Source organism: Aristophania sp. ESL1142 (assembly GCF_058107345.1).
In genome coordinates, this window is the sequence record NZ_JBYLUH010000001.1 from 115,344 (window position 1) to 576,716 (window position 461,373).

Consider the following 461,373-nt stretch of genomic DNA (forward strand, 5'->3'; position numbering starts at 1 on the left):
AATTTGACTTTGTTAGAAAAACCTATTATAAGAAGAGTCAATCTAACGCATCATTGGGGCCGATGCCCTCATTTCCGCGGAAATCTCTCATAAAGACATTGCGGAAATATCTTAGAGGCAGGCGGTCCCTATATGAGCGTTCTAATCTGAGAATGCTTCCTTCATGGACGCTTATTCAGATTTAAGGAGTCGAAATTTATGAACTCTCCTGCAACAATTCCAACCATCGGGCCTGAAAGCAATCTGACTCGTTATTTACAGGAAATTCGTCGTTTCCCTATGCTTACTGCGGACGAAGAGCTTAGCCTCTCCCGCAAGCTTAAAGACCATAATGACATGGACGCGGCACATCGCCTGGTAACATCTCATTTAAGGCTGGTTGCAAAAATTGCAATGAGTTATCGCGGATACGGCTTGCCACTCACTGAGCTGATCAGCGAAGGCAATATCGGCATGATGCAGGCTGTAAAACGCTTTGACCCAGAACGAGGGTTCCGTCTGGCAACTTACGCCATGTGGTGGATCCGTGCCGCCATGCAGGAATATATTCTTCATAGCTGGTCCCTCGTCAAAATGGGAACAACCGCTGCACAGAAAAAGCTTTTCTTCAATCTCCGTCGTCTCAAAGGACAGATGCAGGCTTTTGAGGAGGGTGATCTTCAACCAGAGCAGGTTACTAAAATTGCTGAGACATTAGGTGTGCCAGAACAGGACGTTGTTTCCATGAATCAGCGCCTCTCTTCTGGCGACCATAGCCTGAATGCTCCATTACGGCTTGAAGGTGAGGGGGAATGGCAGGACTGGCTTGTTGATGAACATGAAAGTCAGGAAGACGTACTTGCTGAAACAGAGGAGCTGGACAGTCGCAAAGCCTTGCTGACTGAAGCAATGCAGACCCTTAACCCACGTGAGCGTCACATCATTACAGAACGTCGCCTCAATGAAGAGACCTCAACGCTGGAAGATCTATCACATCACTATAATGTCTCTCGCGAACGTATCCGCCAGATTGAGGCACGTGCAATGGAAAAATTGCAAAAAGCTATGGCTGAAGCCGTACAACGTCGCCGTAAAGACCAGGGTCTGGAGGATTAATTACCCCGCCAATTGATAATCAGGCTGCTTATAACGCAGCTTGATTATTGAATAATATATAATTTCCTCCTCATAATAGCCTGGTTTAGGTGATTCTCTGTCACCATTATGAAATAATTGCTTAATCAAATTGACAGTCATAAATTATATAATCACAGGATTATGCCAAAATAATAAGCGGAGCTAATGTGAGAAAAGAACAACCACTAGATTGCGTTACACATTTATCGTCACTGACGCTCGTTGTCCCATGTTATAATGAAGAAGATATATTTCTATTTTGTGTCTCAGAACTATCAGCATTACTAAACAATCTTATTGAACAACGGAGCATATCAACAGATAGTCATATCCTATTTGTTGATGATGGTAGTCGTGACAAAACATGGCAGCTTATTGAAGAGACTGCACGAACTTCCTCTCTCATTCATGGGATAAAGCTTTCGCGTAATTATGGACATCAGATCGCGTTATTATCCGGGTTATCATGTGCTGAAACCGATATGACCATCAGCATTGATGCCGATTTACAGGATGACATCACAGTCATACCTGAAATGATCAGAAAATATTATGAAGGAAACGATATTATTTATGGTGTAAGAGCTGATCGAACAAATGACAGTTTTCTAAAACGTTTTACAGCAAATAGTTTTTATAAATTCATGGATTTTATGGGCGTCCAGCAGGTCTCGAACCATGCAGATTTCAGACTTCTCAGCCAACGGGCTCTCAAGAGCCTTCTCAAATATGAAGAGCAGAATATCTACCTGCGCGGGATGATCCCTCTCCTTGGTTACAAAAGTGATAAGGTATTTTATTCACGTAAAAAGCGTATAGCAGGTGAGTCAAAATACCCTTTTCGCAAAATGCTTGCTCTCGCAGTAAACGGTATCACATCTTTTTCAATAAAACCGTTACGTCTGATCTCCACCTTAGGAGGTCTAACCTGTATTTTATCACTTCTTCTCAGCTTTTACGTCATAATCCAACGTCTTTATGGCTTCCATATTATTGGATGGGCCTCAATTGAAATATCAATAATTTTCCTTGGTGGCGTTCAATTGCTTTCACTCGGTGTTATTGGCGAATATGTCGGTAAAATTTATTTAGAGACCAAGCACAGGCCGAAATTCTTTATTCAGGACAGGACAAAATCCTGATTTTACAACATAGCTATCGGACTCGCTTATGATGTTAACTAAAAGAACACTCTTAAAACTTTTCCCAAGCTCTTCACTTCTTTTTTTAGCAGGATGTTCCCAAGGAGACTCTCATTCCGAGTGGCATTTTTATGAAAAAAATCCTGTTCTGGGAGGGAATTACGGAACCTGTTTCGATCCCTATGTCATATTAGAAGACGGTATGTTCCGCATGTGGTTTTCCTAGCGTCACAAACGTGCCATAACTTATAGCGAAAGCACTGACGGTATTAACTGGTCAGTACCCCAAGTAGTCCTGTCTCCTCCTAACGAAAAAATAGATGAACTGGAATTTAATCGTTGTAGCATTTTAAAAAGAGAGGGGACTTATCATATGTGGTTTACCTCTCAAAACGAAGTTAAGTCAGCTATTTACTATGCTACTAGTTCCGACGGATTTAAATGGGTGCAAAAAGAAACAAACCCTATTTTAAAGCCGGATATACCATGAGAAAAAACATCCGTTATGTGCCCAGATGTTGTTATTGATCCTCAGAATGACAGCTTACGGCTTTATTATTCAGCTGGAGAACAGTATGAACCAGACGGGATTACATGGAAAAAGAATCCTCAACCAATTTTCAATGCAAACCCAGACAACTCTTGGGAAAAGAGCAAGGTAACAGCTTGTAATGTGCATTATATGAATGACTGGTATTATATGTTCTATATAGGTTTTTCAGATATAAATCATGCCTCAATCTGCCTTGCCAGATCAAAAAATGGTATTGATCAATGGGAAAGACGCCCAGCTAATACTCTCCCCTCTGCCCCAGGAATGACGCATTTCTTTTAATGGGACCGTGATGCACTTTATAAACCTGCTGCAGTCAGAACAAATGCAGGATGGGCGTTATTCTTTAACGCCCGACGGCACCATAAAGAACAAATCGGTATAGCCTTATATAAAGGTTATGATTTGGGATTTTAAACCCTTCGTCAAATCTGGAAAATCATAATCAAATATAATATTGAGGGATAATCTCCATTTCAAAATGGAGATTTCCTTTTAAAGACTGCTATCTGGTAGCTTCCATGACTTAAGCGAGCATCCTCTCCGTATGGACTTTCCTGATTATTAAAACATTGCATAAGAGGAGAAAAAGGGGAAAGAACAACCAAACTGGGGCCTTTTATATTTATAAGATCACAATACTGACTCATATTAGAAGCCATAAGAAAATGAGAGCTTCTAAAAGAAACTTTTTCGAACCATCCTAATTGTGTTATTTGTCTGGTTATCGCCGCATGCGGGAAAGAATGCCGTGACTCATCAAGCAACCAATGAGCTTTCATATCCTCCGGAAAAAGAAAAGAAGGACGTGTTACTATATGCTGGTCTTTCAGATAAATCAGGAACAGCCTCTCTCTCCAATCTATCCTCGTAGATTCCCAGTATTTATTCGCATATTTATTGTCATTATATGATAAATAATTCATTTTATATAATAGAATAGTATTTTTAATATTAAAAAAAGATAGAAAACAAAATAAGACAAAATTAATTATATGTATGTGACGTTTTGAAAATATTTTTTTATCAATTCCATTAAGAGATATAAATGAAATAAAACAGATGCAAAAATTTCCTATAAAAAGCTGAATATAGTGGCTCCAATAATGCTCATGAAGCATATAGATCAAACAAAACAGTCCAGAAAAAAATGATATAATAAACAACTTTAAATTAGAATTATTATTTGAATACTTTCCTATGATATAATTTAGAAAAGTTATTAAAGAAAAAAACAACCATGAAGTCCAAAATAATAATGATGGTATATTATTTATATACTCAAGAAAAGATTCTATTCCATGATCATGATTAATTTTTCCGTTAATATAAGGGGGATTTATGTTACTTCTTAAAAGAGAAATCCCATCATAAAAAGCACCAATATTTCCTGTAATTACGTAAGGAAGAATATTAAGAACTCCCCCCCATATGGCAAGCACAACACCCCATATGCACATTACATAGAAAGATGATAAAATCTTATATATTTTGGAAGAATTACTATTACTTTCACTCAAAAGTTTTGAAAGAAAAACTGTTATAAAATAGGAAAAAATATAATAAGGCCTTATTGAAATCGCTATAGCCGAGAACAACGCTCCAAAAACAATATATAAGAAATATTTATTTTGACTTTTATCAAATACAGACCTTAATATCATGAAAAATGATACTATATAACAACTCATAGCTATACAATTTATTGAGTAAATATTTCCTGGGGAAAATATAAACAAAAAAGTATATATAAAGCATATGAAATTTATATTATAATCACGTGCCTCTTGTAAAATTCTACGTAGTGACACTCTCATATATAATGATGACAATATTATAGAGGTGACAGATATAATACCAAAAACAAAAACACTCTTAAAATATGCAGGAATTATAAATAAAAACGGAACAAATGGCAGTTTGTCATGAAATTCCTGTGTCCATATAAGCTCTCCATGTAAGAGCCGCGTGCCATAATACATCTCATGATCAAGATCCCAGTCATATGTCGGTCTTGTAAATGCGTTAATAATTAGCAGCAATGTGATTACAGCATAAATAATAAATTGATTACTAAAATATTTACGCATCTCATTTTTCATTTCTATGATAATCTCCATGATACGCTTTTAAAGAAGTTGATTATTAATCAAATAAGATGCAATTTTACGCCCTTCTCGTATGGCATAATTCGTCCCACGGTCTTCTGGGTAAATCTGGGCCATAGAGCATATATAAAACCCAGAATATGGCTCTTGAGACGGAATAAGACTGGAATAATGTTTCTCTACAACAGGCTGTGACCAACGTGCTTTCCACAAATCATATTTGCATATCCAAGAACGATCAAAATCTGGAAACATTTTTTGGATATAGGGAAGAGAATAGTCCAATAATTCAGATGCATCCATACTATATAAAGCATCTGTATGAGGCAGATATTTAGATAAATAAATTATATGACGTCCACCATAACGGGATTTATCTTCAAAATTTGTATGTTCTATAATACCCACAAAAGGAAAACTCGGATCATTCACATTCAACCAATAAGTCGATGAAAGTGAACGGTTCAACTGTAAGACCAGACAGACATTTGCTAAATAATCAATGCGATGCAATTTTTTTAGATAATTCTGATCGGCCCAATCTTTAATCATATCAGCTATAAGTGGGAGTGCATTTGTAGCAATAACCTTGTCACTTTCCAGACGTCCCCACGGTCCGCTGACCTCCCATTTTCCATCTTCCAAGGATTTCACACTGGTTACAGGAGCATTACACAGGATCTCACCGCCAGAATTTTGAATTTCTGTTGCAGTTACATCTGCGAGCCGAGCAAAGCTACCTTTTAAATAAACCAGTCTTTCTCCTCCGCCTTTTCCACGACTACCACCTCGTAATTTCAGCTTATTCCAGAACCATACAGCTGAAATCTTCTCGGCATAAGGGCCAAATTTCCCTTTTAACAAAGGCTCCCAAACAACACGATAGACTGTTTCACCGCCTAACTTACGAAGCCACTCAGAAGCAGTTTCATTTTCGAGCATTCTCCAATTTTTTACATGCCTTGCACGCAATGTCAGAAGACCAAGACGAATTCTGTCAATAAATGGCAAAGCCGTGAAACGGAGAAGGTCAAACGGTGTTGAAAGCTTGAAAAAATTCCCTGCATAATACATTCCGGTTCTGGTCGGTTGTATTTCGATGCTTTCACTCAGTCCTACATCCCGGATTAACCCCATCACTTCCAAATCATTGGTAAACCAATGATGATAGAAACGATCAAGACGTTCACCTTCTGTTTCAAAGGCACCCGCAAGCCCACCAACGCTTGATTCTGCTTCAAGCACTGTGACCTGGTTTCCAGCTTTTACAAGATCATAAGCGGCGCTCAACCCTGTAAATCCTCCGCCTATAATGACAATTGAAGAACGTTTAACCATTAGACACTCCGACCTAACCCTTATGAGAAGGTTGATTCGTGGGACGCATTACCCAATAAACAAAACATCCTGCCCCAGCAATAGTAACGGGAATCCACAAAATAAAATGTATTAATATGGCATATGCCGTCGCAGATGCTGGCGCGTTACCCGCGGCCTGCATGGCAATCCTAACAAAATAATGAAATGTCCCGATATAACCGGGACTAGCAGGTAAGACTGTCGAAAGTGTGCCAACAGGCATGGCAAGCCAGCCTGCCATTTTATTGGTAATTTCCGGTACAGAACAGGCAGCAGCATAAAAAGCTGCTGCCTCCGAAAACCACGATAATACTGAATAACCTAATAAAGGAAGGATATTAGAGCGGTTGCTTACCATCTCTAACGTTCCAAAAAGGCTATCAATATGTGGCTGAAGCTTCCTGACAAGTAATGGAAAAAATTTCCCGCTCATATCTGCAACCCATTGGGTCGGCATATGAAGGACCTTTGGGAATAATAATAATATTACTATAGACAGAGAGATCAAAACAAGAAAAAAAGAACCAGAATGAAGTAAAACACTTTCATGACTATTTTTTGGCATCGATGAAAAAGAGAGTGCTATTCCAAAAGCAGCAATAACAGTTAGTAAATCCATAAGATGTTCTACAAATATAATTGCTAACATGTTTGCAATGGATATCTTAAGCCACGATGAAAACTTTATAACTCTAAGGGCATCACCTGCTCTTAAAGGCAACACATTATTTGCTGCAACAGAAATCATAAAAGGAAGAGTACTTTGAATAAATGTAACCCCAGGCTTCGTGGAGGCAAGCATAAGCTGGGAACGCCTTATGCGTAACACATATGCTACCGTAAGTGCTATAAGGGAGATACAGACCCACAAAGCACGAATATTTCTGAAAGAGTTTCCCAATTCTTCCAATGAAACCGAACGGAATAATAAAAAAACAAAAAATACAGAAGCAGCAATACCAAGCAAGAATTTTATTACACGCTTCATATAGAACCTTAATATTCGTTATATAAATAAAGAAAACGGCACCAGATCAAATTCACAGTGCCGCTCTTATGTTATTTTTTGCCAAAAGACAAACTCTGTTTTTTGAAAAGAGAAAGTCTTTATAATGTCACATTTACTCTAACCCGAGCTGCTGGCCGATATTGCTGAGAACAATGATCCCTGGCAGGATCTTTCCTTCCAGCCATTCAAGAAACGCTCCACCAGCTGTAGAAACGTAACTCATCTCATGGACAACACCTGCATGTTTCAGGGCTGAGACAGTATCTCCTCCACCAGCAATAGAACGGAGTTTTCCTTCTTTCGTCAGCGTTCCAACCGCTTTGGCAACTTCATTTGTACCACGGTCAAAAGGTGCAATTTCAAAAGCACCAAGGGGGCCATTCCAAACAAGAGTCTTCAGGTCTGAGAGATGTTTTGTAATTAGTTCAATAGTCTTCGGCCCAACATCAAGCATCATAGCGTCAGAAGGGATCTGATCGATCGGGCAGATTTCTGTCTGGGCATCCTCTTTAAATTCACGCGCGACTACAGCATCTACCGGAAGAACAATTGAACAGCCCTTTTCTTTAGCTTTCTTTACAATTTCAAGAGCCGTGGCATGCATTTCAGTTTCCTGAAGAGACTTGCCGAGATTATAGCCCTCCGCAGAGAGAAAAGTATTTGCCATCGCCCCGCCAATAAACAGGACATCGACTTTCTCAATCATATTTCCGAGCAGATCAAGCTTAGTCGAAATCTTTGAACCGCCAATAATCGCCCCGACCGGGCGCTCAGGACATTCAAGTGCTGCTGTCAAAGCCCCAAGTTCCGCCTGCATTAACCGCCCGGCAAAAGAAGGCAAGAGCTTAGCAACACCATCGGTTGAAGCATGCGCCCGGTGCGCTGCGGAGAAGGCATCATCAACATAAAGGTCGCCATTCTCGGCCAGAGCCTTTGAAAAGGCCGGGTCATTCGCTTCTTCACCAGCATGAAAGCGCGTATTTTCCAGTAGAAGGACGTCGCCATCCTTCATAGAATCAACGGCCTTCTTAACATCTGGTCCGATACAATCATGTACAAAACCGACAGGATGACCCAATATTTTGGAAACCGCGATTCCTATTGGTTCAAGAGACATTTCCGGCACGACTTTCCCCTTAGGACGGGAAAAATGGCTCAGAAGAATGACCTTGGCACCTTTATCAGCAAGTTCACGAATGGTTGGGACGACACGCTCAATCCGCGTTGTATCGGTAATAACTCCATTATGCATCGGCACATTGAGATCAGTACGAAGAAGTACGCGTTTACCGCGTACTGCAACATCATCAAGCGTACGATACGCCATGATCAGATTTTTCCCAGCAGAGCTGCTGTATCTGACATACGATTGGAGAAGCCCCATTCATTATCATACCAGGCAACAACACGAACCAGCTTACCCCCATCAACCAACGCAGTTTGAGTCGCATCAAAAGTTGAGGACGCTGGGAAATGGATGAAATCGCTGCTGACCAGTGGCTCTGTATTATAGGCCAGGATATGCTTTAAGGGCCCTTCAGAAGCTTTCCGAAGGGCTTCATTCACCTCTTCGACTGAAGAAGGGATATTTTTAGGCACAAAATCGAGGGAAACCAGTGACACATCAGGCGTTGGCACACGAATTGCCGTCCCGTCCAGCTTACCTTTCAGCTGTGGCAGTACCAGACCGACAGCACGTGCAGCCCCCGTGGAGGTCGGGATGATATTGAGAGCCGCAGCACGCGCACGGTGAGGGTCTTTATGAAGTGTATCAACCGTGCGCTGATCACCTGTATAAGAATGGATCGTGACCATATAGCCGCGTTCAATACCGAATTTTTCATCTAGAACAGCAGCGATAGGTGCAAGGCAGTTTGTTGTACATGACGCGTTTGAAACAACTTTCATGCCAGGTTTCAGGGCATCATTATTAACGCCATAAACAATCGTTGCTTCTGCATCAGCGGAGGGAGCAGAAATCAGCACATGTTTTGCACCAGCCTGTAAGAGGGGCGCAACTTTTTCACATGTGGTAAAAAGGCCCGTGCATTCCATAACAACATCAACACCCTGGAGAGGTACGTCTGCTGGGTTACGATGCGCTGTCACCTTGATGGGGCCAATAGTGCGACCATTATGGGTTTTAATTAACAGGTTACCATCCACAATTTCGACATCTGCCGGAAGACGTCCGTGTACACTGTCATATTTCAGGAGATGCGCATTAGCTTCAACAGAGCCAAGATCATTAATCACGACAGGAACAACGTCTGTGCGCCCAGTTTCAATAATGCCTCTTAGAACGAGACGACCAATACGACCAAACCCATTAATAGCAATTTTAACAGCCATTGACTCTATTCCTCCACTTACAAAAACTTTTTAAAGTGACTAGTCTTTAGATACCATGCTTTACAAATTCCAACAGGGGGAAAAAGCTTTTTATTTCGTAAGCTGTTTTAACATTTTCTTGCCTTCCAGCCCCTGCACTGCAATGAATTGAGACGTTATGCCTGCATCTTTCTCCTCTGGTCAGTCTTTCCTTGATAAATCATATTCCCGGCTTTTACTGCTTACCCCGTTCATTATAGCCGTACAGGGATGTAACCCGATTGATCAGAGGACTTTTGACCCAAATGCCAACCGTCCCCCTATTGTACAGGCCAGGCCGGATAATACCCCTGTTGCAAAGCCTTTCATTGAGATCATAGAAGGAACGCCACCTGACGTTTATAAAAATCCGCTTCAACAATCCGTGAAAGCGGCTCTTGCGCATAAACGCAATATCCTTTTCACAATTGATGGGCTGATTCCTCCCCAGGCGACCCCGCAAGAGCAGTCAGCGCGTCTGAAGATACTCCTTAATGAACTCGTGACACCTGTTGCACAGCAAATTACTGAAGCGGGCGCTTTGCCTATTCAGCTTGATATTCGAATGGGAACAGATCCGTCGGTCAAACAGGGTGTTGTGCGAATCAATGTCCGCTAAATCACCGCGTCTGACAGCCATTCTCCTTGCTAAAAATGCTGAAAAGCACTTGATAGACTGGCTATCCTGGCACCTAGCCCTTGGTATTCATGACATTATGATTGCTGATGCCGGGTCCAGCGATGGCACAAGGGCGATCATTCAGGATTTATCCCTAAAATGGCCTGTAAGACTGCTTTCTACTGCTTTAAAGCCGGATCTCACCTCGCAGGAACGACGCTTATTGCTCACCCAAAAAGCGCTAGAAACAATTTCTGACAGGAATAGCTGGGTCCTGTTTTTAGATATTGATGAATATCTATGCCCTGACACATCTTTAGACATCTTATTGGAACGTGCCCGTAAGACCGGGACTATGGCTATTCGCTGGTGCATATCAGGCGCTGGAGCTTATCAGAAGAAAACGCACGGCCATCCTGTCGCAACGCATGGCTGGAGAGCCGTTTCAAATCTGCCAGATCATAAATTTGTGAGAATCCTAACCCAGCGTTCAAAACTGAAACCACCTTCAGATATTAAAGACCCTATTACCTTAGACACTTCTCCTAAATCCTGGCTTACAGCCTCAGGCAGACCCTGGTCCAGAAATGACCCAATTGAGAGTTTATGGGAAGGGGGACGGATTCTTCATTATATTTGCAGCAACCATAATCAGTCCGCCACGTCTCCTTTATCATCATTAACAGACCGTTATTATAGTCAGACACCAATCAGGGATATTACTGGCTTCCATTATCTAGGTGCGGCACGTCAGGTACGGAACCATCTTTTAAAGACAGTTTTTGACGCAGCTCTATTGAAGCTCAGGAAAATGGTCAGCGACCGTCAATGGGTTACGAAACCTGCAATGGATACTGATTTATCACTTCCTGACAATGCGGAGCGGTTCGGGTTTTCCTATAAGCGTGTTCGCATGAGCGAAGAAGAAGCCCGTCTTATTTCCCCGCAGGCGTTTCCGCCAATGGATATAACACGTGCCTTCATTTTACGCACTCCAGGCGGCGTTATGCTTGAAGCTGATAAGGAGAAAGACGAACATAAGGTTATGCTATGTCTTGTGCAGGACCGTTACCCACAACTTGCCATGCTTTTCTGTATGAATCGTCAGGCCTTTACCTTAAATGACGTTATTGCGTGCGATCACTACGCCGTTACCTTCATTCATGCCACTGCCCGTCACGGCTTTATAACCCTTCCTGCTGAAAGTGGCCGGGAAGGGCTCTATTTCGAGATGATTTCTTCCATGGAGCCGCAAATTCCCGATGTTTTACCGCTTCCCTCCTATGATGAGCCGAATGGGCTGAGCCTAAAAGGCTTTTTGGAATGGCTCTTCACTCACCCCGAAGCCCAGCCTTATGATATCAGGCGCGGGCTGCTCTTATTAACAAAAGAAGCAGCAGAAAGGTTGGGGCAAAATATCCCATCACTGCAGCCATTTATGATGCAGGACAGGTCCACAAAAAATTGAACTATTGCTAGATTTTCAGAAAGTGAACCACAACCAGGCAAAAGACAACAAATAAAGCCCCCAGTAACGATCCAATCAGCACACCACGCCATAAGCCAAAATTACGTGAAACATCTGGAAGGTCGGCAAAATGAGCAAGGCTGTCTCTGAGAGCATCCAGTTCTTCCTGACGGGCCTGTTCCTCTTCCTTAAGTTGCCAGTCCTGGCTGCTCTGTTGACGGATAAAACGCCCTGCTTCAACTGAAGATGTGAAGAAATTATCAACCAGATGACTTGCAACAGAATTCAGTGCGGGAAATTTTTCCCCCGTTTCCTGATTAATGACTGTTTCACTTTCCAGCACGAGAATTCTATAGGCTTTACAAGCAGAAAGAGCCTTCAGAACATATGGATTTTCCAGAAGGGCAACCCCATCCTTACCACCAAGAATGACGATGATATCCTCAGTCATTGTCAATAAAGACTGCAGGAATTTCTGCCGGTCCATGGAGGGTAAAGTCAATGTTCTGACAGAGCGCCCCTGCCATAACGCCCCAAGAGAATCCTTTATAATCCGACAGCTCTGATCAGCTTCGCCTAAACTGACCATGAAAAGACTAAGCCCCTCACCTTTGGGGAAAAAATGTTTCTTTGCAGGAAGCTCTCTCAGAAGATCAATCATGCCAGAATCACTCTGACAGGAAGTCCCCTCCCTTTCTTCATAAGAAGACAGATTCAGAACTTCAAAACGAAGAACAACCTGCCCCTTTACCAACCGCGCCCTTAAAAAACCTGTCGCTTCAACAATATCCCCCCCCTTAAGACCAGCCTTTTCAAGAAGGGAAAGCGAAACTTCAAGACCAATTTCAGCCTGGGTCGCCGTATCAATTAGAGGAAGAGGCTCATACCGCCTCCAGCTATCGGGTGGTACAATCCCTAATTGCCCGATAACGGTAAAAGGGAGAGACCATTCTTCAAAACGGGCACAAAGCTCATTTAAACGACTGGCGAAAAAAGAATGCAATCTTTCTGGAGTTACAACAGCAATCCCCTTGGACGCTTCAGACGATAATGGTTGCGACGTCCGCAACCGTCTTGAAAAAACCTCCATCTGATCTGCCCTCTTCTTTACTCAGAGCCGCAGCAAAGGGAATTATTCCTCCGCTACATACCCACCCCGATAGCGCCATAATGAGATACCAGAAATCACGAAAATCGCTATAAATCCGAATAATCCCTGACTGCGTGTCTCCGGTACCCATAACATAGCACCAAAAGTACAGGCCAGCAGAAAACAGGCAATTTTCGGTCCCCAGTGAAACCCATCATCAATCTGGGTACGGGCAAGCACAATCAGGAGATTATTAAACAGCATCAACGTGCCTGTCATACTTAACAGAAGCGCAAATAACTGATCACGTGAAACCATGTCACTAAGCAGAATCCCGATCGCAACGACAGTACCTGCTATAACCGCTCTCTTCGGTAGCTGTTTTTTCTGATCAACTTTTAAGAATATAGCAGGCGCATCATCATTTTCCGCAAGCTCATAAAGGATCCTCGATGTCACATAGACTGCTGAATTCAGCGTCGATAACACAGCCGAGAAAATTACGACCCAGACAAATGCCTCCGCAAAAGGGACTCCAATCTGATTAAGCACTACCAGAAAAGGTGACTTTGTCGGAATAAGACTGGACCAGGGCACAAAACATAAAATCAAGGCAATGGACGTCAGATAAAAACCAAGAATACGCCATGCAATCGTGCGTGTAATCCGCACAATATTTCCTTCAGGGTCATCAGATTCCAATGCAGCCACCGTGACGATTTCACTACCTGTCATTGAAAAAAGAATCGTAGGGATGACAGCCAGTATAGCTGCCCAGCCTTTTGGTACAAGTCCTCCAAAATCGAACAGATTATGATGAACAGGGATCACCGGCCCCCACCCCATGCCCCCTTTTATCAGACTCCAGACAGCAATCAGCACAAATACAGCAATAGCCACCAACTTGATGACAGAAAACCAGTATTCAAATTCTCCATAACCTCTGACAGATAAAAGATTAACGGCTGTCATAAGAAGCAGAAGAGCAATTTCTATCACGAGTGGGGGCACGGACGGTATGATCGGCCCAAGCATGGCTGCCCCTGCAATCACTTCTGCAGCAAGAACAATGACCCATGTCAGCCAATAGGCCCATCCGGCAATAAATCCGACTTTTGGCCCCAATGTTCCGCGGATCTGCATCATAAAGGAGCCTTTTCCAGGACCTTTAAGTGCCAAATCCCGCATGGAAATATTGATCAGATAAATCAAAAGACCACAGATCAGATAGGAAATAAAAACGATTGGCCCCGCTTTAAGGATAGCTGAGGAGCAACCAACAAAGAAACCTGCGCCAACAACCCCACCTAATGCAATCATGATGATATGCCGCTTACGGAGTGTATGAGCGAGCTGATCGGGGTGGGGCATTACGTCTTCCTCCATTCGTGCATTACATTTTAGTATAGCAGACATGCGTATAGGTCATGCAAGACTAAGGGAGTAACATTTTTTTTATTTAAAAAAATACCTCTACTACTGGGCACTAACGCGCTCAAAGCCTTAAAGACCTGCTGTAAAGGGCTTCATCAAACCCAACGAGCACATCATCATCTTTTTCTAGAACCGGTCTTTTAATAAGTGATGGGTAAGACAACATCAGCTGACAGGCTTTCTGCCCTGTCAGGTCAGATTTATCCTCATCCGCTAATTTCCTGAAGGTTGTCCCTCTTTTATTCAGGAGACTTTCCCACCCTGTTTTCTCTACCCAATAAGAAAGTTTTTCAGGAGTAAGACCTTCTTTTTTAAAATCATGGAACTGATAAGAGATTCCATGATCATCCAGCCATGAAAGAGCTTTTTTAACTGTCGAGCAATTCTTAATGCCGTAAAGCTGAATTATATTTTCCACCATTGACGCATCTGTCTTTTTTTCAAGTTTGTAATAGCCTCTATCATGAAGACAGAAGCTATAAGCGTCAATCATACGGAATGGTGCTGCTGGCGAGGATTGAACTCGCGACCTCTCCCTTACCAAGGGAGTGCTCTACCACTGAGCTACAGCAGCCTAAAAGACATGGCGGCTTCGTAGCCTGTTCATGCCTTTGATGCAACCCCCTTAATCGTCTCTATAAACTTTTTCATGACGTTCATGACGTTCCTGAGCCTCAATTGAAAGGGTCGCTATAGGACGGGCCTCAAGACGTTGAAGTGAAATAGGCTCTCCCGTTTCTTCACAATAACCGTATGTGCCGTCTTCTATACGGCTGAGAGCCATGTCAATTTTGTTAATCAGTTTTCTGGCACGATCGCGCGTCCGCAGCTCAAAAGCACGATCTGTCTCAACAGTTGCCCGGTCTGCAAGATCCGGCTCAAGAATGCCCCCTTCAGAAAGGCTGGCCAGTGTATCACCTGATTCTTTTAAAAGCTCAGCACGCCACTGCAAAAGTTTTTTTCGGAAATATTCAAGCTGCCGTTCATTCATAAACGGTTCGTTATCTGAGGGACGATAGTCCGGCGAGATCGTATTCATACACAAATCCTATTCGACGGGCTGCCCTCTTTATTGCACTATTTTAAAAAGTAAAATAAAAAGGACCTTTGCGAGGGCTGTATATCCTGCCTTTTAAAACTAGCCAAGTCCCTAAATGATTTAAGAATAGTTTCCCATAAATATTCACAATGACATAAATATGTCACAATTTAACGAAATATCACAATTACGTGTGCTCTTCAAAAGACCATTAAGCTTTACCTAATTTCTGGCAATAGACAGCCGGTTGGCTCTCACTTTCAGAACTCGGCGCTTTTCCATTTCAAGCACTTCAAATAACCATCCAGAAAAAGCAACTTTGTCACCTTTGGCAGGTACTCGCTTGAGAAGTGCCATCATTGCCCCCCCTAATGTATGATAGCTTCCAGCTTCAGGAAATTGCGGTATTTCCAGAAGAGAAGACACTTCATCAGCAGGAATGAAACCGTCAAAAACATAATCGTCAGCTTTTTGTGCCGTCACCATATGAGGCGGCTTTAAATCAGTGCTTTCTTCACCGATAATCGCATCAAAAACATCAGAAGCTGTGACAATCCCTTCGAAAGAACCATATTCGTCCAGAACAAAAACAACCCCTAACGTAATGCCACGCAGTCGCTCAATCATCGCTTGCGCTGTCAAGCTGTCAGGAATAACAGGAGGCTTGCGCAAAACGGCATCAATGGAAATTGTCAGCCCTAAAAGAAGCCGATCCATAATATCCTTGGCTAAGATAACACCAACAGGATGATCGACATCACCATCACAGACAATAATCCTGGCATAGGAACTTTGCCTCAGCTTGCTTACAAGTGTTTCATGATCTGCCTGACGATCAACCCAGAAAAGTTCATTACGTGGCGTCATAATCGCACGCACTGGTCTGTCAGCCAGTCTGAGCAAACGCTCAATCATCACGCGTTCTTCTGTTTCGAGAATACCTGCCTGCGTCCCTTCAACCAGAACAGCTTTCAATTCTTCTTCCGTGACAGCTGCCCTCGGCAGGGCACCAAAACCAATCAGTTTCAGCACAAATGAAGAAGTCGCACCCAACAGCCAGACCAGTGGCCTGGTTATAAAGGCCAATCCATCAAGAAAAAGGGAAAGCTTTACAGCAATCAGTTCAGGTCGCTGCAACGCGATCTGCTTTGGCACTAATTCGCCAAAAACCAACATGGCAAAAGAAATAATAACCACAACAATCGCAATGGATAACTCACCAGCAAAAGGAGCTAACACTTTCCAGTGCGCAATCCATTTCTGCACACCAACCTCTAATTGAGAGCCGCCAAAGGCACCCTCAATAATTGAGACAAGCGTCATGCCAATCTGAACTGTGGGTAAAAAATCTTGCGGGGTTTCAGCAAGTTTTAAAGCTCTCTGAGCCCCTGAGACATTCTGTTGCGCCAGAGCTGCAAGGCGCGTTTTTTTTGCTGAAATAAGGGCTAATTCACCCGTCGCAAATAACCCGTTAAGAAAAATCAACAGGATAATAACAGCAAGAGAGATAATCATGATACCAGCCCATCAAAAAAGCAGAAAGGCACTATGAAACGTGCCTTTCTGCCATGACAGCCCTATTTTTCCTTTTTTATTCAGCAGCAGGTGCAGCAACAGCCTGACCATTAACGCGTACGCGTGGACCACGGCTCGGCTTGGCACTTGCTGCCAGATGTTCCATCTGCTCAGAAACGAGTTCGTCATAATCATATTCAGCAGGACGCTGATGGGCCAGAGAAACTTCCGGTACCATTGGTTTTTCTGTTTCAGGCCCTGAAAAAGCTACTTTAGCAATATGCCATGGGCGCTTTACGGCATCCATCACAGCCGTTGCTTCATAGCCGGAATGGACCATACAGTCTGCACATTTTTCATATGCCCCAGTACCATACTGATCCCAGGCAGTATCTTCCATCAGCTCCTTATAACTTTTGGCATAACCCTCACCTAACAAATAGCAGGGACGTTGCCAGCCAAAAACCGTACGAAGTGGCTTACCCCACGGTGTGCAATGATAGGATTCATTACCCGCGAGGAAATTAAGGAATAAGGGAGACTGTGTAAAACGCCACTTCTTACCTTTTCCGAGACGGAAAATATCACGGAAAAGTTTCTTGGTTTTCTGACGGTTAAGAAAATGCTCCTGATCAGGAGCGCGCTCATAGGCATAACCAGGTGCCGTCATGACACCATCGACTCCCATAGCCATCACCTGATCGAAAAAGGCAGCAACACGTTCAGGCTGAGCACCATCAAACAAAGTGCAATTTATGGAAACGCGAAACCCTTTGGCTTTTGCTAGTTTGATCGCTGCAACAGCACGTTCATACACACCTTCCTGGCAGACAGAGGCATCATGCATCTCTTTATCACCATCAAGATGGATATCCCATGAAAAGAAAGGAGACGGTTTGTAATCATCAATTTTCTTTTCCAGAAGCAGGCCGTTTGTGCAGAGATAGACGTATTTCTTCCGCGCGATCAAAGACTCCACAATCTGCGGCATCTCTTTATGAAGCAGAGGCTCTCCCCCGGCAATAGCGATCACAGGGGCGCCTGCCTCAGTATCAGCATCAAGACATTCCTGCAAACTCAGCCGTTGATTGAGAATCTGGGCAGGATAATCAATCTTGCCACATCCTGCACAGGCAAGATTACACCGGAATAATGGCTCAAGCATAAGCACCAGCGGGTATCTTTTACGCCCTGTCAGATGTTGTTTTACAACGTACCGTCCAACTCGAACGGCCTGCATTAATGGTACAGCCATTACAATCCTCTGGTCATTTTTCGAGAGCCTGATCGTGCTCTGTTGAATATATATTTCCTGACGTGGCCATCAGAACAGATTTAACAGGCCAAACCTGTTTTCTGAGCTGAGGCAAACAAATCCTGTTCAACAATTAACACGTTCACGCAGGCTAAAATTGATATCATTTCAGCTTGCCTATATCCTGTAAGCAAATGATAATTCAACAGTTCAACCTTACATTATCTTTTTAACTGTAACATATCTAACACATCCTTCAACGTCTTGATGGTATAAAAGACGATAAAAGGGTGATAATATCTGTGCAATGAGCTCTTATTCAACCAAGGAGAAAGAGTATGTCCTTAATTCGTCTCGCTAGAATTACACTTCCAGCTATTATGGCTGTCTCAAGCATGACAACCATCGGTACAGCTCTCACACCTGTTTCCTCTGCTCAAGCAGAATCTACAACAAATCATGTTAGTCCTGCGGCCCCTATTCAAGGTCTTTATGACGCTCTTGCAAAAGCAACCAAAGCCTCTGGCGATGTTGGACAGCGTCAGAAACTAATAGAACCAGCTGTTGATGGTGCCTATAATCTGGAGGAAATTCTACATCGTTCAATCGGCCTCCATTATAACAGCCTGACGCCTGATGAACGAAGCAATTTGCTAAAATCTTTCCGTAAATTCACGGTTGCAAGATACGTCTCTAATTTCAAACCAGGCTCTGAGGTTCTGTTTGCTGTCGTGCCAACACCTAAAAATGACAGCTCAGGACGCATGATCATTCACTCCACGATCGGCAGCAAAGAAGATGCCGCCAATCCTACTCCGATCGACTATGTCATGACTCAGACACCTAATGGTTGGCGTATCGTGGATGTCCTGCTAGATGGACATATTAGCCAGGTTGCTGCACAGCGCTCTGACTTCAGGTCGGTTTTCGCCCAGGGCGGTGCAGCTGGTCTGGCACGTATGTTTGATCAGAAAGCTGACGATTTCCTGCATGAATAAGCAGAAAACAGGCTTTTTTTTCACACTTTCATTCCCCGTCCTTCCGGGGGATGAAAGTGAATTTTTATGTTGGGATTTTGAACGCACGTGATCAGTATTTTTCCGCTTTTATCGGGCCTGACGGGTGCGTTCTCTCTCGCGGGACAAGTACAAAGCGTTCTGGGCTCTATCCTGTTGGCACGCTTTATGAAGCATACAGAAGCATCTTTGCCCTCTGCCAAGCCACACCAGACTATCGGAAATCTTGAAGAAAACTGGCCGCCCATCAGTGTCCTAAAGCCTTTAAGTGGTGCTGAACCCCTATTGGAAGAAGCTCTTGAAAGCTTTTTCTCTCTCGATTATCCAACCTATGAACTAGTCTTTGGCCTTCATAGTCCTGATGACCCGGCCTTAGCGATTGTAGAGCGTCTATGCGCCCGCCACCCCCAACAACCAGTCTCTATCGTTATTGATACATCTGAACACGGGCCTAATCGTAAGGTCGGTAACCTTATAAATATTGAAAAAAAATGTCGTTACGACGTTTTTGTAATCTCTGATTCGGACATTCATGTTGAAACCGATTATCTGAAACAAATCGCCCTGACCCTGCAAAAACCGGGGGTCAGCCTTGTTACGACACTTTATGCCGGTTTAGCTGCTGACCATCGGCTCGTACGCCAGATGGGCGCTATTGCGATCAATTCAAACTTCCTACCAGGAGTCATACTCTCACGTCTTTTAGGAAGAGAGGACTGCCTTGGCGCGACCATGGTGCTTACCCGTCATAAATTAGCAACAATCGGAGGCTTTAAAGCACTCGTCAACCATATCGCTGATGACGCAATCCTTGGGAAACTTATCAGGGATCTTGGTGAAAAAGTCGCTATCGCACCGACGGTCTGCCGTACGACTGTGACTGAAGAAACTTTCGGGGAACTTTTTTCGCATGAATTGCGATGGGGGCGTACTGTCCGTTCCGTTGAACCTGTTGGTTATAGTCTTTCCTCAGTCCAGCTCCCGCTTTTCTGGGCCAGTCTGAGTGTCATATTTTCTCCTTCCTCTTTAATCCCCTGGCTCGCTTTAGGGTTAGGATGGATTTTAAAAGGATTTGTCGTCAAAAAAATTTCTCGTTTGACGAAATGCCCCAATAAAGGCATGTTCCCTTTCCTTATTATACGTGACTGGTTCTCGGCAATTGTCATGATTGCCAGTGCGACTGGGTCACGCGTTGCATGGCGGGGGCAAACTGTGCTTATCACTTCTGCTAAATTAAAGTCAGACAAGACCGGGAGCGTTCCAACTGCGAACACAACGTCTTTATCTGCTCAATGTCCGCCTATAGACAGCCCAACTATTAATCGGAGTGCCCGCTCATGATGAGAACTCTTTTTCTGCAACCTCCGTCTTTTGATGGTTTTGACGGTGGTGCCGGATCACGCTATCAGGCAAAGCGTGAAATCCGTTCATTCTGGTATCCTACGTGGCTGGCACAACCTGCCGCTCTCGTTCCCGGCTCACGGTTGATTGACGCTCCTCCAGCAAAAATGGGCATGGGGCCTATTCTGGAAGATGTCAAAAACCGCGACCTTGTTATTATTCATACTTCCACGCCTTCTTTCGGCTCTGACGTCAGAGTCGCGAAAATGCTAAAAGAAGTTAATCCCAAGCTTCTGATCGGCATGGTTGGTGCAAAAGTAGCTGTACAACCAGATGAAAGCCTCCAAAAAGGCGCCCCGATTGATTTTGTCGCACGTAATGAATTCGACTATACAATTAAGGAAATTGCCGAAGGTAAGCCTCTAGCTGAAGTTGACGGTATCACATGGCGCAATGAAAAAGGTGAAATTATCACCAATAAAGATCGCGCCATGATTGAGGATATGGACAGCCTGCCTTTTGTCACGGAAGTCTATAAACGCGACCTTCATATTGAAGATTACTTCATCGGATATTTGAAGCACCCCTATCTCTCCATTTATACTGGGCGTGGCTGCAAATCACGCTGCACCTTCTGTTTGTGGCCTCAGACTGTCGGTGGACATCATTACCGGACACGCAGCCCTGAAAATGTTGCCGCAGAAATCCGCCTGGCCAAACAATATTTCCCCCAGGTTAAAGAATTTTTCTTTGACGATGATACCTTTACCGATGATCTGCCCAGAGCAGAGGCGATTGCGCGTGAATTAGGGAAAATGGGCATCACCTGGTCCTGCAATGCCAAAGCGAATGTCCCTTATAAAACACTCAAAGTTCTTAAAGAAAATGGCCTCCGCCTGCTTCTTGTCGGCTATGAGAGCGGTAACCAGCAGATCCTTCACAACATCAAAAAAGGTATGCGGATCGAAGTTGCTCGTGAATTCACCAAGAACTGCCATGATCTTGGTATCAAAATTCACGGAACCTTTATCCTTGGCTTGCCGGGCGAGACAAAACAGACGATTCGTGAAACGATCAATTTTGCCAAAGAGATCAATCCCCATACCCTTCAGGTCTCGCTTGCTGCGCCTTATCCCGGCACATTCCTGCACAAACAGGCAACTGAAAATGGCTGGCTGAATGAGAGTGAAGCTGAATTGATTGATGAAAATGGTGTGCAGATCGCCCCGCTTCATTATCCTCACCTTTCTCATGAAGAAATCTTCAAAAGTGTTGAGACTTTTTATAAGGAATTCTATTTCCGGCCCTCAAAGATTCTCTCCATCCTCAATGAGATGATCCGTGATCCGCAAATGATGAAACGTCGTCTCCGTGAAGGTGTGGAATTCTTCCAGTTCCTTCGTCAACGCCACGCTTCCTGATTTCTTTCCTTTTAGGAACAGACATAAAGGGTATGGTTCTGCTATCTTCAGGCCATACCCTTTTTTTATAATTTATCGCTGTTTTTCAGGAACACCTCATGCCTTACGCACAACGTCGTCTTATTATCTCTGCTGATGATTTTGGCATGAGCGAGGAGGTCAATGAAGCCATTGAACAAGCACATAGAGAAGGTATTTTGACAACTGCCAGCCTCATGGTTGCAGGTCCTGCTTTTGCAGACGCACTCAGACGCGCGCAACGTCTTCCCAATTTACGTTTAGGACTTCATCTTGTCGTTATTGAGGGGGATTCTCTCTTAAAAGACAGTCTGATCACAGATGATAAAGGATGGTTTGGACGCGATCAGCTTCAGTTAGGCATTTCCTATTTTTTCAATCCTGCAAAACGCCGTGCTTTAAAAAAGGAAATAGAGGCTCAGTTCCGCGCTTTTTCCAAAACGGGATTGCATCTCGACCATGCTAATGCCCATAAGCATATGCATCTTCATCCCACGATAGGAACGCTTCTTATAAGAGCAGGAGCCACTTATGGGCTGAAGGCCGTCAGAACCCCATGCGAACCTGCCGGGCCTCTCGGGGCCAGACGCTCTCTGGGCGATGCTGCCCTTGAACAATGGACAAAACTCTTAAGGCACCAAATCAGACAGGCAGGCATGAAAACCAATAATTACTGTTTTGGTTTACGCTGGTCAGGCCATATGACTCCAGAACGCATTGCATACTTAATTCCAAACCTTCCCTACGGTGTGAGCGAAATTTATTTCCATCCTGCTGTCAGGCAAAATGCACAGATGGTGAGTCTTATGGCTGGTTACGAACAGGGGAGAGAACTCGAAACGCTTCTCTCCCCCCAGATACGCCAGCTTCTAGAACGCGAACAGATCGCTTCCATCGGCTGGAGCGATCTGTAATCCTTATATTTTTATGGGAAAATCTTCAGTCGGGCGCGCGCCAAGACGGGTAATAATGATTCCGGCAGCCTGATTACCCACACGGGCACATTCCTTATAGTCATAACCACGGGTATATCCAGACAGGAATCCAGCAGCAAATGCGTCACCAGCACCCGTGGTATCGACGACATCTACAGCCTCGGTTGGCACATCATAGCGTTGATCTGCCATAATAACAGCGCCTTTAGCACCACGTGTTACAGCGACTATCCCTGTCTCACTGGCAGCTAATTTAAGAGCCTCATCAAAATCTTCCGTCTCATAGAGAGAAAGAAACTCTTCTTCATTGGCAAAAAGAATATCAACAGATTGCTGAACAAATTTTCTAAAATCGGCTCTGTGACGATTCACGCAGAAGGAATCTGATAAAGTCAGGGCAATCTTTCTTCCTGCCTGATGAGCAATTCTGGCAGCTTCATAAAAAGCGCTCTGCGCTTTAACCCGATCAAACAGATATCCTTCCAGATAGGTCACTGCCGCCCCTGAAACAACATCTTCGATAATGTCTTCTGGTGTAAATTCAACACAAGCCCCTAGATAAGTGAACATCGTTCTCTGGCCACAGGGCGTTACGAGCACAATACAGCATGCTGTGGGAATCTCTGGGTCTCCGTCAACACTACCCAAAGGTTGTGAAGGGAAGTGAATCCCCTGTTCTTTCATATCCTCTGCAAAATCTTCTCCAGATTCATCAGAGGCAACTTTTCCTAAAAAAGCTGTCTTAATACCCATTTTCGCTGCCACAACAGCGCTGTTAGCTGCTGAACCACCTCCACAGACCTGCGCAATAGGGACATGCTGCGTTAGACGCTGAACTGTTTCAGCATCAATTAAGACCATACTGCCCGGAACAACATCAAACTCCTGCAACACTTCAGGGGTTACAGAAGCTGTCATATCCACAATGGCATTACCGATACAAAGAAGGTCGTAGGAAGCAGATTCCGGAGATTGGCTCATCAAAAAGATCCCATATAGAAAAGTAGTCGTTCTGTTTCAGCATAGACGCTCCTGAATGTGAATCAATATTCTCGTGAACGCAATTCTGGTTTTTATGCTCAGAAGAAACCAAAACGAGCAAAACAAGGAATTTATTCGAGTTTCGCTTGTTGTTCATTTCCAGGTGCGTATAATTCCATCTGACTAGGATGTTATAATGGAGCTGTATCGTTTTTTGAGCTTATACAGTTTTACGAATCAGCATCTTTCAATCATCATAAACTAGACACGATGAGGCGCCTCTTGTTCAGAAAAAACCGTCAGGACGACACAAAATCATCACTCATGGAAAGTACATCTCCGAAACCAGTCTTTCCCACACCGCCCGCTGAGTCCGCTTCCTCCGGAAGTCTGCAACCAACGGCCCCAACACCACAAGCAGTCTCGCCTATTACCCCACGTGCACGGACTCCCGTAAATGCCTCATCCTCGTTAATGGGGGCGACGCCTTCTGTGCAGCGTGTTCCTTCTGCTTCTCAGCATGGTGGCATGAGAACATTAGTCATTGGACATGGCATCAGTATCCAAGGAACGATTCAGGACGTAGAACGCCTTGTGATTGAAGGTACTGTCGAAGCGAAGCTGATTGAAGCAAAAGAATTTGTCGTTGCTCAAGGTGGTATTTTCAGAGGGACTGTTGAAGTCGAAAATGCCGAAATTGGTGGAACGATAGATGGTGAGCTGACAGCCTTAAACAGCCTTACCCTATTATCCACAGGCCGACTAATTGGTAAGGCAGCCTGCCACCGCCTACAGGTTGAAGATGGTGGGCAGATTACCGGCCAGCTTGAGATGATTACGACAACAGCTCAAGTAAAAGCGACTGTTCCTTCTTCTGCCGCCAAATCTGAAGAAATATCTAAATCCAATAGCTAATATTTCTGAACTGATCTCTCAAAAAAAGCCACCCTTAGATATGGGCGGCTTTTTTTGTTCCTTGAAAATCAATCAGGTTTTTTTTAACCCTCACGACGATCGCGTATTCTCACATAGGCAATGGCTGCATGCTCTGCGCAATAGGGCTTCCCTGTGAGAGGTTTCGCACCACAGAAACGGAATTCAGGCGTACCAGGATCTCCATAAGGCCACTGGCAGGAAGGTCCACGTTTTGAAGGACTTTCCATAATATCACGCACTCTCTTAGGACGTACAATCGGTTTAATTTCATGGGCAGGCTCCGATTTGGCCTTTTTTACCTTTTCCTTAGAAGAGGTTACCTTCTTTTCAGGCACTTTCTTCTCTTTTTCAGCCTTCAACTCAACAGAAGGCTCCTTCCTGGAAACGTCATTTTTGTTCGCCTCCAGAGGCAGAGTAGGCTGATCAGTTTCAGATTTCTCTGTTTTTTTACTAACAGTCTTCGTCTTTTTAGCTTTTTCAGCACTGGTCGATGCCGCTTCAGCCTGATCTGAAGGGTCTGATTCTTTGGTTTTTTTCTTCCGTGAAGGCACAGGCTTACGTTGAGGAGGTGTCGAATCCCCTCCTTCAGCATTCTTATTGCGGATCGGAGATGGGCGTGGCGGCAAGCCCAGACGATGCGCCTTTCCTACAACCGCATTTTTTGTAATGGAGAGCTGACGACCAATTTCAGCCGTAGAGAGTCCCTGACTCCATAAATCCCTCAGTCTGGCGATGAGATCATCTGTCCAGTCCATACACTCCGCTTCCTTCTCTTGCCAAATCTGTCATAGTGCCCTGAGCCTTCCCCAAAGGCCATCAGTCTTTCTCATCTGTGATAGCAAAGACCTTCAGATAAACCAAAGCTTTTCCTGTCAGGAACCAGAACTTTCTATGGATGAATTTTCTGGAGATAACGCTTTGATATGCACGTCCCCATCATGAACGAACAGAGCCGTTTTTCCATTTAGAAGAGCCAGTGCCGCCTTACCAAAAACCTCATAACGCCACCCTTGAAAAACTGGAAGATCGGTCTCCCCTCCTGCCATTTTTTCAAGATCATCGGCTGATGCAACCAGTTTTGAAGCAACAGAGTGGGCTTCACTCTTCATAGCCAGAAGTGCCTTAAGAAGTGCTACAATATGGGAAGAAATTTTCTTTACTTCAGGCTTTTTCTTATTATGAAGCGCAGGAAGCTCTTCCGAATCCTTTGTCTCACCTTTCGTAACGGCTTTTAACAGACCACGCCCGAGAGACCCCGTAGCAAACCCTTCTGAAACGCCCCGAATATGACTTAATTCCTCAGGACTTTTTGGTCTTACTGTTGCAATTTCCAACAGGCTTTCATTACGGATTATATGTTGACGGGGCAAATCAAGACGCTGTGCCTCATACTCACGCCAGGCAACACATTCCTGCAAAATACCCAATATACGGCGGCTATTCGTTCTGGGTTTTAACTTGCGCCATAACTGATATGGATCAGGGCAATAAGTTTCTTCTGCCAGAAGCGTCTCAAGCTCCGCAGTCGCCCAGCCAGAGCGACCCTGTTCATCAAGTTTTTCTTTTAAAAGCTGGTAGACCATCCGCAAATGGGTCACATCAGCAGCTGCATAGGCAATTTGTGCCTTACTTAATGGACGCCTCGCCCAGTCTGTGAAACGGTGGCTCTTATCAATTTGTGCACCGGTTAATGACCCGACAAGGGTGTCGTAACCAACTTGCTCTCCCAATCCAGCCACCATCGCAGCAATTTGCGTATCAAAAAGGGAGACAGGCAGTTCCCCAAAAATATGAAGAAAAATCTCCAGATCCTGGCGTGCTGCATGAAAGACTTTCAAACAGTCACGCTTCGCCAGAAGAGTCTTTAATGGAGACAGATCAATTCCAGGAATACAGGCATCAATCAGGCCGACCTGATGAGCTCCAGCGATCTGAACAAGGCAGAGATTCGGCCAATAGGTCTTTTCTCTCACAAACTCCGTATCAATTGTCACGAAGCTTTCCTGACTGACAGAATCGCAGAAACGTGCAACATCTTCGGAAGTAGTGAGTAAAACAGGTTCAGGAAAAACAGATTTTATAGACATGACCCTCTTCTACACAATCCTTCCTGAACCCGCTATAGTCGCACACTCAGCTTAAAAATATCAATCAGCCTAAATGCTGATCAATCCATGCTTTCAGCTGACTTTTTGGTAAAGCCCCTGTCTGCTGCGCAATGAGCTTACCAGCTTTGAAAATCATCAGGGTCGGAATGCTTCTGATCCCATAGGTGGTAGGAATTTCCGGGTTAGTGTCAATATCCACCTTCGCAACTTTCAGACGGCCCTGATACTCAATAGCAATATCTTCAAGAGCTGGGCCAATCATCTTGCAGGGACCGCACCATTCAGCCCAAAAATCCACCAGTACCGGGCTTGAATCTTTCAAAACCTCCGAATCAAAACTCTGATCCGTTACTGCAATTGTTCCAGCCATAAGGAAACCCTTTCTATTATGCCGTCTTCATACGGCCCTTAACGTGATATTGTAAATTCGGTAGGAAAGCACAAGAGCGTCCTCTCGTCCCGACCATTGTTTCAATTACCTAATTTAACCCCAAAGATGTCTCTCTAACAATGTTGCCGGCAACTCTGTAATTTGCGGCCCTTCAGTCCAGAGCAAAAAACATCTGACATGATGGTTGGGATAGATCTGCATCATAATAGCTCTATAGGCAGCCATCTGCCGCAGATAAGGTAAAGGAGTTTCTTCAACCCGACGCGGCGGAAAGCGGCCTGTCTTATAATCACATAACCATAACCTGTCCTGTTCAAGACAGAAGCGGTCTATTTTCCCCAGTACGACCCGTCCTTCTGATTGAAGACCTCCATCTGAAGGCAGAGATAATGTTCCAGAAATGGACTGCTCTGCCCTGCTTTGAGGACCAAATAATGGCGCTAATGTAGGGTCATTCATCACTGTGAAAATAGAGCTCAGAAAATGAGTGATTTCTATCTCACTCAACTGCCAGGCTGGACGAGAGAGCCAGGAGCGCGCCAGTTCCATTCGAACGTCAGGGGGAACTTCTGGAAGGCGTTGCAGCAGCCGATGAATCATCTGCCCCCGCTGAAGTGCCTTTTCCCGACCGGACTTCTCCAGAATCATATGATCTTTTTTCTGCAAAATCTCTAATGGAGAGCGCGCTGCCGGAGATGGGCCAAATTCAATCCCTTCCGGACGACTTGGCGTTAAAGGGCGTGCCAGAGCACTTTCCTGAGGAGGGGCTTCTGCCCGCCAGAAAGGTGCCACTCCCACCCAATCCGGCAGAGGCAGAATTTCTTTTCTTTTTTGGGCAGGTCGCTGCACCTTTTCTTCCCCCTCAGGGGCTTCCTGCAAAATATATCTCTGCCCTCCCCAACCGAGCGAACAGTCTTCAACTGATTTATGTTCCAGCCGTTCAAAAGCCTGCTGACAGAGACTGTGCCAGTTAGCATGATCTTTGGGAGCTTTTTTTCTTTCCCATCCACAAATAACGAGCCAGTCACTTGCCCGTGTCAATGCCACATAAAGAAGGCGGTTATTTTCAGCCAACGCCTTCTTACGCTCTTTCTCTTTTAGTTTTTTTACGAAATCCGTAGCAAAATCAGCGCGTGGAACCCAAAGTGGATAAGACGCCCTCTCATGATCGACCCATAAAAGGCTATCCCCCTCGCCCGGTAAGGCCGTCGTGTCAGGAAGAATCACAAGCCGCGCCTGCAATCCCTTGGCGCCATGAACGGTCATGATCCTGACTTCATCAGAGGCCGTTTCAGCCTCACGGCGAGTATCAAGGACACTTTCTTCCATCCATTTGAGAAACCCCTGAAGAGAGGACGTATGCTCTTTCTCGTAATCCAGAGCCATCGTCAGCAATTCATCAATCGCATCTGAAGCCTCTGCCCCCAGCCGCGCCAGAATACGAGCCCGTCCCCCCAAAGGACCCAAAGCCTGCATCAATAATTCATATGGCGTATCGAAATCGACCCGGCGATATAAAGCGTTCAAACGCTCCCAAGCTTCCTGCCAGTCCTTTTTCTTCTGGTGCTGCTCACGCAATAGATCCCATAAGGCGCGTCCCTTCTGACCTAAAAGGGAGCAATCTCCATGACCTGTTATCAAAGCCATTAATGACTGATCGCTAACACCACCAAAGGGCGATGTTAAAACGCACGCCAAACTTAAATCATCCTGTGGAAGCAACAGCATTGCACAAAGGGTCAGCAAATCACGCACGGCAAGCTGTTCAGTCACCTTGGTCCGTAAAAAGCTTGCAACTGGCACTGAACGCGTTTTTAACGCCCGGATCAAGACTGGAATAAAGTCTGAACGTTTTGACACGAGCACCAGAATATCACCTGCTTTAAGAGGCGGTTTTCCTGTCTGAGGAGGCTTACCAATCTGCTCTTTAATCCATTGTGCGAGTGTTTCTGCCAGGCGCTGCATGGCACTCTGCTGCCTCTGATTATGAAGCGGGGCCTGCCAGGGGGACTCTTCACTATTTTCCTCTTCCAGCAACGGGACTAGCGGCCATAATTCAACCTTTCCCCCTTGCCCTGGTCTGGCTGAAATATGTGCCCTTGGTTTATCTTTCCCCTCCTCAAGCAGTCCCTCTGAAGCCGCTTGGTTCATAAAAACATGATCAACAAATGACAGAACAGGTCGAACTGAACGGAAAGAGACATTCAGTTCCGGGTCACACCAGGGGAGGCCCGCCTGTTTTACACGCCAGGCGAATTTCTGGCGCCAATGATGAAACTGTTCCGGCTCAGCCCCCTGAAAACTGTAAATTGACTGTTTGAAATCTCCCACCGCAAAGACTGTACGCGGACGGACATTTTCACCCTGCCCAGTTTCTCCCGTAAAGAAATCCTCTGTTAATGCCCCAGCAATCTCCCATTGCAAACCTGACGTATCCTGCACTTCATCAAGCAACAAATGGTCAATACCGCCATCAAGCTTATACAGAACCCAAGAGGCACCCGGGTCACGCAGGAGCGCGCGCGTATAAGTGATCAAGTCACTATAATCTACACCACCACGCTGGTTTTTAGCCTGCTGGAAGCGCTGGAGAACAGGAAATACCAGTTCAAGAAGGTCTTTATTCAGCTCTATCAATTCCAGGGATTTTCTCATTTGATAAAGCTCAAGACGCCTTTGCGCTTCCTTTTCCAAAAGAGGGAGAAGAGCAGGAGCCAACTTTTGCGCCTCTTTCCCAGCGATTGCATTCATTGCTCTGGTTTTTTTGCCTTTATCATCTTTCAGAAAAACAGTTTCCAGACAAAAAAGCTTTCTCTCACAAGGCGTTTGTCTCAACCATTCTAGAAGTGGTGTAGCTTTGAGGCGCCCCGACTGACTCATTGCAGGCGCGGCGATTTCCAACTGCGTTAAAATATCCGCTTCAAATGGTGATGACCGATCTTCTTCCTCCAACCTCTCCTGACTTTTTCCACGCAAATTGAAAAGCGAATGATAAATCTCATTATAAAGAGCGGGCCTTAAGGCCCATTCTTTTGCAAGCTCTGACAAAATATCACGTTTTTCAAGAAAACCGCTTAATGTCTTGACCATCTCTTCCAAAGAGACCTGCCCCGCCAGAGCCGTGACACTCTTGGGGCGAGCCGCGATTTCTCCTTCAAGAGCCTGAGCCAGCATCATCTTGCTATCAGTCTCTTCAACGAGAGAAAAATGCGGGTCAAGCGCTGCTTCAAGGGGGAAACGACGCAAAAGTGACTGGCAAAAAGCATGAATGGTCTCAATTCTCAACCCACCGGGAAGGTCCAGCACTTTAATAAACAGACCACGCGCTTTCTGCCGGGTCTGCTCTGTATTGGGAACATCAAGCCTTTCAAGCTGCTGCCCAAGCGCCTCATCGGGAAGGGAAACCCATTCTCCTAAGCGCGCCTGCAAGCGCCCGGCCATTTCAGCTGCAGCTGCCTTGGTATAGGTCAGGCAGAGAATCCGTCCAGGATGAGCGCCATCAATAATATGTGTTTTGCCCTCATGGTGATGAACCATCGGCAGCATTAATCTAAGCAGACGGTCAATCAGCAATTTTGTTTTGCCAGACCCTGCTGAAGCCGAAACAAACACTGAAGCACGCGGATCAGACGCCTGAAGCTGCGCCTGATCTGCCTGTTTAATCGCTTCGTTTCTGGGGAAAGAATTTACAACCATACCAGATTACCTATCCTTCCCCATTATTATAAAACCACTCATCAACGCGAGCGAGCTGTCCATAATCTGAATAACGGGGAACATGGTTAATCCTGGGCCTTGAAAGATAAGCCTGCCTGGGCCTGTCATAATCCTCAAGAAGGTTTGTGACATGGGATAAAACAGTCTCTACGAAATCCAGACTATCTGGCCTGTTTCCAAAGGCTGATATCTCACGGATTTCACCCGATTTTGCCCCCCCACTCAGTTTCCAGTAAATCAGTTCCTGAGTCTGGGCTGGAGGTAATCCTTTAAATGCCCCCTCTGCCAGAAGGGCTGCTTCCAAAACAAGCTGGGCGCTCCATTCCTGCAAAACGTCTTTTTTGTCTGGGAGTGAACCCGTTTTATAATCGAAAATGCGGGCGGCCACATTCCCCTGCCCATCAGGATTCATAAGATCTATCCTGTCAGCCCGACCTATTAACTGGAATTTTCGGCCTGAAGAAAGCTCACCGTACCACTCTGCTGCAATTTCTGTATAAGAACGGAAAGAAGGCCCTTTTCCCCTCATCAAATCTTCCTGTTCACATACCCAGGAAGCGATATTTTTCAGGCGTGGCTGCCACCAAGCTTTCAAGGCTGATTTGACTGAAATGCCCTTTAGAGCTTTCTCAAAATAGCCTTCCAGTTCTTTCTGGGCATTTCGGGGCCATTCTGAAGTATGAGCATTCACCATCTCTTCCATGGCTTTATGCACGATGAGACCAAATATGATCTGTTCAGCCTCTTCTTCCAATGGATCCAAGGCTCTTAATTTCAGAATACGCTTTGCATAAAGTCCGTAAGGATCTTTCACAAGCATATCAATATCTGTAATGGAAAAACGTTTAGGTCTTAAAGCAACCGGGGGACGAGGTTGCGGTGGGTGAACAGGACACGCATCGCCTGAAGGAAGGTCAAGAGCCTGCTGCCATTGCAGGGCCGGATGGGGCTGTAACTGTTTCGGCTCTCCTGAAAGGACTGTCTGACCTGAAAGAAAAGCCTCAAAGCGGGCAAGCCAGCGAGAAATAACCGTTGGTTTTCCAGCCTCTCTCCGGGCATAGGCGAGAACGACCTTCTCTGATGCTAATAAGGTCGTCGTAAAATCATGTGCACTTTGGCCTATAATTTTTTCTGGAGAGAACAGACCAACCTTATGTCTCATCGGGCGGCTGAGCCAGGGACCGGGATTAACCGAAGGCGGCCAGTTTCCCTCTGACAATCCTCCCATGATCACGGTATCAAAGGAAAGCAATCTCGCTTCCAGCACACCGAGAATGGAGATACGGGGATGGGCTAATTCCACCCCTCCCTGATGTCCCTTCAACCCCTGCAATGCAAGCCCTGATAGTGAGACCGTCAAAAACCCCTCAACACCCTCTATCCCCTCACTCGGTAAGTCTCCTGTCCAGATCATGAGTTCAGCTAGATGGTGCGATAACATGGCCCCATCATCCCCCTGCCATAAGGGTTGGCTGGGCTCCTCTCCCTCCCTTTCTGAGAGAGAAAGCATTTCTGCACATTCAATCAGGGCCTCCAGCCAGACCGGCATGACCTGAAAACCCGTAAGGGACAATAAAGGAGCAAATGCCTTTTCCAGCTTTTGCAGGAACTGCTTCAGTTCTTCCTGAAGAGAAAGGGATCTCTCATCCTCCCCCACCCCTCTCTCGGGAGAAACACGTTCTTCCAGCGCAGCATAAAGGCCGGGGAATCCCGCTTCAGGAGTGGGACCACGCAGAACATGACGCTCCAAAAGACGTGCTAAAGAACGACACACTCCCGGTTTTAACCCCAAGGAAGCGAAAGGATGTTTCAGGACAGCCAGTAATGAAACAGGCGCATACTCATTCGCTGCTGCGTGCGCTATCAGACGCAGAAAGACAGCAACCGGCGTCTGGCTCAGTAAAGTACCGGCACTATCATCGGCATGAATCCCATAACGCAGAAGCACTGCCCTGACACGATATGCCAGATCACGATCAGGCGTCACCAAGGCTCCTGACCGCCCCGGCTGAGAGGCAACATCTCTTAAAATAAGGGCTATGGCTCCTGCTTCCTGCTGTATGTCAGAGGCTGCCAGAAGAGAAAGGGCCGAAAGGGCTGAACAGTCACAAAGCTCTGTCCAGCGTGACAGTCCCTTTTCAGGGAGCATGACAGTACGCAAAAGCTCTTCGCGGGCAGAATAATGACTCTCGCCCCATAAATCTATGGCACTGCGGTCAAGCTCCATCTGATTTAGGAGATCAAAAAAAGGATATTGCGGATGTGATTCTGGTAAAGCTTCCCACAAGCCCTGATCGAGTTCCAGATCAACGGCCTGTAAAATAACTGTCCCCAAAGGCAGGGATGCTATAATTTTCAGAAATTCAGCAATCCCTCCCATCCCATCTGAAAAACCAACGGCCCAGATCACCATCGAAGGAGGTGTTTGCTGCCAAAATTTTCCATGCGCTTCAAGGAGAGACCTATGCTGCGCGACAGGATTACTCAACCCTTGTTCTTTCAGCCATTGGGGCCAGAAATCCGTTACAATCTGGAGGAACAGCAGAGTCTGTTCCCAATGATGGGCAAATTCTTCTTCAACTGCGCCTGGAAGGGCTTCTTTCAAATCAACGCCGCACCGCTCAGCTTCATCCATCAACTCAGCCAGAGCCTGGGCTAAAGGCCAAACACGTTCGAGACTGATTTTATCCCGCGCTGACTGGAAAAGGGGGGCGTGTAAAATTAACTGTGCCAAAACCGCCAGGCGGCGATTGGCTTCAACAGGGGGAGGCGTCTCGACTTCAAGGGCTAAAGGGAAAAGATCTGTTTCACCTACATCACCAATGGCAATAATATCTGGCAATAGAGCTGCTTTGCCATCCAGAACGCGCAGAAAAGCTTCCATCAGGGCTCTGGCCGCCCTTCGTCCAGGCACCAGAATCATGCCACGCGCGCTCAGTTCAGACTGGTTTTCTGCTAAAGTGGGACCCTGCTTTTCAAGCCAGAACCGGGCCACATAATCCAAAAACGGGCATGAGGCCGGTATCGTGGCAATGGTCATAGCCCTAGCCCTGCTTTCAGGAACTGTAATCTTTCTTCCGGCCACCCTTTCAAGGTGACAGAACGTTCCTCTTCGCCGTGACCATAGTTAAATTCAATATGCAGGGCATGGGCAGGCAAAAGCGTTTCTGCCCGGTCTGGCCATTCTACGATCATAAGGGATTCGCACGCTTCATCCCAATCCAGCTCATAAAGCTCATCAGGGCCTGAAAGCCGCCAGAGATCATAATGAAACACCGCCCCTAAAGGAGTTTCATAAGCCTGAACGAGCGAGAAACTGGGACTGGGGACTTCAAGAGCAGGATCTTGCGCAACAGCACGCAGAAAAGCGCGTGCAAAAGTACTTTTACCAGCACCTAAGGGGCCTGTCAGGGCCAGACAGTCTCCTTTTTGTACGCAGCTTGCCAGAAGATTCGCAAAAAAAACAGTTTGCTCAGGGGAAAGGAGGATTAATTGCATGGCCTTATCCTACCTTTCCTTGAGAAAAAAGTCGCTATCTTACGCGACGTTCCTCACAAATAGTCTGTCTCTTTCTGGAACCCGCTCGCTTCCTCCCTTACCGGGCAAGATCACGCGCAACCAGAGGCAAAATCCCTCCGTTCCGATAAGCCAGAAGCTCATCAGACGTATCAATCCGGCAGAGAAGAGGAAGTTTTACAATCTTTCCCTCTGTATCTTTAATGACCAGTAAAACCTCTACGCGCGGGGATAGGGATTCCATTCCTTCAAGAGTAAGCGTTTCTTCTCCTGTAAGGCCAAGGGTTTTCCTATTAACACCTTGAGGGAAAGTGAGAGGCAACACGCCCATCCCCACGAGATTAGAGCGGTGAATACGCTCAAAACTTTCAGCAATAACCGCCTTTACGCCAAGCAGTTTTGTCCCCTTCGCGGCCCAGTCACGTGAAGATCCCATACCATATTCCTGCCCGCCAATAATCACCAAAGGCACATTCTGCTGTCTGTAAAATTCTGAGGCTTCAAAAATGGTCGTAACCTGCCCCCCTGGGAAAAGACGCGTATATCCTCCCTCTTTACCTGAGACCATTTCATTACGCAGTCTGATATTGGCAAATGTCCCTCTTACCATCACGCGGTCATTCCCACGGCGAGACCCATAAGAGTTGAAATCACATTTTTCGACCCCATGCTCTTTCAGATATAATCCGGCTGGAGACTCTGAGGCGATCGCCCCGGCTGGAGAGATATGATCGGTCGTGACATTATCACCCAGCAAGGCAAGAATACGAGCATTGCTGATAGGTTCCACAGGAAGAACTTCAGAGGAAATATCATTAAAATAAGGAGGTTTCTGGATATAGCTTGATCTTTCATCCCACTCATAAAGGGCTGAATGACTGCCTCCCCCCAAAGCCTGCCATTCCGGTGAACCCTCCGTCACCCTGCTATAACAGTCCCTGAACTCCTCTGGGCTCAGAATAGTCGCCATAACTTCAGAGACCTCATGCCTCGCAGGCCAGAGGTCTGAGAGTGTTATGGCGCTTCCATCCGGCTTATGGCCCAAAACAGCATCCATAATATTTTCATCTATCCGTCCCAGAAGCGCATAGGCCACCACAAGCGGTGGTGAGGCCAGATAATTAGCCCGCACATGAGGCGAAATACGCCCCTCAAAATTGCGGTTTCCCGAAAGGACAGCCCCTACTAACAAATGGTTTTCTTCAATCAGCTTCGTAACATCAGGAGAAAGAGGACCAGAATTCCCAATACAGGTCGTGCACCCATAACCCACTGTCTGAAAACCCAGAGCATCCAGTGAAGATTGTAACCCCGCCTTGCTTAGATAATCTGTCACCACCCTGGAACCCGGAGCCAGAGATGTTTTGACCCATGGTTTGGATTTCAGCCCCAGGGCACATGCTTTCTTGGCGACAAGCCCCGCCATAATCAGTAATTCAGGATTGGATGTGCTGGTACAGGACGTAATTGCAGCAATGACAACGGCCCCATGAGAGAGCGAAAAATCACCTTTGGAAGAAGGGACGACCCTCTGACGCTCTTCCTGATTAACTGGAACATTCAGGAGGTCCTGGAAAGATTTCGGAACATCTTTAAGTGAAAGACGGTCCTGTGGCCGTTTGGGCCCTGCAAGAGAGGGCTCTATCATCGCCAGATCAATGACCACGCGATCGGTAAAACGGGGTTCTGGACTTGCAGCTTCCCTGAAAAGACCCTGCCCTTTGCAATAGGCTTCAACCAAAGTGATCTGCTCTTCGGAGCGGCCTGTCTGGCGTAAATAATCCAATGTGTGCTGATCGACCGGGAAAAAGCCAATAGTCGCCCCATATTCCGGTGCCATATTGGCAATACTGGCCCTGTCAGCCAAAGGCAGATTATCAAGGGCAGGACCATAAAACTCAACAAATTTTCCGACAACACCTTTGGCGCGCAAGGCCTTGGTTATGGTCAAAACAAGGTCGGTTGCCGTAACCCCTTCTGGCAACTGGCCCACAAGCTTTACTCCTATGACATCAGGAATAAGCAATGAGCTTGCCTGCCCCAACATAGCTGCTTCTGCTTCAATCCCACCGACGCCCCAGCCAAGGACACCCAGTGCATTCACCATGGTTGTATGAGAATCTGTGCCATAAACACTGTCCGGAAACAGGATTGAACCTTCTTCTGTCTCTTCCTGACACACAACAGGCGCCAAATATTCAATATTAACCTGATGGCATATCCCAGCCCCGGGAGGCACAACACGAAAGTTCTGAAACGCCTTCTGCCCCCAGCGCAGAAACTGATAACGCTCGCGATTGCGTTCAAATTCCAGTGCCATATTATGGGCAAGTGCATCAGGGCGCCCTGCCTCATCAACCTGCACAGAGTGATCAATCACCAGATCAACCTGTATCTGGGGGTTAACCGATTCCGGATTGCCGCCAAGATTTTTGACCCCCTCACGCATGGCTGCAAGATCAACAATCGCTGGAACCCCGGTAAAGTCCTGCATCAACACCCGGGCCGGCATAAAAGGAACTTCCTGATCTGAATGGGCTGTTTCCATCCACGCCCCGAAAGCCTGAACGCCTTTTTCATCTTTCTGGCGGGCAACATTTTCCAGCAATATCTTCAAAGAATAAGGAAGTCGCTCTAATGAGCCTGTCTTTGAGGCTAATTTTTTCAGACTGAAATAACGATATGAGGTTCCAGCTACATTCAGCGTTTGCCATAAATCAGCATTCTCAGTCATTCTTAGGCTCCCAGGTTCTGAATCAGTAATTTTGTAAATTCTTTAGTGCCGACACTTCCACCAAGATCAAAAGTTCTCACACCTTCCTTAACAATCAGATGCTCTATAGCAGCCTCAAGCTTTATCGCCTGTCCTTCATACCCACAGTGACGAAGCATCAGGATCGCTGCACGCAACAAAGCCAGAGGGTTAGCCTTGTCCTGCCCTGCGATATCAGGTGCTGACCCGTGCACTGCTTCAAATATTGCCATTCCTGGACCGATATTCGCGCCAGGTGCTGTTCCCAGCCCCCCTACCAGCCCAGCTGCCAGGTCGGAAAGAATATCACCAAACAGGTTCGTAGTAACGACCACATCATAAGTTTCAGGCTTGATGACAAGCTCCATGGCACAGGCATCCACGATACGTTCTTCAAAGGCAATCCGTCCTTTATAATGCTCTGCAATACGCCGCCCCTCATGAAGAAAAATGCCACTCAAGGCTTTAAGAATATTGGCTTTATGGACCAGAGTCACTTTTTTGCGACCATTCTTGAGGGCATAGGTAAAGGCAAAATCAATAATACGGGCACATTCCTGACGAGAATTAAACCCGGCCCCATAGGCAACAGCTTCAGGGTCTCCTCCGACAGGGAGATAATGCTCCATGGCAGCATAAAGACCCTCGATATTTTCCCTCACGACAACGAGGTCAACATTCTCAAACCGTCCTCCCGGCAAGAGAGTCTTGGCTGGTCTGACATTAGCATAAAGATCAAAACGCTGGCGTAAGGTCACATTGATAGAACGGAACCCCTTCCCCACCGGTGTTGTCAGCGGCCCTTTCAGGGCAAGCTTTGTACGGCTGAGACTTTCCAATGTTGCTTCTGGCAGGAGATCTCCACATTCTTCGAGAGCTGTCATTCCGGCTTTCTGAATGTCCCAATCAAAGGGAGCTTTAAGAGCATCAAGCACGGAAATTGTCGCTTCAGTGATTTCAGGACCAATTCCATCACCAGAAATCAACGTAACAGTTCGACGATCAGACATTCAAAGCTCTCCCAAACCATATTACAATTTTATGGAAATGATTGTGTGAGGAAGGGAAAGAATAAGTCAATTCATTTCGGATCAAGAATATTTAGAATGTAAAAGATTTTTTCTTCGGGACTGGCCTAATAAACTTATTAGCCCTATGTAACATTAATCATGACTCAGACTTCTCTTTACGATACTGACATCGCTATCATCGGTGCTGGCCCTACCGCCCTTTTTGCCGCTTTTGAGTGCCGTATGTTACGCCTTAACTGTGTGCTGATGGACGTTCTGACCTATGTCGGGGGACAGTGCGCAACGCTTTATCCAGAAAAGCCGATTTACGACATCCCTGCGCATCCTGCCATTACCGGAAGTGCCTTAATTGATGCTCTGGAAACACAGATTGCTCCGTTTGAAATTCCCAGAATTCTGGGAAGCCGTGTTGCCTCCCTCGAAGGAACAAGAGGGGATTTCATCCTCACCAATGAGCGCGGTGACCGTGTAAAAGCCAAAGCCGTTATCATTGCTGCTGGTGCCGGTGCCTTTGGCCCGAACCGCCCCCCCCTTCAAGGTCTGCAAGCCTATGAGACAGGAGGATGTGTTCATTATTTCATTCGCAGGAAAGATGACTTTCTTGGCAAACGCCTCCTGATTGCTGGAGGAGGGGATTCTGCTCTGGACTGGGCACTTTTACTCTCTGATATTTCCGAGCATATCTATCTTCTCCACCGCCGCGAACAATTTCGCGGTGCGCCAGAGACACTTGCCCGCATTGAAGAGAAGGTAAGAGAAGGTAAGATCGAAAAAATTGTCCCTTACCAGCTTCATGCTCTCAATGGTGAAAATAACCAGCTCACATCCATTGATGTGATTTCACTTGATGGCACTGTAAAAAGGCTGGATGTTGACCACCTTCTCGCTTTTTACGGCCTCTCAACGGATCTGGGGCCTATTGCACGCTGGGGCATACAGACTCACCGCAATACAATCCCTGTTAACCCCGCAACATTGGAAACGAGTACGCCCGGGATCTTTGCTATTGGTGACATTGCTACCTATCCAGGGAAACTGAAACTGATCCTACAAGGTTTTTCAGAAGGTGCCATGGCCACACATGCTGCCTTTAATGTTGCCCGCCCAGAAACAGCCCTGCGCTTTGAACATTCCACAAGCCTCGGCCAACCTGGCAGCACATTATCATAAAAACGGAATGAAAGGAGAGAGTGCCTCTAAACACATCTCTCCTTTGATAAAATTTACGGATGGACCCGTGATTTGGGCAGTAAAGCCGTTGCAAATCCAAGCAATGGAAGAAATGCCGTAAATTTGTAAACCCAGATGATCCCATAAAGATCAGCCAGGTAGCCAAGACCGGCGGCTCCAATCCCCCCAATGCCGAACATAAGCCCAAACATAACACCAGAGACCAGACCGACACGACCAGGCATTAATTCCTGCGCATAAACCACAAGAGCCGAAAAAGCTGAAGAAAGAATAAGCCCTATCAAAATGGCAAAAATCGCTGTCCAAAAGAGATTTACGTAAGGCAGAGCCAATGCAAATGGTACAACCCCAAGAAACGAAACCCAGATAACCGCTTTGCGCCCAATACGGTCACCAATCGGCCCTCCCGCAAAAGTACCAACCGCAATAGCCGTCAAATAAGCAAACAGATAAAACTGCGACTGCGCTGCCGTAAGGTCAAAGCGTTTAATCAGATAAAAGGTGAAGTAATTCTGGAATGAGCCAATATAAATAAATTTGGCAAACATCAGCACAGCAATAACAACCATAGCCCGTAAAATCGTGACATGGTCATAAGCTGAAAGGCATTTTCCAGAACGCGTTACGATGCTTGTCATAGAGCCATGTCTTATACGCCATTTTGTAACGCCAAAAAGAATCCAGATGGCACCGATCGCCGCAAAGGCTAGCCAGCCAATAGCCGCCTGACCATAAGGCAGAATCACTACTGATGCGATTAATGGCCCGATGGCAGAACCGAAATTACCCCCAACCTGAAAGAGTGACTGTGCTGTACCGAACTGCCCTCCAGAGGCCATACGCGCGATACGTGATGCTTCTGGATGAAAACTAGCCGATCCAATACCAATAACAGCCGCAGAAACCAGCAACATGCTATAAGTCGGTGATATAGCCAACAAACCAATACCTACTAATGTTGCGATCACACCCACTGGTAGTAAATATGGTTTGGGGTGTTTATCCGTATAAAGTCCTATCCACGGCTGAAAAAGAGAGGCTGTAAACTGGTATATGAAGGCAATCCATCCGATCTGCGTAAAACTTAGTTTGTAATTACTCTTCAACATGGGAAAAAGTGACGGCAGGACTGCCTGAAGCAGATCATTAAGAAAATGCGCAATAGCAACGGCAATAACAATTCGGAAAACGAATTTTTGAGGTCTGTCCAATCTGGTTGGATGAAGAACCGAAGGCGAACCGGCAGCTTCGGTGGTAGGCTTGTCCATGAATATAGCTCACAAATTTTCTGTCTCGCAGCCAGGCAGGGTTTCAGAAAGTCATATAAACCCCGGTAGCGCTTGGGAGCTCAATAACATTTATTAATGAGATTGGGACATATCTGTAATGAATTAACGAAAGCATTCCTCCCATAACGTCATAATGACAAGAGTAGAAAATAGTTATGGACTCATAGGTTCAAAATTATTAAACTCAGACGCAGAGATCAATCGAGGATAATTTATGGCACGCCCTCAGGAATTTGACCGTAAAGATGTCTTGCAGAAATCCATGAAGCTCTTTTGGCGATATGGATATGAGGGTACATCTTTATCCGACATTCTGAAGGCGACTAATCTGAGCAAAAGCAGCCTTTATAATAGCTTTGGCAGTAAATATGATCTCTTTCTGGAAGCTTTTGACCGTTACCGCGAAGATCGTTATCAGGACATGATAAAAATCTTCGCAGATAAACATGCCAGAACAGGCATTGAACGCTTTTTCCGTATGATTGTTGCTGATGCTAGAGACCCTGAAAAAGGGAGCAGCTGCATGGGAATTAATCAGGCGATTGAATTGGCCCCTCATGACAAGGCTGTCAAAAAAAGAATTGAAGAGGATTTTAACCGCTTTGAACTTGCCCTGGCCCTTACAATTGAACGCGGTCAGAAAGAAGGCTCCATTACAGTCCGCCATGATGCCAGAAAACTGGCCTCTCTGCTTATCCTCGGGTTTCCGGGCTTGCAGATTTTCACCTCCCTGATAGGGGATAACGCCATAATGGAGGAAAAACTTTCTCTTTTTCTGTCCTTACTTGACTGATATTTTTTTAATTAATTCTGGACTATTTGGTCCTTAATGGAGAAAATCAATGAAACTCACGCAAATCCGTAATGCAACTTTACGGCTGATCTATGGTGGAAAACGCTTTCTCATTGACCCCTATCTTGCAGAAAAAGAAGCTTATCCCGGCTTTGCGGGCACTTTAAATGCCCACCTTTCCAATCCACGCACTTCCTTAAAAACACCCATGAGTGAAATCCTTGATGTGGACGCTGTTATCACAACCCATACCCACCCCGACCATTGGGATGAAGCCGCGATTATCCTGATACCAAAAGAAATCCCCATTTTTACCCAACATGAGCAAGATGCTGATCTGCTTCGCTCACAAGGCTTCAAAGACGTGCATGTTCTGACTGAAAACACAAACTTTGAAGGTGTGACTCTTCATAAAACCAACGGAACTCATGGCAGCAAAGCCACCGTGGCCCGATTTGAGGAGCTTCTGGGAATGGTTTCTGGCGTGGTTTTTCAACATCCTGACGAAAAAACTCTCTATATCGCTGGCGATACAGTCTGGAATTAGCAGGTTGAACAGGCATTAATACATTATCATCCTGATATTATCATCCTCAATGCCGGCGATGCCCAGCTTAAGACAGGAGAATCCATTATTATGGATGAGCATGACGTCAGATCAGTCTGCATAGCTGCCCCCTATGCAACTGTCATAGCAAGCCATATGGAAGCTGTTAATCATGCCGTTCTCACACGTGCACGCCTCAGGGCATTTTCCAGACAACATCATCTGGAAGGACAGCTTTTAATCCCTGAAGATCATCAATCCTACAGTTTTTAGGCAAATTCCAGACGACATTTTGCGACAAAAAATTTATCGACTGGCCGAAAATCATAGTCATTAAGCTATAGAAACACAGGAGATGCACGAAAGAAACAGTTATTAAAGAGAAAGCATGGTATCTCTTTTGGCATAATCGTTAATATGTTATTTCTATCAGTCAGAAAGGAGAGATCACATGGCAATTTATGCCTTCCTTGAAGAAAAAGGGGGACAAAATTTTCTTTTGATAAATAAATCATGATATGCGTTTTATAATAAATAAAATTAATTAATTTTTGATTTTATACTTCAATAAATATTGGAAAGTTTATGGAATACAGAAATAAAATACTTATATTTGTTCCGATGTATAATTGCGAAAAACAGATTTCTCGTGTTCTTAAACAATTATCCCATCCTAAGATCACAGATGCTGTTGATGGTGTCGTTTGCATTGATAACGGGTCCTCCGACCAAACCCTTAAGGCTGCTCAAGTCGGTTTAGAATCACTCCGGGGGATATCCCACCGTACATTATTGCGTAACGATCATAATTATGGTCTTGGCGGGTCCCACAAAGTCGCAATAGAATTCGGGGAAAAGCATGATTATGATTTTCTGATCGTCTTACATGGAGACGACCAAGGAAGTATTGATGACCTTCTTCCCTACCTGGAAGACAAAACATACCAAGAGCTCGACTTTCTAATGGGTGCACGTTTTATGAAAGGAGCGCACCTAAAAGGGTATTCTATGCTGCGCACGGGCGCTAATAAGCTATTTAATATGCTTTTCTCTCTTATTTCCAGACAACGCCTTTATGATCTTGGGTCTGGATTAAATCTATTTCGTTTATCCACATTTAAAAATGGATTTCACAGATTTTTTGCAGACGATTTAACCTTTAACTATTATCTGATTTTGGCCATCGCTGCCCAGCCCTTCAGGTTAGCTTTCTTTCCTCTTACATGGCGAGAGGAAGACCAAATTTCTAATGCAAAGCTTTCTCGTATGGGATTCCAAATTTTAGGCCTGCTCTGGCACCGTCTTATATCCCCCTCGAAATTTCAAACTGATGATCACCGACATATAAAATGGAGTGGTTACCCTTCTACCGTGATTAAAGCATGGCCTAATGATAAAGACGTAAAACCTAAAACGGATCATTTTTGAAACCATGCTTTTTTCAGCCAGACTTGCAAAATCCGAGGTAAAAAAGACTCCTTGTTTCAGGTCTTACCCATGTCGGGAAACTTATTGGTTACGCCTTATCGCAACCATCATAAGCCTCATGTGCTTTTTCTTTGCCATAAAATATTTTGGTCCAAAACTATTTAGGCCATCTTTTTCTGTAATGGCTATTATATGTTCAATGATGATCTACTCCTTTGTTCATTGTTTACGAGCCATTCGCTTATGTATTATATCAAGCTTTCTTCTAAAAATACCGGCACGAACGGTTTTTTATCTTTATTTCACCATTGTCCCTTTTGTCGATATCATACCTTTTAAATTAGGAGAAATTTTCCGTCTTTCAGCCTTATGTTTAATAAGTAAGAAAATATCAAAATCAATTATCGTCATTATATTAGATCGCATTTTTGATGCTATAGCCATTTTATCCCTGCTTTCATTTATAATGACAAATAAATATATACATATAAATTTAAATAACAACATTAGAATAATAGAATTTATGACGACCTTAATTTTAATTATGGACGGGATATGTTTTTTGATATTACCTCAAGCACTCGCCAGTCTTCAAAATTATATTGTAATTAATCATGCAGAAAAGAATACACTATTTACTCTGCATTTTATCGATAAGCTGCGCCTGGTTACAATTGACGGGAAAAATCTACTCTATAGGCAGGGTGCAACCTTAATCGTGATTACCGCAGCTATATGGGGATTAGAACTAGCCGCTACAGCTTATTTTGTACACATAACGCTTCCTCCCGAATTTCATAATACAGCCCTGCTCTTAATCAACCGCGTAACACAGGAATGGCATGCTGCCACATCACCCCATATAGACCCAGCTCTTGCAGCCTCGGCAGCAAGCTGTATTTTGGTTATCCTCGCCTCATGGCCTGCGGCAATTTATGGATTCCTTACACGTATCTTAAGAACTATCTGCGTTGATCCTCGGTTCAGTAAAGAATAAAGAAATATGTCACATAATATGATTGTCATCCTGGATGACAGGGTTCCTCCCCCTTCTGAAATAGAATCAATTATAGGAAATGTTTCTTTTTCAAAAATAGTTCGGCGTAGAACACATTTTTGGAAAGAAATCCGTTCAGCAGCAGAACAGGCACATGTTGACTTCTTAATCATTGATACAGACAAAGCGGCTCAAGCTCTGGCAGATGATATAGAACTCTGTAAAAATAAGAAATTTTACCTTGTAATACCTTCCTGTATCGCACCACTTCATATGGAAAAGCTTGCATTGATTATTGAAAAATCAGCTTTTGCGTTAGGAACAACTTTTTTGGCATCAGTGAGTCGCGATTCCGCTCCTATAGTTTTAAAAATGGAAGATGCTATTATATTTTTTCGCGCCAGAAATATGGAAGAACAACGCAATATCCTTCTCCAACTCGCTGAAAATGCCCCTGTTATGGTTGATCATCTTAACATGGTGGATATTCGAGAGCCTAAAAACCTGTTCCGGTTCTTAGAAGGGTCAACAGAAACACGATATTTCAACCAAAGCTCCACAGAAAAAGGTATTTTTCGCAAAAGTTCATCTGATATCACCAAGATGGAAGCTGAATATAAATATTTCCATATCGCCCCTGAGGAAATGAAACGCTTTCTTATCCCAACATTCGATTTTTGGAGAGAAGAAGGGAAAGCAGGATACTCAATGGAATATTTATCCATCCCCGATGTGGCAATCCAGTTTGTTCACGGCGCCCTCCAACGCGACGATTTAGAGTTATTACTTGATTGTTTTTTCGCATTTCTTTCTTCTCGTAAGAAGGGAGAAGCAAACCGGGAAAAGACGATATCTGCGGGCCGAAATCACATTTTGGGGAAACTGGACGCCAGAATCGAACATTTTCTGACAATGAAAGAAGGAAAGACATTAGACACGATCCTTCAGGCATCCGGTCCACGAGGCGGTATTCGGACCATGCAGGCAGCAGCAACACCCTATATTGAAAAAGCAATCAGATCCTTCCCAGATCCCCATCTCGTATTCGGCCATGGAGACCCTTGTTTTTCAAACATCCTGTTTGACAAACGATTAGGACTTATGCGTCTCATCGACCCACGCGGAGCCATAAACCTTGAATCTGGATTGATGCACCCTCTCTATGATATAGCCAAATTCAGCCATTCAATTGTGGGCGGCTATGATTTTATTAATAATGATCTCTTTAACTGTAATTTCAATGATACACTTACATTAGACTGTCATCTAGATGCAGGCGGTCCACCCAATTGGGCCAAAGACGCCTTTCTGCGACGATTGAACGAAGCTGAAATTGATATAGTCTCTGTACGGGCCATTGAGCTTTCTCTTTTTCTCTCAATGTTACCCCTGCATGCCGATAGACCAAAAAAACTAGCCGGTTTTGCATTAACGGCTGCCAGGATTCTGAACGATCTGGAGAAAATAGCATGATTGGTAAAGACAAAGTTCTCGTTGTAGATATTGATGGCACATTATGTGACATTAAATCAGGAGGGTGTGACTATGCTGATGTCGCCCCTGAACCTCGTATAATTGCACGTCTCAGACAAATGCATGCTGATGGCTGGCGCATTGTACTCAATTCATCACGAGGCATGCGATCCAATAACGGCAATCTAGGCCAAATTACCAAAACAGTCAGCCCGACATTGCTGGAATGGCTGCAACGTCATGATGTCCCTTTCGATGAACTACATTTAGGTAAGCCATGGCCGGGCACAGAAGGCTTTTATATTGATGATCGTTCAATTCGTCCCAGAGAGTTTGTTGAAAATGACATTGATGCTATAAAAGCACTCATTGCTCGCGACCGCATAGCGCAGGGGTAAACATGACCGGTATCATGGCGATTACAATGGCTGGAATGGGATCTCGCTTCACAAAAGCAGGCTATACCGTACCAAAATATGAAATTGAGGTCCTTGGGCGTCCGCTCTTTGACTGGTCTATGCTCAGCCTGACAGCCTTTCGCGACCAGAAATGGTGTTTCCGTTTTGTCACGCGTAAAGATACCGGTGCAAAGCCTTATATTATGGAGCGTTGTCAAAAACTGGGCATCATTGTGGACCAGATTATTGAGCTAAATGACGTAACAGATGGTCAGGCTACGTCCGCTCTACTCTTAACAGAGCAGGCAAACAATGAGCTTCCCTTTGCGGTTTATAATATCGACACCTACGTTACTCCCTCTCTCATGACTCCTCCAGATCCATCTACCTGTGATGGTTGGATTCCTTGTTTTCGAGCCCCAGGAGATGGCTGGTCATTTGTGAAACTTGATCATAAACAGACCGTAACTGAAGTACGTGAAAAAGTTCGTATCTCTGATTTCGCAACATTAGGGCTCTACTGGTTTAAAAGCATTCAGCTATATCGCACCACATATAAAGAGCATTTCGCACGTCCTGATGGGATAGAAAAGGGTGAACGCTATATAGCCCCTATCTATAACCGTTTAATTAATGATAACAAAAAAGTAACTATTACAGACATTCTCCTTGAGGAAGTTGGTATGCTAGGCACGCCAGAACAGGTGGAAAATTTCCTTCACTCGCCACCTACTTCTGTAAAAGAATATATTTAATTTCTTATAATAGTCATTTAATGGTAATAATATGTCTATCGTTTACAGCAAAAAAAAATTTATAAAATTATTGTCTTTGATTATTTTTATCATTATCTCCATATTAGAAATCCCCGCCTGGTATACACCCGATAATACAGAAATATTTTCACGTTACGGTACAGACGCGTCATCTGGTTCGTTTTATAATCCAGATCTGACACATTTTCAAAAAAATCATGACCCAAAAGCAATTATATTCGATCAAAAGCTAGCATGGAACAGAGGCACGTCTGGAAATGGATTGATAAGAGTTGAACGTGATGGTCAACCTCTTGTGGCATTTGAGCATTACGAAAAAAACATTTTTTTTAAAATATTGCCAGACGATAATATATGTCCTCTAAATATAAATGTTTCATCCTTTTCCTGCATAAAGATCAAACAACCTGGCTTACTTCTTAATCATACAGGTTCTGATCCTTGGTGGTCCACACGACTAGTAGATCCAAATGTAGGCATTAAATTTCCTATAAGATCTTCTTCAGAAGATGAGCTTTTTATTACCTCACGAAATCATTTAAAACGTAATTTTATTGTTAAAACACATAATGGTTTGAATATAATTAATTTAAGAAAAATTTCAAAAATTAGAATTAATTTAATTATTTCAGGAATTATATTTTCGGCTCTATGTGCTTTTGTTTTTTTTCAAACGGCAATCAATTACAAGAATATTGTTAACACAGTTAAATCAGTGTACTTGTTTGCGATACTTATTATAGTTCAAGTTATATTCCAATATATATCTGTATTTCCAGCAATTTTTTCTGCAGATTTTGTAATAGCTAAACCTTTAATTAAGGGTTTTACGATTTGGTACTCTTCTGCATATATGATAGAACAATATATATTTTACCCTCTATTGCCACTATTTATTCAGTTTCCACAAGTTATTTTGTATATATGTGTTAGTATTTACTTGTGTTCTCATTTAATTAAAATAAAAAACGGTAAATATTGGTTGACTTTATATTTTTTCGTTCAACTATTAAGTCCAACGATGTTTGCTATGCTATTTGTTCCACAGCGGATCTATAGTGCTGCAGAAATTCTTTTTTCAGCCTTTATTATAATAGGCGTACGTTTAAGCCAAAACCGGACTCCAGGGAAGCTTGGATACATAATGCTTGTTAGTGCTGCGCTTATGCGCCCTGAATATTGTATATTTGTTATATTTTCTATAATATACGAACTTTATAAAACCAGGAAAATAATTAGCTTATCACTTTTAATAACAAAAATTATTTTAGTATTTTTTATTATTAATATCATTGTACCAACAATAATGCATAAAGATGTCCATAGTATTACAAGAAACTATAAGCTTATGAGCATGTTAGACATTATCAGACCTTATATTAATTGTAAGACATTAGAGCCAGAAGATATCAGTTTATTTTCAAGTATAGGTGGTATAGATTCATATTGTAACTTTACAGAAGATAAATTTTATTGGGGAAAAGTATCTAAAATTGATCAAAAACAAGTTAATATTTTCTATAAGAACATAAAAAAACATCTAATAAAAGATATTATAAATGATCCACGTCCAGAAATAATTAGAATCTCAGAACGCCTTACCAAATTATCTTTATGGCCTACATATGAAATCTTTGATCGTTATCAAAACAAGAATTTAATATTTATTGATGATCATAAAAATTTTCATATAAGACCAACATATTATCCTCTCTTTGCGGATACGTTAGATTTAGTCAAAGATTATAAATGGCAATCATTTTTCTCAGCAAAAATAACAAATTTTTATTATAAAATGTCTGTACTTTTTCCTATGGGTATTTGGGTATGCTTTTTATTATTTATTGTTCCTTTTATAATCAGAAAAAGGACCATAATTTTTATAAACTTCACTGTTATATCTATTCTCATAACCTGTGCTTTTGCATCACCAACATCTGTGATTAATTCATACTTAATTTTGGCATGGGTTTGGGGCATATTGGTTTTACCTCTTTATGCACTGATCTATCAGAAAGCGGTAAAAACTTCGTAAGGATAAAATTTTATGTTGTCTGATCTTTATTCTTTTCGAAATTAAGGAAACTAAGCAATATCCTTATATTAATGAACGTGATGTGCTGCAAAGCTACTTTCTACAGACGATAGACGATTATCTGCAATCAACTCTAAACTGACACTTTTTGATCAGTCACTTGCCTAATCGGGTAATTGTCTTTTTCTTAATATGACACTTTTATTTCTACGTATTGTTTCTTCATTACTATTTGAATAACACTACAAGAAATTAAAGGTAGTTACGTAGGTATTTTATTACTTTATAAGAAATATAGCTGTAAGAAAACTTAGAAAATATGTTACCATTTTTATAATCTGTTTATATGTAAATTGTATAAAAGATATTTAGTGAATTTCTATCGCTTAGGCTAACAGTACCTGGGTTGATAGTTTTTTACCTTTTTAAATGTATCATATTAGGGCATAAAAAAAGGCCGGGAAATATCCGGCCTTTTTCGTATCAGCTTACCTTTAGACTTCTTTACTACGCGCTGCACGCTTGCGTTCATGCGGGTCCAGATAGCGCTTTCTGAGCCGGATTGCTGAAGGTGTCACTTCAACCAGTTCATCTTCCTCAATATAAGCAATGGCCTGTTCAAGGCTCATTTTGCGAGGAGGTGTCAGAAGGAGCGCTTCATCCTTACCAGCAGCGCGCATATTGGTCAGCTTCTTTTCACGCACAGCATTTACTTCAAGGTCATTCTCACGGGAATGTTCACCGAGAATCATGCCGGTATAAATCTTTTCACCTGCACCAACGAACAATGTGCCACGATCCTGAAGAGAGAACAGAGCATATTGTGTGGTCACGCCATCTTCAGCAGAAATCAGGGACCCATTGCGACGCCCTTCAATCGGACCTGCATAAGGCATATAGGCATGGAAGAGACGGTTCATGATGCCTGTGCCGCGTGTATCAGTCAGGAATTCATTATGATAGCCAATAAGACCACGTGAAGGAATCAGGAAGGTCAGGCGCTGCTTATCCCCACCAGAAGGACGCATATCCTGCATCACACCCTTGCGCAGAGACATTTTCTCAACGACAGCCCCTGAGAATTCCTCATCAACGTCGATCAGCACTTCTTCATAAGGCTCTTCACGCTCACCGGTCTCAGGATTCTCGCGGAACAGCACGCGAGGGCGTCCGATCGTCAGCTCGAAGCCTTCACGACGCATGGTTTCAATCAAAACACCGAGCTGAAGCTCGCCACGTCCGGCCACTTCAAAAGCTTCGCTTTCAGGGCTGTCAGTGACCTTAATCGCAACATTGCCCTCTGTTTCCTTGAACAGACGGTCACGAATCTGGCGTGACGTAACCTTTTTCCCTTCACGACCGCCCAATGGCCCGTCATTGATACGAAATGTCATGGACAATGTTGGAGGATCAACCGGTGTCGAGGACAAAGGCCCTTCAACAGCAGGATCAGCCAATGTATCAGGAATGGTCGCTTCAGAAAGACCGGCAATCGCAATGATGTCACCTGCTTCTGCCTCGTCAACAGGCACGCGGTCCAGACCACGGAACGCGAGCAATTTGGTTGCACGACCGGTTTCAACGATATCCCCGTTTGGCGTAAAGACGCGAATCGGCATATTCACCTTTGCACGTCCCTGCTCAATACGGCCTGTCAGGATACGACCAAGAAAGTTGTCGCTCTCCAAAATTGTGGAAACCATGGCAAATGGCTTGTCCTTATCCAGTCCTGGAGAAGGCACATGGCTCAGGATCAGGTCAAAGAGAGGAGCAAGATCCTTTCTGGCGCCTTCCAGCTCTGTATCAGCCCAGCCCTGACGACCAGAGGCATAAAGCATGGGGAAATCAAGCTGTTCTTCATTGGCATCCAAAGCGGCAAAAAGATCAAAGACCTCATCATGCACTTCATCTGGACGCGCATCGCCACGATCGACCTTATTAACAACCACAATCGGACGCAGGCCACGTGCTAACGCTTTGCCGAGCACAAATTTTGTTTGTGGGAGAGCACCCTCAGCAGCATCGACCAGAATCACGGCCCCATCAACCATGCTCAGGATACGCTCGACCTCACCACCGAAATCGGCATGGCCTGGGGTATCGACGATGTTGATGCGTGTATTTTTCCAAACAACTGATGTGCATTTGGCCAGAATGGTAATACCACGCTCACGCTCCAGGTCATTATTATCCATGGCGCGCTCAGCGACATGCTGATGCTCATGAAAAGAACCTGATTGCTGCAGGAGCTGGTCAACAAGAGTGGTCTTCCCATGATCGACATGGGCGATGATGGCGATGTTACGAATATCCAAGGCGATCTTCCAGAAAACAACAGATTAAAGACAGAAGTTAGGTGTGTTCTGCACTGATTTCGATTATTTTGCAAATAATACCCGCATTTTAAACTGAAATTAAGGTCGGATTTCACCCCATGTCTTCTGCTTCCTCCTCTGATTCTCCTCACTCCCAGCCGGATAACCTCCATCTTCTGGGGCGCCAGTCCGCGTTGCCTTCTTCCCCTGAGGACGCCGTTCTGGAACGCGTACCCACCCCTCATAAGGGGAAACGCTATGTAGTCCGTTTTACAGCGCCTGAATTTACGTCGCTTTGCCCCGTAACCGCGCAACCGGACTTTGCTCATATCGTTATTGATTACATCCCGCGGGACTGGATTGTCGAAAGTAAGTCTCTCAAGCTTTTTCTGGGCAGCTTCCGCAATCATGGTGCTTTTCATGAAGATTGTTCTGTCACTATAGCAACCAGACTGGTTGAACTGCTCGACCCTGAATGGCTGCGTATCGGTGCCTATTGGTATCCCCGCGGCGGCATTCCTATTGATGTTTTCTGGCAGACAGGGACGGCCCCGCAGGATGTCTGGATTCCCTCACAGGATGTCCCCGGCTATCGCGGCCGCGGTTAACCACCTTAAAATCCTATCGTCGCGTCTCCTCCTATGAGGATACGTGACTGATGGTGAAAATTATCAAAGACTTTTGTGCCATTCAAACTACGATCAAAACGGATTTCAGGACGGATCTGGAATGTCTTGATCCCATGTCCCAGATGCGGGCTCCAGACTGCATTGAACGTCAGGTCACCATAGGTCGTCGCTGAAGCTCCATAACTGCTGTTATGATGCCCCAGAAGAGCACGTGCATAATCACGATTCCCGGGAAACTGAGCAACAAACATGCCTGAATTGTCACGGTAAAGTTCCATACGGGCATTGAAGCTCAATGTATCAGTCAGCTTATATTGTCCCCAGACCACACCGCTCCAACTCTCTCCCAGAGCTTCATCATGCAGAAATGTTGTCTCAGCTGTCACGCTCCATTTAGAAGCAATTTTCCATGTCAGATTCAGATCATTCCAGAAACGCTGCGCTGATTTTGCATGCTTCCCAAGCAAGTCCACAGCATTTTCAGGTCCGATTCGAAGGATATCGGTAAAACTGACCTTTCCTCCCGCAAGGTCATGACCATTAAACCCCACATAACCTGACGGACGGCCATTATTATTGCCTTTACCAAAGGACATCTGATTGCCTGCATCAAGGCCAAACAATACGTTGTAATGTTCTGCAACATGCCACTGGAAATACCCTCCAAGAAGCTCAAAAGGCACAGCATATTCAGATGTATAGGCCAGCGTGTAAAAAGAACGCGCCGCAGCATCCAGCACTTCCACCCCCATAGGCGAAGGAAGAATCCCGATCTGTCCATCCAGCCCATCCTTTGTCAGCCAAGGCATGTGGAGAGCAATGTTCGCTGCTGTCGGTGTCAGCTGATAACGCTTATCAATCCATTTATCCGAAATACCGGAGATACCATAAACACGGGCATCAGACCCATAAAGAAGCTGAAAATTGAACCCCAGGCCATAACCTCCTCCAATAGGGTCAACCGGCTTTGTTATATTTAAAAGGATCTGGTTCAGAAGTGGCTCATCACTATGAGAGGAAAGAAGCTGACCGAAATTCATGCCGTTCCGGGGATGGCCTGTATTGGCCATAATGCCCCCTTCAATCTGCAAGCCGAGATCAATATCCGAAAACCAGTTTTTCGCTTTATTTTCCTGCCCTGTCTGCACAAGCTTTTCCTCAGCTTGCGCTGATTTATACAAGCAGACGTCTGTCATAAAACTGACCGTCAGGATCGTAAGAACATACGTCTTTCTCCGTCGGATACTCTTCATGGCCCACCTAATTCGTTGCGATAACGAATCATTATGAGCACACCATTATCGCCAAGGCAATATGGTTCGACTCCGAAATGATAATTTCGGAAGTAAAATCAGAAAATTCCTGAATTTATTTCAGGATGGTCTGCATTTTATTCATGATGTAGATATAGGGTTGGGTGTTAGCTGCATGTCGCAGTGAGAACAGGTTCATGCGTCGGTCGGGCCGCCACGCGGAGTTTTGACGACCATGAACCGCCACACCACGCGGCACGATCTGCCGCGCGCCCAACTTCTGGCCGAACGCGCCTTCGCCACCCTCGAACGATTCCTACACATCGAGGCCGCCAGCGGCATCGTGTTGCTGATCGCCGCCGCCGTGGCGCTGATCTGGGCCAACTCATCATTTGCCGACAGCTATCACGCGCTTTGGCACTTGCCTGTATCGCTGGGCATCGGCAGCTTCACATTCTCGCAATCGCTGCACTTCATCATCAACGATACCTTGATGACCGTTTTCTTTTTGGTCGTCGGCATGGAGATTCGCCGCGAAATCCATGAAGGTGCCTTGAGCAGCCTGCGCCAAGCCAGCTTGCCAATCATGGCCGCCTTGGGTGGCGTCATCGTGCCGGCGCTCATCTATCTGGGCTTGAACGCCGAGCCGTCGCGGCTTCATGGCTGGGCCGTGCCCACGGCCACCGATATTGCTTTTGCGGTGGGCGTGTTGGCGCTGCTGGGCCGAGGCATTCCCTCGAATATGCGGGTGTTCCTGCTGGCCCTGGCGATCATTGACGACATCATCGCCGTGCTCATCATCGCGCTGTTCTATTCCGGCGGCCTTGACTGGCACGGCTTCCTCATTGCCGGGCTGGGCATCCTGGCCGTGCTCGGATTCCAGCGCATGGGCATAGGTTCGGCCTTCGCCTATGTGTTGCCTGGGGCAATCATCTGGATTGGCCTACTGATGACCGGCGCGCACCCGACGTTGGCCGGTGTTGTGCTCGGCATGATGACGCCGGTTGTGTCACGGCCTATGCGCGAGCGCCCGCTAGATATGGTGACGAACGCGGCGCAAAAGCTACGTGACCATGACGATGCCAAAGGAGCGCATCACCTAGCTGTACCGCTTCGGCAATTACGATTGGCCCAGCGTGAGCTGCTGCCGCCCGTGGTGCGCGTACAGATGACCCTGCATCCCTGGGTCGCCTTCGGCATCATGCCCTTGTTCGCATTAGCCAATGCTGGCGTAAGCATGGACGGCATCGACCTGTCAGCCGCTGGCACGCAGTGGGTAATGGCCGGCGTTGCGCTCGCATTGGTACTCGGCAAACCGCTGGGTATTGTAGGCATAAGCTGGTTGATGGTGCGTATGGGCTGGTGTCAGCTACCGCCCAACATATCATGGAGTGGAATTGCGTTGATCGGCATATTAGCGGGCATCGGCTTCACCATGTCTATCTTCATCGCCATGCTCGCATTCAAGAACGAAGCCTTACTTAGTGCAGCCAAACTCGGCATGCTGGCCGGGTCACTGATAGCTGCCATACTAGGGCTGGCCTGGGGTATTTTATATCGACGTACAAATAAAACCGCCTTGACAAAAACATAGGCCAAAATTTCATCCTTTTTGTAAGTCAGGTTATCCTATGCCAGGGATACGAGCCAGCATGTCTAAAAACGCCTCTCATCTTTTGTCAGATCACTACCCGGTTTTGCGTGACCGATTTCCCAACACACCTTGGCCCATTGTGTTTCGAGCTCGAAATAGCTGTGTCTTGGATACCCTGGTATCTTCTCGTAGTAATCAAAAATTTTTCCGTCTGGTGCTCTGACTACCGCTGGATGGGGAGGCCTTTTATCACGGTCACTCCACGCCTGACCATGACTTCTGCGCGCTGAGACCACCTGGTCTTTCTCTCTTTCTGCAATTCAGAAATCAGATCAAAGTTCTTTCTCAGAAAAACATACATTCATGTCCGCAATCCACATCGCAGCAAGCTTTATCTTCTATCTTAAAGAATGAGTCCTGAGCCTAGACTCTTCCTGGAACATAAGCCTCACTGAAATAATAGTTCTCATTGTACAATCAGCGTTCTATCCTGTTCTCGCTCATCGTTTCCGGCAATTCTTCAGAGGAACTGGAACATCTTCAAAAGGAATTATCATTATGATTGAGGATAAAGTCGTCATAATCACAGGCGCCTCATCAGGCATTGGTGAGGCAACGGCGCGGCTTCTTGCGCAGCAGGGCGCAAAACTCGTTCTTGGTGCCCGCCGTGAGAACCTGCTGAAAAAAATAACCTATGAAATCAACTCTGAAGGCGGTACGGCTATTTATGCGGTGCTTGATGTTACAAAGCCGGAAGATAATCAAGAGATCGTCAAGCTTGCCCAGGATACATTTGGACGGTTGGATGTTATTTTCCTCAATGCTGGCATTATGCCAACATCACCTGTTTCTGCCTTGAAAACAGAAGAATGGAATCAGACAATTGACGTCAATATCAATGGCTTCATAAACGGCATTGCCGCGGTTATGCCAAGTTTCACCGCCCAGAAATCAGGACAGATCATCGCAACGTCATCAGTTGCGGGCCTTAAAACCTATCCGGGCTCTGCAATCTATGGTGGCACAAAATGGTTTGTGCGTGATTTTATGGAAGTATTGCGCATGGAATCCGCTATGGAGGGAACCAATATTCGCACCACAACGATTTATCCTGCGGCAATCAAGACAGAATTACTCCGTACTATTACAGACAAAAAATCTGCCGACGCTATGCAGAAACTCTATGACCAACATGCTATTTCACCTGAAGCAATCGCCAATGTGGTGGCCCTTGCCATTGATGCCCCTTCTGATACGGCCATTAGCGAATTTACAGTCGGACCGACAAATCAGGCGTGGTAACCATACCCCGGTGAAGTCCTGTTCTTTCTGTTTATCAGGACTTCATCTGCAAATTTTATGATGCAAAGCATCAAGCTTTTTTACTACAGGCAGGAAAGATGCCAGAATAACGCATAAAATGATAGCTCCCCAAAAAAGATGTTCAAAAAGAGGAGCATAGAGGGGCGCCATAACATTCTGCCTTATTGTAGAGGGCAAGGCAGCATTATTAGCGACAAGACTACCAACATACATGCCTATCCCCCAAAGCATGTAAAGAGCCCCCATCAGAACGGCATTCATACGCGCAGGAGCATATTTTGCGATAATCGACAGCCCAAGCCCGACAGTCAAAATTTCTCCAAAAGAAACAAGCCCATATCCTAAGACCATAATCCATGGAGAAACGAGATTCGTGGCTGTTTTAGCCGAAAGCCACCAGACCAGAAAGCCAAGTCCGACAAAGCCATACCCGCTTAAAATCTTATAAAAAAGGGCAATATCACGACCATTTTTAGCCCAATGTCTGTAAAGAGCAGCCAGAAGCGGACCAAAAACCATAATCCAGAAAGGATTAAGAGCGTAAAACTGCCCTGCTGTCAGGGTAAAGAGTTTGATTGATCCAATCATGAACTGACCAGACACCGCTCTGAGCGCGAAAAGTGTCAGAGACGTCTGCATTTGCTGAAAAAAAATCTGATAGGCTACAGTTTGCAGACTCAAAAGACACGTCAGAAGCAGACCGGGCCTCTCAAAAGGGGCTGCCTTGGTCATGAGAAACGCCCAGACACCCATCAGGATTACCCCTGCGCCCATAACACCGGAGCGTGCAATCAGGGGGTTAGCCAGCACCGCAATAGCGGCACCCCAGAGAATCAGCATTGCGACAATGAAAATGGCCCAGAAAAACAGCTTCTTATTACGTTTCAGCACAGGGGAAGGTGCGAAAGGTGCCAACCACGAAGAACGCGCACCATAAAAACCCAATCCGATCAGCAACCCTAGTACACAGCCACTAAAAGCGACAGATGGTCCCCATTTAGCCTGCACCCAGGGGAGTAACAGCATGGAAATGACGGAACCAACATTGATCGACATATAATAAAGTGTAAAAGCAGCATCGAGCGCTGTCTCATCAGCTGCATAGATACAGCGTACCAACGCACCCGCATTGGGCTTAAACAGGCCATTTGAGAGCGTAATCAAGGCTAGGGCGGGTAGGAAAAATATTTTTTGCTGCAATGATACAGCCAGAAGCCCGTATCCAACCGTTAATCCCACTGCCCCGATCAGAAGAGTAGGACGCGTGCCAAGATATTGGTCCCCAAGAAACCCGCCAATAATAGGCAGGCTATAGGCCAACACTGCAAACGCTCCGAGCAACAGATTGACATCAGCATCCTGCATATGCAGGGCTTGCACCATAAAAATGGTGAGGACAGCCTGCATCCCATAATAGCCAAAGCGTTCCCAGATCTCTATAGCCAGAACAACCAGGAAGGCTTTATTTCTCTGTGAGAAATCTGAAGAAGCAGGAGGCAGGGCAGAAGACATAAAACGCCTGAATCAGAAAAAAGAACTTTCCCTTTTTGGCTTATCCTCCTGCAAGATGGAAGCCATCAACACGGCTGACACCCAAAAGACCTAATCCTATCAACAGGACAACCAGTGAAACCGCAACCATCAAGCCGATAATATCACGTTTATGGAACCAATCCCGTAAAGTAGTAATCGGCATAAAAATCTTCATCATGATCAGGATAACACCTTACCTCACGCTGCGTCTTTCTGCTGATAATAACCTTCAATAAGCTTTTCAAGTTCTGGATCAAGCTTGCCAAGTTTTACACGCAAGGTCACAAGTAAATCCCCTCCTGCCGAACGGCCATGAGCTGCAATGCCACGTCCTTTAAGCCTCAGAACTGTCCCACTATCAGAATGTGGCGCAACGGAGACCGCTACTATCCCTTTCGGAGTCCGCACACGGATCTTCCCACCCAGAAGAACTGTCTTGAGGTCCACATCCTGCGTAACACGTAAATTTTGCCCTTCACGACTATAATAGGGGTCCGGGGTGACGTGAATCTTGAGAAGGACATCCCCCGCTGGACCGACCTGACCAGAAGGGCCAGCGTGACCTGGCATTCCCTTGCCTTTCACGCGTAATGTCACACCTTCTTCAACCCCAGGCGGTATCGTAACAGCAATTTGCTGTCCTGTTCCTAGGTCAATCTCACGTTTATCGCCTAAAGCTGCCTGTTCAAACGAAACTGTCAGGTCACCATGAAGGTCTTCTCCCCGGCGGGTGCGCGATGAAGAACGAAATCCCCCGCCTCCGCCAAACATATTGGAGAAGAAATCTCCTAAATCTTCATTTCCCTGAAAGCCATGCTGTCCGCTAAAACCGCTGGCACCGGCGCCATAGCCTCCGCCGCCAAAACCTCCAAAGGGAGCACGTTCCTGACCTTCGGCATCTATTTCTCCGCGATCAAAACGTGCTTTCTTTTCCTTGTCACCAAGAATTTCATAAGCTTTGCTGATTGCTTTGAACTTCTCTTCCGCCTTGGCATTATCGGGATTATGGTCGGGATGATATTGCTTGGCCAGACGCCGATAAGCGCTCCGAATTTCCTTATCATCCGCTGTTTTGGCAACCCCTAACGTGGCATATGGGTCTGTCATTATTATTCAGAATCCTTCAAATCAGTATCATCCAGAAGATCGATCAAGACAGCAATAATCTGTCCATAAGTAAAGCCAGACTGTATCCCTTCATGAATTAGTTTTTTTAATCTTGGCCTTAAAAAATCTGCTATGGGGAGTTTCTCGCTCACAATTTTTCCCTTTATTCATGAAATGTACATCAACAGAATGAAGTTCAAGGGGCTTAAAACAAGCCAGAAGTTGGATAATCCTTTGAGATCAGCGCAGCTTCTTTCGCAAAAAACATCTTTCCCTAAAAATTTAAAAACACTCTTTTTGACGTGTCTATCCTTTTACCTTACACAACCATAACACAGAATTCGTTACCTAATTTCACCTAATTTTTCCGATTATATAATACATATTATAAAACAGCCCTAGGAGGTCAATATTATGATGTCTGCCTCTCCTTATCCTCCTTTTAACCCTGATTCAGGTAAAAAACGTCTTCTTGTTACTGGATGTGATAGTCGTTATTTTCCTTTACTTGAGGAACTTGTTACGTCTGTAAGACGCTTTCCTGAAGCTAAAAAACTAGCTATTGCCTGTATTGATGGTGGTTTAACAGCACAACAGGTTAAAAAACTGGCTCAATTGGCAATTACGGTCCAAGCGCCTTACATCCCCCCTGACTTACCCTCCAAACATCTGAAAAAAAGGCCAAGCCTGGCAATCGGACTTTCTAAATTATGGCTTGATACGTTCTTTCCTGACTATGAAACCATTCTCTGGCTGGATGCAGATACATGGGTACAGGAATCTTCAGCTCTTGAACTTCTTTTTGGAGCGGCAGAAACTGAAAGACCTGCTTTGGCAACCATTGCTGAACTCTTTTTACACAAACCTTTTCGTCTCAGATGGCTGCCTTTTGACCTCGCCCAGATCCGTTCTATTCTCTATAAAAACTCTACAATCGCCCGGCTCCCCCGTTCCATCCGTCATCAAATTGGCGTCCGCCCCACCTTAAATGGTGGAATTTTCGCTCTATCCCGTACAGCTCCTCACTGGCAAAGACTTAGAGAATGGCAGAAAGTCGTTTTAAAGCACGGTAAGATTTTCTGCTCAGACCAATTATCCCTCTCTCTTTGTGGACATATAGATTCACTTCCTGTCGAATTTCTGCCCGCGGGATGTAATTATATGGGACCTTGGTATTTCAATAGTAAAACAGGAAAAATCTGCGAGCATCTTTATCCTCATGCTCCCGCAGGTATCATTCACCTGGCTGGCTACGACAAAATGCGTCTGGACCGGACAGTTACAACAACAGTTCTGGATGAAAAAGGTAATGAGCTGGAGATGAGTTTACGCTTTTCAAATCTTTTCCCGCTCACCTCTGATGCTTCGAACTTTAACGAGAAAAAGCCCGCATAAGAATGCTCTGATCTTTTTTCTCGACTGGTAAACGCGTATCAGTCAACTCCTGCCCTTGCCATCCTGCTCCCAAGGAAACGTATAATGTTACAGCATCATCAAGGCGTTTACCATGAGCCAAAACCGCATCATCCTGTGCTTTAAGAGCAGTCTGCTGAGAGTTCAACACGTTTATATACCCCGTCAATCCGGCTGTAAAAAGTTCTCTTGCCCGATCACGGGCGAGGTTTGCCTGTTCAGCCGCCTCCCTGCGCTCTTTAACAAGCTGGTTATCCTGCTGCCAATTAACGATGGCATCTTCCACTTCCCGCAAGGCATTGAGCACCGTCTGACGATATTGCAAACGGCTGCCTTCCGCTTCAGCACGAGCTTGCATAATCTGGGCACTATATTTGCCGCCATGAAGCACCGGAACGGAAGCCATCATCAGGACACTCCAGCTCATCGCATTAACCTGGAAAGCATGAGAAAGAGCTGATGAATTTGGATTAAAATCCAGTGGAATATTGAAATTAGGATAGAGTTGGGCAACCGCAATCCCTATACGAGCCGTATTCTCAGCATAGTGACGCTCTGCTTCCCGGATATCAGGACGATTTGCAACAACCATGGAAGGGATAGCTTTAGGAAAAACAGGCAGCATAGGAAGTTTCTGACGTTTCTGAAGCTGAGGCTCCAGATTACCGGGCATTTCCCCCATCAACACAGCAATTGCGTGAATTAAACGCTGTTGCTGCGCCAGAAGATCAGGGAGACGAGCACGCTCAGTATGTTCCTCTGATTTTGACTGGGCAATTGTCAGCGTATTGCCAACCCCATTTTCATAAAGCCGTTCAACCAGTATCGTTCCGTCATGAGCAACCTTGATCGCATTTTCAGTAACGGTCAGGCGTTCCTGCACGGTCCGGAGCGTAATATAATCGCTCACAAGCTGACTTAACAGAGACACCAGAACGCCACGCCTCTCTTCTATTGTTTCGTCAACAATACGTTTACGGGCTTCGACCGTACGGGAGATCCTCCCGAAAACATCCAGCTCCCAATTTGCTCTGGCCCCATAGGTCAGAACAGAGGCGTGAGGATGATTCATCGGGTTACCAGGTCGGGTGATCCAGTTATCAATATTAATGGAATATCGATTATCCCCACCCCCTGCATTGGCATCAAGCTGCGGATACCAGTCCGATTCCGCCTGACGTCTCAAAGCCTGTTCAGCAAGAATATGCTGTGAGGCAACCTGAAGGTCATAATTACCTTTAATAGCTCTTTCTACCAGATCATTTAAAACAGGATCATTAAAGCGACCCCACCATTCTTTCAGTAAACGCTCTGTCTGAACCTCTTCTTCTTTCGTAGTCGGATGAGGCTGTCCGGCAAAGTTTTTGGGTACCGGGAAATGATCTGGCTTGTAATCAGGGCCAACTGTGCAAGCCGACAGAAAACAAAGACCCAGAACCAGAGATAAGGATTTTTTTTTCATGCTAGAGATGATTCTGTAGCCAGGTTGTCAGAAGGCCCTTGGCGCCATTTTTCTGCTTGCCAACAGCGACTGTCGCGGTCATCCCCGCTGATAGAATGACATTAGGAGGCACATCGTCAAACGCAATCCTTACCGGAATACGCTGTGCAAGACGCACCCAGGTAAAAATAGGATTGACCGTGGGCAACCCTAATTTGTCCCAGCTCCCATTCTGGTCATTAATACCACGCCCGATACTGACAACCTTACCCTTCAGAATCTTACGATAACCCATCAATTTGATGCGCGCTTCATCACCAACATGCACACCGTGCATTTTGGTCTCTTCAAAATAACCGTATAACCAATAACTGCTGGCATCAATCACAGCTAGATAAGGCTGCCCCGCCTTCACGTAATCCCCTACCCGGAGATTCAGGTTCGTAACATACCCATCCACTGAGGCATATAAGGTGGAGCGCTGTAAATTTAGCAGAGCTGTGTCCAACGCCGCTTTGGCTTCATCAAGCTGCGCTCTTTTACTCGTGACATCAGAATTAAAATCATCCTGCTCTTCCCGAGAGACAACGCCACTTAATCCGTGACGGCGCCGTGCATTTGACAAACTTAAACGATAATCTTCTTCAGCCCCTGAAAGACGAGCACGCGCTTCATCAATCTTGATCTGAAAACGCAAGGGATCAATTCTGAAAAGAGGATCTCCCTTGTGAACAAGCTGGTTATCTTTCACTGGCACAGAGACTACCGTCCCTGAAACTTCAGGAGCAGTGGCGACAACGTAAACTCTCACCCTGCCATCACGAGTCCACGGATCAAGGACATACAGATCCCAGACAACATAGCCCAACCCAGCCGCCAATGCGATAACGAGAAGCGTCAAAAGAGGACGGACAAAACGACGGACCCAGATCATGACGCATACCTGTCAGACATAAATGACCAAAAGACACAATACGCAGATAAAAAAAGCAATTTCAAAAAGAGCTGCATGCCAAAACCAACCCAGCGCGCCGACACGCCATAAGACAAAGCGACATGTAAGCGTTACCACCGTTGCTGCTACAGCATAAATGGCAATAGGTGCGACATAGACACCAAAAAGATTTACTTCTGCCAACATTCTACGCTCATTCTGCCCCGCAAACCAAGGATAAACCCTGATTCTGCGCATGATCGAACACGGTGTCTTCTCCTACGACGTCCTGATGAAATAATCAGCTCTTTTTATGAGCGTAAATGAATGTACAGACTCTGTTGTTATAGAATAATTATCAATTAGAACAGCCATCAGGAACCATAACCTGGTAAATTTAATAAATTTTTACGGATAACTGTTCCAAAAAAACACATATCAGCTTTTCTGAATAGGCTCCATGACCCCCGAAAAACCCGGCAAGGCTTTCCTTCATAAAAAAACCTCTTTCCATCACAGAAAGAGGTTGAAACCATTTTAGACAGTCACTACTTTTTCTTCTTGCGCCTGAAAGGCGAGCTGGCAGCACGCCACAAATGCCCACCAGCAAAACGACCAAGCGGGCCAAGTGCAACTTTCGCTAAGGCTGTTACTTCGAAAGCACGTCTTAGTTCCTGTAATTTGCGATCACGATCCATTTTCTCCCGTTCTTCAGCATAGGAGGGATAACGACTCCGCATCGCCAACAGTACGAAAACAAGCACCAGAACGATATCAAAGGCCATGACACAAAGGCCACCATAAAATGGCCCCATGTGGCATATTTTCGCGAAAAGAGCCCAAAGGACACCATGAAAGGAAATTGCCGCAAACAACAGGAAAACCAAGGCTATAATGGCAAAAACAGCCCTCAGACCGTGACGCTTGACGGCATGAGTAAGAATCCGTCCCTGCGCGGCCAGAATCTCCTGACCTAAATCAATAGGGCTGCTCATATTCCGTACCTCTTCTTTCGAAAACGCTTTATTCTAACGTCTATAGCCGTAAAAAAGCTCAAGCGCAAAGGTTAAAGCCTTCTCTGCTTTCTGTTACAATCTTTGTCAGGATTATTTGGAAATACGCCCCAGCACAAAACCCGTCAGAAGTGAAAGCAGAACTGCACCCAAGGGCTGGGCCCTTACATGACCATAAAACCCTGTCATCTGGGCAGGTGCAATTTCCTCAAGATTATGGGCTGTTTTTTCAAGAGACTTATCAATCGCCTTTTTGATATCATCAGCAGAAAGCCCCTCATATTGCTTAAAAAAATCCTGTGCTTTATCGGAGGCTTTTTCGATCCGTTCTTTAAGTTGCTCAGCCATAATAAACTCTCCCTGCTTACTGCCCTCTGGCAATTCATTGGACAGGCACAAAAAGTATCTCAAACTATATTTAAAAAGATGCTAACCTCTTCCTGAATATTAATTATAAATCCCTATTTAACTGAATTAGAAGATTTATATATTCTGAAAAATATGTTAACGCTCACCAGAAAATTTTATTTTTCCGGCAATTTTTTCATATTTCCGATCAGAGAATATTCTGGAATGTGTCTCTTTTTACCATTTTTTTCTATCGACAAGCTTAATCTCAGGGGTCATCCTTCTCTCACTTCCTGGTTGATTCTGCCCGTATTTTTCCTGTGTCTTTCCAGTGCCAAAGCTCATGTGCTGGCAAATATTCCGATCAATAACCCTTCTCCTTCTTTACGTTTTGCTGTTGCTGAAACGCTCTTAAATGGTAATTGGCTTATAATTCCCCGAAATTTTACTGAACATCTCACGATATGGGATAATTTTTCTATTTCAGCCTCTGTCGGAAGCCAAAGCCACCCGCTGGAATGGGACGCCATTATGCTGAATGAGGAGGAAGCAGCGATTGGATGTGCTCAGGGATGGCTCGTTACAATCTATAATAATAGTTGCGGAAAACCAGCTGGCTATCTTCACAGTACTATCATCTGGCACAAAAAACGTTTTTTATTTCCCCCAGACTGGAGTTCCATATGGGATGTTATCCGGCATCCAGGAAAAAGAGGACTCCCTAGGCAAGCTAGAGGGACTCTTGAAATTGCATTACTAGCAAATCAGGTTCCACCCTCAGAAATCTACCATGTCCTCTCAACAGCAGAGGGACAAAAACGCGCTTTTACACTCCTTAACCAGATCCGCCCATTTATCGCCTGGTATCATACGCCTAGCGGGTTCCAGACACTTTTACATAAGAGGAATATCATTATTGGAGTTGCCCCTATAAGCACTCTCACTCCCGCCCGTAATCTTGAAAGTGACTCCTCTTTCATTCCTAATTTTTCTTATTCCGTTTATTCAAAACGCTTTTGGGCAATACCTTCTTCTCTCCCCTTTGCACAACGTAATCATATTATAAAAATTCTTGATAACGCGGCCCCTCATCTGCCCTATGAGACACAACATATAACAGATATGAGTCTGATAATTGATGATGATTTCTGGATGATTTACGGTCCCGTCCTTGAAGCTATTTTTAAAAAATGGCTTGAGACAGGCCTTATAGATATTAAAACAGATTTTTATTAAAAAGGTCTGTTTCCTTGCTATGTAATAGGCCGATATGACCACAGACTCTCCTTTCTGGAAAACAACCGCCCTTAAGGATATGACCCTCTCCCAATGGGAAGCCCTTTGTGATGGCTGTGGTCGATGCTGTTTGCATAAATTTCGGGAAGATGAAACTGACGAAATATTATGGACGAATGTAGGATGCCGTTTGTTAGATTCAGAGACATGTCGCTGTAAAGATTATGAAAAACGCCACCGCCGTGTCAGAGATTGCGTCACATTAACACCTGAACTTCTGGCAGAGCTGGACTGGCTTCCCCCAAGCTGCGCTTACCGATTATTGCGTGATGGCCTTGACCTCCCAGACTGGCACCCTCTTGTCTCAGGCACAATGGAAACCGTGCATCTTTCAGGCGCTTCCGTCCGACATCGCTTTATTAATGAACGCTCCGTTACGATTCTCGAAGATTATTTTGCCGAATGGCCGGGAGAATGGCCCGAAGCCCCACAAACCGTTCAAAATGGCCAAAAATGACGTTTATTTATTCTGAAACATCATGTTACTGCCCCCACTAATCTGGAAAAAAAATCCGCGTGCCCGGCGCTTATCCTTACGTATAGATCCTGCTAACCGTTCTATTATCATTACCCTTCCTCCTGGCATCACTCAAAAAGAAGGTTTGTCTTTTTTCCATAGTCAAGCACACTGGGTTAGAAAAGCCCTGGATGAACTTCCGCCGAGAGCCCTTGATACAGGATCTCTCCCTTTGGAAGGGAAACCCGTCCCTCTTTTCAGAGAGCCTGATGCTCAGCGGGGGGTCTGGTTGGACGGGGAAGGAATTCACATTAGTGGGCAAAAAGAGCACCATGAACGACGACTGAAGGAATTCCTGAAATCACTTGCTCTTAAGAAAATAACTCCCTTAGTCACAGAACATAGTCAAAAAATGGCTCTTTTCCCTACAGGTTTAACCTTTCGTGATACAAAAACCCGTTGGGGAAGCTGCACTAGAAAAGGGCGCTTAATGCTTAATTGGCGTCTTTTATTTACGCCTCCGACAATCCGTGATTATGTCATAATTCACGAACTGGCTCATTTACAGCATTTTCATCATGGCCCCGCTTTCTGGGAACTAGTGGATTCTCACTGTTTGCACAATCAACAAGGGCGCATTGAGGCTGAACACTGGTTAAAAGCTCATGGGAGTGCCTTATTAAGTCTCATTTAGACAAAGAACGAAAAACACTCTTCCCCATCTTCCCTGTAAGAGACAAATACGCTATAAGGCGCCCATGGTCGCGCGCTTGGCGGAATGGTAGACGCACGAGACTTAAAATCTCGGGTTCGTAAGAGCGTGCGGGTTCAAGTCCCGCAGTGCGCACCAATTATTCTACTCATGATGAAAACCATAAAATCATTGAGGACAGAATTTTTTTCTCATGTTTTATCTCTGAAATCTTTTCATAATTGTGAAAGCTGGATTTCTGCGCCTTTATCTGCTCTCTCTGAGACCCTAATAGAATTATATCCCTCAATAGGTTGAACCCAGAAAGATTCAAAAAGATGGCATACCCTATCTTCCAGAAGTTCTGGACTAAGAAGGCACCTCAGCCTCACATTGTCCCTCCTGAACTCTCTGAAATTTATAATAAGGCAACAAATGGATATGTTCTGGAACAAGTACTCTGGGGACAAGCCTTATTAAATAGTACATATCTCCCCCCAAACCCTGCACAAGCGCGGGAATGGTTTCTAATTGCAGCACAATCTGATTATGGTCCAGCCTATAACATGCTGGGACGCTGCTCCCATTTTGGATGGGGGTGCCCTGCCGACCTGACCGAAGCTGTAAATTTTTACGAAAAGGCCATGCATGCAGGTGACTTATGGGGCTGCTATAATCTGGCAATCATGACATTACGCGGTCTTGGGATTAAGGCCGATCGCGCTCGCGCTTATACCCTTTTTCGCAAAGCCGCTTTAAAAGGTCATGCCAAATCCATGAATCTCATGGCACGTTTCATGGAAGAAGGTTGGGAAACACCACGCGATCATCTATCTGCTTTGGAATGGTACAGACGCTCAGCGGAGGGAGGTGATTATCGAGGGCAACATAATTATGCAACAGCACTCATCGCCCAGGGACACTATGTAGAAGCATTGAGCTGGTGGCACAAAGCTGTACAGACCGCAACGACAGATATCCTACTCGCTATGAAGCGCGAACTCGCAAATCCGTCAATTCCGCGCGATGAATCCCTTCAGACCCAGATTGAAGAACGACTGAACATCCTCTTGCCGGCCACTCCGCACGAAAGCCCTTGAGTTCTCACCAATTCCTATGACGCAGTTATTTTCAGGGAACGATATTTAACTTCCAGGCTGCATATTGATTGCGTTCTGGCGTGTCAGCCAACTCATACCCTTCTTGCGACAACATGCGCGTCATATAATGGCGATTATAGAAAAATGCATAAAGAATCTGCCAGAAACCACCTGTTAAAAATGTCAAAATCGCATGAAAGACAGCAATGGCAATTTCCCCTCTGAAGAGGGGAACCAAAAAACCAAAGAAAAGATAGGTCCAGCTAAAGCCGACATAACCCTCACGCATGATACCCGACACTTTGTTACGAATGAGGACAGCCTGAGCCATGACCTCTCCTTTTCTTCAATCAATGACTTATAAAATAACCCGATAACGCCAGCCAAAAGGATCTTCCGCCTCGTCGCGCTGGATGGCTGTCAGAGCCTTTTTCAACTTCATGGTGACGTCTCCTGGTGTTGCGCCATCACCTAAAGTCACTTTCCCTGAAGCCCGCTTCAAAGACCCGATAGGTGAAACGACAGCAGCCGTTCCACAAGCGAATGCCTCTGTAATCTCGCCCTTTTCAATCGCTGAAAATACATCATCAATGGAAAGAACTTCTTCCTCCATAGCGATCCCCATATGACGGCCTAACTTCAACAGACTATCGCGTGTCACACCTCTGAGGATAGATCCATTAAGAGGAGGGGTTACAACAGAACCATCATGCCGGACGAACATTATATTCATCCCGCCCATTTCCTCGATATAGCGTTTCTCCACGGCATCAAGAAAAAGGACCTGGTCACAATGATTCTGGCTTGCTTCTTCCTGTGCTACAAGGCTGGCAGCATAATTGCCGCCACATTTAGCCTCACCTGTTCCCCCCTGTGCAGCCCGTGTATAGCGATCTGTAACCCATACATCGACGCATCCCTTACCAAAATAGGCTCCTGCAGGAGATGCTAGCAAGACATAGAGATATTCGTGAGAGGGCTTCACACCCAGAAAAACCTCATTGGAAATCATAAAAGGACGTAAATAAAGACTTTGCCCCTCTCCTGTCGGGATCCATTCATGATCGAGTTTCAATAAGGCTTTTATCGAGTCAATCAGCAACTCTTCCGGAAGCTCTGCCATAGCGAGGCGTCGCGCTGACGCCGCAAAACGGGCTGCATTTGCTTGGGGACGAAAAAGAAGAGGGTTCCCATCACGTCCACGGTAAGCCTTCATACCCTCAAAAATTTCTTGCCCATAATGAAAAACTGTCGCAGCCGGGTCTAGTGGAAGAGGCTGCCTTGGAAGGATTTTGGGATCATACCATCCCTTATCTTCACTATAACGAATAAGAGCCATGTGATCTGAGAAAACGCGCCCGAATTTCGGGTCACTGAGCAATTTCTGACGTTGATCAACAGGAGTGGGATGAGATGTTTCCTCAAATACAAAGTTCTTCATAAAATCAGCCTGTTCTTTCACTTATCTGGACAAGTCCCAGCCCCATTCAGGACATAGTTTTACGAGTTATGAAAAACCTTCTGCCAAGATTTGGCAACCACAAAAAAACAGAAATTACAGATTTTTTATACCTATTTTATAAAGAACAAAAAGATTTCTTCATATTTTTAGAAATTATAATACCAAAAATGACAATTAAGCGTAATAATATTACTGCACAATCATTTCAATTCTGATACGAAACCGTAAAGTCCGCATAAAATAATCCTGTTCTGTTTCCACAAAATAAAAGACCCTGTGAAAATAGATTCACAGGGTCTTTTAAACAGTCTCTTAAAACGAAAAGACTTAGCGTTTTGAGAACTGGAAAGAACGACGAGCTTTAGCTTTACCGTATTTTTTACGTTCAACCACACGGCTGTCACGTGTCAGGAAGCCAGCAGCTTTCAGGATAGTACGCAGTGCAGGCTCATAATGAGTCAGGGCACGTGAGATACCATGACGGACAGCACCAGCCTGACCAGAAAGCCCACCACCTTTAACAGTGCAATAGACGTCGAACTGGTTATAGCGATCAGCTACAAGGAAAGGCTGAGCAAGCAGCATACGCAGCACAGGGCGTGCAAAATAAGTCGTGACTTCACGGCCATTGACGATGATATCGCCTTTGCCAGGTTTGAGCCACACGCGGGCAACTGCATCTTTACGGCGACCTGTTGCATAGGAACGCCCTTGGGCATCGCGCTTTGCTTCATAAACAGGGGCAGCATTTGTAACAACAGGGGCTACGCTGGCAAGATCCTGCAACGTGCCGGTACGTTCAGCGACGGGACGCTCTTGAGTTTCTGACATGATCCAGGCCTTACGACTTGCGGTTCAGGGTATTCTTGCGGTTCAGGGAAGCTACATCCAGCTTAACAGGATTCTGACCATCATGAGGATGGCTTGCCCCTGCATAAACATAGAGATGCTTCATCTGAGCGCGCTGAAGAGGACCACGCGTAATCATACGCTCAACAGCCTTCTCAACAACCTGTCCAGGATTCTTCCCTTCCAGACGCTGTGTGATCGTGCGTTCTTTGATCCCGCCGGGATAGCCGGTGTGATAATGGAACAGCTTCTGACCAACTTTATTGCCCGTCAGGGCAATTTTGTCAGCATTAATAACGACAACAGCATCACCACAATCAACATGAGGTGTGTATTGTGCTTTATGTTTACCACGGAGACGATTGGCAATAATCGTAGCAAGGCGACCAAGAACGAGCCCTTCAGCGTCGATCAGAATCCAGTTCCTTGTAACCTCCGCGGGTTTCAGCGAAAGTGTGGTTTTCATTCGTGACATTTCCAGTCTAGCAGTGCCGCGAACATCGCCGCACCAGGAAAAATATTACCTGCTGCAAGACCCAACCACTCCAACCTTATCTTTAAATAAAGCCATTGAGCCTCTCACAGGAACAATCAAGTGTGTGTCTTATCGCGATAACTTCTAAAGAGGTCAAGCTTTTTTATAAAGTGATCTCTTTAATTTTTGGCAGTATATCAGGAAACACAGATATGTGGTATTATATTACCTTATAAATGTAATGCTTTTGCCCCTCAGGAATATAACCTGAGAAAAGCTTGCCCATAAGCTAGTGAATTCGGTAAAGTCGGGCAGTCTATCACCTTTCCATTTCCCACTTTCCTGCTCTCAGGAGCATCAAGTGGGTAAACCCCTGGGGGATTTCCTTGCTGTGAAAAGACTCTGGTTTGCTTTCTGCCTTGTTGTCCTCGTCATCATCATCGCAGCTCTCGGTATCTATCGCAGTTCGACCTTAAAACTCCATCGCGCCGTAGAGCAGTTACAAGCGGCTCTCCCTCCGAACACGACCCTCACTTACCGCTCTGCAACACCTTCGATCATGGTCGGAGGCATAACATTAAAGGACGTGACCTATAAAAATGGTCACAAAACCTTTCACGCTACTCTCGTCCGTTTAGGGCATCCGCAATTCATGCATGGAGGACAGCTGACCCTCTCGAGTCTGACACTTAAGGATATGGGTTATAGTACTTCAAAATTCCAACTCGAGATTCACAAGACTACTTTCAGACATTTGATCATTCCTGCTGCACCAGGATTGAGTGATAACGACCTGACAGCCGATAGCATGAAATCCCTAGCTACCTTTTTGGCCTTCAACCCTGAAAATCTTACCTCACTCCGTTTTGCTCTCACACAGGTCAAAGGCCTGAAGCTCCGATTCATAACACCTATTGAAACACCCTACGAGAATCTGACCATTCGTAATGCTCAGACAGATTCCATGACACTGGAAGGTTACGGACAAGGGAAAAGGATTTATGCAGCGCTGAAAAATCTTTCTTTAGGAATTAATATCAGCAAAGATAATCTCAATGCGTTTGGTACAACGCTGGCCAGCGTCCTCCTGGCTCCTGAAAAAGCGAAAGATACCTCTCCCTTGCCTGCAACACTCAGCTTTGCGTCCATTGAAGGCAAAGAAGGGATCACACATTTGCTGCAACATCCTTTTAAAGGGGATTCACAGACCACACATGATTTCTGGGAAAGGCCTCTTGATCTCCCCTGGAGCAGCACGGGTACCATCACCATTAATGGTATAAAACTGGCCTTTAATGAAAATTCGGATAAAAATAGCGCAGCACTTGATTATCTCTATCTTTCACGCCGTAATGAAAATAACAGCCAGCGGACTGAAATGTTCTTAAAGGGGTTTCATATCCGGCCTTCTCACAAAATTGCCCTCCCCTTCCCCATTAATGGCGCGGAAGGGACATTACGCTCGACCCTGATAAGCCGCCATGAAGACCGACTTTGGCAAAGTGATGCCACTGCCCATCTCTCTCTTGAAAATGTTGGCAATGCGACTCTCGACAGTCATTATAGTTTCCCTTACGAGAACCCTTTTTATCAACCTCCTGAAATCTTGCATAATTTTTCCAAGAATCTGGAATTCAGCAGCGTGATTCTCACCATTCATGGAGATCATTTTGTCGATCTTGGCCTGGCATTGGCAAAACAGATCACACCTACATTACAACAGGACAAACTCCGCGAGACGACCATTAATGACCTCACGGCCTTAAGTGAAAAACGCCCTTTAGCCGCACCTTTGGCTGACTATGTTGCCAACCCGAATGATAGAACACTCAATATCAGTCTTGGTGCCCTATCCTCTGCCATGCTGAGCCATTTACCCCTGAATGTCCCCGCTGAGACAATCCTGGACGCTTTACATGTGACATCCATCAACACACGTTGAAATCAATTAATCTGATTTTCAGGGGAGAAATCTGCTGGGGCGAATGACGGGGCTCGAACCCGCGACCACCGGTACCACAAACCGGCGCTCTACCAACTGAGCTACATCCGCCACACAGCGAAAGAAGGTTTATAAAATCCTGGACATTCCGTCCAGCCCCCTTTTGCAGTATTTTTTAATATCTGTCTTTTTTCTTCCTACAAGCCGCGACGTTCCGGGTTCACAGAACCGACCAAAATGCCTATAAAACACTCATTATTGCCGCTCCGGGCCTGTAATACGGCGCATATTTTTATCCAGAAATAAAAAAGTGAGGTCGAAACTTCTATGGCAGATTCTGCTTATGTCCAGCAATGGACCCAGCGCCCGGTACGTGAGATATTGGCAGGAATGGTGGGGACATTTGCCCTGATTCCCGAAGTCATTGCTTTTTCCTATATTGCCGGCGTGCCTCCGGCCGTTTCTCTCTTCGCTTCCTTTGTTATTTCTGTCTCGATCTCCATCTTCGGAGGAAGACCGGGCATGATCTCTGGAGCTGCGGGATCTGTTGCACTCGTTGTCGCGCCACTCGTGCATCAGCATGGAATTAATTACATGCTTCTCGCCACACTCATCGCCGGTGCCTTACAAGTCCTGTTCGGTTTATGCCGTCTTCAGGCCGTCATGCGCTTTGTCTCAAGCGAAGTCAGGACCGGGTTTGTCAATTCTCTGGCCATTATGATTTTTTCGGCCCAGGTCCCGCAAATGCTTGGCGTAAGCTGGCACACCCATATGTTAATTCTTCTTGGGTTGGCCATTATCTATCTACTTCCCAAAATTACAGAAATTATCCCCTCTCCTTTAATCTGCATTCTTGTTCTGACAGCTATTACAATCATTCATCCCATGCCTGTCCGCACAGTCGCTGATCTTGGTGAGCTCCCCACGGGTCTTCCTCATCTCGTTCTTCCGCACCTTCCCCTGACATTTGCAACATTGGAAATTGTTTTCCCCTATGCACTTGCCATGGCGGCCGTCGGATTACTGGAATCCCTTATGACTGCCACTGTCGTTGATGAGCTGACCGATACACACAGTCTCAAACAGCGTGAATGTACAGGATTAGGAATTTCCAATATTCTGGTAGGACTTTTCGGAGGGATTGCAGGATGTGGCATGATTGGCCAGACTGTGGGCAATCTCCGCTATGGAGGACGTGGGCGCCTTTCGACCTTTACGGCTGGTGCCTTCCTCCTTCTTTTAATGGTAGCCCTGCATAAATGGGTCGCTCAGGTCCCGATGGCAGCCCTGGTTGCTATTATGGTCATGGTCTCCATCAGTACATTTTCATGGGGCAGTTTAAAAGACCTTACACGCCACCCCAAACTTTCCAGCCTTATTATGATTGTGACAGTCATTATCGTGGTTTTGACACATGACCTCGCTGCAGGAGTCGTAGCAGGGGTTTTATTATCGGGTGTATTTTTCGCCTGGCATACATCACGCCTCATTCATGTAACACAGGAAGAAACAAGCAATGAGATCATTTACCATGTCTCAGGACAGGTCTTTTTTGCCTCTGCCACCCTGCTGAGTGATGCAATTGACTTCAATCATCCAACCCAAAACGTCACTATCGACCTGACCCACGCTCATTTCTGGGATATTACCTCAGTAGAGGAACTGGAAAAAATCCTTGAGAAACTACAAAAGCACGGGAAGAATGTGACTGTCATTGGCCTCAATGAAGCCAAGCATAGCATCATTACAGACCAGTCCGACCACGATATCCTACAAGCCTGAAGATTCCCAGACATAAAAGGCTCCTCTTACGGAGCCTTTTTCATAAAACACTAATTCCTGCTATCAGATTTCCTGAGACGAAAAGCCGGGAACTGCCGGTTAAAAAGCTCCTGATGCACTGGAGAAAGACGAACATAGAGTCTAACCCTATCCTCATCATCAGTACGCTCCGTCACCTCGCCATGCTGATAGAGCCATGCCAAGGCTGCGCCTTCGGTCACTGGTAAGTCAACATCAAACCCGACCATCGAACGTGAAATGACCTGGTCAAGCCGTTCAAGTAAATCCGGTATCCCCTCACCCCTAAGGGCGGAAAGAGCCACAGAGTCTTTACTGATTGATGGCTGACCGGATGATCCTACCCATAAATCAGCCTTATTCATGACCTCAATCGTACGTTCCGGCCAGGCATCGTCAATCATGCCATCCTTAGCCATATCCCCTAAAACGGACAGAACGTCTGCACGCTGAGCCTTACTATCAGGATGAGCTCCATCACGCACATGAAGGATAATGTCAGCCTCAGCAACTTCTTCAAGTGTTGCCCGGAAAGCGGCAACCAGCTCAGTTGGCAGCTCACTGATAAATCCTACAGTATCAGACAGAATAACCTGCCGCCCCGAAGGGAGAGTCAGAGACCTCATCGTGGGGTCAAGTGTCGCAAAGAGTTGATCCTGCGCATGGACATCGGCCCCTGTAAGCCTGTTAAATAATGTTGATTTTCCCGCATTTGTATAACCAACCAATGCTACAATCGGGAATGGTACACGCTTACGCGCCTGCCTGTGTAATCCTCGCGTACGCCGGACCTGGTCAAGCTCTTTACGAAGTTTGACGATCCTTTCTCCAATCATACGGCGGTCAGCCTCAATCTGTGTCTCACCAGGACCACCGAGAAAGCCGAACCCACCGCGCTGCCGTTCCAGATGGGTCCATAAACGCACCAGTCTAGAACGCTGATATTCAAGGTGTGCCAACTCAACCTGCAACACGCCTTCACGCGTAGCAGCCCGAGCACCAAAAATATCGAGAATCAGACCTGTACGGTCGACCACCTTGCAATTTAAAGCTTTTTCCAGATTACGTTGCTGTCCAGGCGAAAGTTTACCATCAACCACCACAACATTAATTTTCTGACCCTGTACAATATCAGCAAGCTGCTCAATCTGGCCTGCCCCCAGTAATGTAGCAGGACGGACCGCCCTCAGCGGATAAATTGTCTGAAAAATGATCTCCAGACCGATGGAAGCGGCCAGCCCTACGGCCTCTTCCAATCTGGATTCAGCCGCACGTGTTCCTTCAGATGCCTTGTTCTTCTCCCAAGGCAAAATCACAGCTGCCCGTGTTGCCGGGCGCGCTGTCTCTTCAGATTGTCTCAAACAGTAACCTCTTTTGTCTCATCTTCAATAGAGACAATATAATTTGCCAAAGCCGCTATAGGCATAATCGTGCTGACAGCTGTTTTATAAACAAGCTGCACATGCCCTTCCCGCCGGAGCAAAATCGTATGCTCATCGAACAGCATGACGATCCCTTGTAATTTAACGCCATTGACCAGAAAAACCGTCACAGCCTCTTCATGCTCAATGAGATAACGCAAAAAGGATTCCTGCACTGACCCTGATGATAACGACATAACCTTATCCTACTCAGTTGTTCGAAGTCTTATTTCAGACTTCAACGCTATCGGATTGGGAGACCCCACGATCTTCCTGTGTGACGCCCAATTGTTTCAATTTCCTGTGCAATGCACTACGTTCCATACCGACAAAATTAGCGGTCCGACTTATATTGCCTCCAAAACGCATTAATTGCACCTGAAGATATTGTGTTTCAAACTGATCACGTGCCTCACGCAAAGGCAAACTCATAACATCAGCCTCCGCATTAAGACGGGTCATGGAAGGTGCCCCTTTGCTGATAATTTCAGGCAACATATCAGCCCGGATAGGTTCATGCGCATTCATAGAGTTACCAGGCGCCATAATCAGCATGCGTTCCATCAGATTCCGCAATTCCCTGACGTTACCTGGCCATTCATAAGTCTGTAGACTAGCCAACGCATCTACGGCCAGTTCACACTTTGACAACCCTGCCGATTCGGACATTTTTTCAATGAAATGACTTGCAAGGGCCGGGATATCTTCAGGGCGCTCCTTCAGAGCCGGAATATTCAACGGAACAACAGCGAGGCGATAGAAAAGATCTTCACGAAAACGCCTCTCCCGAATCTCTTCCTGAAGGTTGCGGTTCGTCGTCGCAATCACCCGAACGTCAGCCTTGACACTCGCCGTTCCGCCAACACGCTCAAAATTACGCAGCTGAAGTGCCCGGACAATTTTGCTCTGCACTTCAAGGGGCATATCTGCCACTTCATCAAGCAGCAGCGTACCACGATGCGCCCGCTCTAAAAGACCTTGTTTAACCGGGCTACAGCCCTCTTTTTCAATACCGAAAAGTTCTTCTTCAAATCGCCCGGAAGTCAATGCAGCACAATTCAATACGACAAAGGGACCATCAGCACGTTTGGAATGGGCATGAAGCATACGGGCTGCCACTTCTTTACCAGCCCCTGCCGGCCCCGTAATCAGGACACGTGAATTGGTTGGGGCAACTTTGGCAATTTGTTGCCGAACCGCTGCCATTAAAGGACTTTGCCCCATCAAACTCTTATCAGAACCAGCCAACATCCGTAATTCGGCATTTTCACGTTTCAGACGGGCAGCCTCAAGCGCGCGCTTGACAACAACCAGCAACCTGTCGGACTGAAATGGCTTTTCAATAAAGTCATAAGCCCCATAATGCAGGCTTGATACCGCTGTTTCGATTGTCCCATGGCCTGAAATCATTATTACGGGAATATTGGGATCTTCTTCTTTGAAAAGTTTCAGAAGATCCATCCCATCCAACCGTGAGTTTTGCAGCCAGATATCAAGAATTACCAGAGACGGTCTATTTTCCCTGAATGCCGCAAGCGCCTTGTCTGCATCACCGGCACTGTGTGTCTGATAGCCATCATCAGTCAGGATTCCTTCAAGGAGAAACCGGATATCCGGCTCGTCATCAACAATCAGAATCTCGTAACTCATGCCTTACCTTCATAATCTGACGAGCCTGCACTCTTTTGCCCTGCCTCCAGTAATAGCACAAAAAGGGAAACACATGTCCCCCTTGTTTCTGCATCTGCGGCATTGTGCCCTGCTTTCTTATTGGAAGATTTCCTATCTTCAAGGCTCAGCCGTCCTCCGTGAGCATCCATAATCTTTTTCACGATCGCCAGTCCAAGCCCCGTCCCTTTAGGTTTATATGTTACGTAGGGTTCAACCAGACGATGACGTTCCCGCTCCGGCAGGCCGATCCCGTCATCTTCGACAGAAATAACAGCTTCATAGGAATTTACTACCAGCCTCACAGTAATATGACCAATTATGGAGCCATTCTGGGCTTCATGAGCGGTCATGGCAATAGCATCGGCGGCATTCTGCAGAAGATTAGTCAAAGCCTGACCCAATAATCTCCGGTCGCATAATGCCATGATCGGCCCCTGATCAAGGCCAGACGTCTCATAAATAATTTCAGGATGGGCATGACGTTGCAAAATAAGCGCTTCCCGACATAATCTTGCCAGGTCATAAGGCTCCATCACTGGCTCAGGCATACGAGCAAAAGCAGAAAATTCATCAACCATACGGCCAATATCACCAACCTGCCGAATAATTGTCTCAATCAACTGATTATAAGTCTCCGGCGCACTGGTAATTTCTTTCTGAAAGCGTTTTTTCAGTCTCTCAGCGGCAAGCTGAATGGGCGTTAAGGGGTTTTTGATTTCATGAGCAACGCGGCGTGCAACATCTGCCCAGGCTCCTTTACGTTGAGCAATCTGAAGCTGGGTTATGTCATCAAACGTGACAACAAATCCTTCCACCTCCTGCCCGCGCCATTCTGCGACAATTTTCACCAAGAGGGTACGCCCAGCACCAACACCACCGCCATCACCAGGTCCTCCCGGCGCAGAGGCATTAGCCACATCAATCTGGATTTCAGCCATATGTTCATGCCCGGGAATCTTACTGGCAGAGTCCAGAAGGGTAGCAAATTCTGGGACTGCTTCGACTAACGCAGTGCCTATCCTTTCCTGAAGGTCGCATTGCAGGATCGTTGATGCCATCCTGTTAGGTAATTCAATAATCTGGTGTTTATCAAGACCAATAACACCGGCTGAAACCCCTGCCAGAACGGCCTCAGTAAAACGCCTTCTTTCATTAATCTGGTCATAAGCTAATAAAAGTTCAGCCCGCTGACTCTCCAACTGGTCGGTCATACTGTTAAAAGCACGGGAGAGCGCCCTAACCTCATCATCACGTTCATCGGGTTTATTTTCTACCGGCACCCGTACCGCCAAGTCCCCCTGAGAAACACGTCTGGCTGCCAGGATAAGCAAACTCAATGGGCGTGCAATACGATTTGCCAAAGACAGTCCTGTCAGCATGCCAACAGCCAGAACCAGAAGCCCCATAAGGGCAAAGATGCCCACAAAAGCAACCTGGGTTTTACCCCTATTCTGAATCATACGCTGATAATCATGCACAAGCGTTGTCGTTTTTCTCACATGACGCAGGATCTCAGGGTCAACCCTTTTTGTCAGAACTAGCATTAACCCACTGTTATTTCCCAGCGAAATCACCGCACGAATAACGCGTGAATCAGGCTCATCAAGAACTGCCACGTCGCCAGCCCTTGCCATTTCAATCATGGGTTTAGGCGGAAGGGTCGTAATAAAGGAATGTTTATCCTTCTGAACCAGCAGGCCACCAGTCGCGATTATCTTACTCGTCAGAGAATCAAAAATAACAGCATCTGTCAGGCCGCGTTCCGTCACTTCATCTTCCAGCAAAGACTGTAAACGTGACGGATCATGAAAAATATCCGAGCCATGGGCCAGAAACTCGTCATTCTGGACTGTCAGAAGCGTATTAGCGAGCGCAAAAGCCTCTGTCCGCGTATTATCATTATGCTCACGCAAATACCCTGCTGCGACTGACTGCGCCTCGGTCAACGCTGTATTAACACGATTGGAAAACCAGATCTCGACCCCGAAATGAAAAAACAGTGTCGCTAACGCCCCAAGCATCAGCGTAGGAGCTACGGCAACAACGCCAAATAATGTCACTAATCGTGTATGAAGACGTGCCCCCGCAATACCCATCCGACGTTCGGCCAACATGTGACCAAGCTGCCTGATAGAGGCAGCACCAATCAGTAAAAGAGCAATAAAATCAAAAAGAAATAAAATAGCCTGTAATTGTGGCAAATGCGTAACCTGAACGCCACCAGCCAGAACCACAAAAGTCATAAATGCCAGCAAAAGAGCGATAACTGTCAGCCATACAATGCCACGTACGCTCGTCAAACGTATCAAAAACCCCCATCCAGTCCGGAAAAGGGACATCACCGTTTCTCTTCCTTTTTGCGGCCCTTTTTATCATTACGGGAAACCATGATCTTTAATTCCCTGATTTTCTTGCGTAACGTATTACGGTTCACCCCCAACAGGGCCGCGGCCTTGATCTGGTTTCCCCGGGTATAATCCAGCGTCATCATAATCAGAGGACGCTCTACCTCTGCAATAATATGGCCATGTAACCCGTCAATCTCTGCATTAAGCCATTCCCTGACATGCTCACGCAATAATGGTTCAACCAGAGCTGAAAATCCTGAAAGCGTTTCAGAAGAAAGACATTGTGCTGCTCTGATCCGTTCTGCATCGACGCAATAGCGGCTATCAAGGTCTTTCAACCAGTCATGAAGCCCTGTTTCAAGGGCCTCAGGCTCCAGCAACAACGCCCTGTCATGAGCGCTGGTCATGACAATACGGAAATCAGAAACACCCTCTTGCAACATATGAGCAAATCTCCGCTGAACTGACGGTACAAGGCTGTCAATTTCGCTGATAACAAGTGTGCCGCCTTTTGCCTGATTAATCCAGGAATATTCCTGCGCACCAAAGAATGTTTCTTCCTGCAAAACACGCGGCACTGTCGCGAGCTGAGCTATAATAAAGTCCCCATCAGCATTATTATCATAACCATGAAGTAAACGCGCAAAAGCATAGCGTTCTTCACAATTCTCACTACATAGGAAATAAGCAGAATTACTGGGAAAATCTTTCTGTATCAGACTGGGATTTACATCATTTTTATTCATTTTGTAACCTTAGCCCTCTTTATTATGGGCGAATTCACGGTCACGATGCACACCAGCATTGATCTGTATATCGTAAAAACACTCTATACATTCAATAACTTTCGCTGCGTCATCCAACCGGTTGATCTCTGCCCGGAAAGAAGCAGAGCCTGGCAGTCCGACAGAGTACCATGATACATGCTTGCGCGCTAAACGTAACCCTGCCCGTTCACCAAAATATTCAAGCATCATTTTATAATGACGAAGGACTATTTCTTTTTCGGACTCAATTGTCGGATCAGGCACGTCTTCTCCCGTCCTTAAAGAAGCGGTTAATTGGGCAGGAAACCAAGGACGGCCATAGCAGCCACGCCCAACCATCACGCCATCTGCCCCTGAAATCTGTAATGCTTCTCGCGCTTTGGCGATGGAAGTGATGTCCCCATTAACCAAAACAGGTAAATGCATCGCTTCCTTGACCTTTCGGACAAAATGCCAATCTGCCTGACCATTATAGAACATCTGCCGTGTACGACCGTGAACTGTTACCATTTTAATGCCAACATCTTCAGCAATCTGGGCCAGACGTGGTGCATTCAGACTATTATGATCCCAACCCATACGCATTTTCAAAGTCACAGGCACTGAAACTGCTTTGACGGTTGCCTCAAGAATCCGCGCGGCCAATAATTCATCACGCATCAAGAAGGAACCGGCCATCTGTCCAATCGCTACCTTACGTGCAGGACAGCCAAAATTAATATCAATTAAATCAGCGCCTCCCTCAACGGCAATCCTGGCGGCTTCAGCCATAGCATCAGGGTCACATCCTGTAAGTTGGGTCGCATTAATGCCATCAGAACCCGCTGTCTGGGCCATACGCATTGTATTGGCGTTCTCCCGCACCATGGCCCATGAGGCGATCATCTCGGAAATAACCAGCCCTGCTCCCAATTCACGAGCCAAACGACGAAAGGGAAGATCCGTCACCCCTGACATTGGCGCTAAGACGACAGGATCCTTCAGGACAATATTCTGCCCTAAATCAATAGGAGGTAAGGAGAATTGAGCAACCACGAGAACAGACTGATCCAACTAAAAATTAAATTATGAAGCGGATTGATTATCTACTGTGTCGCCTCTCAGAGCGCAAACTGATCTTGTTTTGCGCCTTTCTTGTTGGACGCATTTCCGCAGTGTGACGTTCTATACCAGCAGATGTTATAAAAAACCTATCTCCCCTACCTTTCTTGGCAAGCCCCATTCTAACCAGACGTTCCAGACAGGGACGATCTTTTAAAGGTGCTTTGAAGTCTGGAAACTGCCCTGACCTTATGAATTCCGCGGGTCTTCCATCAGAACCACTCAAAAACAGTCTATGCAAGGCCGAACGGCAACATGTTTCAAGATAAGGCGCTTCAGGCATAATTCAGACTTCTGCTCCCTTCTTGCAAAAGAGCCTTGGAAGAAACTCATCCAACGCAGTAATATAGGCTGGAATATAGCATTTTATAGAGTACATTAAGGTCAAAAAGGAAATTTCCATGTCGCAGTTTGAAGCAGCAGCCGTTTGGGCCTTAAAGCGACTCGACCCGGAACAGGCACATGAAGTTGCCATTCGCGCGCTTGCTTTGGGGCTTTCTTCTTCAGCTCCCCCTGACGATCCCCGTCTTGCAACGAGTTTATGGGGACGAAGCTTCCCAAACCCAATCGGACTGGCAGCTGGATTTGATAAAAATGCCCGCGCATTAAAAGGCCTGAGCAAGCTCGGCTTCGGGTTTCTCGAGGCCGGAACCGTAACACCAAGGGCTCAGTCTGGAAACCCCAAACCACGGCTTTTCCGTCTTGAAGAAGATCGCGCCATCATCAACCGTATGGGATTTAATAATTGTGGAATTGACCAGTTCTGCAAAAATCTTACCAGACAGACCCGCCCGGAACATAATCAAAAATTCAATAAACCTCTCGGTATCAATATTGGTATTAACAAAACAGATGCCATGCCATTGGTTGACTATCCTTACCTTGTTGAACGTGTACAGCATTATGCGGATTACATTACAATCAATCTCTCCTCACCAAACACGCCAGGCTTGAGGGACCTCCAAGGTCCAGAAACCGTTAGTAGGCTTCTGGATGCCATCCATAAGGCTGTTCCCCAGCATCCGCCTCTACTCGTTAAATTAGCGCCTGATCTGGCTGATGAATCCTACGAGCCAATTGTGAAAGCCTGTATAGATCATGGTGCTGACGGTCTTATTCTGACCAATACAACACTAGCTCGTCCAAACTTTCTAAGAAGTGCTCGTTCTGTTGAAACTGGCGGGCTATCAGGCAGACCCCTTTCAGGACGCGCCAGGACTGTCTTAAAACTGGTTTCAAATCTGAATAAGGGACGTCTTATCCTTATTTCATCAGGCGGTATCGAAACCGGCAGAGATGTCTTCGAACGCCTCGTATTGGGTGCCCATCTTGTACAGATATACAGCGCTTTCATCTATCAAGGAGGCCATATATTAACCCGCATTAAAGCAGAACTACTAAAAGTCATGCAGGAGGAAAAGATTCAATCTCTCAGAGAGTTGTCCCATTTATCCTGAAAATCCTCTATAGTGAGGGAATTATTATCTAATGTCGTAATCTCATAACTGCTGGAGAGACCTCAATGAAATCTGCCTTACGTTATGTTCTCATAATTGCAAGCTTCTTTATATTTGCAGGGGTAGTACCTTCTCAGTCACTATCAGCTCCAGCGACACAAGATAATAAGGCAGCCGAGTCTTCATCTTCCAGCGATGTAGTGCCCCATCTTGACTGGGATGACTTTGTCCAGTCAATGGATGACAAACTTAAAGAAGACAATAAAACCCTGCAAAATGTCATCACGCGCATTAAAGCCACAAAAGATCCCTTCACTTTAAATGCCATACAAACTCTAATCTCAGAAACGCAGACAATAAAGGACGATACATCCGGTATCGTAAAGCAGCTTCAGACCTACGACACCACAATTAAATCTGCTCTGGAAATTCTGGGCCCCAAAGGTGAAGCTATCAATGAAGACTCATCAATATCACGCCAAAGAATAGAAGCACAAAAAGCCTCGAATTTAATAAAAACCTTGAATGTGAAAGCCCGTTTTTATGAACTTCAGGCCACAGGGCTACTCGATGAACTAGGAACACTACGTCATAAGCTCCAGCATGATACTCTCTCACATAGAAGCGCATCTCCCATCAGTCTGACTTATTGGAATAATTTCATGGGGGAACTCCCCCTTCATCCTTTTTCCATATTTCATAACCGTACTCTAAAACAAAGTGCCCTATTAATAACAAGCACGCTTCTCATCCTCTTTATTGCAACTGCAGGAGGATTATTCCTGAGACGCCGTTTCATAAAAACACTTGTTAAATGGGTGAATCATGAATTGCTCGATAGCAAAATTGCCAATGGCCTTATCCACTGTCTTTGCGGCGCTCTTCTTGGCGGTTTTACATTTTTGTTATGGATTGGCTGGTCAACAATTTTTGAAGCAGATATTAATGCGACCGAACGCGTCATAGGCCAGACCCTACCTATCTGTGGATTTATTTTGGGCGCTGGATTACCTCTAAAATTTATCATTTATGGCAAAAGCAACTATAAAGCCTGTATATTTCTAGCACTTGCCATTCTCTGTAATACCCTCATAAAAACGCTCAAAATACAAGGGGTATCTATTCCTACTATCATCTCTTTTCTTGAGACTATTCTATCTTTCATTACACTGGGATGCTGCTTTTCCATTATACCTCGCCCTATTCCACATGAAAAAACGGATCAGGATAGCAAAGGCGACCCCAGCAAAGCAGTTACAATTACAAATGAAAAATCTTTGACTTTCTTAACTAGTACCGCTCGGTTTTTATGGGTCATTCTTTTGATTTATGCCCTGCTTAACCTTGGATGGATCCTAACCGGCTATAGCACTTTGGCGTTTACTACTAATGTTACTTTAATAAGTATCCTCTACGCTACAAGTGTTACAGGGTGTTTTGTAGGAGCATGGCAGGCCTTTGTAACGCTCATCTTCTCCCCTCACGCCCTTCCCGGTAAGCACCTTCTGAGACTGGGGATTACAAGTCGCAGGCTAGAGTTTTTCAATGTTTTAATCTCTGCCTTAGGATCTCTCGTATTCTTATTACTTTTTGCTGCTCTTTTGACGAATGGGGGTGATTTCACACCTGCTGGTATTATAAGTCGTTTACAGCATGTGTTTTCTGGAAGTACTTTTCACGGGGTTGCAATCTCACCTGAAACCTTACTTGGGTGCCTACTTTTAGTCTTCAGTTCCTATTACATCATAAAAGGAATCAAATACTGGCTTACAAAAAAATTCTTCCCTACAACTACGTTAACAATGGGACTGAGAACATCTATACTAAGCATCTTTACTTATTGTGGCTGGATTATAGTTGGCCTAATTTTGCTGTCTCTTGTTGGATTATCCGTACAAAATCTAACCTGGGTGGTTAGCGCGCTTTCGGTAGGGGTGGGATTTGGTCTGCAATCCATTGTAAAAGACTTTATTTCCGGCCTTATCTTGTTGGCCGAGCGCCCCATAGAAGCAGGAGATACGATTGAGGTCAGCGGCAATCGGGGTGAGGTAAAACGGGTTAATGTCCGCACAACTGATATAAGACTGGGAGATGGTAGCACATTAATTGTTCCCAACTCGCAATTTATTACCTCGAATGTAAAGAACGCAAGTTTTGGCAATATACCCGCTAAATTATCCCTGTCCTTCACACTACCTGTTAATAGTAACCTAGAGCAGGTTCGTACACTGATTCTCCAAGCTGTGGAACAGTGTAAAACCGATATTCTTGTCTATCCTGCTCCCAGCATTACGCTTTCTGCACTCAATGATTTGACATTGAGTCTTTCCCTGTCTGTTTATGTCTCAAGTCCGAGCAAAACAGGGGGGGTAAAAAACAACCTTATCAGTGATATTTTCGAACTCTTTCAGAAAGAGCGCATTGTCCTTACCATGAATTGACCTTTATTGTGGAGGATCAGTCTGTCTTTATTTCTATCTTACTTTAAGGAGATCGCTCCTCCATGAAGGTTGCACTTGTCAGCATTATTCGCAATCAACGAAAAGACATCCTGGCCTGGTTGGGATGGCATGCGAAACTTGGCATTGATAGTTTTGTTCTATTCGATGACCAATCTGACGATGGTACTGAACTCCTTTTAAAGACAGCTTCTCATCATCTGGATATCCGGTTATTTCATATTGAAAATGCAGTCGCGTCTTTCCCTGAACGAAAGCGTATTATTTATCTTGATGCCTTAAGTGGGTTAAAAAACTCTTTTGACTGGGTTGGTTTTCTTGACTCAAATGAATATCTGACTCTCCACAAAGATAATAATATTCATGATTTTCTGGCTCATTATGAAAGCTCTATTAATGCTGTCGCCTTCCATCGCTGTACTTATGGTGCGGGCCAGTACATCCTCCATCCCGATTATCCAGACTTCCATGCTTTTACCAAACATGCACCTCCCAACCATCCTTTAAACCGGTGGGTCAAATCTTTCATTCGCCCGGCATTTTTTAATAAAACATGGGAAAATGACCATTATTTCCCTCTTTCTGAAGGACGATATGTCACCGTTGATAAAAGCGATATTGAGTGGGAACAGCCGGGACAGACACACTCTCCTGCCCAAGGGCAAATCGCCAATATTCTTTATTACCCCGGAGGAAGCCTCGAAGAAATCGTTACCTCAGCCCTCAGAGGGCATGGCCCTTCCCTTCCACTTCAGGAACTTCATTCCAAGGAACTGACATCTATTCATGACAGCCGTCCTCAAGGTAAAACAGTTTCTGTGCTACAATGGATGCGTCCTCTTATCATAGAAACAGCCATTCTTGCCTTGCAAAAACTCGAAAAGCTTTTTCCTCTACGCGCTTCGCCACCCTCTCCCCCAAATGGGCTGATGGATTTTACGATTGCCCGTCTTGTCCCATGGAATAAAGAAAAACTGGAAGTACAGGCGGGTTTTGCTTACACGCAAGAACGCTCACAAGGTCTTTCAAATATTTTTCTGCTCTATAATCCTGACCACCTGCCTGGGCCTGCAATGATTTTTGCTCTGGACCGCCAGAATAAACCACTCGATTTTCTTATACGTTCTGATAGTCGTCTATCCGGCTTTTTACCTTATCAATGTCTGCCAGCTACAGAAACTGGACATATCTGGCTGAAAAAGCAGGGCGGATTAAGTCAAAGACATACCTTCCTCTCCTCCGTTCCCCGTGAACCCCTGATTGCAGATCGTCTTATCGCAGACGAATGGGAACGTTTCACGACTGAGCTTTACAAGACTGCCCCTAACAGCCAGAAATGGACAGACCTACCTTTTGTAAGGCTTATAGCGAATTTCCTTGCTGGCCCTCGTTCAATCAGCACAATTCTTTCTTTAAGCCATCAGGATCATTCACTCACCGTCAGGCTACTCCCATTTTTTATGGAATATCTTGCTCCAGAAGAGAAAAGGATTCTGAAGGCACAACTTTGTTCCGTACAGCCTTATCTTTTCTAAGGTAGACAATAATGGAAAAATTCTTTTTTGATTGCCAAGTGATATTCATTTCGATTTCGGAATATTTCAAAACCTTCCTCCCACTTCCGAGGAAAATATAGAAAATCATAAATGAAACATTAATTCAAAAACATCCATCCATTATTTATGGCCATTATTTAGGATTATTCTGCAAAGGAGAGACCGCCCAACGCCACGATGCCAGACCCTGGCGCGCTAGCTCACGATGCACAATCATGATGGGTAGAGCCGCAGAATCTTTCTGCTTCATCTCACGGGCTAGGTCTTTTGCAAGAGCCTCAATAACTGTTACAGAACGATGACGGCCACCGCTACATCCAACAGCGATTGTGACATATTTTTTCCCCTCTTCCTTGAAACGAGGTAGAGTGAGTTTCACCAATGCCAAAAAGTGTCTGTAAAATTCCTCATAATATGGGTCTGCCTTTACGTAAACCGCAACATCTTCTTCCAACCCAGTATGAGCACGTAGATTTTCATCATAATGGGGATTACGCAGGAACCTCACATCGAAAACCATATCCGCTTCCCGCGGCAGCCCCGCTGGATAAGCAAAAGACATCAGCACAACAGAGAGTCCCTGACGTGTTGCCCCTCCGAAACGGGCTTCGATCAGGTGCCTTAACTCCGGCAGAGGTAAGTCAGACGTATCAATGACGAGGTCAGCTTCCTTCCTGAGCGGCGCAAGAAGCTTCTTTTCCATTTCTATACCGGTTAAGACTTCACCAGATGAAACGAGCGGATGACGACGTCTTGTCGCTGTGAAACGACGCAATAAAATATCATCTTCAGCAGTCGCATAAATCAACTGTACCGCACATTCCGAAAGCGCACGCAATTTGGCAAGATATTTCAGAGCCAGATCAGCTTTGAACCCACGACTACGAACATCAAGCCCGATCGCCAACAATTTTCCAGAATGTGAGGTCAAAGCCTCGAACAGATCAATCGGAGGGTTATCGACAACATCATAGCCTAAATCTTCCAGAACACGCAGGATAGAGGCTTTCCCAGCACCAGACAAACCAGTTACCAGAAGGATATGACGACCATGTGGTCCTTCCTCACCCTGCTGTAAGCAAGCAAGAAATTCTTTTTCTACAAAAGATCCGGTTTCAACCATTTCTGCATTACCTTACTGCGTACGACACATAATTTATATTATCATTAATTATGAACAATCTTCAGAGCTTTTCGTCTTATAATAATGGCAAGCAGGCAAACAAATGATAAATCGTGCCCCAATAATTGCTTCCTCACCTGTTTTTTTATCTATTCCAATACGATTTTCTGCATAAATTTCACCATTTAATGCGTTCACAATTTGCCGACTTATTGCCAACCCAAGACCAGAATGCTGACCAAATTTCTCGCTCTTGGGACGCTCAGAATAAAACCGGTCAAAAATTGTTTCCAGCTTATCCTGAGGGATACCTGGACCTTCATCTTCAATAATGATGTCAATATAATTGCTCTGGTCCATTTTCTGATAAAGCTGATGAGACATCTTGGCTTTGCAGGCCCGAATCATGACGATCCCGTCAGGAGGTGAGAAAGATAAAGCGTTGCCTATCAGGTTTCTGAAAACCTGGACAAGACGGTCTTCCATAGCTTGGACACAGAAGGTATCTTTTGGAACATCCATTACCATAATTGGGTCATGAACCTTACGCGTTGTCTGGTGCATCTCAACCAGAAGGTTCAAAAGAGGCTCAATTTCCACCGGTTCTCTTAAACCACGTGACAATTCTCCCTCAATGCGACTAGCATTGGCAATATCTCGAACCAGACGCTCCAGCCGTCTCACATCCTCCTGTAAAACCTCAATCAAATGAAGACGAACTTCAGGTTTTTCAATTCGGGGTAAAATTTCCAATGCTGAACGAAGAGACGCAAGAGGATTTTTAACCTCATGAGCAACTTCAGCAGCAAAACGCTCCGTACCATCAACACGTGCCCATAAGGCAATTGCACTGCTACGCATAGAGCGCGCCAGCGAACCTATTTCATCTTTCCGACTCAATAGAAATTGCGGAGCTGCATCAAGATGTCGTCCACCATCCAGATGCAGCTTTTTTGTAACACCGACAAGCTGGAGAATAGGACGCGCAATCGTATAAGAAAAATACCATGACAACATGATCGTCACGCCAATTGCGACCAGCATCAGGGTCAAAATAGAGGAACGTACCAAAAACAAGACACGATCAATTTCTGGTGCCCTCCTGGTAAGCTGTAATTCTGCAATCGTCTCATTACCATTTTTTACAGGTTCAATCACGGTAATGATCAGAGCATTGGTTACATTCCGCCTGATATAGGGCGGAAGTTCCGGCTGAAGCGGCTTGATATTAAGAGATGAATCATCATTCTCAACAGGTTTCACTCTGAAAGGAATCAGACCTTTATGAGAAGATCCTAATGAATCAATCAGTACCCAGTTATAAAATCTGTCGATAACATTTCTTTGAGGAGGGTGCCACACACCCTCATCTGAATGAGAAAATTCCTCATCATCCAAAGGAAGAGGCTTATCAATAACTGTATGATGCCGACGACTATCAGCCAGTAATGCACCATTGGAGTCAAAAAGCCTAATATGACCATCCAGACTAGACTGCATTAACTGATCAAGAAGTTCCTTTGCACGCTCATTATCAATAACTTTCTGGCCATCAGGAGACGTTTTCTCAGCCGTAATTTCTAAAATACGCGCATATATATGGGCTTTCTCCCGCAATGCCATAACATCTGTATGAAGCAGCCCATTCTGATATTGGTTAAGATAAAGCAATAACCCTGCCAAAAATAAAAGAGGCAGGATATTGATAAGCAGCAACTTCCCCAGAAATGGAGATGTCCAATAGCGAAAAAATCCTTCTTCTTTCAGACCCCGTATATATCTTTTAAGAAAACGATACAGAAAGGTGAGGTTTTTCAAATAATATATTTTTCTCAGACGAAACATATATTCCAGACATTAGCTTTATCACACATCTTTATATTTGTATCCAATCCCGTAAAGTGTCTCAATCTGGTTGAAATTCTCATCCACATTACGAAATTTTTTCCTAAGCCGTTTAATGTGACTATCAATTGTGCGATCATCGACGTACGCATCTCCGCCATAGGCAGCATCAATCAACTGATCGCGTGATTTAACCAGACCCGGTCGCACAGCCAAGGTTCTGACAAGTAAAAACTCTGTCACAGTCAAGGAGACTTCCTGCCCTTTCCATAAACATTGATGACGTGCATCATCAAGCGTCAATGCCCCACGGGTTAAAATTGAACTCCCTGACAGAGTTCCCACCTTATCACCTGACTGGCTGAGCTCATGCCGCCTTAACAGGGCGCGAATACGTTCAACAAGCAAGCGCAGGGAAAAAGGTTTTGTAATATAATCATCGGCTCCAAGACGCAGCCCCATAAGCTCATCGACTTCATCATCCTTGGAAGTCAGAAAAATGGCGGGGGTATTGGAGCGCGTGCGTAGCCGACGCAGAAGTTCCATACCATCCATCTGAGGCATATGAACATCTAATACAACCAAAGATACAGGTCTTGACAAAAGAGCCTGCAATGCACTTTTACCATCCGTATAGCTATTAACGACAAAGCCTTCTGCTTCTAAAGTCAATTGGACTGATGTCAGAATATTTCTGTCATCATCCACAAGAGCAATAACAGAACCATTTTCTGATTGCGTACCATACTCAGATCTTATATCCATACAGCTTTCCTAAATAGCTATCTCAAACAGAGAATTTTATGTTTCACTGTGAAAGTATGAAATCGGCGTATGATACAGCTATATTTACAATTATAATAGAATAATTATCCAAATACCCCCTTGCTTTAAAACAGATCGTCACTATCTGGTCCAAACAGCCAGAACCATGATAAACAGGTCGGAATAATCAGACCAGAAAGCAGAGCATTTTATGGAACAGCATACACATTCTCCCGAGAGCGATCAGCTAGGCGAAACAGATATGAGCCAGGAAATAAAACAAGAGGAAGAAGGTACTTCTGTTCCTGGCGAAACAATTGAGGCTGTCAAAGCTGAAGCAGCGGATATGAAAGACCGCTGGATGCGCGCTGAAGCGGAATTACAAAATCTCCGTGCCCGTACAAAACGCGATATAGAAGATGCCCGTCAATATGCTGTGCAGAAATTTGCCCGTGACGTTGTGGAAGGCGCTGAGAATCTGCAACGTGCCCTTTCCGCTCTCCCGCCCGCACGTGAGGATGAAGACGGCCTCATCAAGAAAATGCGTGAAGGACTGGAAACAACTGAGCGCTCATTCCTTTCAATCCTGGAACGTCATGGTATCCGTCGGCAGGACCCTACAGGGCAGAATTTCGATGCCAACCTTCATCAGGCCATGCAGGAACAACATTCAGATGAGCATGCTCCCGGTCAGGTGATTCAGGCCTGGACTCCAGCCTGGACCCTGAAAGACAGGCTTCTCAAACCGGCAATGGTTATTGTAGCCAGCCCTTCCTCCACCGGACAGGCTCCCGTGCACCCTACTCAGCCAGAACAACCATCATCGCAGAACCATTGAAATCCTGATCATAAAGCCGAGGCGCCAATTATAAATAATCATGATCCTGCCGGTCATATTCTCGTCATCAAACATGGTGCTCTAGGCGACATATTTCAGGCATTCAGTGCTTTTTCAGCCATCAGGCAGGCCTATCCCCAGGCCCGCCTGGCGGTTTTAACATCTTCACCTTACAAAGCGCTTCTTCAACACGCTCCGTGGTTTGACGAAATATTTATCGATGATCGGGCTCCCATTACAAACTGGCGAGCAGCCAAATATTTATGGTCTTTATTCCCATGTTTCGAGCTGATCATTGATTTACAGAACTCAGGCCGGACTCGTCTCTATAAACGTATTTTATCACTCAGGCCCCAACAGAAAACGCTTTGGTTCAATTACGCAGATCTTGGGCAGGATGCTCCTATTAAAGCCCTCTTTCATGCAAAAGAGATGCATACCCTGATTCGTCAGGACAATTTTCTTAAAAATTTGTCCATAAGACCTGTAACAAGGGATATTCCTGACTGGATTCCTACCCCCCAGACTTCTTTCTTCTATCCCCCTTCACCTTATATCGTCCTTGTTCCCGGCGCAGCCTCACACCGCCCTCGTAAAGAATGGCCTTTGGGTAATTTTTCAGCCCTGATTTCACATCTACAAAAACAGGGATATTCCTGTGTCCTTGTCGGCGCAAAAGGTCAGGAACACGTCGGTAAGGTCCTGAAAGAAAATCACCCGGAACTTTTTGACTTCATGGGCAGAACATCGCTTTCTGAATTAGCGCACCTACTCAGGCAGGCCCATCTTGTAATTGGCAATGACACAGGCCCTCTTCACATCGCTGCAACCATGGACTGCCCCACCCTTACCCTCTTTTCAGATGAAAGTGACCCAAGACGCTGCGCTCCCTTAGGTTTAACGCCGGGTTTTAACAGAGTCCTTTCTTGTAAAAATCTCTCTGATCTGAGCGTTAAAAGGGTAACGAATTACCTTGATCTATGGCTTTCAAACTTATTTAACGCTAAAAGTTGAAAAAATTACATTTTCATCGCGACAAGAGTCTTGTAGAGGCCAATCTCCACAGCCATTTTGACCCTTGTTGCTGATTTTTATATTCAAGGAGCGCCCCTCATGCCCGTCATCACCTTACCCGATGGAAGTCTTCGCACCTTCGATGAGGCAGTGACTGGCACAGAAATCGCTCAGAATATCGGACCTGGCCTGGCACGCTCTGCTCTGGCCATGGAAGTTGACGGCAAGCTTTGTGACCTTTCTACAACCATCAAGAATGATGCAACCGTACGCTTTATAACCCGCAAGGATGAAGAAGCCCTTGATCTGATCCGTCATGATACAGCCCATGTCCTTGCTGAAGCAGTGCAGGAACTCTGGCCAGGCACGCAGGTAACAATTGGCCCGAGCATTAAGGACGGATTTTACTATGATTTCGCTCGTGACAAACCTTTCACACCTGATGATTTCACAGCAATTGAGCAGAAAATGCTCGAAATCATCAAAAGAGGCACACCTTTCAAACGTGAAGTCTGGGATCGTAACGAAGCGATTAAATTCTTTGAAGATCATGGAGAAAAATTCAAGGCAGAATTGATTCGCGACCTGCCTGAAACAGAAGAAATTTCCATATATCGTCAAGGTGACTGGCTTGATCTCTGCCGAGGACCGCATTTACCGACAACGGCCGATGTCGGAACCGCTTTCAAACTCATGCGTGTGGCGGGCGCTTACTGGCGAGGCGATCATCACAACCCGATGCTGACGCGTATTTACGGCACTGCTTGGCGCGATAAAAAAGAGCTTGAAGCCCACCTTCACCGCCTCGAAGAAGCTGAAAAACGCGACCATCGCCGCATTGGCAAGGAAATGGACCTCTTCCATATCCAGGAAGAGGCGGTCGGACAGATCTTCTGGCATCCCAAGGGTTGGCGGCTTTATAATACACTCCAGAATTATATGCGACGTGCCCAGGAGCGTAACGGCTATCAGGAAGTAAAGACTCCACAGCTTGTGGACCGCACCTTATGGGAAGCTTCAGGACATTGGGACAAATATCGTGAAAACATGTTTGTAGCCAGTATTGAGGATGAAAATACAACCCTCGCTCTGAAACCTATGAACTGTCCTTGCCATGTACAGATTTTCCGCAATGGCTTACGTTCATATCGTGAACTGCCTTTGCGGATGGCAGAATTTGGTGCATGTCACCGTTATGAACCATCAGGTTCACTCCATGGGATTATGCGCGTTCGCGGTTTCACGCAGGATGACGCCCATATTTTCTGCACAGATGATCAGATCGCTGATGAAACAGCACGTTTCGTTTCAATGCTGGCTGAAGTCTATAAAGATCTCGGCTTCGACTCTTTCCGTGTGAAATTCTCAGACCGTCCTGAAACACGTGCAGGGTCTGATGATGTATGGGACAAGGCTGAAGGATCTCTGAAAAAAGCCTGTGAGATGGTTGGGGTGGATTATGAGCTCAATCCGGGTGAAGGCGCCTTTTACGGCCCAAAACTTGAGTTCGTCCTGACTGATGCAATCGGACGCGACTGGCAGTGTGGCACTTTGCAGGTTGATTACGTTCTGCCTGAGCGGCTTGACGCCACTTATATTGGTGAAGATAGCGCCCGTCACCGTCCTGTCATGCTACACCGGGCTATTTTGGGAAGTTTTGAACGTTTTGTCGGGATTCTCATTGAACAATTCGCTGGCAAATTCCCTCTATGGCTGGCCCCTGTGCAGGTTGTCGTTGCTTCTATCGTGACAGATGCTGCTGATTATGCCCTAGAAGCAGCACGCGCGCTCCGCAAGGCGGGTCTCTCAGTCGAGACTGACACACGCAATGAGAAAATCAACGCCAAAATCCGTGAACATAGTCTAGCACGTGTCCCGGTTATCCTTGTAGTTGGACGGCGCGAAGCTGAAGAAAAAACCGTCGCCATGAGACGCCTTGGCGGTAAAGATCAGGAAATAATGACGCTGACGGACGCAGTAAAAGCCCTCTCCAAAGAAGCAACACCACCGGACCAATTGAGAGAGAAAGCAGAAATAGTCTGAATTAACAGAAAATAAGCCTTGCCTGAAAAGCTTTTCCTTGCGTCGCTCTTCAGGCAAGGCTATGAATTTGGTGTCATAAGATTTTCCACTCTCTCCATGAGAGGTGGTTTTTGTAAACAGAGACAGGAGTTGACCATATCTAAACCGCCATTTAACGCCGCCCCGGGTCGGGAAGGGCCGCGTGTTAATGATGAGATCCGTGTACCGCAAGTTCGTGTTATTGATGCTGATGGCGGTATGGTCGGTGTAATGCAAACACGTGATGCACTTGCGCGTGCTTTTGCTGCAGGATTAGACCTATTGGAGATCAGCCCGACGGCGGAACCGCCTGTCGCTAAAATTCTTGATTACGGCAAGTTCAAGTACGAGCAGCAGAAAAAACGCAATGAAGCTCGGAAAAAACAGAAAGTGATCGAAATCAAGGAAGTCAAGATTCGCCCTGGCACAGGGGAACATGACTACCAGACAAAACGTAAGGCGATTTTGTCCTTTCTTGAAGGCGGTGATAAGGTCAAGATTTCCCTTCGCTTCAAAGGCCGTGAAATGGCTCACCAAGAACTGGGCGTCAAAATCATGGAACGTCTCCGTCTTGATGTGGAAGACGTCGCCAAGGCAGAGCAGATGCCCCGTCTGGAAAACCGCCAGATGGTCATGATTCTCGCTCCAAAATAAAAGTTCGTTCCAGAATTTTAACGCGTAAATCTCTCTTTTATCAAAGAGGCATTTACGCGTTTTTTTATTGAATCATTTATAATCAAAAAAACATTAATCCGACTGACCTGAAAGCAAGAAACAGAGTTTTTCCTACGCTGTATTCACATTAAAGCCGCAGATTTCCTGTCCTATCTTGATGAAGACCGAGCACGACATATTGTTGCTATTACTATGCCAGCAGGACTGTCACAAAAACCATTTACGATGCAGGATTTAACTCCATAATAGCCTTTCTATGAAGCATCAAGGCCATTACCTGAAATGAAAGCAAAAGAGTACCGCAATGGTGGCACTAGCTCTGTAATCAGATTTTCAGGATCAATTTCCTATCAGTGGCGATCATAAATTTGAACAACGTTATTGCCCAGATCGCCGGCTTTATTGAGCACCTTTTAAGCAGCACAGACCACGGTTTGCATCTCCCTCTGGATATTCAAGGGACTGCCTTTCAACAACGTGTCTGGAAGGCCTTGCAAGAAATTCCTCCAGGAGAAACAAGCACCTATACCGAAATTGCTCACCGCATCGGGACCCCAAAGGCCGCCCGTGCTGTCGCACGAGCTTGTGCTGCTAATAATTTATCTTGCTGTTGCTATTCTTTTGCCACCGCGTTGTTCGACGCGATGGTACGCTATCAGGCTACCACTGAGGGGTAGAATGCAAACAGGAATTGCTACAACGGGAGAAGAAAAAATGACTTCCCCTCCCGACATAAACCGAGTTCTTAAATCTTATTGACCGGGATACGGATATAGCTGACACCATTATCATCTGGTGTGGGAAGATGCCCGCCTCTCATATTAACCTGTACAGAAGGCATGATCAGAGTCGGCATGGCCAGCGTTTTGTCACGCTCATTACGCATCCTGACAAAATCCTCTTCATTCACGCCCTGATGAACATGAATATTATTTTCTCTTTCCGCCCCTACGGTCGTCATCCACAGATAATGGTCCCGGTCCTCTGGTAAATAATCATGACAGAGGAACAAACGAGTTTGCGAAGGAAGAGAAAGTAATCTCTTAATGGAATGATAGAGCTTCCTGGCATCACCACCAGGGAAATCAGCACGGGCTGTTCCGAAGTCGGGCATGAAGATCGTATCCCCGACAAAGGCTGCGTCACCGATGATATAAGCCATATCTGCCGGCGTGTGACCTGGCACATGCAGCACGGTTACTTCAAGCTCACCAATTTTGAACCGTTCCCCATCTCTGAAAAGATGATCGAACTGTGAGCCATCACGGGCAAAATCCGTACCAGCATTGAAAAGTTTGCCAAAAACATCCTGCACACGCAGAATATCTTCTCCAATTCCGAGTTTTCCCCCCAGCTTCTCCTGCAACCAGGGTGCAGCCGAAAGATGGTCCGCATGGACGTGCGTTTCAAGCTGCCATTCCACAATCAGCCCGGCCTGTCTGACATAAGCCACAATCTGCTCAGCCGATGCAAAAGACGTGCGCCCTGCTGCCGGATCATAATCCAGCACACTATCCACAATAGCCGCCTTACGCGTTACAGGACATGAAACAACATGACTTGCCGTGCAGGTTGCTTCATCAAAAAAAGTACGGATCACCGGGGCTGGTGATTGCCCTTTAGTGACCTGTTCAACCTGCAATGATGCTTTCTGAAGTGCTAAATCTTTGTCCATGTCTCTTCCCTCCTCGAGGTCTGATCTATATTACTATTTCATATAGGGTATTTTTTCCAAAAGAAAAGAGACCTTAAACAGGATTTAACGTAAAAAATGTCTCCCAAGTAAAAGAGACAGACTCACAGGGGCAACACTGTGATTCAAAGTATAGATATGAAAATGTTCCACACCCTCAGCACGCAATGTCTGACAAAGGCGGTCTGCCATAACAGCAGCGATACGTGCCCTGACTTCTGGGTATGCATCTGTCCCTTCAAATAGCCCCTGTAAGGAGGAGGGTACATTGGCCCCACACATTGCTGCAAATTTCCAGGCCTGCGCGGCATTGCCAATCGGCAAAATCCCCGGAATGACATTTTTCTCAATACCCACTTTGGCCAACTTGTCCCTAAAACGCAAAAATGTCTCTGCTTCAAAGAAGAACTGCGTAATTGCCTGATCTGCTCCAGCGTCAAATTTACGTCTAAGAACATCGATATCAATAGTCGGACTCTGTGCCTGAGGATGCGTTTCAGGGTAAGCAGCGACTGTAATTTTAAAAGGCGCTAATTTTTTGAGACCTTCAATCAATTCAATCGCGGAACCATAACCCTGTGGATGCGCCTTGAAGGGCGTAGGCTTCCCATCAACAGGAGGAGGGTCGCCCCTGAGTGCAAGAATCTGCTTTACGCCAGCATCCCAGTACGATTGGGCAACTTTATTGACTTCTTCTCTTGAAGCACCGACACAGGTCAGATGCCCCACCATAGGAACATCAAATTCCGCGACCATGGCTTTCAGAGTACCTAAAGTGCGTTCCTGCGTCGTTCCCCCTGCTCCATAAGTAACAGACATAAAGTCCGGTTTTAAGGCAGCCAGCGCACGCGCTGTTTCCATCAAGGCTATATGGCCTTCATCAGTTTTAGCGGGAAAAAACTCAAATGAAATATTGGGCAAAGCCCCAGAAACAGAGTGTGCAGACATTTTTTAAAATCGTCCTTTATTTTTCTGTATAAGAAAACCCGTTTATCCTTTTTCTTCGCTCTTCCCTGCTGGAAGTTGCCCGAGCCAAAGTTTTACGGTCAATTCCCCCTCCAGTGCCAAAGAGGTACTAAGCGTTAATCCCGCTTGCCGGAACCATTCATCCATATTCCGATCCCCAAAACCAAGCGAGACATGCGCATCTCTCGTGCGCAGATCTTCACGATCATGAGCAGCAAAATCCACAACCAGAAGCCGCCCTCCTGGCGCCAGAAGCCGGGCGGCCTCAGCCAGAACAGCAGCGGGATATTGGGCATAACGCAGCACCTGATGCATAATGGCCAGATCAGCCATATCATCACCTAAAGGCAGAGCATAAAAATCACCCTGCCAAAGCTCAACACGTCCCCCTTGTCTTGTCTTGACCGAAGCAAGCTTGGCACGCGCCAGCCGCAACATGGCTGGACTGCGATCAAAACCCAGAGCCGTTTCCGCCTGTGGGGCCAGAAGCTCCAGCATACGGCCTGTACCTGTGCCAATATCAACCAGACGCCCTATGGGATCAGACCCGACAAGTTTGAGAATCGCCGCTTCAACATCCTGTTCAGAAACATAGAGAGAGCGAATTTCATCCCATTCCGTTGCATGATCTTCAAACCAGCCCTGTGCAGTATCGACCCTTAAAGTACGAATCGCCTGCAAGCGGTGCTTATCAGCCTTCAGGCTGTCCATCCTCACATTTTCTGAGCGAGACCATTGGTCAAGTGCTGCAAAAATCGGGGCAAGGATCTCTTCTGGCCCCAATGTCAAAAATACCCAACTTCCTTCCTTACGACGGCAAACCAGACCCGCCTCAACCAAAATGCGAACATGACGCGAAACACGCGGCTGACTTTGCCCCAAAACCTGCGCCAGTTCGCCAACAGAAAGCTCCATCTCCCGCAGAAGCTGGAGAATACGTAGTCTTGTCGGCTCTGAGAGAGCCTGAAAAATATTAATTACTCGATCCATAGAACGGCATATATAACGACTTCTTTATATGCGCAATAGCTGTTGACACTTCTCAATAGATTTGCCACTTATAAGAAGAAGGCGCAGCGTTTATGCGGATCTTCTTATGTAAAAACGCTGTAACAGATGGGGATTTCCTTCCTTTCTGGCTATTTAGAGATAATCGTTTCTGGCAGGGTTCATCAGGGGTATCTCTTCCTCTATCCGGTAACTCCGCCAACATATTATGGGGCAAAGTAATGACTGTACGCGTCGCAACACTGGGCTTCCCACGTATTGGAAGCCACCGGGAACTTAAGAAAGCACTAGAAAGTTACTGGGCTGGCACCAGTTCCGAAGCTGATCTTCAGAAAACAGCGGCTGCACTCCGCGCTGAACATTGGTCACGGCAAAAAAATGAAGGGGCAGATATTCTCCCTTCCAATGACTTCTCCTTTTATGACCATGTACTCGACACCAGTGCGATGGTTGGGGCGATCCCAGCCATTTATGGCCAGGTCAGCGACAAGATGGACCTGACGACCTATTTCGCCATGGCTCGTGGCCGCCAGACTACCGGTGCGCAGAAAGCCACAGAAGAAGGCTGTGGATGCAGCCATGGTAAGGGCGTTGACGTTCCTGCCGCTGAAATGACCAAATGGTTCGACACGAACTATCACTTCCTTGTGCCGGAATTCACCAAAGATCAGGTCTTCAAACTGACCTCCACAAAAATCATTGATGAATATCGTGAAGCACGTGCTCAGGGTTTTGAGACGCGCCCTGTTATCCTTGGCCCCGTTAGCTTCCTGCTTTTAGGCAAGACACATGACGAGTCCTTCAATCGTCTTGATCTTCTGGATAAGCTCCTGCCTGTTTATGTGGACGTTCTGAGCCAGCTCCAGAAAGAAGGCGCTGAGTGGGTTCAGATTGATGAGCCGACACTGGTTCTCGACCTTGATAATAATGCACGCAATGCGTTCAAACAGGCTTATCAGACACTGACCACCAGTGTTCCCTCTCTCAAATTAATGCTCACAACCTATTTCGGTGCGTTGGGTGACAATCTTGAGACAACACTGGCTCTCCCTGTCCAGGGCCTGCATGTAGACCTCGTCCGCGCTCCTGAACAGCTGAAGGACGTTCTGGCAAAAGCACGCCCTGACCTGCTGCTTTCACTTGGCATCATTGATGGGCGTAACGTCTGGAAAGCTGACCTGAACACTCTGCTGAAAATCGTTGAGCCGATCGCTGCCAAACGTGACATTATTCTCGCTCCTTCCTGTTCTCTGCTTCACACCCCGATTGATCTGGAACGTGAAACAAAGCTGGATGCAGACGTTAAATCATGGCTGGCTTTTGCGGTTCAGAAAATTGCTGAGCTTTCCACACTTTCCAAAGCCCTCAATAACGGGGCTGCCTCTGTCAAATCAGAGCTGGAAGCCAATGGTGCTGCGATTGAAAGCCGCAAAACATCAAGCAAAATTCACAACCCTGCGGTTAAAGAACGCATCGCTCAGAATGACCCGAGCCTGACCAAACGGAAATCACCTTTCCCGGTCCGTCAGAAAGCTCAGGAAGCCACTCTGAAGCTGCCACTCTTCCCGACGACAACAATTGGCTCTTTCCCGCAGACCGCTGAAATACGCAAAGCGCGTGCCCAGAATGCCAAAGGCGAGCTGAGCGCTGCTGACTATAAAGCGTTCCTTGAGAAAGAAACAAAATCCGCCATTATCTGGCAGGAAGAAGTCGGCCTCGACATGCTCGTTCATGGTGAGTTCGAACGTAACGACATGGTACAGTATTTTGGTGAGCAGCTTTCCGGCTTTGTCTTTACCAAAAATGCCTGGGTGCAGTCTTATGGCTCACGCTACGTCCGTCCGCCCATCATTTATGGTGATGTCACACGTCCTGCCCCGATGACACTCGACTGGTGGCGCTTCTCCCAGTCATGCACAAAGAAACCCATGAAAGGCATGCTGACAGGCCCTGTCACCATTCTGAACTGGTCCTTCGTGCGTGACGATCAGCCTCGTTCTGTCACATGCCGTCAGATCGCTTTCGCCATTCGTGACGAAGTGCAGGATCTTGAGAAAGCAGGCTGCCAGGCTATCCAGATTGACGAAGCCGCTCTACGTGAAGGGCTCCCTCTGCGCCGTGCTGACTGGCAGCATTATCTGGACTGGGCTGTTGAGAGCTTCCGCGTCACTGCCAGTGGTGTTGAAGACAAAACCCAGATTCACACACATATGTGCTATTCTGAGTTCAATGACATCATCGGCGCCATCATTGCGATGGATACAGACGTGATCTCCATTGAGACAGCGCGTTCCAAAATGGAACTGCTAGGCGCCTTCAGCCATCACCGTTACCCTTCAGAGATTGGGCCAGGTGTGTATGACATTCATTCACCCCGTATCCCAAGCGTTGAAGAAATGGTGGATCTGCTCAAAGCAGCGGAGAAGAAAGTGGACCGTCGTCTTCTCTGGGTGAACCCCGATTGCGGCCTGAAAACACGCCGCTGGGAAGAAGTCAAACCAGCGATCACCAACATGGTCGAAGCCGCCCGCCAGATGCGCGGCTAACACCTGAAGAGGAAACTCTTTCAATAAAAAAGGCGGTAGGGATTTCTCTCTGCCGTCTTTTTATTATCTATTCTCAAATAACGAGATAAATTCTACCTTTTCAAGGATTTTTGAGGATTGTGCAGGTAAGAGGGGTGTCTTTTTCATCATCGGCGCGGCCGAAGCTTGCTTGGTCTCCCTTACTCCACCAGACGTAACGGTCTGCGACATATTTGGAACCATCAGCCGCCATGACATTGGTAAAAACAAGGATCTTTCCATCAATTGGCAGAATGGCGAGAGACGTTATATCAGCACTGACGTAGGTCACTCTTATTTTACGGTCCGCAGGCAGGGTTCCAAGAAGGGCTTCCTGCACATCTGTCGGCTTCTGGGTTTTTGCCGAGCATGAATAGACTTCGGCCTGCTGTGTCACCACCTCATCAGGAGCAAAATTAAGCTGGAACTGATTACGGTGCACGGAAATTGTTTTATCCGTAATGGTCCGCGCCGCAGAAATACCGCAACTCAAAAAACTGAGAAGCAAAGCGGAGATCATCCCTCGCCTTACAACAGAGCCGTAAGACAAAATCATCATCATACCTCCCACTTTTCATCATTTCTGGCGTAAATCCCCAGTCTGGTTGTCATATCCTTCCAATGTTCCAGACGGCCAAATGAATCACTCACATCAGGACAATCCAGATCAGCAAAAATCAGCCTTGGATCATCAATTGTAGCATCACCGTAATTGGTAAAGAGAATCCTGAAATCGAGAGATGGATAGCGTTTTTCAATAGCATCCGCCAGACGTCTGAAATCTGGCGTAAGGCTATGGGCAGGACGATGCGTCCCTTCATAATGCAGGCAATCGCGCCAGTCTCTTATGAACAGAATCTTCCGGTCGCCCTTGCAAAGATCATCTATCTTATTCAGAAGCTTTTTATAATCTTCGATCAGACGCCCACGCTGAGCCAGAAAGACTTCCACAGAAGCTGGTTCTCCTTTTGGAAGATCCAGGCAATTATGGTAAACAATCAATGTTTCCCGACACCGCAATGCTTCATGGTAACCATAGAGGCAGACGGTCGAAAACAGATCTTTGAAATTCGTTTCAAAGAGATGAATCAATGTATGAAATGGGGTCAGGAAACCATCAAAAAAACCGGGACCTGACTGCCCGAATGTTTCCTTAATGAAGAAACTTGTCTCTTCACTCCCCCCCAGAGAAATGAAACTGTCAAACCCGCGATCTTCCTGCCCTGAAATTAGTGGGGGGCGGCCCCGGGCAGCTTCCATTTCCTCCCTGAAAAGAAACATCTGTGCATCAGTACGCCAGGGGGCACGATAAAGAGGCTCATGCTGGATTTCTTTATGCAGCCTAACATTTCTCAACACAAATTCCGGCGTGCCAGAAGTCTCTGACGGCAGGGTTGCCAGACCACCGCGCAAAAAGAAGACCTGCCCCCGCTCTGGTGTCAGATATTGGGGCAGGCCTCCATAACCGGCACGTAAGAAACGATGTGTGTGCTCGACATGCTCTTCACCATATTTAAAAAAACGTACATCGAGATAACCGACATAATCCAGCGCCTTTGCATGGTAGCCCACGCAGAATGCCTGATGCATGGGTGCAATAAAGGGACTTTCTGCCGTTCCCAGACCGGAGGAGACATCATTATCAATCTCAAGCGTAATTTCAGGCATATGGTTCATATGGCCATAAGCTTCCACGGCCTTGATCCATTCTTCTTCCCAGCCATAGACATAAGGGTGGCAGTCATCTTCAAAAATAAGAATGACGTCACATTGCTTTTCTTCCTTCAACCACCAGAGCACGCGGTTGCGGTTCCAGGCAATGCCTCTATTCTCGCCCGTGATATAGGGTATATTTGCTTGCTGTAACCATGCCTGGGTACCATCACTCGAACCGTCATCAGCAACAACAAATTCAAAAGGATGACGTGTGAAGCGCCTGATATTCTCGGCACATTGCCGCAAAATATCCTTACGATTATACGTAATGATGCCGATACCTAATCTAATAGCCACGTCCACCCCCATAATAATGATGGATTATTACGTAACGAAATATCACGCTTATTCAAAAACGCGATGTGTTTTATTAAAAAACTCTGATTGTGTTTCACGGCGTGGTTTAGGTGGTGGGATATCACAGGCCATAAAATAAAGACCGATAATAAAAGTCAGCTGAGATAATTCGTCTAATCGCCACCATAAATTATAACCCTGTCCACCGGGATGAGAGCGGCAGAGATCATAGATCAGAAACGCGATCCCGATCAGTCGTAAGGCCCGTAACTGTACCCTTAACGGATTGATATAACCCGGTCTCGCCAATATAGATAACTTCTGACAGACCAGAAAAAAAACCAGACTGACTAGAAAACCAAAAATGGCTGAAGGAATAAAACCCAGAGGCAAGCCAAAGAGCAAAGAAGGCGCAATCACACATGCTGCTTGCAGAACCACAGAGCCAAGCTCGAAACTAAGTCCCAAATTCATTGGTGAACTATTGGCAGGTAAGCGGTTTGCCAAAGGCTGAAATAATTTGTCGAGAATCAGATCATCTACCCGCTGGATAATTTCTGCAATTGTCACACTTATACTCCCCCTTGGTCCATAAATGTGTATAGTTCACAGGTTTGAATAATTTAATGCTTTTATGACTCGATTTTAACAGATTTCTCCAGAAAGTATGTCCTAAGGAGGTTTTGTGTCTTTATTTCGTTTTCCACGCCTGACGCTACTTGCTGCGTCGCTAATGACATCTTCCGCTCTCATATACCCCGCTTTTGCGCAAGATGTTCCTGCTTCCAAAACACAAACTTCTGCCACAACATCACCGCGCCAAGGCACAAATGTTACAAAGGCAACTCTGGGAAATGGCCTCAAGGTCGTTATCATCGAAGACCGCCTGGCTCCTGTCGTGCAGACAATGATGAATTATGAGGTTGGCTCTGCCAACAGTAAGGCGCAATATCCAGGAACAGCCCACGCCCTTGAACATATGATGTTTAATGGCTCCCGCAACCTCAGCAGGGACCAGCTCTCTACATTAAGTGCGCGTCTTGGCAATAATGACAATGCCGACACAACCTCTGACGTAACGCAATATTACTTTACAGCCCCTGCTTCAGACCTTGAATTACTACTTAAAATTGAAGCAGACCGTATGACGGGTCTAAACCTTGATGAGAAAGACTGGGCGCACGAAAAAGGTGCCATTGAGCAGGAAGTCTCACGTGACCTCTCCAACCCTCTTTATCGTTATATGAGCCAGGTCAGAGCTATATTCTATAAGGATACCCCTTATGAATATGATGCTTTGGGTACGCGGCCCTCTTTTGACAAAACGACTGTCACGCAACTCAGGGAATTTTACCAGAACTGGTATGCCCCTAATAATGCTATTCTGGTTATTGCAGGTGACATAGATAGTCAGAAAACACTCAAGCTGGTTGAAAAGATTTTTGGTGTCCTTCCTGCCCGTCAACTGGCTAAACCGCCCACAATCAACCCTGCTCCCGCTAAAACGCACATGCTCTTCCTCCCAACCGATTTACCAATTGGTCTGGTTACAATGGCCTGGCGCCTGCCAGGACAACGTGACCCGGATTACGCGGCCATGACGTTATTGATAGATGCTCTGAGCAGTGACCGTGCCGACCTCTTTGGCCTGGTTCCAGACGGAAAAGCCTTACAGACTGACTTTGTCTATCAGCCTGATGCACAAGGCGGCATTGGCATCGCTTATGCAGGCTTCCCTAAAAATACCAACCCCTCAGCCCTGAAAAGGGATATTGCCTCCATTCTGGAAAATTATCGTCAGAAGGGAATTCCTTCCGAGCTGATTGAAGCGGCGCGCCAGCGTGAAATTGCTTCTCTGGAATTTAACGCCAATAGTATTTCAGGTCTTGCTAACAGCTGGTCTCAGGCTGTTGCGGTCCAACATCTTGGCAGCCCGGAAGATATGATTGCAGCGTTCCGTTCTGTCACAAAAGAGCAGATTGACCGCCTCGCACAGAAATGGCTTGATCCCAAACAGGCAATTTCGGCTATTCTGACACCACGCAATACAGGTAAAGCAATTGCTGATAAAGGTTTTGGCGGCGCCGAGAACCTGATGACCCCTCCTAAAGGTAAGGTCACCTTACCGGACTGGGCTCAGGCCTCTCTTTCCAAGCTGGTTCTACCCCCTCCTTCTCCCCAACCAGCGAGCTATGTACTTTCAAACGGGATCAGATTATTCGTAAAGCCCGAGCATGTCAGCCATACAATCGAATTATATGGTGCCATCAGGCATACACCTGCCCTCCAGGAGCCTGCCGGGAAGGAAGGACTCTCCGATCTTGTTGATTCCCTCTTTATTTACGGGACAGAAAAGCACGACAGGCTGGCCCTGTCGCGCGCGCTTGATGAGATCACGGCTGATGAGAGTGCAGGAAGCAGTTTCAGCCTCAACACCCTGACAAAAGATTTTAAAGCCGGGCTTTCTTTATTGGCAGAAAACGAACTTCAGCCCGCCTTTCCTGAAAAAGCCTTCCTGGTATCACGCGAGCAAACGGCACAATCCCTTCACGGTGTGCTACAATCTCCTTCCTATCGCTATGGACGTGCCCTCAAAAAGGCACTTCTTCCTCCCAAAGACCCTTCTTTGAGAGAAGCCCTTCCTGAAAATGTACGTGCCATTACGCTACAGGATGTCAAAGACTATTATAAATCCACCTTCCGCCCAGACCTGACGACCATCGTCATTATTGGTGATATTGAACCTGAACAGGCACGCCAAGAGGTGGAAAAGGTCTTCTCTTCCTGGAAAGCCAATGGGGAAAAACCTCAGCTCGACCTCCCTACCATTCCTCCAAGTAAAACATCCGCAGCCATTATCGCTGATCCGGGGCGTTCCCAGGATCAGGTAAAGCTTGTTGAAACGCTTGAGCTTAATGTCAAAAACCCTGATCGCCATGCTCTTGCTGTCGGCAATGAAATTCTGGGAGATGGTTTTTCTTCTCTCTTGATGCGGGATCTGCGCGTCAACACAGGCTATGTCTATAATGTCGGCAGTGCCATTCATTACTCACGCACACGCTCAAGTTTTTCCATTGGTTTTGGGGCAGACCCTGCCAAGGTTAAGGCAGCACAACAACTAGCCGTTAAAGACCTTCAGTCATTGAGAGAAAAACCTGTCGATCAGGAAACACTTGATCTTGCAAAAGCAACCTTATTGCGTAGCCAGATCATGGGGCGCTCCAGCTTTAACGCCCTAGCCAGCACATGGCTGACCCTGACTGACCTTGATCTGCCCCTCAATGCCCCTGATGAATCAGCCAAAGCAATCTATGACATGACGCCTGAGCAGGTCCAGAAGGCGTTTATTCACTGGGTCCGCCCTGATGACATGGCCCGCATTGTTCTTGGCCCTGCCCCGCAATAAGGACGAAATCAACCAGACAAAAATGGCCGGACTAAAAATCCGGCCTTCTTTCATTTCATAGTCTGAGAAAGTAGCTTTATTTCAAAAGCCCTTCAGCCCGCATGATTTCCACCGCTTTTTCAATACGATGTTTGTAAAGATGTTCTTTGAGCGTGCGTTCCTGTGCCTTTCGGGCCATTGTCAGAGGCTGCTTGTCATCAGACAGATAGCGATCAATGATTTTTTCAAAATCCTTCAGATTTGTGAAAACCGGAATTTCATCTGCGCTATAATAGCGTCGCAATTCAAACGTATCTTCATGAAAGACCTGAAAAGCCCCTGAAAGGGCTGCTTCAAAGGTACGGGGCCCTGGCGTAGAGGGCACGATCATAAAGCGTTTATTCTCGAAATGAAGCGAACGCCCCAAATTCAGTACAATCTTTGAACGACTATAAAGATCAATGAGCTGGGATTTTTCTATACGGGCATCAGAAAAACCAATGCCTAACTCCCCCCATCCCGGGCCTATAAAGCGGATATTGAGTTTTTCAAGAACAGGCATCAACATATGTGCCACTTCTTTCCGGGAACTGAAAGCAACACCACAAAAAAGCACATCAATCGGTTTGTCTGCATTTTCATCAATTGGTCTGTAATGCAGAACTGGGGATGCCGCTAAGGGGAGATGAAAAACCCGCTCACGCTGGTAGAAATTATGCCCCCAATGATCGCAGGAGAAAATAACGTCAAAGTCATAATCAATCTGATAATGGGCATCCTGTTCATAAGGATCTTCTGTCGCCCAAAAGGCTGTTGTCGCCCCAACTTTCCGTGCTTCACGGGAAACTTCACCGAAATAAGTACTTTCCGGTAGGTAAGAGCCTGTTACGAAAACAAAAGCCGGTTTCAGAAAGCGCACTGTTTCCGCCGCAGCGGCTATATCAATTGATGTAACATTTCCTTCACCGAAAACGCTCACCAGACCGTCCATGATCGTCTGACGAACCTGTGCATTCGCCTGACTTTCATAACGCCCGCCGCCGCATAATAAGACGTGACCTTTTAACGCTTCACCCTTCTCCATCTCTTTTGCTCACTTTCTGTCGCTTAATGGCAATCAATATGTACGATCGACTTAGGCAATATCCTTAACTGACATTCTTTTCTTTCATAAAAGACATAATCCTGCCAAGTTCCTGCTCAAAAAGAGTGGGGTCTGCATCCCTCTTGACAGCCTCCAGGGCATTCTGGCGCAGCTTTTTCCATAAAGCTTCGTCTTTATAGAGCCTTTCTATAGCTGCTGCAAAAGCGGCGGGCTCTTCAGGCGGAGCACATAATAAATCTTCTCCTTCAGTCCAGCCTACCTGATCTTTTAATAAAGGCGTTGTAACAATTGGCAGACCATAGGCTGCGGCTTCATGAAGTTTATAAGGAAGCCCGCCAGCAAAACGCGTTGGTGCAATAAAGAGACGATGTTCATTGAAAAGAGGTTCCACATCTTCAACGGGGCCAATAATTTCCACATTAGGATGAGAGGCTAACCCAGACAGGTTAATAGAGGGTGCCACATAACCCGCAATCCTGATTTTCCAGTTCCTGGCATCTGGTCTTTCCAGCAAGAATGGAAGAACTTCCTGGGTAAACCAGACCATACTATCCATATTTGGTGACTGGTCATCATGAAATGCACCCAGGAAAAGAATATGATGACGGTCTATGAAATTTTTTTGCGTCGGGTGGATGGCAAGACTATGCCCCAATACAGAAACATTATGATGCCCTGCACGCCGGATTAAATCTGCATCATGCTCTGTTACGGCGATCACCTGCTGGCAATAATCCACTTTCTCAAGCTCTTTTGTTAAAAATGCTTCTAATGAAAGTGATTTTTTTACACCACAATAACGGTCATGAAGTATTTTACGCGGAGCTGCAACCACTTCTGTATCAAGGATCATATAACACCCAAGCAGAAAACGGCTTGCTTCACTTAAGATAGGCTGGAGCTGATCAAGATTATGGGTGCGGGCAATCCAGAGCGCATCATAATATCCAATACGTTCCTCAAGAAAAGAAGATAGCGTAAATTTACTCTGATCTAATGCGAGCTCCACTTCCTCAGGAAAATGGCTGTAAAGAAAACAGGTTCTCTGCGTAACAGCCTGAACAGGAAAGACCGTTACGTGATAACCTGATTTCGCAAGGGCACGAATAATATCATTAGAACGGACATAGCCTGAACCTAAAGAACGGATGGGCATGCAGTCTTCAATAAACAGGATGCGCTTTTTACTGTGCTGGCGACTCTCACGCCCCAAAAGGGCATTTCTGATATGAGGTGGCTGCTGGTAGCGTAAAAAATCCTGATGCGCCTGACTAAAGCGCTTCAGATGTTTTTGTATCAGAGCATGGGACCCGGAATGACCTGACGTTCCAAACTCCAGATGCTCTACAACCACAAGCGGGTCATAGACAATACGGACCTTCAATTTCCCAAGGCGAACGCAAAAATCAGTATCTTCAAAATAGGCTGGCTTATAACGAGGGTCATAACCCTGTAAACGTTTCGCCAGCCCTGTATGAACCATCAAAAACGCTGCCGAGCCATAATCCACATCACGCACAAAATTGGCCTCGGGGATTGAAGGATCATCCTCACGTCTATAGCCATAAGTGGCACCATCACGCCATATGATCGACCCTGCCTCTTGCAGGCGCATATTTGAACGAACCAGCTTTGCTGTCACCGCTCCGATAGACACATCAGAATATAAACGGGCCAAAGCCTGAGAAACAGCCTTGGGAAATAAACGCAAATCATTGTTAAGATATAAGATAACAGGTGACGTCACATCATTTAACGCTTTATTACAGCTTTCCAGATACCCGCTATTGAGAGGGTCTCTATGAATAATGGCGCCCTTCACCAAAGAGGTAATGGAAACAGTTTCATCTCGTGAGCCTGAATCCACTAAAATCAGTTCAATATTACCGGGATAATTATCCCGCAAAGAGGCAAGAGTCTGAAGGGTTAGTGTAATCTGATTATGCACAACCATAATCACACTCAGTTCGGGCATCCCCTCAACTGTAAAATCAAGGGGGTTTCGCGCCAGAAGAGGTAAATAAAGCTCTGCTTCCTGACGAAAGAGGCTCCGGCTCTGATCTTCAGACATGGAGGCGATTAATGCCCCTGAATGAGAGGCTACCCCTGACTGTTCTGCGACAAAACGCGTAAATGGACTTTCATAAAGGCCACTCTCGCACTGCGCCTGCACCAGCAAATTCTGACTATAAGTTTTAAGATCCACACCCTCTATAGGCGTCCGTCCTTCAAAAGCACCAAATTTTACAAAATGATCATAACCATTCCGAAATCCTCCCGCCTGAAGGGGCGGGAGAATATCTGGAGAATTAATAAGGTAATAATCTTCGGAGAAATAAGGTGAAGGATTATAAAGAGAAGGCGTTTTATTTGTCAGATAATGATGCAGACCATTCAGATAACGCCCCTGCTCAATGGCCTTTTTTACAGCAGGATAGGTCTTTTGATACCATTGAGGGTCAAAATTATAGGAAAGTGGCGCACTATCAGCGATAAAGGATGGCAAAACAAGCCATGAAGCAAACAGCCCCTCTTCTCCAAACCATTCAGAATAATGAGATCTGACTTCACGGGCTAAAGTAGCATCATAAAAAGGGCCAGACCTCAAACCTGCTTTATCGCCAATTTCAAGGAAATGGTCATAACCATTCCAGAAACCCTGTTGACGAAACTGGGTTATCGTCAACCACAAATTTCTTCGTCTGTAACTTTCTTCATCAAAGAGCCAATGCGGTGCATGAGTCAGAAAGCCGATAGTACAATAATGCTCAAAGCCTGATTGCCACAGCCCCTCCTCCAGCCCCCGTTTCACATCCTGATGATATTCACGGTACCATAATTCATCGAAATAACGATTGGGCGAGTGTCCCAGATGACAGCCAACATCACGATAATAGAGATAAAGGTCATCATACTCTTTTTCCACCATATTAACCTGAACATCAGGATAACGCTGAATATAGAGTTCCGCCTCAAACTCTTGCCAGCGCGGTTTGCGAGCCTTTTGTGGATCACTAAAACAGTAGGACTGCTCTCTCATCGTCCGCCCTTATCTCAGTCTTGTCATAATTTCTGCTGTAATAACGCTCCTAAACGTTCAGCCTGTTTGCCTGTCAGGTCTTTCGTCTCAACCTGCTCCGTGCGCCCATCCTTGAAAGAAACGGTCTGGTCACTCAGAGCATAGCCATAAATCTCACCAACAATATTCACCAAAGCAACATGATATTCACCGTTCAGACGCTCTATTTGCCCCTTCCATGGGTAAAAAACCCCTTTAAAACCGGAACATAACGGAGCTTCGCGATGAACGACGCGCACGTCATCACGTGCAAAGCGCTCAGTCCCGAAATAGGCAATTTCATCTTTTTCGGCATTAATAAAGGCAACATAAAGCTGACCAGACCGCGTCATGCCCTCAAGGAAGCCCCATCCCCTGACAAAAAGCGCACCAGCTTCCTTCGCCTGATTTTCATCAATCGCAACTATTTTCAGGGAATCGATGAAATAAGAGAGGATCTTCTCCTGATGTAAAAACAGCTTTTTCTCTGAAATTCTACTCAGATTAACCCCACGCAGCAGGCCATCACTTAACAAGACCCTGCGAAAAGCCGATAAAATCTCAGCGTTAGAGGGTTTTGCTGAGAAGATATTTTCTATTTTACCTTCCTTGACTTCTACGCCACGAGAGAGAAGCTGAAAAGCTCCGCGATGGTTAATAACATTAATCAGGCCAATTCTATAACGTCCTTCGCACCATTTTCCCCGCAAGGCAGCCTTGGCCTGGAAGCCGGAACGACGCGGCACACTGCCAAAAAGCCTGGAAATATCAACACGAATTTCACGCTCACTCTCAATATAAATGAGAGGATTCTGTTCATGTTCACTAACCAGAACCACATAAAGCTGCCCAGCAGTGCTGACATCTGGCAAGAACATCCAACCGCCAATATGAAATTCACTAACCGGCTTAAATGACTCTTCACTATCCTCACTCAGAACGTAATGACAGAGATCATCAACGTAACATTCCGCCCCCTGAATCGCGAACCAGTCTATAATATCAGGGGGGAGACAAATGGACAGGTCACGCTTGACCGGAGGGTCAAAAATATGACGTGGAGGCGCCTGATGGCGCCATGAATTATGAGGCAGATAATGAATTTGCCCCATATCAAACTGGAGTTCCGAAACCCCCATTTCCTGATTAGGCGCAATACGCTGATAAAGCTCCAGCAATTGCTGGCCATATATACCTTCATGAGTCCATAAATCAGGCGTAATGGCTTCCATCATGCGCTGACGTAATGGCTCTGAAGACCGTAACAGCTCCAGCCTTTCAAGGACCTTGTCAGGACGGTTTACTGGTACTTTAAAACCGTTAACGCCGTCAGTGACACGATCATGAAGAGCACCAATATCTGTCACAATGGGGATTAAACCATTCTGCCAAACTTCAGAAAGGGAAATACAATATGTTTCAGGCCAGATCGAAAGAATTAATGCGACATCTGCCTGTTGCAGAAGCTCTGTATTCCCCACATCATAACGTCCATGCACCGTCACATTGGAACGCTGTATATTATCGAGAACAGACTGATAATCCGGCTGGATATAACCCATGATATGAAAATGGAAATGTTCCTGATGAGCAAGCTCAATAAGCGCCAGAACGGCGTCAGCTCCTTTGGTCCTCAGAAAATTACCAATAACCGCTACCTCCAAAGGACGCCCCTGAAGTGGAACATAACCTCTCGGAACAACTGGCACTGTCGAATCAGGACTGGGAATACCATTGACCACGCTGATTTTACTATCAAGAACAGGATAAATACGGTGTATAAAATCCCGTGAGTGCTTTGTCCCAAACATGATCCCATCAATATGATGGAGCATACGGTCTATAAAAGCACGTCTGGTCTGTTCGCCCCCATAAGCAATATTTTCGGCAATTTTAAAATTAACGTCCATGGCCAAAATAGAGGCAAACTCATCCTCGCTATAGCGCATGTCACGATTAAGCAGATTATAACGTGTCGAAACAAGCCAGAAATCATGCGCAGAGAACAGCACCCCGGCGCCACACGCCTTAGCAATGAAAGGCAAGGAGCTTGCATGATGACCCAAATGCTGAAAGTGAACGACGTCTATATTATACTGGCTGATAACCGCTGAAAAAGCAGTCTCTTCTGTGGCATCACAAAGAATATCGTGCCATTCTTTTTCAACCAGATCGCAACATTCAAGCTCTTGCCCAGCAGCGTTGACAAGGCGACAAAATCCCCCCCGGCGCAACCAGAAGAAAAACTCAACATCGCGGCCCAATAAAGTGCAAAGAACCTGCTGATAAACTTCTACGCCACCCCACTCCTTCTCATTGAGGGTAGAGTGTGTGCAGAACAGGACGCGCAAACGCCGACGACGTTCAATCTTCTCTGCTTTTGCCTGGGGACGTTTTTTGAAATTCGCTTTCGTAATATCATGAATATGCTCTAACCGATGCTCATAAAGATGCATCTGAAGCGCTGATTTCTGCGATGCCAAAGCAGCCTTTCTTCTGGCCGTCTTATTATTCAGCAGGCGGGCAATGGCCTCAATAATTTCGTCGCTTCCACGCGTAAGGGCAACACCATCAACCACATCGCAATATTCATTTGCCATGCCATCGGCAATTTCTACAACCTGTGCTGTACCCGCTAAAGCCAGTTCAAAGAGGCGTGGCCCTGGTGCCGTAGCCTGGCTAACCGTGCCATGGCTTGCATAATTCCGGAACATTGTCAGCGTTACAGCACTGACATTGGCAAAATCTATAAAGGACTCATGGCTGATAGGGCGCTGAAGAGACAAGGCAGCAATATCTGCCGGCAGGGGGGGAAGATATTCATTTGTCGGACAAACAAGCTTGAGCCGGGCCTCAGGAAAAGCGGCAATAACACGTCGGAGCACCTCGACACGGTTAGGCCACATAGTTCCAGCAAAGAAAATATCATAATCACATTCCTGAGCAGCGCGAACAGGGCGTTCATGAAGCCACTGGCTAGCCGCTAAAGGCAGATAATGCCCCTTCCCAAAATAAGCGCTGACGCTCGTTGGGTCATTAGTAAAAACATGATCAAAAAGCAGAGAATTTTCGACGTTGAATTCCTGCATAAAAGGATCTTCAAACGTCCATAAAATCATCGTCTTGAAAGCCGGGCGGACACGCCGCATCAAGGCAACATTCAGGCGCTGACCATCCAGACATAGAAGGGTATCATGTTCCCCTGATGCTGCAAGACTGGCAAGATTCATATTATCAGCAACAATAATATTATCCCGCCCAAAAAGTTTCTCTGCGGCTTTTTTTATAGCAAGCGTAAGATAGGCATTGGAGTTATGCGTATAATTCGTGTTGTAGATAACAGCCATGCTTTTCCCTGAACTTAAAGCCCACACACTATTTATTGCTTCTCACTCAACTGGTTAGAAGCAATGATAATTTTAGTTAAGACGCTATATATTACCTATTGTATTTCTATCAGATTCACCTGCATTCGAACAAGTCCTTACCTCAAATGCAAAAAGGATGCCCCTTTAAAAGAAGCATCCTTTCGTAAATGGTTTATTTAACAAAAGTTAAATAAACCTAAGCGGATCATTCCGACTTAATTTTCTGTGTTACGACGACGGATCGCTGCACCCAGAATATCACCCAGGGAAGCGCCTGAGTCAGAAGAACCATATTCACTAATTGCCTGCTTGTCTTCCTCGACCTCACGGCCACGGATTGTCAGAGCAAGCTTGCGGGATGCACGGTCAACCGCGATGATCTTGGCATCAACCTTCTCACCAACAGCAAAACGTTCTGGACGCTGTTCAGCCTTATCACGAGCAAGCTCGCTACGACGGATGAAGCCAGACAGAACATCATCAACCTTCACCTCGATCCCGTTCGTCTGAACAGCGGTCACGATGCAGGTAACGACATCACCTTTATTGATGCGTGCCAATGTATCGGCAGCAGGATCTTCCTGAAGCTGTTTGATCCCCAGAGAGATACGCTCTTTCTCGGCATCCACATCAAGGACTTTAGCCTGAACGACCTGACCTTTTTCATAACGGGACATGACAGCCTCACCAGGCTCATCCCATGAAAGGTCAGACATATGGACCATACCATCAATATCAGCAGACAGACCAATGAAGAGACCGAATTCTGTAATATTACGGATTTCGCCTTCAATGACAGAACCGACTTTATGCTCTTCAGCAAACTGCTCCCAAGGATTGCGCTGAACCTGTTTAAGCCCCAGAGAAATACGACGCTTGCTGCTATCAACATCCAGGACCATGACTTCAACTTCCTGAGAAGTTGCCACGATTTTACCCGGATGAACGTTCTTCTTCGTCCATGACATTTCAGAAACATGCACGAGGCCTTCAACGCCTGGTTCAAGCTCAACAAATGCACCGTAATCAGTGATGTTGGTAACACGACCTGTGAAGCGTGCTCCGACAGGGTATTTAACAGCAACATTCTCCCATGGATCAGCTTCAAGCTGCTTCATGCCGAGAGAGATACGCTGCGTATCAGAATTGAAGCGAATCACCTGAACGCGAACAGGCTGCCCGATCTGGAGAGCTTCTGAAGGATGGTTGATACGCTTCCAAGCAATATCCGTAACATGCAGAAGCCCGTCAACACCGCCCAGATCAACGAACGCACCATAATCTGTGATGTTTTTCACAACACCATCAAGAATCATGCCTTCTGTCAGACCCTGAATCAGCTCTGAACGCTGCTCAGCGCGTGTTTCTTCAAGCACTGCACGACGTGAAACCACGATATTGCCGCGAGCACGGTCCATTTTCAGAATCTGAAATGGCTGTGGCTGTCCCATAAGAGGGCCAACATCACGAACTGGACGGATATCAACCTGGCTACCTGGCAGGAAGGCCATTGCACCGCCGAGATCAACTGTAAAGCCGCCCTTGACGCGTCCGTAAATTGTACCATTTACGCGCTGATTATTTGCAAAGGCACGCTCGAGAGCTGTCCATGCCTCTTCACGACGTGCTTTCTCGCGTGACAGGACGATGGAGCCATCGCGATCTTCATAACGCTCAACATAAAGTTCGAGAACGTCACCTGGTTTCACGTCAGGTGCAACACCTGGAGGACCAAATTCGCGCAGAGCAACACGCCCTTCGCTCTTCAGCCCTACGTCAACGATCGCATAATCGTTCGTCAGACGCAGAATACGTCCTGTGACAACTGATCCTTCGAAAGCGGCGTCAGTGCCTAGCGTTTCGTCAAGGAGAGCAGCAAAATTTTCAACTTCATGTTGTGATGTCTGAGTGGCAGAAGCCATGTAATTCCAGCATTCCAGGACCTTCCCATCATTGATGAGTTGACGGTCCACGTTATGCGCCGCTTCGCAAAAAAGCTTAAAACGACGTCTCCCCCCTTTTTCAGTCACAAAGAGGGTCAGTGAATCAAATATTAAGAGGCCATTTCTTTTTAACCTGGCCTGACTGAGATCATGACTGCATTAATCCCAGTCCTCTGCACCAATAACGCGCGAGGCAATGATGTCAACCTTATTTAGGCGCTTTTTTACTCCATTGGATAAAAAAGTGTCCAAATACCTCATTCTTACCGGAAAGTGACCTCATTTAACGAATCAGGTCCCGTTCTTTCAGGCAGATCATTACCTTTTGTAAAACGGCCTCTGCATCAAGATGATCTGTTATAATCTCCACAGCATCTGCCGCAGGCTTCAGAGGTGCGACAGCACGAGACGCATCCTGCTGGTCGCGCTCCGTAATCGCCTTTATTTCCTGCTCCAAAAGGGAAGGATCGGCGCATTCATGGCCATGACGCTGTTTATAACGTCTCTGTGCTCTGACTTCAGGTGAGGCTGTAATGAAAAATTTCATATCCGCATCGGGGAAAACCACCGTGCCGATATCACGCCCGTCAATAACACCACCATTTAAATGCCCGAAATAACGCTGACGCTCTAACAGGGCAGATCTGACCCCTGGTTGGCGTGCAACCTGAGAGGCAGCCTGATCGACCTCCGGCAATCTCAGGTCTGAGCGCAACATATCTTCTGGCTTTAGTCTTTCAGCAAAAAGAGTCGCATCACCCTGCGGATCCACCCCCTGATCAAGGACAGAGCGGGCAACTGCACGATAAAGAAGTCCTGTATCCAGATAGGGAATCCCCAAAACCCGGGCAAGAGATTGCGCCAGAGTCCCCTTACCAGCCGCTGCGGGGCCATCAACGGCAATAATCAGCTTTTTGACAGGTTTCATGATTTTAAAGCCCTGCGCCCAGGCGATTCATAAGTTCAACAAACCCCGGAAAACTCGTCTCAATAAAGGCTGTATCATCAATTTTTACCGGATTCTGAGCTGCAAGACCAAGGATAATGCCACTCATAGCCAGACGATGATCCATATGCGTTTTCACAAATCCTCCTCCTACCAATGAAGGCTGCCCCTGAATGATCATATCATCTCCTTCAACATGCACTTCTGCCCCGTTTGCCTTTAACAGGGCCACTGTTGAAGCAAGACGGTCACTTTCCTTCACACGCAATTCAGCAAGCCCTTTCAGGTGAGATGTGCCCTCAGCAAGGGCGCAGGCTACTGACAGGATGGGATATTCATCAATCATGGAGGGGGCACGTTCTGCCGGGACTGTCACAGCACGCAAACGGCCTGCCTTGACGTGCAGGTCCCCTAATCTTTCACCTCCTTCGATGGTTTCATTATGAATTTCGAGCGAGGCCCCCATTTCCTTTAATGTGGTAAACAAACCCGTCCGCAAGAGGTTTAAACCGACTTTTTCAATAATAATTTCCGAACCTGGCACCAATAAGGCTGCCACGACCGGAAATGCTGCTGAAGATGGATCCCCAGGCACAATAATATCGCGTGCTTTCAGTCGGGCCGGCCCCTGGAGACGGATAGTACGACTACCATCTTCTGAAATGGACACATCAACATCCAATCCGAAATGACGCAGCATGTTTTCTGTATGATCCCGCGTTGGGACAGGTTCTATGACGCATGTTTCACCCTGGCAGTTCAACCCTGCCAGCAGGAGTGCCGATTTCACCTGAGCTGAAGCGACCTGCAATCTATAATGGGGTGCAATTCCTTTGCCAGTCCCCATAATTGCCATAGGGAGCCGTTTGCCTGTACGTGTTACAAACCGGGCGCCCGTTTCTGAAAGCGGGTCACTCACCCTGCCCATAGGACGTGACCGCAAAGAGGCATCACCTGTCATGATACTATTGATAGGATGCGTTGCCAGAACCCCTGAGAGCAGACGCGCTGCCGTGCCGGAATTACCCATATCGAGCACATCATCCGGTTCTTGCAACTTTCCGATACCGATCCCCTCAACACGCCAGAAATCATGATTGCGTTCAATCTTTGCCCCCAAAGCCTCGACAGCCTTTGCAGTGCAGATCACATCTTCGCCCTCAAGCAATCCGTAGATTCTGGTAACACCTTCTGCCAGAGCCGCCAGCATAAGAGCGCGATGGCTTATTGATTTATCGCCTGGGACTTTAATACGCCCAAAAAGACGGGAAGAAGGGGCAGAAACAGTTAAAGGACGTGAATTGGTCATGATCGCTCTTACTATTAAAAAGACAAAAACAGATTGACAGTTCTCTTGCGTAAAATAAATTTATTTGAAAAAATTTATATTCTGAAGCAGAAAAATTTGACAGAGGAGGCGTGAACATGGCATGGCCCCTTCACTTCCTCCTGTAAACGGTATTGGTAGGCCCACACTATGGCAAAAGCTGAACTCGGTCTGAAACGGACATGCGTTGAATGTAATTCACGCTTTTACGACCTTAACCGCGTACCACCGGTATGCCCAAAATGTGGTACCGTGCAGCCCGCAAATAGCTCACGTCTCAAAAATCGTGATGATGAACTTGAAGACGATAAAGAAAACACTCTGCCCCAGAACGAGCATGAGAATGACCTTGATGTCGATCTGGACAATGACAGTGATACCGATGACGATGTCATGACTGATGATGACCTCGATGACGACATCAGCAATGACATTGAAGTCAACACAGATAACGACGAGCGCGACGACAATTAAACGATATGCAGCTCAGGAACTCTGGGGAATACTTCCCCACCCTGACAATATCATTGAGATTCAGCCATTTCTGAGATGATGTCTCTTCAAGATAAAATAAAAAATCTTGAAGAGCTTCTGGCATCTGGCCGTAGTGCTACAGCTTTCATGCAGGATTTCTGCACGGTTCCGCTGCGAATCGTGCACTTACCCTGTGATGACTTTCCCTTTCCGGAAAAACTTCCTTTATTATTATCCTCTGCTCCCAGACCGGCGCAGCTTGTCGCCCGACACATCCGTCTTTACGCAGGCAATCTCTTGTTACTGGAAGCCTGGAACTGTTTTAACGCTGCCTTACTTCCTCCTCCCCTAATAGAAAAGCTCCGCAATAGTACGGTCCCTTTTGGCGCTCTTCTGGGAGAAAATTCTTTTATCAGAGAGGCTTTGGAATTTTGCCAGCCCTCGCCTATAAAACCTTATCTTCTCGCGCATCAGGCACTCTTGCACCGTCTTTCTGACAGACAGCCTCTGGCATTGGTCTATGAACATTATACCGAGCAGGCTGTGAGGCTTTTATCCCCTTAGTAATTTTATAGACCTTCGATAACGTAATCCTGCATGACGTTTGTCGGGCCCCAGTTAAGATGCTGTCCCCCATCAAGAGCAATCATCTGCCCTGTGACTGATGGCAGAGAAAGCAGCATTAAAGCCGCCTGTCCAATCTCTTCAGGTGAAGAGCCATGCTGTAAGGGCGTTTCGCGACACATTTTGTCAAAATGTTCTCTCGATTGCCCTTCAGCAGGCAGAACTGGCCCAGGACCAATGGCATTGACCCGGACGCGTGGTGCAAAAGCCATTGCCATAGTTCTGGTCAGACTCCAGAGTGCCGAACGTGAAATTGTATAGCTGACAAAATGCGGCGTTAAATTCCATACACGCTGATCGAGCATATGCAGGATAACCCCTTCTGCTTCATCTGGGAGAGCCTTTACCATCGCTTGAGACAGTACAAAGGGCGCACGCAAATTGGGCTGCATATGCCGGTCCCAACTTTCACGTGTGACATTATCAAACTCGTCACGTTCAAAAACAGAAGCATTATTAATCAGCACACCAACGGGACCAAGGGCATCTCTTACCTCCTGCATCAGGGGTAATAACGCTTCCTCACGCGACAGATCAGCCTGAACCACACAACCACGACCACCGATAGAGGCCAGTAACTCCTGAGCCTCTTCGTAATGACGATTACAATGAATGGCGACTGAAAAGCCCTGAGCAGCCAAAGCCTGCACCATGGCACGGCCGAGCCTTAAAGCACCGCCTGTCACAAGAGCAACCCGCGGCAGGGCGGAAGGGAGAGTGATCATTTCAAAAAAGTTCCTTTCTGCCTAAAAGGGCAGCTGCCAACGTCCCATCATCCAACCCTTCCAGCGCACCACCTATAGGCATACCATGACCGGGCCGGCTGATTTTTACACCAAAGGCGTTAAGCTGCTCATGGAGCCAATGGGCCGTAGTTGCCCCTTCGACCGTTGCCCCTAAAGCCAGGATAATTTCTTCAACGCCCTTATCCTGTGCCCGCTTTAACAAAGACGGCACATTCAGGTCATTGGGTCCGATACCATTAAGCGCGGATAATGTGCCACCAAGGACATGATAAAGCCCTTTATAGACACCCGCACGCTCCAGCGCCCAAAGATCACCTACCTGCTCAACAACGCAGATCACAGCATGATCACGATCCTGATCCCGACAGATTGAACATGGGGTCAGACTATCAAGATTACCGCAGCTCTCGCAAATCCTGACAGTACGGGATGCATTCTGGAGCGCCTCAATCAGCGGTTGGAGGCGCGTAACAGGGTTCTGCAATAAAGCCAATGTTGCGCGTCTAGCCGAACGTGGCCCCAGCCCCGGCAAGCGGGACAGACGTGTTATCAGAGCTTCAATTTCAGGGCTGTTACGCACAAATTGTGCCTCTCAAGAATGGCTTTTATTCAATCAGAAAGGCAGGTCGAGGCCAGGTGGAAGGGATATCCCCCCTGTTACTTTTTTCATCTCTTCTGCACTGGCAGCTTCAGCCTTTTTCTTTGCATCAGCGAAAGCGGCCAGAATAAGATCCTGCAACATTTCAACATCATCAGGAGAAACCACTTTAGGATCAATGGTAATGGCCTTCATCTCCCCCTTACCACTCAGGCTCATAGTGACCAGACCAGCACCCGCTTCTCCCTCAACCACCAATTTGGTTAGATTTTCCTGCGCTTCTTTCATGCGAGCCTGCATCTGGCTTGCCTGCTTCATCATCCCTGCAAGATTTTTCATAAATTCATTTCCTTTTTATTCAGTTCAAATCGGTTTCATCAATGGAATCTGCATCATAAGGTGCAAACTCAAGATCCGGTGTATAATCTTCGCCCAAAGGAATAATCTCTTCTGGGGGTAACCCATAGCCATCAAGTGTATGGTCATGAATAGAGGCAATCCTTGCTCCGGGGAAGCGTTTCAGAACAGCCATAACCAATGGATGTTGCTCAGCTTGCTGCTTATTCAGGGCAACAATCTGCGCACCCTGTTCATCCAAGCTTAATTCACCCTTTTCGTCAGAAAATTCGCAATGCCATAGTCCTGGATAAAGACGTTCAAGCAATGCCGGTAATGTTTTCTGTACACGCTTACGCACCTCGACATCACTCAAGCGTAGAACCAGCTCAGGAGGGGCAAAGCGGACCAGATGTGCTTCATGACGCAGAATCCCATGAAGCCAGGCTTCTTTCTCCCTGCCAACGAGAGCAACCATCTCACGCCAGCTTTTAGGTACTGGCAGCGTTAACGGTGCTTCTGCCACCTCTTCAATAACAGCCAGCCCTGGCGCATCTGACTCTATGATTACACCACCATTCGCCACAAGCTTTAAGGAGGCCCCGGCTGTTGGCTCAGGCCTTTTAAAAGCAGGGCTTTGCGGAACCATTGCCTGAGACAATGTCTGAGATGACGACTGTGCGGTAAAAGCTGCGCCATGTCCAGAAGAAGCTGCTGGAGGGGATATGACCGGCTTTTCCCCTTTTAACTGACGGATTAACTCATCAGGAGTCGGGAGCACACTGCTATAACAGAGCCGGATCAATATCATCTCAACTGCTTGCCGTCGGTCTGGCGCCTGATCAACTTCTGCCACACCTTTAAGCAACATCTGCCACGCACGACTTAGAACACTCATGGAAAGGCGGTCACAAAGCCGCCCTCCCCTAACTCGCTCCATTTCAGGAAATTCATTACTCTCCCGTAATGAGTGATCAATTTTAAAGCGTGAAAGAAGATGCACACCTTCCATCAGGTCCGTCAGAACCGTACGGAGGTCTGCTCCCTGTGCATAAGCCTGCTCAACGAAGCTCAAAACCTGCTCAGCCTGACCAGCCATGATAGCCTCAAGCATGTCAAAAACAAGACCACGATCAGCCTGTCCCAGCATGGCAGCAACAGATTTGGCATCCTCCGCACCCTGGGCGATCGCCTGATCAAGCAAGGAAAGTCCATCACGCACAGACCCATCAGCAGCTCTGGCAATCAGGGCAATCGCTTCAGCTGTAAAATGGGCATTTTCCTTCCCAGCAATCTGGCTGAAATGTTCCGCCAACTGGTTTTGCGACACGCGGCATAAATCAAATCTCTGGCAACGTGACAGGACAGTGACGGGAACTTTGCGTAATTCAGTCGTGGCAAAAATAAAAGTAACCTGATCTGGCGGTTCTTCCAGCGTTTTCAGGAGTGCATTAAAGGCATTACGCGACAGCATGTGCACTTCATCAATAATGAAGACTTTCATGCGTCCCTGCATGGGCCTGAAACGGGAAAACTCTATAATTTCGCGAACGTCATCAACACCTGTGCGTGACGCAGCGTCCATTTCCAGTACATCCGGGTGACGATCTTCCAGAATTGCAACGCAATTTGGACAAACACCACAAGGATCCGCAGTAGGCCCTCCCTGACCATCAGCTCCGGTACAGTTGAGGGCACGGGCAATGATACGCGCTGTTGTTGTCTTGCCGACACCCCGCACACCCGTCAGCATAAAAGCATGTGCAACCCGGCCAATTTCAAAGGCGCGGCGCAAAATCCGCACTAATGTATCCTGCCCAATCAGGTCATCAAAAGTGCGCGGGCGGTATTTCCGGGCAAGGACTTTATAATGTTGGGGTTTCCCAGTCACTGGAGCCGAGACTCCGTTCTCGGGAGCAGCTTCAGGAAAAAGGCTTTCTCCTTTTTCCTCAGGTAAAGGCAGAGTATCATCATCCATAAGTGAAGACCCTTCCCCTTTTTTCAGAACCTTTTGCAGGAATCTTTACCAGTCTTATCCTTTTAAAAGGTGGAAGGCCGGACATCCGACCCAGCTGGAAATCACTACGGCTGCTTCCTTCCGGACCTGACCGGGTTCGCGAGCCAACCGTCCAGCGCCGACCTTCCAAAGCCGCTTCTAGCACAATGAGGGGGGGATAAGGCAACCCCCTTCACTCTTTTTAGATGGGGCTTTTTAATCAGGGCTGTCACTATTCCCCAATTGCGGCGCCACCAGGATGACGCGGATCTGCCACACCATAAAACCGCCCTGTCTTTCTGGAATAAAGGTCAGGCGCTCCTGTGATAATCGCTTCTGCCATACCCCAGGGGCCACGACGCACAAACTGGTAACCTTCACGTTCCAGCACCTGCTGGACCGGAAGCGACAGAGCACCCTGCTCCATCTCGACAACCGAGGGCATCCATTGTTCATGGAAACGTGGTCTGATAACTGCCTGACGCAAATCAAGGTGATAATCCACCAATCCCAGAACCATATGCAGCACAATCGTAGGAATCCGTGACCCACCGGGACTTCCGAGCACGGCAACCACATGATTTTCCTTTGTCATAATGGTTGGACTCATTGAGGAGAGTGGTGTTTTCCCTGGAGCAATTGCATTAGCTTGAGACCCGATAATACCGAACATATTGGGTGCACCAGCTCTGGCTGAGAAATCATCCATTTCATCATTCATCCAGATCCCCGTATGGCCTGCCATAACACCCGCCCCAAACCAACCATTGAGCGTGAATGTTACGGAAACAGCCAGGCCATTTCCATCTATGACCGAGAAATGCGTTGTTTCCCTTTTTTCTGACAGCGTGGGGGATTTTTTAAGCATCTGCAAAGCAGGTTCAGCCCGCCCTGCCTGCAAATATGATGATTCAAGAGACTTGTTATCAGGGATCAAACGACGGATTTCATCAGCATATTTCTTATCCATCAAATGATCTACAGGATTGGAGATAAAAGCAGGATCTCCCAGATCACGACGATCAGAATAAGCATGACGCATGGCTTCTAATTCATGCTGCACAGAGGATGCCGTCCCTAAGCCTGAACTGGCAAGATCATATCCCTCAAGAATATTCAGCATTTCACATAAAGCGATCCCTCCCCCACTTGGAGGGGGTGCTGTATGGATGACATAACCCCGATAGTTGCAATCTAATGTTGGAAGAAGCCTGATCTGATAGGAAGTGAAATCCGCGCCATTTAAAATCCCCCCCTCATCATGGCTGACACGCAGGATCTCGCCAGCAATCGGGCCGTTATAAAAAGCATCCTGTCCATAACGGGCAATTAATGCCAATGTGTCCGACAGATCTTTCTGAACAAGACGGTCACCCACCTGGAGGTCTTGGCCATCAGGACGTAAAAAAACCTTTCTGGCGAAGGGGTCTTTATGGAAATAATCCCGGCCTGTGTGCAAAAGCTGTACATCCCCTTCTTCCAGCACAAACCCTTCACGTGCCAGTTTGACAGCCGGTGCCATATCAACAGCCCGGCTTAGCCTTCCCCAACGCGAACGCGCACCTTCCAGCCCCGCAACAGTACCCGGCACAGCAACAGCCTTCCAGCCCGTAACGGAAGCCTGACTATCAACCTGCCCATCCGGTTTGACAAACATATCTGCCCGTGCCTGTCCAGGAGCATGCTCACGAAAATCAACAAAAACTGTATGATGATGCCTCAGATTACCCGGACCAGCATTATTATTACCACGACCAAGATAGAGGGTCATAAACCCTCCGCCCCCCAGATTCCCTGCTGCGGGATAAACAACAGCCAGTGCGTATCCCACCGCCACAGCTGCATCAACGGCATTGCCCCCTTGTTTCAGGATATCCGCCCCAACCTGGGAAGCCAGATGTTGGGCTGATACGACCATACCATGGGGCGCTGAGACCATTACCCCAGCTTGCTCTTTCTCTACTCCAAACGCAAGCGGATCCTTACCCGAAGGAACTATATCAGCCAGAGCAGGAGAGGAAATAAACGTTGCAACCAGACAAAAAAGAAACCGCAATTTCATAAACGCTTTTCCTCTCGCAAAGATATCCTGCAGGTCAGGAAAGCTTATAAGGTGGCTTCGTATAACCTTTGGGCGAAAGCGTGAAAACCTCGCAGCCATTTTCGGTCACACCCAGCATGTGCTCAAATTGGGCTGAAAGTGTGCGGTCGCGTGTAACAGCTGTCCAGCCATCTGCCAAAATCTTGACATCAGCTTTCCCGATATTGAGCATTGGCTCAATGGTGAAAACCATACCCGCTTTCAAAATCGTTCCCTTGCCGGGCTGACCATAATGTAGAACATTGGGTGCTTCATGAAATGTGCGACCAATGCCATGACCACAGAAATCCCTGACAATTGAGAAACGATTTTTTTCCGCATGAGTCTGGATTGCATGGCCGATATCACCGAGAGTAGCCCCAGGTTTCACAACTTCAATGCCACGCATCAGGCATTCATATGTCACATCGACCAGTTTCTCAGCTTTGCGGGATGCTTTGCCGACAATATACATTCTTGATGTATCGCCATACCACCCTCCCAGAATGGACGTCACATCAATATTGACGATATCCCCTTCCTCAAGTTTTTTCTCACCCGGGATTCCATGACAGACCACATGATTCACTGATGTACAGCAGGACTTGGGAAAGCCTTTATAATTAAGAGGCGCCGGAATAGCTCCACGCTCTATCGTAAATTCATGAATAATACGGTTGATTTCTTCAGTAGTTACACCGGGCTGTACATGATCGGTAATCATATCAAGCGTCTCTGCCGCAAGCTGACCAACAAGACGCAACTGTTTAAAATCATCTTCCGTATAAAATGTAATACCGTTTTTTTGATGAGACCCCATGACCCCTTTATCCTATCCTCTTCAGAAAGTCCCTAAAATGAGACCCTCCGACCTGAAGCGCAAGAGTAAAATGGGACCCCTTTATATATCATTATCCGTTCAGCCCGATCCTGGACACCCTGTTCAGGAACGATGATGCCCACGTATGGATACGCGCGTTTTATGCACAAGACGCGCTGCCCTTGTCGCCCCTTTTCTGTGAGGACGGTAAGAAACAAGCCGCACGGGACTGCGAAAATGTCTGGATTTGACACCAGAACGTTTTCCCTGTTTTGCGAGCAATATTTTTGCCGGGGCTACTGGTTTGATAAGCGGTAAAGGCACATGTCCCTCTGCCATGAACCCTTTATTAAGCAAGGCAATCATTTCTTCATTACGAATTCTGTTGGTCCGTGCCCCAAGAACGACACCAATCAGACGTGTATCACTCTGCCAAGCCGAACTGACCAAATTATGCCCTGCCAAAGACGTAAAACCTGTTTTCAACCCATCAGCACCAGCATAAACACCTAATAATGGATCATGATTGGGAATTGTACGGCGATTAAAATAAAAACTCCGCACATTAAAATAACGATAATCCTGTGGGAAATCTTTCATGATATGGCGGGCAAGTACTGCCATATCCCGTGCAGTCGTCACCTGATCCGGATCAGGTAAACCGGAAGCATTTCTAAAAGTGGTGCTGGACATTCCCAATTGGTGAGCCGTACGAGTCATCTCACTGGCAAAACTGGTTTCATCCCCACCGCCCATATATTCACCTAATGTGCAGGCGGCATCATTTGCGGATTTTGTGACCAATCCCAGAATAGCACTTTCAACCTTGAGCATGCTGCCCGGTCTCATACCCAGCTTAGATGGCTCCTGCATGGAGCAATGGATAGAGACAGGCATTCTGTCTTCAAGCCCCATTCGTCCTTCAGAAAGAGTCCTGAACGTGATATAAAGGGTCATCATTTTCGTTAATGACGCTGGATAGCGCTGAAGGTCCGCATCACTGGCAGATAAGACCTTGCCCGTATTAGCATCCATGACAAGGCTAGAAATATGCCCCGCATATTGTGCTTTTGCAGCGCTGCCGATTCCTAGGGTAGCGGCAAGACATGTAATGAAAAAAGAACGGGAAAAGACGCGCATTGTCAAAAACTCGACCCCCAAAATTTATTCAGGCAGAAATTCATTCAGACAGATTGGCGGAGTCCATAAGCTGTGAGACTCCTTAATTTTATCACAGAGGGTAAATTATCCGCCATTTTCAGCCCAAAATCTACCTTAATTTAGAGAATTTCCAACGCATTTTTTATAAATTTTGGTATTATTTTACTTTTCGGGAAACGTCTTCTCAAATCATTAAGACTGCCTCATATAAAATTGAAGGAAAACTATCTTCCCAGCCTGCCTTCTGACACGGAGTCTTTTTCTAGAGGTTATCATGGCAAAATCTGGTCCTCATAATGCGCCGCAGGGAGAAACCCTGACACAATTAAAAACCCGCTTGGCTTATCCTTCCATGTTCAAGGTCATTATGCTGAATGATGACTTCACACCTGTTGATTTCGTCATTCACGTCCTGCAAAGTTTTTTTAATAAAACGGCAAAAGAGGCACAACAGATTGCCTGGGACATTCATCATAATGGAAGTGGCCTTTGCGGTATCTATACTTATGAAGTTGCAGAAACCAAAGTGACGCAGGTCAATGGTTATGCCAATAACAATCAACATCCTTTATTGTGTATTCTTGAAGAAGCCTAACACGTTACCAATTTTCTAAGATGCACTCTTTCATTCTCAGAGGAGTTATTCATGTTCTCTTCCGTTCTTGAGCAAACGCTTGAGCGAGCTGAAACTCTGGCAGGGAAATATAAACACGAACTGATTACTCTTGAGCATCTTCTTCTGGCGTTATGCGAAGATTCTGACGCCCGTTCCATTATGGAAATATGCCGCCTGGATATTGAACAGTTAAAAACAGATCTTTATGAGTTCATTACCGACCAACTAGGCACAATCGTCACTTCAAACCCGCAGGCTACCCCCTCTCCCACTACGGCTTATCAACGGGTATTAAAGCGAGCGGAAATTTATGTGGAGAGTGCGGGGAAAACCGTCACAACCGGCGCCAATGTTCTTGTTGCCTTTTTCCCTGAACGCGACAGCTATGCCGTTTATTTTTTAAAGCGTCAGGGTATGACGCGGCTTGATGCCGTTCATGCCCTCTCTCATGGGTCTATTGCACATCTTGAGCATAGGAAATCAGCACAGACTGTTTCCTTTAATGAAGATGGACATTTTATCATGCAGCCGGGCAACGAAAATCAGGCCCTTGGCAATTACTGCACCAATTTGAACGCATTAGTACAGAAAAAGCAGATTGACCCCTTAATTGGGCGCGAAAAAGAAGTCATGCGCGTCATACAGATTTTATGCCGCAGAACGAAAAACAACCCTCTTCTGGTCGGTGACCCTGGTGTCGGCAAGACAGCTATTGCGGAAGGCCTGGCTTACCGCATAGTAGAAGGAAAAGTACCTCCTGCCTTAAAATCAGCTATTGTTTATAATCTTGATCTGGGTAGTCTCCTGGCTGGCACACGCTATCGTGGTGATTTTGAAGAACGCCTCAAAATCATTATGACAGAATTACAAAACCAGCCTGGCTCCATTCTATTCATTGATGAGATCCATACACTCATTGGAGCCGGCGCAACGACAGGAGGCGCCATGGATGCTTCCAATCTGCTCAAGCCGGCCCTGGCAGCAGGAAAATTACGCTGCCTTGGAGCAACAACCTATAAGGAATACCGTCAGTTTTTTGAAAAAGATCATGCTCTGACACGGCGTTTTCAGAAAATTGATGTTACTGAACCCTCTGAAAAAGAAACTTTTCAGATTTTACGGGGTTTGAAGTCACGTTATGAACAGCATCATAATCTCCATTATACAGATGCCGCCCTCAAAGCCGCTGTCGATCTGTCCACGCGTTATATTCATGAACGTAAACTACCAGATAAGGCCATTGACCTCATTGACGAAGCCGGTGCTGCTTTCCAGCTACAGACAGGAAGAAAACGCCACGTTGTCAGAGTGAGTGATATTGAAAACATCATTGCAAAGATCGTCCATATCCCTCCACACGCCATCAACAAGGATGAGCGTCAGGCACTCCGCGCACTCCCTCAAGATCTGCGCAAGGCTGTCTTCGGGCAGGATCAGGCTCTTGATAAACTTAGTTCGGCCATCATCCTGTCCCGCTCAGGCTTACGCGATGAGGGCAAACCTGTTGGTAGTTACCTTTTTTCTGGTCCTACAGGGGTAGGGAAAACAGAAGCTGCACGCCAACTGGCCATGACACTGGGGATTCCCCTTATCCGCTTTGACATGTCTGAATATATGGAAGCTCATTCCGTCTCACGTCTCATTGGAACACCCCCAGGTTATGTCGGATTTGAGCAAGGCGGCCTTCTGACGGACGCCATCGATCAAACGCCACATTGTGTCCTGCTTCTTGACGAAATTGAAAAAGCACATCCTGATATTTATAATCTTCTCCTACAGGTCATGGATCATGGGAAACTCACCGACCATAACGGGAAACTGGTTGATTTCCAGAATGTCATCCTGATCATGACCTCTAATGCCGGTGCTGCCGAGCTTTCTAAAGAAGCTGTAGGTTTTGCCCGTGATGCGCGTTCCGGCGATGATGAAGAAGCCATTAAACAGCTTTTCACCCCGGAATTCCGCAATCGTCTCGATGCTATTATTCCCTTTACCCCTCTTTCACCTGAAACGATGAAGCACATCGTCAGAAAGTTCATCACCCAGCTTCAGGCGACACTATCCCACAAACATGTTCAGCTCCACCTGACGCCAAAAGCCTATGAATGGCTGGCAGAAAATGGATATGAGAAACTTTATGGTGCCAGGCCTCTGGCAAGATTGATCGAAGAAAAGATCAAGAAGCCACTTGCTGAAGAACTCTTATTTGGAAAACTGATAAAAGGTGGCCATGTTACAATCAGCGTGCATAAGGACCAGCTTATTTTCACCATTGAAAGTAAAACACCACCTTCTTTATCACATTGACCAGACGATATATCAGTAGATTAATACTTATTCGTAACGTTTTCCATTTACGGTGACGTAACCACCCCAAGGCCATTTGCGACTTGTACCATGATGCGTCCAATCAAGGCCCTGCCGGTGAGGAGCATCGAAATAATAACGCCCTCTTACGTCAATCATATCGCCTTCCCTGACCCACGGCCAATGAGGTGCATCCATATTATCAAGATTTGAAACAATCCGTAATGTCTGATTGACGCCTACTTTCATAAGGAAATAACCATGCCACCCACTGCGACTTTTTCTGGCACGATAGACTTTTACGACAGAGCCACACACATGTTCAGGAAACTCAAGATGGCGCCCATATGAGACATTCTTATGACTATATTGCTCCATCAGAATGGTTTGGTCATGCAGAAACTGTTCATTATCGCAAGATATTGGCATTTCATGACGGTCATTAAGCCCCAGATGCGCCTGTGCGGCAGGAGCTGTCATCAAACCTATGATCAGGCTTGTCATTCCACCCAGTGATCCTAGCATTAAAGCACGTTTCATCTTCATCCTCATTTATCCACTCTCGGATCTCGGTCATAAAATTTCAAACACAATAAGCTAAAATGCTAAGTCTCTGGGACTGATAAAATTATATATACATTCATACACAAAATAGTATAGTTCTTGACCTTGAAACCTTATGTCAAAAATAATTCTCTCTCGTTCCTTGGGGAAAAAACCGTGCATGACCAAGAGATTAACCAACATTTAGCACCAGTAGAAAATAACAAACACGATTATTGGTTAGCCCTTGCCCGCTCTTTGGACTGGATAGATTTCCCACAAAAAACGGATCAGTCTCACTTTGGGGAAAATGCCGTCATTTCCTGGTATGAAGACGGTTCTTTGAACATGGCTGCAAACTGCCTGGACAGACATGCTGCAACACATGGAAACAAAATCGCGCTTATCAGTGTTGGTAATGAAGAAGGCCAAATCAGGCAGCTGACCTACAAAGAGTTACTGGCTGAAGTTAAAATCGCTGCCAATGTTCTAAAAAGGATGGGCGTAAAAAAAGGCGACAGGGTTGCGATTTTCCTCCCCACTATTCCAGAAGCAGCAATTTTTATGCTGGCCTGTGCAAGAATTGGAGCAATCCATGTTGTTCTCTTCGGGGGGCTTTCTTCAGCTGCTCTGCAACATAGATTACGCGATGCCAATCCCTCCGTCCTCATTACCCTTACAAAAAGCCGCCGTGGTGCCAAAGAGCTGGATTTCCTCCATATCGCCCATAATGCATTGGTCAAGTTGAACCCAGAGCATGCAATAAAAATCCTTCTCATTGATTCTGATATCGAAACAAATGAAGGTTATCCAAAGGATTATGTACTCTATGAAACGTTACGTTCTTTAGTTTCCGAAGAGTGCCCTTACGTTCCTATGCAGGCGACAGATCCGCTTTTTATCCTTTACACTTCAGGAACAACGGGGACGCCTAAAGGGATTATTCATTCTACTGGCGGCTATGCCAGCTGGGTTCATTACAGCTTTGTCAGAACATTTTCTCCCACAGAAAATGATATTTTCTGGTCTACTGCCGATATTGGATGGATCACAGGACATAGCTACACCATTTATGCCCCTCTCCTATTTGGTATCACGACAGTTCTGTCCGAGGCACCTCCAACATATCCTACATCAAAACGATGGTGGCAGATTATTGAGGCACTAGGTGTAACAATATTCTATACAGCCCCGACAGCCTTGCGCCTGTTAAGTCGTCTACATAATGGGGCACCAAGCAAAGAGGAAACGAAATCCCTGCGTCTTCTCGGCTCCGTTGGAGAACCATTGGATGCGGCTTCATGGAACTGGTTCCATCAATATGTTGGTCATTCTACCTGCCCTTTACTTGATACATGGTGGCAGACCGAGACAGGAGGGATCATGCTTTCACCTCCTGATAAGAATAAGGAAAGAAATGACCCTCACATGGGGCTGGAAGCCTCTGAATATCTGGAAATTGCCCTTCTGGAAGAAAATGGGTCAGAGGTAAAAGGCGCTGGCGTCGGCGCATTATGCCTCAAAGCCTCATGGCCGGGTCAGGCACTTGGCATCTGGGGACATAAAGAACTTTTTCAGGAAATCTATTTTTCTGCCAAACCGGGATATTACCTTACAGGCGATGAGGCCGAAAGAACGGCTGAAGGTTATTACCGTATTTTAGGCCGTATCGACGATGTAGTGAATATTTCAGGCCATCGGGTCAGCTCGGCTGAGATTGAAGAGTGCCTGCTCGCCAAGGATACTGTCAGGGAGTGTGCTGCTATTGGCATCCCTCACGGACTAAAGGGCCAGTGCATTGCCCTTTTCATTGTGCCTGACCATAAAAATACACTGACCAAAGAGGGTGTAACATCCTGTATCACACGCGCTATTGGCGGTTATGCGAGGCCCGATTTCATAGAATTTCGTCATTCTTTGCCGAAGACATCCTCAGGCAAGATCGCACGCTCTGTCCTGAAAAAACAGATCATCCATCAGGAAGAAAATACGTAAGACATTACCCTCTTTGCTCCCGGTACTGACACACACTTTTTCGTAAAGTGTTTGTCAGTACCGCCATCAATTGTGCATGACACTATAAACTATCAATCACACCACCATCAACACGCAACGCTGCCCCACTGGTGGCTGAAGCCTGGACTGAACAGGCATAAACCACCATATTGGCAACCTCTTCGACGGTTGCTGCCCTGTCTATTATGGAAGAAGGACGGTTCTTACGTACAAAATCACGCGCCAGTTCTTTAATTGAGCGTCCTGTGCGCTGGGATTCCTCCTTGAAATTGGCCTCCATTCCTTCTGACAAAGTCGGACCGGGCAATACGGAATTAACCGTTACACCCGTCCCTGCCATACGTTTGGCCAAGCCACGTGCGATAGAAACCATCGCTGTTTTTGTAAAACCATAATGAATCATATCAGCCGGAATGTTAAATGCCGATTCAGAAGAGATAAATACAACGCGGCCCCAGCCTTTCTTTTCCATTCCTGGAAGATATATCCGTGACAAGCGAACAGAAGAGAGAACATTTATTTCAAAAAAGCGTCGCCATTCATCATCATCAAGATCGAAAAAATCCTGTGTTTTATAAATACTCAGATTATTGACGAGAATATCACAACTTGGAACGAGACGATGTAATTCAGCAGCCCCTTGTTCAGTAGAAAGATCTGCCGCTACTTTAATAAGGCTGGCATGAGGGAGTTCTGCCAAAATTTCTGCACAGGCTTTCTCTACCCGCTCCCTGGTACGCCCATTAATCACGACTGAGGCACCACTTCCAGCCAGCCCTTTGGCAATCGCAAGACCAATTCCAGCAGTTGAAGCTGAAATAATGGCTGTTTTTTCTGAGAGATCAATTTGCATTTCCCAACTCCTTCTCAAGAAATCCTGTATTGCTTACAGACTATTTATAACGCCACCTTCAACACGCAAAGCGGCCCCCGTTGTCGCAGATGCCTGCTGAGAGCATATGTAAACAATCATATTCGCTACTTCTTCAGCTGTAGCTGCCCTCTGAATAATTGATTCCGCATGTTCGGTACGCACAAATTCATCCACGACTTCCTGAACCGGTTGCCCCTTCTGATCTGCCTGTTTCTGAAACAGATCTGCCATACCTTCTGTAAATGTTGGCCCCGGCAAAATTGAGTTTACCGTCACCCCTGTTCCCGCCATTTGTTTGGCCAGACCACGGGCAATTGCCATCATGGCAGCCTTGGTACTGGCATAATGGATAAGATTTGATGGCACAGTCAGGGCACATTGTGACGAAATAAACAGAACCCGCCCCCAGCCCTTTTCTTTCATAGAAGGAAGATAAAAACGCGCCAGCCTTATGGAAGAGAGAACATTCACATCAAAAAAATGATGCCATTCGTCATCAGTCATTTTAAAGAAATCAAACCGGTCAAAAATACCAAGATTATTGATCAAGATGTCACAGGCAGAATAGCGGGCAAATAATGTCTCAGCACCTTCTATGGTCGAAAGGTCAGCCACAACCCCGTCAATCTTCGCATCAGGATCGTCAGCCCTGACAGAGTCCAATGCCCGCCCTACAGTCTTTTCAGACCGCCCATTAAGGACAACAGACGCACCACTCTCCGCCAGCCCTTTAGCGGCTGCCAGGCCAATCCCTCCTGTTGAAGCAGAAATAATCGCCGTTTTCCCTGATAGATCAATCAGCATTACAGAGCCTCCTTTTTACAGAATCTCACGCACTTTCATCACAAGTTATAATCCCTGTGTTTCGGGTAACTCTATCTGATCTGTTTTCTATTTTCGGTAAATATAACAAAAAAAATCCCCACCGAAGTGGGGATTTTCTGTAAGTGATTTCCAAAATCCTTACTTTGCAGAATGATCTGGCAATGTATAGGCAATGATATAATCACCGAGATCAGGTGAATGGCTTGCACCACCCGCTGATACGACAACATATTCTTTACCCGTTTTGGGGGAACGATAGATCAAAGGCGCAGAAACCGCTGCCACAGGCAAGGGCTGACGCCAAACTTCTTTTCCCGTCAAAGAATCCAGAGCACGGATATAATAATCCTGCGTTCCAGCAAAAAAGACCAGACCAGAAGCCGTCGATGTCGGACCACCAAGTGTCGGCATACCGATCGGCATGGGCATATGGCTCTTCACGCCATAAGGACCAAGCTCCTTAGCTGTTCCCATGGGGACACGCCACATGATCTTTTTACTTTTCAGATCAACAGCCGTCATTGTTCCGAAAGAAGGTGTATTGCAGGGAACCTGAAGTGGAGACTGCATGACATCAATACGAACACCAGCGTAAGGACCAGCCATCTGAGGACGCACAGTTCCAGTAAAGCCTGGAATCTCGTCAGTAGAGATTTTATACTTCGAAGCTTCTTCCTTTTTCACCAGTTTCATACGCAGTGGCATGCTCATATCATTAACGAACATGATGTCACGGCTCTCATCAATAGAGACACCGCCCCAATTCAGCCCACCAAATACGCTTGGCCATTCGAGGTAATCTTTCTCACTTGGGGGTGTGAAAGGCCCTTCATAAACCGAATTCTTATAAAGAATACGGCAATAAAGCTGATCGAATGTACTGACACCCCACATAGCCTTTTCTGATAGAGGTGCTGCACCAATAACGGGCATACCAACCGAGAAAGGTTGTGTTGGCGAAACATGTTCCCCTTCCGCACCATTGGTTGGCACGGGAAGTTCTTTCACTTCCGTAATGGGTTTACCTGTACGACGATCCAGAACAAAAATATTACCCCATTTTGTTGTCTGGATCAGAGCAGGAACTTTTTCACCCTGAGCATTTGTGAAACTATAGAGAACAGGCTGTGATGGCAGGTCGAAATCCCAGATATCATGATGGACTGTCTGGAAAACCCACTTTGTTTTTCCTGTAGAAGCATCGACTGCAACAATTGCTGCACCGAATTTTTCTTTATAGTCAGGACGATCACCACCCCAATAATCAGGAGGACCATTTCCTGTGGGCAGATAAACAAGATTCAGATCTTTATCAAAGCTTGGAACAGCCCAGACATTAGGTGTTTCAAGCGTATAGGTCTGCCCCTCTGGTGGTGCACCATTATTGTCAGGGTTCCCAACATCCCAAGCCCAGACAAGAGAGCCATTACGCGTATCATAAGCACGGACAACACCAGAAGGCTCTCCATGAACAATATCACGTACCCAGCTACCCAGAATGACAGTATGGCCTAACACAACTGGCATTGCTGAAGGATGGTAGCGTTTGCCATTTTCAGCCGGGCCAATCTGCTTTTTGACATCAACTGTGCCATTCTCTCCAAAGTCAGGACATAAAGCGCCCGTATGAGCATCAAGTGCAAAAAGGCGACCATCTACGGTTGAACCCAGAATACGCTGACGGCAGATCTGAGACGTATTGGCTGCTTTTTCCTCAGCGGTCAGGCTCGTATCCTTATCGAAGTCATAATACCCAACACCACGGCAGGAAACATGCTCAGGCGCATGTGCTTTGGCATCATATTTCCAAAGCATTTTTCCTGTATCAGCATCAAGGGCAGTAATCAGACTCTCTGGTGTACAGGAATAAAGGACATTACCAATCTGCTCAGGTGTATCCTCATCCACACCAATCGCAGGACCTTTAATCCTTCTGCCAGTATGATAAACCCATGCGACTTTAAGCTGATTCACGTTTTTACGCGTAATCTCATCATAAGGTGCGAAACGGGTACCATCTGCATTACGGCCAAAAAATTCCCAGTTTTCGGGCTTATCAGTCGTTGCGTGGGGAACTTCCTGCTTCTTGGCATTAATTGCTTCAACATCCATGATTTCTGCATGAGGCAGGAAAGATTCCACCAATGCGACAAGCAGACATCCAATCATGACGACGCCGGAGCCGAAATTCAGACGCTTTTCTGAAACAGGTAACCGGGAGAATGTTGCGACGGCCCACTGCCCCATACCAAAAACAATAGCAGGGACTACCAGACGCGGAAGAAATGCCCAGAAACCAAAGACAGGCACGTCACAAAACGACCAGATGATGGTTGCCAGAAAAACAACAATATTGAAGAAAACTGTTACGCGACTTTGTAAAAAAACCAGAACTGCAAGAACAACATATGCAAGCCCTGCCAAAAGATAATAAAGACTTCCCCCCAGCACTGCCAGCTTGATGCCGCCATAAAGCAGCCCTATCCCGACGAGCAGGCTGATAATGCAGAAAAGGCCTCGATAAGCTTTTGCCACAGAAAAGTGATGATCCTTAGACTGATCCTCACCCATATTACTACTCCAGTGTTTCTTGGGCTTTATCCGCTTCATGAAAAAACGGATAAAAATCCTGTGATTTCATGGGCCCCTAACAGGCTGGTAGCGATTGCTCAGGGAACCCCGCCAAGTGTCCTCGGCATGGACCTTATAAGCCCTGACACATTTTTTTTTCCAGTAATTCCTTCATAGAAATATTGTAAAAAAGCCTATAGGTAAAGAATTTTTAACCGTTTTTTTTGGCTAAATTTCAACAAAAAAAAGTATTCGTGAAGATGACTGAAATAGTCGTCACAATTTCGTGCTTTGCTAAAAACCATATCCATAAAATAAGTTAACGAAATCGATTCGTTAGCTAAAAAGTCCGTTTTTCTCAAAACCCTTAAAGATAAATGGGGCGATATCCCAGTATGGTAATATATGCATATTAATGATATATGTCAATATAACTACATATCTGGAAACTATCCCCCCTCTCTCACCCGCCCATGTGGCACCGACAGGTTAACTTAAAGTTCATGGCGTACAATGTTTAAGTATAAAAATCCTGCCCCCATATCTTTCGGCACAAAATCCCTTCTGAAATGGAACTTCCTTATTGGTGGGAGCCTTCTATGGGGATATTGTGCCGGCATCTCCCATGCTGCGGCAGACAAAGCCTCACAAGCATCTTTCCCCCAGATGGAAGCAACACTCCCACATTTTGCTGTATCAGGTGAGAAACAACAGCCACTTCTTAATCTAGCCTATCCCACACTTCATCCTGGGGCAGCATCTGCGCCCTCTCCAGAAGTGCATAAAACAGATATTCCTGCCGCGACTGCTATACCGACAACAGATGAGCCTGACCCTAAAGTTCTTATCCGCCCGGAAAACTCTGCCCTACCTTTAACGGGTGTTCCTGTTGCACCCTGGCCTGGCTTGGCAACATCAGTGATCCCTAGTGTCAATGCCTATGGGGGAAACTCAAAGCATAAAATAGAGCTTGACGCCCTGACAGATGGTGAGGGGCCTTCTGCCCTGCTTCCCCGTAGTTGGGACGCCTTAAGAGCTGGTGATCTGGATGACCCATATTACGTCCCCAGTGCTGGCGCAGGTCACTTACTGCCACAGATTATGCCTTTCAGAGAAAGATTGCAGAAAAAGGGCTTTGTGTTCTCCCTCAGCTATAAGGGAGAATCAATGGCCGATATCTATGGTGGTAAACGCCGTGGTATGGATTATGTCCATGAGCTGACATTGCAGATGAACTTTGACCTCGACAAATTACTGGGGTGGAAAGGTTGGTCATTCCATACATTGCTCATGAACCGTGCCGGTCGTCAGGTCAGTTATGACAGGGTTGGCGAACATAAGATTCTGCTGATGGAAGTCTATAGCCTGTCAGGGCATGTTGTTGCTCACCTTGTTGATTTTTATGCCCAGAAAAGTTTCCTGAATAATAAGATGGATGTCATCTTTGGACGAATGTCACTATCACATGTATATGCGACATCTCCTCTGATCTGTACTTTCATGCTGATCTGCTCAGCACCTGTTGCGTTGAAGCAGGACCCTGGCCTGTCCGTTTATCCTAAGGCGACATGGGGCGCCCGCTTCCGCTTTCGTCCAACACGAGACACATCAATCATGGTTGGCGCCTATCAGGTTTCTCCTAATAGCAGCAATCCGAGTGGCTGGTCCTGGGGAAGTGAAGATTCAACGGGTATGTCCATTCCCATTCAGTTTACGTGGAAACCTTATCTGACACGCAATCGTCTAGTCGGACATTATGTGTTTGGCTTTGACCATGATACGTCTCACTACCCTGATCTTTTGAAATCAGGCAAAAATTTCGTAGATCATAACCGTTTCCGTGCGGCCCCGGTTGATACTTTCTGGTTTGAAGGTGACCAGATGATTTATCGTAAGGGTGGTCGTAATGAAATGGCTGGCGGTTACCTCATGTTTGGTTACATTCATAATACACCACACGTCACCATGATTGATGACGAAGCCTATGGCGGTTTCTCATTTAACGGCGTCATTCCTGGCCGTCTTCTTGACCGCCTTGGTGTCCTGTACACTTGGTATCATTTCAGTAATCGTAACAGAAAAGGTCAGGAAGCAGCCCTGGCAGGTGGCGCTTCATTGGGTGAGGATATTTTTGCCCCCCAGAGAACTGCCCATGTTATTGAAGCTTATTACTCCATTGACACAGGCATTGGCATCACAGTTGCACCGGAGTTTGAATATATGATTCACCCAAGTGCTGCCCATGTCATCCCTGATGCTGCGCTTGTTGGGCTGAAAGTAAGCGCCAATCTGTAAACGTAGTAACTTTTAAAACCAGTAAAAAGGCCATTCATCTTTTGACGAATGGCCTTTTTCATAAAAACACATTGCAAGGACTCACCCGAAGGATAGAAATTACAGGCCCCCCACAGATCCCTCTTACACAGCTCCCATTTTATCTATGCGGCATTAAAGGATCGACATTCCCTGTAAGACCATCAAGCACACTTTGAGCCAGTTCAATCAACGGGGTGATAGGCAATTTAGAGTCTAATATAGCCCTGATCCCATATTTCTGGGACTGGTCTGCCAGACGAAGAAAAAGTAGCCTGTCTTCATTAGGGACCAGCCCGGTATCCAGAGAATTAGCCTTCTGGATCAGAGACCAGAGACGCTGATTTTTCGAAAGGGCTATTCTCCGTTCAGTAAAATTCGTCGAATGTTCAACGGCAACTAGTTCAGAAATAAGAGCCCTGAAGCACTGAGCATCTGCATCTCTATCTGACAGGGCAGATGTTACTGAGCTTTGATAGGCTTTTCTGGCACGATTCTGATACATATTTCCCTTACATTCATGAGAACAATGACAATAAAATGCAGATCACTCAGGAATTAACTGCCTTACCTGGATCCTTTCCAGTATCATTTGCGGGGGGATTTGAGACGTCGCCACTATCACTTGCAGAGGTTTCTGGATCTTGTTCAGATGAAACTGATGACATAGGCGCAAGGACATCCCCCATCTGCACATAGAGACCATCATCCCCTCTGACAACACCTGTAATCGTCCCATGAACCAGAAATGGGACCGATAAGATATTCCCGGCCTGATCCGCTGTCATAACAGCAACATTATAGGCCCCATCAGGAAGTTGATTACCATCATTATCTTTACCATCCCACTTCCATGTCTGTAGATGACCATCAGACGTAATGATGTCGTTTTTAACGATTTTACCATTTTCGTCCGCAATAGAAATTGCAATTTTCTGACCACGAGGCTGGTTAAAGACAAGAGAAGTACTACCCGATTGTAAAGGCAACTTGTCAGTCGCAACAGTAGCGTCTTTCCCGATCAATTGATTACTTTGTGAAAGTTGTTCATTTTCGTTAAGTGAAATCAAGGTTTCTAGGTTCTTATTTGTCTGTACCTGTTGTTCAACAGCCGAAAATTGAGCCAACTCGGAAGCAAGCTGCTGATTATCCATCGGACTTGTTGGATCCTGATGCTGGAGCTGTGTTGTTAAAAGAGTCAGGAACTGATTCTCATTTTGCGTCAGAGACTGAAGAGCACCGGATGCATTATTAGTGGATCGCGTCAGATTATCAGTAGGAGAAGATGACCTAGTTGTATTGCCTAACGCCGCCATATTTGTACTCTGAAACAGATTATTAACACCAGATGCTGCCGAAATAGCCATAATATCGTGTGCCTTCTATACTGAAATGTTAATGCCGCGGCGGATCAAATCTGAAGATAAGGAATGTGTGGAAGAAGCATTCCGCTGCTTCGTAACGAGGATTCCCTCATTTTGCGCAGATAATTCAGAAGTTTCAACAGAATTAACAACTTCAGAGTGCCATTCCTGCTGTGTGGGATTATGCTGGCTTTGTTTTTGCTCTGAAAAAGCAGAAAAAGCAGCACCATTATTAAAAGATCCGTGTCCCTTCTCGCCAGCCATATTCCCTGTGTCTGTTGGAAGTACCGCTATTTTAATACCCGCAGGCTGAATGCCTGCTGCATCAAGATGATTTATAAGTTCCTGACGTGTCTTTTTCAGAGCGGCCGTAGTCGCTTCATCCGTTCCCTGGAGAGAAAGCGTTGCCAGATTATCTTCCAAACGCGTTAATTGGACATGCACTGACGTTTTACTCTCCGTCGTAACAGTCATATTAAGTGTCGAAGGAATATGCGTTGCTTTCGGGAAAAAGGCGTTTTCCGCCTCCAAACGTCCTGTTTCTACAGTTTTATGAATAGGGGCAGATTGCGTCATCACATTATCACGGCCAGGCTTCGCAGCACCATCAGAAAGAATATTAGTGATTTGTGCTATATCACCCGTCACTGTTTTTACATCTTTCTCATTCGACCTCTGAGAAGCACCCTGCGTAGAACCACCCCCAGATTGCGAAGATTTGCTGTTAACGCCCTGCACCTCACTAAATAACACATCCTTATCAGATCGCGTTACCGGCTTATCACCCATCACCTCTATGCCAGGATTATTCTGCTTCAACACTGATACAGGCGATTTCGTATCACGACTCTGTCTATGATTCTCTTTTTCTTCCGCTCCACTCTGAGAGGCAGCATCAAAATCACGTCCCTGCCGTTTATTATCAGAGAGAATCTGCGTAGCCATCTCAGGCGAAACAGCAATAACTGAATTTTCGTCTTCAGATTGATTGCGTTCCTGTAAATTAAATAATGTCGAATTCTCTAAAGGTATATTTAAAGCAACATTATTTGTTACAGAAATATTAGAAACAGAAACATTACCATCCATAAGAGGAAAATTTATATCATCTTTCTTTTCTGTTCCATTTACACCAAATAATAAAGATGAACTATTTAAAACCTCAGAATCAGTCGTGCTGATTTCTTCCCTATTTACAGAATTATCAACATTATTGCCTGTAGCATTCGCAATTATGATTTGCTTCTGCTCAGTTTTGGAAGATGAATCAGAAGAAGGACTAGCAAGTGGGTTAGAGGCGTCATTAGGAACAAAGGGTGTTGTTATATTGAAGCAGATATTCTGGGGCTGTCCTGAAGGTTGTGGCGCCACAGAAGGGGCACTTTCTTTACCCTCTTTCAGATCATCATCACTATCACCCAGACCGTATTCTGCCTCTGACACATCTGAACTTGTCTTAATTATCTGAGCGTTATCATCTGTCTCTGTATTATCATGAGGAACATCATGATCGTGTCCTGGCTCATCCTCTTTATGCGAGGATTTTTTATTTACCTCAGGCTTTGTCTCTTTTTTATTCTCCACACTCCCCGAGGAAGAAATAGTATTTTTATCATTAGAAGCATTATTTTCATCAATTACTGAAGAAAATTTATGAGAAGAGGGTGTCTTCCTGGCTGTAACGGAAGGCTTCGCCTTTAAAGACTCATCCTTATTACCAGTAATTGTCAGAAGTGAAATTCCCATCTTTCCCACCTTCCCTCTTTTCTGAAAAATCCAGAAAAGAGGCTCAAGCTTATTCTTAACGCGTCAGATCCGATACCATAGAATCAACTGACGCAAAGTCAGGCATATATTCCTGCGGAATATCTTTACGGCCAATTTCAACACAAACCTGAGGCGACTGCCCCTGAACAAACGAAACAAGAATAGTCTTTATGACATTATAGAAGTGATTATCTAACTTGACCACCGTTTTCATACGCACTGCAAGTGGGCCAACAACTGTATAGGCACAAAGCACACCAAGGAATGTCCCAACAAGGGCTCCAGCAATCATTTCACCCAAAATAGCAGGCGGTTTACTGATAGCCGCCATGGTATTAATAACCCCCAGCACCGCAGCCACAATTCCGAGAGCTGGCAATGAGTCTGCTATATTTTGGAGGCAGTCTGCCATTTGCAGGTCTTCAGCCAGATTTTTCTTCAGCTCCCCACTCATAATTTCATCAAGCTGGTATGCCTCATCCATATTCATGCTGATCAGACGCAAATAGTCACAGATCATGTTTCTTGCTCGATTATCTTTCTGAATATTAGGAGAAAGTTCAAAGATACTACTCTCCTTCGGATTTTCATAATGATCTTCCAGGGATGTAAACCCCTTCATATTTGCCTGCCTTAGAAGGCGGTATAACAAGGCAAGTAGATCCATATAGCTTTTTTTATTATATGATGGTCCTTTTAAAACCAGAATCAGATAATGAGGGAAAGTTTTCAGCGTAGTGATACTATTGGTCATAATAAAAACACCAATAGAAGCACCGATAATTGTCAAACCCTCGAACGGCATTGAGGCCAAAAGTGGCCCCAACGCCCCGCCTGAGAGCACAAAAGAACCAAAAACAGCCATAAAGGCAAAACAGATACCGCCTATATAAAGCATCTCAGCAATGTCTCCAGGTGGTTAATGCGGTTGACCAGACGAAGGGGCAGAAGGCACCGGGGTCTGGGACGAAGAATTATTTGAAAGGAACGATTTCGGTAAAGGAGTACGGCGGTGAATAACAAGAACGATACGTCTGTTTGCTGGATCCTCCGGCTTTTCTGGAATAGCAAGATCCCGGTCAGCCTTACCAATAACGCTGACAATCTTATGATCTGGATAACCTGCCTTAACCAAAACCTCTCTAGCCTGGTCAGCCCTCATCTCAGATAGAGTCCAGTTCGAAAGAATACCTGTTTTCTTTTTGGGAGAATGATATGGCTGGCCATCTGTTTCGCCAATAATCGAGATATCTTCTGGCAGAGTAACAAGCCATTTCGCTATCGTCTTTAAAAGGATTACCCCATCCTTATTTAATCTGGTGGCCCCTGTATCAAACATGGTCTTCTTGCTCGTATCACGCATTTCAATACGAATTTCATCAGAACCTATTTGAAAAGACAAATTTTCCTGCAAAGACGCTAGAGCAGCATTTTTCTGTACGTCTTCCTTTAGGGCTGCCATTTTCTCCGACAATTTTTCCTGCTCATCCAAGGGGATCGGAGCGGCCCCATCTGAATCTGCTCGACTCTGTCCTATGCGCCCTACATGCTGTGCGCCACCTGTTTTAGGTCCTCCCAAAGGAATAATGGCCGGAAGGCGGGGCGGAACATGATTTTTAACCCCTATAGAAATATCATTTGCATCTTCTGGCAAAACTGTAGGCGGTATGACAATCGAGTTAATCGTAGGCTGCGGAGGCGAAGTTACTGGTTCATCACTTTCCTGCGGCTTAATCGGCTGCGATTTTGCAGACGGTACAGGAGAAGCTTTCTTGGACGCCTGAATAAACGCTGAGGGAACACCAACCTGATCCGCCATAGGATTGAAGAATTTTGCAATACCATGACGTTGTTCATCAGTCGTAATGCTCAGAAGCCACATCAGGAGGAAGAATGTCATCATAGCCGTCATGAAATCAGCATAAGCAATCTTCCATGCACCCCCATGAGCGTTGGCTTCCTCACCGCCTCCACGTCTGATAATAATTGTCGGAGTGTTTTCTTTATTAGGCATCGTTATTACAACATATCATCACTTCTCTCTAAAGAGAATTTGTGAAGGTTCTCCAATATTTCATGTCCGGGGTCTATGATGTGAAATACCAACCCTTGCAGAGGGATTCCCGACAAAAGAAGCGCGGCCGTTATGACTCAATTCCAGAGAGACATCAGCCCAGATTTCTCCACCAATATCGCGCCAACGCTTACAGAAGGTATAATCTTCGCTCAGATAAGTACCTGTTTCACGGTCAATACTGCCTTCAAAAAGAGCAAAATTCCTGATATCGCTTCGATCATCCGGCGCATCAATCCGTTTATATTCCGTTTCTGGGTAAGCCTTAATCATCATTTCAACAGCTCTGCGGCTGATCATCATAAAACCCGTCCCAATATAAGGAACCTGAATTAAAGAATTACGTGATGGTTCGTTATGAAGGGCTTCTGTCTCGCCAACATAACGCAGTGAAGCAGTCTGCTGCGCCTCCCCATGCAGAATGTTGGATTTTGTCTGGGCATCCCAGAAACGATCCCTTAAAGGATAGAGGCCCGCTACAACATCCTTCCCTGCATGGAAAAGCTGTGTTGGGGCACTGGCAGGAAAGCCAATATCTGCATCAACAAAAAGAAGATGTGTACAGTCTGATTTAAAAAAGAAAGAAGAAATGATTGTATTTCTGGCCCGAGTAATCATCGCGTCATCAGAAATATGCATGATCGTCATGGGAATACTCTGCCCAGCAGCCGCATAACCAATTACAGACAGCATATATTCTGTCGTTACCACACCTCCATGACAAGGTGTTGCAAGAAGTATTTTTCCTGGAACGGAAGAAATATTTTCTGTCATGGTCATTTCCCTGACTAATTCATTATATATGAGACGATAATAATTATTTACTCACAAGTTCTTCATATTATAGACATAATTCTTTCTCACGCATAGATATAAGGAGAAATTTATTAAAAACTAAAGATAATTTCTTCCAATTTATCAAAACATTTTATGCCTCTGATGCAAAAAACGTGTCCTGGCGATATCATCGATTTCTGTCTGCGCCTTATGCTCCTGTTGATAGTAGATCTCTTTTTCTATCTGAGTAATGAGCCTGTCTGTCGCCTCCAGAGCAGTGTTTGCTTTAATCATTGCCTGCCGCGCCTGTTCTGTAAATTCTTTTGCTTCTGTTAACTCATATTTCTTCTGCTCAATCTTGGCATCTGCCGCTCCGAGCCAGTTATAATAGGACATTTCCATAATAATCTGCCCCTCAGCGTCTGCTGTGTTCTGACGCATGATTTCCTTATTCTCAGCGATCTCAGCTTTTATCGCATCAATGGCAGATTCTATATTGCGTTCAAGCGTCAGGGCTTTGGCAAAATCATTCTTTGCCTGTTCACTCTCTGTGACGCGTAATTTCTTTAAGGTTTGCAAGGCTTTCAGACGAGACTGACTCATAGACAGATTCTACCAGCAACGAGATCTTTTTTCATATTTTGAAGAACCCCCTAACTGGCAGAAGATAAAATCTCTTCAAGCTCCCTGAAAGCATCTTCCAAGCTGACTGCCTCATATTTACCCTGCGTCAGTAATTGCTCAATCTTAGGCCCCAGCTGCACTGCGCGGTCTGCCTGTTTATCAGAGCCAGCCTTATATGCTCCCAATCTCACAAGGTCTTTAAGATCATCCCATGAAGCCAGGAGTGCGCGGGCCTCTCTGACCAAGGCATTTTCTCTATCATTATTACAGCCGGGAACAGACCGGGAAAGAGATTTCAATACGTTAATCGCAGGATAACGACCAGCATCAGCAATGGCGCGTTCCATGACAATATGGCCATCCAATATCCCTCTGACAGCATCGGTCACAGGTTCATTCTGGTCATCTCCTTCAACAAGGACAGAAAATAAGGCTGTAATCTGCCCTGCTGTACCATCCTCTCTAACCAATCCCGGACCAGCCCTCTCCAGAAGACGTGGCAATGTTGCAAAAACACTAGGCGGGTAACCCCGCGTAGCTGGAGGCTCACCAGAAGAGAGTCCAATTTCTCTCAAAGCCTGACAAAAGCGTGTCACACTATCCATTAAAAACAGAACGGATTTCCCCTGATCTCGGAAATACTCAGCCACTGCGATTGCTGCATAAGCAGCCTCCCTGCGCATCAGTGCTGAACTATCAGATGTTGCCACAATCACAACTGATTTCGCTAATCCTTCTGGCCCCAAATCATCTTCAATAAATTCTCTGACCTCACGTCCACGTTCTCCGACAAGGGAAATAACAGCAATATCACAGGCTGTATTACGCGCTAACATCCCTAATAGAGTGGACTTTCCAACACCAGAACCAGCAAAAAGCCCCAATCTTTGCCCTTGCCGGCAGGTTGTAAACAGATTCATGGCTTTTACGCCCAGGTCGATACGTGGCCCAAGTCTGGCACGTTTTGCCGCCGCAGGCGGGGAACCATGAAGTTTTTGAGGGCTTCCTCCAGGAATTATCGCTTCGTTCCCGTCCAAGGGACGCCCCATCGGGTCAAGAACCCTTCCCAACCAGGATTCATTAACCTGTAATGCTCCCCCCGAAAGAGAATAACGCTCTTCTTTCCCGTAAAGAGGAAAGAAAACCGGGCAGCCTGCTCCAATCCCATCAAGGGATTCATAGGCCATAACAACCGCCTTCCCTTCTTGGAAGGCAATAATTTCTGCCATTATGGAACGGCCATCCAATGACTTTATATAAACCTTATCCCCAATCCCCGTAAAACCTTCCATCCCACTCACAGTCGCAGAAAGGCCGGAAATATCAAGGACTTTCCCCCTCAACTCTCCCAAGGGAGTCGTAATTTTGGCAGCCTGAACGAGGGGAAACAAGGAAGCCAGTTGCCCACTGGTTTTTTCAAGAACTTCTGAAACGCCACTATTTAATTTTTGCAGCTTCTGAAAAACATCTTCTTTTCTGGATGAAAAATAATCCGATAAACCCTGCAAAAAATAATCCTTCTCTTAGGTAGGGGTCAGGCGAATAACGCTAAAATACCATCTTCATCACTACCACCGCCGAATAAATCCAGTATGTTCGTCGGTTCATCTACGGAATTAAATTCAGGGTGAATCTGCAACATGGCAAGGTACCGCTCTGCATAACGCTGAATCTTTTTTTCATCCGGGATACGTGCATCAGAACCATCTTCTGCTTTTGCATCAGGATTAGGTTTCGTAAAATCATTAACATTAAAAAGACGCTTTACCAAAGTCTGTTGCTGCTTGAAGTCAAGAGACCCAATATCATCTGGATTCAGGCCATTCACGACCTCAACCACTTTCAAAAGCGTTGCATCAGACATAAGCGTATTAACGTCCGTAATTTTCCCGTCCTGCATGGTCCGTGTAAAATACAGGGCATTCCCAACACCAGACTTATTCATATCCTTACTAGTTTCATATTGTCTGACTTCGTAGGAACTCGCCGTCTTATCAATAAAATCAGCAGAAATCAGAAGGCTACCACTTAATTTATGTGACGTGCTATCTATATCTGACTGCATATCTCTCGTGCCAGTCGTTAATTTTATGTTGTAAAAACTATCCGCAAAAGCACGTTCATTGGCACTGTTATTGCTTTCTTTGGCCTTGGCTACAGTTGAATCAGCCTGATAAGGATTTTCGAGCAATAATGCCTTCTCCCGCGTGGGGTTCTTAGCCAGTGATTCCAGATTAAATGCACCAAGGACAACCTGATTGGCTGAAGAATCTGCCAATAAATCATCTACACTTTGCAGGGAAGTACCCCCAGCAGTAAATTTTGCAATTGCTTTTGAAGCTGCCTCATTCCCCATCACATAGCCATCTGCCTTATCTTTCTCCGTCGTCAGGAGATTTTGATATTGGGCAATGTAATCTTTTACCTTATCAGCTGTTGCTCCCTCATCGGAAGCGGTTTTCTGGATATATATCTCGACAAAATCGGCGACCTTATCTCCGTCAACCTTACCATCTGGCCCATTAAACTTGCTTATATTCAGCGTATTTGAGAGCGTATCTCTTTGTGCTGAAAAACTGAGCTTACTGAAACGGTCAGGGTCAATCGAAAAATTCTTCTCAGCTACTTTCAGTAACTTCGGGTCCTTCAAAATATCGTCTATGCTTCTGACATTTCCACTCTTGAACTGGCGTGTAAAATAAAGGGCATCCCCCACACCACCTTTGCTGACAGCTCCGTTTTCATATAAATTATATTTATAATTCTGCACCAACTGACCAACGAACCCAGACGACATTTTAAATTTATCACTTAATATTGGAGTCGTCGTATCAAGATCCGGCAGCTCCTCCATTGTGATATCCGTCATACTCATCTGATAAAAAGCGTCAGCAAACTTGGTCCAGGTTGCATTATGTGACTTCCCGGCCGTAGAGCCAGAATAATGCGGGTTTTCATTAAGCAACTTCGATTCGAGCGCCGACTGTGTCGCCATAGACCCTAAATTATAGGCACCTAAAATAACTTGATTGGCCGAATAGTTTTTCATCAAGGCCGAAGTAGACTTAATTGACGAAGCAGTTTTACGGAAATTATCAGCATAGCGCTTGGTCAGAGGATCTGTCTTAACATATGTATCCGCGGCTTTCTGCTCATCCTTGATAGCCATTGTATATTGCACAACGGGAGACACACCATCCAAAGCCATTTTAACGCCTCCTTACAAAATAACCGCGTATATTCGTCTTGAGAGTATCATTTTAGCCTCCCAAAAACAAATATTCCATAAAACCCTCTCAATGTTACTTAATATTAAACTTTTCTTCTTAAAAAGCATCAGCTAATTTCATGGACAAAAGAAGACCATGAGGTTAAAAAATAAGACATGATATTCAAACAGATTATATCTTACAAAAATGGTCTTATTAGCACTCTTTTTATAGTAAGTGCCTGTTCACCTGCCCAATCCTATCTCAATAAAGATTTTATGCTGGCTCAGGCAGGATTTGTCGCACATAACGCGGATACAACAGCCCGTTATACCATGATGAACTATCTACCGCCTGGTAAATTGACTTACCGGCTTGCTCCCAATAATCAGCGCATATATGTTTATGCAGACCCGATCGGCTGTGGTTGCGTCTATATGGGCAATGAAGGAGCGTATCAGACTCTGACAAATTTTGTAAACGCGCAGAAACGCGATTCGAAATATAAACATTACGCAGCAACGCTCGATTCCATGACTGTCGAAACCAGGCAAAATACAGAAGAATGGGACTGGAGCATCTGGAGTCCAAGTGCTGACCCAGGGGGAAACCAACCTAAACATGTCATAGGCGGATATTGGTAAGAAAATTATTATATTTTATTATTAAAAGAGCCGAGCATTTTTGATTTATCCATAACCATTGTACCCGTCTGATTATAACTTTGTTGTGCATCTTTGGCCGCAACATCAGCCAGAATTTTCATAACAACCGATTGTGTATGGAGAGAATTCTCCAGGAGATCGCTATTCCGCTTTATCACGTCGTTAAAGCGGTTCTGCACTTCCTTCAGAGATTCCGGCAATATCTCTGGCTTGTTTTCCCAATTCTGGACATTCTCTATCAGCGTATGAAGATTTTCAATAGCAGCAGTTTTCCGAGGCAATAACCCCATTGCCTCCATAGGAGCATCATTCTGCAATAAGAGATTTTCCTGCTCTATGATGCTGCATGCCTCTTCAAAAGCCTTCAAAAGCGCATTTTCAGGAGAACCTTCTTCCTGCCCAGAAGATCCTACCCTTATTGCTGAATCTTTAGCAGCTTCCTGACCATTCCCGGACGTCCATTGATGTGCCTTATCACGAACCAATTTTCTGAAATCTGAGAAATTTTTCACGATACCCCCTCATCATGATTGGGAAGAACTACGATCCTGCATTCTTTGCATGGCCTTATAAACCTGCTGGGCAATGCCTATTCCCCCACTTTGGGCGATCTGTTTCCCCATCTCGAGAACCTGCAAGGAGCGGAACTGCTCTTCAGCTTCACCTCCCCCAAATGGCCCTTTAGAAGTGTCAACCGTTTCAAACATGGGCTGTAACATTTCCCCCAATGTTACAGCTTCAAAATCTTGGGCCGTCTTTCTAAGTGATTCCTCTGTTTGCCCGGGTTTTACAGATGGCTGCTTTAAAGGCAACTGGTGCATAGGAGGCGCAGTCAGTGGGGGAATAGAAGAAGCTGTCACGTAAACCGTCCTGTTCTTATTACAATAAAGATGATTATCTTACTTCCAAATCTGCCTGCAAGGCGCCATCGGCCTTAATGGCCTGCAAGATACCAATCATATCACGAGGCCCGACCCCTAAGGCATTCATCCCCGTCACAAGGCTTGCAAGCGATGGCCCACCTTGCACGATCGCCATCCTTTTATCACTATCTGTATTCACGTTAATATCAGTCTGTGGCACAATTGCCGTCTGCCCACCACCAAAAGCATTTGGCTGTACGACCTGTGGGTTATTATTAACCTGAATGGTCAGATTCCCCTGAGCAATAGCGACAGTCGTAATACGAACATTATCCCCCATCACGATTGTCCCATCAGCTTCATCAACAATGACTTTTGCCATTGTGTCAGGCGTAATCGTCAAATCCCCGATCTTATAAAGAGTCTCGGAAACATCCCGACCTTGCAGATTAACAGCCACCGTGCGTGGGTCTTCAACACGAGCAATCCCACGGCTGATATGACGGTTTATCACGTCCGCAATACGGTTTGCCGTCGTAAAATTCGGATTCTTCAAGGCGAGATGGATCACCCCTCCTCTGCCTAATTGCACCGGCACTTCACGCTCAACAACAGCACCATTTGATATATGGGCACTGGTTGGTACATTCTGCGTCGCCTGCCCACCAGCTCCCTGCGCAGTAAAGGCATTTGTAACCAATGCTCCCTGCGCAACAGCATAAACGTCACCGTCAGCAGCCTGCAAAGGAGTGACAATCAGATTTCCACCTGTCAAGCTCTGAGCGTCACCCACAGCTGAAACAGCAACATCTATCCGGCTTCCACCATGAGAAAAGGGCGGAAGCGTTGCTGTAACCATCACGGCAGCAGTATCATGAGTCTGTAGCTGAATGGCTTTATCACGGATATTAACCCCAAGCCTGTTCAGCATGCCTATAAGAGTTTCACGCGTAAATAATGTATTGGTCAGTCGGTCCCCGGTGCCATTCAGCCCCACAACCAGCCCATACCCGACAAGCTGATTATCGCGGACCCCTTCATAATCAACAATATCCTTGACGCGAACTGACCCTGCCCACGCTGTCGAAGCTGTAAGGACAAACCCTATCAACATCAAAAAAACAGGGCAAAGTTTCAGACCCTTCAAAACCATAATTCCTTTACTTACACGTAAAATAGAAGGTCTCAAATGTTTTCTCTGAAGGTAAATGGCATTCATGAAGTACAGACTCTCTCCCAATAAAAGAGACCTTATCAGAATTTTTTCAGAAAGACACCTTAATGATCTTTCTTCTCGTTAATAAGCATATTCCTTTATTGAAATAAAAAACAGGAAGAATTATCGTACAAATCGCCTGAAACACGATATAGTACGGACATGTTTCGTCTTCACTCAGAAAAAGTCACTCTATTCTCAAGAGTCGGACTCACCACATCCTTTCTTGTGACTATGCTATTTTCCAATAGCTGGGCTGAGTCCCCTGAATCACTGCGCTGCATTACAGCTACGGCACAGGTAGAGAGAGCACTCCACCTCCCTGATGGTTTTCTGGCCGCTATGAGCAGGGTGGAAACGGGGCGCCCTAATGGGGAAGGCACTTTATCGGCGTGGCCCTGGACTATTAATGCCGAAGGGGCCGGCTATCATTACAACTCCCTTCAGGAAGCCGTCGCCGCTGTTAAAGCCTTCCAGAATCAAGGGATCAAATCCATTGATGTTGGCTGTCTGCAGGTCAATATCATGCACCATCCTGAGGCCTTTCCGTCATTGGAAGCTGCGTTCGACCCCTATAGTAATGCCTTATATGCTGGGCAGTTTCTCAAACAAATGTACGATCAAAAAGGTAGCTGGCCCCGGGCTGCAGCAGCCTATCACTCCCAGACTCCCGGCATCGGAGAACCTTACCTCTGGCGCGTGATTGAAGAATGGTCCATTCCGCAGGATGGGAGGCAGAACAGCCAGCCTCTCCATACAGGCCGCTCTCCCCTTTTTGCTTCATCGCATCAGACTTCTTCTGCTCCGTCCATGCAACAACCTTCTTCCCAACCTGTGAAACATTATTTCAGACCATTCAAGGGCGGCTACCAGAACTTTTCGGAGTTTTCTCCTTCATCGCCGCATGGCCGCTTTGCAAATAGCGGGCCAACCGGAAGGACCTTGGCTTCATACCGCGCTTCCCCCGTCAGAATGACAACAACCATGCCCCAACCTTCGGCTTATTAGCAGCATGACTATTATTTATTATTGACCTTATTTATAAAATCATAAAAGATGTTAACCATATTCAGGAAAGAATTATTTAAATTAGACAGTTCCAGCATCATATGAGTCCTGTGATAATCAGAAACCGCTTTATCCTTTAATGCCTCAGCCTGTAATACCCTAAGTGTCCCTTTCCCGGAAATCGCTTCTCTGATAACATTATTTTTATATATAATATGCGAATATCCGCATTCTTCTTGACTAAATCCGACAAATTTTTCTTTATTCTTTGATGATGCCTTCCAATGATAAGCACATAATAACTCACCGATAATAGCTATATCACCATATTGTAATAATCTTAGGAAAAATTCATTATCTTCAACATATTCCATATTCGGATTCACAGAACCTACAAGCCTTATAGCCTCTCTCCTTATAAGGAGTGCAATAGGTATTATTGTTGAATTATGTGCCAGAAAAAGTCCGTAGTCATATACACCATTATCCCTTTTGCCATACTGATCAGTTTTATTTATCTCTATAATTTCCTGATCAACGACTTCTTCATAAACATCATAATTGCTCGTCATTACGGCTGAAAAAATCTTCTCTGGATCATTTTCAAGATAAGATACTGTTTTTTCAAGGAATTCAGGCTCAAGCGTATCATCATCGTCATGTATATGAATGTACTTTTCAGATGTACTATTTATACCAATAGCAAGTGCCCCACCTCTTTTTGTAGAAGTCGGAAGATTTATTACGGAGAATCTTTCTCTATCGCTTGATGATAATTCATTCAAAACCTCCTCAATACATCTATTGTCTCCACCATCATTAATTACATAAACATGGTAATACTTATAAGTTTGGGCTATAATAGACTGTATTGCCCTTGCAAAAAATAACTTCCTATCTTTAGTCCTAAGAATAATACCGACTTTTTTTGACATACCTATAGCTCCAAATTAAAATATATTTCTTAGTCTAAAAATGATCTTATACTCTTGGTCACCGCATCACAGCTCTCCTTCAAAATCCTTATCTGTTCATATACGGGAGCGTATTGTCCTTGCTCCAGATTAAAGTTCCTCCAAACATTAACTTGAAATAATTTTGCCATATTACCTGTATTGAGAGCCTCCCTTATAATATTATTTCGTTCCATAATAATCTGATCATATGAGTTTTTTCTCTCTTCAGGATTATTCTTGCCCTTATTATTATGATGATATGAACATAATAGATCTTTTATAACGCCAATTTCACCCCATTGCATCAATCTTATAAATAGATCTTTATCCTCACCAAAATTCTTTCTTGCATCTGATGTACCAACATCAATTATACACCGCCGCCTAAATAATAATGTTATAGGAACAACTATAGTCATATGAGATAATAATTGAATATAATCTTTTATCGGTTCAATCTCAACTCCAAACTCATTAGACTTAAATTCATTGATTATATTATTATTTTCTACATGCTCGTATACATCATAATTACTCGTTTTTACCCCAGAAAATATCTCTTTCGTATCTTCTTCAAGATATGCAACCGTTTTTTCATAAAAATCCGACTCTAGGCTATCACTATCATCATGAATATGAAGGTATTTTTCCGACGTATGACTAATACCTGCAGCCAAGGCTCCTCCCCTCCCCAATGAAAAAGGTAGATGTACAAAAACAAATTTTGCAGAAAAATCAGCAGGAATAGAATTCTCTATCTTTTTAATATCTTCAAGATCACCACCATCATTGATGATATAGACGCGATAATCCTGAAATGTCTGAGGAATAATAGATTCGAATATTGCCCTTTTTAAAAAGAGAGGGCGATTTTTTGTTCTTACAATAACTGCAACTTTATGAACTTCTGTCATTATTTATCTATCCAATCTTACGAAGCATTAAATATATTTTAACTAATATTACGAAAAATCAACAAATAAATTGCCTTAATGCAAAGACACTAACATTCTTAAAGCCTCACCAACTTCATTCAGAACAGGGACAAAAGACCTTTCCTGCGCTCTGAAAATCCTGACTGTTGGGTACCAGGCTGATTTATCACCAGTATCTCCCCACCTCCAGCAGGAATCCCAGCGATTTACAAGCCAGGTTGGCCGCCCAAGTGCTGCTGAAAGGTGCAAAGGAGACGTATCGACTGAAATTACAAGATCAAGATTTTCCATAAAAGCTGCCGTATCTGCCATATCATAAATTTGATCCATAAGATCATAAATAGGCTGCGGCAGACCCTCTTTGAGAGCCAGTTCCTGGCGTTTCACACCAAATTGTAGATTGAAAATATCAGCTTTAACAGGTAGTAAAGCCGTAATCATTTCCTTGAAATTGGTTGAACGCCGTCTATCAGAGGAAACGTCTGCAGCTTTCTGGCGCCTGTCACCGCCCCAGACAATTCCGACACGCAATGGCCTTGGCTGTGATGAGGGGCGGGCAGGAAGAATCTCCGAAATCAGTTTTGCAAATCGTTCAATATCTTTTTCATCAGCCTTGAGATAAGGAACAGGGACAGAAACATCTGCGGGGCTTTCTACCTTACAAATATAAGGGATATCTGGAATTGGATACGCATAATCAAACTGATATTTATTGGGCGCCTCCTTCCCCAACTCAATATCACACAGCACTTCCACTTCCGGGAAACTTAGGGCCATAAGACGCTGAAGAGTCTTGGGAACAGCCAGCGTCACTTTCGCACCGCGCTTTAAAAACTGCGGGATAAAACGACTGAACTCAAGCGTATCACCCAATCCCTGCTCCTGAAAAAAAAGGATATGTTTTCCCTCAATTTCGGTATCAGGTGTCAGAAACGGAACATCTGTAATATACCAAGAAGAAGGATCTACAGCAAAGCTCTCGTGGTCCGCAAAATATTTAAAACCCTCTTTATAAAACCCGGCTTTTAATAAACTAAGACCATAATGGAACGTAGTGACCCGGTTGCCAGGCTCCAGCTTTAAACCTTCTCTATGGTATGGAAGCGCTTCTAGAGAACGGTTTAACATCCTCAGAGTATTTCCTATTCCTGCATAAAATGCCGCTGAAACTTTTCCTTCGGAAAGCCAGACTTTGGAAATCTTCAAAGCCAGTTCAAGGTGCCCCACCTGCAAAAGATTCTGTTGGAGATTTTCACCAACCTTCACCTTAAGTTCGTCATAAGTCTGGGCAATTTTTGTATAAAGCGATAACGCCTCTTTTTCCTGTCCAGCAAGCATTAACTGCCCTGCAAGTTCAATCTCCATTTCTGCCTTGAGTAAAGCCAGTTCACGGTTATTCCCAGCGTCAGGGAAGCATAAAATTGCTTTTTCATAAAGAGTGACAGCCACCTCAACAGCCGCTGTATAAGTTGATACAATCTGGGCTGCTGCCAGCAAAAGAACCGGATCTTTTTTCTCAAGCCCTGTTTCAACAGCTATCTGTACAGTCGTTATGGTATCGCCCTTCTTCAAAAAAGGCATAAACAAATTTATCAGTTTGTTTTTACTGTTTATTTTTTTTAAACTTTTTTTATTGAACTTTTTCATCGTTCTTTATGCTCCAGCCTCGCCATAACAGCTCTTCAATTACAGGGCAGGGACTATAGGCGATAGAATTAACCTAAATATCACTTATTTAACAGAGGAAAAATATTTGCTTTCCTGAACCTGAAGAAAGCGTAAATGAAACATATACTTTTCGCCTTTCTTACGCTAAAAAGCTCTATATGTTTATCAGGCCATGATTCTGGGGGACTAACCTGGTGACGCCCACCAAACCGACAGCGCAAAATTCTTCTGCCAGTCCTGCCAGCTCGTCTAACGTCACAGCAAAGATTGCCTCTGGTCTGCATAGGTTCAGACAGATCGTTGCTCTTCTTGGAAAAAAAGAGACGGGGGGATTTGATCTCAAATCAAGTATGCCCGGGACCGATCTTTTGCTGGCAGTGGGCGTCATTCTACTCATTGCCATCCTGATCATACCACTCCCGACTTTTATCCTTGATGTCGGTCTCTCACTGTCAATTACATCGTCGGTCCTTATTCTCATGGTGGCTCTCTTTCTTGAAAAGCCACTTGACTTCACCTCTTTTCCAACACTTCTCCTCCTCACGACGATGTTCAGGCTTTCACTTGAAGTCGCCACGACGCGTCTTATTTTGAGCCACGGCAATCAGGGGGCATATGCGGCAGGGCATGTTGTTGCCTCCTTTGGCGGCTTCCTTATGGGAAATGACGTTGTAATCGGGGGAATTGTGTTCTGCATTCTCCTGGTCGTCAATTTCATGGTGATTACCAAGGGTTCAGGCCGTATTGCCGAAGTCTCTGCCCGTTTCTTCCTTGACGCCATGCCGGGCAAGCAAATGGCCATTGACGCGGACCTTGCTTCTGGCGCCATAAATGAACGCGCCGCCCGTTTGAAACGCAAGGAACTGGAAGATGAGAGTTCCTTTTACGGGGCAATGGATGGAGCTGCAAAATTCGTACGTAATGACGCAATCGCTGGTATCATCATTACTGCAATCAATATCGTCGGTGGCCTGACAATTGGCGTCATGCGCCATCATATGCCAGTCGGAGATGCAGTTCAGACCTTTACAACCCTGACAATTGGTGACGGTTTGGTCTCGCAGATCCCTGCCCTGCTTGTTTCTCTCGCTGCTGGTATCGTCGTCACCAAGGGGGGCACAGAGGGAACGGCTGACGTCACCTTATTCCGGCAATTAGGGGGACATCCCAAACCTTTGGCAATTGCTGCTTCTTTGGCGACTATTTTTGCCTGTTTGCCAGGACTGCCTGCCGCACCATTTCTTCTGATCGCTGTCCTTGCAGCCGCAGGCTCCTGGTGGCGCCATAAATCACCAATTATCACAGATCATGATGGTGACGAAATTTCACAGGCCGCCCCACAACCTACCACTCAGCCTATCACAGAATTACTCCGTGTCGATCTGTTACGGCTGGAAATTGGCTTTGGCCTGCTTTCCCTTGCTAGTGAAGATGACGCCCATATTACGGGACAGATCAGAGCGTTACGCCGAAAAATGGCTGCTGATATGGGATTTATTACACCATCGGTCAGGATACAGGATAATATCAGCCTTGGTGTGAATCAGTATGTCATAAAGCTGAAAGAAATTGAAATTGCCTCAGGCGAAGTAAAGCCCAATCTGCTTCTCGCTATCTGTCCTGAAGGCTTTAACCCCGCCAATGCCTTACAGGGCGAGTTAACAACAGAACCTTCTTTTAATCTCCCGGCCATCTGGATTACGCCAGACCTTAAAACCAAGGCAAGTCAATCGGGCTATACAGTTGTCGATCCTGTTACGGTTATTATCACACATCTAACGGAAACAATCAGTCAGAACCTTGGGGAATTGCTTAGCTATTCTGCAACACAGGAACTTCTGGATGATCTTCCCGCCGAGCAGCAGAAACTTGTCAATGACCTGATCCCGTCTCAGGTCAGTCTCAGTACGATACAGCGCGTCCTTCAAGCCTTGCTTCAGGAAAGGATTTCCATCCGGGATCTGCCTACAATTCTTGAAAGCATTCAGGAAGGCAGTGCCCTTGTTTCCAAAGGAATACGCGCCCTTACAGCTCATGTGAGAGTTAGGCTTTCCCGTCAGATCAGCAATAGCTATGTCGGGCCTTCGGGATGTATTTCCATGATTACGCTATCTCCTGAATGGGAAAGTAAACTTCTTAACAATACTGTAGGTCAGGGAGATGAAAGAACCGTCGCCATGCCTCCCAATATGCTGGACCAATTTGTAACATCCATGCGTCAGGCCTTTGAGAAGACCGCTAGTCTGGGTGAGCTTCCTGTAATTGTCACAACTTCTTCAACAAGAGACTGTGTCAGAATGATTGTTGACCGGGTAAGACCTTCCATCGCTGTCATGTCTCAGGCAGAAATTTATCCCCGCACACGCATCCGGACTGTCGCCACGATTACATAACTTGCTATTATAAGACATGAAGGCGCGTTAAAACGCCTAACTGACAGGAAGAACACGCCATGACAGAACAAGCAAAACCGAGGAGATCGCGCTCGTCAGACCAGACAAAAAGCACGACACGTCGGCGCCGCACGTCAAAAGCCAAAGAAGCCTCTCTTCCTCTCCCCAGCTTCAGTGTAACAGATGTCCTCTTATGGCATTCAATTCCACGTCCTTTAGTGAAAGCCATGTCCGGTGGCACAATCGCAGAAGGACTTAGCCGAATGATTACATTCGGCCGTCTGCCCCTCTCTTTTGGAAAACCAATGGCTCTAGGGGGGGCTTCTGGCTCTGGTAAGACCCTAACCCTTGCGAAACTAGCAGCCCGCTATGCCCTGCAAGCTCAGCAATCTGAAGGCCGCATCAAAAAGCCTGTAGTTTTAGCCTGTGACAAAAACCCGGGAAGTTATGTAAAGCTGGCCTCTATTCTGCAAGGCTATAATGTCGAACTCATACAAGCCTATCAGGGCCTTATGCCAGAAATAGAAGATAAGGAAAGGCGTATTATCCTGGTTGATCTGCCAGGAGTCTGTATCTATTCCACATTAGGCATGTCTGAAATGCTGGAAATCGTCGAAAGAACACAGGCAGATCTTTCCCTGGTCATTCCTGCCGGGATGGACCCTGAGGAATCTTCCGACATCGCTGCCGCCTTTAGAGAACATGATGCCCAATCCATGATGGCCAGCCGTCTTGAACAGTCTGGCCGTATTGGAGGCGTTATTTCTGCGGCAGCTTGCGGGTTAAGGCTGACTTACGGAAGCTATTCCTCTCATATCGGTGCAGGATTTGCCCCATTAACTCCACAAATCCTGGCAAGACGCCTCCTGATTTTACCCGGTCAATAAGGGGGCAATCATCCCCCTCCAAAACTACGGACCAAACCTCCAGAAACCATTTGAAACCCATCGACCAGCACAAAAAAGATCAATTTAAAGGGCAGGGAAATCGTTGCCGGGGGAAGCATCATCATGCCCAGACTCATCAAAACACTTGATGTGACAAGGTCGATAATCAGAAAAGGCAGGTAAATCAAAAAGCCGATCTCAAACCCTCGACTAAGTTCACCTACCATAAAAGCTGGAATGATGACGCGCCAGGGAATCTTCTCTGCTGAACTGGCAGGCTTGACATTGGAAAGGTGATAAAAAACTTCGACATCTCTGGGCCGTGCATTTTTTACCATAAAGGTACGGAAAGGCTCGGCAGTCGCCTTCAGCCCCTCCATTTCTTCAACCTGACCATTCATCAAAGGCTCAATCCCTTGGGACCAGGATTGTTGAAGGGTTGGCTGCATAACAAATAAAGATAAAATCAGTGCCAAAGCAATCAGGACCATATTTGGGGGTGTCCCCTGCGCGCCCAAAGCACTGCGTAATAATGAAAGTGTGACGATAATACGGGTAAAGGCTGTCACCATTACCAGAAGACTTGGAGCCAGAGAAAGAACAGTAATCAGTGCCGTAAGCTGCACAAGGCGACTTGTTGTCCCCGCCTCTCCAATACCGCCCCCTTTTCCCATGTCAAATGTTACAGATTGCGCCAGAACAGGGTGAGTACAAAGACATAAGAGCCCGACGATCCCTATAAGAGCAGAAACAGCCGCACATGACAGTCTAAAACGTTTTGAAGACATTATTCTAGGCATTCGGCACATTCTTTTCAGCCTTCTGACTGTCAACAACATAGCTCGTTTGGTCTGTGGCTTGAGGAGAAGAACCAACCTCATCCATCCAGCCAACACAGATGTCACTGCCCCCTCCAATCAGGAGGATTGCCAGGGCCTTATTCCCTCCATGACTTTCGACAGATACAGAAACAAGTTTTCTTTTTGAATCAAGCTGAACGACATCACAGATGGAAAGAGCCCCCTTGGAAGGGAGACGCTTATTAAGAAAACGGGGCATGAATTTTTTCAGACGATCAACTAAAAAAAGAGCCCCCAGCATAATGGCAAGAACAATTATCAGGGCAAACAGGGCATTCATATGAAAACCTGTCAGGCCACCAGACATGTGACCGGAAAGTCCTGTTTCATTCCCCAGCATCGTCCTGTTACTCTTCTTAAGCCTCGTCTATGGGAGAAGAGATAATATCCGTCATGGTAACGGCAATATTATCATCTTCAATAATCGTAATCTCTCCACGCGCTATAAGACGCCCATTAGCGTAAATATCGATCGCTGAACCTAATTTCTTATTCAGAGAAACCACAGCCCCACGACCAAGCCGGACGAGATCACGTACAGGCATTTTAACATCCCCGACAACAGCCGTAATTTTAACCGGAACATCAAAAATGGCTTCCCTTTCATCATCCTGGGTAAATACGGCTTCTGTTGAAGGCACTGATGGAGGCAAAGGAGGAGCTTTCTGGCTTGTCTCCTGTGGCTTTTGTGCAGGCTGCTCCGAATTCAAAGACGAATCCTTCTGGTTTTCTGTATTTTCAGTCTCTGCCATTATGCTTTTTCCTGTCTTTCTTGCTGGCGGTTAGAATCCGTCATATGATCTATCGCAGATTTTATCTGTTCACGCACCTTATTCTGCCACTCTACACGATCAAGCTTCAGCTCGTTACGTGATGATAAAATCCTTACACACCCCTGATTACAGTCTGGGTCACTTTTTATGATAATTCCTGCATGCTGCCCAAGAGTGTTTTTTAAAACCTCTTCTTCACTTTCTGCACATGAGACAACAATGTCACCTTCTGACTCCCGCAAACCCTCTTGAGCAAAAGAAAGAATATCCTGACCGAATTTCCGCTGGATAAAATCCTTCTCTGAAATCTGCCCGCTGATAATGTCACAGACGATTTTGAAAATTTCCTGGACAAATTGCATCAGCACCTCACGGCGCTGCTGCTCTTCCTTCTCCAGAAAAGAAAAAGAGTCATTGAGGCTCTCTGTCATTTGTGAAAGCAAGGCCTCATGAGCCTCTTCCCTGCCTTTCTGACAACCTTCTTCAAAGGCCTGTTTCTTGAGAGCTTCAAGCTCTTCAGGCTGCAAATGGACGGACGTGTCAACAACTTCCGGCTTGAGAAGCTCATTCTCTTCAGAAAGTGCCCCAGAGTGTTTCTCCAGTCCCTCTTCTTTCTGTGAGAAAGGAAGACCAAAATCCTCCAACTGTTCTATAAAAGAGATCATCTTATCTGATCCTGTAAGATAATTTCACAGACCGTATCTCAATTACTCAATAAGCTCATCAGAAACAGGAGCAAGATCAACCTCGCCATTATTAGACATATCTTTGATGAGGGCGATAATTTCTGTCTGTGCTGCCTCTGCATCTTTCATACGGACAGCTCCCAGATTGGTAACTTCATCCAACAAGATCGCTCCGGCACGTCTCGACATACAGGCGAGGAACAGTTTACGCGTATTGGGGTTAGCTCCTTTGAGGGCCATTGGCAGTTTCGCACGCAATTCACCATTTTTATTAATGGCAGCCATAACGCGCATCATATCATCCGAAGACAGCCGTTTAACATCATCAAATGTAAATTTGAGTTTGTTCACTTTTTCCATGTCTTCCAGGCTTCTTTCTCCCAGAAGGTCTGTCAAGGTCGTCTCTGTTCTCTTATCAAAGTTATTATAAACTTCCGCAACAAAGGCATAACTATTCCGCTTGCTGGAACGCCCAAATGCCGTAATTAATTCGCGCTGAAGTGTATCTTCCAAACTGGTCAGGACGTCACGACTGACAGGCGTTGTATGAAGCATACGCATAATGACATCTATCGTGAAATCTTCAGGAAAGAGACTCAAAACGCGCGCTACATGAGCTGGAGAAATATAACTCAATATCACAGCCACTGTCTGAGGCTGTTCATTACGCAGATAATTGGCAAGAGCCGTCTCTGGCATATTGGTCATTTTCGCCCAGACGCTCTGACCGGTTGGCCCACGAATTTCGTCAAGAATTTTCGCAACAAGGTTAGCAGGCAGCGCTTTTTTCAGATATTCTTCTGTCGTTTTGTAAGAGCCGACAAGGCCATCTGAAATACCCATTCCACTGGCAAAATCGGAACAGACAGACTCAGCGGCATCAACACTTACCGGCCCAAGAGAGGACATGGCTATTGAAAGCTCACGTACCTCATCTTCCTGCAAAGACCGCAAAATCTGTGCAGAACGTTCACGCCCTATAGAGAGCATCAGAATAGCTGCTTTCTGCTTACCCGTCAGAGGAGCTACATTCTTTTGCAAACCTGATCTATTAAGAGGACCTACTCCTTTATTATTACCTTCCCCTCCCTGTTGCTCAATCATGCCTTACCCTTTCCTGTTGGGGCCTGTATTTTGATTGGGATCTGGCTGGAGCAGCCAACTCCTTATAATATAAATAGCCTCATCGGGATTATTCTCAATCTTATCGAAAACAGTATCCAGAAGGGTTGGAGGCAGTTTGCTCTGCACACCTGAAATAACACCTCCGACTCCCTCAATTCCAGCAGCAAGATTGGCCGCTATCCTGCTCTTATCATCAAGAGATCCAGCCCCCTCGGCGGCAGCCTCACCTTTAACACGCCTGATTTTATTAATAATACGTTTCAGACGCCGTTCCAGAGGCTTGATGAAGAAGAGGCACGCCACGACAAGAAGGACAATTGGTAGTGTCCATTCTACAAAATTAATAACCACATCTTTCTTCAGATATGGTGGAATTTCACGCGCTGGCCCCGTACTTTCCATCTTGAAAGGCATGGAGACAACATTGACCTGGTCTCCGCGTTCCTTGTCATAGCCAATGACGGTCTGGACTAAGGTTGTAATTCTCTGAACTTCCTTGTCATCCAGAGGCTGCCAAATGGGTTTCCCTTTTTTATTTGCTACAAAGGTCCCATCGACCATAACGGCCAGACTGATACGTGAAATACGGGGACGTCTCTGGTCAATAACGCGGACTCTCTTGCCTATTTCGTAGTTATTGGTCTCTTCAACACGATCATCGGTTGAGCCACTCCGGTTATCCTGCCCCGCATTCGCATTCGGCAGATTATTATTAACAGATGCGTCCTGACTGGCCTCTGTATTAACACTTTTATCCGTACTTGTTGTCTGAGACCTTAAAACCTGCTGATCTGGATCATAGCTTTCTTCTGTTTCACGAATTGTATCCGTATTCATTGTAACAGCGGCACGAGCACGCACGTGCCCCATCCCTAGGGTCGGAGTCAGAATATCTTCTACAGCCTGGGCCAAACGCTGCTCTTCTGAATGACGCTGTTTTTCAAGCGTAGATTCCTGCTCCGCCATACTATCTGGGTCACCAGGCCTGGCAAGAAGTTCCCCTCTCGTATCAATAATGGAAATTCCATGAGCCTGAAGCCCCGGAACCGCAGCAGCAACAAGATTCTGAATCGCCGCTATCGCGCTAGGTGAGACAGCACCAATCCGCCCGACATCAAGGATTACGCTTGCCTGCGCAGGATTAGTCTGGGTTGAAAAAAGATCACGACGAGGCAGAACCAGGTGAACACGTACATTGCGAACACCATGAACAAGTTTGATGGAACGCTCCAGCTCTCCTTCCATCGCTCGGGTTTCATTGACCCCTTGTTCAAATTGCGTGCTCGTCAGTGTACCATTTTTGTCAAAAAGCTCATACCCAACAGCCCCACCACTAGGCAGACCGGATTTAGCCAGAGCTAGTCTGGCCTCTGCCACTTTATCATGCGGAACATAGATCGTACGACCATCTGGGCTTGTTTGGGCCTTAATATGATTCTTGCCTAAATCATCCACCATTTCGGCAGCTTCATTAAGGTCAACACCACCATAAAGGAGGCTCATCCGACCTGAGCCACTGTAAAAAACCAAAGCCCCGAGCGCTGTCAGAAGAAACGCAGCAACCACACCCAGTGCGACAAGTTTTGTACGCCCAAGGCCTTTAAGGCCTGCTAATATCTTCTGCATAAAGCGGATATCTACTCACTATTAACAAAATTACTGGCGTCTTTTGAGAAACATTAACCAAAAAATATTATGCCCTGACTCTGCCTTTATTCTGCCTCTATCTTACTAAAATAGCAAAAAATTTCTTTTAACCTTATGGTTGAAAAAAACACGCTCATGGAACAGAGCTTTCATATAATATAATATGGATAAAAGGTTAAGCCTTTCTTCGAAAGCTATGGTGGCAGGAACTGGCTAGTCGGTGGTATTTTCTCCACAGGCATATTTAACCTTTTTGCATTCTGGTCCTGCGTTAACCCACGAGGCCCCTCATAAACCTCATGCGCTACATTAGGCATCTGATCAGGGCGCGCCCAACAATCTGTTCCATTCCAGCTTTGCGTACAATAAGGCTGCGGGGGCGGTGTCCGCGTCACGGGCAAACACCAATCATCTCCTTCTGCCACGTAACCTGCACTACATTCCCGACCTGTTACTTTCCGGGCAAGGTAATCAGCTGTACATCCTGAAAGAAAACCTGTCAGAAAGAAAGAAAGCACTATTCCTTTGATTATATGCACTTTAATCAAAACAACGCTCCCATCTTATCAGAACATTATTGACGAGACGGCATCAGAGGCGCCGCCTGTGATTTTGACTTATGGTCCGAATCATAAAGATTGTTATTCAGAAGAGGAAGGGTTTTATCAGACAACCCATTATTCAAACCCGGCAAATTCAGAGAAGCATTCTGGTGAAATCGCCTGACCCCGACAAGATATTGCGAAACCATATTCACTCGCTCCCGCGACATTTGAGCCATAATAGCTGAGAGCTTCCGCGTATTCATTCTGGCGGAAATCGCCACCAGGACATGTGGGTCCATGACATCAAAAACAGCTGCCGCTTCCCGCGGACTCATATTCTCATATATACTGATAAGCCGTGCTACTGCAACCTGATCAACCTTTTGATCGCTTGCACCATCTTCCCCTGCGGCAGACCTGTTAAGAGACCTGAACTTCAGTTCCAATGCCTGCCGTGCAGATTCCAAAATACGCTTCTGCTCCAAAATCTCTTCCATTGAACGTGGAGCGAGAGAGGAATCATTTATAACTGGTTTTTCTTTAAGAATATTTGCGGTTTTTCCCTCAGATGAAGGATTTTCCTCTGCCTGAACTTTCTGCAAGAATAACAGAAGATTAACGGACAATATCAAAAGAGCTATAGATGTTCTGCCTCTTCCAGATGAAGTCGAAATAGACCTGTTATTCTTATTTCCACCTCTCATAAACAACCTATACCTTGAAATAAACATAAACACATAAGATTGCTTAATCCCCTAACGGGATATCCGCTTCAATTTCTGCATGCTCAATATGAGCTGTCCTCCCCATTGAAGAAAAACCTTCGGTGATATTGTCAGGCTGAATTAAGGAAAAATTCTCCTGTCTGCTGGTAGTTAGTTTAATATCACCTTCAAAACACGCTCCTTCATGCATGGAAAAACCTGTAGCATCCTTCATCACAATCACACAGTCCGAAATGAGAGCTTTTTCAAAAACCTGAAGGCGGGCAGTACGAAACAGCACCCCGGTGGCACACCCTTCTATGATAACATGCTCCGCTTCAACCGAGCCATTTCTTACTTTACCTGACGATGAGATAATCAGCTTTTTCACCCTGATGTCAGAGCGTTCCACCACACCAGAGATCGTCAAAATACCACCGGCTTCTCCATGTAGATTGCTAACAACAAGACCTTCAGGAATAAAACCCTCAACCAGTTTTCCACTGTCCATTAACTACATTCCACCTTCAAGCAATCTATGTTCTGGATTACTGTCACTTTTATTGAAAAATTAATTTAAGATAAATAATCCCAGGAGAAATACCACCCCATTCAGAAGGGCAGGACCTGATCCAAGGCTTGCTGCCCATAACGTGCATCCTGATAACGTGAGAGCTGACCACGCCCACCATAAGAAATACGCGCTTCCGCAATACGGTCATGTGTGACAACATTATCTTCTGAAATATCCTGAGGACGGACAACGCCACTGACTGTAATCTGACGTAGCTCCCCGTTCACCCTGACCTCCTGCCGCGCTACTACGACAAAATTTCCGTTTGGTAAAACCTGCGTAATGACACCGCCCAGTGTCAGCGTTACCGTCTCATTCCGCCGAATACTGCCAGTTCCTGAGGTATTGCTCGAACTTGAGGTCTGTAGAAGGTTATTTCCGATGACCGGGCTTTTCAATCCAAAGAAGCTTGGAACGCCGAAATTCTCTCCCCCGCTTCCAGATGCCCCAGTATTGTCTGTCATGTTCGCCGTATCTGCAACTTCAACCTTAATTGTCAACAAATCTCCCGCTTGTGAAGCCCTCTGATCCTTAAAAAAGGCGCGACTACCAGGGCGCCACAGACTTCCTGCCTCACTGGGAGGCGCCTGAAGCGGAGGCATGGGCATGGTTACCGGACGATAATCGGGCGCTAATGTCGGGTCCGATGTTGAAGTCATACGAGGAGGATGCCCCAACTCACTCAAATTGCTCGGTGCCGCACATGCTGAAAGGGCCATTAAAGGAAGCACCAGCCATTGAGGAGACAATTTACGATATTTGGGCATGGCTACCACCATTACTCTTTATTGCAAGAAAGGCGTACGAAACCGTTTGCCTTCCTTTGAGTTGGCAGGAATAGCCGTCGAGGACGCATCCACACGAATTTCACCTGAAGCCATGACCTTTCCCTGAACGATCATTTTACTCCCCAAATTCAAAGCATGGACAAATTGCCCACTTCCCCCATCTTCCAGAGCACGACCTGTAGCTGTCAACCTGATACCCGGGCTATTAAAGGTAATCAGCACAGGATCCCCCTGATGAACAAGTGTCACATGACGCAAGTCTGTTATTAATATTGGTTCACCAGCGGAAACCGCGTGAGAAAGTGACATGCCAACAATGTTATCTGGATCCGGTAAAGCCTGAGAAGAAAGGGGCATCTTTCCTGAATAATCTGACTCCACGTGCATATCGCCATTCTGAATGACATATCCTGCCGGATGCGACGCATTATAGACAACAATAGGTTGCCGGACCTTGATCGATCCTCTTACGACAAAAGAATCAATCGACTTATCTCCAGTTGGATGTGCCAAATAAGCTGTCGCTGAAAATTTACCTGTTTTTTTATCCCAATCAATATCCGACAGACTGACAGGATTCTGCTCTCTGACGTCCACTGTAATCGGCTTAAAACTCTCTATATCGACAACAAAACCACTCTGCGTTTCGTCAAGGGAAATATTTTTTCTGACAAGATCTGCAAAATATTCCCGTCCAAGAACATGGCCAGCCCGTTTCAGAACCAGAGACGCCGTAGAAGACTGATCCTCCCACTCAACGCCATATTGATCTGCAATTGCAATGAGCTGATACCCCCCGATCTGGATAGTTTTCCCAGGAGGCGGTGCCGGCCCGATAACACGGTCCTGCCCTGGTTCCAGTCCATCAAAGAGATCAGAAAGGGAAACCTGATCACCCGAAATTTCCCCGGCAGAACGCAAGGTTGCTGCCCAAGCAGGGCTTATATGAAGGACAGAAAACACCGAAATAACAAAGAAAAACAATGCTATTTTGACATTATGCCTGACCGCAAGCATCAAATTCCTTACAATTAACGTAAATTCGTTAATGTCTGTAGCATCTCATCTGATGCGGTAATTGTCTTACTATTCATCTCATATGCACGCTGTGCCGTAATCAGATCTGTAATCTCGGTAACAGCATTCACGGCAGATTCTTCAGTATATCCCTGACGGATAGCACCAAAACCCACACTCTGGGGATTACCGTTAATTGGGTCACCAGATGATGTTGTCTGGGTCAAAAGGTTTTGCCCCATAGCAGCAAGACCATTCTCGTTCTGAAATGTCGTCAACTGCATCTGTCCGGCAACCTGGGCATCAGGCTGCCCCTGAATGGTATATTGGACCTGTCCTGACTGATCGACTGTTATATTCTCAGCGTTATTAGGAATCGCGATATTAGGGACCAAGGGATAACCATCTGCTGTCACGATATTTCCGTCTTCAGACATAGAAAACGTCCCATCGCGCGTATAGGCATATTCACCTGACGGCAAGAGAACGCGGAAATATCCACGCCCTTCAATGGCCAGGTCCAAGGTATTATTGGTCTGAATCAATGGGCCTTGTTCATTAATCCGGTAAATAGCAGCCGTCCTGACACCGAGACCAACCTGCGCGCCTGCGGGCACACGATAGCCTGTATCAGAGCTCATGGTTCCCACACGACGCAGGTCCTGATAAATCAGATCCTGAAATTCAGCACGACGCCTTTTATAACCAGTTGTCGTCATGTTCGCCATATTATGGGAGATCGTGTCAACATTCGTCGTCTGGGCCTGCATGCCTGTCGCAGCAATTTCAAGAGACCGAAGCATGAATAATTCCCCTCAAAAGCTCATTGCCTATTAAAGCACGACTATTTCAGAAGACTCACAATTAACGCGGACAAGACCCTACCATTCCGGGCAGGCCGTCATCTTACATAGACCATGTTTGCCTTATAAACTACGAATTAAGAAAACGTTATGCAAGTTGTTTTTCGTATAATTTAAGACACAGGCAAAAATGATATAAAAATATTGAGATAAAATCTCACCGGCTTTCATTGTCTTTTTTTTACAAAATTTGTAAATAAAAAAACAATTCTCTGGAATCAAAGAGGAATAGCGCTCTGCTTGGAGACATATTGTGGATACGACCAGTTACCTAGCCCTTTCTCATATTGATGCCCTGACACGCTCACTTGATGTGACGGCCAACAACCTGGCAAATGCAAGCACTGACGGCTTTAAAGCCTCCAACATTTTGTTTTCAGACTATATTTCCACCCAGCATGGCAAAGTCGGACTTGGGGCTGATAAGAGGCTACATTACAGTCAGGATAAAGCCACGTATCTCAATACCATGCAAGGTGAGCTCAAAACTACGGGAAATCCTCTTGATCTGGCCATCAACGGCCAGGGCTATTTTACTGTAAAAACCTCGAAAGGAATCCGTCTCACACGCGACGGCAAATTCCAGCAAACCAATGATGGAACAATTGTTGATTCAGCAGGAAATCCCCTCCTGGATGACCAGAAAATGCCTATTGTCCTTAGCCCACAAGATATTCCACTGCCTCTCTCAATCGCTTCTGATGGCACGATCTCTACTGATAGAGGACTTGTCGGTGTTATTAACCTTGTCAGGGTTGATGATGATAACAGTCTAAAAAATGAAGGAGATCACCTTCTCCGTCCGACGACCCCGACACATGACATGCCAACAAAAGAAATACGTCAGGGAATGCTGGAAGAAAGTAATGTAAATGCCGTAAGGGAAACTACGGAGCTGGTCAGGATCCAACGTGAATATGACCTCAATTTCCAGCTTCTACAAAAAGACTTTACACGCCGGCTGAATGCCATTGACAAGATCACTTCTGAGACCTCGGTTTAAGCTGGGAATCCATTACAAAAAGCCCCTAAATTTAACCTTTTTGTAATATCTGCTTATTAGATAAAGCAGATAAATATTCCTAGAGAAGAGACTGCCACATTTCTGTGGTAAACTTATAATTTGAAAACAGAAAATTTTTTGGAGAATTCTAATGGGCCTCGGCATCGCACTTAATATTGCTACAAGTGGGCTTCAGGGAGTCGAAGCACAGCTCGATACCGTCTCCAAAAATGTTTCAAATGCCTCCACTGACGGATATGTCCTGGAAAGTTCCAATATATTATCCGTCGTCGTCAATGGCGGTAATATCGGCGTTAAAGTCGGTCATAATAGTCTGTCATACTCACCAGCGCTTATGGCTGCGCTTTATACCCAGAATGGCAAGGTCAGTAATCAATCAGCGATGTATGCCTCCCTGAGTAATGTCGCCATGCTTCAGGGCACAACTGGCGCAAATGGTGATGGCAACTCCGATACCATGGGTACCCTGTCAAATTATCTCGGCAAATTGAAAACAAGCCTGGTCAGCGTGACGAATGCCCCTACAAATGGGAGCACGCAATATGATGTCATCTCAAATGCCCGTATGCTTGTCAGCAATATCAACACGATGGCTTCAACCTATCAAACACAACGTCAGAACGCCCAGGATGCTATTGTCGTCGCCATGCCTGGAATCAATACAGACCTGACAACAATTGGCTCTCTTTCCAAGAAAATTATGGTTGCAAAGGCCTCGGGAGATGATACTTCTGATCTGGAAAATCAGCGCCTTGGTTATATGAACGATCTTTCAGACAAATTGGGCGTTTCTTTTACCGAAAAAGCCAATGGGGATATGATTGTCACAACAGAAGATGGTGCGCAGCTACCGACGCGTCCTGACCAGATCGGCTTGCCTGACAATAGTCATATCGTACCAACTTCCGACTGGCCTCTATCAACCCAAAAGGCAGCTATCTCCCCTAATATGTATTATAGTAATGATGGTACAAATGGTGGCATTCCCGGCATTATGCTCAATGGGAAAGATATCACCTCCCATCTGACCAGCGGTCAATTAGGTGCCAATATTACACTGCGGGATCAGACCTATCCTAAAATGCAGGCTCAACTTGATTCTTTTGCCTCTACATTAATTAACCGTTTTGATGCTGCGGGAATGCCTCTCTTTACCCCTCTTGCCCGAGCTGGTATGAACGCTGGCTCCAACAGCGTTAAACTCGACACTAATAATAATGTCCTAGGAGCAGATGGCAAAGTTCTGACCGTTAATGGTGGTCATTATCTAAAAGCTGAACCTGGCGATCTAACTGGAACAAAATTCGTTATTGTCAATAAGGCAACAGATCCTGCATCTAGCGGACAAGCAGGCGTTACCATCGATTCCACCGGGAAAATCAATGGTGCCAATATTGATATGATTGATCTGGCTTCACAGCTTGAAGTTAATCCTGATTATGCTGCAAACCCAGCCTTAGTTACGACAAATGCTGCTGGTAATACTGGAGACATAACAACAATCAATAATGTGCTGAACAAAACTTTCAGCAACAATATTGAAGATGTCTCAGGAAGCCTGGCGGCTCCTACAGATTCCCTTGGGCCGGATGGCTCCTTTACGACAGGTTATCCAGGGACAGAAAGTCTTGATCAGCTAGCGACTGATATGACTTCAACGCAGGCACAGGTCATTAATGGCGCCAAAACGGGACTTTCTTCTGAAACTTCCATACAGACAAATTTGACTACTCAGGTTAACTCTGTTTCGGGGGTCAATATTAATAACCAGATGGCCATGATCGTCACACTGCAAAATTCATATTCTGCCAATGCCAAAGTCGTTTCAGCTGTTCAGAATATGTTTAACGCTCTCATTAATGCCGTATAAATTCCTAGTAAGAGAGTCCGAAAAGGAAGAAGCTTATGTCCATGTCCATCGGTCGTTATGGTGCTAACAGTACAAATTTCATTTTGTCACAAAGCATTAAAAATAATGAGCAAAGTCAAGCCTCGATTTCATGGCAGATTGGCAGTGGAACGACTTCTTCGACCATAGAAGGACTAGGCGATAATAGATATATCGCCTTGCAGCTCAGTCCTAAAATGGATGAAAATAATGCTTATCTCAGCAATATCAGCTCCATGCTCAATCGATTGGATATTAGTTCAAAAGGCTTAAAGCAGATAACTGATCTTGCCCAAAATATGTATAAAACGGCGATGAATATGCTTGCCGTAGAAGATCAGGGAGGCTTTTCATCTGGAGGAAGTTCTGCCACTGCGGCTTCTGACCTGATGACCTTAAAACAGGCCCTTAATACAATGGATAATTCTGGCGGATATGTCTTTGCCGCTGGGGATGGTCGCCAAAGACCAATTCCTGACAAAGGAGATATTAAAGACAGCCCTCTGGCCCATAAAATTAATGACCTTGTTTCTGACATGCTGGCCGGGAAACTTTCAGCATCAGATGTTTTCAAACAGGCAACGGCTGCGGCTGCTGATAACACACCGCCTATGGCTGTTTTCGATCCTACCCTGTCCGTATCAGCTCCAGATGCTCATAAAGAGCGCAAAAATATTGTCATTGGCGATAATGACCAAACATGGACGGCGGGATTTGTTGCAACAGAAGGAGACTCAGAAGCAACCGATACGAGCACAGGCTCTCCCGTCAGAGATTTAATGCGTGATATGATGCTGATTTCGGCTTTAGGCGATCATAAAATGACGGATCCTGGCGTTTTTGAGCTTGTCCAAAAAGTACAGGTCTCCACAAAAGCAACTTCTGACACAATGAGTGACGTGGAAGCGGCCACTGGATCAGATGAGAATGCCCTGAAAAGCCAGCAAGGCACCTTAAAAAGTGTTGGTATGGCTCTAGCTGATTATATGAGCGACAATATCAGCGCTGATCCATCAGCCCTTGCACTTAAATATGATAATTTACGCTCTCAACTCCAAGTTTCTTTTACGTTGGTTAGTAAACTCAAAGATCTCTCTTTGGCTAATTATATCTAATTATTTAGATATTGTTTTATATATTTGAAATATTTGAGGAGAACTGGTAGTTTTTCCTCAAATATTTTATGGTATGCTGGAAATGGATTATTCTTCTTTCCGAAAAGATACGTCTGCGTCTCTTGCCTGCAAATCGTGACAGACCCTTTCAACTGGTAGAGACCAGTCAAACGCCTTTTCCTGCTGATAAATTGTCATGCTTTTGTACCAGGGCGTGTCTACCCGCCCATAAAGCCAACGCCAACATTGGTCAAAACGTGAAAGCAACAGAACCGGTTTTCCCAAAGCGGCTGCCAGATGCGCTGTAGATGTATCAACAGAGACCACAATATCCAGTGTCATAATCAGTGCAGCTGTGTCAGAAAAATCATGTAACTCATTTGTATAATCAATCAGCTTCATTGACTCAGGCGGGGTTACAGCCTGCTCCGCCTTATCACCAATTTGCAAGCTATAAAATAAGGCCGTTGGTACTGCTTTTGCCAAAGGCGCTAAAACAGATAAATCCATCGACCGACGGCGATTAGCAAAAGCGGCAACCTTCTCTTCAGGATGAGAAGAACCAGACCAGACCAGACCGACACGCAAACCATTCTGTTGGAGGAATCGGCCCCTATCTTCCTCTATACGCTGTTGCCAAAAGGAAAATTTTTGGGGATCAGCTCTTAAATACCCTCCGGAAAAAGGTATCGTATCCAGTTTTGTTCCCAAAATACGGGGAAGACTCATCATCAGGACATAAAAATCATAATCTGGAAGAGGGTCTTTTTTGGAAACAAACGTAATATCAGGGAAGGAAAAGGAAAAAAGCGAAAGCAGTTCGGTAGGAACAGCTATGATTAATCTAGCAGCGTATTTCTTCATCAGTGGGAAAAAGCGACTGAACTGAAGCATATCGCCAAAACCAGCTTCCCCTAAAATCAGGAGAGTCTTGTCTTTTAAGGCTTCCCCTTCCCATGGACGCTCTGGAAAAAGCTGTTTTCTTTCTTCCTTTGTCCAGCGCCACTCATTTTCCTGGAAACCTTCAATATAATTTCCGGAAGCCAAAAGCGATATTGCATAATTCAGCCTTGTTTGCCGATTATTCGGCTCTAATTCTATAGAAAGACGATAAAGCTGATGTGCTACATCAAACTGCCCTAAAGTCGAGATACACATTGCCAAATTACTTAATGCTTCAGGATGATTGCTCTGAAGCGCAAGACATCTCTGATACGCCTTGATGGCATTTCCGTAATCCTGACCAAGTTGATAAAGATTTCCAAGGTTCGACCATCCATCAGCCAAAGCGGGATTAATTTCAAGAGCACGGACTAAGGCCTGTAAGGCACGGTCAAAATGATATTCATTTAATAATGCAGCACCATAATTGCTCAACAATATGGCATCGTCAGGAGAAATACTGAGCGCTTCTTCATAAAGAGGAAGAGCCTGTTGAATATGCCCCGCTTTTTGAAGAGATATAGCTCTTTTTATAAGAGGGAGATAGGACGTCTTATCCTGATCAGACATAACAACTCTTATTCCTGATATGAATCCAAAATAAAATTACGTTTTTCCTGGAAAGAAAAAACGCTGCCACAAACTGTAGCAGCGTTTTCAATAAAATCCACCTTACAAAGAAGACTGGACTTATCGCTCTTACTGGAAGAGTGAGAGAATATTCTGAGACTGACCATTCGCAATGGTAAGTGCTTTAACGCCCAGAGACTGTTTGGTCTGCAGAGCTGTCAGTTTCGCACTTTCAGCAGCCATATCAGCATCAACTAGAGAGCTGGAAGCGTCTGTCAGAGAGTCTGAAAGGTTCTTACCATAGTTTGTCATTGACGTAATGGTAATTTTATTAGCACCTAACGTGGAGGTCAGACTCGTCATTTTTGAAAGCGCAGACGAAATCTTGTTAATCAGATTGTGAGCATCGTCTGAAGAGATCTTATTAATATCAATTTTTCCACCAGAAGCATTTGTCAGAAGGCCACCAGAAGAAGAAGTAACTGCACCATTGCTACCAGCTGAGGTATTGGTTACGGTGACGTTGTTCCCGCCCGAAGCGGCAGTAGATGAAGATATTGTCGTTATTGTTGACAGCCCTAATGCATCGGTAAGAACACCAAAACCACTTGCAAATGTAGCTCCAACCAAAGCAGCACCACCCGAAATGGTCTGCAGGTCACCCTGTGCACCTGTCAAGAACGTCAGATTATTACTGGTAATGCCATAACCATCTGATGTGCTCATAGCAAGAAGGTTCACACCTTTAACCGTAGCATTACGGGCAATTGTGTTAATCGTTCCAGCCAGACCGGTCAGCTTGTCATTAATGGATTTAAGAGAAGCTGGGTCACCTAGGTGATCAAGATAATCTGTAACAGATGAACGGACATCATTTAATGTGCTGACGATGGAGTCAGCAGCATTCAGGGTCGTGCTAACGATTTCAGAAGCATAGCTCAAGCCATCATTAACAGCATCCTGGCCGGCAATATCGTTATTGATCTGAGAAGAAATACCATAAGAAGCAGGGTTGTCAGCTGCTGAAGAAACTTTTTTACCTGTCGCCACAGCATTCTGGGCAGCGCTCAGACTTTCCTGTGTCTGATTCAGGGTTTCAAGAGCCACAAGGGCGGATGCATTGTTGTTAATAGATAAGCTCATTTTGAACCTCTGTTTTTCGTTACGCAAAGCCGGCAATTCGGCTCTTCGTTTTTACAAGGAGTAATAAAACGCCAAATGGCTACAAAAATATTAACAGAACGAAGTCTTTTTAATAATTTTTAAAAAATCCTATTTCTTTCCAAGCCCTGCCATATAGGGGCGTGGATTCCTCAAGGATTGTGGAACATCCCCTTCCAATTTATCCGAAAATTTTGCGCTTGAAACTTCTTCTTCCGGTGGCAAATCCATAACTTTTTCGGTTGAAGAAAAAACGCGCATTTTGGCTTTTTGCGCATTGGAGGACTCGGAAGTTATATCTGTTTCCAGACCATTTGACCTGGATTCGAACTCTTGCGGAAAGACATCTGACGTTTTTAAAACACGCTGCTGCCTTCTTTCTATGGAAGCTTCAAGATTTTTCAGAGTCTCCTGAGCCTGCTCAATCGCTAACAGTAACGCTGCTTTTTTCTCATCTGCTTTTTTAATATCACGGTCCAGATCATTACTGATCTCCGTTGCCATTTTTTGCAGATCCTGCAGATCTTCTGTCGCATTACGCGCATATTCAACCAACGCGCTGAGCTTTTTCCCCCCTTTTGCCGATTCCTGCTGCATGGCCTCGAAAAGACGGCCAGCATGCTCAGTCGAACTATCCAGATTTAAAACCATCTGCTCAAGGGCATTATAGGTCTCCCGGATCACCGAAAGACGTTTAGCAATCGTTCTGGAACTTACGATCCCGATAATAATAACCAGGATCAATATAACTTCGACAATGATCTTTAGATTATCAAAAAGCATAATGTTCCTGCCTATCTTTCAAAGAAGGAAACACCTGAATGCCCCCTTCCATGTCCCTTATTGAGGGGTAAATTGTTTCCCTAAGGCGCCGAAATCTGCCACTGTTTTGATTTCATCAGCTGGCGGAATGAGGCGATGGTCAATACGAACAGCCTGCATATCCTTCAATTTTCCCAATGTCGCATAAAACATGGGCTTTCGGTCACATTCCAGCCTTACCCTATAAGGATCTTCCCTTTTATGAGGCAGCCTCAAGATAGACCCTCTCTGTAGAGAAAGAATTTTTGAAAGAGGAATCATAGTTTCCTCAAAAACAGCAGAAAGCGTCACACTTGTATCAAGGATCTGTGTAATTAAATGCTCCTCCCAGACACTATCATTCCCAAAATCTTCTCCCATAAATTGCTGGGTCAGTTTCGTTCTGACAGTTTCGAGAGTCGCATAAGGAAGAATCACCGTGATATTTCCACTATGACCGTTAATCTCATTACGGAACTGTGCTGCGATCACAGCATTAAGGGGGCGCGTGATTGTTGCAAAATGTGAGCTTAATTCAATCCGCTCAAAGCTCAGTGTGATATCCCCAATAGGAGCAAAGGCCTCTTGCAAATCTCTCAGCACCAACGTCACTAATTTATCAAGTAATGTCCGTTCCAGAGCTGTCGGCTGCCGGTCTTCAGCAACGCTTCCCTGAAGGCCACTTTGCCCACCCATCAGCACATCGACAATAGCATAGGCCAAGTCCGAATCAATGACAATCAACCCGAGATTTTTCCACTCTTCCGCCTTAAAAATCGCAAAAACAGACTTCTTGGGGGTAGAGTCCATATAATCACCGAACCGCAAGGAGTTCATGCTTGCCAGTGAAATTTCTACCGGATCATTGGTAAAACTGCGTAAGGTGGATGTCCAGAAGCGCACAAACCGGTCCAGAACATTTTCGAGCATAGGCATACGCTCATAGGCGACAAACCCTGTCTCAATAATCCGCTCCAAACCATCCTTTCCCTGTTTTTCTACAGAGGAAAGATCTGTTTCAAGCTCAGAAAAATCCTTACCTTCGGCCTTCTCGTCCTTTGAGGCTGGGGTTAAAGATTCATTGATCTGATGCTCCTCACCCGTATCAAGTTTGATATCTCCTGCATCGAGAGAAATATCAGTTGGGTCTTCTCCATCCAACATTATGCTCGTCAATCTCTCTTATTGGGTAAGTAACTGCGTAATATAGATATTCGTCACACTCAGTGGCGCCAGCGCTATCCTTAACCGCCGCAGGAGCGATTCTTTCAACCGGTAAAAACCGCTTCCATGCAATTCATCTGGTCTGGTTTCATGCAAATACGTCTGGAAAATATCCTGAATCCGAGGAATGGCCTTTTGAAGGGTCGCCGCATCCTGCTGTCCCTGTATTTCAACATTAGCTGCCAGTTTCACATAAGTCACTGTCCCATCACGACTATCTAGATTAGCAGTGACTGCTGGGATACCCAAAAGAGAATGTGAGGTCAGCAGATTCTTGATTTTCTGCTGTTCCTGAGTAGTCTGATTACCATGACCGGAAAATGGAAAAACGCCTTTTTCCCATAAAATGAAAATACCTCCTATTAAAAGGAGAAGGCAAACACCACCTATGATCAAAAGGCGTTTTTTGCTGATTTTACCGCCAAGCAGCTGCTTCGACGGCGCTGGAGTTGCTGCGGCAGGCTGCCCTCCGTCTGCTTCTTTTGTTTCTGGGGAGGCGGGCGTTTCACTCATTTATACACAGCTCCTGACCAAAATGGTCCACGTTTATATTCCCACTTTTACTAATTAGAGGCGAACTTCTCAATGAGCCAATCACTTAGAATTTCCCTTATATCATAATTTATCTGATCTAATGAGCCTGCGACACAATATTGAGCCCTCCAGTCAGAGGAAGACTTGATTCTTTGGAGATATGGCGAATATTTTCAACTGCATCCATTGGTCTCGCCCCTAATGGCAAAAATGCTTCATCGTTCAGGCGATAACCCATTCCCCAGCTTGTCCTAAATGGTTCAGAAATTCCTCTTTTCCGGAGCTTCTGACGAACACGACAGATCATGACATCGATTGTTTTACTCGCAGGCATATTTTCAGCGGTATATAGCGCATTTAATATGACCGTCTTGCTTAAAAGGCTACCCCGTCTCTTCACCATCAAGACCATAATCTCATATTCAGCATGAGTCAGCATGAGTGGCTCACCATCCAAAAGGACTTCGTTTGTATCTTCCTTGATTTTTAATCGCCCGATGGTCAGTCCCTGACTGTTATTTTCTCCCCCTTCATGACGACGCACAATGGTTTTTAAACGTGCTAGAAGCTCGACAGGTTCAACACTGATTGACACACAGTCATCTGCACCTGCTGATAAAGCCGCAGCAATCATTTCTGCTGTCAGAAAACGTGCGATAATGAGGATGGGTATATTAAAATGATTATTTCTAATGATCTTGATTAGAGAACATTCCGGCTCAGTTTGCTGGATAACAGCTATATCTGAAGGAAATTCACGCAAAATATTCAGAATCCCTTCACGCCCGGACATCCGCAAGCTGATTTTCCCTTCCAGAATGGCAGATGACAATGTCGCACAAGGGCGACCATCTGTATTTTTCTGTGTATCTCCAATACAAATCAATCTCATGATATTGTCCTATTGAAGCAATCCATCCTTCAAAAGATCTTTTTCAATCCTACGAAAATGGTGAAAACTGAAAGATTGAACTGAAACTTTTCAGAACCCTTATACTAAAAAGGACAGTCAGTTCAAAATTTCGTATTTTATTTATCTCACAAATACGCCCCTTATTCTGGAAAATCACTTGAAATTAACATTCCAGAAATTTTTTATCTCTAATCCGGTCAGTAAGACCATCCCTAAAAGAAAATAACATACTATCATCATATTATATAAATGCTTTGAGCCCCTGTCGTGAGACGGCTTCCAATGTCCTGATTGCTCCTTTTGAATCATTTAAGCATGGAATAAAAGCAAAGGAGCGTCCCCCCGCACCCAGAAACTCCTCGCGCAATTCTCGACCGATTTCATCCAATGTTTCGATACAGTCTGTCATGAAACCAGGTGTCAGAACCGCAATTTCCGTGATATTTTCTTCGGGGAGCTTTGTAACATAAGACGATGTATAAGGTTTAATCCAGTTAGCCGGACCAAAACGGGACTGAAATGTTACAGGGGCTTCTATTTCCGTCATGCCAAGAACCTTTCTCAAAGCATGAGCGGTACGGAAGCACTCATCACGATATGGGTCCCCTTTTGTGATAAAAAACTCTGGCACACCATGAAAGGATAAAATAAGCCGCTGTGGCCTGAAATCTAGCTGTTGCATCGCTGCCCGGACAGACTCTGCCAATGCTTCAATAAAGACCGGATGATCAGGAAAAGACGGGGCTGTAACAATATAAGGCTGACGGCGTAGGCGCATAAGAACACGAAAAAGCTGGTCCTGAGCCGTAGCCGTTGTAGAGGCAGAGTATTGTGGATAAAGAGGTACACTCACAATGCGGTCACACCCCTGTTTCATCAACTCCTGAACAGCATCCTCGATTGAGGGGCGCCCATAGCGCATCCCCCATGCTACGGGAATATCATCTTTTGCAAACTGCTCTGACAGTTTGGCAGCCTGACGTTCAGTATAGACCCGCAGAGGAGAGGCATTTTCCTCCAGATTCCATATTCGCTTATAATTATGCCCACTCTTGAAGGGTCTGCGCGTCAGCACCAAACCCTGTAAAATAGGCTGCCAGATAAGAGACGGAATCTCAACGACACGTTTATCTGAAAGAAACTCTTTCAGGTAACGGCGTACTGCAAAATACCCTGTACCATCAGGCGTACCAAGATTAATCAGAAGGATCCCAACCCGACCATCAGTCTGGGAAGAAATAGGTGGAGGAGGAGAGATAAAAATACTCATATCCCTATGACTATGGACCTCCCCCACGTGAAAGAAAAGGAAAAGAGACTTAAGAGAAACTTACGATTTCCAAAGCGGCGAATCCTTACCTAGTAATTTCTGCTCAACCAGGCTCTCGGCAATCTGCACAGCATTCAGGGCAGCACCTTTACGAAGATTGTCAGAAACACACCAGAATGCCAGACCATTTTCAACTGTAGGATCAACCCTCAGGCGCGAAACGTAAGTATCATCTTCTCCGACACATTCAATAGGCGTTACGTAACCACCATCTTCACGTTCATCGCGTAACACAACACCAGGCGCACTCCGTAAGGCATCCTGAGCCTTACGCAAGTCGACTGGCTTTTCACATTCAATGGAAATAGCCTCAGAATGACCAATAAAGACGGGCACCCTTACGCATGTTGCAAGCACCTTGATATCAGAGTCGAGAATTTTACGTGTCTCAACCGCCATTTTCCATTCCTCCTTAGTCGAGCCATCTTCTAGAAAACGGTCAATATGAGGAATGACATTAAAGGCAATCTGCTTGGTGAATTGCTTTATATCAGGCGCATCATTGACAAAACTGCCACGCGTTTGTGTGAAAAGTTCGTCCATTCCTGTTTTACCAGCACCGGACACAGCCTGGTACGTTGAAACAACAACACGACGAATTTTAAAAAGATCATGCAAGGGTTTTAACGCTACAACCATTTGTGCCGTGGAGCAGTTTGGATTGGCGATAATCCCTTTCTTCGCCTTTTTTAAAGCCGAAGCATTAACTTCCGGCACAACAAGCGGGATACCCGGCTCCATACGAAAATGGGATGTATTATCGACCACAAGACAATGAGCCGCTGCCGCTTTGGGTGCATAAATTGCCGAAACAGCCCCACCAGGAGAAAAGAGACCAAGGTCCCAGCCCTTAAAATCAAACGTCTCAAGATTCTGGACTTTTAAGACTTTTTTATCTCCAAAAGAGACTTCTTTTCCTACAGAGCGGGGAGAAGCAAGAGCAACGACCTCATCCACCGGAAAATTACGTTCTGCCAAAATACGTAGTAACTCACGCCCTACTGCTCCGGTTGCACCGGCAACAGCCACTTTATAACCCATTATTATTCTCCATGGCACTGGGCCTATGACCCTGTCTCAACTCTATAGAAATCAAGTAAATTTAAGAAAACCATTCCCCGCTCATCAACGCAAGAGCCAAGTTCTAATAAAGAACCTAAATAATGCGGCCTTTTATTTACAAACGACCCGCAGACTCAGACTTTTAGCTTTTTCCATAGAGCAGAAAGCTTATGACGTTTCTGTTCTATAACAGTACGCCAGCTTGTCGCCATGTAATTAAGTTGAATTGTCCTGCGGGGCCCCGAATAAGGCAGGTGCCCATGCCAGCTCGACGGATGGTTGGGGAAAATTACCAATGTCCCTCCTCTAGGAGGAATTTCCACCACATAATCATCAATATGATCTGGCCCCCGTGTAAAACGCAGACATCCCTCATGAGACGCCCAGTCACGCTCAGGATCGTTCATATAAAGGAGGATCGTGACACGTTTTGACTGACTATCTAAATGAATACGGCCATCTTTTTCCCGGGTCTGCCCCCGCAAAGTCAGCATGGTCGGAGCATTGCGGAGATCAATACCAAATTTTTTTCCGATGAGTGATTTAAGCCTATTGCCTTGAAACTCTTCCAGAAAGTTGGAAAATTCAGCCCCCATGGAAAGAGACTGAGGTGCAAAAGACCCTCCCGCTTCAATAGAAGGGAAAAGCGTAACCAGACGCCGCAGTCCCTCTCCACGTAAAAAGTCGGGCACAATAATGTGGGGACAGGGCAGGTCTTGAAGAGGTGCAGATTCAACTGCCTCATAATGCAGAAGCTCAACCATAATGAAATGATGCTAACGCTCTTCTCTCCCCCTTGGCAAGACGGCTCTCCATGCTTAACTCAGAAAATCCTTTCAATGGTTTTTATTCTCCCTCAAAATAAGGTAAAATCGTTTTATCAGGGGAAACAATAGGTTCAAGCAATGAGTACAAGCCTGCCAAACGGTCTTCCGGATGACCGTGATGCCGTCAATAGCGAGAATATCGCCTATTTGAACGAGCTTCATTTACGTTGGCAAAAAAACCCTGAAACTGTTGATCAGAGCTATGCTGCTCTCTTTGAGACATTGGGAGATGGCCCCCTCTCTTTTGCCGCTCATTCTGAAACATCCCCTTCTTCAGGACATAACAGCGAATCTCTTAAAAATGCCTATCGCACTCTTGGGCACCTCCAAGCACAGCTTGACCCGTTAGGTTTATGTAAACCACGAGGGAAAGAAGACCCTGCATTTGCAGGCCATAATCCACATCTGGCTGCGCGTTATGAGCGTTATTACTGCCAGACAGTGGGGGTGGAGTTCATGCACCTTCTTTCAACACAGGAACAGCAATGGTGGATTGACAGAATTGAGACAAATCACCAGCCTCCTCTTCCCCTGACCTCATCAGAGATTCTGACAGACCTGATCCAGGCGGAAGCCTTTGAGGCATATTGTCAGCAACGTTTCCCCGGTATGAGGCGTTTCGGTCTGGATGGCGGTGAGAGTCTGATCGTGGCCCTCAAAACCCTCATTCATCTTGCTGCTGGAGAGAAGGTCGATACCATCACATTCGGGATGCCGCATCGTGGTCGTCTCAATGTCATGACCAATATTCTGAACAAGCCTCTTGCAGCCATTTTCAGTGAGTTTGCAGGCCGGTATTTTCAGCCCGAAAAGATTACAGTCTCAGGCGATGTCAAATATCATCTTGGTGCTTCCACGCAGATCACCCTGCGTGGCCAGGAAATAAAACTCACTTTATTGCCCAACCCTTCTCACCTTGAAGCCATTGACCCTGTCGTATTAGGGCGCGTACGCGCCTTGCAGGACAACTATAAAGACACAGAACGCAACCATCATCTCGGCCTCCTCATTCATGGTGATGCGGCTTTTGCCGGTCAGGGGATGGTCTATGAAGTCCTTCAGCTTTCACAATTGAAAGGCTATCAGACTGGCGGAACGATTCATGTCATCGTCAATAATCAGATCGGCTTTACGACACCCACAGAAAATGCCCATTCCGGTTATTGGAATAGCGATGGCGCCAAGACCGTTCAGGCTCCTATCCTGCATGTAAATGGTGATGATATAGAAGCCGTCACCCGGTGCATGGTGCTTGCCTATGAATGGCAACGCCACTTCAAGCGCGATATTGTACTTGATATTCAGTGCTATCGCCGTAATGGGCATAACGAAACTGACGAGGCGGCCTTCACGCAACCTCTTATGGTTGATGCCATACAGGCCCATCCTTCTGTTGCACAAATTTATGAAAAAACCCTGACTCAAAGAGGGACTCTGGATAAAGACGCCGTTACACAGAGTAAACAAGATTACCAAAAGACTCTCCAGGACGCTTTTGAACATTCAGCGAACTACCAGTTTGATTCCACCCAGTGGTTTGGTGATGGCCCGCTGGATCCCACGCGCCTCCTCGATGAGCCGGAACGTCTACAACCCATGACTGGCGTCCCGCTGAAACGCCTTGATGAGGTCGGCACGGCCCTGGGACATGTTCCATCAGGGTTCACGCTTCATCCCCGCTTGAAGAAACTGCTTGAAAACCGCACAGTTTCTGTCGAAAAAGGCGGCCCTGTTGATTGGGCTACAGCCGAAGCTCTTGCCTTTGGCTCTGTAGCACTGGACGGCCACTCTATCCGGCTTTCTGGACAGGATTGCGGACGAGGGACATTTACCCAGCGTCATGCTGTTTTAACAGACCAGAAAACCGGGCAGAATTTCACGCCTCTCGCCCATTTAAACCACCGTCAGGGAGCTGTTGATATCTGGAACTCGCCACTCTCTGAGTATGGGGTTCTGGGTTATGAATATGGCTATAGCATCGGCAACCCTGAAGCCCTTACATTATGGGAAGCCCAGTTTGGGGATTTCGCCAATGGAGCACAGATTATCATTGACCAGTTCCTTGCGTCTGGTGAAACAAAATGGCTCTATAGTTCCGGCCTGACTCTTCTTCTGCCTCATGGACATGAGGGAGCGGGGCCTGAACATTCATCAGCACGCCCGGAACGTTTTTTACAGCTTTGTGCTGAAAACAACTTCCGTATTTGCTGGCCCTCTACGCCTGCAAACTACTTCCATGCGCTTCGGAGGCAGATTGTACGCCGATGCCGGAAACCTCTGGTGATTTTCAGTCCGAAATCTCTCCTGCGTCATCCTCTCGCCGTTTCATCACTGAAAGAAATGGGACCGCAAACACGCTTCCAGCCTGTTCTGCCAGACCTGGAAGTGCCCGAAAATGCCAAACGTATAATCCTTTGTAGTGGCAAGGTCTATTATGACCTCCTTCAGGCACGTGAGGATAAGGATGAAAAGGACACAGCCCTTATCCGGCTAGAACAACTCTATCCTTTTCCCCATCACGCCATTATTGAGATTCTCCGCCAGCAAAGCTGCGCCCGCGATGTCATCTGGTGCCAGGAAGAGCCGCAAAATGCAGGCGCTTGGCAGTTCCTCGACCGCCGGCTTGAACGCGCCCTTCGGGACGCAAACCACCCCGTCAAACAGGCACGTTATGTTGGACGAAAGGCTGCGGCAGCACCTGCTACCGGATTTGCACATAGTCATCAGGCAGAACAGAAAAACCTGCTGGAGAAAGCTCTTGCCCCTGATGATATAAAGCATCCTTCCTGTGCATGATTTTACCGTCCTTCCCGCACCATTCTCAGGCTTTATCGCAAAGGCTCCTTTATGACAGAGACGCATCATAGACAGAATTCATTACGTTTTGGACCTGATCATTCTGGTCATTTCGGCCCTTATGGGGGACGATTTGTCGCAGAAACGCTCATGCCGCTCCTGATTGAGCTTGAGAAAGCTTACGCCATCGCCAAAGATGACCCGCAATTTCACTCAGAACTTAAACATTATCTCCGTGATTATGTCGGCCGTCCCAGCCCGTTATGGCATGCACAACATCTAAGTGAAACGATCGGAGGGGCACAGCTTTACCTCAAGCGTGAAGACCTCAATCATACAGGCTCGCATAAGCTTAATAATGTCATGGGGCAGATTCTCCTCGCCCGACGTATGGGGAAAACCCGTATTGTCGCTGAAACCGGAGCAGGTCAGCATGGTGTAGCCACAGCGACAGTCTGCGCCTTATTCGGCCTTCAATGCGTCATTTATATGGGCGCTACGGATGTTGAGAGACAAAAGCCGAATGTCTTCAGGATGCACCTTCTGGGCGCTGAGGTCAAAGCCGTGACAGCGGGAGCTGGCACCCTCAAGGACGCCATGAATGAGGCCATGCGTGACTGGGTTGCTCATGTAGAGGATACCTATTTTCTGGTCGGCACCGTAGCCGGCCCTCACCCTTACCCGACAATGGTGAGAGATTTTCAGTCTGTCATAGGAATTGAGGCCAGAGAGCAGATCCAGCAACAAACAGGACGCCTGCCAGATGGAATTATCGCTGCCATTGGTGGTGGCTCCAATGCCATGGGTATTTTCCACCCATTCCTTGATGATCAATCCGTTGCTCTCTATGGGGTGGAAGCGGCTGGTCTGGGGTTGGATAGTGGCAAAACCGCCGCTTCCATTTCACTGGGGAAACCAGGTGTCTTACATGGTAACCGGACTTATCTGCTTCAGGACCAGTATGGCCAGATCGAAGAAGCACATTCTATCAGTGCCGGTTTGGATTATCCCGGCATTGGGCCTGAACATTCATGGCTCAATGATATTGGCCGTGTCTCCTATGTGGGCGTAACAGATCAGGAAGCACTGGAAGCCTTTCAGCTTCTGACCCTGAAAGAAGGAATTATTCCTGCCCTTGAAAGTGCCCATGCCGTTGCCTATGCACAGAAAATGGCGCCCACAATGCGCGAGAATCAGATTTTGATCGTTAATATTTCTGGCCGCGGAGACAAAGACGTCCCCACAGTTGCAGCACATCTTGGTGTTACGTTGTAAAGGAACGCCCTCAATGAGCCGTATTTCAGACTGTTTTGCCCGCCTAAAAGCAGAAGGCCGTGGCGCTCTCATTCCTTATATCGAAGCATTTGACCCTGATTATGAAACATCCCAAAAACTTCTGGCTGCCATTGCCGAAGAAGGGGCTGATCTGATCGAAGTTGGAGTCCCTTTTTCTGATCCTGCCGCTGATGGCCCCACCATTCAGCTTGCTGCCAAACGGGCCTTGAAGGCCGGAGCCAATCTACCCAGAATTTTGGAAATGGTTGCTCATTTCCGCAAGGATAATGACAAAACCCCCATTATTTTAATGGGTTATCTCAATCCTATTGAGCAATTCGGCACAGACCGGTTTTTACAGGAAGCAGCCCGCTCAGGTGTAGATGGCCTGATCATTGTTGACCTTCCTTATGAAGAAGCAAAAGAAATCCGTGCTACAGCCAAAGAGAAAGGGCTGGATCTCATCACCCTGACAGCGCCCAATACCCCTCAGGATCGTCTTGAAATGATCCTGAGGGAGGCTACTGGCTTTGTCTATTTTGTCAGTATTACAGGCATCACGGGCACGCGAAGCGCGAGCGAAGAACGGCTTGAAAAAGCAATTGCCCGCCTACGCCTTGCAACAGACCTCCCCATTGTGACTGGGTTTGGTATCAGTACACCCGAACAAGCGAAATCTGCCTCACGCATCAGTGACGGTGCCGTCGTCGCTTCTGCCTTGATCAAGGAAATGGCCACAACATTACAGGATGATGCCGCAAGCAGTGAGACAATTCCGACTTTTATCCGTTTTCTGAAAAAACTGGCTGAAGCCGTCCGGTCCTGAAACAGAAAAAAGCCACGTTCTTTTTATTTTTAAGGAACGTGGCAGAAAATAGACTTTATAAGCTCTCTTTCTGGAAACGTCTCAGACCAAATCCAAACATCAGAGACGAAATTCCAGCCATTAAGAGCTCAACAGCAATCAGGGTACCAAGGAAAAAGAGACCCGACCAGGGCAGATACCAATAAAGCAGGCAACCAACAACCAATGTCACCCCGCCACTAAGAGCAGAGACCCACCAGTCTGGTGACTGATCGCGGACACCCACTGCCCAGAAAATACGGCTGAATCCGCCAAGAACAAGAAAACCTGCAAGAATTGCTGTCAGAAGCTGAGACCCTGCAACAGGCTCCACACAGAGAATAAGACCTGCAAAAAGGATAAAGACCCCCATCAGAAGATTAATCCAGCGTCCATGCCGGTTTGTTTTAAAATGCATAATACCCTGAACGAGCTGAATGATGCCCCCAGCCATAAGCAGTATCCCCAATACGACTGTACTGGCTAAAGTGACACTAAAGGCGTCCACACAGGCGATAATTCCCAAAATAATAAGGGCAATACCCATACCGATAAACCAACCCGGTCTTAATCCGATGTTACTTTGATCTTCAGAGATATTTTCAAAACGATTCGGTCCACTCATATTTTCCTCCCCATTTATGAATATATGCTGTTTTCTCTTGGTCTTTCCCTGACTATCCTATCATGAAGGCTAGCCTTTTATAGGGTTCTTGAGGTAATCAGTAACAAGACTATGCCACATCCCCTGTCACTTGATCATTAACAAAGAACAGAAACAGGGCTCTAATCCGCGGAGAGTAAACAGAAGACCATGAGCTGGCTGACCGAATATGTGCGTCCCAAACTGAGGAGCCTGCTGCAAAAGGACATCCCAGACAACCTCTGGACCAATTGTGATTCATGCTCGCAGATGCTGCTGATTCGTGACCTGGAACGCAACATGAAAGTGTGCCCTCATTGTGGCCATCATATGCGGGCCTCTGCTCATGAGCGCCTGAAATGGACTTTCGATGACGGCAATTATACCACAATCGATCTGCCCCAGATGCCTGCTGATCCACTCGGATTCCGTGATTCCAAGAAATATACGGACCGCCTGAAGGCTGCCCGTACCAAGACAGCGTTGGATGAAGCCTTGCTCGTCGCCCATGGGATGATTGGTGGCAAGCCAGCCGTTGTTGCTGTAATGGCTTTTGAATTCCTTGCCGGCACTATGGGCGCAGCCTTGGGCGAAGCCTTCCTCGCAGCATGCCACCTGGCCATCCTACAGAAAGCCCCTCTGATTATTTTCACCGCTTCAGGGGGAGCCCGTATGCAGGAAGGCATTATCAGTTTGATGCAGATGCCCCGTACAACAATCGGCGTACAAATGCTGCGTGAAGCCCACCTTCCTTATATCGTGGTTCTTACAAACCCAACAACAGGCGGTGTTTCAGCCTCTTTTGCTATGCTGGGCGATGTTCATATCGCAGAACCCAATGCCCTGATTGCCTTTGCTGGACCACGCGTCATTAAGGATACGGTCCGTGAAGAATTACCAGAAGGGTTTCAGCGTTCTGAATATCTTTGTGAGCACGGCATGGTCGATATCGTGGCACAACGCTCTGAACTCCCTGCTTTACTGAAGAAACTGGTCTCTCTTCTAGGACCATCCACCTCAGAACAGGCACAAAAAAGCGAAGATTTCGTTTAATTACCTCTTTAGCAGGGAAAATAGCATGACTCAGCAAACTTTGCCTCCTATCGGCGAATATCGTGGCAAAGCGGGGTCTATTCTGGCCCGTTTGCAGGAATTGCATCCTAAACTGATTGACCTGTCATTAGGGCGACTTGAGGCCCTTTTGGCAAAACTCGGCAACCCTGAAAAAAAACTACCACCTGTCATACATGTTGCCGGAACAAATGGGAAAGGCAGCACATGCGCTAATTTAAGAGCAATTTCTGAGGCAGCAGGCTTACGCGTCCACGTCATGACCAGCCCTCACCTCCTGAGTGTTACGGAAAGATTCCGCCTTGCCGGCAAACTGGTTTCAGAAGAAACACTTATTGCAACACTTGAAGAAATCGAACGCGTCAATAATCAGGATCCAATCACTGTTTTTGAAGTATTAACTGCTGCAGGGTTTTTACTTTTCTCCCGTAACCCTGCCGATCTTGCCATTATTGAAGTCGGTTTGGGAGGGCGTTTTGACGCGACCAATGTCATTTCAGCACCCAAAGCCTGTGTCATCACTTCCATCAGTCTGGATCATCAGGCATTCTTGGGACAGGATATTCTCGCCATTGCTACAGAGAAAGCGGGCATTATCAAAAATAACGTCCCGGTAATCGTCGCGCCTCAGGAAGAAAACGTCACGAATCTTATACGCTCAATAGCACGGGATCATAACGCGCCCTGTCTTGTCCTGAAAGATGAGATTACCATTCAGGAAACAGATCATGGCCTTGAATTTCATGACAGACTGGGTCCGCTTTCTCTGCCCAGACCCGCCTTAGAAGGTCCTCATCAAGCAGAAAATGCCGCTTTGGCCATTACAGCTTTACGCGCATCAGGGTTGGAATTGCCAGAGGCAGCCTATCAGGCCATTGCCCAGGCACGTTGGCCTGCACGTCTACAACCTCTTACAGGCAAACTGGCCGGGCTTATACCATCAGACTGGTCACTCATCCTTGATGGAGGACATAATCCTGGTGCGGGAGAAGCTCTGGCTGCGGTTCTCAAAAAGTGGAAAGATCACCCGGTTCATCTGATTGTCGGTTTGAAAGACAGTAAAGATGCCAGCGGTTTTCTACGGCCACTTATAGCTTATGCTGAAACGATACAGGCTGTAGCAGAACCGGAACAGCATCTCGCCATGAATATTGAAACCATTTTAGCCTCAGCCCAAAAAGCAGGTGGATCAGCACGTCCTGGGCCAACCATAAAGGAAGCCCTGTCTTATTTACAGGAGCATTTCGGTCATGAAAAAAAAGCACATGTGCTCATCTGTGGCAGTCTCTACCTCGCCGGCTGTGCCCTTGCACAGGATGGCGCAACTCTGCTTTGAAGAAATAAGGTTTTATCCACATTTCCATGAGTGATTTTATTTCCTCTCTGTCTGATTCCTCACCCAAGGGGATTTCTACCCTGCTGGAACGCTCTCTGCCTGCCAACCTGGCAGCAGAACAGGCTTTGCTTGGCGCCATTCTGACCAATAACAAAGCCTATGAGCATGTCTCTGATTTTTTATATGCGACCCATTTTTCAGACCCGATCAATGGTCGTATCTATGACGCAATGTCGCGCCGGATTGAGCGTGGTCAGCTTGCTGACCCCGTCACAATGCGCGCTGAATTTGAACATAGTGGCATTTTAAAAGACGCTGGTGGTCCTACCTATCTGGCGCAATTAATGAATGCCATGGTTGGTATCGTCAATGCTGGCGATTATGGCCGCGTTATCCATGATTGCTGGATCAGGCGTCAGCTGATCGAAATTGGCGAAAATGTCGTCAATAACGCCTATGGTGCTCGCCCCGATCTTGACGGTTCAGACCAGATTGCCGCCTCTGAAGAAGAGCTTTTCAAACTTGCCACTGATAAAGGACAGGACGGCGGATTTGTCTCTTTTGAACAGGCCCTGACTGATGCCCTTGTTACAGCAGAGCAGGCTTTTCAACGCACAGGCGACATTGTCGGTCTGACGTCCGGGTTGCGTGATTTTGACAAGAAAACCGGTGGTCTGCATCCGTCTGACTTGCTGATTCTCGCTGGTCGCCCAGCTATGGGGAAAACGGCACTCGCAACCAAGATCGCCTTCTCTGCTGCCCAGGCCCTCATGCGTGAAGCTGAAGATCAGGGGAAACCTCTCAAAGGCAGCGTTGCTATTTTTTCACTCGAAATGTCGGCTGAACAACTTGCCACCCGTATTTTATCGGAACAGTCTGAAGTATCAGGCGAGCGTATCCGCCGAGGCGATATTGGACAGAAGGAATATGACCGTTTTGTCCGCGTATCGCGTGAGCTACAGAAATTACCACTCCATATTGATGATACGCCTGCCTTGTCGCTTTCAGCGATGAGAACACGCTGCCGACGTCTTGCCCGTACAAAAGGGCTGAGCCTTGTTGTCGTTGATTATCTACAATTAATGAGACCGGCCATCGGCACACACCCTGAAAGCCGCGTGCTAGAAATCTCCATGATTACACAGGGCCTCAAGGCAATCGCCAAAGAACTTTCTGTTCCGGTTATTGCATTATCCCAGCTTTCCCGTCAGGTCGAATCCCGTGAAGATAAGCGTCCCATGCTTTCTGACCTACGTGAATCAGGCTCTATTGAGCAGGATGCTGATCTGGTCATGTTTGTCTATCGCGATGAATATTATCTGCAACAGCGCCAACCAAAGGAAACTGCCTTTGAGGGTGCCGATAAATATCAGGTTGCCCTTGATGACTGGCAACGTAAAATGGCTGCCGTCCACAACAAAGCTGAGCTAATTCTGGAAAAACAGCGTCATGGTCCCACTGGGACAATACAGCTCTTTTTCGATGGTCAATATACACGCTTTTCGGACCTTGATACCTTCCATGATTAAAAACGAAACAAAAGTGTTGAAAGCATAAAACTTTCATTCCGTGCACCAACACTTTTCATTTTATGGCTGAGAAAGACGTAACCGCCATCGACCTCCCAGCTTATATGCTGGTCTATCTGCCATAAAATACGTCCCTGTGGAGCAACACCAATCCGCTGCCCCGCCGTCCGAAGTGCTCGCCCTGAAAAAATTTTATATCGCCCTGAAATTCCATAAACAGCATCCGAGCGACGCTCTCTCCATAAAAATGGCGCCTTGAGCCGTATGCTTAAACCACAAATGGGCGCAATACTGGCGACAGGGCTGATGGACATGACATTGGAGCGGCCAAAAGTCCTCGTTGCGTCAAAGCTTCCCGATTGAGGTGAAAAAGGAGCGACAAAGCCATTTAACGCTCCATGACGGCGGTCCAGTTTCCCCCCGGAATAAAGCTCTGCCTGAATCCCGATGAAAGGGTGCCAAGATGATTGGGAATGACGCCATCCCATAATCGTATGAAGGGCGTAGGCACTGACCCTCCGGTCTGGTCCACTCGCACCATGAAAATGACCAAATTGGTAAATAGCCCCCCAATCATATTCAAATTCCGGCAGACTCCCATAAAAACGGATGCCTATATTCTGCCTTGTCTGTGTCCCTTCCGTCGCGCCTGTTCTATGCTCTGCCCGTGCTTGCTGTCCTCCAAAGCGAAACCCTAACCAGAACAAATTCAGAAAAGAACGCTGCTCTCTTTTTCCCCAATAGAGAGAAGGCAAGACGTAAGCAACATTGACGCCATAAAGACGTGTCGTCTCATCAAAACCTCCCCCAAAATTATGTGTATTATGGAGCGAGGTCCCAATAAAATTAAAAACGTCAAGCTTAAAACTGTTCCATAATGCGTACGCTCTTACGCCATTCCATGAGAGAGGCACATCAGGCGTATCACGATTATAAAGAAGCCATGCTGGCGCATCGAGAAATTGCTGTCGCCCAATCATAAGACCTGTCTTGGCCGATACCAGCTTTCCCTTCAATTCAATAAATAACTGTTGTAGCCCGATCCGCCGCCGCCACGTATTATCATAGCCATAAGGCCGCCATCCGCCAGCATTTGCGTTCAGTATCTGCGTAAAAAAACGGACATGCTGCCCTAGATGCAAATCTGCGCCAAGCAGATTCATCACTGAAAATCGTCCAGAATGGCGGGTATGAGCCATACCTAATTGTGGACGGGACTCACTCCAGTTCCTGATACGGGAAAGCCCTGAAAAACTAAGCCAGATAGTTTTTGAATTATTTAAGGCAATAAACTTTAAAACATCTAAAGGGTCATTTGCCCTGTGCGGATCCTTTAAACGGCTCCAATCCTCTGCCCATGGTGCCTCTCCGTACACTCCAACAGGACCAAAACCCGCAAACTCTCCATCCCCCCAATTGAAACGCCCCCACTGCCCTTGATGACCATTGGACGATTTTATATTCCTGTCCCATACACGGCGCGGCTGCCCAACCACTCCAGGCTGCGGAAGTGCCTCGATCTCCGGGATGGGACTAAAAGCTGTTTTTGTTGTTTCTGCTCGTACTGAAGCATAGCCACAACCCAGCGTCAAAAGTACACTTCCGATTATAAGAAACTTTTGACGCATATTCCTATCCTGTAGGCCCTCTCAATTCACTTACAGAAATAGGATAATATATTATATTACTAAAATTAATAGTTATTAATTTTAGCCCTCCACACATTCCTTTATGAATTTCTGAAACGCTATAGCCCTATGGCTATAACGATTTTTTTCTTCCTCACTCATTTCTGCGAAAGTACGGCTCGGTCTGTCATATTGCTTCCGCTCCTGTGCAGGAATGAACATCGGATCATACCCATGGCCAAATCCCCCTCTGGGAGGCCAGCATACCTCACCATGACATTCACCCCTTACTAAATGGGTCTCCCCATCCGGCCAAGCAAGACAAAGCACTGCAACAAAATAAGCTGATTGATCCTCATTTCTGCTGGCTACCATCTCATCATGCACACGTTTCATTGCATAATTCATGTCACGCTCGGGACCAGACCAGCGGGCAGAGTAAATACCAGGCAATCCATCTATCGCTGCAACACAGAAACCCGAATCATCGGCTAAAGCAGGCAGACCAGTCGCTCTTGCTGCGGCAAGAGCTTTCAAAGCAGCATTCCCTTCAAAACTATCTTCCGTCTCTTCGGGTTCTCCAAGGTGAAACTCCTCCACAGAGCGCACCTTGATACTATGAGGCTGGAGAAGCTGCATGAATTCATGCAGCTTACCTTTATTATGCGTTGCAAGCACCAATTCAGACCCTGCTGGCAATCGCCTATTATGATCCGGCATAATGTCTCCCCTACCTTATTGCTGAAGAGCTTTATTCTGGGCTGCAATCAAATCCTTAATTCCCTTTTGTGCTAACTCAAAAAGGGTAAAGAACTCCTGCTTATCAAAAGGTTTTTCTTCTGCTGTTCCCTGAATCTCGACAATACCGCCTTCACTCGTCATGACGAAATTTGTGTCAGCCTGTGCAGAACTATCCTCGACGTAATCAAGATCCAGCACAGCACCAGCTTCTGTCAAACCACACGATATTGCGGCAATTTGTGCTGTCAGAGCTGATGATTTTCCAAGTTTTTTCAGAGCAACTGCAAGTGCTACCCAGGCACCTGTAATTGAAGCGCAACGCGTCCCACCATCGGCATTAATGACGTCACAATCAAGTGTGATCGTACACTCGCCTAATGCCTTCAAATCCACACATGCGCGCAAAGAACGTCCGATCAGACGCTGGATCTCCTGCGTGCGACCTGATTGCTTACCTTTCGCAGCTTCACGGTTACCACGCGTATGCGTTGCACGGGGTAACATACCATATTCAGCTGTAATCCAGCCTTGCCCCTTATTTCTCAGAAAAGGGGGCACACGCTGTTCAACGGAAGCAGCACACAGAACTTCAGTCCCTCCTACACGAATAAGGACCGATCCCTCAGCATGTCGTGCAAAACCTATTTCAATAGAAACGGGACGACCCTCATCACAGGCACGCCCAGACGGACGGTTGGTCATAAAATATCCTTATATTAATGGATCTTGGGCAAGATCACCCAGACATGATCTTCTTACTATAAAGAGATTCCGCCCTTTCGTCATGATCTGTTACCTATTAAGAAAAAGGGGAATAGAAAATACCTAAGTATTCCATAATGAGAAATAAAATATCCGTGAGTTTCCTATATGTTTTAGTAAATAAAAAATGATTTATTCTCCTATTAATGAGGGTGATAAAGATTTCCTATAAAAGATTGTTTTCCGAGGAAAAACGACCATGCTGTCTCGCTCTGTTTTATGGCTGCCCATTCTATCAATTACTCTCATCCCACTATGGACAAGCAGCGTAAGGACAGCCGAAGCTTCAGAGATTACATTTGCTGTTATTGGGCCGCATGAATATGATCTGCCCGTTGACTTCAAAACGCCATTCAACGTCTTTGTGCAATATGGAGACGGAAATGCTGCCGGGCAGCATTATAACAGCAAGGGGAATCGCCATGGAGGTGGCGGTACCCATAACTGGTCAGGCATGAGTAAATATGTCCATTTCTGGACTTTTGACTCCATTCCTCATGTAGGATTTGCCTATGAAATTATTCAAAATGAAAGCTATACATTAGCAAACGGTAAAAATTATGGTGGTCTCGGTGGCACAATTACGGGACCAGCTGTCTGGTTTAAACCCAATAAAAGAAGTACTTTTGGTATTCAGGTCTTTATGCAGACACCGACTGGAACACGTCAGAATATTGCCCCGAATTACTGGTCAGCCCTTACAAGCTTTATGTTCGATTATGAATGGGATCATTTTGGTTTTGACGGTGACCTCGGCGCCGTTTCTGCCTCAACCAAACATATTAAAGGTGAACATTCTTACCACCCTGGAACCGTCTTTCATATGAATCTGCGTTTCAGCTGGAAAGCAAGCAAGGAATGGGAACCCTTCCTGGCTTTGGACTGGCAGAATGGTGCTGGATTATATGACAATACATTAAATCATTACCTAAAAGATACAAATACCCGTGAAGTAGCATTGGGTCTGGGGGTGATGTGGAACATAACCCCCCGTATCAACCTTACAGCCCGTTACTCCCATTCCGTCGAAGGACGAAATGTTCCTGAAACAGATGCCTATTATCTCAAATTTGTTTATCTTTTCGACGGTGCTGTTTTCTTCGGTCATTAAAACTGGCTGTTATGGCCTAACCTGACCGGAACCAATAACCTCGTAACGGAACGTCTCCAGCTGAGCAGGGCCAACAGGACCGCGAGCATGGATACGTCCTGTTGCGATGCCTATTTCAGCACCAAACCCGAATTCTCCGCCATCACAGAACTGCGTGGAGCTATTCCACATCACTACTGCACTTTCTGTATGATCCATAAAATAACGGGCAGCTTTTTCATCCATTGTCAGAATTGCTTCCGTGTGACCGGAACTAAAGCGGGCAATATGGGCAAGCGCCTCTTCTATCCCTGCCACAATTTTAATATTCAGCACAGCATCTAGCCACTCTGTTGCAAAATCCTTATCACTTGCACGCGGCAAATCCGGTAAAAAACCAAGCACTTTTTCATCTACTTTAAACTGACATCCCTTTTCAGACAAATCAGCGATCAATAAGGGCAAAAGATCAGGAGCAATATCCTGGTCAATCAAAAGCGTCTCTGTTGCACTGCAAATACCAGGACGACGCATTTTTGCATTCAAAAGCACGTTTCGAGCCATATCAAAATCAGCTTTTTTGTGAATATAGCTATGGCATAACCCCTGAGCATGAGCGAGCACAGGAACGCGCGCTTCCTGCTGTACACGCTCAACCAGAGCGCGTCCCCCACGCGGAATAATCAGATCAATCAACCCTGAGGCTGATAACATATCTGCCACATGGCGACGATCAGAATCTGGCACCATCAGAACAATATCATCAGGCATGAAAACAGATTTCAATCCAGCCTGAATAGCCTGTAAAAGAACCTTTGACGTCCCGAAACTTTCTGAACCTCCCCGCAAAATCATGGCATTCCCTGACTTAATACCAATAGCGGCCGCATCAACCCCTACATTGGGCCTGCTTTCATAAATCATACCGATCACCCCGACCGGCACAGAAACTTTGCGAATCTTCAATCCATTTGGACGCTCCCATTCCTCAAGGATACGTCCAATAGGATCAGGCAGGTCTGCCACTTCCTCCACACCTCGTGCGATGGCTTCCAACCTGTCAGGCGTTAATGTCAAACGATCTGTAAATGCTTTATTCGCTTCAAGATCTGCAAGATCACACTTATTTGCATCTAAAATCCTGTCCTGGGCATCTCTTAAAGAGCGGGCTATAGCATATAAAGCATTGCAACGCTGTTCTGAAGAAGTGCGCGCCAGGGAGTAACCTGCTTTCCGGGCGCGCTGCGCCAGGGCATGAACCGGGCTACCACTTTCATTCTGTGTCATAGTCCCAGCTCCTCACTTACAAGACAAGGTCATTACGGTGAATGATTTCATCAGGCCCCTTACGCCCCAAACGGGTCGAAATCTCTTCAGACTGACAACCCAGAAGGCGTTTTATTTCCTGTGCATTATAGGCTACCACTCCATGGGCAATCATCATGCCATCTTTTCCATCAATACGGACAAGATCCCCACAAGAAAAAGAGCCTTCAACCGCCATAATTCCGGCAGGAAGCAAAGAACCCCCCAGAGCCAGAGCCTCAATAGCTCCTTCATCAATAATCAAACGATTATGATGTTTCAGGGCGCCTAAAATCCATTTTTTCCGAGCTTGTATTTCCTGCTTTTCAGGTAAGAACCAACTGCACCGTCCCCCTTCCCAAAGCCCCTTTAGAGGATGGGAAACTGTCCCCCTAGCAATTGCCATAGCGCAACCGGAATGCGTCGCAATAGAGGCTGCGACAAGCTTTGTTTTCATTCCTCCTGAAGAATAACCGGGTGGAGGTTCTCCCCCCATCGCCTCAATCTCAGGGGTCAGATGTTCAATAACTGATATATGCTGCGCTGTCTGGTCAAGACGAGGATCTGCCGTATAAAGCCCATCGATATCAGAAAGCAGAACCAGCTGATCAGCCCCAATCATCTGCGCTATACGGGCTGCCAGACGGTCATTATCACCAAAGCGGATTTCATAGGTTGAAATAGTGTCATTTTCGTTGACGACAGGCACACATCCCAGATGCTCAAGAGCTTCAAAGGTATCGCGTGCCATAAGATAACGCTGACGGTTTTCTGTATCATCTGCTGTAAAAAGTACTTGCGAGGCCATAAGACCTTCCTGCGCCAAGACCTCTCTCCATGACTGAGCCAGCATCATTTGCCCAACAGAGGCAGCCGCCTGTTTCTCTGCCAGCGTCAACATTCCTTCACGCAGACCAAGCTGCCGACGTGCCAGAGCAATCGCTCCAGATGATACAATGACGACAGAAACACCAGACTTTCGTAAAAAAGCAATATCCGCTGCAACGCTCTGCATCCATTCTAGGCGCGGTCGTGCCTGCTCGGGATCAACAACCAGGGCACTGCCAATCTTAACCACAAGCCGTTTGGCCTTCAGTAAAGAAGGAAACATCAAAGAAACAGCCATAAAAGCACCCTGATCGTACTAAGAGGTAATTTTCTTTAAACGATCGTAACAGTCTTGATACTTATTGGCCAGACGGATATCTCTCGCCCCAGACTCTCAAGGTCTAACTCTTTGTCACATAAAAAATGTACATATCACAAGATCACAGGAGTATTCTGCTCTCTGTAATCTGAAGTACGTTTGTAATTCTCAAGATTATTGTAAACAATCTTCTCAACACCATAGTCTATCATTCTCGTATTATAGTTTTTTAAATGAGGAAAAATAGCTCTTGTATAAGGAACAGGTCCTGTCAGCAGAATCACCGCGGCTCGTCCTGTTCCTCCTATATCTTCACTATATAAAGAGATATTGGCTATGACCTGATCTATGACCTTCTTTATAAGGGGATGACCTGCCTGAGATATAATCATCCACTGCATGATCTCTCCCCCAGGCACAAAAGATATAGCAGGCCATAAACCCCAGTTTTTATGAGACGTAGAAACTTCTGACGGCCATTGTGAATATATAAATTCATCACCAGGTTTAATAATTTCTGAAAATGAACGATTAGCCCCGGATTTCATATCAAGATAAACACCACCGCATTTATAGATACATAAATAACGAAAAAAATCTGCCTGAGCAGCTCCATAACGTGGATTTATCCTTAGATAGTAATTCAATATTTCCCAGCCATAATTTTCATAGATAAAATCTATCCTATCTTTTTGAGAATAATATACATAATTAAAATCTTTATTTTTTGATTTTAAATCAATAACATTATCTATGAATTGATCGTCGATATTTAATGAATTTTCCGTTTGGTGAATAATATGTGGTATATTTTTACTTTTTTTAAAATTCGGTATCAAAAAAGGTTTATATGAATCTTTAAAAATAAATATAGAGCAATAGTTAATTATATCATTCGAAAAATTACTTAATATGCGTTCATTTTCATATGAAAAAGACCCATCTGGATTGGCTATCAGGACTTTATTATCCTTTAAAATAAAAACATATTTCCCTATTTCACGTATTCTGTATCCAAATAGATTCAGCTCATTAAAACCAATGATAACTGATTTTCCTTCGTCATAATCACATAAATTTATATGACAAAGTTTTCCATGTTCATATGATACAAAAGAACGGAAATAGGTGATAATCATATATAAAAAAACCTTATTCGATTCTGATACACTAAAAAATTATAATATAAATGGCACTTTATCCTTAAAAAAATCCATTCTGCTTTTATAGTAAGGTATATTAATATATGATAATTCTTCTTTTTTTATATCAATTATTTTTATATTATGATCTCTTCGGGTTATTTCATGATATAATACATTCGAATACATAATAGACCCGGTCACTCTCAGGACTGAGATCATAGAACTACCAATCAATGTCTCATTATAATAGGAAATATTATAAAGTACCTGCTTAATAACCTTCTTCATAAGGGGGTGACCTGCCCTACATATAATGAACCATTGCGCAAGCATCCCCTGATCAAAATAGGATATCTCCTTCGAACGCTCTAATTCTGTATCATCCAAGATCAGTCCCTGTTCCTTTTCAGACTCTCCCGAGGCAAGATATTTGCCAACATTTTTCTTGGTTTTACAATAAGAGAGCAAGAATTTATCACCTGGATTGATGATTTCTGACAAGGGCTTATTTGCTCCGGATTTCATATCGAGATAAACACCACCACATTTATAGATACATAAATAACGAAAAAAATCCGCCCGCGCTGCCCCATATCTGGGACAAATTTTAAGATAATATTTTAGAATCTCCCAACCATAATTTTCATAAATAAAATCAAACACATCACGGTCTGAATAATATCTATATTCATAATCTTTATTGAGCGCCCTAAGTCCTCTTACATTTCCTTCAAACTGTCTATCTATAGCAAAGGGCGATTCCGTCTGATGTATGATCTTACTAATCTCTTCAGCCTCTTCGATATCAGGCAAGAGTGGCAAAACTATTTTTTCTTTTTGCTCAAAAAGAATATAATATTGTAAGAGGGATTCTATATCCTTTTGGGTCTGTATTAATTCTACTGATTTATAACAGAAATTACCGCCCGGCTCAGCCGATAAGACGCCTTCCGTACACCCTATTATAATGAATTTGTCTGCTTCAGTAACAACAAACCCAAAATCCTGTAGAGATTTAATCGTCAATACTTCATAAGCAGGATTATCGCACTCGCATAAATTTATATGATGCAGCATTCCTTTAAAGAGACATAGGAATGTTCCAAACTGCGTGATAATCATTATGTTATTCCAATATCCATAAAATCAGAGAATAAGTAGCATAAATATTCGTAAGGAAAACTCATAAAATTTAAAATAAGATTATTTTTGACTTTCATACAAAACGCTTAGAGTTTTCATCCCTTTCCCTTTTCCCAAATCTTTCAAACTCTAAAAATATCAAAGAGCATAATCTGATAGTGAGTGGTACCGTCACCCTGGCGAACAAAGTCCTTTCGCCTATATAAAAGCCCATGTTATAGAGGCAGAATGACGCGTCCTTCCCTACGGCCTGAGCGGCCTTCTTCTTCGATTCAGAAACCCAGCTTCCGACGCTATCGGACCTTTCTGGCTGTCCTTCTTGGACTAAGCACTTTTGGCCTGGTCGGGTCTGTTGTTATTGCTTGGGGATTTTACACACATTTAAGCGCTGACCTACCAAGTGTTGAAACACTTCAGCATTATAATCCTCCTGTCGTAAGCAGGCTTTATACCTCAGATGACCAGCTTATGGCAGAACTTGCCCATGAACGCCGCGTCTATGTGCCTATTACGGCTGTTCCTGAAAAAGTCAAAAAGGCTTTTATCGCTGCTGAAGATCAGAATTTCTATTCTCATGGCGGTATCGACCCCCTCGCAATCGCCCGTGCAGGCTTGACTGATATTTTCGCCCGCCATGGTAAACGCCCACTCGGTGCATCCACAATCACGCAGCAGGTCGCCAAAGTCATGCTGCTTAATAACAATAATCTGTCACTGACACGTAAAATCCGTGAAGCGCTTTTGGCGCTCCGTATTGAGCAGACTCTTTCCAAAGAGCGTATTCTGGAAATCTATCTTAATGGTATTTATCTGGGAAGTGGCGCTTATGGTGTTGAAGCAGCGGCACAATCCTATTTCAATAAATCCCTGGACCAGCTGAATGATGCAGAAGCAGCCATGCTGGGTGCTTTGCCAAAATCTCCCACAAAATATAACCCCTTTCTCCATCCTGACACAGCATTATGGCGCCGAAACTGGGTTCTTGACCGTATGCAGGAAACAGGTGCCATCTCCAGTAGTGATGCTGAAAGTGCCAAAAAAGAGCCTCTCGTCCCACAGGAAAGAAGACGCTTTGGTCCACTCCCCACAACTGAGTGGTTCTCTGAAGATGTCCGCCGCCAGCTCATCACACAATATGGGGAGACACAGGCTCTCCAAGGTGGTCTGGAAGTTCATACCAGTCTGGACCCATACCTTCAGAAAGTCAGCACACGCGCCCTGAGAAATGGCCTTATGGCTTATGACCGGACCCATGGTGGCTGGCGTGGTGCTGTTTCACACCTTGCCGTAACCGACGACTGGTCACATCAATTAGCTTCGCTAACCCCTCCAGCAGGAATGCTGGCAGAGTGGCGTCTGGCTATAATCCTTCCAGAATCCTCAAATTCTGTAGGCTGGAATGAAAATGGGCAGATCAGGAAAGCGTCATTAAAAGCTAATGATATTGCCTGGAGCCGCCGGACCCATCCTTTACGTTCGGGCGATATTGTCATGATTGAACCCGCATCGGATGGAAATGCAGCCCTTAAACAGATCCCCGAAGTAGAAGGTGCAACAGTCACTCTCAATGCCCATACTGGACGCGTCCTGGCTATGGTCGGAGGGTGGTCTTTTAGGCAAAGCCAGTTCAACCGGGCTACCCAGGCACTTCGCCAACCCGGGTCATCCTTCAAACCGCTGGTCTATCTGGCAGCCATGGAAAAAGGCATAGCCCCTTCCGAAACATTTGATGATTCTCCCATCTCCTTTGGAGACTGGCACCCACAAAATTACGAGCATGATAACTGGGGACAGACAACTTTACATGATGCCCTGAGAGAAAGCCGTAACCTCGTTACAATCCGAGTTGCCGCACATCTGGGTATGGCCGCCGTTGGTGATATGGCCGTCAAGGCAGGTATGGTTGATTCAATGCCGCCTTATCTCCCTGCGGCCTTAGGAGCAGTTGAAACAACCGTGCTGCGTGAAGCAGCTGCTTACGCCGCAATTGCCAATGGAGGCCGCGTCGTAAAACCGACTTTCATAGATTATATCCAGGACCCGGAAGGTACCGTTCTATGGAAACGTGACGGCTTTGCTCTCACGACCCCCGCTCCAAGCGGATTGCCCCAGATAGAAGATCAACGCCCCATATTGGCAAGCCCCCAAAGCGCTTATCAGATGGCAACCATGATGCGCGATGTGATTGCCAGGGGGACTGGCGTTAAGGCCGGTATCGGCATTAAACAGCCAATTGCTGGAAAAACTGGCACCAGTCAGGATTATCGTGATGCCTGGTTTGCAGGATTTTCCCCTGATATTGTCACAGTTGTCTGGACCGGGTTTGATACACCACGCTCTCTGGGCCGTAACGAAACAGGCTCACGCGTATCAGCGCCCATCTGGAATGAAATCATGAAGGCAGCCCTGTCAAAACTGCCCGAGCGTGATTTCCCTGCGCCTGATGGGGTGATTCTTGCCCGTTACAATACAGGCCGCATCATGGCTATTGATGCTTTCAAGGATGACCAGACACCCGGGGCTTCTGTTCCACTTCATGGATTTGGTGCTGGCACACAGGCCCTTACAGCCAGTGATACAGGTGCTGATATGATTCCGGACTCTGAAGAAAATATGGGCGGGCTCGCCGGGAGCAGTCTGGAAAGTGGGACCGTGCTACCGCCTCCTTCAGCTAATCCTGCTTCTCCTTCCAGCAACAAAAATGCACCTGCTCAATCCTCACATAGTGACATTGGTGTAGGGGGCCTATACTAAAAGGCTCCCTGGAATTTTGCGTTCTTTATCATTTTAAATGGAGATAATCATTCATGTCGGCTGAGACAGAAGCCCTTTCCCAGCAAATCAAGCAGTCTGTAGAACTGCTGAGGAGGCATCTTTGACTGGGATGTCGCAACTACCCGTCTTGCTGAGCTTAATCAGCGTGTAGAAGACCCTGATCTCTGGAACGATGCAGAAGCAGCCCAGAAGATCATGCGGGAACGCACATTACTGTCCAACCAGATCGAAGGTGTCCAACAGCTCGAAAAAGAGACCCAGGACACGCTCGAAATGGTCGAACTGGCCGAAATGGAAAATGATGCTGATCTGATTGAGGACAGCACTAAAGTCCTGCGTCAATTAGCTTTACAGGCACAGCAGCGTGAAACTGAAAGCATGCTTTCAGGTGAAGCTGATGCCAATGACTGTTACCTGGAAGTCAATGCAGGTGCTGGTGGCACAGAAGCCCAGGATTGGGCAAGCATGTTACTGCGCATGTACACACGCTGGGCTGAACAGCATGGCTATAAGGTCTCTTTGATTGAATCCAGTGATGGCGAGCAGGCAGGCATTAAATCAGCAACCATTTTGGTAAGTGGTCCCAATGCTTATGGCTGGTTGAAAACAGAAGCTGGCGTGCATCGGCTTGTCCGCATCTCTCCCTTTGATTCAGCAGCACGCCGCCATACCTCTTTTTCATCGGTCTGGGTTTATCCCGTCGTTGACGACTCGATTGAAATTGAAGTCAATGATTCTGACCTGCGTGTTGACACGTTCCGGGCCTCTGGCGCCGGCGGGCAGCATATTAACAAGACAGACTCAGCAATCCGCATAACCCATATCCCAACCGGAATTGTGGTTGCCTGTCAGACTGATCGTTCCCAACACCGCAACCGCGCAACAGCCATGGAAATGCTAAAAGCACGTCTTTACGAAGCAGAGCTTCAGAAGCGTGAGGCAGCAGCTGCGGAGAATGAAGCAGCGAAAACAGATATTGGCTGGGGGCATCAGATCCGTTCTTATGTGCTGGCACCTTACCAACTGGTCAAGGATCTCCGCACCAATGTGGAGAAAGGCAATCCTGATGCTGTTCTTGACGGTGATCTCGACGATTTCATGGCGGCCTCATTGGCCCAGAGAGTAGGCGGCACACGTTCTGAGGCAAGTGCGCAAGCACAATAACCCCACCTGACGATGATAGGCTAAGGTCAGTTTATGAAGATATTGACCTTAGCCTGAACCATAATTTCCGGCCTTAATACCGGCTTCTGTAATTGGGAGATAGTTTTACCCTTTTATGCAAAAGAGGATGATAGTAATTTGCATTTAGTGTATAGTCCCCCTGAGCATATAACAGGGGCTTTCTGATCCGACGTTCTGAAACTGGCACAGGATAAAAAGGTTTTACTATGAAACATTATGTTGCCCAACAGCATAGGCCCGTTGACTATGCCATTGCTATCGGGGTGACATGTCTGATTGCTGGCGTTGCGTTATTTTCCCTCAACCAGCAACACTCGGCCATGCAGAGGGCAACTGCAACATTATCACCCCTACAAACAACGATTATTGCTCAAACCCCCTCTCAGGAATCTGCTGCCGCTCCCCCGCCCCCCGCAATGGTCGAACCGGCAGACCCTTATATTCCCCCTCCAAAACTGAATATTGCGAAGCAGGCACACCCTATTGAACATGTAACGCATAAAAAACCTGTCAAAGCACAAAAAAACGCTCAGCCTTCTAAAACGCAGCACCCCTCTGACAGTCAGTCCCAATCAACACAGGGCACTACCGGAAAAGCCAATGAGGGAGCAGCAAATGGCTCTCCCAGTGCGGGAGACCATTCAGCAGGGGCAGTCCCTGTTAATAATGTTCAGCCCGAATATCCGCCAGAAGCACAGGAGCAAAGCCGGGAAGGAAGTGTAACGGCTGTTTGTGATATTCTGACAAATGGCAGACCGGCAAATTGCAAGTTACTCAAAGTCCGTGGTGGCCATGATTTTGCTGAAAGTGCGCTGGAGTTTTTAAATGAGTCAGGCGTACGTTATCAGCCCGCAATCATGAATGGTCAGCCCGTCATTGAGCATAACCACGTGCTCCATATTGATTTTACACTCAATGATGGCATGAATTAAGGGACCATAATGCCAGATAGTCTTTTATGCTTCCCATTATCTACCAGAGTTTCTGTTTTCTACCATAATCACGCGATGAAAGAGGATTACCAAGCGTCATGACCGGACCTTCTCACCACCTGACACGTTCTGACATCTCTTTTGCCCAGCGAAATCGTTCCTGTGCGCTTGCCCTGGTTTTAGGACTTGGCGGGGTGTTCTGCCTGCCATCCGCTGTTCTTGCACAGTCAGAACCAAATTACAGTATCCAGGTTGACGCTTCACACCCAGAGACCCTCCCCTCTGCCCCACAGACTCAACAATCTGCTCCATCAACAGCTCCCCAGGCCGAACTTCCATCATCAGCACAAGAAGGTGCTAACTCTGTTGCTCTCCTTAGCAAAGATAAAACCGATATAGCTCCGACAACCAATCCCTATGGTCTGAAGGCCCTCTGGCAGAACGGTGATAATATTGCCAGAATCGTCCTTCTCATTCTTCTCATCATGTCCGCAGGTACATGGGTCGTTCTAATCGTCAAACTGATTGAGCAGGCACGTCTCTTTAACGCAGATCGTGAAGTAAAACGTGAATTCTGGAAAAATGGATCTGTTTCCCAAGGCGTACAGGCTCTTAAAGGAAATTCCCCTTTCCGCTACATTGCTGAAACCGGCCTGGCAGCAACGGACCAATATAAGGGGGCAATCACACAGCAGATTGACCGTCAGTCATGGATCGCCATGTCTCTCCGTCGTTCAGTGGATATGATTGGCGCCCGTTTACAAACTGGCCTTGCTTTTCTGGGAACAGTCGGTTCGATTGCTCCTTTTGTCGGTTTATTCGGAACAGTCTGGGGGATTTATCATGCCCTGACAGCAATCGGGATTGCAGGACAGGCTACGATCGACAAAGTTGCTGGACCTGTTGGTGAATCCCTGATTATGACTGCTATCGGCCTTGCCACGGCTGTTCCTGCTGTTTTAGCCTATAACTGGCTTGTCCGCCGCAATAAGGCTGCGATGGAACGTGTCAGGAATTTTTCCTCTGACATGCACTCAATCCTGATTGGCGGTTTCCGTCATGATGCTGTTTTCAACAAGGACGCCCAGTCCCCTTCTAGTACACCTGAAAGTCAGGCATAAAATGGCGATCTCCTTTAATAGTGGAGATGATCATGATGAAAATGAGGTGGTATCGGAAATCAATACCACCCCACTTGTCGATGTCATGCTGGTGCTCCTCATCATATTTCTGATCACAATCCCTGTTGCGACACATACTGTTAAAGTCAATCTGCCGGTTGAGCGCAACCAGCCGACCCAGACAAAAATCGGAAATATTGTTCTGGCTGTGCTTTCTGACGGGCGGGTTTACTGGAATCAGGAACTATTGTCTGACCACACATCTTTAATGGAAAAGCTACAGGCCGTTGCAGGGCAGAATCCACAACCACAGATTCAGATCCGTGGTGATGGTAACGCGCAATATGCTGCTATCGGACCTATTATTGAAGCATGTCAGGAAGCGGGGATTGCCCATGTCGATTTTATTACGCTCCCCCCTCATGGCTGATATTTCCTGATCGAACCGTTTAACTGGAGAAGACCCCCATGTCTCCCGATCTTGGCACTAATAATTCACACGAAGATGACAGCCTCGTTGACATTAATACGACACCCTTAATTGATGTCATGCTTGTTCTATTGATCATGTTAATCGTGACAATTCCATTGCAGACCCATTCTGTTTCCATCGACCTTCCTCAGAATAAAAGCCAGGCTGAGACAAACCATACACCGCCAGTTACGCTCGATATCAATTACGATAACAGTTTGAGCTGGAATGGCACTCTTTTAACCTCAGAAGAGGATTTGCAGAATCATCTACGTGCCAGTGTTGAACAGGATGGGGCAGAAGGTCCGGAACTCCATATCCATCCAGACCGTCTAGCAAGCTATAAGACTGTTGCCCACGTACTGGCAGACGCCCAAAAATCAGGCGTCAGGAAACTGGGCATTATCGGGCTGGAGCAATTCACAGAAGGACAATAATTGTGGCACATTTCCGCTTCCGTGGTTTTTCCGCTTTACTGTGCGGTACATTCCTTCTGGCAGGTATCCAATCCTCTTATGCTGATGAAGCCGTCCTAAGACCAGATATCGGGCGCGCTCTGGAACAGGCCCAGAAAGACCTTTCTGAACGCCATTATAACCAGGCGATTGCAGCGATGGATGCAGCGGAGATTATCCCCAATAAAACTCCCTACGAGACACACGTCATTAACCAGATGAAAGTCGCCATTGCCATTCAAACAGCGAATGTGACGGAGGCTTTCCGTGCGTCTGAAACCTTAATCAAAGACCCTCTTACATCTGCACAGGAAAAAGCCAGATTACTCTCTGCCGAAATAAGTCTGGCTTATAAAAACAAAAATTATGATGCCGCTGCCCAGGCAGCAGAACGTTATCTGAACGAAATTGGCCCTAATGAGCAAACCAGCCTACTCCTGACACAAGCCTTTTATCTCAATCATAATTGGCCCAAAACACTTAGAGCCGCTGAAAAAAGCCTGGAAGCTTCAAAAAAATCCGGCAAAAATCCTTCTGAAACGCAATTACAATTGCTTGGACTAGCCGCCACGCATTTGAAAGATCAGGCACACATAAATCAGGCCTACACGCTGCTGGCCAGATATTATCCAAAACCACAATACTGGCAGGCCCTGATCCAGTCTCTCATGACAAATCATGCCCTCTCACCAACTTTATCCTTCACGCTCCAGAGATTGAGGTTCCTGACCCATAATCTTAAGGACCCGGCTGACCTCAAAGATATGGTTGAGAGAGCTGTGCAGCTTGGTCACGCAACATTAGCGCTTCATCTTTTGGATCAGGCACATAAACAAGGTCTTATAGGAAATGGTATTACTGAAAATGACTATGACCATTTCCATGATTTTATTACGCTTAAAGCCCAAACAGAGCAGGAAAACCTTGCTGAAGCAGTTAAAAAGGCACAGTCTGACTCCAGAGCAACATTCTCCTTAAAAACAGGATATAATCTCATCTTTGCCGGGCAGGCAGAACAGGGATTAGCCCTGATGGAAGAAGGTTTAAAAAAGCATCCCTCTGGACAAAAACAGGCCTTACTCCTTTATGCCTTAGCTCAAAACGACGCTGGCAGAACAAACGAAGCGCTCACAACCCTGAAGCAGCTTAATGGAACAGCAACGGCAGACACATTGGCCCAATTATGGTCCGTCGCCTTGGCTTCAGAAAAGCCTTGATAGAATTCAGAATCATCACGTCATAAATCCATATCAAATGATTCTGTTTCCTTGTCAGGATTGTGTACCCTTCAGATAGTTTAAGTTCTAAGAACCTTAAATGTTAGAAAATCGCTGGCTATTTTCATATCATCTCTCATAGTGAACCAAAAAAGGCTGAGCCGATGCAGCAACAACACGCACAGAATTCTTCCCGGAAATTGACATTTCCTGTAACAGTGCTCTCTTTTTTCAAAATCGTTGCTTTTGTACTATTTTTGGTCCTTGGGTCTGCCATTTCTGTCCGGAACAGTTATGCTGAAACTGCTGCATCAGTGACAACGTCCCATATTTCAGAGCAACAAACCGAGCAGCTCCTGACGGTCTTAAAAGACCCTAAGAAACGACAGGATTTCATTACAACACTCCAAAATCTTTCCACTGCCCAGAAAACAGTCGATAAAAGCACTACTTTGCTTGGTACAGGCTGGGATAAAATTGCCGATATCAGCAGTAATAGTCTGGAAGAATTAAAAACCCTGGGGAAAACCGTTACCAATTTCAGGGAATTGGTACCGTGGATTCACCACGTTATGAAGACCCCCAGCGTGCAACGTGAAATCATACGGATCTCCATTCGCGTAGCAATTCTGGTCATTGGTGGCGTTGCACTGGCCTATTGTACATACCTCCTCCTACGCACACCACGTAAAAAACTGGAGCTAAAAGCCCAACGATTTAATCGCGACAATATCCAGGACGATCTTAAAAACCTCAGGGAAAGCAGAGACACTGCCAATAAACAGTCAAAGGAGACGTCCCCCCCCTCAGAAGGTGACAGTCCTGACAAGAAAGCCCAGATACAGGATACGGAAAAACGTATGCAGCGTCAGGGAGCCATGGCCTATCTGATGGTCACACTGCGGCGTTTTCCATATACATTTGGCCGCTTTATAATGGATCTGCTTGGGGTCTGCATGTTTCCCCTCATTGCCTTACTGATCCAGAGTTTTGACCCCGATCCTGACGCCCAGACCATGAGAGCAATCTGGAGCATCACCTGGTTTGCTGTAGTCGGTCTTGCCGTCTGGATTGCCCTACTACGTGCCCTTTTTTCACCTGAAAAACCATGGTTGCGCCTAACGACCTTAAGCGATGAAACATCCACCTTCCTCTTTAAGGGCTTACGCAATATCGGTCATGTAACATCATGGGGAATTACAGCCCTTATTATCCTCAAGGATTGCACCTTACCTGAGTCCATAGGCCTCTCTTTGGCGAAAATATTGGCCCTGATTGTCCATATCATGATTGCCCTCCTCATTCTGGGTAGCCGCTCCAATGTCAACTGGGCCCTTAACAGGGCAGCTGAACATAATAAACGGCTAGCCCCCATTCTACATTTTGTTGCCAAATGTTGGTGGGTTATCGCCTTATTTTTCGTCTTTGCCCTCTGGCTTGTTTGGGCTGCTGAAATTCCGGGCGGCTATACGATGATCCTGCGCATTACAGGTCGTACTGTCATCGCCCTGATCATTATGCGTGTACTAAGTATCTTTGCCTATGGTGGTCTTGAACGTTTTTTCAACTCACTTGACCGGTGGTCCATCAGCAAAGAAACAAGAACCAGGATCCTGCGTTACTACCCGGCAGCACAGCGTGTCGTGAGTTTCATCATCATCATCCTGACAATTCTTGCCCTAACAATCGCCTGGGGCACACCTGCTTATGAGGTCATTGGTAAACATACGATCGGGGCACGAATTCTTTCCTCTCTCGCGACGGTCATCATAAGCCTGCTTATTGGTGTTATTATCTGGGAAGTGGCCAATGTCACAATCGAACATAAAATCCGTCAGATAGAACAGGACGGGACAGGAAACTATAAAGCCCGTATGGCGCGGATCCGCACGTTACAGCCCATGTTACGGATCCTGTTACTTGTTATTCTGACTGCCATCATCAGTCTGACAGTCCTGTCCCAGCTCGGAGTAAATATTGCGCCTCTCCTAGCAGGTGCTTCAATTTTTGGTGTTGCCCTTGGCTTTGGATCACAGAAACTCGTGCAAGATTTCATCAGTGGCATCTTCCTGCTGATGGAAAATGCCCTGACTGTCGGAGATGCTGTCACATTAAACGGCACTTATGGAATTGTTGAAAAGCTCTCTCTGCGCACTGTGCATATCAGGGCACTAGATGGCTCAATCAATATCTTCCCTTTCAGCTCGCTTGGACAAATCATTAATTATAATCGTGATTTTGCCCGTGCCCTAATTACGGCTGATGTTTCATACGATACCGATACAGACCTAGCTGTTAAGGCACTCTTTGACATTACCGCAGATATGAGAGCTGACCCGGAATTTAAAAATCTCATTATTGATGACTTTCAACTCTGGGGGGTCGATTCCCTCAACGACTCTTCAGTCTCCATTAAAGGTGCTGTACCAACGACAACAGCGGGAAGGTGGCCTGTTCAACGACAATTTTACCGCCGTCTGAAAAAACTTTTCGAAGAGCGCGGGATTGATATCCCCTTCCCGACACGCACAGTACAATTTGTCAGCGATCTCCCTGTTTCAATAAAAGAAACGGGAAAAAAATCTGATAACGAAAAGGGATCTACTGAAAAAAAGAATGCCCCATAAAAAAATCTCCCTGCTATGAAAGCGGGGAGATTCCGTCCTCAAAACTGATGCAGGAGGCAATTATTTCTGGCAAGCCTTGCCCTGATCATAATTTCGAAGAGCCATAAACGCCCAGATCGCTGCAGGAACCCAGCCCAAAATCGTAATCTGCAAAATCAAGCAGATAATACCTGCAAGAGGCCGCCCGATTGTAAAAAAGGTGAACCAGGGGATAAAAAAAGTAATGAGAATGCGAATCATGATGCAACCTTTCAGCAAAACACTTTACTTTATAGTCAACACACTGGTCTAAAATTGGCGACAAACCGTAAAATATGCGTAAATAACACGTCATTAAAGGATTTTTTTATGAGTAATGTAATTATCGCAACCGTGACATATCTCGCTTCTGCTGAGGAGGTCGCTGAACAACGCCCTGCACACCGTGCTTTCCTTTCTGGTCTTTTCGAAAAAAATATTCTGCTCATGTCCGGTCCTATGACATCGGGCAAAGGGGGAGTGCTGATCGCGCATGGAACAATCACAGTAGAAGAATTCAGCCAGATTCTTTCAAACGATCCTTTTGTCACATCTGGTGTCGGACGTTATGAGTTCTGTGAATTTAACGCAGTCAAACAAGCCTCCTACCTCGAAGGTCATATTTGACGAAAAGACCCAAAATCCCTAAAAGCCTGTTCCTCTATAAAGCTCTGGCAAAGAGTCATCCAGAGCCTGTAGGGCGCCTTGATACTGGAAATTATAACATAAAACAGATAATATGTGATGTCTGTTCCCTGTCTGCTTTTGTCACTGGATAATACTCTAAATGAGATTGTTACGTCTCCCCAACCGCCATTCTCTCTTCTTCCTGTTCACAGGTATAATGGCTCTTGGCTTCTGCATTTTTTCATTCAGCAGACAGGCTTTCGCTGAAGCACCAAAAGTCCTGAAGGTCGGGATCATGGCTGGAGAGGATGAAGATATCTGGCAAATTGTTTCCCAGAATGCTGCAAAAGCCGGATTGACCCTGAAAATTACAACATTCTCTGATTATAATGCTCCAAACGAGGCGCTTGTTGAGCATGATCTGGATGCAAATGCTTTCCAGCATGGCCCTTATCTGCAAGCTCAGAACAAGGCACATGGCTATCACCTGATCATTGCTGGCAATACGACTTTCCAGCCTATCGGTTTTTATTCCAGAAAATGGTCATCTTTGGCCGATATTCCTAAAAATGCCAAAATTGGCGTTCCTAATGACCCAAGCAATGAGGGCCGCGCTTTATTGATGCTTCAGGCACTGGGACTTATTAAAGTTTCTCCAGAAGCAGGGCTTTTTCCGACAGCACTGGACGTGACAGATAACCCACGCAACCTCTCAATTGAAGAGCTTGATGCCGGTATTGTCGGACGTACCCTGCCTGATCTGGACGGAGCCGTCATCAATACTGACTGGGCGCGCAAAGCTGGCGTCGATCTTAAAAAAGAACGCATCGGAACAGAAGATCTGAAAAACAACCCTTACGTGAATATCATTGTCATTAACCCGGAGGACAAAAATGCCTCCTGGGTCAAAAATCTTGTTGCAGCTTTTCAACAGGCTAATGTGGCTGACGCTATTGCAAAAGCCTATCACGGAACGGTTCTTCCTGCCTGGCCATGAGCATTCTTCTAGACGTTCAGCAAGTCAGCCATAGTTTCTCCGGTCATAAAGTCCTGAATGATGTCTCCTTTTCAGTCAGAAAGGGAGAGATTATCGGTATTATTGGCCGTTCAGGCGCGGGGAAATCTACACTTCTCCGTAGCTTATGCGCCCTCGAACGGCCAGAAGAAGGTTCCATTTTCCTCGATGGGATCGACCTGACCAAACAGACTGAATCAAAACTGATCCAGATTAGGCGTAAAATCGGGCTGGTATTCCAGCATTTTAATCTTTTAACGTCGCGTTCTGTTGCCGGAAATATTGCATTACCTTTGCAAATTGCAGGGTGGAGCAAAGCACAACAGAAAGAGCGGGTTACTGAATTATTAAAACTTGTCGGGCTTGATGGTTTCGGCCCCAAATACCCTTCGCAGCTTTCAGGCGGACAGAAACAGAGAGTCGGGATTGCCCGCGCTCTGGCTGCCAGCCCGTCACTCCTCTTATGCGACGAAGCAACCTCTGCCCTTGACCCGGAATCAACCACATCCATTCTGAATCTTCTAGGTGATATTAACCAAAAACTGGGACTGACCATTATCCTGATCACTCATGAAATGGACGTCATTCGGCGCTTTGCCCACCATGTACTGGTTATGGATCAGGGTCAATTAGTCGAAAATGGTACCTTTCTGGATTTACTTTGCAAAAACAGGGACGGAGGTCCCCTTCAGGCTCTGTTAGCAGAGAGCAGTCCCCAGTTGCCACCAGAACTTGAGAATGTCATCCAGCCTCATTCCGCCCCAGGATGGTTGCCTGTCCTGAGGCTGGTTTTAAATCATAAAACTGCCTGTTCTCCGCTCTTTTCCCAGATAGCAGAACAATTTCACGTTGAGACTATTCTCCTGCAAGGAGGGATTACATCCCTTGAAAATGAAATGGCAGGCGACATGATTATTGCCCTTAAAGGGGAACGCGTTTTTGAAGCTCAGGCTTTTCTGGCTCTTAAAGTTCAGCATATGGAAGCGATGGGTTATGTCCCCGATTATTCTTAAACTCATCTTTAATGCGACTTTACAAACTCTGGAGATGGTTTTCGCCTCCACTGCGCTTGCCTTGCTCTTCGGGCTTCCTCTGGCGCTTTTCCTGATTACAACGGGCCCTAAAGGACTTTACCGGCTTCCGTTCTTCCCACGTCTCGTTGGAATCATTGTTGACGCTTTGCGCGCCGTTCCTTTCATCATTCTGCTGGTTCTGCTGATCCCCGTTACGCGTTTCTTTGCAGGAACGTCATTAGGAACAGAAGCTGCTATTGTACCATTAGCCATCGCTGCCATCCCTTATTTTGCCCGTCTGGCAGAAGTCGCTCTCAGAGAGATTGACCCTGGCCTGATTGATGCTGTACGGGCTATGGGTGGTTCCCGCTTCACGATCATACGCTCTGTCATCATTCCAGAAGCCATGCCCGGCCTGATTGGCAGCCTGACAGTGACCCTTGTCACCCTCGTAGGCGCTTCTGCCATGGCTGGCACAATCGGCGCAGGCGGCCTTGGAGACCTTGCCATACGCTATGGCTATCAGCGCTTTAATACCACCATCATGCTCTGGGTTGTCGCTGTGCTCGTCATCATGGTCTGCCTGATCCAGCTTATTGGCAACAGTCTGACACGCTGGATCAGACGGTAACCAATCCGGCTCTCTGGATTCACACCACCAATGCTTAGTTTCTCCAGACATCAAGCAGTTAAAACTTACCCTCACAACTGAAGTAAGCAGGCAAATCAAACGGCCCGATACAGCCTGTGGTCACCTGAAATAAGATTAGAAAGCTCGTCAACTACTTCGAACAACGAAGAAGAAAATGTCCTAAAACGACATTCTATTGCCACTTATTTCTGAAATAATATAAAGGGGAAATAATGGTGAACCGGGTGGGATTCGAACCCACGACCATTCGATTAAAAGTCGAATGCTCTACCGACTGAGCTACCGGTTCAACTTGAGGCACTAGCTACAGGATCAGGCGGCATGCGTCAAGGACGTTTCTACAAAAAAACGTCTCTTACAAAAAGATTAATCAAAAAAAAGCCCTGAAGACTATTTCTGTCTCCAGGGCTTATGGAAAAACGCTTATTTTTCAATATAAGCGCGGATGATTTCATCAGGCTCTCTGACCATTCCTGATGGCCCTTTTCCCCGTTTAATTTTATCGACAGCTTCCATGCCCTGAATGACCTGCCCTACGATTGTGTATTGCCCATCAAGAGAGGGGCATGGCTCAAACATGATGAAGAACTGACTATTGGCACTATGTGGGTCCATTGTGCGGGCCATGCCGACTGTTCCACGCTCAAAGCGGGCTTCTTTCGTAAATTCAGCTGGCAGGTCTGGATAGGAGCTTCCACCGCTTCCTGTCCCTGTGGGATCACCGCCCTGTGCCATAAAACCGTCAATCACACGGTGGAATTTTACACCATTATAAAATCCTTCCTCTGCCAATGTAACCAGACGCTCGACATGTTTAGGCGCCAGATCAGGACGCAGAGCAATCACGACCTTCCCCTCAGGAATTTCCAAAACAAGTTTTTCGGCATTAGGTGTTTCTGTTTCAGACATGATGTCCCTCATTCAAAATAATGATTACGCTATAACTCTGTGATCTTATGTAGGAAGGCGACCCAGCTTTGATAAGATCTTCTGGGCAACTTCTAGGCTGACAAAGGGAGAAATATCTCCCCCCAAACGCGCTATTTCCTTCACAATCCGGCTCGCCGTCGTACGGTGACGCTCAGAAGCCAATAAAAAGACTGTCTCAATTTCGGGTGCCAGACGACGCAAGGCACCAGAAAGCTGGGTCTCAAAATCAAAATCCCCTGCTGAGCGTAAACCACGCACAACAGTCCCTGCTCCTGCCTGGTGGACAGCATCAACCAAGAGATTATTAAAACCAATGACTGAAATACGGTCACCATGAGGAAGATTTGAGACTTCCTCCCTGATCAGGATAATCCGTTCTTCCAGTGTCAAAAAAGGTTTTTTATCTTCATTGACCGCAACCCCGACAACCAGATGATCAAAAATCGCAGCAGCACGGTCAATGATATCCAGATGCCCAAATGTGACAGGGTCAAATGTACCTGGATAAAAACCGATACGCGGATTACTCATCCTGTTTCAGCTCTCCCTGCACAGGCGCTGTCACCGTATCTTCAGCCTGCTGCTCGCTATTATCTTCTTCAACAGGGAAAACACTCATCACCCGCTCTTCCCCATCCACGCGGAACAAGGTCACACCCCCTGCTTGTCGGGACATGACACGGATCTGGGACACAGGAAGGCGAATCAGACGCCCCGTATCTGTTACCATCATGATATCAATATCACCCATTGTAGGAAGAGTTCCCACAATTTCACGGCCTCTGCGTTCTGTCGTAAAGTTCATATTATTCAGCCCTTGGCCGCCACGTCCTGAAACGCGGTAATCATAGGCTGAAGAACGTCGGCCGAAACCAGTATCCGTCACAGTCAGTAACAGCTCTTCCTGAGCAGAAAGTTCTTCAAAGCGTTCCTCACTCAAGGCTGTATCTGTTACGTTTTCTTCTTCCTCGTCTGAAGTTACTTCAGCAGTATCTTCCTCGATCTCCCCTTCATGAACGGCCGCACGCCTACGAGCATTAGCCATACGAAGATAAGCCGCACGCTCTTCCACACTGGCCTCAACATGGTTGAGGATGCAAAGAGAAACGACCTGATCGCCTTCAGCAAGGCGGATGCCTCTTACCCCTGTGCTTCCGCGCCCTGCAAAGACGCGCAATGTCTCATCAGTGATCTGAAAGCGAATGGCACGGGCATTACGCGTTGCGAGGAAAACATCCTGCCCTTCCTGACAGGTAGCAACACCTATGAGGGAATCCCCTTCATCCAGCTTCATGGCAATCAGACCGGAAGCACGGATATTACGGAAATCGCTAAGGCGGTTACGGCGGACATTCCCACTTGCTGTTGCAAAGACAAGGTGAAGATCATCCCACGTATCTTCATCCTGCGGCAAAGGTAAAACCGTTGTGATAATATCCTCGCCAAGCTCTGGCAGAAGATTGACTAGCGCGCGTCCTTTGGCTGTAGGTGCTGCTTCTGGCAAATGCCAGACTTTCATGCGGTAGACTTTCCCACCGGATGAGAAGAACAGCACCCATTGATGGGTATGCGCATTAAAACTGCGAATCACCACATCATCACCACGACGACCAGCCGCAGTCCGTCCGCGGCCTCCACGATTCTGGGAACGGAATATCTCCAGAGGCGTACGTTTAATGAAGCCATCACGTGTAATCGTAACGACCATCTGCCCCGGTTCAATCAGGCTTTCATCAGACTGATCGCCCAATGCATCAGAAATCTCCGTGCAACGGGGAGAGGACAGGGCCGCACGCGCCGCCATCAGTTCATCACGCATGACTTCCATACGGCGGATATGGCTTTCCAGGATATGAAGCAGTTCTGTAATCTTGACGCTGACTTCATCCAGTTCCGCCTGAATCTTCTCCCGTTCCAGACCTGTCAGGCGTTGCAGACGCAGATCCAGAATACCACGTGCCTGCGCTTCAGTCAGATGAACATGACCATCTATAACGATATTGCCTTCATCGTGAATCAGCTCAAGCAGAGGCACAACCTCTTCAGCCGGCCATGCTCGCGCCATCAGGCGCTCACGCGCCGTTGCGCCATCCGGGGCTGAACGGATCAGGGTAATCACTTCATCAATATTGGCAACCGCAATCACCAGACCAACCAGCAAATGCCCACGATCTCGCGCTTTATTGAGGTCAAAACGTGCCCGGCGCAGGATGACATCCTCACGGAAACGGATAAAGGCTTTAAGAACATCAATCAGCCCCATTGTCCGGGGGCGCCCCTCATCAAGAGCCAGCATATTCACACTAAAAGAGGTCTGAAGCTGCGTGAAACGATAAAGCTGGTTAAGAACAACCTCACCTGTGGCATCGCGCTTTAATTCAATGACGACACGCATTCCGGAACGATCACTCTCGTCACGGATATCAGAAATGCCTTCAATCTCTTTTGAACGGACAAGATCAGCAATCTTCTCCTGTAATGTTGCCTTATTTACCTGATAGGGAATCTCGGTCACGACAATGGCGTATCGATCCTTGCGGATTTCCTCAATCTCGGCACGGGCCCGAACGGGGATCGAGCCACGACCTGTCTCAAAAGCCTGCCTGATACCCCGACGCCCCATAATGATTCCCCCTGTTGGGAAATCGGGACCAGGAATGATCTGCATCAGCTCATCAAGCGTAATGGCAGGGTTCGCCACCATAGCAAGGGTCGCGTCAATGACTTCAAGCGGATTATGGGTGGGGATATTGGTCGCCATCCCCACAGCGATCCCGGCAGCCCCATTAACAAGAAGATTAGGATAGGCAGCGGGCAGAACCTGTGGTTCCTGCTCACTTTCATCGTAATTAGGCTGGAATGTAACCGTATCGCGGTCAATATCATCCAGCAGGAAAGAGGCAGACCGGGCAAGCCGAGCCTCTGTATAACGCATGGCAGCAGGGCTATCACCATCAACTGAGCCAAAGTTACCTTGCCCATCAATGAGGCAGACACGCATTGACCAGCTTTGTGCCATACGCACCATGGCATCATAAATTGAGCTATCGCCATGAGGGTGATATTTACCCATGACGTCACCAACCGCACGGGCTGACTTGCGATAGGGCTTATCGGACGTAAAACCACTTTCACGCATGGCGTAGAGGATACGTCTGTGAACAGGTTTCAACCCATCACGGACATCTGGCAAAGCGCGCGAGACAATGACTGACATCGCATAAGCCAGATAGGAGGAACGCATTTCCTCCTCAATTGTCACAGGTAAGCGATCGGAAGGAAGACTATCGTGCGGTTCGCTCAAAACAGGGCCACCCAATTTCTATAACAGCAGAAGGGTTTATTATAGACTATAGCCTCTCGAAGCACCAGAGAGAGAAAGCCCAAGACATTGAGACTCTTCTCTCACCTCATCAAATCCTTTAAAAAAGGGCAAGTTTCTTTCTCCTGATTTTCGAATATCATTAGATCGTCAGTTATGGCACCTCCTTTCTCCCCCTTATTGGCTGAACTCCCCTGGCAAGACCCTGAAGACTATCTCCTTTTCCTCTCGGGTCAGCAGGTCGCTTTTCTTGATAGTGGTGGTAACCCTGCCCAGGACAGACAGAGATGGAGTTATCTCTGCCCCCAACCAGCAGCTCACATAAGGCTGGATACGAAGGAGGGTCTTAATCCTTATCCTATTCTCAGAGCATTCTGGAAAAAGCACAAACCAACCCGGCTTCTGAAAACCAACCTTCCCTTTACCGGGGGTCTCATTGGATTTGCCAGTTATGAGGCCGGATTGGCCTGCGAAAAGATTCTTTCCCGTCATGTCACGGATGCCCCGGCCTTTCTGGTCATGGCGTGTCATGACCTTTTCATTTTCGACCGGCTAGAAAAACGTTTATGGTGGGCAAGCGCCAATGGCACTCTTCCACCCCCTCTTCCTTCTGGAGCCATACCGCACGCCCCTATTCTGAACTTCATCCCCGATGATCAGGAAGCGGAATGGAAAGCTTCTGTAGATGCCGTCAGGCACTATATTGAAGCAGGTGATATTTTTCAGGCCAACCTGACCATGCGCTGGCAAGCCCAACGGCCTGAGAATACAGATACAGTCGCTCTTTACAGGAAATTACGAAATGCCTGCCCTGCTCCCTTTGGTGCGTTTCTCAAAATACCTGAATTTTCCCTCTTAAGTAGCTCAGTTGAGAGGTTCCTGTCACTGACCGCTGACGGTCTTATAGAGACCCGTCCGATCAAGGGTACTGCGCCTATTGCAACAGACCCCGCCTCCAACCAGAAAATTAAGGCAGAATTAGCACAAAATGATAAAGAACTGGCCGAAAACCTGATGATTACCGACCTTATGCGCCATGATCTGGGCCGCGTAAGTGAGCTTGCTTCTGTTCATGTACCTCAATTATGCAAAGTCGAAGAATTTGCCCATGTGCATCATCTTGTTTCAAGCGTGAATGGCCAATTAAAAGCAGAACATGATGTTTTTGACCTGCTTGAGGCAACATTGCCTCCCGGTTCAGTAACAGGTGCTCCTAAACACCGGGCTCTTGAAATTATTGACGAGCTAGAAAGCTCTTCTCGCGGCGCATATTGTGGCTCTCTCTTCCGGATAGGGTGGGATGGCGCACTGGATAGTTCAGTCATTATCCGCAGCATCAGCGCTACGGAAAAAAAATTCCGGTTAGGGGCAGGGGGCGGTATCACCTGGCCTTCTTCTGCACAATCAGAATACGAAGAAATGCTCCTGAAAGCCGCTCCCCTTTTAAAGGCTCTAGGCACTCCATGACCCCTCCTTGCTCCGCCCCTGCTTTCCTCTGGCTTAATGGCTCTATTACGGCACTTGACGAAGCTGCTATTTCCCCTTCTGACCGTGGGTTTTTGTTAGGAGATGGTCTTTACGAGACCTTTCGTTTCAATGATGGCAAAGCCCCCCATCTTGCCCGCCACTGGGCACGATTAAACTATGGCTGCACGCATTTGCGGCTGGAAACACCCCCTTATGCACTGATTGAAAATGCCCTCTCTCAGCTTTGCTCTGTCAATCATCTCTCTGATGGGTCAGCAAGATTAACTATTACAAGGGGGCCAGGACCACGGGGCTTGATGCCTCCATCCCATCCACGACAGACAATCATGCTGACAGTCAGCCCTCCCAGTGAAATACAAAGCCAGCCTATTCGCGTCAGCCTTTCTTCTTACCGACGTGATTCGACTTCAATCTTATGTCAGATCAAATCAACCAATGTGCTTACATCCATTCTTGCACGCCTCGAAGCCTGCGAACAAAATGCAGGTGATGCTCTTCTGTTAAATGAAAAAGGCTCCATCGCCGAGGCAACAGCTTCAAATTTCATCGCCCTCCATAAGGGCCGCCTTGTAACGCCTTCCATAAAAGATGGTGCCCTGCCCGGGATCAGCCGTCAAAGATTATTGGATGGAGGGCTATGCTCTGAAGAATCTCTCTCACCACTTGATTTGCCCATTCTCCAAGGGGCCTGGCTTGTGACAGCTTTAACGCTCACGCCAATTTGTCAAATCGCCTACAACAAGATTCCTACCGCCTCTGACATGACGGAAACATTACGACATTTTCTTTACAGCCCCACCCTTTATTGACACTTTGCGTGAAAGAGCCACATTTCCCTTATGAATTCTCAAAAAAATATTCCTACCCCGCCCTCTGCTAAACGCGTCCCCATCACAATTGAACAACTTGGCCGCGTCAGAACAGACCCCTATGGCTGGATGAAAGACGAAAACTGGCAGAAAGTGCTCCGTGACCCTACGGTTTTAAGGGAAGATATACGTACCCACCTTGAGGCCGAAAATACCTATAGCAAGGCGGTTCTGAAAAATACTGAAGCTTTACAGGAGACGCTTTTTGAAGAAATGAGCGGGCGCCTTTCCCCCATAGAGGAATCCGTCCCGGTACCTCATGGGCCCTGGCTTTATGGGATTCGTTACCAGGAAGGCGGGCAGCATCCTCTTCATATCCGCCGTCCGCGCGAAGGAGGAAAAGAAGAAATCCTTCTGGATGTAGATCAACTCGCCAAGCAACACGCCTATTATAGTCTGTCCGGTGCAGCTCACACAGAAGACCATCGTTACTATATTTATGCCGAGGACGTCCAAGGCTCTGAAGTTTACCGGATTCAGGTCAAGGATCTGGAAACAGGAAAGCTGTGTGCTGATCCCATAGAAAACACAACGGGGTCTTTCACCATCTCTCCTGACGGAAAATGGATTTTCTGGATTTACCGTGATGACTTTGGCCGCCCTTCAAGACTTTACCGTCGTCCCTTATCAGGTGGAGAGGACCATCTGGTCTTTGAAGAAACTGACCCCGGTTTTTTCCTCACAATTGGTCTGAGTAATTCTAAAAAATGGATCATTATTGAACGAGGCGACCACGACACAAACGAAACGCTTCTTATCCCTGCTCACACCCCACAAGCAGCCCCTTCCGTCGCAGCGCCCCTGATAAGGGGAGAACGTTACAGTTTCACCCATTGGAATGACCGCTTCATCATTCTGACAAATAGTAAGAATGCTGTCGATTTTAAGCTGATGCAGGTTCCCGACCAGACACCTGAACGTGAAAACTGGTCTGAATTCCTTCCCAGCCAAAAAGGGCATTTCCTGCTTGGCGTCTGTGCCGGGAAAGACTATCTCGCATGGATTGAACGGTTCGAGTGTAACGAAAATCTCTATGTCATTTCTGCTCGACAGGCCCCAGATTTTGAAAACCTGTCTCCTCCTTCACTACGTGAACAAGCCCAGAAAATCAGCTTTAAAGAACCTGCCTACACGTTAAATCTGCTGGGTATATTGGAATATGACCAGCCTGTTTTACGCTATGTTTACCAGTCCCTGACCACACCTGCACATTGGTATGACCTCAATATGCAAACAGGTGAACGAATTTTACGCAAGGTTAGGGAAGTCCCCTCAGGTCATGACCCTGCCCTCTATGTAACAGAAAGGCTTTTTGCGCCAGCTCAGGATGGTGCAATGGTCCCTATCACGATCTTACGGCATAAAGACACCCTTCTGGATGGCTCAGCACCACTCTTGCTTTATGGGTATGGTTCCTATGGTATCTCCATAGAAGCCGCTTTTTCTGGAAGTATTTTAAGCCTTGTAAACCGCAAATGGATTTATGCCATTGCCCATATTCGCGGCGGTTCAGAAAAAGGCTGGAACTGGTTTCTTGAGGCGCGCAAGGAAAAAAAGACGAATAGTTTCACTGATTTTGTCGCCTGCGCGCACTATTTGATTGCAAAAAACTATACTGACTCAGGCCATATTGTCGCCCATGGTGGTTCAGCAGGCGGGCTTTTAATGGGAGCTGTTGCTAATCTGGCACCAGAGCTCTTTGCCGGAATTGCAGCTCAGGTCCCTTTTGTTGATGTCCTGAATACCATGTCAGACACAACCCTTCCACTGACACCACCCGAATGGCCTGAATGGGGCAACCCCCTGACCGACCCAGAGGCTTACGACCTCATCGCAGGCTATTCCCCTTATGATAACATCCGCGCTGTTTCCTACCCGGCGATTCTGGCTATGGGGGGATTATCAGACCCCCGCGTCACCTATTGGGAGCCCGCCAAATGGATTGCCCGCTTAAGAAATATAGCACATGGCGGCCCTTTCCTGTGCCGGATCAATATGGAAGCCGGTCATGGTGGCTCTTCAGGGCGCTTCGAACGGTTACGGGAGACGGCACTGGTACAGGCTTTCGCGCTCTGGTGCCTCGATAGTCAGCATGAGAGCCAGAAAGACTAAAAATCCGCTTTATTGCCCCTCTTCCGGCTCATCCTGGAGAAGAGGGCAATATTGGGTCAAAGCAGCATTATCATATTGATGCTGGCGGCATAATGTATGAGCATCAGCTCCGCACATCGAGTTGACATCCATGACACTGGAGCCGAAAACATCCTGTGCCAGCTCAAAGTTAGACCGAGTTTCATCGTCAGAGACGTTCTCAGCTTCTTTCTTGAGACGTTTCTGCGCGTCATGCATCGCTGAAAGGGCCTGAAGACAGGCAGTACTTGCTGAATCGGGTTTCTGCCTTAGTACTTTGAGAATCCTGTTGATTTCGGCATTCCCATTGGAAATTTCTGCCTGACTATCAAGAGAATCGTTCAGCTCGGGACCGAAAAAATTCTCTGTCTCAGGAGGTGTCTGTGCAAAGGCAGGAGTCTTAATCCCCAAAAACAGAAATCCCAAAGAACATAGAAATGAAATTTTCAGAATTTTACGCATAATGGCTACCATAATGTAAAATCATTCAAAGAGAAAAGGCACTTTTGTGGTTTTTTCTTGACTCAATACGGACTCTCACGCTATTGGGGCCGCAATTATACGGGCTTTTCAGCCCTGCTATGTCTGCGTGGGTTGTCTCTGAAGAATAAAGAGATGAGCCTGCTTTTTTGGTTGGGAGCCTGGATCATGAAAATCCGTAATAGCCTTAAGTCCGCTAAGATTCGTGACAAAAACTGCCGCATCGTCCGTCGTCGTGGCCGCGTTTATGTCATTAACAAAAAGAATCCTCGTCTGAAAGCACGTCAGGGCTAAGACTCTATTGAGATTAGATACGACCATTTTAGGGAAATTACAGGCTTCCTTTCCAGATAAAGCCTCTTTCTCCGGTGTCGTCCTGAAACAGAAAAAAAAGCCTCATACCTTTTGGTATGGGGCTCTTTTTATATCTACCCTCTGTGTGATCCTAGGCTGTTCTTCTCTTTCTGCTGCCCCTCTCTCCAGACCTTCCCTTAAAAAAGACCCCAGAGAAACAATTCAAAGAAAAGCCCTGCAATCTGTAGAAAAAGAACTGGCTTTGGCCAAAAATGAAGAAGACACCCAGAGATTGCTGGAAAAAGCCGAAACCCTACGTCAGGACACGCTAAACGGGGCCTCGCGCTTATTACTTAAAACAGCAGGCGAAAAAGAAGAAACAGGCAACATTCCCGCTATGGAGTCTCTTTTCTCAACCGCTTTAAGTCTCCAGCCTCAAAATGCTTTATTAAGACGCCTCCGTGCTGCTGCCCGCCTTAAAGGCAATGACCCGACAGGTGCTGTGCAGGATCTCGCCGTTTCATTGCAGGATGACCCCGGTGACCCGATGAGCTGGCTGCTTTTAGCCCAATCTCAGGAAAATCTTCATCAACATATCAAGGCACTTAATGCTTTTCATGAAGTTTTAAGACGGGCTCCGTTCCTCCCGGAAAAAGACAAAATCCTGAAACATTTTGAGCAATCTGCTTTCGGTCAGGATGACTGACAAAATCAGGAACAATCATGATGAAAACAATTAGCATACTGGGCGGCATGTCCACTGCTTCCAGGCAAATTTATTATCGTGAACTCTGCTCAATTACCCAACAGAGACTGGGAGGATTACACTCCTCCGAACTTTTTATTCGCTCGCTGGATTTTGCACGCATTGAAACTTTACAGGTAACCGGAAAGTCAGAAAGAGTTTAAAACAGATTGCACGTCATCTTATACAAAAAAGAGCTGATTGCATTATTCTGGGATGCACTAAAGTCGGCATGCTACTAGACAAGACCATTGAGATATGACTCCCAATGATCTCACTTTTAAAAAACCTTACTCAGAATAAGCCAAGTTGATTCCGCTCATAACGGTTAAACCCTGATTGGCAATGGTTGAGAGCGAGCTGTTATAATAATGCCTGTTCGTCACATTATCCGCACTCGTAAAAATCTGCACTCTTTTGGTAATCTGATAAGAGCCGAAGAGGTCAAACACCACATATCCCCCACGCTCATTGGTACCATTGCGTCCTGTCGGCTGCCCTGTTGTCCCCGTTGCGGCTCTGACGCGCGCGCCTAGTTCAAGGCGGTTTTGCAGTAAATGAACCCCAATTGTAGAGGCCATGACATTCCGTGGCGGTGTCGTAACAATCTGACCGTACCCTGTATAATCATGCTGGGCAAGCTGGGTCGTTGTATTTGTATAAGACAGGGAACCAAAAAAGAGTGAGGAATCATATTTAAGCTGCCCTTCAAACCCACGCGTATAGCTATTTCCTGCTATATTCTGAAAGAGATATCCTGAATTAGGGATCGGAGGGAAAACACCAGGTGATGCTTTTCCCTTAATCAGAGTCTGGCCAACATAATTCTTGATACGCGTATCATAATAATCTGCGTCCATTTCTATATGATCTCCTTTGGAAAAGACGCTATGGAAATCAAGCTTTGAACCGACTTCCCACCCATATGTCCGCTCTGGCCGCAAGTATGGATTAGGTACGAATTTCACAAAACCCAACCCTGGATGTGACCCGGAATAAAGCGTTTCAGTCGTCGCGGGAGGACGAAACCCTAGACCATAATTACTGTAAAATTGGAGCCCTTTTACCGGTGTTACGGCAAATGTCACCTTGGGGCTGACAGCATCCGTACTTCGATTTACACGAAAATTTCCGACAGGCATCGAAGCGATACCGGGAAATTCATTATTCCCCTTGCCTGAGAGATGAAAACGGTCATAACGCACAGCGCCAGTCAATTGCAGGATATTCCACCCCATTGTTAACTCTGTAAACGCTCCACCGACTTCTCTACCTCCACTTGGTGTCGCGCCCACATAATTCGTGCTACTTTTTGTATGAACCTGATCATGGTAATATTCGCCGCCATAAGTCAGGGACATATTTATCGGTCCCCCCTTAAAGCGGGACTTGTTATCGACCTCAAAGCCTAATGTTGTCAGACCGTAATGAGTCAAATCAGCAGCAGCCACTGTGACTGCCTGAAAAGAGGGCGTATAATTGGACATGTTGGTACTGACAACATACCCCTTAGCATGAAGCGACACCCATTGATTGTCAGCAGGAGTATAATGATAATCAATCGTACCAGTATTATTCTGTATTTCGTCAGAATTAGCGATTCCTTCTGATCCTACGCCAAACTGGTTATGGTAGATGACTGTTCCTAATTTCAGCGTCTGGTCTTCTCCCGGTTTTAAGTCAATTTTAAACAGACCGGATTGAAGACGCTGAAATGTATGGGCCACGCGATCACCATTCCCATCTTCATAATCGCCTGAACTTCTCATACTATAGGCTGCCGCAATGCCAACCTTATCATTAATACGGTCACCAACCCCGATAACACCTGAGCCATCATAATTATTGGTCCCCCCGACACCACGCAGAATAGCCCCATATTGTTTGCCTGCATCAATAATATCATCAACATCAAGGGTATGAAGGTTCATTTTACCGCCAATACTGCCTCCACCATCTGCTGTTGAAACAGTCCCCCTCGTCACATCAAGACCCGCAAGAAGAGCTGGGTCTACGTAGACACTCCCATTGGCACCATGACCACTTTCCTGAAAATTCTGGCGGGCTCCGTCAATCATCACGTTAACACGTCCAAAATCCTGCATGCCACGCATCGAAACTGACAAGGCTGGCGTACCGTCATTTTGGAAATAAACACCAGGTAAATCGCGCAGGATCGCATAGGGCTCGGTAGGCTGGACGCGTAACATTTCCTTACGTGAAAGCGTAGAAGAAGCCTGCGGCACAATGACAGGACTCGCCTTCCCCATCACTTTGATGGAAGGAAGTGCCACTACCGAATCGGTGCCGGATTTAGAAAGAGAGGCATTATCTGCAGCAGATAAAGGAGACGATTGAGTGCTCTCCAAACCATCTGCCAATGCTTTGCTACAGACCAAAGACAGGCAACATAATGTGATATGGACCCCAGAAACCTTTGGTTTTCTGTAGGAAAAAGAGCAGTAAGACATGGCTTCATCATCCATTTACGAAGAGAAAAACATTTCCATCTAAATGATAATGATTATCTATTGCAATGAGAATGATTCTCATTTACATAAAAATTCAGGCCAAATACACGTTTCTTTGTATGGATCTTTTTATGCAGCCAGCTATGTCCAGAATCCGCTCTTTAAGCCGACGCCATTTTTCAAAACTTGGATTAGGGGCTTTGCTGACAGGGCTTTATTCCAGCACTCAAGCAGCGACATCCGAGATAATCAAAGATTGCCGCAACCGCCCCATTCCTATACAGGACTGGCACCGTATAGCCGTTATTGGTGGTGCATTAACAGAGACACTCTATGCGCTTGGTGCAGCTGACCGTATTATTGGTATAGACAGCACCTCAAACTGGCCACCTGAAGCCTTAAAAGAAAAACCCTCTTTTGGGTACATGCGTGCCCTCTCCCCTGAAGGTATTTTATCACTTGCACCTGACTTAATTCTTTCTCTTGATGATGCCGGTCCTGCCACAACAATGGACCATCTTATAGCTTCGAAAATTCCTGTATTTTTCGTAGAGGCAACACCATCTCCCAACATTATTGAACGCCGCACCAGATTATTGGCTCGTCTGGTGCAAAAAAAGCAAGAAGGCGAAAAACTCTGTCAGGAAATCCAGACTCAATGGGACGCACTCACTCAATGGCGCAATACACATAAAAACAATAAAGCAGTTCTTTTTATTCTACAGGTCATTAACGGACGCCCTCTTGTTGCAGGCCGCCATACTGCTTCTGAACAAATTATCTCTCTTGCTGGAGCCTCCCTCATTTCGCACGATATAGAGGGGTATAAAGTTTTCAATAGTGAAGCCATTGCTGCTTTAAAACCTGATGTCATCCTCACGATGTCCCAAAGTGAGAAACAGGTGAAAATGCTTATGGCACAGGACCCTGCCTTCCGTCTGACTCCTGCAGGACAGAATAATGCCCTTATTTCTATGGAAGGAGAGCAGCTCCTGGGCTTTGGTCCACGCACACCACAAGCAGCCTTATCACTTGCCCAGGCACTGAGCCATTTTTAGGACGTTCCCTTATGGTTTCTTCCCGTCCTTCCTCCGTAATCATACTCTCGGCTCTTACGATTACACTCATTCTCTCTGCTTTGTTTGCCTCTTTCATAGGGGCGGCAGGTTTCACAATCACGCATGACCATGATTATAAATTAAACTTATTTGTTATAGAGCAGATCCGTCTTCCCCGTATTTTTCTCGCCATTCTGGCAGGCGCAGCCCTTGGTCTTTCAGGTGCCGTCATGCAGGGACTATTCCGCAACCCCCTTGCTGACCCTGGGCTTACAGGCGTCTCTTCAGGGGCAGCTTTAGGAGCGACAATCTGCATCGTTCTGGAAAGTTCTTTGGGTCTAGGAAATATTCTTCATGGAAATGCACTTTTTCAGAATCTCATCATAAAATGGTCTCTCCCTCTTTCAGGAATCATAGGAGGCTTTCTTACAACGACACTGCTTTATTATTTTTCCAGACGTCAGGAGGGACTTTCAACCACTCTGGTCATTCTTGCAGGAATCGCCATTGGTGCTTTTACTGCTGCCATTACTGGCATATTAATCTTCAACGCCAATGATACAGCTCTACGCGACATTACCTTCTGGAATCTCGGCAGCATAGCAGGCGCAAACTGGTCAACACTGCTAATCCTCCTACCCTCTTTTCTGATTTCCATAGTGCTCATATTTTCCCTGAGGCACACGTTAAATGCCTTCCTCCTCGGTGAGAAAGAAGCCATTCTTCTGGGAAAACCTGTAGAACGCTTTAAAAAACTGGCTATTTTCAGTGTGGCTCTCGCAACAGGACCTATTGTGTCTTTTGTTGGTGTCATCGGGTTTATCGGCGTTATTGTACCGCATCTCGTGCGTCTCGTTACGGGGCCGGATCATCGTATCGTCCTTCCTGCCAGCGGCCTTTCTGGCGCTCTACTCCTTTTATGGTCTGACACGGCCGCACGCCTTATTGCACCACCAGCGGAAGTCCCCGTCGGGATCATTACTGCCGCACTGGGAGCACCTGCTTTTCTTTGGTTACTGACAAAAACACGTTCCGGGAATTTTACATCATGACACTCATTTTCAAAGATGTGGCCTATCGGATTGATCACAATATCCTACTTGAGAATATCAGTTTTGTAGCTGATTGCGGGCAGATTATTGTCCTTTTAGGTCCAAATGGAGCCGGGAAAAGCACACTCCTGGAACTAGCGGCGGGCCTTAAAACAGCCAGCTCTGGAAAAATACTGTTAAATAATATCGATCTCAAAACGATATCATCTAAAACTCTTGCACAAAAGCGTTCTTTATTAGCTCAGGAAAGCCCAATTACAGCCTCTTTTACAACTTCAGAACTTGTAACTATGGCTTTCCAGAGTCTGGACCATTCTCTTTCACAGCAGGTAAAAAATACATTAGTGGAACAGGCCATTCATTCAGTAGGGCTGAGCCAGAAAAGCAGGCAGAATATACAGACCCTTTCGGGCGGAGAGCGACAAAGAGCCAACCTAGCCCGTGTCTTACTGCAACTAAACATAAACAGACAAAAAGAAACCCAGCTTTTACTACTGGATGAACCCCTCTCTGCCCAGGACCCTGCACAGCACCTTCTCATCTTCTCTCTGGTAAAACAATATGTCCAGAAAGGTGGCATCGCCATGATCGTCCTTCATGATCTGAACTGGGCCGCAGCAATAGCCGACCACATCATCCTACTCAAAAAAGGAAAAATCTATGCCCAAGGGCCGCCCCAGGACGTCATGACAGACGCAATAATCGGTTCTGTCTTTGGGTTACCTTCCTCCATTATAAAACATCACAAACAGACTAACCGTCCTTACCTCATTCCTCATGACATGCTCACTGCCTGTCATGATTTCTAGAAAGGAAATAAAATGTACATTGCCATGAACCGCTTTAAAGTCGGACACGGTCATGAAGAAACCTTTGAGCAGAACTGGCTCAATCGAGAAGTTCACCTCAAAAAACTGCCCGGTTTCATATCATTTCAGTTTCTTCGTGGCCCGAAAGCTGACGATCACACTCTTTATGTCTCCCATACCCTTTGGAACAGTTATGATGATTTCATAAACTGGACAAACTCCGAAGCATTCAGACTGGCCCATAGCCATGCTCCCCGGTCTAAAGGGCTGACAGTTGGCCCACCCTGCTTTGAAGGATATGATGTCCTCCAAAACGTTGCTTAACCGATACAAACAACAAACACAGGGAATGGTGACAGCTATATTCTCCATTTCCTGTGTTTCAGAACAAAAAATAAAATCGATACCGAAATAAATAATTTAATCCGTTCTACATGAGACATTTGATACACCCTTATAGAGGATAATAATAAAAACAGCTCCCTGAAATGATTATTATAAATTTGTAAGAGTTTTATAATGATTCTTTCAGATAATTGCATTTACACTACTCTATAGTGACTTAAAAACATTTACAGAGGGGGAGGTCTATGTCTTTCAAATTCCAGCATCTTGATAAAAAAAATGGTCTGCGTAAAAACGCAAAGGATAAAAAGATCCCTGATTCCAATAAGTTACGCGCAGAAGAAGTCGTTATGACTGGAGCTATGCTCCTGATTCTGTTTGGTCCTCAGAAGCTGAGACCCTGGCTTCGCAACTTCATCACATTCATTGGAGTCGGCGGTACTGTCGTTAATTTATGCCGGGGCCGTTTTTAAGCAGTCTTTCCCATCTTACATAAAGGAAACGGGGTCAATATCCACTGTAATCTTGACATCGCGGCTGATTTTTATCTTTTCCAGCCACTGTCTGATTAAAGGTTGTACAGCTATGTTACGCCTCGTCCGTAAAAGCATTCTGCGCCGATGCTGCCCACGAAACAGCGATAAAGGCGCAGGTACTGGTCCCAGGATCTGGATAAATGGCCCCTGTGGGGCTTGAAGGGCGAGGTCATGGGCCGTTTTATCTGCCATTTTTTCATGGGGTGAACTGATGATTAACGCAGCCAACCGACCGTAAGGCGGCCAGAATCCTGGCTTTCTTAAAGCTGCTTCCTGCCGCATATAACCTTCAAGATCATTATGAAGGAGCGCCTGCATTACTGGATGGTCCCCTACGTAGCTTTGTAGCATAACCTGTCCTGGTTTCTCCCCCCTTCCGGCACGACCTGATACCTGATGAAGAAGCTGCATTGTCCGTTCTCCCGCCCTTAAATCACCACCTCCAAGCCCTAGATCAGCATCAACGACACCGACTAATGTAAGATTGGGAAAATGCCATCCTTTTGCGACAATTTGTGTTCCTATAATCAGATTGACCTCTCCTTCTGAAATCTGTCTCACAGCTTCTTGCGTCGCACCAGGGCTTGTTAGTGTGTCAGAAACCATGGAGAGGATCCTTGCGTCAGGAAAACGGGCTTTTGCTTCCTCCTCAATACGCTCCACACCAGGACCAATCGGCACAAGACTATGTTCTGCCTGACATTCAGGACAATGAGTTGGAATTGGCTGGGTATATTCACAATAATGACAGGCCATTCTGCCACGCGCCCTGTGCTCTACAAGCCAGGCTGTACAATGAGGGCACTGGAAGCGGTACCCACATGCCCGACATAAGGTGAGTGGGGCATAGCCTCTACGATTGAGGAACAACATGACCTGCTCGCCCCGATCAAGGGTTTTATCAATTGCTTCACAGAGAAAAGGCGACAGGAATAATCCCCTCTCAGGCCCCTCTTTTTTCATATCAACCAGACTGATTTCAGGAAACCGTGCTCCTCCGTGACGGACATAAAGCTTTTCATGAAAATAACGCCCCTGCTCCACGTTTACGACTGTTTCCAAAGATGGAGTTGCGGAAACCAGAATGGTCGAAGCTGAGACAAGACGCGCCCTGACAATCGCCATATCACGTCCATTATAGAGAACGCCCTCCTCCTGCTTGAAAGTACTCTCATGCTCCTCATCAACAATCACCAAACCAAGATTGATAAAGGGCAGAAACAGGGCTGACCGCGCTCCTACAAGCACATCAACACTCCCTGAGGCAACATTCTGCCATACTTCGCGGCGTTTCCTGATGGTCAGGTCAGAATGCCAGAGGGCAGGCTCTACTCCAAATCTAGCTGTAAAACGTTCCATCCACTGCGTCGTCAATGCAATTTCAGGCAGGAGAACCAATATCTGCTTTTTCTGTTCCAAGGCGGCTGCAACCGCCTCAAAATAAACCTCTGTCTTTCCAGAGCCTGTAACCCCTTCAAGAAGGGTAACGCTAAAATCCTGTCTTTCAACACGCTCTCGTAAAATATCGGCACAACGTCGTTGCTCCCCAGATAAATGAGGAGGATGAAATCGTGCATCCGGCCTTTTTTCACACCATGGTACCTCTATCGGCACCTCTTTCAGAAGTCCCTGTGCGCCCATCGCTTTAATAACAGCAATGCTGGAACCACTTTTCTCACTGAGGACCTGCGCTGTCTGTGCTTCAAAAGCAGAAGCGACCTCCATCACGGCACGGCGTGCTGCGGTTAATCGTACATCAGGAGAAAACCTCTCCGACCCTGCAATCCACCCCGTTATAGGCCGGAAACCACCCGCAAGCGGAACACGTAAGGCAATCGCCAGAACCATACCCGGAGCACTAAGTGTATAGGCTGAAAGCCAATCAATAAATCTGCGCAAGCTTTCTGGCAGTGAAGGGACATTTTCTATGACGTGGTCAATTTCTTTCAGACGGGAAAGATCAAAAACACGCCCTGGAAGATGAGGACGAAAATCAACCGGGAGTTTTTCACACCAGTCAGAATCCCAGACACAGCCCATAATCTCTTTGCGTCCAAGAGGAACCTGCACCAATGTTCCTGGCGAAAGGGAACGGGAAAAACAATAATCCAGAGGCTGGGGAAAAGGTCTGGGAATCAGGACAGAATGGCGAATCCTTTCCCCCTTTTCTTTTTTTGGAGTAACATCAGATTCGGAATTTTCTTCCTCTTTCTTCAAAATGAATCTGCCTTATTCTCAATCATTATGACATCTCATATCACTCAGCCCCCTCTTTCAGCCTATGCGCTCCTTGAAGCATGGAAGGAATGGCTGGATCTTGACCGACATCTCAGTGCAAAAACAATTATAGCTTACAGTCATGATGGCGTGCAGGCACTCAATTTTTTCCAGAAACATTTAGGTCATGAACCAACAATTCTTGATCTGGAACAGCTTGAACTAGCAGATTTCAGAAGCTGGCTTGCACATGAAACAAGAAAATCCGAACAAAAATCAGGAAGATATCAACATAGTCATAAAGAAAGCACTGCGCGTAGTCTCGCCCGGCGTCTTTCCGCACTACGCTCTTTTTTCCATTACCTTAAAAAAGAACATGGTCTCGAACAACAGGCCCTATTTCAGCTCAACGCCCCCCGCCTCAAACCACGTCTGCCACGCCCTCTTTCGGTAGAAGATGCTCAGAAAGCACCTGAAGGCATTGCCGAACAGGAACACACCCTCCCTATGGCATTGCGTGACGAAGCACTCTTTACGCTTCTTTATGGAGCGGGCCTGCGTATCAGCGAAGCTTTATCCCTCACAATTTCAGACCTGAATCGTTCAGGAGGAGACGTCCTACTCATTAAGGGCAAAGGAGGAAAAGAAAGATTTGTTCCACTCCTCCCGAAAGTCAGGAACACCCTGCAATCCTGGCTGAAAGCACACCCTGCCCCCCACCCTTCAGAGCCACTTTTTTGTGGCGTAAGAGGCGGCCCTCTTAATCCAGGCGTTGCCCAACGAGCCATGAGACAATGGCGCAAACTTCAAGGGCTGCCTGATTCTGCAACACCTCACGCGCTCCGCCATGCTTTTGCCTCACATCTTTTACAGGGTGGAGCAGACCTACGCGCCATTCAGGAACTTCTGGGGCATGCCAGTCTCTCTTCCACGCAAATTTATACATTAGCCGATGAACGCCATCTTATGGAGGTCTGGCAGAAAGCTCATCCTCGCGCTAACGTCAAATCATCATGAATTATGTGCTTTTTATGATTGCGACGATAACCGCAAGTTTTTTTGCCCCCTTAAGCTACGGTGGTACCGTCTGCTCTTTCACTCACATCGCCACAGTTCCCTTGACTGATACCGACTATACCCTCACCACAAAAGGACAGATTGAGGGAAATGAACTTTCTTTCCTTATTGATACAGGCTCTGAAGGCAGCCTTCTAACTCCGGAGGCCTTAAGCCGTTTTGCGCTCTCTGCCGATAACAGGCTCAAAACCCTCATCTCAGGTCCTGATGGAAGTAATCATCTTGTTCCTAACCTGACGGTAGGATCCCTCATGATTGGTAATTTACATTTGACTGATCATATTTTCCCTATCGGCAGACTGCCCGGCGCCCCCTTACTCCATCCTCCTCTGCTCGGGCTGATAGGAATGGATATCTTGGGCCATTATGATCTTGATTTTGATCTCCCCCATAACCTTTTAACACTCTGGCAGGTTCATCTAGGCTCGAAACTCTGCCAACGGCCCCCTCATTGGAACCACCCGGGCCCTGAAAAAACAATAGAGCCCTTCATCACCAAACATGATGCAAACCGTTTTCTGATCCCTTTTACACTAGACGGACATGAAGGCATGGCCTTGTTGGATAGTGGTGCACGTTCACATATCCTCAGCCTATCTTTCGCCCATAAAATCGGCCTCAGCAACGACGAACTAGCGCAGGACCCAGGGGGCTATAGTACGGGGATTGGCTCACGGGAACGACGTTACCAGTGGCACAAATTCCACCAACTCCGCATTGGCACAGAACTTACCCAGAACCCGGTTCTTACCATTGCCAGAACAGAACCCCATATCGACATGCTTCTCGGCGCGGACTGGTTCAAAACCCACCATATCTGGATTTCCAACGCGACAGGGCAGGTCTTTCCTGATCCCCGTTAATGCCTCATCAGCCGTTTTGCCTGGGCTTCCTGCAGAAGCTTGACTGTACCCTGACTATTCTGGGCCTTGGCCAGACTGTAAGCGCTCTCACCCTTATTATCGAGAATCAGCGGGTCAGCCCCAAGGGCAAGCAATGTTTTCACCGTATCATTACGTCCAAATAAAGCCGCCATCATCAAGGCCGTCTGACCGGCATGATTTTTTGTATCGACCGGGCACCCTGCTTTTGCAAGACGGCGTACAATATCACTTTCTCCCTTGAAAGCAGCCCCCATCAAAGCTGTATTCCCTGTATGATCTTCCATGCAGGCTTCAGCTCCATGAGATAAAAGCAATTCTACGGTTTCAAGATGATTATTATATGCGGCCAGAATTAAGGGTGTGTACCCCTTCTCATCCTGTATATTCGGACCAAATCCCTGTTTTATCAGCCCTTCCAGAATGTCATTACGGCCCTGACGGGCTGCATCAAAATAAATTTCATGCAGATCATTCAGACTATAACGTGTTCTGGCCTGTTCAGAATTCTGCGATGGTAAAGAAGCATCCTGCCCTGCTCCATAAGAAATAGCCGGAACAGTTAGTAAAACGCCACTTAAAAGAAAAAACTTGCGAAACATACCTGCGCACTTTCCTCTCTCGTCACAATAAAGGTGCTCCTGTATATCTGAAAGGAGCACCCTTCATCAGACCTGTTTCTTACTGCGCTTGCATGTCTGGAATATGATCTGCTGCTTTGGCAACTTCAGCAATATCAAGTTCCAGGGCCTTTGCCAGACGCTCACCATAATTTTTATCAGCCCGGTAAACATAAGAGGTAAAGCGGACCTTGGTTTCATGACTTTTGACCATTTTCATGTCACTTGCCAGATTATAAACTACTTCCCCCTGCTCATAAGATGAGAGATTACGATAAACCTGCCCAGCCTGCGCAAAGTCATCTGTCGGGTGCACTGTCTGTTTTAGTACCTCGCCTGAAACCTGATAACGGCTCAGATTATCAGGGTCATTCTGTGGCGCCTCAGCCCGTATGACCCCCATCCCCGGGTTTGTCTCATCAATTGTCGCACCGGGGTCATCATAACGGCTGGTTGGCTGGTAATTCACATGTCCTTTTCGTGGGCGGATGCTCATGACACCATCCTGATGATCATTCCTGACCTCAATAAGAGGGCGGTTAATGGGCAGATCCTGATAATTTACCCCCACCCTGTAACGCTGCGTATCAGAATAGGAGAAAAGGCGTCCCTGAAGCATCTTATCAGGAGACGGCTCAATACCGGGAACCATCACTCCTGGAGAAAAGGCGGCCTGTTCAGTATCCTGGAAGAAATTCTCAGGCATTCTATTTAAGACCATTGTGCCAATTTTCTTTTCAGGAACCCCCATCCATTCCTTTGTATCATCAAAGGCATCATAAGGCAGGGCCGCGGCTTCTTGAGGGGTCAGGATCTGAACATACAGATCCCATTTGGGGAAATTACCTTCCCCAATGGCTTTATAGAGATCCATCGTCGCATAATTTGTGTCTGCCGCATGGGTGGCCTTTAAATCCATGCCTTTAACGCCCTGCTGACTGACCCAGTGGAACTTCACAAAATGCGTCTCACCCTTGTCATTAATAACCCGGAAAGCATGCACACCCTGACCATCCATATGACGGTAATTAATCGGCATGCCATATTTATCTGAATAGATATAAGTCAGCATATGAACCGATTCAGGCTCATTGGAGAAGAAATCAAACTGATTGTTCATATCCTGCATATTCGTGACAGGATCTGGTTTGAGAGCATGAACAAAATCTGGGAATTTTATTGCATCACGAATAAAGAACACAGGCAGGTTAATTCCAACCAGGTCCCAGTTTCCCTCACTTGTATAGAATTTTGTTGCAAAACCACGAGGGTCACGCGCAGCTTCTGGCGAACCACGATAATTCATGACAGTGGAAAAACGAACAAAGGTCGGTGTCTTCGTGCCCCCTTTAAACAGGGCAGCCTTTGAGAAAGCGCTAAAAGCGCCATTGGCAACGAAATAACCGTGCGCTCCTACCCCACGCGCATGTACGACACGTTCTGGAATACGCTCACGATCAAAATGGGCCAGTTTTTCAATGAGGGCAAAATCCTCAAGAACAACCGGACCATCCTGTCCTGCCGTTTTGGAGTTCTGATTATCAACCGTTACAGCACCCGAATCCTGCCGCATCAAGGACGGCTTGACGGACGGCCCTGTAGAAGGACCAGCCAAAGCCGTTGACATGAGTAAAGGCAGGGAAAGTAAGGATATAAAACTCTTTTTCATGAGTATTTCCTCCGAATTTCTTTTTTTGATCAGTTTTGAGGCTACCTTACTTTCGACAGGGAGAGGAAAATGATATTCCCCATTATAAATAAAGGTATTACCTATAATTTGATATTATAGAATAAGAATAATTAATAAATCATCAAATCACCCTGTCTGTTTCTGTCAGAAAAATTTAAAAATTACATTTTCCCTCTTGCCAGACATTCAAGGGACTGTTAGATGAACGCCACCCACTAAGGGATGCCTTCTGAAAAAGAGGCTTTTACGAAGCGGGTGTAGCTCAGTTGGTTAGAGCGCCGGCCTGTCACGCCGGAGGTCGCGGGTTCGAGCCCCGTCACTCGCGCCACTATATTGGTGGCAGAAAATCATTAAAAATAACTCTGAAGCGATTCGACGTATCCCCTCGAAATATGCGCCTTATAATTCCCTATAAACGCAAAATAAATCTCGCCTCTGTAAACAGACTTAACAACATCTCGGATCTATGTCTTACGCTGTAAAGGAAATTTTCGCCACTCTGCAAGGAGAAGGCGTTCATACCGGTCGTGCCGCCATTTTCTGCCGCTTTGCCGGATGTAACCTCTGGTCTGGTCGCGAAGAAGATCGCGCCAGTGCTTCCTGCTCGTTCTGCGATACTGATTTCATCGGCACAAATGGACCAGGGGGTGGCCGTTTTGACTCTGCTGAAACCCTCGCTCAGACAATCAGCCATTATTGGAAAAAGGAGACATCCGATCCCATAAACCGCTATGTCGTTTTCACAGGAGGCGAACCGTTACTCCAGCTCGATATTCCCTTAATCAAAGCTGTCAAAGCGCAGGGCTTTACCATCGCAGTGGAAACAAACGGTACGATCATGGCCCCTGAAGGCATAGACTGGATTTGCGTCAGCCCTAAGCCTGGCCTACCATTCGTGCAAATAAAAGGCTCTGAATTAAAACTTGTTTATCCTCAAGAAGACCTTCCTCCGTCTCTTTTTGAACAGCTTGATTTTTCTCATTTCTGGCTTCAACCTAAAGATGGTCCAGATTGCGTACAAGCTACATCAGAGGCTGTACGCTATTGTCAGTCCCACCCTCAATGGCGCCTTAGCTTGCAAACCCATAAACTGATCGGCATACCATGACAGAAACGGCCCTCTCCTCAAATCAGAAAGCTTTGGTTCTGTTCTCAGGAGGGCAGGATTCAGCAAGTTGCCTAGCATGGGCACTAACTCTTTTTGATGAGGTTGAAACTGTAGGTTATGCCTATGGTCAGCGCCATGCTGTTGAACTGGAATGTCGTGAAACCTTAAGACGTGAAATCAGTGCCCTCCTTCCTGAAGGGACAAAAAAGCTTGGGGCAGATCATATGATTGATCTTACAAGCCTCGGCGCCTTGTCTGAAACGTCCTTAACGCGAGAAACCGAGATCAGTCTGAATCAGAATGGCCTCCCATCAACCTTTGTTCCGGGACGTAATCTCATTTTTCTTACTTATGCGGCAGCTCTGGCTTACAGGCGCGGCATAAAACATATCATTACAGGCGTTTGCGAGACAGATTACTCAGGCTACCCTGACTGCCGGGATGACACCATCAAGGCCTTGCAGGTCACCCTTAATCTGGGAATGGACCAGCGCTTTGTCCTGCACACGCCGCTCATGTGGCTAGACAAGGCACAGACATGGCAACTTTGTAATCAGATAGCTGGCCCGGACCTGGTAGAAATTATCCGCCATAACAGTCATTCATGCTATAAAGGAGACCGCACACACAATCACGATTGGGGATATGGTTGTGGAGACTGCCCTGCCTGTCAGCTCCGTGCAGAAGGTTGGCGCCGCTATCAGGAGAGTTTATGACATACGAACCTCGTCCCGAACTTGTTTTCACCAGACGTTTCAGTATGGCCCATCGTCTGATTTCTGGTTGTAGCGAACGCTGTGCAACACCTCATGGGCATAATGAATATGTGACCGTAACGTTGGGAGCGGGGAAAAATAACACCCATAAACGCCTTGATGGGCACAGCAATATGCTCCTCCCTTTTGCCGAGGCCAAGGGACGCTGGCACCGTTTTATTGATGAACGGATTGATCATGCTTTTCAGCTTTCTGAGAGCGATCCACTTTTAAGCTGGTTTAAGGAATATGAGCCGCAAAGGCTTGACCATATTATCGTCACGCCTGGAGACCCGACAACGGAAATCATGGCCGCCCTGCTGATGGCCAAGCTGAATGCTTTTCTCCATGAACAGGGCGACAAGCTCGCCTTACAAACGCTTGAACTCCGTGAAACGCCAACTAATGCCGTACGTCTGTCAGGAGACCCTCTTTCCTATCTCCCAGGCTCTGACCCTTCGGCTAAACATCATTGGTGGAACAGAGCTGATGATACGATTTCGGACCTGTAACATCTGATCTTATTGCAAATTTGTATGACGCTTGCTCATTACGTCATAAAGAACGGTATTTCCGTTCGTTAATGCCAACACGAGAGCATCTAATGTCATTAAAGAGGCCTGCTCGAAAAGACTGCCCCCGAATTGACGGCTCTCTTTTACGGGAACTTCAAGCAGTACATCTGTCATTTTAGCTAGACTGCTTTCAGCTTCACGTGTCAGAACCAGTAAAGCGGCTCCTTCTGAGCGGGCCAGTTGGGCAAAATGTCGTGTAACGACTGTTTCCCCCGAACCGGAAATAACAAGAAGTCCGTCATTTTTCCTGATGGAAGGGGCTGTCGCCTCCCCCACCATATGAGACTCATACCCTAAATGCATAAAGCGCATCGCCGCCATCTGAGCAACAAGTCCTGAACGACCCTGCCCTGTAAAAAACCAGCGGCGTCTGGAACCCTCTAACAAAGACAGAGCCTGCGAGAATTGCTTTGGTTTCACATGAAACATAACATCAGACAATTCTTCACAAAGTGCTGATATACTCTGAATTGTCACTGCCTCTTTCATAAGGTCACAATCACTTTCATTGAAGTCGGTTTCAGTGATTCCTTTAACGCATCCTCAGCATGTTCCAGATCAAAGCGCCCTGTAACCATAGAGGCCAGATCAACCTGTTTTGACGCAACCAGATGAGCAGCCAATGGCCATGTATCAGTATAGCGGAAAACACCGGTCAGGCTGATCTCTCTTACCTGAATAGTGGAAACGGGCAGCATCATCTCGTCACCTCCCATACCGACAAGTACGACATACCCAGCACCACGCACGGCAAAAATGCCTGACTGAACAGCTTTGGGAGAACCGGAACAATCAATGAAAGCATCAACACCTAAATCAGAGACACTCTCCTGAGCAGGGTCTATGGTCCTTGTTGCACCATAATGCATGATTTTCTCGCGGCGTTCGGGTTGCAAATCCGAGACAATAATCTCTGCCGCGCCAAAAGCACGCGCTGCCTGCACGGTCAGCGTACCGATCGGGCCGGCACCTGCAATCAATACACGTGACCCCGGCACAATATGCGCTTTACGACAGGCCCAGATACCAACTGACAGAGGCTCCAACAGAGCACCCTCTTCGTCTGATACCTTATCGGAAATCGGATGCGCAAAAGAATCCTGAATCGTTACATAATCCTGGAAAGCACCATCAATAGGAGGTGTCGCATAAAATTCCATATGGGGGCACAGATTATAACGCCCTGCCCGGCACTGGAAACATGTGCCGCAAGCCCGTTGTGGCTCGATTGCAACGCGCTGCCCTAACCGGCTCTCTGAAACATTACGTCCAACACCAACAATGCGCCCTGAAACCTCATGACCCAGTACCAAGGGTTTTTTGACAATAAAGTCGCCAATCCGTCCATGTTGATAATAATGAACGTCAGAACCACAGACACTCACGGCACTGACTTTAATAAGAACCTGATCATCATCAGGCACAGGAACAGGACGTTCCTCAAGCTGTATTTTCTGCGGTCCTGTCAGAACAGAAGCCCTCATTTTAGAAGGGATAGATTCACATGTTTTAAACATAATACCCTCACAATACTGTAGAAATACGGTTAAAAAGGGAGCGCCCTATCACCAGATAAGTCGCCCCAGCCGCAATGACGGAGGCCAGACGGTTCTCCGTCACACCCCCATCCACACCAACAGACAGACCATGAAGTGACGCTTCATGAACCTTCGCCAGCAATGTCCAATCAGCCTGCTGTTTTGTCCCTGGTGGAATCAGCATTACCAACACACCATCAAGAAATGGCAGAAAAGCTTTACAGGAAATGAGTGATGTCTCAGGGGCAATCGCTAACCACGGTTCTTTTCCTGCCTGGCGTATCTTCTGGATAATTTCTGCCGGATTACGCACCCCTTCAAAGGGAAAAATAATTTTCCTGACATTCAGCCGGCAAAGCACATCCAGAAAACGAAGTGCTTTCTCACTTAAAAGGTGAACATCGATAATATTATCAGAATCCTGCCCCAGGACCCGAATTTCTCCAAGGCTTACCCCCTGGACTTCATCAGCAAAAAGATCAGCATGTAACGTAACCTTTGCGCGTGACAGTTCTTGCGCCATCTGCTTTCTCTGTGCATGAGGAACAGCATAAAGGCTGCCACTTAATGTCACCCCAGGAAGAGCATAAACTTTTTTTACAAGCTGATAATTTAAAGTAATTTCAGGACGTTCTTTCATGTCATCATTCCATCAAAGCCCGTCCAGTCTGCCGCAATCAGATAGCGTTTCATGATTTCGTCCCGACTTGAAGCATCTGAAGAAGGAGACGCAGCATGGTCCAATCGCGGCGCCCATTGACGTCTCATCTGCATAACTGGAACTTTCCTGACGATAGAGGCTGCCTGAATTGCCGCCCCACGCGCTGTGGCTTCATCAGCCTCTACCGGGTCTGCAATAAAAACATCACGCCCTGTAAAATCTGCCAGAATCTGCCTATAAGCAGGCGAACGCCCTCCCCCTCCTGTAATCAGAACGCGCCGGTCAGTACAAATCCCTGCCTGATTCATAAGTTTTTCACCCCTGTACAGGGCTGACAAAACCCCTTCATACGCAGCACGTGCCAGATCAGCACGGGACGTATAGGAGGTAAGACCTGCAATCATCCCATGTGCTGTCGGACGGTTCGGTTTACGTTCTCCATCCAGAAAAGCCGCAAAAGATGGTGCTGAAAAAGGGCTTGCTTCCAAGGCAAGCCGACTTAATTCTTCATGATTGACATTCAATAATGATGCCATCCAATCTGTCACACGTGCCGCATTCAGGGTCGAGACAAGCGGTAAAAACCCTCCAGCACAATCAGCGACGCCATCTACTAGGCCGGTTTTATCAAAAACAGGTGTCAGAGACGTCGTAAAAACAACCCCCGATGTTGCAATGGTATAAACAACATCTCCTGGTTCTACCGCCAGTCCAAGAGCCGCGGCATGCTGATCTCCTCCGCCAGGGCCAATAATGACATCTGGGCGCAGATTGAGAGTTTCTGCCGCTTCAAGTGTGATGGTTCCGGCACTTTCTTCTGGTCCCAAAACCTCCGGTAGCATAGCCGCCCAGTCACGATCAGGGTCAATCAGTGCAAGATAATCCAGCACGTAATGATTCTCCCGAGCGTTCCAATATCCCGTGCCCGAGGCCTCAGAGCGATCTGTCACATGACGTCCACACAGTCTGAAGGTTAACCAGTCATGTGGAAGACAGATACGTTTTAAACGGGCAAAATTTTCAGGTTCATTTTCTGCAAGCCACGCAATCTTACTTAAGGTGAAAGCAGCAGTAGGCAGAGAACCGACCGTTTCAATCCAGGATTGAGCACCAATTTTTTCACGCAATTTCTGAAGTTGCGGAGCACTTTGCGTGTCGTTCCATAATTTGGCAGGACGAATAATATGATTTTTCTCATCAAGAGCAACAAGACCATGACATTGCGCTGCAACAGAAATCGCCACAATGTCATGCCGGTCCTGCCCCGATGCCTCTACAGCATTATTGAGGGCCTTCTCAAAAGCATGCCACCATTCGTGAGGATCCTGCTCACTACAAGGCGCATGAGCCGGAGAATGGGGCGCCGATCCGCGCCCCATTAACCGACCACTCTCAAGCTCCCGTAATTCCACCTTACATGACTGGGTTGAACTATCGACACCGACAATAAGAGCCATATAATTTTTCTTTCTTTTGGACCTGAGCCAGAGTTTTATTTCATTTATTGATGATGTTTATGAGCAGCATAAGGCGAAAAACACCCGTCTTTGAGAGACTGCTCAATCTCTTCAAGTGTTTTTCCTTTTGTCTCAGGAACGTAATAATAAACAAAAATTACGGCCAGAATGGAGATCACACCATAGAGCCAGAATACACCTGATGCCCCCATCCATGAGATCAGACTCAGCGTTGTCAAACTAACAATGAGATCTGAAACCCACATGGCAACAGCGGCAACGCCTGTCCCCAACCCACGCACTGAGAGAGGAAAGACTTCTGAGTTTAAAAGCCAGATCACTACTGACAGACTCCCGCCGTTAAAAGCCATGTAAGAAAGCATAGAAACGACAACGACCCACTTGGCAGCACCAGTTGGGTGTCCACCGATCATGGCTGCACCTAAAGCAAATAAAGACACAACCGAAAAGGGGATCATAACCAGAAGTAGACGTCTTCTGCCCCAACTATCTACCAGAAAAGTTCCAAGCACGTTCATAACTAAAAGCACAACGCCCACACCGATCGTCGCTATCAGGGCAGCCGAGTCACCAAAGCCTGACTGGGTTAGAATTGTAGGCGCATAATAAATTACAGCATTGATACCAGTCAGCTGGCAAAAAGCCGAAACCCCAACTGCAGCTATCAGCGCTGGTTTGACCCACGGCTTTTTTAAATCAGACCAGCTACCTCTTGTTTCACGGTTTACTTCTTCAATCTTGACCACTTCCTTTTGTGCCTGAGGTTTACTTCCACGCAGACGGGCGAGAATGGAAAAAGCCGCTTCTTTCTGATGTTGTGTCACAAGCCAACGAGGGCTTTCGGGAAGGAGAAGCATACCAAAAAACAGGACAAGACCTGGTAATGATGCCAAAAGGAACATCATACGCCAGTGACCATGCAACCCATAGCCAATCAAATAGGAGACAACCTCTCCGCCGGCAATCATCACCTGAAATAACACAACCATGCCACCACGCCTGGCAGCAGGCACCAGCTCAGCGATATAAACGGGCATAATCTGTGTGATAGCCCCGACAGCTATTCCCAGAAGGAAACGCGTCAGAATCAGCGTTAAAGCATTTGGAGCAGCACTGGTACTGATCGCCCCGATGATAAAAAGGAAAGCGACAGTCAGAACTGTCTTCTTACGTCCTATCCGATCTGAAACAGGACCACTCCCCAAGGCGCCAACCATCCCACCAATCAGAATAGCGCTTGTAACAAGCTCCTTGCCAAAATCACCTAGATGAAAATCTGCACTGATTGATAATAAAGCAGATGAAATAATGCCCGTATCATAACCAAAAAGGACACCTCCCAAAGCAGAAACAATAACAACAAAAAGAAGTATAGCTTTGTTAGATTTTATATCAGAAGAATGTGTTAAGATTACTTTATCAGAAACTGTCTGCATCATCTGAATTTCCCTTCCATCAAATAGCTCTGGAGAGACTCAAAATTTTCTATAACTGGAATAGACCTTAGACCTTACTTTGCTCATATGTAAGACAGCTCGCTCATATGTGATACAAAGGTATCTTATCCCATACATGAAAGGATTTGTTTGAATGGGACCTGCTGAACGCGTGCAAGCCGTTACAATTGCGCGCCAATATTATCTTGAAGGCATGAGCAAGATTGAAATTGCGGCTCACCATGATCTGTCCCGCTTCAAGGTAGCACGTATTCTTGAGGCCTGTTTGGCTGAAGGCATCGTTCGAATCGAAATTACAACCAGCACATCCCTTGAGACATCTCTTTCAGAACAGCTCAGGCAGAAATTTGGTCTTAAACATGCGCTTGTACTGTCGGGGACATTTTCTGACACCCTCACTCTCCGTGAGACCCTTGGACAGATGGCGGCTGATTTCCTGGAAGAAATTATTACAGAAAATGATGTTTTGGGATTGGCCTGGGGGCGCACACTGGATGCAACTGCACAGAAAATACGCTCACTCCCACCTTGCCGCATTGTACAAATGACGGGGATCGCAGGCACAATCGGAACCAATAATCTGGATCTGATCCGTAAATTCGCCTCCACTTCGCAGGGAGAGGCCGATCCTATTTATGCACCCCTCATCGTTTCAGACCATGAAACACTTTTACGTCTTCAGAGAGAGCCAACCGTTCAAAATGCCATAGTACACTGGCCTGAAATCACTGTCGCAATGATCGCAATTGGCAATTGCAGCCCTGAGGGCTCGCAGATTTATAATATTCTTTCTGGAGCTGACCGTCAGGAACTCACACAAGCTGGTATGGCCTGTGAATTTTGCGCAATTCCCATCGATCGCAACGGTAAGCCACTTCACACAACATTAGAGCACCGTACACTCGGGATTCCTTATGAAATACTTCAAAAAATCCCTGAAGTGATCGCTGTTGCCGGTGGCCTTTCGAAGTTAAGCGCCATTCAAGCCGCCCTTAAAAGCGAAACCATAACCTCACTTATAACAGATGAAGAAGTCGCCAGAGCTTTGATTGAAAAAACCCCTATCAAAAAGCCATCTTGATTGGCGATTATCACATAATTAAGAGCGTTATTTTATGAAAGCTTCATCAAGGACAGGACTTCCTGCCTGGCCTGTGCATTATCAGCCCATAAACCATAGGCCTTGCTTGTCACTGTTTTAGAACCGGGAGAGCGCACCCCGCGCAGGCTCATACACATATGCTCTCCCTCTATAACAACCAGGACCGCCTTGGGTGCCAAGACCTTGACCATCGCCTGCACAATCTGGTCTGTCAGACGTTCTTGTAATTGCGGCCGTCGAGCATACCCTTCCACAACACGAGCAAGTTTGCTCAAACCTGTCAGGCGGCCACCATCTGGCAAATAGGCTACGTGAGCCACACCATAGACAGGTAGTAAATGATGCTCACATGTGGATTGGAAGCGAATATCCTTTACAATGACGGCACCACTATGATTATCGGAGCTGAACTGTTTTTTAAGATGCTCCTGTGGGTCTTCATAAAGACCAGAAAAAACTTCCAGAAACATCTTAGCAACACGATCTGGAGTTTCTATCAAACCCTCACGCTTTGGATTCTCCCCTAATGCCAATAAGATTTCATGAACAGCATGCGCAATACGCTCCTGAGCATGAGCAGGACATGATATAGCCCCCGCCTTTCCCTCTTCTATTGATGAAGATGATAAATCTTTAACTGACATAGGAATCCTCTAAACCCCAAAATGGTGCCTGACACCGTCGAACGACATCCCCCTCCAAACGGGGAAGATGCGCTAAAGCGTCCTTTATGGAACGCCCCGAAAGCGTTAATGCTGGAACAAGCTCATAAAGCGGTTCAAGGACAAATGCACGTTCAAAAATACGTGGGTGTGGCAGGGTGAGAACAGGTGTTTCAATCTCTTTTTGTCCGTAAAAAAGTATATCTATATCCAGAGCACGCTCTCCCCAATGACGCCCTGGAATTCTGCCAAGAAGTGTTTCCGTTTCCTTACACAACCTCAATAAGGCTTCAGGACTCAAAGCTGTTTTACCTATTAGGCACAGATTTACGAAAGGTGGCTGGTCTTCCACCCCCCATGGTGCACTGTCATAAAGCGCTGAAACTCTATCAATCTGGACAGAATCCGCTCTGGCCAATAGCTCAATAGCCGCCTTGAGCGTTGCCTCACGTGCTCCGATATTGGCCCCCAAGGCCAGGCCAATCGTTTCAATCCGTTTTTTCGTCACTTCAACCGCCACTTCCCTAACCGTATAGGGCAGAGGGGCTGATGGTTTACGTATTTCTATATGGACCTCAGTCACCTGACTATAATGTTCAAGAACTGCCACAGCAACACGATCTGCCAGCGTTTCTATCAACTGAAAATTAGCTTGCTGGCTGATAGCAGACGCAATCTTACATAACTCACTATAACAGACAGCCTGCGTATAGTCGTCATGGCAGATAGCCTGGTCAATTTCGGCCCAGACATCCATATTGATGAAAAAACGCTGCCCAAGACGTGTCTCCTCAGGCAAAACGCCATGATGAGCAAACAGGCAGAGATCGCGCACGGAAATACGCGTCACAGAAGGTTCGATCACGCTACCCTCCGGAGCATATCGTCAAACAGAATCGCATCCTTATGTGCCTTGACATCATGCACACGGATAATACTGGCTCCCTCTCTGATGCCATAAAGATTGGCTGTAATCGTCGCGGCAAGGCGGTCTTCTTTCGAGCGTCCCAGAAAATGGCCAAAAAGCGACTTACGCGAAAGCCCCAGCAGGACAGGAAGCTTATATTCCTGCCTTAACCATGACAGAAACCGGATTGCATCAAGGTTTTGTTCAGGCGTCTTTCCAAACCCTATACCTGGGTCCAGCACGATCTTCTCACGAGCTATGCCGGCAAAATGTGCTTTCTCAAGAGAAATATCAAAAAAACGACGGAAATCCGCTTTTAAGTCAAGAAGAGGATCAACCGCATCACGATTATGCATGATCACTGTATAAGCACCATAATCAGCAATCGTTGACGCCATATCAGGATCACGATGCAGCCCCCAGACATCATTAATCATGACAGCCCCTGCCTTCAAGGACTGTCTGGCCACAGCTGCTTTCATCGTATCAACCGAAAGATAAACCCCTTTAGCGACCAGAGCAGTCACAACAGGTTCCAGACGACGCCATTCTTCCTCAGCAGTGATCGGGCTGTAGCCCGGTCTGGTCGATTCAGCGCCACAATCGATAAGGTCAGCTCCATCTTCCAACAAAATAGCGGCATGATGAGACGCATCTTCCGGCTTATAAAACTGTCCACCATCAGAGAATGAATCAGGTGTGACATTAAGAATACCCATAATCAGACAAGGGGCTTTTCCCTCATAACCAGCCCTGATTAAGTCCCCGAACATTTTCAAAACTATTTTATCTCCCCCAGGATTTTCTCCATCTGTTCAAGACTGATCGCCCCTGGAATCACAACTGACTGACCAAAAATAAAGGTTGGCGTGCCGCTAAGCCCAATAGACTGTGCCTGCCCCACATTAATGGCAATCAATGCCTGTACAGCGGGCCCTCTCATATCGCTACGGAATTTATCAAGATCAAGATCCTGTTTTTTCGCAAATGATTCAATTCGTTCCTGATCAGGCTTGGCCGTATCATGCATCAGAGCCAAACGCATCTCTTCATAATGTCCTTGCAAAGCCGCTGCAAAAATAGCTTGAGAGGCAAGCAGGCTGTCAGGGCCTAAAACAGGAACTATTTTTTCTATTAATTTTACGTCAGGATGATGTTTGAGAAGTTGTTCCAGATCAGGCATCATACGGCGGCAATAGCCGCATCTGGGATCTAGAAACTCAATGACAATCACCTTACCATGCGGGTTGCCCTTTACAGCATAGGAAGGCGATGTTTCCAACGCTGAATAATGGGTCCTGACATCTTTTATATTCTGAACCTGGGTCTGTTCTGTTGCCTTCTGGCGCAAAGACTGAATGGCATCGGCCAGAATTTGTGGATCCTCTTTCAAGGCATCATGCATTATCTGCACAATCTCCGCCCGCTCTTGCGGTGTAAAATGACGAGATTGCGCATGTGCAGCATAAATACTTCCCCCCAATAGCGCAGCAGAGAAAGCACTTAGAACCGAAAAAGAAGTCAGGCGTTTCACACAAAATCTCCGTTAACTCAGGATAGCAGGCTGGTCAGGAATAAAACCCTTTACAACCTGACAGAGAAGAAGCCAGTTTAACAGTAAAAATTAGCCTATACCATTTCAGCCTCTTTCTCGATACTCTTTCATCATGTTATGTTAAGAGGGACTTGAGTTTCGGCATAGTCGCTGCCTTATTGAACCAACTGCTATTTTGCCTTGAATCAGAAAACTGGAGATACGCCCCCGTGGCCCAGCATCAAAGCCTGCCTCTCACTCAGCTTTTCCGTTCACTCTCATGCGCTGATTGGAAATCTTTTTTGGCCCGGAATTTCCGTAAACAGGCCCTACTTGCAACGGCAGTTGCCTCCGGCCTTGTTCTTAATGGATGCAGCAGCGCACCGGACGTCCATATTCTCGAAATGATCCACCCCAATACCCCTCCGGGTGGTGGCGGAATTGTCGTTGCTGATGAACCACAGGCAGCTTTGGTCGGACGTAATGTGCTTGCCCGTGGCGGTAATGCAGCTGACGCGGCAACAGCGACGGCTTTTGCACTGGGTGTGACGCTTCCTTCTCGTGCCTCTTTAGGCGGTGGTGGTGCCTGTCTTATCAGCCATCCGGGCCAGGTTGAACCACATGCTGTAAGTTTCCTTCCGCAGCCTGGCAGCGGAGGGGGAGACAGACCCGCCAGTGTACCAATGATGGCACGTGGCCTTTACCTTCTTCAGCTCCATTATGGTGCGGTCCAGTTTGGTGAGACAATCGACCCTGCCATTAATCTGGCACAGCAGGGCATTACAGTCAGCAAACCTTTGGCAGATGACCTTTCTGTTGTAAGGGGACCCCTACTTGATGACAGTGCCGCCCTGGCTGTTTTTGGCAAAGAAGGTGATAATATCGTTGGGGTCGGCGACCAGCTGGTCCAGACACGGTTGGCATCTTTTCTTTCACGTCTTAAACTCGTCGGGGTTGGTGACCTCTATAATGGAGCCTTGGCACAAGTCTTTATCGACCAGGCAGAAAAAGCAGGAGGCGGCTTGACGAGAGAGGATTTGCGCAAGTCCCTGCCCAGTGAAAGTGCTGGACTCTACATTTATGAAAAAGACTACCGTACTGTTGTTCTTCCGCCCCCAGCTGATGGTGGAATCGGCACGCTTATGGCCCTTAAATATCATATCCCTGCTGAAAGTGCTGTTCAGGCATGGCGTCAATCCGGTCTCAGCACAACAAAAGAAGCACGTGCTTTCATTGAGCAGGCACATTCAAGCCCAACGCCACTCCCTTACCTACCAGCGTCAACCACCTTTATTGTCAGAGACCACGCAGGACTCGTCGTTGCCTGCGCCCTCACAAATTATAACCTCTTTGGAACAGGCCGTGTTGCTGGAACGACAGGGGTTGTTCTGGGTGCCTCTCCTCAGACTTACCCCAAACCGCTGTTAGTTGCCGCAGCCATGCAGACCACTGACCGCAAGACCAGGGTCATTCTCGCAGCTTCAGGTCTGAATCAGGCCTCGCAGGATGTCGCTGACAGTATAGACAGACTGGTCAGTGGTAAGACATTTTCCACTTCCGATACAACGCGAATGAATGCAATTATCTGTAAGGATGGACGCTGTGCAGGAATGACCGACCCCCATGGAAATGGGCTGAGCACCTGGACAAAAGCCCCATGATTAGAACGGTCTGTTCTTGAAAATAAGTCTCGTACGTTCCCATATATAGAGGCCTTTTCTCCAGCCTATCGGGTAAGTCTTAATATATTTTCGGGGAGATATTTTCCCCTTTTTCCGAACAGGCAGGACCTGCCTTCTGTTAATACGAGGATCATATGGACAAAAACAAAGCCCTGGAAGGCGCCTTAACCCAGATCGAACGTGCTTTCGGCAAGGGATCAGTCATGCGGCTCGGTCAGCGTCCGATAGAGCAGGTTGAAGTTATTTCAACAGGCTCTATCGGCCTCGATATCGGTCTCGGGATTGGTGGTCTACCACGGGGCCGCATCATCGAAATTTATGGCCCTGAAAGCTCGGGCAAAACCACACTGGCCCTCCATATTCTGGCAGAAGCACAGAAAAAAGGAGGGACCGTTGCCTTTATTGATGCAGAACATGCTCTCGACCCGATCTATGCCCGCAAACTTGGCGTCAATATTGATGAATTGCTTCTCAGTCAGCCAGATGCCGGTGAACAGGCTTTGGAAATCGCCGATACGCTCGTTCGTTCTGGGGCTATTGATGTACTGGTTGTGGATTCCGTCGCAGCGCTTGTACCCCGTGCTGAGCTTGATGGCGATATGGGAGATAGTCATGTTGGCCTTCATGCACGTCTTATGAGCCAGGCTCTGCGTAAACTGACAGGAACAGTTTCCCGCTCCAACACGATGGTCGTTTTCCTTAATCAGATCCGTATGAAAATCGGAGTCATGTTCGGTAACCCTGAAACGACAACTGGTGGAAATGCCCTGAAATTCTACTCATCTGTACGGCTTGATATCAGACGAATCGGCTCCATCAAAAACAAAGACGAGGTAATCGGCAATCAGACACGTGTAAAAGTTGTCAAAAACAAAATGGCCCCTCCTTTCCGTCAGGTGGAATTTGACATTATGTACGGAGAAGGAATCAGCAAGCTCGGTGAACTTCTTGATCTAGGCGTCAAAGCCAATATCATAGAAAAATCAGGTGCCTGGTACTCATATGACAGCACACGCATCGGTCAAGGCCGTGAAAACGCCAAGCAATATTTGCGCGATCACCCGGAAGTGGCTGATGCCGTAGAGCAGCGCATTCGTGCAGATGCAGGAATTCTGGCTCATTCACTTCTCTCTGGAGAGACAGAAGATGAAGACGGACATAGTGAAGAACTTTCTCCAGAAGAATAAGGCTTCTCCCGCTCCATTCTTAAAGCCATAAAAAAGTCCCGCTCCTGTTTACAGACAGAGGCGGGACTTTTTTCTAATAACAGAAACTTACGATTTTATGCTGAAGCTGCTTCTATGGAAGAAGCTGTTTTTTCACCGTGCAATTTGCGCCATGCTGTGACAGCTTTTATTGCGACACGCGCTGCAAAAGGCGCTAATTTAGGACGTACAAGCCGGGAATCATAACCAGCAAAACGGCGATCATTTTCCCTTAAGCAGAGCTTCATCAATTCAACAAAATCAATGTCCTGCTCAGTCATACTTTTGGCACCAGTGACCGTAAAGTTATTGTCCTGCGTATGCTCCACACCTTTATCGTCAATCGTCCGTACAAGGTCCAAACGCTCGTAAAGCAGGAAGAACAGGACAGCAATAACACGCAACTCAAACCACGGACGCTTCCAGAAAGGCATGACAGCACGATGGTACGCAAGCCAGTTAGCAAAAAGCAGAATATGACGGCACTCTTCCTGCATGACAGGCTCAAATGTCTCAATCAGTTCCATAGGAAAAAGACCTGCTTTTTCAGCTAATGCAAACAGGCCAAAAGCAAAGAAACTATCCCAACATTCTGAGAACCCTGTAACAAGATAGGCCCATTCTGTATCTTTGGGCTCTATATAAGCTGTTTCAGGGGCCATAGGAATTTTATAATGTTCGACCATACGGGCCAACACTTCCTTATGGCGGTTTTCCTCCCAGGCATTACGTGAAATTGCGTCTTTGATATCGGGGTCCTGAAGCATCTCGGCATAAGCTGCCATGCGCAGACGCGCTTTCCCTTCAGTCTGGACAGCAATATCCCAGATAGGCAGAGACGTAATGCGGTGAAGCGTCTCCGGATCAAGTTCAGGCCAGGCAATGACGGATGGCTTATAAGGGTTAAAAGTCTCCCGGAACATATCCGCCATGGCTTTTTTATGCTCAGGTGTACCCGGTTTCAAAGGACCTTTTACAGGACTGCTCCAATGACGTGCCTGATAGTCCGCCTCTGCCAAAGTTTTTTCAGAAGGCTGATCGGGCAAGTGTGAATAAATATCTGCGAGACTTTTTTTAGTGGTCTTATTTGTCACGTCACTCACGGCGTGCTCCTTTCCTTACTCTGGAGCTGAAGATTGTCTGAGATCGGCTACAGAGCTGACAATGCGGGTGACTAGACCATAATCCACCGCTTCCTGAGCCGACATCCAGTAATTACGGTCCGTATCACGAGCGATTTTTTCATAACTTTGCCCGGTTTCACGCGCAAAAATCCGGTTAAGACGTTCACGCATTTTAATAATTTCCCGAGCTTCGATATCAATATCAGTCGCTGGACCACGCACCCCGCCCATAGGCTGATGAAGCAAAAAGCGGGTATTGGGTAAACACAACCGGCGCTCTGGGTGCCCGGCTGCAAAAATCAGTGCCCCTGCAGAAGCGACCCACCCCGTACCGATAATCGTGACAGGCGCCATACTATCAATCAGGCGAATCATGTCATGAATCGTGTCCCCACTCTCAACATGACCACCGGGAGAATTAACGTAAATATCAATTGGTTTATCCGAATCGCCAGCAAGGGCTAGTAAGCGAGCCGTTACATCTTTAGCCAACCGATCATTAATTCCGCCAAAAATAAGAACTTTTCTCTGCTTGAAAAGCCGGTCTTCCATTTCTGGTGAAGATTTAGGTGAATCTTTCTCAGCTCCATCAGAACCATCTGGATCCTCTGGCTCTTCCTCATCAAAGCGACTGAGGGGAGCTCTGGCAGATAGAGTCGTATCAAACCGTCGGTCCACACCCAGACTGGTCACTATAGAATCACGATATTGTCTATCATCTCTCATCGTTTTATCCTGCACTCGCTTTTTCATATGCCATCTTTTCTGTAACCATAATGTAATCTCAAAGCTAGCTGAACCCCTCCTTACTCGTGAGGGACCGCTTGCGAGGAAAAGAAGAGACGTTTATCGTGACTTTATTCCTCCTAATAGAGCCTATTGCTCTATCAATCATTGATTCATGTCATTTTTGACGTCGCTCTGATGGACTGTAATACCCCATGATTTTTTCCTCCTCTTTAAAGTCTACGAGGTCAAAGCTGACAGGTTTGCTTTGCGCTTTTAGTTCCATGCTCACTCTTTCTGCATGTCAGCATCGCACAACCAACCAAACCATTACAGACTGGACACACGGTCTCATGGGCGGCGAGGTCTATAAACTCAGACCGCCTCCACCTAATTATGATAAACCTATCCCTAATATTAACATAACACCAAAATATGAACCTTCTTTCCCCAGCCAGGAATATCGTACTGCCCTGACGGAAAACCTGCAGGAGCACCGTAATTATGCCCAGCGTCTGAGCGCAGCAAGCGGGCCACTTCCTACAACGTCACCGCCCCCTCCCCCGCCTCCAGGCAATGGCGAAAACTCGACGATCCTGACGTCAACAGATTCACAAAAATCTCCTGCCCCAGGCCGAACGGCAGAGAGGACGCCCTTAGAACCTTTATCTACCCCCATTCCTGGTGCTGCAAAGCGCCCCACAGAAGACCTCGACCTACCTGAATTAAAATATCATCCCATCTCCCACGATACGCCCCGTGACCTCCCGGCAATTGGTGCAGCCCCACCGCTTCCTATCGGTTTTGGAGGGTTTAAAATCCCACCAAGCCCAGAAGCAATACGACCTGATTTTGTCGCTAAAGAGCCACAAGGCAAACTTATTTATTTTGACACAGATACTGACCAGCTTGCTCTCGGACAGGAAGAAACCCTGGAACAACTCGCCTATGATGGTCGAAACGCTCAAATCATTATCACGGGTTTTGGTACAACAATCAGTGCTGACGCAGGCTTACAACCTGCTGAACAACAGCAGGAACTCACACTCGGGCTCCTACGCGCACGCAATGTCGCGCAGGAACTGGCCAAGAGAAAAGTGCCTTCTAACCATATTATCCTTCAGGCCAGACCTTTAGGAGATGGCGTACGTGTACAGATTCTGCCTCTACCAGCATATTCTTTAAGAAATCGGTAGGATTACGATAAATAACCCCTTGCCTCATAAGGCAAAGAAGTGAAACATGGTGGTGCGTGAACGTCTCTCGTTTGCGCACATTCCAACCTTAACCATTGCTTCATAATCGTAAGCAGATAGAGTTATCCATGACTGAAGAATTTCACCGGATCCGCCGTCTTCCCCCTTATGTCTTTGCAGAAGTCAATAAGGCCAAAGCCGCCGCCCGAGCCGCCGGTGAGGATATTATTGATCTCGGCATGGGTAATCCTGACAGCGCTCCTCCTGCTCACGTCATCAAAAAACTGGCTGAGACGATTCAGAATCCACGTGTCCACGGCTATTCTGTCAGTAAAGGCATTCCCGGTCTGCGCCGTGGATTGGCTGCATATTATGAGAAACGCTTCTCCGTTAAACTGGACCCTGAAACAGAAATAATCGCAACACTTGGCTCCAAGGAAGGACTGGCAAATCTTGCCTCTGCCATTACCAGCCCTGGTGACACAATTCTGGTTCCCAATCCCTCCTACCCGATTCACCAATTCGGCTTCATCATTGCTGGTGCTTCAGTCCGCTCCATTCCGGCAACCCCGGATGAAGACATGCTGCGCGCCCTTTATCGGGCTGTAAAACATTCAGTCCCCAAGCCAACGGCGTTAATCCTCAATTTTCCATCCAATCCTACGGCCTTTGTCGCAAGCTATGATTTTTATAAAGAGATCGTGGCCTTTGCCCGTCGGGAAAATATCTGGATTCTCTCTGATCTCGCCTATGCTGAAATCTATTTTGGCGAAACACCACCACCCTCAGTGTTATCCGTACCTGGCGCCAAAGACATTACGGTAGAATTTACCTCCATGTCCAAAACCTACTCCATGGCTGGATGGCGTGTAGGTTTCGCTGCGGGAAATCCACGACTAATTCATGCGCTGACACGCATTAAATCCTATCTTGATTATGGTGCTTTTACACCTATTCAGGTTGCCGCTGTCGCCGCCCTAACCGGACCGCAGGATTACGTCTCTGATATACGCAACCTTTATAAAGAACGCCGTGACGTACTCATACAAGGCCTCCATAGTGCCGGATGGGAGGTTCCCGCCCCCGAAGGCTCCATGTTTGCCTGGGCACCTATCCCCCCGAAATTTGCCGAAATGGGAAGCGTTGATTTCTCCAAACTACTCCTGAAAGAAGCAAAAGTAGCCGTTGCTCCAGGGTTGGGCTTTGGCGAATATGGGGACGGCTTCGTCCGTCTGGGACTGGTTGAAAACACCCAGCGTCTCCGTCAGGCCATACGTTCTATCAAGGGCTTCATGAACAAACATGGCGTAGCACCCTGTGAGCCAAAAATCTCCTCCAAAGAGACTGTCCCAACCCCTAAACGGTCCTGAAATCAAAAAGAAAGAGTAACTGACCATGACATCACCCTCTTCCCTTGCTCACACAGCCTCCTCATTTCCGCCTCTTCGTTTGGGCATTGCAGGACTTGGCACTGTAGGGGGTGGCGTCATTCGTCAATTACAACAGGAAGCTTCCTTATTAAGCGAGCGCACAGGCCGCACCCTGATGGTAACTGCCGTCAGCGCACGGAACCGCCATAAGAACCGGGGGCTGAATCTTGAGGGTTTTCGCTGGTATGATAACCCCCTTGATCTCGTCGAGGATAAGGAAGTTGATTGTATTCTAGAACTGATTGGGGGTGCTGAAGGAACCGCTTACAGGCTTGTAGAAGCCGCTCTGAAAGCAAAAAAGCCGGTTATTACGGCCAATAAGGCACTGATCGCCCTTCATGGGGACTATCTGTCACAGCTCAGCCAGTCACATGAGACCCCTTTTCTTTTTGAAGCGTCTGTTGCCGGAGCCATTCCCGCTATAAAGCTTATGCGGGAAGGGTTGGCAGGAGACACCATTAAAATGCTCGGCGGCATTTTAAATGGTACGTGCAACTATATTCTCTCTACCATGGAAGAAACAGGACGTGACTTTGAAGATGTGCTGAAAGAAGCGCAGGAAAAAGGCTTCGCGGAAGCTGAACCCTCTACCGACATTGACGGATGGGACACAGCCCATAAACTGGCTATTTTAGCTGGTATTGCCTGTAAGCCTGTCCAGTTTGACAGTCTGATCGTGGAAGGGATCCGCCACATTACAGCTCATGATCTGGAATTTGCCCGTAACCTTGGATATCGGATCAAACTTATGGGCATGGTCAAACACCATGCAGAAGACGACACTGTCGAAGCATGGGTGCGCCCCTGCCTCATCGCACGGGACACAAAACTTGCCCACGTAAATGGTGTTTTCAATGCCCTGACCTGGGAGGGCACTTATAGCGGCGCTATGACAATTTCTGGCCGTGGTGCAGGTGAAGGCCCTACAGCCACTGCCGTTATTGCTGACCTTATAGATCTGGCACGCGGTAAATCTCTTCCACTATGGGGACGGGTTATAAAAACTGAACCTGTCAAAGTACGCTCTATTGAATCGCTTCGTGGTGCGTTCTATCTGCGGCTCCTCGTTGATGACACACCTGGCGTAATCGCCGATATTTCTGCCGTACTGCGTGATCAGGGAGTGTCGGTCCATCATATCACGCAGCATGATGCCACAAATCAAAAAGCTTACTTGGCTGTCATTACGCACCCAGTTGAAAATACGGCCATCATGAATGCTTCAACACGTTTGAAAGCACTCCCCTCAGTGCATAATGCTCCTCTTCTCATCACAATTGAAAGGCTCTCCTAAAATGCAAGCCCCTTTTCGTCTAACAGGCCGTAATCTTGGTCTGGAACTCGTAAGAGTAACAGAAGCTGCCGCTATTGCCTCCGATTACTGGACAGGACGCGGCGAAAAGAATGACGCTGATGGCGCAGCTGTAAAAGCTATGAGAGAAGCTTTTGACCATGTTGCTATTAATGGCACGATTGCTATTGGCGAAGGAGAAATGGATGAGGCGCCAATGCTCTATATTGGCGAACGTGTCGGCTCTGGTGGCCCGGCTGTTGATATTGCCGTGGACCCACTGGAAGGCACTAATTTATGTGCACGAAGCCTGCCTAACGCTCTAACCGTCATCGCACTAGCAGATAGTGGCCAATTTCTCCATGCGCCTGATGTCTATATGCAGAAAATTGCTGTCGGACCAGGACTGCCAGATGACGTTATTGACATTGATGCACCCATTGAAAAAAATCTACGTGAGCTTGCCAAGGCAAAACGCAAGGCACCTTCTGATTTAACATTATGTGCCTTGGACCGGGAACGTCATGAAGAAATGGTCGCCAGGGCCCGTGAAGTTGGGGCCAGAGTCCGTCTCATCACTGACGGTGATGTCGCCGCTGTCATCGCAACATGCCTTCCCACAAGTGACGTTGATATTTATGCCGGAAGCGGCGGTGCCCCTGAAGGTGTTCTTGCTGCCGCTGCCATACGCTGCATGAAGGGTAATATGCAGGCCCGTCTTCTCTTCGAAGATGATCATCAATTGCAGCGTGCTCAGTCCATGATGAAAGGACAGGACCCTAAACGCCGTCTTGAACTTCATGATCTCGCAAAGGGAAATGTCTTTTTTTGTGCAACTGGTGTCACATCAGGGGATCTGCTTGATGGCGTAAAAACCCTTCCAACGGGATATAAGCGAACCAACTCCGTTATCATGCGTTCAGAAACGGGGACAATCCGTTACGTAAGTGCCTATCACCACATTGAAACAAAACAGCAACAAACTAATTTCTTTCAGGAGTCATGAGTCTTTTTCCATCAACCTCTGAAAGCGTTCTGAATATTGAACTCAGTGCCGGACAGCGTCAGTGGCTCTGGCGCCAAAGCCCGTTAAACGAGACCCAAAAGCGTCTTGTTCTGGCCTTGGCGCAACAGACAGGCTGCACGGAACTTCTGGCACGTATTCTGATCAGCCGGGGGATAGAACCAGACAAGGTTGAGGCCTTTCTAACACCCCGCCTTGACCGAGACCTGCCTGATCCATCCTGTTTCAAGGATATGGACAAGGTGGCTCACCGTCTGGCTGACGCAGTGGAGCGCCACGAAATAATCGGTCTGCTAGGCGATTATGATGTCGATGGAGGCTGCGGAACAGCCCTGCTGGCCAGCACTCTTAAAGAGGCAGGATGTATAATCCTTACGCATATTCCTGACCGTATCGCCGAAGGTTATGGCCCCAATAAACCAGCCTTGCAAGCCTTTATAGAACAGGGCGCCACTCTGCTAATCTGCGTTGATTGCGGCACCGCTTCTCTGGATGTCCTTGATGCATTTGTAGGAAAAGCTGATAGAATTGTCCTCGACCATCATAAACCTAATGGGGGCCTCCTGCCTAAAGGCCTGATCATTAATCCCAATCGTCTCGATTGTGATTCAAATCTCGGAAATCTGTGCGCCACAGGTGTTGCGTTTTTCGCCATGGTGGCACTCAGGCGGGAATTAAGGGCACGGAACTGGCTGGAAAATCATAAATTTCCTGATCTTCTTTCCCTGCTCGACCTGGTTGCCCTTGCAACTATTTGTGACGTTATGACTCTGCGTGGGATCAACCGTACCCTCGTCACACAGGGCCTTAAAGTCCTTAATAATAGTAAAAGACCTGGTCTGGCTGCACTTGCTGAATGCGCAGGCGTACGTGATAAAACCAATGCCATGGCCTGTGGCTTTGCTCTTGGCCCCCGTATTAATGCGGGAGGACGTATTGCGCAATCTGATCTGGGGCTCCGGCTCCTCCTCAGCTCTTCAAAAGAAGAAGCACAGATCCTTGCGGAAAAACTAGACCAGGTAAATCGTCAGAGGCAGGCAGTTGAAGGCAACACCCTTCAGGAAGCCATGAATCGGGCTGAAGAACAGCTTCATGCCGGCCATGCTGTCATTTTTCTTTATGACGCAAACTGGCATCCGGGCATTATAGGCATTGTAGCGGGCAGGTTAAAAGAACGCTTCAACCGTCCTACCCTGATTGGCGCTTTATCAGAAGGCATTATTAAAGGATCAGCCCGTTCAGTCAGTGGGCTGGATCTCGGCAATGCTATTATCGCAGCGCAACAGGCAGGCTACCTTCTGGCTGGTGGAGGACATGCTATGGCGGCAGGCTTTACGCTTGATGCCGATAAAGCTGAAGCTTTTCACAAATCTCTTGATAAAACTTTTGCAGAGGCATTAACACTCCCTCCACAGGCATCTCTTCAGATTGACGCGATCCTGACCATTGCTGGCGCAACCCCTGTTCTGGCTAATGAACTTGCGCGTCTGGCGCCTTTTGGAAATGGCAATGAGGAGCCTGTTCTCGTCCTCACCCACGTTCGCTGTGTCAGATTTGACCGTATCGGCAAAGATGGCAACACATTACGCGTTACCTTACAAGGAGAAGACGGGACAACACGCCTTAAAGGGCTTGTCTTCCGCGCCGATGAAAAAGACTTCGTGCCTTTGCTTGAAGACCGGACGCGTCCCCTCCTCCATATTGCAGGTCATTTACGCCTGGAAGAGTGGCAAGGAATAGAAAATCTAACTTTTTTCATTTCTGACGTTTCTCCCTCTTGACGGCGGAATATAAACCCTTTATCAACCGCCTCACGCCTTTAGTCCCGTTCGTCTAGAGGCCCAGGACATCGCCCTTTCACGGCGGCAACACGGGTTCGAATCCCGTACGGGACGCCACTGTTTTCACAGTGCTTTTTGGATAAAAATCCTCTAAAAGATTTCGGCTGTTACACCATTACGAGCAGCTTCATAACGGACTTGAGAGGCCACCTAACCCGCGACGCACATACCCGATCTCCGTTAATTAAACTCCCGAACGATGAAGAAAACCTTCAAACAAAGCAGCTTTCTTAATAGTCTCAGTCACACTAAGGTAGTTTATACCGTTAATGAAGGCTTTTTTTACAATAGATCGCAACCCTGTATCTCTTTCTTCATATTTTTACCGACAGAATAAGAGTCTTATAGGCGGGAACGGGAAACGATGAACAGCTTAGACATCGCGACATACGAAATCTCAAAGAAATATTACTTATACTAAACTGCATTATAGTCACATGACCTAAATGTTAATCACAAAACTATGAATAGCTCAAGTCGATAACCAGCGAACCTCATAGATATGAAACTATTATTTTACTTTTCTCACACACACCCACTTAATGCGTGCCATAGGGCATCTGATTTATTTGTATATTTATCACCTGAACTTGAAGATAAATGCCGAATTAGATTCTTACACAAAGCTTATTGCCTCATACAGACTATGTGAGCATGACCTATGCTCCATGAATTAAACACAGAATTAATATTATTTTACATAAATATGTTGACAAGCATTTTTAACTAATTATAGTCTAAAATAATATTTTTATATGCGGATTTAGAGATGAATAGTAATAACATTGATATGATTGAAAAATTATATGATTTAAAAGAAAAAAAAAGCGGAAATTTTATTAAAAAGTAAAGTAAACGCTATTGAATCATCCATAGAGGATAGGCATAAGATTGGACATGGCACATCATTATTAATTGGATCAATCATACTCCTTATTATAATGGTCAGCTTGAGTGGCGAAGATTATCATTCAAATAAAGACCCCCAAACGTCCTTAGGCATGCTATTTATATTTAATTTATGGATTATTCCCCATTCCATATGGCTTCTTACACAAAATGGTGCCAACAAAGTCTTACCTATTATTGCTCTGGTAATTAGCGGCATTTGTGGTCTTTTATATGCAGGAAACACTATGTAATATAAAATACCAACTTTTTGACATGTAATAACGTTAAAAGGATAAGGATACATAATAAATGGCACCAAAGAATGGTTTGGACTGGGCTTTATTAGCTCTAAAACGTTATGCAGAATTCAAAGGGAGATCTACAAGGTCAGAGTTCTGGTATTTTCAGCTGTTTTGTTACACTCTATACATATTATCTATATTTATTGGTATTGCTATTCATTTTAAATTTTTAGATTTATTAGTATCAACGGGGTTTATAGTCCCCCTTCTCGCTGTTGCCGTCCGAAGACTACATGATACCAACCATAGTGGCTGGTGGTATCTTGTGCCGATTGTAGATCTTGTTTTTTATCTACAAAAGAGTGACCCTCTTGAAAATCGTTTTGGCCTTCCTTTTGATCAATCTGCAGTTGAAAATGCAGATTTGGATAAGCTAAATCAAATAGAGAAATTATGCGAACTAAAAAATAAAGGAATATTAACTGAAGAAGAATATCAATATCAAAAATCTACTCTTCTTTAATTTAAGAGTAAAATATCTTTTAATTTCTTCCGTTAACTATGGAAATTTGATACGACCGTTGCAGAATAAACAACATATATGGTAGCTTACTTTCAGCATCATATATGATGTATTGCTGTCATTATATTGAATGTTGAAATTTATGATTTTAACGTCATAGCTCAACTCTAAAACATGTAATTAAACACCGTCCTGACTAGATACCACTCCATCTCAGGATAAGTATGTAATAACAAACTTTTAGACCCAAAAACGATCTACCTTTCCCTATACTAAAATGATTTAAATTTATGCTATTGTCTTATTGGAAACACCTTAACCCAATCTTGGCTATAACTTATCGACGTTAATACACCATAATAATTGTTCAGACTTTACCTTATTATAAAGAACAAAGTAAGATAGATATTAAATATAGCAGAAATAAGATATTATATTCACGAGTTTAAATTGTAGTTTATATGTCTTATATAGCATGTCATTTATTCGGAGCTCTCTATAAAAGATCGAAAGCGTTATTGAAACTAAAAAATCCGTCAAACCATTATTTTCTTCTTGCCTATTAAATGAATTTACAATTATTTAATGATCCGTATTTTGTATAGAGTACCGACACCATAACTTTAGTCCCATAATTGAACGTTGAAATTTAGGATCGAGAAACATGCGGCTCTTAAATAGTCATGCCCTTATCATTAGTGCCATTAATAAAAAATATTCTATAAAACACATAGGCGCTTCAGTCAGCATCATCGCCTTGATTATGGGGACATCCCTACCCGTCTTGGCTGATGATATTGCCTTTGGAACAGCCACAAATGGTAATGTAACGCTAGATTTGACCACACAACCCGGCCAAACACTCTCAATAGACACGACCCATCCAGAATTTACCAAAGACAAGATTTCCACTGTTAATGACCTAACAATTAGCGGCGGCGGGAACGTCGTTGTGGGCGATGGGGCTTCCAGCTACAATCTTAATTTACCTGATTTCTCAGCAGAAAAACTAAAATCAATAACCATAAATGATGGCACATTAACCATCAATCACCCCGATGCGGATATCACTAATACCTCTGATATACTTTATGGCAATAATAACCAGGCAAACCTTACACTTAACAAGAATGGAACACTTGATTTAACACATGACACCAATAATCTCGATTATGGAAACGAGATTCATAGCGGCAATGACATTTACTCTAATGTCGCCAATTTAAATGGGAATGGAAAAATCCTGATAGGCCAGAATGGAAGTTTTATTGTCAGTGGGGATAAAAGCATCTTTTCAGGGACAATTACAGGTAGCGGTGATTATGATATGAGTCACTTACCTTCCTATACAGACCCCTATGATATCTCCTATGGCGCTACTGAGGGTTGGGCAAATTCTACAGAATTCAACGGTAAATTTACAGATTTTCAAGGAGCCACTATAGAAAAACTCCCATGGCTCGATTTCGCCGGGATTGAAAACACTCCAGATGTTCAGAATCCCCAAACCAGTAATATCTACATCCGTAAGGGAACGCGGGTAAATGTTGGTGAAATTCTCGTTGCAAATAGTGAAGATGACGACCACGGCCCCGGAGACCCGGTATCAGAAGGTGCAGATCATTATGCAGCCTCTGTCATTATTCGTGATACCAATACTAACGTAAAAACGAGCCAACTTATTATCGGTCAGCAAACTAGTGAAACTGACCTCAAATTATCTGAGGATGGTAAAACGCTTTCGAAACCCGTCAGTGTTATAAAACATGGCGATTCCATCATTGACCATGGCCGTTCTGACGGGACTGTATGGGTTACTAAAGACGCCACCGTTACCATAGCAAATGGCGGCTTACATACTGGCCTCTATCTAGGCAATGATGCCGGATTTGGGTATGATGAAAGAGGCGGAGAAGCTTCAAGAAATAATACTGACGAAGCCTCTATGGATGGTGCAGGCAGTGGCGTCCTTCATATTACGGGTGATGACGTAAATTATAATGATAAAGGAGAGGTTAGCCAAGCAGTTGGCAATGAGGGTGGCACTGTTAATGTTGATAAGGGAACACTCTGGATTGGCCCCGTCAATCTGACGGACACGACGGCTGGCGCCAGCTCTGGCCTCATCACAGTTGATCATGGCGGCAAGCTGAACCTAAATGACTCCTTTACTGTGTTAGGCGGAGAAAATGGAACCGGGAATATTGAGATCAATGAAGGTGGAACGCTCAATATTACAGGAACACACCCAAGTGGCATCAGTGACCAAAATACAAGCCGCACTTTCAGCCAGACACGTCAGGGATCTATCACCATTAATGAAAATGGTGTCCTTAATATCGGGAATAGTAAGGAAGCCGGTATCCTCAAAGTCTATGGTGACCTGAACCTTGCCAAAGGCAGCACGACAAACTTCTATGAAGGCACGACCACTGATAAGGGAAATAAAGGCGATGCCTATAACTCTTACGCGGACGTTCACGGAAATCTGACACTCGGCGGCAATCTCTCCATCAATGCCATTACCGGCCAGAATAAAGGACAGAATGGCGCTGTTGACCTCGGAAGCTATCACCTGTTCGATTACACAGGAACACTGGCTTCTGCAAAAGACAAAACCTTCACCGCAACACAGGCCGGTCAGACGGGCACGTACGTCTATGACATGGCAGATAAATCCGTCAATGTCATTGTCTCAAACGCAGCAGACAGCAACACAACCCCGGACAAACCTGGAGCCGGCTCTGGGTCCGATAACAGTGCCAATACTGGGACAAGCGCAGGCTCCGGATCTGATAACAGCACCAACGCTGGGGCAAGCGCAGGGTCTGGTTCCGATAACAGCACCAACGCTGGGGCAAGCGCAGGGTCTGGATCTGATAACAGCACCAACGCTGGGGCAAGCACAGGGTCTGGATCTGACAACAGCACCAACGCTGGGGCAAGCGCAGGATCTGGGTCTGACAACAGCACCAACGCTGGGGCAAGCACAGGGTCTGGATCTGACAACAGCACCAACTCTGGGGCAAACGCAGGGTCTGGTTCCGATAACAGCACCAACGCTGGGGCAAGCACAGGATCTGGATCTGACAACAGCACCAACGCTGGGGCAAGCGCAGGGTCTGGTTCCGATAACAGTGGCAACACTGGTGCAAACGCTGGAACTGGCTCCGATAATGGTGGCAACACAGCGGGGTCTGGCAACGGAACCGATAATGGCACAACTGCACCACCAACACCGTCTCCTGCCCCGACGCATGTCATTTCCGGGGGCAATTATCAGATCGTTCATAGCACTGGCAAACCTGACGTTACGTCTTCCCTTCACTTCAGCTCTGATGCTGATGGGTATCAGACAGTTTCAGAAGGGACGATCACAGCCCCGGTCAGTGCCAGTGGCAGCGGACAGAATACGCTTGAAATCAACAATAATGACGGGCATGCGGTTGCTGCCATCAACGCCTCTATTACCGATAACGGAAATAATGCTGTCGGTATTCAGAAAACGGGAACAAGCACCGTCTCGCTCAATGGCCAGAACAGCTATACGGGCGTCACCGATGTTGTGGGCGGCACACTCGATATCAGCAAAACAGGTGATATTTCCTCCAGCAGCAAGACAGAAGTAACGTCAAAAGGCACACTGAACGTCTCCGGCAAAACTGGAAAAATTGTTAATAACGGCACAGTAACCGTATCAGGACAGACTGGAGATATCTCTAACAGCCTTGGTACTACCGTCGTTAATGGAAATGGACAAGTTGCTTCCATGACCAATAACGGGACTGCTGTCTTCAGTGATAACGCTAAAGTGACAGGCACGCTAAGCCAACAATCCGGCCAGCTGGAACTGAACGGCACGACAACAGTCAACACACTGGCGACTTCTGAAGACCAGGGGCTTGATCATCTTGCCGGGCTGAACCGCAAGGATTCACTGACAAGTCAGAGCCGTAAAGACTTTGTTGCCCAGCAACTCAAAAACGCGACCGATCCGGCTGCCAAAGGGCTGCTGCAGGCTGTCAGTGACAGCATCAATGGCAAAACCGATACTGTCCTTGATGACCTTAAAGCCACCAATAACCTCTTTACAGTCGGCGATAAGTCGAATGTCACCATCAATAACCTGACAGGGTACGGCACTGGTTATCTGGGAGATCAATCAACGCTCACACTTGCCGGGGATCATACAGCCTATGGTGATGGCCTGTTTGGTAAGGGAAAACTCAACATCACAGGTAAGAACGCTATTCTGCAGGGGGCAAACTATTACTCTGGCGGTACAGAAGTCGCCACAGGGGCCAGTATAACCGCAGAGTCCCACTCATTTGGGACAGGCGCTGTTACTTTGGATACAAATGGCATTCTCAGCATTGCCGAAAACGGTGCCAGCAGCTTTGATAATACATTGAACGGTACAGGCACATTTAATAAAATAGGTTCTGGCGTTCTTACACTCAATCACGATGTTGATGATTCCAGTTTTGCCGGTCAGACAAATGTTCAATCCGGTCAGCTGGCCGTTAATAATACATTGGGAGGGACAACCAATGTCCTTAAAGGCGCTACCATTTCCGGCACTGGAACACTCCAAAATTTGAACATGAAGGCAGGCTCAGCACTGGGTGTCACTCTGGATGGCGCTGGTACTAATCCCACCATTACCGGGCTGCACGTTTCTGGAAGTGCTGTCATCAATGATGCCATAATGGCAGTCTCTGTGCAGCATATTACCGGCCTTACCCTGAACAAGGATTACAGCACACAAGCACTTGACTTCCAGACATCAGGAACCGGCTTTACTCAGACTGCTTTTGATACGATCTTTGTAAAAGGCAAGGCAACAAAGGACGATAGTGGTCTCTGGAAGCTGGATTATCGCCGTTATGCCTCTTACGGTACATGGGCAACCACGACTAATGAGCGCTCAATGGCTAATGCCTTGACCAATGCAGATAATAAAGGCGTTACAGCATCCTTTATGACAGCTCTTGAAAATATGGCAGCTGATAATGATGCCGGATCACAGGCACGCAGAGCCTATAACGCCCTTTCTGGTGAAATAAATGCTGATGCCAAGACCGCTATGGTCAATGACAGCTTTATGATCCAGGAAGCTGTTATCAACCGTCTTGATTGTGCGGGCGATCTTTTACGTGCCCGTGCTCTGGATGGAAAACAGCAGAGCAAAGGTTATTGCGATATTGACCCTAACAATCCTGTCACTGTCTGGGGAACAATTTATGGGCAGCAGGGCCGTAACGCAGGCAACTCTAATGCCAGCGCTTTAGGGCAGTCCTCCATCGGCTGGATCATGGGGGCTGACACCCAGCTTCAGGGGAACTGGCGTGTCGGTGGCATGCTTGGTTATGGTCGTGACTGGTTTGATTCAAAGGGAGGAAGCAGTTCTTCAGCACATTCCAATTCAGCCACTATTGGCGCTTATATTGGTAATGCCTGGCGTGTTGGCGGCCTTGTACCAAACGCTGCAATTACATTCAAAGGCGGTGTCAGCTATTCCTGGAATATGATTGATACCAATCGAAAAATCTTCTTTGGTAATTATTCCAGTCATGCTTCTTCCAGCAACCGTTCTGGCACAGGACAGGTCTTTGCTGAGACAGGATACCGTATGGCCTTTAATCAGGGTACGGCATTACCATTGGAGGTCGAACCATTTGTTCGTATGACTTATGTAAATTACGGTCAGGATAGTTTCCGCGAGCATGGTGCTGATGCTGCATTAAGAGTCAAAGGTCAAAACAGCTCAATGGGCTTCTCGACCATGGGCATCAAGCTGGCAACGAGCGTCTCTCTTGGTAAGATCCTTTTCTCACCACATATTGAGGCAGCTTATCGCCGCGCTTTTGGACGGACAGATTCTCATGTCCGTCAAGGGTTCATTGCTGCCAATAATGGTTACGATATGACCATCTGGGGAACGGGTCTCTCTGTCGATACTGCCCAGATCAATACTGGTTTTGGCGTCCGTCTCAGTGACCGCCTTGATGTTAACGTCGATTATATCGGTCAATATGGCAGCAGCCAGACAACCACGGGTGGATCAGGCAGTATCCATTACAGATTCTGATTCAGAAACAATCAGTTACCCTTCATGCAGGGCGTCCTATAGGACGCCCTGTTTTGTATCTGATAATGTCAAAGAGAACGAAAAAACATAATTATAAGATCAGAGCTTTTGCCCTATAATCCCATAAAAAAGGAGGCTTAAAGCCTCCCTTTCCTATTTTAAAACTATATCACCCTTTAATGAAATGGGGGGTGATCAATCCACTCCTGGACACGGCCCATCGCCATATCAATTCCTTTGAGTGAGAAAGAAATTTTCAGATCGTTCGTACCCTCGACCCTAGAGGCAACAAAACTCCCTGAAGAAGCATGCTGGAATTCTGTTGCTTCTGCCGTTGTAAGATCAGCACTGGAAATACAACCGGAATTAGCACAGCTTTCCCAGGAAAGTGATACTGGTTTATTCTTATCAGTGGAAATATGTGGCTGTTTCTGAAGCGAAAGTCCAGCGGGAGCAACCACAATAACGTGCCATGGACGATTTGCCAGAGAGCCTTGACTATTATTCGGCAAAGCACGTGCTAAAACGACCATTCCAACAGGAACGGGACGTTGTCCTTTTTGCTGGACGGCCAGCTCCTGCTGAATAACACAGTTTTGCGGACCATCTGAAAGAGCTTCCCCTTTAAATGTGCAGCGATAAGCCCAATTCCCAACTGTTCCTGAGGTCGTCACAGGTGTAAAACGTGCAGGAACGTTCGATGATGCAGTTTCAGATTTCGATGAACTCTTATGAGCTGCAAGTGCTGATGTACCCAGAAGAACACTTGAAGCTAACAAACAATGGGAGAGAACTTTACTAATCATTGAATATACATCCAATCTTTATTACAAATCACTACCACCATACACGATTAAGCCAAAAACAACAGAGCTGATACACAATTTCCAATAAAGTCCTTATTAGCAGAATCTTAAAGAAAGCTTCTTTGCAACGATAATCACTTAAAGACCCGGGAGAAGAAAGAAACGTGAGATATCCTGAAAATCATTTATTATCTACATGAATCCTTAGAATTCAGAACATTGCATTTATGGCAAATTGTGGCGATACAGCAAAATCATTATTGTGTCCTGCAAATACAAAAGACGAACCGAAAATGACTCCCCAACTATCATTCCAGCTATATTCTACAGCTGGTGCGATCTGCCAGGAACCTGAAGAAGCGCCAACTTCACGGAAATAATGACCACTCCGATCATATCCTCGCACATGGGCACCATCAGCCCAATCACGATAAAGGTCCATCGCAAGAACCCAGCGTTGTGTGACGCCATATTCTAACGCAACCCCTGTCTCTCCATGCATTCCTGGCTGGGCACGTCCCCTAAAACCCTGCTCAGTACCATAACTGGTCTGACCTTTAAGCGTTGCGGTTGTCACAGGTTTATAAAACCAGTTCCAGATACGTAAGCGTAACTCATGGTTGCCTGGTAAGGTATAGGTTGATTGTTCCGTCAACCCGAGACGAAACGTAAAACTCCCCGTTCCCATACCATCCTGAAGATGTCCCAAATGATTATAATCACCGGTGGGAAAAACCATTCCAACATAAATATTAAAAGCCGGGATAAATCTTTTAGGGTCAGGCTCAACATAACGGTAAATCAGGTCAATCGGCATATCACCAGCCTTAGGACCATGTGAGTGCCCTTTGCCATGTTTCCATTGGTAATTGACAACAGTATGCCATTCGATTGTCAAATTCCGTGTAAGGCCATACTCCCATAACGTATCGTTGGAAAATGAGCGTTGTAGCGGATGCGATGCTCGTTCGCCATGACCATGATTATCTAGACTACCTAAAGGCTGCGTATAGGTATAATAAGGTTCTATATCCCAATAGCCCTTCGGCACACCTCCCGAAGCAGAAATCAGGGAACCGGTGTACCACTGCTCGGCACGTGCCTTGGTATTGAATGAACACAAACAGAAAAAACCAGCTGACATAGCATAAAACTGCGATGCATATTTTTTCAGAGGCCTTTTATCTTTTAATCTTTTTACCTGCTTTCCCTGCCCCTGTGCCACTAACTAACTGCTCCATTTCGTTTTCAATATGAATTGATCTTTGTTAATCGCGAATCAACGACTAAAGTCAATAGGTCAACTCAACGAACCTTTTCACAGAACGAAGCTAAATGGCACTTTTCCTTATAACAGATATATGAAAGCCACAAAAATCATAGCCTTGCATATATTCTAGAAAATAGAGTTAACGGCAAATTGTGGTGAAACCTGAATCCCGGTATTATGTCCCGCAAAATAGACAGGCGATCCGATAATAATTCCCCAGCGGGCATTCCAGTTATATTCAAAAGCAGGTGCAATTTGCCAATCAGTGGAGGCTGCACCTGTTTTTCTTGAATAGTTTCCTACCCGGTCATAACCTTTAACATGATTGCCATTACCCCAATCATGAGCCAGATCCATCGCGAGGACCCATTCTTTCGTCACTGCATATTCAAGAGAAAAGCCCATCTGGCCACTCATACCTGGGTGGCCACGTCCACGAAATCCATATGACGTACCATAACTTGTAGCATTTTTCAGCTTAGGAGAATTAAGAGGGCGCCGAAACCAATTCCAGACTCTTAAACGTAATTCGTGATCCCCAGGCAGCGTATATGTGGATTGTTCCACAAATGCTAAACGAAAGACGTAAGATCCCGTCCCGATGCCATCCTGTGAGAAACCCAGATTATTATAATCCCCCGTTGGGAAAATAACCCCCGTAATAATACTTAGCGCTGGAATAAATCGTTTCGGATTCGGATCAACAAACCGGTAGATTACATCAACAGGCATATCACCTGCTTTTGGTCCATGAGAATGACCCTGTCCATGTTTCCATTTATAATTTACAATTGTATGAATCTGAATACTTAAATCACCTCTAAGACCATATTTCCATAAGGTAGAATTAGAGAAACTTCTTTGCATGGGGTGTTTTGTAGGAGCCGTACCGCCATGAGGATTAAAATACCCTATTGGTTGGTTATAAGAGAAATAAGGCTCCACATTAAGAGCACCGTCACCTGTTGCTCCAGAGGGTGAAAGCAGAGACCCTGTATACCACTGCCCAGCCTGGGCCTTTGAAGCAAATACATTCATTATTGCGGTAAATACAATAAGATAAGTAATATATTGCTTCACCTTTTTAAACATTTGTAGCGGATGCACGCCGCCTGTCATGGTCTTTTGCATGATAATCTTCACTTAATAGATAATGCTTCTTTTCAGATCCTAGAATCCTGACGAGAATATTTCCTGTATCTTTAATGGATTCGTTACGCTTCCGGCAAGAACTAACTGAAGTAGGATACGAGATTTCTGCGGATTAAGATCATAAGAGGCAATAAAGTTATATTTATCATCGCTCACTTCGACATTACGATTTACAAATCCATCTCCCACACGACTTGACCTTACAACCGCTACACCCGCCTTAACGGCCCGCTCCAGCGCCTCCAGAGCTTGCTGGGACACATTTCCGTCTCCCATCCCTGCGACAACTATCCCGACAGCTTTTGCTTTTACAGCTTCATCAATCTGACGGCCATCCATACCAGCATAGGCGTAGATAATCCGAACATCTGGCAGTTCGTGATTTTCAGGCAATGCGATATGCGCAACAGGCAAAGGCGCTTCAAAAAACCTTACGCTAGCCGCGTCTACTGCTCCTACGGGGCCACCATTCCGAGACTGAAACGTTTGTAGTGATGTCGTATCTGTTTTTGTAACACGGCGTGCAGAGTGAATCACATCATTAAAAACAAGCATCACTCCACGTCCCTGCGCTTTTTTATCACTGGCAACCTTCACTGCCTCATATAAATTCGCTGGTCCATCAGCACTAATTGCCGTACTGGGGCGCATGGCCCCTGTCAGGATAACAGGATTGCGGCTATCAATGACATTATCCAGAAAAAATGCTGTTTCTTCCATCGTATCAGTGCCGTGCGTAATCACAACAGCATCAGCTTCATGATTAGAAAAAGCTTTATTGATACGTTCCGCAAGGCGAAACCAGATTGGCACATTCATATTCTGGGATGGAATATTCGCAATCTGTTCCACTTGAAATCTAGCCAATTTGTCAAGACCGGGAACAGAAGCAATTAAATCACGCCCTGATACGGCTCCGGCATTATAACCGATTGCCGAACGATCATCAGCTTTGCCAGAAATCGTTCCACCTGTGGCGAGAATTAAAATTCGTGCCTGTGATTGCTTCATTTGCTCTCTATCCGCTTGCACTGTCATAATATGAGAGGGGCCCTTCTCCATTATCTGAGCGAAGGACAAACTTCCCTGAAAGGAAAATGCTCCTATAGCAATCAGAACTATTTGTCTAAACATGCTACCCTCCTGAAATATTCGCACAAACATTGCAAGTCGCGTCCTCTACGTCCGGACGTAATAGATGAGTCACACCCAGACGTAGCAGGCATCAGCTAAACACGTTTAAAATAATTCAGCTTTTCTTCTTTTTCTTTTCACTCTGAAACTGGGCATAATATTCATCTGCCATCTTACGCAATGAACGCCCTATTGCTGCATATTGGAACTCATTCAGATTAGCCAGAGACCCTCGGGCAGCGGGACGAACTGCTCCAAACCCGGAGGCAGGAAGCAGGACAATACCGGTCTCAGCAGCAACACGGAACAAAATCTCTCCCGTACTGGCGCGGCCTAACATCCATTTTGCAAACTCATCGCCATAAAGCGCCCGACTACAATTCTCCAAATCAATCAAAGTGTAATAATCGACTGCATTGGCATCTTCAGATGGTTTAACGCCTAATTCTCGGTACAAAGCCGCTTCACGACGACGAATAACACTCTTCAATGTAGCTTTATATTGCCCCTCAGAATCCATCAGGCCAAATAGCGAGAACATGACCATCTGAACCTGTTGCGGCGTCGAAAGACCAGCTGTATGATTCAAAGCCACTGCCCGGCTGTCTGCAACAAGCCGATCGATAAATTTCAGCGAAGATGCATCATTGGTCAGACTTGAATAACGGCGGGACAGATATTTTTTTATCCCCTCAGGCTGCGCAGCCAATCTTGCATCAATGGCATTGTCTTTGTGCATCCCGATTACACCCAGGCGCCAACCTGTTGCCCCAAAGTATTTAGAGAATGAATAGACCAATATCGTATTGCGAGGACATAGTGCATAAAGTGAATGGAAATCATCTGCAAATGTGCCGTAAACATCATCAGTCAGAATCATCAAATCAGGACGCTCTTTTACAATAGACGCCACTTTTTTCAGAGAGGCATCATCCATCTTGACTGAAGGAGGATTACTTGGGTTAACGCAAAAGAACATTTTCACGTCTGGATCGCGAAGTTTCTCAAGTTCTTTTTCTGGATATTGCCAGTTAAGGTTGATATCAGCCTGAATCTCGACAATCTCCAGACCATATTCCTCAAGTTTTGGAATCTCAATATAAGGCGAGAAAATAGGCATACCAAGAGCAATCTTGTCACCTTTGTTAATCAGACCATTTTCCTTGAGGGATTGAAAAACATAGGCCATTGCCGCTGTCCCGCCCTCAGTCGCAAAAAAGTCCGTACTATCAAGCGATACATACCCGCCAACCATTTCACGCAAAACATATTGCGCGACAATTTTTTCACTCAGGGCCAGCATCCGTGGAGGGGTAGGATAATAACATCCCAAAACACCCTCAACAATTTCCACCAGGAACTGATCTGCCGGAAGTCCCATCTGGTCCCGAACATAGCTTAAAGCAGCAGACAAAAAACGCGCTTCCTCCTGACCATTATGCGTGGCCATAAAATGGTCGAACCGCCCTTCTATCCCTTCAATTCTAACTGTACCCCCTAGCCATGGAGACAGATAAGAGAGTGACAAACGTGATTCAGACAGAGCAAACTGCCCTAACAGAAAAAATGCAGCCCGTGGAAGCGTTGCCAGAAAATTAGGATTTCCCCGCCCAGCATTCAACATCGTACGGTCTGTCCGCGATTTAGCCAGATTGATTAACTCATCTTTCAACTCAAAAGGACTTAAAGCCGCATATTTGGAATAATCAATAGTCATCATCAGACTCCTTCTTTCTTAATTTCCGCGTTCATGCAAAAGCAACAACAAGCGGACCAAGTAATGTCAGTAAAATATTGGAAATGGCATAAGTGAGGGCAAAAGGGGTCGTGGGTACGGAGTTCCCCGCCTTGTCAAGAACCTCACCAAATGCGGGGTTAGCACTTCTTGAACCAGCCAGCGCCCCCGCAAAAATGGCGCTATTGTCATATTTAAGGATATAGCGCCCAAAGAGCAGGGTCAGGAAAAGCGGAACGAGCGTCACAATCATCCCGAGGCAAAAGAGCGATAACCCATGATGGGCAATGCTTGTAATTGCCTGCTGACCTGTCTGTAATCCCGTCACAGCGACAAAACCCGCTAGACCTAAATCCTTTAACAGGTTCGACGCCCCCATAGGCATATTGCCTATCATTGGATGGCGATTTTGATACCATCCAAAAAGCAATCCTGAGAAAAGGGCTCCGCCACCACTCCCTAAAGTCAGGGACACTGCACCAATGTGGACAACAACCATTCCGATAAGCAGTCCGACCGCAAGCCCCAAGGCGTGGAAAATCATATCGGTTTTTGAACCGGGGTTCAAAATCTTGCCGATTTGCTGGGCGACACGCTGTACATCCGAAGAAAGCCCAAAAAGGGTGACAACATCCCCTAACTGGCAACGTGTTTCAGCCGTAAAGGCGACAGGTTTGCCCTCTCTTATCACCTTGATGAGATAAACCCCGTGCACAAAATGGGGTGAAAGCATCTGAGCACATTCCGTAATTGTCTTCCCGGAAAGCGCCTGAGATGTCACAACAACATTCGTGCGCTGAAAAACAACATCTAATTCAGCCCCATGGGTTACTTCCCGCCCAATTTTCTCCCCGACGGGAACGAGACTATCACGGTGACCAAAAAGAAGCACCGTATCCCCCGGAAGAAGCACAACATCAGGGCTAATGCCAATTGCTTTTCGGCGTCTTATCAGTTTTTCGATCGTGACACCCTGCGCCATGCCCTCAATTTGAGCGACTGTAAGGTTCGCCTGCGTGATCTGATAAGCCCTGCCCACCAGATCTGGCATCGCGGAAATCTCATCCTGCCCTCCAAGAGAAACACCACCCATTTGGGCAGCTTCCACTTTCAGGGCGTCATCACGAATGCTACGTTTCATGATCCAGGGCAGAACATTACAGCACATGATAATCGTACCAATCGTGCCGAAAATATAGGTAATCGCATAGCCGACCACGACGTTACCCTGAAGCTGGTGCAACTGCGTCAAAGGCAGCTTCAACGTCTCAAGAGCAGAATCAGCTGTTCCAATAATCGCGGTCTGTGTCAGCCCCCCCGCAGCAAGACCAGCTGCCATCCCTTTATCAAGATGGAAAGCCCTGGCGATTACGACAACTGTCATCAGCCCCGTTGCTGCAAGAGTTAGTGCCATCATGATCTCTTTGAGAGATTGCATCCCAAGAGACCTGAAAAACTGTGGCCCACTCTGATACCCAACCGCATAAACAAACAAAGCGAACAGAACAGTTTTAATGCCTGAATCAATCGTAATACCGATCTGGCTAATCAACAAAGCTGCCAGCAAAGATCCTGCAACGCCTCCCAACTGGAAGGTACCGAATTTTATCCGACCAATGGCATAGCCAATCACCAGAGAGAGAAAAAGCGCTATTTCGGGTGATTTCTGAAAAATGCCAGTTATAAAGGAAAGGAAATGATGAATCACGAGTCCCTCTTTCTTTTAGTTTTTGAAAAACTATGAAAATCCTTTCAATTCCCACAAAAAAGGTTTCAACTACCTCATAGATAGCACCTTTTACTGATATAAGGTAAAATTTTTATCATCAACTTTGTCTCGATAATAATTTTTTAAAAATATTTAATTTTTAATAAAAAATTAAAAAAATTACTAATATGTAATAGTTTTTACTTATTTTATATTAAATATTTACAAATTACCCATTTTTTATAATATCTTTTAAATTTCAAAAAATTGACATATAGTCACACAAAAATTAGCACATCCTTAAAATACATTAATATGCTCTTTATAAATTAACCCGATATTTTTTTATTTTCTCAGAAACTGACCTATTAGTGAGAGTAAAATGGTAAAAATTATTCAGAAAAACTCAAGCAACAGAACTTCGTCCATAACGCATCCGCCCTGCCATCAAGACAAAAAGGGCCTTCTCTTCGTCATCCATGGCTCTCCAAGCACGAATGAGAGCCAGCTCTGTCAAATCTTGAACGAACTCGCCAGAACCCTTGAGCGGCGCAACAGATTGCGCAGCAAAATAATCAAGGGAAACGTTATAAAACTGCGCTAAAGCACACATAATCTCCCAGGAGGGCACTCTCTGGCCGGCCTCAAAACGAGACAGAAGACTGCGATCAATCCTGATCGGAAGACTCGCAGCAAGCTCACTCTGCTTGAGGCCACGTTTTTCTCTTAGGTTTCTTAATTTTTTACCTAGATTGTTCATTTTCATTCTATTACCAGATAAGCACGAAATGTCATACATAATTTAACAGGAACATATTGCATATTCACGCAGATTACTTTTTATCTATGAAAGATTTCTTGTGCACTAACAACAATATTTTCATAATAACATTGTATAAACTATAATAAAAAACCATAATGGTATATTTAATATATTAAACGCATAAAATCTATATCACATATCATTTACAAAATTTTGTTGACAAATTGTCACAAAATGGCGTAATATCTGTCATTGGGTACCTTAAGGGCCATAAATGTCCTTATGCCTATTCATGTAGAGAAGATTAATTACCCCTCCTAGAATAATATTTTTCTTATTTAAAAAGGGTTATTCAATGATTTTCCAGTCAACAGATTATGCTCTTTCTTTAATTAAACAGTTAGATGATTGTTGCCTATATCCATATCAAACTCTTTTGGGTGGATGGTATATAGGATATCATAATGATACATGCCACGACGGTTATCCCGTTACCGGAAACACTAAGCCTATTTCCCAAAAAGAAGCAGATAGTCTGCTCCTCCAGAAACTAGAAACCCTGAAGCAGAAGATTGATCAGCTTCTCAAAAATCCCCTAGAATCATATCAAGAGGGTGCAGTTATTGCTTTCGTATATGATATAGGATTAAAAAAATTCAAAAACTCTCTTCTTCTTCATTATTTAAATAATTATAGTTACGACTTAGCTGCACAAGAATTTATAAGCCATTTATATAATAAAAAACACTTACATAAGACGCCCATATACAGACGCTGCTTGCAGCGTGCTATGTTTATGAACAAAAATGTCTTATACACATAGAGACATTACCGCTATAATAACAGAATATGTATATTTATAATCGTTTCAGGGCTGATTTTAAACTCATGACTGCGAATAAAAACATCACGCTCAGGCCAAGTTTACTCTGCCCGTAAAGACGTTTACGAAAAACCATGGGTATTTCGGATATTTTTATGGATGTCGGTATGTTTAAGGTAAGATCGAAGAGAATCTTGAACCCTTTACCGGATAAAAAAGGGGCTGTTTCTTCAAAAAGATCGCGCCTTATCATAAAGAAACCACTCATGGGATCCGTTAGCGGAACTTTAGAAAATGCAGAAGCCAGCTTAATACCGGTTCTGGAGAGGAACTCTCTCCACGGGCTGGAAAGCCCTTGTGCGCCGCCACCCTCAATATAGCGACTGGCTACGACAAGATCTGCATTCCCCGCGCGCAATAATGTCAGCATCGGCCTTAAACAGACCTCATCATGCTGTAAATCACCATCCATAACAGCAAGATAGGGCGCAGAAACACTCAAAGCCCCTTCAATCACCGCAGAAGAAAGTCCTTTGCGTTTTAGACGTAAAATCCCCCTCACTCGAGGGTCAACTTCACTCAAAGAGCGAATTGTCTTTATTGTACCGTCCTGGGACTGGTCATCAACAAAGACGATCTCCCAGTTTATATCGGTCAGTGCCTTTTTAATGGCTTCGACAAAAGGGACAATATTTTCAACTTCATTCAGGCATGGAACGACAATACTAAGTTCTGCACGATCCATATAGTAATAACCCCAGAATGATACGATTTTCCATTCTAAAAAGAGCACCAACCGCTTGTCAATTGCCAGAAAATTCCTGATGCAGCTTATGGCCCCTCACTAGAAACATAAACAATATCTTCTGTAAAATTATGATAAAAAAACCTGAAACTATTCAGTCAGAAATAAGTTTTTATAGCTTTTTTCTTAACCTTTTCCCTATAAAGGCATATTAAAACATATATACATCTTATAAGGATGCACTGGAATCCTGCCTATTTTTGATTGTTCCAGTAATTTTCGCCCTAAACTCAGGACATCATATAAATGTTTTATCTTGTTATGTTTGCCAAATTGATTGCTGGTTTTGCCTTCATCATAGCCTATTTGAATATATCCGGTAGAACTCAACTATCTCAGATGAATTCCATTGATTTAATAGGAAACTTTATTTTAGGCGGAATGATTGGTGGTGTCATTTATGCTGACAACATCACATTTATGGAATATTTATATTCTCTTGCAATAGGCGTCTTTATTTTATTTGTTCTTAATTACTTATATCGCAAATTCTATAGTATCCGTGCCATAACAATAGGTCGCCCAATTCCGATTATCTGTAACAGACGTTTCCTGATGGATAGTATTGAGGACAAGAATAACAAAATTGATATGCTGAATGTTGCCTCCCAGCTCTACGTCAGAGGAATTATGTCCTTCAAAGAAGTTTATTATGCCCAGATAGAACCAAATGGACAGGTCACTGCCGTAACCGACAAACGAAACCGCCCCGCAGCGATCGTCTGTTATGATGGGAAAATTCGTGAAAACGACCTAGGACTCTATAATAAAACACCTGAAGATCTCTTCCACGATATGAAAGAACAAGGCATCGAGAAAATTGAGGATATATTCCTCGCTGAACTCCAACATGGCCGCTTCAGCTATATCTGCCGAAATGGGCAGCAAATTCCAGAACAGTCACTTCGCCAATAAAGCCTCATCAGGGCCGTGCCAACGGGAGCATTAAAATATGAAGAAAAATTTTCTCCGACTGCCATTCAGGTAAGGTGATTTACAGTGTTTTTTCTCCAGCTGTTCTTCAATCATGAATAAGGAAAGCAGACCAACTCCGTGACCCTTTTCAAGATAAAGGGATAAATAATTCAACATTATTGCTAAAAAATCTTGCCTTATTCAAATTTATAACGAGATACTGTCCGTCGCTTTTATATAAACGCATCACTGACGATGTTGAATTACGCGACACTGTATAAACAACGCTCATATGCTGTTCCAGCATGCGAGGAGTAATCTCCCCATGTTGCTACGTGACTCATTGCAGACCTGCCTGACCTTTAGCGAAGAATCAACCAGGGCAGAAATTCTCACTGCCAGATCATATTGCCCACTAACAATATCTATTTCTTTATCTTCACACTCGATTTCCAATGTAACCAACGGATATATATCCATAAATTCGGCGAGAAGTGATACCATGTGACGTGTACTAAAGCTTGTCAGCAGAGATATTCTGATCGGACCACGCAAAGGTCCATCCTGCTCTTTCATCACTCCCTCAAGCAACTGGGCATCATCATAAAGTTGGCGCGCATATTCCTGATCCTGCTGCCCAGATTGCGTTAACGCAATCTGGTGTGATGTACGCTACAATAACGTCACACCAATTTCCTGCTCTAGTCTGGCAATTGCACGGGAAGTCGTCGGGCTAGATAAACCAAGTCTCTGCGCAGTCCCGGCAAAAGCCCCCTCTTCTGCAACAACTGCAAAGATGACCCATGCTTCAAAATCAGGGAGTTTGTCACTGTTAAATCCCTGCACGCTCACATTTCTGTTTTGATCGTAGTCTATTTACTCATTTGATGCGACTTTTGGGAGGAATGGATCACTTCATCTTATCAGGGACATCATTATGATCGAAATTCGCCCTTATACGTCTTTAGGCCATGCTGAAAGAGATTGGTTAAAGGCTGCACACCATTTTTCATTTGCTAATTACTATAATCCCGCACGTATGGGATGGGGGCTTTTACGTGTCTGGAATGATGACCAGATCGCTTCGCAAAAAGGGTTTCCGCCCCATTCCCATAATGACATGGAAATTATCACCTACGTAAGAAAAGGAGCCATTACCCACCGCGATAATATGGGCCATGAGGGACGCACTGTCGCAGGAGATGTGCAGGTTATGTCTGCCGGAAGTGGCATAACCCATAGCGAATATAATCTTGAAGCCACAGAAACCCTGATTTTTCAGATATGGATTTTACCTGATCGTACAGGCCATAAACCTTCATGGGATACACGCCCATTTCCCAAAGAAAACCGGGCTGGGCAATTTGTAACGCTTGCTTCCGGCTTCAAGGACGATTGCGATGCCCTCAAAATCCATAGTCAAGGCAGAGTCCTGGGAGCTACCCTGAAAAAAGGGGAGACCCTCACCCATAATATGCATGAAGGAACATATGCCTACCTTGTGCCCGCTACCGGAGATGTAACGGTCAATGGTAAAATACTCAAGGAGCGTGATGGAGCCGCCATTAAAGACGAAACCGACCTTATGATTACAGCGTCAGAAACCGCTGAACTCATTCTGGTTGAAACACGCCCAGAGCCGCGCTCAGAATAACCAGCCAAAAAGATCTTCCCAGAATCCATCCTTAAGGCTTTCCTTACAGCTAAGATATTGCTTCTGATAAGTGGCTGCCCTGCGCCCTACCTTATGGGCTGTCTGGACCAGCCATTCTTTCGACGCATAGGAACGCTTCTGGTAACCACCCCATCCTTCATGATAGGCTAGATACTGGTTCGTAGCATTGGTAACAGCGACACCATCTTTCTTTTTAGTCGTCATAATGTACCAATTCATAAAGTCCAGCGCGTCAGAGAAATCGGTCCGGTCTCCCGAGCGACCAGTATTTCTTTCATAATCATGCCAGACTTCATCCTTAGCCTGCGCATAACCAAAAGCCGATGTCTGGTATCCCCAGGGGATAATCCATAAAATATATCGGCGTTTCGTATGGACGTCACTGCGGAAGCTCGATTCCTGGTACATCATGGCAATGGGCACTGCTGCCGGAACATTCCATTTTTTCTGCTGCCGCATAGCGGTATGATACCAGCCCCGTTTCTCACGATAAATATCACACAGATTACCTGGATGCGCCGGTGGCGAGCTTGCACACGCCACGAGCGACCCCAATAATACGCACAAAATTACAAGCCGTCCTGCCAATAACCTGAACACAGATCCGGCCGGAATATCGCCATACATTTTACGACAACACCGCAATCAGAACGGAATTTCATCATCCAGATCGTCAGAACCAGAAGACATATCCCAGCCTGAGGATGATTGTTGAGGCTTGGAAGGAGCACTTCCTCCTGAAGGGCGGCTCCCGAAAGATGAAGAGGCACCTTCATTATAGCTTCCTGCTCCCATATCATCTCCGCCCGAGCGTCCATTATCAAGCAACACCAGCTCACCCCGGAAACGGTCAATCGTCACTTCGGTTGTATAACGCTCCATTCCCTGCTGATCGGTCCATTTACGGGTACGTAGTTCCCCCTCGACATACACCTTGCGCCCCTTGCGCAGGAAACGCTCTGCAACATCCCCCAATCGCTCGTTGAAAATGACAACACGGTGCCATTCAGTCCGTTCACGGCGCTCACCACTGGCCTTGTCGTTCCAGCTATCGCTGGTTGCTAAAGTCAGATTAACAATCTTGCCACCAGATTGCGTGCTCCTTACTTCAGGATCTCGTCCGAGATTGCCTACCAGAATGACCTTGTTGACACTTCCAGCCATTATTCCCACTTTCATCTTTATTAAGGCTTATTACATTATAGACACTGTAACGCGCTCAAGCCTTACGATCTACACCTATTCTGCATCATGAGGGGATATAATTTCTGTGAAAAAAACGACTCCTTCTCTTTCGATCCCCGCCACAACAAATGGCGTTATCTCCGTGCGAGGAGCTCGTACTCACAATCTGAAAAATATCGATGTGCAAATTCCGCGTGACACACTGACCGTCATCACAGGTTTGTCTGGATCAGGTAAATCATCACTCGCCTTTGATACGATTTATGCTGAAGGGCAAAGACGCTACGTCGAATCCCTCTCGGCCTATGCACGGCAATTTCTTGAATTAATGGGCAAACCTGATGTCGACTCGATTGAAGGGCTTTCACCGGCAATCTCCATCGAGCAAAAGACGACCTCCAAAAATCCACGCTCGACCGTTGGAACAATTACAGAAATTCATGACTATATGCGCCTTTTATGGGCACGTGTTGGCATCCCCTATTCTCCAGCAACAGGGCTGCCCATTGAATCACAGAGCGTCAGTCAGATGGTTGACCGCGTTATGGCGCTGCCCATTAATAGCAGAATCATGCTTCTGGCCCCTGTCGTCAGGGACCGAAAAGGCGATTGTGCCAAGGAACTTGCTGAACTTTCGCGCCGTGGATTTACACGCGCACGCATAGACGGAACATTATACGAACTCTCAGAAGTTCCAAAACTGAACCGCAAGACGCGACACAATGTAGATGCTGTGATAGACCGTCTCATCGTCAAAGAAGGCATTGAAACACGCCTTGCTGACAGCTTTGAGACAGCTCTTGAACTCTCTGACGGGATTGCTCTTATCGAAGAAATACCCCGTGCAGAAGATGAAAAAGAGCCTGTTTCCATTTCTTTTTCATCGCGTTTTTCCTGTCCTGTTTCAGGATTCAGTCTTGAGACAATAGAACCGCGCCTCTTTTCCTTTAATGCTCCCATGGGCGCCTGCCCACATTGTGATGGTCTGGGAACAGAAACACATTTTGATCCTGCCCTTATCATCCCCGATGAAACACTTTCTCTCAAAGAGGGTGCCATCGCTCCCTGGCGGGAAGAAAAAGATCCCCTTTTTGAGCAGACATTGGCTGCGCTGGCCCGTCATATGGGCGAGGCATTAACGACTCCCTGGCACAAACTACGTCCTGAAACGAGGGATTTCCTGCTCAATGGCAGCTCCGAAACCGTTCTTATCCCTTATCAGGATGAAAAAGGGCGCGTTCATACAATCAAGCGCCCATTTGAGGGACTGATTGCTCATTTACAACGCAGGCTAGCACAGGCCAGTAGTGTCTATGTCCGTGAAGCCCTTGGACGTTACCAGTCTGATATGCCGTGTCCGGCCTGCCACGGTGCCCGTTTGCGGCCAGAAGCCTTATGCGTCAAAATAGGAAATCTTGATATCGCACAAGCATCTGAGATGACGATCAGCGCTGCCCTGGAGTGGTTCAAAACCGTAGAAAGCACCCTTACACCCCAGAGAGCCGAAATTGCCCGGCGTATCCTACGCGAAATCACCGAAAGGCTGCATTTTCTTGATCGTGTCGGCCTCGACTATCTCACCCTCTCCCGTGGATCTGCAACCCTTTCAGGGGGTGAAAGCCAGCGTATTCGTCTGGCATCACAAATTGGTTCGGGCCTCACCGGGGTGCTTTATGTTCTGGACGAACCTTCCATCGGCCTGCATCAGCGCGATAATGCCCGGCTTCTCGCAATGCTTGAACGTTTGCGTAACCTCGGAAACACAGTGATTGTTGTCGAACATGATGAAGATGCCATACGTCAGGCTGATTATTTGGTGGATATGGGGCCAGGAGCTGGCACTCAAGGAGGAAATGTCATTGCTTATGGAACGCCTCAGGAAGTCGCACAGAACCCCGAGAGCATTACAGGGGCATGGCTTGCTGGCCGAAAGGGTATTGATGTCCCGACCCAAAGACGCAAAAGTGATCGCTGGATAAGCTTACATGGAGCAAAAGGACATAACCTCAAAAACGTTACAGCCCGTTTCCCCCTCGGAACCTTTATCAGCGTTACGGGTGTTTCAGGTAGTGGTAAATCCACGTTAGTCATCGATACCTTCTATAAGGCTCTGGCGCGAGAGGTCATGAAGTCGGGGGTTGTTCCCCTCGCCTATAGCCGTATTGAAGGGGCAGAACAGATCGATAAAATCATTGAAATTGACCAATCCCCCATTGGTCGGACGCCCCGTTCAAATCCTGCGACCTATACTGACCTTTTTACCCCTATCCGGGACTGGTTTGCAGAGCTTCCTGAAGCAAAAGCCCGTGGTTATAAACCAGGCCGTTTCTCCTTTAATGTCAAAGGCGGTCGTTGTGAGGCATGCCAGGGCGATGGTGTTCTGAAAATTGAAATGCACTTCCTGCCCGATGTTTTTGTCACATGCGATAGCTGCAAGGGGGCACGCTATAATCGCGAAACGCTGGAAATCAAATTCCGGGGAAAATCCATTGCCGACATCCTGGCCATGACTGTTGATGAGGCAGTACCTTTCTTCCAGGCTGTACCCAAAATCGCTGAAAGACTGGCTGTTCTGCAACGTGTTGGTCTGGGCTACGTAGCCCTTGGGCAGCAGGCAACCACCCTTTCAGGCGGGGAAGCCCAACGCGTCAAACTTGCCAAGGAGCTAGGTCGACGCGCAACAGGCCGCACACTTTATATCCTTGATGAACCAACAACCGGACTCCACACAGAAGATGTCAGAAAGCTGCTGGAAGTCCTGCATGCCCTGGTGGAACAGGGTAATACGGTGCTCGTGATCGAGCATAATCTTGACCTTATCAAGACAGCAGACTGGATCATTGATATCGGACCGGAAGGGGGTGCAGGAGGGGGAGAAATCGTCTGCGAAGGCATACCTGAAAAAATTGCTGCCTGCCAGAAAAGCTATACAGGGCGTTTTCTCTCACCTATGTTGAAAGAAAAAATCAATAAAAGCTCTTCTACTTCTCCGGAAAAGCAAAAAACAAACCTTGCCAAATCTTCCAAATCTTCTGTAAAGGGAAAATTGGAGAAGAAATAACATTCTTGTGATGGATAAATGACAGGCTGGCTCTATCTCTTCGCCGCTATTTTACTTGAAGTAGGGGCTACATACCTGCTCAATCTGAGCGATGGATTCAGACGTCTGTTCCCAACATCTGGCTCACTAGCCCTTTATGTCATAGCGTTTTTCTGTCTGTCCCGAGCCTTGCGGGACATTCCTCTCGGGATTGCTTATGCTGTCTGGTGCGGGTTTGGCATCATCTGCATTGTCGCAATAAGTGTCATTTTTTTCCGGCAACAGCTTTCTCTTACTGCCTATCTGGGAGTCGCCTTTATCGTTATTGGCACCATACTTGCCAGTCTGGCAGGAGCGGTGCGCCATTAAATGACCTGCCTTCCGCCCCTTTTCAGGCTGTTTCCAACACGTCCTGCCCCGGGCAAAACGCCTTGGTATCTGCTGGTTTTACTTGTCAGCGCTCTTTTGGGGCAGATGTTTTTACAAACAGTTTCACTCCCGGAAGAGACACCCCGCAGTGCTATTGAACGATTGACCGGCATTGACATCGCCCCTTTTCCTGCAAAAAACGAACATCATCATGAGATGACGTCCCATATGGAGCATGTCATGTTCGTTGCAGGCAAAAACATCCTTATTCCAATTAACGGACATTCCCATCACCATCATCATGACGATGATGCCTGTCCGCTCTGTCCTCTCCTGGGGCACGTCTTTTTTGCCCTCTCAGCGTTCATCATAATGCTAGGGGCCTGCCAGTTCATACGCATGCGCTGGACAAGACCTGCTCAGCCACGTGCCCCCCCTCTGGCGGAAGAATGGCAGTTTCCTCCTTCCCGAGCGCCACCAGCCTATCTCTGAATCACACTGACATTCCCTTCCAGTCGCCTTTTTCGCGACGGAACGGGTCATTTTAAAACTGTGTTTTCAGGACGATTATACGTGTCTTTTTCTCTAACCGTTTTTTCAAACGGCATTGAGCATAACAGAAAAGTTTCTATCGGGCTTTTTCTTGTCAGCTCGTCTTTATTGTCATTTTCTCCATATGCTCTGGCTGCGGACGCACACGCTGAAAATAATAAAAACCAACCCAGAGAGGAAACCATTACAGTCACCCGCCAGAGGGAGCACTTCTCCCAGGCGCCAGATACAACCTCCCTCTTTAGAGATGTTCCGGGGTTTAGTACCTATTCAGCGGGAGGGCTCTCCTCTCTTCCTGTCCTGAATGGTATGGCTGATGACAGACTTGCGACCTTCATTGACGGAATCAGAACCGGCGCAGACTGCCCCAACCATATGAACCCTGCCTTTTCTCAAATTGACATGGACAGCATCGCCTCCAGCCAGGCTGTTTCCGGCATCAGCTCTGTCAGTATTGGGGGTGACAGCATTGGAGGATCGCTTTCAGTTGAAAGAAAAGACCCCCAATTTGCCCGGAAGGGAAAAATCCTTGTTACAGGACAGGGCAGAGCTGACTGGCGCAGTAATGGTGGCGGCTCTGGCGCAGCAGGCTCTGTCACAGTGGCCAATGATACACTCAGCCTGCGCTATACGGCCTCTTACAGCCATGCCAGTGATTATAAAGCTGGTGGCCGGGGCGGTCATGTCGCCTCAACCAGCTACCTGGATTATAACCACGCCGTGACAGCAGGTCTGCGTCATGAAAACCATATGTTTGCCCTGACCTTTGGGCAACAGGATATGCCTTATCAGGGCTTTCCCAACCAATATATGGATGAAACCAACAACCGCATGACCTTTGTGAACGGGAAATATCTCGGCACATTCGATTGGGGTAAACTAGATATCCGGGCTTTCTGGAAGCGCATTGACCATGCCATGAATATGATGTCCGACAAGGGTGGGCACTCAGATACGACAGGAATGCCCATGAACCTTGCTTCACGCAATGTCGGCTATTCCATCAAAGCTACAATCCCTTTAACCCGGAAGCAGATCTTACAGGTTGGAAGCGAATTCCAGCATAATGGTCTCAATGACTGGTGGCCACCTTTGCAAGGCAGTATGATGATGGGACCAGGGACCTATCACAATCTGAATGACGCCCATCGCGATCATCTCGGCCATTTCATCCAGCTCAACTCTCATTGGACATCACGCCTTTCCACCGAGATTGGCATGAGAAGTGACCTCGTCATGATGAATACAGGACAGGTCTCAGCCTATAATAATGGCGGTTCCATGAATATGATGAGTATGAGGGGCATGGGTAACGCAGATACTGAAGCTGCGAAAGCCTTTAATACTTCAAAACGTGGTCGCACTGACGCCAATTTCGATGCCACGGTCATTATCCGTTACAAAATAGCCGATTATTTTGATGTTGAAGGTGGTTATGCCCGTAAAACCCGCTCACCCAATCTTTATGAACGTTATAGCTGGGGACGCGGTTCCATGTCCTCGCGCATGATCGGATGGTTTGGGGATGGGAATGGATATGTCGGAAATCTCCGCCTAAAACCCGAGATCGCCAATAATGTTAGCGTCACCTTCCATTTCCATGATCCCTATAACCAGGGGTGGGATCTGACGGTACAGCCCTATTTCAGCCATATCCATAACTACGTGAATGTCGAAAAGATTGCTCACCTCTCCAATGGCTTCAACCAACTCCGCTTTGTAAATCACACAGCGCAGACTTATGGCATTAATGCTACAAGCCGCTTGCAGCTATGGAGTAATGGGCGTTTTGGTACCGCTCACATCATGGCCAGTCTGAACTGGGTGCGTGGTCAGGACAAAACCACACACACCGGACTTTATCAACAAATGCCTCTAAACGGCATTATTGGTTTTCACGAAAGCTATGGCCATTGGACAGGTCGTGCTGAAGTCACACTTGTCAAAGCCAAAACTTCTGTTGACTCTATCCGGAGTGAAGCACGCACTCCTGGCTACGCGCTCCTTGGTCTGGGAGTAGGGTATCGTTGGCAGACCATGCGGCTTGATATCGGATTGGAGAATCTGCTCAACCAACGTTACTTCCTGCCCTTAGGTGGACGTATGGTCACTGATAAAAACCACCCTGCCGGAACACTTCCAGCTCCCGTGCTGGCAATAGGACGGTCAGTTAATCTGACCCTAAGGGGAAGCTTTTAAGCTTTCCCCCCAATTACTTCTTTAATTGCCTAAATGCACGGTGCCCCGTTTACGGGCCAGCTCTGCCTGATGCTGACGTTCACGGTAACGGTGACGTTGAGCTTCTGTGCGCTTGCCATAACAGTGCGGACAGCTGACACCTTCCTCATACTCAGGAGAAGCCTTATCTTCAGCACTAATCGGGCTACGGCAGGCATGGCATAACTCATAATCCCCAGGGACGAGGCCATGCCCAACCGAGACACGCTGATCAAAAACAAAACACTCCCCATCCCAGAGGCTTTCCTCTTTCGGAATCACTTCAAGATATTTCAAAATCCCGCCCTTGAGGTGATAAACTTCGTCGACTCCTTCCATACGAGCAAAAGCCGTTGATTTTTCACAACGAATTCCCCCTGTGCAGAACATGGCGATTTTAGCTTTACGCCCCTGGGCTTCAATCTCTTCCCTTTTATGACGAAACCAGTCAGGAAACTGCCGAAAAGTCTGGATATCGGGGTCTATTGCCCCTTTGAATGTGCCAATAGCCACTTCATAATCATTACGCGTATCCATGAGGATCGTGTCAGGGTCGCTGATCAGAGCATTCCAGTCTTTGGGTTCAACATATCGTCCAACGCAGGCGAGTGGATCAATATTTTCCTGACCCATTGTAACAATCTCACGCTTTAATCTCACTTTGGTGCGCAAGAAAGGCATGGAAACAGCTCTTGATTCTTTATAGTCAAGATCAGCACATCCCGGGAGGGTGCGGATATGATTCAGAACCCGCTCAATTCCCTCCTCGCTCCCTGCAATGGTGCCGTTAATTCCTTCTTTCGCTAAAAGCAAAATTCCCTTCACGCCTTCCTTTTTGCATAAGTCACGTAAAGGACCACGCAAAGCCTCTGGATTTTCAAAAGGCGTAAAACGATAAAGAGCAACAACACGAATTGGTAAAGACATTTCAGACATCGGACTCACTTCCCCCTGATTTGGAGTTTGTCTCTTCATATCAGGCTCTTTTCCGAAGACATAGTCTCTTTAAACACTAACAGCTTCCTCCAGAACGGATGTGCCGGACCCGGAGAGAGGCAGTTCGGCCCCTCCTTTCGAAATCAGCTCCATAACTTTTTCTGGCAACATAGGTTTTGCAAAATAAAAACCCTGAACCTCATTACAGCCCAGCGACACAATATAATCATATTGCTCCTGACTCTCTACGCCTTCAATCGTCATGGAAATTCCCAGATCAATTGTCAGATTCACAACGCTTTTAACAATCGTTGCCGCTCTCTGATCACGAAGCATGTCATGAACAAAAAGACGATCCATTTTAATCTTGGAAAAGGGGAAAAAATATAGATACCCCAGACAGGAAAACCCTTTGCCAAAATCATCCAGTACGATCGCCATGCCCCGCTCTCTCAACTCATATAGTTTGGCAAAAGTGACAGGACTCTGCTTCATGAAAATTGTCTCGGTTATTTCAATCTGCAACCTGTAAGGAGGAAAACCAGTAGCATCCAAAGCCTCAACCCATTCAGAAACAAAATGCTCCCTCATAAGCTGACCGGGAGATAAATTGATTGATAAGATCAGCTCTTCCGGCCAGCTAAGAGCAAATTTGGCTGCCTTAGTCAGGACAAACAGGCCAAGTTTCTGGATAAGGCCCGAATCTTCAGCCAGAGAAATCAGCTGCTCCGTCAGAATACGGCCATAAAGAGCATGTCTCCAGCAAAGAAGTGCCTCGAAACCTTTTAATCTCTGGGTCTGGGCATCATAAAAAGGTTGATAAAGAAGGGAAATATCCCCCTCATCCAAAGCTTTTGCCAGGTCCTGCAAGAGATTTAACTTTCTCTGTGCCACTGTTTCAAGCTCGGGGGCAAAGAAAATAAAACAATTCCCTCCGCGCTTTTTTCCCTCATAAAGAGCTAAATCACTGGCAGCAAGAAGGTCATTAATTCCTTCTGCTCCCCCTTTGGAAAGAGCAATGCCGATTGTTACGCCAGGTGTCCAATATGCTCCTTCTTTAAGCTCAATCTGCTCTGAGGTAATAACCTCAATTAAATGCTTAACTTTTGCCTCGACCCTGTTCTTGCCCGTACCTTTATCAACCAGGACAAACTCATCACCGCCAACACGGTATAAAACGTCGTTTTCTTCCAGAGATCGGCTGATTCTCGTTACAATCTGGGTCAACACATGATCACCCATATGATGACCATAATGGTCATTTACATATTTAAAACCATCAAGATCAATATTGAGAAGAGCGAATTCTTCCTGCTTCTGTTCAGCTGTAACAAGATAGAATTCCATATCGTCAAAAAAGGCCGCACGATTTGGCATATTTGTTAATTCATCATGACGGGCCCTGAAAGCAGCCTTACGATGAACATTATGGATATAGGTAACGTCTGTCCCTACCCCACGATAACCAATAAATTTTCGTTCCCTGAACATGGGGCGCCCACTAAGGGACCAGTAAGAGACTTCATGATCTTTGGGAATCTTAACCACAAGATCACGGAAAAAAATACGCTGCTCAAGACATTCCTTAAGCCTTTCAATCCCTTCCGCGTGATTGGTTTCCTCTGAAGAACTCACCATCTGAGCCATGATAGTAACAAACGGATTTGCGTATAAAACCTTTTCATCAAGCCCCAGGGCATGCACAAAAGATGGCGAAACCCCTTTTAGTACACCTTCTGCATCTGTCTCCCAGAGCCAGTCACTGGCTATATCACTTGTATCTCCCAAAAGGAGAGTCAAGATCGCATTACGTTGTTCCAGATAATAATGATTGATCAGATAGCCAATCAGAAGCTCTCTGATAAGACCGCAGCTTAAAACAATAAACGCCGTATAAATCCCAAATATTAAAGCGCCAACCAGATATAATTGCTGATAATGAGACTGGTACCAAAGAAATAAAATAACAGCTACTATTCCCCCACCCAGGATGCTTGAAAAGAGGACTGAAGCCCCAGCAACTGGTAAAAATAGAACAGCACTTACCATTAATGCCATTACGAAAACGCAACAAAGTATCTGTCCGATCTGCGGTTCTGTTGGAAGAATAAAGGCCATAATACTCAGCCAGAACACTCCCAGGCAAACAGCAAAAATGCGTAATATATAAATAGCAGGCGACTGCCTTAAATGATGTTCCCTGACCAGAAACAGATAAGCCGTAAGCCCTATAATCAAGACGGCAATAAAAGCAATAATTGTAAAAACAAGACTATTAGGCAGGTTCCAGATCGAAATAATCAGGCAGAATGCCGCGACAAGCTGAAAAAAGACAAAAAAAGGTGTTACCCTGCGCAAAATATGAATTTTAATTGTGCTAATTGCCGGATCTACTGGACTGATCTGATAAAGTTTCCTGAACAGATCAATAAGAAAAGGAAAAAATCCGTGATACTGAGTTAAAATATCACCCAGATTTTCCGGCTCTTTAGATATAGTCTCATGAGACTCCATACGCCTTATCTCTTTCATCAGGATTATAGTCCTTTGTTATTATAGAGATAAGATTTAGGAAATGTTAAAAATTTATTTTACGTTAACGTCCACATGAAAAACTATAACTTTTTTTTACGCTTTGCACTGCTTTTTTTCTCTTTCCCTGGAGAAAGATTATAATCAACGCGTAAGCGTTTGATCGTCTCTATCACATAATCGGCACTAATCGCCTTTGTACATTCAAACTGACGGGATGTCCCTTTATGACGGGGGCAGAATATATATTCACTATGCTGAAAAGGTGTCCTGATATCATGCCAGCAGCTATTGCAAACATGCGTTGAAAAAACACGATAAGGATTCTCGAACTCGTTGAGTGGATGCGTAAATCCACTGATCATGATTACTGGCGTGCCGACAGCCCAGGCTAACCAGGATAAACCAGAGGAAAGTCCTATAAAAAAATCTGCATGTTTTATCCAGCGAGCCCGTTCATTTAAAGGTCGGTCACCCGTTTCATCTTCTACCCCGAACGGAAGACTGTTCCATGATAATCCATTCGCAATAACAGCTTCTTTATCGATACAAATGACCCTGTACCCTATCTGTTTCAGATACGAAACGACATCCAACCACCCTGTGGGGTTATTCCAATATTTACACGCCGCTGAAGCCTGAACAGCTATCACGACATATGGCTCCGGGATAGGACGTTCATCAACATTGCTAATATCAACCCTGGGTCGTTCTTCTGTTGGATCCACGCCTAATATGTAACCAGCAGTCCGGTGTAACCCTACCATCCGGAAATCGGCAGGCTGCCACCTGTTTTGTTCATCATGGAAAAACAGACCGATATAATAAGTAGCGTAAAACTCGCTCTTGATCTCCTCAAACTCATCATTCGTGACAATTCTAATATCTGGATAAACCGGCTGAAACATTTCCTTAAAAGGCTGGATCATGGTTACTGTCAAATCGCAATGATGCTCTTTGGCAAAACGCAGTGCATATGGAAACCAGCCCAGAGTATCGCCCAATGTAGCACCAGGCATGATGACAGCCACTTTTTTACGAGCTGCATTATAGTCATGAGACCAGAAAGGTTTTCCGTCTTTCTCGACTTCTATACGGACCTGAAGAAAATGGCGTTTCAGGGAAACAAGCTGAAGGTCTCCCCCTTCTTTTTCATAAAAAAGGCTCTTTGTTGCCGTATCTATGAAACGCACTTTCCAGTCCCCTTCAGGAACATAGAGCCTGACCCCGGCATTAAAATCATAACGTATCCCTTCAGGACCTTCCTGCGTCATGATCGATGCAGGCTCCGGAAAGGGTGTTCCATCCATAACTTTCACAGAAAGTGGGCCTTTTTCCTGATTTTTATCAGAAGAAAGAGCCTCATCCTCTTTCGTCCCCTCTGGAGCTGAAGGAGCTACGTTATCTGAAAAATCATCCTTTTTCAGGTGGATAATATCTTGAAGAATACGGTCTGTCTTCGCCTCTGTCACAACTGAACTCCAAAACCAGGGATCGTTTTAATCACTGACTGCACATGATGGACAGAAATCGCCTTACTACATTCAAACATTCTGTCTGTCTTGGCATGATAGGGACAAAAGAGACGGTTATCTGTCTGCAAGGTCTGCGTCACATCATTTGCACAGCTGTTACAGACGTGGCGATTAATGATCCGGTATGGTGTATAAAACTCATTATAGGGTTCTGTATAACCACTAATCAGAACGACAGGCGTTTTTACAGCCCAGGCAAGCCAGGATAAACCTGAAGACAAGCCTATGAAAAAATCTGCATATTTCAACCAGCGGGCACGCTCGGTCAAAGGACGATTTCCTGTCTGATCCTCAACGCCATGGGGAATAGGACGCCATACATCATCAATCCCCTCTATACGACTGCGATCAATGCATACAACGCGATAACCATTTTCCTTGAGAAATTTGACAATTGAAAACCATCCAAGAGGGTTGTGCCAATATTTGCTCATTCCTGACGCCTGCGTCCCTATACAGACGTAACGTTCCTTAAGAGGGCGACCACCCTTATCAATAATAACATCAGGACGCCGTTCTTCTACTGGCAGGCCAAGTATATAGGCCCCCATATGCGCAAGCCCCACCTGGCGGTAATCATTAGGCTGGTAATTATGATTTGTATCATTAAAGAACACCAGGACTTTATAATGAGCGTAATAGACCCGGTCATCCTCATCACCGGAAGTAATAAAACGGATATTTTTATAAGCTCCAGATAATAAGGGAAGAAGGTCTTTATTTACCTTGCATGTAAGATGACACTTATGACGTTTCTGAAAAGCAATCGCATGCCCAACCCAGGCAAGGTGGTCCCCAAGACCGCCTAAATCTATGGAGATCAGGACTTGTTTATGTTTCAGGTCACAATGATGCGTGAAAATCTGCTGATCATCTTTCCAGACCCTGATTTCAAAAGGTACGTAATAGCGTTTTGAACTTTGCACGAGACTGGACGTATTCACTTCCTGATCGAAAAGCCGGCTCTCTGTTTCAGTATCCCACAGCTCGATACGCCACTTTGCCCCTTCTGGTACCCATACGCGACATCCATCCATAAAGTCAAAGCGGATACCCTCAGGTCCTTCCTGTGTTAACACACGTTCGTCGCTCATAAAAAACCAGCCTATCTCTTTTCAATGCATATAAACCTACATCCCTGTCTCATAAAATAATGGTGGGACGATCTAGAATATTAACTGTTTCCAGCTCCACATCTGTAAAAGAATATTCTCCAAGAAGCGGCAATGTTTTCTTCCTAAACGCCTCTTGCGTTGCTTTCAAACGAATTTTTCCACTAGGAGTGCGACTAATTCCCCCTATCCTGACCAAAATAACCTTTACCTCTTTAACCGGGCAGACTTCCTTCAGAGCACGTGCCATTTTATAGATAAGTAACTTTTCCTGCCCTGCTAAAGATGCTGACGAAACTTCTCCCAGAACACAGACTGCTTTATCCTCCCGAAATATGGCTAAACTACGTGCGCTGAAAAGCGGGCATTTATGACGTATGACACTGGCCAGATCATCAGGATCAAAAAGCCTTCCCCCTATCGAAATACGGTTTTCCAATCTTCCGGTGATATAAAGTTGTCCGTGATGAATAAAACCCATATCCCGGCTTCTGAAATAGGAGTCACCCCCAAGCATAAGGCCAAATCTTTCACGATTCTCCTGCTCACGGTTCAGATAACCCGGTGAAATACTGGGGCCACTCAGCCAGAGTTCTCCGACCCGGTCTTCGTCCTGTACCTCTGCAGTCTCAGGATCAACGACTGTGATTTTATGCCCCTCAAGAGCCTTGCCGCAGCTCGCCAGAATACGCGTATCCTGCTCGTCCTTCGGAAAAGTGACAACTCCTTCTGTTAAGGCTGAGCGCGAAAAAGCCTTAAAAGATACGACTGAATCATCCCGCTCATCCTTAACTGTTATATGCTGTCCACCACTGGCTATTCCCAAAGTCGTTTCAGCCATACCATAACCCGAATGAATCAGGGTTTTCGTAACACCTGCTTTAGAAAAACGGTCAATAAAACGCTCGACTGTCTCCTGTTCGATCATTTCAGCCCCGATAAGAGACCGCCACCAGCAGGACAAATCAAGCGTTTTTAATGTTTCATCAGAAACTGTACGGGTACAGAGATCATAGGCAAAATTAGGACTTGCCGTAAATGAGACACGATAGCGACTGATCACCTTCAGCCAACGTTCAGGTTTTTCAATGAAATGGAAGGGCGACATGAGCATACACGGCCCCCCTGCTGTCAGCCCCACCAGTAAGCCAGTAATCAGCCCCATATCATGAGAAAGTGGAAGCCAGCTGACACCTATAGCACCGTCATAAAAGCCGATCCTGCCCAACATCAAAAACAGATTACAGCCTAAATTATAATGTGTAATCTGCACACCACGCGGACGCCCGACTGAGCCTGATGTATATTGTACAAGCGCAACCTCATGGACATCCACCGCATGACGCCTGTACAAAGGTTCTGTTTTCTCTGCTCCTTCCAGAGGAATCCATTTTACTGAAGGAGCATCCTCGGGCATCATACGCCTGAAATCAAGCAAGGTCTGACGTAACCCAATGACGGCGACAGCTTTTGAATCATTAAGAATATCAACAAGGCGTGAAACGCTTTCAGGCGCAGTCGGATAAATACCTGAAATTGGGATCATATTGGCATAGACACAGCCGAAAAAACCCGCAATCGCTTCGAGCCCATTTTCAAAACAGAGCACAATGTGGGAACGCTCTGGCACAAAACGGGCGACCAAACCCGCAACACGGCAAGCCCACTCATGTGTTTGTCCCAGAGTCATTTCCCGGGTTATGGTTTCACCATCTCCAATATAGCTGAACTGCTTATAATCAGGCGTTATATGCGCTCGGTAACTCAGCATTTCATCCAGTGTCGATGTCTTCCAGTCAAGAAGTACACGACCATCTTCATGATGATAAAGCTGATAATCTCCCTGCTGAGTCATGCAGTTTTCTTTTCCGGCGTTTCATCATTTATGCCTAAGGGTGTTTTACCGGCACCAAGACTGACTGCCTGACGCAATAATGAGCGCGACATTTCAATAATTGTTTCATTTCTAGCCAGAAGAACGAGTGAGACATCCACACCAAACTCGGAGCGGATAGCCATTTGTAATTCCACCCCAGCCAGTGAATCAATCCCAAGTTCGGAAAGCCGTGCATTATCACTAATCGTCTCAGGATCAATCTGCAAAACTGCCCCAAGCTGTCCTTTCAGCCGCATCAAGACATAATCCAGACGTTCTGTCTCAGGCATGGAAAACAGCATCTGTAGCGTATCAGAAAGACCATCCTTACGGCTTTCCTGTTTTAACGCCCCGAAGCGGGCCGCTCCTTCAAGCCACGTCAGTGCGGTAAATGCCTTGGCCCAATCAATATCAACAATGGAAATGACAGGTTGATCTATCCGCAACAGAACCGGCAGAAATGACAGGGCTTTCTCCGCCTCTATGGCTTTCACCCCCGCCACGTCAAAAACACGACCAGCTGCTTCATTACGTGCAAGCATCCCCACATCACCAATAGCGCCCCACCCGACAGATAAGGCGACTTCGCCTGCCTGATGACGTTTTTCTGCCAGAGCATTTAACCAGCCATTTGCCGCAATATAAGGACACTGACCGGGATTGCCGATTTCAGTCGTAAAGGATGAGTAAAGCACAAAATAATCAAGAGCCATACCGCGTGTTGCTTCATCCAGCCATTGAGCCCCCAGAATTTTAGGCGCCATAATCCTTTCGACATTTTCATCTGTCAGATTGGGCAGGATCATATCATCAACAACGCCAGCAGCATGAAAAACGCCACGTAAAGGTACCGGAGCAGCTTTCAGGTCAGTAATCAGCGCCTTTAGGGCCTCCTCATCAGTCACATCTAGGAGATGGATTTCGATAATCGTTCCGAAAGCCTCAGCAGCTTTCTTTAACGCACCCAAAGCTTCCTGCGTTTCAAGTTGCGTTGGAAGGCGCCGCCCCACAAGATGCAGAACCCCCGCCCCCTGCCGCAAAAGATATTCCGCAGTTTTAAGACCAAACCCTCCCATACCTCCTGTAATCAGATAGGCCCCGTCCTTTTTAACGCAAGGAACTTCTTTTTTTATTGGATGAACCTTGAGACCGCTCAGATCCTCAAAAGAAAGAATTACTTTCCCAATATGTCTTGAAGACGCCATATAACGGAAAGCTTCGACAACTTCAGAGGCCGGGAAAACCTTATGAGGGAGGAAATTCAATTTCCGCTCTCTGGCACATTGAATAATATCAACCAGAATTTGCTTGAGACGTTTATCAGGCATGATCCGGTCCATATCAAATGAGAAAAAGGACAGATTCTCATTAAACGGTGTCAGATCCAGCCTGTGATGCTCAACAATATCACGCTTGCCAATTTCAATAAAACGCCCCAATGGCGCCACAAGTGATAAACTATGTGCCAGGGCCTCTCCTGGCAGAGAGTTAAGGACAACATCCACACCCCGCCCATTGGTCGCCTGACGGACCCCATCCACAAATTCCAATGTGCGGGAACTCCACACGCCAGCACAGCCCTGCTGACGCAAATATTCCCTTTTTTCCTCACTCCCAGCTGTTGCATAAATGGTTGCCCCCTGCATCAGAGCAACTTGTATGGCAGCCTGACCAACCCCGCCAGCCCCTGCATGGATCAGCACACTCTCACCTTTTTCAAGACGGGCAAGCTGCATCAATCCATAATAGGCTGTTACAAAAACAAGGGGCGCCCCTGCGATGGCGGCTTTACCGTAAGATAAAACTTCCTCATTAAGCGGCAACATACTCAGCTGGAGCGCCTCTACCGGACAGACACGATAGAGAGAGAAACTTTCCGGATAGACGAAGACCAGAAGATCACCAACTTTTCGGTCTGTGACATTTTCTCCCACAGCGACAACTTCAACAACGGCTTCCATCCCCAGATGGTCACCATTATAGGTGCCTTCAACCACAGCCTCCGGCAGCAAGGACATGGCTTTGAGAATATCCTTGAAGTTCAAACCAGCCATAAGTGTTTTTAGCGTGACTTCTCCCGGACCTGGTTTTGGAACCTCATAAGCCTGCCAGTTCAATGATTCAAGAATCCCCGTCGCACCTGGCTGGAGACGAATTCCCAGACGGCCATCCTGGCTCCCTTCCAGGGTTTCAAAAGGAACTGCTTCTGGTTCTGGATTGAGATTGGATTTAACCAGTCTCTCAACGTAACGTTTATTTTCACGTAGAGCGACTGTATCCTCAGAAATGTCCCCCATTACCAGCTCTGCGGCAAGCGCCTCCAGAAGATCATCGGCCATGCAATGTGGGACATCAATAACGCGGACCGCAAGATCACCACGTTCACTCTGAGCCCCTCTAAAGAAAGACGCAACAGCCCGTTGAGACGGACATATCATCTCTGTCTGACCTGAAACGCCATAAGCACCATATGTCACAACAATAAGCGTGACCGGTTTTTTACGCTTTCGGGTCGGAATCTTGTTTATGAAGGACAGCGCCTTCTGCACCGCCTCAATGGCGGTTTTTTCATGCTCACTTTCAGGATCCTGGATATAGACAATGGCTGACAGGTCCAGAAGTTTCCTGTCATGGGCAAAAAGATTATCAAGTGTTTTATCTCCAGAAGATTCATAAGATAAAACTTCAATCCCGTTTTCCATAAAAAGGGATTGTAACTTCCCTGAAAGCCCACCCCTATTGCCAATCAGTGCCAGCGCCAAAGGCTCATTCAGCAAAATCTGCTTCTCTGTTACGACCCATGAAGGTGAAAGCAGAAGCCGCCCGACACGACTTGCCTCATCATGACCAATACGGGCCAGACGACGGCATTTAAGACCCAGAATTTCAACCAGAGGCTCTCCCTCGACACTATAGAGAGTCAGATCTGCCTCAACCCGTTCCTTACTCTGGAAAACAGGTTTGACCACAACAATCACTGAGTCACATTTCTGCCCCATATAGCTGATGCGCCTGATCTCCGTCGGGACAAACAGACTGTCCTTATTGCCTTCTATCTGAAAGGCACCAATCACTGCATGCAAGGCACCATCAAGAAGAGCCGGATGAATGAAATAACGTTCAATCTCAGATTTTTCAGCTTCTTTCAGGGCGATTTCGCCAACCGAGACCCCATCTCCCCGATACAGAACTTTCATGGTTTGAAAGGAAGGACCGTAACCCATCCCGTAATCGGCCAGCTCCTTATAGACTTCAGCCCCCTCAAAACGGGTCATGTTCTGACATAACGCCTTAAAGTCTATAGATTCTTTTTCCCAAGGTGCTGCCTGCAACACTGTGACTTGACCATGAACCTGCCAGTCACCATTCAGGGCCATAGTCTCACTGCTGAACGTCAATATTCGTGACTCTTCATCGAAACACCAGGCCATGACCGGCACCGCTCCCTCCTGCAAGACGAGAGGGGCACTGAGACGGAAATCTTCCAGAATAGCCGGCGCTTTGGACTCAAGCTGATTATGCGCAGCCAGTGCTGCCTCAATATAGGCAGCTGCCGGAAAAAGGGTAATGCCATCAATACGGTGGTCTACCAGCCAGGGCATAATGACAGATGTAATATCGGCCTGCCAGGAACGGCCTGGATTAAGAGAAGGTGTCCCCAGAACAGGATGCACCGTCATATCAAGGCGGTCACGACGAGCTGCCTCAACTTCCTGCCAGAGTTCCCCTTCCACACACCACATATAGGGAGGCAAAGCCACACGGGAAGGACGCATTATCAAGCGCCAGTCAGGTTCTGCGCCGCCTAAAACAAGATCTATGACAGATCTGGTCAAATTGGCCTGATCATCTTCCTTGCGCTTTAACGTTGAACAAACAGAAACTGTATGGCGCGTTTCTTCAGCACTCGCCTTCATGGCCGGAGATAAGACCGGGTGAGCCGCTATTTCCAGATAGACAGAGTAATTATCTTTCAATAACTGTCTCATGACCTCTAAAAACAGGACAGGCTCACGAGCATTCTTATACCAATAGGCCGCATCATGATGCTCTGACTGATCCCATAAACGACCAGTCGCTGTTGAATAAAGGGGAATATCAGGCTGATTGCTCTGAAGATCAGACAAAGATGAGAGAAATTCGTCCCTGACTTCTTCCATAAAGGGACTGTGATAAGGCAGCTCTACCTTCAGAAAGCGTGTGAAAATATCCTCTTCATTCCATTCTGCTGCCAGTTTTTCCAGCACCGCTTTCTCACCAGCCAATGTGCAGGATTGGGGTGCATTAATTGCTGCGATGCAAATAGTGCCTTCTATAGTCTGTAATTTTTCCCTCAGTGTTTCAGCACTTAACCCGACAGCCAGCATCGCCCCCTTGCCCTCAAGGCGGGCCTGAAGGCGGCTACGATGATAAATAACCTTCACAGCATTGGCTAAATCCAGAGCACCACTGACATAGGCAGCGGCTACCTCACCCACACTATGCCCCGTTATGGCTCCGGGTTCGACCCCCTGCTGTCTGAAAAATTCTGCCAGGCAAATTTGCAGTAAAAAAATCGCCGGTTGGGCAATTTGCGTTTCTTGAATACGGGATTCTTCTTCTGGTCTGAAAAGCTCTTCAAGAATAGACCAGCCTGCGAGAGCCTTGAACGCTTCATCACATTTTTGGGCGAGACAATTTATGGACTCAGTCGCATTCTGTAAGAATGTGCGGCCCATCCCCCACCATTGAGGCCCCATGCCTGAGAAGACAAAAACAGGTTTTGTATTGCGGTCAATAACAGCCTCACCTGTATAAAGGGCTTCATGATTTTCCCCTTTTGCCAAGGCATGTAAAGCGGCCAGAGCCTCTCCTGTTTCATCTCCTGTCTGTTGCGGCAGAATGACTGCCCGGTAGCGAAAGCGCGTACGGTACATGGCGGCGGAAAAACATAATTCTTCCCACCCTTTATAATCCTCACTTTCAATCAGTGCTGCATAAGCACCAGCAAGAGCCTGAAGGGATTTTTCAGAGAATGCTGAAATGATTAAGGGATTACGCCCCATTATTCCTGAAAAACTGACATCTTTCCCTTTGAATTTCTCACCCAGTCTCTGCCGGGCACATTCCGCCTCTTCTTTTGTCGGGCGTCGAAGCAGGGCAACAGCATTGGTCCCCCCATAACCAAAAGAATTAACCAATGCGTAGAGCGACTCTGTCTGAGGCAAAGACACCGCAGACTGAGAAGGCACTTCAAGCTTATAATCATCAAAAGGAATAGCAGGATTCAACTCGTGAAGATTAGCCTGGGCAGGCACCAGACAGTGCTCTAGACATAAAAGTGCTTTCAAAACCCCCAATGCTCCGGCCGCAGCCTCTGTATGGCCGAGATTTGCCTTGATGGCACCTACGATAACCTTCTGCCCCTCAGGCAAATACCGTCCAATCGCCTGACCTATCGCTTTGGCTTCGATGGGATCACCAACAGGAGTACCTGTGCCGTGCGCCTCAACATAGGCGACCTGATCTGGTCTGACACCCGCCTTTTTCATCACTTCTGTCATAAGGCTTTCCTGCGCTTCTGCGCTAGGCATCGTCAGGACGGGGGTGTGACCATCCTGATTAACGCCAGTCCCACAGATAACACCATGGATGTCATCACCATCACGCAGAGCATCATCCAGACGTTTCAGAGCAAAAAGAACGCAGCCTTCTCCCCGCCCATAACCATCTGCTGACGCATCAAAGCTTTTGGAACGGCCATCCTTGGCCAGAAAATGCCCTTTTGTCATCAACATGGCGGTTTGCGGGGAAAGCATGAAATTAACGCCACCTGCAAAGGCTAGATCGCAATCCCCCAATAACAGGCCATTACAGGCCTGTGCGATAGCGACAAGGGATGAGGAACACGCCGTATCAATCGACATCGCTGGCCCCTGCAAGCCATAAACATGGGCCAGGCGGGCTGCCAACATAGTCATTGGCGCTGCGGTCGCTGCAAACTGGTCACGGACCTGGGCGCGCATATAAGGGCTGCCACATTGCACCATATGGTCTTGTGTAAAGCCGCCGATAAAAACGCCTGTGCGCGTATTCTGCAATCTTGCAGGAACAAGATTGGCATTTTCCATAAGGCGCCAGCTGACCCCGAGCAACAAACGTTGCTGGAAGTCCATCATCATGCCTTCTCTTGGAGAAATACCAAAAAATAACGGATCAAAATCATAAGACCCACGGCTGAGAAAGTTCCCCCACCGCATTGTGGTCTTGCCGGGCGTCTGATCTACTGGATCGTAGAAGTGACCGATACTCCACCGATCTGATGGGATCTCTATAACCGCCTCACGTTGATCAAGTAGAAACTGCCAAAGTGCTTTTTTATCTCCCAATTGCTGAGGCAGTTCAAAGCCCACACCAATAATAGCAATTTCGGTCGATTGCTTCGCACTCATATATCGCAGTCCCCTGTCCCCGTTATTAAGTATCAGCTCTTCTTGATTTTAAATATAATGATACGCTGTTTCTTAATTTTTGACGATCAACAATTCCTCCCTCATCATAAGGAATAGTCTCAACCCATATAACTGTTACAGGGGGCAAGTCCGGGTATCGCCCCCTCAAAGATTTCGATATAATCTCATTTGCGAGATCACTTTTATTAATTAATGCGCAATAAAGACTCTCTCTGCCTTCTTCATCAATTATCAAAAAAGATGCTGCATCAATCACTGACGGATTCTTTTTTACAATGCTATCTATAACTGAGAGGTCGAACTTGGCGCCCCCCAAAGCGATCAGATCATCATCTCTTCCCGTTATATGAAGTTCCCTCCGCTCAGAGACATACCCCCTGTCGCCAGGATAGAACCAACCATTTTTAAAGCGACCCTGACTGTAACCTGGCTCGCCACGATAGGACTTTGCCATCCCAACTGTCTGGATACGGATAGTGCCAGTTTGCCCTGATGGCAGTCGGACATCTTCCTCATCAACGATTTCAATATTCGCCCAAGGAAGGACTGAACCTACACTCTGCGCACACTCTCTTGAAGAAGCAGATATTTCCGTAACAAGGCCGCATTCATCAGTGCCATAAGCAATGGTGACATTAGCTGTAAACCGTTGCAGCGTTTTCTGTAACAGATGATCTGACAGAGCTGCCCCAACTACGGTCAGATAAATATGGGGCAGGGACTTCATCCCCGGCGGCAATGATTTGAGCAGATGACTCAAATGAGAGGGCGTCATTACAACAAATAATGGTCGTCCCCGTGCAACTTCTGAAGCAATGTTCTGATTGCTAACTTCGCAAATTGTTGTTGCACTCGCTAAAGCAGCGGCAACCATCAAAAAAGCACTATGAGAAGCAGGACTGATTGTACATAACAAATCAGGTTTCTTCTGTTTCTGCTTTGCCACTTCCAAGGCTACATGACTATCCTGATAAATAAAGCGTAAAAGCGCTGTCTCAATATCACCAAAACTAAATGATAAAGCATGAATATTTTTATCAGTCCCCGCGGCAATCGCCACTCGGCAAATTGCTCTGGGATCTACAGGGCAGGGAGAAAAATAACTCTCCTGCGTATCTGTCTCAAAACCGGATAAAACGCGGTTAAACCAGGCCCGGTCAAGTATGAGACTTTTGGAAGTTGCCTCCAGATCCCCGCCACTTTGAATAACAAGATCAGGTTTTAAAAGAGTCAGAACCTCCTCTACCACATCAGCATCAGGCAATGAGACAGACGTCAGACCCAGGCGCGATAAGGCTAATATAATAATCCAGTGATGCCACGAATCAGGGCATTGAACTGCAATTAAAGGAGAGACAAGCTTTTTTAATGTCTGAAGGACACGTGCCACCCTACTGACAGACGCTTCCAGCTCCGCAAAGCTATAGCGCCGTGCTATCCCCTCTAATGCGGCCACCTCACCAAAGTGGCACGCATTATAGAGAACGAAACGATCAAACATCCACGTCCCCCAAAATCTCCCATTCCTTTTCTACCACGCCCTCAGGCGTTATGCGCTGAGAGCAACGTCATTTTCTGGCATGGAAGAATAGAGAGGGTAAGGCCCTCCGGCTTCAATCTGAAGAGAGAGGAGACTCTTCTCACCATCAGCAACGACACATTCTGGAAGCGGCAGCAGGGCATTCCCCGTCGTCCAACGATGGGGGCCAGCTTCTATGACACTCCAGCCAGGAAGATCTTTCCCTTCTAGATGAGACGTAACGTCAATTTCACGCCCGCCCGTCCAGAATTCAATTTTCCCAACCAGAACACCAAGATCGCGGCGATCATCAACATAAGCGCCGATGGTTGAAGATGGTCTGAAAGATCTTGAAAGCAACCTTACAGTCCTGGTCCTATGAGGCAGAGCGAAAATCATCTTACCATGGCTCTGACGACAATTCCTTACAATTGTACCATCATCAAGCATCAGGCGTAGATCAGCATCTTCTGTCAAATTCTGCTTTGCCGGCTCTACGCTTTCTTTCCCAAAACCGAGAGCATAGGCACGATCACGGAACTCATTGTAAAGAGGCTCGACAAAAGCACGACTTATATCCAGAGGTGCGGCAGCATCATCTGCCCATGTCAGATCCCTCAAACGCACCAAACGCGCGACCTTGCTACCCTGCTCTTCAAACCCTTGCCGCAGGCCCGTCTCCAGATAACTTTCTGTCAATGTATTATTTGCCCAGATAATCGCGTGAGGATCAGTCTGCACATGATAATATTCATAACTATCCTGAGACAGGTCATAGCGGATTGTCGCCCCGTTCACCAACATACGAACCGGCACAAAACGACCATTTAAATAGAAGCTATGCTCAGGCGTCACAAAAAGATCCTGTGAAGGAACATTCGGCGCAAAGGCATCCTTACATATTTGCACCGGCCATCCTGCCAGTTCTTCTGGCAGATCCTTCCGCACAACAGCACGTTTATGAATAACAGAACGCACCTCACGGATCTGGGGCTGACCATTATCCAGTACACAGATACGGTCCCCTGCCTTTATGTCTTCCACAGGGACCTCACCATTTTCCAGACGGATCATCGCACCAGCAAGGAAACAGGCATAAACGAGAACTGTATTTCCAGAGCCATCATCCACTAAAGTGAAATCATTCGGATTATAACCCCCCAACAGAGGAATGCTCCATGACTGTGCATCGGCACCTGTGCCCTCTGTTACATACAGAACACCTCCTTGGAATATAACCTGCTTATGTTGGTCATTATACCGAAGGCCTTCAACTTTAATACGAGCATTGGACCCCATAGACGTATTTTGCAGGACAGCACCTGATTCAACTACAAGCAGCCCACCTGCGCCACCCGCGCTCGTTGCTCCCAGAATATATGTAGAATTCAAGGTTGCGCCAGATGCGACAACCGTCTCTCCACCACTATTATCTATAGTCGTTGGATGTTCCTTACCACCACCAGGATTTGCTTTAGCATCATTACGTCCCGCAGTAATAACCGCCCCAGTTGCAGTCCCGCCACTTTCTACAGTCAGGATATTATTATCAGTGACAGTGGGGCCACTGACCCAGCCACCACTTGCAACCGTAATAGACAAAGCTGAAGCCCCCGAGAGGAACAAGGCAGACCCTCCCCCTCCGACGTGCACGCTTGTCACTGTTGCTCCAGCCTGGATTGTTCCATGACCATTATTGTCAATCGTCATCATATCTAGTCGGCCGCCACTATTCACAAGGGCACTGCCACCATCATATGCAGACAATGATGAAACAAACGAATTATCGTTAATCTGAACAATGCCAGAACTTTCCGCAGTAGCCGAAGCAGCCTCACCGCCGTTAAAATTAACTCTTCCATTCGCGCCAGCATCGGCACTTGCTACTGCACCGGCAATATCTACTAGACCGTTGTTACCTGCCGACACAGCATCAACAACCGCACCATTCTCAATATTCAAATAGCCAGGCTCAGTATCTAAATAGAAATACCCATTATTTAAATAACCAGGCTCAAACGCATAAGCTCCTGATGCCACCAATGTTCCATGCGGAACACTGGTCTGCGTCCCATGATTATCGACAAGAACTTCGCCAGATGAAGGATCACCAACCGTGGCACCAGATCCAATATAGGCACTAGCCCCTGCAAATGAGATATCACCAACAGATGCCCCTTCACCGGCACTAACAACGCCCCCGGACGTCGCCACAGCATGATCAACATTACCATGAAGGATAACTGTCCCGCCGGCTCCTTCTCGTGAAGGATACCCTGCACCTACAGCGTTTATGTTAGAAACCTCAGCACCCGAGCCGACAACAACCACCCCTCCAGGGCCGGCTGTTACAGAACTGCCATTAGGATAAAACTCGTTATAGTTATATCCAAAAGACGCCCCTTGATCGATCTGCACTGTACCCTGAACGATAGGGCCACCGGGAGCCTGCGTCCCTCCAGTAACGACGAACCCCCCAACATTTCCGCCTGAATATATCTCCGCCGAACCGCCACTAACAATCAGTTCATCGACATTGGCACCATTATTGATATTGGCACTTCCACCATTAACCTGAAGTCCCCATTCAACAGAGCCCCCACTTTGTACATCAAAGAGACCCCCACTATTTGCTGTAGCACCAGAGACCGTAGCCCCTCCTTCTATGATAACATGCCCACTGCTATTAGCGATAATATCGTAAGCTGAAGCAGCACTCTGTACATCGACATATCCACCAGAATCCGCCGCTATACTAATACCCGTTCCACCGCCAGAAATAGCAATCGTGCCACCCTGCGCTGCACTACCGGCACTCATATAACCACCAGCAGAAACTTCTGCGACACCTCCAGATACATTGGTCAGAACGGCTGTACCACCACTAGCAATAATATCTTTACCACCAGACGTCACAACTGAACTTGTAGCAAACCCATCAGATCCGACGATCTCGGTGCCACCACTCAAAACTGTATTACCGTAAGAAAAACCCGAAGTATAATTACCAAGAATCGTAGAATGATCAGAAGTCAGAATCGACGCGTAAGTTCCACCAGCTACAAGTACAGTACCCCCCTGCCCTGCAACCAACTCGGAGCCACGCCCCCCAGAAACAAACACCTGAGCACCATCAAGAGCCGTAGAACGTGAAGCAAGACCACCATTCACAATCTGTGTTGCACCACTACCCTTAAAAACATTTCCGCTCGTCACACCCGTAGACTGAACATACTGCGTCCCCGCAAAAACGCCCCCTAGAGACGTCCCCCCTCTGCCCACAGCCATCTCTGAACCGTCTTCATAGGTCCCACCGGAAACTAATCCCCCACTCCCAGCTACGTTAAACCCTTTTACTGTAAAACCAGGACCACCTCCTCCTGCCAGGATATATCCTCCAGAATGCACTAAAGGATCAAAGATAGTCCCTCCTACATTCTTGTTACCAAGAGGGTTATTCCCATCAGCGTCAGATGTCAGAACCGCCGCCGCCGCCGCACCACCAGAGGTAACATCAACCCCGGAGATAATCCCTCCCTGAACAGCATCAACAGAAGCATTAGAGCCTGCATATCCATTATAAAGATGGGCGCCATTTGCGACGGCAATCGCCGCCCCATCAAGGGCCGTGGCACCACTAATGATCGTGCTGGCATCAGAAGATAACAGAAGAGACGCACTTGTTGCTGCTGGATTACCGTCCCAATCCCACTCTGTAACTTTATATCCAGAGGCAACAACATTATGCAAAAGCCCTTTTGCATCACTGCAAAAAGCACCATTGCCAACCTTCAGGCTTTTATGGCCTGCACTATCTACATAGGCAGAATTAATATCAGGACTTTTACCTTTCCGCCCCCCAAACCCCTCAGGAGAAGAAAAAACGTTTTTATTAGGGACGTCTGACATAGGTGAACACTCTCGTTAAGATAGTGAGTCTCTCTAAAACTTGGGGAATAATACAATAATCAATAGAATTTTTCAAGAAAAATGCTTTATTATCCCAATCGTAATCTCAATTACGCGTCACATAATATTATGGCAAAACTTTGACGAAAAACAAAAACCTCTTCATGTTCATCATCTTATTACAAAGGGTTCATAGATATCGATTACGTTTTTTACGGCATTCTTTCTTGTATAAAGAGATGCCACCCTGAACCCCTCATTCAGCTGTCTCTGATAAGAGGCTGACTGTCTTTCAAACCCTTCCAACATCTGAGAAGTCATATCTGCAAGAGATTCCAGATCTTCAAATATAAACCACCTACCATTCTGGGAACTGGCATAATCAGAACTTCCGCCTCCCAAGGGCGCAGAAAAAAGACTCCCCGCAGCCATCGCTTCGAGCCCCTTTAAGCCGATCGTCTCCAAGCGCCAGAATGAAATGCATAATGCTGACTTTCTAAGGCATTCACTTTTTTCAGATTCGCTTTTTCCCCAAATATTTTCCCAACATATTTTTTTATCACAATCATGATATTTATTGTAAAATATGCCATTATAAAATGATGCAAAAGAATTTTTATAATCACACTCTCTTTCCCAATAAATGGACATATGAAAATTCTTCATTATCGTCGAAGATTCTTCAATATTAACGTATGGATAAACGACATCAATATTATCTATATTCAAAAAAGACTTTAATTTTTCCTTACACCATCTATTGGGAACAATAATTTTTAAAATATCCCATTCCTTTAACAGATCCTTAGTGATTCCTTTCATGATCATTAGATAAGGATCATGACAATAAAAAAATTTCTTACAAGGCCATTTTTCTTTTAAAGAAACATACAATCTATCAAATGCAATAAGTGGAAAAACCACTATGTCGTCAGGATCAATAAAAATATCCTGGCATTGTAAAGTTCTGGGAAAACCCTGGTCCAGCCATAACGGGAATCCATCAGGCTGAAATATCTTCGCTTCTATACCGCCCTCATTCAGCAAATGAGCCTGCTGGTATAATAGTTTTATACTATCGCATTGCAGGTCCTTGGCGACACAATTTAAGAAAATCACACGTGTCATAACGAATTCTCGTTAATAATATAACAGCCCATTTTTATGATCAGTCATTATAAATACGTCACATAATGTCCCTGAAGAAGCAAATCCTGATAGGCCTCGAGCAGACTTGCGGACGTACGTCCGTTATTATAACGCTGCGCAGTCAGGCGTGCATTACAACAAATTTTCTGAATATATTCCAGATTATGTTTCTGCCCTTCAATCGCCAAAGCCAAAAAATCAACCACTCCTTCAATATCTTCTGGTGAAAGCCAGAATCCGTTTTGAGATGTTGCAAAATCCTGCCCACCGCCCCCATGGAATCCAACCAAAACACACTCACAGGCCATTGCTTCCAGCGCCGTCATCCCTAACGATTCTGCCGCACCCAAAATAAGGGCAATAGCAGAGTCTCCCATGATTTCTGCAACCTTCTCCTCTTCATAACCTGAAAGTTCCACCCAGGGGATATCTGCCAGATTAGGATATTTTGCAGATAAAATTTTTCGAATCAGGTCGTTATAGGACGGTATGACCGGGTGATTATTCCACTTCCAGCTGGCTGAAACAATTTTCAGGATTTTTGGACGTGGATGAAAAACATCTGTGTCAATAACAGGCGTTACAACTTTTACATCTTCAAACCCGATAACAGACTGAATGGAATCCTTTGCCCACTGACTGGGTACAATAATACGTCTGATTTTCCACTCTTTGAGACGTTCTTCTGTAATATGATAAGAATAGAAATAGAAAGGATTCTGGCAGAATATAACTTTAATACAGGGAATCTCTTCTGAAATAGCCTTCTCAAAAGGACCGGTAATTGTCTCAGGAAAAACAACAACATCATCAGACATGATAGAAATATCATCATACGCCAAAGCCCGCTGAACTGGGTCCTTCAGAAGGATCGGAGGACCGCCTGGCTGCAAAATGCTCGCTTCAATCCCTTTTTCGTTCAGAATTGCCGCATGACGATATGTTGTCTTGATCCCTCCTGAAAAAAAATCTCTGGAAAAATTATTAAGGAAAATGACACGCCCCATCTATAAAGATCCTTCTAACGAGCCATTCTTTCTAATGGATGAGAGGATTATTCCAAGGTGTTTATAAGTAATGAAGGGGTCAGAACTTGAGGAAGTACCTTACCATCTGAAATATTGTCAGATTTTATCGTCCCCGTAAATGATTGAGGTGGATAATAAACGTAAAGAGGCACCCCATCACGTCTATAACGCCTTAAATAACGGGAAATTTTCTCATCGCCTTTTGTCCAGTCCCCTACCATGACAGTAACATTATGTTTTTTAAAGGCTGCAAGGACAGAAGGCACTTTTAAGGCAACGCGTTCATTCACCAGACAGGTCAAACACCATGAAGCTGTCATATCCACAAAAACGGGCTTACCCTCTTTCTGAAGCTGCTGTAACCTCTCTTGTGAAAAGGGCTCCCACCCTTCAGGAAGAATGGAATATGTATAGTTTTCCGACTTCTTTCCCACCACTGAATCAGGTGCGAACTGTGTAACAAGTAGAAAAAACGCCCCTATAACCGAAATCATGATAAGACCATAATTCAAGAGATTAAGGCGCTTATACTTCCCCTGAAAACGGTTTTTCTGAGACAATCCATAAAGCCAGGCAGAGAAGGACAATAAAACACCTCCTCCAGCAACAGCGATGATGAAGCCAGAGCCATTCTGCAACACTCCTACCCAGAGAAGCCACACGCAGCTTGCTAATAAAGGGAAGGCCAGAAATCTCTTAAAGACATCCATCCAACTCCCTGACCGTGGTAAAAGCCTTACCAAAGCAGGTACATTTGCTAGCAGAATATACGGGAAAGACAGGCCCAGCCCCATAAAAACAAAGATTGCAATCCCCATCCCAGCTGAATGGGACAAAGCCGCCGCGATAGCGACTCCCATAAAAGGAGCAACACAAGGTGTCGCAAGCAGAACAGCGACAAAACCTGTTATCACGTCGTGAATACGTGTTTCCTTTTGCGTTCTAGATTTTCCAATCTGCCCTGCACCTGCTGCAAGAGCATTTCCCGCTCTTCCTGTTCCTATATAAAAAACATCAGACAGATTCAGGGCCAGCAAAAGCAGGAACCAGCACATGACAGCGATAAAATAGGGCGACTGGAACTGGAACCCCCACCCCACAGTCCTTCCCAATCCACGCAAAAGCAGAAGAACCCCACCAAGAGCTACAAAACTGCCAAGAATTCCAAGAGTATAATAAAATGCACTTTGTCGCCTCTCACGCTGTGCTGCGCCATGAAGGGCAATTAATGACAGGCTTTTCATCGCCAATACGGGAAACACACAGGGCATTGCATTCAGGATAACGCCGCCAAGAAAGGCAAATAATAAAATCAGACCCAAGCGCTCATCATGATGTTTGGAAGGTAGAGCAGATTGTTCCGGTCTAGTTTTCAGAGTGACATAACTTGTCTGACCCTGAAGGTCCGTCAGTGCCAATAGTCCCTCAGGCATTTTTTGGGAGAGTTTTTCCTCAAGAGACGGATCCGCCTTGAGAGCCAATGTGATGAAGCCATTATCGATATGAAGCTTCTGCTCTGCATTAGGATCTATTAGACCTGTCCTGAAAGGAAAGAAATAAGCACTCTTGAGTGTTTTCCTCGATAAAAAAGCATCTTCAATAATCAGATTATTTTCCGGTGTAATCTTTCCCTCAAAACCCGCTGGCTGAGGGAGGTTATGTTCTACCTGTTCAAATAATGATGCAGCCTCAGGATTCATAACAGAATGCGCATCAGAAGGAATCAGGAGAGTAAATTCTTTTTGCTCAGGAACACAGATTTCTGCACAGACCAGCCATTCTGCATGTATTTTGAGGGTCACATCTCCCTGCCCTGCCAACTCCAGAGACTGAGGCAGAAAAACAGTTCCTTCATAAGCATAAGCGGAAAGGTCTCCCTCTTTCAGCAAGACGGGGACAGGCCATTGAATGGGACCTTGTTTGACTAAGGTCCGACCTGTTACGCTGACTTCGATATGAGGGGCATCACCCGCAGCACCGGGATTCATCCAATAGCTATGCCAGCCTGGCTGCAAACGAATTTGCAGCCCCAGTCTGACAGACTGCTCCGGCCCTATGACATCATGATCCAGAATCACGCGAGCCTGGCTATGGGCCAGATCAGCCCACTCTGTCTCAGCAGCGTCCAGAGGGCTTACAGCCCCCAGAACTGCCAAGCAACTCACAATCAAAGACACCAGAAGATAGCTAATGGATTTTAAAATACTCATACGATCTAAATAACTATGGTTTTATGTAAAATGTCCATTGTTATTTTATGATCGTTTCAACGCATAATACCTGTATGGCCGACGCTATACCGCCCTGGTTGCGGCCATACTGTCAGACCATGCGGTTCTCCCCCAACAGGAATTTCCTGTACAGCACCATTTTGCGTGTTTATGGCATAGACCACATCATCAAAACGTCCTGAAAGCCATAATGTCTTTCCATCAGCACTGACATTCCCCATATCCGGGCTTCCCCCTCCGGGAATTGGCCAGGTTGCAACAACATGCTCTGTATAGGCTGAGATAACAGAAACGCTACCGGCACCATGTCTGGGACCATGAATTGCATGACTACCCCTGTTGGCAGCGTAAATCAGACCACCATCCCGACTTGGATAAAGTCCATGCGTACCAACGCCAGCAGGAATAAAACCTGTTTCCTTGAAATGGTCCCCGTCAATAATGAAAATGCCATCTGCCATCATATCTGCAACATAAAATTTATGACCAGTCCGCGCTGTCAGCACATCTTGCGGCATACCACCTTTTGACAGACGTAACATGGCGATCAATTTACGGTTTACAGTATCAACTTTGGCAATATACCCCCCAAACTCACAGGTAAAAATGGCATAACGACCATCGATCGAAAAAGCCGCATGATTAATACCATCACAGGCCGGGACTTTTAACGAGCCATTTAACTTCATTGTATGAGGATCACGGAAATCCAGCCTGCGGCGTGCTTCTGCGACGATAATGGCATTTTTCCCATCCGGCGTGAAATACATATTATAGGGGTCATCAACCGCAACCGGCGGGCCTGCTTTTCCCGTTTCAGGGTTAATAGGCGTGAGAGAACCATCTGTCCGCCTTTCGCTGTTATTGGTGACCCATAATGTACGCAGATCCCATGACGGAACGACATGCTGTGGTGAGTTCCCCACTTTCAGCGTATCAACCACCTGCATAGAGCTAGGGTCAATGACAGAGACAGTATTACTCCTCAAATTAGGAACATAAACCCGCTCAAGATGATTTTTAACAATCGGTGATAATTTCTCAACACCCTCTGTCTCACTATAGAGATCCTGCGCATCAATAACCGGAGGCATCCCAGGGATTGTCGGCACCGCACTCGGAGCAAGCTGTATGGTTTCAGGATGAGAAATCTCGCTCACTTTGGGAGCTCCTACCTTCTCAGCTTTATGAAAATAATCCTGAGAAGGCAACGCTACAGAAGGCGCCTCTTCGTGAAAAGGTTGCTCCTGCCCCTGCTCCCTGCCATAGTCAGAGGAGTCATGGACAATCGGCATACCATCTATATATTCACTCTCTGATGAATAAGGTACAGACTGGTAATCATCAGCCGCTTTGACTGTTTGAATACTCACAAAAGCACAGGCAACCATCAGGGCAAAACTGCACTTCACGGCAAACTCCTATCAAAATTCTCAATCGACCTAACTGCAGCATCGCACTGCATATCTGTACCTATCTGGCCAAGTTCAGCCGTAGCCGGTCTTGGATCACCGCCATAAATGCCATCCTCTATAGCGGGTTTTGGCGCATGTTTTAAAGCATTAAGGCGCACAAGGGATGGATCAACAGATAACATAAGTGATGTGTCACTTAATTCAGCATGCTTACCTACAGCATAGCCCAGCCCCATTGCTTTTAACTTTTGAGCATAGGCACCGGGAATAACATCATAAAATTCTTTTACGTATAGAAGATGAGCCTTAACCCCACGCTTTTTCCATATGCTTTCAAGATTTTTCACTATTTGAGCTAACTGACTCTGATAGCCGCCATGATCTCCCAGGAAAATAATCTTCTGAAACCCCTGTACCTGCAGACTTTCAGCGGCCCCTATAATCAACCCTTCAAAAACCTTGGGAGGAATAGAAAGTGTTCCGGGGAACCGCATATGAGACTGTCGTGGCGTTGTTGACCCCTCTGGCACATAAGCCATAACCGGCGCCACAAAACTATTACCTAATCTGGAAGCGATATCGTCAGCCAACTTCTGGGCCCTAACATTATGTTTACCCACTGCCATATAAGGACCACTTTGCTCTGTACCTCCAACAGGAACAATAACTGTTATTGTTCCTGTTTTCAGAGCTTGATCTATCTCGGTCCAGCTATGACAGGCCAGTTCCACACGTGCTGCTTGCCCTGAACAGCTTTGCGCTCTTGCCACGGGTGCGACTGCCATAACGCCTATAAAAAGACCAATCATCCCCATTATAGCATATATTTTAACGAAGTAATTCCGCTTAAGACTTGAAAAAATTACCATAACGCCACTTAAAATTCTCAGAAACGGGCATATCCAGAGTATATGGTTCTGAAGGAGGATAAAATATATCCTCAAAATCTCTTCCTGATAAAATATAATCAACCATCTTTTTATATATAATAACATTATCTCGTAGAAGGTCTAGAACACTGATATCATCGTTATTTTCACAAACAATATGTCTATTTATATAACTCTCAATAGACTCTTCAATAGGAATAAATCTTTTTACGGGTTTTTCATCAGATTGGAACTGAGGGCTTTTAATATAGTCCATCAACCTCTTATGGTCTGAAGCTGCTTCTAGAATGAAGGGCTTTACTGAACGTAAAAATTCATAATCCTTCATTTTCTTATTCATGAACATAACACAAAATGTTCCAAAATATAGAATGGCATCCATATTCGTCTTTAGGTTTATATAATACCAGTCATCAAAAAATTTATATGAATTTTCATGAACAGAAATAAATATCTTTAAAATCTCATTTATTAAATCATTATATTCTCTCATAAAACATTCACATAATTTTTCTCCCTTCATATCTTTATCTATAATATTACATAACATTGTATTTTCTATGGCAATAACATCTGTTCCATTCGAATAGAGGGGATCAATAAAGGCTTTTGCCTCTCCCACGACGGCCCATTTATCCGAAGATATAAATTCATCGGAAAGATAACTATATTTCCTGAAAAACTTAAAATCCAAAATTGGGTAATTATTTATTTCAAGTTCGTTATAAAGTTTATTTTCATTATTTTTCAGCCAGAGAAACGCTTTTTCTTGCGAGACAAGATCTTCAGCACGGATAATCTTTTCATCGAACACAATACCAATACTGGTTTTATTTTCCGCAAGGGGAATTAGCCAAACCCATCGTCCTTTTCCCATCAAATGCACAGTACTGTTACGACGTTGCTTGTCCTTAAAAACATTTTCTGGGTCATCTGAAACATAAATATTATTTAAATCAATAATCCCATCAACCCTAAACCAGACTGCAGAATGTGTAAGGGGGAAGCGTGTTTCAAAACCAAATTTTCTAGCCAGGCAACGCTTACGGCCTGAAGCATCAATAAGCCAGCGGGTTTTCACAATAGTTTCTACCCCATCAGACTGAAGCGTTTTTATATTATAGATTCCGTCAATTCGTTCAAAATCAATAAAACGGCATTTTTCATATATATCTATATTTTCTTTTAAAATATTGTATAAATCATTCTCAAACATTCCCCTGTCAATCTGAAACGCATCATGATAGGGAAAGTGATAAACTCCCAGTTCTTTATATCCTTCTTCATTATTATTCGTCTGAAGAAAACGCAAACCCATTTTAACCAGGTGCGTTTTATGCATGTAATCATTTAACGCAAGCGTATCACGCAAATAAAACCCACCTATTTCAACAGTTGATTCACCAACCTTATGAGCTGCCAGAGGGTTGGGAAAAGCCTTATCATGGATCAGGCAAACCTTTGCTGATGGAACCTCAAGCGATAATTGACGCGACAATGTCAATCCTGCCAAACCAGCACCAATAATTGCAACATCATAAATCATGCAACTATTCCCTCAACAACAAACTTAGAACAACCTGTTGAAAATATTATTTACCCTTATTACATTCTGATTTCATTCTGAATACCAAAAATAAACTTCTTCAACCTGAAACCCTCTGTAAGAAATTTCCATGAATTTTCCTCTATACGCTGCTGATCCAGACACGGTTGATAGTGCAGCACACCTCATTCAGGTTGCTTTAACACCTGTTTTTATGCTTTCGGGCATCGGGACACTTATTAACGTCTTCAACACGCGCCTTTCACGCGTGTCTGACCATCTAGAGGAAATTAATCAGCGCCTTGCCCAACCTTTACTAGAGGAAGAAGGCAAAGAGCCTGATCCCTATTTTACCCCGGCACGCTTAAAAGTACATCAGGAGCGACTACGCCGGAGAGTTTTCGTCCTTGACCTCGCCATTATCCTAAATGGCTGTGGCGGGGCTTTTACCTGCGGTTCTGCAATTGCTCTTTTTGTCGGCTCTATCCGGGATGCTGTCACCTCATCATGGCTGATTTTCCTGTTTGGTGCCGCCTTGACCTGCACAGTCGCTGCCTTGTCAGCCTTTCTGGCAGACACGATCTTAAGCTGGCACGGGCTGAAGCATGACAGAGAGGACATGCTTCAAAAATATGAAGCACGCCTCATAAAAAAAGAGGAAACGTCTAAACCGAGTTCTTAATAACCAGACCAGTTGGCTAAAATGGCAGATCTTACTTTCTCAGGAAGCTCTACATATCCCATAGAACGGTTGATTTGGCTGCCATGCTCAAACCCCCATTGGAAAAACCTCTTTACACCGCTTCCTTCCGGGCTACCCATCCTGCTACGGGGGATCAGCGCATAAGTAGCGGAAACAATAGGCCAGCTTCCATTGCCCGGCTGGTCCAATAAATTAACCGTAAAGCCGGAAACTCCTTGCCAATCTGCGGCTTGTGTCGCCTGAGCGAGGCTTTCTAAGCTCGGTAAAATAAAGTTCCCCCCATGTGTTGCAAGCCTGGCAACAGGCAGATGATTATCCTCCGCATAAGCAAATTCGACATAACCAAGTGTTCCTTCAGTCTGCTTGACCAAAGCGGCTATGCCGTCATTTCCTCTGGCTCCAGCTCCTCCCGGCCATTCTACGAGTGTTCCGGCCCCGATCTTGCGTTTCCATTCTGGCGAAACCTGGGAGAGATAAGAGGTAAAAACATAACTTGTTCCTGAACCGTCAGCCCGATGAATTGGAACAATTTCTTCATCAGGAAGGTTCATACCAGGGTTTAATGATTGGATCCTGCTATCATCCCAGTTTGTAATCGTACCATCATAAATGGCCGCCAATGTGGGACCATCCAGATTAAGCGTATTTTGGGGAATGTTCCGTAAATGAACAATAACAACAACGCCACTCATGACCGTTGGGAACTGGTAAAGCCCCGCTTTTTTCAAAGCATCAGCCCCCATAGGCTTGTCCGTCGCTCCGAAATCCACAGTACCTGCAATAACCTGATCCTGACCGGCACCAGAACCAATAGACTGGTAATTAATATGCACATTCGTCTGTGATAAAGCGGCCTCGCCCCATCCCTCATAAACTGGAGCTGCAAAACTTGAGCCTGCACCCGTGACGGTCACTTCCTTATGGGCAAAATCACTCTTTGCATCGGCAAAAGAGGCCCCTGTCAGCCCTCCGATCAACAGAAAACCGCCAAACAGCATTTTTACAGATAAAGCACGATAAAAGCGCACATTGCCCCCGATGAACGTACGATAAGTCCATATTGCTTGTAGCATCAGATGCACACTCTGGCACCAAAATAAATTCTTAACGACTTTTAGACTATTGACAGCCTAAAGTTACTGTTAAGAGGGAGTTCAGTCCTTCACAGACTTAAGAGGTTGCCCTTTTTGACAGCTCTGCTCCGTCTCAAATTCAGGACCGTTTTCTCCATTATTCTAGGCGTATTCGCTTTTATCCCTGGTAGCCGGGCCTCTCCTACGACAGCTGATTCCATTGCTGTCATGGAAAAACAGATCCAGTCATTACAGCTACAGATTACCCAACTAAAAATCAGGCAGGAAGCAGAAAATAAACGTGTTCGTGCCCAGCTCGCCCGTCAGAGAGAGTTAATTGAGGCCAACCCCTATGCTTCCCGTGCAGCTTTAATACAAGATACTTCTTCCTCACCCTTTGATCGTAAGACAAAAGACTGGCTGACATTAACAGGCGTCCAATATGAACCTCTTGCCCCTTCTCTGACAGCCTCTACCCCTGAGGGAATCCTCACAGCCACCCCTCCTGCCCACCCAGATCTTTATAAACCCCTTCGACGTGGACAGCTTCAAATCGGGGGCGTACGTCTAACCTTGGGTGGCTTTCTGGAAGTCGCAACGATATGGCGGTCCCGTCATACAGGCTCAGATATAGCAACAGGCTTTAATGCCATTCCATGGAGAAACCAGCCAGTCCATCATATGAGCGAGTTCCGTCAGTCGGAACGGCAAAGCCGCCTCTCATTATTAGTAGAAGGCATGATTACCAAAAAAATCGAGGCTGATGCTTACGTCGAAACAGACTTTCAGGGCGCAGGGTCCTCATCAAACTCTCGGCAGTCAAACTCCTATGTCCCTCGCGCACGTGTGGTTTATGGAGAGGTCAAAGACCAGGATGACGGCCTTTATTTTCTCGGAGGACAAAGCTGGTCGCTCATTACCTTGTTTAATAAAGGCATGTTTGCCCGTGATGAACAGACACCTCTGGTTATTGAAGCCCAATATGTGCCAGGCTTTAACTGGACCCGGAACCCTCAGTTACGTGTTGTCAAAACATTTGGTAAAGAAGAACATTATGCTTTTGGAATTTCAGTTGAAAACCCAAGTGCTGTGCCTGCCGGCAAAGCTGCTGGTCATGTGACAGACCATGTCAGTGGCACAAATGTAAATAATCCCAATACATTTTATACCACTGACCCTGCCCCTGACCTGATTGCAAAACTCGCTGCCGACCCAGGATGGGGCCATTATGAAATTACAGGAATCATGCGCTTTTTCCGCAGTCGTTCCAGCAAAAATGGCGATGGTGAAAATCATACCATCATAGCCGGAGGTGGCGGCGGGGGCATGGTCCTACCTCTTATGGATAAAATCTTTTATTTACAGGCTTCCGGCCTTGTTGGAAAAGGGTTAGGGCGTTATGGCTCGGCAAATATGCCTGATTATACCTATAGGGCTAATGGTGGCCCCTCTGCCTTACCTGAAGCGAATTTCCTCATCGGACTTTATGGAATGCCAATGGATGCGTTGACACTCTATAGTTATGTCGGTGCAGAAAAAGTCTTGCAGCGTAAGGCCTTTGACCAGAATGGAGACCATTTCGGCTACGGCAATCACGGATATGATATGAGCGGATGCAAGAGCGAACTCTCAACTGCTTGTGCCGCTGCAGGAAATGTTCAAACCGTTGCGGAAATCACCGCTGGATTCTGGTACACAGCCGCACAGGGAGATTACGGCACCATCCGTATTGGAGGGCAATATGCCCATACTTACCTTAAAGCCTTTTCTGGTATAGGAGGAAAACCTCATATAAACGCTGATATGGTTTTTATGTCTTTTCGTTATATGCCATTTAACTGATTACCCTCTTCCTTCTTTCACCACGGGACTGCATATATGAAAATTACAATGATCGGGGGAGGATATGTCGGCCTGGTTTCCGGGGCCTGCTTTGCTGCATTCGGTGCTACAGTTACCCTTATTGAAAAAGACCCACAGCGTCTCTCTGCTCTTCAAGAAGGGAATATTCCTCTTTACGAACCAGGGCTTGAAGCTATTTTTACTAAGCAGGTCGCTCAGAGCCGCCTGACATTCTGCGGTAACATTGCAGAAGGCCTGAAAGATAGTGAAGTTGCCTTCATTGCTGTCGGGACACCAACACGACGGGGGAGTGGCCACGCTGACCTCAGCTATGTTTATGCCGCAGCCAAAGAAATTGCTGAAGGCGCACAGGGAAACCTGCTGATTGTCACAAAATCAACAGTCCCGGTCGGCACAGGGCGCAAAGTGCGTGAAATTGTCTCTACCATACGCCCAGAACTGGATATATCCGTTGCTTCCAACCCTGAATTTTTGCGGGAAGGTCAGGCTATTTCTGACTTTATGAAACCTGACCGCGTTGTCATTGGGCTGGACAGGCAAAGTCCTGATAAAGGTGATAAAGCCCAAGCTCTTCTGACAGCCCTTTATCAACCGCTTAACCACCCTCATACACGCCTGGTTTTTATGGGGCTTGAGAGTGCCGAATTAACCAAATATGCAGCAAATGCCTTTCTTGCCATGAAAGTGACATTTGCTAATGAAATGGCCGATCTCTGCGAAGCAACTGGCGCTGATAGTGATGAAGTCCGTTATGCGATGGGGCTTGACCCACGTATTGGCCCAGATTTTCTGACGCCTGGTCCCGGCTTTGGTGGATCATGTTTCCCGAAAGACACCCAGGCTCTGGCAGTAACAGCCCGCCATGCAGGCACCCCCAGCCAGCTGGTCGAAACCACAATTGCTTCCAATGAAGCACGTAAAAAACGCCTTGCCGAAAAAATCCTGACCCTGCTTGGTGATCTAACACATCCCAGAACAGTCGCGGTTCTGGGACTTACCTTCAAGGCTAACACTGATGATATGCGTCAGTCACCTGCCCTTACCCTGCTGCCCTTACTTTTTGAAGCAGGTCTCTCTTTGAGGGTTTATGACCCACATGGCATGGATCAGGCACGGCCTCTTTTGCATGAAGATATTTATTTTGCCAGAAATGCCCTTGATGCAGCACAGGGCGCAGACCTGCTCGTCATCCTTACGGAGTGGGATGAATTTTTACATATTTCGTCGTCAGAGCTTCTAAGCTCCATGAAAGGACGTATTATTATTGATTATCGCGGCATCTGGAAAAATAAGGAACTGAATTCACATGGATTCCGTTACTATCGCATCGGCCAGAAGCCCGTGACAGACGATAGAACCTGAAAGAAAAAAGGGGGCTGTGTCTGCCCCCCATTCTTAAAGCATTATCTTAGGCATCAACCTGTCAGATCTTTACGATCTTCATGATCGCACGTGACAACTCTTCTACGGAATCACAAACATCCTGTTCTGTCGAAAGAATAATATCCGCTTTCTCAGGACATTCATAAGGTGATGATATCCCTGTGAATTCACTGATCTGGCCTTCACGGGCCTTGGCATAAAGCCCTTTCGGGTCACGCTGCTCACAAACAGCAAGAGGTGTATTGACAAAAACCTCATGCCAATCCGGTCCAATAATCTTTGCAGCCATGGCCCTGTCTTCTTTCAATGGTGAAACAAGGGCAACCAGCACAATATGCCCAGCCTGAGACAGGATTTTCGCAACATGCGCTGCACGGCGGATATTTTCATGCCTGTCCTCTGCCGAGAAGCCAAGATCAGAACATAGACCAGCCCGCAACGTGTCGCCATCAAGAACGGTTATGGAATAACCCTCTTTTGTGAGCTTTTCTTCCACAGCCCGGGCTATTGTGCTTTTCCCGGAACCAGGCAGACCGGTCATCCAGAAGATTCCGGCCTTATGACCCCGCAACCCTGCTCTCTGAGAAGTTGAAACGCGGCTTGCTGTCGGATGAATCGCAGACTGACCCTTCTCAAGATCAGCAATACCAATCAAGGGCGCTCCACCGACGATCCGCTGATGCCCGTCAACCAGAACACCGCGCCCATCGCTCATGCCCGGAGCAAAAGGATCGAAAAGAATATTGTGCGAAGCTGCCAGAGTGATCTCTGCAAAACCATCGGCAGGCACTTCATCGCCAGGCTGAAGCGAAAGATCATCAAGATCGACAACAGCATCAATTGACGCGACAGTAACATCATGTTCCGCCGTTGAAAGACGCAGCTTGAAGCTTTCCCCTATCTGCAATGGCTCACTTCTTAACCAGAAAAGGCGTGTTTTCACACGCGCTGAACGCAAAGGAGCAGCCGCCTTATCTCCGGCAGGAAAAAGCAGGTCACCACGATCTGGCACAAGATCTGGCTCCAGCCGGAGAGCAATGGATTCACCCGCCCCAGCTACAGGCCGATGGGGCGCATGCCAGCGACAAACCTCAGCAATGGTCGCTTCCTGCCCCTGAGACCCGATTATAATACGGTCCCCTTCCCTGATCGTTCCCCTTTCAATACGACCGGCAACATAACGCTTATCATCAAAACGATAGACATCCTGTACAGGCATACGGAAAGGCAAAGCCAGGCGAGGTGCTGGCGGAGGCACTTCATTCAGAGCTTCTAGAAGGGTTGGACCTTTGTACCAGGAAGCTTTTTCCGAGCGCGTTGCTATATTATCACCATCACGTGCTGAAGCAGGAATAACGTGCTCAGCCGTCAGCTCAAGCCGTGCCAGAAGCTGTCTGATATCAGCTTCCACCTGCCGCAAGGGAGATTCCGCAAATTCCAGACGGTCAGCCTTGTTCAGCAACACAATCACATGCCGGATACCGATAAGACGCAGAAGCATAGCATGGCGTCTTGTCTGTTCACGCACGCCCTCTGCGGCGTCAACAACTAGAACAGCCGCCTCCGCATCTGCCGCTCCTGTAATCATGTTACGCAGGAACTGCCTGTGCCCCGGCGCATCGACAATCACAAATTCACGCTCCCCGATTTTGAAAGGGATACGTGTTGACTCTACAGTTACACCCTGATCGCGTTCAATCTGAAGAGAATCAAGCAAAAAGCTCCATTCCACTGTCAGACCGCGCTTGCGGCTGCTTTCAATAATCTGGGCAACACGCCCGTCAGGAAGGCTATCTGTGTCATAAAGCAGACGCCCGATAAGCGTTGATTTACCATGATCGACATGGCCAACAATGACAATTGGTGTGCTAACCGCCAGGGCCTGGGATGAAGAAGAAACAGAAGTCATGGTGTTCACTTAATTCCTTAAAGATAGCCGGCCACACGAAGACGCTCAAAAGCGTCTTCAGACTCATGATCCATAGCGCGTCCCGCCCGCTCGGACGTGCGGCTATTTTCAAGCTCAGCAATTACTTCCGCCACAGTGGAGGCAGTGCTCTCAATCGGGCTTGTAATATCCTGATCTCCCAATGAACGATAACGCTTGCCATTTTTGGCAAAATACAGATCAACAAGCGGAATATTCTCCCGCTCTATATAACGCCAGATATCAATCTCTCTCCAGGCGAGAAGAGGATGAACGCGGATATGCATCCCCTCCTCAAAAGGTGTTGCATATTGGTCCCAGAATTCCGGAGGCTGATTTCTGACATCCCAGCGATGACCCGCGCCACGCGGACTGAAGACACGCTCCTTGGCACGCGTCGCCTGTTCATCACGACGGATACCAGCAACAACACCACGGAACTGATGTTTCTCGATAAGAGCCGCCAATCCTGCAGTTTTACGGGCAGCAGAACGCGCAGCAGGAGGAAGAGAGGGATCCATCTCTTCCACTGGCGGACAATCACCCAAAATCAGTTCAAGATTCCATTTTTTTGTATATTCATCACGGAATTGATACATTTCAGGAAATTTCTTCCCGGTATCCACATGCATAACCGGGAAAGGAACACGCCCCATAAAAGCCTTCCGGGCCAACCAGACCATAACATTACTGTCTTTTCCCAAAGACCATAGCAGCGCCATAGGTTTCAACTTGCGGTAAGCCTCACGCAATATGAAAATACTCTGGGCCTCTAACTGATCCAGCCCATCCATAATACGAGGTTGTTCTAAACTCATGACTAACTTTCTCCTACAGGGAAGCATGTCTAAAAAAACTGGATTATAGTCTCAGCACTTAGGGGTAACAGGCACTGGACGGTGAATACCACATTCTATTTTCACCTTGCCGGCCCAACGCCCTGCACGACTGTCTTCGCCTTCTCCCACCACTCTGGTACAGGGAGCACATCCAATGGAAAGATAGCCTTTTGCAACTAACGGATGAGGAGGCAGGTGACGGTCTTTCATAAAAGCCGCAATATCTTCAGCACTCCATTCTGCCAGAGGATTGACTTTAACCGTACCGTCTTCCTGCGGTTCAATAACCGGCATAGCCGCCCTTGTATAAGACTGATTTCTCTTGCGCCCTGTAATCCAGAGATCGAACGACGGTAATACTGCCTCAAGAGGCTCCACCTTGCGCAAGGCACAACAGGCATCGGGGTCGAAAGCGGCCAACTGGTCCTGGGGGTCACGGTCCTTTAGTGACTTTGGAGAAGGAGAAAGAATTCTTACATCCTTCAGCCCTAGAAACTGGACAAGTTTATCCCTGTAATGCAGCGTTTCTGGAAAATGACGTTTTGTATCAAGAAAATAAACGGGAATCGAAGGTTCAATTTCTGCAATAAGTGCCAATAAGACAGCAGATTCGGCACCAAAAGAAGAAATAATGGACACACGTCCGGGAAAATGTTTCCAAATATATCCCAAAATAGCAGATGACATCTCACGAGGCGACATCGTCTCATGTAATCTGCCTGTTTCCTGTTGCAGTAAGATCAGTTCATCTGCTGTCAACGCCACTATGTTTCTCCTCCAGATCAACCCGTCCTTGATTAGCTCTAAACCTAATTAATACATAATTCAATGTTATTTATAATTTTAACTATACTATATAGTTAATTATATGATGAAGAAACCTCCAGCCTCCAACAAGTGGCTGATAAAAAACTCTTTTTGTAAAGAATTTACTTTCCAAAAAAAATTGTACTTCCTAAGGTGCGGAAGAGGATGATAATCATAAATCACAAGAATTTTGCTGAGGGGGAGCTCTGCGTGAAAGAGCGTCTGAAGTCTCTTTTCCTGACATCTTTTAGACATAGAGCCACAAGGCGGACCTTTGCCGCATTTATTTCCCTGATCGCTGCAAGTTCCTGCTTCCCTGCGTGGGCTGATGTTCCGCGTAATATATTGCTCCCGGCAGATGAGCTTGACCTCAGTGTGCCTTGTATTGAAGCACATCTTTTTGTGGATTCACGCTTGAAAAGCGGGATTATTATCAAGGACGCAAACGGTACAGCACCTGATATGACACAAGGCAGGGACGGCGCACAAAATCGTCTTTCCTTGAGTTACAGAAACTGTACTCCTGGCTCTTCGCTCTCAGTGATACTCTCTCCTAATACAACTTTAACAGTACATGACAGTTCCGAAGCTGTTATTACCCAGGAAGGCACGCTTGCCGCCCTGGAAATCAATTTGCAGGATGGCTCTCTCCTTGCAGATACAATTGAATCCCTTGATATGGCAGCAAATGGGGTCTCTCATATCAAGATTCACCAGCTTGACCGTGCCGCACAGATCGCTGCCGTTGGGACATCGGACATACATATAGACCAAGTTAATTTGACCGCTTTCTCCGCCACCATGGGAGGAAAAAGCGCATTACAGATTGATTCCGGCCTGATCAGCATTGTCACGCTTTTCCTCTCCAATCAAAGCCATGCCGCAATCCATGCCAGTGTTGGAAAAGCTGGCGTGACTGCCAATGATGAAAGCAAAGTAAAAATCGGCCCACTTTTAGGTGCGCTCATGCCCAGGGGATCTGGCTCTGTCGAGACTTTTGAAAAAGAGACACTTCCTGTAAAGCAGGCCCCACCTCCAAAGCCCATTGTCAAAGAAGGGCCTTCCCCTGAAGAACAGAAAGCAGCAGCAATCGCCGCAGAAGCAAAAGCATTTCTTCATAACGATTCTGTGCCCACACCTTCATCCGCGACGCCTCTTACCACGCCTCCAGTCGTAACCCCTCCACCTCCTTCGCCTGAAGTTGTAACGCCTGCTTTGCCTGACAAGGTTCCCTCTCAGGCAGCGCTTCAACAGGCTACTTTGCCTTCATCCACAAAAAATACGGATCTATCTTCTGCTCCCGGGGAAGAAAAGGAGCAGGAGCCTTCAGCGTCTGAAAATGCGGATGAAGCACCAAAGGCTTCATTAAAACCCCTGCCATAAAGTGCTATAAGAATGTGAACGGACGATGTTATCATCCGGCCTGTAAAAATCTGATAGAAAAAAAAGCCTTAATCCGCAAATTACGGGGATTCAAATGTGACGCTTCTCTCTTCACCATTCATTGCCTTGGGGCGTTTTATTCTTTCTGGCTTCAGACAGGCTGGCACTATAGCCATTTTTGGCGTACTAGCACTCCAGGGCTTGTTTAAAAGGCCTTTTTATTTCAAAACATTTTTAGTGACCTGTATAGAGATCGGCTTTCTTTCTCTACCCGTGGTTGCATTGACGGCCATTTTTGCGGGCGCTGTCATTGCTCTGCAATCTTATACAGGTTTCAAACAATATCATGCACAAAATGCTGTTGCGAATATTGTTGTGTTAGCAGTGACCCGTGAACTAGGGCCCGTTCTTGCAGGACTTATGGTCGCTGGGAGAGTGGGCGCCGCCCTTTCTGCCCAGATCGGCACAATGCGCGTCACAAACCAGATTGACGCCCTTACGACACTTTCTACAAATCCTATCAACTATCTCGTCACGCCCCGTCTCCTAGCCTCTACACTGGCCCTCCCCGTCCTGGTGCTCATCGCTGACATCCTTGGGGCTTTTGGAGGGTTTAGCGTTTCTGTCCTTAAGCTCGGAATTGAGCCACAAAATTATATTAATGCGACCATAGAAGCGGTTAAATTTTCAGATACGGTCACGGGACTGGTTAAAGCCGCTATTTTTGGTTTTCTGATAGCCCTTCTGGGATGTTATCATGGGTATCATAGTAAAGGCGGTGCTGAAGGTGTTGGATCGGCAGCGACGGCAACTGTAGTCGCAACGTCAGTGCTTATCCTGCTCTTTGACTATATTCTGACCGATCTGTTTTTTAACGTCTGAGCCTCCCTCCTTGCAGAAGGTATTTTCTCTATGAGTCTTCCGCGTTTGCGCATTCGTGGGCTTAAGAAATCTTTTGGCCCAAAATCAGTTCTCAACGGGATTGATCTTGATGTCGAGCAGGGGACCTCCGTGGTCATTATAGGCGGATCAGGCAGTGGCAAATCCGTTTTATTACGCTGTATCCTGGGGCTGACTCTTCCTGATGAAGGTATAATCGAAATTGATGGGGAGGATGTTTTACGCGCCTCTCCCCCCAGGCAGGAAGAATTACGCCGTAGAATTGGCATGCTTTTTCAGAACGCAGCTCTTTTCGATAGTATGAGCGTTTTTGATAACCTTTTATTCGGTCTGAAAGCAAAATCATCCCTTCACCCCCGCCGGGACCGTAAAAAACTGGAAGAGAGCGCTTTTAAACTCCTTGCTCAGGTCGGACTGGACCAAAGCGTTGCAGCATTGAATCCTTCAGAGCTTTCAGGTGGAATGCAGAAACGAGTAGGCCTGGCACGTGCTATTGCAGGACAGCCTGATATTCTGTTTTTTGATGAACCCACAACGGGCCTCGACCCCATTATGGGAGCGATTATTGACGGTTTAATCACAGATTGCGTCAAGAAAATCGGTTCAACAGCCATCACAATCACGCATGATATGGCCTCGGCCCAGCGCATCGGTTCAGAAGCGGCCATGCTCTATCAAGGCAAGCTGATCTGGAAGGGGGCTGCGCAGGCCCTCCTTCATTCCGGCAATGAGATTGTTGACCAATTTACTCACGGACGGCGCGAAGGGCCAATCCATATTGAGACAACCCCTGCTCTTTAAGGCACCCTTATGGCAAAAAAACCTACCACCCGCTTTGTCTGCCAGAACTGCCAGGCCTCTTACCTGAAGTGGCAGGGGAAGTGCGAAAATTGCGGTGAGTGGAATACACTTGAAGAAGAAAAACGCGAAGCAACACCTCGCCGTACAACACCTCTCAAAGGTGCGGGCCTGACGACTGTCCGCCTTGATGGAAAGACAACGCCTCCCGAACGGATCAATAGCGGGATTACGGAATTCAACCGCGTTCTGGGGGGAGGATTTGTGCCGGGCTCAGTCGTCCTTGTCGGGGGAGATCCCGGGATTGGCAAATCAACCCTGATGCTTCAGGCAACCTGTGCCCTTGCCGGAACAGGGCATGAAGTTCTTTATGTTTCAGGTGAAGAAGCAATTGACCAGATTCGCCTGCGAGCTCAACGTCTGGGCCTAGATGTCAGGCCAGATGCCCTAAATACCCTTGACCTTGCTGCCTCTATCAATGTGAATGACATTGTGGCCACTCTGGAAGAGCGACATATTCATAAAGTCGTCGTCATTGATTCAATCCAGACAATGTGGCTGGAAGGTATCGAAAGTGCTCCAGGTTCAGTTTCCCAGGTACGTGCTTGTGCCTTTGAACTTATTCGTCTGGCAAAAACCTTGGGATTTTCACTTGTCCTGATTGGCCACGTCACCAAAGAAGGATCTCTGGCCGGGCCACGTGTGCTTGAACATATGGTCGATGCGGTTCTCTATTTTGAGGGTGACCGTGGCCATCAATTCCGTATTCTGCGTGCTGCAAAAAACCGATTTGGCGCAACAGATGAAATCGGCGTATTTGCCATGACGGATTCAGGGCTTCGGGAAGTTCCCAATCCATCTGCCCTTTTTCTGGCTGAACGACATGGAAATATCGCAGGCTCTGCCGTTTTTGCCGGTCTGGAAGGCACAAGACCTGTCCTTATGGAAGTGCAGGTCCTGCTTTCTTCCAAAACAGGTGAGGGTACCCCAAGGCGCGCCGTCATTGGTTGGGATAGCGCCAGACTAAACATGATTCTCGCTGTTCTGGAGGCACGCTGTGGGCTGAAGCTGAACTCAATGGATGTTTATCTCAATATTACGGGGGGCATAAAAATCACAGAACCCGCCGCAGACCTCGCCGTTGCTGCTGCTCTTATTTCAGCAGCGACCAGCCGTCCTACAAAATCTGATGCTGCCTATTTCGGAGAGATTGGCCTTTCCGGTGAACTGAGGCAGGTCAGCCAGACAGAGCTGAGGCTAAAAGAAATTGCCAAATTGGGCTTTCAACATGCCTATCTCCCCCGCCATGTTAGTACTAGTTCAGCACGACCAAGACCGCCTCAAGGACTATCCTTGCAGGAAATCGGGCATTTAAGTGACCTTGTAAGCCTTTTTGCGGCAAAGGATCGCTCTTAAAACTGATCTTCTTCCAGAAATTGGAGCTGCTTCTGCCCCCGCGTCCTATCGCGCAGCCAGTCTGCAATCTGTTCCTTCTGGCTTAGTGGAAGAGAAATTTGCAAAGCGGCCCCTTCTGCGTCAAACGCGCACATTTTCATTTCAGCCTGAAACTGCGGTAACTTTGCTTCCACTTCAGCATAAAGGGAAAAGGGGCAGTGAAATTTCAAACCAATACGCTCTATAAGCTCGATCTTTGCCGCCTCCCGCAGACAGGCTGAAGCTGCTCCACTATAGGCCCTTACCAGACCACCGGCACCAAGCTTGATTCCGCCAAACCAACGCGTGACAACGACCATGACGTGGTCGAAATCCTGCCCTTCTATCGCTGAGAGGATAGGCCGCCCTGCTGTTCCTGACGGCTCTCCATCATCATTAATTCGGAAGCGCGGCCCTATTTTAAAGGCCCAGCAATTATGAGTCGCTTCTGGATCTGATATTTTTTCAAGAAATTTCATGGCGTCATTTTCGTCACTCACATTGCAGATGCGTGTGCGGAAAACACTATGTTTAATAATTGATTCATGCTCGGCCACGCCGTCAACTGTCCAGCTCATAGGCTCTTTTTACGCAAAGCGTGTCATTCTTTCCAGCATATCAGAAATTGCGCAGAAACAAATTGAGTTCTAAAAGCAGTCCTAGGCCCTGTGTCGTTTAATAAGGACTGATATGCTTTCCAGATTAACATGTGGTTTGACTAGTTTCTGCTCTCGTCATGCTTATACTGTTTTGTCATTCTTCCTTCTTCTTTGTCTCGGCGCAGGCTGGTTGAGTTACAAACAGCTTGGAATCAGCACTGAAACTGACAAGCTTTTTTCAGACACGCTTCCCTGGAAGCATTATAATCATGAAATTGAGCATCTTTTCCCCGGAGAAAAAGATACGCTCGTTGCCATTATCAAGGCAGATACTCCTGAAGAAGGTCAGGCTACTGCCCATGCTCTGACTGAGCAGTTAAAAAAAGATAATACGCATTTCAAATCAGTTTCAGAACCTGCGGCCAATCCCTTTTATACACATCATGCGCTGCTTTTTCTCGATCAGGACCAGCTTGAACCTTTACTTGAGTCCATTATCGCTGCCCAGCCTTTCCTCGGCACGCTTTCAGCTGATCCGTCATTAACCGGGTTATTCCAGAGCTTTAACCTCCTATCCATGGGGATTAAAGCCGGACAGGCTGTACCTGAAAGCTTTAATAAAACCCTGGCAGCCTTTGCCCAGTCTCTTGATGCAGCCTCTCATGGACAGGCGACCCCTCTTTCTTGGCAGAATCTTCTTGCTGGGGAGCTAAGCTCTATGGGGGGGGATTATTATTTTGTCATGACCCATCCCAAACGCGACTTCACCTCATTTGAGCCGTCAGAAGCCGCAACAAGGGCAATGCGTGCAACAATTAATGCCCTTCCTTCCGTCAAGGCCGGACGCGCTACCGTTTTGATTACGGGAGAAGCTAAGATCAATGATGAGGAATTCTCTACTGTCGCAGAAGGCATGGTATGGGGATTGGTTATCTCATTAACCCTGGTGACCTTATGGCTTATTCTAGCTGTTCGTTCGCTCCGCGTTATTATCCCCATTCTGATAACCCTTGTTACAGGGCTGATACTCACCACCGGGTTCGCCGCTTTGAGTGTCGGAACACTGAATCTGATTTCTGTGGCTTTTGCGATTCTGTTTGTCGGGATTGCTGTTGATTTTGCCATTCAGTTTGGCGTGCGCTTTCGCTGCCAGCATGGCGCGCAAGGGGAAAGTCTCTCCCAGCTTGAAGCGCTTTCACACACAGGTGCTGAAAGTGGCCCCCAGATTTTCATAGCCTCACTGGCAACATCTGCCGGCTTCATGGCCTTTACACCCACGAATTTTGTTGGTGTGGCCCAGTTGGGACTCATTGCAGGGGTTGGCATGCTTATCGCCTTTGCCTGCACGCTCACCATTCTGCCTTCACTACTCGTGATTTTCAAAGCACGTTCTTCTGCACAGAATCATGGTTTTCTCTTCCTGAAACCCCTTGATACCGGCTTACGCCGTCATCGTTTTGTCATATTAGGACTATTTGCTCTTGCTGGTGCGATAGGATTAGGTCTTACAACACAGCTTCGTTTTGATTCTGACCCTCTTCATACCAAAAATCCCAATACTGAAGGGATGAAGGCTCTGAGGCTCCTGGAAGCGAACCCATTAACAACATTCTATAACGCCCAGCTCATTGTAAAAGACAAAAATATTGCAGCCAGACAGGCTGAGGCCTTGTCCCGCCTTTCAAGTGTTCATGATGTTTTATGGGTTGGCGCGCTTGTCCCTGACCATCAGGATGAAAAACTTGCCCTGATCGAAGATGCCGCAGAACTGATTTTACCCAGTCTTGATCTTTCTTCAACATTGCCAGAGGCCAACGTCCAGTCAATGCGTCAGACTGCCTTAAAAACAGCAGAACAGCTTGATGCTATTGAACCGGAAAAATTAACACCAGCCCTGAAACAGCTCAAAGAGGCCCTGCATCGTCTGGCCTTGGCTCCCGATAAAACAATTCTGGATGCAAATCAGGCGCTGATGCAATTCCTGCCAACAGAGCTTCAGCAGCTTAAAACCGTATTAAGCCCGACTGCCATCACATATGACGCCATACCTGATGATATCAAACGGGAATATGTCTCTCCCGATCAACGCTACAGGCTCGTCATCCACCCTAAAGGGCAGATGTCAAACCCGGTGGTTCTGAAGAAATTTGTCGATGAGCTTAAGACCGTTAATCCAGACATTGCCGGTCCTGCCCTTGAAATCACTGAAAGTGCCAGAACTATTACCCACGCATTCATGGAAGCTGCTCTTTGCGCAATCATCGTGATTACACTTATCCTAATTGTGGCCCTTCGTCGCCTTATGGATAGTCTGCTGGTTATCATGCCACTAATTCTGTCTTCCCTGCTGACAGTCATTCTGATCACTCTGCTGCCAGAACCTTTAAATTATGCCAATATTATTGCGCTCCCACTGCTTTTAGGTGTTGGGGTTTCGTTCAACATCTATTTCGTCATGAACTGGCGAGCCGGTTTAAAAAACCCACTAACATCACCTACAGCACGGGCGGTCATTTTCTCCGCACTCACCACAGGTTCCGCCTTTGGCTCACTGGCTGCCTCAGCTCACCCTGGAACAGCCAGTATGGGGCGCCTCTTATTACTCTCACTAGGATGCACGCTACTCTGTACGCTCTTCTTCATCCCAGCCTTACTCCCCAAACGGCCTATAGATGACCGCTAGGTTTCTTAAAAAAATCCATGCTATCAAGGGAGAATGATTAAAGAACGCCCTGGATCATGGCCCGAATTCAACAGGCTTTTCTGGTCCAGAGGCGTCCTATTACCTAAAAACCGCTCCGTAAAATATACAGGTATTTTCTCCTTCATGGTCATGTCGGCCCTTCTGGCTGATATGAAGGCCCTTGCCTCTACTGACCTTTCTTCTGCCGAAGAAATAACCGTAACCGCAGAGCAGACGCCTCATTCAATAAATAAAACTGGTTCACAGGTTACCGTCATAACAGACAGAGACATTGAGCTAACCCAGAGGCGTGACCTCTCCACGCTTATCTCATATGCCCCTGGCCTCAATATGGTGAGGACAGGCGGAACAGGAGGAACAGGCTCCATTTTCATGAGAGGGCTCAATGCCAATGAAGTAAAACTTCGTCTTGATGGAATGGATATTAACGACCCCTCCACCCCAGAAGGCGCTTTTGATCCTGCCCAATTTTTAACTGATGGCCTTCAGAAAGTGGAAATCCTCAGAGGACCGCAAAGTGGTCTCTATGGCGCTGATGCCATGGCTGGTGTGATCGATATGACGACCAGAAAAGGCGAAGGATCTTTTAAAACAAGCGCCAGAGTAGAAGGTGGCAGCTATAGCACCTCCAATCAGATGCTCTCTTTTTCTCGAACACATCGCAAGTTCCACTATTTTTTAGCACTCTCTCACAATCATACAGGCACCTATCAGGCCGTGCCTGCACATTACAGGCAAAACAGCACCGGCCCCGTTGCGCAAAACCGCAATGATAACCGGACCGCCACGATGCGTTTTGATTATGACATCACGCAGAATCTGGAAGCAACCTTAACAGCTCATTTAACCCAGGCTGATTATCGGTTTGAGGCTGACCAATCTCTCCCACCTACATACATCTCCACCCCTGGCCCACTCAGAAATGAAAGTGACTTAAACCAAGCGATTGTAAGAGGGGAACTTCGATGGAATTTTCATGACATATTCGAACAGCGTTTTGGTCTCGGCTATGTAACATACCGTCGACGTGACCAGACAGCCGGAGAAGCTGAAATTTCCTTCAACCGAGGTGATAGACTGAAAGCAGACTGGCATGGCCTGACCCACCTCGGTAAAAATGCAAGCCTGTTGACTGGGTATGATTATATTAGGGAACGTCTGATCGACCCTACTCATTATCAAACGACAACCAACGCCGGTTATGCACAAATTGAAGGGCACTGGCACAATCTCTTAATGGGAGCTGCCAATATCCGTTATGACAGTAACTCTAGGTATGGCCATTATGTTACATGGCGCATTGCACCGGCAATCCGAATCCCTCATACTGGCCTGACTCTCAAAGCCAGTGGTGGAACGGGTTTTCATGGGCCATCTTTAAACCAGCTTTTTGTAAGCTATCCTGATTTTAACAGTTTCTCCAACCCCCATTTAAAAGCTGAAAAGCTCATTGGCTTTGATAGTGGATTTGAAGAGCATCTCTTTAATAACCGCCTGGTCTTTGGCAGTGATTATTACGAAAACCATGTCCATAATCTGATCAATTACAGTTATGTCCCTTCCAGGAATGGTTACAGTTACCTCAATATTGCAAAAGCCAGGACACAGGGTGTGGAAACTTACGCCACGATCATCCTGCGCTCTAACCTGCAATGGAAAGCTTCTTATAGTTATAATATAAGCCAGGATCTGACAGAAAAAGCACCTCTGATCCGCAGACCAAAACATAAAATCACAGCGAGTTTTATCTGGAACCCTTTAAAAAACCTATATATCGTTCCATCAGTGCTCTATGTCAGCTCATGGCATGATACAAACCGCTTTAATTTTACGCCCCTGCGTGCTTCAGGTTACGTCACTTTTGACTTTGCCACCCAGTACAAACTGACAGATTTTTCAACATTTTTCATACGTGCTGATAACCTTGCTAATAATCATTATGAAAACCCTTCTGGCTATTGGCAGCCCCGGCGCTCTTTTTATGGAGGTGTGACGATTGGGCTGTAAAATACGATCCTTTATTTTATATGCACTCTGTGTCTGGTGTACTGTGCCATCCAATGCCTCGTCCCAGACTCACTCTGCCAGACATGTCGTCTCTCTCAATCTGTGTACAGATCAGCTTCTGGTATGGCTTCTACCCCCCAATGAGATTGCCGGATTAAGCATATTGGCCCGTAATTGCGCTGAATCAGCCATTTGTCAGCAAGCTTATTCCATCCCTGCGATCAGAGCGGATGGAGAAGATATTTTAAACCATAGCCCGACCCATATTCTCGAAAGCCAGTGGAACCATCCTTCTGTGCAAAAAATCGCCCAGTTACAGTCCATTCCCTATAAAACATTTCCTGACGCTCAAAATCTTGATGACATTCCCCAAAACATCAAAGCGCTTTCGAGATGGCTGGGTATTCCTCAAAAAGGGGAACTACTTGCGCAGAAATTCATGGAAAATGAGCAGAGTTTAAGGCTTCTTGGCCCATTTCCCCCACTAAAAGCCGCTTTTTATAGTGAAAGTGACGATCCACTTCTGGAAGATATTATAAAAAAATCCGGTTTTCTTTCTCTCTCAGGGAAACAGGATCATTACCGTGTTTCTTCACCAGAAACCCTGATCATGACGCCCCCTGACCTCCTGATTATTTCCTCTCTTCATGAAGGAGCCTCATTGAAGGAAACAAAAATCCTGCCTCCTTTTCTGCTAAAGCGTTTCAGACCCAAACGTCTGCTCATCATTCCCATGAAGATGACATTATGTGGCTCACCTTATTCTCTCGAAGCCTTGAGACTTTTACGAAATGCACAGCAAACCCTTTTGAGAGAGGATAGAAAACCATGACCCGCTATTACTATGTTCTCCTCTCTCTTTCAGCACTTCTCATAGGGTGCAGTTTCTTATCCTTTAATAGTCATTTGCCGCTAGAAGTTCATGTTTTACAGGGTATAAAAGATTTTTGTTTCAATCATGATTCAGTCAGCGCCCTGATTATCGGACATTTACGCCTGCCCCGGTTTTTACTTGCTTTATTAATCGGAGCAGCCCTGGGGCTGGCAGGTGCCAATCTACAATCTGTTATGCGCAATCCCCTGGCGGACCCTGGGATCCTGGGTATCACAGGCTGCGCCTCACTTGGAGCTGTGCTGATATTCTATACTGGTATTCTGTCAGGCCTTTCACTAAGCGTGCCAATCGCCTCTTTCGGCGGGGCGTTATGCGCCTGCCTTATTCTGCTCGCCTTCAGCCGTTCCGGCATTACCATTATAACCCTTGCCGGAATTGCCCTCAGCACCATGAGCATTGCCTTACTCTCACTCATCCTGAATCTCGTCCCCAGTCCTTATGCCCGATTTGAAATAACACACTGGCTTTTAGGATCTTTAAATCAAATTTCTCTTCAGGATTTTTTAATAGCGTCTCCAGGTCTTATCATTGGTATCCTTCTTTTACTTGTAACAGGACGCCAGCTGGATGGCCTTTCTTTGGGAGAAGACATTGCCCGTTCTATGGGAATCAACCCCAACATCACCCAGTCTCTCATTATTTGCGGCTGTGCTCTGTCCCTTGGTTCTGCGGTTTCTGTTGCAGGAAATATCGGATTCATAGGGCTGGTTGTTCCCCATATTGCCCGGTTCCTGGTAGGGTACAAACCTTCTAATATACTTATCCCCTCAGCAATCCTCGGTGCCTCTCTGCTAATCGGAGCAGACGGCATAATTCGGTTATATAATCCTGAAAACCCCCTCCCTATCGGGATTATAACAACATTGATCGGAACACCTTTTTTCCTGTTTCAGATATGGAAGCTCAACCAGAACCACAATGTCTGATATGTCTCTTACAGCACACCATATTACAGTTACCTTGGGAAAGAGAGTTTGTCTTGATGATCTCTCATTAACCCTCAAGCCCGGAGAGTTATTGGGCATTTCAGGGCCAAATGGTGCTGGGAAAAGCACTTTGTTAAAAGCACTTCTGGGTATTGTTCCACTTTCGAAAGGAACTATCACCCTGAACAATCAACCATTAAAAACTATACCGCCGATAAAGCGAGGACAAAATATTGCCTATCTTCCCCAGGAAAGAATCCTACCTTACGGCTTAACCATGGAAGAAATCGTCAGCCTGGGAAGGCTACCCTATAAAAAAGAAACATCCCTCCAGAAACGCATCATCATGGAAAAAATCATCAATGATCTGACATTACAGGCGCTCCGTTTCCGCAGAATGGAAACACTTTCAGGAGGGGAGAAAGCACGTATTTGCCTGGCACGGGCTCTGGCAGTAGGAAGCCCTTTTCTCCTGATTGACGAACCCATGGCCTCTCTTGATCCTGCCTATTCATTAAAAATAATGGAGATCCTGCGCAGGAAAGCCAAAGAAGCACAAATAGCGATTTGTATTGTACTTCATGATTTATCTCTTGCCGCTCAATATTGTGACAGGATCGCCTTTCTAAAACAGGGTCGTCTCATAGCACAGGGCGCCGTTAAGGACGTCATGACCGAAGAGATTCTGCAAAATATCTATGAAACAGCCATAAAAATAATTGATGATATTCCTCTGCTCATACGCCCTTAGCCTCTCTATTCTTGATCCATAGGGCGCGATGCATAATGACGCGCCAGAACTGTGCAGACAAAAAGCTGAATTTGATGATAGATCATCAAAGGTAATACAATAATACCAGCTCCTGATGGAAAAATGACACTTGCCATAGGGACACCGGTCGCTAACGACTTTTTAGACCCGCAAAATTGCAGGGCAATTTCACTTCCCTTACTCTGCCCTAATAAGCGTCCAAGTCCGTAAGTCGCACCGAGTAATAAAAAAAGCAGAATCGTATCAAGAAGCGTCACTTTCCCCAGATCGATCAATGGAACCCGTTTCCATAATCCCTCAAGCACAGCCGTACTGAAAGCAGCATAAACCAGAACGAGGATAGACCCCCTATCCGTGAAAGAGAGAAGAATTTTATGACGATGGACGATAGGACCCATCCATTTCTGGCTGAATTGTCCTACGAGAAAGGGCAATAAAAGCTCGCGCCCCACTTCCAAAATCGTTTGAAAGCCCGAACCACTATCACTGCGATTAAGCAAGAAACCGCAGAGAAGGGGCGTAAAGACAATCCCCAATACATTAGACGCTGTTGCTGAGCAAATCGCCGCAGGCACATTGCCACGAGCAATTGATGTTAGAGCGATTGACGATTGCACTGTGGAAGGAAGGCAACACATAAACAGGACACCAGTCCAGAGATCAGAACTGATAAATCCGTTACTAAATACGAGGTGACAAAACAGATAAGACGCAAGGCCAATGAGCGGAAAAAGAACAAAACTGGCGAAGAGTGTCCCCCCTTGAAGGCGCCAGTCCTGCAAACTTTCAATTACGGCATGGCGTTTTAATTTTGCCCCCTGAAAAAAAAACATTAACGTAATCAGGAGCGTGCTTAACCTGTCCATCCAGGGCTTCCATGATGGAGGACATGGAAAAAAGGAAGCCAAAAGGACGGCTGCTGTCAACATAACCAAAAAAGGATCTATTCTTTTCATAAAATACCTTACGGCTTTTCCGGCATGTCATGCAGTAGCGGCAACCAGATTTAAGACCAAAAATATCTGTCTTATGAAGAAGACTCAATTTGCTCTTTTTCTCTTTAGTCTCAATTAGTTGTGATCTGTTCCTCTCCCGAAAAATAACCCGTCCTCGCCCAAAAGCAAAGCCCGGTTCTCTTCCTTCAGTCCTTTCTTTGTATAAACTCAAGCCGTTAAGGTCATTTTTGCTGAAGATGGTTCACTAACGACATAAGGACCAGCCGCAATAACCTGAAGTCCAACGATCGCCATACTATTGGGCTGGCAGACTAATAATAGGTTTTCCCATCAGAGCCTTTTTCAGCAATCAAGATTCCACCACTGACAACAGTAGCTCCACTCGGTGCGCCATATGTAAGTGACATTAATAGTTTCTTCCTCCGCAAAATATGTTGATTTTTTATTAAAAAATCCCAACTCATCTCAAAAAGAATTATATTTAACAGAGAACATAATAAAAATTACGATATTACTGTCGGATATAAATAAATAATTGCCATTTTTAATATTTATAAAAATCAATTTTATATAAATAACACATCAAATAATATTTATATTATAGAGATAATTTCTATTTAATTTTATCTCAAAACCACAAACTTACACAAATTACATTACATCATTACGCAATAATTCATACACCATACATGCCAAATATCACCTTAGAAATATCAAAGTAATCAATCCGCTATTTCAGATATCATTTAATAGACTTGCTGGAATATACACCCAGTGGTAATAAAGCTTCGTCTTTGTCTATCATTAATGGATATACCCCTTACGTGACGACATCTACCTTTTCCAATCGACAATCTTCTTTTGAGCATGAACTGGCGACCCATCTGGTTGAAGCCGTCCAGCTGGATATGGACCCGCAGGATATCGATCCAGAAACTCCCCTCTTCGGAAAAGGGCTTGGTCTTGATTCAATTGATGTGCTGGAAATAGCGCTCATGATTAATACACAATATGGCCTTAAACTAGAATCACATGATGATAAGAGCCATGATATATTTTATTCATTACGGTCTCTTGCCCAGTATATAGACGCTCATCGTCCTGACTGATCTTCTTTTTCCAATGTCTTCGCAATTTGATCTTTCCCTCATCAGTCTACCTGAGCGCCTTGTCTTCAGGACTGCTTCAGAATCACTAAATGGACAGAAGCTACTTTCATATGCGTGGGCATTGGCAGAGCAGCTTCCTGACCGCCCGATCATAAATCTTCATAACAATCTCCTTCATTTTACCGTCGTCTTTTTGGCCAGCCTGCTAAAAGGGCAATATTGTTTATTATCCAGTAATCATACAGCCCCTTTTCTCAAATCCCTCCAAACTGATTATAATGCCATCTGTACAGGCCCTTCCTTACCCGGAGGGTTGGAGGAATTTACGTTTCCTCCCCTAACGGACCTGATTTCAGACAAAACAGATAACCCTGTGCTCCCCGCCACCTATGAAGCAGCCTATGTCTTTACTTCCGGCAGCACCGGAGAGGCTAAAATGCATAAAAAATACTGGGGAGAGCTCGTTGCCCGCAGTCATGCAGCCCAGCCATTACTTGGTGAGTCTGGCACTACATTATTAGGAACTGTGCCCCCTTATCATATGTATGGTTTTGAAACCCTCATCCTCCAAAGCCTCCACACCCCGACAATCACTGCAAGTGGGCCCCGTTTTTTCCCTGCTGACATAGAAAAACTATGCTACCATACACCGTCTCCCCATACGCTGATTACATCACCAGTCCATTTACAGTCTCTTGTCACTGCCAGAATTCACTTAACCGGTCTTAAGCGTATTATTTCAGCAGCAGCTCCTTTGACTGAAGAGTTAGCGCGTGAGGCAGAAAAGCTTTTCAAAGCACCAGTCATGGAGATTTATGGTGCAACGGAAATAGGTTCAATCGCCTGCCGCCGCACAGTCAGCGCCTTACCCTGGCAACTTTACGAAAATATTACACTAACTGCCGATCCCGCTGACGGGCAGAAAGGAAGTTATATCTATAATGCGCCTTACGCCACGCCATACGCGCTTAACGATATTATTGAAATGGAAGACCCGCGACATTTCCGTTTGGTAAGACGTAAAGCAGATCTCCTCAAAATCGCGGGGAAACGAACATCTTATGGTACGCTTAATAAAATATTATGTGAGCAAGATGGTGTATTGGATGGTTCTTTTGCTCCACTTTATACTGAGCAGGAGATAGAAAAGGGCGAAAATGAACCAACACGCCTGCAAGCCTTCATCGTAGGAGCCGACATTGACATCCATGCCCTTATGCAGGCTCTGCGTCATCATATAGACCCGGTCTTTATGCCCCGTCGTCTCATAAGATTAACAAGCCTGCCACGTAACACTGTAGGCAAGCTGACTAAACAGGCATTAGAAACTTTAGTAAAAACTTACATCGAGAAACGTTCTCACGCTCCTTTCACAATCCCTGCCAACCACCCGGCTTTACCCGGACATTTTCCTAACAATCCTATTGTACCAGGGATTTTATTGCTAAATATTATCTTCAACCAATTAGCCCTTGATGTTCAGTCAATAGAAACTGTCAAATTTCTTTCTATCGTCCGTCCCGAAGAGCCTCTGCAACTTTTTTCCAGTGCGCTTGGAGAGGGGCGTGTACGCTTCAGCCTTCATCGGCTTAATGCAGGAAAAGAAAACACTATTATCCTGCGCGGTTGTGCACAGGGTCACATCTGATGAGCCGCAATACATGGTTACGACCAGAAAAGGGCAATATATACTCTGTCCGTTTACTTGTATGGGTCGCCTTTCATCTGGGTTACCACTTTACGACTTTATTATGCTGGCCTGCCACGCTTTATTATGCTGTCATGTACCCAACGGTCCGCCGGTCTTCCTGGCGTTATCTGACCTATTTACATAAAGCAGGCATGTTGCCCCGTCTCTCACGGGGAATGATACTGTTACATATCAACGCCTATTGTACCAATATTCTGGATCGCATTTACCTGCTCAGCGGGCGCTTTTCTCACAAAAACTTTCATATTACCGGCAAGCAGATTCTACTGGATGCCCTAAAACAGAACAAAGGCTGTATCCTGATGGGAGCCCATATCGGCTCTTTTGATGCATTGCGACAGTTTGGACTGGACTCCCCTTTCCGCTTCCGGATGCTAATGTACAGACGGTTCTCAGGGGCTGCCTCACGGTTTATCGAAACACTCGCCCCCGATTTCAATAACAACCTCATTGAATTAGGTCGCCCAGACAGCATGCTGGCAGTCCTGGATGCGTTGAAGTCTGGTGAGGTCGTTGGCATTCTGGCAGACAGAGCCCATGATAGCAGCCGCTCCCGCCCCATCCCTTTTCTGGGAAAAGAAGCACCACTCCCGGCAGGCCCCTTCAAACTGGCTGCGCTTACAAGAGCTCCCATTATTCTCATCTCTGCCATAAGGCAAAAAAACGGCACATATCACATTACATGCCAGTCTCTCACAGATATGCTCTGTAAAAATGACCCTGCCACTTCCTCATCAGAGCACCTCTCCCAATTAATGGAAGCCTATGCCCGCTGGATGGAAACGCTTTGCCAGGAAAATCCTTATGCCTGGTTCAATTTTTTCGATTTCTGGGAAGAAGGGCTCTCATAACGTGAAATATTTACTTCTTATGGTTCTCATTCTAGGCCAGGTTTATTTCACCCAGGCTCGCGCTGCACAACCCGAAAACCCCATTTTGGCAGAAACCATCCTCCACCAGATCGCACTCGTTACCCAAAGACATGATCACTTTACGGAAACACGCAGACTTCACGCTCTTACCCAACCGATCCATAGTGAAGGAGAACTCCGCTTTGCTCCTCCTGACCATATTGAGAAACTCACCTTCCTTCCCGTCAAAGACAGCGTCATCATAGAAGGTGAGACCATGCAGTTCCGGCATGGACAGAAAAACGTAAAAAATATTCCGCTCACTCTCAATCCAGCCTTACAAATTATAGCAGATACAATCCGCGGCCCTTTAGAAGGAAATATAAATCTTCTCCGTCATTATTATAATCTCAGCGCTGACGGAGATATTGGACAATGGCACCTGACTCTCGTCCCCAAGACAAAAAAAGTCGCACAGATCATTCAGTACGTAAAACTAGAAGGACATAATAATGTGATAGAGCGCACTTATCTCCTTCAGGCCAATGGCGACATCACTGACACTGTTATCACGCCACAATGAAACCTTATCGGCGTTTACCACTTTTGCTCTCTCTACTTTGCGCAATCCTTATTGCGGCAGGGACATTGTTCGCTATTCCATTACAAATGGATATGCAGGCTTTTTTACCGCAGCCCCATGATAAAACATCGCAGTTTTTGCTGGATGAACTCCATAATGGTACAACGCAATCACTGATGATGGCCTCAATCAAAGGCGATGACCCTGCAACATTAAGTCTGATTGCTCACCGCTTTCACAAAGCACTGGCTGAAACGGGCTCTTTCAGCCTCATCATAGATGGACCAGATTCTTTTAACTGGCAGAAAGATCAGCCTCTTTTCTTTGCCCATCGTTTTGGCCTTGCTCCTCATGAGCAAACACGCCTTTTCACCACTGCCGCACTCAAACATGACATAAATCAGCTCTATGAACTGCTGCAATCCATGGCGGCTCCTCTCATCGAAGAGATTGGCCTGAAGGATCCGACAGGCGCTTACAGCGATTATATGGCAAGTTTAAATAAAAGTGACAGCTTGCCCAGTCTGGACGGAATCTGGCTCACTAAAGACGGCCATGCGACCCTTACGCTCCTTAAACTGAGCCAGCCCAGTCTGAATCCGACACAACTCAAAAAACTTCATCATGCTGTCATGAAAGCCTATACAGACAGCCGTGGCCCGCATGAAAATTATCAACTGATCCTGACAGGTTCACCAGCCTTCTCACTCTATGCAGCACAGGCCCTTCATCATGATATGGACCGGCTGGCTCTCTGCTCCCTTCTTCTGGTGGTGGCCATTCTATATTGGCGCTTTCGTTCCCTCTGGGTCATGGCAGCAATCGCCGTACCATTCCTTCTGTCACTTTCGCTTTCCATGTTAATCGTGCAGTGTCTTTTTGGCTGGGTTCATGGAATTGCCTTAGGCTTTGGCATGACAATGCTGGGGGTCTCTCTTGATTACCCCGTCTTATTACTGGGCCACCGGGACAAAGGAGAAGCAATTCCTGTCGTACTGGCCCGCATCGGCCCAAGCCTGAAACTTGCCACTTTGACAGCTGTTATCGGATTATTGAGCATGATTCTCTGCGGTCTCCCCGGATTGATGCAGCTCGGTATCTTTTCAGCCACTGGCATCCTTGCTGCAGCTTGCATCACAATCTGGTTGCTTCCCCATCTGGTCACCCAGGCTGATCTTGCAGCCTATCATCAGGGTATCTCCTCCATCCTGCTTCGCTCTGAAAAACTACGCCGCTACCGCATGCTCTGTCTTCCGGTTATTCCTCTCACTCTGGGTTTTCTGCTCTTCCACCCCTTCAGGATGGAAAAACAAGGGGAAATTCTCAACCCCATTCCTCCAGAAATGCAGGAAATCGACCGTCAGTTCCGTCAGCAGTCAGGGGCTCCACAAGCAGGATTTCTGGCAGTCATAGAGGCTAAGACAAGCGAAGAGGTTCTTCAGAAGGAAGAGAAACTGCTCGCGCAACTCCCTCCCTCTGACAGAATAGATGCAGCTTCACGGCTTCTCCCAAGTCAAAATCTCCAACAGAAAAGACTGGCAACCATCCCATCCGCGCAATCAGTTGAAAGAAATCTACACCAGGCTTTATTGGAAACTGATGCCCCCTTCCAGCCTAATGCTTTCGCAGCACTCCCTCAGGAAATTGAAAAAGCCCGCCACCATCCCGCCCTGACGGTCAAGCAGCTTATGGAAACATCACTTTCCTATCAACTTGGTCTATTACTTTTCCCCCGTAACGACAAATGGTACGGGTTCGTCATACCCCGCACGCAGCAAACCATCACGGACCTAGTAAAAGCCGGTGAAAAAGAACCTGACATCCTTTTCGTCAATTTAAAAACAGCTATCGGCGACTTACTGTCACCTTACGTCAAAAGGGCGGCTTTCTGGCTGATTGCCGGAATCAGCCTGGCTCTGATTATCTTGTATTTATGCACAAGAAATCTGCTCCTAATCGGACGTATTACCTTTACACTAAGTATAACAGGATTGTGTCTTCTATCATTATTACGCTTGCATAATGCAGTTTTTTCCATCATTCATATAGTCGCCTTAGCCTTTATTCTTGGGATTGGTATTGATTACGCCCTTTTCTTTGGTCGTCCCCAACTAGACAGAGCTGAACGCACACGAACCATGCGCACTTTACTAACCTGCAATCTTATGACCGTTGGCTCTTTTTCTATTCTGGCAAGCTGTCAGGTCCCTCTTTTGAAAGAGCTAGGACTGACGATCTCTTATGGTGCTTTTCTCGCTCTTATTTTCAGTTTCTTATTTATGGGTCCTCTTCCAACTCCCCCTTCTTCTGAAGGAAAGGAAATATGACCGCCCTTCTTATCACCGCAGGGACAGCTATCAGCGCTATGGGGAAAGGCCTTGAAGAAACACGTGCCTGTATTCTGGAAAGACGGACGACCCTTCAGCCTGATAATTTTCAGCCACAGAGTTATGGCTATATTGGGCGGGTTTCAGGTGTAGAGGCACACTACCTACCTCCTGAGCTGGCACTCTTTGACTGCCGCAATAACAGACTAGCCGATATGGCCTTAACCAGTGATGATTTCACGGGGGCTATTGCACAAGCACGTGCGCATTATGGTGCCCACCGAATTGCCATCATTATGGGAACCAGCACCTCTGGGATTCTCAGTTCCGAACAGGCCTATGAATCACGCAAACCGGGAGAGCTCTCCTTACCCGATAAGTTTCACTACGCCACAACGCAGGATCTCTCCTCTCTACCACATTATGTTGCAGCACGACTGGAAATAAAAGGCCCGTTACTTACAGTCTCAAATGCCTGCGCCTCTTCCACTCGTGCCTTTATTGACGCTGCCCACCTTATTGAATGTGGTTTCTGTGATGCCGCCATCGTCGGCGGAGCGGACAGCCTTTGCAGAATGACATTACAAGGTTTCGCATCTCTCGGACTGGTTTCTCCTATGCCTGTCCAGCCCTATGATGCATTGAGAGAAGGTATCTCGATCGGGGAAGCCGCAGGATTTGCCCTACTGGAACGCGCTGGTGCCCGTCATTTGCCCAATCATCTTTCAGGATACAGGCTCTCTCTGGCCGGTTATGGTGCCAGTAGTGACGGCTATCATATGTCCACTCCTGATCCAACAGGCACAGGCGCCATGCTGGCTATGCAACGCGCCCTCACACAGGCAGGATTATCCCCCTCTGATATCGGTTACATCAATATGCACGGGACCGGAACGCGCGCAAACGACCAGATGGAAGATAGTGCGATCAGCATGCTCTTTGGACAAAACACACCCTGTTCTTCCACTAAAGGCTGGTCAGGTCATACATTAGGCGCTTCAGGGATTTTAGAGAGTATGATTTGCGCTATTACCCTTCAGGAGGGCTGGCTTCCTCCCTGTCAGAATACACAGCGAATTGACCCTGTCTTTAAAAGCCGGATTCTCCTTGAACCCTGTTACGAGCGGCCTGATTACGTAATGAATAATGCTTTTGGATTTGGCGGGACCAATAGCAGCCTTATCTTCGGGAGATTTGAATGATCCTCACGATCAAAGGCATTGGCTGCCAAGGAGATGGCCTTCATGGCTGGGAGAGGACAAAACGCATCCTGCAGGGAAAAAACCTCTATCAGAGAGAAGCGTTAAAACTGCCTCCGCCAGAAAGCCTGCCAGCCAATGAACAACGCCGTGCAAGTCAGATTATTCGTCTGGCCGTTCTCTGTGCCGAAGAAGCCTGCCAACAGGCAGAATATTGTGCCAAAGACCTACCAGCCATTTTCGCCAGTTCTAATGGAGATGGCTATATCATGGACCGGATTCTGGACTCCCTCAGCACACCCTCTGGCACTGTATCGCCTTCGCTTTTTCATAATTCCGTACATAATGCACCAGCCGGCTACTGGATGATTGGTCAGCAGAGCCACCAACCTGCTGTATCTCTTGCCCTACAGGATGAAACCCTGGCAGGATCGCTACTCAAGGCAGGCGCAGAAGCACATTGTGAGAGTCGGCCAGTGCTCTTCTGTATTTACGATGCACCTCTGGCTGGATCGCTCGGCACCGTCCGGAAGACTGACTACAACTTTGGCTGTGCCTTTATCCTCCAGCCTGGAAGTGGAGACGGCATCACCCTCTCTCTCTCCTTACAGGAAGGAAAAGATGAACAAAAAGGAGATAGTCTTTTACCTGAGGCAATAGCGCACATCATGCGCCATAATCCCGCGGGACAAGTTCTTCCTCTCCTGGCGGCAATTGCCTGCGGCTATGATACCTTCCTTTCCCTGCCTTATGGGGCCAACCATCTGAAGATTGCTCTGACCCATGCTCACTCGTGAAAATATTCTCAGCCACATCCCTCATAAAGGTCTAAGCTGCCTGCTTGATACCGCGACATATTGGGATGACAGAATTCTTAAAGCGACAGCACGTTGTCATAATGACCCGGCCAACCCTTATCGGATAGCGGGGATCTTGCCCCCTGTCGTCGGGACGGAAATGGCCATGCAGGCAGCAGCGTTACATGGTGCCCTCACGACAAAAGAGACCCGGCAAGGGTGGCTTGCCAGTATAAAAGACGTGCAGATCCATTGTGAACGGCTTGATATACCAGAATGGAAAAGCCTCTTCATTATGATCAATCAGGAGCATTATGCCTCTCACGGCATGATTTACAGTTTCACCCTTCAATCACCTTCTGGTCAGCTGCTCTTAATGGGCACTGGTACTGTCATGCTTCCTTAATCTTCATTCAGCCTGGAAGAAAACCAAAATGACTCACACTCCTCTCTCATGCGATATTCTCGTTATTGGTGGTGGTCCTGCAGGTAGCACCGCAGCAGCAATCCTTGCCCAGCAGGGATTGGACGTCATTATGCTGGAAAAAGAAAGACACCCACGCTTTCATATTGGGGAATCCTTATTGGCCTGTAACCTGCCAATCCTCAAAAAACTAGGTGTTCTGGAAGAAGTTGCTGCCATGGGCGTCTATAAACCCGGAGCGGAATTCGTAACAGATACTGGTGAGGGCCGCCTTTCTTTCCCCTTTCGTTTCGCAATTGATGCTCAGGCGGACCATGCCTATCAGGTCCGCCGGGCAGAGTTTGACGAACTCCTCTTTCGTAATGCTGAGAAAAAAGGGGCTAGAACATTAGAAGAAACACGCGTTACGAAAGTAACATTCCCCACACCGGAAACACCCCTTGTTGAAGCCCGGACAAAAGGACAGGAAGAGCCCCGCTTCTTTGCACCCCGCTTTATCCTTGATGCCTCAGGCCGTGATACATTGATGCTCCGCCAGCATGGGAGAAAATATAGCGACCTCCGCAATAATAAAGCAGCCATTTTCAGCCACTTCCGCAATGTTCCACGCGCCGAAGGAGACGGAATGGAAGGCTATATCTCCGTTCATCTTGTCAAAGGCGGATGGTTCTGGATGATCCCTCTACCCGATGATGTGATGAGTGTCGGTTTTGTTGGCGATCATGACAGTTTCAAGAAACATGGTGGCTCTCTTGAAAACCTGTTCTGGAATGCCGTTGAAGAAAGTCCCAGCGTCAAAGCACGAATGGCAAGGTCTGAAGCCTTGGCTCCCCTATCCACCACAGGGAACTATTCCTATAAAGGTGACAAGGCATGGGGAGAACGATATTTCATTATTGGCGATGCTTTTGGCTTCCTTGATCCCGTTTTTTCTTCTGGCGTCATGCTGGCCATGAAGGGAGCCCTTAGAGGAGCTGAAGTTGCACGTCGATGGCTCATAGATCCAGTACAAGGCCGCAGGGCTGCCCGTAAGGCCGAGAACCAGATCAGACGGGAAATGCGCTTGATCGGCTGGCTGGTCTACCGCATCAATGATGATTTACTCCGCTACTTCTTTATGCGCCCCAAAAATCGCCCTGTCAGAATGCGGGATGCCATTATTGCCTTACTGGCAGGGAACTTCTCCCCTTCCTGGCGAGTGCTGTTTCCTTTTTATGTTTTTACGACGATTTTCGCATTGAGCAAACGGTTCGGTCTTACCCCTAATAAGAAGCAAACCAACCAGATTTAATTGCATAAAATGAAACCCCCTTCATGGAACAACCATGAAGGGGGTTTCTGAATAGAATTCCGAAACGAGTCAGAAATTAATTACGTGCTTTGTCCACAAGCTTTGCTTTGGCAATCCAAGGCATCATTTCACGCAGTTTAGCACCGACTTTTTCAATCTGATGCGCGTCATTACGCGCACGGATGGCTTTAAAGCGAACATTTCCAGACTGGTTTTCAAGAATGAAGTTACGCACAAACGTGCCATCCTGAATATCTGTAAGGATATTTTTCATGGCAGCTTTTGTCTCACTGGTGATAACCCGTGGACCACTGACATATTCACCATACTCAGCTGTGTTGGAAATGGAATAATTCATGTTGGAAATGCCACCTTCATAGAGCAGATCAACAATCAGTTTCATTTCATGCAGACATTCAAAATAAGCCATCTCCGGCGCATAACCAGCCTCGACTAATGTCTCAAACCCTGCGCGGATCAGGTCAACAGCCCCACCACAAAGCACAGCCTGCTCACCAAAGAGGTCTGTCTCAACTTCTTCCTTAAAGGTGGTCTCAATGACACCTGCGCGCCCGCCACCAACTGCTGAAGCATATGAGAGAGCAATATCGAGAGCATGGCCAGAAGCATTCTGGGCCACAGCAACCAGACAAGGAACACCACCACCACGCTTATATTCTGAACGTACTGTATGGCCAGGACCTTTTGGTGCAATCAGGAAAACATCCAGATCGGAACGCGCTTCAATCAAACGGAAATGGATCGCCAGACCATGAGCAAAAACCAGAGCAGCACCTTTTTTCAGATTAGCTTCCAGCTCTGTCTTATAAAGTTCTCCCTGACCTTCATCAGGGGTGAGAATCATAACAACATCAGCCCATGATGCCGCTTCAGCTGGTGTAACGACCTTAAAACCTGCTGCCTCAGCCTTGGCTTTTGCTGATGACCCGGGACGCAACGCCACAACAATTTCAGAAACGCCGCTATCTTTCAGGTTATTCGCATGGGCATGACCCTGGCTTCCATAACCAATAACAGCCACTTTCTTGCTTTTGATCAAGTTCAGGTCGGCATCACGATCATAATATACACGCATTATGCAAAACTCCCTTTTTTCGACTTTAAAAAGCCTTTGATTAAAATAGTCATACCCTAAACGAGTTTCTTGCCTTCTTCCGTCAACTCAGCCCCACCATAAACACGGTCAGGCCCCAGAATCATCTGGTTATGAGCTGCTCCAGACGGAATCATCGGATAACAATTTTCTTCCTGCGCCACGCAGACATCAACCAGAACCGGTCCATCACATTCTAACATGGCCCTAATGACATCATCCAATTCACCAAAATTGCGCGCCCGCAGCCCTTTTACACCAAATGACTCTGCCAGTTTGACAAAATCAGGCAGTGATTCACTATAAGATTGTGAATAACGGGAACCATGAAGCAATTCCTGCCATTGCCTTACCATCCCCATATAATGATTATTAAGGATGAATATTTTTACCGGCAGGCGATATTGCGCGACTGTCCCTAGTTCCTGGATATTCATCAATGTTGAGGCTTCACCAGCAATATCTATGACCAGTGCTCCGGGATGAGCAACCTGCACACCAACAGCAGCCGGCAAACCATAGCCCATTGTTCCCAAACCACCCGAAGTCAGCCAGTGATTTGGCTTGTCAAAACCAAAATGCTGTGCAGCCCACATTTGATGCTGCCCAACCTCTGTTGTGACATAAACATCTTCACCACTTTCTTTCGAGAGCTGATAGAGACGCTCAATCGCATATTGAGGTTTGATCACAGAGTCTGGCTTACGCTCCTGCTCGAAGGAGAAGCCTTTTACGGCGCGCCACGTCTCTATTAACTGCCACCACTCTTTCAGATCAGGAGCCTCTGTCGCATCCCATCCCTCAAGGAGGGCTTTCATTGTCTGCGTTAAATCACCTTCCAAAGTGACGTCGACAGGAACATTCTTATTAAATTCACGCGGGTCGATATCAGCATGAATTTTAAAAGAATGAGGTGAGAAAGCATCCAGCCGCCCTGTAACACGGTCATCAAAACGGGCACCCAGTGCAATGAGGAGATCACAATCATGGGCAGCCATATTCGCCTCAACAGCACCATGCATCCCGATCATACCTAGAAACTGGTCATTGGATGCCGGGAAAGCACCAAGCCCCATAAGAGTCGAAGCAACCGGAAAACCTGTTCTCCCCGCCAGTTCCCGGAACAGAGCCACAGCCTCAGGCCCCGCATTCACAAGCCCGCCACCAATATAAAAAAGTGGCTTTCTGGCTTTCTTAAGGGCTTTTACAGCCTCTTGAACGGCTTGAGGTAAAAGGGTCTCTTTTTTCTTGGGCAATAATTCAATCACAGCAGGCGATAAAGGTGCATCCCCTGTCGTAATATTTTTAGGCAAATCAACAACAACAGGACCAGGACGCCCCGAACGGGCAATCTCAAATGCCTCCCTCAATAAAGGTGCCAGGCTCTCAGCTGTTTTAATAGTGACGCCATATTTGGTGATAGGTGCAGTGATAGAGACGATATCTGCTTCCTGAAAAGCCCCTTTCCCTAACAGGGGGACCGGCACCTGTCCGCACAGACAGACTACAGGAACCGAATCCATTTTTGCGTCCATCAACCCTGTAACCGTATTGGTTCCTCCAGGGCCAGATGTCACCAGAACGACACCTACTTTTCCTGTTGAACGGGCATAAGCCTCCGCTGCATGGACTGCAGCCTGCTCGTGGCGCACCAGAACATGGCGTATGGTCCCATGCTGAAACAAGGCATCATAAATTGGAAGCACAGCACCGCCAGGATAGCCGAAAATAACATCGACTCCCTCTTCCTCAAGAATATGCAGAAGAACCTCAGCGCCTTTGCGGGCTTGGATCGGCGCTTCTGTATGTTCATGAGGCGGCATGAGAAATCCCTCTTTATAGGCTATGAAATTCCATTATCTGGAATGAAGGTTAAGAACTTCTATCGGTCATGTCAATTCTTTGAGTTATAAAATTTTCTATTTTACACAATTCCCTTTCCGAAAATTTCTCATCATACCCAAATCTTTGTAATGAAATAATGTCGTCACCTTCTTTTCCCAATCTATGGTGCCTGAACCACGTGGCCTGTCTCCTTGTATATTGCCCCGTCGCAATAACGGCCTTTTCTTCAGCGTCCTGTAATGATGTCTCCCCTTTCAGGACGGACATAAGTTCAGGGACACCATGAGCCCTCATAACAGGTAGCGTTGAGGGAAGGTTTTTTTGTAACAATGCGCGGACTTCATCTAATGCGCCAGCTTGCAACATCTGTGCGAAGCGTCGGGCAATGGCAGAACGCAAACTATCTCTGTCAGGGTCGAGACGAATGGAAATGAACCTGCAAGGCGCGGGAGGTAATTGAGGGTGCTTCTGCCATTCTGACAGGCCACGGCCTGTCCCGCGCCAAACCTCCCATGCACGTGCAATTCTCTGCGAATCTGATGGATGAAGACGCAGCGCTGTTTGGGGGTCAACTTCGCTAAGTCTGGCATGAAGCGCTTCTGACCCCCATTCAGCCAGGTAACGCCTTGCCTCATGGCGCACTTCAATATCGGTGTCAGGAATTTCAACAAGCCCTTCAAGGAGGGCCCTAAAATACATTCCTGTCCCTCCACAAAATATGGGAAGGGTACCATCTTTCTCACATTCTTTAAGGACATGCAGGGCCTCACGCCTCCACCAGGCAACGCTTCCAGCCTGTTCCCCTTCTAACACGCCATATAGTTTATGAGGGGCAAGGGAAAGATCAGCCTCGTCAGGCCTGGCTGTCAGAAGGCGTAAATCTTTATAGACCTGCATGGAATCAGCATTGATCACCGTACCATGAAAACGTTGGGCTAATTTCAGAGCCAGAGCGGACTTGCCTGAACAAGTCGGCCCCGCCACAATAAGAGCAATAGAAGAAACAGTCATGCTTTCTCTATTGCCATATTTACAGCTTAAGTGAGAGTCCCCGTGTCTTTTCCTGATATTCTGACGCTTGTTGTTGATCGCCGTCACCATTCCCTCCCCGCAGAGGCCGTTGAGATTGCCCGGCATCTCGTCAAAGGAGCGGCCCCCCATATCCTGTCAGAAGGAGAGGCTGTCGAGATTGCCTGCCCCCCACAAGGAAGCGGTACCCCTTCCATGGAGACGATTCGCACGACTTTATCGCCCTATAAGGTTGATGCAATCCTGACCAAGGCACGAGGACGGCGGAAAGCAGTATTAATCGCTGACATGGACAGCACGATTCTGACAGGTGAAACCCTGGACGATCTTGCTGCCTTATTTGGGATTGGTGAGAAAATCGCAACCATCACCCAAGCCGCCATGAATGGTGAAATTGATTTTGCGACATCACTACGTCAAAGAACGGCCTTACTGGAAAACATGCCAGAAGAAGCACTAAAAGAAGTATATGAAAAACTGGTTCTCAATGAAGGGGCCATAGAGCTCGTCCGGACCATGAAAGCACATGGAGCACGCACAGCCTTAATTTCAGGTGGTTTCTCGTGGTACACACAGCGCATTGCAGCCCGATGTGGCTTTGATGAAAATTTTGGCAATGATCTTGAGATTCAGGATAAAAAAATCACAGGGAGGCTCATTGGAGATATTCTGGGTCCTCAGGCCAAACGCGAACATCTTGACCGCCTCTGCCTCGAACGGGGTATCAAGCTGAGAGCCAGCATGACAACCGGAGATGGATCTAATGACATCCCCATGCTGAAAGAAGCAGGGCTTGGACTAGCCTTCCATGCAAAACCAGTCGTCAGGAAAGAAGTGTCTCAACAGGTAAATTTCTCCACTCTGAGAGCACATCTCTTTGCTCAAGGCTATCCAGCTTCTGTTTTTGTTACCGGAACATAATTTCTGTTTCACGTGAAACTTTTTTAAAGTTTCAGCGCATGGTGCGGGCTTTGATATGCCCGCCCAACCGTGCCAGAGCTGCCTTTAACGGACCTTCCTCAAAATTTTCTACCACCACAATAGAGAGGGGCTGCGACTGTCTCTCTCTTTCAACAGGCAAAGGAGCTGTCTGATCCTGCACAACCTTCAGGCGCGCCAGTTTATGCTCGCCCATCAGGCCACATGACATATTTATCCGTTCAAGAATCTGCGTCATATTATACTGTAATTCAAGCGCTACTGGCCCCTTACAGGAGACTGTCAACACGCCTTGCGTAAGGCGCTTTGGAATAGTGACGCGTGACAAGGGAGTTCCGACAAACTGCTCCCAATCAAGCATCAGACGCGTTAATAAGGGTGAGTGCTTCCTGAATGCCGGCTGTGTTAATTGTGGAATATAGGACCCTATCAGCCGGATAGTACGGGACCTCTTATAGGGTATTTCCTTTTTGGTCGTGTTATTTCTTCCCTTGCGTCTCTGATCCTGATCACTCATATGACTTCCTGTGACACCTGATACAGCTTCCCTACTTCTCGACTGGTATGACCATAACCGGCGCGTCCTCCCCTGGAGGGCCTTACCAAACCAGAAACCAGACCCCTATAAAGTCTGGTTAAGTGAAATTATGCTTCAACAAACCGTTGTTGCAACTGTTATACCCTATTATGAAAAATTTCTAAGAACCTTTCCGACTATAGATGACCTTGCACAGGCTCCATTAGATGAGGTTTTAAGGCTTTGGGCCGGACTAGGTTATTATGCACGTGCACGAAATCTGCATGCCTGCGCAAAAAAAATAAGCGATAGCGGTTTTTTCCCGACAACAATTAAAGAATTAATGGCATTACCAGGGATTGGGGCCTACACCTCACGCGCCGTAGCAGCCATTGCCTTTTACCAGCCAGTGGTCCCTGTTGATGGAAATGTCGAACGTCTGACGGCCAGACTGAACGCAATCACAGACCCTCTTCCCCAAAGCCGTCCGGTTCTGCACCATTATGCGGCCTTACTGAATCAGTCTTTCATCGCACAAGACAGGCCCGCCGATTTTGCTCAGGCTTTATTTGACCTTGGCGCAACAATTTGTACCCCCACAAATCCTTCATGCCTGCTATGCCCCTGTCAGAAAAGCTGCAAGGGTCACAAGCTTAATATTGCCGGGGAACTACCAAAAAAATCCCCCAAAGCGGAGCGCCCGGTCCGTTATGGGACAGTCTTTCGTGTTTTTCTTGATGATGGACGAACCCTGCTTAGAACACGTCCACCGCATGGTCTATTAGGAGGCACTGATGAGCTTCCAGGCACACCATGGAGAGAAACACCATGGACGGAAAGTGAGGCACTTTCTTTTGCACCTTTCAAATCAAAATGGCGCAAAATCGGCGAGGTTAAACATATTTTTACACATTTTCTCCTGCGATTAAATATTTACGAAGACACGTCAAAATTCTATGGTAAGGAACTTAAAGTGGGCTTCGATTTTAGCCTTCGCGATCCTGAAAGAAGTGCCTTATCGAGTGTAATGCGTAAGTGTCTTTATCTGACTGAGCGCCCCACCTCGTCAAATCATCATCAATAAGGGAGATTATCACATGTCTGTTGCGCCAACCCTGACACGTTTTTGGCTCATTGACTGGTATGGACATATCATCGGACACGATCCCATTCGTGATGAACTTATCCGCCAGCCATTTTCCAGCGGTGAATACCCTGATCTATTTGCCTTAGCCCCAATGCCTCTGCAATTACCCGCTCCAGCAGTATTGCGTAAACGTTCTTCACTTCCACGCTCTCTGCCTGATTTGGAAATGGTCGATGCGGGCGATAACCGCATTGGCTTACGTGACCGGGAGCGCAACACCTGGTTTAGTATCAACCCACGTAATGAACTGACTCATTTCAATTCTGCCGCATTAATGGGTTGGGAAATGTTTGCCCCACTCACCCTGGAAATGCTGAATGGTCTGTCAGCTCTTGTAGACAGGAAACTGGCTACCATAACAGATAGCGATAACCAGGAAGTCGGACCACTGACCTTCCACTCACAGGGTGATGGCGGTCATCTTGTTTCTCTGGACAAGTTTGACTTCAGGATCAATGAAAACCTTAACGTCCTGCGCACAATCGGCGAAATGAGCCCAGACAGCACTTTGAAGGTCACTTTCAAACCTGCTGAAGGCGTTGTCACTTCTGGCACATTTACCATCAAACGTCTGCCACAAAGCGATGCCTAATTAAAACTTCATTTTTTTGGCGCCTGTTTCAGTCCAAGGCTTCCGGATATACCGGAAGCCTTTTTACGTTCTCTCTATAAAATTAAGGGCAAAGAAGCGATATAAAAATCACGCTTCTAATGCTTTGAGTGCCTTTCGGACACCTTCTGCCCATTGAGGGTCAGCCTTTTCAAAATGGCTTAACTGACGCTCTATAATCTCTTGGGGAACCCCCTGCATGGCAGAGGCAAAATTCTTATAAAAGCGCTGTTTCTCACCCTCATCAAAAAGATGATAGAGGGCCGCAGGCTGGTCATAATCATTCCCATCACGACGATGATCGTAATATGTCGCCTCACCACTGACACGTAATGGAGGCTCCGCTGCGCTCATATCCTGTACAGGCCCCCCGAAAGAATTAGGCTCGTAGAAATCGCCATCCCCATTTTTTGGGGAATCAAAACGCATGGCTCCATCAAGATGGTAATTCCTGATCGGAAATTTTGGCCGGTTGATCGGGAGCATTTCATAATGCGTACCTACGCGATAACGATGGGCATCTGCATAGGAAAAGATTCTCCCCTGAAGCATTTTATCAGGAGAATAACCGATACCCGGAACAATATTAGAAGGCGAAAAAGCCGCCTGTTCAACTTCAGCAAAATAATTATCTGGATTACGATTAAGCTCCAGAACGCCGACCTCAATTAACGGATAATCTTTATGTGGCCAAACCTTGGTTATATCAAAGGGGTTGAAAGAAACGCGCTCTGCCTCTTCTTCTTCCATAATCTGAATATAGAACGTCCAACGTGGGAAATTGCCGGATTCGATAGCATTATAGAGGTCTTCCTGAGCATTCTCACGTGTCCTGGCGATGACAGTAGCGGCCTCTTCATTTGTATAACATTTATTACCCTGCTGGGATTTAAAGTGAAATTTGACCCAATATCGCTCACCTTTTTCATTCCATAATGAATAAGTATGGCTTCCAAAAAGGTCCATATGGCGATAATCCTGAGGAATGCCACGATCAGAAAATAAAATCGCCAACTGATGAAGACTTTCAGGACTTAAAGACCAGAAGTCCCACATCGCCGTCGGTGACCGCAGATTTGTCCTTGGATGGCGCTTTTGCGTATGAATGAAATCCGGGAATTTGATGGGGTCACGCACAAAGAAAACTGGCGTATTATTCCCGACAAGGTCCCAGTTTCCTTCTTCAGTATAGAATTTCATCGCAACGCCGCGCACATCACGCTCAGCCTCTGCTCCCCCTTTTTCTGGCGCAACAACCGAGAAACGGATGAACATTTCCGTTTTCTTGCCAATTTTGGAAAAAACAGCAGCTCTCGAATATTTCGTAATATCGTGAGTGATCGTCAATATTCCGTGCGCCCCTGACCCCTTGGCATGCACAGTACGTTCTGGAATACGTTCACGATTCTGATGAGCCAACTTTTCAATGAGCTGATAATTCTCCAGCAAAAGCGGCCCCCTCTTGCCCGCAGATTTGCTGTCCTCATTATTGACCCAAGGCGCACCTGCCGTGGTACGAATAATTCTCTCAGACATAAACTTTTTCCTTAATTAGGGTATTATGGGTATAAATACTCTCTAATTAGTATAGAAAACGTCAAATATAATTAGAAAGCTTTTCCCTATGATTATTATAGAGAAAAAGTTAATTACCACTTAAATATAAAAACTATTTATAATTTTAAAATATTATTTCTATAAAAGGCGTGCCACTTTCATAAAAATAAATGTAATTGCCATAGAGAGAAAGCAGATACCTCCTGCTATAATGGTACCGATCCCCCCGTTTGCCAGGAACATGCCCCCTGTATTCATACCAAAGAACCCTGTTACAAATGTCGCAGGAAGCATCAAGGTCGTCATCACAGAGACGATATAAAGCCGCCGGTTCGTTTCTTCCGCCTGATTAGATGCCAGTTCATCCTGCAAGGAGCGTGCACGATCATGCAGAGCGATCAGATCATCAAGAGCGGCGTGAACCTGTCGTTCAGCACGGTCGCGCAGATCGTCCTCTGCCCAACCAGGCAAGGTGAGATCTTCGTCACGCAATACACGGTCAACAGGGACCATCGCCCGGCGTAATTCTGACGTCCGCCTGCGCACCTTGCCAACGATACTGCCAAGATGCCCCAGATCGTGACTCCTTTCCTTCAGTAAAAGGACATCTTCTGTACGGTCAAGCTCATCATCAAGCTGCCCAAGCTGACGGCGGACTGTCGTCGTGAAGTCACGCAACACCATATCAACAACCCCAGCAGGATTACGGGGAACATGGTCATTCTCCAATGTTCTATAGGCAGCCCCCAGAACAGGGATAGGCGTACGGCGTGTCGTAATCAAAAAGTCACGCTTCATGGCAAACCGCCACGCGCAGATTTCCCTATCTTCCTCTGCCAATGCGTCATCGAATGCTGGGAAAGCACCCCAGACCGTATCTCCAGAAGCTTCAAGAGCAATGCCATATTCCGTCTCAGCCAGCATTGCACTAACGTCTTCAGGCAGTCCTGGCAGATGAGCGACATTATTACGGGCAGAATTATGGACCATATCGAAATGGAGCCAGAACCAGCATCCTTCCTGCTGCATGCTGCCGATAAGATGAAATTGTTCAGGGGTTGCCGAGGCCAGAATGGACTTGATTTCAGCTGATTCAAGAGTCCTGATTCCAACACCAGGGGTCGCGCAGATGGCCCATACCAACCCTTGCGTTAAACGCTCTGGTCCCTTGTTTTTCTTTAGGGAAGGATCAAGCACAACAAATGGGAATTTGGGAACAGTATTTTCGGACATAACTGTCTCCCCCCTTAACGGAAAATAATTCACCCAGGCAATTATTCAGACAACTGAAATCGTAATATGGCACTTTCCTAAATTATCTCAAAGAGATTGGACACTCTTTAATCACTTTTTCTTTCTAAAAAACCTTTACGCTTTCTGTTTCTGGCCTCATCTGACGACTCATTTTGCGAAATAAAAAAATCTCCTTTCATTTCCTGTTTCTCTTAGTTTCTTGAGAAAGAAAGCTGGTATTTTTGGCGTATTTGGGGTTTCATGACGCACGATTAGCTAGAATTTTGAGGAAGTCCACATGACTGCACATGATTATAAGGTTCGAGATCTGACACTTGCTGATTGGGGCCGTAAGGAAATTTCTATCGCTGAAGGTGAAATGCCTGGGCTGATGGCACTCCGTCAGGAATATGGTGACCAGCAACCTCTCAAGGGTGCGCGCATTGCAGGCTGCCTGCATATGACCATTCAGACAGCTGTCCTGATTGAAACCTTAATTGCGCTCGGTGCGACAGTCCGTTGGTCTTCCTGCAATATTTTCTCGACCCAGGACCAGGCCGCAGCAGCTATTGCGGCAGTTGGCATTCCTGTTTTTGCCTGGAAAGGGCTGTCAGAAAACGAATTCTGGTGGTGCATTGAACAGACACTCAAAGGTCCTGATGGCTGGACACCCAACATGATTCTCGATGATGGGGGTGATCTGACAGCGCTCATTCATGAAAAACATCCTGATCTGCTTAAAGACATTCGCGGCCTTTCTGAAGAGACGACAACGGGTGTGCACCGCCTGTGGGAAATGGCCAAGAAGGGCACATTAAAAGTTCCCGCCTTTAATGTTAATGACAGCGTGACAAAATCAAAATTCGACAATCTTTATGGTTGCCGTGAAAGCCTCGTTGACGCCATTCGCCGGGGCACTGACGTCATGATGGCCGGAAAGGTTGGAGTCGTTGCCGGTTATGGTGACGTGGGGAAAGGCTCTGCTGCGTCTCTGCGTAATGCAGGCTGCCGCGTTCTGGTAACAGAAGTTGACCCCATCTGTGCCCTTCAGGCCGCAATGGAAGGTTATGAAGTTGTTACGATGGAAGACGCTGCTCCAAGAGGCGACATTTTCGTTACATGCACCGGCAATGAAGACATCATCACGCTGGACCATATGCGTGCTATGAAAGACCGTGCCATCGTCTGTAACATTGGTCACTTTGACAGTGAAATTGATACAGCAGCCTTGCGCAACTTCAAGTGGAACAATATCAAACCACAAGTTGATGAAATTGAACTAGCACCAAACCGCCGCATTATCCTTCTCTCAGAAGGACGCCTCGTCAATCTTGGCAATGCGACCGGGCATCCTTCTTTCGTGATGTCTGCTTCTTTCACAAACCAGACCTTGGCTCAGATTGAACTCTGGACGGCAAAACCTGGTACCTATGAAAACAAGGTTTATACGCTTCCCAAAATCCTGGATGAAAAGGTTGCAGCGCTTCATCTTGATAAAGTTGGTGCAAAACTTTCAAAAATGACCAAAAAGCAGGCTGATTATATCGGCGTTGACCAAAATGGTCCGTTCAAACACGATCTTTACCGTTACTAAGATAGACTGCAAAGAGGTTCCCTATACCGGGGGGCCTCTTTCATTCAAAACCAGGGAGATTTTCCATGGGTATCTTTAGTGACATTATCTCAAGAATTAAAAACTTCGCCCATGAGGCACAAAAACCGGGACAGGTTCCTTCTGCTCCCCCTCCAGCCCCAATGCAGGGCACATCTCCAGTCGCACCACCTTCTCCTGCGCAAAACCAGTCTATTGACGTAGAAGCGACCCTCAGAGGACTGTCACAGAAATCAGGTATGAAACTGGATTATCAGCATTCTATTGTTGATCTGATGAAACTGCTTAATCTGGACAGTTCTCTCAGCGCACGGCGCAAGCTTGCCGATGAGCTCAATTATGAAGGTGACAAGAATAATACGGAAGCCATGAATATATGGCTTATCAAACAGCTCTACGGAAAAATCAGTGAAAATGGCGGTCATGTACCGCAAGACTGGAAGATCTAAAAAAGTACCCCCTGTCAATAATCAGGGGGCACCTTCCTGACCTTCTTGATAAAACGTGCTTAAATTTCCAGCAAAAGTCTTCTAGGATCTTCAATCAGTTCCTTAATACGCACCAGGAAGCTGACTGCTTCTTTCCCGTCAATCAGGCGATGATCATAAGAAAGCGCTACATACATCATAGGACGTATGACAACCTGCCCATTGCGTGCAACAGGTCTGTCCTGAATGGTATGCATTCCCAGAACCCCTGATTGAGGACGGTTTAGAATCGGCGTAGAGAGAAGAGAGCCAAAAATACCCCCATTCGTTATGGTAAATGTTCCCCCAGCCAGCTCATCAAGCTTCAAGGCGCCATCTCTGGCGCGCTTGCCGTAATCGGCAACGCAGCGTTCAAGCTCGGCAAAATTCATCTGCTCAGCTTGACGTATGACGGGAACGACCAACCCACGCTCTGTACCGACTGCAATACCCAGATTAACATGATCCCGATAGACAATATCATCTCCATCAATCTGGGCATTTAGCGTTGGATAATCCTTGATCGCACCAATCACAGCCTTGGCAAAGAAGGACATGAAACCCAGACGGGTCCCGCCATTTTTCTTCTCGAAAATATCCTTATATTGTGCCCTCAGCTCACGTACCGCTCCCATGTCTATTTCATTAAATGTTGTCAAAATAGCCGCAGTATTCTGGGCGTCTTTCAGATTACGCGCAATCGTCTGGCGCAGCCGGCTCATGGGAACCCGTCTGACCTCTCCCTGAATCACACTTGAAGGTGATGAAATCGGCCTGTCACTGACGAGTTCAGGCACTTCAACTGGTTTATCAGGAGCCGGCGCCACCTTAACGGGTTCCTTTTTTTCTAAAAGAACCTCTTTCTCTCCGGCAGGAGGCATTGCTGTTTCATCAATCGACGCCACAAGCTGATCGACCTTGACCTCAGCTCCGGGCGCCACAATGACATCCAGGCGCCCCGCAACCGGAGCTGGCACTTCAAGGCTTACCTTATCGGTTTCAAGCTCAAGGATAATATCACCTGGCTGAACATAATCACCTTTTTTACAGAGCCACTGGGCTATGGTTGCACTGTTCAGGCTTTCGCCCAGAGGGGGCACTCGGATTTCAATGGTCATCTTGCTACCTGCCTTAACGACTTCAACAAGCCTTCTAACGCATAATTTTTAGAAATATTTGAGAGAATTCTATAACAGAGCCCTCTTTAAAAAGCACGCTTTCCCTTTTCCCAAAGATTTTCACAAATATGATCTTGACACAATCTTTTGGCTTGCCTAAGTGTCATCCAGATTTTGGGCGGTCTTTTTTAGGACCTTTCCTAATCGCTATCCTTTAAACCGGATGACACCTTAATAATTCTCGTTACATACACTCTATTTCCGTATTTAACATTCTGCGGAGAGAGAGGTTTCTACGAGGTCTCTGTCAATCAGTCACGTCACATACTCCGTGGTATGTTTCTTCTGCTGGCCTTCGGTGTCTTCTTCCTCTTTTACGACCCTCTCCTCTGGAGCAGATCAAGGCGCATATTTCATGCATCTCGCCGAACTTAAGAAGAAATCCCCCACTGATCTTCTGGCCTTCGCTGAAGAGTTGGAGATTGAAAACGTATCGTCCATGCGCAAGCAGGACATCATGTTTGCAATCCTCAAAACGTTGGCTGAACGTGAACAATCCATTTATGGCGATGGAACGCTTGAAATCCTGCCAGATGGGTTTGGTTTCCTACGCAGCCCTGAAGCAAATTATCTTCCCGGACCAGACGATATTTACGTCTCTCCTGCCCAGGTACGCCGCTTCGGCCTACGTCCTGGCGATACGGTAGAAGGTGAAATTCGTGCTCCACGTGATGGAGAGCGCTATTTCTCACTCCTCAAAGTCAATGCCATTAATTTCGAGGCTCCGGAGACAGTTCGCACCCGGATCAATTTTGACAATTTAACCCCTCTTTACCCTGAGCGCCGTCTTCAGATGGAAGTAGAACTCAAGGAAGAGCCTGTACCATCAAAAAGTGCCAAGGGGAAAAAAGACCAGCGCGATTATACCTCCCGTGTGATCGACCTCGTTGCTCCCATTGGAATGGGACAACGTGCCCTGATCGTGGCTCCACCACGCACTGGTAAAACGGTCATGCTGCAAAGCATTGCCTCGTCCATCACAGCAAATCACCCCGATGTCTTCCTCATTGTACTCCTGATTGATGAGCGTCCTGAAGAAGTCACAGATATGGCACGGTCTGTCCGTGGGGAAGTTATTTCCTCAACCTTTGATGAACCTGCAACCCGCCACGTTCAGGTTACCGAGATGGTTCTGGAAAAGGCCAAACGCCTCGTCGAGCATAAACGTGATGTTGTGATTCTCCTCGATTCAATCACCCGTCTAGCTCGCGCCTATAACACGGTTGTGCCTTCATCAGGAAAAGTGCTGACCGGTGGTGTTGATGCCAATGCTTTGCAGAGGCCCAAACGTTTCTTCGGGGCAGCCCGCAATATCGAAGAAGGTGGCTCTCTCACCATTATTGCAACAGCGCTCATTGATACTGGCTCACGTATGGATGAAGTGATCTTTGAAGAGTTCAAAGGTACAGGCAACTCCGAGCTAATCCTTGACCGTAAACTTGCCGATAAGCGGACATTCCCCGCCATTGACATCACCAAATCCGGCACCCGGAAAGAAGAACTGCTTGTTGACCGTGCCTCACTCTCCAAAATGTGGGTTCTGCGCCGTATTCTGGCCCCTATGGGCACGATGGATGCCATGGACTTCCTGCTGGATAAATTGCGTTACAGCAAATCCAACCAGGATTTCTTCGATGCCATGAATAACTGACGTAATTAAAAAAAAGCCTCCCTGAACCGGGAGGCTTTTTTATTTGAATGCGCTTAAAGTCCCTTTTCCAGCTCTAATAGCCAGATTTTATCATCTATGCCCCCAAAGGCGGAATAACCCGTCATGCCCTTTTTCCCGATAACGCGGTGGCAGGGAATAATCAAAGGAATGGGATTTAATCCGACAGCATGACCAATTGACTGTGCAGACCCACCGACTTCATGAGCCAGGTCATTATAAAAGCAGGTTTGTCCATATGGAATCTCACGCAATGCCTGCCAGACCCGTTTTTGATAATCCGTGCCATAAAGCTCAACAGGAACACTCCGAAAATCGACAGATTGCCCATCGAAATAATCCTGTAAGAGGGAAACCACACGCTCCAGCAGAGGTGTTTTTTCCTGATCGCGCCCCTGACCTTCATCAAGAGAAACGATTTTACCCTCTTCTTCGCTAAGAGTGAGGGTACCGAAAGGAGACTGAAAAGATAATTGAGGCATAATACTAAAAATGCCTTTTCTCACCTTTAGCGTCAATATGGCTGATTTTCTTTCCAGAGTGCGCTAAGAGGAGGTTATGACCTCCATAAACTATTCTGACACACGGACAATTTTCGCTCTGGCGACCAGCCTTGGTCACGGAGCCATCGCCATTATCAGAGCAAGCGGCCCTCATTGTGCCTCCATTCTCGAAACTCTTGCAGGCCCTTTACCCAAGGCACGCCAGGCCAGTCTGCGTTTTTTACGCCATAAAGATGATATTCTGGACCATGCCTTGATTTTATGGTTTCCCGGCCCTCATTCTTATACGGGAGAAGACAGTTTTGAACTTCATCTCCACGCTGGCCCTGCGATCATAGAAGCAGTTTCTGACGCCTTAATTGATTTAGGTGCCCGCCCCGCAGAAGCTGGAGAGTTTACCAAAAAAGCCGTGCAAAAAGGGAGGCTCGACCTTTTACAGGCCGAGGCTATTGCTGACCTGGTCGAATCTGAAACACAAGCCCAGAGAAAACAGGCCTTACGCCAGATTGACGGCGCTTTAAGCCAACTTTACCAGCAATGGGCAACGCGATTAAAAACCATTCTTGCCCAGCAGGAAGCCCTGATTGATTTCCCCGATGAAGATCTTCCCCCCGAAGTTGAGGCTGCTTTAATCGAAGAAGGAAATACACTTTTATCAGAGATTGAAGGTCACCTTCAGGATGAACGCGGTGAAGTGACGCGCAATGGCCTAACAATTGTCATTGCCGGCTCACCGAATGTGGGAAAATCCAGCTTACTGAACATGTTAAGTGGTGAAGACGCTGCTATTGTCACCCATCAGGCCGGCACCACGCGCGATGCGATCAGCGTTGACTGGATACTGGACGGGGTGAAATTACGTCTGATTGATACGGCCGGACTGCGCGAAACAGATGACCTGATCGAAGCAGAAGGGATCAAACGTGCCCGTCAGCATGTTGAAAAAGCCGATATCGTCCTACATCTCCTCGGCCCGGGAGAAGAAGCTTCCATTTTAGCTCCCGGAGAAATGACCCTCCGCACAAAGACGGATATTTCTCCAGCCGCACCGCATGAGCTTGGCATTAATACAATAAGCCCTGAGGGACTTATACCTCTTAAGAGAGAGCTTCAGACGCGTCTTGCAAAATTATTGGCCCAGAGAACAACGCCGCCTCTTACCCGTGCACGTCATCGCGCTGGCTTGGAAGAAGCAAGACAGCATCTTATCGCAGCGCAATCAAGCACGTTTCCCGAATTGCGGGGAGAAGAGCTTCGTCTTGCCATGCTCTCTCTGGGACGACTGACAGGCCATGTTGATATAGAGGCCTTACTCGACACAATTTTCAGTCAATTCTGCATTGGGAAATAACGTTTCATGACCTCTTCCTACGACGTCATTATCATTGGTGGCGGACACGCTGGTTGTGAAGCAGCAGCCGCTTCAGCCCGTTTTGGCGCACGCACACTCCTGCTGACCCACCGGTTTGACACGATCGGTACCATGTCCTGTAACCCTGCCATAGGGGGGATAGGGAAAGGACATCTTGTCCGTGAAATAGACGCATTTGATGGATTGATGGGCAAAGCTGCGGACAGGGCAGGGATCCATTTCAAACTTCTGAACCGCTCCAAGGGTCCTGCCGTTCATGGCCCCAGAGCGCAGACAGATCGTTACCTTTACCGAAACGCCATCCAGTCTCTTTTACAAGAGACGCCAAACCTTTCCATTCAGGAAGGCGCTGTCAGCGACCTTCTGGTCAAGGAGGGTAAGATAGCAGGTGTCGTCTGCGAAGATGGACGTACGTTTGGGGCTGGCGCTGTAGTCCTGACAAGCGGTACTTTTCTGAGAGGGGTTATTCATACAGGCAAGATCAAAGAAGCCGCTGGCCGTATCGGAGAAGCGCCTGCCACAAAACTGGGAGAAAGACTTGAAGCTTTAGGTCTTAAAATGGGACGCCTGAAGACCGGAACGCCTCCCCGCCTTGCACGTGATTCCATTGATTGGGATAATCTCCCTGCTGACCCCGGCGACCAGTATCCCGAAGCTTTCAGTACCCTGACAACCACATTGCCTAACGAACAGCTTGTCTGCCGTATTACACAGACAACTCCGAAAACACATGCGATCATTCAGGATAATCTGCACCTTTCTGCCATGTATGGGGGAGAAATTACCGGGCGCGGACCACGTTACTGCCCCTCAATCGAAGATAAGATTGTCCGGTTTTCAGAAAAAAACAGCCACCAGATTTTCCTAGAACCTGAAGCCCTGCCGGGCAATCCCGGCTCTGATCTGGTGTACCCTAATGGAATCAGCACATCACTTCCTGCTGAAGTGCAGAAACTGATCATCGCCTCCATGCCCGGGCTGGAAAATGCCAGAATTGTCACGCCCGGTTATGCTGTCGAATATGATTATGTTGACCCCCGCGAATTGCGTCATTCTCTCGAAGTGCGCCGTTTGCCTGGTCTCTATCTTGCAGGACAGATCAATGGCACTACAGGTTATGAAGAGGCCGGCGCTCAGGGACTACTGGCCGGGCTTAATGCAGCCCGCTCTGTTAGCGGACTGGACCCTCTGATTTTGCAGCGTCATGAAGCCTATCTTGGCGTCATGATAGATGATTTGACACTTCATGGTATTAATGAACCTTACCGTATGTTCACCTCCAGGGCTGAATATCGTCTCATCCTACGTGCTGATAATGCAGACCTTCGCCTAACAGAAAAAGCGATTAAAGCCGGATGCGTAGGCAATGAAAGACGTGAAAAATTTCATGCCCTTGAAGAAGCCATAAAAACTTCCATGGCAAAAGCGGAAGAAAAGATCTTTCTTCCTCCGCAGCTTGCCCAACATGGTATTGATGTTTCCCAAGATGGGAAAAGACGTTCCCTGCTGGAAGTAATGGCCACGCAGGCCTCATCAGACTCTCTTTATGCCATCGCCCCCTGGTTGGCCGAACTCCCAGTGCGCATCCGCCGGCACCTGGAAACAGAGGCCCGTTATGGAGGTTATTTAAGGCGGCAGGAACGTGATATTCAGAACCTGCAACAAGAAACTGCCCTTCGCCTCCCGGACGATCTGGATTATAGTAAAATTGGTGGCCTCAGCAGTGAAATGCAGGAACGGCTTTCTGAAGCACGCCCTCATAATTTCGCAGCAGCACAAAGAGTGCGCGGACTGACGCCTGCCGCCCTGATCGCCCTGCTTGCTTATGTGAAAGGACGAGCATGATAACAGAGCCTCTCTCCATGTCTGTTTCACGTGAAACAAAAGAACGCCTGACACTGTTTGCTGACCTTCTCAAACAGTGGAACAGCAGGATCAACCTTGTCAGCCCCCGCGATGTGGAAGCGCTTTGGTCCCGTCATATTGAGGATAGTCTGCAATTGCTGCCCCATATTCCTCCTCACGCCCAGATCACCGATCTTGGTTCTGGGGGAGGATTTCCTGGCCTTGTAATCGCAATCGCCACACAAAATCCGGTCACATTGATAGAATCTGATCTCAGAAAATCTGCCTTTTTGCGTGAAGCGAGCCGCATATGCGGTGCCACAACAACGATTCTATCAAAAAGAATCGAAGAGGTCGAAGACCTTTCACCAGCTGATATTATTACAGCTCGCGCCCTGGCCCCTCTAAAAACACTTCTGCAATGGGCAAAGCCTCTCCTGAAAGAAAATGGATTCTGTCTGTTTTTAAAAGGACAAAAAGCATCTCTTGAGTTGACCGATGCTGCTCAAGACTGGCAGATGGATTATAAGAGTTTCCCAAGCATCACGGCTCCTGATGGGGTCCTTTTGAAAATTAGTGAAATTAGACGTGCCTAAACCCTCATCAACAGATACCCAGATCATAGCCATCGCCAACCAGAAAGGTGGCGTGGGCAAAACCACAACAAGCCTTAACCTGGCTGCCGCCTTGGCACGACATTGCCGTGTCCTACTGGTCGATCTTGACCCACAGGGGAATGCTTCTACAGGGTTGGGAATCGATTATAGCGACCGCCAGCGCGGAAGCTATGATGCTCTTATGGGGGAAGAAGAGCCCACGTCACTACCCCGCCCGACAAACACAGCCCAGCTTGATATCATTCCTGCCAATGCAGACCTTGCTGGCGTTGAAATTGAAATGATCCAGCAGGAAAGACGTGAATATCGCCTGCATGACGTCCTTCAGACTGTTGAAGGGCTTTATGATATCATCCTGATTGACTGCCCTCCCAGTCTGGGGCTGTTGACACTGAATGCTCTGGTTGCTGCACAAAGTGTTCTTGTTCCTCTACAATGTGAGTTTTTTGCACTGGAGGGGATTAGCCAGCTCGTTAGAACAATCGAACGCGTCCGTATGGCATTCAATACAGACCTCTGCCTGGAAGGTATTGTTCTAACCATGTATGATAAACGCAACAATCTCTCTGCTCTCGTCGCCGAGGATGCAAGAAATTTTTTTGGCGGGCAGATTTATGATACGATTATCCCGCGCAACATACGCATCTCTGAAGCCCAAAGTCACGGAAAGTCTGTTTTGGATTACGATTCCCGCTCTAGTGGTGCCCTAGCTTATAATGCCCTGGCTGCAGAACTTCTCGAACGTCTGAGAGGGAAATAGACAATGTCAAAGAAAGATTCTTCACTCAGGCTCGGACGCGGCCTGGCTGCCTTATTAGGCGACAAGGCCCCTCAGATCAGCCGTGCTGTCCATAGCACCGCACCAGACGGAACGACCCACCCTCAGAATAGTCTAGCTATTGACCTTCTTGCTCCCGGCCCTTTCCAGCCACGCAAACAAATGGATGCTCCCAAATTGGCTGAGCTGGCTGATTCTATCCGTTCCCGTGGGATTTTACAGCCTCTTCTTGTCCGCCCGGATCCGGGAAAAAAGGGCCATTATCAGATCATAGCCGGAGAGCGTCGCTGGAGGGCCGCACAACAGGCAGGGCTGCATGAAGTTCCTGTCCATATTCGTGCTCTTGATGATAGTGATGCCATGGCAGCTGCCATGGTCGAAAATCTACAACGCTCAGACCTCAACCCTGTCGAAGAAGCAGAAGGCCTCCAGAAACTTCTTGATGACTATAATCTGACGCAGGAAGAACTTGCCGGAGCATTAGGGAAATCACGATCTCACATTGCCAATACACTCAGACTGTTAAATCTTCCCGACCTGATTCTTCAACACCTTCGGGACGGCCTTTTGAGTGCGGGGCACGCACGCGCCCTGCTGTCTCATCCCGACCCGATTGCGGCAATGCATATTGTTCTGGATAAAGGACTTAATGTCCGGCAGACAGAGTTATTGGCAACACAGGCCCAAAAAGGGATGGTTGATGCCCTGGAACGCCACCCTAGGCAGCCTGATATCGTCAGACTGGAAGAAGAACTCTCAACACATCTAGGGCTCAAGACAAGAATCACCTTTAACGGAAAAAAGGGAACACTTAAGGTCAATTATGAAACGTTAGAGCAATTTGACACGTTATTGCATCTTCTTAAAAGAAACATTTAATTTACCATTCTTCTCATAAGGTGAAATTTAGTGAACCCCCTTGCCGGAGAAAGAAGAGTCTGTTAAGCATCAACGCAAGCGGGTATGGGCACATAGCTCAGTTGGTAGAGCAGCTGACTCTTAATCAGCGGGTCCTAGGTTCGAACCCTAGTGTGCCCACCATATCCCGAAACTGCCATCTAGAATTTTTATCTCTCAGATGAAAATTTTCCAGAAATTGCAGTGGATGCGTAGTCTCCATCCTTACTCTTAATTTCAAGTCCATTATGAAGACGTGTTCTTTTTTAGAGAGTAATCGTCCCCAATTAGAAGTGAGTTCCATAAACGTGCTTCATAAGAAAAATCTCCGTATTGTTCCCATAATGGGCCGTACCCAGCCTGTCATTGCTATTATCGGGTCAGATGGCAGCGGGAAATCGACTGTTGGAGACGCGCTTTATAAAATAATGAACGAGCATCGCCCTACAAAGTTTTGCCATCTTGGTAAACAGGCAGGAAATTTGGGACGTTCTTTAAAGCAAGTCCCTTATCTGGGTAAATTACTTGAAAAACGCAATGTTAAGGAACATAAAATTCTTAGCAAGCGGAAAGAATCCTCTTTTTTAGCTACTGTCGTGGCTTTTGTAATGTCGATGCGCCGTGTTTATAGATTTTCGCGTATGCGTCATTACTATAAACGTAACTTCGCCATTTTAACTGACAGATTTCCACAGACCCTTATAGCGGGACCTATGGATGGACCCTCTTTGGCTGATCTTGTTTTTAAAGGCTGGTTCTTACACAGACTTATGAAAATAGAAAATCGCCTTTATGATCATATGACAACCTTCAGACCCGATCTGGTTATCCGATTAAATGTTACTCTTGAAACTGCCTTAAAGCGTAAACCGGATCACCAGCCAAGAAAATTAGCACGTAAGATTTCAGATGTTAGTAGGCTCAATTTCGGAGAAACCCCAATTCTGGATTTAGATGCTACAGCACCTTTGGAGCTAGTTCTTGCTCAAGCAAGCAAAGCTGTTTATGAAGTTATGAGACTTTATCCAGAGAAACAATTATAAGCCAGAGTTGCCCATGCCCTCTCAGCCTGAAAATCGTTTTGGCCATTTAATTTCACTTGTAGGATGCGATGGGTCAGGCAAATCCACTCTTAGCCATGACCTCGTTCGCCTCCTGGGTCGGAATAGAAAAACATCTTATGGCTATCTGGGATTAGGCTCGGGGGACTTAGGAAGACGTATTGGAAAACTACCGATTATCGGAAGCTTCCTTGAAAAAAAGCTGACCAATAAAGCAAAAAAGACGCGTACCAAAGGTGAAAAAATTCCAGGTTTTTTCACAGCAAGTGTTGTATTTGCTTTTTCCCTTTTACGATTTCATCGTTTCAAACGTGTCAAACGGGCAGTTGAAGCAGGATATCTTGTCATTACTGACCGTTATCCTCAAAATGAAATCCCTGGTTACTGTGATGGTCCTGGCCTTTCTGTTGCTCGGACCAATAACCCTCTTATCCACCTTATGGCAAAGATAGAGAGACATCTTTACCAGAAAATGGCAAATTTCTTGCCTGATCAGATTATATTCTTGGAAATTGACCTTGAGACATCTCTACAGAGAAAACCCGATCATGATCCAGAAATTCTCAAAACAAAAATTGCTATCATGCCCGAGCTTACATTTAACGGAGCACCTAAGAAAACTATTGACGCCTGCCGACCATACGAAGAAGTCCGGCATGCTATTATAGACACTCTAAAGCAAGCCAGATTTCTCTAACATATTGTCACTGAATCTTTTCCAGAAATGTCTGAATTCTGCTAGAAATATCGTCTGACAGACTCACTTTATTTGTATAGTACCCTTTTTTGTCAGAAAATTTCTTTTCTACAAACTCGTCATGCTGATCCCCCATCATACCATTAATTGTAGCCAGATAGGCAGAAAACCGATTCAATTTCTCTGAAGGACGAACTGTTCTCAGCGTATCATTAAATGCTACCCAACGACTGAAAATTTTACGCATCAGATGAAAACCATGAGCCGAGAGCTCCGCTCTTTTTTTAAATGATGCCTCTAATTTCTGTATCTCACGCCTATGATAAGCTCTTATTCCTTCTGGTGTATCTGCTCTAAAATCCTTAATCTCTTTTTCGATCATAGGATAAACCAAGGGAGATAAAATCACCCATAGCAGGACACCATATTTAAACGTGGCAAAACGCTGGCCATTCTTAAAGCTGTCCTGCATCTTTCCCATTAAAGAGATCATTATATGGCATAATCTAGGCTGACGATGGCGTCTATCAAAATTATTACAGGCAAACCGCATATGCTTAAAGCGCGCTCTTACATATTTAAAAAAGAGTCTCTCTTCTTTGGATGCACAACCTTTATAAGAAAGCCTTCCTATAAGGTTGCGAAAAACCTTGAAATTAACGCCACGTTTAAGAAGTTGCCAACATAAACGATAAGATTGCTCTATTTCTTCAGCTGTATAATCTTCTTTGACAAGTTCTCCATCTAAAAAAACTTCAGGATGTGGAACATCGTCCAGAAGGATATACTCAAAAAGTGTATCCAGCTTTTCCTGGGAAAAGACAGGATCATCCAAAGAAACAATCATAAATTCGCCCATCAGTAATGCTTTAATAAAAGCTTAAGACTTAACACGCTCATGAGGAAGGATGATATGCTGCCGTCTGAAAAAAGTTACAACCGCAAGCAAGAAATTAAGTATGACGCCCAAGCCTCCCCCTAAGGAAAAAGCAAGCCCCACTCCATTTAGACCATAACGATGTCCGAAATATATGAGCAGAGGCAGATATAAAGCTGAAGCACAGAACTGCACAATGATCAAAGCTTTTGGTTTTCCGGCAGTATAAAGTAAGGCATAGAGCGGGAAAGCAAGCATATTCAGTATCAAGACCGGAGCCATCCACAACATAACACTTGCAGCTTTGACATATTTATGGCCGAATAAACTGATGACAGGTTCACCACCAATATAAATAATAAGGAGTACGAGAAGCCCCAATCCTCCACCCATAAGACTCATTTTTGCCGCTAATTTCCAAGGTTTGGTTGTCCTCGGGTCAAGGCGGGCGACTTCAGGGTAATAACTTTTTTCTAAAAGACGAACCGGTCTCTGGACTGCATCAATAAAGGTACTTGCCAGGCTATAGAGACCAGCAGCTGCCGTCCCCAGCACGCGCCCAATAACCAGATTACTTAATGGCCCCCATATAGTGCCTAATAATGTATTAACGCTCGTTAACCATACAAAACTCCATATACCGTCAGGCATATCACGACTTACAGAAAGCAACCCTGGTCTCAATTCTATTGTCAATTTCCGACGTTTTAACTCTAACCAGGCCATACTCCATGCATATATGTCGCTCACGACGCTTCCTGCATACCATGCAAAGACAAATCCTATTAACCCGATCCCTTTGAGCCATACAATAAAACTCAGAGCCGTCCGTACAATAGGCGAAATAACCTGCTTCTTACTGACGACATCAATACGGTCAAAAAGTCTCAGAATTCCATAATCACTTGATGCCGAGAGAAAAGGAACAAGAGTACAATAAAATAAAGCCAGGTAAAGGTGAGAAGGATGTACCCCAAGGCTTGCACCAAAAAACAGTAGAACTGCCATGCCGATAAGCATGCCAGCAAAACCTGCACATAGATCCAGGCCGAGAGAAAATCTGATCGCTGTTTTAACCTTATCTGTTTCACCCTTCTGCCAGGGAATAGACCCATAATGCAAAATAACCTGCCAACTCTGGAATTGCCCGATATCTGCAATCATCTGAGCGTAAGCTTTAACGAGAATTAGAACACCAAAATCAGCAGGGACAAGACTATGAGTTGCACAAGCGAGAGCACCTAATCCTAATAGAGCACCAGCCAGCTTCCCTGTTGCAAGTTTACCTGCATTTTTCAAGACAAGTTTGAAAAGATCATCTCGGAACCAGCTTTTCACGCGACCCTCTCCCCAAAATGAGAAAGAGAATTAACTGTAATAACTCGCCACTGATCAGCAATATGCTCTAAAATTGTTACTGAAAGATTCTGAACCGTGAAACGAAGTGCCGCATCAGCAGAAATCCCCATCGCGTGGGCCAAGGCCATTCGGATAACACCCCCATGACTTATAATCACAGTCTCCTGCCCCACATTTTTATCCACTAAGCTTTCCAAAGCCATTCCGACACGCTTTTTTACATCTTCCAGACTTTCACCCTCTGGTGGACACTCAGTCACTGAAAGTGCCCAGAAGTCTGACGCCTCGTGCTTTCGTTTAAGGCAGAATTCATCATGAGATAAACCACTCCACATCCCTAAATCCTGCTCCATAAAACGTGCGTCTTCTTGCACATCAGCAGCAAGACCACCCGCTTTTAGAAGAGTCTGTGCCGTTATGACAGCCCGTTTTATGGGAGAAGTTATCCAACAGGATGGCTGAGGTAAACGACGTGCAAGATTTTTATATACAGGGCCTTGCTCTTCCATGGTTTTCAGACAGAGAGGAACTTCCTCGTTACCATACATGACCTGCCGCGAAAGAGAGTCGACCAGAGCATGCCTGACAAACCAGAAACGTGTAACACCTTCCTGAAGGTCAGGTTCATCAAGGAAAGGAATTCTCTGCTTTTTGCCCGCAGAAAGATGGTTTGTCACGAGATTATCTTTTACCAACACTATTCACGTGCTTCTTCTTAAAGGGTAAAGCCTTTTTTCGAAAGAGCTGGACCCTTAAATTTTTAGAAATAAATAGGAAGAGTATTTGTCATTACTCTTCCGGAAAAGAAGATTTATTTTAAAATATAAAGATGACGGAACAATTTCTTTAATGTAAATTAGCACTCTTATCGTAGCCGTAGGACCATAATATTATACACCACAACATAATTCGAGGTTAATGATTGATGCTTATTCTTGTAACAGGTGGTCATGGTTTTATTGGATCAGCCGTCATAAGGTATCTCATAAGAAATACAGACCATAGTATCCTTAATGTCGATTCCATGACTTATGCGGCTTCATATGAAAATTTATCTGAAATAGACCATACAAAACCACGTTATGTTCACGAACATATCGATATCGTAAATTCTGATGAGGTCCGCCGCCTATTCAGTCTTTATAAACCTGATGCTGTCATGCATCTGGCAGCTGAAAGTCATGTTGACCGTTCTATAGATGATCCAGGAATTTTCATCCAAACAAATATTATCGGTACCTATACACTTCTTGAAGCAGCCCGCAAATATTGGCAGACTCTCGATGGAACTCAAAAAGAGAAATTCCGTTTTCTTCATGTCTCAACTGATGAGGTTTTTGGCCATCTTGCCCCTGATGCCCCGGCCTTTACCGAGCAATCCCCCTATGATCCAAGAAGTCCTTATTCTGCAACAAAAGCTTCTTCCGATCACCTTGTCAGAGCATGGCATAGCACGTACGGCTTTCCCAGCTTTGTAACCAATACAACCAATAATTATGGTCCCTGGCATTTCCCTGAAAAACTGATCCCCCTTGTTATTATAAAAGCGCTGAAAGGATTACCTCTGCCCGTTTATGGGAAAGGGGATAATATCCGCGACTGGTTATTTGTTGAGGATCATGCGGAAGCACTGGTCAAAGCCATTGAAATTGGCAAAGCGGGTGAAACTTACGCCATTAGTGGCCGGCAACCGCGCACAAATCTTGAAGTTGTTAAAAAAATCTGTTCTATCCTTGATGAGTTACGCCCCGATCCAACGGGACCGCACGAGCGCCTGATCCACTTTGTGTCTGATCGCCCCGGGCATGATTTCCGTTATGAAATCAATCCTTCTCACGCAGAAAAAGCCTTATCCTGGAAAGCAAGACATAATTTTGACACAGGATTGCGTAAAACGATCGAGTGGTTTCTTACTCATGAAACATGGTGGCAGACCATACTTAATAAACGTTATACAGGACAAAGATTAGGGAGTGGGACATGAAAGCTATCCTTCTTTCTGGGGGATCAGGAACACGTCTTCATCCTGTGACACTCGGTGTTTCTAAACAGCTTCTGCCTGTTTACGACAAACCCATGATCTATTATCCACTAACGACATTGATCCTGTCGGGAATCAGGCAGATCATGATCATCACAACGCCCCATGATTTGCCACAATTCCAAAGACTTCTTGGGGATGGCTCTCAGTTTGGTGTGGAATTTACCTATCGCGTCCAGCCAGAACCTAAAGGCATTGCCCAGGCTTTCCTGATCGCTTCCGACTGGCTCAATGGCTCCGCCTGTGCCCTCGCACTAGGCGATAATCTCATTTTTGCGTCCAGTTTAAGTACAAAACTGCAAACTGCCAGACAAAAAAAACAAGGAGCAACTGTTTTTGCTTATCAGGTACGTGATCCGCAACGTTATGGTGTCATCAGTTTTGATGAAAAAGGACAGGCTTTAACAATAGAAGAGAAACCAGAAAACCCCCGCTCAAATTGGGCTGTAACAGGGCTTTATTTTTACGATCATCGTGTTTGCGATATGGCTTCCAAATTACGGCCAAGCCCCCGGGGTGAGTTGGAAATTACGGATCTCAACAGGATATATCTGGAAGAAAATAGCCTCCAGGTCAGCCTTTTGGGGCGTGGATGTGCCTGGCTTGATGCAGGTCTGCCAGACAGTCTGATGCAGGCTGGTACCTTTGTACAAGCCATTCAATCAAGGCAGGGTATGCTCGTAGGCTCTCCAACAGAAGCAGCATTCCGTATGGGGTTCATCCCCCTTGATGCGCTTTATGCTCAAGCCAAGAGCATGGCCAAGACAGAATTAGGGCAAATGTTGCTTCACCTGGCAGAAACATCGGAACAATCATCCTCTCTCATCAAAGCTTCATAAAAGGATCTTCTCAATGGATGTGAAATCACTCTCTATTCCTGATGTCTTACTTATCACACCGCCTCGTTATGAAGATGACCGGGGGTTTTTCTCCGAAACTTATAATCAGGAAGTAATGGCACAAGCAGGCATAAAACAGGCTTTTGTGCAGGATAACCAGAGCCTCTCACGGACAAAAGGTATTGTACGTGGACTACATTGCCAGCTCGCGCCATACGCTCAGGGAAAACTCGTCCGGGTTACAAAAGGCGCCATTTGGGACGTTGCTGTCGATGCCAGAACCGGTTCACCTACATATGGTCAATGGGTCGGGGCAGAACTTTCAGCAGAAAACTGGTCACAACTTTGGATACCGCCGGGCTTTCTACACGGTTTTGTAACATTAGCTGAAAATACGGAAGTACTTTATAAATGCACGGCCTTATACAACAAGGCCTCTGAGCGTTCAGTCCGGTGGAATTGCAAAGGGCTTGGCATTGCCTGGCCGATCAAGCCTGAAGAGGCAATACTCTCAGAGAAAGATCAAGCGGCTTCAGGCTTTTCACATGTCCAGGACTGGTTTTCCTATCAATAAGGTATTCTAATGTCTTCTAGTCCATCCATACTTGTCATAGGACAACATGGCCAACTTGCCCAATCACTCAAAACTTTGGGAAACGAGCAGGTTATAGCGATCGGACGGCCTGATTTTGACCTGAATCATCCTGAAAATTTTCCTGATTTTCTAAAAAAATATCATCCCGATTTTGTCGTGAATGCTGCTGCCTGGACAGCTGTTGACCTCGCAGAAACCGAGCCAGATAACGCGAAAAAAGGCAATTTTACGGGCCCTGCCTTTGTGGCCCAGGAATGCGCCTTGAGACATATTCCCTTTATCCATATCTCAACTGATTATGTTTTTGATGGAAAAAAGGGACGCCCTTATAAAGAAGATGATCCCATCTGCCCTGAAACCATTTATGGAAAAACCAAAGCAGATGGTGAAAAAGCTGTTTTATCCCTCCATCCGCAGAGTCTGATTTTACGTACATCCTGGGTCTATTCTGCTTACGGACGCAATTTTGTAAAAACCATGATCAAAGCTGGTGCACAAAATCCAGTCCTGAAAGTTGTTAGTGATCAGAAAGGCAATCCTACGTCATCTGATGATCTTGCTCATATCATTCTGAACATTATTGACCAGATTCATCAAAAACATTGGCAGGAATCCTATCATGATATTTTTCATGCCTGTGGCCAGGGCGAAGCAACATGGTATGAGCTTGCCTGCTTTACGCTACAAGAAGCTGCACGCTACGGGCAAAAAGAGCCGGAGATTCAGCCTATTCTTACACAAGACTGGCCAACGCCCGCAAAACGACCGGCTGATTCACGCCTGGATACGACAAAGTTAAAGAAAATTTTTAATCTTTCTTTCCCTTTCTGGAAGGAAAGTGTTGCTGATATTGTACAAAAAATTTTCTTATCCTGAGGGGAAAGAAACATGAAATTTTTCTGGAACAATCCCGAATTAAGTCAGGACCCTACAAAAATCCCTGTCATATCGATGCGAATACTTATCGGTATCCATATTTTCATGATTATTTTTATCGGCCTCGTTCATTGGACGGCTGTCAGCCTTCATGATTTCTGAAATCCCCGCCAGGATCTGAATAGCCCCACAAGGATATAGAGTAAGACCGCTCCTGTCCCTATCAAGAAGGCAACGGGTACATCTGTATACCAGGAAATCACCAAAGACCCCCAGGATAAGAACAATGCCCCTAGAACAGAAAAACACAACCCCCATAAAGGAGTAAGACCTAGCCTCAGTGCTGCAGCGGACGGGCCTATCATGAGACTGAAAGATAACAGGGTTCCAGCCACTTCTGAACAGGCCGCTGTTGCTAAAGCGGCCATCGCCATAAAACTATATGAAATGACGGATAATCTAATTCCCTGTGCTTCTGCCAGATCAGGAGCAAGGGTCGTAAAAAGAAGCGGTCTGCCTAAGATAACTACTCCGATCAGGCAGATCACTGTCACAGTCGCGAGGATCAGCAATGTCTGTGTACTTAAACCTAACACATCGCCAAATAATAAGTTTGTTGCCTGATTTGAAGCACTATTGGCTTCAAAAAGACAGAAAACACCTACACCAAGACTAGCTGCCAATACGAGTCCTGTCATCATTTCACGCTGTGCATAAACAGATATATGCGATTTCTTATGGTTGTCATAAGCCATAAAGAAACCGGCAATCAGACTTGAAAGAATCATGCCCATAAAAGGAGGAATTTTCAGCCAGATAGCAGCCGCTGCACCACTAAAACCAACATGGGGCAAGGCATGAGCTGCAAATATCTGATGCCGAAGCACGATAAACCAACCCAATATCCCCGCTAGCAGTGAAACAAGAAAACAACCGACAAAAGCATGACGCATAAAGTCATAACTCAACATGAAGATGCCCTTTTTCCAGTCTCATCTCCTGCACAGGATAAGAGTTATCACATAAAGAAACCACGTCGTGAGACGTCATGATAAAACGAAGACCTAGTTTTTTTATCAATTCACCAAACAAGGCCAAACTTTCATAACGCGCCTGTTGATCCAACGCAGAAAAAGGCTCATCGAGAATCAGGACATCAGGCTCTGCTGCAAGAGCTTGTGCTAAAGCAACGCGCTGACGCTCTCCCCCGGAGAGAACTCCTAAGGGACGATTTGCTAATGATAAAACACCTGTCAACTCCAATAATTCCAAGGCACGTTTGCGGCGAGAGCGATTGAAAGAAATACCCCAGAATTTTCCGCTCAAACACGCCATGACATGACTAATCACAGGAAGCATTGAGGCTGTCTGCCCAACCTTTTGAGGCATATAGCCAAGCACAGGACTCTTTTTTGAAGGAGAGGTAAAACATAGGGAAATTTTCCCCGTCTTTACTTTAACAAGCCCTAAGAGAGCCTTGAGAAAAGTCGTTTTTCCTACCCCATTACGCCCCCGAAGAATCAGGATTCCCTCAAGTGAAATTGACTGTGTCTCATCATCTAGAACGATCGTTTGACCTGCCAAGAGCGTCGCATGATCCAATATAAGGGAAATCTGTCTCACCTGGCAGGATCTTTCTCGCTCAGGGCAGCAGAGAGCTGGTCGAGAATTTGCGACATCCACTCCTGCCAATTCAACCCGACCGGGAGGGTTTCCTGAATTTTTACCAACGGAATTTTCTGCTGGAAGGCTAGTTCCAATAACGTGTTAATCTGTGCAGATTTGACAGATGGATTTATAATCAGAGCCTGAATTTTTCTATTTTTAAAAGCTTCTTCCAGCTTTGCCGTTTCCCTGGCGGAGACACCTGTCTGATTCATTACAGATAAGGCCCAATGTGGGTCAGTAATTATCAGACCCGTTCTTGAAAGAAGACGCATACCTGCTGGTTCTGTAATAGCAACAGAAAGACCTTGATAATGGCTCCTAAATACAGCCAGCTTTTTTTGAAGATCGTCCAAAGACCGTTCAAAATTAGTCAGGTTATCCCGATAAACTTCCCTGTTCTGCGGGTCTTTTTCTACCAGCCAACTTTCAAAAGCAAAGGCAACATCCTTGACGATTTCAGGGTCAAAAAAGAGATGGGGATCCTGTCCTTCCTGCCAATGCCCGATTTGTGACGCAATGAGACGATCTGTCCCAACCTTATGAAAAGAAAGAGCCCAATCATCGTAAGTTGCCCCGTTAATGAAAAATCCGTCAGACTGCCCGACTGAACGCCATAGAGACGGTGAAGGCTGAAAATGATGAGGGTCCAATCCTGGGGCTGTCAGAAGGGGTTTTGTCGTTAAATCCTTCCCTCCTATTTGCTGGGCAATATTACACCAGACAGTTTCAACGCATAAAAGAGAGAGACGGGATTCCGCTCTCGCTTCCTGAAAAAGAGTTTCTTGCAAAAAACATAAACATAAAAACGTCTGAATAATAAAACTTAACAGAATTCCCTTTTTCGCACGTTGGAAAAAGCGCATGAACCACTCCTGTAATCAGCTAGCTTCACAGCCTGTTATAAAACAACTGACAGGTAGGTAAAATAACAGATACACTCATCAAATTATTTTGCTTTTCTGCCTTAAGCGCTTTTCAATTTTGGGAAATAATCAGTTTGATAAGAGCGTCATGAAGTCCAGCAGGCGTTAAAGAAACTGGCAGGGATGGTTCTTTAGAAGGATTTTTACCATTTGGCCTAAGAACGACATAAGGCGTACTTCGCTCCAGACCTTCATTTGGAGGGACTTCCCCTAGAGCTGGTCTATGGTCTCCGAAAAATACAAGCATGATATCTTTTCCACTTTCCCTGATAGCGTCACGTATTTTTCCGAGCATGGTATCTCCATGCTGAACATGCTCATACCAAGCCTCAGCCCCTGTTTTCTGCCTTAAGCGATTTTTCTTCCAAGGGCCATGATTTTCCATTGTCACACAATAAGCGAAAAAATTTTCATTCTGATGAAGATAATTAAGCAGGAATTCTGTCAGAGCTTGATCTGAAACGTAAGGCCCATAATAATCTGTTTTCTGAAAGCGATCCTCTCCGACGATCTCTGTAAACCCAAAAGAAGGCATTAAATCAGCCCGTCCATAAAAACGAAGATCATAGGGATGTAAAAAAAGAGCTTTCGGGTAGAATTCTTTTAATCGTAACGATAAGGCATGTGAGGCCATATCCACAGCCGACAAAAACGGATCAAACTGTTTGTAGGATAAAACATCTTCATTGCTCCCGCAAAGAACACCATATTCGCTTCGCATCGTATAGGCCCCAAATCCGCTTGGTTTGAGATCTCCCCATAAAACAGCTTCTTTCTGGCTTAATTCCAGCTCAGGAAGTTTCTTCCAATTTTCATTCAAACAGTTTGGATCAGCAAAAGATTCACATTGGATAATGATAACTCCCTCTGGCGCCCCCTTTACAAAGGGAAGCGCTGGTTGCGGGGGAAGAGGGGCTTCACGTTTCCAGCGACATGCGTAAATCATAAGCGTAGGCAAGAGGCCAATCGTCTTAACATCTTTCCACAAAGCAGGAGGAGGCCCACCTGCCCTGCTTTGTTTCTCTAATAGAAACCATAACAATCCTGAAGAAATCAAAAATAAAATGGCGCCTTCTATTCTTATGGTCACATCATAAGATATTGTATAAAAAATAATACATAAAAACGGTAAAAGGCCTAATACAACAAAAACTCTGGTTGTTTTAGGTATTGCCTGTATATAAAATGAAGGATGTTTTACAAAACCCCATAATAGAGCCAAATCAGTGAAAACAAGTGGTTCATTTAATAATCTTAATTTCAAATTTGATGCCGTTACAAGTATTGATAATAAAATTATTCCAACACACAAGGAAATATAAATAGATCCACTTAAAAAAAGAGTAAAACTGTTAATTGTTATTACTGGTAAAAACCTTGAAATAATATATTTTTTTCTTTTATAAAAGACATATGGAGCGACCATCACATCAAGTATTTCACTGATTATAAGGCTTCCTATAATAAGGAGAAGGATACCATAACTATGATCTAAAATGCTCACTATGCCTCTCTGATCCTTAATTTATCAAAAAAGTACATACTATCGAAACATGTATATGACCATAGCTTCTTATTACAGATCGTTCCAGATTCAGTTGCCCCTATAGAGCGCAATATAATCACACCACTACTACTCTTACCAAGGATAAGAAATGAAGCGTTAAGAGATAAATTTCTCCTAATATTTTGTTTTTTCTGCAATGAAACAGTAGAAGCTACAACAGCATTAACATGTAAGGCAGATCTGGCAGCTATGCTATGCTTGATTTAATCAAAACCAATCAAATCACCTACTCTAGCAATGAAGATGTTAAAGCCAATGCAGCAACCTGTATTGAAAATCTCAAAGCACAAATAAAACAGCTTATGGGAATGAAAGCTTTCATCCCTTCGAAAGTTCTCGCTGCCAGTTTAGCCCAAATGGCCCGGGAATTAGCAGCAGCTGTCAGCGAATATGTGCAGACTCTAAAAGCTGACCTTCGAACAGCAAATGACTATCTTGGTAAAATGGATCAGATGCTGCTTTCTCTCTTTAAGAAAGATACTTCCACCACATTCATTACTATATAATGAAAATCATAGATTATTTATGTTTTTAGTGATTGTTTCCTATCATTATAGTGACCATTACATCACTATATAATGATATGGTGGAGCCAATCGGGATCGAACCGACGACCTCCTGAATGCCATTCAGGCGCTCTCCCAACTGAGCTATGGCCCCGTAGACAAGATAAACCTTCTCGTCTGCGATCCCTATATCCTGCTCTATATAACAAAGCAAGGGTGAAAAAACGCTTCAGCAAAATTTATCAGGTAAAATGCCAAAATGACGCAGAGCTTCAAGAAGGGGCAGCATTGAAAGACCTAAAATAGTACTTCTTTCCCCTTTTATATGTGAAAAAAGATGAATCCCAAGAGATTCTATCCTGTAAACACCAACTGATTTAAGGACATCGTCTCCTTCAGCCTGCACATATGAATTTATAAATTCGTCCGATAAATGCCTTATTGTCAGCTCCGCAGTGCTGATATGATTCCAAATAATCTTTCCTTCCCCATAAAGGCTCATGGCAGTCTGGAGAAAATGTGTCTTTCCTCTCATAGCCTGTAAATGGGTTACTGCCTGTTCCATCGTTTCTGGTTTGGAAAATATCCTGCCATCAAGTTCCAATATCTGGTCTGCAGCAAGAATAATTTTGTCAGCAGAAAGCATATCCGCTGCCTTATAGGCCTTAGCCTCAGCAAGCTTTAAGGCAATCTCTTTAATAGATGTTCCTTTTACTGTTTCCCTTCGCCGTAAAGCCTCTTCATCGAGATCGACAGCACAGATTTCTGGAACAATTCCGGCTTGTTTAAGCAGATCCCTCCGCGTTAACGAACCACTCGCCAGGACTAGGGGTTTTCGAAGACTGATTTTCATTAAAGTAACCTTTTTAAAAACGACTCCAACAGAAAAACGATGCATATGGGGCTTATCATCCTCCTGGGATATATCACGTGCAACATGGGGTACATGGGGATTGTACAAAGCTTTTCCTGTTATAGTACCGAGTACCGGGGATGAAACTGTACGACCTTAAAAATAGGGGATTGTACACAGCCCTTCTGTGGAAAAATCTGGATAATTTTCTACGGCCCTTTATATTCCTCATTTTTAAAGTTGTACACACTGTGAGTAAAACGGGGTACATTTCTATAAAGCCGGGTACCCCGATATCCACAGCCATCCATAACCACTCCAGAATTTCTTTATTTCTTATTTTATGATTAGAGTGCTGTATGACATCGAATAACGCATCCCCTTTTCGAAAAAATCCTTCCACCAAACCTCTTTTGCAGGTTCTACAGGGACAGGAAATCTGGCCGCCTCCTATGTGGCTTATGCGTCAAGCAGGGCGCTATCTTCCTGAGTTCCGGGCATTACGGGCACAAGCAGATTTTCTGACACGCTGTATGACACCTGACATCGCAGTGGAATTAACATTACAACCCATTAGACGTTATCAGTTTGATGGAGCCATTTTATTTTCTGATATTCTCATTTTACCCTGGGTTATGGGACAATCCCTCACTTTTATAGAAGGGAAAGGCCCTGTTCTTGAACCGATCCGCACTGAACGTGATTTAAACGCCTTAAATGAAGACAGAGTTTTTGAGGCCATAGCCCCTGTGAGAGAAACCTTATCTATCCTCTCACGGGAATTACCATCTTCCACCACCCTTCTGGGTTTTGCCGGTAGTCCTTTTACAGTGGCCTGTTACATGGTCGAAGGCGGTAGCTCACGTGATTTTGCGCAGACGCGTAAAATGATGTTGCAGGAAACGGCACTTTTTGAAAAATTAATAACATTATTGACTAGAGCAACAGCGAATATGCTCAGCGCTCATATTGAGGCAGGTGCTGAGGCTGTAATGCTCTTTGACTCATGGGGTGGTATTTTACCACCGGAAGAATTCAGGCGTTTCGTTATTGAGCCGACACAGCAAATTGTAAAAATCTTAAAAGCAAAGCATCCTGAAACGCCAATTATAGGGTTTCCGCGCCTTTCTGGCGTTATGGCGTTGGAATATGCAGAAAAGACGTCCCTTGAGTGTCTTGCCCTCGATAGTGTGGCGGATATGGAGGCTATTGCAAAAATGCTTCCTTCTTCCATCGTGTTACAGGGAAATCTTGATCCAATGATTTTGCTGAATGGAGGAGAAACATTAGTAAAAGAGGCCCGTAGGATCAGGGATTCGATGAAAGGTCGACGTCATATCTTCAATCTTGGTCATGGTGTGATGCAACAGACCCCTCCTGAAAATGTGTCTCTTCTTGTTGAAAGCGTGAGGACGATATGACTGGTAAGATTGATGAAATAAGAAGCGGTCTGAAGCTTGTCGTTTTTGATTGTGATGGCGTCCTGATTGACAGTGAAGGGCCATCTTGCCGTAAGGTTGCAGAATATGCCCGCTCTCTTGGAATAAAAATAACAGATCAGGAAGCAATGACCCGTTATGGAGGGCATACGCTTACCCAAACGGTCAAATCTTTTGAAGAAGAGCTCGGTTACTCTTTACCATCTGGAACAATATCAGAAATGCGCCATATGCTGATAGAGTTTTTAAAAACGGGTATTGATCCTATTGATGGTGCCATTGACCTATTGAAAGACTTGAGGAAACACGGGATTCCTTTCTCAATCGGGTCAAATTCATCCATTGCTGAAATGGATGCCAAATTCGGTCATACAAAAATGGATCAGTTGATTCCTCATGACCGTATTTTTTCAGCAAATGATATGGGCTGCCATAAACCTGATCCGGGCGTTTATCTTCACGCAGCCCAGCAGCAAGGCGTTTCACCTGAGGAAGTACTTGTGATTGAAGATAGCGATACGGGTGCAGAAGCGGTAAAACGGGCGGGAATGTCCTGTCTTTTATTAAGAGACGAAAATCATCCCCTGCCGCCATATTGGCCAGTTCCTCATTTTGTGCGTATTACGAGCCTGTCTGAGGTTATGCCGCTTTTATTACCAAAACTGGCACCTGCTATTCTGTCTTAAAAGAGAAGGTTCATGATCCCCTTTTTCCAGAATCATTTCACCTGGATTTTGTCGCTCCATATTATGGCGTTTATTTCATGGATGGCAGGGTTATTTTATCTACCTCGGCTCTTTGTCTATCATACACAGATTAAGGTTGGTACTGAGGAATATGCGCGCTTCAGTCTGATGGAAAAAAGACTTTATAAACAAATTATGACGCCTGCTATGATTCTGACTTTTCTTACGGGAAGTCTCATGGCGGCTTTACCTCATGTGATTGAGTGGAGCAGTTTCTGGTGGTGGGGCAAGCTTTTTTCTGTCGCAGGAATGGCTGCTTTCCAAGGATTCTGTGGTGCTTGGAGGCGTTGTTTTGAACGGGGAGAAAATAAATATAGAGAACGTTTCTACCGTTTTATAAATGAAATTCCAACCATTTTAATGGTTATTATTGTTATCATGATTATTATTAGGCCTTAATTCTCTGATAAAGAGATGTAATGTTCTTCTTCGAGGCGTGCTTTATGGATAAGATGTTCTTCGTGACGACGTAAAAAGAAGAAACCGATAATGAGGACTATGATTGCAATGCCACCAATTATAAAACTGACTGGTCCTGAAAATTTTTCGATTTGCCGCCCGATTTCATATGTGACTAAAACGTAGCACCCACCCCAAACTAATCCTCCAGCTGCATTATAAAAGAGGAAGCTTTTCCAGGGCATCCGGGACGCTCCGGCAATAAGGGCAATGAAAAGTCGAAGAAAAATCATGAAACGCCCTAAAAAAATACTAGGGCCACCAAAATGCCTGAAAAAATAACGTCCTAACATAAGGCGATCTTCAGTCAGACCAACTTTAGCGCCGTATTTTTTCAAGAGATTGTAACCGATTTTAAATCCTATCAGATAACCGATATTATCTCCCATAATTGCACCAATAACGGCAGAAATAATAAGTCCCTGGGCCGTAAGGTGATGGGTCTGGGAAGCATAGAGAGAAGCAATTACCAATAAACTTTCCGCAGGAAGAGGCAAGCCTGTACTTTCCAGCATAATTGTGATTCCAATCAGGAGATAGGCATATATGCTGGGAATCTGAGCAAGGTAAGATGAAATGTCTGAAAGGTGAAACAGGGCCTAACTCCTGAAATAATCTGTCTTTAAATGGTCATGCCATCAGAAATTCTGGTAAACCGGCTTCATGTCGTAATGCCTATCTTATAAAGAGAATAATCTTTACGCAAAAGATAATGAGGATTGAGATGAATTCTTCCAATTTTTCAGGTAAAAAGAGTTCCTGGGTTGATACCTCATTAATGACGCGTAAGACACGCCATTTCAGCGAAGTCAAAACGATAGGTGATTACTGTTTCTGGCTCGAGCGTCGTCCCGAAGAAAAAGGGCGTTCTGTTATTGTGATGCGTACTCCAGAGGGGGCCTATCACGATCTGGTAGAAGCAGATTATGATATTGGAACCAGACTGCATGAATATGGCGGTGGCGCCTGGGCTGTGCGTGAAATTCCTTCTGGATGGGAAGTTGTTTTTACTGACAGAAAAAAAGGCGGTGTCTGGTCATGTATCAATGGAAAAAGTACACGTTGCTGGCAAGATACAGCCAGGCATGAGGAATTTTTATATTCCTATGCAGGTTTCTGTTTTTACCCGCATAAAGATGAAGTTTTCTGTGTAAGAGAATGTCAAAGCAAGGGTGCTGAAAACTCTGTCATTTTATCAATAAGTGCTGAAAGCGGTAGTCACATAAGGAGAGAAGGGAGTGATTTCTATGCGTCTCCCTGCTTGTCTGATGATGGGCATTTCCTTGCCTGGATCGAGTGGCAGAATCCATCAATGTCATGGGATGATACCCAGCTTTGTATTCTGTCATTGGGAACTGGAAAAAGTTGGAAATTCACCGGGCAAAATGAGGCTGTGAGCTTTATAGAGCCTCAATGGTATAAAGATTGTCTTTATGTTTTATCAGACCAGAAATGTGAGGATACAGTTCCAGAGCGTTTCTGGTCGCCCCTATTTTATCATTGGGATGGAAAAGATTGGGTGCTTCATAATCTGCCCTCTGCCCGGTGTGAAATTGGTCTGCCTCTTTGGGTTTTTGGACAGTCCTCCTATTGCGTTGAAGAAGGTGGCTCTATTCTGGCTCGTGGATTGAAGGAAGGTGTTGGCTGCCTTTTACGCTATGAGCCTCAAAAAGGGTGGGAAGATATCATCAGCCAGGCATCCCCTGAAATGGTGCCCTCTCCTATGAGGAAAAAAGGGTTTTATTGCTGGAATGATGTTCCTGAAGATGCACCACCTTCCCTGGCGATGGGAGATCTGGAAGGTGTTTATGACCGGTTTCGTCCTGCCTGGACGTTTCCTGACAATATTACGAAAGAAGATATCGCTAAACCTCAGAACCTTATATTTCAGAATAAGCATGAGTCTTTTCCTGTCAGAGGGTTTTTCTACCCGCCAGCACAGGGGAAAAATTGTTTTCCTGTCAGAATGCCTCCTCCATTGATCGTGTTGGTCCATGGTGGCCCAACAGGACAGGCAAAGCCAGAGTTCTCTTTTAAGGTCCAATGGTGGACATCCCGGGGATTTGCCGTGTTGGATGTCAATTATCGCGGTTCAACCGGTTTTGGCAGACGTTATAGAGACGCCTTGAATGGCCAATGGGGTGTTGCAGATGTACAGGATTGCTGTTCTGCTGTAAAATCCCTGATAGAACAAGGGAAAGTGGACCCTAATTGCTGCGTTATTCGCGGCAGTAGTGCAGGTGGCCTCACAGTGCTTTCTGCCCTGGCTTCCTCAGATATTTTCCGAGCAGGGACTGTTCTTTATGGTGTTACTGATTTGATCGGGTTGGTTGAGCAGACACATCGTTTTGAAGCCCATTATTTTGATACACTCATCGGTCCCTTCCCTGAAGCAGAGTCCCTTTACAGGGAGCGCTCTCCTATAAACTGGCCCGAAAGACTGACCAAGCCTGTTTTGTTCTTTCATGGTGAACAGGATTGTGTCGTGCCTCTGAAATTGGCAGAAACATTGGCAGAGAAAATGGAACATGCCTCGTTCCATCGTTTTCCTGAAGAGGGGCATGGCTTCAGGTCCCCTGCTGTTATAGCGGAGACTTTGCAGCAGGAACTGGCATTTTATCAGGATTTATTTTCTCAAGAGACCGGATAACAGAGAAAGCTGTTATCATTGCAAGTGATCCAAAAATAACGACACCGAGTGCCTGGCCGATCATAACGCCTTTAGGACCATATAAGGCGCCTATTGTCACAAAGGGAATCGTCCCCAAAGTTGCACGTCCCCAGTTAAAAGCTGTGGAATAAAGGGGATAATTCAAATTATTAAAGGCCGTATTAGAAACAAAAAGTAGGCCTACGAACATATAGCTGGTTACAATGAAAAAACAAAATAATTTGACCAGTTCAATGCCGACTCCCTGAACATGAAAGATCTTCAGAATGAGGCTGTTACAGCTTGCGAAGGTACCCCAGGCGATAAGAACGCAAAGAGCAGTTAATTTTAATGCACAGAGAAAAGTTTCTTTAACGCGGTCAATACGGTGGGCACCAAGATTTTGTGCCATAATTGGGCCGACGGAGCCTGTAAGGGCAAAAACAAAAGCAAAGGAAACTGGCACAAGACGGTCAATAACAGCTTGCCCGGAAATAGCATCTAATCCGAAACGGGCCATGGCACGGGTAGCAAAAAGTGCTCCTACAGGTGTTGCAAGGTTGGTGCCAATAGCAGGAAGAGCGATGGGGCTTATTTTACGTGCTGCAAGAGGGATGAATTGCCTTTTGGGGTAGGTAAGCATGTCGTGATGGCGCAGATTGAAAAAGCCACTTAATGTAATGGCCAGTCGTGATAGGACTGTGCTGATTGCAGCACCTTCCAGGCCAAGATGAAAGCCAAAAATCAATATTGGGTCTAAAATAGCTGTAGCGATGGCCCCGATCAGCGTGACATTCATGGATCGTCTGGCATCTCCAACAGCGCGGAGAAGGGCTGAGAGAGCCATTCCAAGACAGATAAGCGGCAAGGCAGGAGCGATGATACGTAAGAAACATGTGGCTTGTATCAAGCTATTTCCCCGAGCACCAAGAAGAGAGAGAAAATAGGGAGCGCAGCCTGCTGTAAACAGACCCAGAAGAATGGTTATCCCCACCATAATGACCAGAAAAGCCGAGGCCAGGTTTTTGGCACGATAATGTTTATGGGCACCAATAAGCCGCCCTATATAGGCACCCAGGCCAATAGACATACCCAGCCCTACAGAAACCTGTACAAAGCTGATGGAACTGGCAAAAGCAATGGCAGCAGTTAGCGTTGAATCATGGAGATGGGATATATAAAAATAATTAAGAAGGTCGACAGCAAAAACAGCCATCAATCCCACAGCCCCCGTACTGGCCATGGCCACTACATGATGAAAGATACTTCCATGAATAAATCTGGCTTTTCTTTGAAGAGGATTTTTAAAATCCGCGTAAGACTTCTTTTTTGTAGCAACAGAGCGTGAAGAAAAAGAATTATCCATAAGCCTAATATATCATGTTTACGCCCGGATAATAATTTTTCTCCAGATCGTTAACGTCACTGATCTGTTATCATAGGGTCATATCCTGCTTTTTCAATAAGTTTGCAAAGAGTTCTTGCTGAAGTTTTCGCCTCATCATAGCGGATATCAACATGTTTACGAGGCAGAGAAATTTCTATTCCTACAACGCCTGGTTCTACAGTCAGAAGTTTTTCCAATTTTTTTACGCATTCATCACAGGTCATCCCCTCAACATCGAGGGATAATATTTCGATATACACAGCATTTTCTCCTTAAAGTGCCCGACAGAAATAGCGCGATCTGAACGAGTGGAAGGGGGAAGATATTTTACCATGTGTCAAATTTAATTAAATAAATACATCGGTCTTATGGAAACGTACTGGTCAGCCGATTTACATTTATATTTTGCTTATAAGATACTTCCCAGAAATTTTACAATAAAAATTATAATGATAAATTAATGAAATAAAAATAATATAGTTCGGCTAAGTGTCGTTGTTAAATTTATTACAAGAAAATTTACGCGTGAGCTGGAACAGAGTGTATAAAGAGATGATTATAAATGGATTAATAGGAAGCATTAAATGCCACATGGAAAAACAGCCCTCATAACAGGCGGTACATCAGGGATTGGTCTGGCTATTGCCTGCAAATTTGCCTCTCTGAATTATAATGTCATCCTGGTGGGGAGTAACCCTTCAAAAGATTATTCAGAGGCGGTTCAAACAGTTTCAGCAATCAGCCAGACAAAAAAAGAGAAGCCATGGGTCAAGAGCTATGGGGTTAATATTGTCAATGAAGCTGATGTAAAAAACCTTATCAAGACGCTTCAGTCAGATCACGTCGAACTTGATGTTCTGGTCCATGGTGCTGGTGTCTTTTTTGATACGCCGCTGACAGCTGATTCAACGCAAGGTTTTGAACGCATGATGGCGGTCAATGTAAATGGTATGTGGAATATCATTCATGCGTCACTGCCAGTTCTTAAAAAAGGGGATATCACTCATCCTGGAAGCAAGATTATAGCACTTTCATCTATTTGTTCTTTTTACAGCTTTGCAACATATTCAGGCTATTGTGCCAGCAAGGCAGCTGTTACGGCTTTAACGCGTACTTTGGCTCTGGAACTGGGGCCCATGGGGATCAATATCAATGCAATTGAACCTGGCCGCGTTGAAACTTCCATGCATGATCAATTGATTAATGATCCTGCTCAGGCAGGTGTTTTGCGTTCTATTGCAGAAGCTAATCCTAGTAAAAGAGCTTTTTCAAAGCCTGAGGATATTGCAGAGGTTGTTGCCTTTCTAGCGAGTAACAGCGCTCGCGCTCTTCATGGTGCTTCTATTGTGGTTGATGAAGGGACTTCCCTGGGAATTGGCGCGTAAAAAATCTCTTTTGTTTCAGGACCTCTTTTAAAAATCAGGACTCCAGCCCATCTTTAACGATACATCAGGGGCTGGAGTTTTTATTAAGGCCTTCATTTTAGATAATTATTATAGGGACAGAGAAGAATAATGAGCGAAACTAAGAGTTCAGTGACAAATTCCCCTCAGGGTGAAGAGCATCAGTTTAGTGCAGAGGTTGGCCGTCTGCTTGATCTGGTCGTTCATTCTCTTTATTCGGACCGGGAGATATTTTTGCGTGAGTTAGTTGCCAATGCAGCAGACGCCATGGATAAACGGCGTTTTGAAGCTTTGACACAACCTTCACTTGCTCTTCCTGAGAACGCGCATATTACAATTACGCCTGATAAAGCTTCCAAAACACTCACGATTTCAGATGATGGTCTGGGTATGAGCCGTGAGGAGCTGGTCCAGAATCTGGGAACAATCGCACGGTCAGGAACGAAAGCTTTCGGAGAAAAATTAAGCGCTGCGAAGCCTGAAGACCGGCCTAGTCTGATTGGTCAGTTTGGTGTGGGTTTTTATTCAGCTTTTATGGTTGCTGATCGCGTTGATGTTGTTTCCCGTAAGGCTGGCACAGATGAAGCCTTTCTCTGGAGTTCAGATGGTAAAGGTTCATACAGCCTTGCCGATGCACAACGTGAGGAAGCCGGGACAGAAGTCATTCTTTATATGAAGGATGATTCAGAAGAGTTTCTGGAACCTCAGCGCCTGAGGACGATTATCCGTAAATGGGCGGATCATATTTCCTGGCCGGTGGCGCTGCGTGAAACCAAAGAGGATGGCACAAGTGAAGAGCAGACGGTTAATGAAGGGACAGCGCTCTGGCTTCGTCCCAAGGCAGAAATAACAACCGAGCAGTATAAGGAATTTTATCATCATATTGCTCATGCTTTTGATGAGCCTTATGCAACGCTGCACTGGCATGCTGAAGGTACGGTGGAATTTACGTCTTTGCTTTTCCTGCCGGGAGCACGGCCATTTGATTTTATGGAACAGCAAGACCGAGAAAGCCATATTCATCTTCATGTAAAACGTATGTTTATCACTGATGAAGCCAGGCTCGTTCCGGGATGGATGCGTTTTGTACAGGGCGTAGTTGATACAGATGACCTCCCGCTCAATGTTTCACGTGAAATGTTGCAATCAACGCCTGTTCTGGCACGGATCCGTAAAGCCGTTACCAGACGCGTGCTTAATGAGATCAAGTCACGGGCAAAAGAGAATGATGAAGGGTTCAGGAATTTCTGGAATAATTTCGGGCCTGTAATCAAGGAAGGTTTATGGGAAGATTCTGAACATCGTCAGGAAGTTGCCGAGATTGCCCTTTTCAATACGAGCTATGATGATAATCTAACAAGCTTGGATGATTATATCAGCCGTATGAAGCCGGAGCAGGAGGCAATTTATTATCTGGTAGGTGATTCCCTTGCGGCTTTGAAAGCATCAGCACAGCTTGAGGGTTTCAAGGCACGTGGTATCGAAGTCCTCCTTCTAACAGACCCTGTTGACAGTTTCTGGCCTGAGCGCCTCCATTCCTATAAGGATAAGGTCTTTAAATCTGTTGCCCATGCCTCGGCTGATCTAGAAAAATTCACTTCGGAATTGAAAGATCAGGGCGAAGCTGCCGAGATGGAAAAACTTCTTCCTGTCCTGAAAGATGCTTTGGGGGACGCAGTCAAAGATGTTCGTTCAACTGATCGTCTGACAGGAAGTGCTGTGGTGCTCTCTTCCGAAGGAGGCCCCGACCTGGCCATGCAGAGACTTTTGCGCCGTTCAGGACAGGATTTCCCTCCTATGCCGCCTGTGTTGGAATTAAACCCACGTCATCCTCTCATACGCCGTTTGGCAGAACGCGTTGCAGCAGGTGAATCCGTTGCTGATTATGGGTCAATATTGCTTGATCTAGCTCGTGTGCAGGAAGGGGAATCCTTGCCGGATCCGGCAAGTTTCTCCCGTCGCCTGACAGCTTTATTGGCTCAGTAAAACCTGATTTTATGGCGCTGAAAGAAAGGGAGGTACTATTGTACCTCCCTTTCTTATATGAGGAGTTATGGCAGTGTATCCATGAGAAGCTTAATATTCATGACAACAATTAGAATGGCGACAAACCAGGACATTCCTATCCAGAAGCGGGAGAGAGAAAATTCGCCCATTTTCTTTTTGCTGCTGACGAAAAAGACTAATGGAATGACAGCAAAAGGAAGTTGCATGGAGAGAATAATCTGACTGAAAACAAGCAGAGAGCTGACTTTATCCTGACCATAAAGAATAATGACGAAAATCACGGGGAGAATGGCCAGCCCCCGGGTCAATAAGCGCCTGACCCAATAAGACAGGCGGATATGGAGGAAACCTTCCATAATAATCTGCCCTGCCAGTGTACCTGTCACTGTAGAGTTTGTGCCTGCTGCCAGAAGAGCGATTGCAAAGAGGGTCGATGCTAATCCATAGCCTAAGACAGGCGATAACAGACGCCAGGCATCACTGATTTCAGCAATATTATGATAGATGGTGTTATGAAATGCTGCGGCTGATACAATCAGGATTGCGGCATTAATAGCCAGAGCAAATGTCAGAGCGATACTGCTATCCCATGTGGCCCAGCGTATGGCTTCCCTTTTTCCAGTATCAGTACGTTCATAAGCACGTGTTTGTACCAGTGATGAATGCAGATAAAGATTATGGGGCATAACAGTCGCGCCCACAATTCCAATGGCGATATAAAGCATGGCAGGGTTTTTTATAATGTCAGACGAAGGCATGAAGCCGCTGAATATGGCTTTTAAAGAAGGCGACGACATGACCAGCTGAATTGTAAAACAGGCACCAATAATGACCAGAAGTGCCATAACAAAGGCTTCAAGTGCTCTGAAGCCAAATTTCATGAGAAACAGGACCAGAAACGTATCAGTGACTGAAATGATTGTTCCTGCCAGTAAAGAGAGTCCGAAAAGAAGATTGAGGGCTATGGCTGTTCCTATGACTTCTGCAAGGTCGCATGCGATTATAGCCAGCTCACAGGCTAACCAGAGAAAGACGTTGAGCCAGGATGGACACCATTGCCGACAGGCCTGCGCAAGGTCTTTTCCTGTTGCAATCCCTAGACGTGCGGCGAATGCCTGAAGCAGAACAGCCATGAGATTGGATAACAGAATGACGAAAAGGAGCTTATAACCAAATTGGGCACCCCCCTGCAGGTCAGTCGCCCAGTTGCCGGGGTCCATATAGCCGACAGCAACCATATATCCCGGACCTGTAAAGGCAAGAAAATGTTTCAGGGAAGAGGCTTTCTTTCCAGGAACGGATACCATTGTTGAAGGATGTTTATGGAAGCTGATAGGGTTACGCATAAAATGACTATCCTTTTCAGTGATCTTCCATAAAAAAAGTCCCATCGGAAAAGATGGGACTTTTTTTACATTAATTTTTACGACAAAATCCTTAAGACTATTTTGTCGTATCAACAATTTTATGGCTTACCAGTGGGTCTATCCCTTTGAGCATGCCGTACCAATAAAGCCGGGGGAAGATCTGTGTCTTGAACGTCCAGGCAAACCGGCTTGGCTTACGTTGGTCATAATGAAGGCTGGAAACAACCTTGCCACCATATAAAAATTCAGCCAACACAACACGGCCATAAGAAACAGTTAGCGGGCAGGCGCCATAGCCATTATAGGCGCCTTCAAGGGGTTTCCCTTCAAGGGATTTAATGAGGTTTTCAACAACAACAGGCGCCTGCTCACGAACAGCAGCAGCTGTTTTGGCATTAGGTGTGCTCGTTGCATCTCCCAGCCCAAAAATCGTTTCATATTTATTGTGTTGCATTGTCGTCGGGTCAACATCAAGCCACCCTGCTTCATTGGCTAGCGGGCTGTTGCGGACAAAGTCTGGAGCAGATTGAGGTGGCACAACATGGATCATATCAAAAGGACGCACAATTGTCTGGTCCGTCCCGACAATCTGGAAGGTCGCCTCTTTTTTCTGACCATCAATAGCGATGAGATTTTCTTTATAGGCAACCTCAACACCGTAATAATCAATCATTTTCTGTAAGGATGGCACATAATAATCAACACCGAAAAGCTTGGCCCCAGCCGTACAGAATTGCGGCTTGATACGGTGTAAGACTCCCTCACGGCGCCAGTGATCACATGAGAGATAAACCGCTTTCTGTGGTGCTCCGGCACATTTAATAGGCATGACCGGTTGCGTGAAAATGGCTGTACCTGCACTGAAGTTGCGCACACACTCCCACATATAGGCCGCACCGTCGCGGTAATAATTTGAAGCGACGCCATTCCGGCCAAGAGTTTCTTTCAGGCCCTTGATGGCGTCCCAGTTCAACTGGATCCCCGGAGCTACAACCAGACGCTGATATTCTATAACCGTCCCGTTTTCGAGTGTTACGGTCATGGCGTCAGGTTGGAATGAACGCACGCGATCACGGACCCACGTGACATCACGGGGAATGACGCCTCCTTCCTGTTTCAGGGTATCAGCAAGGGACATGACACCTGCCCCCACCAGCGTCCATCCAGGTTGGTAAGCATGGGTGGCAGAAGGTTCGATGATGGCAATTGTTAGTTCTGGTCGTGCTCTTTTCAAGCGTGCCGCAACGCAGATGCCACCTGCTCCTCCTCCAACAATGACTACGGAATAGCGGTCCGCATAGGGAGAGTCTGTCATGATCTTGTTCCTCCTTAGTCTAGCTGTGTTTCTTTAAACCACACTTCCACAGGGCCAGATAATTTCATTGTCATGGGGCGACCACGACGGTCTAATGTACGCCCCACTGAGACCCGTATCCAACCTTCGCTGACGCAATATTCCTCTACATTTGTTTTTTCGACGCCTTTAAAGCGCACCCCAATTCCTTTTTCGAGAATAGCTTCATTGAAATAGGGGCTGTCGGGGTGAACGGAAAGGCGATCGGGAAGTGTGTCTGTCATAGTCTGTTATGGTCCATTACGTTAGCTATCAATAAAAACAGTTCAGGCGATTTCAAAAAGCGCCTCAACTTCTACAGGTGCATTTAAAGGGAGAGAAATGACTCCAACGGCTGCGCGAGCATGTTTCCCGCGTTCGCCAAATAAATCCACCGCAAGGTCAGAGGCACCGTTAATGATACGGGCATGATCCTCGAATTCAGGCGTGCATGCAACAAAGCCACCTATCCGGACAACTTGCTTGATCCGGGAGAGGTCTCCTCCCAAGGCTGTCTTGGCTTGCGCGAGGATATTGAGGAAACAGGCTCTTGCACAACTAATGCCATCTTCCTCAGATACCTCACGGCCCAGTTTTCCCTTTAAGAGTAAAGTTCCTCCATGAAGTGGTAACTGCCCTGAAATGATCAAATGATGTCCTGTTATGAGTGCAGGTACATAATTTGCCACAGGTGATGCTGCCTGAGGTAAAGTGATCTGAAGCTGCTGTAGGCGTGCTTCAAGATCATTCATTTTGGGCTTGTCAGACATTTTATTCATCCTTTGTTACAATATCCCATTATACATGATGCGCTTACATTATGTTAATAACAAGTCTTTTATTATTTATTTACACAGAAAATCGGTCTTCTCCTGCTAATTCCCGGCGGGATCGTTCAAGCTCTGCAGCATATCGCCTTAATGTATAGGCTTCACCAAGTTGTCCCACGACGACGCGGGACATGAGATCTTCTACGACGACTAAGGCATCGACCTCAAATTTGGTAAATAATAACGTTGCTTCCTTAATATTCATCTGGGGTGTCAGCATGGCATTTTGCCATCCTGCAAGTTCATTGACAGTTTTATTATGGTCATGGCAGGCATGGAGTTCAGCCATGGAAATCATTCCGTTATAACGGCCGGTTTCATCAATCAGGATAATTCTATGCCCACTTCCTAATGGAAAAAGGCTTTGAGCCTGTGCGATTGTGACAGAAGGATGAAGGCTTCGGATCGTGATGCGCATCAGGCTTTGAACGGTCAGAGATCTGATACAGCCTATATCGACAGCAGAACGGATTGATTCACCACGCAGATGAAAGCGCCAGGTTGCAAAACTATAGCCAAAGAGGCGCCTCGTGGTCAGAAGAGATAGAATAGCGGCCAGGATTAGAGCCGGTGCGACTGTAATCTGCCCGGTCATTTCCAGAATTATACTAATGATCGTTAAAGGCGCCCCGATAATGGATACAGCCATCGCATCCATACCAATCATAGCGCATAAAGTTATATTATGCGGTGCCAGTCCATAAGGAGCCAGAATGACTCCAAAGCCTGTTCCTGCCAGAGAGCCGAGGTAAAGTGATGCAAAAAAAAGCCCTCCTCTGAAACCTGACCCGATTGAAAGGCTGGAAGCAAGGGCTTTGGCAAGGAGTAGTAACAATGTGATCAGGGAGAGGGTCTGTCCTTCAAGTAGCAGACGCAGAGCCTCATGCCCTGATGAAAGCACTGATGGACTCCAGGCAGCCAAAGCGCCAACAGCAAGCCCGCCCCAGAGTGGTTTCGACCATTGTGGTCCCGGTATCAGCCTGAACAGGGATTCACTCTGAGTGACGCTGTACATGATCAGAATGGCAATGAGCGCACAAAGAACACCGAGCACTATAATTCCCGTCAGATCGTGGCTCATAACTGGGGGTAAAGGTGGGAGTATCACTTCGTTATGAAGGCCACCACATAAATTGACGACCGCCAATCCTGTAATAGAGGCTATGGCAACAGGGCAGAGAGAAACGAGAGAATAAGTACCGATAACAAGTTCAAAAGCGTAAAAGGATCCTGCGATAGGGGCATCAAAGGCTGAACCGATAGCACCAGCTGCTCCGGCACCAACCAGAATACGCAAGTCTTCCCGACGAACCCGGAAGGTCCTTCCGAGGGCAGAGCCGAGAGATGCGGCAATCTGTGTAAAGCCTGCTTCGAGTCCGATAGATGCGCCAAAACCATTCGAAAGAAGTGTCTGCGTGACCACAATCAGACTGTCACGTACAGACATCCTGCCACCATGCAGTGCATTTGCTTCAATGGGGTCAACAAGATGTCTTTTAAGAAAAGTCCTGACCCAGAAACTAAAAAGGCCAACTACAACTCCCCCCCCACCCAGAACAATCAGACACCGCCAAAGAGGAAGTGACACTAGTCCAGAGAGATGACCGTCATTTGTTAAGCCATAAAAAAACGCATGAGCCGTAAGCGTAATATAGGTTATAATGAGGACGCATCCCCCTCCTAATGCACCAATTACGGCGGCGAGGAATGTCAGTCCGATTTCGCTTTGTCTGACGAAGACGCGTAAGGCAAAAGGGACGTAAGACCTCATACGCATTTTGTTACGTAATGATTGCATAGTCCATATCTTCGACAGTACATCCAGTCTGGAGTGCTTCAGATGTGCAAGAAGGACCAGACATTCTAGATATAAACATGGCGCTTGGGTTTCCCTTTATCAGCACATGCGCTTAAAATAAGCTTCTTGGATATAATACCAATTTATATCGTTATATAGAAGGTTTTTTTATGAGTATTTTTTGATCTGATATCTGGAAATAGAATCATTATTAATAATTCTATTTCCGAGATTTTATAATAGTTAAAAAAACATATCTACCGTCAAAATGTCCATATCAAAATAAAAATCGATTTTTATTAAAATACTTATATGTATTTTTAGGAGTATTTAAGAAGATATTATAGCCTCCATACGTTTTAATACGTTTCTTCCATGCTCTTCAAATGAGTCTTTGCTGTAATAGTGGTGCATATAGTTTAATGCATTTTTGCTTTTTTGTTCTAATATAGATGGGTTCTCGAAGATTTTCTTTAATACAGAACAAATGGCTTCAGAAAGGTCACCATGGAGGGTAAAGCCTGTATCGTGTTCTAAACTAGTTTTCATTTCTCCTACAGGCGTTGCTAATAATGGTAAACCTGTTGAGAGAGCTTCATGGGCGGCAAGGCACATTCCTTCATAAAGGGAGGGTTGGACATAAAGGTCTATCTCTTTAAGATAGTTATAAATATCTGCGGAGTAACCAAGGAGTTCGATACAGTTTTCCAATTTATGTTCTGTAATTTTATTTTGCAATTTGTTTATTTCTGGCCCATCTCCAAGTATTGTAACAGATATTTTGGATGAATATTGTGGATAACGATTCCTGAAAAGAGCAATACCATCAATAAGAGCAGTATAATTCTTTTGTTTATGGAGGCGGCCAATACTGCCGATTCTAAGAGTTTTCCCTGTTGTCCATATTTCCCGCTCTGTTTTACTGATTTCACAAAAAAAGAGTGGCCAAATGGTTATGTTTGAGGACGGAATCTTCATTATATTATGAACAAATTCGCCTACCGCGAGTGAGTCAGCTATCCAGAGTTTGCTGAATGATTTCCATATTTTTGTTGATCGTTTGAGTGTGGCACTATGTTTCCAGCTGACAACTGGAAGCCTCAATAATTTTCCGACTATGAAACCGACTGTACTAGCTCTTGTTAAAGAAGTAAAAATTATATCAGGAGCGTCATTCTTTTTTATATATTTTATATATTTCCATATATGTTTGATAGTGGAGGAGCGTGTTTCAGAAAATATGCAGATAGGGAGATTGGTTTTTATTAATCTTTCTTCAGCTATCCGATTGCCCGCTTCGCAGGCTATAATCCGAACTTCATGCCCCATTTTGGTGAATAAATTCACAATTGACGGAATTGCAAACTCTGCTCCTCCATCATCGAAGCTCGTCACAAGATAATCTATTTTCATGAAATCCAGAGTACACTTTCGTTGAAATATGGGTTACAGGCAGAATTATTTACCTTCTATAATGCGTTCACTGCCTATAGGATAAAAATTCTAAAAAATAAATTGTTAAAGAATTATTTATGTATTTATTTTACTCTGAATCGGCTGGAGTCAGTCATCAGCAAAGAGAAACTGTCGTTCTCCTCCATGGTTTACTGGGCCGGGGGCGTAATCTGGGAATGCTGCAAAGGGCATTAAGCCCCTTCTTTCAAACGATTTCTGTGGATTTACGCTCTCATGGTAACAGTCCTCACGGGATTATGGATTATCGCTCCATGGTTCAGGATGTTCTTAAAACACTGGATCAACTGGAGATTTCCAAAGCAGCTTTTGTCGGTCATTCCATGGGCGGCAAGGTTGCAATGGCGTTGGCTCTTCTGGCGCCAGAGCGAGTTACAAAACTCTGCGTGGCTGATATAGCTCCTGTTCTGACAGCTCATGGGAGTGGCTCGCTTGTCAGAAAACTTTCACAGATCACGCTTCCTGTTCTTAAGAACAGAACAGAAATACGCAATTTCCTCCTTCCTATTACTGGGAGTCGTGATGTTGCTGATCTGGTTGGCCAGAATATCGTTCCAGGTAACCCGGCCTATTGGGAAATAGGCCTGACGGAAATTGTCCAGTCTATTGATGAGATCGAAGGTTGGCCTCAAGCGCTTTTATCATGTCAGTGGGACGGGCCTGCACTTTTTATAAAGGGTGAATTGTCACCCTATATCCAGGAACAGCACTATAATCTTATCCACAAACTTTTCCCCAGAGCTGAGATTGAGGTGTTGCCCGAAACCAACCATTGGCTGCATGTCGAGAAGCCGGATATTTTTAACCAGATGGTTCTCGATTTTTTGGAAGGTCGTCCCCGTTCTTGACGACTCGTGATACCCGGTTTTGTCAGGAAAACGATTCGGCCTGTTCTTGAGGAAGGTGGATAAAAATGAGAGCGCCCTGATGAGGCATAAACTATCGGCGCACTCTTATTATTACTAGAAGCTGTTCCTTTTATCGTTTGATTAAGACAGAATCATCCACAGAAAATTTTAGTTCTTCAAAAGTTTCAATCTTTCGGACAGGCTGAGGGCGTGCGCTTCCAGTCCTTCTTCAAGAGCCAGTGTAACACCGGCTGGACCAATAGCTTGCAATCCTGTTTGGTCTGTTTCAATAGAGGTTGTACGTTTCAGAAAGTCAAAAACAGACAGACCAGAGGCAAAACGGGCTGTACGACTTGTGGGCAGGACATGATTGGGCCCACCAACATAGTCACCTAAAGCTTCGGGGCAGAAGCGTCCCATAAAAATGGCACCAGCATGACGTATCTTCCTGCTAAATTCCCGTGGCTGATCAAGCAGTAATTCTAGATGTTCAGGCGCTAGGGCATTGACGATTTCAGCGGCTTCATCCTCATTGCGGACGATAATGACCGCACCGTGATGATCCCAGCTCTGTCGGGCAATAGCTGCTCGTTTTAATGTTTTGAGGGCTTGTTCTATGGCTTTTTCAACTTGATCGGCAAAAGCGGGATCTGACGTAATCAGGACTGCCTGAGCCTGCTCGTCATGTTCAGCCTGAGCGAGGAGATCAATTGCAACCAGATGCGGATTATTCTCCCCATCTGCAACGATAACCACTTCCGAGGGGCCTGCAATGCTGTCAATGCCGACATGGCCGAATACCTGCCTTTTTGCTTCAGCAACATAAGCATTCCCTGGTCCTACGATCCGGTCAACGGGGGCGATCGTTTCTGTTCCATAGGCCATAGCGCCAACGGCCTGTGCGCCACCTATGCGGTAAATTTCATCAATTTCACATAATTGGGCGGCTGCCATTACAAGGGGATTTAAGACACCCCCAGGGGTTGGTACACACATGGCAAGACGTTTTACACCAGCGACACGGGCCGGCATGGCATTCATCAGGACAGAAGAAGGGTAGGCCGCCTTCCCCCCCGGGACATAAAGTCCTACAGCATCTAGTGCGGTCCATTTCATACCCAGTCTTAGTCCTTCCTCGTCCTCATAATCAAGGTCCTGAGGAAGCTGTGACTGATGAAATGCCTTGATGCGACGGGCAGCAAGTTTCAGGGCTTCCCGGGTTTCTGGAGCGATTTGGGCAGCACTTTGGCTGATTTCCTGTGGTGTGACCCTGATGGTCTCAGTGGTTAGAGAGAACTGATCAAAGCGGGTTGTATATTCACATAGAGCAATGTCTCCCCTTGCCCTGATGTCTGCCAGAATTGCCCTGACCGGTTCTGCGACAGAATGGGTTTCCTCGCCCCGATCAGCTAGAATTTTCTGAAAAGAAAGTGAGAAATTTTCTGCTTTTGTATCAAGGCGTTTCATAACAGGTGGTCATCCTCTTTAAATACTGACTATGAGAGAGACGTAAGGGCCTGACGGAATTGTTCTATCAGGGAACTGATTTCTTCCGGTCTGGTTTTCAGAGCAACACGATTAACGATCAGGCGGCTTGTGACATGGGCAATGGTTTCAATTTCCTCCAACCCGTTAGCTTTCAAGGTAGAGCCTGTATCAACGAGGTCAACGATCACATCAGCCATATCCAGGGCAGGAGCCAATTCCATTGCGCCATGAAGATGCACAATTTCAGCATTGATTGCGCGTGAAGCAAAATGTCGCCGGGCAATGGTGGGGTATTTTGTCGCGACTCTCAGGCGAGAGCGTTCTTCCGGAGCATCATCCTCTGAAGGTTCTTTTCTCAGCCGGGCAACAGAAATGCGGCATGCTCCTATCCCCAGATCCAGCGGTGCATAGAGGTCAGGGTAGTCAAACTCCATTAAGACGTCAGCACCACAAACACCGATATCGGCTCCGCCATAGGCAACAAAAGTTGCAACATCAAAAGAGCGTACCCGGACGACATCGATATTTGCATTAGCAGTTGGGAAACGAAGCCTGCGGCTGCTTTCGTCAAGACAGTCAGGTGCTGGATCAAGCCCTGTATGAGAGAGGACAGGGCGTAATGCTTTGAGAATACGCCCTTTTGGAAGGGCGAGAATCAGTGGCATGCTCTGCCTGTCAGTCATGAAAAGCTCCTGATATCGAAAGGATTCATCAATCTTCTGGGACTATCGCTTCATATCATACCCCTGACAAGAGGCGTCGAGGGTGTAAAATAAAAGAGAATATCTTTATCACTTAAAAGGAACATCTTCCTGTTGTCAGGCGGGAAGCCTCAAGGACAGAGCGTGCCTGAGCAATGGCTTTCTCAAGGGTATGATTGACCAGAATATAGTCAAATTCCGGCCAGTGGGATATTTCCGCATTGGCCGCTTCCATTCTTTTTGAAATTTCTGCCTCACTATCAGACTGGCGGCCTTTAAGGCGTGCCTCAAGTTCTTCAAGAGAGGGTGGCATGATGAAAAGCCCGATCACATCGTCAGGGAGCGCCTTTTTCATCTGGCGATAACCCTGCCAGTCTATATCAAGGATGACGTCTTTTCCGTCATTCAGGGCGGCTTCCAGTGGAGCGCGTGGTGTACCATATCCACGTCCAAAGACTTCAGCCCATTCCAGGAGTTCGCCACTGGCGGCCAGGTCGCGGAACTGTTCAAGTGTACGGAAATAATAATGTGTTCCTTCTTCCTCTCCTGGTCGGGGCGCACGCGTGGTGATGGAAATGGATGTGAAAAGATTGGAGTCACTAGCCCTCAAAGCCTGGGCGATGGTTGATTTTCCTGCGCCGGAAGGGGCAGAAATGACAAGACAGACTCCCCGCCTTTTAACCTGTTTCATAATAAGTGCATTTCCTCTTATCGCTCTGTTCTGCTTCTGTTAGCAGGAGATTTGCCTGCATTCTGTAATAAATCACGATAGTGTGTAAGGCTTTATCCTTATGGCAGGGCATTTTTTGTTTTTATAAAAGATTAAATGGAGCTACGTTAAGGAACTAAAGTCTCGGAAAGTGAGACTTTGGAAATTGATTAAGGAGGCACAAATGGCCTGGAATACACCTAAAGTCACAGAAATTCCCTTAGGCGGAGAAATCAATTCTTACGTCTGTGGTGAAAAAAAATAATAAATCCCCGGCTTAAAGGGGGAACGGCTGCTCCCCGGAGCAGCCGTTTTCTTTTATAGACAGGTTGATTTTTTGACTGGGTAAAAGGTTTTGAGCTGATGTTAAAAGCAATCGTTCTCGGAGCTTCTGCGGGGGGAGGATTCCCTCAATGGAATTCAGCAGCACCAGGGTGCCTGAAGGCGCACGCAGGACAAGGGGCCAAAGCGCGAACCCAGGCATCAGTGGCAGTCAGTGGAGATGGCACACACTGGTTCCTGCTGAACGCATCGCCAGATTTAAGACAGCAAATTCTTGCAACACCTGCCCTACAGCAGAAAGGAGAAAAACGGGGGACACCGATACAGGGTGTGATTCTCAGTAATGCTGAAATCGACTCCGTGACAGGGCTTTTAACCATGCGTGAAAGAGAGCCTTTCACGCTTATGGGAAGCCAGTCAACAATGGCACAGCTTGATGCAAACCCTATGTTTGAAGCTCTTGAACGTGGGATTGTCACGCGCAAGGCCCTTCCTCTCTTTCAGTCTGTACCCCTTTTATTGAAAGATGGCAGCCCTTCTGGTTTATCCCTTGAGGCTTTCACAGTTCCTGGTAAAGCACCCCTTTATGCTGAAAAAGCGGGAACGAAGCCTGATGATTCACTGGGGTTATCTCTTTCAGATGGTGAAAAGACGCTCCTCTTTGTCCCAGGATGTGCTGAGATAACGCCCGACCTTCTGAGCCGGGCCCAGCAGGCTGACCTGCTCTTTTTTGATGGTACGTTATGGCAGGATGATGAAATGATCCGTGCAGGGCTCAGCCCTAAAACAGGCCATAGAATGGGTCATGTTTCTGTTGATGGAGAAGATGGTCCTCTACGCAATTTTGCTCACTGTTCAAAACCTAAAAAAGTCTTTATCCATATTAATAATTCTAATCCGATTTTACTCGAAGACAGCCCGGAACGTCGGATTGCTGAAGAAGCGGGCTGGATTATTGCCGAAGATGGCATGACATTTCAGTTGGGGGCCGTATGACCAAATTTCTTACGCCTGATGAACTTGAGGCTGCATTACGCAAGATTGGGGCAGAGCGTTATCACCGCCAGCACCCTCTCCATAAAGCGATGTATGCAGGGCATTTGACCAAAAAACAGCTCCAGGCCTGGGCTTTGAACCGTTATTATTATCAGGCCATGATTCCCGTAAAAGACGCCTTGCTATTGGCTCGTCTCCCTACGCCGGATCTCCGCCGCGAATGGCGTCGCCGTATTGTCGATCATGACGGAACAGAGCCAAATACAGGCGGTATTGCGCGTTGGCTAAAACTGACGGACGGCCTCGGGCTTGACCGGGAGTATGTAATCAGCCTGAAAGGGCTTCTTCCTGCAACGCGTTTTGCTGTGGATGCCTATGTCGCTTTTGTGCGGGATCGTTCAATCCTGGCAGCGATTGCCTCTTCTCTGACAGAGCTCTTTTCCCCCACGATTATTGGGGAGCGTATGGAGGGCATGCTCAAGAATTATGACTTCATTTCTGAAGAGACAATGGCCTATTTCAAGCCACGCCTGACACAGGCACCTCGTGATTCAGAATTTGCCCTTGCCTATGTGAAAGAGCACGCCAAAACAGTTGAACAGCAACAGGAAGTGCTGCATGCGCTTGAGTTCAAATGTTCCATCCTGTGGGAGCTTCTTGATGCTCTTGAGCATGCTTATAGTGAAGGTCATATTCCTCCAGGGGCTTTCGTTCCGAAATAACCATCATTAAATAATTATGCTAACTGAGAATTGCTGCCTTAAATTTGCTCGTGGACATCGTCTTCAACATGATAAAGTGCGTCAGCTTTGGTTGATCCAGGCGCCTGAAAAAGCTTTTATCATTGATGAAATTGCGGCAGCAATTCTGGGGCTTGTCGATGGAGAGCGCACAGTCGGCATGATGATCGATGAGCTCTCTGGGCGTTACGAAGCAGATCGGGCGGTTATTGCCCGTGACGTAACAGCGCTTCTTTCTGATCTGCAAGGCAAAGGCGTGCTTACTTTATGACAACGCCCTTTATTCCTTCTGCCAAAGAGGCTCCTCCTATGAGCCTTCTTGCTGAAATAACGCATCGTTGCCCCCTTTCCTGCCCATATTGCTCTAATCCTCTGGAACTGGAGCGTAAGTCTCAGGAGCTTTCAACAGAAAGCTGGAAAAGGGTTCTGAATGAAGCAGCGGAACTTGGGGTCCTGCAGGCACATTTTTCAGGCGGGGAGCCTATGTCGCGACCCGACCTTCCTGAATTGATTGCCTATGCAAGGAGTCTGAATCTTTATACAAATTTAATTACCTCCGGCGTTTTCCTGACTGATGAAGCGATCTCGACGCTTGATAAGGCGGGGCTTGACCATGTTCAGCTCTCTTTCCAGGATGTAGTGCCGGAAGAAGCTGACAGACTGAGCGGGTTTGCCAATGTTCAGCCTCGTAAATTGGAAGCGGCGCAACGGATCCGTAAAGCTGGACTGCCTTTAACATTAAATTTTGTGCTTCATAAAGGGAATATAGAGCGTATGCCTGCCATGTTCGCCTTAGCTCGCGCGCTAGGGGCGATCCGCGTGGAAATGGCGAATACACAATATTATGGATGGGCACTTCAGAACAGGGCAGCCTTGCTTCCTAGCAGGGCACAACTTGAAGAGGCCCAGAAAATTGTCGATGCCGAACAGGCAAAGGGTGGGTTGGCAATAGATTATGTCACGCCTGATTATTACGCTGATCGTCCCAAACCCTGTATGGGCGGTTGGGGGCGGCGTTTTTTGAATGTTAGCCCTTCAGGTCGTGTTCTCCCCTGTCATGCGGCTGAGACAATTCCAGAACTTGTTTTTGATAATGTCGAAGAGAAATCTTTGAAAGAAATTTGGGAAAACGGGCATGCTTTCACCTTATTTCGCGGAACAGACTGGATGCCAGAGCCTTGTTCCTCCTGTGAACGGAAAGAAATAGATTGGGGTGGTTGCCGCTGCCAGGCACTAGCCTTAACAGGTAAGGCTAGTAATACGGATCCAGTTTGTAGTTTATCGCCACACCATAATATCATTTTGCAAGCGCTTGAAGAGGCAAATGAAGGTGTAGATCAATCTCTTATTTATCGCAAATATATCAGGTTTTCTTCTTAGAAAAGAGTTTGGCTTTCAATGATAGGAGAATGCCACGTAACTGGTAGACATTAATCTTTTTTCTAAAGAAAAAGCATAAAAAGCCATTACGTATAACAATATAATAATTCCGGCTGCTAAGAAATTGAATAAATGAAGGTTTGAAACTCTTATCTTGCATTCTGTAGTGCCAATAAAGTTTCTTAAATCGGTCAAGATATTTATGACCCCATGGTTTGCGTCTCCCAACAAAATGAAGAATTGCGGGGTTGTCTACGGCCTCCTTTATCTCTGAAATTGAATAGCAGCTCGTGGCATTTTCAAGATTATCTTCATAAAGGACAGGAGAAAAATAATAAAAAGAACTCATAAGATTCCATCGTAAGGGCAGCAATGTCATATTATCTTTAAAAGCGATATTCAGGATGTCCTGATCGTGCAATTCAATCTTGTCATAATTCTCAAGATAAATTTTCATAAAATAACGAGATAGTGGAGCGTATGTTTCTTTGGCTTTCTCTATGTCGTAGAGGAGGACACCTGAATTAATGTAAGTATGTTTAGAGGCTCTGCCTAAAAGATGATTTTTGCATTTTACTCCATAACAGTCCCCTGCCCCTGCTATGATGTGTCCTTTTAGATCTGTGTTCCAAAGATCAATAATATTGTCGCAGACTATAATATCTGTATCAAGATAAATAAGCCTTTTTACAGTTTCTGGAAGAATGTCTTGCGCAAAGAGGCGATAGTAAGCGGTTTGTGATAAGTGTCCTGCTGTTTCAGGAAAGTCTTTTATATATTCATCACTAACTTTTATAAATATTAGTTTAACTATATCTTTATAAGTGTCTAATAATTTATTTCTTATATTTTCTGAAAGAGTGTCTCCATAAAGGATATAGATATCTATATCAGACTGGTTTTCTGTATGAGCCAATATGGAATTGATAACAGCATGTGCGTGTCCAGCATAGTTGTCATCAAATGATAGGAGAAGGTTAACTCTTTCTCTGTAAGAAATATTTTTAGGGCTTCTGGAGCTTGTTTTTTTTTCTTTTTGTATAATTGTAGAAATAATTTTCTTGTAATCAGGTGAAGGAAAAAAAGTTTTTATGAATACAATAGAAGACTGTATTGATTTATAATGCTCATCTTCTTTTGTAGAGCTTTTATGGAAGATTGTAGTCAGTATTAAGGAAAGAAGATAAATATCAGCTTGTTTATTTTCTTCTTCAGTGAACTGCCCCATTATATGTTCGATAACATCGAATAAAAATTCACAATATGTATCAAAGATGTTTTTTGGAGCAAAAAGCGTGTTCCATGGAATGATCTGGTGATTATAAGCTATGTTTAATGCTGTGTTATATTTATCGGGATAAGTATCTTTTATATAAGAGAGTGCGCCTTCAAGATGCTTTTTGTTTCCAACACTTTCCTCATAAATTTCAATGAGGTTTTTTTCGGTATTAAAATCAAGATGTGATACTTTTTCTATAGAGGTAATTCTTGGTATGAACACAGAGTTATTTTTTGTGATTTTTGAAATATTTTTTGGGTTCCATCCATAATAAGATAGATCATATTTACTTATATGAGTGAGAGTCAAATTTCTATTATAATTATTTTTTGACAAAGATAATAGATAATAATCATGAGAAAACCCTACATACTCATGATTATTATACTTCCATACTTTATAAAGGGCATCAAGATGCCCGCGTGAACCCTCTAAATAAGGTAAGATGGGACATGTATGAATAGATAAAGTCCAGTCTGAGGGTATTCCCTGAAATAAACTATTTTTCTCTAGAAATTTTTCTTCATAGGGAGAAAGATAAATACATGCATCTGACATTAATAAGGCCTTATATTATGCTGATTTTGGTTTGTGGTGTAATTATAGAGGCAACGCTTGTCGAAGAATAGTTCTGCATACTTATTGGTCAGCCTCGTATTTTCCAAAAATATAATTACATTTTTTTGGAAAAAATTTTTGTTTTAAGAGATAATAAAAAGATTGGAAAATGGTAAATAATGATCTTATTCCTAATTGATAAATATAAAGAGTCTTTTCTTTTAATTATATAGAAATTATTTCTATTGAATAATTGACTTAATGTCGGTCTGAAACTTTTATCTTTCATTCTGTAGTGCCAGTATAGTTTTTTAAATGGGTCTATATATTTTTTGTTCCAGGGTTTGTTTGGACCAGTAAAATGGATTATTGCAGGATTATTGATAGCCTCTTTTATCTCTTTAGCTGTGTTGTAGCTCTGGTAATCTATGTGATCTTCATAAAGGACAGGAGAAAAATAATAAAAAGCATTCATAAGATTCCACCGTAAGGGCAGCAATGTCATATTATCTTTAAAAGCGACATTCAGAATGTCCTGGTCGTAAAAGTGGATTTTTTTATGGTTCGCGGAGTAGATTTTCATAAAATAACGAGATAGCGGAGCGTATGTTTTTTTGGCTTTCTCTATGTCGTAGAGGAGGACACCTGCATTAATATAAGTATGTTTAGAGGCTCTGCCTAAAAGGGGAGCATTGCATTTTACGCCATTACGATCTCCTGCCCCTGCTATGATGTTCCCTTGTAGATCTGTGTTCCAAAGATCAATGATATCGTCGCAGACTATAATATCGGTATCAAGATAAATAAGTCTTTTTACAGTTTCTGGAAGAATATCCTGAGCAAAGAGACGATAATAAGTGTTATTTGATAAATGACCTTCTGTTTCAGGTAGCTCTTTTAAGAATTCACCATTTATCCTTATAAATATTATGTTAATTCTATTCTTATAAGTGTCTAATAACTTATTTTTTATATTTTCTGAAAGAGTGTCTCCATAAAGGATATAGATATCTATATCAGACTGGTTTTCTGTATGAGCCAATATGGAATTGATAACAGCATGTGCATGTCCAGCATAGTTGTCATCAAATGATAGGAGAAGGTTAACTCTTTCTCCGTAAGAAATATTTTTAGGACTTCTGGAGCCTGTTTTTTTTTCTTTTTGGATAATTGAAGAAATAATTTTCTTGTAATCAGGTGAGGGAAGAAATGTGTTTATAAATACAATAGAAGACTGTGTTTCTTTATAATTCTCAGATTCTTTTGTAGAGCTTTTATGGAATATTGTAGTTAGTATTAAGGAAAGAAGATAAATATCAGCTTGTTTATTTTCTTCTTCAGTGAACTGCCCCATTATATGTTCGATAACATCGAATAAAAATTCACAATATGTATCAAAGATGTTTTTTGGAGCAAAAAGCGTGTTCCATGGAATGATCTGGTGATTATAAGCTATGTTTAATGCTGTGTCATATTTATCGGGATAAGCATCTTTTATATAAGAGAGTGCACCTTCGACGTGCTTTTTGTTTCCGACACTCTCTTCATAAATTTCAATGGTTTTTTCTGATGAGTAATATCTGAGATAAGGTGTTTCTTTTAAGAGAGCAATTCTTGGTATGAACACAGAGTTATTTTTTGTAATTTTTGAAATATTTTTTGGGTTCCATCCGTAATAAGATAGATCATATTTACCAATATATGTGATATTTACGTCGCGATTATAATTATTTTTTGACAAAGATAACAGATAATAATCATGAGAAAACCCTACATACTCATGATTATTGTACTTCCATACTTTATAAAGGGCATCAAGATGCCCGCGTGAACCCTCTAAATAGGGTAAGATGGGACATGTATGAATAGATAAAGTCCAGTCTGAGGGTATTCCCTGAAATAAACTATTTTTCTCTAGAAATTTTTCTTCATAGGGAGAAAGATAAATACATGCATCTGACATTAATAAGGCCTTGTATTATGCTGACTTTGGTTTGTAGTGCAATTACAGAGTCAACATTTATCAAAGAATAGGTCTGCATATTTATTGGTCAAACGCATAATTTGTTCCAATTCATATGCATCCTAGTGTAGGTTCTATCTGTTATTCTATTTTTAACAAGGAGATTTTACGTTTCTTTAAGAGATTTTTTTATTTCTCTCAAAAACGCAATAGTTTCCACACAAGCGGCTGCAGCTTCGCGGCCTTTATTTTCGGCATTGTCACGGGACCTGATAATAGCCTGTTCGTCTGTATAGGTAGTCAGGATGCCGAAGGCAATGGGGGTTTCTGTTGCCAACTGGGCCTGCATGATGCCCGTCGTGGCTCCTAAGGAAATAAATTCGAAATGAGCTGTGTCGCCCTTAATAACGCAGCCGAGGCAGATAATTCCTTCATATTTTTTTGTTTTGGCAAGGCTTTGGGCCATAAGCGGGAGTTCAAAAGCTCCCGGAGCGTCATAGCAGTCCACATCTGTGATATCATGTTCCCCCAGCCATGAAAGAGCACCTGCTTTTAACCCGCCTGTGACATCTGTATTAAAACGGCTGACAATGAGAGCCAGTTTAGGCGCAGGAGAGAGTGTCAAGCCTTCGGGGGTAGTTGCAATATGGTGACTCATTTTCAGATCTCCTGGAAGAAATGCCCCATACGGGTACGCTTGGTTTCGAGATAATGACGGTTAAAAGGTGTTGCAGGTAAGATAAGGCGTTCAGAAGAGACAATATGAATTCCCTTTTGTTCCAATCCGCTGATCTTGTCTGGGTTATTGGTGAGTAGGATGCAGTTCTTGACCCCTAAAGATTTGAGGATATTTCCGGCAGCATCCCATTTCCGGGCATCAATCGGTAGACCCAGGGCTTCATTGGCATCTAATGTATCAAGGCCCTGATCCTGTAATTGATAGGCACGAATTTTATTTGTGAGACCGATTCCCCTTCCCTCATGACCCCGAAGATAGATCAGGACGCCATTTTCAGCCTCGCCAATACGGCGGAGGGATTCCTGCAATTGTGGACCACAGTCACAGCGCAAAGAGCCGAGTGCATCTCCTGTGACACATTCAGAATGGACCCTGATAAGAGGCAGGCCTTGTGAGGGATCGCCTTTTACGACTGCAATATGTTCAAAACTGTCCTCGTCTTTGAAAGCATGGATTTTAAGGTCATGCCCACCATACAGGCTCGGGAAATGAGCAATTGCCAGATCATCCAGCATCGAAGCAGATAAGGAGGGAGAAGACAGGGAGGCTGTTTTGTTGATATCAGGGCACGTATAACCATGCTGCTCAATCCATGCCTTGAGCATTGCAATGGAGATAATGGGCAAGCTGTGACGCTGTGCATAATGTCTCAGTTCTGGAAGACGCATCATCGTGCCGTCTTCTGCCATGATTTCACATATCAGTCCCGCCGGTTGAAGTCCTGCCAATCTGGCAAGATCCACTGCTCCTTCCGTATGACCTTCACGACCTAATACCCCCTTTGGGTGTGCGCGTAAGGGAAATATATGACCAGGAGAAATGACATCTCCCGGTTTAGCCTGCGGATTTGCGGCTGCAAGGACTGTACAGGCCCGATCGGCTGCTGAAATACCGGTGCTAACCCCTTTTGCAGCTTCAATGGATATTGTGAAGGCGGTCCCTTTCGGGTCCTGATTATGTTCGGTCATTTGAGGTAGATTCAGGCGGTCAATCTGTGCAGGTGTCAAAGACAGGCAGATTAGACCACAGCCCTGGCGGGCCATGAAATTGACGGCTTCCGGCGTAGTAAACTGGGCAGCCATGACAAGGTCACCTTCATTTTCACGCTTTTCCTCGTCAACCATGATAACCATACGTCCTTCACGCATGGCCTGAATGGCATTTTTCAGTGAGGTGGGCATCCCGCTCATTCAGCATCTCCTTTTTTGCCAAAGTCTGCAAGTTCGGACGAGAAGCGGCAGAGTGTCTCAACATATTTTGACAGGACGTCGACTTCGACATTCAGTTCTGATCCTATCAGGGTCGTGGAGAGGTCTGTATTTTCCCATGTATGGGGGATGATCATCAGATTGATCGTAAAACCTTCTTTTCCGTTATAGAAGACAGAGTCTTTTATGGAGTTTACGGTCAGGCTGATTCCATCAAGTGTAATTGACCCTTTTGCAACAACGTATCGACGCAGATCTTGTGGCAGAAAAACTTCCAGAGCGTGGGAATCCCCTGCTTTTTCAACAGAGAGGAGGATACCTGTTAGATCGACATGGCCTTGTACAATATGGCCTGACAGGCGCGTATTGAGCGAGACAGCCCTTTCCAGATTGACGCGGCGGTCAGTTTCCAAGGCTCCCAGATTGGTCAGTTTCAACGTCTCGCCACTAATGTGGAACTGAATGTCACCTCCAGCGGTGAAAGATGTTACGGTTAGACAAACGCCGTTGATGGCGATACTCTCCCCGAGTTCAAGATCTTTAAAAGGGCTGCTGACAGTCAAATCCATCGCCAGGTCGCGTACGGCAATTTTCTTAACCATACCAACTGCTTCAATAATGCCGGAAAACATTTCTTAACTCCTTACGATATAGTTCAGAAATTGCAGGGGACTCTCATTTTGTCGGGTGTCGTCATGCATTTTTAAGGTGTTCAGATCATTTTTCCCTTTGGGATCTTGTTGAATGACCCACCATTCATCCCAGACTCCCTCCGTCTCGACAGTTTTTAAAAGAGTGGGCCCAGCTTCAATGAGTGCCCAGTTAATACCCATGTCATTCATGAGAGTTTCTGCTTCCTTGAAGTTTGAGCATGTTTTAACGATGAAGTGATCTTGTTCGCGTGCTCTTTTCCATTCGGGTGGAAGGCGGCCCTTGCTGTCCATGACGATCAGTAGACGTGGTTTCCGATCTGTATGGTCTTTGACATGCCGTACAGAAAATGAGGGGTTATCTGCAAGTACTGTTCCAATACCAGTGATAATGGCATCAACAGATCTTCTTAAAAGGTGGGCCTGCTTCAGCGAGTGTGGTGCGGTAAAAGTCGTCTGACCGACCGGAGGGATCATGGACCCTTCTTCATTCAGAGCTTGCTTAACCGTAATCCAGGGGCGCTTTTTGCTTATGCGCGTTAAAAAAGGCAGTGTCATAGCGTGACATTGACTGAAGAGTTCTGCCAGACACGGTTCCTGGAGAGCGAGCTCTTCGAGGAAAAAGATTTTTTTCGGATTTTCCCCCTGGCGTAAAATATCACTCCCTCCCATAGCCTGAGGATTAGGATCTCGAACCCCTATCCAGACTTCCTGCACGGGACTTTCTTTCAGTGCTTTTGCACATGGGGGCGTGCGGCCATAGTGAGCACAGGGTTCTAATGTCACAAGAGCTGCATAAATCCGTTCATAAAGACCAGCTTTGCGGGCAGCATTCAAGGCCATGATTTCGGCGTGTGGGGCGCCAGCTTCTGGGTGGACACCAATGGCGAGAATTGCGCCTTTCCGGTCGAGCAGGGCGCATCCTACAGATGGATTAGGTGCTGTAGCGCCTAATGTCAGGGCAGCTTTTTTCAGGGCTTGCGTAAACCCCTCTTTTACCGCTGATAGCGGTAATGCTGTCTGTAGAAACTGATTTATTTCTGCCACAAGCGTCAGCCAACCCTTCATATTTTCAGGGCAGCACGCTTCTCTCACTCCATAAGGCAAGGACACGCATAGGCCTGTTTATAGGCTACAGTGTCTGCCTCACGCAGGGACAAAAAGCATTCTCTTTCATCCGGACTATACCGTCGGCCTCGGAATCTCACCGAAGTCTGCTTGACCCTTACAAGACTGAGCTTATAAGGCGCTCGCGGGCTCAACAGATCAGACTGCTATTACCGCCGGTAGGGAATTCCACCCTGCCCTGAGAACGTCTCTCCAATTTATTGGTTAATATGTGACGAAGTAGTTAAAAGTGCAAGAGGCTGTTTCAGCTCCTATAGGTTTATGGAGAGGAAACAGCCTCGAGTGAAATTATATTTCCTCACAACAAGTATATTATTAACACGCTCTTGTGATGAAATACTTATCTTTAATTATCTCATATAACGGTCATTATGCCCGTCATAATCACGTCTATCATGACCACGCCAGCTACGGTCATGCCGGTCATAATCGTGTCTGTTATGATCTCTCATGTCGCGAAATCTTTCAGTGCGATCCTGACGTTCATGGTTAAATCTGTCGACCTTATCATCATAACGTTTTTTACCGTCTAATCTGTCAAGTCTGTCCTGAAATTTTTGTTTTTCACGTTCGGGGGCATTTTTTATTTTGTCACGAAAATTTTCAATTTCTTCCTGACGACGTTCGCGATTTTCCTGGAATTTATCAATTTTTCTATCCAAACGTTCGTCAAAACAATCTTCTTTGCTTGCCATACGGTGCAAGAAATTACCGCCCTTATTGTCACAGTCAGAATGAGCGGCCTGAGCATAAGGTGCTATAGTGAAAAATGAGGCCATCATCGTGGCGGGAAGAAGCAAACGCATTTTCATAATCTTATCTTTCATCTTTGATTCCTGTATTCCTTAGATAAACATAGCATTGTGATAGGATAAAGGCTAATTAACTTAAGAAATTTTAACTATTTCCTTCAGCAATATGGGCCATGCGTGCACTATTAAGAATAATGATGGATTTGACATCTTTGATTTGTATCAGTCCTTCATTTTTAAAAACTTTTAAAATACGGCTAACTGTTTCAATTGTAAGGCCAAGATAATCGGCAATATCTGTGCGAGACATGGGTAAATAAAGCGCTGTTTCAGGTGAAATACCAGGGCAGGATACAGGTTGCTTTGCATTATTCGCTCCAAGGCGGGAAATACGTGCAGCAACTGTCGCTGAAGCAATGGCCTGTTCCATGAAGAAACTTGCCAGCCTTTCACGTGCCGTCTTGCGTCCAAGGAGTGTCAGGCGTCCCTGCATTTTGACTAGCTCCCGTGAGGCCTCATTTCGCAGGCGTTTTTGTAATTGGGGAAAACGATCAGTCAGGCGGTTCATATTCTCATGGGCAAAGCGGCATAGTCTAACCTGGCTTAGCGATTCGGCACTGAAAGCATAGCGTTCTGTCGCGATGAGGCCAAGAAAGTCTCCCGTCATCGCAAAACCGGTGATTTGACGCCGGCCATCGGGAAGAAGATTGAAAAGTTTAGCGTGTCCTTCGGCGATTACATAAAAAGCCTGGGCTGATTCGCCTTCTTCAATGAAAACCCGGCCAGGAGTCAAATGATAGCGTGAGGATTCTGTCAGCAGGATGGGGAGGTCTTTATCATCTATGGCGTTACAGATGCTCATAGAACGCCCGCAGCAAACGCCACATTCCCCAAGGGAAATTTCATCAGTTCTGAGCATAAATATTCCCTGTTCTTTAAATATAATAAGAAATAATTAACGTTTTAAAATCGTGTTAACTGGTGCAAAAATGACACAGATTATAGGCATTAGTTTTTCTTAAAACCGTTTTGCACCTGTTTTTGATCTACATCAAGGTTGGAGAGCAAATAAATGTGATCTGAAGGGATCAACTTATTTTGCTTGATCAGGGTCGTTTCAATTATGCAACGCACAACATTTAAGACATCACTTGCTGCATTCGGACTCATGGCCGGTGCAGCTTATGCTCAGCCTCAGGCACCTTCCACACAGCCATTACCCCGCACAATTCATGGAACGGCTGTTGCGAAATCAAATTATCAGGCAGCACCTGATGCCCGCGTGCATCTTTCTGCTCCCAAAAGCGGGGATTGCGGTATTTTCGAAACATGTGCCAATACCAAAATCGGTCTTGGTGCAGGTGACTTCCTGATCCGTCTGTCTGCTCTAGGCACGATCACAAATAATACAAGCTCCAGCGTGAATCTGAAGAATTCATCAATTGCTGCTCTGCGCGGTGCAAAAGGCCATTTGAATGCAACGAATAATGCGATGGCTGAGCTGACTTTTGAATATTTTCTGACAGATAATGTCTCTCTGGATCTGATCGCTTCAGCGACGCACCATAAAGCAACTGCTCGTGGATCCAAGGCGAATGATGCCGGTGTTATCGGTAATGGTGATGTTGGCAAGTTCTGGGTTCTGCCGCCGACTCTGACAGTTGCCTGGCATTTCCGTCCACATAAGCGCTTCAATCCTTATATCGGTGTCGGTTTGACGGTCGCTTTCTTCTTCGACCAAAATCCTAAAAATCACCATACTGTTGCAGGGTTTGAGCATCTTAAAGCGCAGACTACTGTTGGACCGAGCTTTGATTTCGGTTTTGACTATCAGGTTGTTGGCAACTGGTTCTTCAATGCTGACGTGAAGCAGATTCTGCTACGCACACCTATTTCAGTTAACAGACCGTCAAATGACGTCACAGGGCGTATCCATGCACGTGATAGTATCAACCCAACGGTCGTGTCTGCCGGTATTGCTTACCGTTTCTAAGCGCTCTGTTTTATCTTAAACAGAGTAATGATGAGGCGGAGAGGTTACTAACCTCTCCGCCTTTTTCTTTGTTTATTCCAGATAGTGCAAGTGTGAGAGAAAAATAACAGTTTTTTAATGTGACCCCTATCTGTTCTGTCGTGACATAACCCGCAGAATATGGCAGAGACAATGGGTTTCCTCGTCCATTATGTCATATTGGAGTTGTTTGCGATGGGTGATGCGCGCTCCCTGGCCAAATATTGTGGCCTGTCTGTCCTGTGTCTTTTATGTGCATGGGGGCTATGGCATATCATTCATGGGTCATCCTTGCCCAAAGCACCCTCACCAGTAGTGACGCGTGAAGGTGACCTGATTCACGTAATGGCAGGGAGCCCTTTAAGCAAACGTCTGGTCGTCGAACCGGTTATCCTGTCAAATCTTCCGCATATGATTGAAGTCCCGGCAGAGCTGACTGTTGCCCCTGGTCGTGATGTTAAGGTTTATGCCCCTGTCACAGGTCGCCTAACCGATATTATTGTCCAGCCAGGTCAAAGCGTGGAAAAAGGTGAAGTTCTGGGGCGGATCTTATCGGGGGATCTGGCTCAGGCCCAGTCTGATGATCAGAAGGCTGAAGCCGCTTTGAAGCTCGCACGCCTTAATTTTCAGCGCATAAAAGCTGTAACGGCGGCAGGCGGTAATGCTGTTAAGGATCTGCAATCAGCGCGCAATGACTTGGTTCAGGCAGAGGCAGAGGCAGACAGGACAAAACGCCACCTTGAAGCGATAGGAGGCGGTGTGAATAATGCAACAAATCATGGTTTCCTCATCACAGCACCAATTGATGGCGTGATTTCAGAAATTATGGCAGGTTCCGGCCAGCAGATTACCGATATATCAAATCCTCTTATGGAGGAAGTGGATATTAGTAGTCTCTGGGTTGTTGCGCATGTTCCGGAAAATATGCTTCCACAGCTTCATTCCAATATGGTTATGTCTGCTTCTTTTGAGGGGGAAGACTGTTCTGGTCCTGTGACAAGTCGCAGCCCTGTCTTTCAGAGCGAGACCAGACGTATTGACCTCTATCTGCGTTGTGAAAACCGTGATGGCTACCTGCATCCTGGCCAGTTTACGACAGCCACATTAAGTGTTCCGGAGCGTCATGAGCTTGTGGTTCCTAAGACGGCTTTGATTATGAATAACGAAGCAGTTACCGTTATGGTCGAGGCAGCACCCGACCATTATAAACGTCGTCAGATTACAATGAGTTATGATGAAGGGGAAAATGTCAGGATTATCAGCGGGTTAAAGGCAGGAGACCGTGTGATTACGCACGGGGCTATTTTGCTTAATGATTATTAAGCAGGGATAAGGGAACAGCTTATGCATATAGAAGCCTTTATCTCCTGGTGCTTTTCGCGGCGTAGCCTGATTTTTTTCTTTACTGTTCTTATTATGCTTTTGGGGATTCTTGCTTGGAGGCAGCTCCCTATAGAGGCATACCCTGATTTGGGACCTGTGACTGTACAGGTTACGACGCAAATGCCGGGTCTTGCGGCGGAGGAAATGGAGCAGCAGGTTACAATGCCTGTGGAGCGCGCTCTTACGAGTGTGCCGAATGTAACGGAAAGCCGTTCGACAAGTACATTTGGCCTGTCTCTTGTGACATTGGTTTTTAAAGACGGGACAGATATTTACCTTGCCCGCCAGCAGGTGCTTGCGGAGCTGTCGAGCCTTGAGTTGACAAATGGAGGGCAGCCATCTTTAGGGCCTGTATCTGGCCCCAGTGGTGAAATTTATCGTTATACGCTTGAATCAGATGACCGTGACCTGATGGAGCTGTCGGACGTCCAGAAATGGATCGTTATTCCTGCCCTTAAACAGGTTCCTGGTATTGTAAATATTGATAATTTTGGTGGTTTTACTCGTGAATACCAGCTGATTATCGATCCAGCTGCCCTGATCCGGTACAACGTGAGCCTTGAAGATGTCATGAATGCTGTCAAAAACAGCAATTCCAATGCTGGTGGTGGGCGTATCACACGTGGTGAGCAATCTTATATTATTCGTGGTGTTGGCCTCATTCACTCTCTTGATGAGATGAATGATATTGTTGTTACGCATCATCATGGTGTGCCTGTTCTGCTTAAGCAGATGGGTCATATAGAATTCGGTTATCAGGTGCGTGAAGGCCTGCTGGGCAAGAATGGAAATCCTGATACTCTGGAAGGTGTTGTTACGGCCTTGCGTGGTGCAAATCCTTCCCAGGTGCTTGATGGTCTGCATGAGAAAATAGACAAGCTGCAAAAGCGTCTTGCACCGCTTCATATGCGGATTGTGCCTTATCTCGACCGTGACAATCTGATTCATGCTACGACTGAAAAAGTCGGAGAGACGATGACGGAAGGGATTGGCCTGGTTCTGGTGATTCTCACTTTCTTCCTGGGGTCTCCACGTTGTGCAGCTGTGACAGCAATCACGATTCCGTTCGCCCTGGCTGTGGCTTTTATTCTCATGCGGGCCTGTGGCATGGCCGCAAATCTGTTCTCACTCGGGGCGGTTGATTTTGGCGTCATCGTCGATGGAGCGATTGTGATTACAGAGGTTATTTTACGCTTGAGGGAAGATGAGCCAGATCAGCCTCTTGAAAGTAATGTGGTCCTTTCAGTTACGCGACGTGCCGGGCGCGCGATTTTTGCGGCAACCATGATCATCATTCTCGCTTATAGTCCGCTTTTTGCTTTTGATGGGATGGAAGGAAAGCTCTTTCACCCTATGGCCTTTACAGTAAGCTTTGCGCTGATTGGTGCCTTGTTATGTGCTCTGGCCTTAACCCCTACCCTGACTTATCTCGCCCTGCGGAAGCCACATCATGTCTGGCATAATGCGCCGCTTGAATGGTTGATTAAACATTATAAGAATGGCCTTGCCTATTTTCTGAAACACCCTCTTATTCCTTTTGTCGGGGCTGGCATTGCCCTTGTCCTCGTTGTGATCCTTGGTGCCACTGTGGGGCAGGAATTCCTGCCGGACCTTGATGAAGGGGCCCTGTGGGTGCAAGTGCAGATGCCTACGGCTATTTCATTGGAAAAAGGACAGGAAATATCAAATGAATTACGTCGTGCTGTGAGGGAGTTCCCCGAGACTTCTTTTGCCATTACCCAATTAGGGCGCTCTGATGATGGGACAGATCCGTGGACACCATCTCATGTTGAAATGCCCATTGGGCTGACACCTTATAAGAACTGGCCAAAAGGAGAGGGAAAAGAAGAGTTTGTAGAAAAACTTCGCCAGAGACTCAGTCAGATTCCAGGTATTACTTTTTCGATCAGTCAGCCTATTCAGGATAGTTTGGAGGATTCCATAGGAGGCGCTCATAGTCCGCTTGTCCTGCGTGTTTATGGCGATGACTTTAATGAATTGCGTCGTATCGGGCAGCAGATTGTAGGAATTCTGTGGCAGGTTCCGGGTACGGTGCAGGCTTCCCTGTTTCAGGAGCCGCGTATCCCCCAGATTGAAGTGCGGGCCGATCGTAAGAAAGCGGCTCGTTATGGAATTAGTGTTTCTGATATTTCTGACATTGTTTCCAATGCGATTGGTGATGCTCCGCTTACCACGATTGTAAAAGAGGGGCGGGAATATAATGCGACTTTGCATGTGGCTCACCGTCACCTTGATAATTTACAGGCAATGGGTCAGATCCCCCTTATGACCTCAGATGGCTCAGCCATTTCCCTTGCTGAAGTGGCGTCAATTCGCTTCCAGATGGGAGAGAGCAATATCAGCCATGAGGGTGGTGAGAGGGAATTGACAATTCAGGTCGATAATGGCGATAGGGCCATGTCGCAATATCTGGCAGATGCGCAGAAGCGCATAGATAGTGCCGTGCACTTCGACCCCCAGAATTATCGTCTGGAGTGGGCAGGCTCTTTTAAACAGGCGCAACATGCCAAAGTCCGGCTGACCGTTGCTCTGACAGTCATGTTTTCAGTCATGCTGGTGCTTTTATATATCGAGTTCAGAAAAATCAGGCAGGCTCTTCTGATTCTAGGTGTTGTGCCATTGGCAACATTAGGAGGTCTTGTCGCGCTGCATGTGCGTCATGAGACATTGAATATTGCAACAGCCGTCGGGTTTATCGCTCTGTTCGGGGTTGCAATTCAGAATGGCATTATCATGATTTCAAGCATTAACCGTCACCGGCATGAAGGGCATGATATTTTTCATGCAACGGTTATCGGGGCCGCTGAGCGTTTTCGTCCTGTCCTGATGACCGCGACAGTTGCCAGTGTCGGGATGTTGCCGGCTGCAATTGCAACGGGTGTTGGCACAGATGTCCAGCGTGGCCTGGCGACGGTTGTTGTTGGCGGATTGGGGATTGCAACTTTATTGACCCTGTTCATCCTTCCGGTTTCTTTCTGCTGCCTGGAGAACTGGATTGACAAGCGCACGGCCCGCTCGGCTTCCAAGGTAGGTGTTTCATGAGCCACCGTAGATTTTATCATCCTCTCTGGGCGCCCTTTTTCTGCATTGCTCTTTGCAGTTGTGTAATCGGTCCGAAAGGAAAGACTCCTGCTCTCCCTGAGTATACCGATTATCGTTCCCAACCTCTCAGGCAGACAGCAGGACAGATTAGTCAGGATTCCGCCCTCCGGTCTCAGGACATTGTTGTCGGGCTGGATATCCCGGGCCGTTGGTGGGAGGTTTTCCGCAATCCGTCTCTCAATCAGCTTATTGATCAGGCTTTAGCCAATAGTCATGATTTAAAAGCCATGCAGGAGGGGTTAAAGCTTGCTTGGGAGCAGCGCCGCGTCGAAGGGGCAGCCTTATATCCGACTATTTCGGCACAATTTATTCCTTCACGCAATAAGACGTCCAAGGCACTTTCCAATGTGCCTTATGCCAATGAATGGCTCTATAACCTTCATACCGCCCAGTTGAATATCGGTTATGTTCCTGATTTATGGGGCGGTGAAAGACAGGCGATCCGCGCTGCGGCAGCGCAGGCTAATATCCAGCGTTTCCAGCTTGAAGCAACGGCACTGACCCTGATCAGTAATATCGTCAATGGGGCTATTACAGAGGCGAGTTTCAGGGCACAGATTGATGCAACCAATGATTTGATCCGTGAGCAGAAAGAAGCGCTTTCTATCGCACAGAAACAGCAGGCTCTGGGTGATCAGGCACGTCTTAATACGCTTCTGCAACAAAATACACTCTCTCAGCTGGAGGCCTCTCTTCCGCCATTGGAGCGTGATCTTGCCCAGACGAGGACACAATTAGCGACTTTAGCGGGAATGACGCCTAATCAGGAATTGCCTGTTTTTACGCTTGACCAGTTTACCTTACCCCAACAGATGCCACTCTCTTTACCTTCAGCCCTGCTTGAACAGAGGCCTGATATAAGGGCAGCACAGGAACAGATTCATGCTGCTGCCGCACAGGTTGGGATCGCGATTGCAAACCGTTTGCCAAATGTTCAGTTAAGCGCAGTGCCGGGGCAGGTCGTCGGGCATATGAGCCAAATGTTTAAGGCTGGTTATGGTAACTGGGACATGATGGCAACCGTTACCCAGCCGGTCTTTCAGGGCGGCTCGCTTCTTCATGCCCAACGTGCTGCTAAAAAACAGCTTCATCAGGCGACGGAGATGTATCAATCAACGGTTCTGAGTGCTGTGGGAGATGTTGCGGATAGTCTTCATGCTCTTCAATATGATAGTGAAACATTACTGGCTCAGCACAAGGCACTTGAGAGTGCACAGCAGTCTCTCAAAATAGCACATGTCAGAAAAAGGCTCGGCGATGTCAGTCAGCTTGAGTTGCTGACGGCTCAATCAGATGTTGCGCAGGCGCAGCTTTTATTCGTTCAGGCGAAAGCGGTACGCTTCTCCGATAGTGTTGGTCTGTTCCAAGCTCTTGGTGGTGGATGGTGGCATCGTAACGATCTTGGCTTGCCTCCTGAAGAGGCTAAAAGGCTTTCGACAACACTTGTTCCCTGGTGAGGAAAAGAGAGGGGATCAGTCCTCTTCGTTAATTTCCAAGGTCCATTTTCCGTTTTTGGGATAGACAAAAACCGGCACTGCATTGGCAAGCCTGACATTAGCCGGCAGTACCATAGCTGAACGAAGTGCACGGAAAATGCCGCCATGAGCGACAATAAGTGGTGTTCCTTTTTCTGATAGTGCTCTATTGACTGCTTTTACAGCACGTTCCCGAAGTTCTGCGAAAGTTTCGGCGCCTTCAGGGGTAAATTCTTCAGCAATCCATGGGTCATACCATTCTCCCATGGGTTTTCCTTCCTGCACACCAAAACAGACTTCAACCATATCTTCATCCGTGTTGACAGGAAGGTCAGGCCCGCCAGCATTTATGATGGCGCGCTTTACATAATCTGCTGTGACAGAAGCGCGGCTGAGAGGTGACGTGACAATATGTGTAAAAGGCTGCGCGTTATTCTGAAACTGTTTTGCCAGGATGGCTCCGGCAGCTGCGGCCTGTGCCAGACCAGTTGCATTTAATGACACGTCAGTCCGGCCTTGTGAAAGATTGGCAGCGTTCCAGTCAGTCTGTCCGTGCCGCAAAAACCAATAGGGCCGTGCTATGAGACGTGTCATGATGAACCTCGTTAAATGCGGAAACGATCTTTAGTCAAACAGGGATGAAACAGAACTTTCATCAGCAACAGCACGGATGGCCCTGGCGATAAGTTCTGCTGTTGAAATCTGCCTTATATTAGGTGTTTCTGTCTGTTCAGCCGTTGCAGGAATGCTATCTGTAATCGTCAGCATTTTTAATGGGCTGTTTTTGACACGATCACAGGCATTATTGGTCAGAACGCCATGTGTTACGTAAGCTTCAACACCTGCGGCGCCATGCTTCAGTAAGGCTTCTGCGGCATTACAGAGCGAACCCCCACTATCAATGATATCATCAACCAGGATGCAATAACGATCCTTTACGTCTCCGATTACATTCATGACTTCCGAAACGCCTGCGCGTTCGCGGCGTTTATCAATAATGGCCAGATCAATATTTAAACGCCGGGCGAGCTGACGTGCCCTGACAACACCCCCAACATCGGGTGAGACAATCATTAGGTCTTCTTTATGACGTTCCGGATGCCGGGCAAGAATATCACGTACAAAAAGTGGCGCAGCATAGAGATTATCAGTCGGAATATCGAAGAACCCCTGAATCTGCATGGCATGCAGGTCCATGGTTAAAATACGGTTTGCGCCTGCTTCAGTTAGCAGATTTGCAACCAGTTTTGCACTGATGGGCGTGCGAGGTCCTGATTTGCGATCCTGACGTGCATAGCCAAAATAGGGCATTACGGCTGTGATCCGTCGTGCTGATCCTCGACGTAACGCATCCAGAACGATCAATAATTCCATAAGGTGATCATTGGTCGGCATGCAGGTGCTTTGTATCACGAACATGTCTTCGCCGCGCACATTCTCCTGTATCTCGACGAATACTTCACCATCAGCAAACCTGCGGATCAAGGTTTTGCATAAAGGGAGGTCAAGCTCCTCAGCTACGGCAGTAGCCAGAGGAAGATTACTGTTACAGGCAACGATTTTCATAAGCGGGAAATCTCACAGGAGAGGCAAAAGATCAGACTATTTTTTTATTTACCACCAACCCCTCATTCTGTCATGCTCCTTGACCTGTTTATAGTGATGACTTCTTTGATTTTATATCAGGTGATGGTTTTAGATCACGTCCAGAATAATTGGTGATAATGGTTCTGACTGCTCCTGCTGCTTCATGGGCTGCTTCTTCGGCGACTTCTCCCCACGGTCCATCAAGGGAATGGGCAGAAACGGCGTGAAGTTGTGTTGCCGCTCCCGCTTCTTCCCCTTTCCCGGACTGTACATGCCAGATAATGGTCACTTGTTGTTCTTTGAGTATTTTCTCGGGTGGTTTGGGCGGGATATCCTTAATCTGCACAAGACATGTTACCTTGAAATCAGCATCTTTCGGGGTTGTCTGGACGTTATTGCGGCCATCAGGAAGGAAGGAATAAAAGGCTCTCGCAAGCGATATGTTGCCATCTCCTGGCGCCCCTTTTACACCGGCAAAATAGATTTTAGCCTGTCTGTTCATCAGGCTATGGGGATCACCCTGCATGTTTTTTGCCTGAATGGCGGTTAAAAGACGGGCGATATCAGGGGCTATTTCGAGCGCGACTGTATTAAGGGCGTCTGGATCAGCTGCTTTCCATCCTGCTTTATCTATGACTGATCCATAGCCTTTTGCCCGCTCCCGTCCTGTTGAGTCATAGAGTTTGTAATAGGGTTTGACCCCGTTTTTAACACGCTTAGCGCCAAGGCGGAGCCACCAATCTCCCTTTTTAGGGGGTTGTGCTACGGCAGGGAGGGACTGATTGACCAGTGCTGTCACGACATCTCTGGTCCATAAGGCTACTGCTGGGCGCCAGGGTGCCTGATTGGGTACCATAACGGGGACAGCAAGGCGCGGTGGGGGCAGGTTCTGCATAGCTAGACGCTGTGATTCACCCCCCCTTTCAGCAAAAGGATGCGCTATATCCAGACAGCCTGTTAATGTCAGCAGAGAGAGACAGGCAAAAAGTGAGGAGTAAAAGCGCTTCATCAGGGTGATTGTTCCTTTCAAAGGAAGAAAACGGACTTACTTTACCAATTCCTTATTGGCGTATCAGAACGTACGTAATGGTAACATCGAGATCGAAATGATCTCCGGTCATATCAGGGGGTACGGGCGGTAAATGCGCGCTCTGGAACATGCCGACAGTTGCAGCATCAAGTGCGTAAGAGCCGGATTGATCGGTCAGGCGCACTGATTTTACACGTCCAGTCCTGTCTATCACAACATGCACGGATGAAGGACCATCCTCGCCATTTTCTGCCGCATCTTCAGGATAGAACATATGTGCACGAATCCAGCGATCAATTTCTGTCCCGTAGTCAGAGCTGACGCCCTTAATACGGTTACGCGTCTTATAAGGCGCATTAATCTGGCCGTTCTGACTGAGTGGTCCCAAAGAGAAATTGATAGGTCCTCTTGTACCCCCTCTATGGCCATGTCTTTTTGATGGAGGCGAAGGCTCTCCGCTGAAAGAAAGATCCATCGGATGGGAAAAAGGCGTTACATGCCTGTTTATATGGTGCGGAACCTGCTTTCTGGAAACAGGATTGCGATGGCTGGTTCTGGGTGTCGCTGGCGCGAGGGGACGAGGCGTTTGAGGCGCTTGTGAAAGATCTGCTGAAGAAGCGATTGGGGCTGCTGTAGAAGAGGGTGTCTGGGGGGAGGAAACAACAGGTTCTGGGGCAGTTTCCTGCTTCATGGGCGGTGTTGCGGCAGCGGGGGCCTCACTGCCGGGGTCATGTACTTGCGGGCCTTTTAAACTATGCTGGCTTGGTGGTGCATCGAACACCATCTCGATTTGAGGCTGATTAACATTGTCTGGTGTACCATGAAGTGTAGGGGCTTTATAAAAAATAAGGATGAAAACTGTAAGATGAAGCAGAATTGATGATAAAGAGGGGCCAACCAAAGGTGATTCTGCAATGGTCTCAGGCCGTCTCATAGGCGAAGGCGTTGCATAGTAATGTGCTGGCAAGGCGATATAATCACCCAGTTTCGCGCGTCTTCCAGGTGGTGTCGTCATATCGGAAACCGTCATGGAATATCGTCTTCACGGGTTGAGGTGATAGGGCAGAACAGCGATGCAATCATATCCCTTCTCTTGTGCCTCATAATAGGTCAGACTGTCACCATGGATTATGGAAATAAACTGCAAAGTTTTATTACAGATCGTTCAGAAAGAGGGGTCTTATGCTTCACCTGCCTCAGTCTTTTTTACAGGACCCGGATATAAGTGCTTTTGCGAAATCAGTAGGGCCTTGCACTCTTTTCAAGGCTGGGAATTCGAGTTCTGCAGCTAGTCATTATAGAGAACCCTATGAAGCACTGGCCCATGCCATTATTGGCCAACATCTCCATGGTCATGCCGTTAAAAAGATATTTGAACGTTTTTGTGCTCTTGATCAGACTATCAGAATAGATCGTCAGGCAGTCATTCATCCGCCAAATGCACAAATCGTTCTTTCTGCCGATCACGGCCTTATGAAATCATGCGGTCTTTCAGATGGAAAAATACGTGCTTTGAAAGGGTTGGCTGAAGCACAGGAACGAGGTGATCTCCCGAGTGCGGAAGAGGCTGAGAAACTTGATGATGAAACACTTATAAAGCAGTTGACTGCACTTTATGGCGTTGGGCGCTGGACTGTTGAAATGTTTCTGATTTTTGGTCTGCATAGGCCTGATATTTTTCCTGCCGATGATTTTGGTATCAGGGAAGGATGGCGTCTTATCAAAAAACTTTCCCAAAAACCGACGCCAGCAGCACTTTATAAAAGTACAGAAATCTTCTCTCCTCATCGGACATTACTGACATGCTATTGCTGGCAGGCAAAAGAGCAAGCATCTGCTATAAGATTATAATGATTATTTTCTTTTTGGATTTATAAGGTACGCTTCGACTGTAGCTTACGACAATCAGCTATTGTCAGGTAAAATATATAAAAATCTTCTTTAAAGAGCATGCAGCGATACATGGTTTTTCGCTGAATGGCAGATATTGTGACGAGGGATGGCTCCCGAGAGATTGCCAGAATGATACCTCTTTTGAGGAGTATTTAAAAATATATGTGCAGGTTTTCTAGAGTCTTTTTTGTGGTCCTTTTCTCTGATATGACCGATTAAACAGCAGGATGTAGGGAGGGGAAGCCTGTTCAAAGTAATATTTTTACTCTTGCCTCTCTTGACCTTGCTCCAAGAGAATCGCACATAATGCTGCTTTCTGATGAATGGGGCGGTCGAGGTGTGTATAATTCCGCCAAGATGCCCTACGAACCGCCCTGATAAAGGACTTTCATGCCTAAAGAAGATCTGATTGAGTTTACTGGAACCGTTACAGAGCTCCTGCCAAACGCCATGTTCCGTGTAACGTTGGATAATGAACATACCATTCTGGCCCATACGAGTGGCAAAATGCGTAAGAACCGTATTCGTGTGCTGGCTGGTGACAGAGTTAATGTGGAAATGACTCCTTACGACCTTAGTAAAGGGCGCATTACTTTCCGCTTTAAATAAAGTGACACAATATTCTGTATCCGTGGCTGACTCTGACCAGCAAAGACCGCTTCTGATTCTGGCTTCAGCATCTCCGCGCCGTCTTGCGCTTCTGGCACAGATTGGTCTTGAGCCTGACCGTATCATGCCAGCAGACCTTGATGAAACGCCTCATAAAGGTGAGTTGCCACGTCTTTATGCTCGTCGTGTCGCTTATGAAAAAGCAGCTCATATAGCGGGGAAGTGCCCTGATCCTGCTTTTATCCTTGGAGCTGATACCGTCGTCGCTGTTGGACGGCGGATTTTATCAAAAACTGAGGATGAAGAGAGTGCGAGGCGGAATCTGTCCCTTCTTTCGGGACGTAGGCATCGGGTCTTTACCTCGGTTGTCCTTTATCCCAGCGCCGGGTTATCGTCTCATAAACCCGTTGAGCGTATGGTTGAGAGTTACGTAACCTTTGCACGCCTGACATCTCAACATATTGATTCCCTGATTGCCCAAGGCGATTGGCGGGGAAAAGCAGGAAGCTATGCTCTTCAGGGGGCAGCAGCTTCTCATATCAGACAGATGGGCGGTAGCCCCTCAGCCGTAATTGGCCTTCCTCTTTTTGAAACGGCTCAGATCCTGCGCGGCAGGATGTCTCTTTCTATACCGTAAAATAACAGGTTTCCTCCTGGCTTTATGAGAGACTCTTGATGGATATTCTGCTTTCAGGTTCCCCAGGAGAGTTGCGCTTTACCCTTATGAAAGGCGATGAGGTTCTCGATATCGCCCTCTGGCATTCTGGTGCGCGGGACGGATGGGGCGATCAATATCTCGCGCGGATTCTCTCCAAAACGCCTTCTTTTGAAGGGGTTTTTGTTGAGCTTGGAAAGCAGTTGACAGGCTTCCTGACGACAAAAAAAACCTTGCAGGAAGGGCAGCTTGTTAAAGCGCAAATCATTCGTTCTGCGCAGAATAATAAAGGCCCCCGTTTGAAACTTCTTGAGGCAGATCTTGAAGAAAAGGGTGCCCAGGTTGCTCTATTGCAAGAGGGACCTTATCCTCTTGAGGATCTTCTGGCCCAGGCTCCACAAGCATGCCTCTATTATGAGGATGCTACGTTGGCTGCCAGACTTCCTTCAAAATATCATACCCGTTTAAAGCGTTTCGCTCATGAGGGGTTCGCTTTACTGGAAGAAGAATGGTCCAGCCTTCTTGAGCCCACAGTTGTCGTGGGGTCTCTTACGGCGCATATCACACGAACACCAGCCCTGACGGCGATTGATCTTGACGCTTCTACCAGCCCCGATTTTACAGCGAATATAGAAGCATTCGGACCGCTTCTGCGCCAGATAAGGCTCAGAAATCTTTCGGGAACATTGCTGATTGACCCGGCAGGACTCCGTACTAAAAAACGTGCTGCTCTTATCCCTTTTCTTAAGCGTGTCCTGGAAAGTGAAAAAGATCCATTAAATCCTGAAATATTGGGGTTAACGCCTTCGGGACTTATAGAAATAACCAGGCATAGGCGGCGACCTCCACTTGGAGAAGTGCTTTCTTCTCCTTATGGACAGGCTGTTTCTATTTTGCGCCAGATTCTTCAGGAGGGATTACAGGGAGAAATACTTTATGCTCCGGCGTCAATTATTAATGTACTTGATTCCAATTCAGAAATGGTTAATTCTTTTGAGAAGGAATGGGGTAGAAAATTACGCCTTTCCGTTTCCTCCCCTCAAAATAGGTGTCTTTGGAGTCTTTCTTAGTGTGTCCCCTATGTAAACAATTGACTGTGACGCAGTTTCGACCTTTCTGTTCCCAAAAATGTGCTGATATTGATCTAAAAAGATGGAGTTTGGGAAGATATTTTGCACCATTTATTCACGTGGAAGACCCACGTAATAAGGATTTTTCCCTCGGTGGTGTCGAGATATTTGGAAAAGAATGAGAAATAGGTTTGTGAGAGGCTTGATCCGGCACGAATCATAGGGTAAATCACTCCCAGTCGTAAGCGATTGATCTTACGCACGGTGCCCAAGTAGCTCAGTTGGTAGAGCATGCGACTGAAAATCGCAGTGTCGGTGGTTCGATCCCGCCCTTGGGCACCATTAATTTCTCCTTGATATTAAAAAATGATTTTAACTTTTACGGAATATGTGTTTCCTTACGTCTCGTAAGAATGCGGCATATGCAGCGTTAAAGTTAAAAAAGATTTACCTGTAAAGAGACCACTTTAGAGAGTGCGCCCCCGTTTCGCGGAAAAGGAGCATAAATATCGTGATGAAGTCTTTGCCTTTGCTTGAATTCCGTAATGGTCAGTCGGTCCCGATTCTTGGGATGGGCACATGGGGCATGGGAGATATGCCTGACAGGCGCGAGGGAGAGATAGAAGCGCTGCGTTATGGTCTTGAGGCGGGGCTGCGTGTCATTGATACGGCTGAAATGTATGGGAATGGCCGTTCTGAAATGCTGGTGGGGGAAGCAATTTCCGGGAAGCGGGAAAAAGTTTTTCTGACCAGTAAAGTGCTGCCCAGCCATGCCTCTTATGACAAAACGCTTGAAGCATGTGAGCGCTCGTTGCGTCATTTAAAAACAGATTATCTGGATCTTTATCTTCTGCATTGGCGCGGCTCTGTCGCTTTGAGTGAGACGATTCGGGCCTTTGAGGCGCTGAAAGAACAGGGTCTGATCCGGGCGTGGGGTGTTTCCAATTTTGATTATGCTGATATGGAAGAGTTGCAGCAGGTCAGTCAGAACTGCCTAACGAATCAGGTTTTATATAATCTGGATTATCGCGGTGTGGAGTATGACCTGCTTTCTTTTGAGAAAGACAGGAACATTGTCACCACAGCCTATTCTCCTATAGGACAGGGTAAGGATCTGCTGAAACATCCTACTCTTAAAGTGGTTGCATCCCGTCACAATACGTCTCAAGGTCCGGCGACTCCGGCTATGATTGCGCTTTCATGGGTTCTTAAGCGTGAAAACATGCTTGTTATTCCAAAAGCGGGGACGCTTGAGCATCAAAAACAGAATATGGCAGCTTTGGAAATTATTCTGACTGAGGCTGATCTGGATGAGCTTGATCGTGCCTTTCCGCCACCATCCTGCAAGGTTCCTTTAGCCGTGCTTTGAGATTCAGCGTTGCATTCCATCTCCGCGGGAGATGATCAGGCGCTGGATGCATGTTTTAATATATTTTTAATAATTACAAAAACATTAAGAAAAATCTTGCAAACCGCACGAAAAAGCGTTAGCAAGCACACCTTCCTTAGCCCAGAAGCATTTGAGCTTCGCAGGCTGTCTACTGGTTTGGGGGTACGTGATGAACGCACTTGCTCAACTGGGGATGGTATCGGGTCTCCCGAGAGATATCCAGAATATTAGCACTGTCCACGCTGATGATGAGCGCAAGGACTATTTTATTACTCGTGATGGCGAAAGCTTTGCGGGAAATCATCTTCTTATCGATTTTTGGGATGCCAAGAATCTTGATAATCCAAAGAAGATTGATGAAACATTGCGTAGAGCCGCTGAAGCTGCTGGCGCAACGATCCTGCATGGTCATTTCCATCATTTTACGCCTAATGGAGGCGTATCAGGAGTGCTGGTGTTGGCTGAAAGCCACATCTCCATCCATACATGGCCAGAACGTCATTTCGCAGCAATTGACGTCTTTATGTGTGGCGTTTGCGATCCGAATCTGACAATTCCTGTCATGCAGGAACTTTTTCAGGCAGGACGCGTAGAGGTTGATGCGTTGCGACGTGGTCTTGTGACCAGACAGTCCCAAAGAGCAGGCTGATTATACCTTATTTAAGGTTTTTCGATCAGGTCAGAATTTTGTGCCGATGGCTCTATCGGTCAGGATTCTGGCCTGTTATCGTCAGTATAAGTAATTAAAGAGAAAGCAGAATAATGGCGGATATCTGGCTTAATGAGAACCTGTACCCGAATTGGGGGCAACGCTTTGAGGTGATGCGTGAGCTGGCTCACGTAAAATCTCCTTTTCAGGATATTGTTGTTTTCGAAAGTCAGAGTCATGGCCGTGTTCTGGTTCTCGATGGTGTGATCCAGATTACAGAGCGGGATGAATTTGTTTATCAGGAAATGCTGGCTCATGTGCCGCTTCTTATGCACCCGAAGGCAGAGAGAGTCCTGATTATTGGCGCCGGTGATGGAGGCGTTCTGCGTCGCGTTTTGCAGCATAAGACGGTTGAGAAAGTCGTCATGGTCGAAATTGATGGGGAAGTGGTTTCCCTTTCAAAGAAATATCTGCCCAATATCGCGGGGAATGCCTGGGAAGACGCAAGGGCTGAAGTGATTATCGGTGATGGCATTGATTATGTTGCTAAAGCGGCTGATGGGGCCTTTGATGTCATTATTGTCGATAGCACAGACCCGATTGGTGTCGGTGAAGTTCTGTTCTCTGATGATTTTTACAAAAATTGCGCGCGTGTCCTTTCTGCTGAGGGCGTGATCGTCAATCAATGTGGTGTACCTTTCATGCAGGCCGATGAACTGCGTGAAACGAGCTTGCGTCGTGCCAAATTCTTCCCTCACGTCACTGCCTATGTGGCCGCTGTGCCGACCTATGTTGGGGGTTTCATGACATTGGGGCTGGCCAAAAAAGGGAGCAAGCCACAATCACTGGAAATTGCTGAGATCAGAAAACGCGCCGATGCAGCAGGTATTGGTGCTGACTGCCGCTATTGGACACCTGAGATCCAGTGGAGTGCTTTTCAGCTCCCGCCTTATATTTCAGAAAATCTTCCTGTTTCCCAAGGGTAAGGACTTCGATTTATGCGTCGTATGACAATTGCCGATATTCAGAAGATGAAAGCAGACTCTCAGCCGATCACGATGGTGACGGTTTATGATTATGCCTCAGCTCTGATAGCCGAGAGGGCAGGTGTCCCCATGCTGCTGGTTGGGGATTCTCTGGCAATGGTCATGCACGGCCATGATACAACCCTGCCCTTGACTCTAGAGGAGATTCTCCTTCACGCAAAAATGGTGCGCAGGGGAAGCCAGCAGGCGCTCATCGTCGTGGATATGCCCTTTTTAAGTTACGCGACAGAACAGGATGCCGTTAATGCGGCACGTTTACTTATGCAACAGGGCGGTGGGCAGGCTCTCAAGCTGGAGGGTGGTGTAGAGATCGTTCCTGTCATGCGCCGTCTGACAGAATTAGGCGTGCCTGTCATGGGGCATTTAGGGCTGACACCACAGTCACAGCATCAGATAGGGCTGCGTGTTCAGGCGCGAGATGAACAAAGTGCCCGAAAACTGATTCAGGATGCGCTTGCGATAGAAAAGGCCGGTGCATTTGCTCTGGTTTTGGAAGTCGTTCCAGCTGAACTTGCTGCTCTGGTGTCACGTCTTGTGTCTATTCCCGTCATCGGGATAGGTGCCGGTGCGGGGTGTGATGGACAGGTACAGGTCTGGCATGATGTGCTTGGCCTTTTTGAAGGAAAATCTCCTCGTCATGCAAAACGCTTTGCTGAAATCGGTAATCAGATGACGCAAGCCCTCAGTCTCTATAAGGCAGAGGTTGAAGCCAGATCATTTCCTGAAAAGGCGCAGAGTGCCTCTATGGATAAGGACATTATCGCAGCTCTTGAAAAAGAATTTGGCTGATTTCTGAATCGGAAGCTTTATCAGAAGGGCTTCCGAAAAAATGGCGTTTGAACAGCTTCTTTAAATTTTCTCAATCTGCCAGAAATATGGATTGTCAGTGAGGGGCGAAGCTGGCAATCTACAGCGAATCGTTACGGGAGAGATCATTTCCGGCTTTGTATCAAAACTGGGCTGAAATGGCGCCGAAGGAGCAACCGCCCCGGAAACTCTCAGGCAAAAGAACCATAACGATTATAAATTCTGGAGAGTGGTGTAAAAGCACCCGCCGACGGGATAATGATCTCAGGCAAAAGGACAGAAGGGGTCGTGCATTGATGCAATTCCGCATTGGGGCATAGTGTGACCTCTTTTTTCCAGGGCCGTTAGTGATGTCTGAGTCTCTCCTTCGAACCCCTCTTTATGATTTGCACCTTTCTTTAGGGGCAAAGATGGTTCCCTTCGCTGGTTATGAAATGCCTGTTCAATACCCTGCCGGGGTCATGGAAGAGCATAAACATACACGTGAGAAAGCAGGATTATTTGATGTCTCTCATATGGGGCAGTTGCGTCTAAAAGCACGGACAGGGAGCGTTGAGAGCGCTCTTGCCGCTTTCGAACGTCTTGTGCCGATGGATTATATCGGCCTGGCAGAAGGGCGCCAGCGTTATGCGCTTTTGACCAATGAGCAGGGTGGTATTCGTGATGACCTTATGGTTGCACGCCAGAAAGATGATCTGTTCATTGTTGTCAATGCGGCCTGCAAGGATGCTGATTCCGCTTATATTGAAGAGGCGCTGGCAGATGAGTGCATCGTAACGCGCCAGTTTGATCGTGCCCTTCTGGCCCTGCAAGGCCCTGAGGCTGTAAAGGTCATGAGCCAGTTTTTCCCTCAGGCAGCCTCCATGCGTTTCATGGATTGCATTGATACCAGCTATAAAGGTCATGCTGTAACGCTCTCACGTTCAGGTTATACAGGTGAAGATGGCTATGAAATTGGCCTGCCTGCCGCGCTTGCTGAAGATTTTGCAAAGGCGCTTCTGGCTCATCCTGATGTGATGCCTATAGGGCTGGGTGCTCGTGATTCCCTGCGTCTGGAAGCCGGGTTGTGCCTGTATGGAAATGATATTGATACAACAACAACACCTGTTGAGGCGTCTTTAAGCTGGGCGATCCAGAAAGCACGCCGTCCTGGTGGTACGCGTGAGGGGGGGTACCCTGGTGCCGCCCTGATTGGTCAGCAGTTACAGAATGGAACAGGGCGCCTGCGCGTGGGCTTGCAGCCTGAAGGCCGTGCGCCTGTTCGTGCGGGTGTCGAGTTATTTGCTGATGAATCTGCGCAGAAAAAAATTGGTGTGGTGACATCAGGTGGTTTTGGCCCTACATACGGCGCGCCTGTCGCGATGGGGTATGTACAGACCGCTTTTGCCAAAGCTGAGACAAAATTATTTGCGTCTCTTCGTGGAAAGATTGTTCCTGTCGTGGTCAAGGCAATGCCTTTTGTCCCAGCAGGTTTTAAACGTTAATTCAGAAAAGGTTCGTTCAAATGACAACTTACTATACAGAAACTCATGAATGGGTCCGCGTTGACGGTAATATCGCGGTTGTTGGAATCACAGCTCATGCTGCTGAAGAGCTGGGCGAGCTGGTTTTCGCTGAAGGCAAGGATAATGGCACAGAAGTCTCCGTTGGGGATGCGGTTGCCGTAGTTGAGTCAGTCAAGGCTGCTTCTGATATTTATGCACCTCTGAGCGGAACCATTACAGAATTTAACACCCAGCTTTCTGACGACCCGACCCTGATCAATAAAGAGCCTGAGGGACTCGGATGGATCGTAAAGCTTGAGATCTCCAATAAGGACGAACTCTCAAAGCTGCTGTCTGCTGAGCAGTACGCTGCCCTTTAATTTTTAACCGTGCTTCTTTAACTTTTTTGCTGGTAGATTTACATGACCCTGAACTGGCCTGAGCAGAAAGCCCTTTTTAGTCAACGTCACATTGGTCCTCGTGCGCGGGACCAGAAGGCTATGCTCCATAGTCTGGGTTGTGACTCCATGGCGGCACTCATGGAGAAAGTCATACCAGCCTCCATCCGTCCTTCTGCATCTGATAAAGATGCAGAGAGTGGGATTGGGGCAGCTTTGAGTGAGCTGGAGACCCTCCAGAAGCTCAAGCAGATGGCTGATAAAAACAAGGTCATGGTCTCCATGATCGGGCAGGGATATTACGATACCTTCCTGCCGCCGGTCATTTTGCGTAATGTTCTCGAAAATCCAGCCTGGTATACGGCTTATACGCCTTATCAGCCTGAAATCAGTCAGGGACGTCTGGAGGTTCTGCTGAACTTCCAGACCCTTGTCACAGAATTAACGGGTCTGGACATCGCCAATGCTTCCTTGTTGGATGAAGCAACAGCCTGCGCTGAAGCGATGGCGATGGCACGCCGGATCAGCAAAACAAAAACGCAGAATTTCTTTGTGGATCAGGATACACATCCTCAGATCATTGCCGTCATGCAGACAAGAGCGAAGCCGCAGGGCTGGACGCTTGTCATCGGTAATCCGCAGACTGATCTGAATGCCGCAGAAGTCTTCGGTGGACTGTTCTCTTACCCGGCATCTTCGGGTAGCGTTCAGGATCCACAACCATATATTGAAGCCCTGCATCAGGCTGGTGGCGTTGCCTGCCTGACCTGTGACCCTCTTTCTTTAATGCTTCTGAAATCTCCAGGAGCTTTGGGCGCTGATATTGCCGTAGGATCCATGCAGCGTTTTGGTACGCCTATGGGGAATGGTGGGCCTCATGCTGGCTTTATGGCCACAAAGGACGCGCATAAACGCCATATGCCAGGCCGTATCGTTGGAATTTCACGCGATCATCATGGGCAGATGGCCTATCGCCTGTCTTTGCAAACTCGTGAGCAGCATATCCGCCGCGAGAAGGCGACCTCCAACATCTGTACAGCACAGGCTTTGCCAGCCATGATTTCGACGCTTTATGCGCTTTATCATGGTCCTAAAGGGCTGACCGATATTGCTGAGTGCATTCATGGCTATGCACAGATTCTGGCGGCTGGTCTGAAGAAACTGGGTGTTTCTGTTGTGACAGAAGCCTATTTTGACACTATTACGGTTAATGCTGGTGCCAAAGCATCAGATATTCTTCACTCAGCCCGGAATAATGGTATTAATCTGCGCGATCAGGGTAATGGCCTGATTGGCCTTTCATGCGATGAGCTGACAACGCCTGCCATCATAAAGACCTTATGGCGTGTTTTTGGAGCCGATGAAAGCCAGCAGGACGAGTTGGAGCAGACTCTGTCTGTTGCTGAGACTTTGCCTTCCAGCCTGAAGCGTGATCGCGCAGCCTTAACGCACCCAGTTTTCGAAGCCTATCATTCCGAGACGGAAATGATGCGCTATTTGCGTCGTCTGGCTGATAAGGACCTGGCTTTGGACCGTAGCATGATTCCCCTAGGGTCATGCACGATGAAACTCAACCCGACAACGGCCATGGAGCCCATTACCTGGCCGGAATTTGCCCAGATCCACCCTTTTGCTCCTGAAAGCCAGAAAGAAGGCTATGCCGAGCTTTTTGCTCTTCTGGAAAAAGCATTATGCCATATTTCTGGTTATGATGCGGTCTCTCTTCAGCCCAATTCCGGTGCGCAGGGAGAGTTTGCAGGCTTAATGGCAATCCGGGCCTATCATGAAGCCAGAGGTGATAAAGACCGTTCAATCTGCCTGATTCCGGCTTCAGCGCATGGGACAAATCCGGCTTCAGCCCAGATGGCTGGAATGAGCGTTGTCGTCGTGGCCTGTGATGATGCAGGCAATGTGGATGTTGAAGACCTCAAGGTCAAGCTTGCCCGTCATGAGGGGCATGTTGCAGCCATCATGATTACCTATCCTTCGACTCATGGTGTATTTGAAGAGCGGATCACTGAAATCTGTGATCTGGTCCATCAGGCAGGGGGACAGGTTTATCTCGATGGTGCGAATATGAACGCACAGGTCGGACTGGCACGTCCTGGTTGTTATGGTTCAGATGTGTCGCACTTTAACCTGCATAAGACCTTCTGTATTCCACATGGTGGTGGTGGACCCGGCATGGGACCGATTGGTGTCAGAAAGCATCTTGCCCCTTACCTGCCATCAGTCTCTGTCTCTGAAAAGGTCGAACTGATTTCAGCAGCTCCTTATGGTTCTGCATCAGTCCTGCCAATTTCTCTGGCCTATATCCTGATGATGGGTGATGAAGGGTTGCGTCAGGCGTCCGAAATGGCGATTCTGAATGCCAATTATATCGCCAAACGTCTGGAAGGAGCTTACGAGGTGCTTTTCCGTGGCGCTCAGGGCTTCACGGCGCATGAGTGTATTCTTGATATGCGTCCTTTCAAGGACAGTCTCGGCGTTACGATTGATGACTTTGCCAAGCGTCTGATTGATTATGGCTTCCATGCTCCGACCGTCAGCTTCCCTGTACCCGGTACATTGATGATCGAGCCAACGGAATCTGAAAATCTTGCGGAGCTAGACCGTTTCTGTGAAGCAATGCTGGCAATCCGTGAGGAAATTTCGGCTGTTGAGGAAAAGAGTATTGCGATTGAAGAAAGTCCATTGCGTTATGCTCCTCATACAGCACGCGATCTTGTTTCGGATTGGCAACGTCCTTATAGCCGTGAAGAAGGCGTTTTTCCCAAAGCCTTATCGGGTGATAAATATTGGCCACCTGTTGGCCGTATTGATAACGCATGGGGGGATCGTAACCTCATTTGCACATGTCCAGACATGAGCAGTTATGCTGAAGAAGTGAAAAGCTAAGGAAAGTTCTGTTGAGGGAGGGAGGTTTCACACGGAAGTGACTATGTCATAGGCTTGCCTGAAACGATCAGGCAGACCATACAGATAAAGGGTGTATGTTTATGGGTGATAGAAGCGATGAGCAAACCGATTTATCTTAAAGTCATGTTCAGTGTGAAGCCTCAAGACGCCGCAGAGCTTGAACAGGCAATGCTCCGGTGTGTTTCCGGGTCACGGAAAGAAGATGCTTGCGTGGAATATCTTTTTTTCCGTGATTTGGAACATGAGGGTCGTTACTTTAATCAGGAAATATGGGCTTCTCAGGAGGGGTTTGACGCGCATCAGGATGCCCCTTATTTCAAGGAGTTTGCCGCGACTTTAAAAAAACTGGGAGGCGCACTCTCTATTGCTTCAGTCACACCACTAGAACCTTAAGTCTGATGTCAGGTTTTACTCTATATGGCTGATTATCGTCTGGGTGTGGACTTTGGAGGCACCAAGATTGAGGTTCTGGCACTGGATCGTTCCGGTAAAGAGATCTTGCGTGAAAGAGTCCCTGATCCAAATATTTATGAAGAAGCCGTCCTGACCGTCAGAGATCTGGTTGTGCAGACAGAGCAGAAAATTGGCTGTGTTTCCGGTCATTATAACTCTGGCAGGCAGCCAACATCTACCCTTGGGATAGGGATTCCTGGTTCTCTATCGCCTGAAACAGGGCTGGTTCGTAATTCCAACTCCACATGGCTTAATGACAAGCCATTTGGTAGAGATTTAGAGAAAGCATTAGACCGTCCAATTCGTGTTGAGAATGACGCGAATTGCTTTGTCTTATCCGAAGCAGGCGATGGAGCCGGTCAAGGTCATCGTACTGTCTTTGGCATTATTATAGGGACAGGGATGGGCGGTGGCCTGGTAGTGGATTCGCACATTATTTCAGGGAGGCATCATATTGCCGGAGAATGGGGGCATATTCCTCTCCCCTGGATGAGAGAAAAAGACCGTCCTCTTAGAAAATGCTTCTGCGGCAATGAAGGGTGCCAGGAACGGTATCTTTGTGGTCCGGCTCTTGCTTATGACTGGAAAGGCGATTTGGCAGACCGCGCAACGCATGGGATTGAAGAGGCAGCCCGTAACGGTGATGCCAGGGCTGTTCGTGCTCTGGATTTATATATGGACCGTTTTTCACGCGCCTGCGCACAGATTATAAATATCCTTGATCCAGATGTCATCGTTCTTGGGGGAGGTGTTTCCAATTTGGAAATGATTTATGAGCGTGTTCCCCATTTATTGACCCGTAATGTCCTGACCTCTCCCTGTACGACTCCCATTGTGAAAAACCGTCATGGTGATAGTTCCGGTGTGCGGGGAGCGGCCTGGCTGTGGGATATTAATGAAACAGGGGCTGCATCCATTCTGTAAAATGAAATACGTAAAAAAAAGGGCCTTGCCACATTATGGTAAGGCCCTTTTTTATGGACCAGCCTTTATGTAAGAAGACCGGCCCCTGTCCCGATTTATCAGACAGAATAATACATTTCAAACTCAACAGGGTGAGGTGTGTGCTCAAAGCGATACACATCATTCCATTTGAGAGCGATGTAGCTTTCAATTTGGTCTTTCGTGAAAACATTTCCTTCCAGGAGGAAGGCATGGTCAGCTTCCAGAGCCTGAAGCGCCTCGCGCAGAGAGCCAGCAACAGTTGGGATCTTCTTGAGCTCTTCTGGTGGAAGTTCGTACAGGTCCTTATCCATCGCATCGCCAGGATGGATTTTGTTTTTGATCCCATCCAGACCAGCCATCAGCATGGCGCTGAAGGCAAGATAAGGGTTTGCTGTTGGATCAGGGAAGCGGACTTCAACACGTTTTGCCTTAGGCCCTGTTGCGTAAGGAATACGGCAGGAGGCAGAGCGGTTGGCTGCCGAGTAAGCCAGCAGAACAGGTGCTTCAAAGCCTGGGATCAGACGTTTGTAAGAGTTTGTGGAAGGATTGGTGAAGGCATTGAGAGCCTTGGCATGTTTGATGATGCCGCCAATGTAATAAAGAGCTGTCTCAGAGAGATCAGCATAGCCATCGCCTGCAAAGCAGGGTTTCCCATCTTTCCAGATTGACTGGTGCACATGCATGCCCGAACCATTATCACCCATAATGGGTTTTGGCATGAAGGTCGCTGTTTTACCATAGGAATGGGCGACGTTATGTACGCAGTATTTGAAGATCTGCATATAGTCGGCAGATTGTACCAAAGTTGCGAATTTTGTGCCCAGTTCGTGTTGGCTGCGTGCCACTTCATGGTGGTGTTTTTCAATGGGAAGACCCATTTCACCCATGGTTGTCAGCATTTCAGCGCGGAGGTCTGTTTCACTGTCAACCGGAGCGACAGGGAAGTAACCCCCTTTAAGCCCGGGACGGTGCCCCATATTGCCTTCCGGGTATTCTTTCATTGAAGCGCCAGGGCCTTCAATGCTGTCGAGTTGATAGAGTCCGTAATTTTCACCCGTACCGAAACGGACATTATCAAAAATGAAGAATTCAGCTTCGGGACCAAAATAGGCTGTGTCACCAAGTCCACTTTCGGCCAGGTATTTTTCTGCCAGACGTGCTGTGGAGCGTGGGTCACGGTTATAGAAATCCATGGTTCTGGGATCGACGATGTCGCAGATCAGGATAAGCTGGGGACGTGCTGAAAATGGATCCATCACGGCTGTTGTTGGATCAGGCAACAACATCATGTCGGATTCGTTAATGGCTTTCCAACCCTGGATTGAAGATCCATCAAACATAAAGCCATCGACAAAGGTATCTTCTTCGATAGTGACAACTGCTTGAGTCGTGTGGTGCCATTGTCCCTTGGGATCGGTAAAGCGTAGATCGACAAACTCTACGGCATTTTCCTGAATCAGTTCAAAGACACGCTGAACGGCCTTTTTATCAGGAGTAATTTTCTTGAGAGAAGAAGTCGCTGTCTTGGCCATCTTTGTAATGCCTCGTCTGCAATTTAGACTAATATCATAACGATTACGAGATATTCTCAGTGTTGTCGAGTGGTTCTGTAAAGCTTTATGTGAGAGCGTAATTGTAATATTTCTGCAAAATATGGTTCGTTAGCTGGTATCTCGGGGGGGAGAATAGATGATTTTACCGTCTGTTTCTGAAGCGAAAAAAATTTCCGATTCACTTTTTTTTGAGTCTCTGAATAAAGAATGGACTCCAGAAGATATCGAGAAGACTCTGGATCAGGCTCTCAGAGGGGCTGATGATGGGGAGCTTTTTCTTGAGTTTCGGGAAACAGAAGTTCTCGGACTGGAAGAGGGCCTTCTGAGACGCTCAAGTTTCAATCGTTCTTGTGGGTTTGGCCTGCGCGGCATTGTCGGTGAAAAAACGGTTTTCTCCCAGTCTGACCAGTTGGGAATAGCCTCTCTGAACAGAGCTGGAGAAACGCTTGCGTTTCTCGGGCAACAGGGAAGAAAGAATACAGCCTCTTCTCCATCCAGTCAGCAAAGAGAGGAAGTTCTCCCTCTTTATGGGTGCAGCCATCCTCTGGAAGGGAGTGAATTTTCTGATCGTGTGACCCTTCTGAAAGAAATTGACGCCTATGCACGTGCGCTAGACCCTCATGTTGCGCAGGTAAATGTAACCCTGTTTTCAGAGTGGCAGGTGGTCAGGATCGTTAGGCCAGCCTGCCTGACAGAGGGTCAGCCTGCGCATCTTGCTGATATCAGGCCGCTTCTGCGTCTTGATGTAACAGTGATTATCAAAAAAGCAGGGAAGCAGGAGAGTGGTCATTATGGTCAAGGAGGCCGCTATGGCCTGGAGCGTCTCTCACAACCTCATATATGGCAGAAAATGGTGCAGGAAGCATTGCGCCAGGCAGAGGTCAAACTTGAGGCTAAAGCAGCGCCGGCAGGAGAAATGCCGGTAATATTAGGGGCTGGCTGGCCCGGGATTCTCCTTCATGAAGCTGTGGGACATGGATTGGAAGGAGATTTCAACCGTAAGGAAACCTCTGTCTTTACTGGAAAAATTGGTTCGAAAGTTGCAGCATCAGGCGTTACCGTGATTGATGACGGAACAATTGCAGAACGTCGGGGGTCTTTAACGATAGATGATGAAGGAACGCCGACAGGAAGAACTGTTTTAATAGAAAATGGTATTTTGAAATCCTACATACATGACCGATTAAATGCGCGCTTGCTTGGACAAAAAGCAACAGGGAATGGCCGCAGGGAATCCTATGCTCATGCCCCACTACCCCGCATGACAAACACATTAATGGCACCTGGTGAAGCTGATACAGACTCAATGCTTCGTTCCACAGAAAAGGGATTATATGCCGTTAATTTCGGAGGCGGCCAGGTTGATATCACATCAGGCAAGTTTGTTTTTGCCATGTCAGAGGCTTATCTGATTGAAAATGGGCGTATAACCCAGCCTGTAAAAGGTGCCACACTGATTGGTAGTGGTGCTGAGGTTATGCAGAAAATTGAGCTTATTGGACCAGATATGATGCTTGATCCAGGTATTGGAACTTGCGGAAAGGCAGGGCAGGGAGTCCCTGTGGGCGTGGGGCAACCAATGATAAAAGTTTCAGGTTTGACGATTGGGGGTATTGCATCTTAATCCTTTTGATGTCGTAATGGTTGACGTTCATACAATCATCGTCTTTTTGTTTGGGTTGTCAGCCTATGACCAACGCTTTGCGTTTCTCATTTCTCTTTCTCAGCTTTTCCACAGCTGCTCTTTTTGTGACCAATGTCATGGCAGCGGACGTTATTGCCGCTCCAGATACTAAACAGGAAAAGCCATTACCTGAACAATGGTACACAGGATCGCTCTTTTCACCATCACCAGCCCTGCCTGAAGCAGGGATGGCAGCATTTGAACCGTACGTTTCTTCCGGGGTTCCTATGGGAGCCTATAACTCTTCTGGATCTTTGAAAAAAAACAAAGCGCAGACGTCTATTTCACAATATAGCTTGATGAAATATGCCGTCACAAACCACCTGTCTCTCTATCTATTGCCAGATTACAGTTATTCGTGGGGCAATCATGCCAAACATTCAGGGGTGAAGTTTAACGACCTTCCTTTTGAGTTACAGTACCGTTTTACGCCGCATTATTCTCCGTCCTTTACGGTTTTCCTCGGCTTTAATGCGCCGACAGGATCATATACAAATCTTGCCGAGGCCTCTGAGGGTGTAGGGCGCGGGGTATGGAGCATTCGCATGGGTGTACACTCCCAGTTGGTCTATCCTTTTTTTGACCATGCTATGAGAATTCGTCTTTGGGCTGTTGCGAATCAACCTGTGACGCATGCTCATCTCCGTAACATAACCAGCTATGGGACAAGCAAAGGTTTTACTGGCCGTGCCCATGCCGGACAGGCAGGAAATGAGGGTGGGTCCCTTGAGCTTGGAATAACCAAAAAATGGGTTTTTGCGCTCGATCTTTATCATAACTGGTCAGCTTCAGATAAGGTAGAGGGGATGTACCGTCAGACGAAAAAACATTACGTTAATCGCACTGGCTGGAGTGGATTATTTAACGTCGGGCCTGCCATTGAATATAACTGGACGGCCAATATCGGCGGTATTGCAGGTATTATTCTGCCTGTCGCAGGGCATAATGCGTCTCGTACATTACAGGCACAATGTGCCGTGTTCTTCATGTTCTAAAAGAGCATATTGTTCTTTCAGAACTCTGAAATTTATTTTCAGTCGAGGAGAGCCAGTCTTTAAAAGACCGGCTCTTTTTGTTTGTGGATTTCTTATGCTCCCAGAAGCAGTCTGATCAGGCTCTGGAGGATAAAAGGAACCCCATAAGAGATAAATAAGATCAGAATAAGAGGCGATAAATCCACCATACCTGTATCAGGAAGAATATTGCGGATCGGCCTTAATGCAGGCTCGACCAGGCGGGCACATACATTATAGGCGGCGGCAAAGAAGTTTCTCAGACTATCAACCAGCCCAAAGGCGAGAACCATGGAGAGTAGGCAATAGGCCAGGATAATCCATGTATAAATATCACATAATAAGAAGATGATTTTCACTAGTGAAATCATGATTGTTGCGACTGAGCCCACAGGAAACCTCATAACGATTTGGGAGAAGATCATCTTAAACCATAGCAATCATAGAAGACTATATTTGAAATGACTTTAGGAAACAGCCTCTCATAACCTTGACATTCTGATAACCTCATGATGTATCAGAAAAAGCCGTGGGGCTGTAGCTCAGATGGGAGAGCGCCTCGTTCGCAATGAGGAGGTCAGGGGTTCGATCCCCCTCAGCTCCACCATGGTTTTTTCAGTTTAATCTTGTGATGAGATCTGATGATCGGAATCGATACCGACCAGAGTCAGATGTAATGTTTTACCTTTCGAGTAATTTAAACCGGTGATCTTGCCATAAAAGCGGGGTTTGAGGTTTTTCTGTTCAAGTTTATTCAGGAAGTCGGCTTCGTCCTTTTTATCAACGAGGACTAGGTCGCATTTTTGGTGTTGAGTTAGCGAGTCTGCTGCCTGTTCTGGGGGCAAGAGACGCGTTTGCGGTCCCGCCAGAAAGACAAGGCTTGGTTCATTATAGGATGCAGAGATCAGAACACTATCAGGGCAGGGTTTGACCGTGTTGAACATTGAAACGATTTTTGGTGAAAGCTGGATGAGACCTAATTGAGGAATAACAGCCCAGAATAATCCTGCATGTATTAGAATCGCTGCACCAATGCTGCTATAGGCAGCCTGCCTGACATGATTCTTGAAAAGCAGAAATATGGTCAGGACCAGAAGTGGCAGACTTCCTCCCAGCGCAAGTAATGCACGCAGGGAGAGGAGATGCTCAGTCCTGATTAAGAGAATTGTCCCAGCACAGCAGAAAGTGATCCCGACAATAAACCACAGGAAACCATAGAGATTGAAAAAAGCTCTGCACCACCGGTTAAAGCGTTCCTGTTCCCATAAGGTTAGAGAAGCAGCGGTTAAAAGAGCAATAGCGGGGAGAACTGGCAGAATATAATGTGGTAATTTGGTTGCCAGAAGCTCAAAGAAGATCCAGTGAGGGATGATCCAGCACAAGAGAAACATCACACCATGTGTTTTGCGATATTGCCAGAGTGAGGGGATTGCTCTGACGGCAAAAAAGGCACCTGGCCAGAATGTTATGATAAAGAAGGCAAGATAATAACCGGGAGGGAAGCCGTGAGCTTCCTGCCCGTGTATGACTTTCCCCAATAAATTATGTCCGACAGATTTTTCAAAGAAAGTCCCATGGCTGATAGCAGTAATGCCAATACACCAGGGGGCAACAATCGCAAGACTGATGAGCCATCCCCAGCTGGGGCGTAAGGCACGCCATAGGCGAAAGTTTCTTTCCAGAATGGAGAGAAAGAACGGTGTTGCTAAACCAGGGATAAGGATAATAGGCCCTTTGAGCATCAGTCCTGTCCCTAACGTAATCCAATAGCCTATTGTGAGGTATAAGGCAGGTTGCTGGCTTTTATTGAGGGTGACATAGATTCGGGCAAGAAGAGCTTCGCAACAGAGAATATTGAATAATAAAACAGTATCGATTGTAGCCATGCGGCTTTCTGCGACGAAAAGCGTGGAGACCATAAGGAGCAGCGCGCCTAATAGAGCGGTGCTTGTATTAAAGAGAATTGTACCGATCCAGGCTGTTAATGGAACTATAAGGCTTGCTGCAATGAGGCTTGGAATACGGTAGGGCCAGGTTTGGCGTAATACTGAAGGGCCAAATAATTCTTCGGCACTTTTGACGCTGATGGCCTCAAGCCAATAAATCCCTGCTGGTTGGAGGTAGCGTGGTTGGTCCTGAAAGCGGATATCAAGGTAATTATGGGAAAGCACCATTTGCTCGGTTGCTTCCATATAGCGTGCTTCATCGCGATCAAGCGGAGGCAGAGACATGCGTCCAGGCAATGCCAGAAAAAATGTCAGGAGCGCCAGAAGCGCGTAATGACGCACCGTGAGAGTCACAGTTCCTCCTCGTTCAATAGGGAAGGTCAAAATTCTGTAGGGTTATTTATATAATGCGTACGTTTCTGAAGCCACAAGACACCGAGCAGGTCACGCACGCCTATTAGTGCCCGGTTAAGATTCGTATATTTTGAATGACCATGGAGACGGGGGCGATGTTTCACAGTTATACAGTGAAGTGTCGCACCATAGGTCTTCATCAAAGCTGGTAAAAAGCGATGCAGGCCTTCAAACTGTGGAAGAGCAAGAAATATATTGTGGGGGAAGACCTTTAAAGGAGCCCCCGTATCAGGGCAGTCGTCATTGAGGAGGCGACGCCTGAGCGCATTGGCAAAACGTGTTGCCAGCCTTCTGGAAAGAGAATCACGTCTTTTACGGCGGATACCCACGATTAAAGGGGTTTCGCCTTTCTGAGCTGCTTTCAGCGCAGCATCGTAAAGGAGCGGGATAGCAGCAGGATCATCTTGTCCATCGCCATCCATTGTGGCGATCCATGCTGATGACGCATGGGAAATAGCAGTTCTTAAAGAGGCGGATTTTCCAAGACATTCTGGATGGGACAGGATACGCAATTTGGGAATATAGCGCTCTCTAGCTTCCAAAAGACGGTCTAATGTGGCGTCTGTGCTACCATCATTGACAAAGATTATTTCAGTATCGGGAAGAGATAAAAGAGCTTCTTGAAGCTCTTTACAAACAGGAAGGATATTATCGGCCTCATTTAGGACTGTCAGAACGACAGATAAAGAGGGCGATATATCCTTCATAATATCCGGCCTTTTATCAGCCTATCAAGCGGCTTTATTTTGCTTGATCGCTTTTGAGAGGGACGTAAGACCGTTATCAAGTAATTTCGCTGCTAATGCCGGATCCTGTTTAAGAATTTCAGCAATTGCATCGTACGCAGCAGAGAAGGCAATTTCAGACGCCTTATCACGAATATCACGCAAAGCGATATTTTCAGCAGCCTGGATACGTTCCTTGGCAGCTTTTTCGTGACGAGCGACCAGCTCTTCAGATTCACGGGCTGCACGTTCTTTTAAGGAAACAGCTTGCGCTTCTGAGGCTTCTATTAATTGCTGAGCTTCAACGAGTGCCTGTTCACGGTCTCTCGTTGCGTCTTCCAACATCTGTTCTGCTTCCCGACGGAGACGGGCGGCTTCATCAAGATTCTTACGAACCTCATTAGCACGTTCATCAAGACGGGAGACGATGGCCGTCCATAATTTACGGCCAAACAAAACGAAAAACAGAATAAAGGCCAGAGCGGTCCAGAAACGTGGCTCATGAAACATGATCAGGCCTCTTTTTGTTGTGCACGTTGAACAGCTTTCAGCACAACATCCTTTTTGTCCTCACCGATAAGTCTCTGCAGGAGTGAAGAGGTTGTATTGGAAGCAATTTCAGTGAGGGATTCTTCAGCTTTATTATGAGCAGCCCTGATATTGAGTTCAGCTTCGCGGATCTCATTTGTAAGGCGCTCTGTTGTAGCGGCTAGCTGTGCTTCAGTCGCTGCTTTTGCAGTATCCTGAATGGCTTTAATATTTGCCTGGGCATGGTCCATGGCTTTCTGCCGGGCTTCTGCCAGCTCTTGACGAGCCTGATCAGCGGCCTTTTTAGCATTGCGGGCCAGGTCCAGATCATTCTGCACGCGAAGAACACGTGCCTTGATGACCTGTTCAACTTTTGGCAAAGCTGAGCGGCTCAGGACAATATAAAAACCGATAAAAATCACTGCACCCCAGATGACCTGTCCTTGCAAAAGAGGATTCTTGAAGTCAAGCTGGGGCATGCCTGCCGCCAAAGCCCGGCCCGGCAAGGCCGCAAGTGGGGCGGCAGACAGGAGGAAACGAGGCGTCAGGCGCATTTGATCTATCCTCAGACGAAGAGGATGAGGAAGGCAATCAGAAGCGCGAAGAGAGCGATAGCTTCTGTCAGCGCAAATCCAAGCATGCCGAGACCGAAAACATGAGGGCGGGCAGCAGGGTTGCGTGCGATGGAGTTTACGAGCGCAGCGAAGATGTTACCGATGCCGGCGCCAACACCAGCAAGAGCGATGACAGCAAGGCCTGCACCAATATCGCGAGCGGCTTGAACGTCCATGGTATTTTCCTTTACCTTAAATTAGGTCAGAGACAAGAAAGCAGAAAAGAGGAAGTCGCTCAGTGAGCAACTGCCTCGCGAAGGTATATACATGTAAGAATTGCAAAGACGTAAGCCTGCAATAAACCTACAAGTAACTCAAGTGCCGTCAGGGCAATGTTGATTGCTACTGGAGCAATGGCCAAAACATGACCGATAACGCCTAAACCGGCAAGCATGATCGTGAAACTTGCAAATACCTCTAAAAGAACGTGTCCAGCAACCATATTCGCAAAAAGACGGATGGAAAGGCTGACAGGGCGCGAGAGGTAAGAGAGGATCTCAATAGGAATGAGGATGGGGGCGAGCGCCAGAGGAGCGCCCTCAGGCATGAAATGTTTCGCAAAGCCCAGTCCTTGGTACCGTAAAGAGGCCAGAAGAGCCATGATAAAGACTGTCAGGGCCATAGCCAATGTGACAGCAATGTGGCTGGTAAATGTGAACGAGAAAGGAAGGAGACCGAGATAATTTCCTGTCAGGATGAAGAAGAACAAGGCAAAGATGAAGGGAAAAAAGACAGTCCCTTTCTCGCCAATCGTTCCTACTGCCAGGTCATGAATAAATTCATAACTCATCTCGGCGGCTGATTGTAACCGTCCAGGCACAACGGCAGAAGGGCGCATGCCAATATAAAGAAAAGCCAGGACCAGTCCAACGGCAATCAGCATGAACAAAGGGGATTGTGACAGGTGCAAAGTCTTGCCGACTGAACCGAGAATCGGATGTAGTTCAAACTGTCCGAGTGCGTCAATCTTCGATCCGTTAGCCACGCGGGCTTCTCCCGTTTTTCTCGTCCTGTCCATCTTGAACAGGAGCATCAGCAACACGCCAGACATTCCTCATGCCGGCACCAAAACCCAATAAGGCAAAAATCACCAGAAACAACCCTCTATGACCGGTCCATTTATCCAGCCCATAACCGATTCCGACACCAACAAGGATACCGGCAATCATATCACTGGCCACTCTGAACGCCATGCCAAAAGAAGAGTTCGCTTCCTTCTCTTGTGAAACCTTCGCCTTTTTACTGCTCTGAGAAGCAACTTGCTCTTCCAATTGCGAAAGCCTTTTTTCAAGGCTGACACTTTTATCAGAAGATTGATCATCCATGTGGCTGATGCCCCTCAGATACAGACGAAAAGACAAAATCTTCCTCATCCAGAAAGATATCGCCCAATTTCGGTCGTTAGCTAGCCATTGTGACCCCCTTCTGTCAATAATTCTCTGAACAATCTTTTAAAGAAAATGCTTTTGACTGTTTTTGCCTTTAACTGACCAGTCGTAGAGAAGGGGATTTCTTCGGCAATGCTTTATTCATCTCTCTGTTTTGCCCAAATGGAAGAAGCGGGTCTTCAAACTGTTCTTCTGATGAAGTGAGGGGGGCGTCTGACATATGCTTGCCGAGATAGGCTTCTGACAGTGCCCGGAAAGCATAATCTAGCATTGAGGAAGCATAATTGACGGAAGGATCTCCCTCTACCGTACCGCAAGGCCCGAAATGCGTATAGGCAAATTGCTCAATGAAGGTTTCAAGGGGAACGCCGCATTGCAAGCCGATACTGACGGCATGTCCCAGACATTCCATTAGTCCCCGCGCCATAGGGCTTTCGCGTGAAGGGATCAGGTTGAGGGCTCCCAGTGAGCCATCTTCAAACTCCATGGTTCTCATGAAGAGCGGGTGTCCTCCAACGGAGCTTTTCTGGCTGAAGCCCTTCTGTTTTTGCGGCAGGGAACGCCGGACGCCCCGTTCCAAGCGGGAAAGGAGCGTTTCTATCTCCGGTTCCGGGCGTGGGGGAAGATAATCTGCCAGTTTTGATAGGGATTCATGCATTTTAACGAAAGCACGTCCGTCTACCGCAGGGAGTGGATTTTCATTATTAAGAGCCAGCGCTAGCGCTTTTTCAGGCGTTAAGCCACGTGCAGCGAGGCGATGATATGTGGAGATCCTCAAATGACCATTTTCATCTATGGGAGAGAAAATGGGGGCGAGACCACATGATTCGACTCCTAATAACGCGTCTATGGGGCCTGGAACAGAAAACCCAAGCTCAATAGAGGCGAGTCGTTTCGATTGTTGTGGCTCTGCTTGCATTATCAGAGTGGCAATATGCTCAATATATGGGAAAAGCGGCGTTTTCAGAAGGAGTGGGGAGGAAGTAGTGTCTTTTTTTAGAACGAGATTTGCCAGAGCTGTAATTGCCTGTGCGAATTGCCTTCCTTTTTCGCTGTCATAATCCATCCCGGCTGCTGCAAGGCAGGCATCAAGATCAGAAAGCTGAATCAGCCCAGCAGCATTTTCCTCCAGATTTGAGGATTCATATTCGCCAAATAAAGGAAGGTCGCCTGTGCGCTCATTTTGTTGAGCGGCGTGGAGACGTCTCAGACTTCTGCATGCAAGCTCCAGGCAGGCGACAAACTGTTCGGGTGAGAACAGGCCGTCATTTACGAAGCCACTTAACCTGATAACGAATCCGAACTGCTCGTCCGTTCTTCTCTGCCATAGGGCTATATTAGGTGCCATGTGGCGCATGAGAAGCAGACATGACAGACTCCGCCCTACAGAAGAAGGGGCCTGTGTCTCATCTTCAAGAGGTGGCGCTGCATCAATCAGATCTATCCACCGGGCGGCTTCAATCGCCAGGCGAACAGGGCCCCCATTGGCAGAAAGTTGCACAAGAGCTTGGGCAGCACTGTCGTTCCACGCGGAAGGCAGGGTAACAGACCGTAAGGCCTGACTGTCCGGGTCTGAGGGAATGGCGACTGTTCTCATGTGAACGCCGCTCCAGTGAAGATGCGCTTTCATATCAGACAATTTAGGAAGACTATTTTAGCTAGCAAAGAGCGCTCAGGGACTTTCAAGCTCTTTAATAAAGGGGATGATGAGGATAAAGGGGATAACTTTATCGGGGTAGAAAAGTTTCATGCTATAAAAGCCCTGCTTCTGATTCACCGATAGGTTTATGTTATCAGTGATGATGGGGGCATATTTGCCGTAACTGTTTGTGGCAATCGTGATATTTGATAAGAACGAACATCCAGAGCAGATGGAAAGCAATTTATGGATAGCAAGGCTATTGGCGCAGACTTTTTAAGACAACAGGTCAGGCAGACACGTCTGGAACTTTTTGTTGGGCTTTTTGTCGTTGTGTCGTTGGCTATCCTGTTAGTCTTTGCGATTTTGGGCCGCCATCAGGCTTCTGATGGAGGCTATATCCTTCGAGCCAGTTTCTCTCATATTGACGGTGTGGCCGTGGGCTCCGACGTCCGTCTGGCAGGTGTAACAGTGGGGCATGTCACAAAGACAACACTTGATCCAAAGAGCTTTCAGGCCAATGTGGTTTTTTCCGTTGCCTCTGGTATTGAACTTCCGGTTGATAGCGCTGCGATTATCACTTCGGATTCGCTCTTGGGTGGAAAATATATTGCGTTGACACCTGGCGGAGATGATAAGGTTCTCTCTTCTGGTGAAACGATACAGGAAACGCAGGGAGCGATCAGTCTGGAACAGCTTTTAAGCAAATTCATTTTTTCAGTGACGGACTCATTGCAGCAGAAGAACAAAAACCAGGCCACACCTCATTCTGAAAATACGGTTCCATAGTGGCAGAAAAGTTGCCTCGGAGCCGCTGGGAAAGATTTATGAAGATCGCCGAAAATATGCACCATCCCGTTATTTTGGAGCTGTGAGATGACCTGGAAATTCCTGCCTTATAGTATGCTTGTTTTGGGGGGCTTTTTCTTTGGAGTAACACAGCCTGTTTATGGGGCAGAAGGTGTTGCGGCTCCGGCTGTCTATCCGGCAGATAGTTGGGAAGGGTGGTCCAAGGCGACTGTACGTGTCCTTGATCGCCTGGAATCACGGAGTGTTGTTTTGACCCTTTCGGTTGGGGAAGAGCAGCATTATCGTAGTTTGAACCTCAAATTACTGGCGTGTATACAACGTCCACCAACTTTAGCGCCAGAAACGGCTGCTCAACTTCATATGGAAGACAGCAAGGCGAAGGTTCAAGCAATATTTGAAGGATGGCTCTTCGCTAATCAGCCTAGTTTGTCGCTCTATCAGAGTTCCCTTTATAATGTACAAATCATACATTGTAGCGGCGAAAAGGTACCGCCATTGGTAGGGGCATTACCCACGCCTTCCATTCCCCAGATCACATCTTCTGAGCCGGAAAGGCTGGATGCGGATGGTCAGGCTATAAGTGGACAGGGAAGTGTGCCCACTGGAGGAGAACCGACCTCTTTGATCCCGCAGGCTGAACCCCAACCTTCCGTGCCTCCTACTTCACGGCCAGCAGCAACGCTTTCTCCCTCTCCGAGTGGTGCGTTGGCGCCTCCAACGCCTTTATTACCCTGACTTCAGGAGATAACCTGATTTTCAGCCCGTCATGAATGGAAGTAATATTTTATGTTGATGACAAGAAAGCGAGAGTTCAGGCGTGTAAGGGCAATCGGGGGGTTATTTGTTTTATCTGGTCTGGCTGCATTATTGGCAGCTCATGGAGCAGAACATTTTCTCCATATGGTTCCTTGTGAGTTATGTTTGTGGGAGCGAAGGCCCTGGCGTGTATTGATTTCATTAGGTGCACTTATACTAGTTTTGTCGCTTCGATATGCGCGTTGGCCCATTATTGGAGGCCTTTTATGTCTTGCAGTTAGCGTGGGGCTATCAATCCTTCATATAGGAGTAGAGCATAATTTATGGCCAAGTCCTGCTGCGGCATGTCATGCCGGAGCCATCCATGCAGATCGGACAGCGGAGTGGCTAAGCCGTCTGCCAGCAATACCGATCAAGCCATGTGATCGGCCGGATTTCCTTTTTGATCTTCCCATCTCTCTGGTGACTCTGTCAGGGTTATACAGTTTTGTGATTTTTTTTATTGCATTAAAAATGACAATACTCGCCTTTAAACGCGTAAACCGTGATCAAAAGAAAGAGGCCCAGTCATGACACTTTCTGCCTTCAGGTGTCTTTATCAACAGGGTTTTGCGCGGGTTGCTGCGTGTACAGTGCCTGTTGCATTGGCAAATCCTGAAAAAAACAAGGTTCATCTTCTGGAAGCGTTACGGAAATGTGACCAGCAGGATGTTGCGATTGCTGTGTTTCCTGAGCTAGCACTGAGTGGGTATAGTATTGGAGATCTTTTCTTCCAGCAGGCGCTTTTATTATCGGTAGAAGAAGAACTCAGGAATTTTGCAGAAGCGACACGTTCGCTTAAAACTCTTGCTATTATTGGTGCACCTCTTCGCTGTGGGGATGCTCTTTATAACTGTGCTGTTATAATACAGGCAGGCCGCATACTTGGTGTTGTCCCCAAGAGTTTTCTGCCTCGCTACCGGGAGTTTTATGAACCCCGTCATTTTACCAGTGGTAAAAATATTTCCGGCTTTATCAAGCTGGGAGAGCAGGAAGTCCCCTTTGGGACAGATTTGCTTTTTCAGGCGTCTGATCTGACAGATTTAACTTTGGCAGTGGAGATTTGTGAAGATCTCTGGGCGCCTGATACACCGGCAACGCGGTTGGCGATGGGAGGGGCAACGGTAATTGCCAATCTCTCTGCATCACCGGTCACGATTGGAAGAATGGAAGACCGTCTTTCACTATGTGCTGTGCAATCACGTCGTTTGCAATGTGCCTATCTATATGCTGCTGCGGGAGCAGGGGAATCGACAACAGATCTCGCCTGGGATGGTCAGCTGACAATTCATGAGGCAGGAGACCTACTGGAGTCGTCTGAACGGTTTCCTCAAAAAACAACCTTAATAATGGCAGATATTGATCTTGTCCGTTTAAGGCAGGAGCGCCTCCATTCGGGGTATTTTATTGAGGAGGCGGCAAGGTTTCGCAAAATTTCCGTTAATTTCGGGTTTGATGTTCGGGATCGTGGCTTTTTACGTAATGTTGCCCGTTTTCCCTTTGTTCCATGTTCGAGGACAACTTTAGCTCAGGATTGTCAGGAAGCATGGATGATTCAGGTTCATGCCTTATGCCAGCGTCTCACAAGTTCTGGGGCAAAAAGAATGGTCATTGGCGTGTCTGGAGGTTTGGATAGCGCTCTGGCACTGCTTGTTGCAGCGAAGGCAGCTGACCTGCTTGGATGGTCGAGAAAAGATGTCCTGGCACGTACAATGCCGGGTTTTGCAACAGGTGAAGAATCTTTCTCCTTGGCGCAGTCATTAATGTCTGGTCTGGGAGTTGAGGCAGGGGTGCTGGATATTCGCCCAACAGCCCTCGCGATGTTAAAAGAAATCGGGCATCCCTTTGCTGAGGGGGAGCCTGTTCATGATATAACCTTTGAAAATGTGCAGGCAGGATTGAGAACGGACTTTTTATTCCGTCTGGCAAATTTTCATAATGGGATCGTTATAGGCACAGGCGATTTGTCTGAAATTGCTCTAGGGTGGTGCACTTATGGGGTCGGTGATCAGATGGCCCATTATAATGTTAATTCAGGTATTCCAAAGACTCTCATACAGCATATTATTCGCTGGGCTGCACGTGATGAGCCACTTTTTTCTGAATTTGTTAAAGAGACACTCCATAAGATTGTCGAGTCCGAGATTACACCGGAGCTGGTTCCGGGAAATGCCGGGGGTGTACAGAAAACAGAGCAGGTGATCGGGCCTTACGCATTGCAGGACTTCACCCTGTATTACGTGCTCCGTTATGGTTTTACACCGGAGCGTATCGTATTCTTGCAGGAGAAAGCATGGTCTGACTGCCAGAAAGGCGCGTGGCCAGTGCATTATCCTGAAGATAAAAAATATTCATATAGTCTAGAAGAAATAATTCACTGGATGAGTATTTTTATCAGACGCTTTTTTGGAACAAGTCAATTTAAACGTTCGGCAATGCCTAATGGTCCTAAAGTCGTGGCGGGAGGGTGTCTTTCACCAAGAGGCGATTGGCGGGCCCCTTCTGACGGGCAGGCGGATTTATGGTTGAAAAATTTGAAAGCAATTACATTATAAAAGTATATGGCTATTGATGTTTCTGTGTTCTTTTTTGATCAAAAATAGCGTTCATATTTTAGACACAGTTTTGTAGTAGCTTACACAAAAGCTGCCTTATTATATCTTAGATGTTTTATGATAGAGGCGGTTGGTTTATTGGTTATAGTACGGTCATATTTGAGAGTAATTTTACTCTTAATGAGTTTCAATATTGACAATTAGTGGTATTTTTGTGTTATACTAATTGCCGCTCAAGTGTTCGTGCTTGGTGTTATTTTAAAAGTGTTGGGGCATTATGGTTCAAACGACTGTTCTTGGTGGGACAGCTTCTGACCTTATGGTAACCGTAACAGGGAATAGTAACCACTCGGCTGCTGTACAACTCTCTAATACGATTGACCGTGTCATGCATTTTGTGAACAGGACAGCGACTAACGCGCCTGTAGCGCCGCGTGTGGCGGTTACTGCATCCAATTTTCTTGGTGGGACACTTGGTTCTAACTATGGCCCAGGCAGTTTGCATGCCATGGGAGCTACGAAGCATACATTCCCTTTCGTTGACCATAATTCTTCAGCAACAGTTATTGAAGGAAAAGGTTCATCCACTTTGACACAACAGGGTGTGGTGACTGATTTCTCATCTCAATATCAAAGAGTTATTGATTCTTCAGCAGGTGGTAACAGAATTTCCTTTGACCAAGGGAGCGTTGAACTTGGTCAGTCTGTTAATGATACTATTTCTGCGACAGCAGATCTGGTTGTGATAGGAGGTAAGAACGAGTCTGTTACTGCTGGTGGGCATCTGGACTTTATAGGCGGCACAGGAGAGTCGTTTATCTCTGCGCATGATGCTGTAATTTATGGCACGAGCGATAGTAAGTATCATTTTGTTGGAACGTCGCCCAGTAACGCATTTGGTGAAAATGTAGGGGGAGCTTCTAGCGAGTTCATGGGGGCAAAAGACCAGGATGGTCATTTTGTTCATGACATCCTTTTTGATGCGTCATCGTCCCACGGTGCTTTTACAGCGATCGTAGGCAATAAAGATACGATTATTGGTGGGACGGCCGCTGATAAGTTTTATGTCACTTCTGATACACATGCATCGGGCGAGGGCAAAGATGTCTCAGCCACGTTAACTGGTGGGTCGGGTGCGGCCAATCTATTCCAGTTTATGGATAATGAGGGCGGGCACTATACGATTACTGATTTCGGAAGCGCTGCTGGTAACCTGGTGGCGATTAACGGAACGAAAAGTGACATTAGAGACGCTCTTGCTCATGCAACGATCGAAGGTGGAAATACGACGATTCGTTTAAAAGATAAAACTGAAATTACGTTCCTGAATGATGATCATCTAACAGAGAATGACTTTACGGCACTTATACCTAGTTCTTAAAAAGCTGATGATAATCTGTCTTTGCCCTTGTGAGGCTGGCTATAGGTCAGAAGCAAGGGCTTTTTTGTGGGCATTAAACTCTATATTCTGACTGTTATAAAGCAGATATCAGGCCCGGCTATTATTATAAAGTTGTGAATGAGAAGGATGGCTGGGGCGGGAGGATTCGAACCTCCGCATGGCGGAATCAAAATCCGCTGCCTTACCGCTTGGCTACGCCCCATTAATTGAAGATGGTTCTAGCGTGATGCACACTATTCGTAAAGAGACAGAAAGAATTTTTCTCTCCAAGAATAGAAATAAATAAGAGATTATCCCGTTATCTGTCTTATTCTGGATTATAATCAGGGAGGCCCTCTGCTGGTTCCTGAATGATATCAGTGGAAGGATATTTTACAGGTTTCAGAAGGTTGAAACGTTCTGCTCTGTTAAGGGCAGCATCAAGGGCCTGCATCGTATTTGTTAAATCAATCGTGTTATCGCGTTCCCAATTGCGTAGAGTCTGGGCCCAGATGAGCAGAAGGGCTTGAAGTCGTATCTTGCCACTAATTCCTTGGCGGTCGAGTCCGGCTGCATCGGCAATCCATTTAATCGTGTTAAGAGTTGCTACGCCCAGTAAAGCGCCTAGAGGAGGGTCAAATGGCAGGATACGCATGACCGATGTTACGCCTTCGCGGTAATCCTGAAGTGCGTCGAATCGCCTCATAAACAGGTCAAAAAGTCCTTCACGGACGGAGGAGGACGAGTTGGTACCGCATAACATGGTTTCATCAATTAGGCCGTTCAGCCTGACTAGGATTAGTGACTTGCAAGGATAATTTTTTCTGACGTCTTCCAGCGGCAGTCCTGCTGTAAAAGCAATATCAGCAAGTGTAAAGCCGCGCCAACCACGCTCTGCAGCGAGCTGCATGGCTGTAATGATCACTGATCTGTCTAGAGAAGACTTTTCTTCATTGAAAGACATCGTTACAAAATTTCCCCAAATTAATGGTCTAGTTCTTTAGCTCTTCTTATGGCTTCCTGAGAAGCCTGAAGAATGGTTTGCGGCCAGTTTTTCTCATCCATGAGGACACGTAAAGCAGCTGCCGTCGTTCCGTTAGGGCTGGTAACGTTCTCACGGAGCGTAGAAGCATCATCGTCAAGGTCATGAAGCATTTTTCCGGCACCATAAATCATTGAGCGCGCAAGCGTGCGGGCCGTTTTCTGTTCCAATCCAAGCTCAATCCCGGTTTTTTCCAATAATTCCGCCAGGAGAAAGACATAAGCAGGACTTGAGCCTGAAACGGCAATAACACTTCGCAAATCGTCTTCATGTGGCACGGCAATAACATCGCCTACTTGTTTCATAAGCTTCGTTGCCAGGTGTTTTTGGGCTTCAGTGACTGTGGGAGAAAAATAAATTCCTGTTGTGCCTGCACCTACAGAGGCGGGTGTATTGGGCATCGTACGGATAACAGGAAACTGTTCGGAGCCTACCATTTTTGCGAGTTGAGCGCAGCTTTTGGCGGCCATGACTGAAACAATGGCACAATGATCCATATGACTTCCGAGATGGCCTTTTAGCGCCTTGAGCATTTCTTCTGCCATTGCTGGTTTAATCGCAAGGATGACCAGGTCAGGTATGGTGTCTGAAGGAATTTCCTGAATGGCTCTATAGATTAAGGCATTGCCTGGAGCTTTTTGTAATTTTCTATCCAGAATAAGGAGATGAGGCGGGTTCTGAGAATTCATCCATCCTTGTGCCAAGGCTCCACCCATTTTTCCGCAACCAAGGAGAAGAAGTGTAGGCGCTTTCATAAAAAATCTTTTCCTGTTTAATGGTGATGAGGATGAGTGGATTTAGCCATGTTTTTTTTCAGTTCGTCTATACGGCTTTCCATATCTGCCAGTCTGGTTTCAGTTTCCTCTTGTGCCTGACGGGCGCGGCTGGCCATTTCTTGTACGACCTCAAATTCTTCCCGACGTACAAGATTTAAAGAATAGAGAACCTCGTCAATTCTGCTACGAATCAGGGCGTTAAGCTCTTCACGTAGTCCTGAAAAAGCAGAAAAGGCTGTTCCCGCTGCCCCAGCGAGATCATCAAAAAGGCGTGGACGGTCAACCATAAAATCCTCTTTTCGTAAAAATGTTTATTTCTTTTAAAACAATATAATGAAAATCTTGGAACCTTTTTTCTTCCAGACTATACAGAAAGAATGATTATCGTAACTGGCGGTGCTGGATTTATTGGATCGTGTC

General features: G+C 46.3%; 401 protein-coding genes, 11 tRNA genes, 1 other RNA gene and 2 riboswitches (1 of these 415 cut by a window edge). Of the genes, 189 read left to right on the top strand and 224 right to left on the bottom strand.

Going from position 1 to position 461,373, the window contains the following annotated elements; genetic code table 11:
• Positions 1–198: 198 nt before the first annotated feature.
• From rpoH to AC3B6P_RS00540, 3 genes are all read left to right on the top strand, one after another.
• The gene (rpoH, locus tag AC3B6P_RS00530) at positions 199–1,095 is read left to right on the top strand and encodes an RNA polymerase sigma factor RpoH (RefSeq protein ID WP_489804214.1); all 897 of its coding nucleotides are present in this window, start codon (positions 199–201) and stop codon (positions 1,093–1,095) included.
• Positions 1,096–1,283: 188 nt separating this feature from the next.
• The gene (locus AC3B6P_RS00535) at positions 1,284–2,258 is read left to right on the top strand and encodes a glycosyltransferase family 2 protein (RefSeq protein WP_489804215.1); all 975 of its coding nucleotides are present in this window, start codon (positions 1,284–1,286) and stop codon (positions 2,256–2,258) included.
• A gap of 505 nt (positions 2,259–2,763) precedes the next feature.
• The gene (locus AC3B6P_RS00540; RefSeq protein ID WP_489804216.1) at positions 2,764–3,093 is read left to right on the top strand and encodes a hypothetical protein; all 330 of its coding nucleotides are present in this window, start codon (positions 2,764–2,766) and stop codon (positions 3,091–3,093) included.
• 194 nt (positions 3,094–3,287) lie between these two features.
• On the opposite strand, the gene AC3B6P_RS00545 is transcribed toward AC3B6P_RS00540, so the two are convergent.
• The 5 genes from AC3B6P_RS00545 to gap form a co-directional block, all read right to left on the bottom strand.
• The gene (locus AC3B6P_RS00545; RefSeq protein ID WP_489804217.1) at positions 3,288–4,913 is read right to left on the bottom strand and encodes a hypothetical protein; all 1,626 of its coding nucleotides are present in this window, start codon (positions 4,911–4,913) and stop codon (positions 3,288–3,290) included.
• A 27-nt stretch (positions 4,914–4,940) separates the two neighbouring features.
• Positions 4,941–6,257 (bottom strand): NAD(P)/FAD-dependent oxidoreductase, encoded by a 1,317-nt coding sequence (locus tag AC3B6P_RS00550; RefSeq protein ID WP_489804218.1) that lies wholly within the window; start codon positions 6,255–6,257, stop codon positions 4,941–4,943.
• Between the two features lie 13 nt (positions 6,258–6,270).
• Positions 6,271–7,266, bottom strand: coding sequence for a lysylphosphatidylglycerol synthase transmembrane domain-containing protein (locus tag AC3B6P_RS00555; RefSeq protein WP_489804219.1), 996 nt, complete (start codon positions 7,264–7,266; stop codon positions 6,271–6,273).
• A 133-nt stretch (positions 7,267–7,399) separates the two neighbouring features.
• On the bottom strand, positions 7,400–8,614 hold the full coding sequence (locus tag AC3B6P_RS00560; RefSeq protein WP_489804220.1) for a phosphoglycerate kinase: 1,215 nt from the start codon (positions 8,612–8,614) through the stop codon (positions 7,400–7,402).
• A 2-nt stretch (positions 8,615–8,616) separates the two neighbouring features.
• Positions 8,617–9,639, bottom strand: a complete 1,023-nt coding sequence (gene gap / locus AC3B6P_RS00565) for a type I glyceraldehyde-3-phosphate dehydrogenase (RefSeq protein ID WP_489804221.1) — start codon at positions 9,637–9,639, stop codon at positions 8,617–8,619.
• A 157-nt stretch (positions 9,640–9,796) separates the two neighbouring features.
• On the opposite strand from gap, the gene AC3B6P_RS00570 reads away from it, so the two are divergent.
• Positions 9,797–10,276, top strand: a complete 480-nt coding sequence (locus tag AC3B6P_RS00570; protein ID WP_489804222.1) for a hypothetical protein — start codon at positions 9,797–9,799, stop codon at positions 10,274–10,276.
• Complete coding sequence (locus AC3B6P_RS00575) at positions 10,266–11,744, top strand: glycosyltransferase family 2 protein (protein WP_489804223.1); 1,479 nt, start codon at positions 10,266–10,268, stop codon at positions 11,742–11,744. The genes AC3B6P_RS00570 and AC3B6P_RS00575 overlap by 11 nt, the downstream gene beginning before the upstream one ends.
• A 7-nt stretch (positions 11,745–11,751) precedes the next feature.
• On the opposite strand, the gene AC3B6P_RS00580 is transcribed toward AC3B6P_RS00575, so the two are convergent.
• The 7 genes from AC3B6P_RS00580 to hpnH form a co-directional block, all read right to left on the bottom strand.
• On the bottom strand, positions 11,752–12,834 hold the full coding sequence (locus AC3B6P_RS00580; RefSeq protein WP_489804224.1) for a hypothetical protein: 1,083 nt from the start codon (positions 12,832–12,834) through the stop codon (positions 11,752–11,754).
• 42 nt (positions 12,835–12,876) lie between these two features.
• Entirely contained in the window at positions 12,877–14,250 is a 1,374-nt protein-coding gene (locus tag AC3B6P_RS00585; RefSeq protein WP_489804225.1) for an amino acid permease, read from the bottom strand.
• A 79-nt stretch (positions 14,251–14,329) separates the two neighbouring features.
• Positions 14,330–14,689, bottom strand: a complete 360-nt coding sequence (locus AC3B6P_RS00590; RefSeq protein ID WP_489805505.1) for an ArsC family reductase — start codon at positions 14,687–14,689, stop codon at positions 14,330–14,332.
• A gap of 78 nt (positions 14,690–14,767) precedes the next feature.
• Positions 14,768–14,842, bottom strand: a tRNA-Thr gene (locus tag AC3B6P_RS00595).
• A gap of 51 nt (positions 14,843–14,893) precedes the next feature.
• A complete protein-coding gene (gene dksA, locus AC3B6P_RS00600) occupies positions 14,894–15,307 on the bottom strand; it encodes an RNA polymerase-binding protein DksA (RefSeq protein WP_489804226.1) in 414 nt (137 codons plus the stop codon).
• Between the two features lie 222 nt (positions 15,308–15,529).
• Positions 15,530–16,822 (bottom strand): hemolysin family protein, encoded by a 1,293-nt coding sequence (locus AC3B6P_RS00605; RefSeq protein WP_489804227.1) that lies wholly within the window; start codon positions 16,820–16,822, stop codon positions 15,530–15,532.
• A 76-nt stretch (positions 16,823–16,898) separates the two neighbouring features.
• Entirely contained in the window at positions 16,899–18,077 is a 1,179-nt protein-coding gene (gene hpnH, locus AC3B6P_RS00610; RefSeq protein WP_489804228.1) for an adenosyl-hopene transferase HpnH, read from the bottom strand.
• A gap of 338 nt (positions 18,078–18,415) precedes the next feature.
• On the opposite strand from hpnH, the gene AC3B6P_RS00615 reads away from it, so the two are divergent.
• The 4 genes from AC3B6P_RS00615 to hpnK all read left to right on the top strand — a co-directional run bounded on the left by AC3B6P_RS00615 (position 18,416) and on the right by hpnK (position 22,787).
• Positions 18,416–19,075: an ABC transporter substrate-binding protein gene (locus AC3B6P_RS00615; RefSeq protein WP_489804229.1), complete on the top strand. Its 660-nt coding sequence runs from the start codon at positions 18,416–18,418 to the stop codon at positions 19,073–19,075.
• 87 nt (positions 19,076–19,162) lie between these two features.
• Positions 19,163–20,434: a bacteriohopanetetrol glucosamine biosynthesis glycosyltransferase HpnI gene (hpnI, locus tag AC3B6P_RS00620; RefSeq protein ID WP_489804230.1), complete on the top strand. Its 1,272-nt coding sequence runs from the start codon at positions 19,163–19,165 to the stop codon at positions 20,432–20,434.
• Positions 20,431–21,855 carry a hopanoid biosynthesis associated radical SAM protein HpnJ gene (hpnJ, locus tag AC3B6P_RS00625; RefSeq protein ID WP_489804231.1) on the top strand — a complete coding sequence of 475 codons (1,425 nt, stop codon included), beginning with the start codon at positions 20,431–20,433 and terminating at the stop codon, positions 21,853–21,855. The genes hpnI and hpnJ overlap by 4 nt, the downstream gene beginning before the upstream one ends.
• Before the next feature lie 98 nt (positions 21,856–21,953).
• The gene (gene hpnK, locus AC3B6P_RS00630; RefSeq protein ID WP_489804232.1) at positions 21,954–22,787 is read left to right on the top strand and encodes a hopanoid biosynthesis-associated protein HpnK; all 834 of its coding nucleotides are present in this window, start codon (positions 21,954–21,956) and stop codon (positions 22,785–22,787) included.
• A gap of 3 nt (positions 22,788–22,790) precedes the next feature.
• Here hpnK and AC3B6P_RS00635 read toward each other — a convergent pair whose 3' ends face one another.
• The gene (locus AC3B6P_RS00635; RefSeq protein ID WP_489804233.1) at positions 22,791–23,789 is read right to left on the bottom strand and encodes an adenosine kinase; all 999 of its coding nucleotides are present in this window, start codon (positions 23,787–23,789) and stop codon (positions 22,791–22,793) included.
• Positions 23,790–24,071: 282 nt separating this feature from the next.
• Between AC3B6P_RS00635 and AC3B6P_RS00640 the strand changes: the two genes are divergently transcribed.
• On the top strand, positions 24,072–24,704 hold the full coding sequence (locus tag AC3B6P_RS00640) for a bactofilin family protein (protein ID WP_489804234.1): 633 nt from the start codon (positions 24,072–24,074) through the stop codon (positions 24,702–24,704).
• An 83-nt stretch (positions 24,705–24,787) separates the two neighbouring features.
• Here the strand turns inward: AC3B6P_RS00640 and AC3B6P_RS00645 are convergent, their stop codons facing one another.
• The 8 genes from AC3B6P_RS00645 to AC3B6P_RS00680 form a co-directional block, all read right to left on the bottom strand.
• The gene (locus AC3B6P_RS00645) at positions 24,788–25,480 is read right to left on the bottom strand and encodes a GcrA family cell cycle regulator (RefSeq protein ID WP_489804235.1); all 693 of its coding nucleotides are present in this window, start codon (positions 25,478–25,480) and stop codon (positions 24,788–24,790) included.
• Between the two features lie 117 nt (positions 25,481–25,597).
• Entirely contained in the window at positions 25,598–26,812 is a 1,215-nt protein-coding gene (gene rnd, locus AC3B6P_RS00650) for a ribonuclease D (protein WP_489804236.1), read from the bottom strand.
• A gap of 64 nt (positions 26,813–26,876) precedes the next feature.
• Complete coding sequence (trxA, locus tag AC3B6P_RS00655) at positions 26,877–27,203, bottom strand: thioredoxin (RefSeq protein WP_489804237.1); 327 nt, start codon at positions 27,201–27,203, stop codon at positions 26,877–26,879.
• Positions 27,204–27,317: 114 nt separating this feature from the next.
• Positions 27,318–30,920, bottom strand: coding sequence for a double-strand break repair helicase AddA (addA, locus tag AC3B6P_RS00660; RefSeq protein ID WP_489804238.1), 3,603 nt, complete (start codon positions 30,918–30,920; stop codon positions 27,318–27,320).
• Between the two features lie 10 nt (positions 30,921–30,930).
• Positions 30,931–33,981 carry a double-strand break repair protein AddB gene (addB, locus tag AC3B6P_RS00665; RefSeq protein WP_489804239.1) on the bottom strand — a complete coding sequence of 1,017 codons (3,051 nt, stop codon included), beginning with the start codon at positions 33,979–33,981 and terminating at the stop codon, positions 30,931–30,933.
• On the bottom strand, positions 33,978–34,439 hold the full coding sequence (gene tsaE / locus AC3B6P_RS00670; protein WP_489804240.1) for a tRNA (adenosine(37)-N6)-threonylcarbamoyltransferase complex ATPase subunit type 1 TsaE: 462 nt from the start codon (positions 34,437–34,439) through the stop codon (positions 33,978–33,980). Before tsaE ends, addB begins: the two co-directional genes overlap by 4 nt.
• Before the next feature lie 97 nt (positions 34,440–34,536).
• Positions 34,537–37,191, bottom strand: a complete 2,655-nt coding sequence (gene acnA, locus AC3B6P_RS00675) for an aconitate hydratase AcnA (protein ID WP_489804241.1) — start codon at positions 37,189–37,191, stop codon at positions 34,537–34,539.
• Positions 37,192–37,193: 2 nt separating this feature from the next.
• On the bottom strand, positions 37,194–38,219 hold the full coding sequence (locus tag AC3B6P_RS00680) for an isocitrate/isopropylmalate dehydrogenase family protein (protein ID WP_489804242.1): 1,026 nt from the start codon (positions 38,217–38,219) through the stop codon (positions 37,194–37,196).
• A 159-nt stretch (positions 38,220–38,378) separates the two neighbouring features.
• Here AC3B6P_RS00680 and AC3B6P_RS00685 point away from each other — a divergent pair, with 159 nt between their 5' ends.
• Entirely contained in the window at positions 38,379–39,410 is a 1,032-nt protein-coding gene (locus AC3B6P_RS00685; protein ID WP_489804243.1) for an NAD(P)/FAD-dependent oxidoreductase, read from the top strand.
• 53 nt (positions 39,411–39,463) lie between these two features.
• On the opposite strand, the gene AC3B6P_RS00690 is transcribed toward AC3B6P_RS00685, so the two are convergent.
• Positions 39,464–40,699 carry an MFS transporter gene (locus AC3B6P_RS00690; protein ID WP_489804244.1) on the bottom strand — a complete coding sequence of 412 codons (1,236 nt, stop codon included), beginning with the start codon at positions 40,697–40,699 and terminating at the stop codon, positions 39,464–39,466.
• Between the two features lie 235 nt (positions 40,700–40,934).
• Between AC3B6P_RS00690 and AC3B6P_RS00695 the strand changes: the two genes are divergently transcribed.
• The 9 genes from AC3B6P_RS00695 (at position 40,935) to AC3B6P_RS00735 (ending at position 49,167) form a co-directional block, all read left to right on the top strand.
• Positions 40,935–41,513 (top strand): TetR/AcrR family transcriptional regulator, encoded by a 579-nt coding sequence (locus tag AC3B6P_RS00695; protein WP_489804245.1) that lies wholly within the window; start codon positions 40,935–40,937, stop codon positions 41,511–41,513.
• A gap of 49 nt (positions 41,514–41,562) precedes the next feature.
• The gene (locus tag AC3B6P_RS00700) at positions 41,563–42,060 is read left to right on the top strand and encodes an MBL fold metallo-hydrolase (protein WP_489804246.1); all 498 of its coding nucleotides are present in this window, start codon (positions 41,563–41,565) and stop codon (positions 42,058–42,060) included.
• 90 nt (positions 42,061–42,150) lie between these two features.
• Entirely contained in the window at positions 42,151–42,333 is a 183-nt protein-coding gene (locus AC3B6P_RS00705; RefSeq protein ID WP_489804247.1) for a hypothetical protein, read from the top strand.
• A 312-nt stretch (positions 42,334–42,645) separates the two neighbouring features.
• Positions 42,646–43,488, top strand: a complete 843-nt coding sequence (locus tag AC3B6P_RS00710; RefSeq protein ID WP_489804248.1) for a glycosyltransferase family 2 protein — start codon at positions 42,646–42,648, stop codon at positions 43,486–43,488.
• A 199-nt stretch (positions 43,489–43,687) separates the two neighbouring features.
• Positions 43,688–44,485, top strand: a complete 798-nt coding sequence (locus AC3B6P_RS00715) for a hypothetical protein (RefSeq protein ID WP_489804249.1) — start codon at positions 43,688–43,690, stop codon at positions 44,483–44,485.
• A 6-nt stretch (positions 44,486–44,491) separates the two neighbouring features.
• Positions 44,492–45,958, top strand: coding sequence for a hypothetical protein (locus AC3B6P_RS00720; RefSeq protein WP_489804250.1), 1,467 nt, complete (start codon positions 44,492–44,494; stop codon positions 45,956–45,958).
• Complete coding sequence (locus AC3B6P_RS00725; RefSeq protein WP_489804251.1) at positions 45,955–46,356, top strand: HAD family hydrolase; 402 nt, start codon at positions 45,955–45,957, stop codon at positions 46,354–46,356. The genes AC3B6P_RS00720 and AC3B6P_RS00725 overlap by 4 nt, the downstream gene beginning before the upstream one ends.
• A 2-nt stretch (positions 46,357–46,358) precedes the next feature.
• The gene (locus AC3B6P_RS00730) at positions 46,359–47,111 is read left to right on the top strand and encodes a glycosyltransferase family 2 protein (protein ID WP_489804252.1); all 753 of its coding nucleotides are present in this window, start codon (positions 46,359–46,361) and stop codon (positions 47,109–47,111) included.
• A gap of 31 nt (positions 47,112–47,142) precedes the next feature.
• Positions 47,143–49,167, top strand: a complete 2,025-nt coding sequence (locus AC3B6P_RS00735) for a hypothetical protein (RefSeq protein ID WP_489804253.1) — start codon at positions 47,143–47,145, stop codon at positions 49,165–49,167.
• A gap of 494 nt (positions 49,168–49,661) precedes the next feature.
• On the opposite strand, the gene typA is transcribed toward AC3B6P_RS00735, so the two are convergent.
• The gene (gene typA / locus AC3B6P_RS00740) at positions 49,662–51,482 is read right to left on the bottom strand and encodes a translational GTPase TypA (RefSeq protein ID WP_489804254.1); all 1,821 of its coding nucleotides are present in this window, start codon (positions 51,480–51,482) and stop codon (positions 49,662–49,664) included.
• 119 nt (positions 51,483–51,601) lie between these two features.
• Here typA and queF point away from each other — a divergent pair, with 119 nt between their 5' ends.
• A complete protein-coding gene (queF, locus tag AC3B6P_RS00745; RefSeq protein ID WP_489804255.1) occupies positions 51,602–52,090 on the top strand; it encodes a preQ(1) synthase in 489 nt (162 codons plus the stop codon).
• Between the two features lie 5 nt (positions 52,091–52,095).
• On the opposite strand, the gene AC3B6P_RS00750 is transcribed toward queF, so the two are convergent.
• Positions 52,096–53,307, bottom strand: coding sequence for an outer membrane beta-barrel protein (locus AC3B6P_RS00750; protein ID WP_489804256.1), 1,212 nt, complete (start codon positions 53,305–53,307; stop codon positions 52,096–52,098).
• Between the two features lie 292 nt (positions 53,308–53,599).
• Here AC3B6P_RS00750 and nhaA point away from each other — a divergent pair, with 292 nt between their 5' ends.
• Both nhaA and AC3B6P_RS00760 read left to right on the top strand, forming a co-directional pair.
• Positions 53,600–54,958, top strand: a complete 1,359-nt coding sequence (gene nhaA / locus AC3B6P_RS00755) for a Na+/H+ antiporter NhaA (protein ID WP_489804257.1) — start codon at positions 53,600–53,602, stop codon at positions 54,956–54,958.
• Between the two features lie 558 nt (positions 54,959–55,516).
• Positions 55,517–56,260: an SDR family oxidoreductase gene (locus AC3B6P_RS00760; protein ID WP_489804258.1), complete on the top strand. Its 744-nt coding sequence runs from the start codon at positions 55,517–55,519 to the stop codon at positions 56,258–56,260.
• A gap of 42 nt (positions 56,261–56,302) precedes the next feature.
• Here AC3B6P_RS00760 and AC3B6P_RS00765 read toward each other — a convergent pair whose 3' ends face one another.
• From AC3B6P_RS00765 to AC3B6P_RS00780, 4 genes are read right to left on the bottom strand one after another with little or no spacing between them, the layout of a single operon-like run.
• A complete protein-coding gene (locus AC3B6P_RS00765; RefSeq protein WP_489804259.1) occupies positions 56,303–57,793 on the bottom strand; it encodes a peptide MFS transporter in 1,491 nt (496 codons plus the stop codon).
• 40 nt (positions 57,794–57,833) lie between these two features.
• The gene (locus AC3B6P_RS00770) at positions 57,834–57,992 is read right to left on the bottom strand and encodes a hypothetical protein (RefSeq protein WP_489804260.1); all 159 of its coding nucleotides are present in this window, start codon (positions 57,990–57,992) and stop codon (positions 57,834–57,836) included.
• A 20-nt stretch (positions 57,993–58,012) separates the two neighbouring features.
• Positions 58,013–58,921 (bottom strand): DnaJ C-terminal domain-containing protein, encoded by a 909-nt coding sequence (locus tag AC3B6P_RS00775; protein WP_489804261.1) that lies wholly within the window; start codon positions 58,919–58,921, stop codon positions 58,013–58,015.
• A 2-nt stretch (positions 58,922–58,923) separates the two neighbouring features.
• Positions 58,924–59,073: a hypothetical protein gene (locus tag AC3B6P_RS00780; RefSeq protein ID WP_489804262.1), complete on the bottom strand. Its 150-nt coding sequence runs from the start codon at positions 59,071–59,073 to the stop codon at positions 58,924–58,926.
• 262 nt (positions 59,074–59,335) lie between these two features.
• Between AC3B6P_RS00780 and AC3B6P_RS00785 the strand changes: the two genes are divergently transcribed.
• Positions 59,336–60,316 (top strand): glycosyltransferase, encoded by a 981-nt coding sequence (locus AC3B6P_RS00785; RefSeq protein ID WP_489804263.1) that lies wholly within the window; start codon positions 59,336–59,338, stop codon positions 60,314–60,316.
• Here AC3B6P_RS00785 and AC3B6P_RS00790 read toward each other — a convergent pair.
• The 5 genes from AC3B6P_RS00790 to AC3B6P_RS00810 form a co-directional block, all read right to left on the bottom strand.
• A complete protein-coding gene (locus AC3B6P_RS00790) occupies positions 60,294–61,796 on the bottom strand; it encodes an efflux transporter outer membrane subunit (RefSeq protein ID WP_489804264.1) in 1,503 nt (500 codons plus the stop codon). The genes AC3B6P_RS00785 and AC3B6P_RS00790 overlap by 23 nt on opposite strands.
• A gap of 1 nt (position 61,797) precedes the next feature.
• Positions 61,798–62,709 (bottom strand): efflux RND transporter periplasmic adaptor subunit, encoded by a 912-nt coding sequence (locus AC3B6P_RS00795; protein WP_489804265.1) that lies wholly within the window; start codon positions 62,707–62,709, stop codon positions 61,798–61,800.
• Positions 62,710–62,721: 12 nt separating this feature from the next.
• Positions 62,722–62,916 (bottom strand): DUF1656 domain-containing protein, encoded by a 195-nt coding sequence (locus AC3B6P_RS00800; RefSeq protein WP_489805506.1) that lies wholly within the window; start codon positions 62,914–62,916, stop codon positions 62,722–62,724.
• Between the two features lie 341 nt (positions 62,917–63,257).
• Positions 63,258–63,704 carry a hypothetical protein gene (locus tag AC3B6P_RS00805; protein WP_489804266.1) on the bottom strand — a complete coding sequence of 149 codons (447 nt, stop codon included), beginning with the start codon at positions 63,702–63,704 and terminating at the stop codon, positions 63,258–63,260.
• Positions 63,705–63,815: 111 nt separating this feature from the next.
• Complete coding sequence (locus tag AC3B6P_RS00810; RefSeq protein WP_489804267.1) at positions 63,816–64,070, bottom strand: hypothetical protein; 255 nt, start codon at positions 64,068–64,070, stop codon at positions 63,816–63,818.
• A gap of 225 nt (positions 64,071–64,295) precedes the next feature.
• On the opposite strand from AC3B6P_RS00810, the gene AC3B6P_RS00815 reads away from it, so the two are divergent.
• From AC3B6P_RS00815 to AC3B6P_RS00835, 5 genes are all read left to right on the top strand, one after another.
• Positions 64,296–65,306 (top strand): extracellular solute-binding protein, encoded by a 1,011-nt coding sequence (locus AC3B6P_RS00815; RefSeq protein WP_489804268.1) that lies wholly within the window; start codon positions 64,296–64,298, stop codon positions 65,304–65,306.
• A 34-nt stretch (positions 65,307–65,340) separates the two neighbouring features.
• Complete coding sequence (locus tag AC3B6P_RS00820; protein ID WP_489804269.1) at positions 65,341–65,823, top strand: YcgN family cysteine cluster protein; 483 nt, start codon at positions 65,341–65,343, stop codon at positions 65,821–65,823.
• Positions 65,824–65,845: 22 nt separating this feature from the next.
• Complete coding sequence (locus tag AC3B6P_RS00825; RefSeq protein ID WP_489804270.1) at positions 65,846–66,517, top strand: M48 family metallopeptidase; 672 nt, start codon at positions 65,846–65,848, stop codon at positions 66,515–66,517.
• Positions 66,518–66,587: 70 nt separating this feature from the next.
• Positions 66,588–66,673 (top strand) — tRNA-Leu (locus AC3B6P_RS00830).
• A gap of 179 nt (positions 66,674–66,852) precedes the next feature.
• The gene (locus tag AC3B6P_RS00835) at positions 66,853–67,614 is read left to right on the top strand and encodes a tetratricopeptide repeat protein (RefSeq protein ID WP_489804271.1); all 762 of its coding nucleotides are present in this window, start codon (positions 66,853–66,855) and stop codon (positions 67,612–67,614) included.
• Positions 67,615–67,645: 31 nt separating this feature from the next.
• On the opposite strand, the gene AC3B6P_RS00840 is transcribed toward AC3B6P_RS00835, so the two are convergent.
• The 4 genes from AC3B6P_RS00840 to rplM form a co-directional block, all read right to left on the bottom strand.
• On the bottom strand, positions 67,646–67,945 hold the full coding sequence (locus AC3B6P_RS00840) for a hypothetical protein (protein ID WP_489804272.1): 300 nt from the start codon (positions 67,943–67,945) through the stop codon (positions 67,646–67,648).
• Positions 67,946–67,972: 27 nt separating this feature from the next.
• Positions 67,973–69,055, bottom strand: coding sequence for a branched-chain amino acid aminotransferase (locus AC3B6P_RS00845; RefSeq protein WP_489804273.1), 1,083 nt, complete (start codon positions 69,053–69,055; stop codon positions 67,973–67,975).
• Positions 69,056–69,403: 348 nt separating this feature from the next.
• On the bottom strand, positions 69,404–69,907 hold the full coding sequence (rpsI, locus tag AC3B6P_RS00850) for a 30S ribosomal protein S9 (RefSeq protein ID WP_489804274.1): 504 nt from the start codon (positions 69,905–69,907) through the stop codon (positions 69,404–69,406).
• 10 nt (positions 69,908–69,917) lie between these two features.
• Positions 69,918–70,391, bottom strand: coding sequence for a 50S ribosomal protein L13 (rplM, locus tag AC3B6P_RS00855; RefSeq protein ID WP_489804275.1), 474 nt, complete (start codon positions 70,389–70,391; stop codon positions 69,918–69,920).
• 370 nt (positions 70,392–70,761) lie between these two features.
• On the opposite strand from rplM, the gene AC3B6P_RS00860 reads away from it, so the two are divergent.
• Positions 70,762–72,342 carry a hypothetical protein gene (locus tag AC3B6P_RS00860; RefSeq protein WP_489804276.1) on the top strand — a complete coding sequence of 527 codons (1,581 nt, stop codon included), beginning with the start codon at positions 70,762–70,764 and terminating at the stop codon, positions 72,340–72,342.
• A gap of 35 nt (positions 72,343–72,377) precedes the next feature.
• Here the strand turns inward: AC3B6P_RS00860 and AC3B6P_RS00865 are convergent.
• A tRNA-His gene (locus AC3B6P_RS00865) sits at positions 72,378–72,453 on the bottom strand.
• Positions 72,454–72,669: 216 nt separating this feature from the next.
• Between AC3B6P_RS00865 and AC3B6P_RS00870 the strand changes: the two genes are divergently transcribed.
• A complete protein-coding gene (locus tag AC3B6P_RS00870; protein WP_489804277.1) occupies positions 72,670–74,124 on the top strand; it encodes a SulP family inorganic anion transporter in 1,455 nt (484 codons plus the stop codon).
• Between the two features lie 50 nt (positions 74,125–74,174).
• Here the strand turns inward: AC3B6P_RS00870 and hflX are convergent, their stop codons facing one another.
• The 7 genes from hflX to AC3B6P_RS00905 are packed head-to-tail and all read right to left on the bottom strand — an operon-like array spanning position 74,175 to position 81,733.
• Positions 74,175–75,503: a GTPase HflX gene (gene hflX / locus AC3B6P_RS00875; RefSeq protein WP_489804278.1), complete on the bottom strand. Its 1,329-nt coding sequence runs from the start codon at positions 75,501–75,503 to the stop codon at positions 74,175–74,177.
• The gene (gene hfq, locus AC3B6P_RS00880; protein ID WP_489804279.1) at positions 75,500–75,760 is read right to left on the bottom strand and encodes an RNA chaperone Hfq; all 261 of its coding nucleotides are present in this window, start codon (positions 75,758–75,760) and stop codon (positions 75,500–75,502) included. Before hfq ends, hflX begins: the two co-directional genes overlap by 4 nt.
• Positions 75,761–75,794: 34 nt before the next feature.
• A complete protein-coding gene (ntrX, locus tag AC3B6P_RS00885; protein WP_489804280.1) occupies positions 75,795–77,213 on the bottom strand; it encodes a nitrogen assimilation response regulator NtrX in 1,419 nt (472 codons plus the stop codon).
• Entirely contained in the window at positions 77,210–79,573 is a 2,364-nt protein-coding gene (locus AC3B6P_RS00890; protein ID WP_489805507.1) for a sensor histidine kinase NtrY-like, read from the bottom strand. Before AC3B6P_RS00890 ends, ntrX begins: the two co-directional genes overlap by 4 nt.
• Positions 79,573–80,328, bottom strand: a complete 756-nt coding sequence (locus AC3B6P_RS00895) for a helix-turn-helix domain-containing protein (RefSeq protein ID WP_489804281.1) — start codon at positions 80,326–80,328, stop codon at positions 79,573–79,575. The genes AC3B6P_RS00890 and AC3B6P_RS00895 overlap by 1 nt, the downstream gene beginning before the upstream one ends.
• A gap of 9 nt (positions 80,329–80,337) precedes the next feature.
• On the bottom strand, positions 80,338–81,384 hold the full coding sequence (gene dusB / locus AC3B6P_RS00900; protein WP_489804282.1) for a tRNA dihydrouridine synthase DusB: 1,047 nt from the start codon (positions 81,382–81,384) through the stop codon (positions 80,338–80,340).
• 46 nt (positions 81,385–81,430) lie between these two features.
• Positions 81,431–81,733 carry a hypothetical protein gene (locus AC3B6P_RS00905; RefSeq protein ID WP_489804283.1) on the bottom strand — a complete coding sequence of 101 codons (303 nt, stop codon included), beginning with the start codon at positions 81,731–81,733 and terminating at the stop codon, positions 81,431–81,433.
• A 118-nt stretch (positions 81,734–81,851) separates the two neighbouring features.
• Between AC3B6P_RS00905 and AC3B6P_RS00910 the strand changes: the two genes are divergently transcribed.
• The 3 genes from AC3B6P_RS00910 (at position 81,852) to AC3B6P_RS00920 (ending at position 86,901) form a co-directional block, all read left to right on the top strand.
• Positions 81,852–82,907: a quinone-dependent dihydroorotate dehydrogenase gene (locus tag AC3B6P_RS00910; protein WP_489804284.1), complete on the top strand. Its 1,056-nt coding sequence runs from the start codon at positions 81,852–81,854 to the stop codon at positions 82,905–82,907.
• A 65-nt stretch (positions 82,908–82,972) separates the two neighbouring features.
• Entirely contained in the window at positions 82,973–85,348 is a 2,376-nt protein-coding gene (locus AC3B6P_RS00915; RefSeq protein ID WP_489804285.1) for a mechanosensitive ion channel domain-containing protein, read from the top strand.
• Between the two features lie 62 nt (positions 85,349–85,410).
• Positions 85,411–86,901, top strand: a complete 1,491-nt coding sequence (locus tag AC3B6P_RS00920) for a glycosyltransferase family 2 protein (RefSeq protein WP_489804286.1) — start codon at positions 85,411–85,413, stop codon at positions 86,899–86,901.
• A gap of 154 nt (positions 86,902–87,055) precedes the next feature.
• Here the strand turns inward: AC3B6P_RS00920 and rapZ are convergent, their stop codons facing one another.
• Genes rapZ through AC3B6P_RS00935 form a run of 3 tightly spaced genes read right to left on the bottom strand, consistent with a single transcriptional unit; the run spans position 87,056 to position 90,655 of the window.
• Complete coding sequence (gene rapZ / locus AC3B6P_RS00925) at positions 87,056–88,045, bottom strand: RNase adapter RapZ (protein WP_489804287.1); 990 nt, start codon at positions 88,043–88,045, stop codon at positions 87,056–87,058.
• A 48-nt stretch (positions 88,046–88,093) separates the two neighbouring features.
• Entirely contained in the window at positions 88,094–89,890 is a 1,797-nt protein-coding gene (locus AC3B6P_RS00930; protein ID WP_489804288.1) for a sensor histidine kinase, read from the bottom strand.
• 21 nt (positions 89,891–89,911) lie between these two features.
• Positions 89,912–90,655 carry a response regulator transcription factor gene (locus tag AC3B6P_RS00935; protein ID WP_489804289.1) on the bottom strand — a complete coding sequence of 248 codons (744 nt, stop codon included), beginning with the start codon at positions 90,653–90,655 and terminating at the stop codon, positions 89,912–89,914.
• A gap of 211 nt (positions 90,656–90,866) precedes the next feature.
• Here AC3B6P_RS00935 and AC3B6P_RS00940 point away from each other — a divergent pair, with 211 nt between their 5' ends.
• From AC3B6P_RS00940 to AC3B6P_RS00960, 5 genes are all read left to right on the top strand, one after another.
• Complete coding sequence (locus AC3B6P_RS00940; protein WP_489804290.1) at positions 90,867–91,493, top strand: nucleotide exchange factor GrpE; 627 nt, start codon at positions 90,867–90,869, stop codon at positions 91,491–91,493.
• A 432-nt stretch (positions 91,494–91,925) separates the two neighbouring features.
• Complete coding sequence (locus AC3B6P_RS00945; RefSeq protein WP_489804291.1) at positions 91,926–92,507, top strand: glycosyltransferase family 9 protein; 582 nt, start codon at positions 91,926–91,928, stop codon at positions 92,505–92,507.
• Between the two features lie 99 nt (positions 92,508–92,606).
• Positions 92,607–94,550, top strand: coding sequence for a threonine--tRNA ligase (thrS, locus tag AC3B6P_RS00950; protein WP_489804292.1), 1,944 nt, complete (start codon positions 92,607–92,609; stop codon positions 94,548–94,550).
• A 96-nt stretch (positions 94,551–94,646) separates the two neighbouring features.
• On the top strand, positions 94,647–95,222 hold the full coding sequence (gene infC / locus AC3B6P_RS00955) for a translation initiation factor IF-3 (RefSeq protein ID WP_489805508.1): 576 nt from the start codon (positions 94,647–94,649) through the stop codon (positions 95,220–95,222).
• 389 nt (positions 95,223–95,611) lie between these two features.
• The gene (locus AC3B6P_RS00960) at positions 95,612–95,920 is read left to right on the top strand and encodes a methylated-DNA--[protein]-cysteine S-methyltransferase (protein WP_489804293.1); all 309 of its coding nucleotides are present in this window, start codon (positions 95,612–95,614) and stop codon (positions 95,918–95,920) included.
• Positions 95,921–95,988: 68 nt separating this feature from the next.
• On the opposite strand, the gene AC3B6P_RS00965 is transcribed toward AC3B6P_RS00960, so the two are convergent.
• The 3 genes from AC3B6P_RS00965 to AC3B6P_RS00975 all read right to left on the bottom strand — a co-directional run bounded on the left by AC3B6P_RS00965 (position 95,989) and on the right by AC3B6P_RS00975 (position 98,892).
• Entirely contained in the window at positions 95,989–96,918 is a 930-nt protein-coding gene (locus tag AC3B6P_RS00965; RefSeq protein ID WP_489804294.1) for an MBL fold metallo-hydrolase, read from the bottom strand.
• A gap of 84 nt (positions 96,919–97,002) precedes the next feature.
• Positions 97,003–97,884, bottom strand: a complete 882-nt coding sequence (locus tag AC3B6P_RS00970) for a methylenetetrahydrofolate reductase (protein WP_489804295.1) — start codon at positions 97,882–97,884, stop codon at positions 97,003–97,005.
• A gap of 42 nt (positions 97,885–97,926) precedes the next feature.
• A complete protein-coding gene (locus tag AC3B6P_RS00975) occupies positions 97,927–98,892 on the bottom strand; it encodes an ArsR/SmtB family transcription factor (RefSeq protein ID WP_489804296.1) in 966 nt (321 codons plus the stop codon).
• A 239-nt stretch (positions 98,893–99,131) separates the two neighbouring features.
• Here AC3B6P_RS00975 and metE point away from each other — a divergent pair, with 239 nt between their 5' ends.
• Positions 99,132–101,456 (top strand): 5-methyltetrahydropteroyltriglutamate--homocysteine S-methyltransferase, encoded by a 2,325-nt coding sequence (gene metE / locus AC3B6P_RS00980; RefSeq protein WP_489805509.1) that lies wholly within the window; start codon positions 99,132–99,134, stop codon positions 101,454–101,456.
• Between the two features lie 100 nt (positions 101,457–101,556).
• Here the strand turns inward: metE and AC3B6P_RS00985 are convergent, their stop codons facing one another.
• From AC3B6P_RS00985 to AC3B6P_RS00995, 3 genes are read right to left on the bottom strand one after another with little or no spacing between them, the layout of a single operon-like run.
• Positions 101,557–102,036 carry an MliC family protein gene (locus AC3B6P_RS00985; RefSeq protein WP_489804297.1) on the bottom strand — a complete coding sequence of 160 codons (480 nt, stop codon included), beginning with the start codon at positions 102,034–102,036 and terminating at the stop codon, positions 101,557–101,559.
• Complete coding sequence (locus AC3B6P_RS00990) at positions 102,033–103,487, bottom strand: glycosyltransferase family 2 protein (RefSeq protein ID WP_489804298.1); 1,455 nt, start codon at positions 103,485–103,487, stop codon at positions 102,033–102,035. The genes AC3B6P_RS00985 and AC3B6P_RS00990 overlap by 4 nt, the downstream gene beginning before the upstream one ends.
• A 48-nt stretch (positions 103,488–103,535) precedes the next feature.
• Complete coding sequence (locus tag AC3B6P_RS00995; protein ID WP_489804299.1) at positions 103,536–104,057, bottom strand: hypothetical protein; 522 nt, start codon at positions 104,055–104,057, stop codon at positions 103,536–103,538.
• Positions 104,058–104,220: 163 nt separating this feature from the next.
• Here AC3B6P_RS00995 and AC3B6P_RS01000 point away from each other — a divergent pair, with 163 nt between their 5' ends.
• Positions 104,221–106,893 (top strand): M16 family metallopeptidase, encoded by a 2,673-nt coding sequence (locus tag AC3B6P_RS01000; protein ID WP_489805510.1) that lies wholly within the window; start codon positions 104,221–104,223, stop codon positions 106,891–106,893.
• Positions 106,894–106,969: 76 nt separating this feature from the next.
• Here AC3B6P_RS01000 and AC3B6P_RS01005 read toward each other — a convergent pair whose 3' ends face one another.
• The 6 genes from AC3B6P_RS01005 to aroA form a co-directional block, all read right to left on the bottom strand.
• Positions 106,970–107,956, bottom strand: coding sequence for a CgeB family protein (locus AC3B6P_RS01005; protein ID WP_489804300.1), 987 nt, complete (start codon positions 107,954–107,956; stop codon positions 106,970–106,972).
• 64 nt (positions 107,957–108,020) lie between these two features.
• A complete protein-coding gene (locus tag AC3B6P_RS01010; RefSeq protein ID WP_489804301.1) occupies positions 108,021–111,017 on the bottom strand; it encodes a glycosyltransferase in 2,997 nt (998 codons plus the stop codon).
• A gap of 23 nt (positions 111,018–111,040) precedes the next feature.
• Positions 111,041–114,382 carry a glycosyltransferase gene (locus AC3B6P_RS01015; protein ID WP_489804302.1) on the bottom strand — a complete coding sequence of 1,114 codons (3,342 nt, stop codon included), beginning with the start codon at positions 114,380–114,382 and terminating at the stop codon, positions 111,041–111,043.
• Positions 114,383–114,618: 236 nt separating this feature from the next.
• On the bottom strand, positions 114,619–116,325 hold the full coding sequence (rpsA, locus tag AC3B6P_RS01020; protein WP_489804303.1) for a 30S ribosomal protein S1: 1,707 nt from the start codon (positions 116,323–116,325) through the stop codon (positions 114,619–114,621).
• Between the two features lie 304 nt (positions 116,326–116,629).
• Positions 116,630–117,274 carry a (d)CMP kinase gene (gene cmk / locus AC3B6P_RS01025; RefSeq protein WP_489804304.1) on the bottom strand — a complete coding sequence of 215 codons (645 nt, stop codon included), beginning with the start codon at positions 117,272–117,274 and terminating at the stop codon, positions 116,630–116,632.
• A gap of 4 nt (positions 117,275–117,278) precedes the next feature.
• On the bottom strand, positions 117,279–118,601 hold the full coding sequence (aroA, locus tag AC3B6P_RS01030) for a 3-phosphoshikimate 1-carboxyvinyltransferase (RefSeq protein ID WP_489804305.1): 1,323 nt from the start codon (positions 118,599–118,601) through the stop codon (positions 117,279–117,281).
• Positions 118,602–118,769: 168 nt separating this feature from the next.
• On the opposite strand from aroA, the gene AC3B6P_RS01035 reads away from it, so the two are divergent.
• Positions 118,770–119,093: a TIGR02300 family protein gene (locus tag AC3B6P_RS01035; protein ID WP_489804306.1), complete on the top strand. Its 324-nt coding sequence runs from the start codon at positions 118,770–118,772 to the stop codon at positions 119,091–119,093.
• A 75-nt stretch (positions 119,094–119,168) separates the two neighbouring features.
• Positions 119,169–119,657: a hypothetical protein gene (locus tag AC3B6P_RS01040; RefSeq protein ID WP_489804307.1), complete on the top strand. Its 489-nt coding sequence runs from the start codon at positions 119,169–119,171 to the stop codon at positions 119,655–119,657.
• A gap of 5 nt (positions 119,658–119,662) precedes the next feature.
• Here AC3B6P_RS01040 and AC3B6P_RS01045 read toward each other — a convergent pair whose 3' ends face one another.
• The 8 genes from AC3B6P_RS01045 to AC3B6P_RS01080 form a co-directional block, all read right to left on the bottom strand.
• A complete protein-coding gene (locus AC3B6P_RS01045) occupies positions 119,663–120,442 on the bottom strand; it encodes an SDR family oxidoreductase (protein WP_489804308.1) in 780 nt (259 codons plus the stop codon).
• Between the two features lies 1 nt (position 120,443).
• Positions 120,444–121,043 (bottom strand): recombination mediator RecR, encoded by a 600-nt coding sequence (recR, locus tag AC3B6P_RS01050; protein WP_489804309.1) that lies wholly within the window; start codon positions 121,041–121,043, stop codon positions 120,444–120,446.
• Positions 121,044–121,076: 33 nt separating this feature from the next.
• Positions 121,077–121,400, bottom strand: a complete 324-nt coding sequence (locus AC3B6P_RS01055) for a YbaB/EbfC family nucleoid-associated protein (protein ID WP_489804310.1) — start codon at positions 121,398–121,400, stop codon at positions 121,077–121,079.
• A gap of 19 nt (positions 121,401–121,419) precedes the next feature.
• Positions 121,420–123,375, bottom strand: coding sequence for a DNA polymerase III subunit gamma/tau (locus AC3B6P_RS01060; RefSeq protein ID WP_489804311.1), 1,956 nt, complete (start codon positions 123,373–123,375; stop codon positions 121,420–121,422).
• Positions 123,376–123,444: 69 nt separating this feature from the next.
• An RNA gene (gene ffs / locus AC3B6P_RS01065) (signal recognition particle sRNA small type) lies at positions 123,445–123,541 on the bottom strand.
• Between the two features lie 84 nt (positions 123,542–123,625).
• Positions 123,626–125,455, bottom strand: coding sequence for a gamma-glutamyltransferase (gene ggt, locus AC3B6P_RS01070; protein WP_489804312.1), 1,830 nt, complete (start codon positions 125,453–125,455; stop codon positions 123,626–123,628).
• 34 nt (positions 125,456–125,489) lie between these two features.
• Positions 125,490–126,293, bottom strand: coding sequence for a type I methionyl aminopeptidase (map, locus tag AC3B6P_RS01075; protein ID WP_489804313.1), 804 nt, complete (start codon positions 126,291–126,293; stop codon positions 125,490–125,492).
• 123 nt (positions 126,294–126,416) lie between these two features.
• Complete coding sequence (locus AC3B6P_RS01080) at positions 126,417–127,433, bottom strand: D-alanyl-D-alanine carboxypeptidase family protein (protein WP_489805511.1); 1,017 nt, start codon at positions 127,431–127,433, stop codon at positions 126,417–126,419.
• A gap of 295 nt (positions 127,434–127,728) precedes the next feature.
• Between AC3B6P_RS01080 and clpS the strand changes: the two genes are divergently transcribed.
• Both clpS and clpA read left to right on the top strand, forming a co-directional pair.
• Positions 127,729–128,049 carry an ATP-dependent Clp protease adapter ClpS gene (clpS, locus tag AC3B6P_RS01085; RefSeq protein ID WP_489804314.1) on the top strand — a complete coding sequence of 107 codons (321 nt, stop codon included), beginning with the start codon at positions 127,729–127,731 and terminating at the stop codon, positions 128,047–128,049.
• 51 nt (positions 128,050–128,100) lie between these two features.
• Positions 128,101–130,377, top strand: a complete 2,277-nt coding sequence (clpA, locus tag AC3B6P_RS01090; RefSeq protein ID WP_489804315.1) for an ATP-dependent Clp protease ATP-binding subunit ClpA — start codon at positions 128,101–128,103, stop codon at positions 130,375–130,377.
• A 27-nt stretch (positions 130,378–130,404) separates the two neighbouring features.
• Here clpA and AC3B6P_RS01095 read toward each other — a convergent pair whose 3' ends face one another.
• Positions 130,405–130,917 carry a DUF3465 domain-containing protein gene (locus AC3B6P_RS01095; RefSeq protein WP_489804316.1) on the bottom strand — a complete coding sequence of 171 codons (513 nt, stop codon included), beginning with the start codon at positions 130,915–130,917 and terminating at the stop codon, positions 130,405–130,407.
• A 180-nt stretch (positions 130,918–131,097) separates the two neighbouring features.
• Between AC3B6P_RS01095 and AC3B6P_RS01100 the strand changes: the two genes are divergently transcribed.
• On the top strand, positions 131,098–132,915 hold the full coding sequence (locus AC3B6P_RS01100; RefSeq protein ID WP_489804317.1) for an AMP-binding protein: 1,818 nt from the start codon (positions 131,098–131,100) through the stop codon (positions 132,913–132,915).
• Positions 132,916–132,997: 82 nt separating this feature from the next.
• On the opposite strand, the gene AC3B6P_RS01105 is transcribed toward AC3B6P_RS01100, so the two are convergent.
• From AC3B6P_RS01105 to AC3B6P_RS01115, 3 genes are all read right to left on the bottom strand, one after another.
• Positions 132,998–133,789: an SDR family NAD(P)-dependent oxidoreductase gene (locus AC3B6P_RS01105; protein ID WP_489804318.1), complete on the bottom strand. Its 792-nt coding sequence runs from the start codon at positions 133,787–133,789 to the stop codon at positions 132,998–133,000.
• A 33-nt stretch (positions 133,790–133,822) separates the two neighbouring features.
• Complete coding sequence (locus AC3B6P_RS01110; RefSeq protein WP_489804319.1) at positions 133,823–134,614, bottom strand: SDR family NAD(P)-dependent oxidoreductase; 792 nt, start codon at positions 134,612–134,614, stop codon at positions 133,823–133,825.
• A 159-nt stretch (positions 134,615–134,773) separates the two neighbouring features.
• Positions 134,774–137,170, bottom strand: coding sequence for a membrane-bound PQQ-dependent dehydrogenase, glucose/quinate/shikimate family (locus AC3B6P_RS01115; protein WP_489804320.1), 2,397 nt, complete (start codon positions 137,168–137,170; stop codon positions 134,774–134,776).
• 549 nt (positions 137,171–137,719) lie between these two features.
• On the opposite strand from AC3B6P_RS01115, the gene AC3B6P_RS01120 reads away from it, so the two are divergent.
• Positions 137,720–139,501 carry a carbohydrate porin gene (locus AC3B6P_RS01120; protein ID WP_489804321.1) on the top strand — a complete coding sequence of 594 codons (1,782 nt, stop codon included), beginning with the start codon at positions 137,720–137,722 and terminating at the stop codon, positions 139,499–139,501.
• Between the two features lie 139 nt (positions 139,502–139,640).
• Here AC3B6P_RS01120 and AC3B6P_RS01125 read toward each other — a convergent pair whose 3' ends face one another.
• The 9 genes from AC3B6P_RS01125 to AC3B6P_RS01165 all read right to left on the bottom strand — a co-directional run bounded on the left by AC3B6P_RS01125 (position 139,641) and on the right by AC3B6P_RS01165 (position 149,333).
• Positions 139,641–140,024: a flagellar biosynthesis regulator FlaF gene (locus AC3B6P_RS01125; RefSeq protein ID WP_489804322.1), complete on the bottom strand. Its 384-nt coding sequence runs from the start codon at positions 140,022–140,024 to the stop codon at positions 139,641–139,643.
• 46 nt (positions 140,025–140,070) lie between these two features.
• Positions 140,071–140,886: a flagellar hook assembly protein FlgD gene (locus tag AC3B6P_RS01130; protein WP_489804323.1), complete on the bottom strand. Its 816-nt coding sequence runs from the start codon at positions 140,884–140,886 to the stop codon at positions 140,071–140,073.
• Between the two features lie 15 nt (positions 140,887–140,901).
• On the bottom strand, positions 140,902–142,629 hold the full coding sequence (locus AC3B6P_RS01135; RefSeq protein ID WP_489804324.1) for a hypothetical protein: 1,728 nt from the start codon (positions 142,627–142,629) through the stop codon (positions 140,902–140,904).
• A 55-nt stretch (positions 142,630–142,684) separates the two neighbouring features.
• Positions 142,685–143,548 (bottom strand): flagellar motor stator protein MotA, encoded by an 864-nt coding sequence (motA, locus tag AC3B6P_RS01140; RefSeq protein ID WP_489804325.1) that lies wholly within the window; start codon positions 143,546–143,548, stop codon positions 142,685–142,687.
• 21 nt (positions 143,549–143,569) lie between these two features.
• Complete coding sequence (locus AC3B6P_RS01145) at positions 143,570–144,664, bottom strand: flagellar motor protein MotB (protein ID WP_489804326.1); 1,095 nt, start codon at positions 144,662–144,664, stop codon at positions 143,570–143,572.
• A gap of 60 nt (positions 144,665–144,724) precedes the next feature.
• Positions 144,725–145,498, bottom strand: coding sequence for a hypothetical protein (locus AC3B6P_RS01150; RefSeq protein ID WP_489804327.1), 774 nt, complete (start codon positions 145,496–145,498; stop codon positions 144,725–144,727).
• Between the two features lie 144 nt (positions 145,499–145,642).
• Positions 145,643–146,104, bottom strand: a complete 462-nt coding sequence (locus tag AC3B6P_RS01155) for a flagellar FliJ family protein (RefSeq protein WP_489804328.1) — start codon at positions 146,102–146,104, stop codon at positions 145,643–145,645.
• A 50-nt stretch (positions 146,105–146,154) separates the two neighbouring features.
• Positions 146,155–147,516: a flagellar protein export ATPase FliI gene (gene fliI, locus AC3B6P_RS01160; RefSeq protein WP_489805512.1), complete on the bottom strand. Its 1,362-nt coding sequence runs from the start codon at positions 147,514–147,516 to the stop codon at positions 146,155–146,157.
• Positions 147,517–147,659: 143 nt separating this feature from the next.
• On the bottom strand, positions 147,660–149,333 hold the full coding sequence (locus AC3B6P_RS01165) for a DUF1217 domain-containing protein (protein WP_489804329.1): 1,674 nt from the start codon (positions 149,331–149,333) through the stop codon (positions 147,660–147,662).
• A 177-nt stretch (positions 149,334–149,510) separates the two neighbouring features.
• On the opposite strand from AC3B6P_RS01165, the gene AC3B6P_RS01170 reads away from it, so the two are divergent.
• Positions 149,511–149,978: a hypothetical protein gene (locus tag AC3B6P_RS01170; RefSeq protein ID WP_489804330.1), complete on the top strand. Its 468-nt coding sequence runs from the start codon at positions 149,511–149,513 to the stop codon at positions 149,976–149,978.
• 8 nt (positions 149,979–149,986) lie between these two features.
• Here the strand turns inward: AC3B6P_RS01170 and AC3B6P_RS01175 are convergent, their stop codons facing one another.
• From AC3B6P_RS01175 to AC3B6P_RS01185, 3 genes are read right to left on the bottom strand one after another with little or no spacing between them, the layout of a single operon-like run.
• Positions 149,987–150,511 carry a hypothetical protein gene (locus tag AC3B6P_RS01175; RefSeq protein ID WP_489804331.1) on the bottom strand — a complete coding sequence of 175 codons (525 nt, stop codon included), beginning with the start codon at positions 150,509–150,511 and terminating at the stop codon, positions 149,987–149,989.
• 12 nt (positions 150,512–150,523) lie between these two features.
• Entirely contained in the window at positions 150,524–150,859 is a 336-nt protein-coding gene (locus AC3B6P_RS01180) for a rod-binding protein (RefSeq protein WP_489804332.1), read from the bottom strand.
• Between the two features lie 34 nt (positions 150,860–150,893).
• A complete protein-coding gene (locus AC3B6P_RS01185; RefSeq protein ID WP_489805513.1) occupies positions 150,894–151,976 on the bottom strand; it encodes a flagellar basal body P-ring protein FlgI in 1,083 nt (360 codons plus the stop codon).
• Between the two features lie 264 nt (positions 151,977–152,240).
• On the opposite strand from AC3B6P_RS01185, the gene AC3B6P_RS01190 reads away from it, so the two are divergent.
• Positions 152,241–153,086 carry a lysozyme family protein gene (locus tag AC3B6P_RS01190; RefSeq protein WP_489804333.1) on the top strand — a complete coding sequence of 282 codons (846 nt, stop codon included), beginning with the start codon at positions 152,241–152,243 and terminating at the stop codon, positions 153,084–153,086.
• 11 nt (positions 153,087–153,097) lie between these two features.
• Here the strand turns inward: AC3B6P_RS01190 and AC3B6P_RS01195 are convergent, their stop codons facing one another.
• From AC3B6P_RS01195 to AC3B6P_RS01205, 3 genes are all read right to left on the bottom strand, one after another.
• A complete protein-coding gene (locus AC3B6P_RS01195) occupies positions 153,098–154,021 on the bottom strand; it encodes a glycosyltransferase family 2 protein (RefSeq protein ID WP_489804334.1) in 924 nt (307 codons plus the stop codon).
• Between the two features lie 29 nt (positions 154,022–154,050).
• Positions 154,051–154,956 carry a glycosyltransferase family 2 protein gene (locus AC3B6P_RS01200; RefSeq protein WP_489804335.1) on the bottom strand — a complete coding sequence of 302 codons (906 nt, stop codon included), beginning with the start codon at positions 154,954–154,956 and terminating at the stop codon, positions 154,051–154,053.
• A gap of 75 nt (positions 154,957–155,031) precedes the next feature.
• Positions 155,032–156,558, bottom strand: a complete 1,527-nt coding sequence (locus AC3B6P_RS01205) for a glycosyltransferase family 9 protein (RefSeq protein ID WP_489804336.1) — start codon at positions 156,556–156,558, stop codon at positions 155,032–155,034.
• A 437-nt stretch (positions 156,559–156,995) separates the two neighbouring features.
• Here AC3B6P_RS01205 and flhA point away from each other — a divergent pair, with 437 nt between their 5' ends.
• Positions 156,996–159,038 carry a flagellar biosynthesis protein FlhA gene (flhA, locus tag AC3B6P_RS01210; RefSeq protein ID WP_489805514.1) on the top strand — a complete coding sequence of 681 codons (2,043 nt, stop codon included), beginning with the start codon at positions 156,996–156,998 and terminating at the stop codon, positions 159,036–159,038.
• Between the two features lie 59 nt (positions 159,039–159,097).
• The gene (locus AC3B6P_RS01215; protein ID WP_489804337.1) at positions 159,098–159,925 is read left to right on the top strand and encodes a hypothetical protein; all 828 of its coding nucleotides are present in this window, start codon (positions 159,098–159,100) and stop codon (positions 159,923–159,925) included.
• 8 nt (positions 159,926–159,933) lie between these two features.
• Here the strand turns inward: AC3B6P_RS01215 and fliP are convergent, their stop codons facing one another.
• The 12 genes from fliP to flgG form a co-directional block, all read right to left on the bottom strand.
• Complete coding sequence (fliP, locus tag AC3B6P_RS01220; RefSeq protein ID WP_489804338.1) at positions 159,934–160,713, bottom strand: flagellar type III secretion system pore protein FliP; 780 nt, start codon at positions 160,711–160,713, stop codon at positions 159,934–159,936.
• Between the two features lie 4 nt (positions 160,714–160,717).
• The gene (locus tag AC3B6P_RS01225; RefSeq protein ID WP_489804339.1) at positions 160,718–161,125 is read right to left on the bottom strand and encodes a hypothetical protein; all 408 of its coding nucleotides are present in this window, start codon (positions 161,123–161,125) and stop codon (positions 160,718–160,720) included.
• 16 nt (positions 161,126–161,141) lie between these two features.
• Positions 161,142–161,537: a flagellar motor switch protein FliN gene (gene fliN, locus AC3B6P_RS01230; RefSeq protein WP_489804340.1), complete on the bottom strand. Its 396-nt coding sequence runs from the start codon at positions 161,535–161,537 to the stop codon at positions 161,142–161,144.
• The gene (locus AC3B6P_RS01235) at positions 161,537–162,223 is read right to left on the bottom strand and encodes a FliH/SctL family protein (protein WP_489804341.1); all 687 of its coding nucleotides are present in this window, start codon (positions 162,221–162,223) and stop codon (positions 161,537–161,539) included. Before AC3B6P_RS01235 ends, fliN begins: the two co-directional genes overlap by 1 nt.
• A gap of 42 nt (positions 162,224–162,265) precedes the next feature.
• Positions 162,266–163,348 (bottom strand): flagellar motor switch protein FliG, encoded by a 1,083-nt coding sequence (locus AC3B6P_RS01240; protein WP_489804342.1) that lies wholly within the window; start codon positions 163,346–163,348, stop codon positions 162,266–162,268.
• Positions 163,349–163,351: 3 nt separating this feature from the next.
• The gene (gene fliF, locus AC3B6P_RS01245) at positions 163,352–164,995 is read right to left on the bottom strand and encodes a flagellar basal-body MS-ring/collar protein FliF (RefSeq protein ID WP_489804343.1); all 1,644 of its coding nucleotides are present in this window, start codon (positions 164,993–164,995) and stop codon (positions 163,352–163,354) included.
• Positions 164,996–165,210: 215 nt separating this feature from the next.
• A complete protein-coding gene (locus AC3B6P_RS01250; protein ID WP_489804344.1) occupies positions 165,211–165,534 on the bottom strand; it encodes a hypothetical protein in 324 nt (107 codons plus the stop codon).
• Positions 165,535–165,590: 56 nt separating this feature from the next.
• Complete coding sequence (locus AC3B6P_RS01255) at positions 165,591–166,187, bottom strand: MotE family protein (protein ID WP_489804345.1); 597 nt, start codon at positions 166,185–166,187, stop codon at positions 165,591–165,593.
• Between the two features lie 121 nt (positions 166,188–166,308).
• On the bottom strand, positions 166,309–166,776 hold the full coding sequence (locus AC3B6P_RS01260; protein WP_489804346.1) for a polymer-forming cytoskeletal protein: 468 nt from the start codon (positions 166,774–166,776) through the stop codon (positions 166,309–166,311).
• A gap of 101 nt (positions 166,777–166,877) precedes the next feature.
• Complete coding sequence (gene flgH / locus AC3B6P_RS01265; protein WP_489804347.1) at positions 166,878–167,606, bottom strand: flagellar basal body L-ring protein FlgH; 729 nt, start codon at positions 167,604–167,606, stop codon at positions 166,878–166,880.
• An 18-nt stretch (positions 167,607–167,624) separates the two neighbouring features.
• On the bottom strand, positions 167,625–168,644 hold the full coding sequence (flgA, locus tag AC3B6P_RS01270) for a flagellar basal body P-ring formation chaperone FlgA (RefSeq protein ID WP_489804348.1): 1,020 nt from the start codon (positions 168,642–168,644) through the stop codon (positions 167,625–167,627).
• Between the two features lie 14 nt (positions 168,645–168,658).
• On the bottom strand, positions 168,659–169,447 hold the full coding sequence (gene flgG / locus AC3B6P_RS01275) for a flagellar basal-body rod protein FlgG (protein ID WP_489804349.1): 789 nt from the start codon (positions 169,445–169,447) through the stop codon (positions 168,659–168,661).
• A 313-nt stretch (positions 169,448–169,760) separates the two neighbouring features.
• On the opposite strand from flgG, the gene flgF reads away from it, so the two are divergent.
• The 3 genes from flgF to AC3B6P_RS01290 all read left to right on the top strand — a co-directional run bounded on the left by flgF (position 169,761) and on the right by AC3B6P_RS01290 (position 173,534).
• Positions 169,761–170,510 carry a flagellar basal-body rod protein FlgF gene (flgF, locus tag AC3B6P_RS01280; RefSeq protein WP_489804350.1) on the top strand — a complete coding sequence of 250 codons (750 nt, stop codon included), beginning with the start codon at positions 169,761–169,763 and terminating at the stop codon, positions 170,508–170,510.
• A gap of 151 nt (positions 170,511–170,661) precedes the next feature.
• Positions 170,662–172,401 (top strand): flagellar hook-associated protein FlgK, encoded by a 1,740-nt coding sequence (locus AC3B6P_RS01285; protein WP_489804351.1) that lies wholly within the window; start codon positions 170,662–170,664, stop codon positions 172,399–172,401.
• A 35-nt stretch (positions 172,402–172,436) separates the two neighbouring features.
• Complete coding sequence (locus AC3B6P_RS01290) at positions 172,437–173,534, top strand: flagellin family protein (RefSeq protein WP_489804352.1); 1,098 nt, start codon at positions 172,437–172,439, stop codon at positions 173,532–173,534.
• Between the two features lie 87 nt (positions 173,535–173,621).
• Here the strand turns inward: AC3B6P_RS01290 and AC3B6P_RS01295 are convergent, their stop codons facing one another.
• The 9 genes from AC3B6P_RS01295 to AC3B6P_RS01335 all read right to left on the bottom strand — a co-directional run bounded on the left by AC3B6P_RS01295 (position 173,622) and on the right by AC3B6P_RS01335 (position 182,835).
• Positions 173,622–175,046 (bottom strand): tetratricopeptide repeat protein, encoded by a 1,425-nt coding sequence (locus tag AC3B6P_RS01295; protein ID WP_489804353.1) that lies wholly within the window; start codon positions 175,044–175,046, stop codon positions 173,622–173,624.
• Between the two features lie 129 nt (positions 175,047–175,175).
• Complete coding sequence (locus AC3B6P_RS01300; protein ID WP_489804354.1) at positions 175,176–176,189, bottom strand: flagellin N-terminal helical domain-containing protein; 1,014 nt, start codon at positions 176,187–176,189, stop codon at positions 175,176–175,178.
• 129 nt (positions 176,190–176,318) lie between these two features.
• Complete coding sequence (locus AC3B6P_RS01305; protein WP_489804355.1) at positions 176,319–176,990, bottom strand: hypothetical protein; 672 nt, start codon at positions 176,988–176,990, stop codon at positions 176,319–176,321.
• 57 nt (positions 176,991–177,047) lie between these two features.
• Positions 177,048–178,172 (bottom strand): flagellar motor switch protein FliM, encoded by a 1,125-nt coding sequence (gene fliM, locus AC3B6P_RS01310; RefSeq protein WP_489804356.1) that lies wholly within the window; start codon positions 178,170–178,172, stop codon positions 177,048–177,050.
• A gap of 18 nt (positions 178,173–178,190) precedes the next feature.
• Positions 178,191–178,745, bottom strand: a complete 555-nt coding sequence (locus tag AC3B6P_RS01315) for a flagellar basal body-associated FliL family protein (protein WP_489804357.1) — start codon at positions 178,743–178,745, stop codon at positions 178,191–178,193.
• 118 nt (positions 178,746–178,863) lie between these two features.
• Complete coding sequence (locus AC3B6P_RS01320; protein ID WP_489804358.1) at positions 178,864–179,658, bottom strand: response regulator transcription factor; 795 nt, start codon at positions 179,656–179,658, stop codon at positions 178,864–178,866.
• A 262-nt stretch (positions 179,659–179,920) separates the two neighbouring features.
• Positions 179,921–180,949, bottom strand: a complete 1,029-nt coding sequence (gene hemH, locus AC3B6P_RS01325) for a ferrochelatase (RefSeq protein ID WP_489804359.1) — start codon at positions 180,947–180,949, stop codon at positions 179,921–179,923.
• Between the two features lie 60 nt (positions 180,950–181,009).
• Positions 181,010–182,050 (bottom strand): aspartate-semialdehyde dehydrogenase, encoded by a 1,041-nt coding sequence (locus tag AC3B6P_RS01330; RefSeq protein ID WP_489804360.1) that lies wholly within the window; start codon positions 182,048–182,050, stop codon positions 181,010–181,012.
• A gap of 155 nt (positions 182,051–182,205) precedes the next feature.
• Positions 182,206–182,835 (bottom strand): 2OG-Fe(II) oxygenase, encoded by a 630-nt coding sequence (locus AC3B6P_RS01335; protein WP_489804361.1) that lies wholly within the window; start codon positions 182,833–182,835, stop codon positions 182,206–182,208.
• 141 nt (positions 182,836–182,976) lie between these two features.
• On the opposite strand from AC3B6P_RS01335, the gene AC3B6P_RS01340 reads away from it, so the two are divergent.
• From AC3B6P_RS01340 to trpA, 3 genes are read left to right on the top strand one after another with little or no spacing between them, the layout of a single operon-like run.
• Entirely contained in the window at positions 182,977–185,694 is a 2,718-nt protein-coding gene (locus AC3B6P_RS01340) for a 2-oxoglutarate dehydrogenase E1 component (protein WP_489804362.1), read from the top strand.
• Positions 185,695–185,745: 51 nt separating this feature from the next.
• Positions 185,746–186,969 carry a tryptophan synthase subunit beta gene (gene trpB, locus AC3B6P_RS01345; protein WP_489804363.1) on the top strand — a complete coding sequence of 408 codons (1,224 nt, stop codon included), beginning with the start codon at positions 185,746–185,748 and terminating at the stop codon, positions 186,967–186,969.
• A gap of 13 nt (positions 186,970–186,982) precedes the next feature.
• On the top strand, positions 186,983–187,795 hold the full coding sequence (trpA, locus tag AC3B6P_RS01350; protein ID WP_489804364.1) for a tryptophan synthase subunit alpha: 813 nt from the start codon (positions 186,983–186,985) through the stop codon (positions 187,793–187,795).
• Positions 187,796–187,850: 55 nt separating this feature from the next.
• Here trpA and AC3B6P_RS01355 read toward each other — a convergent pair whose 3' ends face one another.
• Positions 187,851–188,438, bottom strand: a complete 588-nt coding sequence (locus AC3B6P_RS01355) for an HdeD family acid-resistance protein (RefSeq protein ID WP_489804365.1) — start codon at positions 188,436–188,438, stop codon at positions 187,851–187,853.
• A 189-nt stretch (positions 188,439–188,627) separates the two neighbouring features.
• Here AC3B6P_RS01355 and accD point away from each other — a divergent pair, with 189 nt between their 5' ends.
• Genes accD through AC3B6P_RS01370 form a run of 3 tightly spaced genes read left to right on the top strand, consistent with a single transcriptional unit; the run spans position 188,628 to position 192,392 of the window.
• The gene (accD, locus tag AC3B6P_RS01360) at positions 188,628–189,509 is read left to right on the top strand and encodes an acetyl-CoA carboxylase, carboxyltransferase subunit beta (protein WP_489804366.1); all 882 of its coding nucleotides are present in this window, start codon (positions 188,628–188,630) and stop codon (positions 189,507–189,509) included.
• Positions 189,510–189,534: 25 nt separating this feature from the next.
• Complete coding sequence (locus AC3B6P_RS01365; protein WP_489804367.1) at positions 189,535–190,863, top strand: bifunctional folylpolyglutamate synthase/dihydrofolate synthase; 1,329 nt, start codon at positions 189,535–189,537, stop codon at positions 190,861–190,863.
• 26 nt (positions 190,864–190,889) lie between these two features.
• A complete protein-coding gene (locus tag AC3B6P_RS01370) occupies positions 190,890–192,392 on the top strand; it encodes a replicative DNA helicase (protein WP_489804368.1) in 1,503 nt (500 codons plus the stop codon).
• Here AC3B6P_RS01370 and AC3B6P_RS01375 read toward each other — a convergent pair.
• The 3 genes from AC3B6P_RS01375 to rph all read right to left on the bottom strand — a co-directional run bounded on the left by AC3B6P_RS01375 (position 192,389) and on the right by rph (position 195,463).
• Positions 192,389–194,020: an alginate export family protein gene (locus AC3B6P_RS01375; RefSeq protein ID WP_489804369.1), complete on the bottom strand. Its 1,632-nt coding sequence runs from the start codon at positions 194,018–194,020 to the stop codon at positions 192,389–192,391. The two genes, AC3B6P_RS01370 and AC3B6P_RS01375, sit on opposite strands and share 4 nt — an antisense overlap.
• Positions 194,021–194,101: 81 nt before the next feature.
• Positions 194,102–194,740: an RdgB/HAM1 family non-canonical purine NTP pyrophosphatase gene (gene rdgB, locus AC3B6P_RS01380; protein ID WP_489804370.1), complete on the bottom strand. Its 639-nt coding sequence runs from the start codon at positions 194,738–194,740 to the stop codon at positions 194,102–194,104.
• A 15-nt stretch (positions 194,741–194,755) separates the two neighbouring features.
• Positions 194,756–195,463 carry a ribonuclease PH gene (rph, locus tag AC3B6P_RS01385; RefSeq protein ID WP_489804371.1) on the bottom strand — a complete coding sequence of 236 codons (708 nt, stop codon included), beginning with the start codon at positions 195,461–195,463 and terminating at the stop codon, positions 194,756–194,758.
• Between the two features lie 259 nt (positions 195,464–195,722).
• On the opposite strand from rph, the gene AC3B6P_RS01390 reads away from it, so the two are divergent.
• Positions 195,723–196,634 (top strand): transporter, encoded by a 912-nt coding sequence (locus AC3B6P_RS01390; protein WP_489804372.1) that lies wholly within the window; start codon positions 195,723–195,725, stop codon positions 196,632–196,634.
• Between the two features lie 9 nt (positions 196,635–196,643).
• Here the strand turns inward: AC3B6P_RS01390 and AC3B6P_RS01395 are convergent, their stop codons facing one another.
• The 4 genes from AC3B6P_RS01395 to AC3B6P_RS01410 all read right to left on the bottom strand — a co-directional run bounded on the left by AC3B6P_RS01395 (position 196,644) and on the right by AC3B6P_RS01410 (position 201,332).
• Complete coding sequence (locus AC3B6P_RS01395) at positions 196,644–197,900, bottom strand: glutamate-5-semialdehyde dehydrogenase (protein WP_489804373.1); 1,257 nt, start codon at positions 197,898–197,900, stop codon at positions 196,644–196,646.
• 16 nt (positions 197,901–197,916) lie between these two features.
• Positions 197,917–199,044: a glutamate 5-kinase gene (gene proB, locus AC3B6P_RS01400; RefSeq protein WP_489804374.1), complete on the bottom strand. Its 1,128-nt coding sequence runs from the start codon at positions 199,042–199,044 to the stop codon at positions 197,917–197,919.
• A gap of 134 nt (positions 199,045–199,178) precedes the next feature.
• Entirely contained in the window at positions 199,179–200,204 is a 1,026-nt protein-coding gene (locus AC3B6P_RS01405; protein ID WP_489804375.1) for a glycosyltransferase family 32 protein, read from the bottom strand.
• 39 nt (positions 200,205–200,243) lie between these two features.
• Entirely contained in the window at positions 200,244–201,332 is a 1,089-nt protein-coding gene (locus AC3B6P_RS01410) for a glycosyltransferase family 32 protein (protein WP_489804376.1), read from the bottom strand.
• Positions 201,333–201,581: 249 nt separating this feature from the next.
• Here AC3B6P_RS01410 and AC3B6P_RS01415 point away from each other — a divergent pair, with 249 nt between their 5' ends.
• The 8 genes from AC3B6P_RS01415 (at position 201,582) to AC3B6P_RS01450 (ending at position 212,137) form a co-directional block, all read left to right on the top strand.
• Positions 201,582–204,107 (top strand): penicillin-binding protein 1A, encoded by a 2,526-nt coding sequence (locus tag AC3B6P_RS01415; RefSeq protein ID WP_489804377.1) that lies wholly within the window; start codon positions 201,582–201,584, stop codon positions 204,105–204,107.
• Positions 204,108–204,160: 53 nt separating this feature from the next.
• Positions 204,161–205,292, top strand: a protein-coding gene (gene prfB / locus AC3B6P_RS01420) for a peptide chain release factor 2 (RefSeq protein WP_489804378.1) whose coding sequence is annotated in 2 segments (ribosomal slippage) — positions 204,161–204,229 and positions 204,231–205,292 — 1,131 coding nt in all. Because the reading frame shifts where the segments join, the coding sequence is not laid out codon by codon here.
• 227 nt (positions 205,293–205,519) lie between these two features.
• On the top strand, positions 205,520–206,245 hold the full coding sequence (locus tag AC3B6P_RS01425; protein ID WP_489804379.1) for an energy transducer TonB: 726 nt from the start codon (positions 205,520–205,522) through the stop codon (positions 206,243–206,245).
• 98 nt (positions 206,246–206,343) lie between these two features.
• Positions 206,344–207,366, top strand: a complete 1,023-nt coding sequence (locus AC3B6P_RS01430) for a MotA/TolQ/ExbB proton channel family protein (protein ID WP_489804380.1) — start codon at positions 206,344–206,346, stop codon at positions 207,364–207,366.
• Between the two features lie 7 nt (positions 207,367–207,373).
• Positions 207,374–207,796, top strand: a complete 423-nt coding sequence (locus AC3B6P_RS01435; RefSeq protein WP_489805515.1) for an ExbD/TolR family protein — start codon at positions 207,374–207,376, stop codon at positions 207,794–207,796.
• Positions 207,797–207,834: 38 nt separating this feature from the next.
• Positions 207,835–208,275 carry an ExbD/TolR family protein gene (locus tag AC3B6P_RS01440; RefSeq protein WP_489804381.1) on the top strand — a complete coding sequence of 147 codons (441 nt, stop codon included), beginning with the start codon at positions 207,835–207,837 and terminating at the stop codon, positions 208,273–208,275.
• A 2-nt stretch (positions 208,276–208,277) separates the two neighbouring features.
• Positions 208,278–209,510: a hypothetical protein gene (locus AC3B6P_RS01445; RefSeq protein ID WP_489804382.1), complete on the top strand. Its 1,233-nt coding sequence runs from the start codon at positions 208,278–208,280 to the stop codon at positions 209,508–209,510.
• Positions 209,511–209,674: 164 nt separating this feature from the next.
• Entirely contained in the window at positions 209,675–212,137 is a 2,463-nt protein-coding gene (locus AC3B6P_RS01450) for a mechanosensitive ion channel family protein (protein WP_489804383.1), read from the top strand.
• A 60-nt stretch (positions 212,138–212,197) separates the two neighbouring features.
• Here the strand turns inward: AC3B6P_RS01450 and AC3B6P_RS01455 are convergent, their stop codons facing one another.
• The gene (locus AC3B6P_RS01455) at positions 212,198–212,374 is read right to left on the bottom strand and encodes a YqaE/Pmp3 family membrane protein (RefSeq protein ID WP_489805516.1); all 177 of its coding nucleotides are present in this window, start codon (positions 212,372–212,374) and stop codon (positions 212,198–212,200) included.
• 111 nt (positions 212,375–212,485) lie between these two features.
• Between AC3B6P_RS01455 and AC3B6P_RS01460 the strand changes: the two genes are divergently transcribed.
• The 4 genes from AC3B6P_RS01460 to AC3B6P_RS01475 all read left to right on the top strand — a co-directional run bounded on the left by AC3B6P_RS01460 (position 212,486) and on the right by AC3B6P_RS01475 (position 215,441).
• A complete protein-coding gene (locus AC3B6P_RS01460; protein WP_489804384.1) occupies positions 212,486–212,782 on the top strand; it encodes a YciI family protein in 297 nt (98 codons plus the stop codon).
• Positions 212,783–212,942: 160 nt separating this feature from the next.
• Entirely contained in the window at positions 212,943–213,779 is an 837-nt protein-coding gene (locus AC3B6P_RS01465; RefSeq protein WP_489804385.1) for a MetQ/NlpA family ABC transporter substrate-binding protein, read from the top strand.
• Positions 213,776–214,810: a methionine ABC transporter ATP-binding protein gene (locus AC3B6P_RS01470; RefSeq protein WP_489804386.1), complete on the top strand. Its 1,035-nt coding sequence runs from the start codon at positions 213,776–213,778 to the stop codon at positions 214,808–214,810. The genes AC3B6P_RS01465 and AC3B6P_RS01470 overlap by 4 nt, the downstream gene beginning before the upstream one ends.
• On the top strand, positions 214,791–215,441 hold the full coding sequence (locus tag AC3B6P_RS01475; protein WP_489804387.1) for a methionine ABC transporter permease: 651 nt from the start codon (positions 214,791–214,793) through the stop codon (positions 215,439–215,441). Before AC3B6P_RS01470 ends, AC3B6P_RS01475 begins: the two co-directional genes overlap by 20 nt.
• Before the next feature lie 234 nt (positions 215,442–215,675).
• Here the strand turns inward: AC3B6P_RS01475 and AC3B6P_RS01480 are convergent.
• The 4 genes from AC3B6P_RS01480 to gyrA all read right to left on the bottom strand — a co-directional run bounded on the left by AC3B6P_RS01480 (position 215,676) and on the right by gyrA (position 219,636).
• Positions 215,676–215,751 (bottom strand) — tRNA-Lys (locus AC3B6P_RS01480).
• Positions 215,752–215,885: 134 nt separating this feature from the next.
• The gene (locus AC3B6P_RS01485) at positions 215,886–216,371 is read right to left on the bottom strand and encodes a peptidylprolyl isomerase (protein WP_489804388.1); all 486 of its coding nucleotides are present in this window, start codon (positions 216,369–216,371) and stop codon (positions 215,886–215,888) included.
• Positions 216,372–216,416: 45 nt separating this feature from the next.
• Entirely contained in the window at positions 216,417–216,923 is a 507-nt protein-coding gene (gene coaD, locus AC3B6P_RS01490; RefSeq protein ID WP_489804389.1) for a pantetheine-phosphate adenylyltransferase, read from the bottom strand.
• Complete coding sequence (gyrA, locus tag AC3B6P_RS01495; RefSeq protein ID WP_489805517.1) at positions 216,916–219,636, bottom strand: DNA gyrase subunit A; 2,721 nt, start codon at positions 219,634–219,636, stop codon at positions 216,916–216,918. Before gyrA ends, coaD begins: the two co-directional genes overlap by 8 nt.
• 234 nt (positions 219,637–219,870) lie before the next feature.
• On the opposite strand from gyrA, the gene AC3B6P_RS01500 reads away from it, so the two are divergent.
• From AC3B6P_RS01500 to AC3B6P_RS01510, 3 genes are read left to right on the top strand one after another with little or no spacing between them, the layout of a single operon-like run.
• Positions 219,871–221,181, top strand: a complete 1,311-nt coding sequence (locus tag AC3B6P_RS01500; RefSeq protein WP_489804390.1) for an anthranilate synthase component I family protein — start codon at positions 219,871–219,873, stop codon at positions 221,179–221,181.
• Complete coding sequence (locus AC3B6P_RS01505; RefSeq protein ID WP_489804391.1) at positions 221,178–222,011, top strand: aminotransferase class IV; 834 nt, start codon at positions 221,178–221,180, stop codon at positions 222,009–222,011. Before AC3B6P_RS01500 ends, AC3B6P_RS01505 begins: the two co-directional genes overlap by 4 nt.
• Before the next feature lie 30 nt (positions 222,012–222,041).
• Positions 222,042–224,183: a S9 family peptidase gene (locus AC3B6P_RS01510; protein ID WP_489804392.1), complete on the top strand. Its 2,142-nt coding sequence runs from the start codon at positions 222,042–222,044 to the stop codon at positions 224,181–224,183.
• 9 nt (positions 224,184–224,192) lie between these two features.
• Here the strand turns inward: AC3B6P_RS01510 and AC3B6P_RS01515 are convergent, their stop codons facing one another.
• A complete protein-coding gene (locus tag AC3B6P_RS01515; RefSeq protein WP_489804393.1) occupies positions 224,193–224,612 on the bottom strand; it encodes a hypothetical protein in 420 nt (139 codons plus the stop codon).
• A gap of 237 nt (positions 224,613–224,849) precedes the next feature.
• Here AC3B6P_RS01515 and ykgO point away from each other — a divergent pair, with 237 nt between their 5' ends.
• From ykgO to AC3B6P_RS01530, 3 genes are read left to right on the top strand one after another with little or no spacing between them, the layout of a single operon-like run.
• On the top strand, positions 224,850–224,975 hold the full coding sequence (ykgO, locus tag AC3B6P_RS01520) for a type B 50S ribosomal protein L36 (RefSeq protein ID WP_489805518.1): 126 nt from the start codon (positions 224,850–224,852) through the stop codon (positions 224,973–224,975).
• 7 nt (positions 224,976–224,982) lie between these two features.
• Positions 224,983–225,681, top strand: coding sequence for a tetratricopeptide repeat protein (locus AC3B6P_RS01525; RefSeq protein ID WP_489804394.1), 699 nt, complete (start codon positions 224,983–224,985; stop codon positions 225,679–225,681).
• Positions 225,682–225,698: 17 nt separating this feature from the next.
• Positions 225,699–225,884 carry a hypothetical protein gene (locus tag AC3B6P_RS01530; protein ID WP_489804395.1) on the top strand — a complete coding sequence of 62 codons (186 nt, stop codon included), beginning with the start codon at positions 225,699–225,701 and terminating at the stop codon, positions 225,882–225,884.
• Positions 225,885–226,010: 126 nt separating this feature from the next.
• On the opposite strand, the gene AC3B6P_RS01535 is transcribed toward AC3B6P_RS01530, so the two are convergent.
• Positions 226,011–228,191 (bottom strand): TonB-dependent receptor domain-containing protein, encoded by a 2,181-nt coding sequence (locus tag AC3B6P_RS01535; RefSeq protein WP_489804396.1) that lies wholly within the window; start codon positions 228,189–228,191, stop codon positions 226,011–226,013.
• 131 nt (positions 228,192–228,322) lie between these two features.
• Here AC3B6P_RS01535 and AC3B6P_RS01540 point away from each other — a divergent pair, with 131 nt between their 5' ends.
• The 5 genes from AC3B6P_RS01540 to AC3B6P_RS01560 all read left to right on the top strand — a co-directional run bounded on the left by AC3B6P_RS01540 (position 228,323) and on the right by AC3B6P_RS01560 (position 231,928).
• Positions 228,323–229,249, top strand: coding sequence for a heme/hemin ABC transporter substrate-binding protein (locus AC3B6P_RS01540; protein ID WP_489804397.1), 927 nt, complete (start codon positions 228,323–228,325; stop codon positions 229,247–229,249).
• Positions 229,250–229,260: 11 nt separating this feature from the next.
• A complete protein-coding gene (locus AC3B6P_RS01545) occupies positions 229,261–230,301 on the top strand; it encodes a FecCD family ABC transporter permease (protein ID WP_489804398.1) in 1,041 nt (346 codons plus the stop codon).
• Positions 230,298–231,110, top strand: coding sequence for an ATP-binding cassette domain-containing protein (locus AC3B6P_RS01550; RefSeq protein ID WP_489804399.1), 813 nt, complete (start codon positions 230,298–230,300; stop codon positions 231,108–231,110). The genes AC3B6P_RS01545 and AC3B6P_RS01550 overlap by 4 nt, the downstream gene beginning before the upstream one ends.
• Before the next feature lie 12 nt (positions 231,111–231,122).
• Positions 231,123–231,434, top strand: a complete 312-nt coding sequence (gene hmuQ, locus AC3B6P_RS01555; protein ID WP_489804400.1) for a heme-degrading protein HmuQ — start codon at positions 231,123–231,125, stop codon at positions 231,432–231,434.
• A 266-nt stretch (positions 231,435–231,700) separates the two neighbouring features.
• Positions 231,701–231,928 carry a hypothetical protein gene (locus AC3B6P_RS01560; RefSeq protein ID WP_489804401.1) on the top strand — a complete coding sequence of 76 codons (228 nt, stop codon included), beginning with the start codon at positions 231,701–231,703 and terminating at the stop codon, positions 231,926–231,928.
• Positions 231,929–231,943: 15 nt separating this feature from the next.
• Here AC3B6P_RS01560 and AC3B6P_RS01565 read toward each other — a convergent pair whose 3' ends face one another.
• Positions 231,944–234,208, bottom strand: a complete 2,265-nt coding sequence (locus tag AC3B6P_RS01565) for a primosomal protein N' (protein WP_489804402.1) — start codon at positions 234,206–234,208, stop codon at positions 231,944–231,946.
• Between the two features lie 27 nt (positions 234,209–234,235).
• Between AC3B6P_RS01565 and AC3B6P_RS01570 the strand changes: the two genes are divergently transcribed.
• Together AC3B6P_RS01570 and AC3B6P_RS01575 are read left to right on the top strand one after the other, a co-directional pair.
• A complete protein-coding gene (locus tag AC3B6P_RS01570; protein WP_489804403.1) occupies positions 234,236–235,225 on the top strand; it encodes a tyrosine recombinase XerC in 990 nt (329 codons plus the stop codon).
• 14 nt (positions 235,226–235,239) lie between these two features.
• A complete protein-coding gene (locus AC3B6P_RS01575) occupies positions 235,240–236,148 on the top strand; it encodes a pepsin/retropepsin-like aspartic protease family protein (protein WP_489804404.1) in 909 nt (302 codons plus the stop codon).
• On the opposite strand, the gene AC3B6P_RS01580 is transcribed toward AC3B6P_RS01575, so the two are convergent.
• A complete protein-coding gene (locus tag AC3B6P_RS01580; RefSeq protein WP_489804405.1) occupies positions 236,145–236,768 on the bottom strand; it encodes an ankyrin repeat domain-containing protein in 624 nt (207 codons plus the stop codon). The genes AC3B6P_RS01575 and AC3B6P_RS01580 overlap by 4 nt on opposite strands.
• Before the next feature lie 79 nt (positions 236,769–236,847).
• Positions 236,848–238,455: a catalase gene (locus tag AC3B6P_RS01585; RefSeq protein ID WP_489804406.1), complete on the bottom strand. Its 1,608-nt coding sequence runs from the start codon at positions 238,453–238,455 to the stop codon at positions 236,848–236,850.
• Between the two features lie 272 nt (positions 238,456–238,727).
• Between AC3B6P_RS01585 and AC3B6P_RS01590 the strand changes: the two genes are divergently transcribed.
• The 4 genes from AC3B6P_RS01590 (at position 238,728) to AC3B6P_RS01605 (ending at position 240,851) form a co-directional block, all read left to right on the top strand.
• Positions 238,728–238,804: transfer RNA gene (locus AC3B6P_RS01590), tRNA-Asp, on the top strand.
• A 138-nt stretch (positions 238,805–238,942) separates the two neighbouring features.
• Entirely contained in the window at positions 238,943–239,584 is a 642-nt protein-coding gene (gene queE / locus AC3B6P_RS01595; RefSeq protein ID WP_489804407.1) for a 7-carboxy-7-deazaguanine synthase, read from the top strand.
• Positions 239,581–240,300, top strand: a complete 720-nt coding sequence (gene queC, locus AC3B6P_RS01600; RefSeq protein WP_489804408.1) for a 7-cyano-7-deazaguanine synthase QueC — start codon at positions 239,581–239,583, stop codon at positions 240,298–240,300. Before queE ends, queC begins: the two co-directional genes overlap by 4 nt.
• The gene (locus tag AC3B6P_RS01605) at positions 240,297–240,851 is read left to right on the top strand and encodes a 6-pyruvoyl trahydropterin synthase family protein (RefSeq protein ID WP_489804409.1); all 555 of its coding nucleotides are present in this window, start codon (positions 240,297–240,299) and stop codon (positions 240,849–240,851) included. The genes queC and AC3B6P_RS01605 overlap by 4 nt, the downstream gene beginning before the upstream one ends.
• 9 nt (positions 240,852–240,860) lie before the next feature.
• On the opposite strand, the gene AC3B6P_RS01610 is transcribed toward AC3B6P_RS01605, so the two are convergent.
• From AC3B6P_RS01610 to AC3B6P_RS01630, 5 genes are read right to left on the bottom strand one after another with little or no spacing between them, the layout of a single operon-like run.
• Complete coding sequence (locus tag AC3B6P_RS01610) at positions 240,861–241,403, bottom strand: SIS domain-containing protein (protein WP_489804410.1); 543 nt, start codon at positions 241,401–241,403, stop codon at positions 240,861–240,863.
• Positions 241,400–242,431: an NAD(P)-dependent alcohol dehydrogenase gene (locus AC3B6P_RS01615; RefSeq protein ID WP_489804411.1), complete on the bottom strand. Its 1,032-nt coding sequence runs from the start codon at positions 242,429–242,431 to the stop codon at positions 241,400–241,402. Before AC3B6P_RS01615 ends, AC3B6P_RS01610 begins: the two co-directional genes overlap by 4 nt.
• Before the next feature lie 7 nt (positions 242,432–242,438).
• Positions 242,439–243,092: a beta/alpha barrel domain-containing protein gene (locus AC3B6P_RS01620; RefSeq protein WP_489804412.1), complete on the bottom strand. Its 654-nt coding sequence runs from the start codon at positions 243,090–243,092 to the stop codon at positions 242,439–242,441.
• Positions 243,089–244,570: a xylulokinase gene (gene xylB / locus AC3B6P_RS01625; RefSeq protein ID WP_489804413.1), complete on the bottom strand. Its 1,482-nt coding sequence runs from the start codon at positions 244,568–244,570 to the stop codon at positions 243,089–243,091. Before xylB ends, AC3B6P_RS01620 begins: the two co-directional genes overlap by 4 nt.
• Before the next feature lie 44 nt (positions 244,571–244,614).
• Positions 244,615–246,030 (bottom strand): sugar porter family MFS transporter, encoded by a 1,416-nt coding sequence (locus AC3B6P_RS01630; RefSeq protein ID WP_489804414.1) that lies wholly within the window; start codon positions 246,028–246,030, stop codon positions 244,615–244,617.
• 151 nt (positions 246,031–246,181) lie between these two features.
• Between AC3B6P_RS01630 and AC3B6P_RS01635 the strand changes: the two genes are divergently transcribed.
• Positions 246,182–247,129, top strand: a complete 948-nt coding sequence (locus AC3B6P_RS01635; protein ID WP_489804415.1) for a sugar-binding transcriptional regulator — start codon at positions 246,182–246,184, stop codon at positions 247,127–247,129.
• Positions 247,130–247,161: 32 nt separating this feature from the next.
• Here AC3B6P_RS01635 and folE read toward each other — a convergent pair whose 3' ends face one another.
• From folE to AC3B6P_RS01655, 4 genes are read right to left on the bottom strand one after another with little or no spacing between them, the layout of a single operon-like run.
• Entirely contained in the window at positions 247,162–247,794 is a 633-nt protein-coding gene (gene folE / locus AC3B6P_RS01640; protein WP_489804416.1) for a GTP cyclohydrolase I FolE, read from the bottom strand.
• Positions 247,784–248,677, bottom strand: a complete 894-nt coding sequence (folK, locus tag AC3B6P_RS01645; protein WP_489804417.1) for a 2-amino-4-hydroxy-6-hydroxymethyldihydropteridine diphosphokinase — start codon at positions 248,675–248,677, stop codon at positions 247,784–247,786. The genes folE and folK overlap by 11 nt, the downstream gene beginning before the upstream one ends.
• Positions 248,674–249,492 (bottom strand): dihydropteroate synthase, encoded by an 819-nt coding sequence (gene folP / locus AC3B6P_RS01650; RefSeq protein WP_489805519.1) that lies wholly within the window; start codon positions 249,490–249,492, stop codon positions 248,674–248,676. The genes folK and folP overlap by 4 nt, the downstream gene beginning before the upstream one ends.
• A gap of 8 nt (positions 249,493–249,500) precedes the next feature.
• Positions 249,501–250,253 carry a DsbA family protein gene (locus AC3B6P_RS01655; protein WP_489804418.1) on the bottom strand — a complete coding sequence of 251 codons (753 nt, stop codon included), beginning with the start codon at positions 250,251–250,253 and terminating at the stop codon, positions 249,501–249,503.
• Between the two features lie 230 nt (positions 250,254–250,483).
• Here AC3B6P_RS01655 and AC3B6P_RS01660 point away from each other — a divergent pair, with 230 nt between their 5' ends.
• Positions 250,484–251,914, top strand: a complete 1,431-nt coding sequence (locus AC3B6P_RS01660) for a gamma-glutamyltransferase (RefSeq protein WP_489804419.1) — start codon at positions 250,484–250,486, stop codon at positions 251,912–251,914.
• Positions 251,915–252,069: 155 nt separating this feature from the next.
• Positions 252,070–253,122, top strand: a complete 1,053-nt coding sequence (gene recA, locus AC3B6P_RS01665; protein WP_489804420.1) for a recombinase RecA — start codon at positions 252,070–252,072, stop codon at positions 253,120–253,122.
• A gap of 95 nt (positions 253,123–253,217) precedes the next feature.
• On the opposite strand, the gene AC3B6P_RS01670 is transcribed toward recA, so the two are convergent.
• The gene (locus tag AC3B6P_RS01670) at positions 253,218–254,243 is read right to left on the bottom strand and encodes a ferritin-like domain-containing protein (RefSeq protein WP_489804421.1); all 1,026 of its coding nucleotides are present in this window, start codon (positions 254,241–254,243) and stop codon (positions 253,218–253,220) included.
• Positions 254,244–254,258: 15 nt separating this feature from the next.
• Entirely contained in the window at positions 254,259–254,990 is a 732-nt protein-coding gene (locus AC3B6P_RS01675) for an ATP-dependent Clp protease proteolytic subunit (RefSeq protein WP_489804422.1), read from the bottom strand.
• Positions 254,991–255,205: 215 nt separating this feature from the next.
• Here AC3B6P_RS01675 and AC3B6P_RS01680 point away from each other — a divergent pair, with 215 nt between their 5' ends.
• The 8 genes from AC3B6P_RS01680 (at position 255,206) to AC3B6P_RS01715 (ending at position 269,519) form a co-directional block, all read left to right on the top strand.
• On the top strand, positions 255,206–256,186 hold the full coding sequence (locus AC3B6P_RS01680; protein ID WP_489804423.1) for an OmpA family protein: 981 nt from the start codon (positions 255,206–255,208) through the stop codon (positions 256,184–256,186).
• Between the two features lie 128 nt (positions 256,187–256,314).
• Positions 256,315–257,556: an LL-diaminopimelate aminotransferase gene (locus AC3B6P_RS01685; protein ID WP_489804424.1), complete on the top strand. Its 1,242-nt coding sequence runs from the start codon at positions 256,315–256,317 to the stop codon at positions 257,554–257,556.
• Positions 257,557–257,581: 25 nt separating this feature from the next.
• Positions 257,582–258,910 carry a homoserine dehydrogenase gene (locus AC3B6P_RS01690; protein ID WP_489804425.1) on the top strand — a complete coding sequence of 443 codons (1,329 nt, stop codon included), beginning with the start codon at positions 257,582–257,584 and terminating at the stop codon, positions 258,908–258,910.
• A gap of 1 nt (position 258,911) precedes the next feature.
• Positions 258,912–259,913 carry a class II fructose-bisphosphatase gene (glpX, locus tag AC3B6P_RS01695; protein WP_489804426.1) on the top strand — a complete coding sequence of 334 codons (1,002 nt, stop codon included), beginning with the start codon at positions 258,912–258,914 and terminating at the stop codon, positions 259,911–259,913.
• Positions 259,910–261,712 (top strand): single-stranded-DNA-specific exonuclease RecJ, encoded by a 1,803-nt coding sequence (gene recJ, locus AC3B6P_RS01700; protein ID WP_489804427.1) that lies wholly within the window; start codon positions 259,910–259,912, stop codon positions 261,710–261,712. Before glpX ends, recJ begins: the two co-directional genes overlap by 4 nt.
• A gap of 41 nt (positions 261,713–261,753) precedes the next feature.
• A tRNA-Glu gene (locus AC3B6P_RS01705) sits at positions 261,754–261,829 on the top strand.
• 1,143 nt (positions 261,830–262,972) lie between these two features.
• On the top strand, positions 262,973–263,428 hold the full coding sequence (locus tag AC3B6P_RS01710; RefSeq protein ID WP_489804428.1) for a DUF805 domain-containing protein: 456 nt from the start codon (positions 262,973–262,975) through the stop codon (positions 263,426–263,428).
• 664 nt (positions 263,429–264,092) lie between these two features.
• Positions 264,093–269,519, top strand: a complete 5,427-nt coding sequence (locus AC3B6P_RS01715; protein WP_489804429.1) for an autotransporter domain-containing protein — start codon at positions 264,093–264,095, stop codon at positions 269,517–269,519.
• Between the two features lie 176 nt (positions 269,520–269,695).
• On the opposite strand, the gene AC3B6P_RS01720 is transcribed toward AC3B6P_RS01715, so the two are convergent.
• The 7 genes from AC3B6P_RS01720 to AC3B6P_RS01750 all read right to left on the bottom strand — a co-directional run bounded on the left by AC3B6P_RS01720 (position 269,696) and on the right by AC3B6P_RS01750 (position 278,084).
• Positions 269,696–270,325: an invasion associated locus B family protein gene (locus tag AC3B6P_RS01720; protein WP_489804430.1), complete on the bottom strand. Its 630-nt coding sequence runs from the start codon at positions 270,323–270,325 to the stop codon at positions 269,696–269,698.
• A 211-nt stretch (positions 270,326–270,536) separates the two neighbouring features.
• Entirely contained in the window at positions 270,537–271,469 is a 933-nt protein-coding gene (locus AC3B6P_RS01725; RefSeq protein ID WP_489804431.1) for a hypothetical protein, read from the bottom strand.
• A gap of 252 nt (positions 271,470–271,721) precedes the next feature.
• Positions 271,722–272,726: a hypothetical protein gene (locus tag AC3B6P_RS01730; RefSeq protein WP_489804432.1), complete on the bottom strand. Its 1,005-nt coding sequence runs from the start codon at positions 272,724–272,726 to the stop codon at positions 271,722–271,724.
• Between the two features lie 39 nt (positions 272,727–272,765).
• Positions 272,766–273,881 (bottom strand): asparaginase, encoded by a 1,116-nt coding sequence (locus AC3B6P_RS01735; protein WP_489804433.1) that lies wholly within the window; start codon positions 273,879–273,881, stop codon positions 272,766–272,768.
• Positions 273,882–273,996: 115 nt separating this feature from the next.
• Positions 273,997–275,598 carry a bifunctional aspartate transaminase/aspartate 4-decarboxylase gene (locus AC3B6P_RS01740; protein WP_489805520.1) on the bottom strand — a complete coding sequence of 534 codons (1,602 nt, stop codon included), beginning with the start codon at positions 275,596–275,598 and terminating at the stop codon, positions 273,997–273,999.
• Positions 275,599–275,629: 31 nt separating this feature from the next.
• The gene (aspT, locus tag AC3B6P_RS01745) at positions 275,630–277,324 is read right to left on the bottom strand and encodes an aspartate-alanine antiporter (protein WP_489804434.1); all 1,695 of its coding nucleotides are present in this window, start codon (positions 277,322–277,324) and stop codon (positions 275,630–275,632) included.
• Between the two features lie 406 nt (positions 277,325–277,730).
• Positions 277,731–278,084, bottom strand: coding sequence for a helix-turn-helix domain-containing protein (locus AC3B6P_RS01750; protein ID WP_489804435.1), 354 nt, complete (start codon positions 278,082–278,084; stop codon positions 277,731–277,733).
• Positions 278,085–278,442: 358 nt separating this feature from the next.
• Here AC3B6P_RS01750 and AC3B6P_RS01755 point away from each other — a divergent pair, with 358 nt between their 5' ends.
• A complete protein-coding gene (locus AC3B6P_RS01755; RefSeq protein ID WP_489804436.1) occupies positions 278,443–278,910 on the top strand; it encodes a glycoside hydrolase family protein in 468 nt (155 codons plus the stop codon).
• A gap of 34 nt (positions 278,911–278,944) precedes the next feature.
• On the opposite strand, the gene AC3B6P_RS01760 is transcribed toward AC3B6P_RS01755, so the two are convergent.
• On the bottom strand, positions 278,945–279,655 hold the full coding sequence (locus tag AC3B6P_RS01760) for a polyprenol monophosphomannose synthase (protein WP_489804437.1): 711 nt from the start codon (positions 279,653–279,655) through the stop codon (positions 278,945–278,947).
• 306 nt (positions 279,656–279,961) lie between these two features.
• On the opposite strand from AC3B6P_RS01760, the gene AC3B6P_RS01765 reads away from it, so the two are divergent.
• Entirely contained in the window at positions 279,962–280,630 is a 669-nt protein-coding gene (locus AC3B6P_RS01765; protein ID WP_489804438.1) for a DUF421 domain-containing protein, read from the top strand.
• Positions 280,631–280,918: 288 nt separating this feature from the next.
• Here AC3B6P_RS01765 and AC3B6P_RS01770 read toward each other — a convergent pair whose 3' ends face one another.
• Positions 280,919–281,206: a LysR substrate-binding domain-containing protein gene (locus AC3B6P_RS01770; RefSeq protein WP_489804439.1), complete on the bottom strand. Its 288-nt coding sequence runs from the start codon at positions 281,204–281,206 to the stop codon at positions 280,919–280,921.
• Positions 281,207–281,302: 96 nt separating this feature from the next.
• Positions 281,303–281,476, bottom strand: a complete 174-nt coding sequence (locus tag AC3B6P_RS01775) for a helix-turn-helix domain-containing protein (RefSeq protein ID WP_489804440.1) — start codon at positions 281,474–281,476, stop codon at positions 281,303–281,305.
• A 91-nt stretch (positions 281,477–281,567) separates the two neighbouring features.
• On the opposite strand from AC3B6P_RS01775, the gene AC3B6P_RS01780 reads away from it, so the two are divergent.
• Positions 281,568–282,284, top strand: a complete 717-nt coding sequence (locus tag AC3B6P_RS01780; RefSeq protein WP_489804441.1) for a pirin family protein — start codon at positions 281,568–281,570, stop codon at positions 282,282–282,284.
• Here AC3B6P_RS01780 and AC3B6P_RS01785 read toward each other — a convergent pair.
• Entirely contained in the window at positions 282,276–282,932 is a 657-nt protein-coding gene (locus AC3B6P_RS01785) for a transglycosylase SLT domain-containing protein (protein ID WP_489804442.1), read from the bottom strand. The two genes, AC3B6P_RS01780 and AC3B6P_RS01785, sit on opposite strands and share 9 nt — an antisense overlap.
• Before the next feature lie 18 nt (positions 282,933–282,950).
• Positions 282,951–283,469 (bottom strand): single-stranded DNA-binding protein, encoded by a 519-nt coding sequence (ssb, locus tag AC3B6P_RS01790; protein ID WP_489804443.1) that lies wholly within the window; start codon positions 283,467–283,469, stop codon positions 282,951–282,953.
• Between the two features lie 106 nt (positions 283,470–283,575).
• On the opposite strand from ssb, the gene uvrA reads away from it, so the two are divergent.
• The 4 genes from uvrA to AC3B6P_RS01810 all read left to right on the top strand — a co-directional run bounded on the left by uvrA (position 283,576) and on the right by AC3B6P_RS01810 (position 289,650).
• A complete protein-coding gene (uvrA, locus tag AC3B6P_RS01795; RefSeq protein WP_489804444.1) occupies positions 283,576–286,551 on the top strand; it encodes an excinuclease ABC subunit UvrA in 2,976 nt (991 codons plus the stop codon).
• An 18-nt stretch (positions 286,552–286,569) separates the two neighbouring features.
• Positions 286,570–286,899: a DMT family transporter gene (locus tag AC3B6P_RS01800; RefSeq protein ID WP_489804445.1), complete on the top strand. Its 330-nt coding sequence runs from the start codon at positions 286,570–286,572 to the stop codon at positions 286,897–286,899.
• The gene (locus AC3B6P_RS01805) at positions 286,900–287,391 is read left to right on the top strand and encodes a DUF2946 family protein (RefSeq protein WP_489804446.1); all 492 of its coding nucleotides are present in this window, start codon (positions 286,900–286,902) and stop codon (positions 287,389–287,391) included.
• Positions 287,392–287,472: 81 nt separating this feature from the next.
• Positions 287,473–289,650, top strand: a complete 2,178-nt coding sequence (locus AC3B6P_RS01810) for a TonB-dependent receptor (RefSeq protein ID WP_489804447.1) — start codon at positions 287,473–287,475, stop codon at positions 289,648–289,650.
• A 21-nt stretch (positions 289,651–289,671) separates the two neighbouring features.
• Here AC3B6P_RS01810 and trhO read toward each other — a convergent pair whose 3' ends face one another.
• The 14 genes from trhO to AC3B6P_RS01880 form a co-directional block, all read right to left on the bottom strand.
• Complete coding sequence (gene trhO / locus AC3B6P_RS01815) at positions 289,672–290,643, bottom strand: oxygen-dependent tRNA uridine(34) hydroxylase TrhO (protein WP_489804448.1); 972 nt, start codon at positions 290,641–290,643, stop codon at positions 289,672–289,674.
• A gap of 30 nt (positions 290,644–290,673) precedes the next feature.
• Positions 290,674–293,118: a putative bifunctional diguanylate cyclase/phosphodiesterase gene (locus AC3B6P_RS01820; RefSeq protein ID WP_489804449.1), complete on the bottom strand. Its 2,445-nt coding sequence runs from the start codon at positions 293,116–293,118 to the stop codon at positions 290,674–290,676.
• Positions 293,119–293,219: 101 nt separating this feature from the next.
• Positions 293,220–294,563: an autotransporter strand-loop-strand O-heptosyltransferase gene (locus AC3B6P_RS01825; RefSeq protein WP_489805521.1), complete on the bottom strand. Its 1,344-nt coding sequence runs from the start codon at positions 294,561–294,563 to the stop codon at positions 293,220–293,222.
• 41 nt (positions 294,564–294,604) lie between these two features.
• Positions 294,605–295,765 carry an autotransporter strand-loop-strand O-heptosyltransferase gene (locus AC3B6P_RS01830; RefSeq protein ID WP_489804450.1) on the bottom strand — a complete coding sequence of 387 codons (1,161 nt, stop codon included), beginning with the start codon at positions 295,763–295,765 and terminating at the stop codon, positions 294,605–294,607.
• Positions 295,766–295,814: 49 nt separating this feature from the next.
• On the bottom strand, positions 295,815–297,638 hold the full coding sequence (locus AC3B6P_RS01835; protein WP_489804451.1) for an AMP-binding protein: 1,824 nt from the start codon (positions 297,636–297,638) through the stop codon (positions 295,815–295,817).
• Positions 297,635–304,090, bottom strand: a complete 6,456-nt coding sequence (locus tag AC3B6P_RS01840; RefSeq protein WP_489804452.1) for an SDR family NAD(P)-dependent oxidoreductase — start codon at positions 304,088–304,090, stop codon at positions 297,635–297,637. The genes AC3B6P_RS01835 and AC3B6P_RS01840 overlap by 4 nt, the downstream gene beginning before the upstream one ends.
• A gap of 25 nt (positions 304,091–304,115) precedes the next feature.
• Positions 304,116–305,612 carry an AMP-binding protein gene (locus tag AC3B6P_RS01845; protein ID WP_489804453.1) on the bottom strand — a complete coding sequence of 499 codons (1,497 nt, stop codon included), beginning with the start codon at positions 305,610–305,612 and terminating at the stop codon, positions 304,116–304,118.
• 48 nt (positions 305,613–305,660) lie between these two features.
• Complete coding sequence (locus AC3B6P_RS01850) at positions 305,661–309,539, bottom strand: Hint domain-containing protein (RefSeq protein ID WP_489804454.1); 3,879 nt, start codon at positions 309,537–309,539, stop codon at positions 305,661–305,663.
• 171 nt (positions 309,540–309,710) lie between these two features.
• Positions 309,711–310,667: a glycosyltransferase gene (locus tag AC3B6P_RS01855; protein ID WP_489804455.1), complete on the bottom strand. Its 957-nt coding sequence runs from the start codon at positions 310,665–310,667 to the stop codon at positions 309,711–309,713.
• A 47-nt stretch (positions 310,668–310,714) separates the two neighbouring features.
• Positions 310,715–311,695, bottom strand: coding sequence for a glycosyltransferase family 4 protein (locus tag AC3B6P_RS01860; RefSeq protein ID WP_489804456.1), 981 nt, complete (start codon positions 311,693–311,695; stop codon positions 310,715–310,717).
• A 47-nt stretch (positions 311,696–311,742) separates the two neighbouring features.
• Positions 311,743–313,881 carry a protein-disulfide reductase DsbD family protein gene (locus AC3B6P_RS01865; protein ID WP_489804457.1) on the bottom strand — a complete coding sequence of 713 codons (2,139 nt, stop codon included), beginning with the start codon at positions 313,879–313,881 and terminating at the stop codon, positions 311,743–311,745.
• A 101-nt stretch (positions 313,882–313,982) separates the two neighbouring features.
• Positions 313,983–315,359 (bottom strand): YncE family protein, encoded by a 1,377-nt coding sequence (locus AC3B6P_RS01870; protein WP_489804458.1) that lies wholly within the window; start codon positions 315,357–315,359, stop codon positions 313,983–313,985.
• On the bottom strand, positions 315,356–316,147 hold the full coding sequence (locus AC3B6P_RS01875) for a creatininase family protein (protein ID WP_489804459.1): 792 nt from the start codon (positions 316,145–316,147) through the stop codon (positions 315,356–315,358). Before AC3B6P_RS01875 ends, AC3B6P_RS01870 begins: the two co-directional genes overlap by 4 nt.
• Positions 316,148–316,208: 61 nt before the next feature.
• Positions 316,209–317,798, bottom strand: coding sequence for an NAD(P)/FAD-dependent oxidoreductase (locus AC3B6P_RS01880; protein WP_489804460.1), 1,590 nt, complete (start codon positions 317,796–317,798; stop codon positions 316,209–316,211).
• A 130-nt stretch (positions 317,799–317,928) separates the two neighbouring features.
• Between AC3B6P_RS01880 and AC3B6P_RS01885 the strand changes: the two genes are divergently transcribed.
• Entirely contained in the window at positions 317,929–318,480 is a 552-nt protein-coding gene (locus AC3B6P_RS01885; RefSeq protein WP_489804461.1) for a DUF2721 domain-containing protein, read from the top strand.
• On the opposite strand, the gene pstS is transcribed toward AC3B6P_RS01885, so the two are convergent.
• The gene (gene pstS, locus AC3B6P_RS01890; protein ID WP_489804462.1) at positions 318,477–319,574 is read right to left on the bottom strand and encodes a phosphate ABC transporter substrate-binding protein PstS; all 1,098 of its coding nucleotides are present in this window, start codon (positions 319,572–319,574) and stop codon (positions 318,477–318,479) included. The two genes, AC3B6P_RS01885 and pstS, sit on opposite strands and share 4 nt — an antisense overlap.
• A 114-nt stretch (positions 319,575–319,688) precedes the next feature.
• Between pstS and AC3B6P_RS01895 the strand changes: the two genes are divergently transcribed.
• Positions 319,689–321,416 (top strand): hypothetical protein, encoded by a 1,728-nt coding sequence (locus AC3B6P_RS01895; protein WP_489804463.1) that lies wholly within the window; start codon positions 319,689–319,691, stop codon positions 321,414–321,416.
• A 36-nt stretch (positions 321,417–321,452) separates the two neighbouring features.
• The gene (locus tag AC3B6P_RS01900) at positions 321,453–322,799 is read left to right on the top strand and encodes a UDP-glucose dehydrogenase family protein (RefSeq protein WP_489804464.1); all 1,347 of its coding nucleotides are present in this window, start codon (positions 321,453–321,455) and stop codon (positions 322,797–322,799) included.
• A 61-nt stretch (positions 322,800–322,860) separates the two neighbouring features.
• On the opposite strand, the gene cysC is transcribed toward AC3B6P_RS01900, so the two are convergent.
• The 3 genes from cysC to AC3B6P_RS01915 all read right to left on the bottom strand — a co-directional run bounded on the left by cysC (position 322,861) and on the right by AC3B6P_RS01915 (position 326,330).
• Positions 322,861–324,729: an adenylyl-sulfate kinase gene (gene cysC, locus AC3B6P_RS01905; protein WP_489805522.1), complete on the bottom strand. Its 1,869-nt coding sequence runs from the start codon at positions 324,727–324,729 to the stop codon at positions 322,861–322,863.
• Between the two features lie 17 nt (positions 324,730–324,746).
• Positions 324,747–325,541 (bottom strand): sulfate adenylyltransferase subunit CysD, encoded by a 795-nt coding sequence (gene cysD / locus AC3B6P_RS01910; protein ID WP_489805523.1) that lies wholly within the window; start codon positions 325,539–325,541, stop codon positions 324,747–324,749.
• A gap of 75 nt (positions 325,542–325,616) precedes the next feature.
• Complete coding sequence (locus AC3B6P_RS01915; RefSeq protein ID WP_489805524.1) at positions 325,617–326,330, bottom strand: phosphoadenylyl-sulfate reductase; 714 nt, start codon at positions 326,328–326,330, stop codon at positions 325,617–325,619.
• 273 nt (positions 326,331–326,603) lie between these two features.
• On the opposite strand from AC3B6P_RS01915, the gene AC3B6P_RS01920 reads away from it, so the two are divergent.
• The 4 genes from AC3B6P_RS01920 to radA all read left to right on the top strand — a co-directional run bounded on the left by AC3B6P_RS01920 (position 326,604) and on the right by radA (position 330,890).
• On the top strand, positions 326,604–327,776 hold the full coding sequence (locus tag AC3B6P_RS01920) for a hypothetical protein (RefSeq protein WP_489804465.1): 1,173 nt from the start codon (positions 326,604–326,606) through the stop codon (positions 327,774–327,776).
• A gap of 96 nt (positions 327,777–327,872) precedes the next feature.
• Positions 327,873–328,658, top strand: coding sequence for an MlaE family ABC transporter permease (locus tag AC3B6P_RS01925; RefSeq protein WP_489804466.1), 786 nt, complete (start codon positions 327,873–327,875; stop codon positions 328,656–328,658).
• Between the two features lie 30 nt (positions 328,659–328,688).
• On the top strand, positions 328,689–329,477 hold the full coding sequence (locus AC3B6P_RS01930) for an ABC transporter ATP-binding protein (RefSeq protein WP_489804467.1): 789 nt from the start codon (positions 328,689–328,691) through the stop codon (positions 329,475–329,477).
• Positions 329,478–329,486: 9 nt separating this feature from the next.
• Positions 329,487–330,890 (top strand): DNA repair protein RadA, encoded by a 1,404-nt coding sequence (gene radA / locus AC3B6P_RS01935; RefSeq protein WP_489804468.1) that lies wholly within the window; start codon positions 329,487–329,489, stop codon positions 330,888–330,890.
• Here radA and AC3B6P_RS01940 read toward each other — a convergent pair.
• On the bottom strand, positions 330,887–331,486 hold the full coding sequence (locus AC3B6P_RS01940) for an IMPACT family protein (RefSeq protein WP_489804469.1): 600 nt from the start codon (positions 331,484–331,486) through the stop codon (positions 330,887–330,889). The two genes, radA and AC3B6P_RS01940, sit on opposite strands and share 4 nt — an antisense overlap.
• 112 nt (positions 331,487–331,598) lie before the next feature.
• Here AC3B6P_RS01940 and AC3B6P_RS01945 point away from each other — a divergent pair, with 112 nt between their 5' ends.
• From AC3B6P_RS01945 to AC3B6P_RS01965, 5 genes are read left to right on the top strand one after another with little or no spacing between them, the layout of a single operon-like run.
• Positions 331,599–334,190, top strand: a complete 2,592-nt coding sequence (locus tag AC3B6P_RS01945) for an MMPL family transporter (RefSeq protein WP_489804470.1) — start codon at positions 331,599–331,601, stop codon at positions 334,188–334,190.
• Positions 334,191–334,223: 33 nt separating this feature from the next.
• Entirely contained in the window at positions 334,224–336,218 is a 1,995-nt protein-coding gene (locus AC3B6P_RS01950) for a TonB-dependent receptor plug domain-containing protein (protein ID WP_489804471.1), read from the top strand.
• Between the two features lie 43 nt (positions 336,219–336,261).
• Positions 336,262–337,050, top strand: coding sequence for a substrate-binding domain-containing protein (locus tag AC3B6P_RS01955; protein ID WP_489804472.1), 789 nt, complete (start codon positions 336,262–336,264; stop codon positions 337,048–337,050).
• Positions 337,047–338,039: a FecCD family ABC transporter permease gene (locus AC3B6P_RS01960; RefSeq protein WP_489804473.1), complete on the top strand. Its 993-nt coding sequence runs from the start codon at positions 337,047–337,049 to the stop codon at positions 338,037–338,039. Before AC3B6P_RS01955 ends, AC3B6P_RS01960 begins: the two co-directional genes overlap by 4 nt.
• Complete coding sequence (locus AC3B6P_RS01965; RefSeq protein ID WP_489804474.1) at positions 338,032–338,790, top strand: ABC transporter ATP-binding protein; 759 nt, start codon at positions 338,032–338,034, stop codon at positions 338,788–338,790. Before AC3B6P_RS01960 ends, AC3B6P_RS01965 begins: the two co-directional genes overlap by 8 nt.
• Positions 338,791–338,795: 5 nt before the next feature.
• Here the strand turns inward: AC3B6P_RS01965 and AC3B6P_RS01970 are convergent, their stop codons facing one another.
• Positions 338,796–339,767 carry a bile acid:sodium symporter family protein gene (locus AC3B6P_RS01970; protein WP_489804475.1) on the bottom strand — a complete coding sequence of 324 codons (972 nt, stop codon included), beginning with the start codon at positions 339,765–339,767 and terminating at the stop codon, positions 338,796–338,798.
• Positions 339,768–340,591: 824 nt separating this feature from the next.
• Here AC3B6P_RS01970 and AC3B6P_RS01975 point away from each other — a divergent pair.
• From AC3B6P_RS01975 to AC3B6P_RS02015, 9 genes are read left to right on the top strand one after another with little or no spacing between them, the layout of a single operon-like run.
• Complete coding sequence (locus AC3B6P_RS01975) at positions 340,592–340,876, top strand: phosphopantetheine-binding protein (RefSeq protein ID WP_489804476.1); 285 nt, start codon at positions 340,592–340,594, stop codon at positions 340,874–340,876.
• Between the two features lie 13 nt (positions 340,877–340,889).
• Complete coding sequence (locus AC3B6P_RS01980; RefSeq protein ID WP_489804477.1) at positions 340,890–342,524, top strand: AMP-binding protein; 1,635 nt, start codon at positions 340,890–340,892, stop codon at positions 342,522–342,524.
• Positions 342,524–343,438 carry a lysophospholipid acyltransferase family protein gene (locus tag AC3B6P_RS01985; RefSeq protein ID WP_489804478.1) on the top strand — a complete coding sequence of 305 codons (915 nt, stop codon included), beginning with the start codon at positions 342,524–342,526 and terminating at the stop codon, positions 343,436–343,438. Before AC3B6P_RS01980 ends, AC3B6P_RS01985 begins: the two co-directional genes overlap by 1 nt.
• 1 nt (position 343,439) lies before the next feature.
• On the top strand, positions 343,440–344,021 hold the full coding sequence (locus AC3B6P_RS01990) for a LolA-related protein (protein ID WP_489804479.1): 582 nt from the start codon (positions 343,440–343,442) through the stop codon (positions 344,019–344,021).
• A complete protein-coding gene (locus tag AC3B6P_RS01995; RefSeq protein WP_489804480.1) occupies positions 344,018–346,348 on the top strand; it encodes an MMPL family transporter in 2,331 nt (776 codons plus the stop codon). The genes AC3B6P_RS01990 and AC3B6P_RS01995 overlap by 4 nt, the downstream gene beginning before the upstream one ends.
• Positions 346,345–347,550: a beta-ketoacyl-[acyl-carrier-protein] synthase family protein gene (locus tag AC3B6P_RS02000; protein WP_489804481.1), complete on the top strand. Its 1,206-nt coding sequence runs from the start codon at positions 346,345–346,347 to the stop codon at positions 347,548–347,550. Before AC3B6P_RS01995 ends, AC3B6P_RS02000 begins: the two co-directional genes overlap by 4 nt.
• Complete coding sequence (locus tag AC3B6P_RS02005; protein WP_489804482.1) at positions 347,547–348,344, top strand: beta-ketoacyl synthase chain length factor; 798 nt, start codon at positions 347,547–347,549, stop codon at positions 348,342–348,344. The genes AC3B6P_RS02000 and AC3B6P_RS02005 overlap by 4 nt, the downstream gene beginning before the upstream one ends.
• Positions 348,331–348,750 carry a hotdog family protein gene (locus tag AC3B6P_RS02010; protein WP_489804483.1) on the top strand — a complete coding sequence of 140 codons (420 nt, stop codon included), beginning with the start codon at positions 348,331–348,333 and terminating at the stop codon, positions 348,748–348,750. Before AC3B6P_RS02005 ends, AC3B6P_RS02010 begins: the two co-directional genes overlap by 14 nt.
• Positions 348,751–348,778: 28 nt before the next feature.
• Positions 348,779–350,059 carry an NAD(P)/FAD-dependent oxidoreductase gene (locus tag AC3B6P_RS02015; protein WP_489804484.1) on the top strand — a complete coding sequence of 427 codons (1,281 nt, stop codon included), beginning with the start codon at positions 348,779–348,781 and terminating at the stop codon, positions 350,057–350,059.
• Positions 350,060–350,135: 76 nt separating this feature from the next.
• Here the strand turns inward: AC3B6P_RS02015 and ilvC are convergent, their stop codons facing one another.
• Genes ilvC through miaA form a run of 3 tightly spaced genes read right to left on the bottom strand, consistent with a single transcriptional unit; the run spans position 350,136 to position 354,029 of the window.
• Entirely contained in the window at positions 350,136–351,155 is a 1,020-nt protein-coding gene (gene ilvC, locus AC3B6P_RS02020; RefSeq protein WP_489804485.1) for a ketol-acid reductoisomerase, read from the bottom strand.
• A 56-nt stretch (positions 351,156–351,211) separates the two neighbouring features.
• Positions 351,212–352,996: a biosynthetic-type acetolactate synthase large subunit gene (gene ilvB / locus AC3B6P_RS02025; RefSeq protein WP_489804486.1), complete on the bottom strand. Its 1,785-nt coding sequence runs from the start codon at positions 352,994–352,996 to the stop codon at positions 351,212–351,214.
• A 49-nt stretch (positions 352,997–353,045) separates the two neighbouring features.
• Positions 353,046–354,029 (bottom strand): tRNA (adenosine(37)-N6)-dimethylallyltransferase MiaA, encoded by a 984-nt coding sequence (miaA, locus tag AC3B6P_RS02030; RefSeq protein WP_489804487.1) that lies wholly within the window; start codon positions 354,027–354,029, stop codon positions 353,046–353,048.
• Between the two features lie 42 nt (positions 354,030–354,071).
• Between miaA and serB the strand changes: the two genes are divergently transcribed.
• The gene (serB, locus tag AC3B6P_RS02035) at positions 354,072–354,968 is read left to right on the top strand and encodes a phosphoserine phosphatase SerB (protein ID WP_489804488.1); all 897 of its coding nucleotides are present in this window, start codon (positions 354,072–354,074) and stop codon (positions 354,966–354,968) included.
• Positions 354,969–354,999: 31 nt separating this feature from the next.
• Here the strand turns inward: serB and AC3B6P_RS02040 are convergent, their stop codons facing one another.
• The gene (locus tag AC3B6P_RS02040; protein ID WP_489804489.1) at positions 355,000–355,503 is read right to left on the bottom strand and encodes a DciA family protein; all 504 of its coding nucleotides are present in this window, start codon (positions 355,501–355,503) and stop codon (positions 355,000–355,002) included.
• A 10-nt stretch (positions 355,504–355,513) separates the two neighbouring features.
• Here AC3B6P_RS02040 and AC3B6P_RS02045 point away from each other — a divergent pair, with 10 nt between their 5' ends.
• Complete coding sequence (locus AC3B6P_RS02045) at positions 355,514–356,587, top strand: A/G-specific adenine glycosylase (RefSeq protein ID WP_489804490.1); 1,074 nt, start codon at positions 355,514–355,516, stop codon at positions 356,585–356,587.
• A gap of 13 nt (positions 356,588–356,600) precedes the next feature.
• Positions 356,601–357,242: a hypothetical protein gene (locus tag AC3B6P_RS02050; RefSeq protein ID WP_489804491.1), complete on the top strand. Its 642-nt coding sequence runs from the start codon at positions 356,601–356,603 to the stop codon at positions 357,240–357,242.
• 108 nt (positions 357,243–357,350) lie between these two features.
• On the opposite strand, the gene AC3B6P_RS02055 is transcribed toward AC3B6P_RS02050, so the two are convergent.
• Both AC3B6P_RS02055 and AC3B6P_RS02060 read right to left on the bottom strand, forming a co-directional pair.
• Positions 357,351–358,796, bottom strand: a complete 1,446-nt coding sequence (locus AC3B6P_RS02055) for a catalase (RefSeq protein ID WP_489804492.1) — start codon at positions 358,794–358,796, stop codon at positions 357,351–357,353.
• 159 nt (positions 358,797–358,955) lie between these two features.
• Positions 358,956–360,050 (bottom strand): CorA family divalent cation transporter, encoded by a 1,095-nt coding sequence (locus AC3B6P_RS02060; RefSeq protein ID WP_489804493.1) that lies wholly within the window; start codon positions 360,048–360,050, stop codon positions 358,956–358,958.
• A gap of 298 nt (positions 360,051–360,348) precedes the next feature.
• Between AC3B6P_RS02060 and ahcY the strand changes: the two genes are divergently transcribed.
• Both ahcY and AC3B6P_RS02070 read left to right on the top strand, forming a co-directional pair.
• The gene (ahcY, locus tag AC3B6P_RS02065) at positions 360,349–361,644 is read left to right on the top strand and encodes an adenosylhomocysteinase (protein WP_489804494.1); all 1,296 of its coding nucleotides are present in this window, start codon (positions 360,349–360,351) and stop codon (positions 361,642–361,644) included.
• A gap of 65 nt (positions 361,645–361,709) precedes the next feature.
• Entirely contained in the window at positions 361,710–362,111 is a 402-nt protein-coding gene (locus AC3B6P_RS02070) for a DUF3597 domain-containing protein (protein ID WP_489804495.1), read from the top strand.
• A gap of 59 nt (positions 362,112–362,170) precedes the next feature.
• On the opposite strand, the gene sucB is transcribed toward AC3B6P_RS02070, so the two are convergent.
• Entirely contained in the window at positions 362,171–363,247 is a 1,077-nt protein-coding gene (gene sucB / locus AC3B6P_RS02075; RefSeq protein ID WP_489804496.1) for a dihydrolipoyllysine-residue succinyltransferase, read from the bottom strand.
• A 415-nt stretch (positions 363,248–363,662) separates the two neighbouring features.
• Here sucB and rho point away from each other — a divergent pair, with 415 nt between their 5' ends.
• Positions 363,663–364,958: a transcription termination factor Rho gene (gene rho / locus AC3B6P_RS02080; RefSeq protein WP_489804497.1), complete on the top strand. Its 1,296-nt coding sequence runs from the start codon at positions 363,663–363,665 to the stop codon at positions 364,956–364,958.
• Positions 364,959–365,011: 53 nt separating this feature from the next.
• Here rho and AC3B6P_RS02085 read toward each other — a convergent pair whose 3' ends face one another.
• On the bottom strand, positions 365,012–365,458 hold the full coding sequence (locus AC3B6P_RS02085; RefSeq protein ID WP_489804498.1) for a methylated-DNA--[protein]-cysteine S-methyltransferase: 447 nt from the start codon (positions 365,456–365,458) through the stop codon (positions 365,012–365,014).
• A gap of 76 nt (positions 365,459–365,534) precedes the next feature.
• Between AC3B6P_RS02085 and mnmE the strand changes: the two genes are divergently transcribed.
• The 8 genes from mnmE to AC3B6P_RS02125 all read left to right on the top strand — a co-directional run bounded on the left by mnmE (position 365,535) and on the right by AC3B6P_RS02125 (position 372,746).
• Positions 365,535–366,830: a tRNA uridine-5-carboxymethylaminomethyl(34) synthesis GTPase MnmE gene (gene mnmE / locus AC3B6P_RS02090; protein WP_489804499.1), complete on the top strand. Its 1,296-nt coding sequence runs from the start codon at positions 365,535–365,537 to the stop codon at positions 366,828–366,830.
• Between the two features lie 6 nt (positions 366,831–366,836).
• Positions 366,837–368,696: a tRNA uridine-5-carboxymethylaminomethyl(34) synthesis enzyme MnmG gene (gene mnmG / locus AC3B6P_RS02095; RefSeq protein WP_489804500.1), complete on the top strand. Its 1,860-nt coding sequence runs from the start codon at positions 366,837–366,839 to the stop codon at positions 368,694–368,696.
• Positions 368,693–369,292 (top strand): 16S rRNA (guanine(527)-N(7))-methyltransferase RsmG, encoded by a 600-nt coding sequence (rsmG, locus tag AC3B6P_RS02100; protein ID WP_489804501.1) that lies wholly within the window; start codon positions 368,693–368,695, stop codon positions 369,290–369,292. The genes mnmG and rsmG overlap by 4 nt, the downstream gene beginning before the upstream one ends.
• A complete protein-coding gene (locus AC3B6P_RS02105; protein ID WP_489804502.1) occupies positions 369,285–370,073 on the top strand; it encodes a ParA family protein in 789 nt (262 codons plus the stop codon). Before rsmG ends, AC3B6P_RS02105 begins: the two co-directional genes overlap by 8 nt.
• A 3-nt stretch (positions 370,074–370,076) precedes the next feature.
• Positions 370,077–370,970, top strand: a complete 894-nt coding sequence (locus AC3B6P_RS02110) for a ParB/RepB/Spo0J family partition protein (protein WP_489804503.1) — start codon at positions 370,077–370,079, stop codon at positions 370,968–370,970.
• An 86-nt stretch (positions 370,971–371,056) separates the two neighbouring features.
• A tRNA-Lys gene (locus AC3B6P_RS02115) sits at positions 371,057–371,132 on the top strand.
• Between the two features lie 164 nt (positions 371,133–371,296).
• The gene (locus AC3B6P_RS02120) at positions 371,297–372,031 is read left to right on the top strand and encodes a nucleoside/nucleotide kinase family protein (RefSeq protein WP_489804504.1); all 735 of its coding nucleotides are present in this window, start codon (positions 371,297–371,299) and stop codon (positions 372,029–372,031) included.
• A gap of 13 nt (positions 372,032–372,044) precedes the next feature.
• Entirely contained in the window at positions 372,045–372,746 is a 702-nt protein-coding gene (locus tag AC3B6P_RS02125) for a nucleoside/nucleotide kinase family protein (RefSeq protein WP_489804505.1), read from the top strand.
• Positions 372,747–372,753: 7 nt separating this feature from the next.
• Here the strand turns inward: AC3B6P_RS02125 and AC3B6P_RS02130 are convergent, their stop codons facing one another.
• The 3 genes from AC3B6P_RS02130 to AC3B6P_RS02140 are packed head-to-tail and all read right to left on the bottom strand — an operon-like array spanning position 372,754 to position 375,659.
• Entirely contained in the window at positions 372,754–373,593 is an 840-nt protein-coding gene (locus AC3B6P_RS02130) for a hypothetical protein (RefSeq protein ID WP_489804506.1), read from the bottom strand.
• Between the two features lie 33 nt (positions 373,594–373,626).
• Complete coding sequence (locus tag AC3B6P_RS02135) at positions 373,627–374,961, bottom strand: lipopolysaccharide biosynthesis protein (protein ID WP_489804507.1); 1,335 nt, start codon at positions 374,959–374,961, stop codon at positions 373,627–373,629.
• A complete protein-coding gene (locus tag AC3B6P_RS02140; protein WP_489804508.1) occupies positions 374,958–375,659 on the bottom strand; it encodes a histidine phosphatase family protein in 702 nt (233 codons plus the stop codon). Before AC3B6P_RS02140 ends, AC3B6P_RS02135 begins: the two co-directional genes overlap by 4 nt.
• Positions 375,660–375,907: 248 nt before the next feature.
• Between AC3B6P_RS02140 and rfbB the strand changes: the two genes are divergently transcribed.
• The 5 genes from rfbB to AC3B6P_RS02165 are packed head-to-tail and all read left to right on the top strand — an operon-like array spanning position 375,908 to position 379,495.
• On the top strand, positions 375,908–376,966 hold the full coding sequence (rfbB, locus tag AC3B6P_RS02145; protein ID WP_489804509.1) for a dTDP-glucose 4,6-dehydratase: 1,059 nt from the start codon (positions 375,908–375,910) through the stop codon (positions 376,964–376,966).
• Positions 376,963–377,862: a glucose-1-phosphate thymidylyltransferase RfbA gene (gene rfbA, locus AC3B6P_RS02150; protein WP_489804510.1), complete on the top strand. Its 900-nt coding sequence runs from the start codon at positions 376,963–376,965 to the stop codon at positions 377,860–377,862. The genes rfbB and rfbA overlap by 4 nt, the downstream gene beginning before the upstream one ends.
• A 13-nt stretch (positions 377,863–377,875) precedes the next feature.
• A complete protein-coding gene (gene rfbC, locus AC3B6P_RS02155) occupies positions 377,876–378,436 on the top strand; it encodes a dTDP-4-dehydrorhamnose 3,5-epimerase (protein ID WP_489804511.1) in 561 nt (186 codons plus the stop codon).
• A gap of 9 nt (positions 378,437–378,445) precedes the next feature.
• On the top strand, positions 378,446–379,333 hold the full coding sequence (gene rfbD / locus AC3B6P_RS02160; protein WP_489804512.1) for a dTDP-4-dehydrorhamnose reductase: 888 nt from the start codon (positions 378,446–378,448) through the stop codon (positions 379,331–379,333).
• 12 nt (positions 379,334–379,345) lie between these two features.
• Positions 379,346–379,495, top strand: a complete 150-nt coding sequence (locus AC3B6P_RS02165; RefSeq protein ID WP_489804513.1) for a hypothetical protein — start codon at positions 379,346–379,348, stop codon at positions 379,493–379,495.
• Here AC3B6P_RS02165 and AC3B6P_RS02170 read toward each other — a convergent pair.
• The 4 genes from AC3B6P_RS02170 to AC3B6P_RS02185 all read right to left on the bottom strand — a co-directional run bounded on the left by AC3B6P_RS02170 (position 379,483) and on the right by AC3B6P_RS02185 (position 382,981).
• Complete coding sequence (locus AC3B6P_RS02170) at positions 379,483–380,304, bottom strand: metal ABC transporter permease (RefSeq protein ID WP_489804514.1); 822 nt, start codon at positions 380,302–380,304, stop codon at positions 379,483–379,485. The two genes, AC3B6P_RS02165 and AC3B6P_RS02170, sit on opposite strands and share 13 nt — an antisense overlap.
• The gene (locus AC3B6P_RS02175) at positions 380,291–380,956 is read right to left on the bottom strand and encodes a metal ABC transporter ATP-binding protein (RefSeq protein WP_489804515.1); all 666 of its coding nucleotides are present in this window, start codon (positions 380,954–380,956) and stop codon (positions 380,291–380,293) included. Before AC3B6P_RS02175 ends, AC3B6P_RS02170 begins: the two co-directional genes overlap by 14 nt.
• On the bottom strand, positions 380,953–381,864 hold the full coding sequence (locus AC3B6P_RS02180; protein ID WP_489804516.1) for a metal ABC transporter solute-binding protein, Zn/Mn family: 912 nt from the start codon (positions 381,862–381,864) through the stop codon (positions 380,953–380,955). The genes AC3B6P_RS02175 and AC3B6P_RS02180 overlap by 4 nt, the downstream gene beginning before the upstream one ends.
• Positions 381,865–381,976: 112 nt before the next feature.
• A complete protein-coding gene (locus AC3B6P_RS02185; RefSeq protein WP_489804517.1) occupies positions 381,977–382,981 on the bottom strand; it encodes an LTA synthase family protein in 1,005 nt (334 codons plus the stop codon).
• Positions 382,982–383,685: 704 nt separating this feature from the next.
• Here AC3B6P_RS02185 and AC3B6P_RS02190 point away from each other — a divergent pair.
• Positions 383,686–383,997: a hypothetical protein gene (locus tag AC3B6P_RS02190; protein WP_489804518.1), complete on the top strand. Its 312-nt coding sequence runs from the start codon at positions 383,686–383,688 to the stop codon at positions 383,995–383,997.
• Between the two features lie 78 nt (positions 383,998–384,075).
• Here AC3B6P_RS02190 and AC3B6P_RS02195 read toward each other — a convergent pair.
• Together AC3B6P_RS02195 and AC3B6P_RS02200 are read right to left on the bottom strand one after the other, a co-directional pair.
• A tRNA-Ala gene (locus AC3B6P_RS02195) sits at positions 384,076–384,151 on the bottom strand.
• 75 nt (positions 384,152–384,226) lie between these two features.
• Positions 384,227–384,850 (bottom strand): Maf family protein, encoded by a 624-nt coding sequence (locus AC3B6P_RS02200; RefSeq protein WP_489804519.1) that lies wholly within the window; start codon positions 384,848–384,850, stop codon positions 384,227–384,229.
• 359 nt (positions 384,851–385,209) lie between these two features.
• Between AC3B6P_RS02200 and hemE the strand changes: the two genes are divergently transcribed.
• Genes hemE through hemJ form a run of 3 tightly spaced genes read left to right on the top strand, consistent with a single transcriptional unit; the run spans position 385,210 to position 387,434 of the window.
• Positions 385,210–386,271, top strand: coding sequence for a uroporphyrinogen decarboxylase (hemE, locus tag AC3B6P_RS02205; RefSeq protein ID WP_489804520.1), 1,062 nt, complete (start codon positions 385,210–385,212; stop codon positions 386,269–386,271).
• On the top strand, positions 386,268–386,975 hold the full coding sequence (locus tag AC3B6P_RS02210) for an HAD family hydrolase (RefSeq protein ID WP_489804521.1): 708 nt from the start codon (positions 386,268–386,270) through the stop codon (positions 386,973–386,975). The genes hemE and AC3B6P_RS02210 overlap by 4 nt, the downstream gene beginning before the upstream one ends.
• A 12-nt stretch (positions 386,976–386,987) precedes the next feature.
• Positions 386,988–387,434 (top strand): protoporphyrinogen oxidase HemJ, encoded by a 447-nt coding sequence (hemJ, locus tag AC3B6P_RS02215; protein WP_489804522.1) that lies wholly within the window; start codon positions 386,988–386,990, stop codon positions 387,432–387,434.
• Here hemJ and AC3B6P_RS02220 read toward each other — a convergent pair.
• Entirely contained in the window at positions 387,431–388,009 is a 579-nt protein-coding gene (locus AC3B6P_RS02220) for a DedA family protein (RefSeq protein ID WP_489804523.1), read from the bottom strand. The two genes, hemJ and AC3B6P_RS02220, sit on opposite strands and share 4 nt — an antisense overlap.
• Before the next feature lie 209 nt (positions 388,010–388,218).
• Here AC3B6P_RS02220 and AC3B6P_RS02225 point away from each other — a divergent pair, with 209 nt between their 5' ends.
• Positions 388,219–390,144, top strand: coding sequence for an alpha/beta hydrolase family protein (locus AC3B6P_RS02225; protein ID WP_489804524.1), 1,926 nt, complete (start codon positions 388,219–388,221; stop codon positions 390,142–390,144).
• Here the strand turns inward: AC3B6P_RS02225 and AC3B6P_RS02230 are convergent.
• Both AC3B6P_RS02230 and AC3B6P_RS02235 read right to left on the bottom strand, forming a co-directional pair.
• On the bottom strand, positions 390,077–391,510 hold the full coding sequence (locus AC3B6P_RS02230) for an MATE family efflux transporter (protein ID WP_489804525.1): 1,434 nt from the start codon (positions 391,508–391,510) through the stop codon (positions 390,077–390,079). The genes AC3B6P_RS02225 and AC3B6P_RS02230 overlap by 68 nt on opposite strands.
• A gap of 56 nt (positions 391,511–391,566) precedes the next feature.
• Positions 391,567–391,791, bottom strand: a complete 225-nt coding sequence (locus AC3B6P_RS02235) for a heavy-metal-associated domain-containing protein (RefSeq protein ID WP_489804526.1) — start codon at positions 391,789–391,791, stop codon at positions 391,567–391,569.
• A 324-nt stretch (positions 391,792–392,115) separates the two neighbouring features.
• On the opposite strand from AC3B6P_RS02235, the gene AC3B6P_RS02240 reads away from it, so the two are divergent.
• Both AC3B6P_RS02240 and htpG read left to right on the top strand, forming a co-directional pair.
• Positions 392,116–392,916: an SDR family NAD(P)-dependent oxidoreductase gene (locus tag AC3B6P_RS02240; RefSeq protein WP_489804527.1), complete on the top strand. Its 801-nt coding sequence runs from the start codon at positions 392,116–392,118 to the stop codon at positions 392,914–392,916.
• A 129-nt stretch (positions 392,917–393,045) separates the two neighbouring features.
• Complete coding sequence (gene htpG / locus AC3B6P_RS02245; RefSeq protein ID WP_489804528.1) at positions 393,046–394,920, top strand: molecular chaperone HtpG; 1,875 nt, start codon at positions 393,046–393,048, stop codon at positions 394,918–394,920.
• 65 nt (positions 394,921–394,985) lie between these two features.
• On the opposite strand, the gene AC3B6P_RS02250 is transcribed toward htpG, so the two are convergent.
• The 6 genes from AC3B6P_RS02250 to AC3B6P_RS02275 form a co-directional block, all read right to left on the bottom strand.
• On the bottom strand, positions 394,986–396,287 hold the full coding sequence (locus AC3B6P_RS02250) for an Nramp family divalent metal transporter (protein ID WP_489804529.1): 1,302 nt from the start codon (positions 396,285–396,287) through the stop codon (positions 394,986–394,988).
• Positions 396,288–396,384: 97 nt separating this feature from the next.
• On the bottom strand, positions 396,385–397,623 hold the full coding sequence (locus tag AC3B6P_RS02255) for an NAD(P)/FAD-dependent oxidoreductase (protein WP_489804530.1): 1,239 nt from the start codon (positions 397,621–397,623) through the stop codon (positions 396,385–396,387).
• A gap of 14 nt (positions 397,624–397,637) precedes the next feature.
• Entirely contained in the window at positions 397,638–397,886 is a 249-nt protein-coding gene (locus tag AC3B6P_RS02260; protein ID WP_489804531.1) for a DUF3297 family protein, read from the bottom strand.
• Positions 397,887–397,928: 42 nt separating this feature from the next.
• On the bottom strand, positions 397,929–398,411 hold the full coding sequence (locus AC3B6P_RS02265) for a RidA family protein (protein WP_489804532.1): 483 nt from the start codon (positions 398,409–398,411) through the stop codon (positions 397,929–397,931).
• A 79-nt stretch (positions 398,412–398,490) separates the two neighbouring features.
• Positions 398,491–400,269: a chloride channel protein gene (locus tag AC3B6P_RS02270; RefSeq protein WP_489804533.1), complete on the bottom strand. Its 1,779-nt coding sequence runs from the start codon at positions 400,267–400,269 to the stop codon at positions 398,491–398,493.
• Positions 400,270–400,599: 330 nt separating this feature from the next.
• The gene (locus AC3B6P_RS02275; protein ID WP_489804534.1) at positions 400,600–401,682 is read right to left on the bottom strand and encodes a glycosyltransferase; all 1,083 of its coding nucleotides are present in this window, start codon (positions 401,680–401,682) and stop codon (positions 400,600–400,602) included.
• A gap of 119 nt (positions 401,683–401,801) precedes the next feature.
• Here AC3B6P_RS02275 and AC3B6P_RS02280 point away from each other — a divergent pair, with 119 nt between their 5' ends.
• A complete protein-coding gene (locus AC3B6P_RS02280) occupies positions 401,802–402,590 on the top strand; it encodes an alpha/beta fold hydrolase (RefSeq protein WP_489804535.1) in 789 nt (262 codons plus the stop codon).
• Positions 402,591–402,758: 168 nt separating this feature from the next.
• Here the strand turns inward: AC3B6P_RS02280 and hisD are convergent, their stop codons facing one another.
• The 3 genes from hisD to gmk all read right to left on the bottom strand — a co-directional run bounded on the left by hisD (position 402,759) and on the right by gmk (position 405,470).
• On the bottom strand, positions 402,759–404,057 hold the full coding sequence (hisD, locus tag AC3B6P_RS02285; protein WP_489804536.1) for a histidinol dehydrogenase: 1,299 nt from the start codon (positions 404,055–404,057) through the stop codon (positions 402,759–402,761).
• Positions 404,058–404,086: 29 nt separating this feature from the next.
• A complete protein-coding gene (gene hisG, locus AC3B6P_RS02290; protein WP_489804537.1) occupies positions 404,087–404,761 on the bottom strand; it encodes an ATP phosphoribosyltransferase in 675 nt (224 codons plus the stop codon).
• Positions 404,762–404,873: 112 nt separating this feature from the next.
• Positions 404,874–405,470: a guanylate kinase gene (gene gmk, locus AC3B6P_RS02295; RefSeq protein ID WP_489804538.1), complete on the bottom strand. Its 597-nt coding sequence runs from the start codon at positions 405,468–405,470 to the stop codon at positions 404,874–404,876.
• 202 nt (positions 405,471–405,672) lie between these two features.
• On the opposite strand from gmk, the gene pqqA reads away from it, so the two are divergent.
• The 5 genes from pqqA to pqqE all read left to right on the top strand — a co-directional run bounded on the left by pqqA (position 405,673) and on the right by pqqE (position 408,886).
• Positions 405,673–405,753, top strand: coding sequence for a pyrroloquinoline quinone precursor peptide PqqA (gene pqqA / locus AC3B6P_RS02300; protein WP_043559425.1), 81 nt, complete (start codon positions 405,673–405,675; stop codon positions 405,751–405,753).
• Positions 405,754–405,851: 98 nt separating this feature from the next.
• The gene (gene pqqB / locus AC3B6P_RS02305) at positions 405,852–406,766 is read left to right on the top strand and encodes a pyrroloquinoline quinone biosynthesis protein PqqB (protein WP_489804539.1); all 915 of its coding nucleotides are present in this window, start codon (positions 405,852–405,854) and stop codon (positions 406,764–406,766) included.
• Positions 406,763–407,488: a pyrroloquinoline-quinone synthase PqqC gene (pqqC, locus tag AC3B6P_RS02310; RefSeq protein WP_489804540.1), complete on the top strand. Its 726-nt coding sequence runs from the start codon at positions 406,763–406,765 to the stop codon at positions 407,486–407,488. Before pqqB ends, pqqC begins: the two co-directional genes overlap by 4 nt.
• A 16-nt stretch (positions 407,489–407,504) precedes the next feature.
• The gene (gene pqqD / locus AC3B6P_RS02315) at positions 407,505–407,777 is read left to right on the top strand and encodes a pyrroloquinoline quinone biosynthesis peptide chaperone PqqD (RefSeq protein WP_489804541.1); all 273 of its coding nucleotides are present in this window, start codon (positions 407,505–407,507) and stop codon (positions 407,775–407,777) included.
• Positions 407,774–408,886, top strand: a complete 1,113-nt coding sequence (gene pqqE / locus AC3B6P_RS02320; protein WP_489804542.1) for a pyrroloquinoline quinone biosynthesis protein PqqE — start codon at positions 407,774–407,776, stop codon at positions 408,884–408,886. Before pqqD ends, pqqE begins: the two co-directional genes overlap by 4 nt.
• Here the strand turns inward: pqqE and AC3B6P_RS02325 are convergent.
• The 8 genes from AC3B6P_RS02325 to AC3B6P_RS02360 form a co-directional block, all read right to left on the bottom strand.
• Positions 408,870–410,723, bottom strand: a complete 1,854-nt coding sequence (locus AC3B6P_RS02325) for a glycosyltransferase (protein WP_489804543.1) — start codon at positions 410,721–410,723, stop codon at positions 408,870–408,872. The genes pqqE and AC3B6P_RS02325 overlap by 17 nt on opposite strands.
• Positions 410,724–410,838: 115 nt before the next feature.
• A complete protein-coding gene (locus tag AC3B6P_RS02330; RefSeq protein WP_489804544.1) occupies positions 410,839–412,686 on the bottom strand; it encodes a glycosyltransferase in 1,848 nt (615 codons plus the stop codon).
• Between the two features lie 166 nt (positions 412,687–412,852).
• On the bottom strand, positions 412,853–413,344 hold the full coding sequence (gene ribH, locus AC3B6P_RS02335; protein ID WP_489804545.1) for a 6,7-dimethyl-8-ribityllumazine synthase: 492 nt from the start codon (positions 413,342–413,344) through the stop codon (positions 412,853–412,855).
• A 2-nt stretch (positions 413,345–413,346) separates the two neighbouring features.
• Positions 413,347–414,606 carry a 3,4-dihydroxy-2-butanone-4-phosphate synthase gene (gene ribB / locus AC3B6P_RS02340; RefSeq protein ID WP_489805525.1) on the bottom strand — a complete coding sequence of 420 codons (1,260 nt, stop codon included), beginning with the start codon at positions 414,604–414,606 and terminating at the stop codon, positions 413,347–413,349.
• A 5-nt stretch (positions 414,607–414,611) separates the two neighbouring features.
• Positions 414,612–415,265 carry a riboflavin synthase gene (locus tag AC3B6P_RS02345; protein ID WP_489804546.1) on the bottom strand — a complete coding sequence of 218 codons (654 nt, stop codon included), beginning with the start codon at positions 415,263–415,265 and terminating at the stop codon, positions 414,612–414,614.
• 3 nt (positions 415,266–415,268) lie between these two features.
• Positions 415,269–416,396 carry a bifunctional diaminohydroxyphosphoribosylaminopyrimidine deaminase/5-amino-6-(5-phosphoribosylamino)uracil reductase RibD gene (ribD, locus tag AC3B6P_RS02350; protein ID WP_489804547.1) on the bottom strand — a complete coding sequence of 376 codons (1,128 nt, stop codon included), beginning with the start codon at positions 416,394–416,396 and terminating at the stop codon, positions 415,269–415,271.
• Between the two features lie 48 nt (positions 416,397–416,444).
• Positions 416,445–416,601, bottom strand: a riboswitch (FMN riboswitch).
• Between the two features lie 160 nt (positions 416,602–416,761).
• Positions 416,762–417,238 carry a hypothetical protein gene (locus AC3B6P_RS02355; RefSeq protein ID WP_489804548.1) on the bottom strand — a complete coding sequence of 159 codons (477 nt, stop codon included), beginning with the start codon at positions 417,236–417,238 and terminating at the stop codon, positions 416,762–416,764.
• 70 nt (positions 417,239–417,308) lie between these two features.
• Positions 417,309–418,082, bottom strand: coding sequence for a Crp/Fnr family transcriptional regulator (locus AC3B6P_RS02360; RefSeq protein WP_489804549.1), 774 nt, complete (start codon positions 418,080–418,082; stop codon positions 417,309–417,311).
• A 204-nt stretch (positions 418,083–418,286) separates the two neighbouring features.
• Here AC3B6P_RS02360 and AC3B6P_RS02365 point away from each other — a divergent pair, with 204 nt between their 5' ends.
• The 4 genes from AC3B6P_RS02365 (at position 418,287) to AC3B6P_RS02380 (ending at position 425,137) form a co-directional block, all read left to right on the top strand.
• On the top strand, positions 418,287–419,156 hold the full coding sequence (locus AC3B6P_RS02365; protein ID WP_489804550.1) for an OmpW/AlkL family protein: 870 nt from the start codon (positions 418,287–418,289) through the stop codon (positions 419,154–419,156).
• Between the two features lie 159 nt (positions 419,157–419,315).
• Positions 419,316–420,497 (top strand): efflux RND transporter periplasmic adaptor subunit, encoded by a 1,182-nt coding sequence (locus tag AC3B6P_RS02370; protein WP_489804551.1) that lies wholly within the window; start codon positions 419,316–419,318, stop codon positions 420,495–420,497.
• A gap of 21 nt (positions 420,498–420,518) precedes the next feature.
• Complete coding sequence (locus AC3B6P_RS02375; protein WP_489804552.1) at positions 420,519–423,620, top strand: efflux RND transporter permease subunit; 3,102 nt, start codon at positions 420,519–420,521, stop codon at positions 423,618–423,620.
• Positions 423,617–425,137, top strand: coding sequence for an efflux transporter outer membrane subunit (locus AC3B6P_RS02380; protein WP_489804553.1), 1,521 nt, complete (start codon positions 423,617–423,619; stop codon positions 425,135–425,137). Before AC3B6P_RS02375 ends, AC3B6P_RS02380 begins: the two co-directional genes overlap by 4 nt.
• Positions 425,138–425,152: 15 nt before the next feature.
• On the opposite strand, the gene AC3B6P_RS02385 is transcribed toward AC3B6P_RS02380, so the two are convergent.
• The 4 genes from AC3B6P_RS02385 to AC3B6P_RS02400 form a co-directional block, all read right to left on the bottom strand.
• Positions 425,153–425,749 carry a histidine phosphatase family protein gene (locus tag AC3B6P_RS02385; protein ID WP_489804554.1) on the bottom strand — a complete coding sequence of 199 codons (597 nt, stop codon included), beginning with the start codon at positions 425,747–425,749 and terminating at the stop codon, positions 425,153–425,155.
• Positions 425,750–425,779: 30 nt separating this feature from the next.
• Entirely contained in the window at positions 425,780–426,721 is a 942-nt protein-coding gene (locus AC3B6P_RS02390) for a ribose-phosphate pyrophosphokinase (protein WP_489804555.1), read from the bottom strand.
• A gap of 88 nt (positions 426,722–426,809) precedes the next feature.
• The gene (locus AC3B6P_RS02395) at positions 426,810–427,751 is read right to left on the bottom strand and encodes a hypothetical protein (protein WP_489804556.1); all 942 of its coding nucleotides are present in this window, start codon (positions 427,749–427,751) and stop codon (positions 426,810–426,812) included.
• A 52-nt stretch (positions 427,752–427,803) separates the two neighbouring features.
• On the bottom strand, positions 427,804–428,802 hold the full coding sequence (locus AC3B6P_RS02400; RefSeq protein ID WP_489804557.1) for an energy transducer TonB: 999 nt from the start codon (positions 428,800–428,802) through the stop codon (positions 427,804–427,806).
• A gap of 152 nt (positions 428,803–428,954) precedes the next feature.
• On the opposite strand from AC3B6P_RS02400, the gene AC3B6P_RS02405 reads away from it, so the two are divergent.
• From AC3B6P_RS02405 to AC3B6P_RS02475, 15 genes are all read left to right on the top strand, one after another.
• Positions 428,955–429,623: a DNA-3-methyladenine glycosylase family protein gene (locus AC3B6P_RS02405; protein WP_489804558.1), complete on the top strand. Its 669-nt coding sequence runs from the start codon at positions 428,955–428,957 to the stop codon at positions 429,621–429,623.
• A gap of 432 nt (positions 429,624–430,055) precedes the next feature.
• Complete coding sequence (infA, locus tag AC3B6P_RS02410) at positions 430,056–430,274, top strand: translation initiation factor IF-1 (protein WP_043559458.1); 219 nt, start codon at positions 430,056–430,058, stop codon at positions 430,272–430,274.
• Between the two features lie 22 nt (positions 430,275–430,296).
• Entirely contained in the window at positions 430,297–430,911 is a 615-nt protein-coding gene (locus tag AC3B6P_RS02415) for a Maf family protein (protein ID WP_489804559.1), read from the top strand.
• A 38-nt stretch (positions 430,912–430,949) separates the two neighbouring features.
• Positions 430,950–431,999 carry a ribonuclease E/G gene (locus AC3B6P_RS02420; protein WP_489804560.1) on the top strand — a complete coding sequence of 350 codons (1,050 nt, stop codon included), beginning with the start codon at positions 430,950–430,952 and terminating at the stop codon, positions 431,997–431,999.
• Positions 431,999–432,181 carry a DNA gyrase inhibitor YacG gene (gene yacG, locus AC3B6P_RS02425; RefSeq protein WP_489804561.1) on the top strand — a complete coding sequence of 61 codons (183 nt, stop codon included), beginning with the start codon at positions 431,999–432,001 and terminating at the stop codon, positions 432,179–432,181. Before AC3B6P_RS02420 ends, yacG begins: the two co-directional genes overlap by 1 nt.
• An 84-nt stretch (positions 432,182–432,265) precedes the next feature.
• A tRNA-Phe gene (locus tag AC3B6P_RS02430) sits at positions 432,266–432,341 on the top strand.
• A gap of 172 nt (positions 432,342–432,513) precedes the next feature.
• On the top strand, positions 432,514–433,368 hold the full coding sequence (locus tag AC3B6P_RS02435) for an aldo/keto reductase (protein WP_489805526.1): 855 nt from the start codon (positions 432,514–432,516) through the stop codon (positions 433,366–433,368).
• 190 nt (positions 433,369–433,558) lie between these two features.
• Positions 433,559–434,038, top strand: coding sequence for an adenosylmethionine decarboxylase (gene speD, locus AC3B6P_RS02440; protein ID WP_489804562.1), 480 nt, complete (start codon positions 433,559–433,561; stop codon positions 434,036–434,038).
• A 113-nt stretch (positions 434,039–434,151) separates the two neighbouring features.
• Positions 434,152–435,024, top strand: a complete 873-nt coding sequence (speE, locus tag AC3B6P_RS02445) for a polyamine aminopropyltransferase (RefSeq protein ID WP_489804563.1) — start codon at positions 434,152–434,154, stop codon at positions 435,022–435,024.
• A gap of 12 nt (positions 435,025–435,036) precedes the next feature.
• The gene (gene panB, locus AC3B6P_RS02450; protein ID WP_489804564.1) at positions 435,037–435,873 is read left to right on the top strand and encodes a 3-methyl-2-oxobutanoate hydroxymethyltransferase; all 837 of its coding nucleotides are present in this window, start codon (positions 435,037–435,039) and stop codon (positions 435,871–435,873) included.
• A gap of 124 nt (positions 435,874–435,997) precedes the next feature.
• Positions 435,998–436,108: riboswitch (glycine riboswitch) on the top strand.
• Positions 436,109–436,241: 133 nt separating this feature from the next.
• A complete protein-coding gene (gene gcvT / locus AC3B6P_RS02455) occupies positions 436,242–437,375 on the top strand; it encodes a glycine cleavage system aminomethyltransferase GcvT (protein ID WP_489804565.1) in 1,134 nt (377 codons plus the stop codon).
• Between the two features lie 20 nt (positions 437,376–437,395).
• Positions 437,396–437,755: a glycine cleavage system protein GcvH gene (gene gcvH, locus AC3B6P_RS02460; protein WP_489804566.1), complete on the top strand. Its 360-nt coding sequence runs from the start codon at positions 437,396–437,398 to the stop codon at positions 437,753–437,755.
• Positions 437,756–437,797: 42 nt separating this feature from the next.
• The gene (gene gcvP, locus AC3B6P_RS02465) at positions 437,798–440,671 is read left to right on the top strand and encodes an aminomethyl-transferring glycine dehydrogenase (protein WP_489804567.1); all 2,874 of its coding nucleotides are present in this window, start codon (positions 437,798–437,800) and stop codon (positions 440,669–440,671) included.
• A gap of 117 nt (positions 440,672–440,788) precedes the next feature.
• Entirely contained in the window at positions 440,789–441,085 is a 297-nt protein-coding gene (locus AC3B6P_RS02470) for a putative quinol monooxygenase (protein WP_489804568.1), read from the top strand.
• Between the two features lie 24 nt (positions 441,086–441,109).
• Positions 441,110–442,069, top strand: a complete 960-nt coding sequence (locus AC3B6P_RS02475; protein WP_489804569.1) for an ROK family protein — start codon at positions 441,110–441,112, stop codon at positions 442,067–442,069.
• A 98-nt stretch (positions 442,070–442,167) separates the two neighbouring features.
• Here the strand turns inward: AC3B6P_RS02475 and glnA are convergent, their stop codons facing one another.
• On the bottom strand, positions 442,168–443,622 hold the full coding sequence (gene glnA / locus AC3B6P_RS02480; RefSeq protein ID WP_489804570.1) for a type I glutamate--ammonia ligase: 1,455 nt from the start codon (positions 443,620–443,622) through the stop codon (positions 442,168–442,170).
• A gap of 157 nt (positions 443,623–443,779) precedes the next feature.
• Between glnA and AC3B6P_RS02485 the strand changes: the two genes are divergently transcribed.
• Positions 443,780–445,267, top strand: a complete 1,488-nt coding sequence (locus tag AC3B6P_RS02485; RefSeq protein WP_489804571.1) for a TldD/PmbA family protein — start codon at positions 443,780–443,782, stop codon at positions 445,265–445,267.
• A gap of 65 nt (positions 445,268–445,332) precedes the next feature.
• Entirely contained in the window at positions 445,333–446,322 is a 990-nt protein-coding gene (locus tag AC3B6P_RS02490; protein ID WP_489804572.1) for a hypothetical protein, read from the top strand.
• 92 nt (positions 446,323–446,414) lie between these two features.
• On the opposite strand, the gene AC3B6P_RS02495 is transcribed toward AC3B6P_RS02490, so the two are convergent.
• Complete coding sequence (locus AC3B6P_RS02495) at positions 446,415–446,699, bottom strand: YggT family protein (RefSeq protein ID WP_489804573.1); 285 nt, start codon at positions 446,697–446,699, stop codon at positions 446,415–446,417.
• Between the two features lie 172 nt (positions 446,700–446,871).
• Between AC3B6P_RS02495 and AC3B6P_RS02500 the strand changes: the two genes are divergently transcribed.
• A tRNA-Ala gene (locus AC3B6P_RS02500) sits at positions 446,872–446,947 on the top strand.
• 13 nt (positions 446,948–446,960) lie between these two features.
• Here the strand turns inward: AC3B6P_RS02500 and AC3B6P_RS02505 are convergent.
• The 8 genes from AC3B6P_RS02505 to AC3B6P_RS02540 form a co-directional block, all read right to left on the bottom strand.
• The gene (locus AC3B6P_RS02505; RefSeq protein ID WP_489804574.1) at positions 446,961–448,640 is read right to left on the bottom strand and encodes an ArnT family glycosyltransferase; all 1,680 of its coding nucleotides are present in this window, start codon (positions 448,638–448,640) and stop codon (positions 446,961–446,963) included.
• Positions 448,641–448,666: 26 nt separating this feature from the next.
• Complete coding sequence (locus tag AC3B6P_RS02510; protein WP_489804575.1) at positions 448,667–449,407, bottom strand: glycosyltransferase family 2 protein; 741 nt, start codon at positions 449,405–449,407, stop codon at positions 448,667–448,669.
• Between the two features lie 24 nt (positions 449,408–449,431).
• A complete protein-coding gene (locus AC3B6P_RS02515) occupies positions 449,432–449,935 on the bottom strand; it encodes a F0F1 ATP synthase subunit B family protein (RefSeq protein WP_489804576.1) in 504 nt (167 codons plus the stop codon).
• Between the two features lie 2 nt (positions 449,936–449,937).
• Positions 449,938–450,507 carry a F0F1 ATP synthase subunit B family protein gene (locus tag AC3B6P_RS02520; RefSeq protein WP_489804577.1) on the bottom strand — a complete coding sequence of 190 codons (570 nt, stop codon included), beginning with the start codon at positions 450,505–450,507 and terminating at the stop codon, positions 449,938–449,940.
• An 11-nt stretch (positions 450,508–450,518) separates the two neighbouring features.
• Positions 450,519–450,743, bottom strand: a complete 225-nt coding sequence (locus tag AC3B6P_RS02525; protein WP_160618014.1) for an ATP synthase subunit C family protein — start codon at positions 450,741–450,743, stop codon at positions 450,519–450,521.
• Positions 450,744–450,802: 59 nt separating this feature from the next.
• Positions 450,803–451,552, bottom strand: coding sequence for a F0F1 ATP synthase subunit A (locus AC3B6P_RS02530; RefSeq protein ID WP_489804578.1), 750 nt, complete (start codon positions 451,550–451,552; stop codon positions 450,803–450,805).
• Entirely contained in the window at positions 451,545–451,892 is a 348-nt protein-coding gene (locus AC3B6P_RS02535) for an AtpZ/AtpI family protein (RefSeq protein ID WP_489804579.1), read from the bottom strand. Before AC3B6P_RS02535 ends, AC3B6P_RS02530 begins: the two co-directional genes overlap by 8 nt.
• 157 nt (positions 451,893–452,049) lie before the next feature.
• Positions 452,050–453,552, bottom strand: coding sequence for a TSCPD domain-containing protein (locus AC3B6P_RS02540; RefSeq protein WP_489804580.1), 1,503 nt, complete (start codon positions 453,550–453,552; stop codon positions 452,050–452,052).
• A gap of 288 nt (positions 453,553–453,840) precedes the next feature.
• Here AC3B6P_RS02540 and mlaD point away from each other — a divergent pair, with 288 nt between their 5' ends.
• From mlaD to AC3B6P_RS02565, 5 genes are all read left to right on the top strand, one after another.
• Positions 453,841–454,383, top strand: a complete 543-nt coding sequence (gene mlaD / locus AC3B6P_RS02545) for an outer membrane lipid asymmetry maintenance protein MlaD (RefSeq protein ID WP_489804581.1) — start codon at positions 453,841–453,843, stop codon at positions 454,381–454,383.
• 87 nt (positions 454,384–454,470) lie between these two features.
• Positions 454,471–455,139, top strand: coding sequence for a DUF2155 domain-containing protein (locus AC3B6P_RS02550; protein ID WP_489804582.1), 669 nt, complete (start codon positions 454,471–454,473; stop codon positions 455,137–455,139).
• 51 nt (positions 455,140–455,190) lie between these two features.
• On the top strand, positions 455,191–455,733 hold the full coding sequence (locus tag AC3B6P_RS02555; RefSeq protein ID WP_489804583.1) for a disulfide bond formation protein B: 543 nt from the start codon (positions 455,191–455,193) through the stop codon (positions 455,731–455,733).
• Entirely contained in the window at positions 455,730–457,754 is a 2,025-nt protein-coding gene (locus AC3B6P_RS02560) for an NAD(+) synthase (RefSeq protein WP_489804584.1), read from the top strand. The genes AC3B6P_RS02555 and AC3B6P_RS02560 overlap by 4 nt, the downstream gene beginning before the upstream one ends.
• 277 nt (positions 457,755–458,031) lie before the next feature.
• A complete protein-coding gene (locus tag AC3B6P_RS02565; protein WP_489804585.1) occupies positions 458,032–459,135 on the top strand; it encodes a hypothetical protein in 1,104 nt (367 codons plus the stop codon).
• Between the two features lie 148 nt (positions 459,136–459,283).
• Here AC3B6P_RS02565 and AC3B6P_RS02570 read toward each other — a convergent pair.
• The 4 genes from AC3B6P_RS02570 to AC3B6P_RS02585 form a co-directional block, all read right to left on the bottom strand.
• Positions 459,284–459,358 (bottom strand) — tRNA-Gln (locus AC3B6P_RS02570).
• A gap of 105 nt (positions 459,359–459,463) precedes the next feature.
• The gene (locus AC3B6P_RS02575) at positions 459,464–460,099 is read right to left on the bottom strand and encodes a TetR/AcrR family transcriptional regulator (RefSeq protein ID WP_489804586.1); all 636 of its coding nucleotides are present in this window, start codon (positions 460,097–460,099) and stop codon (positions 459,464–459,466) included.
• Between the two features lie 20 nt (positions 460,100–460,119).
• Positions 460,120–460,932 (bottom strand): pyrroline-5-carboxylate reductase, encoded by an 813-nt coding sequence (gene proC / locus AC3B6P_RS02580; protein ID WP_489804587.1) that lies wholly within the window; start codon positions 460,930–460,932, stop codon positions 460,120–460,122.
• A 17-nt stretch (positions 460,933–460,949) separates the two neighbouring features.
• On the bottom strand, positions 460,950–461,240 hold the full coding sequence (locus tag AC3B6P_RS02585; RefSeq protein ID WP_489804588.1) for an accessory factor UbiK family protein: 291 nt from the start codon (positions 461,238–461,240) through the stop codon (positions 460,950–460,952).
• 90 nt (positions 461,241–461,330) lie between these two features.
• On the opposite strand from AC3B6P_RS02585, the gene rfaD reads away from it, so the two are divergent.
• Positions 461,331–461,373 carry the start of an ADP-glyceromanno-heptose 6-epimerase gene (rfaD, locus tag AC3B6P_RS02590; RefSeq protein ID WP_489804589.1) on the top strand. The gene runs 944 nt beyond the window's last position, so 43 of the gene's 987 nt are visible here — the first part of the coding sequence; the start codon lies at positions 461,331–461,333; its stop codon lies beyond the right edge, outside the window.

Coding starts and splice junctions, on each gene's coding strand:
- rpoH (WP_489804214.1), top strand. CDS start 199: ATGAACTCTCCTGCAACAATTCCAACCATCGGGCCTGAAAGCAATCTG.
- AC3B6P_RS00540 (WP_489804216.1), top strand. CDS start 2,764: ATGTGCCCAGATGTTGTTATTGATCCTCAGAATGACAGCTTACGGCTT.
- AC3B6P_RS00545 (WP_489804217.1), bottom strand. CDS start 4,913: ATGAAAAATGAGATGCGTAAATATTTTAGTAATCAATTTATTATTTAT.
- AC3B6P_RS00550 (WP_489804218.1), bottom strand. CDS start 6,257: ATGGTTAAACGTTCTTCAATTGTCATTATAGGCGGAGGATTTACAGGG.
- AC3B6P_RS00555 (WP_489804219.1), bottom strand. CDS start 7,266: ATGAAGCGTGTAATAAAATTCTTGCTTGGTATTGCTGCTTCTGTATTT.
- AC3B6P_RS00560 (WP_489804220.1), bottom strand. CDS start 8,614: ATGGCGTATCGTACGCTTGATGATGTTGCAGTACGCGGTAAACGCGTA.
- gap (WP_489804221.1), bottom strand. CDS start 9,639: ATGGCTGTTAAAATTGCTATTAATGGGTTTGGTCGTATTGGTCGTCTC.
- AC3B6P_RS00570 (WP_489804222.1), top strand. CDS start 9,797: ATGCCTGCATCTTTCTCCTCTGGTCAGTCTTTCCTTGATAAATCATAT.
- AC3B6P_RS00575 (WP_489804223.1), top strand. CDS start 10,266: ATGTCCGCTAAATCACCGCGTCTGACAGCCATTCTCCTTGCTAAAAAT.
- AC3B6P_RS00580 (WP_489804224.1), bottom strand. CDS start 12,834: ATGGAGGTTTTTTCAAGACGGTTGCGGACGTCGCAACCATTATCGTCT.
- AC3B6P_RS00585 (WP_489804225.1), bottom strand. CDS start 14,250: ATGTCTGCTATACTAAAATGTAATGCACGAATGGAGGAAGACGTAATG.
- AC3B6P_RS00590 (WP_489805505.1), bottom strand. CDS start 14,689: ATGGTGGAAAATATAATTCAGCTTTACGGCATTAAGAATTGCTCGACA.
- dksA (WP_489804226.1), bottom strand. CDS start 15,307: ATGAATACGATCTCGCCGGACTATCGTCCCTCAGATAACGAACCGTTT.
- AC3B6P_RS00605 (WP_489804227.1), bottom strand. CDS start 16,822: ATGATTATCTCTCTTGCTGTTATTATCCTGTTGATTTTTCTTAACGGG.
- hpnH (WP_489804228.1), bottom strand. CDS start 18,077: ATGGCTGTACCATTAATGCAGGCCGTTCGAGTTGGACGGTACGTTGTA.
- AC3B6P_RS00615 (WP_489804229.1), top strand. CDS start 18,416: ATGTCCTTAATTCGTCTCGCTAGAATTACACTTCCAGCTATTATGGCT.
- hpnJ (WP_489804231.1), top strand. CDS start 20,431: ATGATGAGAACTCTTTTTCTGCAACCTCCGTCTTTTGATGGTTTTGAC.
- hpnK (WP_489804232.1), top strand. CDS start 21,954: ATGCCTTACGCACAACGTCGTCTTATTATCTCTGCTGATGATTTTGGC.
- AC3B6P_RS00635 (WP_489804233.1), bottom strand. CDS start 23,789: ATGAGCCAATCTCCGGAATCTGCTTCCTACGACCTTCTTTGTATCGGT.
- AC3B6P_RS00645 (WP_489804235.1), bottom strand. CDS start 25,480: ATGGACTGGACAGATGATCTCATCGCCAGACTGAGGGATTTATGGAGT.
- rnd (WP_489804236.1), bottom strand. CDS start 26,812: ATGTCTATAAAATCTGTTTTTCCTGAACCTGTTTTACTCACTACTTCC.
- trxA (WP_489804237.1), bottom strand. CDS start 27,203: ATGGCTGGAACAATTGCAGTAACGGATCAGAGTTTTGATTCGGAGGTT.
- addA (WP_489804238.1), bottom strand. CDS start 30,920: ATGGTTGTAAATTCTTTCCCCAGAAACGAAGCGATTAAACAGGCAGAT.
- addB (WP_489804239.1), bottom strand. CDS start 33,981: ATGACCATTGCCACGATACCGGCCTCATGCCCGTTTTTGGATTATGTG.
- tsaE (WP_489804240.1), bottom strand. CDS start 34,439: ATGCAATTAATCCTCCTTTCCCCTGAGCAAACTGTTTTTTTTGCGAAT.
- acnA (WP_489804241.1), bottom strand. CDS start 37,191: ATGACTGAGAATGCTGATTTATGGCAAACGCTGAATGTAGCTGGAACC.
- AC3B6P_RS00680 (WP_489804242.1), bottom strand. CDS start 38,219: ATGTCTGATCGTCGAACTGTTACGTTGATTTCTGGTGATGGAATTGGT.
- AC3B6P_RS00685 (WP_489804243.1), top strand. CDS start 38,379: ATGACTCAGACTTCTCTTTACGATACTGACATCGCTATCATCGGTGCT.
- AC3B6P_RS00690 (WP_489804244.1), bottom strand. CDS start 40,699: ATGGACAAGCCTACCACCGAAGCTGCCGGTTCGCCTTCGGTTCTTCAT.
- AC3B6P_RS00695 (WP_489804245.1), top strand. CDS start 40,935: ATGGCACGCCCTCAGGAATTTGACCGTAAAGATGTCTTGCAGAAATCC.
- AC3B6P_RS00700 (WP_489804246.1), top strand. CDS start 41,563: ATGAAACTCACGCAAATCCGTAATGCAACTTTACGGCTGATCTATGGT.
- AC3B6P_RS00705 (WP_489804247.1), top strand. CDS start 42,151: ATGGATGAGCATGACGTCAGATCAGTCTGCATAGCTGCCCCCTATGCA.
- AC3B6P_RS00710 (WP_489804248.1), top strand. CDS start 42,646: ATGGAATACAGAAATAAAATACTTATATTTGTTCCGATGTATAATTGC.
- AC3B6P_RS00715 (WP_489804249.1), top strand. CDS start 43,688: ATGATGATCTACTCCTTTGTTCATTGTTTACGAGCCATTCGCTTATGT.
- AC3B6P_RS00720 (WP_489804250.1), top strand. CDS start 44,492: ATGTCACATAATATGATTGTCATCCTGGATGACAGGGTTCCTCCCCCT.
- AC3B6P_RS00725 (WP_489804251.1), top strand. CDS start 45,955: ATGATTGGTAAAGACAAAGTTCTCGTTGTAGATATTGATGGCACATTA.
- AC3B6P_RS00730 (WP_489804252.1), top strand. CDS start 46,359: ATGACCGGTATCATGGCGATTACAATGGCTGGAATGGGATCTCGCTTC.
- AC3B6P_RS00735 (WP_489804253.1), top strand. CDS start 47,143: ATGTCTATCGTTTACAGCAAAAAAAAATTTATAAAATTATTGTCTTTG.
- queF (WP_489804255.1), top strand. CDS start 51,602: ATGTCTTCTGCTTCCTCCTCTGATTCTCCTCACTCCCAGCCGGATAAC.
- AC3B6P_RS00750 (WP_489804256.1), bottom strand. CDS start 53,307: ATGACAGACGTCTGCTTGTATAAATCAGCGCAAGCTGAGGAAAAGCTT.
- nhaA (WP_489804257.1), top strand. CDS start 53,600: ATGAACCGCCACACCACGCGGCACGATCTGCCGCGCGCCCAACTTCTG.
- AC3B6P_RS00760 (WP_489804258.1), top strand. CDS start 55,517: ATGATTGAGGATAAAGTCGTCATAATCACAGGCGCCTCATCAGGCATT.
- AC3B6P_RS00765 (WP_489804259.1), bottom strand. CDS start 57,793: ATGTCTTCTGCCCTGCCTCCTGCTTCTTCAGATTTCTCACAGAGAAAT.
- AC3B6P_RS00770 (WP_489804260.1), bottom strand. CDS start 57,992: ATGATGAAGATTTTTATGCCGATTACTACTTTACGGGATTGGTTCCAT.
- AC3B6P_RS00775 (WP_489804261.1), bottom strand. CDS start 58,921: ATGACAGACCCATATGCCACGTTAGGGGTTGCCAAAACAGCGGATGAT.
- AC3B6P_RS00785 (WP_489804263.1), top strand. CDS start 59,336: ATGATGTCTGCCTCTCCTTATCCTCCTTTTAACCCTGATTCAGGTAAA.
- AC3B6P_RS00790 (WP_489804264.1), bottom strand. CDS start 61,796: ATGAAAAAAAAATCCTTATCTCTGGTTCTGGGTCTTTGTTTTCTGTCG.
- AC3B6P_RS00795 (WP_489804265.1), bottom strand. CDS start 62,709: ATGATCTGGGTCCGTCGTTTTGTCCGTCCTCTTTTGACGCTTCTCGTT.
- AC3B6P_RS00800 (WP_489805506.1), bottom strand. CDS start 62,916: ATGTTGGCAGAAGTAAATCTTTTTGGTGTCTATGTCGCACCTATTGCC.
- AC3B6P_RS00805 (WP_489804266.1), bottom strand. CDS start 63,704: ATGAGCAGCCCTATTGATTTAGGTCAGGAGATTCTGGCCGCGCAGGGA.
- AC3B6P_RS00810 (WP_489804267.1), bottom strand. CDS start 64,070: ATGGCTGAGCAACTTAAAGAACGGATCGAAAAAGCCTCCGATAAAGCA.
- AC3B6P_RS00815 (WP_489804268.1), top strand. CDS start 64,296: ATGTGTCTCTTTTTACCATTTTTTTCTATCGACAAGCTTAATCTCAGG.
- AC3B6P_RS00820 (WP_489804269.1), top strand. CDS start 65,341: ATGACCACAGACTCTCCTTTCTGGAAAACAACCGCCCTTAAGGATATG.
- AC3B6P_RS00825 (WP_489804270.1), top strand. CDS start 65,846: ATGTTACTGCCCCCACTAATCTGGAAAAAAAATCCGCGTGCCCGGCGC.
- AC3B6P_RS00835 (WP_489804271.1), top strand. CDS start 66,853: ATGGCATACCCTATCTTCCAGAAGTTCTGGACTAAGAAGGCACCTCAG.
- AC3B6P_RS00840 (WP_489804272.1), bottom strand. CDS start 67,945: ATGGCTCAGGCTGTCCTCATTCGTAACAAAGTGTCGGGTATCATGCGT.
- AC3B6P_RS00845 (WP_489804273.1), bottom strand. CDS start 69,055: ATGAAGAACTTTGTATTTGAGGAAACATCTCATCCCACTCCTGTTGAT.
- rpsI (WP_489804274.1), bottom strand. CDS start 69,907: ATGTCAGAAACTCAAGAGCGTCCCGTCGCTGAACGTACCGGCACGTTG.
- rplM (WP_489804275.1), bottom strand. CDS start 70,391: ATGAAAACCACACTTTCGCTGAAACCCGCGGAGGTTACAAGGAACTGG.
- AC3B6P_RS00870 (WP_489804277.1), top strand. CDS start 72,670: ATGGCAGATTCTGCTTATGTCCAGCAATGGACCCAGCGCCCGGTACGT.
- hfq (WP_489804279.1), bottom strand. CDS start 75,760: ATGTCGTTATCATCAGGGTCAGTGCAGGAATCCTTTTTGCGTTATCTC.
- ntrX (WP_489804280.1), bottom strand. CDS start 77,213: ATGAGTTACGAGATTCTGATTGTTGATGACGAGCCGGATATCCGGTTT.
- AC3B6P_RS00890 (WP_489805507.1), bottom strand. CDS start 79,573: ATGTCCCTTTTCCGGACTGGATGGGGGTTTTTGATACGTTTGACGAGC.
- AC3B6P_RS00895 (WP_489804281.1), bottom strand. CDS start 80,328: ATGAATAAAAATGATGTAAATCCCAGTCTGATACAGAAAGATTTTCCC.
- AC3B6P_RS00905 (WP_489804283.1), bottom strand. CDS start 81,733: ATGCCTGAAGCGCCTTATCTTGAAACATGTTGCCGTTCGGCCTTGCAT.
- AC3B6P_RS00910 (WP_489804284.1), top strand. CDS start 81,852: ATGTCGCAGTTTGAAGCAGCAGCCGTTTGGGCCTTAAAGCGACTCGAC.
- AC3B6P_RS00915 (WP_489804285.1), top strand. CDS start 82,973: ATGAAATCTGCCTTACGTTATGTTCTCATAATTGCAAGCTTCTTTATA.
- AC3B6P_RS00920 (WP_489804286.1), top strand. CDS start 85,411: ATGAAGGTTGCACTTGTCAGCATTATTCGCAATCAACGAAAAGACATC.
- rapZ (WP_489804287.1), bottom strand. CDS start 88,045: ATGGTTGAAACCGGATCTTTTGTAGAAAAAGAATTTCTTGCTTGCTTA.
- AC3B6P_RS00930 (WP_489804288.1), bottom strand. CDS start 89,890: ATGTTTCGTCTGAGAAAAATATATTATTTGAAAAACCTCACCTTTCTG.
- AC3B6P_RS00935 (WP_489804289.1), bottom strand. CDS start 90,655: ATGGATATAAGATCTGAGTATGGTACGCAATCAGAAAATGGTTCTGTT.
- AC3B6P_RS00940 (WP_489804290.1), top strand. CDS start 90,867: ATGGAACAGCATACACATTCTCCCGAGAGCGATCAGCTAGGCGAAACA.
- AC3B6P_RS00945 (WP_489804291.1), top strand. CDS start 91,926: ATGCATACCCTGATTCGTCAGGACAATTTTCTTAAAAATTTGTCCATA.
- thrS (WP_489804292.1), top strand. CDS start 92,607: ATGCCCGTCATCACCTTACCCGATGGAAGTCTTCGCACCTTCGATGAG.
- infC (WP_489805508.1), top strand. CDS start 94,647: ATGAGAGGTGGTTTTTGTAAACAGAGACAGGAGTTGACCATATCTAAA.
- AC3B6P_RS00965 (WP_489804294.1), bottom strand. CDS start 96,918: ATGGACAAAGATTTAGCACTTCAGAAAGCATCATTGCAGGTTGAACAG.
- AC3B6P_RS00970 (WP_489804295.1), bottom strand. CDS start 97,884: ATGTCTGCACACTCTGTTTCTGGGGCTTTGCCCAATATTTCATTTGAG.
- AC3B6P_RS00975 (WP_489804296.1), bottom strand. CDS start 98,892: ATGGATCGAGTAATTAATATTTTTCAGGCTCTCTCAGAGCCGACAAGA.
- metE (WP_489805509.1), top strand. CDS start 99,132: ATGACTGTACGCGTCGCAACACTGGGCTTCCCACGTATTGGAAGCCAC.
- AC3B6P_RS00985 (WP_489804297.1), bottom strand. CDS start 102,036: ATGATGATGATTTTGTCTTACGGCTCTGTTGTAAGGCGAGGGATGATC.
- AC3B6P_RS01000 (WP_489805510.1), top strand. CDS start 104,221: ATGACATCTTCCGCTCTCATATACCCCGCTTTTGCGCAAGATGTTCCT.
- AC3B6P_RS01005 (WP_489804300.1), bottom strand. CDS start 107,956: ATGGAGAAGGGTGAAGCGTTAAAAGGTCACGTCTTATTATGCGGCGGC.
- AC3B6P_RS01010 (WP_489804301.1), bottom strand. CDS start 111,017: ATGAGAGAGCAGTCCTACTGTTTTAGTGATCCACAAAAGGCTCGCAAA.
- AC3B6P_RS01015 (WP_489804302.1), bottom strand. CDS start 114,382: ATGGCTGTTATCTACAACACGAATTATACGCATAACTCCAATGCCTAT.
- rpsA (WP_489804303.1), bottom strand. CDS start 116,325: ATGGCTTCTGCCACTCAGACATCACAACATGAAGTTGAAAATTTTGCT.
- cmk (WP_489804304.1), bottom strand. CDS start 117,274: ATGAAACCTGTCAAAAAGCTGATTATTGCCGTTGATGGCCCCGCAGCG.
- aroA (WP_489804305.1), bottom strand. CDS start 118,601: ATGACCAATTCACGTCCTTTAACTGTTTCTGCCCCTTCTTCCCGTCTT.
- AC3B6P_RS01035 (WP_489804306.1), top strand. CDS start 118,770: ATGGCAAAAGCTGAACTCGGTCTGAAACGGACATGCGTTGAATGTAAT.
- AC3B6P_RS01040 (WP_489804307.1), top strand. CDS start 119,169: ATGATGTCTCTTCAAGATAAAATAAAAAATCTTGAAGAGCTTCTGGCA.
- AC3B6P_RS01045 (WP_489804308.1), bottom strand. CDS start 120,442: ATGATCACTCTCCCTTCCGCCCTGCCGCGGGTTGCTCTTGTGACAGGC.
- AC3B6P_RS01055 (WP_489804310.1), bottom strand. CDS start 121,400: ATGAAAAATCTTGCAGGGATGATGAAGCAGGCAAGCCAGATGCAGGCT.
- AC3B6P_RS01060 (WP_489804311.1), bottom strand. CDS start 123,375: ATGGATGATGATACTCTGCCTTTACCTGAGGAAAAAGGAGAAAGCCTT.
- ggt (WP_489804312.1), bottom strand. CDS start 125,455: ATGAAATTGCGGTTTCTTTTTTGTCTGGTTGCAACGTTTATTTCCTCT.
- map (WP_489804313.1), bottom strand. CDS start 126,293: ATGGGGTCTCATCAAAAAAACGGTATTACATTTTATACGGAAGATGAT.
- AC3B6P_RS01080 (WP_489805511.1), bottom strand. CDS start 127,433: ATGCGCGTCTTTTCCCGTTCTTTTTTCATTACATGTCTTGCCGCTACC.
- clpS (WP_489804314.1), top strand. CDS start 127,729: ATGGCAAAATCTGGTCCTCATAATGCGCCGCAGGGAGAAACCCTGACA.
- clpA (WP_489804315.1), top strand. CDS start 128,101: ATGTTCTCTTCCGTTCTTGAGCAAACGCTTGAGCGAGCTGAAACTCTG.
- AC3B6P_RS01095 (WP_489804316.1), bottom strand. CDS start 130,917: ATGAAACGTGCTTTAATGCTAGGATCACTGGGTGGAATGACAAGCCTG.
- AC3B6P_RS01105 (WP_489804318.1), bottom strand. CDS start 133,789: ATGCAAATTGATCTCTCAGAAAAAACAGCCATTATTTCAGCTTCAACT.
- AC3B6P_RS01110 (WP_489804319.1), bottom strand. CDS start 134,614: ATGCTGATTGATCTATCAGGGAAAACGGCGATTATTTCTGCTTCAACA.
- AC3B6P_RS01120 (WP_489804321.1), top strand. CDS start 137,720: ATGTTTAAGTATAAAAATCCTGCCCCCATATCTTTCGGCACAAAATCC.
- AC3B6P_RS01125 (WP_489804322.1), bottom strand. CDS start 140,024: ATGTATCAGAATCGTGCCAGAAAAGCCTATCAAAGCTCAGTAACATCT.
- AC3B6P_RS01130 (WP_489804323.1), bottom strand. CDS start 140,886: ATGGCTATTTCGGCAGCATCTGGTGTTAATAATCTGTTTCAGAGTACA.
- AC3B6P_RS01135 (WP_489804324.1), bottom strand. CDS start 142,629: ATGGGAATTTCACTTCTGACAATTACTGGTAATAAGGATGAGTCTTTA.
- motA (WP_489804325.1), bottom strand. CDS start 143,548: ATGCTTTATATAGGCGGTATCTGTTTTGCCTTTATGGCTGTTTTTGGT.
- AC3B6P_RS01145 (WP_489804326.1), bottom strand. CDS start 144,664: ATGCCTAATAAAGAAAACACTCCGACAATTATTATCAGACGTGGAGGC.
- AC3B6P_RS01150 (WP_489804327.1), bottom strand. CDS start 145,498: ATGACAGAAAATATTTCTTCCGTTCCAGGAAAAATACTTCTTGCAACA.
- AC3B6P_RS01155 (WP_489804328.1), bottom strand. CDS start 146,104: ATGAGTCAGTCTCGTCTGAAAGCCTTGCAAACCTTAAAGAAATTACGC.
- AC3B6P_RS01165 (WP_489804329.1), bottom strand. CDS start 149,333: ATGGCTTTGGATGGTGTGTCTCCCGTTGTGCAATATACAATGGCTATC.
- AC3B6P_RS01170 (WP_489804330.1), top strand. CDS start 149,511: ATGATATTCAAACAGATTATATCTTACAAAAATGGTCTTATTAGCACT.
- AC3B6P_RS01185 (WP_489805513.1), bottom strand. CDS start 151,976: ATGTTGATAGGGTTTGTCCTTACAGCTTCGACAGCGTGGGCAGGGTCA.
- AC3B6P_RS01190 (WP_489804333.1), top strand. CDS start 152,241: ATGTTTCGTCTTCACTCAGAAAAAGTCACTCTATTCTCAAGAGTCGGA.
- AC3B6P_RS01195 (WP_489804334.1), bottom strand. CDS start 154,021: ATGTCAAAAAAAGTCGGTATTATTCTTAGGACTAAAGATAGGAAGTTA.
- AC3B6P_RS01200 (WP_489804335.1), bottom strand. CDS start 154,956: ATGACAGAAGTTCATAAAGTTGCAGTTATTGTAAGAACAAAAAATCGC.
- AC3B6P_RS01205 (WP_489804336.1), bottom strand. CDS start 156,558: ATGCCTTTTTTGAAGAAGGGCGATACCATAACGACTGTACAGATAGCT.
- flhA (WP_489805514.1), top strand. CDS start 156,996: ATGCCCGGGACCGATCTTTTGCTGGCAGTGGGCGTCATTCTACTCATT.
- AC3B6P_RS01215 (WP_489804337.1), top strand. CDS start 159,098: ATGACAGAACAAGCAAAACCGAGGAGATCGCGCTCGTCAGACCAGACA.
- fliP (WP_489804338.1), bottom strand. CDS start 160,713: ATGTCTTCAAAACGTTTTAGACTGTCATGTGCGGCTGTTTCTGCTCTT.
- AC3B6P_RS01225 (WP_489804339.1), bottom strand. CDS start 161,125: ATGCTGGGGAATGAAACAGGACTTTCCGGTCACATGTCTGGTGGCCTG.
- fliN (WP_489804340.1), bottom strand. CDS start 161,537: ATGGCAGAGACTGAAAATACAGAAAACCAGAAGGATTCGTCTTTGAAT.
- AC3B6P_RS01235 (WP_489804341.1), bottom strand. CDS start 162,223: ATGATCTCTTTTATAGAACAGTTGGAGGATTTTGGTCTTCCTTTCTCA.
- AC3B6P_RS01240 (WP_489804342.1), bottom strand. CDS start 163,348: ATGATTGAGCAACAGGGAGGGGAAGGTAATAATAAAGGAGTAGGTCCT.
- fliF (WP_489804343.1), bottom strand. CDS start 164,995: ATGCAGAAGATATTAGCAGGCCTTAAAGGCCTTGGGCGTACAAAACTT.
- AC3B6P_RS01260 (WP_489804346.1), bottom strand. CDS start 166,776: ATGGACAGTGGAAAACTGGTTGAGGGTTTTATTCCTGAAGGTCTTGTT.
- flgH (WP_489804347.1), bottom strand. CDS start 167,606: ATGCCCAAATATCGTAAATTGTCTCCTCAATGGCTGGTGCTTCCTTTA.
- flgA (WP_489804348.1), bottom strand. CDS start 168,644: ATGCTTGCGGTCAGGCATAATGTCAAAATAGCATTGTTTTTCTTTGTT.
- flgG (WP_489804349.1), bottom strand. CDS start 169,447: ATGCTTCGGTCTCTTGAAATTGCTGCGACAGGCATGCAGGCCCAGACG.
- AC3B6P_RS01285 (WP_489804351.1), top strand. CDS start 170,662: ATGGGCCTCGGCATCGCACTTAATATTGCTACAAGTGGGCTTCAGGGA.
- AC3B6P_RS01290 (WP_489804352.1), top strand. CDS start 172,437: ATGTCCATGTCCATCGGTCGTTATGGTGCTAACAGTACAAATTTCATT.
- AC3B6P_RS01295 (WP_489804353.1), bottom strand. CDS start 175,046: ATGTCTGATCAGGATAAGACGTCCTATCTCCCTCTTATAAAAAGAGCT.
- AC3B6P_RS01300 (WP_489804354.1), bottom strand. CDS start 176,189: ATGAGCTTATCTATTAACAACAATGCATCCGCCCTTGTGGCTCTTGAA.
- AC3B6P_RS01305 (WP_489804355.1), bottom strand. CDS start 176,990: ATGCTTTTTGATAATCTAAAGATCATTGTCGAAGTTATATTGATCCTG.
- fliM (WP_489804356.1), bottom strand. CDS start 178,172: ATGTTGGATGGAGAAGACCCAACTGATATTTCTCTCGATGCAGGAGAT.
- AC3B6P_RS01315 (WP_489804357.1), bottom strand. CDS start 178,745: ATGAGTGAAACGCCCGCCTCCCCAGAAACAAAAGAAGCAGACGGAGGG.
- AC3B6P_RS01320 (WP_489804358.1), bottom strand. CDS start 179,658: ATGAGATTGATTTGTATTGGAGATACACAGAAAAATACAGATGGTCGC.
- hemH (WP_489804359.1), bottom strand. CDS start 180,949: ATGAGTATTTTTATCTCTCCTCCTCCACCTATTTCTTCCCAGACTGAT.
- AC3B6P_RS01330 (WP_489804360.1), bottom strand. CDS start 182,050: ATGGGTTATAAAGTGGCTGTTGCCGGTGCAACCGGAGCAGTAGGGCGT.
- AC3B6P_RS01335 (WP_489804361.1), bottom strand. CDS start 182,835: ATGGTTGAGCTTCTGCATTATGAGGCAGTTGAATCTGCACCTCTTCAA.
- AC3B6P_RS01340 (WP_489804362.1), top strand. CDS start 182,977: ATGAGTACAAGCCTGCCAAACGGTCTTCCGGATGACCGTGATGCCGTC.
- trpB (WP_489804363.1), top strand. CDS start 185,746: ATGACAGAGACGCATCATAGACAGAATTCATTACGTTTTGGACCTGAT.
- trpA (WP_489804364.1), top strand. CDS start 186,983: ATGAGCCGTATTTCAGACTGTTTTGCCCGCCTAAAAGCAGAAGGCCGT.
- AC3B6P_RS01355 (WP_489804365.1), bottom strand. CDS start 188,438: ATGAGTGGACCGAATCGTTTTGAAAATATCTCTGAAGATCAAAGTAAC.
- accD (WP_489804366.1), top strand. CDS start 188,628: ATGAGCTGGCTGACCGAATATGTGCGTCCCAAACTGAGGAGCCTGCTG.
- AC3B6P_RS01365 (WP_489804367.1), top strand. CDS start 189,535: ATGACTCAGCAAACTTTGCCTCCTATCGGCGAATATCGTGGCAAAGCG.
- AC3B6P_RS01370 (WP_489804368.1), top strand. CDS start 190,890: ATGAGTGATTTTATTTCCTCTCTGTCTGATTCCTCACCCAAGGGGATT.
- AC3B6P_RS01375 (WP_489804369.1), bottom strand. CDS start 194,020: ATGCGTCAAAAGTTTCTTATAATCGGAAGTGTACTTTTGACGCTGGGT.
- rdgB (WP_489804370.1), bottom strand. CDS start 194,740: ATGCCGGATCATAATAGGCGATTGCCAGCAGGGTCTGAATTGGTGCTT.
- rph (WP_489804371.1), bottom strand. CDS start 195,463: ATGACCAACCGTCCGTCTGGGCGTGCCTGTGATGAGGGTCGTCCCGTT.
- AC3B6P_RS01390 (WP_489804372.1), top strand. CDS start 195,723: ATGCTGTCTCGCTCTGTTTTATGGCTGCCCATTCTATCAATTACTCTC.
- AC3B6P_RS01395 (WP_489804373.1), bottom strand. CDS start 197,900: ATGACACAGAATGAAAGTGGTAGCCCGGTTCATGCCCTGGCGCAGCGC.
- proB (WP_489804374.1), bottom strand. CDS start 199,044: ATGGCTGTTTCTTTGATGTTTCCTTCTTTACTGAAGGCCAAACGGCTT.
- AC3B6P_RS01405 (WP_489804375.1), bottom strand. CDS start 200,204: ATGATTATCACCTATTTCCGTTCTTTTGTATCATATGAACATGGAAAA.
- AC3B6P_RS01410 (WP_489804376.1), bottom strand. CDS start 201,332: ATGATTATCACGCAGTTTGGAACATTCCTATGTCTCTTTAAAGGAATG.
- AC3B6P_RS01415 (WP_489804377.1), top strand. CDS start 201,582: ATGACGCGTCCTTCCCTACGGCCTGAGCGGCCTTCTTCTTCGATTCAG.
- AC3B6P_RS01425 (WP_489804379.1), top strand. CDS start 205,520: ATGAAACATTATGTTGCCCAACAGCATAGGCCCGTTGACTATGCCATT.
- AC3B6P_RS01430 (WP_489804380.1), top strand. CDS start 206,344: ATGACCGGACCTTCTCACCACCTGACACGTTCTGACATCTCTTTTGCC.
- AC3B6P_RS01440 (WP_489804381.1), top strand. CDS start 207,835: ATGTCTCCCGATCTTGGCACTAATAATTCACACGAAGATGACAGCCTC.
- AC3B6P_RS01450 (WP_489804383.1), top strand. CDS start 209,675: ATGCAGCAACAACACGCACAGAATTCTTCCCGGAAATTGACATTTCCT.
- AC3B6P_RS01460 (WP_489804384.1), top strand. CDS start 212,486: ATGAGTAATGTAATTATCGCAACCGTGACATATCTCGCTTCTGCTGAG.
- AC3B6P_RS01465 (WP_489804385.1), top strand. CDS start 212,943: ATGAGATTGTTACGTCTCCCCAACCGCCATTCTCTCTTCTTCCTGTTC.
- AC3B6P_RS01470 (WP_489804386.1), top strand. CDS start 213,776: ATGAGCATTCTTCTAGACGTTCAGCAAGTCAGCCATAGTTTCTCCGGT.
- AC3B6P_RS01475 (WP_489804387.1), top strand. CDS start 214,791: ATGTCCCCGATTATTCTTAAACTCATCTTTAATGCGACTTTACAAACT.
- AC3B6P_RS01485 (WP_489804388.1), bottom strand. CDS start 216,371: ATGTCTGAAACAGAAACACCTAATGCCGAAAAACTTGTTTTGGAAATT.
- coaD (WP_489804389.1), bottom strand. CDS start 216,923: ATGAGTAATCCGCGTATCGGTTTTTATCCAGGTACATTTGACCCTGTC.
- gyrA (WP_489805517.1), bottom strand. CDS start 219,636: ATGCGTTCCTCCTATCTGGCTTATGCGATGTCAGTCATTGTCTCGCGC.
- AC3B6P_RS01500 (WP_489804390.1), top strand. CDS start 219,871: ATGGCACCTCCTTTCTCCCCCTTATTGGCTGAACTCCCCTGGCAAGAC.
- AC3B6P_RS01505 (WP_489804391.1), top strand. CDS start 221,178: ATGACCCCTCCTTGCTCCGCCCCTGCTTTCCTCTGGCTTAATGGCTCT.
- AC3B6P_RS01510 (WP_489804392.1), top strand. CDS start 222,042: ATGAATTCTCAAAAAAATATTCCTACCCCGCCCTCTGCTAAACGCGTC.
- ykgO (WP_489805518.1), top strand. CDS start 224,850: ATGAAAATCCGTAATAGCCTTAAGTCCGCTAAGATTCGTGACAAAAAC.
- AC3B6P_RS01530 (WP_489804395.1), top strand. CDS start 225,699: ATGATGAAAACAATTAGCATACTGGGCGGCATGTCCACTGCTTCCAGG.
- AC3B6P_RS01535 (WP_489804396.1), bottom strand. CDS start 228,191: ATGTCTTACTGCTCTTTTTCCTACAGAAAACCAAAGGTTTCTGGGGTC.
- AC3B6P_RS01540 (WP_489804397.1), top strand. CDS start 228,323: ATGCAGCCAGCTATGTCCAGAATCCGCTCTTTAAGCCGACGCCATTTT.
- AC3B6P_RS01545 (WP_489804398.1), top strand. CDS start 229,261: ATGGTTTCTTCCCGTCCTTCCTCCGTAATCATACTCTCGGCTCTTACG.
- AC3B6P_RS01550 (WP_489804399.1), top strand. CDS start 230,298: ATGACACTCATTTTCAAAGATGTGGCCTATCGGATTGATCACAATATC.
- hmuQ (WP_489804400.1), top strand. CDS start 231,123: ATGTACATTGCCATGAACCGCTTTAAAGTCGGACACGGTCATGAAGAA.
- AC3B6P_RS01560 (WP_489804401.1), top strand. CDS start 231,701: ATGTCTTTCAAATTCCAGCATCTTGATAAAAAAAATGGTCTGCGTAAA.
- AC3B6P_RS01570 (WP_489804403.1), top strand. CDS start 234,236: ATGACATCTCATATCACTCAGCCCCCTCTTTCAGCCTATGCGCTCCTT.
- AC3B6P_RS01575 (WP_489804404.1), top strand. CDS start 235,240: ATGATTGCGACGATAACCGCAAGTTTTTTTGCCCCCTTAAGCTACGGT.
- AC3B6P_RS01580 (WP_489804405.1), bottom strand. CDS start 236,768: ATGTTTCGCAAGTTTTTTCTTTTAAGTGGCGTTTTACTAACTGTTCCG.
- AC3B6P_RS01585 (WP_489804406.1), bottom strand. CDS start 238,455: ATGAAAAAGAGTTTTATATCCTTACTTTCCCTGCCTTTACTCATGTCA.
- queE (WP_489804407.1), top strand. CDS start 238,943: ATGTCTTACGCTGTAAAGGAAATTTTCGCCACTCTGCAAGGAGAAGGC.
- queC (WP_489804408.1), top strand. CDS start 239,581: ATGACAGAAACGGCCCTCTCCTCAAATCAGAAAGCTTTGGTTCTGTTC.
- AC3B6P_RS01605 (WP_489804409.1), top strand. CDS start 240,297: ATGACATACGAACCTCGTCCCGAACTTGTTTTCACCAGACGTTTCAGT.
- AC3B6P_RS01610 (WP_489804410.1), bottom strand. CDS start 241,403: ATGAAAGAGGCAGTGACAATTCAGAGTATATCAGCACTTTGTGAAGAA.
- AC3B6P_RS01615 (WP_489804411.1), bottom strand. CDS start 242,431: ATGTTTAAAACATGTGAATCTATCCCTTCTAAAATGAGGGCTTCTGTT.
- AC3B6P_RS01620 (WP_489804412.1), bottom strand. CDS start 243,092: ATGAAAGAACGTCCTGAAATTACTTTAAATTATCAGCTTGTAAAAAAA.
- xylB (WP_489804413.1), bottom strand. CDS start 244,570: ATGGCTCTTATTGTCGGTGTCGATAGTTCAACCCAGTCATGTAAGGTG.
- AC3B6P_RS01630 (WP_489804414.1), bottom strand. CDS start 246,030: ATGATGCAGACAGTTTCTGATAAAGTAATCTTAACACATTCTTCTGAT.
- AC3B6P_RS01635 (WP_489804415.1), top strand. CDS start 246,182: ATGGGACCTGCTGAACGCGTGCAAGCCGTTACAATTGCGCGCCAATAT.
- folE (WP_489804416.1), bottom strand. CDS start 247,794: ATGTCAGTTAAAGATTTATCATCTTCATCAATAGAAGAGGGAAAGGCG.
- folP (WP_489805519.1), bottom strand. CDS start 249,492: ATGTTCGGGGACTTAATCAGGGCTGGTTATGAGGGAAAAGCCCCTTGT.
- recA (WP_489804420.1), top strand. CDS start 252,070: ATGGACAAAAACAAAGCCCTGGAAGGCGCCTTAACCCAGATCGAACGT.
- AC3B6P_RS01675 (WP_489804422.1), bottom strand. CDS start 254,990: ATGAGAGATGATAGACAATATCGTGATTCTATAGTGACCAGTCTGGGT.
- AC3B6P_RS01680 (WP_489804423.1), top strand. CDS start 255,206: ATGATTTTTTCCTCCTCTTTAAAGTCTACGAGGTCAAAGCTGACAGGT.
- AC3B6P_RS01685 (WP_489804424.1), top strand. CDS start 256,315: ATGACTGAAGAATTTCACCGGATCCGCCGTCTTCCCCCTTATGTCTTT.
- AC3B6P_RS01690 (WP_489804425.1), top strand. CDS start 257,582: ATGACATCACCCTCTTCCCTTGCTCACACAGCCTCCTCATTTCCGCCT.
- glpX (WP_489804426.1), top strand. CDS start 258,912: ATGCAAGCCCCTTTTCGTCTAACAGGCCGTAATCTTGGTCTGGAACTC.
- recJ (WP_489804427.1), top strand. CDS start 259,910: ATGAGTCTTTTTCCATCAACCTCTGAAAGCGTTCTGAATATTGAACTC.
- AC3B6P_RS01710 (WP_489804428.1), top strand. CDS start 262,973: ATGGCACCAAAGAATGGTTTGGACTGGGCTTTATTAGCTCTAAAACGT.
- AC3B6P_RS01715 (WP_489804429.1), top strand. CDS start 264,093: ATGCGGCTCTTAAATAGTCATGCCCTTATCATTAGTGCCATTAATAAA.
- AC3B6P_RS01720 (WP_489804430.1), bottom strand. CDS start 270,325: ATGATTAGTAAAGTTCTCTCCCATTGTTTGTTAGCTTCAAGTGTTCTT.
- AC3B6P_RS01725 (WP_489804431.1), bottom strand. CDS start 271,469: ATGTCAGCTGGTTTTTTCTGTTTGTGTTCATTCAATACCAAGGCACGT.
- AC3B6P_RS01730 (WP_489804432.1), bottom strand. CDS start 272,726: ATGCAAAAGACCATGACAGGCGGCGTGCATCCGCTACAAATGTTTAAA.
- AC3B6P_RS01735 (WP_489804433.1), bottom strand. CDS start 273,881: ATGTTTAGACAAATAGTTCTGATTGCTATAGGAGCATTTTCCTTTCAG.
- AC3B6P_RS01740 (WP_489805520.1), bottom strand. CDS start 275,598: ATGACTATTGATTATTCCAAATATGCGGCTTTAAGTCCTTTTGAGTTG.
- AC3B6P_RS01750 (WP_489804435.1), bottom strand. CDS start 278,084: ATGAACAATCTAGGTAAAAAATTAAGAAACCTAAGAGAAAAACGTGGC.
- AC3B6P_RS01755 (WP_489804436.1), top strand. CDS start 278,443: ATGATTTTCCAGTCAACAGATTATGCTCTTTCTTTAATTAAACAGTTA.
- AC3B6P_RS01760 (WP_489804437.1), bottom strand. CDS start 279,655: ATGGATCGTGCAGAACTTAGTATTGTCGTTCCATGCCTGAATGAAGTT.
- AC3B6P_RS01765 (WP_489804438.1), top strand. CDS start 279,962: ATGTTTTATCTTGTTATGTTTGCCAAATTGATTGCTGGTTTTGCCTTC.
- AC3B6P_RS01770 (WP_489804439.1), bottom strand. CDS start 281,206: ATGAAAGAGCAGGATGGACCTTTGCGTGGTCCGATCAGAATATCTCTG.
- AC3B6P_RS01780 (WP_489804441.1), top strand. CDS start 281,568: ATGATCGAAATTCGCCCTTATACGTCTTTAGGCCATGCTGAAAGAGAT.
- AC3B6P_RS01785 (WP_489804442.1), bottom strand. CDS start 282,932: ATGTATGGCGATATTCCGGCCGGATCTGTGTTCAGGTTATTGGCAGGA.
- ssb (WP_489804443.1), bottom strand. CDS start 283,469: ATGGCTGGAAGTGTCAACAAGGTCATTCTGGTAGGCAATCTCGGACGA.
- AC3B6P_RS01800 (WP_489804445.1), top strand. CDS start 286,570: ATGACAGGCTGGCTCTATCTCTTCGCCGCTATTTTACTTGAAGTAGGG.
- AC3B6P_RS01805 (WP_489804446.1), top strand. CDS start 286,900: ATGACCTGCCTTCCGCCCCTTTTCAGGCTGTTTCCAACACGTCCTGCC.
- trhO (WP_489804448.1), bottom strand. CDS start 290,643: ATGAAGAGACAAACTCCAAATCAGGGGGAAGTGAGTCCGATGTCTGAA.
- AC3B6P_RS01820 (WP_489804449.1), bottom strand. CDS start 293,118: ATGGAGTCTCATGAGACTATATCTAAAGAGCCGGAAAATCTGGGTGAT.
- AC3B6P_RS01830 (WP_489804450.1), bottom strand. CDS start 295,765: ATGAGCGACGAACGTGTGTTAACACAGGAAGGACCTGAGGGTATCCGC.
- AC3B6P_RS01835 (WP_489804451.1), bottom strand. CDS start 297,638: ATGACTCAGCAGGGAGATTATCAGCTTTATCATCATGAAGATGGTCGT.
- AC3B6P_RS01840 (WP_489804452.1), bottom strand. CDS start 304,090: ATGAGTGCGAAGCAATCGACCGAAATTGCTATTATTGGTGTGGGCTTT.
- AC3B6P_RS01845 (WP_489804453.1), bottom strand. CDS start 305,612: ATGTTTGATCGTTTCGTTCTCTATAATGCGTGCCACTTTGGTGAGGTG.
- AC3B6P_RS01850 (WP_489804454.1), bottom strand. CDS start 309,539: ATGTCAGACGTCCCTAATAAAAACGTTTTTTCTTCTCCTGAGGGGTTT.
- AC3B6P_RS01855 (WP_489804455.1), bottom strand. CDS start 310,667: ATGACACGTGTGATTTTCTTAAATTGTGTCGCCAAGGACCTGCAATGC.
- AC3B6P_RS01860 (WP_489804456.1), bottom strand. CDS start 311,695: ATGGGGCGTGTCATTTTCCTTAATAATTTTTCCAGAGATTTTTTTTCA.
- AC3B6P_RS01875 (WP_489804459.1), bottom strand. CDS start 316,147: ATGGCAGTCGCACCCGTGGCAAGAGCGCAAAGCTGTTCAGGGCAAGCA.
- AC3B6P_RS01880 (WP_489804460.1), bottom strand. CDS start 317,798: ATGATTTATGATGTTGCAATTATTGGTGCTGGTTTGGCAGGATTGACA.
- AC3B6P_RS01885 (WP_489804461.1), top strand. CDS start 317,929: ATGAATTTTCCTCTATACGCTGCTGATCCAGACACGGTTGATAGTGCA.
- pstS (WP_489804462.1), bottom strand. CDS start 319,574: ATGCTACAAGCAATATGGACTTATCGTACGTTCATCGGGGGCAATGTG.
- AC3B6P_RS01900 (WP_489804464.1), top strand. CDS start 321,453: ATGAAAATTACAATGATCGGGGGAGGATATGTCGGCCTGGTTTCCGGG.
- cysC (WP_489805522.1), bottom strand. CDS start 324,729: ATGACTTCTGTTTCTTCTTCATCCCAGGCCCTGGCGGTTAGCACACCA.
- cysD (WP_489805523.1), bottom strand. CDS start 325,541: ATGGATGGGCTGGATCAGTTAGAGGCCCAGAGTATTTTCATATTGCGT.
- AC3B6P_RS01930 (WP_489804467.1), top strand. CDS start 328,689: ATGAGTCTTCCGCGTTTGCGCATTCGTGGGCTTAAGAAATCTTTTGGC.
- radA (WP_489804468.1), top strand. CDS start 329,487: ATGGCAAAAAAACCTACCACCCGCTTTGTCTGCCAGAACTGCCAGGCC.
- AC3B6P_RS01940 (WP_489804469.1), bottom strand. CDS start 331,486: ATGAGCTGGACAGTTGACGGCGTGGCCGAGCATGAATCAATTATTAAA.
- AC3B6P_RS01945 (WP_489804470.1), top strand. CDS start 331,599: ATGCTTTCCAGATTAACATGTGGTTTGACTAGTTTCTGCTCTCGTCAT.
- AC3B6P_RS01950 (WP_489804471.1), top strand. CDS start 334,224: ATGATTAAAGAACGCCCTGGATCATGGCCCGAATTCAACAGGCTTTTC.
- AC3B6P_RS01960 (WP_489804473.1), top strand. CDS start 337,047: ATGACCCGCTATTACTATGTTCTCCTCTCTCTTTCAGCACTTCTCATA.
- AC3B6P_RS01965 (WP_489804474.1), top strand. CDS start 338,032: ATGTCTGATATGTCTCTTACAGCACACCATATTACAGTTACCTTGGGA.
- AC3B6P_RS01970 (WP_489804475.1), bottom strand. CDS start 339,767: ATGAAAAGAATAGATCCTTTTTTGGTTATGTTGACAGCAGCCGTCCTT.
- AC3B6P_RS01980 (WP_489804477.1), top strand. CDS start 340,890: ATGTCTTCGCAATTTGATCTTTCCCTCATCAGTCTACCTGAGCGCCTT.
- AC3B6P_RS01985 (WP_489804478.1), top strand. CDS start 342,524: ATGAGCCGCAATACATGGTTACGACCAGAAAAGGGCAATATATACTCT.
- AC3B6P_RS01995 (WP_489804480.1), top strand. CDS start 344,018: ATGAAACCTTATCGGCGTTTACCACTTTTGCTCTCTCTACTTTGCGCA.
- AC3B6P_RS02000 (WP_489804481.1), top strand. CDS start 346,345: ATGACCGCCCTTCTTATCACCGCAGGGACAGCTATCAGCGCTATGGGG.
- AC3B6P_RS02005 (WP_489804482.1), top strand. CDS start 347,547: ATGATCCTCACGATCAAAGGCATTGGCTGCCAAGGAGATGGCCTTCAT.
- AC3B6P_RS02010 (WP_489804483.1), top strand. CDS start 348,331: ATGCTCACTCGTGAAAATATTCTCAGCCACATCCCTCATAAAGGTCTA.
- AC3B6P_RS02015 (WP_489804484.1), top strand. CDS start 348,779: ATGACTCACACTCCTCTCTCATGCGATATTCTCGTTATTGGTGGTGGT.
- ilvC (WP_489804485.1), bottom strand. CDS start 351,155: ATGCGTGTATATTATGATCGTGATGCCGACCTGAACTTGATCAAAAGC.
- ilvB (WP_489804486.1), bottom strand. CDS start 352,996: ATGCCGCCTCATGAACATACAGAAGCGCCGATCCAAGCCCGCAAAGGC.
- miaA (WP_489804487.1), bottom strand. CDS start 354,029: ATGACTGTTTCTTCTATTGCTCTTATTGTGGCGGGGCCGACTTGTTCA.
- AC3B6P_RS02040 (WP_489804489.1), bottom strand. CDS start 355,503: ATGAGTGATCAGGATCAGAGACGCAAGGGAAGAAATAACACGACCAAA.
- AC3B6P_RS02050 (WP_489804491.1), top strand. CDS start 356,601: ATGTCTGTTGCGCCAACCCTGACACGTTTTTGGCTCATTGACTGGTAT.
- AC3B6P_RS02055 (WP_489804492.1), bottom strand. CDS start 358,796: ATGTCTGAGAGAATTATTCGTACCACGGCAGGTGCGCCTTGGGTCAAT.
- AC3B6P_RS02060 (WP_489804493.1), bottom strand. CDS start 360,050: ATGTCCGAAAATACTGTTCCCAAATTCCCATTTGTTGTGCTTGATCCT.
- ahcY (WP_489804494.1), top strand. CDS start 360,349: ATGACTGCACATGATTATAAGGTTCGAGATCTGACACTTGCTGATTGG.
- AC3B6P_RS02070 (WP_489804495.1), top strand. CDS start 361,710: ATGGGTATCTTTAGTGACATTATCTCAAGAATTAAAAACTTCGCCCAT.
- sucB (WP_489804496.1), bottom strand. CDS start 363,247: ATGACCATTGAAATCCGAGTGCCCCCTCTGGGCGAAAGCCTGAACAGT.
- rho (WP_489804497.1), top strand. CDS start 363,663: ATGCATCTCGCCGAACTTAAGAAGAAATCCCCCACTGATCTTCTGGCC.
- AC3B6P_RS02085 (WP_489804498.1), bottom strand. CDS start 365,458: ATGCCTCAATTATCTTTTCAGTCTCCTTTCGGTACCCTCACTCTTAGC.
- mnmE (WP_489804499.1), top strand. CDS start 365,535: ATGACCTCCATAAACTATTCTGACACACGGACAATTTTCGCTCTGGCG.
- mnmG (WP_489804500.1), top strand. CDS start 366,837: ATGACCTCTTCCTACGACGTCATTATCATTGGTGGCGGACACGCTGGT.
- rsmG (WP_489804501.1), top strand. CDS start 368,693: ATGATAACAGAGCCTCTCTCCATGTCTGTTTCACGTGAAACAAAAGAA.
- AC3B6P_RS02110 (WP_489804503.1), top strand. CDS start 370,077: ATGTCAAAGAAAGATTCTTCACTCAGGCTCGGACGCGGCCTGGCTGCC.
- AC3B6P_RS02125 (WP_489804505.1), top strand. CDS start 372,045: ATGCCCTCTCAGCCTGAAAATCGTTTTGGCCATTTAATTTCACTTGTA.
- AC3B6P_RS02130 (WP_489804506.1), bottom strand. CDS start 373,593: ATGATTGTTTCTTTGGATGATCCTGTCTTTTCCCAGGAAAAGCTGGAT.
- rfbB (WP_489804509.1), top strand. CDS start 375,908: ATGCTTATTCTTGTAACAGGTGGTCATGGTTTTATTGGATCAGCCGTC.
- rfbA (WP_489804510.1), top strand. CDS start 376,963: ATGAAAGCTATCCTTCTTTCTGGGGGATCAGGAACACGTCTTCATCCT.
- rfbC (WP_489804511.1), top strand. CDS start 377,876: ATGGATGTGAAATCACTCTCTATTCCTGATGTCTTACTTATCACACCG.
- rfbD (WP_489804512.1), top strand. CDS start 378,446: ATGTCTTCTAGTCCATCCATACTTGTCATAGGACAACATGGCCAACTT.
- AC3B6P_RS02165 (WP_489804513.1), top strand. CDS start 379,346: ATGAAATTTTTCTGGAACAATCCCGAATTAAGTCAGGACCCTACAAAA.
- AC3B6P_RS02170 (WP_489804514.1), bottom strand. CDS start 380,304: ATGTTGAGTTATGACTTTATGCGTCATGCTTTTGTCGGTTGTTTTCTT.
- AC3B6P_RS02180 (WP_489804516.1), bottom strand. CDS start 381,864: ATGCGCTTTTTCCAACGTGCGAAAAAGGGAATTCTGTTAAGTTTTATT.
- AC3B6P_RS02190 (WP_489804518.1), top strand. CDS start 383,686: ATGCTTGATTTAATCAAAACCAATCAAATCACCTACTCTAGCAATGAA.
- AC3B6P_RS02200 (WP_489804519.1), bottom strand. CDS start 384,850: ATGAAAATCAGTCTTCGAAAACCCCTAGTCCTGGCGAGTGGTTCGTTA.
- hemE (WP_489804520.1), top strand. CDS start 385,210: ATGACATCGAATAACGCATCCCCTTTTCGAAAAAATCCTTCCACCAAA.
- AC3B6P_RS02210 (WP_489804521.1), top strand. CDS start 386,268: ATGACTGGTAAGATTGATGAAATAAGAAGCGGTCTGAAGCTTGTCGTT.
- hemJ (WP_489804522.1), top strand. CDS start 386,988: ATGATCCCCTTTTTCCAGAATCATTTCACCTGGATTTTGTCGCTCCAT.
- AC3B6P_RS02220 (WP_489804523.1), bottom strand. CDS start 388,009: ATGCTGGAAAGTACAGGCTTGCCTCTTCCTGCGGAAAGTTTATTGGTA.
- AC3B6P_RS02225 (WP_489804524.1), top strand. CDS start 388,219: ATGAATTCTTCCAATTTTTCAGGTAAAAAGAGTTCCTGGGTTGATACC.
- AC3B6P_RS02230 (WP_489804525.1), bottom strand. CDS start 391,510: ATGGATAATTCTTTTTCTTCACGCTCTGTTGCTACAAAAAAGAAGTCT.
- AC3B6P_RS02240 (WP_489804527.1), top strand. CDS start 392,116: ATGCCACATGGAAAAACAGCCCTCATAACAGGCGGTACATCAGGGATT.
- htpG (WP_489804528.1), top strand. CDS start 393,046: ATGAGCGAAACTAAGAGTTCAGTGACAAATTCCCCTCAGGGTGAAGAG.
- AC3B6P_RS02250 (WP_489804529.1), bottom strand. CDS start 396,287: ATGCGTAACCCTATCAGCTTCCATAAACATCCTTCAACAATGGTATCC.
- AC3B6P_RS02255 (WP_489804530.1), bottom strand. CDS start 397,623: ATGACAGACTCTCCCTATGCGGACCGCTATTCCGTAGTCATTGTTGGA.
- AC3B6P_RS02260 (WP_489804531.1), bottom strand. CDS start 397,886: ATGACAGACACACTTCCCGATCGCCTTTCCGTTCACCCCGACAGCCCC.
- AC3B6P_RS02265 (WP_489804532.1), bottom strand. CDS start 398,411: ATGTCTGACAAGCCCAAAATGAATGATCTTGAAGCACGCCTACAGCAG.
- AC3B6P_RS02270 (WP_489804533.1), bottom strand. CDS start 400,269: ATGCAATCATTACGTAACAAAATGCGTATGAGGTCTTACGTCCCTTTT.
- AC3B6P_RS02275 (WP_489804534.1), bottom strand. CDS start 401,682: ATGAAAATAGATTATCTTGTGACGAGCTTCGATGATGGAGGAGCAGAG.
- AC3B6P_RS02280 (WP_489804535.1), top strand. CDS start 401,802: ATGTATTTATTTTACTCTGAATCGGCTGGAGTCAGTCATCAGCAAAGA.
- hisD (WP_489804536.1), bottom strand. CDS start 404,057: ATGAAACGCCTTGATACAAAAGCAGAAAATTTCTCACTTTCTTTTCAG.
- hisG (WP_489804537.1), bottom strand. CDS start 404,761: ATGACTGACAGGCAGAGCATGCCACTGATTCTCGCCCTTCCAAAAGGG.
- gmk (WP_489804538.1), bottom strand. CDS start 405,470: ATGAAACAGGTTAAAAGGCGGGGAGTCTGTCTTGTCATTTCTGCCCCT.
- pqqA (WP_043559425.1), top strand. CDS start 405,673: ATGGCCTGGAATACACCTAAAGTCACAGAAATTCCCTTAGGCGGAGAA.
- pqqB (WP_489804539.1), top strand. CDS start 405,852: ATGTTAAAAGCAATCGTTCTCGGAGCTTCTGCGGGGGGAGGATTCCCT.
- pqqC (WP_489804540.1), top strand. CDS start 406,763: ATGACCAAATTTCTTACGCCTGATGAACTTGAGGCTGCATTACGCAAG.
- pqqD (WP_489804541.1), top strand. CDS start 407,505: ATGCTAACTGAGAATTGCTGCCTTAAATTTGCTCGTGGACATCGTCTT.
- pqqE (WP_489804542.1), top strand. CDS start 407,774: ATGACAACGCCCTTTATTCCTTCTGCCAAAGAGGCTCCTCCTATGAGC.
- AC3B6P_RS02325 (WP_489804543.1), bottom strand. CDS start 410,723: ATGTCAGATGCATGTATTTATCTTTCTCCCTATGAAGAAAAATTTCTA.
- AC3B6P_RS02330 (WP_489804544.1), bottom strand. CDS start 412,686: ATGTCAGATGCATGTATTTATCTTTCTCCCTATGAAGAAAAATTTCTA.
- ribH (WP_489804545.1), bottom strand. CDS start 413,344: ATGAGTCACCATATTGCAACTACCCCCGAAGGCTTGACACTCTCTCCT.
- ribB (WP_489805525.1), bottom strand. CDS start 414,606: ATGCCCACCTCACTGAAAAATGCCATTCAGGCCATGCGTGAAGGACGT.
- AC3B6P_RS02345 (WP_489804546.1), bottom strand. CDS start 415,265: ATGTTTTCCGGCATTATTGAAGCAGTTGGTATGGTTAAGAAAATTGCC.
- AC3B6P_RS02355 (WP_489804548.1), bottom strand. CDS start 417,238: ATGAAAGATAAGATTATGAAAATGCGTTTGCTTCTTCCCGCCACGATG.
- AC3B6P_RS02360 (WP_489804549.1), bottom strand. CDS start 418,082: ATGCTCAGAACTGATGAAATTTCCCTTGGGGAATGTGGCGTTTGCTGC.
- AC3B6P_RS02365 (WP_489804550.1), top strand. CDS start 418,287: ATGCAACGCACAACATTTAAGACATCACTTGCTGCATTCGGACTCATG.
- AC3B6P_RS02370 (WP_489804551.1), top strand. CDS start 419,316: ATGGCAGAGACAATGGGTTTCCTCGTCCATTATGTCATATTGGAGTTG.
- AC3B6P_RS02375 (WP_489804552.1), top strand. CDS start 420,519: ATGCATATAGAAGCCTTTATCTCCTGGTGCTTTTCGCGGCGTAGCCTG.
- AC3B6P_RS02380 (WP_489804553.1), top strand. CDS start 423,617: ATGAGCCACCGTAGATTTTATCATCCTCTCTGGGCGCCCTTTTTCTGC.
- AC3B6P_RS02385 (WP_489804554.1), bottom strand. CDS start 425,749: ATGACACGTCTCATAGCACGGCCCTATTGGTTTTTGCGGCACGGACAG.
- AC3B6P_RS02390 (WP_489804555.1), bottom strand. CDS start 426,721: ATGAAAATCGTTGCCTGTAACAGTAATCTTCCTCTGGCTACTGCCGTA.
- AC3B6P_RS02395 (WP_489804556.1), bottom strand. CDS start 427,751: ATGAAGCGCTTTTACTCCTCACTTTTTGCCTGTCTCTCTCTGCTGACA.
- AC3B6P_RS02400 (WP_489804557.1), bottom strand. CDS start 428,802: ATGACGGTTTCCGATATGACGACACCACCTGGAAGACGCGCGAAACTG.
- AC3B6P_RS02405 (WP_489804558.1), top strand. CDS start 428,955: ATGCTTCACCTGCCTCAGTCTTTTTTACAGGACCCGGATATAAGTGCT.
- infA (WP_043559458.1), top strand. CDS start 430,056: ATGCCTAAAGAAGATCTGATTGAGTTTACTGGAACCGTTACAGAGCTC.
- AC3B6P_RS02420 (WP_489804560.1), top strand. CDS start 430,950: ATGGATATTCTGCTTTCAGGTTCCCCAGGAGAGTTGCGCTTTACCCTT.
- AC3B6P_RS02435 (WP_489805526.1), top strand. CDS start 432,514: ATGAAGTCTTTGCCTTTGCTTGAATTCCGTAATGGTCAGTCGGTCCCG.
- speD (WP_489804562.1), top strand. CDS start 433,559: ATGAACGCACTTGCTCAACTGGGGATGGTATCGGGTCTCCCGAGAGAT.
- speE (WP_489804563.1), top strand. CDS start 434,152: ATGGCGGATATCTGGCTTAATGAGAACCTGTACCCGAATTGGGGGCAA.
- panB (WP_489804564.1), top strand. CDS start 435,037: ATGCGTCGTATGACAATTGCCGATATTCAGAAGATGAAAGCAGACTCT.
- gcvT (WP_489804565.1), top strand. CDS start 436,242: ATGTCTGAGTCTCTCCTTCGAACCCCTCTTTATGATTTGCACCTTTCT.
- gcvH (WP_489804566.1), top strand. CDS start 437,396: ATGACAACTTACTATACAGAAACTCATGAATGGGTCCGCGTTGACGGT.
- gcvP (WP_489804567.1), top strand. CDS start 437,798: ATGACCCTGAACTGGCCTGAGCAGAAAGCCCTTTTTAGTCAACGTCAC.
- AC3B6P_RS02470 (WP_489804568.1), top strand. CDS start 440,789: ATGAGCAAACCGATTTATCTTAAAGTCATGTTCAGTGTGAAGCCTCAA.
- AC3B6P_RS02475 (WP_489804569.1), top strand. CDS start 441,110: ATGGCTGATTATCGTCTGGGTGTGGACTTTGGAGGCACCAAGATTGAG.
- glnA (WP_489804570.1), bottom strand. CDS start 443,622: ATGGCCAAGACAGCGACTTCTTCTCTCAAGAAAATTACTCCTGATAAA.
- AC3B6P_RS02485 (WP_489804571.1), top strand. CDS start 443,780: ATGATTTTACCGTCTGTTTCTGAAGCGAAAAAAATTTCCGATTCACTT.
- AC3B6P_RS02490 (WP_489804572.1), top strand. CDS start 445,333: ATGACCAACGCTTTGCGTTTCTCATTTCTCTTTCTCAGCTTTTCCACA.
- AC3B6P_RS02510 (WP_489804575.1), bottom strand. CDS start 449,407: ATGAAGGATATATCGCCCTCTTTATCTGTCGTTCTGACAGTCCTAAAT.
- AC3B6P_RS02515 (WP_489804576.1), bottom strand. CDS start 449,935: ATGTTTCATGAGCCACGTTTCTGGACCGCTCTGGCCTTTATTCTGTTT.
- AC3B6P_RS02520 (WP_489804577.1), bottom strand. CDS start 450,507: ATGCGCCTGACGCCTCGTTTCCTCCTGTCTGCCGCCCCACTTGCGGCC.
- AC3B6P_RS02525 (WP_160618014.1), bottom strand. CDS start 450,743: ATGGACGTTCAAGCCGCTCGCGATATTGGTGCAGGCCTTGCTGTCATC.
- AC3B6P_RS02535 (WP_489804579.1), bottom strand. CDS start 451,892: ATGGATGATCAATCTTCTGATAAAAGTGTCAGCCTTGAAAAAAGGCTT.
- AC3B6P_RS02540 (WP_489804580.1), bottom strand. CDS start 453,552: ATGAGAACAGTCGCCATTCCCTCAGACCCGGACAGTCAGGCCTTACGG.
- mlaD (WP_489804581.1), top strand. CDS start 453,841: ATGGATAGCAAGGCTATTGGCGCAGACTTTTTAAGACAACAGGTCAGG.
- AC3B6P_RS02550 (WP_489804582.1), top strand. CDS start 454,471: ATGACCTGGAAATTCCTGCCTTATAGTATGCTTGTTTTGGGGGGCTTT.
- AC3B6P_RS02555 (WP_489804583.1), top strand. CDS start 455,191: ATGTTGATGACAAGAAAGCGAGAGTTCAGGCGTGTAAGGGCAATCGGG.
- AC3B6P_RS02560 (WP_489804584.1), top strand. CDS start 455,730: ATGACACTTTCTGCCTTCAGGTGTCTTTATCAACAGGGTTTTGCGCGG.
- AC3B6P_RS02565 (WP_489804585.1), top strand. CDS start 458,032: ATGGTTCAAACGACTGTTCTTGGTGGGACAGCTTCTGACCTTATGGTA.
- AC3B6P_RS02575 (WP_489804586.1), bottom strand. CDS start 460,099: ATGTCTTTCAATGAAGAAAAGTCTTCTCTAGACAGATCAGTGATCATT.
- proC (WP_489804587.1), bottom strand. CDS start 460,932: ATGAAAGCGCCTACACTTCTTCTCCTTGGTTGCGGAAAAATGGGTGGA.
- AC3B6P_RS02585 (WP_489804588.1), bottom strand. CDS start 461,240: ATGGTTGACCGTCCACGCCTTTTTGATGATCTCGCTGGGGCAGCGGGA.